Below are 454,576 nucleotides of genomic sequence, written 5' to 3' on the forward strand. Positions count from 1 at the left end.
CGGGACGTCCCCGACGGTGACGCCGGTTCCGGTGACACAGGCGTTGGCGGTGGCGGCCGGGTTCATCAGCACCCCGACCGACAACAGCAGCAACGCCGGACCAAAGAACACTAGGGCGATGGCGGCGGCGAGTTTCTTCAACACGAGCAATCACTCCTCAGCAGCTATCGGAGGGGGTTGTCGAGCTGGGACAGCCGCAGCAGGTGGCAGGTGTCGTAGGTCGGCTCGCAGACGAGGAACACGGTGAACGCCACCGCATGCTTCGAGGTGACGGGTTCGTCGTTCCAGGTGCCGGTGCGGTGGCGGGTGCCCTCGATCGTGTAGGCGATGGTGCCTTCGGCGAGCTGGCCGGGCTGGGCCTGCTCCACTGCCTCACCCCATGCCTGAGGGACGAACACGTCGTCGATGCTCAGGTGCTGGGCGGTGGCGTACTGCCGCAGCTCGATCCACGCCTCCCGGTTCGGGAGGTAGGTGGCGATGTCGGCGGCGAGCCCGGCCTGTTCCGCACCGGACGGATCACCAACCTCTAACACGACGGAGGTGTAGTCCAGGGGCATGAATCCGCTGGCGGTATCCCAGCTGAAAAGCGCCGTGACGACGTTGCCGACGAACGTCGCCGGGTCCGCCGAAGGCCGCACGACGGGCAGGCGGGGTGTCGTGGTGGGTACCGGATCGCTGGGCACGGTGACGACTGGCCCCGGCCCGGGGCCCTCATCGCTGCCGGGCTCGTTGCTGGTGGGTGGTCCGGTGATCAGGCCGTAGACCCCGATCCCGGTGAGCACGAGGACCGCCACGAGTGCGGTGAGCACCGCGATCATTCGGTGGTGGGAGCGAGCATCGGAAAGGTCGGGAGTCTTCATGCCCCGTAGGTGCACCGCCACACCCGAGCCAGCGAGGTGGCTACAAGGCGCGCAGGTGGCCGCGCACCGGCCCGGTGTCGGCGCTGCTCCCGCGCTCGCGCGCGGCACGCAGCTGCTCGCCGAATCGGCTGGTGCCCTCAGCAGTGGCGAGGAAGGAATTGATCTGCTCGTCGGTCAGCTCGGCGGCGAGCTGGTCGAGGTCATAGTGGGTCCACCAGTCGGCCAGCTCGCTCCAGGTGAGCACGAACGCGCGCACCGGATACCGCACCGGCTCACCCTCACCCTGACCCGCTGCGGGGGTGGGCCGTGGGGTGCGTCTCTTTGGTGTCGTGGTCTTGATGCGGACGAGGGCGTCAGCGGCGAGCTGGTGCAGGTCCGCGTCGCGGTCACCGCGTGTCGTGTCGGCCTGTTCCCGGACCTGCCGGTAGAGGGGGTCGACGGGGTTGCCGGCCTCGATGCGTTCCAGCGCGGTCGCTGCCTGCTGGCGAAGCTCCTCGGGTTGGGCGGGGTCCTCGGCGATGTGGTGGAGGAAGCTGATCTTGTCCAGGGTCTTGTAGGACGCGCTGCCGGGGATCATCCGGGCAGCCTGCTCACTGGTCCGGCCGTGGTCGGACGGTGCGGGAAATTTTCCCGCACCGTCGTCTCCGGGTTGCTGCTGCGCGCTGAACTGGGTCGCGGCCTGCCGCCGGGCCGCGTCCTCGGCCATCACCTGTTTCAGCTCCCGATACAGGGCGGCGGCTTCGAGCTGGGTCAGGGGCTTGTGCAGGACGTTGTCGTCTTGCTCGGCCAGCAGGTGTCCGAGGCGGTCGGAGATGCCCGAGCGGACCCAGACGTTCACGGTCTTCCAACCAAGTTGCCGGATCGCCGCCAACCGTCTGGCCCCACAGACGAGCACCCCGTCCGGGGTGATGGTGATCGGTTGGAGGAGGCCGTCGCGGTCGATGGAGGCGGCGAGTGCGTCGATGTCGCCCAGCTCGGTGCGATGCCGCCTGCCCACCTGGATCGAGGCGACCGTGCGCTCCAGCTCGATGAACCCCGCCGGCGCGCTCATCACGCACCACCTTGGGCATCGTCGTGGTTCCGAGGGCGGCGTGGGGCGGCGAGGGAAACCGAAAGGACGAGGTCGTCGTCGCGCAGCAACACGGGCAGGCTTTCGCCGATCAACAGGCGCAGCAGCACACCCCTCCCGAGGCCGGTAGCGGTGTAGGCCGGGTGGGGGGTGCCCAGCAGCGCCTTCAACAGTGCTGTCCAGGAGTGGCTGGGGATGTCGAGCAGGGCGCGGGCATGCTTGTCCCGTCGCAGCCCTTCGTAGGCGGCTTGGCGGGTACCGGCCTGGGTGAGCGCTCCGCAGGCGTGCTCGATCGCGGCTCGGGCCGTGTCGGCGGGCCAGTCCAGGAGCGTGAACAGCGCGATCGCGTCTTCGACTGCCGAGCCTGCTGAGGTGCTGGCTCGCTCCGATGCCGGGGTCTCGTCGTTGCCGTCTGGTGCGTCGGCGGCGGGGATGTGGAAGGCGGGGTGGTAGTCGGTCAGTGGGGTCTCGCGGTCGGAGAACCGTTCAGGGTCGTGGAAGGCAGAGATGTGGGGGCGGCGGGCTTGGTGGACCGAGCAGAGCAGTCCCTGGGCGCGTTCTTCGAAGATGCAGGTGATCCGCACCGCGTGCGTGATGACCGCCCACGGATCGTACGCCTCGCGTGCTGCCCTGGTGCGCATCACATCGAACGCCGCCGAGGCGGCCTCCCACGGGTCCAGCCCGTGCTTGCGCGCCAACGGCGCGTACTTCTTCGCGGTGAACTGCATCAGCTCCGCCGCTTGCGCATCGTACGCCCAGGCGCGCCGCCCGCCGTGGTGGAGCCGGTGCAGCAGTGCGCGCAGACCCTCACCGGTCGTGAAGTCCGCGCGGTCAGATCCTGTGGTCGGGTCGCTGGTGGGGTGTGTGTTCTCGGTCATGGTCAGGGCACCTCCTGACAAGCAGGTGCGCACGCCATCCCCAACATCGCTGTCGGTCCTCGTTGACGCACGCATCGCTTGTCACCGCCCTACTCAGCTCAACCCGACGCCGGGCCGGGACGGAGCGGCCTGCCCCGTGCTGCCACGGCCGAATGCTGCCAGTGGTGGCAACCGGCGGGTCCGCTCACCCAGGTCACGAACACCCGTGGCGAGCGGCGCGCGGGTACGGCGGGCCAGCTCGACCTCGAAATCGACACCCCGGCCAGCGAGGGCCGCGCCCTGGCGAGCGATGAGATCCGTGGGCCGCACCCACTCCACACCCCGCGCACGGCTCACCTCCGCCGCTGGTGTCTGCCGCTCGGTTCCGCGTCGGCGGGAGGCCCGTGCTGCCCGGACCGCGTCCGGTGCCTCGAGTTTTTCAACCGCCTCCGACGCCGGGCGAACGGTCCCTACATCGGGTGCCCGATCGTCAGCGTCGGGTCGTCGCAGGTCGTGGTCGTGTTCGGGACTCATGGGGTTGCCTCCTCGTCATCGGTGCTGTCGGTAAGGTGCGCGCCGGTGAACCACCGGCCCACCGTGGAGGGGTGCACGCCCAAATCACGGGCGATCTTCTTGTTCGACCACCCCTGCCCGCGCAGCTGCGCTGCCCGAGCACGCCGATCGGTGCGCGCCACCCCCGAGTCGGTCGTCGGCTCACTGTCCCGATCTGCCGATGCCTGCGCTGTGCCGGGTGCTATAGCCTGTTCGCTCTCCTCTGCTGGCGCCGGCAACGCCGCGATCTCCTCGACCTCGGCCGACGACACCGTCCCCGGCCCAGGTGCCGAAGCCCACTCTTCGATGGGCGCGGATATGTCAGGGGACACGGCGTCGTCGCTGGACATCAGCGTGTCGGGGGCTGGTTGCGGTCGGGTGAGGATGACGGTCAGGTGAGTGATCGCCAGCAGCACCACGGGAGGTACCGCGGCAACGGCCGCGGCCAGCACTCCGGGGACATCAGCATCCGCGGCGACGACAGCGTGGAGGGCGTTGGCGATCACCGACACGGCGGACCCACCGATCAGCAGCGCCCACGGATACCACGCCGACCGCTGACCGGCTAGGGCAACGGCGGCGACGGTGGCGACAACGATGATGCCGTCCACGATCAGCGGCCACACCCACGCCTGCGAACCGCCGACCCCGGACCGAGCAGCCAGATCGGCCAGCGCGGTGAACGAGAGCCAGAACGCTCCGGCGGCGATGAACACGGTCCCCGCCACCGCGGTGACCACCGCCCAACGCCGGTTCCTCTGCCCGGTGCTGGCATGGATGGTCATGACAGCCCCCGCACCTGAGGGGACGACCGCGCGGCCGCGTCCCGGCTGAACCAACTGCCAGTTGCCGACGAGCCGTCCTGTAGCCGCGAGGAGGTCTGGGGTCGGGGTTGAACGGTGCGATAGGCGGAGCGGACAGTCGCGGTAATCTCTCGCTCACCCAGCCCCGCCTCCGAGGCCGCGGCCGCAAGCACCTCCAGCGCCTCCGGCGCCGGAAGGTCGTTCTCTGCGAGGCGGCAGGCCGCCCAGAACAGGCCACGGTTTCGCTCGCCCTCGCCACGGTTGGCGACCCATTCCGCCAACTGCGACACATCCGCCTGCTGCCCCACGCTCGGGCTCGCCGGCCAGCGCGGCGCGGGCCGGGGGTCGAGGATGTCCCGCAACGCATCCGAATCCACCGTGGTGCTGGGGCCGGTGCTTATCTGCCGAACCCGATACTCGGCGCCCGTGCCATTGCTGACCACCCTGGAGGGCGGGACGATGATGTAGCCGCCGTCGCCACGGAAGTCGATCCCGGCGCGAGCGGCCTGCCACGACCGCTGCACCACGCCCGGCGTCGCCGGGTAGTAGGCGTGCATCCCATCGGACGGCGTGGTCACGAGGAACTGCCATCCACCGACGAGCCCGGCACGGTGGGCGCGGTTGAACGCCGCGAACCCGTTGACGGGGCCGTGGACGTCGACATCGACCACGACGACACCGGAGGCCGTGCCGGTCGGCACGCCAATATTCGCGGTCGGGTGCTTTCTCCACCACGCCTCCGTCTGGTCGGGGTCTCTGGTGGCGTCGTGGAACCCGTGCTCGGTCAGCGGGCGCTTACCGCCCGGTTGACATGGGAACACAGGTACTCCCGCACCGGCGAGTTCCCGCGCGACGGCCGAGGCCGGCCACCGGAAGGTCATGCGCGTTAGTACGCCGGCGAGGCCGTCGGGGGAAGTCATCACAGGCCCCGTTCCTGCGGCACGATGGCGGGGCTGGCCCGGGCGCCAGGTGCGGTCAGCGGCACACTCTGTCGCCGGCGCGCTGGCTGGTCATGTGCCGGCTGGGCACGCTGTGGCGCCTCGCGGTCGAGGCCGGGCGGGGTCCCGTCGCCGAGCTGGGCGGTGTCGAGCTGATCCAGGATCGACAGGGCAGTTTTGCGGACCCGTTCGCCTGTGGCCTTGACGATGTCGGCCGGTTCCTTGCCATCCACGCGGGCGGCCCAAGTGGCGACGTACGGAATCGTGTAATCCGAGGTGTCCATTCCGTGGGCGGCACCTACCATCAGCGCGACCGATTCGGCCTCGACCTCACCGATCCCGCGATGCTGTCGCGCGTCCTCCTGGTCAGGCCCGTGCATGAGCACATGCCCCAGTTCGTGAGCGAGAGTCTTCACCTGGGCGGCGGGGTCCATGTTCTCCCGCACCGTCACCGTCCGGACTTCGAAGTCCGTGACCCCATTGGCGCCGTGGATTATCCCCTCGTGCGGCACCCGCGATACCTCGAACCCGGCCGCGCGGACCTGGAAGGCAAGCCCGTCCCACAGTCCGCCGGGTGCCTCGCCTTTCAGCAGGGTCGGGGTCGGATGCTCCGGGATCGGATCGCCAGCCGTCTGGGAGGCATCCCAGACATATGCCGGCCGCACCCCGACCATGCGGGTCCGGGCCACTTCGCCGGGCGTGGGCTTCTCGCCCCGGTTCAGACGTCTCCACAACTCCGGATCGGCCGGGTTCGCCGAGGCGAACCGGCCCGTGATCGGAGCGAGAATCTGGTAGCCGGCCTGGCCTTTCTCAACCTGGCGGCCCAGCTGCTGCCACTGCTTGTAGCCGGCCACATACGACGGCACCGGGTCAGGCACGCGACCTGCCTCGAACGCTTCCCCGTGCTGCGCCCAGATCAGCAGAACGTTGTTGAAGCTGCGGGACCGGAACCGGGCCGCGAACGACAGGGCCTTCGCCCAGTCCTCACCGGAGACCAGCTGCTCAACCGCGCTCGTCAGTTTCCCATGCAGCTCGTCGAGCTTCGCCTCCCGCGCCCGGCGGGCTTCCTCCCTCGTCGCCATCGTCCGGCCTCCTCCCGGTAGGGCCGGCCACCGGGCTGGTGGTCGGTCCTACACCTGCGAGGTGCGCCAGGAGCATCCGGCGAGTCGAGACGGTCAGCGAACAAGCAAATCGGTAGGTTGGCCGCCAGGAAGCTCGCGTACTCCTGACGTAGACAACGGCATATCAGCCAACACGCCACCGTGGGGCTCAGCACCGCGCAAGGTGTCGTTTAGGTGGGCAGGAATGTCCGATCAATGGGCACATCGCCGCCGATGAACCGCATCGTTCGATAGCGACTCGGTGTGATCCCCACGCACTCTCGGAAGGCCCCCGATGCCCGGTTCCGGGACTGCCAGCCAACCTGGCGACCGGCCTCCGTGACGGACAAGTCGGTTTCCCGCAGGAGCCTGGCCATCTCCTCCACACGGAGCATCGTCAGGTAGGTCATCGGGGTCTTCCCAAAGGCGTCCGCGAACACTCGGGTGAGTTGCTTCGACGACAGATGGACCATGTTGGCCAACTCTGGCAACGTCCATGCCCTGGCCACATCAGCATGTAAAGCGACGTGAACCTCCCGGGCCTCGACACGCAGCGGCGCGAAGCGGCGATCGCGCGGGATTGTCGGCCGAATATGGGCCCGTTGCAGCGGTGAAGTGCGGAGCGGCGAGATGCGGATGAACGGAGCAACCACGTCGATGACCGCGTGCAACAGTGCCTGCATCCGATGGAAGCGCTGCCGGTAGGCCTGACCGATGCTCAAGGCGACCAATTCATCCAACCACGGCATCAACATGCCGGTCCGATCTTCACCGAGGCGGAGCAATTGGGCGGGCTCGGTAAAGGTCGTGTCCGCGAAGCCTTGCGCGTCCAGCCGGTCGTGCAGGAGCTCGACATGCTGCCAGAACAGTTGATCGAGGACGTAGTCAGTGTCGAGGTAGATCGTCGTGACCGTGATGTGCCCCTCCGGCTCCGATCCGCAGAGGACGTTCGCGCCGAGCAGGATCACGTCGCCGACATTGACGGGCTGTTCACCGAACTCGCTGAAGAGGATGGCGCCACCGTCGCGGACCACGATCAGCTTGACGCAGTCGTACGCGACGGGGCCACTGGGATTGTGGATGGTGCGTGTCCGGGCGAGCAGGGGGTCGTACGGTGCCATGTCCGCCCCCCAGCTCTCTCGTTGTTACGCCCGTGTGGAGATGGAGAACGGGCTATCGACAGCTTCTGTCGGTTGACGTGCGTGCGGTGATGACCCATCGAAGTGCATTGCAGCAACGGCTGATCGAGACGCTGACGTCGCCCGAGTCGAGAGCCGATTTCAATGTGTGGGCGAGGGTTCTCATGTGTTCCTCCTCAGGACTTGACGAGTCTGGCGATGGCTTCGGAGGCTTCCCCGATCTTCTCTTCTGCCTCGGCCCCGCCGTTGTGGATGGCTCCGGCGACACAGTGTTTGAGGTGGTCGTCGAGCAGACCAAGGGCGACGTTCTCCAGGGCGGAGGTGATGGCACTGATCTGGGTGAGGATGTCGATGCAGTACGTGTCTTGGTCGACCATCCGGTGGATGCCGCGGGCCTGGCCCTCGATACGCTTGATGCGCGCCAGATAGCGGGTCTTGTCACTGATATAGCCATGGCTGGTTTCGGTCACTGATGTGGTGACGGTGTCCATGACGTCTCCTCCTGATTCGAGTGGTGTCGGCTCCGGCAGCGGCGGCCGTTCATGTGGATGGGCCAGCGTCGAGAAGTCTTGTCGTGCTGGCCGCGGGCTTGAGGTCGAGGCGACGGAGCAGCTGCGCGTTGAGGGCCACGACGACGGTGGAGACGGACATGAGGATCGCGCCGACGCTCATGGGCAGCACGAATCCGATGGGGGCGAGGACGCCTGCGGCCAGAGGCACGGAGATGAGGTTGTAGCCGGCGGCCCACCAGAGGTTCTGCTTCATCTTCCGATAGGTTGCGCGGGAGAGGTCGATGACGGACAGCACCGAACGTGGGTCCGAGGAGGCCAGGATGACGCCTGCCGAACCGATGGCGACATCGGTTCCTGCGCCGATCGCGATGCCGACGTCGGCTCGGGCGAGGGCAGGGGCGTCGTTGACGCCGTCGCCGACCATCGCGACCTTGCGACCCTCTTCTTGGAGGTCGGCAACCTTGGCGGCCTTGTCTTCGGGGCGGACTCCGGCGAAGACCCGGTCGATGCCCAGGTCCTTGGCCACGGTGTCTGCTACGGCCTGGGCGTCGCCGGTGATCATGACCACTTGCGCACCGACAGTGTGCAGGGCGTTGACGGCTTCGCGGGATTCGGGCCTGATCTCGTCGGCAAGGCGTAGTGCGCCGATGATCTGACCGTCGGCGAGTACGTGGAGAATGATCGCGCCTTCCTCCCGCCAGGTGTCGGCGACGGGGACCTCGTCCTGCTGGTGCTGGTCAAGCAGGTAGGGGCCGCCGACGGTGATGACGGTGTTCTGCACGGTGGCTTTCACGCCGACTGCTGGGGAGGAGGAGAAGTCCGCCGCGGCGGGTACGTCCAGTTTGCGGGTGTGGGCGGCGCCCACGATGGCTCGAGCGAGTGGATGTTCGCTGTCGGTCTCAGCAGCCGCGGCTAAGGCAAGCACCTCGTCCTGGCTGCGGTTCCCGACGGGTTCGACCGCGGTGACGGTGGGCTCGCCCTTGGTCAAGGTGCCGGTCTTGTCGAACAGCACCGTGTCGACGGTGCGCATGGATTCCAAGGCGAGGCGGTCCTTGACCAGGACGCCGCCGCGGGCGGCGCGTTCGGTTGCGATGGACACGACCAGCGGGATCGCCAGACCCAGGGCGTGAGGGCAGGCGATCACGAGCACGGTGATGGTGCGGACCACGGCATCGTCGGGCAGCCCGACCAATGACCAGACGGCCGCGGTGATCACCGCAGCGCTGAGTGCGTACCAGAACAGCCACGCCGCTGCCGTGTCCGCGATCCGCTGGGCACGGGAGGTAGAGGCCTGGGCATCGGTGACGAGTTTCTGGATGCCGGCCAAGGCGGTGTCGTCGCCGGTGGCGGTGACCTCGACCCGCAGGCCGGAATCGGTGGCGATGGTGCCGGCGACCACCCGTTCACCGGTCTCTCGCCGGACGGTCTTGGACTCACCGGTGACCATCGACTCGTCCATGCTGGCACTACCGTCGACGATCTTTCCGTCGGCGGGTACCGAGGACCCCGGCCGAACAATAACCAGATCGCCGACGGTCAGGTCGGCGGGTGCCACCTTCACCACGGCGTCGCCGTCGAGCTTCTCGGCCTCGTCCGGTAGCAGCGCAGCCAGCGAATCCAGCGCCGAGGTTGTCTGGGCCAGGGAACGCATCTCGATCCAGTGGCCCAGCAGCATGATGACGACCAGCAGGGCCAACTCCCACCAGAAGTTCAGCTCGTGGCTGATCAGGTACAGGCTCGCGCCCCACGAGGAGGCGAAGGCGACCGTGATCGCCAGGGCAATCAGCAGCATCATTCCGGGTTTGCGGGAGCGGATCTCGCTCAGCCCGCCGGTGAGGAACGGCCAGCCGCCCCAGAAGTACATGACCGTGCCCAGGGCCGGGGAGACCCAGCGAACCCACTCGGCCTCGGGCAGAGAGTAGCCGATGAGGTGGGCAAACATATCGTTGAAACCCACCACGGGGACAGCAACAACGAGCATGATCCAGAACAGCCGGCGGAACTGTCCCACATGGTCACCGTGACCGGCATGGCCGCCGTGCCCGTGATCGTGACCGCCGTGGCTCGTGGGGGCGTCGTGATCCGCGTGCTCGTGATGGTTGGCGAGAGTGACGCCCCCGCCTCGTCCCGAGCGGTCCTCAGAATGGCTGTGGTTCGTATGTTCGTCGTTCATATCCGATCCGTTCTTCTTGTTCCCGTCCGGGAGCACCTAGCTGTACTGCCCATAGACGTTAGTTAAGCGGCTGATTGGTGGCTGGTTCCCGATTGCAGTGTGGGGCCTGTGGTGATTGTACGCATGGATCCAATCCGGCAGTGCTTCGCGGCGGGTGGCCTCGCTGCCATAGAACCTGGCGTAGGCCCAACCGTCGTTCAGGGTCCGATGGAACCGCTCGATTTTCCCATTGGTCTGGGGCCGGTAAGGGCGGGTCCGCTTGGGCGTGATGGCCAGCTCGGCGCAGGCGTCACGCCAGGCATGCGAGCGGTAGGCGGACCCATTATCAGATAGCACGCGCTCCACGACGACGTCACGGGCAGCGAACCACGCCACGGCCCGTTCCAGTACCGCGATGGCCGTTACCGACTTCTCATCATCATGAATCTCGGCATAGGCGATACGCGAGTGATCATCGATGACCGTGTGCACGAAGGCGGTTCCCATTTTCGGGGTGTGGTTCGCATTGCGGGGCTTGTCCGGGGTTGCTGCACGGTTCTTGTCTCCGGCCTGCCGGCCCACGAACCGGTGCCCGCCGCCGTCGGGAATATTGCCGAATTTGGTGACGTCCACGTGGATCATCGATCCCGGATAGGGGTGCTCATAGCGGCGGATTTTCTCACCGGTGACCCGGTCGATATAGCGCAGCCTGTTGATCCGGCAACGTACCAGCACTGCGTGCACCGTCGAGGCAGCCAGGCCCAGCCGGTAGGCGATCTGGACGGGCCCCAAGCGCTTGCGCCAGCGCAGTGCCACGATTTGTTTGACCGCTGCCTGCGGGGTGCGTGCAGGACTTGTCCGGGGTCTGCTGGGCTTGTCGGCCATCCCGGCCGCGCCGTGGGCTCGGTAGCGGTCGGCCCAGCGTTTGGCGGTGGGCCAGGAGACCATGAACATTTTCGCTGCGGTGGAGACGCTCCACTGCTGGTCAACGATGAGCTTGGCGATTCTCAGACGTGCTTTGGGGGTCAGGGCTGCATTAGCGTGGGACATGAAGGCCTCCTGTTTGTGAAGTGGTTTCTTAGACAGCTCCACTCCACATCGGGGGGCCTTCGTCATCCCATCAATTCAGACCGTGTCGTCGCACGAGTTCAACCAACGTTGCTGGGCAGTACACCTAGCCGTTGCCCCTAAGAAGCAGGCTGTATCTCGCTTTCGATGACCTACTTGTGGTTCGTCATCGTCATGCCGTCCGCCTCGTAGTTGACGACGTAAACGGTCTTCTCCGTTGAGTAGGCGATGGTGGCCACGGCGGCTGTCGTCATTTCGTCAGGCCCGGTTTGTAGGGGCCTTGGGTTCTCCAACGGGCAAACTCATCGTCCGAACGATCGCTGTGCTCGGTGGCCACAGGGTGAGCACGACTTGTCGTCACGTTCCACTTGCGCCCGGTAGTTGCAGCTTTGAGGAGAAGGACTCCGCGCTTCCCGATGAGTTTGAGAAGCGCGGAGTCTGCCCTGCCCATCGTTACGTGGCTGTGGCGTAGCGATCGGGGTCGGCGTCGAACAGTGGGCCGCACGAGGCGCAGCACAGCCAGTACCGCTGGCCGTTGTGCTCGCGGTAGAGACCGGCGGCCTCAGCGTCGGTCTTGACGACCGGGGTGCCGGCCATCACCGGGCATTCGGCCATCTCGATGTCGGGGGTCTGAGCAACGGCGTCGGCGCTCGGCGCGTGGCCGCAGCAGCCGCCTCCACTGGACGAGTTGTCGGTTAGGTTCAGGTTTTCGTGTGCAGTCATCGGGTTTCCCTTCTTGTTGTGTGATGACGGTTGGTCAGGCGTTCACCGGCTCACGGGCCGGCGTCGAGCCGGCAGGTGCCGGCGCGCTGTCGTCGTCCGCGCGGGCCTTGAAGGTCCGCAATCGGAGGCTGTTGGAGACCACGAACACCGACGACAGTGCCATGGCCGCTCCCGCGAGCATCGGGTTGAGCAGCCCGAAGGCGGCCAGCGGGATCGCGGCGGTGTTGTAGGCGAAGGCCCAGAACAGGTTCGTCTTGATCGTGCGCAGCGTCCGCCGTGCCAGCCGGATCGCGTCGGCGGCGGCACGCAGGTCGCCGCGGACGAGGGTGATGTCGGCGGCCTCGATCGCAACGTCGGTGCCGGTGCCCATCGCCAGGCCAAGGTCGGCCTGGGCGAGGGCGGGCGCGTCGTTGACGCCGTCGCCGACCATCGCTACGACCTTGCCCTCGTCCTGGAGGCGGGCGACGACGTCGACCTTGTCCTTGGGCAGGACCTCGGCGATGACCTTCTCGATGCCAACCGCGGCGGCGACCTGCTCGGCCACGGCCTGATTGTCCCCGGTGAGCAGCACCGGCGTTAGGCCCAGCTCCTTGAATTGGGCGATGGCCTGGGCGCTGGTGGGCTTGACTTGATCGGAGACCACCAGCACGCCGCGCGCGACACCGTCCCAGCCGACCGCGATCGCGGTCTTGCCCTCAGCTTCGGCCGCCTGCTTCGCCGAACGCAGATCCTCGTCAAGGTGCTGGGACCACTCGGCCAGCAGCGTCTCCCGTCCGGCGAGCACGGCGTGGCCGTCGATGACGCCCTGCACGCCCTTGCCTTCGATGTTCTCGAAGGACTCCGGCGTGGGCAGGTCGCCGACCTCACTGGTCGCGCCGGCGGCGATGGCCTGGGCGATCGGGTGTTCCGAGGCATCTTCCAGCCCGCCGGCCAGGCGCAGCAGCTTGTCCCGATCCACCCCGTTGGCGGTGATGACGTCGGTGAGGGTCATCTTGCCGGTGGTGACGGTGCCGGTCTTGTCCAGCACGATCGTGTCGACCTTGCGGGTCGATTCCAGGGTCTCGGGCCCCTTGATGAGCACGCCCATCTGCGCGCCGCGACCGGTCCCGACCAGCAGGGCGGTCGGGGTTGCCAATCCCAGGGCGCACGGGCAGGCAATGATTAGCACCGCCACTGCCGCGGTGAACCCGGCTGACAGCGGGAACCCGGCTCCGATCCACGCACCGAGGGTGGCCACGGCGACGGCGATGGCGATCGGCACGAATACCCCGGAGACCCGGTCGGCTAGCCGCTGGATTTCGGCCTTGCCTGACTGGGCGTCCTCGACCATTTTCGCCATCTGCGCCAGTTGGGTATCTGAGCCCACCCGGGACGCCTTCACGACCAGGCGGCCACCGGCATTGACGGTCGCACCCGTGACAGTGTCACCCTCGGAGACCTCGACCGGCATGGACTCGCCGGTGAGCATCGAGGCGTCGACCGCGGAGTTTCCAGAGGTGATGGTCCCGTCGGTTGCGATCTTTTCACCGGGCCGGACGACGAACTCGTCGCCGACCACGAGGTCGTCGATGGAGACTCGCTGTTCGGTGCCGTCGCGTAGGAGGGAGACTTCCTTCGCCCCCAGTTCCAGCAGGGCGCGCAGGGCGGCCCCGGCGCTGCGCTTGGAGCGCTTCTCGAAGTAGCGGCCCATCAGGATGAACGTGATCACCCCGGCGGCGACTTCGAGGTAGATGTTCCCGAGCCCGTCGGAGCGCGAGATGGTCAGCTCGAAGGGGTGGACGACGCCGGGCTGGCCAGCGGTGCCGAAGAACAGGGCGACGATCGACCAGATCATCGCCGCGGTCGTGCCCACCGAAATGAGCGTGTCCATTGTGGCTGCACCATGCTTGAGGTTCATCCACGTTGCGCGGTGGAACGGCCACCCGGCCCAAACCACCACGGGGGCGGCGAGGACGAGGGAGGCAAAGCCCCAGTAGTCGAACTGCAAGGCCGGGGTCATCGCCATCGCGATCACTGGCACCGCCAGGACCGCAGAGCCGATGAGACGCTGACGCAGAGATCGCAATTCGGCGTCCTCGGACGACTCGCCCTCCTCGTCTGAACTGTTACCGGAGCCCTTGGCACGCGCCGGAAGGGCAGCGGTGTAGCCGGTCTTTTCGACCTCCGCGATCAGAGCCTGCGGGTCCAGGTCGTCGGGGCCCGTGACATTGGCCTTCTCGGTCGCGTAATTCACGCTCGCGGTGACACCGTCGAGCTTGTTGAGTTTCTTCTCGATCCGGTTCGCACACGAGGCGCAGGTCATGCCACCGATCTGCAACTCGATGCCGGCGACCCCAGTACTGGTGTTGTCAGTGGTCATGGCCTTCTCCTTCCTGATGCTCGCCACCCGTGCCCGGCTCCTGACCGGAACCCCCACCATCGGAGTGCCCGTCGCCGCGCAGGCCCGAGCCGGTGGTCGTATCGATCACCAGAGGGGCGGTGTGGACCTCGCCGTCAACCTGGAAATCCAGGTAGAGCAGGTAGCGCCCCTCGGTGGGCGCGGTGGCCTCGAACACGATCTTCGGACCAGACATCTCGCCGGCCTGCGGCTCGTCCCCGTGGGGGTGGACGTGCAGGTAGGCCAGGTCTCCGCCACGCAGGGCGACGAGGTGGCCGAACGCGCCCAGATAGGGTTCCAGCTCAGTGACTGGTTCTCCGGCACGGGTGATGGTCATGGTCAGCGGCGAGGCCTCGCCTGCGGTGAGATCGCCCTCCACGCTGACGTCGAAGCCGTCGACGGTGGTCTCGGTACTCGGCCCGGTGGCCGGTGTGGGCTCGTAGTCGCCGCCCACGTGGACCGAGGTCGACAAGGTGAGTCCTTCCCCGGCCTCTGCGGGAACGAAGTCCGCGAAGACTCGATAGGTCCCGGCCGCGTCCCACTGCCAGGGGATCGTCCAGGTGCCGCCGTCGTTCATCTCTGGGTGGACGTGGCGGAAGTGCTGACCGTCGGCGCGAACGGTTATCAGGTGCAGTTCTTTTTCGTGCTCCAGCTGGAAGTCGGTAACCGGGTTCCCGTCCGGGCCGGTGATCGTCAGGGACAGCTTTTTCTCGGTACCGGTGTCGGTGGGGGCGGTCACTGCGGTGAGCCGGTAACCCTCCTGCGCGATGCCCAGGCCAAGGGCGGCTGTGTCGTCTGTGTGGCCCTCGTGCCCGGCGGTGTTCATGTTGTCTCCTTCGCTCTGATTGGTGTTCAGTTCGGTGCCTTCTGACCAGCTCTGCACGGTCTCCTCGGGGATGACCGCGTTCGCCGCGAATCCAGCCACGGCGAACACGGCCACGAGGACCAACCCGTACAGGCCCAGCCGTGCAGGTGCTTTCATGTCAGCTCCTGACGGCGGCGTATCCGGCCTCGTCGACCGCGGCGAGCACCGCGGTTTCGTCGACCGGTTTGTCGGTGGTGACGGCCAGCCGGCCGGTGGCTGCGCTGACGTCGATATCGGTAACGCCGGGGATCTCGGAGATTTCGGTGCGGATTGCGGTCTCGCAGTGTCCGCAGCTCATTCCGGTCACCTGGTACTCGGTCGTGGTGGTCATGATCACTAACTCCTTCATTCGTGTACGACTTCTGTCAACATATACCCCTATGGGGTATCCATCAAGGGGTGGGTTCCGGTGCTGCCACCCGAGGGCGTCCGGGGATGGCGATGCTGGCGATGATGGTCGCGGCGACCGCACCGATCGCTACAGCGAGGAACGCCTGTTTGAATCCGGCATCGCCACCAACGGTCAGGCTGACCACGGCGATGCTGGAGACGGTCGCAACACCGACGGAAGCACCGATCTCGTGGAACGTGCTCAGCAGACCCGAGGCAATACCCGCCTCCTCCGGCGCGACGTTTCCAAGCGCGGTGACCGAGGCGACGACGAACAGCATCCCGATGCCTAGCGAGCCGAAGCTGATCCCGATGGTCGTGGTCAGTGTGGTGGACCATAGTGCGGGAACAAGCAGGCCGATCGCTCCGACGGTCATGCCGATCGCCCCGAGCTTGCGGGCGCCGAGCCTGCCAACGAGCTTTCCTGCCGTCTGCGCACCGGCCATCGTCGCCAGTGCGACGGGCAGGAACAGTAGGCCGGTTGCCAGCGGGCCGAAGCCGGCGTACTGCTGGAAGTAGAAGGTGCCGAGGAAGAACACCGCGACCATGAGCGCAGTGGCGATCCCGAGCACGAACACGCCAGAGAACACCGGCCGCCTGCCGAGCAGCGATAGGTTCATCAGCGGCGAGCGCGCGGTCTTCTGCCACCAGCCGAACAGCAAGTAGAGCGCGACCGCGACCCCTGCGAAGATGAGCGTGCGCGGCGCCGTCCAACCAATCTCGCCAGCGACAGTCAGCGCGTAGATCGCCAGGCCGGTGGCACCGGTGACGAGGATGGCCCCCAGGACGTCCAACCGTTCGCGGGCACCGGGCTGCGGCGGCAGCGGCGGCAGCACCCGCAGCAGGCCGATGAGGACGATCGCGCCGACGGGAACGTTGATGAAGAACACCCACGGCCAACCGGGTCCGGCGCTGATAAGTCCACCCAGCAGCACTCCGACGGCGGCTCCACCGCCGCCGAGCGCGGACCAGATGCCCAGGGCGCGGTTGCGCTCGTCACCTTCGAACAGGCGCACGACGACGGACAGCGCTCCCGGGGAGAGCATGGCCGCTCCAGCGCCCTGGGCTACGCGCCCAGCGAGCAGCACGGTTCCGGTGTCGGCGAAGCCGGCGGCCAGAGAACCGGCGACGAAGGTCAGTAGGCCGGTGTAGACGATGGGTTTGGCGCCGAACAGGTCGGCACTGCGCCCGCCGAGCAGCATCAGGCCGCCGAAAGCGACCGTGTAGGCGGTGACAACCCACGTCAACGCCTCGCGGGAGAGCGCCAGGTCCGCCTCCATCTGCGGCAGGGCGATCGCCACGACAGTCACGTCGAGGATCAGCATGAACTGGGCCGTGCCCAGCAAGGCGAGCGCCAGCCAGCGTTTCGGGTAGGCCGACGTCGCGCTGTCGGGTTGTGTGCGGTTGGTCATCTCCGACTCCTAACTCAATCAATGGGGTACGAGTTGCAACAGCTACACTATCTCATACATTCCCATACGACTTACGAGGTGGACGATGCCGACGAAGAAGGCTCAGGCGACACGGGGTACCCGACGCGCCCCGACGACAGCGAACCGCGCGGCCAACCAGCGCGCCGACGCCCAGCGCAACCGGGCCAAAATCTTGGCGGCCACGGTGACGGCGATCCGCAAGAATCCCGATGCCTCGGTCGCCGACATTGCGGCGGAGGCCGGCGTGGGGCGGATGACCCTGTATGGCCACTTCCAGACCCGTGCCGAGCTCATCGAAGAAGCGTTGGTGGACAGCCTCGAACACGGCGAGGTCGTGCTGGAGGAGGTGTCTCTCGACGGCGAGGCCGCCCAGGCATTCCAGCGACTGGTTGCTTCCAGCTGGGTGCTCGTCGATCAATCCGGTGCCTTGTTGACGGCTGCGCAGAAGGAGCTTCCCGCAGCCCGCATCCGCGAGCTGCATGAGAAGGCCGAGGCGCGCATGCGCAGCCTACTGCTCCGGGGCCAGCGCGAGGGCGCGTTCCGCGTAGACCTGCCCGTGACCTGGCTGCTGACCACTACCCACGTGGTGATGAACGGCGCAGCCGAGGAAGTCCGAGCAGGACGCCTCGACCCCGATGACGCGCCATGGTTCATCGACGCGATCCTGCTGCCATCCTTCACCGCGAACGGAGCGCGATGAGCACCCGCACCGTTGGCATCATCGGCGCAGGCGCGGCAGGAACCTCCGCCGTGAAGACCTTGCACACCTCGGAGGCTGATGTCGAGATCGATCTCCTCGCCCGAAGCGGCGAACGCCCCTACAACCGGACACTGGTTAACAAGGGCGTAGCGCTCGGACTGCTCGAACCCGACCAGGCCGCGCTATCTGTCACGGATACCCGGACGAGTACCGACACTGTCCGCAGCGTCAACCCGCAGACACGAGAAGTGCATCTCGCCTCTGGTAAAACTAGGGCCTATGACGCGTTGGTCATCGCGACCGGCAGCCGACCGCGCACCCTCGACGAGACAATCATCGGTCGGGACCAAGCCGTGAGCGCCGGCCAGCTGACGACCTTGCACTCAATCGCCGACGCTGTCCGTGTGCGCAACCTGCTCGCGGGAACGCACCCGACGCGGGTACTGATACTTGGAGGCGGGTTGGTGGCTTCGGAGACCGCGTCCCTTCTCATCGAAGCCGGTCACGATGTCGCCTTGATCGCCCGCTCGCTCGTGCCCGGCGCCACCGCCATCGGCGAGCACGTCGCAAGACGCCTGCTCGATCTGAGCCAGCCCCAGCACGCGACCTACTTGGGGCGCCAGCCACGTGCAATCCGCACCCACGCCGATCGGATCACCATCATCCTCGACGACGGCACCCATGTTGAAGGTGACTTGGCGATCGTCGCCCACGGCACCCTGGCCGCCGCGCCAGCTCCCTGGACCGGGCCCGAGGGGATCCCCGTCGACGGCCACCTGCGTGCACTGCACGCCCCACGCCAGCGCATCTACGCCGCTGGCGGAGTCGCGGTGCACCACTATCCCGGTCATAGCTCCTACCGGATTGACCATTGGGAGGACTCCAGCGCCCAAGGGAACCACGCAGCGAGGACCTTGCTGCATGACCTCGCCCTAGCCGACGAACCCTGCCGCTACCTGCCAGCCTCACGATTCTCCGCACGTATCCACGGACATACCTTTACCGGCGCCGGCCACCCCGCGTTGGGTAGCACCACCCGGGTCGTCTCCACCGACCCATTGCTAATCGTCCATCACCTTGGCGACATCCCGGTCGCGTTGACCGGGATCGACTCCACCCGCCTCGTCCAAGACTGGATACCGCACCTGCACCAGCAGGCGATACTCCGCTACTGATCCATAAGCTTGGATCACGACCACTCCGGACACGCTAAGAAGGAACGATCATCCGAACCACAGCCAGAACCCTCAGCACCCTCACCGCCGCGCTCTGCGCGATCGTGCTCGTAACCGCCTGCGCCCCGGCCAGCACCGGCCCCGTTGCGGGCGAGACCGGCAACGCGTGGCTCAGCGACTATGACCTCGATGGGCTCGATGCCCGCGAGGTCATCGAACACCTCGACACCATGCCGGTCACGGAGCGCCCGGACGGCCTCATCGCCTCGGTCCAGCCCGACGTGCTCTTGCTCTCTGACGAGGCCGGCAACGAGTCTTCGCTTGATCTGCCCGAGGACGAGTTCTACGTATCCATCGCCCCGTACTCCGCCCAGACACATGACTGTTTCTCCCACAGCCTCACCACCTGCCTCGGTGAACTCAACAACGAGGACATCGACGTCACGGTCACCGACGCGACCACCGACGCGGTGATCCTCGATGAGACCATCCGCACCCACGACAACGGATTCGCAGGCATCTGGCTGCCCCGCGATATCGATGCCACAGTCACCGTCGAACACGGCGATCAGACCGCGAGTACCACCATCTCGACCGCCAAGGACGATCCCACCTGTATCACCACGCTCCAGCTCACCTAGAACGCTTCCCGGCTTCTGTTTTCGCCCGAATTCGGCGCATCCGGCCAGTGGCGGACAAGCATGCGGAGGACGGGGGAATGAGCTCGGAGGACCAGACCGTCTCGCCGCCGAAGTAGTGCCCGGCGGCGAGGTTGATTGCTTCATATCCGCTGAACAATAAACCGATCATCAGTCCGCGGGCGTGCGTGGCAGTGTGAGGCATGAGAGTTCCGGCAGGTCGGTGAACCCGATCCCGAACCCTCCGTGGACTCCTTCGCCGGGTAGATCACCTACCAGGGCACCACCCACACACTGCATCCCCCTCGTCGTCGCCAGTCCGCCTCTCACTAGCCCGACGACAGCACCATCCACGATCCAGGGCTGCCCAGCCGACTCTCCACCACGCTCGATTCTTACTACCCGCCAGAGCTGCCCGATTCTTACTACCCGCCAGAGCTGCCACGCGTCTTGCACGTCGAGAGCGTCAACAAAAGTTGACGGCGCTCCGCGCGGTCGTCGTCCGCTCACCTGACTGCCGAAGGGCGGTGGCGTGGTGACGGTTTCGATGCGGGTGATGTCGGCTGGGGATGGCTACAAATACCTTCTGCGCACGGTCGCCGCCGCGGACGGCGACCGGAGCCTCAGCTCGCCTCTGACGAGGTACTACGTGGAGTCGGGGACCCCGTGAGGGAGCAAAAGTAGTCGCGTCTTTGCCTCTGTAATTACGGGGTTCAGTCTACTTCGCAGGGAAGCAACGGTAGCTGCGACTGAACCGCCACGGAGACGAGCTGGACGTGGCGCGCAAGCCCCCTGACCTCTGGGCGTGAAGGAAGTCGGCTTGACGGTGGTTACATACGGGCTAGCCTGTATGTATGAAGCGTACTGCGAAGGACACAGCGAAGACCCGTGTGGCGCTGCTGGGGGCTGCCTTGGAGTCCTTCGAGGAGAAGGGCTGGCGCGGTGCGACCTTTGAGCGCATCGCCGAGCGTGCCGGTGTCTCGCGAGGGGCGCTCCACCATCACTTCCAGAGCAAGACTGTGTTGCTGACCGAGGCCCTGGAGTGGGGTTGGTTGGACTACGGCAGCCGGATCTTCGATGCTGCACCTGCGCGGTCTGATGCCGAGGGCCGGTTGCGCGCCTTGCTGAGCGAGTTCGTGACGCTGCTGCAAGTTGATAAGCGGTTCCGAGCCCTGGCGTACACCACAGTCCTGGTCGCTCCGCAAGCCCTCGATGACAGTCGTCCCAAGCACGAAGCACTGGATGCATGGCGCGATCAGATCGCCGCGTCCCTGGGCGAACACCCCGACTTGCCGGTGTCGGCTGCGACGGCCGCCGGTCTGGTGCTGATCCTGCTTCAGGGGTTCACCGTTACCGCGGTGACCCGTCCCGATGACCTTCCGCACCTCCAACACCTCGACGCCGCTGTGACGGCGCTGGTGAAGGGGTTGCTCTCATAGAAAGACCTCCACATGACGAACCGTGATGGTGCCTTGCCTACGCGAGGCACCACCCCAAGGAATGCGCTGATCGTCGGATCGGCGGCGGTGTTCACCGACATGCTCGTTCACGGCCTGGCGGTCCCGGTTCTGCCGCTGCTGCCCGCAGTTGTCAGCGCGGGACCGGCAGCCACGGGGGTGCTGTTCTCCTCCTACGCGCTGGCGATGATCATCGCTACTCTCTTTGCCGGTCGCATCGTCGACCGGCACGGACCCAAGACGCCGCTGCTCATCGGGCTCGTTGGACTGGCCGCAGCGACGCTGTTGTTCGCCACGGGAGGCCCGTACTGGCTGTTGCTGGTTGCCCGCCTTGCCCAGGGCATCGCCGGCGGCATGTCCTGGGTCGCTGCCCTTTCGTTGATCGCCGCAACCACCAGCTTCGACAAGCGCGGACAGGCGATGGGGATCGCCCTGTCTTCCCTTACTCTGGGCGTGCTGCTCGGCCCCCCACTCGCGGGCTTTCTGGTCGAGCACTTTGGCACCGCATCGCCCTTTTTGCTCGCTACCGCCATCGCCATGATCGATGGGGTGCTGCGTATCGTGCTGGTCAAGGGCTCTCCGCGGGTTACCGACGACCCTTCAGGGCCTCTTGCCGTGCTCCGCGTGCCAGGGTCGTTCTCCATCGTGATCGCCGTTGCGATCGGCGCGGCCGTGCTCTCAGGAGTCGAGCCCGTGCTGCCTGTGCACCTGGGAGCCAGCGCGCTGACGATCGGATTGCTCTTCGGGCTTGCAGCCTTGGCGGCAATGATCGCCAACCCGGTCGTGGGCCGGTACGTCACCACGGCACCACTCAGACTTTTGATCGGGGCCGGCGTCCTCGCGGTCGCTGCTGCGCTCATCGTGATCGGGTTCGCAACCGAGCTGTGGCACACCAGCATCGGCATGGTCCTGCTAGGCGTCTCCTCAGCGCTCCTGCTTGCACCGGCGACCACAATGATCGGCGAACAGGGCTTCCGAGCCACGCCGCCGACCCTTGGCGGTTCCTACGCCTTGTACAACCTCGCCTACGCCGCCGGCCTCGCCGGCGGACCTCTGCTGACTGGATTCGGCGTCCAGCAAGCCGGATTCACCACCGCCATGATCGTCGCTGCCATCGTCCTGGCAGTGCTCGGATTAGCGGCACTGATCCGCCTGCCTGCACGAGTATCCACTGAGAACAGTCCTGATCGAGCGGGGATAGAACACTGAGGACCGTCAGCCATGTGCCGACCCACTGATGGTCAAAGACGGCCCGACCACAACCGTCTCAACGAGCCCGATTCTCGGTTCTGATCGTTCGGGCACAGACGCTTTTCAGCTCGAATGTCCGGTATGGCCGTGACCCAAGGGGATACGTCGCCATAAGGGGGCTCCGCGATGGCCTGGCCGGGCGGGCTACGGCAGGTGCCCCGACCGAATCCCGTTAGCAGGACACAACAGTGGATCCGCGCGATCCTATAGGAGATGGGTGACAGGCAGAGGCGGTAGCTGATCGCGGTTTGTCGCCGGTGGTGGTACGAGTTGTTTGCGGCCGTGCCTGGCTCCACCTGTCACGTCCAGGTGACTTTATGTCTGATAGCGAGGTCAAGTGCCGGTCAGGTCGAAGCTCTGCCCGGTCCATGTGCGGCGCAACCACCGGTCGTGGGAGGCGATGACGACGCTTCCTGGGTAGTTGGAGAGGGCTGCTTCGAGTTGGGCTACGAGCAGAAGCGAAAGGTGGTTGGTCGGTTCGTCCAGCAGCAGCACGTCGGGTGAGTCGGCGAGGAGCACAGCGAGGGCCAGTCGACGTTGCTGTCCGACGCTGAGAACGCGCACGGGCCGGTGCTCATCTCGGCCCGCGATCAGCCCGAATGTTCCCAGAGGCACCTGCTCGGCCCGTTTCCTCCCGACAAGGTCTTCGTAGGCCTCGCGTGTGGTCCGTTCCGATCCGCGGTGGTGCGGATCGGGCAAGTCAACTTCCTGGGCGAGCAGACCGACACGCAGCCCTCGTGGCCGGTTGATGGTCCCCGCCGTTGGGGCGAGGTCACCGGCGAGCAGGTGCAGCAGCGTCGACTTGCCCGACCCGTTGGGCCCGGTGATCAGCCACTTCTCATCCGCGCTCACGGTCAGTGAGGTCGCCTTGAGGCGCCCAGCGACCGCAACGTCGGTGGCCGCCAGCACCGGGCCGGGCCAGGCACCCTGGGCTGTTGCCGTGCTCTGCGCGGCGTTGAGCCCGCGGAACTGTAGCTCCGGGGGCGGTTTGCGGATTTGGCGCTCCTGAAGGTCGGCCAATCGGGTCTGGGCGTCGTTGACCCGTCGGGACACCACTTTGTCGTTGCGGTCGGCGTAGTACTTCTCCGCCATGCGTACCTCCGAGCGAGGCTTCCAATCGCGGTGCCCGACGCTCTGATTCTCACCAACGGCGGCACGGAGACGCTTGAGTTCTCCCTGCTCTTCGCGGTACTGGCGTTCCCACCGCTCCCGAGCGTCCAGTCGGGCATGCAGATAGTCGGTGTAGGTGCCCGTGAAACGAGTGATGCCGATGCCCGCTTCCTCACCGTCCCCGACGAGCGGCCCAGCCACCGCGTGCAGTCTCGGAGCCGGGTCCAGGTCCACGAGGGAGGTCACCGCCTCGTCGAGGAACGCTCGGTCGTGGCTGGCGATCAGCACTGGTCCGGCCCATGAGACGAGCACGCCGCGTAGGTGTTCCGTGGCGGCATCGTCGAGGTGGTTGGTCGGCTCGTCCAGCAGCAGCACCTCCGGGGCGGACAGCAGCAGCCACCCCAGGGCCAGGCGCGAGCGCTGCCCACCCGAGAGGCGCCCGGTCTCGCGTTCGCGCGGCAGATCGCCCAATCCCAGTCCCGTCATCATCGCGTCGATGCGCGCATCGACGTCCCATGCCCCGACCCGTTCGGCGGTCTCCAGAGCGTCGGCGTAGTTGCGTGCCGCGGCCTGGTCATCGGGTGTATTGGCGAGAGCGTGGGCCCTTGCGTCAACCGCGTCGGCGGCCGCGCGAAGTGGAGCGACCGCGGATGCCAGCGCTTCGGCAATCGACATGCTCGCCAGGAATGGTGGTTCCTGGTGCAGTAGCCCGATGCGCGGCGCATGCCCGCCGGGCGCGATGGCACTCACGATGCCACCGTCGGGGCGTGTCAGGCCGGCGATGACGCGCAACAACGTGGTCTTGCCGGACCCGTTCTCACCAATCAAGCCTGTCCGATCCCCGGCGGGGACGGTGAACGACACGTCCGTGAGCACACGCCGGTCTGTGAACGAGATCGAGATACCGTCCACACGCAGATGAGCGGCGGCGCGCGAAAGCGAAGAAGAAGTTGTGATGGCCACAGGTGTCCTCAGAGTCGATCGAACTCCCGCCTGGCACACGCCACGGACGCAGGAGAAGGGCGAGGATCACCAAGTCATGCCACCACTGTAGCCGAACCGGTCCCAACCAAAGCGCGCCCTCAGGTATGCCGGCCTGACCGTCATGGCCAGTGTTGCTAACCCGCACCGCATTGGCCTTGAACGGACAATGAACCTTCATCAGCAACCTCGGCATGCTTTCGAAGAACGACTTCGCCGAGATGGGTACAAGGTCGGGCCGCTGAACGCCCCTCACGGACACCGGAGGTGCGCACCTCGTGAGCATGACGGTGTCGATGCGGGTAATGAGCGCCGGAGACGGCTACAAGTACCTGCTGCGCACAGTCGCCGCCGCTGACGGCGACCGGAGCCTCAGCACGCCGCTGACGAGGTACTACGCGGAGGCGGGAACGCCACCAGGTCAATGGCTGGGCTCCGGTGTCGCCTCGCTCGGGAAGGGTCAGCTCGCGGTGAGTGATCGGGTCTCGGAGGCCCAGCTTCAGCTCTTGATGGGGATGGGTCGTGACCCGATCAGCGGAGATCCGCTCGGTCTGGCGTTCCCGGCCTACAAGTCCCCGGCGGAACGGGTCGAGGCCCGCATCGCGGACCTGGACCCGGCGTTGAGTCCCGGCGCGAAGGGCGAGGCCGTCGGGCAGATCGAGGCTGAGGAAGCCTCGCGGGGGACACGGCGGGCGGTGGCGGGGTTCGACTTCACGTTCTCGGTCCCGAAGTCCGCTTCGGCGTTGTGGGCGGTCGCGGACGCTGGCACCCAAGCTCTCATCGGGGACGCGCATCATCGAGCGGTTGCGGAGGTGGTTGCGTTCATGGAGCGTGAGGTTGCAGCCACCCGCACCGGTGCAACGGCAGGCGGCGGAGCGGTTGCACAGGTCGATGTCTCCGGGGTCGTGGCTACGGCGTTCGATCACTTCGACTCCCGCGCCGGAGACCCCCACCTTCACACCCACGTCGTCATCAGCAACAAGGTCCAGACAGTGCTTGACGGCAAGTGGCGGAGCTTGGACGGTCGGCCGATGCACGCCGCCGTGGTCGCCCTGTCGGAGCTGCACCAGGCGGTGTTCGCCGACCACATGACCCGCACCTTCGGCGTCGAGTGGGAGGCCCGCGACATGGGCCGCGATCGGAACCCGGCCTGGGCGATCAGCAGCGTGCCGGAACAGCTCGTTCAGGAGTTCTCCACCCGTGCCCGGCACATCGACGCCGAGAAGAACCGGCTTATCGCCGAGTACGTCGCCAAGCACGGCCGCCAGCCGTCCACGGCCACGGTCATCAAGCTCCGAGCCCAAGCCACTCTCAGTACCCGACCGGAGAAGGAGGTGCGGTCGTTGGCCGACCTCACCAGCGAGTGGCGCACCCGCGCGACCGATGTGCTGGGTCAGGACGCCACCTCCTGGGCACGCAACGTCACGGACAACGACAAGCCGATGCTGCTGCGAGCCGACGACGTGCCGTTGGACGCGATCGCCGAACTTGGCCAGGCCGTCGTCGGTGTGGTGGGTGAGAAGCGGTCGACGTGGCGGCGGTGGAACCTGGTGGCCGAGGCGTCGCGGCAGACGATGGGCTTGCGGTTCGCCACCATGCAGGATCGTGAGGCGATCGTCGGCATGATCACCGACGCCGCCGAACAGGCATCTCTGCGGCTGACACCGCCCGACCTCGCCACCAGCCCGGTCGCGTTCCGGCGTATCGACGGCACGAGCGTGTTCCGGCCGAAGCACTCGACCGTGTTCTCCTCCGAGCAGTTGCTCGCAGCGGAGGACCGGCTGCTCGTCCGCTCCCGCAGCATGACTGCGCCGACCGCCCGGCTGGGAACGGTGGAGAAGATCACCGCCCGGCCGGATAGGGAGGGGCGGATGCTCGGCGAGGACCAAGCCGACGCTCTGTTGAAGATCGCCGTCTCCGGTCGGATGCTCGATGTGCTTGTCGGCCCGGCCGGTGCCGGGAAGACCACTGCGATGTCGGCGTTGCGCAAAGCGTGGGAGAAGGAGCACGGCACCGGCTCAGTGGTCGGGCTCGCACCGTCAGCGGTGGCCGCGCAGGTCCTCGCTGATGACCTGGGGATCGCGACGGAGAACACGGCGAAATGGTGGCAGAACCACCTCACCCGTGGCACCACCTTCGAGGCCGGTCAGCTCGTTATCATCGACGAGGCATCGTTGGCCGGCACCCTGTCGCTGGACCGCATCACCCACCTGGCTGAGCGGGCCGGGGCGAAGGCGCTCCTGGTGGGCGACTTCGCCCAGCTCCAGTCCGTGGACGCAGGCGGCGCGTTCTCGCTCTTGGTCGGTGATCGTGACGATGCGCCAGAGCTGGTCGACGTCCACCGGTTTGAGAACGAGTGGGAGAAGACTGCCTCACTCGCACTCCGCCACGGTCGAACCGAGGTGATCGACACCTACCTCGACCACGACCGCATTCATGAGGGTGATGCCGAGGCGATGACCGATGCCGCCTACGCCGCATGGCGCGCGCACCACGAGCAAGGGTTGGTGTCGGTGTTGATCGCCGAGACCCGCGACGACGTGACTGCGTTGAACGTCCGTGCCCGCGCGGACCTGATCCTCGACGGCACCCTGAAACCCGGCCGGGAAGTCGAGCTGAACGACGGCACCACCGCCGGAGTGGGGGACACGATCATCACCCGCCGTAACGACCGCCGTCTCCGCAACGGCAAGGATTGGGTGCGCAACGGCGCCACCTGGACCATCATCGGTGTCCGCGACGACGGCTCCCTGACGACCCGCAAGACCGGACGACGGTTCGGCGGCTCGATCGTGCTCCCGGCGTCGTACGTGACCGAGCACGTCGACCTCGGATACGCGGTCACCGCGCACAGGGCGCAGGGTGTCACTGTCGGTACCGCGCACGTCTTGGTCGAACCGACCACGACGCGGGAAAACTTCTACGTCGCGATGACCCGCGGCAAGCAGTCCAACCGGGCGTACGTGATCCTTGACCGCTCCGATGACCACACATACCCGCACCCCGGCGACAACACTGACGCCACCGCCAGAAGCGTGCTGTACGGGGTGCTCCAGCACGTCGGTGCCGAGCTGTCTGCGCACGAGACCATCACCGCCGAACACGAGCAATGGGGATCAATCGCGCAGCTCGCCGCTGAGTACGAGACCATCGCGGCGGCAGCACAACACGACCGCTGGGAGACTTTGATCCGATCGTCGGGTCTCACCGAGGACCAGGTCGACGCCGTAGTCCAGTCGGAGGCTTTCGGGGCGCTCACCACCGAACTACGCCGGGCCGAGGCCAACTATCACGACATCGACCGACTGGTCCCACGCTTGGTCGCCGCACGCGGGTTCGATGACGCCGACGACATCGCCTCCGTCCTGCACCACCGGGTCGCGCGTGCGACCGCACGACCCGCTGGGTCTGGTCGCACGAGGAAGACGCCGCGGTTGATCGCTGGTCTCGTGCCCGCCGCAGACGGGTCGATGAGCACCGATATGCGACAGGCGTTGACCGAGCGGAGGGAGCTGATCGAGCAGCGCGCCGACGTCGTCCTGGACATCGCCTTGGACGCGAAAGCTCCGTGGACGAAGCCACTCGGCATGCCACCCCGCAATCCACGGAAGACAGCGCCGTGGCGGCGGCACGCCCGCACCGTCGCTGCCTATCGGGACCGCTATGGCATCAGCGACGACACAACCCTCGGCCCGGCACCAGAGACCACGGCGCAGAAGATCGACGCCGCCCGCGCACGAACCGCACTCGAACGTGCAAGTGATATTGCTCGTCAGCGCACGAGAGACGCAGAAAGTCGGCCGCTCGAACAGCCCCTCAATCGGAGCTTGTGATCCGAGCCCACGGGAGTGTCGGTGCGGCGACGTAGAATAGTTACATGGATGTAGTTCCCGCAAGTTCGACGGACTCCGGAGCCGAGATGCCAATCGGGCCGGTTGACGTGCCGGGACGGCAGGACGACCCATGGACGACGAACGGGCCAACCGAGCTGCCGACCGATCGCTTCCAGGTTCTCGCTCTCGACGGCGGAGGAGCCAAGGCGCTGTTCACCGCCCACGTGCTTGCGCGACTGGAACAAGACCTCGGTGTCAGCGTCAGGGACTCGTTCGATCTGATCGCCGGTACGTCGGCGGGCGGGATCGTCGCTCTCGGGCTGGGTGCCGGTCTCACCCCGAGCGAGATCGTCGGGCACTACGAGGAACTGGTCATGACGGTCTTCCCGGCCGCGCGGCGGAGCCTTTTGCGGCGGCCGCGCCAACTGGCTGCACCCATCTACGACGGCGATGCATTGCGGACTGCCCTGACGAAGGTGCTCGGAGAGCGGCTGCTCGGCGATAGCACCAAGCGACTGGTCATCCCGGCATGGGATGTGCAACGAGGTGCCGTGCACATCTTCAAGACGCCACATCACACGCGCCTTGCCCGTGACTGGCGCATCCCGATGGTGGACATCGCGATGGCTACTTCGGCCGCGCCCCTCTACTTTCCGGCTGCACGCGTTGACGGACACCGCCTCATCGACGGCGGGGTGTGGGCGAACAACCCTTCCGTCGTCGCGATCGCTGAGGCCGTGAGCATGCTCCACGTACCGCTCAGTTCGATCAGGGTGCTCAACGTGGGCACCATCGATCAGCTCACGAACCACCCCAAGCGCCGCGACCGCGGCGGACTGCTCCAATGGGTGAAGCCGATCACGCCCCTGATCCTTAGCGCCGGTAGCCGCGGCGGGCAGGGCATCGCGGAACATCTGATCGGCAAGTCTGCCTACACCAGGTTCGACGCCTTGGTTCCCGGCGGACTATACGCACTCGACTCAGCGGACCCGAACGACATGGCCGGGCTCGCCGCGTCCGTGAGTCGCGAACTCAGCCCCGTTTATACCGAGCGGTTTGCAGCTCATCGCGCAGCCGAATACACACCGTTGACCGGAGACCGACATCGCGGCCACCGGAACAGCACGTCCCACACGGAGGTCTCCGATGAAGCTCACTGACTACTTCAACGTCCTGCTCAAGGACACCGTCAACCTCAGCCAAGGAAAGCTAGATCTGCTCGACTCTCGCGTCGAGGCGGTCTATAAGGCACTGAAGGCCGATGAGCAGATCGGTTCTCTCATCCTCGGCAAGACGCCCCAGGGCTCCTGGGCACACAGAACCATCATCAACCCGGTCGGCAGCAACGAGTTCGACGCGGACTTCATGCTCGACATGAGCGAGAACCCGGACTGGACGGACAGCCCTAAGACCTACATCGAGGAGGTCTATGCGGCCCTGCACCGCCACAGCAAGTACGGCGACATGCCGCACTCACGCAAGTGCCGCTGCGTCCGACTCGTCTACGCGAACTCCATGCACATCGACATCGTGCCGCACCTGAACCTCGCCGATGGACGCGAAGTCATCGTGAACCGCGACGACAACGACTGGGAGCTGACCGACCCCCAGGGCTTCACCGACTGGATGAAGAAGAAGGACACGCTCGCGAAGGGCAACCTCCGCAAGGTCATCCGACTGATGAAATACCTCCGCGACCACAAGAACTCCTTCATCGGCACGCGGTCAATCCTCCTGACGACACTGCTCGGTGAACAGGTCACCGAACTGCGCACGCTGCTGGACCCCGGCTACTACAGCGACGTCCCCACGACGCTCCTACATATCGTCAAAGACCTCGACACCTGGCTTCAAGCGAACCCAACCACGCCTCCTGTCGCCGACCCGTCCGGGTCAGGTGTCTACTTCGGGCATCGATGGGGTCCTGATCCCGAAAAAGCCCAGGCGACTTACAGCTACTTCCGCGACCGCATCCATGTGCACGCCGCCGAAATTGAGGAAGCGTACGAGGAGGAGGACAAGGAGCGCAGCGTCGAACTGTGGCAGGGCATCTTCGGGAACGGATTCAAGGCGCCAGCCACCACATCGAGCAGCGCGAAGTTCCCGGCAGCAGCCCCAGCCGCCGCCTCCATCGTGGGGCGGTCTGGCCGCGCGGGATGAGCCGCCGCAACAGGGCCAGCCTGTCGGCCTGGCAGAAGCATCTCCTTGGCGAGCTGAGGTCGCTCGTGCGGGAGCGCCCCGACGACGTGCGGGTTATCCAACAGGCCCAGCTCGACGCTAACGGCGACGCCACACTCCGCCTCCGGCTCCACACCGCGGACATCCCGCGGAGCCCAGCGGGGTTGGAACTCGGAGATGACGAGGAGTTCATAGTCCGGATTTGCCCATCGCTGTTCCTGCCCCCGAGCGTTGAGGTTGACCACACCCGCTTTCTCGGCTTCCCGCATGTCCTTCAAGGACAGCGACTCTGCATCTACCTCGACCCCTCGCGCGAGTGGCACCCGTCCGAAGGGGTTGCCGGATTCCTCACCCGGCTCTGGGACTGGCTCACCGATGCCGCCGGCGGAGCGTTCGACCCCTCGACCGCGATGTACCACGCGGTCGGAGGAGTACTGCACCACGCTAACGGTACGACCACGATCGTCGTCCGCGAGGCCGGGCCATCGAAACAGCATCAGGTCGCTCGGCTGATCGCCCGTTCGCCGTACCGCTATGACCTCACCTACTCAACGGACCGCGATGGACACCGCACGCCCGTCTTCGCACTCGCGAGCGACCTTCCGTTTGGCGCCGCGTCCACCCTCGCGCTGTTCCTGACGCTCCTCGATGATCCGTATCTTGACCGCGCGGAAGGACGGTCGCCGCGGGTGTCACCTCAGTCGCCAGCGTTTCTCACGTCGATCCTTGCCAGCGCTCTCCGGAACGCTGACGACACCGAGCAGTACTTCGTCCTGGCCGTACCCCACCCGGCAGGCGGTCCACACCATCTGCTCGGTGGACGCCTGCCAGGGGCAACAGCCAACGTGCTTCGGCGCCTCGCCAAGACGCGCGGCACCGCGGTCAACCTAGACCCCGCGATGGTCAACGCCGATATCCCCATCGAATGGTGCAACATGTCCGACGAACGGCAAGAAGTCACGACCCGACGCGACGACAACCGTCCCGTCAACGGTTTTCAGGGAAAGACAGTTCATGTTTGGGGATGCGGAGGCCTTGGGTCATGGATCGCCGAGTTCATCGCACGGGCCGGGGCCACCACCATTACTCTCTGCGACCCCGGAACCATCACCGGCGGACTTCTCGTGCGACAGAATTACACCGAAGCCGACGTCGGTCAGACGAAGGCGCAGGCTCTTGCCACGCGGCTCGGAGCGATCCGTGACGATCTGACGGTCACCGTCGCCGAAGGAAACGTGCCCGACAACCCAGCATCCTTTCTTTCCGCGGACCTAATCCTCGACGCCACCGTCAGCCACAGCATCACCGCATACCTCGATTCGCTCGTGGGCACAGAACGCAAGGCGCTGATTGCCCAGGTCGCCACCGACGCAAGCTCAGGGACGCTCGGCATCGCCAATATCTGCGCGCCCGCCGCTACGCTCACGCCTTCTGAGATCGACGATCAGGCAGGACGTTCGGTGCTGGCCGATGGCGGGCTTGAGCTGTACCACTCGTTCTGGCAGGAGGCAGCCGATGGTGATGAACTCGTCCCGACGCGAGGATGCTCGGTACCCACATTCCACGGCTCCGCCGCAGACCTCGCAGCGGTCGCTGCGACCCTCGTTAACCTGGTCGGTGCTCACCTCCAGCAGTCACAAGCAGTCGTTTCGGGAACTCACCTCATCGCCCTGCCACACGCCGCAACCGGCCCGCGGCATCACTTCGTTCCGGCCGCGTCCGACAACCTCCAATGACGGGTCATCGCGCGGTTCCCCTCGTCGGGGATCAGGCGTAAAGTTGAGGGCGAAGCGGATTTCTCCTCTGTAACGCGCCGCTCGCGGCAGACCTCCGGGTCACTCTCCAACGCACCGCTTCACCTGACATACCTGTGCGATGGAGAGGAACGAGAGCCATGATCCGTCTGATCTGGGCCGCAAGCGTCCACACCCGCTACTTCATGCGGCGATACATGCCTACGAACATCATGCTGGACGCGATCCGCTCTCGTCGCCGTGGGTTGAAGTGGGGTGTCCCGGCCATGCTGCTCGCGATCCCGTACCTGCTGATCGCGAACGTCTGCATCCAGCTCATCGAGGACGGCATTCCCGGATGGCTGCACTTGGTTGTGTTGTGGGCGATCTGGAACATGCTCAAGATGCTTTGGATCGGGCCGATCAGCGTCGTGCTGCTGAGCCGCGCACGGCTCCGCGAGGCCCGTGAGCGTCGCATCCGGTCAACAGACCACGAAGGCCGGCGCGGCCCGTTGAGCGCTCTCACGTCGTCGTCATGACCGCTTGGAGATTACAGCGCAGAGTCGATCGGCCCGCTCAGCGCATGTTGTGAAACTTGAAGGTCTCTAGCACGACGCGATGATCGATCAGTGCTTGATCGTAGGCGTCTTCTCCTCCGAGAAGACGCACCCACGGCCAGTCTGTGGCGCGCTCTCCGGTGCTGCGGAAAGCGACCTCCGCGAGCGGCTGATTCCGGTCATCCCAGGACCAGGCCCGCTCGCCCACGTACTCACCACTCATCGCGCGGTAGCCCCCTGAGTAGGTGGCATTCGTAATTTCGTGCAGGAGGCTCATCCGGTACTCATAGCCGTGGAAGATGTCCACGTAGTCGGAGTCTTCGGGGATCAGGTCCGCGAAGGTTGCGCGAGCATCGGCTTTGAGTAGGTGGCTCAGCGGATAGGTCCAGTTTCCGGCGTTCCACCTGGGCAGAGCATTCACCGAGTCCTTGTCGAGGACGCGGTAGGGATGGATGACCTGGCAGGCAGGGAGCCGAATCTTCATGCCGGCCTCGACGGTGCCCATCACCTCGATGGCGAGCTTGATGAGCAAAGCGTCCCGTCCGCGTCGCGTCGCAGCGACACCGACGGCAGTCTGAACGAGCAGTGCGGAGTACAACCGCGCCTGTTCGAGCGCTTGTTGGACGGGGACACCCATGCGGGAGGTCGTACCGGCATCGAGCAGGCGTTCAAGGACGTCCATCCAAAGCCGGTCATGGTCGCCGTCCGGGTCGTGCCACACACCAGTCACGAGGAGAGCGCACAACTGCCGGGTCCTCTCCCGATGCGTCGTCAGCACTTCTTGGAGGGATGCTCCGTCGAGTCCATCGATGGAGAGCGGCTGATCCCTCACAGCCTCGACGACCTTGTCTGTTGCTTCCATCACCAGGTCGTGCAGGTCGATGCGACGAATAGGATCGGGCAAATAGCGCTTCAACCGAGCCACCGCCATCGCGGTTGTCAGTGGCGGCTCGGCAAGACGGTCCAGCGCTTCCAATGCGGACGACAGTTCGCTGAACATCTCGTCAGCTCCCGCAGCCGGGACGATCTGACCCGAGCGTGCTGCGAGCAGCTTCTCAGCGTTGACGCCCCTGCCGCTTCGCGCGTCCCAGTACAACGGATACCGACGGCTAGGTATGGACTCAATTAGCCTGACCAGCGCGGTGTCCCACTCCGCTGACCAGCCAGAGATAATGAGGCCGTACTCGTCGAAGACCCGAGCGAGCAGCGTCACCCATTCATCCGGGTACTGGTCCAGTTCGCTCGGAGTGTTCCGGGAACCGAGATCGAGATAGTCCCCGTGGACCTTGATCACTGTTGCCGGAGCGTGTGCGAGCGGCTTCATGCCGTTGACCGCCTCCGGCCGCGCGATCACTTGCGGAGCGATCCCGACCGCGTCGAGCGCCTGCTCCATCAGCCGGTCGAAGTTCGTGGTGACGATGACCCTGACTGATCCCCGCTTTACCAGCTCGGCAATCGCGAGGTGTCCTCTGCTCGGCGTCTTGATCCCTTGCTCTCGTTCCTCATCGGACGGCTCGAAGAAGCCTGCCAGGAGACCCTGCCGAGCCGCGGGCGTGGGTGCGAGCGCTTCAAGAAGCGATGAGTAACCGAGGGGCTCGCTGTGGTGATCGTGCCACCACTTCTCGGGGTTACTGGCGGCGCCTTCTATCGAAGTTGGGTCCTCTACGGCTGCGACCCGGCGCACAAGCTCGGTGACGACACCCCATCCGGTGGGCACGCCGGCGCCCGTGGACACACCGGAGCCCACGAGCAGGGCGTACACGCCGGGTTGTGCCTGCATCGACGTCGCGAGCATCGCCAGCGGTGACAGGGGATTGCTCATGTGCCTTCTTTCAGATGGTTGCTGACGAACCGCTGCGCACCCTGGGGCAGGGACCACCAGTGCCCGCCGAAGCCGAACGACTCGCGCTCTGCACTGGTGAACACCTGTGCCATCGCTTCTGCGATCTTGCGCTCATCGGAGGTGGGGAACATCGCTTCGCGCGCGTCTGCGTCGCTGGCGACGACCTCGAACGCTGGATCAGCTCTGTCTTGGTTCATCGCCGATGCGGCCGGATACCCGCTTCCGTGATGCTGCCCCTCGGCGGCCACGATGAGGCAGTAGAAGATGTCGAACTGACATAGGGAGTTGAGGAGCACATCGTCGTGAGCGAGGTCGCTGGGATCGGGTACCGCGCTGTCGGGGACATCGGGGCGCATGGCTGATTGCTCGCTCATGAGGTTGCGTGCGGCCGAGATCATCAATCCGCCCTTACCTGGCGGAAAGAGGTCAGTTCGGCTTGCGTCGACCTGCCCGTGTCTGATCCAGGAGGAGTAGACGTACACGTCACCGCTGGGCGGGTACGGGCGAAGCGCGAGGTCATGAACGACAGCCCATTGCCGGAGGCGGACGGCGAGGCTGCCGAGTACGTAGACGCGCGTGATGATGTCGAGTCGCGCGGCCGCGTCGCCATGGCCGAGCTTGACGTACGCATCGAAGAGACTGTCGATGGCCTTCTGAGCAACGGCGTCGCGTTCGAAATACATTGCGTGAGCCGCGAGGATCGTGACCTTGTCGAGTGCGGCTCCGCGCTCATCAGGATTGCTCACCAGCGCGGCCGCCTGTCCGAGGAACTGTCGCAGGCGAATGTCGCTGTCGGCTTCAAGGTGGGACACCACACCCTCGCGGAAGGCCTCGTCTGCCATCTGAACCGTCAGCGGAACAAGGGCGGGGCCAGCACCGCCGCCCGCCCGCAGGGCGGCGGCCAGGTCAGCAATCAGCGAGTCGACCTGTGCACGGGTCTCCTCGTGCAGTCGTTGATCGCGACGGCTGAGCAGATCGTTCCAGTGCGCGTGGCGAAGCGGAGAGTTCTTGGCACCTTCACGAACCAGAACATCTCCCTCACGGAACACCACCACCGGTTTGCCGTTCTGACCAGCGAACTGGCCCAGCTTGCTCATAGGCACCGGAAGCCCGTCACGGTGGTGCGGAAAGTAGATCAGAACGACCTCATGCCCATCGACTTCGTGAACCTGCGAGATCACATGGACCTCGCCTTCGATGTACTTCCTGATCAAATCACCAAGCCGGGCACCGTCGAAGAGTGCGCGATCGGTGATCGTGCCGGTAGGAAGAGCCAGGGTTCCGTCGTCGTTGACGCCGACAAGGATGTAGCCACCGGGTGGCCTGTTCGTCATAGAGATCGCATCTTTGACGAAGTTCAACTGGTCCCGATTGTTCGTCAGGTCCAGGACGGCCTTGAACTCCAAGTGCGTCTGCTCCGGCAGTTGGAGCAGCTCCGCCAGCTTCTCTCGGTCAGTGCGCCCATCAACGACGATCACTCCGCGTCACCGTGTCCTTTCAAAGGTGGACACCCAGCGCGCGCCGGTTCCAGTGCGTCGATGCCAGTAAAGACGTAGTAGCTGATCGGGCGCTTTCCTCGCCTTTCCAAAGAGTCCACTTGAAGCAAGCTCCCTGATAAGTGGGACTGCTGCATCGGTCTCTCCTTTGTTTCACGCCTTGTTAGTCTCGCTCGTCGAAGCACCTCCGGTTCGAACGCTCAGCGATCATGGCCCAACTCTACGACGGAGCACTGACAGAGTCGGTGCCTTCACGGCGTTCGATACGCCCAGCGACACTCGCACGGCTGGCGACAGTCGACTCGATGCCGCCGCTGTATGCGATTGCAGTTCCAAGGCGCGCTGCTGCCTAAAGACTGGGAACACGGAGGCGACGGCCGCCGGGGCGGATCGCCCCACCGCACGCAACCACCGCGGACCGGACAGCCTCATTACTGACGCCGAGACGCGCGGCTACCTGCGCGAGCGTCAAGCCGTCGGCATAAACCTTGATCCACCGATCGGCTGTTGCATAAGGCCGTGATTCGAAAAGAGGCGTGGATGGTCACGGTTCGTGCATAAGGGCATGACAACGGGCCCGGCGTCGCATCCGGTGTGTCCACAATTCGGTGTTGCCAGAAGCCTCCTACAACTTCTTCTGGCCGACGAGCCCGGGCCTGGGCGAGATGGTCAGGTCGCCACCGGGACCGGTGGGCTGAACACGGTGTTCCAGAGCCGACCGAACTCGGCCGCCTTGGGCCAGTGGGCTGGCAGGTGAAGAACGATCTTTCGCGCGTGGCAGGCGATGCGGGCCGGGATGCTGATGAGCTTGGCCCGCAGTGTTGGGGCCCTTGACTTCGATAGCCTGCCCCCTGCCAAGAGCGCGCCCGTGCGGGCGAGGTTGTGGGCCATGCAGGCCAGAGCGAGCCAGGCAGCATTGGCGTTAAATGCTCCGGCGGGCATATGCGCGATCGGTCCTGCCTTGAGCTCGGCGTTGACTTGCTCGATCACGGCATGGCGTCGGTGGGCTTTATCGGCTTGGACCGTGTCGAGAACATCGGCTGGAATCGTTGTGAACACGGCGTGGTAGCGCCACACGGTGAACAGGCCCTCTTGTCCGGCTTTGGCGAGTTTCTTCTGGTTCTTCTCCGGGATCCGGCGCACTACCAGACGCCCGGTCACCGGGTTCTTCGTGGTCGTGAACGCGGTATACACGGTTTCGGCGACTTCGGCTTCGGAGATCCATTCCTGGTTGTCTTCGTCCCAGATCGCCTGCGGGTACTGGATGCCCGTCCACGTTGTCTCGTCGATGCTGGTGATGGCTTTGCTAATGGAGGGGTTCATGCGAGCCGTGACCGAAACGTTGGCACCGGCCGACTTCGCCGCGGCGGCGACGTCGGAGGTGTAGTACGCCGAGTCGGCAGCCAACACGACACGCTTACCGGCCACCCCGGGCAGGCGGCCTACCGTCGAGAGTGCGTCTTGGGTGAACTTCTTGGCACCGCGGGCCGAGTGCACGGCTCCTTTACGCAACCGGTTGCCGATGATGACTGGTTGTGACGACGTCGTCGAGGCAACGGCGAGGAGACCGTTGAGCCCGCGCACACCGGTATAGCCGTGTCCGGAGCCTTGTTTGCGGGCGGAGTGGACGGCGATGACGGTGTCGTCGATATCGACAAACACCATCCGGTCGGCCGGATTCGACGAGTCGAGGCGGGTCGGGAAGAAATCGGCCCGTGAAGCCAGGCGTTGCAGGGACTGGTCGCAGGCGGTTTGGAGGGCGCGGACGTGACCGAATGTGAACTTACGTAAGAACTGGCCCAACGTTGACGGGGCGTAGACGCTGGTGGCGAGGTGTTTCATCCCACCGGTACGGTTGCGATTCATGTCGTCGATGCTGTCGGCCCCGGCGAGCATCCCGGCGATCAGGGACATGACTTTCCCGCCCGGGTTGGCGCCCTTGTCGGTGGGGATACGAACGCGGTCGGCCACGGCTGTTGGCAGGCCTGTGTCTTGGGCGAGTCTGACCAACGGGATCAGCCCGGTATCGGCGATGAGGCGTTCGTCGTCGAAGGCGTGGGACAGGCCGGTGGGAGTGTGATTGAATAGCACCTGCGAGGTGCTCCTTCCTTGTGGGTTTGATAGGACTTTAGACATCACTATTTTCCCACGTCAGAAGGGGCACTTCCACTTTATTTAGCCATCAACACCGGCTCATTTATCGGTGGATCAGGGATAAAGCTGAGCGGCGTCATGGCGAATCGCGTCGGGCAACTCCGGTTGGCGTGCGGCCAGTCCCGCCAGCCTGGCTATCTCACGCACCGTGCCGCGGTGCAGCTTGAACCGTGTCGCCAACTCCCGGACAGGCACGCCAGCGGTGTACCCGGCCAGCAGTTCAGCCCGATTGGAGACACTCAAACGGGTTTGAGACTGACGCGAATTTTCTCGTACTGGTCCTCGCTGATCGGTGATCCGAGCGGCCCGGTTACGTGGGCGACGAGTCCGCGATCCCCGTAGAACACGGGATATCAGAGATCCGAGCGGCTTCCGGGGGTTTGAGAAGCTGCTACGGAGGTCCACCCGCATCTCGCCCCGTCCCGCATCAGCGGGGCGGGGCGAGATCCGTTTCGGGGTGTCCCCGGGGTGAACCGAATTGGTCCATCGAGCGAAGATTTCAATACGGCAACGATGCCCAGGCCTCCTGTTTCGTCCAGCGTGGGCTACCGACTGGTAGCCAGATCGCCGGTATCTCGCTGAAGATCGGGCGTGGGGCCGATTCGCCGGTACGGGCCCGCGTCGGATCTCCGGGGGCGGATCGTGCCCAGAAAGCCACAAAGCAGTTCCTGCCGGGGGCCGGACGTCCTACGCTGGTGGGGTGCGTGTCATCAAGAGGGCCCTGGGGGCCGGTCTGCTAGCCGTCGGCCTGACGGCTGCCTCCATGGTGCCTGCGCTCGCCGACGGAGCGGATGCCCCGGACTTCCTGACCCCCGACTATCAGCGCTTCCAAGCCCAGTTGAAGCCCGCGGGAGACTTGGCGGCCCCCACACACGACGGCGCACTGCGAGCCGCCGCGTTCAACTCCTCACTCAGCCGCGGGTACGCCGGCGGGTTGGCCCAGGACCTGTCCCAGCCCGGCGACGAGGCAGCCTCGGCCGTCGCGGAAGTCATCCAGCGGACCAACCCCGATGTCGTCCTGCTCAGCGACTTCGACTACGACGAAGACCAAGAGGCCGCCGAGGGTTTCCGCACCAATTACCTGCAGCAGGACCAGAACGAACGGCATGCCACCGACTACCCGTACATGTACGTGGCACCGACGAACCACGGGATCCCCACCGGTGCCGATCTCGACGGCAATGGAACCGTCGGGGATGCGACCGACGGATTCGGCTACGGCGAGTTCCCCGGACAACACGGCATGGTCCTGTATTCCAAACACCCGATCCAGCGCGACGGGATCCGGACCTTCCAGAACCTGCTGTGGTCATCGATGCCTGACAACGGACTACCCACCGGGGAGTATTCACCGCTGGTCCGAAGCATCCTGCGGCTGAACAGCTCCACCACGTGGGATGTTCCCGTGAAGGTCAAGGGACATACCGTGCACGTCGTGGCCGCAGATCCCAGTGCCCCCGTCGACGAGGAGGGCAACCAGCAACATCTGCGCAACACGGACGAGATCCGGTTGGTCGCCGACTACGTCTCCGGCGGCGAAGATGCTCAATACATCACCGATGATCAGGGGCAGAGCGGCGGCCTGCCCAAGAATGCGCGCTTCGTGGTCCTCGGCGATCTCGGCGTGGACCCGGGCCAAGACGATGCCGCCCGCGGGTCCGTGAACCAGTTGTTGAGCAATCCATCGGTGAGCGATCCGCGTCCGACGTCGGAAGGCGCCGCGGAAATCGGCACCGACGAGTCCGCTACCTCTGAAGCAGGGGAAGCCTCGGCCCCGAAGGCGCGGACGTCGATTGACGATGCTGCCGGCGCCTTGCGCACCGACTATGCCTTGGCCTCGACGACGGTGGACATCGCAGGGGCCGGCGTGTTCTGGCCCTCAGCCAGGCAGTCGGGACGGGCCCTGGTCTACGGCGACCCGGGTCCCAGCGGGAATCACCGTCTGGTGTGGGTCGATATTGACCTCCCCGGCGCGGACTAGGGACGAAATCCACCGATCGGTTGATCACTGATCGGCAGCTGGTGGGAATAGTTGACGGTAGGCAATCAGCCTGAACCATCAACGAAAGGTCACCGAAGTGCTCCGCCTTCTCTACACCTCCTTCACCTTCGCGATCGTTGGCGTCTTTTCCGGACTGTTCTATCGGGAGCTGACGAAGGCCAACGACTTCACGGACCGCTCCGCCACGCAACTACCCCTGGTTCACACCCACTTCCTGGTCCTGGGGTTCATTGTCTTGCTGATCGTGATGGTCCTGGAGCGGGTCCTGCACGTTTCCGCGGCAGCACCGAAGCTCTTTAGCTGGTTCTTTTGGATCTGGACCGTCGGCGTCGCGATCACCGGAGGCCTGATGCTCGTCAAGGGCACCCTGGCCGTGAAGGGTTCAGATGTTTCCTCCCCGGCGCTGAGTGGGATCGCCGGACTCGGCCACATGCTCCTCACCGCGGGTGTCGTTCTACTTTTCCTGGCGCTGCGCAAGGCAGTTCTTTCCGCGCAGCAGGCTCCCCGCGCGTCGGTTTCGCTCTGATGTTCCGGCACGGACGGGCTGTGGCGCCTAAAATCGGGGGATGAAGGAAAAAATTACCGCAGCGGTCCTGGGCCCGGACGGAAAACCCGTAGCCGGTATCCAGGGGGCGATCATCCGGGCCATCGGCGTCCAACGTCCCCTGGTGGTGGCCTACCTGCGCCGATTGCAGCGTAAGCACCCCCGGGCGGACGGCCCGGAAATGGCCCGCCTGCTCCGACGCGACTACCTGGTTGCGGTCACTGGCGGTGGCGCGGCCGTCGGGGCATCGGCGGTGGTTCCCGGGATCGGGACGGCGGCATCGCTGGGCCTCTCGGCCGCCGCTACGGTCGGCTTTCTGGAAGCCAGCGCCCTCTACGCCCAGTCATTGGCCGAATTGCACGGCATCACCACAGAAGACCCGGAAAAGGCCCGGGTGATGGTGATGGCAATCCTGATGGGTGACGAAGGCAGCGCGATGATCGCCGCCCTGACCCACCAGGCGGCAGGGCGTGGTGTCGGCCCGGTGAAGGGTTGGGGGTCGGTCTTCAGCAACGGAAAATCGTCGGGGGCCTGGGGCGCCATCGGCGCCCAGGTGCAGAAACGCTTCCTGCGCAAGATCCTGGCCACCCAGGGTGCCTCGATCATCGGCCGGGCCATCCCCTTCGGGCTCGGTGCCGCCGTCGGCGGGGCCGGAAACCGGTTCCTGGGCCGCAAGGTCGTCGAATCAGCGTCCCTGGCCTTCGGGCCAGTCCCCACCACCATTCCCGGGGAACTGGAACCACGAAAAGTCATCAGCCAGGTGGTGGCGCCGAGCCGCGTCGCGGACGGTGAGGACTTGGAAGCTGCCCGGACCGCCGTCGAACGCGCGATCGAACAGGAGCGGCTCCGCCGCACCTCCGGCACCCCCTAGACGGCCTCAGCCCAACAGCGTGTTGGCGGCAATGAAGATCGCCAGGCCCGCCAGGGAGCCGACGACGGTGCCGTTGATCCTGATGAACTGCAGGTCCCGGCCCACCTGCAACTCGATTTTCCGGCTCGTCTCGGGTCCGTCCCACCGGGCCACGGTGTCACCGATCAGCGCCGAGATCTGCTCACGGTAGGTGTGGATCAGGTAGCCGGCAGCGGTGGTGATCCACCGGTCGATCTTTTCCGCCAGCACGGTATCGGTGCGCAACCGTGACCCCAGGTCCATGACCGCCCGCACGAACCCGGTCCGCAGTTCGGATTCCGGGTTCTCCAGGGCATCGAGCAGCGCCGCCTTGATGGATTCCCAACCGGTGGCCACCGCCTCGTGCAGTTGCGGATCATCCAGAATGCTGTGCTTGAGCCCTTCCACCTTGGCGATCGTGTCCGGGCTGTGCTGCATATCGCGGGCGAATTCGGCCAGCCAGTCGTCGATGTTGCGGCGCAGCCGATGGTCGGGGTCGGTCCGGACGGCGTCGGTGAAAGCCGCCAACTCGCGGTGTAGCCGTTCACCCACGAAGGTATCCATCATCGACGGCAGCCAGGTGGGGGAGCGCTCGGCGACGAGTGTGACCACTGTCTGACGGTTCACCGCCACCCAGTCGGCAACCCGTTCTGCCAGCAGGTCCACGAAGGGGCGCTGGTGTCCGTCGCGCAGGACCAGTTCGAGCATGCGGCCCAGGGTCGGGGACCATTCCGGTGCCAACATGTGCTTGCGGGCCAGGGACTCGGCCAAGGCCAAGACGTCCTCGTCGTTCACCACCGAAAGCAGGGCACGGATCGCCGTCGCCCCTTCCACGGCGACGCGTTGGGCATTCTTGGCCTCGGTGAGCCAGGCCCCGGCGGGCGCGGCGAAGGACAGCGAAGCGAGTTTGCTGCCCACGACCTCATCGGAGAGGAAGTTCTCCTCGATGAAGCCGCCCAGGCTCTCACCGATCTGGTCCTTCTTGCGCGGGATGATGGCCGTATGCGGGATCGGCAGACCCAGTGGGTGGCGGAAGAGCGCTGTGACGGCGAACCAGTCGGCCAGGGCACCGACCATCCCGCCCTCGGCCGCCGCCCTGACGTATTGGAGCCACCCATGGGACTCCTGTAGGGCGAAGGACACGGCGAACAGGACCGCCATCCCGATCAAGAGTCCCGTGGCAATGGTCTTCATGCGCCGCAACGCTGCGGACCGTTCGACGTCGGAGATCAGCTGCATGGTGGTCCAATCGGTGAGGTGTCTCGGTGGCGCGCTTCCACGATAGTTCACCGGCTCGCCAGCGGATCGCAGAAACGAGTCCGGGGCATCGCGTAGCGTATGGAACATGCACCATGTCTACGCACATCGCGGGTCCAGCGCCGCCTACGCGGAAAACACCAGGGCCGCCTATCTACAGGCGCTCGCCGACGGGGCCGATGGGATCGAATGCGACGTCCACCTCACCCGTGACGGCCGGATCGTCTGCCATCACGACCAGACGGTGGACCGGACCTCGAACGCGTCGGGGCGGATCTCCTCGTTCACACTGCAGGAACTGCGCGAGCTGGACTTCGCCTCCTGGAAGGGCCGGGAGATTCCCGCCGACTACGGGACACTGCAGGAACAACTCCTGACCTTGGGCGAACTGGTGGAGCTGGCCGCCTCCGCGGGACGTCCGATCGGCTTGGCCATCGAGATCAAGCACCCCAGCGAATTCGGGCGCCGACTCGAAGACGCCGTATTGGCGGAACTGACCCGGCTGGGTTGGGAGGCGGCCACCTCGAAGATCGGAGATGTCACTCTCAGCTTCATGTGCTTCGATCCCGGATCGGTCCGCCACCTCTCCTCCCGGGTTGCCCCGGACTTCCTGTGCCAACTGGTGACCGGAGCGAACCCCCGAAAGGTCGCAGCCCTCGAAGAGCGCGGGGACCACCTCGGCGCCCAGGTCGCGTCCGTCGTCTACGGGGCCGAGCAGGAAGGCGTTCCGGCCATCGAGGCGGGAACAGCCGGCGTTGCGGGCCCGGGCGTTGCCTGGGTGCGCCGGCACGAGGACACCGTCAGGGCGTGGCTCCATCACGGAACCCGGCTGCGCGTGTGGACCGTGGACCGGGAGGAGGACATCGAATTCCTCGCCGGCGTGGGTGTCCAGGAAATGACCAGCAACGATCCGAAGCACACGCGCGACGTTTTGAATTCACTGGCCCGGGCGTGAACACCGGGTCCGAAAGGGTGCGGGCCGTCGGCATCGACCGGCTGACCGATACCGCGGGCATCCATCAGCTTCGGCTGCCGGCCCCGGAATGTGGGGCCGACCAGGTGGTCCTGGCCGTGGAGGCCGTCGCCGTGAACCACGTCGACACCTTCGTCCGCTCCGGGGTCTACGCCACGGAACTGGACTTTCCCGTAGCGGTCGGCCGGGACGCGGTGGGGACCATCGAGGCCGTGGGCGCCTCGGTGACCGGCCTGCAGGTCGGGCAGCGGGCCTGGACCAACAGCCTCGGTTTCGCAGGCCGGCCCGGAGCGACCGCCGAACGGGTCGGCGTCGACGCCGAACGGGCTTATCTACTTCCCCCTGACGTGGACCCGGTCGCCGCCGCCGCTGCGCTGCATCCCTGCACGACGGCGGCCCTGGCTGTTCAGCGGCAGGGGAACCTCCAGCCCGGGGAGAGTATCTACATTGCCGGGGGTGCCGGGCAGGTCGGCTCGGCGGCCATCGTGCTCGCGGTGGCCCGCGGGGCCCGGGTGCTGGCCTCTGCCTCGGCCGACGATGCAGGCCATTGCCGCGGACTCGGCGCCCAGACGGTGCTGGACTACCGCGACCCCGACCTGGTGCCGCGACTGCTCCAGGCCGTCCCCGAAGGCATCGACGTGCACATCGACACCGCAGGACATAACGACCTGGCGGCGGCGGTGAAACTCGCTGCGCCCCGCGGACGGATCGTTCTCCTGGCCGGGCCCACCACGGAAGCTGTCTTGCCCGTGGGACGGCTCTACATGCGCGACGCGAGCCTGCGCGGTTTCGCGATCAGCAACGCCACTGTCGGCGAACTGGCCGACGCCGCAGAAACCGTCAACATGCTGCTGGCCACCGGGGCCTGGACGCCCCGGCAGGTGAGCCTCGGGTCCTTCGACGACGCCGGGTGGGCCCACGCGCGACTGGAATCGGGGGAGAACCGCGGCACCCGGATCGTTTTGCGGCCGGCACCCTGACTCGGGAGGCCCCGCGCGTGGATAGACTGCCGAGGTGAAGTTCAGCCAGTCCCCGGCCGTGAAGACGGGCCTGTCCATCGCCGTGGCGACGGGCCTCTACGGCATCTCCTTCGGCGCGCTCGCCGTGGCTTCCGGGCTGAGCTTCTGGCAGACCGTGGCCTTAAGCGCGCTGATGTTCACCGGCGGCTCACAATTCGCGTTCATCGGGGTCGTGGCCGGCGGAGGTGCCGGTTCGGCGGCCTTCGGTGCCGCCACCCTGTTGGGGATCCGCAACATCATCTACGGGATGCAGATGAACTCCATGGCCCGCCCCACCGGATGGCGCAAGGCGGCCGCAGCCCACGTGACCATCGACGAATCCACGGCCACCGCCGTCGTCCAGGAGGAGCTGATAGAGGTCCGCCGCGGGTTTTGGACCGCCGGGCTGGGGACCTTCATCCTCTGGAACCTGTTCACGATCGCCGGGGCCCTACTCGGCGACGCGCTGGGAGATCCGAAGGCCTGGGGGTTGGACGGGGCCGCGGTCGCCGCCTTCCTGGCCTTGTTATGGCCCCGGCTGTCCTCGCGTGAACCCGTGGCCATTGCCGTGGTCTGCGCGGCGGCCACCGTGCTGGCCATCCCGTTCGTTCCACCGGGCATCCCGATCCTCATTGCTGCACTCGTTGCCGGGGTGTGGGGTTGGGTTGGACACCAGGGACGGGAGGCCCGCGCATGAGTCTGTGGTGGTGGATCCTGGCCGCCTGCGTGGTGGCCTACCTGTCCAAGCTTTCCGGTTATTTGGTGCCAGCCAGGATCCTGGACAAACCGCGCATGGGCCGGGTGGCCGGGACGCTGACCATCGGGCTGTTGGCTTCACTGACCGCTGTGAACACTTTTGCCAGCGGTCAGGAGCTGGTCCTCGACGCCCGGATCGGCGCCCTGCTGGCAGCGGCGATCGCGCTGCTGCTGCGGGCCCCGTTCCTGCTGGTCGTGATGGTTGGGGCGGTGGCCGCGGCATTGCTCCGGCTGGCTGGAATGCCCTAGGACGACGGAGCAGCAACGTTCAGTCGTGCTGCGCCCGGCGTTGTCGGGCGAGGGACACCAGCACGAAGAACACGGCGATGAATCCCAGCTCCAGCAGGCATAACACGATCAACGGGATCCACGCGGACTGGCCGATGAAGATGATGGCTCCCATCAGCAATAAGAGGGTGGCCATCACCAGCACGAACCAGGCGAAACCCAAGACCGTGCGGGCACTCCGCATGCCGGTGCGGAAACCGAAACCGTCAGGGACGGGCCCGGCGCCGTGGAACTCGGTGGACCCATTGGCGTAGTGGTCTTCGGCCGGCCCGGGCGGCTGCCCTGTTCGGGCTCCGTATCTTGGTTCATCCGGTTCATCCGGTTCATCGGGTTCGTCAGGTGAGCGCGGATGCTCCAGCCATGACGGCATGACGATCGCCTCCTTGGGTGGCGTGCTTCATGGTGCCATCCTGCCTGATTCGCGCCCTGATGGCACGCGCTGTTGCGTTGCTAGTGCTGGGCGGTGGCCAAGGCGGCGGTCTGGGCGGCGATTTCGGACTCCTCGTCGGTGGGGACCACCAGTACGGGGATGGCCGACTCGGGGGCCGAGATGACCCGCGGCTGCTTGCTGCGCTCGATGTTGGCCATCTCGTCGAGCTTGACGCCCAGCGCACCGAGGCCGGAAACGACGCGTTGGCGGAAGAGCCAGGAGTTCTCCCCGATGCCCGCGGTGAAGACGATGGCCTGCGCGCCGCCCACGGCCACGTGGTATCCGCCGATGTACTTCTGCAGCCGGTAGGCGGCGACCTCCAGAGCCAGCTCCGCGCCGTCGTCGCCCTGGGCGGCAGCCTCGACGACCGAACGCATGTCGTTTTCGCCCGAGAGCCCCTTCAGGCCCGAGTCCTGGTTGAGGATGTGGTCCATCTGCTCGGCAGTGTACTCGCCGCGGATGACCAACTGGGTGACGATCGAGGCATCGAGGTCACCGGACCGGGTGCCCATGACCAGTCCCTCGAGCGGGGTGTAGCCCATCGAGGTGTCGATGCTCTTGCCCTGGCGAATGGCGGTGATCGAGGCGCCGTTGCCCAGGTGGGCGATGACCGCACGGAAGCGCTGGCGTTCGATGCCCAGCAGTTCGGCGGCTTTGCCGGCCACGTAGTCGTGGCTGGTTCCGTGGAAGCCGTAGCGGCGGACGCCATGACGCTTATAGAGGTCATCGGGCACGGCATAGCGCCAGGCGTATTCGGGCATGGTGCGGTGGAAGGCGGTGTCGAAGACGGCCACCTGGGGGAGTTTGGGCCACTTCTCCAACAGGGCGCGGATGCCCAGTGCGGCCGCGGGGTTGTGCAGGGGAGCCAACGGTGCCAACCGCTCAATGGCGCGGACGATCTCGTGGGTGATCAGCACCGGCTCGGCGAAGCGCTCGCCACCGTGGACCACCCGGTGTCCGACGGCCTCGATCTGGCGCTCACCCAGAACCCCGCGCAGGTGTTCCTGCACGGTTTCCAAGGCGGCGGCGTGGTCGGGAACCTCCGGACCACCGATTCGTTCGACCAGACCGGCGAGCAGGATCTCATCGGTTCCGGTTTCACGGACCTGGTATTTCAGCGAGGATGATCCCGAGTTGATGACCAGTACGAGCATGGGTGGGGCTCCTAGTGTTCCTGGGCCTGGATGGCGGTGATGGCCACCGTATTGACGACGTCGTCCACGGTGCAGCCGCGGGAGAGGTCGTTGACGGGTTGATTCAGTCCCTGCAGGACCGGGCCGACCGCGACGGCGCCAGCCGATTGCTGGACCGCCTTATAGGTGTTGTTCCCGGTGTTCAGGTTCGGGAAGATGAACACCGTTGCCTGCCCGGCCACCGAGGACCCCGGCAACTTGGAGGCACCGATGGAGGTGTCCACTGCGGCGTCGTACTGGATGGGCCCATCTACTGCCAGCCCGGGTTCGCGCCGGCGCACCAGATCGGTGGCGGTACGGACCTCGTCGACGGATCCTCCGGTGCCCGAGGCGCCCGTCGAGTAGGAGAGCATCGCCACGCGGGGGTCGACCCCGAACTGCCGGGCCGTCTGGGCCGAAGCCAGGGCTATATCGGCCAGCTGGTCCGCATCCGGGTCCGGGTTGACCGCACAATCGCCGTAGACCAGAACGCGGTCCTCCATGAGCATCAAGAAGACCGAAGACACGATATCCACTCCGGGACGGGTCTTGATGAACTCCAATGAGGGGCGGATCGTGTTGGCGGTGGTGTGGGCGGCTCCGGAGACCATGCCATCCACGTGGCCCAGATGGACCATCATCGTGGCGAAATAGGAGCGGTCGAGCAGGCGCTCACGGGCCGATTCAACCGTGACACCCCGGTGGGCGCGCAACCGGGCGTATTCGGCGGCGAACCCCTCCAACAGATCGCTGCGGGCCGGATCGGTGATGGGGATGCCGTCCAGGTCGATGCCATGGGACGCAGCCAGTTCGCGGACCTCGTGGGTATTGCCCAGGATGACTAGATCGCAGATCCCGCGACGGCTGATGATCTCCGCCGCCCGCAGGATCCGCAGATCCTCGCCCTCGGGCAAGACGATCCGCTTACGCTCCGATCGTGCCCGTTCCACCAGCTGGTGCAGGAACCGCAGCGGGGTCATGGTCTCCGGGGCCGGCAGCGAGAGCCGGGCCAGCAGTTCGTCCTCGTCGACGTCCCGATACCAGGCACCCAGGGCGGCTGCCGTCTTACGCGGCTGCCCCGCGGTCAACGCCCCCGAGACCTCCCAGACCCGGTGCGCCGTGGAATAGGTGTCCTCCTCGACGGTGAAGACCGGGAAGGGGGCGGCAGCCAACAGCGGCAGGACCGAGTCCTCGATCGGCCGGGGGCCGGTGAGCAACAACCCGGCGGTGGTGGGAAAACCGGGGGTCCTGGAGGTCGCCACGGCGGTGGCCATGACGTCGGAACGGTCAGCCGGGGCGATCACCAACGAATCGTCCCGGTAGCGGTCGAGCAGATAACCCACGTTCATGGCCGCGACCAGGACATGGTCGATGTCGCGGTCCAGTTCCGGGGCACCGGCGACCAGCCGGGCGCCCAACGCCGAACTCACTTCCCCGACCGTGGGCCGGATGATCTCCGCGATCTCGGGCAGCACATACACCTTGCGGTGCCGCAGTCCCGGACGCACGGACTCCCGGATCTGATCCGCCAGCTCCGGGTCGGCCCGGTTCACGATCATCGACAGGAGGGAGACGTTTTCCTCGTAGAAACCCTTGCGGGCCAGGTCGACGGCGTCCACGGCCTCGGTGACGGTATGCTCCGCCGCGTTGATCACGCCCACCACATGGCAGCCCAGATGGTTGGCCAGCTGGGCGTTGAGCCCGAATTCCAAGGCGGCATCGTGATCGGATAGGTCGGTCCCCTCCACGATGACGACGTCGACATCGCGGGCGATCCGGCTGTAGGTATCCAGGGCCCGGGAATGGATTTCGTCGAGATTCCCGGCGACGATGAGTTCGCGGGCCTGTGCTCGGGTCATCGCGACGCCGACATGGGACTCGTCCAGATCGAAGAGATCGCGGATCAACGCGACAACGGGGTCGGTGTCCACATCGGGGCCGTCGGTGATGGGACGGAAAAAGCCGATCCTGTCGGCGTGGCGGTGCAAGAGGTCCGCCAGACCCAGGGTGACCAGTGACTTCCCGCTGGCGGGGGTGGATGCACTGACATAAATGCCGCGGGCCATGGGTCTCCTTCGAAGGCGGTCGCTGTGCCTGACCCATCGTGCCACGCCGGACGCGGCAATGCCCACGACCCCGATCACATCCGGGCGTGGGCATTGCCGCAATTTTTGGCTCAGGCCGCGGTGGTCTCAGGAGCCGTGAGCCGACCATCGCGCATCGTGGCGACGGCATCGGTCAACGGAACGAATTCGGTGTCGTGGGTGACCATGACGGTGGCGACCTGGAATTCGTCGGTGACCTGGCGCAGCAGCCTCACGATCGAGTCACTGCGGTCGTGGTCCAGTGCCGCAGTCGGTTCGTCCACGAGCAGCACCTTCGGATCCCCCATGAGGGCCCGGGCGATGTTCACGCGCTGACGTTGACCCCCGGAGAGCTGGTGCGGACGCTTATGGGCTGCCTCGTCCAAGCCGACGATCCCCAGCAGTTCGGCGGCCCTCACCCGTGCCTCCTTCACCGATTTGCCGCGTAGGTGGTCCACGATGACCAGTTGTTCCAGCGAGGTCAACGAGGCCAAGAGGTTCGGCTGCTGGAAGACGATGCCGATCTTCTCGCGTCGCAGGGTGGTCAGGTCCTGATCGGAGAGTCCGGTCGCTTCGGCCCCGTCGACGAAGACCCGTCCGGCGGTGGGACGGACCAATGTGGCAGCGGTGGCCAGGAGGCTGGACTTCCCCGAGCCGGAGGGGCCGACGAGGGAGAGCATCTGACCGGGGCGGACGGTGAGGTCGACGCCGTCCAGTGCCTTGACGGTACCCTCGCCGTCCGGGTATTCGAGGGTGACGTCGATCAGGCTCAGCGAGCCGGTGTTGGCGGTGGTGGCGGCGGGGGCGTATTCGGTGGTGATGGTCATGGGGCGTTTTCCTTTAGGCAAAGACGGAGGGGTGGTTCGGAGGGGCCGTGCCGGGACGGCCCGGGGCGTTAGTTGCCGCCCAGGGCGATTAGCGCGTCGACCTTGGTGGTGCGCCGGACGGCCAAGGCCGATCCGGCCAGCCCCAGGACGACGATCCCGAGAATGGGGAGCAGCGTCGTCGTGGCGTCCACCAGGAAGGGCGCGGCTTGGGCGGCAAAGAATCCGCCGGCGACCCCCACGGCGCCACCCAGTGCGGCGCCGGCGATCAGGACGATGGCGGCCTGGGTGATGGCATCGCGGAGGATGTATTTGCCGGAGCCGCCCAGCGCCTTGAGCACCGCGATGTCGCGGGTCCGCTGGACGGTCCAGACGGTGAGGAAGGCGACGATGACCAGGGCGGAGATGCCGTACAGGAAGGCCTGCATCATCAGCAGCGAACCGTGCTCGCTCTGATAGGCACCCAGGGCCTGGAAGGCGCCGGTGCGGGTGGTGGTCACGGTATCGGCGGCGGAGTTCGCTGCCGCCTCGTCAACGGCGGCCCCGTCGTCGTAGGTGATCGCCGTGACGGTGCCGACCTGATCGGGGTTGGACAGATGGGCGATCTTGGTCCAGGTCGGCAGGGCGGTCCAGACGACGCTGGTGTGGGAGTACCACTGGTCCTCGACCACGGAGGCGACCCGGAGCTCGGTCCCGCCCAGGGTGACCCGGTCGCCGGTGGTCACCGAGAGGTCCTCGGCGGCGGTCCGGCTCAGGACCACGGTGTCGTCCTCCACGCTGGCCGGGGTCAGCTGGCCGCCGGGGTCGACGCCGAAGACGGCGACGTTGGTGGTTCCTCCCGCGGTGTCGGCGGAGCCGGACTGCAGCCGGGTCTGGCTGATGCCCAGCGGTTCGGCGTTCTTCACGCCGTCCACGCCCTTCCAGGTGTCGACCTGGGTTTCGGTGACTTCGCTTTCGGTGAAGGACGCCTTGGGTTCCGAGGTGCCGGGGGCGCCGAAGGCGATGCTGTCCACGGGGGCGGACGTGCCGCTTTCGTGGACGGATCCGAGTTTGGCGATGGACGACGTCGATTGGTCTCCCAGGCCGGCGGTCAGGCCCGAGAGCATGACCAGCAGCAAGGTGATCAGGGCGACGACGCCGCCCATCAGGGCGAAGCGGCCCTTGGCGAAACTGATGTCACGGATGGCGAGGAACAAGGTGTACTACTTTCGGGGTCGTGGTGGCCGGATGGCCTATGTATCCACTCTCCCGCGGAGCGTTGCCCGTTCCATCAACCGATCGGTTGATCCTGGTCCAGCCCTAGATTTTGGAGGTCTCCAACTCGATCCTGCGGCGGCCCTCCGGCCCGACGAAACGGTAGGCGACGAGCAGCATGAGGGTCCAGACGGCGCCGACCACCAGCGCAGTCCGTCCGGCTTCGCTGAAGCCCAGGATGAACACGATGAAGACCATGAAGGCCAACCCCAGGTAGCTCAGCACGGGCCAGAACGGCAGGACGTAGTTCCCTGCCGGCTGGCCGGTGGCCCGCAGTTCCAGGCGCATCCGGTGGTGGGCCAGCAGGATGGTTCCCCAGGTGAAGACGGTGGCGAACGTGGCGATGGAGGCGACGATGAGGAAAAGCTGGTCGGGGATCCAGAAGTAGAGTCCCAGACCGATCAGTAGGCACACCGAGATCAGGGCCACCGGCCAGAGCGGGATCCCGTTGCGGGAGAGCCGCCCGAAGGAAGCCGGCGCATTGCCCTGTTCGGCCAGCCCGAACATGGTGCGGGTGGCTGCGTAGAAGATGGAGTTCATGGCGGACAACGCGGCGGTGAGGACGACGGCGTTGATGATGTGTTCCGCGGCCGGGATGCCGAGGCCGGCGAAGACCTGCACGAAGGGGCTGCCCTCGGAGCCGATCTCGTTCCAGGGGAACAGGCAGAGCATCACCCCGATGGAGAGCACGTAGAAGAGCAGGATGCGCATCGGGACGGTGTTCACGGCCTTCGGGATGGCCTGGGCCGGGTCCCCGGTCTCCCCGGCGGTCATGCCCAGGGTTTCGATGCCGCCGAAGGAGAAGACCACGATGCCCAGGCTCATGACGATGCCCCAGACACCGAAGGGGGCGAACCCACCGTGGTCGAAGAGGTTGTGCAGGCCCGGCTGGTAGCCGCCGACCTGGACGGCGAAGATGATGAGGTAGAGGCCGCCGACGATCATGGAGATGATGGTGACGATCTTGACCAGCGTGAACCAGAATTCCAGCTCCCCGAACACGCTGACCCGCAACAGGTTCAATCCGCCGATGAGCAGCATGGCGGCCAGCATCCAGATCCAGCCCGGGGCGTCCGGGTACCACATGCCCATGTATTGGCCCACGGCGGTCATGTCGGCGATCGCGACGACGACCATCTCGAAGGCGAAGGTCCACCCCACCAGGAAACCTGACAGCGGGCTGATGTACCGGTTGGCGTATTGCGCGAAGGAACCGGCCACCGGGTGGCGGACCGCCATCTCGCCCAGGGCACGCATCACCGTGAAGACCACGCAGCCGGCGATGATGTAGGCCACCAGCACCGCGGGCCCGGCCGCCTGGATGGTTTCGGCGGACCCGTAGAACAGGCCGGTACCGATCGCCGAACCGAGGGCGATGAAACGGATATGCCGGAGGGAGAGCTTCCGCTCGAGGGAGGGCCCCGACGTCGTCGGCGGGGTGGAAGTCCGTGATTCTTGCATGGTCCTACCTGGGGTAGCGGCTAAGGGAAGGCGGTCCACGGTGTCGGCGAACCGCATTAACTGTGGCACAGGATGTGCGTCTGAACACAATGCATGGGTGACAACCGTCTCCCGTGGTGGGATCCTGAGGGCATGATCGTTGCCTTCTCTGTTTCCACCAACATGCCGAACACCGACGGGTCGGTCCACGAAGCCGTGGCCGCTGCCGTGCAGGTCGTCAGGGAATCCGGCCTGCCGAACAACACGTCCTCGATGTTCACCGAGATCGAAGGGGAATGGGATGAGGTGATGGATGTGGTCAAGCGGGCCACGGAGGCGGTCGCCGCCTACGGCAACCGGGTCTCGCTGGTCCTCAAGGCCGATATCCGCCCCGGCCATACCGGTGAGCTGACCGGGAAGATCGACCGCCTGCAGAAGGCGTTGGAACGCAGCGACAGCTGATCGGGGGCCGTGGCGGTCCTCGGCGGTGACCCCAGTACGCTGGTGGGGTGCGAATCAACGACTACACCATCCGGAAGGCCACGACCGAGGACATTGCCGGCACCTTGGCCATGAAACTCGCCGCCTGGCGGGAAACCTATGCCGACCAGCGCCCCGAGTCGTTCTTCGAGGCCGAGGAGGCCCGCCGCGAGGCCCAGATCGACTGGTGGACCCGCGGACTGGCGGCCGGGGCCGACCTGTGGATCGCCACCGCCCCGGATGGGCGGGTCGTCGGTTGTGCCGGCGGTGCCCCCGTCCATGACGAGGATGCCCCGACCGGTGCCGTGGCGGAACTGCAGATGCTCTATGTGCTCGCCGAGGCCCACGGGACCGGACTCGGGGCCGGATTGATGCGGGCGACGATCGGGAACCTGCCGGCAGTGGTGTGGATCCTCGAACACAATCCGCGCGCCCAGGCCTTCTACCGCAAGCACGGGTTCGACTTCGACGGCGCCCGTGAGCTGCTCGCCGATGAGTGGGCGGGCCTGGATGAAGTGCGGATGGTCAGGCCGGGTCCCCGTGGCTAAATCCCGCTCCCGCGGAAATTCGTCGGGCAAGACCCGTCCCCGGAAGACGACGGCCGGTCCAGCAGAGAGGCGGGACCCCCAACCGGGGGACTATCCGATCGATACGGGGACGGCGACCCTTGAACGAGACCCCTATGACGACGGCGGCTGGATCCTGAAGGTCAACGGGGTGCCGTCCTCGCATGTCGATGTCGGGGATCCGTTGCGTCTGGATTTCGAATACATGCGCTGGATGGCCGCCCTGGTGGGCGCCCGCTACCCGCAGGAGCGCGACGGCGGTGGGCCGCGGTTGCGGGCCCTGCATCTGGGCGGCGGGGCGTGTTCGATGGCCCGGTGGATCGCTGCCGCCTACCCGGAGGCCCGCCAGGTGGTCGTTGAACTCGACGGACGCCTCGCCGAGTTGGTGCGCGGGTGGTTCGACCTGCCGCGGGCGCCGAAACTGCGCCTGCGGGTGGGGGAGGCGGGCGAGGTCCTGCGCTCGCTGACCGATGACACCCGGGATCTGCTCATCCGTGACGTCTTCGCCGGGGATAAGACCCCTGCGGACCTGACCACCGTGGGCTTCACCCGCGAGGCGGCCCGCGTCCTGGCCGGGGAGGGGCTGTACATCGTGAACTGCGGGGACACCCCGAAATTAGAGACGGCACGCCGGGAGGCCGCCACCATCGGTGCCGTCTTCGCCCACACGGCGATCGTGGCCGACCCGGCGATGCTCAAGGGCCGTCGCTACGGAAACATGGTCATTGCCGGCTCCAACGCCCCCATCCCGGCGGGACCAGGGATGTTGCGCGAGCTGCTCGGCGGTGCAGTGCCCGCCCAGTATTGGGAAGACGCCCGCGTCCGTTCCTTCGCCGGGACCTCGGCGGTCATCGACGATGGACCGGGAACCCCCGGCTAGAAGGCCTGGAAGTCGCCCGTGCGCACATATTCGAGGTAGAGCTCCAGCACCCGGGCCGCGGAACGGCTCATCGGGTGCGGAGGATCCGCCAACGGCCGGAAAGCCACTTCGGTGACCTCGGACTCCTCGGCCCGGACCCGCCCGTGGGCCCCGCGCCAGAGGAAGCACAAGCCGAAGGCATGCAGCCGGTCGCCGTTGGGATAGAGCAGCTCGTGGTATTCGGGATCCGATAATGACGCGAACGGGACCAGCTCCGCCGGTGGGGCGACGAGCCCGGTCTCCTCGGCCAGTTCCGCACAGGCGGCGGCCCGGAAGCCCTGGCCGGGTTCGGCGGCCCCTCCGGGGAACTCCCATTGCCCGGTATCGACCCGGCGCTGGAACAGGGCCCTGCCCTCGTCGTCCAGGGCGATCACCTGGGCGCCGGGCACCAGCAGCAGGCGCGAACCCACGTCCTGACGCAGCTGCCATACATACGAGCCTTCATGTGCCATCCGGTCAGCCTAGACCCTGCCGGCGCGGTGGGCCCGGGGACGCTAGATGCCGATGGCCTGATCGATGACGCCGATCCCGAAGAACACCACGAACGCCGCGGCCACGGCCCACATCAGGGGATGGATCTCCTTGGCCCGACCCTGCACGGCCCGGATGAAGACGTAGGCGACGAAACCGGCACCGATGCCGTTGGCGATGGAATAGGTGAAGGGCATCAGGACGAAGGTCAGGAAGGCCGGCAGCGCCACCCCCCAATCGGTCCAGTCGATCCTGGTGATCTGGGTGATCATCATGAACCCGACCACCACCAACGCCGGGGCCACGGCCTCGAAGGGCACCAGGTGGATCAGCGGGGTCAGGAACATCGCGGCGATGAACAACAGCCCGGTGACGATCGAGGCCAGGCCGGTGCGCGCCCCCTCGCCGATGCCGGCCCCGGATTCGACGAAGATCTGGCTCGACGAGGAGGAGGCGCCGCCGCCGGCGATGGCCCCGAGCGAATCGACCAGCAGCACGCGGTCGACGTCATGGATGTTTCCGTCCTCGTCGACGTTCCCGGCCTCGTTGGCCAGCCCGACCATGGTGCCCATGGCGTCGAAGAAGATCGAGAGCAGGATGACGAAGGCCAGCAGCAGCGCCGAGGTGGCGCCCAGATGCTGGAACGGTCCGACCACGTTGGCCTGGCCGATCAGGCTCAGGTCGGGGGCCTGCCAGTCGGGGGTGGACGGGACCACGAGCGACCAGCCCTGCGGGTTGGAGGTGGTGCCGTCGAAGGACGGGCCGATGTGGAAGACGGCTTCGAGGAGGTTGGCCAGTGCCGAGGCGGCGACAATGCCGATGAGGATCGCCCCCTTGACCTTGCGGACCACCAGGGCCATGGTCAGCAACAGGCCCACCACGAAGACCAGGGTGGGCCAGCCGATGAGTTCGCCGTCGAATCCGAGTCCGACCGGCACCGTGGTCCCGGCCTCGTCGGGGATGCGCCGCACGAAGCCGGCATTGACCAGGCCGATGAGGGCGATGAACATGCCGATGCCCACCACGATGGCGGTCTTCAGGCTCGGGGGCACGGCGTTGAACACCGCGGTCCGGAAGCCGGTGAGAACCAGCACCAGCATGGTGGTGCCGGAGATGACGACCAACCCCATGACGTCCGGCCAGGTCAGGCCGGGGTTCGTCGCGACGGTCACGGCGACGAAGGCGTTCACTCCCAGCCCGGTGGCCAGGGCGAAGGGGTGTTTGGCCCAGGCCCCCATGAGGATCGTCAGGATGCCGGCGACCAGGGCGGTGGCTGCGGCGACGCGGGCCGAACCGAGCTCGGCTCCGGTGGAATCGGCACCGCTGAGGATCAGCGGGTTGAGCACCACGATGTAACTCATGGCGAAGAAGGTCGCCAGCCCGCCGCGGATCTCCCGGGAGTAGTTGGAACCACGTTCAGTGATCTTGAAATATCGATCGAGGGTGCCGAGCCCGTTTTTAGCCATGGGCAGAATCCTAATGTGCCTAGTGGGGCTCAAACGACTTGGAAGTAGGTAGTGTGAGGAAGTGAACCACCCCGGTGGTTTCATAGCCGGAAGAAGCATAGGCCGACTGCCAAGGAGTGACCGTCATGAGTGAGGCAAACGTTCCACAGGAGGCCGCGATGTCGGCGGAGGGCATCGTCGTCGGCGTCGACGGTTCGGACCCGGCGCTATGTGCCCTGGACTGGGCGGCCGTCGAGGCTCGACGGCGCGGGGTGCCGTTGAATGTCGTCACCTGTTACACGATCCCGGTCTTCGCCGCGTCCAGCATGGATGCCGGGTACGCGACCCTGGATGACCAGGTCATCCGGGATGGCGCCCAGGAGGTGCTGGACGCCGCCCGGGAGCGTATCGGTGAAACGGAGGTGGACGTCCGCCTGCGCATCGAATCGGGCGACCCCTCGGGCGTGCTGATGGAACTCAGTGAAGAGGCCGACCTCATCGTGGTCGGGACCCGCGGTCGCGGCGGTTTCGTGGGCCGGCTCCTCGGATCGGTCAGTAGTGCCCTGCCCGCCCACTCCAAATGTCCCACCGTCGTCGTGCCGGTCTGCACCGCCGAACGTTCGGAAGCCGACCCGGAGATCCGCGACGTCGTCGTCGTGGGCATCGACGGTTCGGATCGGGCCCGGCGGGCCGTCCTGGTGGCGGCGGAGCAGGCCATGCTGCGGGCGGTACCGCTGCGGGTGGTGTGTGCACTGCCTCCCGTGAGCGGATCGCTGGCCTGGATGCCGGCCACCGTCGACCAGGAGGCACTGACCCTGGATGTACGCCGCCAACTCAAGGTCGGCGTCCGTTGGCTGACCAGCCACTTCCCTGAGCTGGTCATCGAAACCGAGGTGATCCAAGGAGCCCCGATCGAGGTGCTCATCGAGGAGTCCTCGAGGGCCGAGCTGCTGGTGACTGGTTCACGCGGCCGGGGCGGGTTCGCCGGCATGCTGCTGGGCTCCACCTCGCAGGGCGTCCTCCACCACTCCAAGGGCCCGGTGCTGGTGGTCCCCGATTCCCCGGATCCCCGCTTGGAGGACCGCGCCGACTTCGATACCGACGACGTGGACTGAGCCGGCGGCAACCAATTCGCCCTCCACTGGAAAGGCCCCCGTCCCACCATGGTGGGACGGGGGCCTTTTCCGGCCTTGCGGCGCTGGATCAGTAGCGCACGCCGTAGGAGTAGATGTTGTTGACCCAGCTCAGCGGGGTGGTCGAGATCCCGGCTGAGGGGTTCCGGGCATGGACGACCTGTCCTCCACCGAGGTAGATGGCGACGTGGTAGAACGACGCGCCGCCGTTGCTGGTGGAGAACACCAGGTCACCGCGCTTGAGCTGGCTCAGCGGAACCTTCGTGCCCCCGGCGAAATACTGCTGCGATGAAGTCCGTGGCAGTGAGATGCCGCTCTTGGCGAAGGCCCGCTGCGCGAAACTCGAGCAGTCGTAGGAGTTGGGTCCGTTGGCGCCGAAGACGTAGCCCTTGCTGTTATCGGAGGCGGTCCCCAGAGCCCAGGCGATGGCCGATTCCTTGGACGAGCCGGAGGAGGACTGTGCGGCCTCGGCGGCTGCCTTCTCCTTGGCCCGCTTCGCTGCCGCGGCCTTCTCCCTGGCCTTCTTGTCCGCGGCGGCCTTTTGCTGCGCCCGCCGGTCTGCTGCGGCTTGCGCTCGTCGTTCCGCTGCCGCGGTGGCCTTCTTGTTTGCGGCGGCCTGCGCCGCCTCGGACCGGGCCTTCTTGGCTGCCGCCTGCTCCTGGGCCCGCTTGTGCGCGGCGGCCTTCTTCTGTGCTGTCGTGGGCCCGGAATTCGAGGCGGCAGGAGCTGCCGGCTTGGGCTCCGAGGTCTTGGTGTTGGCTGGCTCCCGGGGGGCGGCCTTCACCGGGGAGGGGGTCGAAGCGGCGACCGGTTTCGGATCCGTGGCCGGGGCCTGGGCGGCCACCGGGGCCTGGCTGGGCTTCGTGGTCTTGGTCTGGGGGGCCAGTGACGTGTTGCCGGTGGCCTCGTCCGGTACTGCCTCCGGGGCAGCGGCGAGGGCCTGCGGCTCTTCGGCCGGCTCCTGTGCCGCCGGTTCCGCCGGTGCTGTGGCCAGTTCGGTCTGGAGGGCCTCTTCGCGTTGGGCATCCTCCATCGCGGTGATGCGTTTGGCTTCGTCGGCGCGTTCGGTATCGCGGAGGTAGGCGAGCTGGTCGATGAGTTCGCTGCGGAGCTTCTTCTGCTCGGTGACGCGGTCCGCGTAGGCCGTGCGGGTGCGCTCGGCCGCCTGGAGGGCGGTCTCGTTCGCGTCGGCAGCCTCGGTGGCTGCCGTCTCGGCTGCGTCGGCGTAGTTCTGCCAGTCGGCCCACAAGGACGCGGCCTGCTGGGCTGTGGTGAGCGTATTCGAACGGTTGGTGGCCAGCGTGTTCATCGTCGCGGCCTTATACAACACATCGTTGTGCTCGGAATCGTTCACCAGGGAGGTGATGCCGGGGTTGACCCCGCCGTTGCGGTAGAGGTCGCTGGCCAGTTGCCCGACCTGCTTCTTCACCGAGTCGTAGTACTTGGTGGCCTTGGCTGCTTCCGTGCTGGCCGCAGCAGCTGCCTCGTTGCGCTTGGCCAGGGTCTGGGAGGTGGTCTCGTAGGCGTCCTGGTCGTTGGCGGCCGACGCCTCGGCGTCGGTCAGCTCCCGGGTCGAATCCCCGATGAGGTCCTCGATGTCGGAGACCATGGCCTTCAAGGCCGCGGGGTCCTTCTTGGCGGCGGTGACCTCGGCCTTGGAGGGAAGGGTGCGGTCCGTGGGGACGGACGCGGCGAACGTGTTACCGAAGGCGGAGCTGTTGATGGTCGTGTCGACCGGTGCAGCGGTCGCTGCACCTCCGGTCATCAGGGTTCCCCCGATCAAGGCGACCGTGCACGTGGCTACGCCCAGAAATTGGCCCTTGGCCATATCGAATCCTCACTGCGAGTGGTGAACCGAACCGAGCGTCCAACGCGGCCCGCCAGGGCGTGCGTCAGGTCACGGTTAGGTTACTGCTTCACCCGAGACTAGAGGAGAATAGGTAACAGTGGCAACACGAGTCACGTCTTCATCATAAATAACATCCGTGTCATTTCGTTGCATATTCCTCGGCGTTGCGCAAACTTTCGACCGGCCGAGAGGGGGTCCCGGCTCGTGAGGAGGTCTCGATCAGCCCCAGCCCCAATGGTGGAGCGCTTCGTCGTCGATGCCGAAATGATGCGCGATCTCGTGCACCATCGTGATCTGGACCTCGGCGATGACCTCTTCGCGGGACGAGCACGCCGCCAAGGTGTCCTGCTGGAAGATGATGATCCTGTCGGGCAGGGCGCCGGCGCCCCAGCCGTCGTCGCGCTCGGTGAGGGGGATGCCGTCATAAAGTCCCAGCAGCGAGGTCTCCGGGTCCTCGTCCGGCAGCGGGATGTACTTGTCCTCGATGAAAACGACCACGTTGTCCATCATGGCCAGCAGGCGTTCGGGGATGTTGTCCAGTGCCTCGGAGGCGGCGTTCTCGAAATCTTCATCCGACATGCTGTAGGCCATGAGGCGACTCTATCCACTGCGCCGTTCCGGCGGTGAAGGCACGGTTTTGCGCGGGGCGAAAGGTGCCTTATAGTTGATGACGTCGCTGAAGGACTCTTATGTTCGACAGTCGTCCGGCCCCCATCGTCTAGCGGCCTAGGACACCGCCCTTTCACGGCGGCGGCACGGGTTCGAATCCCGTTGGGGGTACGAGCAGGTCCTGATTTCACCAGTATGAAATCATCTGGTATTATTTAGGACTTGTGAAGCGAGGGTAAAACCTTGTGAAACTAGGCCCTGTAGCGCAGCTGGTTAGCGCGCCGCCCTGTCACGGCGGAGGTCGCGGGTTCAAGTCCCGTCAGGGTCGCTTTGATTTTCCTTGTGAGGGAAGATCACGGTGATCATCGCCTAGATGATGCCAGGCTCTGTAGCTCAGTTGGTAGAGCGTTCGACTGAAAATCGAAAGGTCACCGGATCGACGCCGGTCGGAGCCACCAGCTAGAACCCCTCGGGTATCCCGGGGGGTTTTCTGCATCCGTGGTCCTTTCCCACTGACGGTAGGCTGGAGGCGGGTCCGTGCGCTTCGAACGAAAGGCCGTCACCGATGAACCAGCCCGAGCACACCGCCGCGCACCCGGCGACCGCGGGAACGACGACGATCACCGATGCCGCGGCGGCCAAGGTCGCGGCGGGTGCCGCCCGCACCGTCGCCGGCGTTCATTCACTCGGGGTTGGTTCCAACCGGGCCCTGGGGGCGCTCCGTGGTGCCGTGGGTGCCGGGGATGTAGCACAGGGCGTCACCGCGGAAGTCGGTCAGGCCGAGGTGGCCGTGGACATCACGCTGACGGCCGAACACGGCCGTCCACTGCAACGGATCGCCGAGGACGTGAGGGCGGCGGTCTATGCGGCCGTCGACGAGCTGACCGGGTTGCACGTGATTGAAGTGAACATCGAAATCGCCGATGTCTGCGCCCCCGAAGTCCCCGAGCAGGCGGTCCCCGGGCCCGTCGTGCCGGAAATGCCCTCGAGGGCGCCCACCACCGGCTCCGCCTCGATCGTCGACCCCGACACCCCCGGAAGGATGGAGCAGCCATGAACCCCACAGTGCTCGGACTCGCCGTCGCCGCCGTGCTCGGCTGGGCGGCCCTGACCCACGGCTTCGGGGGATTCCTGCTGATGGCCGTCTTCCTGGCTGTCGGCATGCTGGTCGGACGGTTCCTGGATGGCCGTCTTGATATGCGTCGGGTCCGTGACGCCCTGACCGGACGGCGTTCCTCATCGTGAGCGCCGAGACCACCGGCCCCGGGCGGCGCCCCCGGGCCGGACACACCCGGATCAGTACGCAGGCCCTGACCAGTTCCGCCCGGATCATCGCCTCCGAGGTCTTCGACGTGCAGCCGGGAAGCATCAGGGTCTCGCTCAATGACGAATTCGGTGCCTTGGCCCTGCGACTGAGCCTGCCCTTGCCCATTGCCCCGTTGGCCTATGACCGGCCCGCGGGCCTGGACGCCTCCGAATCGGTGATGGGCCGGGCCCGTGATGCCCGGTCCACGGTGCGCGACCGGTTCGTGGAGCTCACCGGCTCCCATGTCAGCAGCGTCGACGTCCGGGTCACCGGCGTCGTCCTGCGCAGAAGGAGGACGTCATGAACGACGACGAACGCCGCAAGCTCCAGTCCCACGAACTGCATAGCGCCCGATCGACCGCTTCCATCATCGCCGCGGTGCTGGTCACCGCGATCTGCCTCTACTTCATGTTCGAGGCGGCGATGAAGTCGCTGGGCCAGGAGGTGTGGATCCGTTCCCCGGGCGAATGGGGTGACTGGCTGACCCGCCTGCCGGAGTCGGCCAACTCCCTGGTGCTCGCTGCCGGTTCGCTGGTGGTGCTGGCCCTGGGATTGTTCTTCCTGCTCCACGGGGTGCTGCCTGGCCGCAGGGCCCGGCACGCGATCCCCAACGAGCGGGCGATCGTGGTCATCGACGACGGCGTGCTCGCCTCCACCCTGGCCCGTCGGGCCCGCACCGAAGCCGGGGTGGCCCCCGAACAGGTCGTGGTGATCGTCAGCCGCAACCACGTCGACGTCCAACTGCGCCCGACCTCCGGCATCGGCATCGACGCCGAGGCGGTCCACGCTGCCGTCCGCGATGAACTGGAGGCCAACCGGATCGACCCGTTCCCCGACGTCAGGATCCAGGTCGCCGAGACGGGGGTGGTCGGACAATGAACCGGACCCCGCGCGCGACCAACCGCATCGTGCTCACCTTCCTGGGCCTGCTCATGACCGGGGTGGGCCTCCACGGGCTGCTCCTGGCAGGCTTCCCCGGCTACGCCTCGGGCTGGCGTGGCCTCGCCGACGAGCTGCGCACCGGCTTCATGCAATTACTGGACAACACCACGCTGGAGGGCCAGCGTGATTCCTGGTTGTGGATCGTGGTCTCGGTGGTGATGATCGCCCTGATCCTGTTGATGATCTGGTGGGCCGCCGTCCAGGGGCAGGGCAAGACCGGGATCTTCGCCCGCGAATACCGTGAGGAAGGGACCCGTGGGGTGGTTGAACTCGCCGCTGCCGTTCCCGAACAAGCCTTCAAGGCCTCCCTGGCGGGACGCCCGGACCTGGTGTCGATATCGGTGACCTCCTGGTCCTCGCCACGGTCCAGCGCCGGGCTGCGGATCAAGGTCCAGCCCCGGCTCGGGGCTGCGCCCTACCGGATTGCCGAGGACCTCTCGGCGCTCGCCGTTGACCTGGACCAGGTGCTCGGCGCCAGTGGCCCGGTGGTCATCCACCTGGCCACCGGCGCCCGCACCCGCATGTCACGGGCCGAACGGGTGCGCTGACCTACTGTTCGGGCACCAGCCACAGCGCGGCATCGGGTTTGAGCAGGCCGTCGTCGGTGCACACTTCCGGAGCGCTGGCGGCCAGCACCGACATCCCCGCGGGGACCTCCACCGGCTTGGTGCCCAGGTTGGCCAGCACCTGCAAGGTGCCGTTGGTGTAGGAGAGCACTCCCTCGGACGGGGCATTGGCCGGCGCCCAGTCCAGCTGACCGCGGCCCAGTTCCCGCTCGGCACGGTGGGAGAGCAACGACCGATACAACTCGAAGGCCGAGCCTTCGACGCCCACCTGCTGGTCTGCCGCGTAGCGGGTGTAGCTTTCGGGCTGCGGCAGCCACGGTTCGGCGGCGCCGGATTCCTGCGTGCCGGCATCGTGGTTGACGGGGGAGAAACCCAGCCCCTCTTCACCGGCGGCCCACGGCATGGGGATGCGGCACCCGTCACGGCCCCGTTCGGCCCCCTCGGTGCGGAAGAAGCTGGGGTCCTGGCGCAGCTGATCGGGCAGCGTGGTGTGTTCGGGCAACGTCAACTCATCGCCCTGGTAGATGTAGGCGGAACCGGGCAGCGCGAACATGATCAGGGCCGCGGCCCGTCCGCGGGCGGCGCCCAGGGCCTCGTCGGGCTGTTCATCCTGGGCGGCGATGCCCTTGGGGAACGAGGTCGGGTCGGTCAGGCCGAAGCGTGAGCAGTGCCGGACCGTATCGTGGTTGGACAGCACCCAGGTCGGCGGTGCGGCCACGACGGCGGCCTCGGCCAGGGTCTCGGTCACGTTCTCCACGATGTTCCGGGCATTCCAGCCGGCCAGCAGGAAGCCGAAGTTGAAGGCCTGCTGCATTTCACCTGCGCGGACGTAGCGGAAGATCCGCTCCATCGGCTCGACCCAGGCTTCCGCGACCATCATGCGGTCGCCGTCGTACTCCGCGAGCACCGCGTTCCACTCCTCGTAGATCGCATGGACGCCCTCCTGATCGAAATACGGTGGGGTGGCGCTGGCTGCGGCCTCCTCGTTGCCCTGGACCATGCTGACCTTCTCCGACCAATCCGGCAGGCCCTCGGCCTTGACCATGCCGTGGGCGACATCAACCCGGAAGCCGTCCACCCCGCGGTCCAGCCAGAAACGCAGGACGGAGCGCATCTCGGCGTGGACCTCTTCGTTCTCCCAGTTCAAATCGGGCTGCTTGGTATCGAAAAGGTGCAGATACCACTGCCCCGGGCTGCCGTCGGCGTTGGTAGTGCGGGTCCAAGCCGGTCCGCCGAATAATGACTGCCAGTTATTGGGCTCCACGTCGCCTGCGGGGCCCTGGCCATCGCGGAAGATATAGCGGTCGCGTTCGGGGGAGCCGGGGGCCGCGGCGAGTGCCTGGCCGAACCAGACATGCGCGTCCGAGGTGTGGTTGGGCACCAGGTCCACGATGATGCGGATGTCTTCGGCGTGGGCCCGGGCCAGCATGTCGTCGAAGTCCTCCAGCGTGCCGAACAAGGGGTCCACCTGACGGTAGTCGGCGACGTCGTAGCCGGCATCGGCCTGCGGGGACTTGTAGAAGGGGGAGAGCCAGACGGCGTTCACCCCCAGCTTCTTCAGGTACCCGATCTTGGAGGCCACTCCACGCAGATCGCCCATGCCGTTCGCGTCGGCATCGGCGAAGGAACGCGGATACACCTGGTAGATGACCGCATCCTGCCACCAGGGGGTGTGCTGGGCGTGCTTGGACATGGAACTCCTCAGGGGGTCTTTGCCGGGATCCGGACAGTGGGTATCAGAGACGAATGAATCGTCTCCAGCCTAATGCAGGCCCGGGGGCCGGCAGGTGCCCCGGACCGACGCGGGGCCCCGTTCGGGGACGGGTCTAGAGCAGATGCACCGGCCGCGTGAAGAGCATTGCCTGGATCCTGTCCTCGATCTGGTCCAGAACCACGCTGGAACCCATGGGGACCAGGAGCATGCTGTGCTCGTCGGGCTGTGCCAGCCGGTATTGACCGCGCCGTCCCGCGTGGACGTAGGTCAGGGACTCCAGGCTGCCGTCCTGGCCGACGCCGTCGAAACTCCAAATCATCCACGGTTCCGTCCACGCGTCCCGGAACGCTTCGTTGGCAGCGTCCGGGGCGGGAGGTGGGGCGTTGCGCATGACCTTCGCGTCGAGGATGTCCATGCCCATGGAGTCGGGTTCCAGGGCCAGATTCCAGGCCGGGCCGATACCCAGCCAGCGCAGGATGTGCGTACTGAGATCCGGCAGGGGCACCAGCTCTACGTTGAAAAGCTCGTCGTCAGGCCGCTGCTGAGCTGGATCGAATTGACCGTCGTTCTAGGCGGAGCCGGCAATGACCAGCGCCATCTCGTCGTTGGCCCAGATCTGCAGTAGTTCCTGGCGGCCATCATGGAGCGCCGAGACCCGGAACGTGAAGGGCGAATCACGCATCAAGGCGTTGACCGCCTGTCCGCGTCTGGTCAGCTTGTTGCCGTCGACCAGGGCAGCAGCCTCCAGCTCTTTGACCTCGGCGGCGCGGATGAAGCGCTGGAGGAGACCGATGACTGGATCCTGCCCGCGGCCCGACAGGAACTCGATCGATTTTCCGTTGAGCCATGACCCCTCGTAGTGGAAAGGCTGGTGTGAGGCCACGGCGGTCAGGTCCGGCAGAGGGGTTCCGTAGCTGGTTGCCGTGGCCGCATCGGGGACGAAGGTACTCATACGGCGGCCTCCATCGCCGTGGTCGACCGGGCGATCTGCTCGAAGATCTCGGAGAAGGCGGGCCAATCGGAGACGGCACACGTCGTGGTGACCTGGAGTGCGAGCCCGTTTTGGATGGTGAGGAAGTCGCAGGCCCGAACCCGCAGCCGGTCGTCAGGGGATTGGTGCGTGTAGTGGATCACCCGGCCGGGGACGTCCCATAGGCGGACGTCGACGATGAAGGAATTCACCAGGTGGTCCGTGAGGCCATCGATGGCCCGTACTGCGAGCTTATCCAACGTGTCGTCGAACGGGGCCACGGTTACTACGAGGTTCGGTGCGAACCGTCCGGCCGGGCCAGGCAGGTAGGCCAGGAGCTCGGTTCCCTCCCGGACCGATCCGCTGACCCATGCCGCAGGGATCCTGAATGAAGCTCTACCGGTTCGACCGGTGATCGGCTGATCGGATGTCATGATTCCGTCATGTCCTGATCTTGGCGATCCTTCCATGGCGGCACGAAAGCGTTCTGGCGCCCGGAAGCGTACAGCCGGCACGCCCTGACATTGCGGAGGCGACGACGGCGCAGGCTACTGTCGGCAGGCATTGCCTCAAAGGCAGCAATCTCTTCATCCGTGAAGGGGATGGCGCGCGATTCATCCTCCCGTCGACGTTCCCAATCGCGGTTCCAGCGGGGGGTCGCCCGGAGCGGCCACCAGAGGAACGACACGATTCCTGCCAGCCACGGGCCCCAAAAAATCGGGAGGGTCCACCACAGCTGGCGCATGCGCTCGTCATTGGCCGCTTCGAAATAAATGGTCGGCAACATCATCGTCAGGGCAGTAGCGAAGCACAACAACATATAGGGCCACTTATGCCTGGTCTGGAACCACGTCAGCGGAACGTTGATGACGCCGGGAGCCAATACCCACGATCGCCAGTTTCCATGCAGTGCCTTCAGTGCCGGGTATGCCAGGCCGAAGATGATCAACAGGATCATCACGGTGCCGATGATCAGATTGGGGGTATAGATGAAGTTGAGCCAGACTTCTGCCGGGTCGGTGGTTACTTCCATGATTATGCTGTCTCCTCGGACAAATCCCCGTGACACGTTTCAGCGGCTCCTCCGGGCGTCGGGAGCCCACGGAGGATTTCCGCGCAGCGCTCGATGTCAGCCAGTTGCTTTGCCCGCTTCTTCGACGGCTCCTTGGCCTGCACGATGGCCACTTCCTCTTCCATCCAGGGATTGGTTTCTCGGGTGCCACCGGCCTGGCCCCAGGAGCGGTACCACCGCGGGCTCAGCCACAGGGGCCACCAGGCAAAGGAGAGGATGACGAACGCCCAGGGAGCGAAGAATAGATCCCACACGGTTTGGCGGGCCCGTTCCCATCCCAAGACTTCCGCGGGGAGGGAGAGCAGCGCGATCCCCAACGATACGGAGGCGGCAGCAAACATGAAGGGCCAGGCGTTGCGCGAGGATATCTGGAAGGGGATGCTCGGAGCCAACACCCAGCTGCGCCATCTACCGTTTAACGCCTTGCGGGCGACCTGGGTCGGAATCCACCACAGTGCCAGCACGACGAGCACGAAAACCCAAAAAGCCGGCCAAAAGAGCAAATGCCAGTTGGCGTCTTCAATCATTCAAGGATCCTATCGTTTTGGGCCCCGTCAGGGCAGGACGGGGTCTCGTTGGAACACCATGGCCTGGAGGCGGTCCTCGATTTGGTCGAAGACATAGGTCGAACCAGTGGGGATCAGCATGACCGACTCGCTTTCCTGCTGGGCCAAGCGGTGCTGGCCCCGACGACCGGCCGTCAGGTAGGTCAAGGGGTCCAGATCGCCGGCCGGGCAACTGCCCTCGAGACTCCAGAGCATCCACTTCTCCCGCCACGCATCCTGGAGTACATCGTTGGCATCGTCCGGGACAGCCGAGGACCCGTTCATTTGGTCTTCTATCGCGGTCATGGGGATTTCAACGGGGAGGAGGTCGAAGTTCCATGCCGGAGCGAGGCCCACCCACTTGGCCATCAGCGTCGAGAGATCCAGCAGGGGGACCACACGGATGTTGACGTGGGCCGGGGTCGGCTGTTCAACGAATTCCGGGTTGCCGGCGGCATGATACCCAGGCTGGGTGATGATGAGGGCCATCTGCTCCGAGGCCCAGCATTGGAACAGGTACTCGTGATTCTCGATGAGCCCGGAGAGACGGAAGGAAGCCTCGGCTTCATTCATGACCGCGACGAGAAGCTGCCCACCGGAGGTGAGTTCGTTTCCCGAGACCAGCTCTGCCTCCCGCAGCTCTTCCAGCTGGGACCGCTGGAGCCTCTGCTGCAAGCGGCCGGGACGATAACCGCCCACCATCTTCATCAGAAGCTCGACGGCACCGCTGTGGACCCATGCTCCATCGTAGGAAAAGGGCTGCTGGGTACCGATTTCGCCCAGATCGGGCAGGGGCGCCCGTAACGCTGCTTGGGCAACGGGGTCGGTGCCGCTGAAGTAGATGGTGTCTTTCCCGGTCATGATGCGCCTTCTGTTGAGGTGGACACGGAACGGGCCATGGTTCCAAGCGTGGGTTCGAAGATCGGCCACTGGGCGGTGGTGGTCGTTCCAGTCACCTGGATGGCCAGACCCGAGTCGATGAACAGCCACTCCGCGGAGCGCAGGGTTGCTCTCGTTTGGGTTGATTCGTGGGTGTAGGCGATGGTTCGACCCATCGACAGTACGTCCAGATCATCGACGGACGGGACGGAGTCATCGTCAAGGGATTGTTCCTTGTCCCAGATCCTGACGTCGAACAGGTAGGGCTTCTGGAGGGTCGTCGTGAGGCCGTGGACGGCGCGGTCGAGGAACTCGTCGTTGGTGCCGTCGAACGGGTTCACGGTCACGATCAGGTTGGGCGCGAAGGTCCCTTCAGGACCAGCCAGGTAGGCGAAGAGTTCGAATTCGTCGCGGATGGATTCTGCTTGCCAGGGTTCTTCGAGGACCAGCGTCGCACGTCCGGTGCGGCCCGGGATCTTGGTTTCCATGATGGTGGCTCCTGCCTAGCGGGGGACGGGTTGGTCGGAGGCCTGTGCGCTGTAGCTGCGGCAGGCCTCGATGTTCTTTTCCAGCCGGCGTCGACGCTTGCCTTCGGGTAGACGCCGGACAGCGGCGATATCGGATTCGGTGAACGCCATGATGCTTCGCTTGCCTCCGGCCCGGCGCCAGGTGCGGTACCAAGCGGGTCCGAATGATTTGGGCCACCAGAAGATTCCCACGATGGCTCCGATCCAGGGGATCCAGAAGGGGCCGTTCCACATGAATTTCCGGGCTGCCTCCCAACCCAGTGCCTCGAAGACCAGGGATGGCATGACCACGACGATGGCCAGGCCCATGGACAGCAGGATGAAGGGCCACGTATTGGTCAACGAAGCCTGCCATGGCAGGTATGGGGGAGCATTGACCCAGGAGCGCCAGCTGCCTTTCAACGCGCGGTAGGCCGGATAGATCAAGCACTAGGCAAATGCGCCGATCAGGGGAATCCCGAAGACGATCGCGTCGCTGTACATCCAGGCGGTCCCGGAGCCCCCCGTCATACGCGGGCACCCGTGGAAAATCGGTTCGTTTGAATAAACACGGGGTTAGCCTATCGAAAGTTTTCCGGCGGCGCGTCAGTTGGCGCGGGCGAGCTGACGGACCTTCAGCCACCTGTTGGTCAGGCGACGGTAGGCGGCGGCCGCCCCGAGCATGTCCTGCTCGGACAAGGATTCGATGCCATGCCGCAGGTCCTGGGGGGAGTCATCGGGCCATACGCGTTCGGCGATCGATCCGTAATCCAACTCGATGATCGAGTCCTCGTGGAAGAGGTGCAGCCATTCATCCAGGGCGGTGAGCTCGTCCAGGATCTCCAGTTCCGGTGCGTGGAGGGCCAGCGAGGCCGCCGCATGGCGGGTGCGCTCCAGGACCTGGACGGCCGGGGCGCTGAGCCGGACCGTCAACAAGGTGGTGCCGTCCTCTTCGAGTTCACAGTGGTCCTCGTCCGTGATCAGGACGAACCACCCCAACGGGATGCCCCAGGTCGCGCTGCGGGTGTGGAGCGAAGCGACGTCCCCGGCGAAGGCTTCGGAGCCGATGCGGCCGGCGTTCGCCCCCCGGGCGGCGTCGGGGACCAGAAGTTCCAACAGGGCCGGGCGCATGCTGGAATCGAGTTGCTCGGCAGCCAAGGTCGCCCGGGTCGGTAGCTGGTCCGGGCAATAGTACGGTGCCGTCAACCCGTCGGCCCCGGGGTAGTGCAGCTCCCGGTACCGTTCGGCCTGTTCGTGGGGGAACGGGTCGGGAACACCGCGGGTCAACCGTTCCAGGGCTTCGGCGGCCGCCCGTTCCTCGAAGGCGGTGCGTCCCACGCCGCGTTGGGCCGCAATGGCCAGTTGGGCTTCGTCGTCGTAGGCGCGTAATGGCTCGAAGACCCGCAGATACGACGTCGGGGGAAGCCGACGCCGCGCCTGTGTCCCCGTCTGTGTCATCTAATCCAGCTCCACGACCACGGGGGCATGATCGGAAGCGACCTTGCCCTTGCGCTCCTCGCGGTCGATCCAGGCCCCGGTCACCCGTTGGGCCAGGGCCGGGGAGGCCAGGGTGAAGTCGATGCGCATGCCCTCCTTCTTGGGGAAGCGCAGCTTCGTGTAGTCCCAGTAGGTGTAGACGCCCGGGCCGGGGGTGTGCGGGCGGACGACGTCGGAGAAGCCGGCCTGAACGAAGGCCTCGAAGGCTGCTCGTTCGGGGCCTGAGACGTGGGTCAGCTCATTGTCGTGGAAGTAGTCGATGTCCCAGACGTCCTCGTCCAAGGGGGCGATGTTCCAGTCACCCATCAGGGCGACCTGCGCCTGGGGATCATCGGCGATCCAGCCGGCGGCGTTTTCCTTGAGCCGGCGCAGCCACTCGAGCTTATAGGGCATGTGTTCGTCCTGCAGGGCGCGGCCGTTGGGGACGTAGAGGCTCCAGATTCGTACGCCGTTGCAGGTGGCGCCGATGGCCCGGGCCTCCTGGACCGGATCCTTGCCGCCCTTGCCGAAGGTCGGCTGGTCGGGGAACGTCCGCTCGACGTCGTCGAGTCCGACCCGGGAGGCGATGGCCACCCCGTTCCACTGGCTGAACCCGAAGTGGGCGACTTCGTAGCCGTTGTTCTCGAACAGTTCCCACGGGAAGTTCTCGTCCTTGCATTTGGTCTCCTGGATGGCCAGCACGTCGGCGTCGGTGCGGCGCAGCCAGTCTTCCACGCGGTCGGCGCGGGCTCGGAGGGAGTTCACGTTCCAGGTAGCAATCTTCACGACTCCAACCTATCAATCCGGGGCCGTTCCGGGCGCAGGGGTTGACGAGCGGAAAACGAGGTGCTTTGGTTAGTTACATGACCAATGAACCAACCAACGGGCGGTGAGCGCGATGGACGATTCCAAGCCGATCTTCATCCAGCTCGCCGAGGAGATCGAGGGCCGGATCCTCGAAGGAACCTACCCGGAGGGGACCCAGGTCCCCTCGACCAACGAATTCGCGGCATTCATGCGGATCAACCCGGCGACCGCCGGAAAAGGGCTGAACCGGCTCGTCGACGCCGGGATCCTGCACAAAAGAAGAGGTATCGGCATGTTCGTAGCCACCGGGGCCCTCGACCGGCTCAGGTCCGTCCGGCGCGAGGCCTTCGGGGACCAGTACCTCTCACCACTGATCGACGAGGCCGCACGACTGGGCATCGATTCCGACGAACTCATTGCGATGATCGGCCACCGTGCCGCCGTCGCGGGAAAGTGAGGCGCGATCATGAGTCTCGCCATTGAAACCACCGACCTGACGAAGGTCTACCGTCACACCGCCGCGCTGGATCATGTCAGCCTCGGCATCGAAAAGAACACCATCTGTGGCCTGCTGGGCCGCAACGGAGCCGGGAAGACGACCTTGATGTCCATCCTGGCCGGCCAGGAACTCAAGACCTCGGGCCAGGCCCGGGTGCTGGGAGCGGACCCCTTCGAAAATGCCGCGGTGCTGGCCCAACTCAGCTTCGCGCGGGAGAACCAGAAATATCCCGAGGAGTTCAAGGTCTCCCACGTGTTGCGCACGGCCCCCTGGTTCTACGCCGGCTGGGATGCCGGGTTTGCCCGGCGCCTGATCGGGGAATTCCGGCTACCGCTGAAGACGCCGATCAAGAAGCTCTCCCGCGGGCAGCTCTCCGCAGTGGCCATCGTCGTGGGCCTGGCATCCCGGGCACCTGTCACCTTTTTCGACGAGCCCTACCTCGGGCTCGACGCGACGGCCCGCGGCATCTTCTACGACCTCCTGCTTCAGGACTACATGGAGCATCCACGCACCATCCTCATGTCCACGCACCTGATCGATGAGGCCGCGAACCTGCTCGAGCACGTCGTGGTCCTGCAGGATGGCCGCAAGATCCTGGACTCCTCCGTGGAGGAGGCCACCGCCTCGGCCTTCACCCTCTCCGGTACGGCGACTGCCGTCGCCGAGGCGACCGGGCCCCGGAAGGTCCTGCGCACCCAGGCCCTGGGAGGCCTGCGCTCGGTGACGATCGCCGGGATCCCCGACGAACGTCTATACGCCGATGCGCGGGCCGGCGGGCTAGAGGTCGGCCCGGTGAGCCTGCAGGAACTCGTGGCTGCCCACGGGCTCCTTGAAGGCGGGGAGCCGGCCGCCGTGGCCCACCCAGCAGAGAAGGACCAGACCGAGGCCAAGGAGGCCCTCCGATGAGCATCACCCAGCCGCGCCCCGTGGCGGGCGCACCGTCCGCGCAGCCCACCCTGCCCACGCAGCGACCCGTCGGGGCCCTGATGAAGATCGTGCGCCTGCATTTTGCGGACCCGATGCGCATGATCGGGGTCCCGCTGTTCATCTTCGGCAGCATCATCGTGCTGTGCATCGTCGTCATGGGCTTATTGCGTTCCTTTGCGCCGGCTTCCCCTGCGGAACTGACCGAGGGGTTCGGCTACAACCAGGCGACCTTGTGGTGCTTTGCCGGGTACTTCGTGAGCATCGGCGTCATGGCCTACTCCCGTACCATGCCCTTTGCCCTGGGGATGGGTTCCACGCGGCGGCAGTACTTCGTCGGCACCTGCCTGGCACTCCTCCTGGAGTCCGTCTTCATCGGGGTGACGATGACCGTGCTGCTGGCGCTGGAGAAGGCCACCGGCCACTGGTTCAATGGGGCCCGGGTCTTCGATGTGGTGGCCATCGGGAACGGGAGCTATTCGAGCACCTTCCTGATGGGGTTCGGGCTCAGCGCCGCGATGTTGTTCATCGGGGCGATGTTCGCCGTCGTATTCCTGCGCTGGAACCAGAAGGGCGTCATCGCGGTCATCTTCGGCACGGTGGCGGTCCTCCTGGCGTTGATCTGGTTGCTTCTGGCGGCCGGGGTGAATCCCTTCGGCTGGTTCGAGGGGGCGACCTTCGCGAAGATCGCCCTGATCATGATCCTCGTGGCGCTGATCAGCGCCACCGGCAGCTGGCTGATGCTACGCCGGGCCCCGGTGGGACGATAGCCCCCGGCGGATGGGTGCTCCCTAGAAATTCCTAGGATGTCCGAGTACCTTGGAGTCCGAGTGACCTGGACCATGGTCGATTATGCCGGTCCGGGTCAACGAACTGCCACCCGACGCTGGGCCGGAGGAAGACCGCCGCACCAGCGCCGCACCGCCGGAAGGACAACCATGAGCGACGCCCCCACCGAACCCGAGGTCCTGTTCGAGGTCCGAGGAACGCTGGGCATCATCACCCTGAACCGACCGAGGGCCGTCAACGCGCTGACCCACGGGATGGTCGAAGCAACCCTGGCCCAGCTCACCGCCTGGAGCGACGACGACGCGGTGGTGTCCGTGATGATCGCCGGCGCCGGTGACCGCGGCCTCTGCGCAGGGGGCGACATCGTGGCCATCTACCGTGACATCCCCGAAGGCGGGGCCGGCACCGCAGCCTTCTGGCGCACCGAATACCGGCTCAATGCGCTGATCCGCAACTACCCCAAACCCTTCATCGCCTTCATGGACGGACTGGTCCTCGGTGGCGGGGTGGGTATCTCGGCGCACGGCAGCCACCGGATCGTCACCGAACGCACCCGCAGCGGGATGCCCGAAACGACCATCGGCTTCGTCCCCGACGTCGGAGGGCTCCACCTGCTCTCCCGGGCCCCGGGGGAAGCGGGAACCCACGCCGCGCTGACCAGCTCCCACCTCGATGCGGCCGACGCCCTGTTCCTGGGGTTGGCCGATTCCTACGTCCCCTCCGGCCAGCTCGACGAGTTGGCCACCGCACTGGAAACCGCAGGCCAGGGGGACGACGTCGATGGGATCATCGGGCGGTTCGCCCAGGCGGCGCCGGATTCGGCGCTCGCCGGCGAATCCACCTGGATGGCCAAGGACTACGCCGGGGACTCGATCGAACGGATCCTGGGACGCCTGCGCATCCGTGGAGGCCACGGCGCCGAAGCCGCCGAATTGATCGCCGCGAAGTCGCCGACGGCCGTGAAGACCACGTTGGCGGCACTGCGCCGGGCCGTCGGGCTGTCGAGCCTGGAGGAGGCCCTGGACCAGGACTACCGGGTCGGTGTGCGCATGCTCGCCTCCCCTGACTTCCTCGAGGGCATCCGGGCCCAGGTCATCGACAAGGACCGCCAGCCGAAGTGGAGTCCGGCCAACTTCGAACAGATCAGCCCGGAAATGATCCGGGACTACTTCGAGCCGCTCGGCCCGGACGAACAAGGCGGTGAGCTCGGACTCGCCGCCGACGCGAAGGAGCGTGCATGATGACCACGGAAACCGGAACGATTGCCTTTCTCGGGCTCGGGCACATGGGTGCTCCCATGGCGAAGAACCTGGTGCAGGCCGGCTACGACGTCCGGGCCTTCGACGTGGTCCCTGCCGCCGTCGAGGCCATCTCCGCCTCCGGGGTGCCGACCGCCTCCTCGGCGATCGAGGCCGTCCGCGGGGCCTCGGTGGTCCTGACCATGTTCCCCGGTGGACAGCAGCTGCTCGACGCCTATCGTGGGGTCGACGGGCCCGGCCTGCTCGACTCCGTCGACGCGGACACCGTGTTCCTGGACTGCTCGACCATCAATGTCGACGACGCCCGTGAAGCCGCCGGGCTGGCCGTGGAGGCCGGACACCGCAGTGTCGACGCCCCGGTCTCCGGTGGGGTGGTCGGCGCCGAAGCCGGGACCCTGACGTTCATGATCGGTGCCCTGGAAGCGGACCTGGAATCGGTTCGTCCGCTCCTGGAGGTCATGGGCGGGAAGCTGGTCCACTGCGGGGATCATGGGGCCGGGCAGGCGGCGAAGGTCTGCAACAACATGATCCTGGGCGTGAGCATGATCGCCGCCTCGGAGGCCTTCGTCCTGGGCGAGAAGCTGGGGCTGAGCAACCAGGCGCTCTACGACGTCGTCTCCACGGCCTCGGGCCAATGCTGGGCCGTGACGACGAACTGCCCGGTCCCCGGTCCGGTGCCGACCAGCCCGGCGAACCGCGACTACGAACCCGGATTCGCCGGGGCGCTGATGGCCAAGGACCTGGGCCTGGCGATGAGCGCCATCGAAAGCACCGGGGTCGCCGCCGAACTCGGGCCGATGGCCGCACGGATCTACGAGCGATTCCGCGACGAGGGTGGTGCCGGCCGTGATTTCTCCGGCATCATCACCGGGATCCGCGACCGCTCCCACGGGTCCGACTGACCCGCGGGTCCCGAGCGCGACGATCACGGCCCTCTGACAGCAACTGTCAGGGGGCCGTTTCCGCCTCGAAGTCACCGGCGTCGCGACGGAAGCGGCCGAGGATCTCGATCAGTTCGTTGATATCCGCGGCCGACATCCCCGGATTCGAGAACACCACGGAGTTCAGTTGCGCCGTCGACTGCGCTGCCACGTCCCGACCGCGATCGGTCAGCGAGACCAGGGTCGTCCTGCCGTCGGTGGGGTGCGGGCTGCGTTCGACGAAGCCGGCCCGCTCGAGCCGGTCCACTGCGTTGGTGACCGACGTCGGGTGGACCTGCAGCAGGGCACTGACCTTGACCATGGGCAGGGAACCGGTCCGCGAGAACCACAGCAGGGCCAGCAACTCGTAGCGGGCGAAGGTCAGCCCGAAGGGCTTGACCACGGCCTCGCAGCGGTGCAGCAGGATCTGCTGGGCGCGCATGACCGCGGTGAAGGCGGCCATCGGCGCCGCCTCGACGGTCCACCCCTGGCCCTCCCAGTTGTGTTGGGCCGTGGCAATGGGGTCGAACGGGAGTGGAGGCTTCATCCCCGCGCCTTCAGGGACGGGAAATCGGTGTCCGTGTATTCCACTCCCAGCCCCTGCGGAGGGGTGTCCGAGCCGTGGCGCAGCTCTTCGTTGCGGCGCAGCTCGACCCGGCGGATCTTCCCCGAGATGGTCTTGGGCAGTTCAGCGAATTCCAGCCGGCGGATCCGCTTGAACGCCGGGAGATGCTCCCGGCAGTAGCCCAGGATGTCCTCCGCCGTCGTGGCGTCGGCGGCGTAACTGGCCGCCAGGACGACGTAGGCCTTGGGCACGTTGAGCTTCATCGGCTCCGGTGAGGGCACGACGGCGGCCTCGGCGACCGCGGGGTGCTCGATGAGCACCGACTCCAGTTCGAAGGGGCTGAGCCGGTAGTCGCTGGACTTGAAGACGTCATCGCCGCGGCCGACGTAGGTGATGATCCCGCGCTCATCCCGTTCGGCGACATCCCCGGTGTGGTAATACCCGTCGCGGAAGGCGGCTGCCGTCTTCTCCTGATCGCCGTAGTAGGCCTTCATCAACCCCAACGGCCGGGGGTCCAGGCGCAGGCAGATCTCCCCGAAATCGCCTTCTTCGCCGGTGGCCTGGTCGACCAGGACGACGTCGTAACCGGGCAGGGGGGTGCCCATGGCACCGATCTTCATCGGCTGGCCCGGGCAGTTGGCGATCTGCACGGTGGTCTCCGTCTGGCCGAAGCCATCCCGGATCTGTTGGCCCCAGGCGCGGTGGACCTGGTCGATCACTTCGGCGTTGAGCGGTTCCCCGGCGGAGACGACCTTCGTCGGCGGGGTCTTCAGCCGGGTCAGATCCGCCTGGATGAGTAGACGCCAGACCGTGGGCGGGGCGCAGAAGCTGGTGACCTGCTCGGCCTCCATCTGATCCATCAGGGCCGCCGGGTCGAATTTGTCGTAGTTGTAGATGAAGACGGTCGCCTCGGCGATCCACGGGGTGAAGACATTCGACCACGCATGCTTGGCCCAACCGGGGGAGGCGACATTGAGGTGCACGTCGCCGGGTTCCAAGCCGATCCAGTACATCGTCGAAAGGTGCCCGACCGGGTAGGAGGTATGGGTATGCTCGACCAGCTTGGCCTTCGAGGTGGTCCCGGAGGTGAAATACAGCAGCAGCGTCTCGTCACCACGGGTGGGTACGTCAGCGGTGAAGCCGGTCGGCGCCGTGGTCGACGCCGAATACGGCAGCACCTCCGGGGCTCCCGCTGCGGTGGGGGCGGGGGCGTCCCCGATGGCGATCAACCGGTAGTCCCCGGGCACGTCGGCGAATTTGGGCAGATCGGTGGTGCCGGCGATGGCCCAGCTGGCGCCACCGCGTTCGACCCGGTCCGCCAGATCGGCAGGCCCCATCTGGGTGGTGGTCGGGATCATGACGATGCCCAGCTTGATGGCCGCCAGCATGATCTCCCACAACTCCACCTGGTTGCCCAGCATCAGGATCGCCTTGTCGCCGCGGGAGAAGCCCACGCTGCGCATCCAGTTGGCGACCTGGCCGGAGCGTTCGGATAGCTCGGCCCAGGTCCTGCGGGTGGAGGAGCCGTCCTTCTCGACGATGATCAACGCCGGGGTGTCGGCCCGTTCCCTGGTGGCGGCGACGGCGTCGAACCAATCCAGCCCGAAGTTGAATTCGGCGAACTCGGGCCAACGGAATTCCTTCCGGGCCTTGGCCTGGTCCCCCCGCAGGGAGACGAGGCGGTCGCGGGCTTCACGGAACTGGTCGGTGACGGTCATGTTCCACCTTTCGTCGGGGCGCCGGGGCCATCCCCGACGAGGCGTTCCCCAAAATATACGTGGACATCCTACTGCTTGGAAGGGTTGTGGAGGATCCGTCCTTCAGTCGGCGCCTCGGGTCCACCAATCATCGAGAAGTGACACGGGGGTGGTGCGTTTATGACGGCTGCGCAGGAACCGGGTCTCGATGGCTTCGGCGACGGCCTCCGGCACCGGACGTCCTTCGAGGTAGTCGTCGATGTCGTCATAGGCCAGGCCCAATTCGTCCTCGTCGGTGCGCAGCGGGGTCCCGTCCAGCAGATCCGCCGTCGGGGGTTTGGCCCAGAGCCGCTCGCTGGCCCCCAGATGGCGCAGCAGTTGGCGGTTCTGCCGCTTATCCAGTCCGTACAACGGCAGGAGGTCGGCCGCCCCGTCGCCGAATTTCGTGAAGAACCCGGTGACCGATTCGGCCGCATGGTCGGTGCCGATGACCAGATGCCCGTGTTGGCCGGCCAACGCGTACTGGGCGGTCATGCGTAGCCGGGCCTTGATATTGCCCTTGGTGAAGTCGCTGATCGTTTCGCTCGTGGTCTTCACATATTCCGCGGCCAGGGCGTCGACCCCGGGCTTGATGTCATAGGTCCAGGCGGTCTTCGGGGCGATGAACTCCATCGCCGCCGCGGCGTCGTCCTCATCGGTCTGGGTGCCGTAGGGCAGGCGGACTGCCACGAAATCCACGTCGTCCCCGTCCCGGGCCGCGGCCTCTACGGCCAATTGCGCCAAACGTCCGGCGAGGGTGGAATCCAGGCCTCCCGAGATGCCCAGCACGAAGCCCCTGGTGCCGGTGGCCTCCAGGTAGTCCCGCAGGAACGCCACCCGCCGCGTGACCTCTTCCTGCGGGTCGATGGTGGCCTTGACGCCCATTTCACTGATGATCCGTGCCTGCATATCGCGCATGGAATCAGCCTAGCTGTACTGCCCAGCAACGTTGGTTGAACTCGTGCGACGACACGGTCTGAATTGATGGGATGACGAAGGCCCCCCGATGTGGAGTGGAGCTGTCTAAGAAACCGCTTCACAAACAGGAGGCCTTCATGTCCCACGCTAATGCAGCCCTGACCCCCAAAGCACGTCTGAGAATCGCCAAGCTCATCGTTGACCAGCAGTGGAGCGTCTCCACCGCAGCGAAGATGTTCATGGTCTCCTGGCCCACCGCCAAACGCTGGGCCGACCGCTACCGAGCCCACGGCGCGGCCGGGATGGCTGACAAGCCCAGCAGACCCCGGACAAGTCCTGCACGCACCCCGCAGGCAGCGGTCAAACAAATCGTGGCACTGCGCTGGCGCAAGCGCTTGGGGCCCGTCCAGATCGCCTACCGGCTGGGCCTGGCTGCCTCGACGGTGCACGCAGTGCTGGTACGTTGCCGGATCAACAGGCTGCGCTATATCGACCGGGTCACCGGTGAGAAAATCCGCCGCTATGAGCACCCCTATCCGGGATCGATGATCCACGTGGACGTCACCAAATTCGGCAATATTCCCGACGGCGGCGGGCACCGGTTCGTGGGCCGGCAGGCCGGAGACAAGAACCGTGCAGCAACCCCGGACAAGCCCCGCAATGCGAACCACACCCCGAAAATGGGAACCGCCTTCGTGCACACGGTCATCGATGATCACTCGCGTATCGCCTATGCCGAGATTCATGATGATGAGAAGTCGGTAACGGCCATCGCGGTACTGGAACGGGCCGTGGCGTGGTTCGCTGCCCGTGACGTCGTCGTGGAGCGCGTGCTATCTGATAATGGGTCCGCCTACCGCTCGCATGCCTGGCGTGACGCCTGCGCCGAGCTGGCCATCACGCCCAAGCGGACCCGCCCTTACCGGCCCCAGACCAATGGGAAAATCGAGCGGTTCCATCGGACCCTGAACGACGGTTGGGCCTACGCCAGGTTCTATGGCAGCGAGGCCACCCGCCGCGAAGCACTGCCGGATTGGATCCATGCGTACAATCACCACAGGCCCCACACTGCAATCGGGAACCAGCCACCAATCAGCCGCTTAACTAACGTCTATGGGCAGTACACCTAGCCTGCCCCCGTTGTGCTATCACCGTGGCGTTTCGTCGCCGAACCGGCCCCGGATGGGGAATAGTGGGTGCGGTAAGGCGTACCACCTGCGTGAGGAAAGCGGCCATGGAACCCATCCGCCCGGAGCACCCCGCTCCGGACCGAGTGCTCATCCATTTGAGTGACACCCATGTTCGAGGCGGGGGCCATTTGTTGGCCGATACGCTGGACAGCATCGGACGGCTGCGTTCGCTCGTGGACCGGCTGGAGGCCTCCGGGGTGCGTCCCGACGCCCTCGTGGTCACCGGAGACCTGGCGGACAAGGGGGAACCCGACGCCTACGCCACCCTGCGCTCGATCCTGGAACCGGCGGCCGAACGGTTGGGGACCAGGATCCTCTGGGCCGCAGGCAACCATGACGACCGGTCGAACCTGCGTACCGAACTGCTCGGCGAGCCGGCAGACACCACCCCGCTGGACCACGTCTTCTGGCTGGGCGGGCTACGCCTGATCACCCTGGACACCACGGTTCCCGGCTCCCACCATGGCCACCTCGAGGACGCCCAGTTGCGGTGGCTCGAAGCCGAATTGGCCACCCCGGCCCCCGACGGGACCATCCTGTCCATGCATCATCCACCGATCGCCAGTGTCCAACCGCTGGCCATCCTGGTGGAACTGCGGGGCCAGGCGCGGCTGGCCGAGGTGCTGACCGGCAGCGATGTGCGCGCCATTCTGGCCGGGCACCTGCACTACTCGACGTTCGGGACCTTCGCCGGAATCCCTGTATCGGTGGCCTCGGCGAGCTGTTACACCCAGGATCTGGCAGCACGAGCCGATCCGGTGCGGGGGATCCACACCACCCGCGGACGCGACGAGGCCCAAGGCTACAACCTGGTGCACGTGCTCCCCGAGACCGTGGTGCATTCGGTGGTCCCGGTGGCCAGCGGTGTCAGTGTTGGAGATGTCGTGGAACCGGAGGCGGTGGCCGCGATCCTGCGTGAACACGGCATCGACCCCGATACCGTGGGCCGGAGCCCCCACTCCATCGGCACCCCGGCCACCGGGCATGATGGCGGTGCCGCGGCGGCGCAGGATGCTACCGGTCGGTCCGGGCCACCTCCCACGGGGCGGCCAGCGGGAAGTAGGCCTGCAGGAAGTCGGTGACCACTTCCTGGCGTTCCCGGGCGGGGACCTCGGGGAAGGACCCGTCATTGAGGCAGAAGAAGTCCTGGTTGCGTTTCTTCAACAGCTTGCGCAGTGCGTCCAGGCCCGAATACATGGTGGTGTCCACGTACTTCACCTTCGCCTTCTCCTTGGTCACGGCACGGCCGGTCAGCAACGCGTAGTAGTGGTAGAGCGAATTGGTGACCGAGATGTTGTCCTTGGCGCGGAACCTGCTGGCCGCCGTCGCCGCGAACTCCTCGGAGAAGACCTCTTCGAGCTCCTTGAGCACGCTGCGTCGCAAGGGAGCCGCGGTGTGCTCGAGGTGGCGGGTGGTGATGCGCCCGAACCGGTCGTTGAGCAGCCGCCGGTTCACCCGGGCCGAATTCTCGAAGCCCGAACGGTCCAGATGGTTATCGCCCAACCCGATCCGGGTTCCGGCCTCGATGAACTTGGTGATCCCGCCGGGGGAGAAGAACGTATCCGGGCCCAGCGGGCGCCCCACGAACATGTCGTCGTTGGAGTACAGGAAGTGTTCGGAGAGCCCGTCGATGTGCTGCAGCTGCGACTCCACGGCCTGGGAGTTGAAGGTGGGCAGCACCGTGGGGTCGCGGAAGTGGTCGGGGGCCCGCACCACGGAGATGCGTGGATGGTCGGCATCCAACCAGGCAGGGATGGGTGAATCGGTGGCGATGTAGATGTGCCTGACCCAGGGCGCGAACATGTAGACGCTGCGCAGGGCATACTTCAGCTCGTCGATCTGCCGGTAGCGGGCCTCGGAATCATCCCCCTCGCCGACCACGACGCCGTCCATGAAGGAGGCGCGATAGCGCTGGTGCTCGGGGTCGTTGCCGTCGACCCAGGAGAAGACCATATCGATGGGGAAGGAGATGTCCGCTGCGTGATCGGCGAACATGTTCTCGATGGTCGGCCATTCCCTGCCGTAGCGGTGGACGGTCCCGCGGACCGCTTCGTCCGCCGGCAGGGTGGCCCGGGTCAGCGAATTCTCCATGGGCAGATCCAGCAGCCCCGAGTCCTTCCACTGCCATAATTCGATCTGCACCCCGGTGGAGGCCCCGAAGGCCAGACCGCCGGCCGGTTCGATCCGGGGACGGTAGAGCCGATACATCCGTGCCTTCGGTTTCCGGGCCAACGCGCCATCGGCCACCAGCAGGGACTTGCCCTTGCGGGTGTCGACGGCCAAAGAGTAGAACGGTTCGTCCTGACAGGCAGCCACGAGGGCGGCGCGCATGGCCTTGCGCTCATCCCAGGAGACGGCGATGACCGGGCGGGCGTCGTTGCCGCGCACCAGCAGGTAGGCCACCGAGGCGGCGTCGAGGGCATCGCGGATGAACAGCAGGTCGGTCACCATCGCCTCATGCGGAGTGATCGTCGAATTCACCAGGGCGTAACGACCGTCCGAACGCAGGACGTCGGTGCGTTCCATGAACCGGGCGATCGCCGCCGCCGAGGTGACTTCGCGGACCGGGGAGGCCGCGTCGTCGTCCTCCGGGGTCCCGTGGAAGACCTCATCGGGATGCGGGGCCGTCCGGGTGGCCTCGAGCGGATCGGTGGTGGGGTCGACTGGGTTCATGCGCGGTCCGCCTCGGACCAGCCCAGGTTGGTGGCCATGCGTTGCAGGGTCGCGATCGTCGTTTCGTACTGCTCCTGAGTGACTCCGTCGCTGGAACGCTCCCGCATGCCCTCGACCAGTTCGGTGAGCCGTTCCAGGCTGATGTTGCCGCGGTCGGTCAGCGCGTAGGAATCCCCGTCCTGGGAGACCCATCCGGATTCCAGAAGTTCGGCCAGATGCTCTGCCGGGGAGGCCGGCTCGCCTTCGGGGGAGACCTCGTCGAAGAACGGGGCCAGTGCGGACATGAGTTCTGCGGAGGTATGGGGTTTGGACCCCAGGAGGTTCAGGAGCTGCCATTGCCGGCGCGTGACGCCGTGCTCCTCCAGGGAGGTGGCGAACTGCTCGGAAATGAGCGAGTCCACCAGCTTGAGCCAGTATCCGATCGGTCGTTGAGCGTTCATGGTTTCACCCTAGCCCGGGACGGACCGGCTGTCGCGTCATCGATGCGGACGTGACCTGCACGGTCCAACGGGACCTAGAATGAAGTCCATGACCTCGAACACCCCCGCCCGCGCCCGCCTGCTCGAACTCGTCACCGAACTCGCCGTGGTCCGCGGCAAGGTCACTCTCTCCTCCGGCAAGGAGGCCGACTACTACATCGACCTGCGCCGGATCACCCTGCACCACGAGGCGGCACCATTGGTCGGGGAGGTCATGCTCGATCTGCTCGATGATGCGGGGATCGACTTCACCAACGCCGGTGGCCTCACCATGGGGGCCGACCCCGTCGGCACCGCCGTGATGCACGCCGCCGGGCGGGCCGGCCGCGCGGTGGATGCCTTCGTGGTCCGCAAGGCGCAGAAGTCCTACGGGATGGGCCGCCAGGTCGAAGGCCCCGAGGTCTCGGGGCGCAACGTCGTGGTCTTGGAGGACACCTCCACCACCGGCGGCTCGGCGCTCACCGCCGTCGAAGGCGTCCGGGCGGCCGGGGGCCACGTCGTGGCCGTCGCGGTGATCGTGGACCGTGACACCGGCTCGAAGGAACGCATCGAGTCCGAGGCCGGGGTTCCCTACTTCTTCGCCTACGGCAAGGAGGAGCTCGGCCTCTAGTCCGGGTGGGCCTCCGGCTCGCCGGTCGGGTTGGCGGGGTCCGTCTCGGGGGTGGGGCCGGTCCCGGCATGCGCGGTGGTGAAGCCCTCGGGGTTCGCCGCACGGATGATGGTCTGCTGGACCAGCGGGATCCGCACCCCTGCCGCATCGAGGTCGGCCTTGAGCTGGGCCCGCATCGCCCGGGCCACCGCCCACTGCTGCAACGGACGGGTACGGAAGACCAGCCGGATGGTGATGGACTCCCCGCTCAGGTCCTGGACCCCCCAGATCTCGGGGTCGTCCAGGATCTCACGGGACCACTTCGGGTCGGACTGGAGCCGTTGGGCCGAGGCGAGGATCAGGTCGTTGACCTCGGGCATCTTCGAGTCGTAGGGGACCGGGACGTCCAGGACCGCGCGGGCCCAGCCCTGGGAGAAGTTGCCCACCCGCAGGATCTCGCCGTTGCGGACGTGCCAGAGGCTGCCATCGACGTCACGGACCTGGGTGATGCGCAAACCCACGGCCTCGACCTCGCCGGAGGCCTCGCCGAGATCCACGTAGTCGCCGATGCCGAACTGGTCCTCGGCGACCAGGAAGATTCCCGAGAGGTAGTCCTTGACCAGGGCCTGGGCGCCGAAGCCCAACGCGACACCGACTACGCCGGCACTGGCCAGGATCGGGGCCATGTTGATGCCCAGCTGGGAGAGCACGGTCAGCAGGACGACCGCGGTGATGATGATCGTGGTGACAGAGCGCAGGACCGACCCGACGGTCTGGGCCCGCTGGGTCCGCCGGGCCACCGCGATCGGGGACTCCTGCACCAGCCAGCGCCGCCCGCTCTTCTCGGACTTCCGGTGCTCCTTGGACAGGGCGGCGGCCTCACCGGCGGCGATGTGTTCGGTGGTTCGGCGGATGAGACGGCGGATGATGAAGTTCAGCGCCACGCCGATGACGATGACGATCGCGATCTTCAGCGGGCGGTCCAGCCAGAAGGACCAGTCCAGCAGCGGTGAGGTGTCGGCGGGGGAATCAAGGGAAAACGACAGGGGCATATGTCGAAACTAGGGGCTTGCGGCGGGGCGGGGCAAGCCGGGGAGGGTCGGAGGTGAGCAGATCAACAGGGCCGGCCGGCCGCCCGGTGCCCTAGAGCCGGGGGAGGAGTTCGGCGACCGAGGGGAAAACAGTGTCTGGCCGGAAGGGGAAGCGTTCGATGTCCTCGGGCTGGGTGATGCCCGAGTGGACCAGCACCGTATACAGTCCGGCCTCCATCCCGGCGACGATATCGGTGTCCATCCGGTCCCCGATCATCGCGGTGGTCTCCGAGTGGGCCTGGATCCGGTTCAGTGCCGAACGGAACATCATCGGGTTCGGCTTGCCGACCACGTAGGGCTGCCGGTCCGTCGCCTGGCTGATCAGTGCCGCGACGGCCCCGGTGGCGGGCATGACGCCTTCGGGGGAGGGGCCGGTGGCATCGGGGTTGGTCGTGATGAACCGCGCGCCCTGGGCGATCAGCCGGATCGCCCGGGTGATGGCCTCGAAGGAATAGGTGCGGGTTTCCCCCAACACCACGAAATCGGGATTTCGGTCCGTGAGGATGAAACCGGCGTCGTGCAATGCGGTGGTCAGTCCGGCCTCGCCGATGACGAAGGCCTTTCCCCCCGGTGACTGGCGGCGCAGGAACTCCGCGGTGGCCATGGCCGAGGTCCAGATGTTCTCCTCGGGGATCACCAGTCCGGCGGCATCCAACCGGGCGCAGAGATCGCGCGGGGTGTAGATGGAGTTGTTGGTCAGTACGAGGAAGCGTTTGGAGGTCGATACCCAGCGTTCGATCAGCTCCGCCGCGCCGGGAATGGCCTTGTTCTCATGGACCAGGACGCCGTCCATGTCGGTCAGCCAGCATTCGATATCGGCGGGTGTGCGGTCGTCGGTGCTCATTCTCAGCCTCTTCTGCCTCGTGGTGGTTCCGGGGTCAACGCTATCCCGTCGGACGAACGGGGGCCGTACCCGGAATTACAGCCACCTGTTGTGTTTGAACACCACGTACAGGCCGACGCTCAGCCCCACCATCAGCCCCAGGGCCGCCGGATAGGCCCAGGTGAAGGCAAGTTCGGGCATGTGGGTGAAGTTCATCCCGTAGATGCTGCCGATCAGGCTGGGGGCGAACAGGATGGCCGCCCAGGAGGAGATCTTCTTCATCTGTTCGTTCTGCGCGACCCCTGCCTGGGCGGCCTGCTGCGAGACGAGGGTCGCCGACAAGGACAGGGCATTGGTCAGCAGGGCCCTGAACGAGGCGATGCGCTCGGAGACGCGGATGGCGTGATCCTGGACGTCGGCGAACCGGTGGTCCAGTTCGAGCAGCTGCTCGTCCCGGGCGACGGACGGTGCCGGTCGGCCGCCGGGCCCCACCGGCTGCCCGCCGGCCAGGTCCCGGCGCAGGATGGACAGGATCCGTTCCAAGGGGACGGTCGCCCGCTGCAGTTCGATGACTTCGCCGGAGAGTTCGTAGATCCGGCGGGACACGTCGGGGGTGCCCGAGAAGAGTTGGTCGTCGATTTCGTCGATGTCGTTGGAGAGGCCGTCGACGACCGGCTCGTATTCGTCCACGACCTGGTCGAGCACCGCGTAGAGCACCGCCCGTGGACCCATGGCCAGCAGTTCGGGCTCCTCTTCCATCCGGTGGCGGACCCGGGCCAGGTCGGGGGATTCGGCGTGGCGGACCGTCACCACGAAGTCCTCCCCGATGTAGACGTGCAGCTCCCCGAATTCGACCTTCTCGCTGGCATCGAGATAGCGGGCCGGTCGCAGCACCAGCAGCGAGTGGTCCCCGTAATGATCCAGTTTTGCCCGCTGGTGGCCCTTCAAGGTGTCCTCGAGGGCCAACGGGTGCAGTTCGAGCTCATCGGCCACGGATCGCAGCTCGTCCTCGGTGGGACGGTAGAGGCCCAGCCAGGCCATGCCGGAATGCTCGCGCAGCCGCGCCATGGTGTGCCCCAATTGCGACGGATCGTGCACCCGACGCCCGTTGACGTAGATCCCGTTATCGATAATGGCCATGACCACCTCCTGCGGATATTCTGCCATCTGCCCCGACGACCGTCGTGCCCTGCGGTGCGCGGCTGACGCATTAGGCTGGGACGGTGGACCACTCATCGCACGAACCTGCCTCCCCACCACCCCCGGACGCGGTTCCGGCCGCCGACCCCGGAGCCGCGGAACGACCGGAAGTCGGGGTGGGCCCCTGGGAAGGGGAATGGCCCGTCGGAGCGCATTGGGATCCTGAACTGCTGCGGGAGGGGGACCGCCGCAATGTCGGGGACCGGTACCGGTATTGGCTGCACGAGGCCATCGTCGCGGATCTGGACACCCGCCGCCACGACTTCCATATCGCCATCGAGAACTGGCAGCATGACATGAACATCGGCACCGTGGTGCGCACCGCCAACGCCTTCCTGGCCAAGGAAGTGCACATCATTGGACGACGCCGGTGGAACCGGCGCGGGGCCATGGTCACCGACCGCTACCAGCATGTGCGCCACCACCCCAGCGTCGAGGACTTCGTCCAGTGGGCCCAGGGCGAGGGCCTGGCCATCATCGGGGTCGACATCTTCCCGGACTCGGAGCAGCTGGAGACCTATGACCTGCCCCGTGATTGCGTGCTGGTGTTCGGGCAGGAAGGCCCCGGCCTCAGCGACGAGGTCCATGCGGTGGCCGATGCCACGCTGAGCATCGAGCAGTTCGGTTCCACCCGCTCCATCAATGCCGCCTCGGCGGCCGGGATCGCCATGCACGCCTGGATCCGGCGCCACGTCTTCGGACAATTGCCGGCCTAGAGGTATCGCTGCGCCGCTTCCGGTGGGATTCTTGACCTGAGAGAGGTCGTGCCCCACCAGGGAGGTGGACGATGTCCGTACCGGCCGGGACCGCTCCAGAGACGGGGAATGTCTCGACCCTGGAACTTTTCTTCGATCTGGTCTTCGTCTTCACCGTCACCCAGGTGACGCAGGTGATCGACCTGCACCCTGACCCGGCAGGAATCGCCCAGGCGATCCTGATCCTGGCGATCCTGTTTTGGATGTATGGCGGATTCGCCTGGTTGACCAACGCGATGGGGACCGAGGGCACCCTGCAACGGCTGATCGTCCTGGCCGGAATGGCCGCGTTGTTCGTCTGTTCACAGGCGATACCCCAGGCCTTTGGCGAGGCGGGCATCGTGTTGGGGATTGGTTTCCTGTTGCTGACCCTGGTGCATCTGGCGGGGTTCTTGTGGTTGCAGGGCCCGCGGGAGGACGTCTCCATCAGACTCGTGGCGCCGGTCAATCTCACCGGCGCATTGATGGTCCTCGCCGCAGGATGGGTGACCGGGGCGGGGGACTGGATCCTGTTCGGCGGTGCGGCGCTCCTGTTCGCCTCCTCCCATCTGCGACCCTCCGGCCACCGTCTGGCGGTCCGACCCGGGAATTTCGCCGAACGGCATGGGCTGATGATCATCATCGTGCTGGGGGAGTCGATTATCTCCGTCGCACTCGCGGCCCAGACACAGGCCCTCGATATCCCGCTCATCACCGGGGGGCTGCTCGGGGTGGCCGCCATCGCGGCCATGTGGTGGGCCTACTTCGTCGGTGATGACGACCTCGCGGCAAAGCACTTCGCCGCGGCGTCCGGGCCGCGGCAGTCGTGGATGGCCCGGATCGGCTATGACATCTCGCATCTGCTGATGATCATCGGGATCATCGGTGTCGCGGCCGGCATCAGACTTGATCTGGGTCAGCTGTCGTCCCCGGCCCCCGTGGTGTCGGCGTGGCTCGTCGGTGGCGGGGTGGCGGTGTACCTGGGCGCGACGGGGCTTTTCCGTTGGGCGTTGCAGGTCGGGCCCGCCCGGGTGCGGTTGATTGCGGCGGCCGGATGCCTGGGCACCGTCCCCGTGGGGGTGGGCCTGGGGACGGCGCAGCAGCTCGGCGCGGTCGCGGCGATCACCGTGGTGGCCATCGCCGCGGGGCGCCGCCGTCGCAGCACTACGGCCGGTACACCTGGACGACCGAGGGGCGTGGTGCCCTGACCTCACCGGGGCCCGGGCGGGCCTCCGAAGGGACGTAGTCCGGGAAACGCGAGCGCAGGTCCGTGAAGGAACCGTCCTCGCCCGGGTGCTGGACCGCCACGAAGACCATCGACTCCTCGTCGTGGATGACCGGCCCGCAGGTTTCTCCATCGCGGGGGACCGAGAGGAACTGTTCGACCTTCCCGCGGTCCCTGCCCTCCACGGTGACCTTGAACAGGCCGTCGTTGTAGCCGATGCCGCTGGGGGCGCCGTCGGTGGAGATCCAGAGGTTTCCGTGGGAATCGAAGGCCACGTTGTCCGGGCAGGAGATCGGACTGACCTTCTCGGCGGGGAAGCCGCTGAAGTAGGTCGCATCCCCCTGCGCCGGATCGCCACACAGCATCAGCAGGTCCCAGGTGAACCGGTCCCCGGTGTGCCCGCCCCGGTGTTCGGTGATCTCCACGATATGCCCGTCCCGGTTTTCGGTGCGCGGGTTGACCTCATCGGCCTTCTGCTGGCCTGAGGTGCCACGCTGGGAGTTGTTGGTGCACGCGACGTAGATCTTGCCGCTCTTCAGGCTCGGTTCCACATCTTCACACCGGTCCATCTTGGTGGGCCCGACCTTGTCGGCGGCCAGCCGGGTGTGGACCAGGACCTGCTCCATACTCATGCCCGAAACGTGGCTCGTACCGTCCTTGACCAGCGGCAGCCAACGACCTGTCCCGTCGAATCCGCCATCGGAGGGGACGTCCCCGGAGCCGTCGATCTCGTCGTCGGACGTGCCGGTGAAGCGGGCCACGTAGAGGTCGCCCTCGGTCAGCAAGGTCATGTTGTGCCGGCGGTTGTTCTTACGGTATTTGCGTTTGGACACGAACTTATAGAGGTAGTCGAAGCGTTCGTCGTCCCCCATATAGGCCACGACGTGCCCGTTGTCGGCAACGATGACGTTGGCGCCCTCGTGTTTGAACCGGCCCATGCTGGTATGTTTGCGCGGCGTCGAATCGGGGTCCTCGGGGTCGATCTCCACGATGTATCCAAAACGGTTCGGCTCGTTGGCGAAGCGTTCGGCGCGGGCGTCGAAACGTGGGTCTTCCTGCTCCCAACCCATGGAGGTGGCCTTGTTCTCGAGCCCGTACCGCTTGTCCTCGGCCGAGGTCCCGTTCGTGCGGAAGAAGCCATTGAAGTTCTCCTCCCCGGACAGGATGGTGCCCCACGGGGTGGTCCCGCCCGAGCAGTTGCCTAGCGTGCCTTCGACGAAGCGGCCGCGCTGATCGCGCCGGGTCTTCACCAGTTCCGAACCGGCGACCGGTCCGGTCAGCTCGAATTCGGTGTCCAGGGTGATCCTGCGGTTGCGTCGCCCGCCCCGGATGTATTCCCAGGGCGTCCCCTTCGTCCTGCGTTCCAGTTCCACCACGCTCAGGCCCACCGCCTGACGGAAGATGTTGCGGCGGCGGCGCTCCTCGGCCGTGGTGCCCGGGGCCGCCGGGAACATGATTCCCGGATTGACGTATTCGTGGTTGCACACCAGGACGGCCTTCTTGCCGTTCTTCGAGCGGAGGATGTCGGTGTAGTCGTTGTTGTAGCCGAACTGCTGGGCCTGTGCCTTGGGGCTCTGATCATCGAAGTCGAAGTCCGGTGTGTGGCGGAACAGGGGATCTCCCCAGCGGATGATCGGCGTCCATTCGAAGCCTTCGGGGACATCGAACACGTCGATGGCGGCGTCGACCGGTTTGATGGGGGTGAAGTCCAGTCGTCCGTGCCGGGCCGGGCGGCCGGTGGGCACCGGCCCGGCAACGGCCGTATCGGCCCCGCCGAAGGCCACGACGGCTGCGCTGAGGGCTCCGGCGGCCCCGAGTCCCAACGCCGAGCGACGCGTCATTTGGGCCGAGACGATATCGCGGAAATAGTCGTTCGAGGAGGTGTTGCAGACGGCCTTGGAGCAGGCGTTGTCGCATTTCAGGGCGCAGGTGACCGGGCTGCGCTTGCCGCGCGTGTGGCCGAGCATGGGCAGGAGGGTCCGGTTGCCGGGAGTCATCGTGAACCTTTCGGAGCGGGAGCTGGAATCGCCTTCACCGTGTCAGCGCCGGATGAACCGGCGGCGACGGGAAGTTGAAATCCGGGAGGACACGGGTCTTCCATTCCGACAACCGGCGCTCTAGGGTGTGAACTGAGTCACTAGTTACTCATCAGTAATGTACGGATCAGGTCATTGCTTTGTCATTTTGCGTACCGATCCATGGCCATCCGTCACAAGGAGCGAATATGTCCCCTGTCCGAACGCCCCCCGTGTCCCAGTCAAGTCGACTCCGCGTGCTCTTCTCCTGTGTTGCCGCCTCGTCCCTGTTGTTCGCAGGGCTCGGCCCGGCAGCCGCGGCGACGTCCGCTCCCTCGGACCCGGCCTCCATCGAGAAGACCGACGCCGCCGATCCCGGAGACGTGCAGCGTCAGGAGAAGCTGGAGCAGCTTTCGAACAGCGTGGACCCGGATTTCTACACCCCACCGGCGACCCTGCCGGAAGCCGACGGAGCGGTGGTGCGCAGCGAACCTGCCGACTTCTTCCTGGACCCGGTCAAGCTCATCCGCCCGAACGCGACCGTGACGCGGATGATGTACAAATCCACCGACAGCCACGGGGATGCCATGGCGGTGACCGGGACCGTGCTGGTGCCGAAGAAGAAGTGGGCCGGCTCCGGTGAGCGTCCGGTGATCGGTTACGCCGTGGGCACCCAGGGCTTGGCCGATAAGTGTGCGCCGTCCCGCCAGATGGGGGTGGGGCAGGAATACGAGGGGCCGATGATGGCTGCGTTGCTGGAATCCGGCTACGCCCTGGCCATCACCGACTACGAGGGGCTGGGAACCCCCGGATCTCACACCTTCATGGCACGGGCCTCGCAAGGCCATGCACTACTCGACGGGGTGCGTGCGGCCCAGGGGTTGGGCGTGGATGGTCTTGATGCAGGGAACCCTGTGGCCTTGGTGGGCTACTCCCAAGGTGGAGGTGCCAGTGCGGCGGCAGCAGAGCTGGCCCCCGAATACGCGCCGGACATGAAGCTCCGGGGTGCCTTCGCCGGCGCCGTCCCCGCCGATCTGAGCGAGGTGGCCGACAGCTTGGATTCCGGCCTCTACACGGCCTTCCTGCTGTTCGCGATCGATGGAGTGGGCACCACCAACGGCTTGGCGCCCGCGTCGTACCTGAACGCCGAGGGCATGAAGGAAATGAACGCTGCCCGGAGCGAATGCACGATCGAAGCCATTGGAAGCCATGCCTTCGTCGATACGGCGAAATTGACCAAGAGTGGCAAGAAGCTCAGTGATGTGGCGGACGAACCCCGCTTCAAGGCCGCGCTGAAGGAACAAGAAATCGGGGTGGGCCGCAAGCCGGAGGTCCCGGTCTTGCTGTCCCACAGTTTGCTCGATGACGTCATTCCCTATGCCACGGGACGGGACCTAGCGAAGCGTTGGTGCGCCCAGGGGGTCAACGTCTCCTGGGATGCGACGGCCGGCCCGGCACATATCGGTGGCTATATTGCCGCCGTGCCGCGTGCCCTGCACTTCCTGAAGAGCCGATTCGACGGAAAGCGCCAGCTGTCCAGCTGCTGGCGTCTCTGAGCCCGTCACACGCTGGTGTGGCTTTGATCGCATGTCGGTAGGATGGACCTAGCCAACGATGTCTACTCCCAGCCCAACTCATAAGGAGTCAGCATGCCCCTTGCAACCCCGGACAAATACAACGCCATGATCGACGCGGCGAAAGCCGGTTCCTACGCTTTCCCCGCCGTCAACGTGACGTCCTCGCAGACGCTGAATGCCGCCATCCGCGGATTCGCTGAAGCCGAGTCCGACGGGATCATCCAGGTCTCGACCGGTGGCGCCGCCTACTGGTCGGGATCCTCGATCAAGGACATGGTGGTGGGCTCCCTGGGCTTCGCCGCCTTCGCCAAGGAAGTGGCCAAAAGCTACGGCGTGAACATCGCCCTGCACACGGACCACTGCCCGGCAGACAAGCTCGACGGATTCGTGCTGCCGCTGCTGGCCGCTTCCGAGGCGGAGGTCAAGGCCGGCCGTGACCCGATCTTCAACTCGCATATGTGGGACGGCTCGGCCGAAACACTGGAGGAGAACCTCCGCATCGCCAAGGAACTACTGCCGCGCTCCGCCGCTGCCAAGCAGATCCTCGAGGTCGAGATCGGCACCGTCGGTGGTGAAGAGGACGGCGTGGAGAACGCGATCAACGAAAAGCTCTACACCACGGTCGAGGACGCGCTGGCCACCGTCGAGGCGCTGGGTACCGGCGAACACGGCCGTTACATCACCGCGCTGACCTTCGGCAACGTCCACGGGGTCTACAAGCCCGGTGGAGTGAAGCTGCGTCCGGAGATCCTCAAGGACATCCAGGCCGAGATCGGCACCAAGCTCGGCCAGGACAAGCCCTTCGACCTGGTCTTCCACGGTGGTTCGGGATCCTCCGAGCAGGAGATCTCCGACGCGGTCTCCTATGGCGTCATCAAGATGAACATCGACACCGATACCCAGTACGCCTTCACCCGCCCGGTCGCCGGGCACATGCTCTCCAACTACGACGGCGTCCTGAAGATCGACGGCGAAGTCGGAAACAAGAAGGTCTACGACCCCCGCGTGTGGGGTGCGGCCGCGGAGACCTCCATGGCCGAACGCATCGTTGAGGCGGCCCGCCAGCTCGGTTCCGCCGGAAAGAGCCTGAAATAATATGAGCGAAGCACTCGGACGCAACCTCCTGGCCATCCCGGAGACCCTCCTGGCCCCGGACGAGGACGTCAACGCGCGTCTCGAAGCCGGCGACGAAGCCGTGGACCTGGCGGCCAGGTTCCCCGCGTCATCACTGCCATGGGCGATGCTCGCCGACGAGGCCTACGACGACGGCCGCACCGTCGAGTCCTATGCCTACGCGCGGGTGGGCTACCACCGAGGACTCGACGCGCTGCGCCAGGCCGGTTGGCGTGGTCAGGGTCCCGTGCCGTACTCGCACGAACCCAACCGCGGCTTCCTGCGCTCGCTGTATGCCCTCCAGCGGGCCGCGGCAGCGATCGGCGAAGCCGAGGAAGTCGACCGGATCGGAACGTTCCTCAACGACTCCGACCCGACCGCGGCAGAGCGTATCTCCGCCGGTAAGTAACACCTGGTGGCGCTCGGCGCGCCCGCAGAGTAAAGCCGCGATGGGGAGTTCTCCCCATCGCGGCTTCATTCTGCCTGTCATAGGCTGATGGGCAGTGGAAATGACTACATGAACGGGGAGGCCGAGTCAGTGGCAGGAGATGGGTGGAAAGTCAGCGTCGTGACGGCGAACTCCATTGTGGACAAGGCCCAGGGAGAGGTGGACGACTTCGAAGGCCAGGAAACGAAGCTGAACACGGCATTCAACGAAGCGGCGACGGCCTGTGACCACTTGGAAATCGGGGAGGCACTCGATGGGCTCCTCGGAGAATTTCTAGGCAAGCTGCTGGAATCCGGCAAGAACGCGGGATATTCCATCTGCGGAAACACCAAGGCATCGATCGGGGCCTACGCCGATGCCCACTGGGAGATGGCTGCGGACGCGGAGGCCGAGATCTACTCGATCCCGGCTCCCCCGAAGACCAAGGCCAGTGCCTGATGAGCGTTGTCATTTCCCCGCTTCCTGACAGGCTTCCCGATACCGCTGCGATCGATTCCAAGGCCAAGGCCGTGCGCAAGGTCGGAACGGACTGCGGGGATATCCGTGACGATGTCCAAAGCCACTGGTCTGGTTTGGGAGCGGTCTTCGAATCCCCGCATCAAGACAAGGTCTACGCGGCGGTGACAACGGTGTTGTCCCCACCAATCGATGCCGTGGGCACCGTCACCGACGACACCGCCAAGGCGCTGGAGGACTTCTCGTCCAGGATCGCTGGTCTCAAAGCACGATATGACGCAGTCGTATCGCGTGCGGCGAGTCACAACGAGATGAGGGAAGAGGCCCGCCCTGACGATTATTTCGACACCACTGGTGATATTCAGCTGGAAGTCAATGCCGTTGCCGAGCTATATGACGATGCGGTCTCGACCTGCGCTTCCAAGATCGCCGAGCTCAACCCGCTATTCGGGGATGGCCTCAAGAATGCGAACAAGGCAGCCGGGTACGGAGGGGATGCTGTAACCGCGCTCACAGTGCTCGGCCTCACTGCTTCGTCCTTCGAGTACAGGGACGGAAAGCTGTTCTTCGTCTACAACTCAGACAGGAATGAGCATAAGAAGGGGTTCCAGCCGAAGCGGTACGGCATTACGGAGAAGAGGCTGCAGAAACTCGGAGTTCCGAAGTCTTACGCGGAGCGCATCGCCGACGGAGGCGGTAGGAAAAACCCGAGCTACGTCCCCAAGCATGCCCGTCTCGCCGGGAATCACTACATCCCGAAACATGCAGCCAACCCGATGGCCCTCGCCGTCGGCGGAGGGCCACTGGCTGCGAAGTACCCATGGAACGTGAAGCCCATCAGGGACGGGGCGCATGTGCGGGTGACCAAGCAATTGACTCGAGGCCCCGGACGCCATGAACGTAACCCCAACACGCGCACCGGGCCCGTCAAGCTGCCCAAGGCGCTGGAAAAGGTCAATAAGTTCACCCAGGGCCCCGGAGGGAAGCTACTTACCGTAGCCGGCGCCGGAATGACCTTTGTCGGGGCCTACGGCGAAGGCTATAACGATAGTGTGCTTCGCAACCCGGAGATGACCCACGCTGAGCATCAAAAGGAAGCTCGAAAAGATGCTGCGGTCGTCACTGCCGCAGAAGAAACCGGGGCAATCGTTGGTACTGCGGTCGGACGTGGCGTCGGGGCGGCAGTGGGCCAGGCGCTCATCCCCATTCCAGGGGTGGGTGCAGCCGTCGGAGGTTTCGTCGGTGGACTGGCCGGTGGCTGGGTCGGCGGCCAAGTAGGCAATGCCATAGGATCGACGATCAACGACCTCCGCCACGGTGACATTGGATCCATCGGCGAAGCAGCGAAGGAAACCGGGAAAAAGATCCTCAAATCACTCAACCCATTCGGCTAGCTTAGGGAGCGATACGGTTCACAGCATGGAAGATTTTCTACTTTCCGTTTTGATTTTCGGCCTTCCCGGGCTGGCATTGCTCACGGCCTGGGGGTTGGCTTGGAGCGGACGGTGGCGGACCTGGGCGGTTAAGCAGCCCGGTCCCTTCATCTTTACGCAGAGAAACTACGATCCGATGTATCTGGGCGTGGGCGGGGTGGCGGTGCTGTGCATCTGGCCGGCGGTCTTCGCCAGTTTGGCTCGTGCGGAGTACGCCGAAACCTTGTGGACGGTGCTCCTGGTGATTTTCGTCCCCATCGTGTTCGGGATGCGCTGGTGGTGGCCGGCCGCCGTGACGCCGCGTTGGCATAAGGAGTGGGTCGCTCGCGGCGGCACGGAAGAAACGCCTCTCTGGGGGCCGGGAGAGCAGGTGCCCGCGAGGGCAGCAAGAAAAGGATGGGCATGACGCAGGCACACACCACGGATCGGTATGAGGGATACCAAGGCATCCTGGCCTTCGAGCTCCCGGCCCCATGGACCGGCCAGCAGCTACGTCCCGAAGTAGAGCTCTTCGGCAGCATGCCGGCGGTGCAGGGCGAATTCACGCCCAACGTCGTCGTGACAGTGAACCCGTACTCGGGCACGGTGCAGGACTTCGGACGGCTGGCCGTCTCCGGGATCGTCGCCGATCTGACGGAGGGTCGGATCGTGGATGTCTCCGAATGGGACTTCCGCCCGGGGGCTTCCACCGAAGAGGCGCTGGGTCATTCCGGCCGGATCATCGAATACACGCATCGTGCACCGGTGGGGCGCACGGTCAGCGGTGTCGACTACCTCGTCATCCACCAGGGATGGGCCATCCAGATCAGCACCACCACAGCCCTGCAGACCCGGCACCTTTTCGCGGAGGAATTCGAGGCGATCGCCCGGTCGGTATCGGTGCTGCAGCCAGCAGCCGACACCGAAGAAAAACCGGCCGGGGAGGAATCATCGAGTGGATCCCCGGAAGCATCCGTGGATGAAGTCGCCAGTCGTGCCCGGGGTGAGGTGCTGGAAGACTATTCGTTCTACCAGGCAGCCGGGTCGTGGATCGGCGAAGGCACCTGGCTGACCGGTGCCGCCATCGCGCGCATGGGGGAGTTGGAGGACTCGGTGCTGGGACGCTTGGGCCTAGGAGCCAAGGATCCGGTACTGGCCGAATTGCAGGAACTCGGAGTCCTGGAAGGCGGCCGACTCAGCGAGATCGGCGACGTGATGGCCGCGATGCTGAACGGGGCGACGACCCGGATGCGGCTGACCGGCAGGTTCCTGGACGGGGAAACGATGCTGCAGGCCTTCGTCGTGGGGGATCTGGCCCTGGTGGCCGCCGAGCAGGGGTACGGCCCCCGGGTACTGAACCAGTCCTGGCACCCCGACGACGAGACGATGTTCAACGTCCAGCTCATCCCGTTGAGCGAACTGTCCTCCTGCGCGTCGCGCTGGGTCGGGGCAGGACCTGCATGGAATGTCCACGTCGAGCCCTTGTTGTTGCAGAACGGGCAGCTGGACGAACGTTTCGCCGGCGAAACGCCGCTGCCCAGCGGGGCGAACGAGGCCATGGAACAGGTCTGGAACCACCCGTGGTTCATCTGGGAAATCCAAGCGGAAGGCGATACGACATCCATCGATCCGATCACCTACGTCAATGTGGGTCCCCGAGGGAACTACCGCATCGGCCTGATCGAGCACCCGGAGACCGGAAGGGATCATCCGGGGTTGTGGGCGACGGACAGCTCCTACATCCTCTGGCAGTTGGAGGATGTGTTGCAGGCCGTGGTCTTCGGTCGCGACGTCCAACTGGGCTGATGCCTCCCCGGTGGCCACCCAACGCATAGACTCGGTGCGCACGCCGCAACGAAAAGGAACCCATTGGCCAAGCTTTATTTCCGCTACGGAGCCATGAACTCCGGCAAGTCCACGGGGTTGCTGCAGGTGGCCTTCAACTACGAGGAGCGTGGACAACGCGTTCTGTTGGCCAAGCCGGATGTCGACACCAAAGGCGATGACCAGATCGTCTCCCGGCTCGGCGTCAGCCGTACCGTCGACTTCCTCATCCCGCCCGGGGAATCCGCCGTCGACCTGTTCAACGCCCACGCCTCGGGAGACGATCCGGATGCCCTGCTGGAACACGTGGACCAGCAGCCGGTGGCCTGCCTGCTCATCGATGAGGCCCAGTTCCTCTCCGCCGATCAGGTCGACGACCTCTTCCGCATCGCCGTGCGGCAGAACGTCCCGGTCCTGGCCTTCGGCATCCGCACCGACTTCAAGACCCGGATGTTCCCCGGATCGCTGCGGCTCATGGAACTGGCGCACACCCTCGAAGAGCTCAAAACGATCTGCCGGTGCGGGCGCAAGGCCATCTTCAACACCCGAAGGATCGGTGACACGGTGGTCTTCGACGGCGACCAGGTCGCCATTGACGGGCAGGACGTCTGGTACGAATCGCTGTGCGGGTCCTGCTACCTCGAAGCCTCGGAAGGCCGGCTGGGGAACTGATCCGGCCCGCGCTCCGGACATCAGGGCGATGACCGCTTGCAGCGAAGTCTTCACTTCCGCCGCCACGCAGGGCATGCTGCAGTCATGGGCACCGCAGCGAAGGATGACGAGACCACCGCCTACCAGGCCAGCGAACACATCAGCCTGCCCGTCCAACGCGTCTGGGCCCTGCTGACCGACTTCACCGCGGCACCACTGTGGCTCACCGGGGTGACGGAGATGCATGCGGATGCCCCGCTGGGCCCCGGCGTGGAGCTGGAGGTCCGGATGGGGGACAACGTGCGGACCTACAGCCTGGCCGTTTTCACCCCGGAGCGGGAGCTGGTGATCTCCACCGGTGACGGTGATGTGCACACCATCTACGGTTATCAGCTGTCCCCGGACGCCGGTGGCACGCTGCTGACACTCACGGTGCAGGTGGTGATCAGCCCCCGCGTGCCGGGAGACGGTTGGGATATCCGCCGGGCCGTGGCGGATGCCGAATCAAGCCAGCTTCCTGCCTTCAAGGGGTATGCCGAACTCGCCCCCTGAGGTTCGTGGTCCCCGGGGCGGGATCGGCGGGGCTACTGGCCCGTGTTGTCCTTGAAGTTCTTCTCGTAGATCTCGTCCATCTGTGGAACCCAGTCGGATTCGGTCTCCGATAGGTGGGTGGCCATCTCGACGGCGAGATCCGGTTCGGTGAGGACCGTGGGATCCGTGAAGCGGTCCTCTTCGCCCTCCGCGGCATGGATGAGGACGGCGGAGGTCGTCGCCCCGTCCGCGGAGCAGTGCCAGGCGGCCTGCAGGTCAACGGCCGCGATGCTAGGACCTGGAATCTTGCTTTCCTTCACGCCGTGCTTATTGACCGTGGAGACGCCGTTCTCGTCCGTCTCGACGGTGTCGGCGCACTGGCCGTGCTTCAGATACCCGGACTCGTTCAGGGTCTTGAACTCCTCGTCGTTGGCGAGGTAATACCTGCGGATCTGGACCTCCGCGGCGGCCTGGAGCAGGTCCTCATCGTCGGGGTCGGTGGCGGTGAAGCCGCAACCGACATGCGTGTACAGACCACTCATGGATAGCCCGCCGATTTCCGGAATTGCAGTGGCCACGGCGTCGAGGGTCTTCTGGTCCAACAGACCATCCACGCAGGGAGCGGGGTCCACCGAGTTGCGCTTCGCCGCTTGCTTCGAAGCTGCCTTCCGGGCCTGGTCCTTCCAAGCCTCGTCGGCGGCTCCCTCGGTGATCATCCCGGTGTCCTGGCTCGCAGATTCCTGGGCTTGGGCACTTTCGGAGGTGCCACCGGGGCTCGAGGACGCGCTGGGATCCCCGGCGCCGTCGGCATTGCTGCAGGCCGTCAGGGACAGGAATCCCACGGCCGTGACGGCCATCAGCCGCGGAAGGACGGTGGTGCGTTTCCGTCCCGGTACTACTGCGGTGGGGCGGCTGGACTCCGATGTGCTGAACATGCTGTTCCTTTCGACTGCTGGGACCGAACCCGAAAAAACAAGTTGCTTCATCGAAACTACGGAATTCGGAACGACGGGCCAATGGGTCCTGCGCCTTCGTTATGCCTTCGACGCTTCGGGGCCACGCCGTCGAAGGGGAGGGCTACTGGCCCATGGCGTCCTTGAAGTTCTTCTCGTAGATCTCGTCCATTTGTGGAGCCCAGTCGGATTCGGTCTCGGATAGGTGGGTGGCCATCTCGAGGGCCAGCTCCGGTTCGGTGAGGACCGTGGGATCCGAGAAGCCGTCCTGTTCGTCGTCCGCGGCATGGATGAGGACGGCGGAGCTCGTCGCCCCGTCCTCGGAACACTGCCAGGCGGCCTGCAGCTCCACGGCGGCGGAGGCCCCGGGGATGTTGCTTTCCTTCACGCCGTGCTTATTGACGGTGGCGACACCGTTTTCGTCCGTTTCGACGTCGTCCGCGCACTGGCCGTGCTTGAGGAAACCGGACTCGTCCAGCGTCTTGTACTCCTCGTCGTTGCCGGGGTAGTACCTGCGGACCTGGACCATGGCCGACGCCTGGTGGGCGTCCGCGTCCAGATTGGTGGCGGTGAAAGTGCAGCCGGCGTGGGTGTAGAGGCCGCTGAGGTACATCCCCCCGACTTCCGGCAGGGCGGTGGCCACGGCATCCAGGGCCTTCTGGTCCAGCAGCTCGTCGACACAGCGGGTGGCGTCGATCTCGCTGCCTTCCGCGCCCGCCGAGCGGGCCTGTTCCTTCCAGGCTTCGTCGGCGGCTCCTTCGGTGATCACCCCCGGGTCCTGGATTGCTGAGGCCGGTGCCTCGGAACTGTCCGAAGCACCGCCGGGGCTCGACGAGGCGCTGGCCTCCCCGGCGCCGTTGGCATTGCTGCAGGCCGTCAGGGACAGGAGTCCGACGGCGGCAACGGCCAGCAAACGGGGGCCGGCCGAGGTGCGCGACGGGCCGGAAGCCACTGCGGCGCCGGAGCGGTGACGGCTGGTCTGCGAAATATTGAACTTGCTGTTCCCCTTCGGAAGTACTGAGACCGAACCCGGAAGACCGGGTTCCTCCATCGAAGGTACGGAACCGGCAGTGGGCCCACAATGCACCCGGCGGCTTCGTTATGCGTTCGACGCTTCGCGGACCGGGAGGGCTCCGTCGAGGATGACGCCCAAACCCCAGGCGAAGGCGTCGGCCCCCAATTGCGGGCCGCCGGGGATCGAGGGGTCGGTGGCCGCGAGGGCCGCGAGTTTGGCGTGTTCCTGACCGGCCGCGACGGAACCCAGGATGTGGTTGAGGATCAGATGCTGCGCCCAGGCCGAATGGGCCGGATCGATGCCGGAGGTCTCGAGCAGATCACGCAGCCCGGTCAGCGGGAGCAGGGCCGCCGGCTGCATGGATTGCGCCAGTTGCACCACTTCGGCGCTGTCGGGCACCGGCAGCAGGGCGGAGCGGATGGCCGTGGCCACCTCGATGATCGCCGCGCGGGACTCGGCCGGTCCGCCGGGGGAGGAGGTGGCGGCCAGGGGCGGGAGCGTGATTCCGCCCAGCAGGCGGGCTGCGACGTCGACGAGCAGGTCCTGTTTATTCTTCACGTGCCAGTACAAGGCGCCGACCTGGACCTCGAGCTCGCGGGCGAGGCGACGCATCGACAGATCGGCCAGACCGAACTCGGTGAGGATGCCGACGGCGGAGCCCACCACCTGATCCCGAGTCAACGCCATGCCCGTAGTCTACGGTGCCCGGGGAGTGGCTGAACGCCGTTCAATTTATTGTACGCTGGATCGACGACACCGCTGAACGGTGTTCAATCATGATTTATGAGGGAGACACAACGTGGCAATGCCAGCAGGAACACCAGAGGCCAGGGTCGCGGAGTCGACCGATGAGCAGACCGTAGCCAATACAACTCCGAGCAGTTGGCGTGGGGTCGTCGAGAAGGTGGCCGCCGGTCACGGACTCGACGCCGAGGGTGCAGCGGCCATCCTGGCCACCCCCGATGAGGAGACCCTCGCCCTCGTCGGCGCCGCAGGGGAGCTGCGACGTCGTCATTTTTCGAACACGGTGAAGGTCAACTACCTGGTGAACCTGAAATCGGGTCTCTGCCCCGAAGACTGCACCTACTGTTCCCAACGGCTGGGTTCGGCCGCCCAGATCCTGAAGTACACCTGGATCGACGCCGATGAAGCGGTCAGGCAGGCCGAGCTGGGCATCCAAGGCGGCGCCAGCCGCGTCTGCATGGTGGCCAGTGGCAAGGGGCCGGCCAACCGCGACGTCGACCGGGTCGCAGGGATGGTCGGCCAGCTCCGGGAACGCAACCCCGAGGTGGAGGTTTGCGCCTGCCTGGGGATCCTGAAATCCGGTCAGGCCGAAAAACTGCGCGAGGCCGGGGTCGACGCCTACAACCACAACCTGAACACCGCCGAATCCAAATACGAGGACATCTGCACCACCCACGAGTTCTCCGACCGGGTCGCCACGGTCCAGGCCGCCAAGACGGCGGGTTTGTCCCCCTGCTCGGGACTCATCGTCGGGATGGGCGAAACCGACGAGCAGCTCGTCGAGGCCGTCTTCGCCTTGCGGGATCTGGACGCCGACTCCATCCCGGTGAACTTCCTCATGCCCTTCGACGGCACGCCATTGGAAGGGACGTGGGAACTGACCCCGCTCAAATGCCTGCGCATCCTGGCCCTGGTCCGACTCGCGGCCCCGGCCTCCGAAGTCCGGATGGCCGCGGGACGCGAAATGCATCTGCGCTCCCTGCAGCCGTTCGCGCTGCAGGTCGCCAACTCGCTCTTCCTGGGCGACTACCTCACCAGTGAAGGCCAGGAGGCCGAGGCGGATCTGGCCATGATCTCCGATGCGGGCTTCGAGGTCCTGGGCGCCAGTAGGGAAAACGTCGGGGCGAACCCAACCATCCGCCGTCGTGGTGCCGGGACGGAAGTGGCCCCCAACGCATGAGTGCGCCCCACACCAGCACTGCCACACCCAGGTTGCTCGACCGGGACGCGGGCCTGCTCTGGCACCCCTATGCGAGCCTGGACGCCGGGGCGCTGTACTCCGTCACCTCCGCCGCCGGCAGCCAGCTGGAACTCGCCGGCCCCGGCGGCAGCCACCGGGTCATCGACGGGATGTCCTCCTGGTGGTCGGCGGTCCACGGCTATAACCATCCGACCCTGAACGCCGCGGCCCACGCCCAGATCGAGGTCTACAGCCATGTCATGTTCGGTGGGCTCACCCATGCCCCGGCGGTGGAGTTGGCCGAACGCCTGCGGGCTGCCGCCCCACCCGGGCTCGAGCACGTCTTCCTGGCCGATTCCGGATCGGTCAGCATCGAGGTGGCGTTGAAGACCGCCGTGCAATACCAGGGGGCCCGGCACCACACCGGCCGCCACCGGTTCCTGGCCCTGCGGGGCGGCTACCACGGTGACACCCTCGGGGCGATGGGTGTCTGCGATCCGGTGGACGGGATGCATTCGGCCTTCCCCGGTCTGGTGGCGGATCACCTCTTCGCCTCCCGTCCACCTCCGGCCCGTTTCGAGCCCGACGCGGGGACCCCGGAGGGCGGGACCTGGACCTATGACACCGAAGCACTCGATGCCTGGGAGGGCCAGGTCCGGCGGCTGGTGGCCGAGTCCTCCGACACCCTGGCGGGGATCGTGGTGGAACCGGTGCTCCAGGGGGCCGGGGGCATGTATGTCTACCCGCCGCAGGTCCTGCGGATCCTGCGGGAGATCGCCGACGCGGAGGATCTGGTGTTCATCCTCGACGAGATCGCCACCGGCTTCGGGCGCACCGGAAGGTACTTCGCCTGCGAATGGGCCGGCGTCGTCCCGGATCTGATGTGCGTGGGCAAGGCCTTGACCGGCGGCTACGTGACCCTGGCGGCACTGCTGGTCGGGCAGAAGGTGGCCCGCGCCATCGCCGCCTCCGATACCGACGCGATCCTGCATGGACCGACCTTCATGGGCAACCCGCTGGCCTGCCGCATCGCCGCCGCCTCGATGGACCTGCTCGCCACCCCGGACGCCGCCGGGGTGCCCGCCTGGAAGACCGCGGTCACTGCCCTGCAAGCCGGCCTGCTCACCGGACTGCAACCGGCGATGGAACTTGCTTGCGTCAGCGACGTCAGGGTGCTGGGAGGCATCGGCGTCATCGCACTGGATCGGCCCGTCGACATCACCGCGCTCACCCATGCCGCCGTCCGGGCCGGCGCCTGGGTCCGCCCCTTCAGGAACCTCGTCTACCTCATGCCGCCCTACGTAGCCGAGGCGGAGGAGATCTCCCGGCTCTGCTCAGCGGTGACCGGGGCGATCGCCGAGGTCCACGCATGAGCGCCTGGCAGCACTGGCTCCTAGAACGTGCCCGGGTCCGAGAGGTGCGTGGACTGGCCCGCGCCACCGACGAAGCCACCGGACTCTACGATCTGGCCTCCAACGACTACCTGGGCCTGGCCCGCGACCCCCGGTTGGCCGAGGCGGCGCACCGGGCGACCCTGCGCCACGGGACCGGTTCCTCCGCCAGCCGGGTGGTCACCGGGACACATCCGGTGCATCGGGAACTCGAAGACGGGCTCTGCCGGCTGACCGGCAGGGACGAGGCACTGGTCTTCTCCAGCGGCTACCTGGCCAATCTGGGGATCCTCGGCGCGCTCGGCGGGCCTGGAACACTGCTGGTGCTCGATGAGCAGGCCCATGCCAGTCTCATCGACGGGGCCCGGCTGGCCCGCAGCCCGCTGGCCTGGACCTCCCATCATTCCGTGAAGGAAACCATCGACCTACTGGCCAGCCGCAGCCAACCGCGGGCCGTGGTCGTCGTGGAATCCGTATATTCGGTCTCCGGGGACGCCGCCCCGCTGGCCGAACTCGCTGCCGCCTGCCGCCGGTACGACGCCCTGCTGCTGGTCGACGAGGCCCATTCACTCGGGGTGGGCACCGCCGGTGGGGCGGTGCGGGCCGCTTCGCTGGCCGCGGACCCCTCGGTGGTGGTCACCGCGACGCTGTCCAAGGCGCTCGGCGCCCAAGGTGGGGCCGTGCTGTTCGGCGGGGAACCGGCAGGAATGCTGCGCACCCACCTGGCCAGTACCGCCAGGAGCTTCATCTTCGATACCGCCCTGGCGCCCGGCAGCGCGGCGGCGGCCGGCGAAGCCGTGCGGATCCTGGAGGAAGACCCCGCTCTGGCCGGGCTGGTGCCGGAGCGCGTGGCGCTGATGACCGGCACGCTGGGCCGGTTGTTCCCTGCCGGTTCGAGTCCGGGGCAGAGGAACCAGGTCGAGGTCGAGGTCATCGAATCCGGGGCCGGGGCCGTGGTCTCCCTCCGGGTGGGATCGGCCGAAACGGCCACCATGATCGCCGCTGAACTGCGTGGGGCCGGGATCGCCGTCGGATGCTTCAGACCGCCCAGCGTCCCGGACGGCATCTCCCGCATCCGGTTGACGGCCCGGGCCACCCAGCACCCCGAGGAGCTGGTGGAGGTTTTGGCCACGGTGGCCAGAACGGTGTCACGCCATGCCCGGGTGACGGCATGAAAGCCGCCGACTACTTCACCGTCAGCGACCCGCAGCAGGTACGCGAGGTCCTTCAGCGCACCACGGAATTCCTCCCTACCAACGCCCTGACCGCCGTCGAACCCTTGGGCCCGGAGGCGCTGCGTGTCCTGGCCCGGGTCGGCTTCGCCCTGCCGCCGGTACTGGCCTCGGCCGTGGGGGAGGAACACCTGCGCGTCAGGAGACTGGTCGCCCGCTTCTTCAGCCCGGCCAAGGTCGCAGCCGTCGCCGACCGGGTCAGCTCGCTGGCCCGCGAACAGGCAGCAGGAGCCCGGCCCGCACTGGAACAGGGATCCACGCTGGACCTGGGCGAACGCGTGGGCGGGATCCCCGCGCAGATCATGTGGGAACTGATCGGGGTGCCCGGACCGGAGCAGGAGACCTTGCAACGGTGGAGCCGTGACTCGCTGGAACTGTTCTGGGGGTGGCCCGGGCCGGACCGCCAGGTCGAACTCGCCCACGGGGCCGCCGACTTCCATGCCTGGCTCAGGGAATCGGTCACCGCCAGCAGGGGCAGTACGAACCTGTTCGGGGTCCTGCACGAGGCAGGGCTGGGAGTACGGCAGATCTGTTCGCTGGGCTACTTCCTGGTCATCGCCGGACAGGAGACGACGGCGTTGCTGATCAACACCGTCCTCCACCGCACCCTGGCCGATCCCGTGGCCTGGGCCGAATGCGGCGGACCCGACGGGCTGACGGCCAGCAAGCGGCGGGTCCGTCAGGTGCTGGCCACCGAGTCCTCGGTCCCCACCTGGCGACGTACAACGGTGCCGGGGGCCACGCTGTCCGGCCGCCAACTGCCCGCAGGGGCCGAAATCCTGTTGGAACTGACCGGTCACCACGCCCCGGACGCGGTGGCCGAGGACGGGGCCGGCTATGGGCTGGCCTTCGGCCACGGATTGCACCGCTGCCTGGGCGCCCGCCTGACGGAACTCGAAGCAGGACTGGTGCTCCACGAGGTGGCCCGCACCCTACCGGACGCGGTGCCTTCCGGCCCGGAACCCGAGTGGCTGCGGCTGCTCTCCTTTCAGGCGCCTCGGGCGGTCCGGGCGCAGATCGATGGAGGAACATGAAGATCGTGATGGTCACCGGAACCGATACCGGTGTGGGCAAGACGGTGGCCACTGCGGCGCTGGCCGCCCGCTGGCAGCACGAAGGGCTGCGCGTCGGTGTGTATAAGGCGGTGCAGACCGGCATCCCCGCCACGGGAAGCGGACCGGAACCGGCGGATGTCTCCGAGGTGAACCGGCTGGCCGGGGAGGACGTCGTCGTGAAGGAAGGGATCCGGCTGCCGCTGCCCCTGGCTCCGGTGCCCGCGGCCCGGGACGCCGGGGTCGCGCTGCCACCGCTGAGCGAACATGTGGCCACCATCCGGGCCCTGGCCTCGAACGTGGACCTCGTCCTGGTCGAGGGCTCCGGGGGTCTGTTGGTCGAACTCACCGCCGCCGGACAGACCCTGGCCGAACTGTGCACCGCCGTGGACGGAGGCCTGGTGCTGGTGGCCCGCCCCGACCTGGGCACCCTGAACCACACCCTGCTCACCCTCGAAGCCGCCCGGGCCCGCGGCCTGCAACTGACTGGGCTGTTGTTGGGAAGCTGGCCCGAAGACCCCGAAATCCTCCATGCCACCAACGAGGAGTATCTGCGCCACCGGTGCGCCACCACCTCGACCCCCTGGCTCGGGCGCATCCCCGAGCAGGCCGGGTCGTGGTCGGGGGCACGGTTCCGTGCGGGAGCGCTGCGCTGGCTCTCCCCGGTGGCCGCCGACGCTTCATGACTGGTCCAATGCGTGGAAAAAGTCGCATGTTGGCGGGCACTTGGGTAACCTTGATGCGTAAGAGCCCCTTTCACTCTTACGCTCCAGCCCGGTTTCGGGGCGGGGTACGGAGGTCAGGGGCGTTCTTGTGTCCGGCACCGCCGGAACCCGGCGCAAGCCGGCCGCTGACCCACGCAAGGGGGAGGATCCCATGCCAGCAATCGTGATCGTCGGAGCCCAATGGGGTGACGAGGGAAAAGGCAAGGCCACTGACCTGCTCGGAGGCCGTGTCGACTACGTGGTCAAGCCCAACGGCGGCAACAACGCCGGGCACACCGTCGTCGTCGGTGGCGAGAAGTACGAGCTGAAGCTCCTTCCCGCGGGCATCCTGTCCCAGAACGCGACCCCCATCATCGGCAACGGCTGCGTGGTGAACCTCGAAGCGCTGTTCGAGGAGATCGACGGCCTCGAAGCCCGCGGCGCCGACACCTCGAAGCTGCGCATCTCGGCCAACGCCCACCTGGTGGCCCCCTACCACCAGACCATGGACAAGGTCACCGAACGCTTCCTGGGCAAGCGGGCCATCGGCACCACCGGCCGGGGCATCGGCCCGGCCTACATGGACAAGGTCGGCCGGCTGGGCATCCGCGTCCAGGACGTCTTCGACGAATCCATCCTGCGCCAAAAGGTCGAGGGGGCGCTGCGGCAGAAGAACGAACTGCTCGTGAAGGTCTACAACCGCCGCTCCGCGGAGGTCGACGAGATCGTCGAGTACTTCCTGGGCTTCGTGGAGCGGCTGCGCCCGCTGGTCGTGGATTCCACCTTCGTGCTCAACGAGGCGCTCGACGCCGGCAAGGTGGTGCTCATGGAAGGCGGGCAGGCCACGTTCCTGGACGTGGACCACGGCACCTACCCGTTCGTGACCTCCTCGAACCCGACGGCCGGCGGCGCCTCCGTCGGCTCGGGCATCGGGCCGACCCGGATCACCCGCTCGGTCGGGATCATCAAGGCCTACACCACCCGTGTCGGGGCCGGCCCGTTCCCCACCGAGCTCTTCGACGAGATGGGCGAGTACCTGCAAAAGACTGGCGGTGAGTTCGGTGTGAACACCGGACGGGCCCGCCGTTGCGGCTGGTACGACGCCGTTCTGGCCCGCCACGCCTCGCGGGTCAATGGCTTCACCGACTACTTCGTGACCAAACTCGACGTGCTCTCGAACATCGAGAGGATCCCGGTGTGCGTGGCCTACGACGTCGACGGCGTCCGCCACGATGAGATGCCGATGACGCAGACCGACTTCCACCACGCGAAGCCGATCTTCGAATACTTCGACGGCTGGACCGAGGACATCACCAAGGCCAGGACCATGGAGGATCTGCCGGAGAACGCGCGGAACTACATCCTGTCGCTGGAGAAGATCTCGGGAACCCGGATCTCGGCCATCGGGGTCGGCCCGGACCGCGAGCAGACGATCGTGCGTCACGACCTGATCGACGACTCGCTCTAGGCCTCGCGGCGGTGCGCCCTGACCCGATGCCGCACGGCCACGAACCCGTCGGGGCGCACCACCACCACGGTCCCGTCGGGTAGCCCACGCCGCGGCGATGCCCCGAAGAGGTGCAACTCGACGCCATGCTGTTGGGCCGTGATGGCTCCCCGGCCTGCGGCCCGCGCCCCGTAGGCGTGGACCTGCCACCGGGCCGAGGCCAGCGGGGCGTGGTTGTCCTCGCCCGGGTTCGTCGCCCCGATCCAGGGCAGCCGGCGGCCCACCACCGGATCCCGGCGCCGGATCCTCGCCACACCGTGGCGCGCCTCGGCCCGGGTCCGCTCCTGCTCGGTCATCCAATAGTGGATGCGCAGCTGGGAGACGTAGCCGAAGATCCGGGTGCCGAGCGGGCCCCGGGGGGCCACACGCACCAGGACCGGCCACAGCAACGGCATCACCCGGCTGCGGATGAACCGTGCCCGGGCCGTGGAGGAAGTGACCCGTGAGAAGAGTCGGTCGGTGGTGGCGACCAGCCTGCGGGCGACCGGACGGCGTTCGGCCTCGTAGCGTTCAAGATAGGACTCGGGCATGCGACCGGAGAGGACATCGGCGAGCTTGCACGCAAGATTATGGGCATCCTGCAGTCCGGTGTTCATGCCCTGGGCCCCGACGGGGGAGTGCACATGACCGGCATCCCCGGCCAGGAAGACCCGCCCGGCACGGAAGGCATCGGCCACCCGGTGGTGGACCCGGTAGGTGGCGAACCAGCCCGCCTGGGAATAGCTCACCCCGAAGTCCTGCTCCAGCGCGCCCCGGGCGCGCTGCTCATCGACGCCGACCTGATCGCCACTGGCAGCGTGGGCTGTGCTGCTCCGGGCCCCGGCGGCCTCACGCAGGATGCCCAGCAGCCTGACCCTGCGGGCGTCCGGGGAGGGGTCGGACATCGGGAAGGTCAGCAGGAAGTCATCGCCGGCGAGCCGGACGTTGATGCCCGATCCGGTGCCGTGGACGTCGTGGGCGTCGATGACGTAGAAGACCTTTTCGTTGGTTTCGCCCTCGAAGCCGATCCCCAACTGCCCGCGGGTCGGGGAGGAGGCGCCGTCGGCGGCCACCACGTACCTGGCACGGATCGTCTGCCGGGGCCCATCGGCGGACTCGACGTCCAGGTCGACCCCGTCGCCGTCCTGTCGGAGACCGAGCAGCTTCGTGTTCCAGGCCACCGCCCGCCCGCGGGATGCGAGCCGGGAGGCCAGGATCTCTTCGTTGGCGTGCTGTTCCAGGATGGTGATCCCCGGGTAGGGGGTCAGCCCTTGGCCGATCCGATCCAGCGGCACCGGATGCCACGAGCTGCGACCGACTCCCGGGCGCATCTCGTTGGCCGGGACCGCTTGGGCCAGGACCTGGTCCACCACGCCGAGCTGTGCGTAGATCTCCATGGTCCGGGCCTGGACGCCCAAGGCCCGTGATTCACGGGTGGGCCCCGCCTTGCCGTCGATGATGACCGCCTCGACCCCGAGTCGTTCCAGCCAGTTCGCCGCCATCAGTCCGGTGGGCCCGGCGCCGACGACGCAGACGTCCACGGTGCGCTGGTCGGTTTCCATGCGCTCAGGTTACTCCTGGCTGAGCCCCGCGTCGGCGCCCGTGGCGCCCTTGCCGGTCAACCGGGCCGCGGAGGCGACCCGGAACGAGGCGATCAGCCCGAGAATGAGGAATGCTGCAGCGCCGAAGAGCGACCACTGCACGCCCGTGGCGAACCCTGCGGTCAGGGCATCATGCAACGGGTTGGCGGGATTCACGCTGGAGATCAGGCCGCCTGCGGAGTCACTGAGCCCCGAGGCCATTTTGGTGGCGGTGGCCTCGTCGGCGCCGGCATCGCGTAGCAGGCCCATGGCGCTGGCCGCCGTGGCGACGGCCAGGATGGTTCCGGCGATGGCCGAGCCGAGCCCGGAGCCGATCTGGCGCACGGTGGACTGGGTGGCCGAGGCCTCGCCCGAGGCTTCGGTGGGGATGTCCCGCAGGACGGTCCCGGTCAGCTGTGCCGAGGCCAGGCCCAGCCCCAGACCGTAGACGACCAGCACAGGAACCAACAGGGCGATGGGCAGGCTGTTGCTGGTGAAGATCGCCAGCACCAGTACCCCGACGACCTCCAGCGCCAGACCGAGGATCACCACCCGGGCCGCGCCCATCAGATCGGCCAGATGCCGTGCCGCTGCCCCCGAGCCGAAGGCACCCAACGCCATGGCTGCCAGGATCAGCCCGGCTCCGAGGGTGCCGGTCTCCAGCACGTTCACCAGGAAGAGGGGCAAGACCAGCAGCAGGCCGAATTCGCCGACGGCGACCGCAGCTGCGGCGGTGTTTCCCCAGGAGAAGGTGCTGATCCTGAAGAGCGTCAAATCCAGCAGGGCGGCCTTGCCCACGGTGGCGCGGTGCCCCTGCCAGCCCAGGAACGCCGCGAGGAGCACGACGCCGGTGACCGCCAGCGGGATGACCGGAGAACTGCCTGCGGGCCAGGATACGGGGCCGATGGTCAAGGGCTGCTGGGGGGTCCACCAACCCAGTGTGGGGCCCTCGATCAGCGCGAAGACCAACAGGCCGAACGCGGAGGCGCTGAGCAGTAGCCCGACGACGTCGAATCCCGGAGACGCATGCGTGTCACTGGTTTCGGGAACGAAAAGCACGGTGCCCACGAGGATCAGGAGACCGAAGGGCAGATTGACCAGGAAGATCCACCGCCAGTCGACGCTGGAGGAGAGCCAGCCGCCCAGCAGCGGGCCGACGGCTGCCATCCCGGACATCACGGCGCCCCAGACACCGAAGGCGGCAGCACGGTCGCGCCCCTGGAAGTTGGCGTTGACGCTGGCCAGGGTGGACGGCAGGACGGCGGCACCGCCGACGCCCTGGATGGCCCGGCCCAGGATGAGGGAGGAAGAGGAGTCGGCCATCGCGGAGAACAGGCTGCCGGCCATGAACAGCACGACGCCGGCGACGAAGAGTTTGCGTCGTCCGACCCGGTCGCCCAATCGGCCGGCACTGAGCAGCAGGGCGGCCAGCACCACCGAGTAGAGGCTGTTGACCCACTGGGCGTCGCCGAGGTCGAGTCCCAGGTCGGTGATGATCGTCGGCAGGGAGACGCCGACGATGGTGCCGTCGAGCACGATCATGGATAGGCCGGCGGCCAGAACGGCCAGGGCGGCCCACTTATTGGGTTGAGGCTTCTTCACGTCCTCAACGTTACGGTCTGCACCGTCTGGATCCATCCACCTTTTGATCGATCATGGGTAGGCTGGAGGCACGCACAGCGGAAGGCGGAAACCATGAAGATCAGTGTTGGACAGCTCTCACCCAGCGGCGAAATGGCAGAGAACCTGCAGGTGGTTCGCCGCCTGGTCGCCCGCGCCAAGGATTCCGGTGCGGAACTGGTGCTTTTCCCCGAGGAAACGATGTTCACGGTCCGCAAGGTCGAGGGGGATCTGAGCACCGCCGTGGAGCGGGATTGGAGCACCTTCGTCCAGCAGCTCTCGCTCCTGGCCGCCGAATTCGGGGTCGCGATCGTCGCCGGGGGATACGAGCCCAGTGCAGACCCCCAGCCTTACAACACGCTGGTGACCATCGATTCCAGCGGTGCCATCCTGGGGACGTACCGCAAGATCCACCTCTACGACGCCTTCTCCTACCAGGAGTCCAGCCGGATCAAATCCGGCGACGTCGAGGCGGTCCCCGTCTTCGAGATCGGCGGACTGAACGTGGGGATCATGACCTGCTACGACATCCGTTTCCCCGAGGTGGCCCGCCGTCTGGCGGTCGCCGGCGCGGACGTGGTCCTCGTGGCCGCCGCCTGGTTCAAGGGCGACCACAAGATCGACCACTGGGAGACCCTGCTCAAGGCCCGCGCCGTGGAGAACACGGTCTGGGTGGCTGCCGCCGGGACGAGCTCGACGAACACCGTGGGCCACTCGGCGATCCTGGATCCGCTGGGCATCCCGGTGGCCTTCCTGGGCGAGGAAACCGAGGCGCTGGCGACCGTCGACGTCACCCGTCGCCGGGTGGAGGAAGTCCGCCAGTTCCTGCCGGTGCTGGCCAACCGGCGGATCGGCACCGACATCAATGCTTGAGGGGGGGGCCGACCTCGGCGGCCATCCCGGGCTTCGGGAGGGCCGCCGTCGTAGTTTCTAGGCCAGGACCTGCCGTTTGGAGGAGATGACGCCGGTGTTGAAACCGGCCAGATGCAGGCCGCCGTGGAACCGGGCGTGTTCGATCTTCACGCAGCGGTCCATCACCACGTTCATTCCCGCGGCTTCGGCCTTCGTCGCGACGTCTTCGTGCCAGGCGCCGAGCTGTAGCCACAGTGTTTTCGCCCCGACCGCGAGGGCCTCGTCCAGGACGCCGGGCAGGTCGTCGTTCTTGCGGAACACCTCGACCAGATCGGGGACCTCGGGCAGCTCGGCCAACGAGGCGTAGACCGGCCGGCCCAGGATCTCGTCCAGCACCGGGTTCACGAAGTAGACCGTGTAGCTGGTGGAGGAGAGCAGGTAGGTCGCCACGAAATAGGAGGCCCGGGAGGGTTTATTCGAAGCCCCCACGATCGCGATCGAACGGGTGTTGCGCAGGATGTTCAACCGTTCGGGGGCCGAGGGGCCGATCCATCCGCGCTCGGTGGTTTCGGTGCTCACGAGAAGACTCCGATCTCTTCGGCGCTATCTGCTGGGGTCGCATCGGCTCCGGCGGCGTCGGCGGAGGTGGCCTGGGCGGCGGTGAGTGCCTGATCCAGATCCCAGATGATGTCTTCGACGTCTTCGAGCCCCACCGAAAGCCGGATCAGGTCCTCCGGCACGCCCGCGGCGGCCAGCTGTTCGGGGTTCAACTGCTGATGCGTCGTCGATCCCGGATGCAGGACCAGGGTGCGGGCGTCACCGATATTGGCCAGATGGCTGGCCAGCTGCAGCGCCTCGATGAACCGGCCTCCGGCCTCGCGCCCGCCGGAGATCCCGAAACTGAAGACCGAGCCGACCCCATCGGGCAGCAGGTCCTGCGCCCGTTCGTGCTGGGGGTGGGAAGGTAGTCCGGCGAAGTTCACGTAGCTGACGCGGGGGTCGGCCTCGAGCCAGGCGGCGATCGTCGAGGTGTTGGCCAGATGGGCGTCCATGCGTTGCGGGAGCGTCTCGACCCCCTGCAGCAGTTGGAAGGCCGACTGGGCGGACAGGGCAGGACCGATATCGCGGAGCTGTTCGGAGCGCAGCTTCGTCAGGAACCCGTATTCGCCGAAGTTCCCCCACCAGGACACGTTGCCGTAGGAGGGCACCGGTTCGGTCAGGGTCGGGAAGTTCCCGTTGCCCCAGTTGAAGCGGCCGGATTCGACGACGACCCCGCCCATCGTCGTGCCGTGGCCGCCCAGGAACTTGGTGGCCGAATGGATGACGATATCCGCACCGTGTTCGATGGGGCGCAGGATGTACGGCGGGGTGAGGGTGGAGTCGACGACGAGCGGGATGCCCGCCTGGCGGGCGACGGCCGCCAGGCCCTTGAGGTCGGCGATGTCCCCCGACGGATTGGCGACGACCTCCGTGTAGAGGGCCTTGGTTTCCGGGCGGAGGGCGGCGGCGAAGTCGGCCGCCTCGTTGCTGTCCACGAAGGTGGTGTCCACGCCGAAGCGGCGCAGCGTCACGTCCAGCTGGGTGATGGTGCCCCCGTAGAGCTTCGAGGAGGCGACGATATGGTCTCCGGCGCCGGTCAGTGCGGCGAAGGTGATGAACTCCGCGGCCATGCCCGAGGCGGTGGCCACCGCCCCGATGCCCCCTTCCAGGGAGGCAACGCGTTCCTCGAAGGCCGCGACGGTGGGGTTGCCGATCCGGGAGTAGATGTTCCCGTACTTCTGCAGGGCGAACAGGTTGGCCGCGTCGTCGGTGTCCTTGAACACGAACGAGGTGGACTGGTAGATCGGGACCGCACGGGCCCCGTGCTCGGCATCGGGGGTGCCTCCGGCGTGCAGGGCGCGGGTACGGAATCCAAACCGGTGATCGGACATCTACGTGGTGGCTCCTTCGGGGTGGGGTCGGGAGGTTCCCGATCCCCCATCGTGACAAATCTCCGGGTTCCATCAAAGAATGTTTCGCCACGTGGCGCTTTTTCGTGGCCGGTCCGAACAAACTGCACGCTGCGGGCCCCGGATAGGATGGGTGCATGGGAACACGCATTGCGCTGGTGCGCCACGGGGAAACCGCATGGAACGCCGAGGGCCGTCTTCAGGGGCAGACCGACATCCCCCTGAACGAGGCCGGCCGGGCCCAGGCCCGCGCCGCCGGGGAGCGATTGGCCGAGCATGACGGCGACTGGGGCACCCTGGTCTCCTCGCCGTTGGGCCGGGCCGTGGAGACCGCCACGCTGATCGGTACCGCGCTGGGTCTCGAGGCGGTGGAACCCGTCGTGGGGCTCCAGGAACGCCACTACGGCGAGGGCGAAGGCCGGGCGGTGCTCGGGATGCCTCGCCCCCGGATCGACGAACTACTGCTCAGTGCCGAACCCGAAGCCGAGGTCGTCGACCGGGGGCTGGCCGCGTTGGTCGGCCTGGTCCGGGAGCATCCGGACGCTGATCTGGTGGTCGTCGCCCACGGGACCCTCATCCGGCTGGTCATGAGCGCCCTGCAGGACGCCGTCCACCCGCGGTTGGAGAACGGGGAGATCGTGCTCACCGACGCCTGCCAGCTCGAGAACACGATGGTGCGACGGAATTCGACACCCGTCCACTAGGCCGGTGATGTATGCCACAGGTTCTGATACGGTTTTTCAATGACTCTCGCGAACCTGAATGACTGGCTCGGTACCTCTGAAGGCTGGTTGTGGACCTTCATCGGCATGCCCGTCGTCGTCGTCCTGGCGCTCTATTTCACCCTTCGAACCAAAGCCGTCCAGTTCCGCATGCTGCCAGCCATGTTCAAATCCATCACGGAAAAAGCGCAACGCGACGAGGACAGCAACACGAAGTCCCTGTCGGCGTTCCAGGCGTTCATCGTCTCCGCGGCAGCCCGCGTCGGAACCGGCAACGTCTCAGGCGTTGCGGGTGCCTTGTTCATCGGTGGGCCCGGTGCGGTGATGTGGATGTGGATCATGGCCCTGTTCACCAGCGCCGCGAGCTTCATCGAATCCACGCTGGCCCAGCTCTACAAGACCCGGGGCGAAGACACCTATAAGGGCGGTCCGGCCTTCTACATCCACCGCGGCCTGGGCAGCCGGGGCTTCGGCGTCTTCTTCGCCACCCTGTTCATCTTCTGCTTCGCGCTGGCCTTCACCTCGCTGCAGTCCAACACCATCGTCGACGCCGTCACCGGCGCGGTCGGCACCTTCACCGATCCGGAATCCGTGACCTGGCTACCCTGGGCCCTGGGGCTGCTGCTGGCCGGCATGACCGCCGCCATCGTCCTGGGCGGGATGCGCCGCGTCGCCTTCGTGGCGCAGAACCTGGTGCCGTTGATGGCACTGATCTACGTCAGCTTCGGCCTCGTGATCGTGCTCATGAACTTCGAAGAGCTCCCGCGCGTCGTCGGCCAGATCGTCGACGGGGCCTTCAACGTCAAGGCAGCCGTCGGCGGCGGCATCGGCGTCGCCATCGTCCAGGGCGTCCAGCGCGGCATGCTCTCCAACGAAGCCGGCATGGGCTCGGTCCCCAACGTCGCCGCCACCGCCTCGGTCAGCCACCCGGTCAAGCAGGGGCTGACCCAGACGCTGGGCGTCTACTTCGATACTCTGCTGATCTGCTCGATCACCGCGTTCATCGTCCTCATCGCCTTCCCGGACCTCGGACAAGGCGGCGAGGGCCTGGTGATGGTGCAGGAATCCCTGGTCGGCAACCTGGGGGCGTGGGCGGCGATCGCCCTGGCGGTGATCATGTTCCTGCTGGCCTTCACCTCGGTGCTGGGCAACTTCTCCTACGGGGAAGCCAACGTCAACTTCATCACCCGGAACAAGCGGGTGCGGACCCTCTTCGCGCTCGCCGTCACCGCCGTCGTCTTCCTCGGGTCCGTGATCTCCGTTGACCTGGCCTGGTCGCTGGCCGGGGTCACGATGGTCTTCATTGCCATGATCAACCTGGTGGTGATCACGATCCTGGCACCCACCGCACTCAAGCTCCTGCGCCACTACAACGCCCAACGGGCCCAAGGCCTGGACCCGGTCTTCCTGGCCACCGACATGCCGGAAATCAAGAACATCGATTGCTGGACCGAAGAGGACGTCAGTGACCACCTGACCCAGCGCGGCTACCAGCGGAAGGTGTCGGTGTCGGACACCGAATGATCAGCCAGCGGCACAGATCCGTTCCAGGGCGGGCAGGCACTCTTCGTTCTGCAGGCTCGTCGTATCGCCCAACGCGGATCCTTCGAACAGTTGGGTCAGTAGCCGGCGCATGATCTTCCCGGAACGGGTCTTGGGGACATCGGGGACGAAGACGATGTCGCGCGGCTTGGCGATCGGACCGATCTGCGCGGCCACATGGGCGCGCAGATCGGCGGCGGCCGCCACCTGCTCCGGAGTGGGGGAGGCGCTGCCGTCGGTATCGACCAATGTTGGGTCATGGGGGACGACGAACGCCGTTGCCGCATGACCGGTCGTGGCATCGACGGTGGGGCAGACCCCCGCCTCGACGACCCCCGGATGGGAGACCAGAGCTGATTCGATCTCGATGGTCGAGAGCAGATGACCCGAGATGTTCACCGCATCATCGGTGCGCCCCAGGATCCAGATGTCGCCGTCGTCGTCGTACTTCGCGCCGTCTCCGGCGAGGAACCAGCCCTGCGCGGCGTACTTTTGCCAATAGCTGCTGAAGTAGCGTTCCGGATCGCCCCACACGGTACGCGCCATGGCCGGACCGGTGGCGGTGAGCACGATGTTCCCTTGCACGTTCGCCGGGACCCGGGCGCCGTCCTCGTCCACGATGTCCGTGGCCACCCCGGGAAGTGCCCGGGTGCCACAACCGGGTTTGAGCACGGTATCGCCGGGGCGCGGTGAAAGAATCGTGGCGCCGGTTTCGGATTGCCACCAGGTGTCGACCATCGGGATGCCGGCATTGGGCTCACCGGGAACCAGTGAATCGCGGCCGACTTGGGTGCGCAGCCAACGCCAGGCCTCGGGGTTCACGGCCTCCCCGACGGTGCCGGCCATCCGGATGGAGGAGAGGTCGTGATCGGCGGGGATACCGTCCGGGAACCAGCCCATGAGCGAGCGCACCAGGGTCGGGGCCGTGTAGTAGCTGGTCACCGAATAACGTTCGATGATCTCGAAGTGCCGTCCCGGATGCGGGGCGTTGGGGACGCCTTCGTAGAGGACCTGGGTGACACCGTTGGACAGTGGTCCGTAGATCTCGTAGGTGTGGGCGGTGACCCAGGCCAGGTCGGCGGTGCACCAGTGCACGTCCAGGTCCCGCTGGCCGGGGTCCGGATGGCTGAAGAGGAACTCGTGGCTCCAGGAGGCTTGGGTGAGGTAGCCGCCGGTGGTGTGCACCAGACCCTTGGGCTTCCCGGTGGTCCCCGAGGTGTACATGATGAACAGCGGGGTTTCGGCGTCGAAGGCCTCGGCGGCGTGGGTGCGCGGCTGCTTCTCGACCACCTCGTGCCACCACAGGTCCCGGCCTTCGGTCCACGCGATCCCGCTGCCGGTGCGACGGATGACCAATACGTGTTCGATGGCGTTGTCCCCGGCCACCGCGGCGTCGGCGTGGGCCTTGACCGGCACCGCGGTTCCGCGGCGGAACTGGCCGTCGGTGGTGACCAGGAGCTTCGCCCCGGTGTCCTCGACCCGGAATCGCAGGGCCTCGGCCGAGAAGCCGCCGAAGACCAGCGAATGCACCGCACCAATCCGGGCGCAGGCCAGGGTGATGACAATGGTCTCCACCAGCACCGGCAGGTAGATGACCACGCGGTCCCCGACGCCGATGCCCAGGGAGGTCAAGGCGTGGGCCGCCTGGCTGACCATGCCGGTCAGCTCGGCGTAGGTGACACTGCGCCGGTCCCCGGGTTCGCCCTCGAAATGCAGGGCGACCTTCTCCCCCTGGCCGGAGGCGACATGCCGGTCGGCACAGTTCACCGCCGCATTGAGTTTCCCGCCCTCGAACCAGCGTAGTTCGGGGCCCCGGCGGGCCACCGGGTCCACGGCGGTAGTGCTGTGGATCGTATGCCAGGGTTCGGTCCAGTCCAGGCGTGCCGCGGCCTCGGCCCAGAAGTCCAGGCGTGCGGCTTCGGCGTTCAGGACATCGAGCTGGGCGTCGGCAGTGGGGGAGTCCATTGTCGGTACGTTGGTCATGGGTGCTCCAATCGGGTGGGCAGTATGACGCGGGGCCATGTAAGGCTTCCCCGCGGTGGGTAGCGGCCCCCGGGAGATGACCGGTGGGGTCCTAGGCGGAAACCGGGATTGTTTCTTCCGTGGTGGGCAGGTGCTGCCGGCGGGTGGTTCCTACGGTGAGATTGAAGATCGCCAGTGAGTAGAGGGTCACGGCGGTGAAGAGTCCCAGCCCCAGAAGCCCGAAATGTCCCAGCCATTCTCCGAACGTCAGCAGTGCTGCAGCGACCAACGTTCCACCCGCGGTGTAGCGGATGCCGGCCGTTCGTCGTTTTCGATCCGGGGTGGATTCCCAGGGCACGGTCACCAGCGTGACCACGACCATGACTGCAAGGTTGATGCCCATTCCAACCCACACGGGATGGATTCCTGCGAAGAACGTTGTGGCGGACCAGCCCGAGAGCTGGTTCCAGGCAATGCCGGCAAGGAACCCGGAAAGCATGGCTGCATGTACTGCCCGACGGCTGGCCAACGGCCAAAGGAAGACCGCGAGAACCGGCGCCAACGTGGCCCCGTTGCGCAAGGTCCAGGCAAGGACGTTCCACCAGGCAGCCTGCTCGGTGCGAAGGATCCCGTAAAGGATCATCAAGGCCGTCAGGGCAACCAAGGAGTACCGGGTGTAGCGAACCAGATCTTGTTCGGTGGCCTTGGGGCGTAATGCGCTGCCGACATCACGGCCCAGGGACGTGGCTCCGGAAAACTGGCATGGCCCCGCCCAGCCCATGGCGCAGGCCCAGACGCCAAGGAAGAAGAGGCCGACCAGCGGCGCCGGCAGGGTCTCGCTGATGTAATAGGGGACAGCCACGAGGCCAAGTTCCTGGTCGGGAACCGCAATGGCTGCGGAGGTCCCCACCAGGGCACCGAGGACGATGAAGGGGATCCCGAAGAGGGCTGCCGCATACAGGCCCTTCTGGCCGTCACGCGGAGAGCGGCAGGACATGGTCATTTGGAAGGCAGCCTGCGCCAGCGGCACATTGACGATGAATGTCCCAAACCAGGCGACGATGAGGGACAGCCCGGCATTTCCGGGGTCGACCATCGCCGGACGGGTGGCTGCCAATTCCTGCCAACCGCCGGGGCCGGGATTCGACAACACTACGAAGCCCGCGATGACGAGCATGACGACGAAGACCAGGCAGTTCAACGTCTGATTGAATGCCACGGACCTCATGCCGCCCGACCAGAGAAAAACCAACAGAAGCAGCGCGGTCGCAGTGACCGTCCATTGCAGCGGCAAATCGGTGAACGCCGTCAAAGCCGAGGCGAAGGCGATCGTTGTGGCCACCGACCACATGGGGAAAGTGACCGCCGTAATGACGCCCGCGATGGCTTTAGCCGCCCGACCGAACCGATCACCGATGATGCCGGTGACCGTCACGACGAGCTTCTCCCGCAGCGGTTTCACCAGCAACAAGGCGATCAGCAGAATTTGCACCGTTTCGGCCACTCCGTACCAGGCAGCGGAAATCCCGGTCCGATAGCTGAGTTCCATGATGGAAATATATGAAGAGCCCGAGAAGAGCCCCGTGATGCAGAAGGCGACGGTCCAAGGGCTGAAGGAACGGCCGCCATCGAAGAAGCCCTGTCCGCCGGGACGCCCTGCGCGCACGCGGGACCAGCGGCCGCCAAAGAGCAAAAGAACCGTATAGCCCACGGCTAAGCCGATGGTCCATGCGCCCGCCGATGTCACTGCTCCACCTTTCGGGACCGCGAGTCGAGACCGCGAGAGAGGGCATCCGCGTTGTTGCATTCCCTTTCAGGAGCGTCGACATCGATCAACTCCGCGAAATGCCAGCGAAGATCCACGACAACGCCGGCGGCGCGGATCAGGGTCAGCGCCGGACAACGTGATTCCACGGACGTCGTCAGCTGGTCCAACCGGCTGGCATCTTGTTCTCCGGTCTGGACGTGGACGGCGATCCGGCAGGAATGAAAAAAGGGCTGGACATCGGCGGTACCGGCGAATCCGCGCGTGTCCTGGGTAGCCAGGCAATAGGTCTCGATGGCTTCGAGACCGATCTGCAGTTCCTCGGCGATCTGTTCGACCACCACGCCCAGGCATGCGTTGACTGCGCCGACCATGTATTCCATGGGAGTGGGGGCGGTATCGGTCCCGCCAACGGGTTCGGGCTCGTCCACTTCGAAGCCGAAGGCCCGGATCCGGATCTTCGTCCGCATGGATCCCTGCCACGTCCCTTGGGAACGAATGCGTTTGTCGTGGGCTTTCGGGGAGACGGAGCCCCCGAGGCGGGTCTGCTGTGCGTCGGTCGTACGGGTCGGGGCAATGCTCATGAACTCAGCTCCATCGTTCCTGGCGGAAGCACCTTCGCCGGTGACGGGTTCCGCGGGGTGGCGGGGCCTTGTTCGGCGTGGTTGCTGCGGCGTCACGGAGCCAGATCTCTCGGCCGCTCGGGATGGGTACCTTTCCACTAAAGGCCACCGGCACCAGAAGAAGCAACTTCACACGACGCGTTGCGAAATATTTCATTGATGTTTCCTGCGAGGTGCCCGGATTGAACTTCCGTGTCCAGAACCCGTGCAAATAACGGAAATATTCGATGTTGCTTGGATTGCCTGGGGCTCGGAACCTGGGCTGAAACACCCCGGAAAAGTGGTTTCCGTTGACTCCAACGGTGGCGCTGAGGGCCCATGATGTGGCCCAATGGAGACAACAACCATCCAGAGCGGCCGAGAGATCTGGCTCCGTGACGCCGCAGCAACCCCTTCCCGATCCGTCGGGAGGAAGGTGCTCACGCCGGAACCGATGGAGTGATGTTCTGTGGCTGCCCTGCCGATCGACGAAGTGACCCCGCGACACCTGATCAAACTGACCCCCGGCGTGCCCGCCGACGGACACTACGACGAACTCGCGGCGGTCTTCAGACCCGTGTTCGCCAGCATCGCCGATGGCGCCGCCGACCGAGATGCCCGGCGGATCCTGCCCTTCGAACAGGTCGGCTGGCTCAACCAGGCCCGCTTCGGTGCCCTGCGGGTCCCCCGGGAGGTCGGCGGCTTCGGCGCCTCGCTGGTTGATTCCTTCCGCTTGCTCATCGAGCTGGGGGAGGCCGACTCGCAGATCGCCCAATTGCTGCGGGCCCATATCGGCTTCGTCGAATCGGTGCTGCTGCTCCACGACGAGGCGGTCAAGGCGCGCTGGTTCGCCCGCTTCGTCGCCGGGCAGATCGTCGGCAACGCCTACACCGAGCGCGGCGGCAACGACCTGGGCCACCTGAACACCGCCGTCGAACAGTCCGAGGCCGGCTGGCTGCTCACGGGGCAGAAGTACTACTGCACCGGGACGCTCTTCGCCGACTGGGTGGCGGTCACCGCCATGGCGCCGGCGGTTGAAGGGCGCCACGTCGCGGTGGTGTCCACCCAGCATTCGGGGGTGGTCATCCACGACGATTGGGACGGGTTCGGCCAACAACTCACCGGCACCGGGACCACCGGATTCACCCGGGTTCCCGTGGATACGCTCCTGGACCCCGAGGTGCTGGACGTCCACCCGGAATCGGCCATCTTCCAGTTGGTGCTGCTCGCCGTCCAGGCCGGTATCGCCCGGGCGGTCCTCGCCGACGCCCGCGCCCACACCCAACTGCGTGAACGAGCCTTCACCACCGGAACCGGCGTCCCCTCCCGGCATGAACCCCAGGTCCTGCAGGTCATCGGAGAGATCTCGGCGACCGCCTGTGCCGTGGACGCGATCCTGTTGGCCGCCATCGCCGAACTCGAATCGGTGATCGGCCAACCGGGGCTGAGCCCCGCGGAGCAGTACGCGGTCAGCGAGCTGGCCGCCAACCGGGCCCAGACGAGCATCCAACCACTCGTGCTCGAGGCGACCAGCAAGCTCTTCGACGGCCTCGGCGCCTCGGCGACCTCCACCGCCTGCAACCTGGACCGCCACTGGCGCAACGCGCGCACCATAGCCACCCACAACCCCGCCATGTACAAGTCCCGCATCGTCGGCGACTACGAGGTCAACGCCGCGACGCCGCGCAAACTCGGCGCCGTCGGCGACCTCAAGACCCCTGAAGGAGAAAAATGAGCACCACACCAGCACGCCGCCGGATCCGCCTGAACGCCTTCGACATGAACTGCGTGGTCCACCAATCGCCGGGGCTGTGGCGTCATCCGCAGGACCAGGCGTGGCGCTATAAGGAACTGGGCTACTGGACCGAGCTGGCCAAGACGCTGGAGAAGGGGCTGTTCGACGGGATCTTCATCGCGGACGTCTTGGGCACCTACGACGTCTACGGATCCACCAACTCCACCCCGCTCTCCGCCGGCGCCCAGGTCCCGGTCAACGACCCGTTCCTGCTGGTCTCCGCGATGGCTTCCGTCACCGAGAACCTGGGCTTCGGGGTCACCGCCGGAACCGCCTACGAACACCCCTACCCGTTCGCCCGCCGACTGGCGACCCTGGACCACCTGACCAACGGCCGCCTCGGCTGGAACGTGGTGACCGGATACCTGCCCTCGGCAGCCAGGAACATGGGCCAGGAAGACCAGATGGAACACGACGAACGCTACGACCACGCCGATGAGTACCTCGAAGTGGTCTATAAGCTGCTCGAGGGTTCCTGGGAGGACGACGCCGTTCTCCGCGACCGGGAATCGGGGGTCTACACCGACCCGTCGAAGGTCCACGAGATCGGCCACGAGGGCAAGTACTTCAAGGTCCCGGGCATTGCCATCACCGAACCCTCGGTGCAGCGCACCCCGGTCATCTACCAGGCCGGTGCCTCCCCGCGCGGCCTGGAATTCGCGGGGGCGAACGCCGAATCCGTCTTCGTGAATAGTCCGACCAAAGAAATCCTCACCGACACCGTGCGGAGGATCCGGGACAATGTCGAGGCCGCCGGCCGCGACCGCTACGACGTGAAGATCTACACGATGCAGACGATCATCACCGCTGCCACAGACGAGGAGGCGCAGAACAAATACGCCGACTATGCCTCCTACGCCGACATCAACGGGTCGCTGGCCCTGCTCTCGGGCTGGACCGGAATCGACATGTCACAGTACGACCTTGACGACGTGATCGGTGAGGACGTGAAGTCCAATGCCATCCAGTCCTCGGTGGAGACGTTCAAGAAGGCCTCCGGGGATGACGGCAAACCGTGGACCATCCGCCAGTTGGCCGAATGGATCGGCGTCGGCGGTTTCGGCCCGGTCACCGTCGGTGACGGGGCCCAGGTCGCCGCGAAGCTCGTTGAGTGGGTCCAGGACACCGACGTGGACGGCTTCAATATTGCCTACGCCATCACCCCGGGCACCTTCGAGGATGTCGTCGAATTCGTCATCCCCGAACTGCAGGCCCTGGGTGCCTACCCCACCGAATACGCGCCGGGGACCCTGCGCCAGAAGCTCTTCGGCGCCGGGGACCGGGTCAAGGACAGCCACCGGGCCGCCGACTACCGGCTCGCGGTAGCACAACTGGCCACCAGCTAGCAGCACCTACGAGAACCACCATCCAGAGCGGACGAGAGACCTGGCTCGTTGACTCCGCAGCAACCACCCGTTTCGGGCAGGTGCTTCCGCCGGGACCGATGGAAAGGAACCACCATGACCACCACCACGCCCACCCCGCCAACCCGCAGGATGCGTTCACGCGTCGCCGTCGCCAGCTTCATCGGCACCACGATCGAGGGCTACGACTTCGTGCTCTACGGGCTCGCCGCGGCGACTGTCTTCGGCCCGCTGTTCTTCGCACCGGCCGACCCGTTGGTCGGGACCATGGCGGCCTTCGCCACCTATGCCGTCGGGTTCATCGCCCGCCCCATTGGTGGGCTTCTTGGAGGGCACTACGGGGATCGGATCGGACGCAAGACCGTGCTGGTTGCCTCCCTGCTGCTGACCGGTATCGCCACCACGGCGATCGGTTTGCTGCCCACCCACGACACTGCCGGATGGATTGCCCCGGCGCTACTGCTGATCCTGCGCGTGGCCCAGGGCATCGGCTACGGTGCCGAATGGGCGGGAGCCGCCCTGATGACCGTCGAACACGCCGCCCCCGGACGCCGCGGACTGACCAGCAGCGCCACCCAAATCGGCCCGAGCGCGGGCATGCTGTTGGCCACGGCGGTGCTGTTGGGACTGGAATCAGCCCTGCCGGATGCCGCCTATCTGGCCTGGGGATGGCGGCTGCCGTTCCTGGCGAGCATCCTGCTGGTCGTCGTCGGTCTGGTGGTGCGGCTGAGGATCGAGGACAGCGCCTCCTTCAAACAGGTGGTTCAAACGCAGCAGGTCTCCCGCCGCCCGGTGCTGGAATCGCTGCGCACCCATCCCCGCCAAGTCGCCCTGACCACCGGGCTGCGCATCGCCCAGAACGCGTTCTACTACGTCTACACGGTCTTCATCCTGACCTACCTGGCCCAGGGCGGAATCAGCCGCGAAACCGGGTTGCAGGCCATTCTCATCGCCTCCGCCCTCGGACTGGTCACCGTCCCGTTCTGGGGCTGGGTATCGGACAGGATCGGGCGCCGGCGCACCTACCTCTTCGGCGGGATATTCAGCATCCTGGTTGCCCTGATCGCCTTCCCGCTGCTCGATACCGGCAGCTTCGTGCTGATCGTGCTGACCGTCGTGCTGGGCATGAACATCGGCCACGACGCGATGTATGGGCCGCAGGCGGCGTTCTTCTCCGAGCTCTTCGACACCCGGGTCCGCTTTTCCGGGGTGTCCATCGGCTATCAGATCGGTTCAGTCCTGGGCGGTGGCCTGGCCCCGCTGGTGGCCACCGCGCTGCTGGCCGCCGGCGGCGGCAGCCCGATCTGGGTCATCGCCTACTTCGTTGCGGTCGGCGCGCTCACCGTCGTCACCACCCTGCTTTCCCCCGAAACCAGTGCGCGGGATCTGGACGCACGCCAAGACGCCTGCCCCGTCTCCGAGCCCGAACATACCCTCGTCAGTTAGGAACGACCATGAGTGAAACCACCACCACCCCACCGGCCTTCGACACCCCCGTACCGGAGGGCTCCGAAGCCCGCTATCTTGCCCTGGCCGCACGCTTCCGCCCCGTCTTCGACGCCATCGCCGTCGACGCCGTCGCCCGCGAACAGGACCATGTGCTTCCCTTCGAACAAGTCGGGTGCCTCCAGGAGGCCGGTTTCACCACCTTGCGGGTGCCGGCCGAATACGGCGGGGACCCGGTGAACCATGAACACCTGTTCCGGCTGCTGGTGGAATTGGCTGCCGCCGATTCCAACGTGGCCCATCTGCTGCGATCACATTTTTCCTTCGTCGAAACCATTGCCTTGCAGCCGCGGGACTTCCGCGACACCTGGTTCCCGCGGGTGCTGGCCGGGCAGATCTTCGGCAACGCGGCCACCGAACGCGGCGGCAACGCCCTGGGCACCACGGCGACGAAACTGACACGGCACGACGGCGGCTGGGTCCTCAATGGTGCGAAGTACTACACCACCGGCAGCATCTTCGCCGATTGGGTGGTGGTGCTGGCCAGTACCGAGGGCGTCGAAGGCCGGCAGTACGCCGTCGTCCCCACCGATGCCGACGGGGTGGCCATCCACGATGACTGGGACGGCTTCGGCCAACCGTTGACCGGCACCGGAACCGCGATCTTCGACAACGTGGCCGTCGAGTCCTCCAACATCATTTCCCGCAAGGTCACCAGCACGCTGGAACCGGCGTTCTTCCAACTGGTCCTGCTGGCCGTGCTGGCCGGGATCGGCCGGGCCGCCCTGTGCGACGCCTCCGAACTCGTCGCCGCCCGCACCCGGACGTTCAATACCGGATCCGGTGGACTCTTCCGCGATGACGCACAGATCCAGGAACATGTCGGCACCCTCGCCGCACGGGTCTATGCCGCCGAAGCAGTGGTCGCGGCCGCGGCCCGCGACCTGGACGCCGCCGTCGATCCGGCTGTGGCCCTGGACACGGAAGCGGCGTTCCTGCGCGCGGAAATCGCCGTGCAGAAAGCCCAGGTGACTGTCCCGCCGCTGGTCCTCGATGCCGCAGGGGCCCTTTTCGACGTGACCGGGGCCTCCGCCACCAGCCGCGGAAAATCCTTGGACCGGCACTGGCGCAACGCCCGCACGGTCGCCACCCACAACCCGGCGGCCTTCAAGGCCCGCTCCGTCGGTGACTTCCACATCAACGGAACCATCCCCATCGGCCTGAACAGCATCGGCGAAGCCACCACGACTCCGAAGGACACCACCCGAGCATGAGCACCAACCAACGCCCGCGCCTGCTGCTGAGCGCCTTTTTGATGAACACCCCGAGCCACATCCTGGGAGGCCAGTGGCGTCACCCCGAGGCCCAACAGCATCGCTATAACGAGCTCGGTCTGTGGGTAGATCTAGCCCGGCAACTCGAGGACGCAAAATTCGATGCCCTGTTCTTCGCCGACGTGGTGGGCCTCTACGGCGACCATGAGGGAGGGTGGGCCTCGCTGGTGGAGAAGGGGCTGCAGGTACCCTCCAACGACCCGCTGGTGCTGGCCTCCGCGCTGGCCGCGACGACCTCACAGATCGGCTTGGCGCTGACCAGCTCGGTGGTGCAGTCCGAACCGTTCCAGATGGCCCGCCAGTTCTCCACCCTGGACCACCTTTCGGGTGGCCGGGTGGCCTGGAACATCGTGACCAGCGTGCTGGAGAACTCCCACCGCAACTTCGGGGCGACGGGCCTGGCCGCCCACGCGGACCGCTATGACTGGGCCGAGGAGTACGTGGCGGCGGTCTATAAGTTGTGGGAAGGGTCCTGGGAGGACGGGGCGGTGCTGGCCGATAAGCAGGACGGCCGCTATGCCGATCCGGCCCGGGTGAATAAGATCCACCACCAGGGCCCGCGCTATTCGATCGAAGGCCCGCATCTGTGCTCGCCCAGCCCGCAGCGCACCCCGTTCCTCTTCCAGGCCGGCAGCTCACCGCGAGGCAAGGCCTTCGCTGCCACCCATGCCGAGGCCACGTTCCTGTTCGCCCCGACCACCGACTACGTGCGCAAACAAGCCACGGCCATCCGGGCGGCCGAAGCCGCAGCGGGCAGGTCACCGGGGGACGCGAAGATCTTCGCAGGACTGTCCTTCGTGGTGGGCAGCACCGAGGCCGAGGTCCGGCGCAAGGAGGCGGAGTACGACGACTACCTGGACCCCCACGCCCTGATCGCCCATATCGGCGGGGGCATCGGCGTGGACCTGGGGGGCCTGGACCTGGACACCCCGCTGGGCGATATCGAAACCGAAGGGGCCCGCGGAATCCTCGAAGCGGTCATCGCCTCGGTGCCCGGCGGAAAGCCGACCGTGGGGGATCTGGCCCGCTCGCGGGCGAAAGCACAACAGATCTCGGGGACCCCCGAACAAATCGTCGACGAACTCGAGCGCTGGCAGGACGCCGGGATCGACGGGATCAACATCGTCAACCAGATACTTCCCGGCTCCTATACCGACTTCATCGAGGGGGTCCTGCCGGAGTTGCGGGCCCGCGGTCTGGCCCAAAGCGAGTACGCGCCCGGCACCCTGCGGGAAAAGGTCTTCGGCCGGGGCGCCACTCTGGAAGACAACCACCCGGCCGCCGTCTACCGGGGAGCTTTCTCCGGTTGCTCGGCAGCGGCCACGCAGCAGGCAACCCCGGTGGGCTGACGGGCGTCGACGGGCCTTGTAGGGTGGTGGCCATGACGGAACCAGCACCGCAGAACCAACCGTCCGCCGCCGATCTGGCCGGGATCCCCGATCTGGAGATCCCCGCCGCCGAGATCCCGGAGGTCGACATGGCAGATGTCGACATCCCCGCGGCACCGGTCCGCCCACCCTCCACCGCCGGGGAACCGGGGTCGGAGGGCACGGAATCCGGGCGGACGGGCCGCCGCGGCGCGGTCGCCGAACCCGAGCTCCCCGAGGTCGAGGGCCCGCCGTTGGGCACCACCGATCCGCAGCTGCGCACCGGCGAACCGGTGCTGAACGTCTCCGATCCGGTGCTCTCGGAGCCGGTGCTGCGCGAACCGGTGCTCGGTGACGGTGGGACCGACGGTCCGCAATTGCGCCAGCACCACATCAACGATCCGGACACCATCCGGCGTTTGCTGACCACCCAGGCCCGGTGGGCCATCGTCGGACTATCCAATAATCCGCTGCGTGCCGCCGTCGGGGTGGCACGGATCATCCGTGACGACCTGGGCATGGACATCGTCCCGGTCTCGCTGAAGGGGGACACCGTCCACGGGGAGCGGGGCTACACCCGGCTCGACGAGATCCCCGGGACCATCGACGTCGTGGACTGCTTCGTGAACTCGCAGCGGGTCGGAGCGGTCGTGGACCAGGCCATCGAGATCGGCGCGAAGGCCGTATGGCTGCAGGTCGGGGTCGTCGATGAGGCCGCTGCGGCCCGCGCCACGGCTGCCGGGCTGGATGTGGTCATGGATGCCTGCCCGGCGATCGAGCGGCGCAACCTGATGCGCTCCTAGAGCCCGGCACCCTGTTTCATCTCGTCATAGCGCGAGCGCATGAACAAGAAGAGGGCGTAGGCCAGCAGGCCGACGGCGATCGCGATGAGGGCGAAGGACCCGAACGGCTGATCGCGCACTGCCTTCAGGGCCCCGTCCAGTCCGGTGGAGTCCTCGGGGTCGTGTTGTGCCGTGGAGACGACGATCAGCAGTCCCAGCGCGGCCAGAGTCAGCCCCTTGGCCACGTAACCCGCGGTGCCCAGGATCATCAGGGTGCGCTGCACCGTGGGGCTGGAGGGCCGGCGCAGGCTCTTGGTGAACTTTCTGGCCACGCCGGAGTAGATGAAGTAGATCCCGACGCCGATGACGACCAGACCGGCGATGATCAGGGCGACGCTTCCGGCGGGTGAGGACATCAGGGTGGCCGAAATGGACGTGCTCTGTTGGGAGGAGTCCTTTCCGGCGCCGAGGGCGTAGCTGCCGAACGTGGTGCCGATGGCCGCGAAGACGACGCCGGTGCCCGCCTGTTTAACGATGAAGCCGGCACCCTTGTGGCTGGGAACGACGGCCTGGGTCAGGCTCCAGATTGCCAGCAGGAGGCAGCCCAGGAAGCAGAGCCAGATCAGGATCCCGCCCCCGGGTTGCGCGGAGAGTGCCCTCATGGCGCCCGACTGGTCGGCGTCCCCGCCACGCGCCAAGGCCACGTTCAACGCCAGGAGGCCCAGCATGCCGTGCAGCACCCCGTTGGCCACGTAGCCGAGTCGGGCCGCGCGTTCGAACCACTCGCTGCGAGCTGCCTTGCGGGCTTCTGCGGCCGCCTTCTCGGTGTTCTTCATCCCCTGAGCCTAGGCCGAAGGAGCCGCCCGTTGGCGCATGAGCGCCAGAGGCAGAGTGGCCAGCGAGATTCCGGCGGCCACCAACAGGGCGATGGGGAAGGACAGCCCTGCGGCCAGGGCTCCCACGAGCACCGATCCCAGACCGGTTCCGGCATCAAAGCCCATGTTCCAGACGGCGCTCGCCGTCCCGTACTGGGAGGGCCTCACCGCCGAGAGGGAGAGCAGCAACGTGAGGTTCTGCAGGCCTCCGTAGGTGATGCCGATGATCGTCATGGCCACCAGCAGCAGGGGGACGCGGGTCGCGTCGGGATCCTTCACGGCCCAGGCTGCAAGCACGAGCCCGATGGCGGTGAGCAGGACCAGCGGCCACAGGAAGGCCTTCGTCCCGTGCCGGTCGGCCCAGGCGCCCAGACGCCACCGGCTGAGGGCCGCGGTCGCGGTGAGCAGGGCCAGTCCCCCGGTCGTCGCGGCGGGCGAGGAGCTCATCTGCGGGACGAAGGTGATCAGTGCCCCACCGGCGAGGGTGACGGCCAGCAGCAGGAGCATGGGACGGAGCAGTCCGCCCGGAAGCCGGGGGGCCCGTCGCTTCCCGGTCGTCGTGTTCTCCTCGGCCGGGGTCGCCGGGGCCGGGCGGCGACGGGATTGCTCGGCTTCGCGTTCACGTAGGGCCAGCGCCAGTCGCGGGGCCGCCACGATGCCCAGCAGCGGCAGGGTCCCCAGGGCGAAGACCGTCCAGAAGCCGATCGTGTCGGCCAACCAGGGTCCTGCAGGCAGCAGGAGCAGTTGGGGTACTGCGATCGCCGCGCCGTAGGCGCCGATGGCGGCACCATGCCTCGCCGGTGCCACCAGGTGGGCCACCGCCGCGGAACCGGTGACCGTCAGGATCCCGAACCCCACCCCACGGATCAGTGACAGGGCCAGGATCCAGCCGAGCTGGTCGGAGAGGAGCATGAGCAGGGACGGTCCGCCGAGCAGCAGCAGGCCGGCAGCCAGAACGCGACCAGTGCCCAGACGCTGGAGCAGCCGGGGGACGAACCCCTGGGTCAGGACGGTGGTCAGCAGCAGTGCGCCATTGACCAGGCCGGATCCGGCCTCGTCGGCGCCGCCGCGGACGGCCCACAGCGGGGCCATGGGTAGCAGGGCGGCGAATCCGGCGAATCCGGCGGCCGTCAGGGACAGCAATGCCGGCATTCCGGGGGCGCGCCACACCGAATTACCGCGGGAAGGATCTGAGCTGTTCACGAAGCCCCACCCTAGCAAGTGGGCCACCCTTCACTCGTATGCTCATTTGAGTATGGTGAGATGCTCATATGTTATGCTCTTGATTGTTAGCTACATCACGATCGGAGCACATCATGACTCGTCTGAATGCCGGGGCCCTGCCCGTACTGAAGGACCCGGTCTCCGTGCCCGGGTATCCGTTGGGGCAACGACGGATCGGCATCGTGCATTTCGGCGTCGGAGGATTCCACCGGGCCCACCAGGCGATGTATCTCGACGCGCTGATGAACGCGGGTCAGGACCTGGACTGGGCCATCTGCGGGGTTGGGCTCATGCCCCACGACCAGCGCATGCGCGATGTCATGTCCGACCAGGACGGGCTGTATACCTTGGTGGCCAAGGCCCCCGACGGAACCCGTGATGCCCGGGTCATCGGTTCCATCGCCCGTTACCTTTATGCCCCGGACGAACCCGAGCTGGTCCTGGAGCAGCTCACCGACCCGGAGGTGCGGATCGTGTCGCTCACCGTGACCGAGGGCGGCTACAACTACAACCCCTCCACCGGGGAATTTGATGCCACCACCCCAGCCGTCGCCGCGGATCTGGCCGAGGGGGCCGTGCCAACCACCACGTTCGGGTTCGTCACCGAGGCCCTGCGTCGCCGCCGAGCCGCCGGGATCGAACCGTTCACGGTGATGAGTTGTGACAACATCCAAGGCAACGGGCATCTGGCCGCGAAGGTCTTCACCACCTTTGCCCGGTTGAAGGATCCGGAGCTCGGGGCGTGGGTGGCCGAGCAGGTGCCCTTCCCGAACTCCATGGTCGATCGGATCACCCCGGTCACCACCGAGGCCGACCGGGCTGCCATTGCCGCCGAATACGGGGTTCAAGACGCCTGGCCGGTGGTCTGCGAGGACTTCATTCAATGGGTCCTGGAGGACAGATTCCCCACCGGGCGCCCCGACTGGGGGTCGGTAGGAGTCCAGCTGGTCGACGACGTCGAACCCTATGAGCTGATGAAACTGCGCCTGCTCAACTGCAGCCACCAGGGCATCGCCTACCTCGGTTATCTAGCGGGCTACCGCTTCGCCCACGAGGCCTGCTCCGACCCGCTGCTCGTCGAGTTCCTCCTCGCCTATATGGAACGCGAAGCCACCCCCACCCTCCAGCCCGTGCCGGGGATCGATCTGGACGCGTACCGGCACGAACTCATCGAACGGTTTGCCAACGAACAGGTCCAGGACACCCTGGCCCGTCTGGCCGCCGAATCCTCCGACCGGATCCCCACCTGGCTGGTCCCCGTGATCCGTGCGAACCTGTCCGACGGCGGTGCGGTGCGCCTCAGCGCCGCGATCGTCGCCTCCTGGGCCCGCTACGCCCGCGGCGTGGACGAGGCCGGGCAACCCATCGAGGTCGTGGACCGGCTCCGCGACCGGGTCCTGGCGGCGGCGGCCGCCCAGGATCAGGACCCGTTGGCGTTCCTGCGCGACCGGGAACTCTTTGGCGATCTGGCCGACCAGGAGGAGTTCACCCGGCCCTACCTGGAGGCGCTGGCCATCCTGGACGACGGCGGGGCGCTGGCTTTGTTGCGCACCTTGCGCGCGGATGGCTGGACGTAGGACTCCAACTCCCTGCTACTGCCTCGACGAGGGGCCTACACCCCGTAGAGGCGGGTGCGTTCGGTGGCGTAGAGGTTGCGGGATTGCGCGCCCCAGCCGGCTCCGGAGGGGCTGAGTCGGGTCTCGATCCGGCGTTCGAAGGCAGGAAGTTCGCCCGTCGCTGACCACACCGCCTGGCGGGCGGCCCCGAGTGCCACGTATTCGCCGGCTTCCAGGACGTCCACGTCGATACCCAGCAGTTCGGGGGCCACCGCGCGCAAGGATGCCGATCGCGCGCCACCGCCGATCAGTAGGGCCCGTTGGGCCGGTCGGGACACCTCGGAGAGGGCTTCGGCGGCATCGGCCAACGAGTTCATCACGGCCAGGACGGAGGACCGGGCCAGATTCTCCCGGGTCAACGAGGCCCGGCTCATTCCGGTCAGGCTCCCGGTGGCCCCGGGGAGGTTCGGCGTGCGTTCGCCATCGAAATAGGGCATGAGGTTCAGTCCTCCGGCCAACGGGTCCCCACAGGAGGCGAGCTGGTCGAATTCAGCCAGCCCAACGCCGAGCAGTTCGGCGGTGGTGGCCATCACCCGGGCCGAATTGATCACCGCGAGCAAGGGGAGGTAGCCGCCGGTGGCGTCGGCGAATCCGGCCACCGCCCCCGTGGGGTCCGCGGTGGGGCGATCCGGCACGGAGGCGAAAACGGTGCCCGAGGTGCCGATCGACACCGCAATTTCCCTGGATTGCAGCCCCAGGCCCAGGGCGGCTGCGGCATTATCGCCGGCGCCCGCCGAGACGACCGCCCCGTCGGCCCCGAACTCGGGCAGGAGTTGGCCGCCGACGGCGTCCGGGGCGATCACCTCGGGTAGCTCGGGGGTGCGACCGAAATATTCGGTCAGCAGTTCGGGGAGGTATCCGGTAGCAGGGTGGTAATAGGCGGTGCCGCTGGTATCCGAGCGATCGGTGAACCAGCGGCCCGTGAGCACGTGGTTCAGATAATCGTGGGGCAGCACCACGCGGTGTACCCGTGCCGCGGCTTCGGGCTCGTTCCTGGCCAACCAGGCCAGCTTCGTCAGGGTGAAGGAGGCCACCGGCACCGATCCCACTTCCCGGGCCCAGAAATCGGCCCCGTGGTCGCAGACCATGGCCGCGGCCTGGGGAGCGCTGCGGGTGTCGTTCCACAACAGCGCATCGAAGACCGGTTCCCCGGCCACGTCCAGGGCGACCATGCCGTGTTGTTGGGCGGCCAGCCCGACGCCGATGACCGTACCCGCCCCCGCCGGGTCTGCTTCTTTCCAGGCGCGGTGAAGGGCGGAGGCCCAGATCCGCGGATCGATGCTGGTCCCATCGGGGTGGGCCACCTTGGCCGAGCGCAATTCGGCCCCGGTGGCAGCATCCAGGACCAGCACCTTGCAGGACTGGGTCGAGGAATCAATGCCGACGACGACGTCGCTCATGCTGGATCCTCCGTCGCGGTTGCTTCAATCAGGTCAAGTTCCGTGGCCAGGGCGTGGGCCAGTGATGGGCCGAGGACCAAATGGTTCACGATTCCGGCGGCCACCGCAGCGCGGACCCCCGCGACACCGTCCGGGCTGGGGGCGACCATCACGACTTGCGGGGTGGCTTTCAGCTGGGCCAGCGAGACGGCGATGACACAATCATCGACCCCTGCCGCGGCCGCTGAACCGTCGGCGGCCAGCAGTCGGCCCGAGCATTCGGCGACGGTGCCCGCCGCGGTGGCGGCCTGACGCTGGGTGGGGGAGAGGCGTTCATAGACGGTTGACTTCCCGGGGACCCAATCGCCCAGGGCGACGACGGCGACATCGAGGTCCTCTGCCGCCTTCAGGGCGTCGGAGATCTCCGGCTGGCGGCGCAGACTCGCTGCCGTCTCGGCCGTTTCAAGGATGAGCGGGGCCGGCAGGGGCCAGGTCCGGCCACCGGCTGCTGCCCCGAGCCGATGGATCAGCGCCCCCGAACCGCTGCCGCCGGTGACCGTGATGGAGCCGGCGAGCTGGACGACGTCACAACCGGGCAGTGTTGGCAGGTGGCCGGCCATGGCCTGCAAGGTGCGCGACCAGGAGACCCCCAGTCGGCACCCCTCGGTGACGACCCCGGCGACGACTGCTGCTGCCGCACGGGCCAGTCGGTCGCGTTCGTCGAGGGCTCCCGTCGGGGTCGGAGCGATGGTCACCGACGTGATGCCCAGGGCGCGGGCCAGTTCCGCTTCTTCGACGGGTACGGCTGCAGGGCGACGGATGGTGATCTGCACGATGCCTTCGTGGCGTGCCTCATCAAGATAGCGGGCGACCTGGAAGCGGGAGATCCCGTGGGTTTTGGCGATCTCGACCTTCGAGGTGTTTTCGAGGTAGTACTCGCTGGCGATCTGCGCCAACATTTCCTCGTGCCGTTCGGGCATGGGGTGGATTCCTTCGTTTAGGTCGGCACTCCCTCGGGTCCGACTCATGTGAGTTGAATGTCTTGCTCAAATGATCTTATATGACTAGAGTCACATAACAAATGAGCACTTGATGGTTATCACATGAGCGAAGCGGTCGCTCGAGCGAGGAGCAGATAATGGCGATACGGGATTTTCCCCTCAGCCGCCGGGGATTCATGGGCGCCGGGATCGGTGCCGTGGCCGCTGCGGGGCTCAGCGCCTGCTCGGGACAGGCGACGGCGGGTGGGAAGACCAGCCTGATCGTGGCCATCGTCTCCAACCCGCAGATGAACGACGCGATCTCCTTGATGGATGACTTCCGGTCCAAGCATCCGGGCATCGACGTCCGCTTCGTTTCGCTTCCGGAAAACGAGGCCCGCGCGAAGATCACCGCCTCCGTCGCCACCGAAGGCGGGGAGTTCGACGTCGTGATGATCTCCAACTACGAGACTCCGATGTGGGCCGAGAACGGGTGGATCACCGATCTGGGTCCCTATATGGAACAGACCCAGGGCTACGACGCCCAGGATTTCATTCCGACCATCCGTGAGTCGCTCACCCATCAGGGAAGCCAGTACTCGGTCCCGTTCTACGGGGAGTCCTCGTTCGTGGTCTACCGCGAAGACCTCTTCGAGAAAGCGGGGCTGAGCATGCCCGAACAACCGACCTGGGAACAGATCCGCGGATTCGCGAAGGAACTGCACGCGCCGCAGAAGGGCTTCTCGGGGATCTGCCTGCGCGGGCTGGCCGGATGGGGCGAAGTGATGGCGCCGCTGGACACCGTCATCAACACCTACGGCGGGCGCTGGTTCGACGAGGACTGGAACGCCACCCTGGACAGCCCCGAGGTCCATGAGGCGGTGGCCGGATATGTCGACCTGGTCCGCAGCTACGGCCAACCCGGGGCGGCGACCTCGGGGTACGGCGACTGCATCACCCGGTTCTCCCAGGGCAACGCGGCCATGTGGTACGACGCCACGGCGATGGTCTCCTCCATCGAGGACCCGTCCTCGTCGAAGGTCACCGGAAAGACCAACTATGCCCTGGCGCCGGTGAAGGAGACCGAGTCGGCCGGCTGGCTCTACACCTGGGCGCTGGCCATCCCGCAAACCAGCCGGAAGAAGCAGGCCGCATGGGACTTCATCGCCTGGATGACCAATAAGGACTACCTGAAGCTGGTCGGCAACTCCATCGGCTGGGAACGGTTGCCCCCGGGCAGCCGCAAATCCACCTACGAGATTCCCGAATACGCCTCGATCGCCGAGGACTACGCGACACCGACGCTGAAGGCCATGGGCAATGCCACCCAGGACAAATCCATGATCCATCCGGTGCCCTACACCGGACTGCAGTTCGTGGGGATCCCAGAATTCCAGGACCTCGGCACCCGGGTGGCGCAGCAGATCTCCGCCTCCATCGCCGGCAGCCAAAGCGTCGAGGACGCGCTGCGCCAATCGCAGGACTTCGCGGCCACCGTGGCCCGGACCTACCAGAAGAAGGGCTAGGCCATGAGTACGTTGACCCGGACGGACCGCCAGCAGGCGGCCGCCGACTCCGCACCGCACGCAGCGCGACAGCGCCGTGCCCGGCGTAGGGAGGGCTGGAGCCGCCGGCTGCCGCTGCTTCCCGCGCTGATCTTCACCATCATCGTCACCCAGCTGCCCTTCCTGCTGACCATCTGGTATTCGCTGCGGTCCTGGAACCTGTTGCGTCCCGACGGCAACATCTTCGTGGGACTGCAGAACTTCGTGGACATCTTCTCCGATTCCACGTTCCGGGTCGCGGCCGTGAACTCGGTGGTGATCACGCTGGGCTGCGTGGCCGTCGCCCTGGTCCTGGGGACGTTCTTCGCGATTCTGTTGGACCGCGAATTCCTGGGCCGGGGGATCGTGCGGACCCTGCTGATCACCCCGTTCCTGATCATGCCGGTGGCCTCCTCGCTGCTATGGAGCGTTTCGATGCTCAACCCCAGTTACGGGATGGTCAACTGGGTGCTGGGGTTGGTGGGGATCGGACCGATCGACTTCACCTCCTCGCTCCCGCTGCTCTCGGTGGTCATCGCCCTGGTGTGGCAGTGGACCCCGTTCATGATGCTGCTGGTCCTGGCCGGACTGCAGGCCCAATCCAAGGACGTCCTCGAAGCAGCTTCGCTGGACGGTGCCGGCTGGTGGAAGACCTTCACCTGGGTGACCATGCCGCAGCTGCGCCGGTACATGGAACTGGCCGTGTTGCTCGGGTCGATCTACGTGGTCAACACCTTCGACCAGATCTACCTGATGACCGCCGGCGGACCGGGCACGGCCAGCGCGAACCTGCCCTTCTACATCTACCAACGCGCCTTCCTGGGCTTCGACATCGGCCAGGCGGCCGCCATGGGCGTCGTGGTGGTCATCGCCACGATCCTCATCGCCATCTTTGCGCTGCGTTTGATCTTCCGCAGCTTCGACGACAAGGAGCTGTCATGAGCGCCACAACCCAACAAACCGCGGGGTCCGGCACCCGGGCCGAACGCCCGGAAGTCTATAAACCGCGACGGAAGGGGGTGGTCAGCGGAAGTCTGCTGACCACGTTCACCTGGGTCGCGGCACTGGTCTTCTTCGCCCCGATCGCATGGATGGTGATGACTTCCTTCAAGCAGGAGAACGTGGCCTCGTCGAGCCCGCCGAGCTTCTTCTTCGAACCCACCTTGGATCAGTACAAGGCAGTGCTGGGCTCCGATGCCGCCCCCTACTTCCTGAACTCGCTCATTGCCACCGGTGTTTCGACGCTCTTGGTGATTCTGTTGGCCATTCCTGCCTCCTATGCGTTGAGCATCCGGCCGGTGAAGAAGACCAATGACGTGTTGTTCTTCTTCATCTCCACCAAGATGCTCCCGATCGTCGCGGTCATCATGCCCATCTACGTGATCTCCGGTCAGCTGCGGGCGCTGGACAGCATCTGGACGCTGGTCATCCTCTATACGGCCATGAATCTGCCGATCGCCGTGTGGATGATGCGTTCCTTCTTCCAGGAGGTCCCCGGGGAGGTGCTCGAAGCGGCCTCGGTGGACGGGGCCGGACTGATCAAGACGCTGCGCTCCGTATTGATCCCGATGGTCACCCCGGGGATCGCGGCGACCGCGTTGATCTGTGTGATCTTCTCCTGGAACGAGTTCTTCTTCGCTCTGAACCTCACCGCCGCGAAGGCGGCGACGGTCCCGGTGTTCCTGATATCGCAGATGACCAGCGAGGGCTTGTTCCTGGCCCAACTCTCGGCGGCCTCGGTGCTGGCCTCGCTGCCGGTGGTCCTGGCCGGTTGGCTGGCCCAGAAGCAGCTGGTCCGTGGCCTGTCGATGGGTGCCGTGAAATAAACAGCAACCACGTCCTCCTGCGGTACGACGCCGGCACCCCTCGGGTGCCGGCGTCGTACCGCGTAGGATGCCGGGTATGGACGACTCCGCCTTCCGTGCCTATTGCCTCGGGTTGCCGGGGGTGTTCGAGGACCATCCGTTCGGCCCGGATGCCAGTGTGTTCAAGGTTTCTGGATCCCCCGAAGGGCGGGTGAAGATGTTCGCCCTGCTCTGGGACGGATCGGACCCGGCGCGCGCGAACCTGAAATGCGAGCCGGTCCTGGCCGACCAGCTGCGGGCCGCGCACCCTGAAATCACTCCCGGCTACCACATGAGCAAAAAACACTGGAACACGGTGGCCTGCGCCGGATCACTCGATGATGCCACGGTGCGTGACCTGATCGAGGACTCCTACGATCTGGTCGTCGAATCGCTTCCGAAGGCCGAGCGCGAACGCCTGGGGTGGAATGGGCTGGCTCGGGGATAGGCTGGGCGCATGATTTTCATCGTCGTCAAGTACAAGGTCAAGCCCGAATTCGTCGACTCGTTCCTCGAGATCACCCGGCCCTTCACCGAGGCCACCCGCGCCGAGGAAGGCAACCTCTGGTTCGAGTGGTCGCGCAGCGTCGAAGCGGAGAACGAGTTCGTGCTCGTTGAGGCGTTCCAGGACGGGGCCGGTGAGGCCCATGTGCGCAGCCAGCACTTCGCCGATGGCCTGGAGGCCATGCGCCCGACCCTGGCCGAAACACCGCTCATCGTCAGCCGCCAGGTCGAGGGCGAAGGCTGGGAGCAGATGGGCGAACTCCAGGTCGACGCCTGAAGCACGCCCCCTGCGATGGTCCCGGTTCTAGGCCGGTTCACCCGTGGAGACCTCGACGTCGAAGGCCACGGGGGTTCCGTGCTCGACGGTGCGTGAGACCGTGCAGTGCTTATCGTGGGAGAGCTTGACGAGGCGTTCGACCATGCTGGCCGCCTTCTGGCCCCCGGCGTCATCGCCGAAGGCCAGCTTGAACGCGAGATTCAGATTCTCCATCCGGCTGGCACCGCCCTCGTCGGCGATCTTGTCGCCCGAGGCGGTGACCTCGAATTGGGTGGGTTCGGCGCTACGTGAGGTGGCGACGTCCACATCGATCGCCGAGCAACCGGCGATGGCCGCCAAGAGCAGTTCCACGGGGGAGAGCAGCCCCTCGCCCTGGCCGAATTCGACCTCGGCTCCCGCGGCATTGCGGGCGGTGTAGTGGCCCGTCCGGTTACGTGACAATTCGATGGAACGGGTGCTGGAATCCTGGGTTTCACTCATGCGACCATCATGCCATCGGCGGATCGGTCCGCGGGGCGGGGGGATACGCTGGCGCTATCGACGTCACCGAGGAGGAACCCCCATGAATCGCCCGCACTCAGTGTCCGGCATGTTCGTCGCCACCCTCGTGCTGTGGCTGGTGTCCATCGGCTGCGGCATCGCCGCCGGACTCACGCTGAACTGGAACGCGGATCCGGGGCAGCAGATCCAGCCGCTGGTCGTCATCGGGGCCGTGGCCGCGGTGGGGTCGGCCATCTTTGCCCTCTGGACCGGGTGGCGGGCCTGCCGGGCGCTGGACTACCTGGTGGCCACCGCCCGGTAGTGCGGGCGTCACCGGCCCGCCCCGGCGCCCGGGATCATCCCTGGGCCGGGGAAGTCTCCGCCACCGAGGAGCGTCGCATCCGCTTGCCGTTGACCAGGCCGATGGACACCGAAGCGAGCAGCAGGACGCCCATGCCGATCAGCAAGGGGTAGGGCCCGAACTGGTAGATCAGGGGCATTGCTGCTGCCGTGATCAGCCCGCCGCCGAAGAACGGCTCGAAGACCAGTTGCTTATATCCGAAGGCCTCGTAGGCGGGGCTCTTGCCCTCGGGGTCGGCGATCCGCATGAGGATCAGGCCCGTCGCAGTGACCCCCATCGACTGCCCGAAGTCCCCGATCCCGCGTTCGAACCAGTACTTCGGGATGTAGCGGCGGGCGAGGAAGAACAACACGACCACGTTCCAGATGATGCCCACACCGGCCAGGAGCAGGAAGGGGCCGATGTTGGCGGCGATCGCCTTCAGCGACAGGGACGCCAGGGCACTGACGATCAGCAGGTCCAGGGCCAGGCCCTGGATGCGCATCATGGATCCACGGTCGATGAGGTGGGTCTTGCCGGTCTGGTCCAGGACGAGCTGGATGATGACCCCGCCGAGCATCGCCAACGGGAAGAGCGGAACGTATTCGAAGACCTGGACGCTGTCGGCCCAGGTGACGCTCTCGATCCACTGCAGCGCCGAGAGGAGCACCTGTCCGACGAGGATGGCCAGCGCGATGAAGGCCACGTGCAGCGTCATGCTTTCCACCGACGAGGAGCGCACGGTCAATTGCCCGGCCGAGGGCTGGTCGTCCTTGGAGTAGAGGCCCTTGAGCTCATTGTCCGGAAGCTTGGTCGAGGCGGAGATGACCTCGGTCCGCCCCGTGCGCACGGCCCAGTTGATGGCTGCGATCCCGATGACGATGCCGCTGACGATGCCGATCGTGGCCATGCCCAGCGCCAGGTCCGGTCCTTCGGTGAAGCCCAGTTCGTTCATGACCGGGGCCATGCCGGCTGCCGTGCCGTGGCCGCCTTCGAAGCCGATCTCGATCAGTGCCCCGGCCATGGGGGTCATCCCGAAGAGCGGGACCAGGACCAGGACGGCCAGGGCCAGGCCGAAGACGTACTGCCCGGAGGCGAAGGTGACGCCCAGGCTCAGTTGCGGGCCCAGCAGCCGGGCGGCACGTTTGGGGGAGGGGATCGATTCACCCATGAACAGTGCCGCGAACACCACGCTGATGAGCAGGCCGGGCAGCGTGCCCCAGACCTCGAGGATCTGCGTTCCGAAGAGGCCACCCTCGGCGAATCTGTCGGTACCGGCCAGCGAGGCCAAATTGCCGAACACGTAGGGTCCCAGCAGCAGGGCCAGGAATCCCCCGAGGATCGAGGCCGGCAGGAACAACTTCTGCGCGATCTTGCTACGTACCCGGATCAGCTTGCCGAGCAGGACGATGAGTCCCAACAGGGCAAGAGCCAGGCCCACGACGTCTGCCGACATGGTTCTCCGATTCTTGGTGGGCGGACGCTGTCACAGCAGCGGCGCGGTGGTCGATCGGCAATTATTGCGTGATGCAGGCCTCTCGGTCCACTCGGATCTTCGGCCCGGAGGCCGGTTCCCGTACCGCCGCGTGACAATTCGGTGCAATAGGTGAACAAGGTCACACGGTATTGGTTGAAACCGAGCAAATTCCGTGCGTTGTTTGCCGCGTCCTCAGGGCACCCCGGCGGTGGGGGCCGGGATCATTTCTGGTGGATCTGTACGCGGTGCCCGTCGGGGCCGTCGATGAAGGCAAACGAGCCCCACGGCTGGATATCGGGGTCGGTGACCGTGGCGCCGCGCTCGCGGAGCCAGCCGACGGTCGCGGCGATGTCCTCGCAGGCATAGGTCAGGTAGGCGCCCTCTCCCGCCTGCTTGCCGGCCTGGCCGGCATCGAGCAGCGCCATCGTGGTCGCTCCTTCCGCCGGGGCCAGCTCGAGCCATCGGGCGCCGTGGCCCATGTCCTGATCGGTGACGATCACGAATCCCAGCAGATCACGATAGAACCGAAGGGACGCGTCCTGATCCGAGACGTACAACATGGCGGTACCGATGCGGGTGATCATGCGCTCACGGTACGCGGAAGGGCCCCGCGGACCAAGGGGTGAAGCGCTGTCGCGCTAGGCTCACTGGATGCGCTTTTCCGCTTTCGACTGGTACGTCGAGCACACCCTGGGCCTGCGGACGGAATTCGTTCCCGTTGCCCCGGAGGAACAGAACAGCGATTACGAAGCAGGCAATGCACCGGTCTCAGGGCAGCGCTGGCGGTTGCGCACCGCCCGCGTCACCCCGACGAAAGCGGGAGCCTTCGTGGCCGTGTGGCGCCGATCCGAGCAGGGCGCCACCGAGCCCTTTCCGGCCGATGAAGAAATAGCGGGTCTCGCCGTATTCGTGGTGGAGGAGGACCAACGCCGGGGGCTCTTCTGGTTCACCGCGGCACACCTGCGCGAGCTGGGCATCACCAGTTCGCAGGGGCATCCCGGAAAACGGGGGTTCCGCGTCTATCCGGAATGGTGCACCGGCCTGAACCGGCAGGCTTCGAGAACCCAGGCGGCGCAGGCTCCGGCGTTTGTCCGGCTCGGAGCAACTTCAGGATCGTGAGCCCGGTCCGGGGGAAACTGCGACAGAATGGCAGGATGGACGCCAACGCCCCGGAATCCGCTCCGGCCCAGGGATCGCTCAAGCGCAGTCTGACATTGGGGCAGTTGGTCTTCTACGGTCTGGTCTTCATCGGTCCCGCCGCTGCCGTGGGCATCTATGGCACCCTCGACGCCAAGTCCGGGGGAGCGGTGGCGACGGTCTATGTCGTGGCCACCCTGGTCATGGCCTTCACCGCCTCCAGCTACATGCGCATGTCGCGGGAAATCCCCCGGGCCGGCTCCGTCTTCGCCTACGCCGGGGCCGGGATCGGGCCCCGCGCCGGGTATGTCTCGGGGTGGATGATCCTGCTGGACTACCTGCTCATCCCCTCGGTCGCCTACATGTTCACCGGCATCGCCCTGAACTCGTTGTTCCCGTCCGTGCCCATCTGGGTGTTCGTCGCCGTCGCCGTGGTGGGGACCACGGCGCTGAACCTGGCCGGGGTGCGTGTGGCCTCCAAGGTCATCACCGCCGTCGTACTCCTGGAGGTCCTGGTCCTGCTGATCGTGTTGGTCTGCGGTGCCTATGTGCTGGCGACGGCCGGACCGGAACGGCCCTGGCTCAGCCCGTTCACCGGGATCGGCGGCTTCTCGCTGACCGCGGTCCTGGCGGCCGTCTCCGTCGCGGTGCTTTCCTTCCTGGGCTTCGACGCCCTGGCCACGTTCGCCGAGGAGACCAAGGGGACCGTCCGGCTCGTCGGCCGGGCGACACTGATCTGCCTGGTGGCGGCCGGACTGCTCTTCGTCGCCCAGACCTACGTCGGGGCACTACTTTCCACCACGACGCCTGCGCAGCTGGCTGCCGATCCGAGTCTGGAAGGTGCCGCCTACTATGTGGCCGTGGAGGACAGCATCGGCGAATGGCTGCACTGGTTGCTCGCCCTCTCCAAGGCGGCGGGCGCGGCCTTCGCGGCGATGGTCGGGCAAGGCGCGGGCAGCAGGATCATCATGGACATGGCGCGGGAGCGGCGCCTGCCGCACGCACTGGCCGCGGTTTCGGAGCGGACCGGGGTGCCGGTACGCAGCATCCTGATCACCGCCAGCGGGAACATCGTCGTCGCCGTCTGGGCGGCCACCCGGGCCGACGGGCTCGATATCCTCAGCTCGATCGTGAACGTCGGGGCGCTGACGGCGTTCATCCTGCTGCACGTCTCGGTGATCGGCTACTACCTGGTGAAGCAGAAGGCCGCCGCGCGCGGGACCTGGTTCGCCCACGGCGCCATCCCGGTCGTCGGGGCCCTGATGCTCGGGGTGGTCCTTGCCTCGGCCACGCAGCTGGCACTGCTCGTCGGGCTCGTCTGGTTCGGTGTCGGGCTCATCGTTGCCCTGGTCTCGCATCGGAGTAGCCGAACCTGACCCGGGAGTAGGCTCGGGGAATGGACCTGTTGGCACCTTTGAGAACCCGTTTGCGGATGACCTTCGCCGGCCAAACCGAAACTGTTCCTGCCTGGGAAGACGCGTTGGAGAACGGCGAGGATGCCGGATACTTCAACGCCGGATCCGTCGTCTGGCAGGTGAACGGGGGCACGACGCCGATTGCCGCCGGGATCCGTGCCCTCCTGATCCAGGCCCTGCATCCGGGCGCGCTCGCCGGCGTCGCCGAGCATTCGAATTACCGCGAGGATCCGCTGGGTCGACTCGCGGGAACCATCCGCTGGATCTTCACACTCACTTACGGCGATACGGTCGCCGCCCACGAAGCCTGCCGGTATGTCCGCAAACTCCATGTTCCGGTCCGGGGGGAGTATATGGACGCGCAGGGTACCGGCCGTCGCTACTCGGCGAACGACCCCGGGCTGTCCGAATGGGTCCACCTGGCCTTCACCGACGCATTCCTGCGTTCCTACGAACTCTTCCGCGGCCCCGTGCCAACACGGCTCGGTGGTGCCGACGCCTATGTCGGCCAATGGGCGAAGGCCGGTGAACTCATGGGGGTCATCGATCCACCGCGCACCGACGCCGAATTGCGTCAACGCCTTCAGGGGTACGACGACGAGGGCCTCCTGGCCGGTGGTCCTCGCGTGGATGAGGTGGTGTCCTTCCTGAAGAACCCTCCGCTGGATCCGATGCTGATGCCCGGCTACCGCCTGCTCTTTGCCGCCGTCGTTGATTCCCTTCCGGGGCGGTACCGCGACCTGCTCGGGCTCTCAGCCCCTGCACTGGGACTGCCCGGCGGCCGTCAGGTCCACGTTCCCGTACGCTCCGGCGCGAAGGCGTCGTTGGCCGTCATCGGTGCCGCCTTGGGCAAACAGGGGCCCAGCGAGCTGGCGGCACTGCGCCGGCTCGCCCGGATCGGCCAGCCCGGGGATCTGACCTACACCGATTATGGGTTGACCGAACTCGGGCACGCGCCGGCGGGTTACCGAACCGTCAGGCGGCGCTCACGCGTCGGGGCCGGCGAGGACGCGTTCCGCCGCCTGGCCGACGGGATCCTGGATTGGCAGATGCACCGCGGTGCCGGACTGAGGGTGCCGGAGGATACCCCGCGGGCGAGCCCGGGCGTCCGCGTCGTCTCCGGCATGGGGATCGGACCGATCCGGGTGCCCGCGCCCTGCCGGGTGTTGTGGAGCCTGGAGCCGGAGGCTGCGGATCCGGATACCGGGCCGCGCCGGGCCGGCTTCGGCTACGGAACCCTGAAGCGCCATCCCGTGGCGGGGGAGGAGGCCTTCACCGCCGTGCTAGATGACGAGGGCACCGTCTGGTTCGAGGTCCTGGCCTACTCGAAGCCGGCCAACTGGTTGATGCGGGCTGCGGCACCGGTGACCCACCGAACCCAGGAGTGGGTGACTCGGGCCTACTTCGAATCCGCCGAACGGTTGGCCGACGGCCGCCTGTCCTGAGGATGGACCGCGGAAGAATCCCGAGGAATCAGGGGCGGGGCGCCCGGCGGCGCAGAGGACTGTTGACCACGCGGCGGGAGGATCTGGACACCGGGGGGTTCGAGATGACGATCTGGGATCCCTGTTCGCTGCGCTCGGTGCGGGCGATCAGATCCGGGAGAGTCGGGACGTCACCGCCGTCGATTTCGTCGCGGAGCTGCGGCAACGGTGGAGATTGCGGCCGACCCACACCTTGGCGTCCCAACATCAGCGAGACAAGCAGGGCGAGTGCTCCCGCCACCGCGAGGATGCCCGCCCAGAGCCAGGTGCTCTGGAAGGCGCCGGAGAGCAGCAGCAGGGCGGGGATCGTGGCCGAGAGATGGGCGATGAGCACGGTGAACCAGCCGGTGGCGGCGGTCAGCGACTCCATGCCCAGGGCAAGGACGAGGTAGAACATCAGCCACAGGATGGTCCATAAAAGCCAGATCACCCCGAAGACCGGATCCCCGACGAGGGTGAACTGCAGATAGGACATCACGACCGCGACGCCGGAGACGAACAGCGAAAACCAGCCGACCCCTTCGCCATCGAGCCCGAAGGTGATGTTGAAGGCGATGTAGAGGTAGGTGAACCCGAACAGGTACAGGCCCGAGGCGGAAAGCGTCATGGCCGGGTCGCCGCCGGACTGGGCGATGATGATGGTGGGGAAGATGACCTGCATGGCCCCGACGAAGTAGTTCATCGGGGCGGCAGCGCGTCCGGGGACGAAACCCAGCAGCATCAGGCCGTTGATGAAGAGCACGGCGCCGACATACAGCAGTCCGACGTTTCCCATGGGGAACTCCTTGTGAAGTCGTGTTGACCGGTGGAGGTCCCCGAAAGGTGGGCCAGCATTTGGCGGCGCACGCGAGGGTGGTCGATGAGGCCCATCATAGTCGTGAAACAGGGCCCGACCAACGCGAAGCCGGTGTCGCTGAAGGATGAAAATGTCTTTCCTGTATGGCAAGACAAATGTAGTCTGGCCGCATGGATTCCGATGACACCCCCAATGCGGCCCAGGCCGGGGAGTCGCTTGTAGCACTCGGCGCCGTCGGTGAACTGAATGCCGAACGCCTGCAATGCCCACCACGCTATTGGTTCCTGGTGGGCTTCATCCTTGCCGTCCTGGCCCTGGTGCCACTGGTCACCGATCTGCTGTCGATGCCGGCGGCCCTGCTGGTGCTGCCGGGAGCGATCCTGGTGGTCTTCCTCTTCGCCTCGTGGAAGCAGCCCAGCGCGGTGCGCCATATCCGCCTGCACGGTTCCATGTGGTTGCCCTTTCTGGGCGGCGTGCTGGTGGTGGGGTTCATCGGAGGAATCAACTCCGCCCTCTACGACACCCATGGTTGGTGGTGGATTCCGGTCATTGCCGCCGTGGTGTTGTTCTGCCTGGGCACGATCGGCGGACCGGCGCTGGACCGGTATTGGGCCCGTCGCGTCCGGAACCCGCGGGACTGAGCCGTCATGAGCCAGGACGGGTTCGACCCGGTGATCCACCCCCTTCCACGGCTGCGGATCTGTGCCCTGCTGGAGCCGGTCCGCGGCGAAACCTTCGGGAGGGTCCGTGACCTGCTGGGGTTCACCGACGCGACGTTGAGCAAGCACGTCCGGGTGCTGATCGATGCCGGCTATCTCGAGCCGACGAACGCGGTACGCGCGGGACGCCGTCCCGTCACCCTGGCCATGACCCGTGCCGGCAGGGTGTCCTTCCGACTCCATATCGACGCACTGAACCAGCTAGCCGAAACTCCGAAGGAGACCAACTGATGACAGGAAGCACCACACCAGCTTCGGCCGGACGGACTCCGGCCACAGTGCTCGGTCGTGCCGGGGCCAGCGGGGCTGCCGTCGGGCTCTGGTACGCACTGCCCGATTATGTGGATCGGCGCCGGTCGCGGGTCCTGGCCAAGCTGGCGATCCTTGCAGGGGCGGGCGTCGTGTTCGCCCGTCGACAGGATCCGGATTCATCGCCGACTGCGCCGTCGGCAGTGGGAACGACGCCGGGGCGCGGCCCCGGGCCTCTGGATACCGCCGGCCAGGGGCAGCTCGCAGACGAAACGGCGGGAACCAGGGCCCGCCTCAAGAACCTGAACCCCGGGCTAGTGATCGGACTGGGTGCCACGATCCTGATAGTGGGCATCGGTGCGAACATCGCCACCGAACGCTGGATCCATCGGTTCGGCGAACGCCTCAAGGCCAACGGATCCAGCCGCCCCCATACGGCCATCGGTTTGATAGCCGGGAGTCTGACCGCCCTGGCGAGCCTGGATGATCTCCCGTCTCCACGGGAATGAGGAAAGTGACGATCTCACTCGTCTAAGATCATCACTTTCCATAACGGGGCCTAGTGCCAGCTTGCGGTGTCGGGGTCGATGCCGTGGCTGCGGGCGTTGGCATCGATGCTTTGACGGAACCATGCCGCAAGGCCGGTACGGACGCCGTCGTAGTGAGCAGCGAACGCCGGATCAGACTCATACATACGACCGAGACAGACCTGCATCTGTCGGGTGAGGGAAAAGTATGAGGCCGAGAACACTGCGCGGTGACGTTCCACGAGTAGCTGCGCTTCCGGGCTGCCAGGTGTGAAACCGGCCTGCATGGACTCCCCGAGGGAACGGTCGAGGTCGGCCATGGTATCGGCGATGGATTGCCATTCCGCCGGACTACGGGTGGCTGATTGCTCGGCATACTGCTGCCATTGGGGCGTGCCTTCGTAGCGTTGGCGGGCTTGGGCCGACCAGTCAGGGTTCCACCGCGGGCCGAAGATGGCCGTCTGTTCCTGGACGGTCAGCAGCAGGCCGTGCTCATGGGCGTCGATCATTCGATCCAGTCCGGCACCGAGCTGCTGGAGATGCTCGATCCTGTCGGCGACGTGCTGGCGTTGGGTGCGCAGGGCGGCCGGTACGTCCGTCGCTGAGTCGTCGAGGATGGCACGGATTCTTTCCAATCCGAGGCCGAGCTCGCGGTAGACGACGATTCTGTGGAGGCGTTCCAAATCAGCGGCGGTGTAGAGCCGGTATCCGGTAGGCGTGCTCAGCGAGGAGCGCGCCAGGCCAATCTCATCCCAGTGGTGTAGCGCGCGGATGGTTACGCCCAGTCGCGTCGCGGCCTGACCGACGGTCAGGCCATCGGCAGAAGTTGCCTCAGGCATGCTCCTGATTCTCCCCTGGACGGCCCTCCGAAGGGGTGATCCCGATATCTTCAAGATTCCGCGCCTCCTGGCTGGCCGGGTCAAAGGGCTTGGCCGCGGTGAAGACGACCCGGGCGTTCTCTGGGGTGATCACCTCGACATCACGAGTGTTCCACGGGGTATCTCGGGGTCCCGCGACCGAGCCAGGGCGCAAGGCGCGGCAGGCTTCAACCAAGGCATTGATCTGGCCCAGGACGCCCGCGAAACTGAAGCCGATGGCCGGGGGCTGGTCTGGAATGCTCCGCGCCTGGACGAGAAGCACGTCCTGGAAGGCCCACCGGCGCAGATGTACCAGCGTGCCGGGGATGCTGAAGAGTTCGAAGAACCCGAGTCCACGAATCCAGAAGTCCACGGATTCCTCCAAATCGCACGACGGAATCGTGACGAATGCGGGCATCCCATAGATGCCGCGGAAGGGTTCCGGCGGCACCGCTTCCGGTGTGGGTACGGGTACGGGGCTGATGTCGAATGCGTTGTAGTAGTCGCTCATGTACCCCAGCCTCCGGCCTCACGCTACGTGAGGGTCAAGCCGTCGCGCGAAAACACCCGTGGCCCGGCGGAAGACCGCCGGGCCACGGGTGTCAATGAGCTAACCGATCAGAAGTACTTCGGCAGCGTGCCCTCGTGGGCGGTGCGCAGTTCCTCCAGGGTGGCGCTGAACTGGCCCTGGATGTCCAGGGAATCCGAGGCAGCATCGACGATGCCCAGCCGGACCACCGGGAAATCCCGGGCGGTGGTCATGTCCTTGAAACGGACCTCCTCGGAGCGAGGCACGGCCACGACGGCGCGGGCCTGGGACTCGGAGAACAGGGCGGTGAACACATCGACGCCGTCCCGGTCGCAGAGATCCTGCAGGGCCACCCGGGCGCCGACGCCGTAGCGCAGCGACATCTCCACCAGGGCTGCCGCGAGGCCACCCTCGGAGAGGTCGTGGGCCGCGTCGATCATGCCGTCGCGTGAGGCGTTGACCAGCAGGTCGCCGAGCAGCTTCTCAGCAGCCAGGTCCACCGTCGGCGGCAGACCGCCCAGGTGTCCGCGCAGGTTCGCGAACTCCGAACCATCCAGCTCATCCGCCGTCGTCCCCATCAGGTAGATGGCCTGCCCGTCGGCGCTGGAGTGCCATCCCGAGGGGGTGCGGCGGGCGACGTCGTCGAACCTGCCCAGCACCGCGACCACCGGGGAGGGATGGATCGGGGTGGTGCCGGTCTGGTTGTAGAGCGAGACGTTGCCGCCGGTGACCGGGATGCCCAGTTCCATGCAGGCATCGGAGAGCCCGCGGATGGCCTCGGCCAATTGCCACATCACGTCAGGGTCCTCGGGGGAGCCGAAGTTCAGGCAGTCGGAGACGGCCAGCGGGACGGCCCCGGTGGTGGCCACGTTGCGGAACGCCTCGGCCAGGGCCAGCTGGGAGCCGTGGTACGGGTCCAGGTAGGCGTACCGGCCGTTGGCATCGGTGGCCAGGGCAACGCCCATCCCGGTTTCCTCATCCACGCGGACCACGCCGGCGTCATCGGGGGACGCCAGGGCCGTGTTGCCGCCGACGTAGCGGTCGAACTGGTTGGTGATCCAGGACTTGTCGCACATGTTCGGTGAGGCGACCAGCTCCAGGACGGCATCCTTGAGCTCCTCGCCCAGGCTCGGCAGGGTGAGCCCCGCCGGGGAGGCCCTGAACGTATCGGCCTGCAGGGCGTCCTGCCAGTCGGGGCGGGCATAGGGGCGGTCGTAGACCGGTCCGTCGTGGGCGACGGTGCGCGGATCCACGTCGACGATGACCTCGTCGTCCCAGGTGATGACCAGCCGTTCGGTGTCGGTGACCTCGCCGAGCCAGGAGTACTCCACGGCCCATTTGTCCATGACCGCTTCGAAGGCCTCGAGGTTTTCCGGGGAGACCACGGCCATCATGCGTTCCTGCGACTCGGACATCAGGATCTCGCCCGGGGTCAGCGTCGGATCGCGCAGCAGCACGTTGGTCAGTTCGACCCGCATGCCGCCGTCGCCGTTGGAGGCCAGTTCACTGGTGGCGCAGGAGATGCCCGCGGCGCCCAGGTCCTGGATGCCCTCGACGAGGGAGGCCTTGAACAGTTCCAGGCAGCACTCGATGAGCACCTTCTCGGCGAAGGGGTCACCGACCTGGACCGCGGGGCGCTTGGAGGGTTTGGTCGCATCGAAGGACTCGGAGGCCAGCACCGAGGCGCCACCGATCCCATCGCCGCCGGTACGGGCACCGAACAGGACGACCTTATTGCCCTTCCCGGAGGCGTTGGCCAGGCGGATGTCCTCATGGCGCATGACGCCCACGGCCAGCGCGTTCACCAGCGGGTTGCCCTGGTATACCGGGTCGAAGACCATTTCCCCGCCGATGTTCGGCAGGCCCAGCGAGTTGCCGTAGCCGCCGATCCCGGCGACGGCCCCGTGCATGACCCGGGCGGTGTCGGGGTGGTCGATGGCCCCGAAACGCAGCGGATCCATCACGGCCACCGGGCGGGCGCCCATGGAGATGATGTCGCGCACGATCCCGCCGATGCCCGTGGCCGCGCCCTGGTAGGGCTCCACGAAGGAGGGGGAGTTATGCGATTCGATCTTGAAGGTGACGGCCCAGCCATCGCCCAGGTTCGTGACCCCGGCGTTCTCGCCGATGCCCACGAGCAGGTCCTTCTTCATCTCATCGGTCACCTTGTCGCCGAATTGGCGCAGGTGGTTCTTGGAGGACTTATACGAGCAATGCTCGGACCACATGACCGAGTACATGGCCAGTTCCGCGCCGGTGGGGCGGCGGCCCAAAACATTCACGACGTCGTCGTACTCGTTCTGCTTCAGCCCCAATTCGGCCCACGGCAGCTCGGTGTCGGGGGTTGCCGCGGCGTTCTCCACGGTGTCGATGTTGAATTGCTGGCTCATTTGGTGCCTCCCACCAGGGTGCTCAGGACGGAGGAGAAGAAGCCCAGGCCGTCGGTTCCGGTGTGTGCGCCGGCGGCCGTCGTGGGGCCGAATCCTGCCTCGACCGCGTGTTCGGGGTGCGGCATGAGTCCGACGACGTTGCCGGCGGCATTGGTGATGCCGGCGATGTCGCGGCGCGAGCCGTTGGGGTTCCAGCCCACGTAGCGCAGGGCGACGCGGCCTTCGGCCTCCAGGGCGTCCAGGGTCTTCTCGTCGGCGACGTACTGCCCGTCCTGGTTCTTCAGCACCACGGTGATCTCCTCACCGGCGTCGTACTGGTTGGTCCACGCCGTGGTGTTGTTCTCCACCCGCAGGACCTGGTCCCGGCAGAGGAACTTCAGGTGGTCGTTCTTGATCATCGATCCGGGCAGCAGATGCGATTCGGTGAGGATCTGGAATCCGTTGCAGATGCCCAGCACGGGGAGCTTGGCCTCCGAATTCGCGGCGTCGATGATGCGGGACATCATCGGGGCGAATCGGGCGATGGCCCCGGCGCGCAGGTAGTCGCCATAGGAGAAGCCACCGGGGATGATGACGGCGTCGACGTCCGCGAGGGAGTCGTCTCCGTGCCAGAGGGCCACGGCTTCGGCGCCGGCCAGCCGCACGGCACGGGCGGCGTCGCGGTCATCGAGGGTGCCGGGGAAGGAGACGACGCCGATGCGGGCGCCGTTCAGGGTCGTGTCCGGCGCGCTGTAGTCGCCGATCAGGGGCAGTGAATCGTTGCTCATGCTTCGGTGACGACCTCGACGTTGACCACGTCTTCAATCACCGGGTTGGAGAGCAGGGTCTCGGCCGCGGTGCGGGCCTGGGCCAGGATCTGATCGGTCACCTCGCCGTCGACGGTCAGTTCGAAGCGTTTGCCCTGACGGACTGACGAAAAGGCGTCGAAGCCCAAACGGGGCAGTGCGCCCACGATGGCCTTGCCCTGGGGGTCGAGGATCTCTGGTTTGGGCATGACGTCAACAACGATGCGGGGCATCCGGGGTCTCCTGTGCGCGAGGTGGTTTGAGTACGCCTGCGGAGGTGCCGTCTCACGCCGGGCTGGAGGCGCTCCGCGAGCTTGCCCGATCAGTCTACCGGGTTCGGCGGGGCCCGCGGCCCGGGGTGACCCACCCCACGTATCCGCGTGAGGGTCCACGGTTTGCCCCTAGGCTGGGGCCATGGATGAGCAGCAGGATGCCGGTGCCGATTTCCCCGTGCTGGACGCCGATGCGCGCTGCCCCTGCCTGTCGGGCGAGGTCTTCGGCGCCTGCTGTGGGCCGGTGCACGCCGACCGTGCGGCAGGAGGTCCGGGGGCGGCGACGGCCGAGGCCCTGATGCGTTCGCGTTATAGCGCCTTCGTCACCGGGGACGCCGCCTACCTGCTGGCCAGTTGGCATCCCTCGACCCGGCCGGCGGAGCTGGACTTGGACCCGTCGATGAGCTGGCGGCGGCTGGACATCGTGGACACGGTCGCCGGAGGCCCCTTCGAGGGCACCGGGATCGTCGAGTTCGCCGCGCATTACCGCCAGGACGGCCGGCGCGGCGTCCAACGCGAACGCAGTACCTTCCTGCGCGAGGACGGACGCTGGTTCTACCTCGAGGCAGTGGCCGGCTAGGAGTCCTGTCCGGTCTTCCCGGCCGCCTTGGCCGTGGCCTTCGCGCGCCAATCGTCTTCGATCTCCTCCAGGGAGCGTCCCGCGGTTTCGGGGATGCGGGTGAGCACATACCAGAGCCCGAGCGCCGAGAGCAGGGCGAAGAGCAGGAAGACCACCCCGCCGAACTTCTCCAGGGCGACGGGGAAGGCGGCAGCGAAGATCGCGTTGAACAGGTATTGGGTGAACGTGATGACCCCGACGCCGATGGCGCGCATGCGCAGTGGCAGGATCTCCGGCACATAGAGCCAGAACACCGGGCCCAGGCCGAACCCGAAGGAGAAGGTGTAGACGAAGACCGCGGCGATGGAGAGGTATCCGGCGTCGGGGAGCAGCCACAGCCCGACCATGGCCACGGCCTGTCCGGCCATGCTCAGGGCCAGCATCTTGATCCGGCCCAGCTTGTCGATCAGCGGCAGGGACACCCCGGTGGAGATGACCAGGGCGATGCCGACACCGTAGTTGGCGACGGCCCCGGCATTGGAACCCATTGAGGTGATGTCGGCGAAGATGATCGGCGCGTAGTAGACGACGGCGTTGATCCCGGTGAAGACCTGGAAGAACGTCAGGACGAACAGGACCACCATGGCCGGGCGGGCGGAACGGAACAGCGTCCCGATCCCCGCGTCCTGCTGTTGGAGGCTGGCTTGGATGTCGTCCACTTCGGCCTGGGCGATCTCGTCGGTACCGCGCAGCTTCTTCAGGACCTTCAGCGCTTCCTGGCCCCGGCCCCGGGTGAGCAGCCAGCGCGGGCTGGCCGGGCTGAGCAGCATGCCGAAGAAGAAGATGATGGCGGGGAAGACCCCTGCCGCGAGGATCCACTGCCAGGACCCCGAATCGTGGAGCAGGTCCCCGACGATGTAGGCGCCGAGGATGCCGACGTTGACCGCCAGCTGGTACAGGCCGGTCAGCAGACCGCGAATCCGTGTGGGGGCCAGCTCGGAAAGGTAGATCAGGCCGAACATGTTGGCGATGCCCACGGCCAGGCCGAGGAAGAAACGGGCGAACATCAAAAACCCGATGTTCGGGGCCAGCCCGCAGGCGATGGACCCGACGATGAAGATCCCCGCCCCCACCAGCAGGATGTGCCGGCGGTCGAAGCGCCGTGAGGCGATGGTGCTGACCACGATGGCCGGCAAGGCGCCCCAGAGGAGCAGGGAGGTGACCAGCCCCTGGGTTTGGGCGTCGATGCCGAAGTCCTGGGTCAGCAGGGGCAGGGCCCCGGAGATCGCGCCCGAGTCGTAGCCGTAGAGCAGGCCGGAGAACCCGGCCAGGATGGCAATGAGGATGACCACCTTGGGGATCGCCTCGGTGGAATGATCTCTGGACGATGGCGCCTTGTTCTCAGCCATGGAGGTGCTCCTTTGCGGGCTACGTGTCGGCGGATTCGTTGGCCGGGGGGAGACTGCCTCCACATCGGCCGGAAGGCTCGGCCCGAAAGTAACGAACGACACAACACTAGAGGTCCTATGTCTGGATCGTCAAAACTGGCAATTCAGCACGGATTTACGAATTCATGCACAAATCACCGGAGTTACATAGGATGTTTTGCCGTCGGGTTAGCGGTCCAGGGTGACCGTACGCAGGTCCAACCGGCGTAGCACCCGATCCACCGCCTCGGGATCCGCCTCGGGTTCCCGGCGCATCGACAGCACCTCGCGCCGGGCTGCGTCGAGGGCCTCGCGTTGGACCTGGTCCATGGCCGCGAGGGTCTTTTTGACGATGCGCGCCTTCTCCGGGTCGTCGCCGAAATCGTGTTCGAGGATCCGGTGCAGCGAGGACATGCGACGGGCGAGCTTCTCGCGCCGTTCGGGGGAGAGCTTCTGCGCCGCCTCGGATTGCCTGACGGTGTCCATGGCCACCTCCTCGGCGCGGACGGCGATGGCCCGTTCGGCCCGTTCGGCCTTGGCCCGGTCGTCGGGCAGCTTCAGATGCCGCATCAGGGTCGGCAGGGTCAGCCCCGGGCCCACCAGGGTGACCAGCAGGACGGCGCAGGCGCAGGTGATGATGAAGTTGCGCCCCGGGAACGGGTCCCCGTTGTCCATCTCCAACGGGAGCGCCAAGGCCAGCGCCAGGGTGGCCAGACCCCGCATGCCGCACCAGCTGACCACGAGCACTTCCTTGAGCGAGCCCGGCACGCTGTTGCGCTTTTCGGTGCCCCCGACCTTGTACATCAACATCATCCAGCCGAAACGCACCAGCAGCACCGCGGCGCAGACGACCAGGATCCCGGGGATGAAGGCCATGATGCCCGCTCCTTCGTCCTCGAAGACGTAGCGCATCTCGATGCCCAGCAGGCCGAAGGCGACCCCGGTGGTCAGCATCTCCACCACGTCCCAGAAGGAGTTGCGGGTCAGGCGTTCGGCGGAATCCTGGGGGCGGGCCCGCCGGCCCAGTTCCAGGGCGGTGACCACGACGGCGACGACGCCCGAGCAATGGATCTCCTCGGCCAGGATGTAGACGGCGAAGGGGGCCACCAGGGTCGCGGCGGAGCGGGCCACCAGATCGGGGACGAAGCGGTTCAGTGTTCCCACGAGCCAGGCCATGGCCAGGCCCAGGACGACGGCTCCGGCGGCGCCGAGGAGGAAACGCGGGATCACATCCCAGCCGACGTCCCGGCCGCTGGCGGCCGCGGCCACGGCGGTCTGGAAGATGACGATGGCGGTGGCGTCGTTGAACAGCCCCTCGGTTTGTAGCACGGTGGTCAGCCTGCGGGGCATGCTGACCTTGGCGGCGACCGCCTCGACGGCCACGGGGTCCGGCGGGGCGACGATGGCGCCGAGCGCGATGGCCGCCGGCAGTCCCATGGAGGGGATCAGCAACCAGGTGGCCCCGGCGACGATGGCCACGGTCACGGCGATGAGCAGGACCGCCAGCAGCACCAAGGAACGCCAACGCAGCCGGAAGACCGCCCAGGAACTACGCTGGGCCACCGCATACAACAGCGGAGGCAGGAACAACGGAAGGATCATTTCCGCGTCGATGTGGATCTCGGGGATGAACGGCAGATAGGCCACCAGCGCCGAGAAGACGAGCATCAGCACCGGATAGGGCAATCTGATCCGCTCCCCGAGCCCGGCGACGAGCACCGTTCCGAACAGCAGGCCAACGAGCAGGATCAAGAATTCCATGGGTGTGTTCCTCCGGGCGCCAGTCTTTCACGCCGCGGGCCCGCCCGGGCCCTGAAATCGACCTGGGCGGTAATGAATCGGTGACTACCCGGGGGAGGGGGCAGTGCCTACTGGTCGCCGCTGGCCGTTCCGCGTCCCAGCAATGCCTCGGCGGACTTCCAGGCCGAGATCTTGCACCCGTTGCCCAGGGCGAAGGCACGTTGGACCGTCGTCTCGTTCAAGGTGCCCTCCACGATGGCCGTCTGTGGACCGGCCGACTCCTGGGTGCAGTCGGCATCCTTCTTCGCCTTCCCGGTCAGCACGGTCTTGCCGGGGCCGTCGAGGAAGGTGCAGGCCTCCTCGGCCTGAGGATGGTCGGTCCCCTTACCGGGGACCCCTCCGGAACAGACGAGCCGGTACCGGTGGACTACATCCTCGCCATTGGAGGTGATGGTGATGGACAGATCGGCGTCCGTCCCCTCCTCCGGGCCCGCCGGTTGTTCGGTGGGCTCCGGGGCCGAGGACTCCGTGGCGGCAGTGGTCTGCGTTGGTTCGGAGTCGGGACTTTCGCCTGCGCAGCCGCTGAGCAGCAGCAATCCCAGTGCGGCGGCGGCCATCGTCGATAAGGTTCGTGCGGTCCAGCGGTTGGCTTGGTTCGTTTCCATCGTGCACCCCCGGTAGCGGTTGGTCGGACAAAGACCCTTAGGGGTGAATCTGCCACTCCCGGCGTCCGGTGTCCACTGTTCGGCGTCGGGGATTCATCGGCCGGGGGTCGGGACCGGCTCCGTTTCCGCGGCCGCGATCAGGTCGTCGGCGACGGCCAGCAGGCGAAGGCGCAGCCCGGTGGCCTGCTCGGCAAAACCCTGTTGCAGCCTCACGTATTCGGCCTTCCCGGCGGCGGTTTCGATACGGATCGGCGTATAGCCCCAGTCGCCCAGTTCGTAGGGGGAGGCCCGCATGTCCATGGTCCTGATGTCCCAGGCCAGTTCGAAGGTCGCCAGCAGCAGTTCCCCCGGAACCGCGGCCGAGAGCTTATAGGCCCATTTATAGAGGTCCATGTTCGCGTGCAGACAACCGGGCTGGTCCAGCGACGCCTGGTTCTCCCGGGTGGGCCGTTCCTCGTTCAGGCCCACGGCCTGCGGGGTGTAGAAGCGGAAGGCGTCAATATGGGTGCAGCGGATCCGGTGGCCTTCGACGACCTCGTCGGTGCCGGCGGCGCCCAGCCGCAGCGGTAGGTAGTCATGGCGTACCCCGTTCTCCTCCGATTTATACGCCATCGCCCATTCATGCAGACCGAAGCAGGAGAAGCGGGCGGGGTTCGAAGCCGCCCCGGCCAGGATCGACCGGGCGTGGGTGACGGTGCGGTGCCGTTCGGCCATGAAGGCCGCCGCGTCGAAGGTGACCCCCTCGCCGTGGGGCCGGTGGTGCCTCCACGTCAGCCGCTCGGCGGCCTGGTCGCCCAGCAGGACGACGCCGGTGCCCGGGTTCCAGCGCTGCAGCCGGCCGGGCTTCTCGGTGTAGTAGGTGAACAGGAAGTCCTCCACCGGATGTTTGCGCTGGGTGGAGCGACGCTGGAGGAATGGTGCGGCGAAGTGTTGGACCCGGTCACGGTGGGCCCGGGCGCGGGGGAGCCAGAGGTCCTCGGTCAGATGGGGCAGATCGGCTGGCATGGTCCCATTATCGCGTTCTCCCGCCCCCGGGACCGCATCGGCGGCGGGAGAGGGGAAAAACAACCGTGGAGTAGGATGGTGGGTCGGGGGGTTCCCGTGCCCCGGGTGCTTCCGTACCCGGCTCGAGGCCGGAATCCCGAGCCTGAAAGGGACACATGGACCATAAGCGGTTGCCCATAGTGAAGGACACCACCGGTTTGGGGATCGGATACAAGATCGGGTGGTGGTTGCAGTTCATGGGGTATTTCTTCTTCGGGCCCGCGGATCAGCTGCCCCACCTCGATCCACGCGAACGCCTGAAGCGTGAAAGGGCACGGCGGGTCCTGCGGGCCCACCGCAAGCGCGGGACCGACGCTCCGGATGAGGTACTGCTGGTCGCCGGCTCCGACTGAACCATCGAGGAGGCGGAGGGCTGGAAAGGACCGCCGGGCAAGGTTGTAGGATTGTTTGCATCCGACAAAACCGACCCCAGTGAGGAACCCCCATGCCCGCCTCGAGCCTCGAGCCGTTGCACCAGGAGTCCACTCCCTCGATCATCGCGCGCAAGATCCGCACCGCCATCGGCAACGGGGAGTTCGAGCCCGGAACACAACTGGGGGAAGCCGACCTGGCCGGGCGGCTGGGGGTCAGCCGGGGCCCGCTCCGCGAGGCGATGCAACGGTTGACCCAGGAGGGCCTGCTGATCAGCATCCGCAACCGGGGGCTCTTCGTCGTGGAACCGACCCCGGCGGATATCTCCGATATCTATCTCACCCGTACCGCCGTCGAACGCGGGGCCGCGCTGAAGATCATCGAACTGGACCGGACCGGAAGCGAGGCGGGGGCGGAGCTGTTGGCCATCGTGGAGAAGATGGCGGCCCTGGGGCCGGGAAGCGATCCTGCCGAACTGAGCCTGATCGACCTCTCCTTCCACGAGGCGATGGTCCGCTGGGCGTCCAGCAAACGGCTGACGCGGATCCACCGGACCCTGGTCACCGAAACCCGGATGTGCCTGGTCGCGCTCGAACAGGCCGAATACTCACTCCAGCACCGGGTGGATGAACACCGGCATATCGCCGAGGCCATCCTCGCCGGGGATGTCCCGGCGTTGCACCGGGCGCTGGCCGAACACATGGACAGCGCCATCGCCCAGCTGCTCGAGCCCCTGGCCGATGGGGCCGGCACCGACTGAGCCCCCTGCCCCGAAGACACCACGAACCGAAAAAAGGGAGGGTGTGCGCCGCGGCGCACACCCTCCATTTCCGAGCTGTCTTCCTACTGCGCCATGGCCTTGCCCGCGTCGGCCTTGGTCCGGTTGACCTGGACCCACTTCCTGGACGGCCAGCCGACCGATCCGGGATCGCCGGGCAGATCCTCGCCACGCAGTGACGCCTGGGACGTCTCCCGCATGCACAGGATAGCGATGAAGCCGACTATGCCGGCCAGCGACATGTAGATCCCCGGCACCAACACGTTTCCGGTGATATCGATCAACTCGTTGGTCAGTGTCTGCGAGGGGCCCGCAATGAACGCCACGGAGAAGTTGTAGCCGATCGCGAAGCCCGTATAGCGCACATTCGTGGGGAATAGTGCCGGCAAGGTGGAGGACACCGAGGCGACCAGGATGACCAGCAGGGCGCCCAGCACGGCCAGACCGATGAACTGCAGGAACAGGTTGTCGATCCCCAGCAACACCATCGCCGGAACGGCCAAGAGAATATACCCGCCAGCAGCGGTCAGGAGCAGGGGTTTGCGTCCGATCCGGTCCGAGAGGGCGCCCATGAACGGGATCACCACCAGCATGACGACCATGATCGCCACCAGCATCCAGTTGCCCTGGGCGGTACTGTGACCTAACTGTTCGGACATGTAGGTGGGCATGTAGCCGAGGATCAGGTAGAAGGCGACGTTGAGCAGGACGACGAACCCGCCCAGGATGAGCACTTCGCGCCACTGGGTGCGCAGGGTGTGGCGGATTGGGGTTTTGGAGGTTTCCTGGCTATCGGAGGCTTCGGAGAAGACTGCTGCTTCGCCCAGCTTCGTCCGGATGTACAGGGCGGTCAGCCCCAGGGGGATGGTCATCAGGAAGGGCAGACGCCACCAGCCGGCGAGCATTCCGTCGTCACCGACGATCGTGATCAGTGCGGTGCAGACCGTGGCCGAGAGGATGAAGCCCACCATCGTGCCGAATTCCAGGAACGAGCCCAGGAAACCGCGACGCTGATCGGGGGCGCATTCGGCCATGTAGACCGCAGCGCCACCATATTCGCCGCCAGCCGAGAAGCCCTGGACCATGCGGCAGAGCAACAGCAGCAGCGGAGCCGCCAAACCGATCGTCTGGATGGTGGGCAGCAGGCCGATGACGCCGGTGGCGGTGGTCATCATCAACACGGTCAGGACCATGACCTTCTGCCGGCCGAATTTATCGCCCAGCGGGCCCAAGATCAGACCGCCCAAGGGGCGGACGAGGAAGGACATCGCCAAGGTGGCCAGGGCGAGGGTGACTCCCAGCCCGCCGTCACCCTCTTCGGAGCCGAAGAAGTTCACTGCCATGTAGATGGTCAGGTAGCCGTAGACGCCGTAGTCGAACCACTCGACCGCGTTGCCCAGTGCCGAACCCAGGATGGAGCGGTGCAGGCTATCCTTGGCTTCCTGCGTCTGGGGCTCGGCGCCCGGGGCATTGGGGTCCTCCATCGTCATTGCGCCGGATGATCCCTGGGGTTGTTCGCTCATGATCGTTTGCCTTTCGGCCGTCGGTGGGCTAGGCGCCTGATGCGCCGTTATCGGGGTTCAGCAAGGTGGATATCAGCATGCCATATGCGCGCGTTGCCGCCACAACTTCGGAGACACGAACTGATTCGTTCGGTTGGTGTGCCTCGTCGTTGAGCTCGCCCGGACCCAGCACGATGCTCGGAATCCCGAAATCGCGGGAAATGAACCCGCCATCACAGGAGGCGCTCCATCCCGAGATGCTGGTCTCCACCCCGGCGTCGGCCAAAGCGCCGACGGCCGCGGTGACCAGCGGATGGTCCGGATCGGTGCGGAATCCCGGCATCTCCATGGTGGTGTTGACCTGGACGGAAATCCCGTCCCCGGTGATGCCCGCCGCCTCGATGCCCGCGACCAGCTCCTCACGGATGGCCGTGGTGTCTTCACCGGGCATGAGCCGGCGGTCGAACCATAGATGGGCTTCGGGGGCGACCATCGAGGTGCCCCGCCCCCCGGAGATCATGCCGGTGTTCCAGGTGGCGTACCCCAGCAGCGGGTCGTTTTCGGCCCGCAGGCGCTCCTGGTCGGCGGTGACGAGGTTGCAGATCCGCACGGCCGCGTCGATCGCATTGCGCCCATCGCTGGGCCGTCCGGAGTGGGCGGCCTGTCCGGTCACCTCGACCTCCAGATAGGAATCCCCCCGGCAGGCGATGACCGTTTCCAGATCGGTCGGTTCGGCGACGATGCAGCCGAGGTAACGGTGTTCCAGTCCGTCGGCGACCAAGGCCCGGATCCCGGCCCCGGTCTCCTCCTCGTCGACCAGGCAGGCCAGAGTCACCGGACCGGCGAGCCGGGTTCCGGCCTCGTGCAGCATGGTCATGGAGGTCAGCACGGCCGCCAGGCCGCCCTTCATGTCGGTGGCGCCGCGGCCGAAGAGCCGGCCGTCGGCCTCATAGGCGTCGAAGGGCTCGCGGTCCCAGCCGTCCCCGACGGGGACGACGTCGGAGTGGCCCAGGAAGAGCAGTCCGTCCCCGTCCCCGCCGGGCAGGGTGATGAACACATTCGGCCGGCCCGGCTCGACCTCCCGGGTCCTGACCTGCAGGCCCCGCCGCTTCGCTTCGGCGACCAGGGCCTCCACGGTGGCCTGTTCGGTGCCTCCGGGGTTCACCCCGCCGGCGTTGATCAGCTCGATCGTCAGGGCAGTCAGGGCCGGGGCATCGACCTGCCACGCAGTGCTCCCGGTGGCCGTGTCCGTCATTCAGCCACGCCCCGACGCCGGCGCGGAGCCGGTGGCGGCGGCATCGGGCTGCCGGGTTTCCTCCAGGGCGAGATCCAGTGCGGCGGCCAGGCGTTGGACGCCGACGTCGGTGCGCTCGGGCCCGGTGGAGGCGAAGCACACCCGGAAGGCCGAGGCGAAGCGGCCCCCTGCCGACAGGGCCGGGCCCGGGATGAAGGCCACGCCTTCGGCCAGGGCGATCTCGAACAGCCGGCGGGTGTCCACTGCCGCGTCCTCCCCGGTGAGGGTGACCCAGAGGAAGAAGCCCCCGTCCGGATGCGTCGTGCGGATCCGTCCGCCCAGGTTCTTTTCCAGGCTCGCCTGCATCGCGTCGCGCCGGGCGTGGTACTCCCCGCGCAGGAAGGCCAGGTGCTCGTCGAGGATCCCGCGGCGCAGGTATTCGGCCACCACATGCTGGGCCGGGACGTTGGTACAGGTGTCCATCGCCTGCTTGGCGTTGATGATGAGCTGCTGCAGCGAAGGATCGGCGTCGATCCAGCCCACCCGCAGCCCCGGAGCCAAGATCTTGGAGAACGTCCTGACCGAGAACACCAGCGGGTCGTTGTCGCTGAGTTGGCGGAACCCGGGCAGGTCCTCGCCGGCGAAGCGCAGCAGTCCGTAGGGGTCGTCGTCGATGATGACCGCCGCCCAGCGGCGGGCCAGCCCGATGAGGCGTTCCCGCCGTTCCACCGAGAGCGTGGTGCCCGAGGGGTTCTGGAAGTTCGGGATCGTGTAGATCGCCTTGGGGGTGCGGCCGGCGGCGTCGACGAGGCGTTCGAGCTCGTCGATGTCCATCCCGTCCGCATCCATCGGCACCTCGAGCAGTTCGGCCCCGTAGCTCAGTGCGGTGGCCGACCCGTTGGTGTAGGTCGGGGATTCGACGATGACCAGATCGCCCGGATCGACGAAGAGCTTGCAGGCGATGTCCAGGCCCTGCATGCCGCCGGAAGTGATGCTGATCCGTTCGGGGCTGGTGGGCTCCGCCGTGGTGCCCAGGTAGTCGACCAGTGCCTTGACCAGGCGGGGTTCCCCCTCGGAGGCGCCGTAGGTGAAGGAGGAGGCGTCGTGGACGCTGGCGGCGATCTCGGTGAACGTGTCCACCGGAACGAACTCGTCCGCCGGGGCGCCCATGGCGAAACGGATGATGTCGTGCTTCTGGGCGGCGAGCAGCGAGGTGCTTGAGTCGATGACGGAGCCCACGAGGTTCTCGGCGCGGCCGGCGAGTGGCAGGTTCACGGTGGTCATGGTGTCTCCTTCGGGGGGTTTTCGGTGTCGCTGTCGTCTTCGAGGGCGTCCAGCGGAGGGCTGGTGGGACGGGCCGGGTCGCTATCGGCGGCCTCGGCGTTTCGTGCCACGATGTTCATCGAACCGGTCAGGGTCGATTCGTCGGGAGTGGTGAACCCGAAGCGGGGGGTGGCCGGACGGCGTGGTTCGTTCGTCGGAGGGGTCATCCCGGGCAGGCCGGGGGCATTGGAGATCGCGCGCTCGCCGGGGTTGCCGAGCACGTTGATCGACTCCGCCGCCTCGTGGCCGGCCTTGCCGGCGGGAACGAGCCCGCGGGGGAAGGACGTGAAAGTCTCGACCCCGGTATCGGTGACCCGGATGGCCTCGGAGACCTCGTAGCCGTAGCCGTCCATCCACATGCCACACATCAGGTGGAACGTCATGTTCTCGGCCAGCAGGGTCTGGTCCTCGCTGCGCAACGAGATCGTCCGCTCGCCCCAGTCCGGGGGGTAGCCGACCCCGATGGAGTAACCGATGCGCGAGGCCTTCTCGTAGCCGTATTCGAAGAGCGTGCGGTTGAAGACCTGCGAAAGCTCCTGCACCGGAGCCCCGGGATGTACCGTTTCCAACACCGCGGCCAACGCATGGTCGGTGGCCTGGGCCAGATGCGCCAGCTGGGCGGTGGGCGTGCCGGTCATGAACGTCCTGGCCATGGGTACGTGGTAGCGCTGGTAGGCCCCCGCCAGCTCCACGATCATCGCCTGGTCCTTCTCGAGCGGCTCGTTGTTCCAGGTCAGATGCGGGGTATCGGCCGACTCGCCGGTGGGGAGCATGGGCACGATGGCGGTGTAGTCACCACCGAACTCCTCCGTGCCACGGATCTGGGCGTTGGTGATGGCCGCGGCGACATCGCACTGCCGGGCGCCGACTTCGATGGCGTCCTGGGCCGCGTGCATGGCCATGTTGGTGACCACCGCCGCATGGCGCATCAGCTGGATCTCCGCCGGCGATTTGATCGCCCGGACCCAGTTGACCAGTTCGAAGCAGTCCACCAGCGTCCACTCCGGCAGAGCGTTGACCAGCGACCGGTATCCCTTGGGGGAGAAGAAGTGGGCGTCCATCTCCAACCCCACGCAGCCCCTCGTGGCCGGGGCGATGAGGTACCTGGCGCGCAGGGCGTAGGCGACCCAGTCGAAGGGGTGCAGGTGTGGGCGGTGGACGTAGCGTTCGGGGTATCCGACGATGTTGTCCGAATCCAGCCAGGTGGTGCGGAACGCGCCGTTGGCGTCCATCTCACGGGTAAACAGGATCATGTCCCCTTCCATGGGGACGAAGACCATCTGCGGGGTGTAGAACGACCAGGCGTTGTACCCCGTCAGATAGTAGATGTTCGCCGGGTCGGTGACGATCAGCGCACTGAGTCCCTGGTCCTGCATGCGCACCCGTGCCGCGGCCAATCGTGCGGCATACTCCTCGGTGGTGAAGAGCATTGGTGCGAAGCCCGTCTGTACCATTCAAGCTCCTTAAAAACCCATCGTAGATTGTCTACAATTCTAGGGTGTGGTTCAGGTCACTGGCAAGCATGACGCCTAGCTGTTCTGCTCATGGAGGTTGGTGACGCCCGGTGTGGCGGATAGCTAAAGAGGGCCTTTCTTGGATTCGGTGTTAAGCGACCAAGCAAAACGCCGAAAAGAAAGGCCCTCGATGTCCCACCGTAACGCCCCGCTGACCCCTGAAGGACGTCGCCGCCTCTGTGAGCGTGTTGATGCCGGCCGCCCGATCTGCCACGTCGCTTCCGAGGCGGGGATTGCCCGTCAGACACTCGGGCGTTGGTACGCCCGCTGGACCGCGGAAGGCGAACCAGGGCTCGAAGACCGGTCCTCACGCCCCGAGACCAGCCCGAACCAGACCGACCCGGACATCGAAGCACGGGTCTGCCAGCTACGCCGGAAGGAAAAGCTCGGCCCGATGCAGCTGGTCGGGCTGCTCGTCACCAAAGGCATCGAGCTACCGGCCTCGACCATCTACCGGATCCTGCTTCGCCATGGCATCTCCCGGCTCCGGGACCTGGACGTGTCCGGGGAGGACCTGCGCGAGCCCGTGGTCCGCTACGAGTGGGACCGGCCCGGGGACATGGTCCACGCCGATGTGAAGAAGATCGGCTTCATCCCCGACGGTGGCGGTTGGCGCATCCATGGCCGGGGCTCGGCCCAGCACAAGGCCTCCAGCCGCGCCAAGAATGCAGGTGCCCGCGCCGGCTACGTGTACCTGCATTCAGCCGTCGATGACCACTCCCGGCTGGCCTACACCGAGGAACACATCGACGAAAAGGGAGCCACCGCCGCCGGATTCTGGGAACGGGCCGTGAAGTTCTTCCGCCGTCACGGGATCACTCGCATCCGCCGGGTCCTGACGGACAACGGCTCCTGCTACAGGTCCTGGCTGTTCACCGCCGCGCTGGCCAAGTCCCGTACCCGGCACAAGTTCACCCGGCCCTACCGTCCGCAGACCAACGGCAAGGTCGAGCGCTACCAGCGCACACTGGCCCGCGAATGGGCCCACCGGCAAGCCTGGGCCAGCAACGCCGAAAGAACGGCGGCCCTGCAAGGATTCCTGGACCACTACAACTACACTCGATCACACACCGCGCTCAAGGGCAGGCCCCCAGCCAGCCGCGCGCCAATCGGTGTCACCAACCTCGCGGCATAGAACACCTAGCGGCGTGGCATGGCCATGTACTTGGTTTCAAGGAACTCCTCGATCCCGACCCGGCCGCCCTCGCGTCCGAGTCCCGAGGCCTTGATGCCGCCGAAGGGTGCCGCCGGATTGGAGACGATGCCCGTGTTCAGTCCGACCATTCCCACTTCGAGGGCATCCCCGACGCGGAAGGCCCGATCCAGGTCCTGGGTGAAGAGGTATCCGGCCAGCCCCCAGGGGGTGTCGTTGGCCATCGCCACGACCTCCTCCTCGGTCTGGAAGGGGATCAGCGGGGCCACGGGTCCGAAGATCTCCTCGGTCATCAGGTGGGCCGAGGGGTCCACGCCGGTGAGCACGGTGGGGGAGTAGAAGTAGCCGGCCCCCTCGGGGCGGGAACCGCCGCAGACCACGCGGGCGCCCTTGGCCACCGCGTCGTCCACCAGTTCCTGGACCTTGGTCAGTGCCTTGGGCTCGACCAGCGGGCCGACGTCGGTGCCGTCAAGGGCACCGTTGCCGACGGTGAGGGCCCCCAAACGCCGTGCGAGCTTGTCGGCGAATTCCTCGGCGACGGAGGACTGCACGAAGATCCGGTTCGCTGCGGTGCAGGCTTCGCCCATGTTGCGCATCTTCGCGGCGAACGCCCCTTCCACCGCACGGTCCAGATCGGCGTCCTCGAAGACGATGAGTGGTGCGTTTCCGCCCAGTTCCATCGACGAGCGCATGACGTTCCGGGCTGCCTGTTCCAGCAGCCGGATGCCGACCCCGGTGGAACCGGTGAAACTGACCTTGCGGGCGATCCCCGATTCCATCCACGGGGTCACGACCTCGGAGGCGGATTTGGTGCACACCACGTTCAGCACCCCGGCGGGCAGACCCGCTTCGATCAGGATGTCCACCAGGGCCAGCGAGGACAACGGGGTCAGATTGGCTGGTTTGAAGACCATGGTGCAGCCGGCGGCGATGGCTGGACCGATCTTGCGGGTGCCCATCGCCAACGGGAAGTTCCAGGGGGTGACCAGCACGCAGGGCCCGACCGGTTCCTTGGAGACCATGATCCGGTTGGCCCCGTCCCCGGTGACCATCTGGTCCCCGCCGATGCGCACGGCCTCCTCGGAGAACCAGCGGAAGAACTCGGCGGCGTAGGCGACCTCGCCGCGGGCTTCGGCCAACGGCTTGCCCATCTCGGTGGTCATCACCAGGGCCAGCTCGTCCTGCCGGGCCATGATCAGGTCGTAGGCCCGGCGCAGGATCTCGCTGCGCACCCGCGGGGGTGTGGCGGCCCAGTCCTTCTGGGCGGCGCCGGCGGCCTCGATGGCCCGCCGGGCGTCATCGGCGTTGCCGTTGGCCACGGTGGTGATGACTTCCTCGGTGGCCGGGTTCACCACGTCGAAGCGCCGCCCGGAGGAGGATTCGACCCATTCACCGTTGATGAACAGGTCGGTGCTGATGCCCGAGACGGCACGACGGGCTGACTCGGCGACGGATGAGCTGGAGGTCTCGGTGGTCATGGGTGCTCCTTCGGGTGGGTGGTGGTACGTGCATGGTCGGTGGGTGGGGCGGGGTCGAGCAGTTCGGCCAGATGCAGGCCGCGGCGGCCGGCGTCGAGCTGGGCGACCTGCATGGTGCAGGAGAAGCCGTCGGCCAGGACCGGGACCTCCGCCGTGCTGTCGGCCATGGCAGGGGCCAAGGCCAGATCGGCGACCTTCATGCTGACCTCGTAGTGGTCGGCCTCGAAGCCGAAGTTCCCGGCGACCCCGCAACAGCCGGTGGCATCGGTGACCTCGGCGACGCCCAGGGCGGCCAGGGCCCGGCGTTGGACGGCGGCGCCGAAGACCGAGTATTCGTGGCAGTGGGTTTGCAGGACCACCGAGGCCGGGACGGGGGCCGCCGGCTCGGGGGTCCACCCGTCGGCGGCCAGGGCGGCGACATGTCCGGCGAAGCTCCGGATCCGGGCCGCGACCCGGCGGGCCGCCTCGGTGTGGACGAGTTCGGGCAGGTCCTTGGACAAGGCGGCGGCGCAGCTGGGCTCGATGACGACGATCGGGCGTTCGGTGCCGTCATCCAGGACGCGGGCCGCTTTGCTCAACAGGCGGCGGGCGGTGCCCAGCTGGCCGGTGGAGATATAGGTCAACCCACAGCAGGCCTCCGCCGAGCAGGTCACCGGCTCCCCGGTGCCGACCATCACGCGGGCCGCGGCCCCGGCGACCTCGGGGCGGAAGCCACGGGTGAAGGTGTCCACGAACAAGACGGCACCCGCGGTGCCCTGCCCGGCCCCGGCGTCGTTCCCCGCCGCGACCCGGGATCCCGGGGATCCGGAACCGGAGAGCGTGCGGGGCGGGCCGATGCGCCGGCGCGGTCCGGCGGCCAGGGCGGCGTCGACCTCGCGGCGCCAGGCCGCCCCGGAGGCGAAACGCGGCAGCGCCCGCTTGGTCGTCAGCCCGCCGGCGGCGGAGACGAGCTTGCCCAGCGGGGAGCCCATGACGGCGTTGACCAGCGGGGCGACCCGTCCGGTGATCTTGAGCCACCGCGGCAGCCAGCCCAGCGAGAAGTGCGAGAGCGGGCGCATCCGCCCGGGGTAGTAGTGGGAGAAGAACTCGGATTTATAGGTGGCCATGTCCACCCCGGTCGGGCAGTCGGTGGAGCAGGCCTTGCAGGACAGACACAGGTCCAGGACCTCGCGGACCTCCTTGGACTTCCAGCCCTCCTCGACGGTCTTCGCGCCGCGGACCATGTCCTGCAGCACGCGGGAACGGCCGCGGGTGGAGTCCTTTTCATCCCCGGTGGCCCGGTAGCTGGGGCACATCACCCCGCCGGTGGCCGAACGGCAGCGCCCGATCCCGATGCACCCCTGGACCGCGTGGACGAACGGATCGAGTCCGTCCCCGGTGGCGCCCGAGGCGGGGGTCAGATCGAAGCTGGTCCGCCACTGGCGTGCGGGCACCCCGGCCAGCAGCAGATTCTCGTCGAAGGCGTCGGGACTGGTCATCACCCCGGGGTTCAGCAGCCCCGTCGGATCCCAGATGGCCCGGAAGTCCTCGAAGGCGGTGAGCATTGCCGGGGAGTACATCAACGGCAGGAACTCCGAGCGGGCCCGCCCGTCACCGTGCTCGCCGGAGAGCGAACCACCATGGGAGACCACCAGCGCCGCGGCGGCCGCGGTGAATTCGCGGAAGACCTTCCGGCCGGCGTCGCTGCGCAGATCGTAGGTGATGCGCACGTGCATGCATCCGGCGCCGAAGTGCCCATACATGACCCCCTGGAGCCCGTGCTCGGCCAACAGATCACGGAAGTCGGAGAGGTAGTCTGCCAGGCGTTCGGGGGCGACGGCGGAGTCCTCCCAGCCGGGCCAGGATTCCCCGCCGGTGGACAGCCGGGCCGAGAGCCCGGCCCCGTCCTCACGGACCCGCCAGAGCGAGGCGCGTTCGGTGGTGTCGGGGACGACCCGGCCGTCGACCATCCGCCCGATGCCGCGCAGCCTTTCGAGCAGTTCGTCGGCCTGGGCCTGGACCGAGGCGGGGTCGGTGCCGTCCAGATCGATGTAGAGCCAGGCTTTGCCCTCGGGCAGCCCCGTGACGGAGTCCTCCCCGCGCCGTGACTTCATGGTGGCCACGATGGCGTCGTCGATGCCCTCGACGGCCGCCGGGGAGAACTCCAGGATCGTTTCGATGTCCCGGGCCGCCTCGACGACGTCCGGATAGCCGACACAGAGCAGCAGCGCGCTCGCCGGTTTCGGCACCAGGGCCATCCGGGCGCGGACGACCAGGGCGCAGGTGCCTTCCGACCCGACGAAGGCCCGGGCGATGTTGAAGCCCTTCTCCGGCAACAGGTGCTCCAGGTGGTAGCCGGAGACCTGGCGCTGGATCCGTCCCAGATCGGTGCGGAACCCGGCAAGGTTCTCCTGCGCCAGACCCTCCAGTGCTTCGGTCATCCCCGCAGCGCGACGCACCGCGGCGACGTCGTCCGCGTTCGTGGCGCGGATCCCGGTGGCGGTGGCCGTGAGCCGGATTCCCTCGACGGTGACCAGATCGATCTCCACGACGTGGTCGCTGGTGCGCCCGTAACGCACCGAGTGGTTCCCGCAGGCGTCGTTGCCGATGGCACCGCCGACGGTGGCCCGATTCTTCGAGGACGGGTCGGGGGCGAAGGTCAGCCGGCCGGAGGTGTGGGCCTCAATGCGGGTCGAGAGCGTGGCCAGCACCATCCCCGGTTCCACGTCGACCCACAGGTTCTCCTCGTCGATGGCCAGTAGGTCGTTGAAGTAGGGCGTGGTGTCCAGCACCAGACCCGGGCCCACCGCGTTGCCGGCCATCGAGGTGCCGCCGCCCCGCCCTGTGAGCGGAGTGCCGGTCCCGTGGCAGGCCTGGACGATCGCGGCCACCTGATCGGCGTCGTGCGGGAACACGACGCCGATCGGCTCCACCCGGTAGTTGGAGGCGTCATAGGAGTATTCGGACAAACGCCTCGGCGAGGTGTCGACCTCGATTCCCGCCTCGTGCAGGATGGCCGTCACGGCCGGGGGGCTCGGTGGTGCGATCTGGGTCACGGGGGGTGGATTCCTGTCTACGTCCGGCTTAGGGAGCGTTCGGTTACGGCGGAAAGTGCTGCCTCGAAGCGTTCCAGTCCGAGGGTGATCTCCTCGGCGGTGGCGACGAGGGCCGGGATCAGCCGCACGACGTTTCCGTGCGGGCCACAAGTCAGCGTGAGCAGACCGTGTGCGGTGGTCTCCTGCTGCAGGGCCGCCGCCGTCGCCGCGTCGGGGGCACGGTCGGCGGTGCTGAATTCGATGCCCTGCATCAGACCCAGTCCGCGCACGTCGCCGATCGCCGGGAACCGGGCCTGCAGATCCTTCAATCCGGCCTGCAGCTGGTCCCCGCGGATCCGGGAGTTCTCCACGAGCGACTCGTCCTCGACCACGGCCAGGGTCGCGACCCCGGCAGCGGCGGAGACCGCGTTGCCGCCGTAGGTTCCGCCCTGGGAACCGGGCCAGCCCTTGGACATCAGCTCGGTGGAGGCGGCGATGGCGGAGATCGGGAAGCCCGAGGCGATGCCCTTGGCGGTGATCAGGATGTCAGGGGTCGCGGTGGAGTGCTGGTGGCCCCAGAACTTTCCGGTGCGTCCGACGCCGGCCTGCACCTCGTCGATGATCAGCAGGATGCCGTGCTGGTCGGCCCGGGCGCGCAGACCCTCAAGGAAGCGCGGCGGGGTGGGCAGATAGCCGCCGTCGCCCAGCGCCGGTTCGATGATGAAGGCCGCGGTGTCGTTGGGCGCGGTACGGGTGGCCAGCAGGTAATCCAGTTCCTGCAGGGCGAAGTCGACGGCGGTGTCCACATCCCAACCGTAGCGGTAGGCATACGGGAAGGGGGCCATGTGGACCCCCGCCATCAGCGGGGCGAAGCCCGCGGAGAACCGGGTGCCGGCGCTCGTCAGCGAGGCCGCGGCCACGGTGCGTCCGTGGAAGCCGCCCTGGAAGGAGACGATGTTCGGCCGAGCGGTGGCCATGCGGGCCAGGCGGAGCGAGGCCTCGACCGCTTCGGCACCGGAGTTCGCGTAGAACACCGAGTCCAGTCCGGTCGGCAGCTTTTCGCCGAGTTTTTCGGTCAGTTCCAATAATGGCTGATGCATGACCGTGGTGTTCTGGGCGTGGATGATCTTGCCGCACTGTTCCTGGGCGGCGGCCACCACGCGCGGGTGGCAGTGGCCGGTGCTGGCCACCCCGATGCCGGTGGTGAAATCCAGGTACTCGTTCCCGTCCGTGCCGTAGATCCAGGAACCGAGGGCGTGGTCGACCACTACGGGGGTCGCTTGCTTCAACAGGGGGCTCAGTGAGGTCATATGCTCATCGTGGAGGCCCCCTCGGTAGATTGTCAACAATCTTTCGGGCCGGTAGCGTAGGTGACGTGAAACACGATGATTCCCCCCGTCCCCGCCTGGCACTGCTCACTGCCGCCGGCGTTCCCGAACCCCATAATCTGGCAGAGATCCGGGAGCGCGCCGACGTCGTCGTCACCGACGCCGATGGCCTGGCAGCGGCGCTCGAAGGCGCCGATGCCGTCCTGCTCTGGGACTTCTTCTCCTCCGCCCTCAGCGACGCCTGGCATGCCGCCGGCACGGTGGACTGGGTGCATGTCGCCGCAGCGGGCGTGGACGCCATGCTCTTCGACGGGCTGCGGAAGGCCCCGGTGACGCTGACCAACGCCCACGGGACGTTCTCCCAGCCAATCGCCGAGTTCGTGCTGGCGTCAGTGCTCGCCCACGATAAGCAGTTGCACCGCAGCAAGGCCCTGCAGCGCGAACGGACCTGGAAACACCGTGAACTCACCCGCACCGCAGGGTCCCGGGCCATTGTGGTGGGCACCGGGGGCATCGGGCGGGCCACCGCGCGGTTGCTGCGGGCCGTGGGACTACAGGTCGAAGGGGCCGGACGCAGACCACGGGACAACGACCCCGACTTCGGCACCGTGTACACCAGCGACCAGCTGGCGGACCGGGTGGGGGAGGCCGATCATCTGGTCATGGCCGCACCGCTGACCGAGGCCACCCGGGGTATCGTCAACGCCGAGGTGTTGGCCGCGATGAAACCCGGCGCCCATCTGGTGAACATCGGACGCGGGGCTTTGGTGGACGAACCGGCACTGATCGAGGCACTCCGGGCCGGGGAAATCGCCGCCGCGTCCCTGGACGTCGTCGCCGTGGAGCCGATGCCGGTGGACCACCCGTTCTGGGACATGGACCACGTGCACATCTCGGCTCATATGAGCGGGGACGTGCACGGCTGGCGCGACGAACTGGCCGACCAGTTCCTGGCCAACCTCGATGCCTACATCGCCGGAAGGGAGCTGGCCAACGTGGTGGATAAGGACCGGGGCTACGTATCCACCGCGCCGGCGTCGTCCTAACGGCAGCCAGGAGCGATCCTGTGACCCATAGCAGCGCCCACTGGGCCAAGAAGAGTTCCGGCTAGTCCGCGAGCGGGGCCGGGGAAGGAGCTCGGCTCGCGGCGCACTGCGAAGCCGTGGGGGATGAGGTCGCGGGGCAGCTCGTCGGCCAGGCCTGTCAGGACGGTCCTGGACTTCTCTTGTCCAGTGTCCCGGTCGTAGCCGATGATGCGGAATTCGGAGCCATCGTTGTTATCCACCAGTTGGACGACTTCCGTGGGGGTGAACACCACCGTGGACGAGGCCGAGTCAGTGCTTTTCCCCTCTACGTCGAAACGGCGCGTCGTTTCTCCGGTTTCCAGGTCGGTGGAGAGTAGGGCGTTCTCCAGGAGTGTCTGCTGATACTCTCCGGTCTTCGCATCCCCACTGGATAGCACCGGTTTCGGTTCCCCCCAGGGCAGCTGAACCGACGTTGGAGATGAAGTAGACGTCGCCGTCCACGCAGGGTGCATCAGCGGCCACTGCGTTCTCGTTGGCGATGTTGCTGGTACCTGCTCCGTGCTCGGTGTGGTCCTTCGTTCCCGGTAACTGCGCGAGGATCATGGGCTCGGTTTCAGGGTCCCCGGTGGGTGAACAGGGGGCGGCGGCGCGGCTGGCCCCATAGACGATTTCGTCGCACTGGGCCGTTCCAGAAGAGGTGCCCCAGGTCCACGCCGTGGGTTCCTCCAAGATCCGTGCTCTATCGGCTGAGAGAGACCACGAACGTGGATTACCCGAGGTTGTCGACCTCAGTGGATGCCAAATCCTGTTTCGCCGAGCCGCCGACGCACCCGGTCATGGTCAGGGCCAGTGCGGTTCCCAGGGCGATGTTCCTGGCTCGAACTCGAGTCTTCCGGTGATGGTGCCGATCTCTTGGTGTGTGGGCGGCCGTAGCGGAGGACCGGGGGAATCGTTACTCGGCGATACCAACCAGCCGCGCCTGCAGGGAGCGGATCTCCGCGGTGAACTCGGGGACCGGGCCGATCACCTCAACGCCGGGGGCGACGGCATTGATCGGCAGTGGGGCGACCGGGCCGGCGGGCACGCCCCATGCGCGATGCCAGGCGGTGAGTTGTTCGGAACTGGAAGCCAGCACGATGGTCCCCAACCCCACCCAGGCGTGGGCGGCACTACACATCGCGCAGTGTTCGCCCGAGGTGTAGACCACTGCCTCACGGCGTTCGGCCGGGCTGAGGTGATTTGCCGCCCACCGGGCGATGGCGATCTCGGGGTGGCGGGTGTCGTCGCCGTCCTTCACCCGGTTGCGGTCCTCGAAACGGACGGTGCCTGCCGCGTCGACCAGGACCGAGCCGAAGGGGTGGTCGCCGTCGTCCAGCGCCTCACGGGCCAGCTCCACGCAGCGGCGCAGATGGCCACGGGCGGTCTCATCCAGCCCGAGGTCATTGGTTCCGGTGCCGCGGTGGTTGCCAGCAGAAGTATTCGCGTCCATGCCGCCAATCTAACAGGAAAGGCCCGGCCTCCCTCGTGAGGGGGAGGCCGGGCCCGTGACCTGCGGGAGGCTTTAGCGGCCGGAACCGCCGTGGACCGTTGCCTCGGTCTCACCATCGAGTTCGAAGGCCCCGTGGACGGCGCGCACCGCGGTATCGAGCAGCTCGGCGTCGGTGACCACGGAAATACGGATCTCCGAGGTGGAGATCATGTCCACGTTCACTCCCGCCTGGTGCAGGGCCTCGAAGAAGCGGTAGGAGACGCCGGGGTTCGACCGCATGCCGGCACCGATCAGCGAGAGCTTGCCGACCTGGTCGTTATAGGAGATCTCCTCGAAGCCGATATCGGCTCGGGCCGCTTCCAGAGCGGCCATGGCTTCGGCGCCCTCGGCGCTGGGCAGGGTGAAGGAGATATCCGTCTTGCCGGTTTCGGCCTTGGAGATGTTCTGCACGATCATGTCGATGTTGACGTTGGCGCCGGCGATCACGCCGAAGATCTCAGCAGCGGAGCCGGGGACGTCGGGGACGCCGACCACGGTGATCTTGGCTTCTGAACGGTCGTGGGCCACGCCGGAGATGATGGGCTGTTCCATGGTGTCTCCCTCTTGGAGCTTGATGTTGTCTTCGGGGCTGGGCAGCACCCAGGTTCCCTCATGGTCATTGAAGGATGAGCGCACGTGCAGTGGCACCCCGAAACGGCGGGCGTACTCGACGCAGCGCAGATGCAGGATCTTGGCTCCGTTGGCCGCCATCTCCAACATCTCCTCGCTGGAGATCACATCGATCTTCTGGGCGGCATGCACGATCCGCGGATCCGAGGTGTAGATCCCGTCGACATCCGTGTAGATCTCACAGGAATCGGCACCGAGGGCGGCGGCCAGGGCCACCGCGGTGGTGTCGGAGCCGCCGCGGCCCATCGTGGTGATGTTGTTGGATTCGCGGCTCATGCCCTGGAACCCGGCCACGATGGAGATGTAGCCGCGGTCGATGGCCTGGCGCACGCGATGCGGGGAGACATCGATGATGCGGGCCTTGCCGTGCACCGCATCGGTGATCATGCCGGCCTGGCTGCCGGTGAAGGACACCGCCTGGCTGCCGGAGGAGTTGATCGCCATGGCCAGCAGGGCCATGGAGATGCGCTCACCGGCGGACAAGAGCATGTCCATTTCGCGGGCGGGGGGTGAATCGGTGAGCTGATTGGACAGATCAAGCAGCTCATCGGTGGTGTCACCCATGGCCGAAACCACGGCGACTACGTCGTTCCCGGCCTCCTTGGTGGCGAGGATCCGGGCCGCGACGCGTTTGATGCCTTCGGCATCAGCGACCGACGAACCGCCGAACTTTTGGACAATCAGGCTCATGCGTTTGCACACTCCACGGTGTTGGGGACAAGACGGCCGGCCGCCGAGCCGGCCGGGCACATTCTTAACCAGTGTAACGAGGCTGCGGCGTGGTGCCGTGTTCGAGTGACCGTGAACCGTCATGATTCGCCCCGGGATCATCCCGTGGGGTGACTCCCCCTGCCACGAACCAACGTAGGATGATCGGCACGATCACGGGGCAGAAGCCACCGTGGCGCAGTCTGTCAGGAGGGGTGATGGGCATCCAGGAAACCCAGTACGACGGCGGTGCTCCGGCACGGACACCGGAGGCCGGAACGGGGGTGGTTGCCATCGGCTTGGCCCGCTCCTTCGGAACCGTCCGCGCGGTCGAGGCCATGGATTTCACGGCGCGGCCCGGGGAAGTCACCGCATTGATCGGCCCCAACGGTTCGGGCAAGACCACTTTGCTGCTCATGCTTTCCTCGCTGCTGGCCCCCGATTCCGGGAGCATCAGCATCTGCGGCATCAATCCGGTCGATGATCCGCGGGCGGCCAGGGCCCGGCTCGGCTGGATGCCGGACACCCTGGGTGTCTGGGAGGAGCTGACCGTCCACGAGATCCTGGCGATGATGGGCCGGCTCTACGGAGCGTCCAAGGCCGATGCCGCCGCCCGGGCCCATGAGTTGTTGAAGCTGGTGAAGCTTGACGAATTCGCCTCCCGACCGGCCCGCGTCCTCTCCCGGGGACAACAGCAGAAACTTTCCCTGGCCAGGGCGTTGGTCAATGATCCACAGGTCCTGCTGCTGGACGAACCCGCCTCCGGGCTGGACCCGGGAGCCAGGATCGAACTGCGCACCCTGCTGCGTGAGCTGGCCGGGCGGGGACGCACCGTGGTGGTGAGCTCCCATGTGCTGGCCGAACTCGACGAGATGGCCGACCGGGCGGTCTTCGTTGCGGCCGGCCGGACCGTCAGCGAACAACGCGTCGACGATGCGGGGACCAGAGGGCGCCGCTATGCCATCGAAGCCCTGGACCGCGAAGCGCTGACCGACGCCCTGGAGCACGCCGGGATCGAATTCGTCCTTCCGGCAGGAACCCGGCGGGCAGCGGCCGTGGTCCTCCTCGGGTCGGTGGCGGAAGCCGCGGCCCTGTTGCGCCAACTCGTCGCCGCCGGGGTGGCCGTAGTGGCCTTCGCGCCCGCCGCGGGGATCCTGGAGGAGTCCTATCTGCGCGCCGTGACCACCTCCTCGGATCCTTCCACCCGTCCAACACCAGCAGAGGAGCCCCGGCCATGAGTACCTCGACGACCACGCGCCGCCCCGACGACGAGGGCCGGGGCGGAGAACGGCGCAGTGGATCCGCACTGGGCTTCTGGGCGGGAGCCGGCACCGTCTTCCAACTGGAAAGCCGGCAGCGGATGCGCTCACGCGGCTGGTACGTGATGCTGGCCGTCTGGTTCGTCGTCACGGCACTGGTCGCCGGGCTGGCCGCGTGGACCGCCGGATCCGAAGAGGGTTTCGGGCAGGTCATGTTCGAGCTGGTCATCGGGTTCGTGCTGTTCTTCGGTCTGCTGGTGGCCCCGGCACTGTCGGCCAATACGATCACCGGCGACCGCGCCGGCGGGACCCTGGCCATCCTGCAGAACACCCTGCTCACCCCGGGGCAGATCCTCTGTGGAAAATGGCTGGCGGCCTGGGTTTCCTCGCTGGCCTTCTTGCTGGTCTCGGTCCCGATGATCATCTGGGCGATGACCTATGGGGACGTCTACCTTCCCGCCGTTCCGGTGCTGGTGCTGCTGACCGCGGTGGAACTGGGCATCGCCTGCGCGATCGGGGTGGGTATTTCCGCCCGCTCGGCACGGCCGCTGTTCGCGATCGTCGCCAGCTATCTGGTGGTGGCCCTGCTGGGGCTGGGAACGGTGATCATCTACGGGTTGAGCTTCCAACTGGTCAAGGGAACGGCCATGGCCTCCGAACAGATCTGGCCCGACGACCCCTGGGATGACGTCCAGTACAACGACCAAGGCGAAGCGGTGGACGCCCACGGGGAGGTCATCGAGGACCAGGAAGCCTACTTCGCCGAGATCGAGGAGAAGGCGGTGATGAACTACGACGGACAGGACTTCACCTGTGGCAAGTCACTGTCCCGGATCACCGTCTACCACACCGAACGGAACACGTGGCTGCTGGCGGCCAACCCCTTCGTGGTGGTCGCCGACGCGGCCCCGGTGAAGCCCCGGGCAGCAGCCGACGATTATTACGGGGAAGGGCCGATGGAGGCCGTCAGTTCCATCGTCCGTCAATCACAGCGCGGCGCCGCGGCGATGGACCCTTGCCTCGACGGGGTGAAACAGCCGGTGGTTGATGAGACCGACCTGGCCGGTACCGCCCCGCTTTGGCCGCTGGGTCTGGGAGTCCAGGTCGTGCTGGCCGCGGGGTTGCTGGAGTCGGGCCGTCGCCGGCTGCGTACTCCGGTGAAGAAGCTCGCGCGGGGGAGCCGGCTGGCATGAGAACGGCCGGGCCCCGTGAGGGGCCCGGCCGCAATGCTGCCGCGTGGGCGGTGGTATGGACGCGGGTGTTCCCATCCCCCTGGGAACACCCGCGCGACTAGCGGGTGCCGATGGTGTCTTCGCCGTCGCCGAGCACGGCGTGCAGGAAGTCCTTCGTGCGCTGGTGCTTCGGATCGCTGAACATGACCGAAGGCGAGGCCTCTTCAACGATCTTTCCACCATCGAACATCAGCACCCGGTTGGAGACATCACGGGCGAACTGCATCTCGTGGGTGACGATGAGCATGGTGATATCGGTGGTTTCGGCGATATTGCGCAGGATGCCCAGCACATCGCCGACGATCTCCGGGTCCAGGGCACTGGTGACTTCGTCCAACAGCAGGATCTCCGGGTCCATGGCCAGGGCCCGGGCAATGGCCACGCGCTGCTGCTGTCCACCGGAGAGCGACGTCGGGTGGGCGCCGGCCTTATCGGAGAGACCGACCCGTTCCAACAACTCCTTGGCCTTCAGCGTGGCCTCGCGCTTGGACTGTCCGAGCACATGCACCGGGGCTTCGATGATGTTCTCCACCACGGTCATGTTGGGGAAGAGGTTGAACTGCTGGAAGACCATGCCGATCCGTTGGCGGATGCGCTTCTGGTTCCTCTTGCTGACGGGGACCCGCTTGCCACCGCGTTCCTCGTGCGTCAGCGGCTCACCACCGACGAAGATGTATCCGCCGGTGAGCTCCTCCAACGTCATGACCAGACGCAGGATCGTGGTCTTGCCGGAACCCGAGGGACCGATGAGGGTGACCCTGTCGCCTTTCTGGACACTGAAGTTCAGGTCGTGCAGCACCACGTTGTCGCCGAAGGCCTTCTCGACATCGCGGAAGTCGATCACGGGGGAGCCAGCGCCGCCGGCACCTGCCGTCTGGGTGGCTGTTGACTCAGGTTTTGTAGGCAAGGCGCTTTTCCACTCTGCCAATGAGAAGTGAGGTCGGGTAGCTGGCCAGCAGGAAGATGATGCCCACCAGGGTGAACGCTTCGGTGTACCGGTAGGTGTCACCACCGTAGATCCTGGCGGCGTTGACCATGTCGACGACGCCGATGACCAGCAGATACGGGGTGTCCTTGAACATCGAGATCGCGTAGTTGCCCAAGGCGGGGATGGTCGCGCGCAGGGCCTGCGGGATGATGATCGCGGTCCAGGTCCGTAGCGTCGACATCGACAGGGCGGTGGTGGCTTCCCACTGCCCCTTGGGTACCGAATCAATGCCGGCCCGGTAGACCTCGGACATGTAGGTCGCGTAGTGGATCCCGTAGACGATCACACCGATCGTGATCAGATCCAAGGACAGGAAGGCGTAGGAGGCGAAGAGCAACTGGATGATGATCGGGGTCATCCGGATGACGTTCGCGATCCACTTCACCGCCTCGGACAGCGGACGGGGCAGAACCCGGATCGCCATGGCGATCACCAGCCCCAGGATCGAGGCGATCACGGTGCCCAGGACGGTGACCAACAGGGTCACCTTCACGAACTGCGTCAGCAGCGTGGGCAGGACTTCCGCGGCAGCGCTCCAGTGCCATTCGAAGGCGGCGGAAATGCCAATCATGAGGCACCTCCTGCCGGGGTGCTTGCCGGGGGCGCCGGGGAGAGTATCCGCCAGAGCGACTTGCCCTGGCCGAGCTTGTGCTTGGCCTGATGCTCCAGCGCGTTCATGAAGTACATGAGGACCAGGGCGAAGACGAAGTAACTCAGGATGCCGACCACTCCGTAGGTGAAGAGGGTTCCTGCCGTGCGTTTGACCTGTTCGAGCTGGTAGGTGAGATCGGCCAACGTGATGAATCCCACGATGGCGGTGCCTTTCATCAGGTGGACCAGCAGGCTGGATAACGAGGGGATCATCAGGGCCCAGGCCTGGGGGAAGATGATCCGGCGCATGCGTTGGATGGGACCGAGGCTCAGCGCGGTGGTGGCCTCCCACTGCCCCGTGGGTACTGCCTGGATCGAGCCGCGGACGACTTCGGCGGAGTACGCGCCGTAGTTCAGGCCCAGGGCCATCACCCCGACCAGCATCGGGTGGAGGTCAATGCCCAGCAGAGGCAGGACGAAGAAGAGCCAGAAGACCTGGACCACGAGGGAGGTCCCGCGGAAGAACTCGATGACGACGCGGGCGGGGATGCGGAATCCCTTGGCGGGGCTGGCTGCTGCCAGACCCAGGATCACGGCGAGGATGAAGGCGGCGATGGCGCCGAAGATCGTCAGCTCAATGGTGACTACGAGACCGTCGAGCAGGCGGGGCATGGCCTCGCCGATCGCGGCAAATTTCTCGTCCACGAGGGATGGGCTCCTTCTGGTGCGGGGGACGGGCTAGCAGCGCTGCGGCCGGCCGAAAGGCCGGCCGCAGCGAGATGTTGCTATTACTCGTCGTCGGGAGCACCCTCACAGAGCTGTTCGGTGGTCATGTCCTTCGGCGGCAGGTTCTCTGCCGTGAAGCCGAATTCACCGACGACATCCAGGTAGGAGTCCTCGGATTCGGTGACCTTGGCCAGGCCCTCGTTGTAGGCCTCGCGCAGTTCGTCGTCGCCCTTGGCGAAGACGGTCGAGCCGGCACCGAGCTGCTTGACGCCGTCGATCTCCTGGACGAACGGGTCGCCGACGGAGATGTTGGCATCCGGGTTGTCCTTGGCCATGGTGGTCAGCGAGATCGCGGTCATGGCGAAGGCATCGGCGCGACCGTTGTCCACGGTGTCCATGCCCGTCTGTGCGTCGGGAACGGACTGGACCTTCAGACCCAGCGACTTCGCGTAGCCGGCTTCGATGCCGCCAGCGAGCACGGCGAGCTTGACCTTCTCACCGTTGTCCATCTTGGACTTGATCGTGTCGAGGTCGTCGAGACCCTTCGGGTTGTCCTTCTGGGTCATCACGGCCGTGGTGTACATGATTTCCGGATCGGCGAAGTCGGCCTCGGCGCAACGCTCGGGCAGGATCGACATGCCGGCACTGACGGCGTCGAAGCGTCCGGCCTTCAGACCGGGAATCAGTGAATTCCAGTCCACGAGCTTGGAATCGACCTTGTCGATGCCCATGTCGCCGAAGATCTTCTCGGCCAGCGCGATGGTTGCGCCGGTGGGCTTGCCGTTCTCTTCATAGGAATAGGGGACCTCGCCGGCGATGGCAACGGTGATGGAGCCCTGGTCCTTCAGCTCCTGCAGGTGGCCGGACCCGGCCTCCACGGCGCCGCTTTCGCCGCCTGCTTCGCTGTCGGTGGTCGTGGAACCGCCACAACCGCTCAGGGCGAGGGAAGCGGAAGCAAGGACGGCGCCGGTGGCCAGCAGGGACCTGCGACGGATACTGCGGATCATGGTGTACCTCTTTCAGGGATGCATTGACCGGAAGGCGACGGTCCAGCCTCCCCCTAGGAGAACGGACCGACGTCGGGCGGACCCGACCGGTTGGTACTGAGTGGTGTGAATCACGCTAGTCATGAAATAGTCAATTGACAATCCGATTTTCCAGACGTTGGATTGTCAACAATCAAGGTTCGATGATGCCTAAACCGCGGAATCCCGCGGAATTTGGGTCCTTCAGCTCAAGAAAAAGTCCGTGAAGTACTCCACAATCACGATTAAGTTACGATCGAACACCCGCGAATGCGGTGGCATGCCCCTCACAGGGACCAGTCGTCGCACTCCGAGGGCGGCAGAGAGGGAACTTCCAATGCCCATGGGGCACCACTCAACGGCACCGAACATGGCACGGGTGCAACGGTCTTCCACGGTCGACCTGATCACCACCGAGCTGCGCAATGCGATCTATGAAGGACTACTTCTGCCGGGAAGCCAACTCCATGAGTCGATCGTTGCCCAACAACTGGGCGTGAGCAGGGGATCCCTGCGTGAATCCGCCCAACGACTGGTCCAGGACGGGCTGCTGATCGCCCGCCCGGGACAGGGGCTGAAGGTGGCCACGGTCGGCGTCGACGATCTGGAGTCCCTCTACGCGGCCCGTCTGGTCATCGAAGGGGCCGCTCTACGCACCCTGGCCGGGCTTGCGGGCCGCGATGCCAGAAGGGGGCGCCTGGCTACCGTCATGGCGCTGCTGGAACGGCTGGAACATTGGGAAGCCGGGAAGGAGGTTCCCGGGTCCCCGCGCGCCATCGGGGACACGGACCTGGATTTGCATTTTGAAACAGTACGGGCCGCCGGGAATCTACGGATGGCCCACTACATGACGTCATTGGTCATGGAGACCCGGATCGCCAGCCTGGGACACCCGAGGGGCTATATCGTGCGCACCGACGTGGGGGAGGTGCATCGACAGCGTCTGGAGCTGGTGCTTTCGGGGCGGGGGGACGCCGCGGTGGAGCAGCTCAGCGAACACTTCCGGGACACCCTGGACCGGCTGACCGGGCGGGCAGCTGCGACGGTGGCCACGGCCGCCGTCGAACAGCCCGGAAAGGGCCAGCAGTTGGGACCCATCGCGACCTGAGCGCTTCCACGGGTGGAGCCGGTACCACCGGGCACCTATGCAGGAAACCCATGCCGAGCCGCGCCGGAACCGCTGCCGGGGATCCGGCCCCCGTGGCAGGAACCGACCAATCGGTCCAGGGGGTAGCCGGGACCGGGCAGGTCAGGACATGACGCGGCGGCCTTCGAAGGCCCGACCCAGGGTGACCTCGTCGGCGTATTCCAGATCCCCGCCCACGGGAAGCCCGGAGGCCAGACGGGAAATCTTGATGCCGATGGTGGAGAGCATGCGGGCCAGGTAGGTGGCCGTTGCTTCGCCTTCGAGGTTCGGGTCGGTGGCGATGATGACCTCGGTGATCTTGTCGTCGTGCAACCGTCCGAGCAGTTCGCGGATGTGCAGCTGGTCCGGCCCGATCCCCGCGATCGGGTTGATGGAGCCGCCGAGCACGTGGTAGCGACCGCGGAAGGAGCGCGTGCGTTCGACCGCCATGACGTCCTTGGACTCCTCGACCACGCACAACACGGTGTCCTCACGGCGCGGATCACGACAGATGCTGCAGGTCTCGGATTCGGTGACGTTGAAGCAGACCGTGCAGAACTTCACCTTGTCCTTGACCGCACGGATGGCATCAGCGAGCCGGTTCATGTCCTCCCGATCGGCTTCCAGGACGTGGAAGGCGATGCGTTGGGCGGATTTGGGCCCGATGCCGGGCAGCCGACCGAACTCGTCGATCAGCTCTTGGACTGCACCTTCGTACACGAAACCTCACACTGCAAAGTCGGATGACGGCTCCGGGGGAACCTAGATGATCGGGGTGCCGTCGTGGTTGCGCTCCTCGATCAGGCGGCCGTTGAGCAGGCGTTCGATCGCCGGACGGCCGACCATCCCGGATTCCTCGATGGAGATGTCATCGTCGCTGGGAATGTCCTCAACGTACGTCGATTCTACGTCCGTCCGGGGCTCCGGGGGTGTTGCCCCGCCGCCGGAGGCCATTCCTGGGGCGGACGGGGCGGACTGGTCCTTCATCCGGGCCTGGTTCAACAGCTGCTGGTACCGGCTCATCGGCTTATCGGAAACGGGCTGCGGAGCCTCCCGTTCGGGCACGGCAGGGGCCGAAGGCGGGGGGACGGCCCCGGGAGCCGGGGCCACTGGTGCCCCGAAGCCAGCCGGTGCCGGGGCTGCTGGTGTCACCGGATCGGTGGGGGCGGGGGCCGCGGGCGTGGCAGCACCTGCAGGTGCCGGGGCCGCCGGAGCAGGGGACTCTGCCGGTGTCGGGGCTGCCGGTGCGGGGGCGGCCGGAGCGCCGGCTTCCCGGGGTGCCGGTGCCGTCGCCGAGGGGGCGGCGTCGACGGGCGCAGGTGCAGGTGCGGCCGGCTCCGGACGCTGCCAGGTCTCGCCCTCCGGGGCGGTGGCCCGAGGAGTCGGGGGGTCGGCCGGTGGCGCGGCGGGTCCGGCGGGCTCGTCCCAGGGGGCCACCGGTACGGTGTCGCTGCCCCAGTCGTAGCCGCCGTCGTCCTCGGGCTCCGGGCCGAAGTCCGCGGGCCCCTCATCGGGGGTCTGCGAGGGGGCGCCGGGTGAAGGTCGGGGGCTCGGCGCTGCGGCTCGATGCTGGCGCAAGGCCGCGGCCGGGCCCGAGGCGGCCGGGGCCTGGGCCTGGGGACTGCTGTCCCCGGGAGAAGGTGCTGCCGGAGGTCGGGCCGCGGGGGCCGGCTCCGCGGATGCCGGGCCGGGGGTGTCCCGGCCCTGGGGTGCCTGCTGCGCGGGCGCGGGCCGGCTGGGCGTGGAGCGGGCGGGCGTGGGTGCTGCCGGAGCGCTGTTCGTCGCTACCGGGCCGCGGGACGCCGGCGCGGGCCGGCGCTCAGCTTTTGGGCCCGAACCACCCGCCGGAACGGAACCCCCGCCGGTGATGACGATCTCGGGTGCGACACCCAGGATGTGATTGATGGCGCCCCGGAGCAGGTCGGTGTTCTCCTGCTTGGCGGCAAAGGCCTTCATCGGTCCCGGGTTGGCGAAGGCGACCGTCAAGGTCCGTCCGTCGAATCCGGCCAGCGAGGCGTGCGGTTGGATCGTCATCCACACGAACTTCTTCTCCTGGCGCAAGGCGTCCATGATTTCCGGCCAGGCCCGGCGGAACATCTCCACCGTGCCGGCCGCGCCTCCGGCGGCGGGTTCCTCGGCGGCTGGTTCTTCAGTGGCAGGTTCCTGCGCGGCTGCCGGTTCGTTGACCGGCGCCGGGGGTTCTTCCGGAGCCCCGGAGGAGGCGGGTACGTGCTGTTCCGGGGCCGCGGAGGGCGGGGCAGCAGTTGTGGGCCCGGCGGGTGGCGCCTCGGCAGGCGGTGATGGTTGCTCGTCGACGGGACCCCAGGCACCCCAGTCGGCCGCAGACTCCTGCGGCGTGGTGGTGGATTCGGTGGCTGCCGCCGGGGCGTCCGGTGCCGGGGCAGCGGTTTGGGGCTCGGCCGGCGGCGGGGTGGCTGCCGGTTCGGTGGGGCGCGGTGCCGCGCCGTGCGGTTCGGTGGCCGCCGGCGTGGAGGCGACGGTGGGGGTCGGCTCCACGGCCTGGGGAGCGGCCTGGGCAGCGGCGGGTTGCTGGGGCTCGGGGGTGGCCGGCTGGTCCTTGCCGCGGGCGGCCCGCAATGCTTCGCGGGCCGCGGCCGCCCCCTGGGGGCCGGGTGTGAACTCGAAACCCGTGGCGGCCCGGGGCGTGCCGGCATCGGGGGCCGGGGCGTCGGCCGCTGGCTGGCCGGCCGGGACCTCGGGAACGTCCCCGGCGTAGCTGAGGCGGCGTTCGATCCGGTCCACCCGGGCATTGACGCCGCGCTCGGTGGCATCCGAGGCCGGCAGCAGCAGCCGGGCGCACAGCAGTTCGAGGTGCAACCGCGGGCTGGTGGCCCCGGTCATCTCGGTCAGGGCCTGGTTGGTGACGTCGGCGCTGCGGCTGAGTTCGGCATGGCCCAGCAGTGTGGCCTGCTGGGTCATGCGGTGCAACTGGTCCTCGGGCAACCCGCGGATGACGTGGGAGGCGTCTTCGGGCATCGCCTTGACGATGATCAGGTCACGGAAGCGCTCGAGCAGGTCCTCGACGAAACGGCGTGGATCATGCCCGGTCTGGATGACCCGGTCCACCGCCGAGAAGACGGTCGCCGCGTCCTGGGCGGCCATGGCGTCCACGACGTCGTCCAGCAAGGTGGCATGGGTGTACCCGAGCAGGGACACGGCCAGTTCGTAGTCCAGCCCCTCGACCCCGGCGCCGGCCATCAGCTGGTCCAGCACCGAGAGGGAATCGCGCACCGAACCGCCGCCGGCCCGAATGACCAGCGAGAGCACCCCGGGGGCCACGGGCATCTCCTCCTGGGCGCAGAGCCGCTCGAGGTAGGCCATCAGGGGTTCGGGCGGGACGAGCCGGAACGGGTAATGGTGCGTGCGGGATTTGATGGTCCCGATGACCTTGTCCGGTTCGGTGGTCGCGAAGATGAATTTGATGTGCTCCGGCGGCTCCTCGACGATCTTGAGCAGCGCGTTGAAGCCGGCCGAGGTCACCATATGGGCCTCGTCGATGATGAAGATCTTGTACCGGTCGCGGACCGGGGCGAAGGTGGCCCGTTCGCGCAGGTCGCGGGCGTCGTCGACGCCGCCGTGGGAGGCGGCATCGATTTCGATGACATCGAGTGAACCGGATCCGCCGGTGGCCAACTCCAGGCAGCTGTCGCAGGTGCCGCAGGGATCCGCCGTCGGACCCTGGGCGCAGTTCAGGCAACGGGCCAGGATCCTGGCCGAGGTGGTCTTGCCGCAACCACGCGGACCCGAGAAGAGGTAGGCATGGTTCACCCGGTTCTTCGACAGGGCAGCCATCAACGGGGTGGTGACATGCTCCTGCCCGATCACGTCCGCGAAGGCGTCCGGACGGTAACGACGGTAAAGGGCTGTACTCACGAGTCGAAGCCTATCCGTTCCGCCGGGCTCATTGCATCCCCGAGGTGTCCGCGGTGAACCCGCCGAACACCCACGGTTCGAGGGGAAGGCCGGCGGGGTCGAAGGAGTCCAGCGCGGCGGCCAGCGGACCACCGGGAAGCCCCAACGATTCCAACAGCAGGGACCGCACCCGGGGCGGGGGGACGCCGTCGTGGTCCAGCTGCGCCAACGTGACCGAACCGTCCCGTTTGGCCAGGCGTCGGCCCTGGTCGTTCAGGACCAGCGGCACGTGCCCGTACTCCGGCAGTTCCGTGCCGTGGAAGTCTCCGGCCAGCCCGGATAGCAGGGTGGCCAGGTACCCCTGCCGTGGGGTGGAGGGCAACAGATCGTCACCGCGGACCACCTGATCGATCCCCTGCAGGGCGTCGTCGACCACGACGGCGAGGTTGTAGGCGGGGACCCCGTCGTTGCGGACGACGACGAAGTCATCCACGACCCCGGTGTATTCCCCGTGCAGGACATCGGTGATGGTGAACTGCACGACGTCGGTGCGCAACCGCAGCGCCGCCGGACGCGTGGCCCGGCGGCTGGCCCGTTCGGCCCGGCCCAACCCGCGGCAGGTGCCCGGATAGGCCCCGGGGGCGGCATGGGGGGCCGAGGGGGCCTCGGCGATATCGCGGCGGGTGCAGAAGCATTCATAGAGCAGACCGGCCGCCTCCAGGGCGTCGATGGCCGCACGGTAGCCCTCGGGGCGTTCGCTTTGGCGGACCGCGGGGCCGTCCCAGTCGATGCCGATGGCGCGCAGATCGGCCAACTGGAGTTCCTCGGCGCCGGCCCGGGCACGGTCCAGGTCCTCCACCCGCAGCAGGAAGTCCCGGCCGGTGGAGCGGGCGAAGAGCCACGCGAGCACGGCGGTGCGCAGGTTCCCCACATGCAGTTCACCCGAGGGGCTGGGGGCGTAACGGCCGGCACCCATGGTGGCCTCCTCAACGCGCGGCGGTGGGAAAAGTAAAGACCCCTCATGCACCTGCCAGAGCCCACCTACCCTTGCTACCTTCCGGTCCTGGGGGAGTTCGACGGGATGACACCACATGAGGGGCCGACAAATAGTGTACCTGAAAACGGCTGCGACCCGAGCCGGGATCAGCCCTCCCCGTCGCGCTCGGACTTCACTGCGTCGGCCACGACCCGGGTTTCGGGGGAGTAGGCGTAGAGGTGCCCGCCGTCGAAGGAGACCCACCACTTCCCGCAGAGGTGCGTCGTCTCCTGCTCTTGTCCTGCCGGCCACCAGTCGACCTCCAACAGGGGGCTGCGGTGCAGCGCGTCGGCGTCGTCGGCGGCCTCGGCCTTCGAACGCCCCTCCCGGACCAGACCGCCTTCGATCTCGCTGGCCGTCGGCGATCCGGGGGTCTTCAGCCCGAGGCAGGATTCCGGCAGGGTGGTGTCGGGGACGTCCATGACGATGAGGCGTTCATGACCGGTGGTGCGCTGTTCCTCCTGGATGGCCGAAGCCTGCTCCGGGACCCACGAGGGCAGGACCTGCTCGGCGGAGGGCTCCTGGAGGTTGGTGAATTCGTAGCTCTCGGCTTTGTCGTATCGGTCGCCGCCCATCGAGGAGAGGTCGCTGCAGCCGGTAGCTGCACAGAGGACGACGCCGAGGCCTGCGGTGGCTCCGAGGAGCCGGGTGGTGGAGATCGGTGTGGATTTCATGCTCCCCACGCTATGGAGCGTCCCCGGGCCCGCGGATCGGGCCGTGGGCCCCATTGCCGCCTGCCGTGGTCATCCCGCCGGATGACCGTGGAGGGGCCGGCGCGGCAGGGGCCGGTACCCCGATTCGGCCTGTGGCGATTCTTCCGGTAGTCTGGAGCCTGCTCTTTTGGGCAATCTGGAGGATTCGCCTAGCGGCCTATGGCGCACGCCTGGAACGCGTGTTGGGTTCACGCCCTCGGGGGTTCAAATCCCCCATCCTCCGCGGATGCAGAAGCGGCCTCGACATCGAGAATGTCGGGGCCGCTTTTGTCTGCCCGGAAACCGGTTCCTGTCGCGGCCGTGCATTCGTGCTTACCATGGGCAGTAGGTCCGCTGCCGGGCCGGTGGCGGATAGTCAACCGGAGGGAGCCCACCATGGCCAAGCAGAGCACCAGCAGCCCAGCGCGCAATGTCGCCCAGAAGCTGATCTCATCGCATCTGGTAGACGGGGAGATGACCCCGGGGGCCGAAGTCGGCATCTCCATCGACCAGACGTTGACCCAGGACGCCACCGGGACGATGGTCATGCTGGAACTGGAAGCCATGGGGCTGGATCGGGTCAAAACCGAACTTTCAGCCCAATACGTCGACCACAACCTGTTGCAGACCGATGAAAAGAACCCCGAGGACCACCTCTTCCTGCAATCGGCGGCCGAGCGGTTCGGATTGTGGTTCTCCAAGGCCGGCAACGGCGTCTCCCACCCGGTCCACCAATCACGCTTCGGCAAACCCGGGGCCACCATGGTCGGTTCCGACTCCCACACCTGTTCCGCCGGAGCCATCGGGATGCTGGCCATCGGCGTCGGGGGCCTGGAAGTGGCCATGGCCATGGCCGGGGAACCGCTCTATGTGGCGATGCCGGAGATCTGGGGCATCGAACTGACCGGGGAACTGCCCGACTGGGTCTCGGCGAAGGACGTGATCCTGGAGATGCTGCGCCGCCACGGAGTGAAGGGCGGCGTCGGGCGGATCATCGAATACCACGGCCCGGGCCTGGCGGGCCTGACCGCCATGGACCGCCACGTCATCGCGAACATGGGCGCCGAACTCGGGGCCACGACCACCGTCTTCCCCGCCGATGAGGCGGTCCGCGAATATCTGGCGGCCGTGGGGCGGGAGGACGAGTTCCAGGAGCTGCTGGCCGACCCGGGAGCGGGCTACGACCGGACGGACTCCATCAACCTCTCCGAGCTGGAACCGCTCATCGCCAAACCCTCCTCGCCCGGCAACGTGGTCACCGTGGCGGAGGCCGCCGGCGAGGACGTGTTCCAGGTGGTCGTGGGCTCCTCGGCGAACCCCGGTCTGCGCGATTTCGCCGTGTTCGCCGAAATCCTTGCGGGCCGGCAGGCCTGCGAGCAGGTCTCGGTGGACGTGAACCCCACGTCCCGCGAGGTCCTGGCCGATCTGATCGGCGGCGGCTGGCTGACCCAGCTGGTCGGGGCAGGAGCCCGGATCCACCAGTCGGGCTGCATGGGCTGCATCGGCATGGGCCAGGCCCCGGCCACCGGCCGGAACAGTCTGCGCACCATGCCCCGGAACTTCCCCGGACGCTCCGGAACCGAGGAAGATGCGGTGTGGTTGTGTTCCCCGGAGACCGCCGCGGCGGCGGCACTGACCGGCAGGATCACCGACCCGCGTGAACTCGGCCGCACCCTGGAGCTGGCCTACCCCCGCCCGGAAATGCCGAAGACGTTCAGCCAGAACACCGATATGCTCCAGGAACCGCTCCCGCCGAAGGAGGCAGCCGAGGTCGAATTGGTGAAGGGATCGAATATCTCCAGCCTCCCCGATTTCGATGCCATCGCCGATGATCTGGATCTGCCGATCCTGTTGCAGATGGCCGACAACGTCTCCACCGACGAGATCATGCCCGCCGGATCCAGGGTGCTGCCCTTCCGCAGCAACATCCCGAAGATCGCCGAGTTCTCCTTCTCCCGCATCGACACCAGCTATCCGGACCAGGCCCGGGAGCATGAAGGCGGCCATGCGGTCATCGCCGGGGAGAACTACGGGCAGGGATCCTCGCGCGAACACGCGGTCATCGCCCCGCGCTACCTCGGATTGCGGGTGGCCGTCGCCAAGTCCTTCGCCCGCATCCACTGGCAGAACCTGGCCAACTTCGGGATCCTTGCCCTGGAATTCACCGACGCCGCCGATTACGACGCCGGGACCACGGGGCAGCGGCTGGTCATCAACGGGCTACGGGACCAGCTGAAGGCAGGCAACGAGGTGGCGGCGACGTTGGGCGGCCGGGAGGTCACCCTGCGCCATAAGCTCTCCGACCGGCAGGTCGATATGGTGCTGGTCGGCGGACGCATCCCGTCGGTGGCGCAGGGATAGCGCCGGAACCACCGGCGGCCCGGCCGCTGGTCCGGCGACGACGGCGGGGCCGCCACCGCCACCGGACCAGCCGGGCCGGACCCTAGTCGGTGAGCAGTTCGCGGTTGGCGGCACGACGCCGGGCCTGCTCGGCCGGATCCGGGACCGGCAGCGAGGCGATCAGACGCCGCGTGTAGTCGTGGCGTGGGCTTCCCATGATCTGGCTGCCGATGCCCTCCTCGACCAGTTTGCCGCGGTAGAGGACCCCGACCCAATCGGCGAGCATGTCCACGACCGCGAGGTCGTGGCTGATGAACAACGCCGCGAATCCGTACTCCGTCTGGATCTCCTTGAACAGGTCCAGCACCGCTGCCTGGACGGATACGTCCAGGGCGCTGGTGGGTTCGTCGGCGATCAGCAGCTTCGGGTTCAGCGCCAGGCCCCGGGCAAGGCTGGCCCGCTGCCGCTGCCCGCCCGAGAGCTCGTGGGGGTAGCGGTCCACGAACCGGCCGGGCAGCTGGACCGCGTCCATCAGGTCCCGGACCCGGTCCCGGGCGCCGGAGGCCGTGGGATCCTGGTGGACCCATAAGGGTTCGGCCACGCATTCGCCGATGGTCAGATGCGGGTTGAACGAAGCCCCCGGATCCTGGAAGACGAAACCGATGTCCTTGCGCAGCGGTTTGAAGGTCCGTTCGCGGAAGTCGAGCATCTCGTAGCCGAGGACGTTGAGGCTGCCCCCGGTGATCTTGTTCAGCCCCGCGATGGACCGTCCGATCGTCGTCTTGCCCGATCCGGATTCGCCCACCAGCCCATAGACCTCCCCGGCGGAGATCTGGAAGGAGACCCCACCCACGGCGCGGAACGCGGATTTGCCGATCCCTCCGGGGAATTCGACCTCCAGATCCGTGGCGCGCACCAGGACCTCGGCCTCGGAGTGGGCCCGCTCCTCCAGTCCGGCCGAGGCGGAGTTCCGCCCCAGGTGGGGGACGGCGGCCAGGAGTTCCTTGGTGTAGTCCTGCTGCGGGTGGGCGAACAAGTCGGCCACGGGGGCCTCCTCGACGACATCGCCGCGATACATCACCACGACCCGGTCCGCCAGATCCGCGACGACACCCATGTTGTGGGTGATCAGCACGATCGAGGTCCCGTCCTTGCGCTGCAGCTCGCGGAGCAGTTCGAGGATCTCGGCCTGGACGGTGACGTCCAGGGCGGTGGTCGGCTCGTCCGCCACGATGAGCCCGGGATTCAGGGCCAGCGCCGCGGCAATGACGACCCGCTGCTTCTGCCCGCCGGAGAACTGGTGCGGATAGAAATCCACCCGGTGCCCCGGATCCGGGATGCCCACCTTGGCCAAGGCCTCGATGGCCCGGGCCTTGGCCTCCTTGCGGCTGATCCGGTGTCCGGAGCCCGCATGGGCGCGGATCCCCTCGATGATCTGCCAGCCGACGGTGTGGACCGGATTCAGTGCGGTGGAGGGTTCCTGGAACACCATGGCGACATCGCGGCCCCGCAGGTCCCGCAATTGGCTGGCGCTGACGGAGAGGACATCGGAACCATTGACCAGGACCACCCCGGCACTGGTCGCCGTTTCCGGCAACAGTCCCAGGATGGTCTTGGCCGTGACCGTCTTGCCCGAGCCGGATTCGCCGACGATCGCCACGACCTCCCCGGGACGTACGTCCAGGTTCACGTCGTTGACCGCGTGCACATCGCCACCATCGGTCGCGAAGGTCACCTCCAGTCCCGAGATGGACAGGACGGGTTTGCCGTCGTCCGGGGAGGCGGTGTTCGGGTCCTGCCCGGGTTCACGTTCGTGACTCATTTGGTGACCTCCAGTCCGGTTCCATTGACATAGGCGTCGGCGGGCATGTCGGGTCCGCCGCGCTTCTTCCTGCCGGCGCGACGCCGGCCGCGCAGCCGCGGATCGTTCAGGTCGTTCATGGACTCGCCCACCAGGGTCAGGCCCAGCACGGTCAGGACGATCGCGAGGCCCGGGAAGAGCCCGGTCCACCAGATGCCACTGGTGGCATCGGCGAGGGCCTTGTTCAGGTCGTAGCCCCATTCCGCGGCCGATGAGGGTTCGATGCCGAAGCCCAGGAAGCCCAGCCCGGCCAGGGTCAGGATCGATTCCGCCGCGTTGAGGGTGAAGATCAACGGCATCGTCCGGGTGGCGTTGGGGAAGACGTGCCGGGAGATGATGCGCAGGTTCGAGGTGCCGATCACCTTCGCGGACTCCACGAACGGTTCGGCCTTGAGCCGGATGGTTTCGGCGCGGGCGACCCGGAAGTACTGCGGGATGAAGACCACGGTGATCGAGATCGCCGCGGCCATGATCCCCCCGAAGAGGTTGGACTGGCCGCCGCTGATGACGATCGACATCACGATGGCCAGCAGCAATGCGGGGAAGGCGTAGATGGCATCGGCGATGACCACCAGCAGCCGGTCGACCCAGCCACCGAGGTAGCCGGAGACCAGCCCCAGGATCACCCCGGCGAAGATCGACATGAGCACTCCGAGGACGATGACCAGTGCCGCGGTCTGGGCGCCCCAGATCACGCGGGAGAAGACGTCGTATCCCCCGACGGTGGTCCCCCAGATATGGGCGGCGCTGGGGGCCATCTGCGCGCCGAAGTTGGCGCCGTCGGCGGAGGCCTGGGCGTAGCCGTAGGGGGCGATCAGGGGGGCGAAGATCGCGGTCAGGAACAAGATGCCCGACAGGATCAGCCCGATGATCAGCATCGTGCGTTGCAGCCCGACGCTCTTGCGCAGATGCGAGATGATCGGCAGTCGGGTCCAGCGCGGCTGCCGGGCGGGTTTCGATGTGGTGGTGTCCACGATCAGTACCTCACTCTCGGGTCGATCAAGGCGGCGATGACGTCCACCAGGAAGTTGGTCAACGCCACGATCACTGCGATGAGCATGACGATGCCCTGGACCGCGACGAAGTCCCGGGCGGTGAGGTATTCGGCGAGCATGAAGCCCAGTCCCTTCCACCCGAAGGTGGTTTCGGTCAGGATCGCGCCGCCCAGGGTCAGGGCGATCTGCAGGCCCATGACCGTGACGATCGGGATCAGTGCCGGCTTATAGGCATGTTTGGTGACCAGCCGGTATTCGCTGACACCGCGTGATCTGCCGGCCTCGACGAAGTCGGAGCCCAGGGTGCCGATGAGGTTGGTGCGCACCAGGCGCAGGAACACCCCGCCGATGAGCAGCCCCAGGGCAATGGCCGGAAGAACCGCGTGTTTGAGCACATCCAGGGCGATCGTCATGTTCCCGGCGCGGAGGGCGTCCAACAGGTAGAGGCCGCTGGGGTTGCGTAGCCCGGAGAGTTCGGACAGATAGTCGGTTCTGCCGGAGACCGGGAACCACCCGAGCCAGACGGAGAAGATCAGTTTCAGCAGCAGCCCGGCGAAGAAGACGGGGGTGGCGTAGCAGAGGATGGCGAACAGCCGCAGGAATGCGTCGGGGAGCCGGTCCCGCTTATAGGCGGCAATCATGCCGAAGGGGACCCCGATGATGAAAGCGACGATCAGTGCGTAGATCACCAGTTCCAGGGTGGCGGTGCCGTATTGGGCCAGGATGTCGGTCACCTCGCGGTTATCCGAGAGCGTGGTCCCGAAGTTGCCGCGCAGGATGTCGCCGAGGTAGTCGAAATACTGAATGAGGACGGGACGGTCGTAGCCGGCCGCGTGGATCCGGTCGGCCAGCTGATCCGGGGGGAGTCGGCCGCCCAGTGCCGCCGTGATCGGGTCACCGGTGATCCGCATCAGGAAGAAGACCATGCTGATCAGGATGAACATGGTGGGGATGATCAGCAGGAACCTGATCACCAGATAACGGGCCAGACCGAGACTCTGGCTCCGGGGTTTCTTCCCCTTCGCCAGACCGAATCCGGCCGGGACCTTGTCACTCTCTACTGTCATATCTACCTATACTCGTGCGGCCCGGATCCAGTGATCCCGGCGTTGGACGGCAAGCGGGGCGGGGCGGCCATATGTCCGAATGACCGCCCCGCCCCCATGGACCCGGTGTACTACTTCTTGGAGATGACACCGATCCGGAACTTATAGGAGGCGTCCAGGGTGCTCTCGACCCCGTCCACGTCCTCACCGGCGATGGCCACCGTCGCGCCCTGCAGGAGGGGCAACGTCGACAGGTCCTTGCCGACCTCGGTCTGGATCTCGCCGATCAACTCGGAACGCTTATCCTCGTCGGTGGTCACCTGCTGCTTCTGGACGAGCTTGGCGACCTCCTTGTTGTCGTAGTGGTTCGCCAGGAAGTTACCCGGTGCGAAGAACGGCGTCAGGTAGTTGTCCGCATCCGAGTAGTCCGGGAACCAGCCGAGCTGGTAGATCGGGTAGACATCCTGGGTCCGGTCCTTGTTGTACTGGACCCATTCGGTGGACTGCAGGTTGACCTTGAACAGATCGGTCTTTTCCAGCTGCGACTTCACCATGGCGTATTCCTCGCCGGAGGAGGGGCCGTAGTGGTCGGCGTTGTACTGGATGTTCAGTTCCACCGGGGTCTTGACCCCTGCATCCTTCAGGCGCTTCTTGGCCCGATCGACATCCGGGCCGCCGTCGCCGTCACCGTACATCTCCTTCAGCGGCTCGATCGCGCCGGGCAGGCCGGAGGGGACGAAGGAGTAGACGGGGGTGTAGGTGTCCTTGTAGACCTGCGTGGCGATGTCCTGCCGGTTGACGGAGTCCGCCATGGCCTGCCGGACGGCCAGGGCCTTATCCGGATCGGCATCCGAGGTCTTCGCCCCGAACGGCATGGTGTTGAAGTTGAAGACGACATAGCGCAGCTCGCCGCCGGGGCCCTTGAGGACCTGGACCTTGTCATCCTTCTCGAGGTCCTCGATATCGGTCGCCGCCAGGCTGCGGAAGGCGACGTCGATGTTGCCCTGCTGGATATCGAGCTTCAGGTTGTTGGCGCTGGTGTAGTACTTGTAGTCCACGGTCTTGGACTCGGGCTCACCGAGCAGGCCCTGGTAGCCGTCGAAGGCCTGATAGGACACCAGTTCGTTCTTGGTGTAGTTCGTGATTTCGTATTGGCCGGCGAAGGCCTTGCCCTTCACGATCTCGTCGTCGGGGGTGATCTTGTCCTTGGAGAAGACCTCCTCGTCCACGATCGGACCGGTGGCGCTGGTGAGGACCCCGAGGAAGGTCTGGTCGTTGCCGGCCTTCAGGTGGAACACGACGGTGGAGTCATCGGGGGCCTCGACGTGGTCCAGGTTGGTCAGCAGTGCCGCGGGACCCTGCGGGTCGTCGATGGAGACGACCCGGTCGAAGCTGAACTTCACGTCGGAGGAGGTGAGGTCGTTGCCGTTGGCGAACTTCAGCCCGTCCTTGAGCTTGACGGTGAATTCCTTGGGGGAGGTGAACTCCGCCGAGGTGGCGATGCCCGGTTCCGGATCGGCACTGCCGGGTTTGGAGTTGAGCAGGAACGGGTAGACCTGGGTCATCACGGTCAGCGAACCGTTGTCGTAGGCACCCGCCGGGTCGAGGGAGACGATCTTGTCGGTGGTCCCGACGGTGACCTTCTTGCCGCTGTCGCTGCTGTCGCCCCCGGAATCGTCGACGGGGCCGGTGCAGGCACTGAGCGACAGGGCGCCGATGCCCGCCGTGGCCAGTGCCAGCCTGAGGGCACGTTTGGATTTGGTCATGGTAGGTACTCCCTTTATTTGCCTCGTGGTGCAGGTGGGCTGCACGATGCAGTGCGTGTGACGTAACACACCATACTACTTATGATTCCTACCGGAAAACACTGGTCAGCGGCCCTCGGGGCCCCGTCCGTGACCGGATCGTCGCCCCGCGGGGCGGTATGGCGGCGCCCGGAGTCCCGGACTAGCCTGTGGGGTGAGTCACATCGTGGTCCGTGACCGGGCCGACCTGCGGGAGGAATGCCACCATGAACACCCCAACCACGCCCGGCAGGGCCAACACCATCGGTGCGGTCCTGCGCCGTTCCGTGGGACGCAATCCCGGGGCGACGGCCCTGCTCTTCGAGGACCGGCGGTGGACCTACGCCGAACTCGAACTGGCCGTCCACCGCGTGGCCCACCGGTTGGTCTCCAGCGGTCTTCCCCGGGGTGCGCGGGTCGCCGCCTACGGGATGAATTCCGACGCCTATGCCGTCCTGTATCTGGCCTGTGCCGCGACCGGACTGGTGCATGTGCCGGTGAACTTCGCGCTGAAGGGCGATGAACTCGGATACCTCCTGGACGACTCCGGGGCGGGCCTGGTCGTCGCCGATCCCGCCCTGCTGCCGCTGGTGGACCAGGTGCGCAGCGCCGGCAGGGCGGCGGAGGCCACCGAGGTGTGGCCGATGCTTCCCACGCAGGACGACGGCGGGGGGTCCGTCCTGGCGACCGCGATGGACCCCGGGGCCGATTCCACGCCCGTCGAGGTGGAGGTGGCGGGAGGCGACGTCGTGCAACTGCTGTACACCTCGGGAACCACCTCCGCCCCCAAGGGCGCGATGATGACCCACGAGGCCCTGGTCGCCGAATACGTCTCCTCGGTCATCGCCCTGGACTTCACCGCCGAGGACCGCCCCCTGGTGGCGATGCCGCTCTACCACTCGGCGGCGATGCACGTCTTCCTGCTGCCCTATCTTTCCCTCGGAGCCACCATCCGGTTGATCGCGCGTCCGGAGGTCGGGCAGATCCTGCGCCTGGTGGAGGAGGAACACATCGGCTCGTTGTTCCTGGCGCCCACCGTATGGGTGCCCTTGAGCAACCATCCGGAGATGGAGACCCGGGACCTGTCGTCGCTGGCCAAGGCCCAGTACGGGGCCTCCATCATGCCGGTGACCGTGCTGGCGCGACTGCGCTCGCGGTATCCACGGATCGGTTTCTACAACTGCTTCGGCCAATCCGAGCTGGGCCCGCTATGCACCGTCCTGCGCCCCGAGGACCACGAGGCCCGGCCCGCCTCCTGCGGTGTGCCGGTCTACAACGTCGAGGCCCGTGTCGTGACCGCCGACGGGGAGATCGCCGCCCCCGGCGAGCCCGGGGAGATCCAGTACAGGTCACCCCAACTGATGACCGGCTACTGGAATAAGCAGGAGGCCACCGAAGAGGCCTTCGTTGACGGCTGGTTCCGTTCGGGGGACCAGGTCACCCGGGATGCGCAGGGCTACATCCAGGTCGTGGACCGGATCAAGGACGTCATCAACACCGGGGGAGTGCTCGTGCCTCCACGGGAAGTCGAGGACTGCATCTACGAACTGCCCGAAGTAGCCGAAGTCGCCGTCGTCGGGGTTGCCGATGAGCGCTGGATCGAGGCCATCACCGCCGTCGTCGTCCTCAAGGAAGGTGCTTCCCTGACGGCCGAGGGGGTCCGCGCGCATGTGAAGGGCCGGATCGCCGATTACAAGGTGCCCAAACGGGTGGACTTCGTCGCCGAGCTGCCCCGGAACCAGTCGGGCAAACTCCTCAAACGCGAGCTGCGCGCGGAACGGAGCACCGGGCAGTGAGCGCCGGGACTGCCGGGCCGGAGCAGCCGGTGATCGGCATCGAACGCCGTCCCGGGGTCGTGCGGCTGGTCCTGCAACGGCCGGAGGGCGGAAACGTCCTGGACCTGGCCCTGGCCCGCCAACTGCTGGCCGCCGTTCGTGCCGCCGAGGCCGACCCCGAGGTGTACGTGCTCACCCTGACCGGGACCGGACGGTTCTTCTGCGGGGGAGGGGACGTGGGGAACATGGCGGGATCCCCGCCCGCCGAACGCTCCGCCTTCATCGCCGCGTTGGCCGAGGCGGCCCACGAGTTGGCGCTGGCCCTGGTTCATTCCCGGCTCCTGGTGCTCGCCGGGGTCAACGGGGTGGCCGCGGGGGCCGGCCTGGGGCTGGTGCTCAACGCCGATTGGGTCCTGGTGGCGGAGGAAGCGACGCTGATGGCCGCCTACGCGGGCATTGGATTCAGCCCCGACACGGGGGTCTCCTATCTGCTGCCCGCGACCGTGGGCCACCAGCGCGCCGTGGATCTGACCCTGGGCGGACGCCGGCTTGCGGGTAACGAGGCCGTCGACTGGGGGCTGGCGAACGCCTCGGCCCCCTCGGCCGTCTTCGAAGGCGAGCTCACCGTGGCCGAGGACGGGTTCCTGCAAGGCGCCGTCCAGACCCTGGGGCCGACGAAGGCGTTGCTCCGGGCGGGGATGTCCACCGGCTACGCGGCACATCTGGCCGCGGAAACGAGAAGCATCTCGGCCCTGGCCGCGCACCCGGATTCGGTGCAGCGGGTCAACCGCTTCGCCGGTCGCTGAAGGACAGGGGAAAGCCGGGCCGGATGGCTAGGCTGAAGGCAGGAACCCCTGAGCGAGAGGACATCATGAGCACGCCCGATTCGACCCTGCAGGATGTGGCCATCACCTTCAACGACGGAACGACGTCGACCTTCGGGGAGGCGTTCGCCGGCCGGCCGGTCCTGGTGGTCAACGTCGCTTCCAAATGCGGATTCACCCCGCAGTATGAGGGTCTCGAGAAGCTGTATGCGACGCATCGGGACCAGGGCCTGGTGGTGCTGGGGGTGCCCAGCAACCAGTTCATGGGCCAGGAGCCGGGAACGGATGCGCAGATCGAGGAGTTCTGCCAGATCAACTACGGGGTGACCTTCCCGTTGGCCACGAAGACCAACGTCAACGGCCCCGACGCCCACCCGCTCTACCGCGAGCTCACCGCCTACCCCACCGGAGAGGTCCAGGATATCGGCTGGAACTTCGAGAAGTTCCTCGTCGGGGCCGATGGCCGGATCCTGGGCCGGTTCGCGTCCAGTGTCGAGCCGCTCTCCGACGAGCTCGTCGGGGCGGTGCGGGCGGCCCTGTAGCGCTCGCCGTAGAGGCTGACGAGGCGGGGTGAAACTGCTTCATAAGCCTCGTCCCACGGGGTGTTCCCGGGCAAAAGACACGGAAACCATGCTGCTGACCGCTGTGAGGAGCCGGGGGGCGGCGCAATATCGCATCATGGGTTAAAGGTCTTGCCAAGGGGCCAAGCATCCATATCATCGTTCCATAGCAGTGTGATGCGCGATGAGAGGCGATGGTCATGGCAGCAACCGTGGATCCGGGCAGATATACAGCGGCCCCCGATCAGGAGCACGTGACCGTGTTCCTGATCGGGATGCGGGCCAACAGATGGTGGAAGCTGGCCTCGGTGCTCCCGACCGTGGCCGCCATGCCACGGATGTTGGCTCATCTGGCGAAAGATCCTGAAACCGGTCTGCTGGGCTACCACCAATGGCTGGGTCGGACCACGATTCTGCTGAGTTATTGGCGCAGCCCGGAGGACTTGCAGCGCTTTGCCTCCGCCCAGGATGCTCCGCATCTGGGGGCCTGGCGCCAGTTCACGAAGAAGTCGGCAGGCAGCGGCGACGTGGGCATCTGGCACGAGACCTACCAGATGAGGGTCACCGACCAAGAGACGGTCTACACCGATATGCCGGCGTTCGGACTCGGGGCCGCCACGCGACGTGTGCCCATCGGGCGGGGTACGCACACCGCGCGCCAGCGACTGGGACGCGAGGGCTAGAACTGGATTGATCGACTGGGCTTGGGCGGTCAGGTCTCAGGGGTTGGAGCGCGAGAGGGCATCGCGCGCTCGGTGGCCTGCCCAGGGGGTAATTCCTCGTCGGCGCATTCGGTGCAGGCACCGCAACGGGGCAGGAAGACCATGAACATGCGCCGCCCGATGGCCGGATCACAGCCCCGGATAGTGCCGGGCGGCGGTTTCCGGATGAGCGCGCAACCACCCCTTGAGGACGTTGGCGCCGTAGGAGGAGAGCATCGGATTGGTCGGATCGTCGGAGACGCCACGGGCCTGGGCCGCCAGCTCCGGTGGCAGCGGGACCGTATCGATGACCGAATCCAGCCGCGGGGACCAGAAGAAGGGTACCGAATAGCGGTCGACGCCGGCCGGTGGTGCCGTCACGCGGTGGATGGTGGCCATCAGGTAACCGTTGGTGGCGACCTCGAGCATCTCCCCGAGGTTGACCACCAGAGCCCCGGGGATCGGCTCGACGGGAATCCAGTCCTGATGCCCGTAGGGCTGGACCTCCAGCCCGCCGACCTGGTCCTGGAGCAGCAGGGTCACGAAACCGTAATCGGCGTGCAGGCCCACCCCCTGGTTGCCGGCCTCCGGGACCTGGCCGCCGACGTAGTGGACCAGTTTGCCCATCCAGGCCGGGTCGTGCCGGAACGGGGCCTCGAAATGGTCCTCGGGCAGACCCAGTGATACGGCGATCGCCGCGAGGAGTTCGGTCCCGACCCGTGACATCAGCTCGGCCCAGGCCATGGCCACGCGCTCGAGTTCGGGGAAGGACGCGGGCCATTGGTTGGGGCCCTGCAGGTTCAGGTAGGGGCGGTCCTGCGGGTAGCCCTCCAGCGCCTCCCGGTCCGGGCCGTAGTCGATCTGTTCCCGGGAGTCGGCCCGGCCCCGGGTCATTTCCTTGCCCAGCCGGGTGTAGCCACGGAACTGGGCCGAGGTGCGGTTGTCCAGCTCCAACCGTTCGGCCAGGGGCAGGGCGAAGAAGGCCTCCATGGTCTGCAGGAGTTCCTGCGCCTGGCCTTCGGCGGCGCCGAAACCGGTGAGTTGGAAGAAGCCGACCTGATGGCTCGCCGCACGCAGGGCGTCGATGAATTCGGGGTTGAAGCAGCCGTCGGCCCGACGGGCCGTGGAGAAATCAAGAACGGGCACTGAGGTTCGCACAAGGTTCATGGCCGTAACGTTAGGGCGCGGCGGCCCCGCGACGACAGCAACGGTTACGCCGGGTTCCGTCATATTGCCCCGGATGTCGGAACCCTTGACAGGTCTCCCCGGCAGGTCGTCGCTCCACATCGGGCTGGCGTTCCCTAAGCCTTGATCCACCGACCTGCCATGAGGGACCGGGACGCTCTTTGAAGTCTTGAGTGTAAGGAAACTGGGCACTACTCAGGGCCCGGCCTCGCTGCCGATGATGTTCCACGATGGTTCCTGATGATGCCGTTGTCCGGCTGGTGAACGATCAGTCAGACTCGCTGAGGTGGTGCATGAACGGCAGCGAAGAGCTTCTCCCACGCCTGTTGCCAGGGCCATGCCTCGGGCAGGTGCAATCGGATTCGACGGGCACTCGAGGCGATCCGGGCCGGGACGTTGACAAGTTTGTCCCGGATCGTCGCGGTGCGGGCCTTGCGGAACCTTCCCGCCGCCAGTACCCCGGCGGTCCGGGTGAGGTTGTAGGCCATGACCGCGGCGGCCAACCAGGCACTGTTGGCTCCGAAGTGCCCCGAAGGCAAGTGCGCCAGGGCACTGTTTTTCAGGTCCGCGTTCACCTGCTCGATAACCGCATGGCGGCGGTGGGTCTTGTCCATGACGACGGTGCCCATGGCTTCCATGGACACGGTGGTGAAGAACGCGTGGAACCGATGGGCATCGAACAAGGTTGGTTGCCCGTCGGTTGCCTTCGGATTCAGCTCCGGAATGCGGCGTACCACCAGTCGGCCGGGAACCCGGTCGGCCTTCTTCCGGGAGGAGAAAGCGGTGAAGTCAATTTCGGCGACCTCGGCTTTCGAGATCCAGGCACCGGCGGTCTCGTCGAAGATCGCATCGGTGTATTCGATGCTTTCCCACGCGGCCTCCTCGATTCCGGAGATGGCGCGTTTGACCGCGGAGTCCATGCGCGCCGTCACCGAGACATCGGCACCGCCAGCCAGAGCCGTGGAGATGACGGCATGGCCGTAATACGCGGAGTCGAAGCGGCAGAGCACTGGCGATTCGGCATGGATCCGTCCCAGGGTCGCCAGGGAATCGGCAACGAGACGTTTGGCGCCACGCGCCGAGTTCGCGGCCCCTTTGCGCAGGCGCTGGGCCAGGATCACCGGGGCAGTATCGGCGGTGGAGGCGATGGCCAGCACCGCGTTGAGCCCACGGACCCCTGAATATCCGTACCCGGAGCCCTGCTTGGCATAGCCGTGGACCTCGATGATCGTGTCATCGACATCAACGAACACGAACTCCTCGGCACCAGGATCGCCCAACAGCGGTGCCCTGTTTGCGAGGTTTCCCAAAAAACGAGAGGCAACGGCGTCGAGCTGGCGGACGTGCCCGAAGGAGAAGGACCGCAAGAAGGATCCCAGGGTCGAGGGGGCGTAGCAGGAGCCGAAGAGCCGTTTCATCCCGCCGTGGCGCAGCACGGTCATGTCATCGATGGAATCGGCTCCGGCGGCCATCCCGGCAACCAGCGCTGCGGTCTTCGCGCCGGCGTTGGCACCTTTGTCGGTCGGCACGCTCAGCTGCCTGTCCGCCAGCTCATGCAGGCCAGAGTCGCGGGCCAGTTCCATGACCGGGACCAGACCTGCCGCCGCGATGAGGTTCGGTTCGTCGAACGCGGCTGACAGGGCCGTGGGAGTGTGGGAAACTTGCATCTGCGAGATGCCCTTCTTCTTCAGGAAATTTGTACTGTCGCAAGTCCAATTATCCTTGAAAAGTCGGGCATCTCCGCGTTAATGACGTCCTGCTTCACCGGCTCCCATCGGTGGATCGAGGCTAAGCTGGAACAGTGATCTTCAAAGCAGTCGGCGAATCCCGCCCGTACCCCGACCACGACCTTGTCACTCCCAAGGACTGGGCCGTCGTCGCCCCCCGTCAGGTACGCCTCGATGAATTGGTGACCACCAAGGCGACCCTGGACCTGGCAGCGCTGTTGGCGGAGGACTCCACGTTCTTCGGTGACCTCTTCCCCCACGTGGTGCAGTGGCAGGGCACCATGTATCTGGAGGACGGGCTGCACCGGGCCGTGCGGACCGCCCTGCACCAGCGTTCGGTCATGCACGCCCGCGTCCTGATCCTGGATTCGTGATCCCATGAGCGATGAACGAGACCCGACCGACTGGCATGGCCAACGGATCGTCACCGAGGAGGACCTGGACGAGGGGTTCTCCGATCACGACCCCGAACGCGTGGAGAACCCGCGCTACTACCGGCGCCGGCTGCTGCACGGGATGGTGCTGGGCCTGCTGGTCGCGCTGGTGATCGCCGCGCTCGTGCTCGCCTACCTGGTCAAGACCGGGCAGGTGGTCATCCCCGCCCTGGAACCGGCGCCGACGCCCACGGCGACGGCGCAGGCGGAGGATCCGGCCGCCGCCGTCTGCCCGCAGGAGGAACTGGAGTACGCGAAGCCGAAGGACGTCACCGTCAACGTCTACAACGCCACCACCAGCGCCGGGCTGGCCGCGGCCACGGCCGAATCGCTGAAGAAGCACGGTTTCACGATCGGGAAGGTGGCCAATGCGAAGTTGAAGAACGCCGACATCGTGGGCACCGTGGTCTCCGGGACGAAGGGCCGGGCCAACGCCCTGACCGTCCAACGCCATATCAAGGGCACCGAATACGTGAAGAAGCCCAAGCGCAGCGCCGACACCATCGATTTCGTCATCGGCAAGAAGTACAAGGCCGGGTCGATCGTCCCGAAGAAGAAGGTGGATACCTCCGACGGCCAGCTCAGCTGCCCGATCGCGGTGAAGGAAGCCCGCAAGAAGGCCAAGGAATCCGCGGCGGCCTCCGGGAAGGCGGACCCCTCACCGGCGAAGGATCAGGACGGGAAGTAACCCGGGACGGCGGCGGGTGGGCCGCTGCTAGTCGCAGCCCTCGGGGCCGCAGGCGGGGGCCTGGGTGCCGGAGGCCGGGTCCTGTCCGGCGTTGACCATGGATAGCGGGGAGACCTCACCCCAGGCGGTGGTCAGGGCCTCGGCGAACACCTCGGGTGGCTGGGCCCCGGAGATTCCGTACTTCATGTCCAGGACGAAGAACGGCACCCCGGTCACCCCCAGGGCGCGGGCCTGGGCGATGTCGGCCTCGACCTCGGCGGTGTACCGATCCGATTCCAGGACCGCCACGACGTCGTCCTCGGCCAGTCCGGCGTCGGTGCCGATCCGGCGCAGCACCGTGGTGTCCCCGGTGTCCAGGCCCTTTTCGAACTGGGCGGAGAGCAGCGCCTCCTTGACCTCGCCGGCCAGGCCATGCGCCTCGGCCAGATGCAGCAGGCGGTGGGCGGTGAAGGAATTGGCGACCTTGAGGTTGCCGAAATCGTAGTGCAGCCCCTCGTCGGCGGCCTGGCCGGTGACGTGTTCGAGCATCTGCTTCACCTGCGCCGGGTCCATGCCCTTCTTCTGCGAAAGATACTCGAATTCGGTGCCGTCGTAGTGGGCCGGCAGCGAGGGATCGAGCTGGTAGCTGTGCCAGGTCACGTCCACCTGGTCACGGAAGGAAAGGGTGGCCAGGGCCGCTTCGAAACGACGTTTGCCGATGAAGCACCAGGGGCAGGAGATGTCGGACCAGATATCGACGGAAAGGCGCGGAGAAGTCATGGATGCTTCAACCTCCCCGCGCCGAGGACTATTCCCGTCCGGTGTCCGGGGGCTAGTTCTGCCAGAACGGGTAGTCGATGTACCCGGTGGGCCCCTCGGTGTAGAAGGTCGCCTGGTTCGGTTCGTTCAGCGGCAGGTCCTCACGCCAGCGCCGCACCAGATCCGGGTTGGCGATGGCGGGCCGCCCGACGACGACCGCCTCACCCCAGCCGCTGGAGGTCAGCTCCCGGGCGTCCTCGACGGTGGTGATCTCGGCGAACCCCGAATTCAACAGCACGGGGCCGCCGAAACGCGAGCGCAGATCCTGGGCCAGTTCCCCGGTCGGCTGCCGGTGCAGGATGCTCAGCGCCGATAATCCCAGCGGGGCGATCCCGTCGATGAGCGCACCGTAGGTGGCCGCGACGTCGTCGCGGTCCTCCTCCAGGGTGCTTTGGACATTGTGTTCGGGGGAGATCCGCAGGCTGGTGCGGCCGGAACCGATGGCCGCGGCCACCGCGGTGGCCACCTCGATGACCAGGCGGGCCCGGTTTCCCGGGGACCCGCCGTAGGCATCGGTGCGTGTATTCGTCGAGGAGGCCAGGAACTCATGGAGCAGGTAGCCGTTGGCGCCATGGAGTTCCACCCCGTCGAAGCCGGCGGCGATCGCATTGGTCGAGGCCCGGACGAACTCCTCCACGATGCCAGCCAGCTCGGAGGTCTCCAGGGCGCGGGGGACCGGGTAGGGGTGCTTGCCGGTGTAGGTGCGGGTGCTTCCCTCGACGGCGATCGCACTGGGGGCGACGACCTCCTGGACCCCGGTGATCTCCGGGTGGGTGACCCGGCCGGCATGCATGACCTGGGCGATGATCAGCCCGCCCTCGGCATGGACGGCGTCGGTGACGCGTTTCCACCCGGCGACCTGCTCCTCGGTGGCCAGTCCGGGCTGGCGCACGAATCCCTGGCCCGTCTGGCTGGGATAGGTTCCCTCGCTGACGATCAGCCCCATCGAAGCCCGTTGGCGGTAGTACTCCACGACGTCGTCGTTGGGCACCCCGTCAACGCGGGACCGTGATCGGGTCAGCGGGGCCATGACCAGCCGGTTGGGCAGGTCGAGGTCGCCGAGGGTGAGCGGGGCAAACAGATCCATGGAAAGGCTCCTGTGGTCGGGGATGCCTGGTGCAACACCGACCGGCGCCCGGGGTATTCCCCGGCGCCGGCCCGCAGCTCAATCCCGGCTGTGGACCCCACCGCGGATCCAGGGGCCGACCAGGTCCAGCCCGGCCTGGTGGCGGAGGGGGCCATAGACGCTGAACTGCCCGTAGGTGGGGTGGTTGACGTCCAGCCGTTCGAGGTCGTCCTGCGGTGCCGATTCATCACCGCCGGCCAGGCCCAGGGCGCGCACGATCTTATCGGGGGTCCCGGTGGAGCCGGCGACGGCGACGCCGCCGACCATCCAGGCCTCGCCGAGGGCCGAATGGCGGGCGGGACCGCGGACGACGAAGACCCCGGCCTCCGGGGTCTTGACCAGGGCCTGGACGGGGAGTTCCTCGCGCAACGCAGCGCAGGCGAGCTTCACGGCGGGAAGATCACGTTTGGCATTCGGGGGCAGGTCGTCCAGCGAGGCCGGGGCCGAGAGCTCGGGGGCCTCCGCCGTGGCCGGGAGGACCCCGCCGAGGAAGCGTTGAACGAAGTCGTGCTCGCCGATGACGGGGATGCCGTAGTCGCGGGCCTTGCGCGACTTGGTTGAATCCACGTCGGGGTCCCCGGCCACCAGCAGGGCGGTCTTCTTCGAGACCCCGGGACCCACGAGGTAGCCGGCGTCCGTGACTGCCTGGGCGAGATCGTTCTTATCGAGTGCTTCCAGGGAGGTGAAGACGACCTGGTCGCCGGGCTTGAGCGTGATGTTCTCCATGGTTCCCCAGAGTACCGGGCGGGGACCGTCGAGGGGCTACCCGGCCCCCGGTCCGGCCACGAGGTGGATCGGGGCCCGGCCCTGCGCCAGACGCTGGACCTGCTCCACGGCGCCCTCGGTGGACAGGCGGATGAATTCGTTGGTGTTCCCGGCCATATGCGGGGTCAGCAGGCAGCCGGGGGCCTCCCAGAGCCGGTGGCCGGCCGGGAGCGGTTCCGGGTCGACGACATCCAGGGCGGCCCGTAGCCGTCCGGACTGCAACTCGGCGACCAGTGCCTCGGTGTCCACGACCGCGCCGCGACCGATGTTCACCAGCAGGGCCCCGTCGGCCATGGCGGCCAGGAAGGCGCCATCCACGAGCCGTTCGGTGCCCGCCGCGTGGGGCAGGGTGACGATGACGACGTCGGCCCGGGGCAGGAGCCCGGGCAGCTCCTGGACCCCGTGGACGTGGACCCCGCTCTCGGTGGTGCGTTCCCGGCGGGCCACGGGGAGCACGGCTGCCGGACGGAAGGGCGCCAACCGGGCGGCCACTTCCCGGCCCACCCCGCCATGGCCCAGGAGGACGACCACCGAACCATGCAGGGACGTGGTCCACAGCGGTGTCCAGTCGTGGCGGTGCTGTTGGGTGGCGGCGACCGGCAGATCGCGCAGTGCCGCCAGGGTCAGGGCGAGCCCGTGTTCGGCGGTGGCATCCTCGACGGCGCCCCGCGAATTGCTCAGCGTGGCCCCGGGCGGCAGATGGTCCAGGACCCATTCGTAGCCGATGGACAGCAGATGGACGTGGCGCAGGCCGGGGATGCTGTTCACCCGGGAACGGTGGGCCTGGACGCGGGGACGCTCGGTGATCAGGACATCGGCTGCCGGGGCCGGGGAGGCCTCGGAATCGATATGCCAGATGATGGCTTCGATCCCCGGACCGCTGATGGCGTGGGCCAACGCGGGGGAAGGGACCAGAACACGAAGTGCCATGGGTGCTCCGTTCGCAGGTGTCGGGGGCGGGCCTGGGCCCTCGCCGGTGGTCCCCGCCATCCTATAAGCGGTCGACGGGCAGGAACCGCGGGAGCCCCTGGCCGGACGAGCGGTTCAGGGCAGGGCCAGCCCGCCGGCGAACACGATGCAGCCCACCAGCGCACCGGCGAGCACCTGGCCCGGGGTATGCCGTCGCAGCTCCAGACGCGACCAGCCGACCAGCAAGGTCAGGAAGAGGGCGGCGGCCGCACCCCAGTCCGGGTCGGAGAAGACCTCGAGCCAGATGAAGGCGGCGACCGCCGTATGCACGGAGATCTTCCACCGCAGGTTCACCACCAGGCAGATCAGCAGTCCGGCCAGGATCAACCCCAGCGCGCTGAAGACCGCCGCCGGGGCCCGCAGCAGCACCAACGCGCCGCCACCGATCAGCAGGGATGCCCCGGCGAGGACGAACACGGGCCGGCGCTGCGACCGCTCACGGACATGCAGATCGGTGACCCGGCCCCGATGCTTCATCCACACCACGCCCAGCCAGGGCAGTCCCGTGGTGAAGACCAGGGCCACGATGGCCTGCAGCCAGGTGGTGTCCGGACTCCGCAGCGGCAGCACCAGCAGGTAGGCGCTGACCAGGACCACGGGGGAGAGGAGGGTGGTGACGGTCCGGGCCGCCGGCGATCCCCGGCGAGGGGCCGTGTCGACGTCGTTCCCCGGATCGATGTCCATCGGTTTGCTCCCCGCCGTCTCCACTCATCCGGGCCCTCCGGAACCGGTATCCAGCCTACTGGTGCACCCGTCCCGGTCGGGTCGCCTGACTTCGCGCGCGAAGACTGGGATGATCAAGGCATGAAGAACCCATCAACATTCATACCCGCCGATCTGGCCCGGGCCGCCCGCGCCATCACCCAGGTCTCGAGCAAGGTCATTGGTCGGGCCGCCGGACTGGAGAAACAGCAGATCCGGGCCTTCGAAAAAGGCAACCACGATCTGACCGTCGAGCAGAACGCCATGCTGCGCCACGCCCTGGAACAGTACGGCGCCGTCTTCGTCGAGGAGGACGAGGATGCCGGCCGCGGGGTCCGCCGCAAATACAACGCCTCCAAGGTCCGCCGGCTGGAGACCTGGGAGGGCGAGGGCGGCCCCGCCTACGAGGACGACATCTAGACCCCGACCTCAAAAAGACGACGGACCCCGGCAGCTCTGCCAGATGGGGTCCGTCGTGGTGTGGGGGCCGACCGCCCCGGCCCGGGATCCAATGGAGGAAGAACCCCCGGCGGGGCGGTCGGTGGCTGGTCAGGCGTCGATCATCTGCCGCGCCTTGGACTGGCAGAGGAACCGCGTGTAGGACGGCACGGTCAGGAAGGCCGGGTAGTCATCCTGCAGGGCACACTCATCGAAGATCTCCCGGGCATCGGCGAACCGGTCCCCCTCGAAGCGTTCCATCTTCGCGTACTCCTCCTCCACGATCTCCTCGACGAACTCGGCGGTGATCAGCTCACCGTCGTCGGTCACCGCACCCTGGTGGATCCACTGCCAGATCTGCGAGCGGGAGATCTCGGCGGTGGAGGCGTCCTCCATCATGTTCTTCAGGACCACGGCCCCGTTGCCCCGCAACCAGGACTCGATGTAGCGCAGCCCGATGACCACGTTCATCCGGACCCCGCCCTCGGTGATCAGCCCCGGGGTTCCGGCGATGTCCAGCAAGGCCCGGTCATCGACGGCGACGTCTTCGCGCAGACGGTCGATCTGGTTCGGTTTTCCGCCCATCTCCCGATCGAAGATCCGCTGCACCACCGGGACCAGATCCGGGTGGGCCACCCAGGCGCCGTCGAAACCGTCGGCGGCTTCGCGGGATTTCTCGACCCCGACGGTCTCGAAGGCCACCGCGTTGGCGGCCTCGTCGCGCCGGTTCGGGATGAAGGCGCTCATGGAACCGATGGCCGTGGCCCCGCGGCGGTGGCAGGCCCGCACCAGCTGTTCGGTGAAGGACCGCATGAAGGGGGCGGTCATGGTCACCATCGCCCGGTCCGGCAGCACGAACCGCGGTCCGCGGGTGCGGAAGTTCTTGATCACTGAGAAGATGTAGTCCCACCGGCCGGCGTTCAGGCCCGCGGAGTGCTCCCGCAGTTCGTAGAGGATCTCCTCGAGTTCGAAGGCCGCGGTGATGGTCTCGATGAAGACCGTGGCGCGGATGGTCCCCCGGGGGATGTCCAGCAACTCCTGGGCCCTGATGAACACGTCGTTCCAGAGGCGGGCCTCCAGATGGTTCTCGATCTTGGGCAGGTAGAAGTAGGGGCCACGTCCGCCGGAGATCAACCGCTGCGCGTTGTGGAAGAAGTAGAGGCCGAAGTCGACCAGCGCCCCCGAGGTGGACTTGCCGCCGATGGTCAGGTGCCGCTCGGGCAGGTGCCAGCCGCGCGGCCGGACCATGATGGTCGGCAGCTCGGTCAGCGTCCGTCCGGTGACCGTGTACTCCTGGCCCTCCTCGGAGGTGAAGTCGAGGTCGTTCTCGAGCGCGGCCCGCAGGGTCAGCTGCCCGTTGATGACGTTCTGCCAGGTGGGGGTGGTGCAGTCCTCCAGATCCGCCAGCCAGACGTTGGCACCGGAGTTCAGTGCGTTGACGGCCATCTTGCGTTCCGGCGGTCCGGTGATCTCCACCCGGCGGTCCTCCAGGCCGGGGGCGATGGGGGCGACCGTCCAGGAGTCGTCTTCACGGATGGGCCGGGTCTCTTCCAGGAAGTGCGGATCCTGGCCGCCGGCGATCTCGCGGCGGCGCGTTTCGCGCAGGGCCAGCAGTTCCTTCCGGCGCGGCTCGAACTCGTGATGCAGCTGCGCCAGGAAGTCCATGGCCCGGGGGGTGAGGATCTGCTCCTGGCCGCGGACCGGCGAAGCATTCGGCGTGGTGCCGTTCAGGGTGATGGGGTCGTTCATGGCGGATCTCCTTAAAAATGGTGGGGGACGACGCCGGTGCCCGGGTGGGTGGGCCCCGGCACCGGCGTCGTGTGGTGCCTAGTGGAACTGGCCGGCTTCGGTGGATCCCACCAGAGCCAGGGTGGATGCTTCGGGGTTCAGGGTCGTGGCGATCTGGTCGAAGTAGCCGGTGCCGACCTCGCGCTGGTGCTTGGTGGCGGTGTAGCCGGCGGCCTCGGAGGCGAATTCGCGTTCCTGGAGTTCGACGTAGGCGCTCATGCCGTTCCGGGCGTAGCCGGAGGCCAGATCGAACATCGAGTGGTTCAGGGCGTGGAACCCGGCCAGGGTGATGAACTGGAAGGTGAATCCCATGGCGCCGAGTTCGCGCTGGAACTTGGCGATCGTGGCGTCGTCGAGGTGCTTCTTCCAGTTGAAGGACGGCGAGCAGTTGTATGCGAGCATCTGGTCGGGGTGTTCGGCCTTGACTGCTTCGGCGAACTTCTTGGCCATCTCCAGGTCAGGGGTCCCGGTCTCCATCCAGATGAGGTCGGAATAGGGGGCGTAGGCCTTGGCCCGGGCGATGCAGGGTTCGATCCCGTTGCGGACCTTGTAGAAGCCTTCGGCGGTGCGCTCGCCGGTGACGAACTGCGCGTCACGCTCATCGACGTCGGAGGTGATCAGGGTGGCGGCTTCGGCATCGGTGCGGGCGATGATCACGCTGGGGGTATCGGAAACGTCGGCGGCCAGGCGGGCGGCATTGAGGGTGCGGATGTGCTGGCCGGTGGGGATGAGGACCTTGCCGCCGAGGTGGCCGCACTTCTTCTCCGAGGCGAGCTGGTCTTCCCAGTGCACCCCCGAGGCGCCGGCGGTGATCATCGACTTCATCAGTTCGTAGGCGTTCAACGGGCCACCGAAGCCGGCCTCGGCGTCGGCGACGATCGGGACCAGCCAGTCCTCGACGGAATGGATGTCCTCGGCGAATTCGATCTGGTCGGCGCGCTGGAGGGCGTTGTTGATGCGGCGCACCACCTGGGGGACCGAGTTGGCCGGGTAGAGCGACTGGTCGGGGTAGGTCTGGCCGGCGAGGTTGGCGTCGGCGGCAACCTGCCAACCGGAGAGGTAGATGGCCCGCAGGCCTGCCTTGACCTGCTGGACCGCCTGGTTGCCGGTCAGGGCGCCCAGGGAGTTGGTGTAGGCGCCGGTCGTGGCTTCGGTGGTGAGCTGGTCCCAGAGCTTTTCGGAACCGCGACGGGCCAACGTGTTCTCTTCGACGACGCGTCCCTGCAGCCGAACGACCTCCGCCGCCGTGTATTCGCGGGTGATGCCTGCCCAGCGGGGGTTGGCGCTCCACTCCATCTCCAGGGCCTGTTCGCGCTCTGCGGCGGAATTCTGCTTCTGCGTCATGGCATTCTCCTTGGTGTCGCTCCGGGTGTCCCGGGGATCCGACGACGTTCCCGGCGCCTCTGCCGGTCGGTCGATGTTTCCGTGTTTTTGTTCGTAGTCATGACTCTTCGCGATCCGCAAGGGGTTTTCTAGGGGGTTGGGGTGGAAAGATTTGCACTTCTTGAGCTATTCTCAAGAAGTGACGACTCCCACATGGAACCGGCCCTCCGGCGGACAGTCCCCGCAGGGCGCCTCGACCCACGACGACCCCGAACTGGATGCCATTGCCCTGGGCCGCCGGGTGCGCCACCTACGCAAGGGCAAGGCGCTGACCCTGGATGGGTTGGGTGCCCTGGTCTCGGTGGCCCCCTCGCAGCTGAGCCTGATCGAGAACGGAAAACGCGAGCCCAAGGTGGGGCTGTTGCGGCAACTGGCCGCCGCCCTGGATACCGGCGTGGACGACCTGCTCGGATCCGAGCCTCCGAGCCGGCGGGCCGGGCTGGAAATCGAGTTGGAAAGGGCCCAGCGCGGACCGCTCTACGGATCCTTGGGGCTGCCCAAGGTCCGGGTGTCCTCACGGTTGCCGATGGATGTGCTTGAATCCATGGTCGGCCTGCAGCATGAGCTCGAACGGCGGCTCGAGGAGCAGGCGGCGACCCCCGAGGAAGCGCGTCGGGCCAATACCGAGATCCGCACCGAAATGCGTGAATGCAACAACCACTACCCCGAGCTGGAGAAGCAGGCCCAGGGTCTGCTCGACGCCGTCGGGCACACCTCGGGACCGTTGTCCCACCATGTCGCCGCCGATCTGGCCGAGCATCTGGGATTCGGGCTGCGCTTCGTCGGGGACCTGCCGCATTCGACCCGGTCGGTGACCGATCTGAAGAACCGCAGAATTTATCTGGTGCAGGGGACCCGAAGCGATCATGACGCCCGGTCGGTGCTGCTGCAGGCGCTGGGCCACTACGTCCTGGGTCATGAGGCCCCCCGGAACTACAGCGAGTTCCTCCGTCAGCGGGTCTACACCAACTACTTCGCCGCGGCCCTGCTGATGCCGCAGAAGACCACCGTGGGTTTCCTCGAGGAGGCCAAGAAGTCCAAGTCGTTGGCGATCGAGGACCTGCGTGATGCCTATGCGGTCTCCTACGAATCGGCGGCCCACCGCTTCACGAACCTGGCCACCGAACACCTGGGCATCACCTGCCACTTCCAGAAGGTCCACGAGTCGGGCATCCTGCACAAGGCCTACGAGAACGACGACGTGAACTTCCCCGCCGACCACACCGGCGCCATCGAGGGGCAGTCGATCTGCCGGTACTGGACCAGCCGCGAGGTCTTCGAGGTCCCGGATAAGTTCCGGGCCTTCGAGCAATACACCGACACCGTGGTGGGGACCTTCTGGTGCACCGCCCGCACCGAACGCCACTCCTCGGGGATGTACTCGCTGAGCATCGGGGTCCCCTACGAACACGTGAAGTGGTTCCGCGGCCGTGACACCACCGAACGGTCCAAATCACGCTGCCCGGATGAGTCGTGTTGCAAGCGTCCGCCGGAGGCGCTGGCCCGCTCCTGGGCCGGTCAGGCCTGGCCGGCGGCCCGGGCGAACTCCCACCTGTTGGCCGCCATGCCTTCGGGGGCGTTCCCCGGGGTCGACGAAACCGAGGTGTACGAGTTCCTGCAGGCACACGGGGGCTGAGACCCGGTCACGAAATGCGAGGGAGCAGCCCCGGTGTCCCGGAGCTGCTCCCTCGCTTTTCTACTGGTGTCGGTCTGGTGTCCGGGGCCTAGACCTCGGAGACTTCGTGGGTCTCGAAGTCCTTTTCGGTGGCCGGCCGGACCGGGGCCTTGGCGAAGACCGAGGGGTCCGTCGGGGTTCCGACCTTGATGTGGTTGAACAGGATGTTCAGCAGGATCGCGGCGACCGCGGCCGAGCTGATGCCCGAGTGGAAGATCGTGCCGACCCAGGTCGGGAACTCGTTCCAGAAGGCCGGGGCGGCGATCGGGATGATGCCGAAGCCGACGCCGGTGGCCACGATGATCAGGTTCATATTGTCCTTGTAGTTGACCTTGGCCAACGTGCGGATGCCACTGGCGGCCACGGTGCCGAAGAGCACGATGCCGGCTCCGCCGAGGACCGCGGTAGGCACCGCCGCGACGATGCGTCCCATGACCGGCAGCAGGCCCAGCAGCACGAGGATCAGGCCGCCGGCGCTGACCACGAAACGGCTCTTGATGCCGGTGATGGCCACCAGCCCGACGTTCTGGGCGAAGGCGCTCTGGGTGAAGGAGTTGAACACCGGCGAGATCAGGCTGGAGATCATGTCGGCGCGCAGACCGTTGCCGATGCGCTTGGAATCGACCTCGGTTTCGACGATTTCACCGACGGCCAGGATATCCGCCGTGGTTTCGGTCAGGATGACCAGCGTGACGATCAGCATCGAGATGATGGCCGGCAGTTCGAAGGTCGGCCAGCCGAAGGCGAAGGGGGCCGGGAAGGCGAAGACCGGGCCGTTGCCGACCCCGGAGAAGTCGGCCATGCCGGTGAAGACGGCGACCAGCGTACCGATGACGATGGCCAGCAGGATGGACAGGCGGGAGATCGTCGCATTGCCGAGCTTGCTCAGCAGCAGGACGATCAGCAGGGTCGCGCCGGCCAGGCCGATGTTGGCCATGGAGCCGTAGTCGTCGGCCTTGTCATTGCCGCCCATGGCCCAGTTGGCGGCCACCGGCATCAGCGACAAGCCGATGACGGTGATCACCACGCCGTTGACGACCGGTGGGAAGAATCTGATCACCTTGGAGAACACCGGGGTGATCAGCAGCCCGACGGCTGCGGAGACCATCACCGCTCCGAAGACCGCTTGGATGCCACCGCCGCCACCGATGATGGCCGTCATGGTGGCCACGCCGGCGAAGGAGACGCCCTGGACCAGCGGCAGCTGGGACCCGAAGAACGGAATGCCGATGGTCTGGAGCAGGGTGGCCAGGCCGCCGACGAACAGGCAGGCGGCAATGAGCAGGCCGACGTCGGAGGAGCTCATGCCCGCTGCGGTGCCGACGATCAGTGGCGGGGCGATGATTCCGCCGTACATGGTCAAAACGTGCTGGAAGCCGTAAGCGAAGGTGCTACCGATGGGCAGACGCTCGTCTTCGGGACGTGCAGGCGCGGTGCGGCGGCCTGCCGCGGCGCTTGATGCGTTCTTGTTCATGGAGTTTCCCTTGTGTGCGGATGATCGGAAGCAGGTCCGGGCGACAGCTGTTCCTTGTACTGGGGTCCGGATCCCTGGCTGATCACCTGGGATTCCGTATAGCGGAAACTGAATTCCGTTATGCAATATAGTGAACTGGGTCACACGGGCAATGTCAAGGGTTGTGTCGAGGCCCTGTCATGGCGGCGATGGGTCGGCGGTCGAAGATCCCCGGGTCCGGACCGCGTCGGACCTGGGCCTGGGGGAGCCCGGCGGTCGCGGCTGTGACATAGTCCCGGTGGACCAAGGAATAAAGTAGGGCAAAGACCGAAGTAAATGCTGAATTACCGTCTGTGCCCGTGATTAATTCATGATTTGGCCTCCGGGTGCCAGCGCTACCGTGGAAACCTCCCGAGGGGTTGAGGTTGGCGGCGGGCTCGGGCATCCTTACGGTGCGAGTCTGATCGAGCCAACGGGAGAAACCATGGGCATGCAACATCCTGAACACGTCGTCGTCGTCGGCGCGGGCATCGTCGGTCTGTCGACCGCCTGGCACCTGCAGGAGCGGGGGGTCCGGGTCACCATCGTCGACCGGACCGGAGTCTCCGCCGGCTCCTCCTGGGGCAATGCCGGCTGGCTGACCCCGGCCCTGACCCTGCCATTGAGCGAACCCTCCGTGTTCGCCACCGGAGCCAAGGCCATGCTGGACCCTGCCTCGCCCCTCTACATCCCGTTGACCACCGATCCTTCGTTGATCAGGTTCCTGGCCGGATTCGCCCGGCACTGCACCCCGGGCAAATGGCGCGAAGCCATGAAGGTGTTCAGTGAGATCGGCAGCACCGGTCTGGATGCCTTCGCCGAGCTGGCCGAGGGCAGCAACGCGGTCACCGAACCCACCAAACCGGCCGAGCCCTTCCTGGCCGCCTTCGCCACCGAGAAGGACCGCGAGGGACTGGTGCACGAGTTCGAGGGCATCCGCGAAGCCGGAGGATCCGTGGACTTCGATCTGATGACCGGCGCGGAGATCCGCGCACTGGAGCCCACCTTGGGTTCGGGGGTCACCGCCGGCGTGAAGATCCACGACCAGCGTTTCCTCAACCCGCCGAACTTCATGGAATCGCTCGCCGAGTCGGTACGCCAGCGCGGCGGGGAGATCATTGACGGCTTCGCCGTCTCCGACGTCCGTGACTCCGGGAACTCCGTGACGGTGATCGGTTCCAGCGGCAGGAGCATGACCGCCGATTCGGTGGTCCTGGCCACCGGAGCCTGGTTGAACTCGCTGACCCGCAAATTCGGCGTCCGCCAGATCGTCCAGGCAGGGCGTGGCTACAGCTTCACCGTCAAGCCCGAGTCCATGCCGACCCACCCCATCTACTTCCCCGCCCAGCGGGTCGCCTGCACGCCGCTGGGGGATCGCTTCCGGGTCGCCGGCATGATGGAATTCCGCGACGCCGATGCGCCGTTGGACGAACGCCGGATCCAGGCGATCATCAAGGCCGCCTCCCCGATGTACACCGGCATCGATTGGGAGGACCGCCAGGAGGAATGGGTGGGAGCCCGTCCCTGCACCGCCGATGGCCTGCCGTTGATCGGCGCCACCAAGTCCCCGCGCGTGCACGTCGCCGGCGGCCATGGCATGTGGGGCGTCGCCCTCGGCCCGCTGACCGGCAAGATGCTGGCCGCCGAGATGACCGGCCAGGGCACGGCCCCGCTGATGCGCCACTTCAGCCCGCTGCGCTAGTAGGAAGCAGGCAGGGCACTGCCACCGGCAGTGCACGACGGCGGTACCCCCTGCGGGTGCCGCCGTTTCCTTGTTCTGGCGGTGTGTCGGGCGGGCTACTCGTCTAGGTGTACTGCCCAGCAACGTTGGTTGAACTCGTGCGACGACACGGTCTGAATTGATGGGATGACGAAGGCCCCCGATGTGGAGTGGAGCTGTCTAAGAAACCACTTCACAAACAGGAGGCCTTCATGTCCCACGCTAATGCAGCCCTGACCCCCAAAGCACGTCTGAGAATCGCCAAGCTCATCGTTGACCAGCAGTGGAGCGTCTCCACCGCAGCGAAAATGTTCATGGTCTCCTGGCCCACCGCCAAACGCTGGGCCGACCGCTACCGAGCCCACGGCGCGGCCGGGATGGCCGACAAGCCCAGCAGACCCCGGACAAGTCCTGCACGCACCCCGCAGGCAGCGGTCAAACAAATCGTGGCACTGCGCTGGCGCAAGCGCTTGGGGCCCGTCCAGATCGCCTACCGGCTGGGCCTGGCTGCCTCGACGGTGCACGCAGTGCTGGTACGTTGCCGGATCAACAGGCTGCGCTATATCGACCGGGTCACCGGTGAGAAAATCCGCCGCTATGAGCACCCCTATCCGGGATCGATGATCCACGTGGACGTCACCAAATTCGGCAATATTCCCGACGGCGGCGGGCACCGGTTCGTGGGCCGGCAGGCCGGAGACAAGAACCGTGCAGCAACCCCGGACAAGCCCCGCAATGCGAACCACAACCCGAAAATGGGAACCGCCTTCGTGCACACGGTCATCGATGATCACTCGCGTATCGCCTATGCCGAGATTCATGATGATGAGAAGTCGGTAACGGCCATCGCGGTACTGGAACGGGCCGTGGCGTGGTTCGCTGCCCGTGACGTCGTCGTGGAGCGCGTGCTATCTGATAATGGGTCCGCCTACCGCTCGCATGCCTGGCGTGACGCCTGCGCCGAGCTGGCCATCACGCCCAAGCGGACCCGCCCTTACCGGCCCCAGACCAATGGGAAAATCGAGCGGTTCCATCGGACCCTGAACGACGGTTGGGCCTACGCCAGGTTCTATGGCAGCGAGGCCACCCGCCGCGAAGCACTGCCGGATTGGATCCATGCGTACAATCACCACAGGCCCCACACTGCAATCGGGAACCAGCCACCAATCAGCCGCTTAACTAACGTCTATGGGCAGTACATCTAGGCTGGTCCCATCAACGAACGTCGGGAGTGATGATGATGGCCAGGAAGCATTTCAAGGACCTCAGCACGGGACGCAAGTTCTGGGTCATGCTGCTGGGAGCGGCCCAGGTCGCATTGCAGGGGGCGGCCCTGAAGGACCTCGCGACGCGGCCCTCGGCCGAGGTCAACGGGCCCAAGACCGCATGGTTCTTCGCGAGCTTCTTCAATTTCATCGGCCCGCTCAGTTACTTCGCGGTCGGACGCAAGAAGTAGTCCAGTCCGGGCCTCGTCAGGCCCCGACCCGCTCCACCGGAATGACGGATACCTCGCCCAGGACGCCGTCGTCCACCACTGCGCTCATGTAGGTGCACACCGGCTGGCGCCGCCGATCCGTCGGTGATCCGGGATTGAGCAATCGCAGGCCATTGGCCGCCGTGGTGTCCCACGGGATGTGGCTGTGCCCGAAGACCAGCACGTCGGTGTCCGGGAACTGCTGCGCGCACCGCTTTTCCCGGCCCGCGGAGGCCCCGGTTTCGTGGATCATCGAAAAGCGCAGTCCCTCGATCTCCACGTGGGCGATCTCGGGAAGCCGGGAACGCAATTCCTCGCCGTCGTTGTTCCCGTGGACGGCGACCAATGTCCGGCAGCGCCGCTCCAGCTCGTCCAACAGCTCCGGTTCCACCCAGTCCCCGGCGTGGAAGACGATATCGGCCGCCTCGATCTGCTCCCACAGGCTCGGGTGCAGTCCGCGGGCCCGTTTGGGCAGATGGGTATCGGCGATCAGGATCAGGCGCGTGCTCATGGGGGCATCCTTTCATGAACCGCCTGGTCATCTGGGCGGGGTGCCGCCAGGCCGCGTAGCACCCTGGCTCCAGGGCTGGAGGGTTGCCGGTCGCCTAAGCTGGTGGCAGGACCCTCGGATCGGGAGGGATGGCAGAAAGGTGCCGGTACATGCCCAAGATCGTCGATCACGAACGACGACGGATCGAGCTGGTGGAAGCAACCTGGCGGATCATCGCCAGACTCGGCCTGCAGCGCGCCACCATGCGTGAGGTGGCCGAGGAGGCCGGCTTTTCCAACGGTGCGCTCAAACCGTATTTCCCCACCAAGGATGCCCTGCTCCAGGCGACCTTCGAGCACGTCTTCCACCGGACCAGCGAGCGGATTGCCGAGGCGGCGGCCTCGCTGGAGGGACTCGACGCGCTGCGGGCCTTCGGCCGGGAGGTGCTGCCGTTGGATGCGACCCGCCTGGATGAGGCGCGGACGGTGGTGCCGTTCTGGCATGTGGCGATCCACGACCGCGAGAAGGCGGCGCTCAATGACGATTCGATGGTCATCTGGCGTGGGTGGATCCTGCAATGGCTCGCCCAGGCCCGGGAGTCCGGCGAATTGCGTGCGGGGGTCGAGGTCGGCCCGGCCGCCGAAGGGCTGTTGACCTTCCTGCTGGGCGCCCAGGTGGCGGCCACCCTGGATCCGGGGCATGCCGGCCCGGAGCAGTTGACCCGTCAACTCGACGTTCATTTGGGCTTGCTGTCCGCCTGAGGTTTTTCGACACTCGGAGAAAATAGTGACTTCCGCGGGGAACTGGCGTATTTTGACTGGTGTGTGACAGCTGTCACCAGAGGAGGAGGGGATCGATGACCATCGCGATGAGCCACCCGGCAGCCCAGCGGGCGGAGACCTTCACCAGATGGCGTGAACTCGTCTCCGCTTCCTTCGTTCCGCTCGAGGCCGATCCGGTGGCCCCGGGGCCTTTTGCCGGGCAGGTCTCCGGACATGGGCTCCAGGACCTGGCGGTCTTCGAAGTCGATGCCATGGCCCACCGTGTGCGCCGTACCCCGGCGCTGATCAACCCCGCGGACCCCGGCTACTACAAGGTGAGCCTGCAGATGAGCGGTCACGGGATCCTCATCCAGGATGGGCGCGAAGCCGTTCTGTCCCCCGGTGACCTGGCCATCTACGACACCCAACGCCCCTATACGCTGAGTTTCCATGAGGACTTCTCCACGCTGGTGCTCATGTTCCCCAAGCAGCTGATCGGGCTCGATGATGCCGACATGTCGATGTTGACCGCCCGTCGGCTGGGGTCCTCCGACGCCGTGGGCCGGGCCGTGGTCCCCTGCATCGCGCGCATCGGGGACCTGGTGCCCGAGGTCGGGGACGGGCTCGGCTACCTGCTGGCCCGCAATGCCGTGGATCTGCTGGGCACCGTGCTGGCGGCGGAGGTGCAGGTGGGGCCGCGGGCCGCCGATGCCGAGCAGGTGTTGCAGCTGAACAGGATCAAGCAGCACGTCGAGGCCCATCTGGCCGATCCCGCGTTGACGCCCGGCTCGATCGCCGCCGCCCACTACATCTCGCCCCGCACCCTGCATAAGCTCTTCGAGCCCACGGGAACCACCGTGTCGGCCTGGATCAGGGCGCGCAGACTGGATCGGTCCCATCGGGAGCTGTTGGACCCGCTGTTGGCGCATCTGCCCGTCGGGGTCATCGGGGCCCGCAACGGGTTGCCCGACGCCGCCCACTTCAGCCGGTGCTTCCGCGCCGCCTATGGTTCCGCCCCCAGCGCCCTGCGCGCGCGGAGCTGACGGCAGGGCCCCCGGGAGCCCTGGCGCCGGGTTTCCCACGGGCCGGCCGGTCGCCGGAGCGCGGCGTCGACACCTCGACGCCGCGCTCCGTATCTCAGGCGTGCCCGGTGGGCCCGGCCTCCAGCTCCTGCAGGATGGTCCGGGCCGTGGTGATCCCGGACTCGATGGCGCCATCGACCACGACACCGTTCCAGCCCTTGGCCCAATCCGCGCCGGCGAAGTGCAGCCGGGTGCCCGTGGAGCGGAAGTGGTGCCAGCCGTCGGTGAACTGCTCGGAGGCAATGGTGGACCAGGTCTGCCCGCTCCACTTATCGGCCACCCAGTCGTGCCCGGTGGTTTCGAGCACCTCCAGATCCGGCCGCCACCGGCGGATGATCTCCTGCACCTGCTCCGCATCCTGCAGGTCGATCCGCGTGTGGTCCGGCCCGAATCCCACCAGGACGGTCGTGCCGTCCTCCAGGAAGTACTCGCTCTTCATCATCGCCAACGGATTCCCCGACGGGGCGGTGGCCAGGAAGTTGTGGTGGCCCTTGACCTTGATCCAGATCTTGAACCCGGTGGAATTCGATCCTTGGCCCACCAGCCGCTGCTGGTCGGCCGAAAGCCCGGGGGAGAAGTCGAGGTTCTTCAGTGCGCCCCACGGCACGGTGACGATGCCCGCGTCCGCCGCGTGCACCGCACCGTCGGCGGTCGTCAGGCGGACGCCGGCGCCGTCATGGACGATCTGCTCCACAGCCGTCTCCAGGTGGATGGGGCAGCGCAAATCCGCGGCCAGAGGCTCGTAGATCCCACGCATGCCGTTCTTGAGCTTGAACTTCAGCGTCTGCTCATCGAGCAGGGACAGACGGTGATCGCTGAGTGCGGCCCAGTGCTTGGCCATGAGCGGAGAGGCGGTGGCCGTATGGCCGTTGTAGCCGGCGGACCAGTAGGCGTCGGCCAGATCGATTTCCTCCTGGCTGAAGTCCCCGTCGCGCAGGGTATCGAGGACACTGCCCCGATCGGCCTGGCGGAAGCGTTCAGCCACCTCGGGGGAGCCGTCGTAGTCCGGGCTGAGCACGTGCAGGGGCTCATGCGGGTACGGGAAGAACTCCTGCGAGCCCTCGAAGATCCGTGCCTGGGGGCGCTGCAGTTTGGCATCCAACTCCGCCTCGGTCCCCTCGTGGACCGTTCCGCAGGTCAACCAGTAGGCACGATCGTAGTCCGGGCTGGGATAGATCTCCTGGCCGTAGCGGATGATCTCGGTCCAGACGAACGGTTGCATCCAATGGACCCAGGTCGCGCCGATCTCCAGGGGGAGGCCCATGCGCTCCTCGGTCCAGGCCCGGCCGCCGATCCGGTCCCGGGCCTCGAAGATCTCCACCTCCACACCCGCGGTTTGCAGTTCGCGTGCAGCGACCAGGCCGGCGAAACCGGCTCCGACAATCAAGACCTTGGCAGACATGGGGACCGCTTTCTGGAGGCAGGGTGGGGCAGCGGCAACGCGGAGGCCCTGGGTGGGCCCGTCAGGGCCGGAGCCCCGGGCGCTGCCGAGCGATGATGCCGTGCTGTGGAGCACGTCACACCTTTTTTCTATGTCTGTAGAATATACGGTCGGCATCGCGTTGTGGCAAGCCCCTGCTGCCCGGGCTCGGCTGCGGGAAGGGTCGCGGACCCGGGAGCACGGACCGGTCAGAGGGCGGCGGGACCGGCTATTCGGACCATTTGGGGGTCGGGGGTCGCCAGGTGCCGAGCTGGTCCAGCAGGTCGTCGGGATCGTCGCTGACGATCAACGTGTCCCGGTACAGCGGAGCCAGGAACCCGCGCTCGACCATGGTCTCGATCATGGCCAGGAGTGGATCCCAGAACCCCGCGACGTTGTACAGGGCCACGGGCTTGGCATGGATGCCCAGATGCTGCCAGGTCCTGGCTTCGAAGAACTCCTCGAGCGTTCCCGCCCCGCCGGGCAATGCGACGAAGGCGTCGCAGAGGTCGGCCATGCGTTGCTTGCGCTCATGCATGGTGGCCACGACCTCCAACCGCGTCAACGACGCATGGGCCGTCTCGCCCTCGAAAAGCGCTTCCGTCGTGATGCCGGTGACCGTTCCGCCGCGGGCCAGGGCGGCGTCGGCGAGGACCCCCATGAGCCCCACCTGCCCGCCGCCGTAGACGATGCCGACACCGGTTTCGGCCAGCCGGGAGCCCAGCGTGGAGGTGGCCTCGAGGTAGGTGCCTCCGTGGCCGGTCCGGGAACCGGTGAATAAGGCGATCCGGCCGATGGGCCTCCGGCCCCGGTCCTGCAGGGCGGGGATGACCTGCTCGGCCAGCAGCGGGGCCAGGTCCCCGGGCAGGGGGACCGCCGTGGGGTCCAGCCAGCGCAATTCGGCGATCTCGGCGGCGGGGTATGCCGCGACCAGTTCCGGATGTTCGAAGACGGTCGCCTGGACCTCGTGGCCCGGCTCGTTGGCGGCGCGGCAGCGGAAGACCCCGAGTTCACGAAGGTCCGCGGGGTCCAGCTCCACGCCCAGCTCCTCGGAACATTCACGCAATGCCGTGATGGCGGGACTCTCGCCCGCCTCGGGCTTGCCTCCGGGGAGCATGAACCGGCTGGTGCCTGCCTTGCGCACGGTCAGCAGCGCCCCGGAGGAATCCCTGAGGACGACGGCGCTGACATGGATGACGGGGGTATTCGATGGCTTCACGCTGATCACGCTACTCCGTTGCGTCCTGCCTGCGCCCGGGGACAAGGGGGCGTCGCGCAAAGCCAAGCCCACCGGCTGTGATCCGGGGCACAGTGGTCTGTAATGCCGGTCCCATCACGCCGTGCTGTCATCACCAGGAGGAACCATGACCACCACCAAGACCCAGCAACAGGCCGGACGGGACCCGTCCGCCGGAACCGGGTTGGGGCAACGCCGACTCGGGATCCCGGCCCTGGTCTTCATGATCATCGCCGCCTCCGCCCCGTTGACCGTCGTCGCCGGCGGGGTGACCAGCAACTTCGCGGTCACCGGTCTGCTGGGGGTCCCGCTGTCCTTCATCCTGCTCGGTGCGGTCCTGGTCATCTTTGCCGTCGGCTATCTGGCGATGAGCCGACACGTCCGCAACGCCGGGGCGTTCTACGCCTATATCTCCCGCGGGCTTGGCAAGCCGGCGGGAGTCGGATCCGCCTGGGTGGCCCTGCTGTCCTACAACGCCATGCAGATCGGCATCAACGGCCTGTTCGGCTTCGCCTTGTCCTCGTTCCTGGCAGGGTCGATGGGGCTGGAAATCCCCTGGTGGGTCTGCTCGCTGGCCGGATGGCTCATCGTGGGCATCCTGGGGGTGAACAAGGTCGACCTCTCGGCCAAGGTGCTGGGCGTGCTGGTCGCGCTCGAATTCGTCGTGGTCATCATCTACGACGTGTTCGCCTTCGGCACCGCCCCGGAAGGAATCAGCACCGCCTCGCTGGAACCGGGATCGCTGTTCACCACCGGTGTCGGGGCGGCCCTGGCCTTCAGCGTCGCGGCCTTCATGGGCTTCGAATCAGGGGCCATCTACAACGAAGAGGTCAAGGATCCGCGCAACACCGCCCGCCGGGCGACCTATATCGCCGTCGTCGTCATTGCCGCCTTCTACGCCTTCTCCGCCTGGGCGATGACCATTGCCGAAGGCGAGAGCCAGGTGATCGGCCGGTCGGAGGAATTCGGGCCGGACCTGATGTTCGTGTACTTCGCCGACCACGCAGCCGTCTGGTTCGTCGATCTGGCCAACCTGCTGTTCATCACCAGCCTGCTGGCCGCCCTGGTGGCCTTCCACAACGTCGTGGCCCGCTACATCTTCTCGCTGGGACGCGAAAACGTCCTGCCGGCGAAACTGGCCGCGGTGTCCGCCCGGACCCGGGCCCCCTTGGCCGGTTCGATCGCACAGTCGGTGCTCGCACTGGTCGTCCTGGTGGTCTTCGCCGTGGCAGGAACCGGCCACGAATACGGGGAGCTGTTCCCGGTCCTGACCCTGTTCACCTGGCTGACCAACACCGGCGCGTTCGGTCTGGTGCTGCTGATGGCCCTGACGTCCTTCGCCGTCATCGGCTTCTTCCGCCGCCAGCCCACCAGACCCGGGGCCTGGACGACGATGGTCGCACCGCTGCTGGCCGGGGTATCGCTGACCGCGGTGTTCGGAATGATCGTCGCGAACTTCGATGTGCTCATCGGGTTGGAGGAACCCGGGATGCTCAGCTGGCTGCTTCCGGCCATCATCGTGGTCCCGGGGCTCCTCGGTGTCCTCGGTGCCTACTGGTTGCGATCGGCCCGGCCGGGCGTCTATGCCGGCATCGGCCGCGGGGGTCTGGACCCGGAGGAACTGGACTAATACCGTCACGGTCGTAGGCTGGAAGAAGAGCCCGAAACGTCGTCACGGGGGCAGGTGGCACCGCGGGCCCGGACCGATATGTCGAGGAGGACACGATGGGTACCCACGAACACCACCACCAGGACGCCGTCTCGCAAGCCGGGATGGGCATGGACGGGACGCAGCTGCCCCAGCCGGAGGCCACCGAGCACGAGAGGCGCCGCGACGTCGACGGCCCCACCGAGATCGACTCCGAGTCCATTCCCGTCCACGGTGACGAAGACACCGCCGACGAGCTGGCGATGGAGGCCTACGGCGATGAGGACGAGGACGGGAATCCCGACATCCCCAACGCGCCGTTCCCCGGCTGAGCCCCCGGACAGGACCTGTCACGACAACGCCCCCGGACCATGGAAGCCATGGTCCGGGGGCGTTCGTCGTCCCGGCGGGAGCCCGGGGATACCTACCTAGGCGGCCAGCGCCGGGCGGGTGGAGGAGGCCGCGACGCGCAGTGCGCCCTCCTCGACCCGGAGGGTGATCCTGCCACCGTCCCGGACCGCTTCGGCGACCAGCAGGTCGGCGATCGGGTCATCGACCTCGCGCTGGATCACCCGACGCAGCGGACGGGCCCCGTATTCGGGCTCGTAACCGTGCTCGGCAATCCACCCGATGGCCGCATCCTCCACGTCCAAGCCGATTCCCTGGGCTTCGAGCCGGGCTTCGGTGTCACGCAGTTGGATGGACACGATCTGGCGCAGCTGCTCCTGCTCGAGCTTGCGGAACAACACGATCTCGTCGATGCGGTTCAGGAATTCCGGACGCATGGTCTCGCGCAGCCGGCCCATGACCCGATCGCGGAGCGCCTTCTCGGAGCCGAAACCGCCGGCCCCCTCGCCGGACTGGGCGTTGAAGCCCAGGGCGCCGGTCTTGCTGGCCAGGAACTCGGAGCCCAGGTTGGAGGTCATGATGACCACCGTGTTGCGGAAGTCCACGGTCCGGCCCTGCCCGTCGGTGAGCCGGCCGTCGTCGAGCACCTGCAGCAACAGGTTGAACACGTCGGGGTGCGCCTTTTCGATCTCGTCGAGCAGCAGCACCGAATACGGGTTGCGGCGCACCCGTTCGGTCAGCTGTCCAGCCTCGCCGTAGCCGACGTAGCCCGGAGGGGCCCCGACCAACCGCGAGACGGTATGCCGTTCACCGAATTCGCTCATATCGAAGCGCAGCAGCGCCTCCTCGCGGCCGAACAGCGACTGGGCCAGCGACTTCGCCAACTCGGTCTTGCCGACCCCGGTGGGCCCCAGGAACATGAAGCTGCCCACGGGACGGGAGGCATCGCCCATGCCCGTGCGGTTGCGCCGTACGGATTTGGCGATGACGCCCACCGCATCGTCCTGCCCGATGACGCGCTCATGCAGTTCCTCCTCCAGCTTCGCCAGCCGGGCCCGATCGCCCTCGGTCAACCGGGCTGCGGGGATGCCGGTGGCCCGGGCGATGATCTGGGCGATCTGCTCCTCGTCCACCACGCTGGTGCCGTCGGTGTCGTCGTCGGTGCCGTCGGATTGCGTCCCGGCAGTCAGCTCGTCGAGGTGCTCGGCCAGCGCGGCGATCTCATCGCGCAGCCATCCGGCGTCCTCGAAGCGTTCGGCCGCGATGGCGTCGTTCTTGCGTTCGCGCAGGGTCTCCAGCTCGCGGCGCAGCGCCTGGACGTCGACGGTCGGGCCGCGCCGCAGGCTCAGACGCGCCCCGGCCTGGTCGATCAGGTCGATCGCCTTATCGGGCAGGAAACGGTCGGTGAGATAGCGGGAGGAGAGGTCGACGGCGGCCCGCAGGGCACCTTCGGTATAGGTCACCTGGTGGTGTTCGGCGTAGCGGCCGGCCAGACCGGTGAGGATCTTCACGGAATCCTCCTGGGAGGGTTCGCCGACCGTGACGGGCTGGAAGCGGCGCTCCAATGCCGGGTCCTTCTCCACGCTGCGGTACTCGGCCAACGTGGTGGCGCCGATGAGCCGCAGTTCCCCGCGGGCCAGCCGCGGCTTGAGGATGTTCCCGGCGTCCATGCCGCCTTCCCCGGAGCCGCCGGCGCCGACCACGTTGTGCAGCTCGTCGATGAAGACGATGTACTCGCCGTCCCCGGCCGCGATTTCGTCCATGGTCTTGGTCAGGCGTTCCTCGAAGTCCCCGCGGTAGCGGGTGCCGGCGAGCATGCCCGGCAGGTCCAGGGAGATGACGCGTTTGCCCTGCAGCTGGGCGGGGATCGAATCGGCGGTGATGGCCTGGGCCAGGCCCTCGACGACGGCGGTCTTGCCGACGCCGGCTTCGCCGATGAGCACCGGGTTGTTCTTCATGCGACGGGCCAGGATCTCGATGGTCTGCTCGATCTCCTCCTGCCGGCCGATCACGGGGTCCAGTTTCTCCTCGAGGGCCAGTGCGGTCAGATCCGTGCCGTAGGTGTCCAGCATCGGGGTCGGTGAATCGGTCGGGGCCCCGGTCTGCGCGGGGCCGTCCTGGGGGCCGGAGGCTTCCTGCTGGGCGGCGGCCCCGATGTTCTGCAACGTTTCGGGGGTCACCCCGGAGGCGGCGAGGACCTGCCCGGCGGGGGAGTCCTGGTTGACGACGAAGGCGACGAAGAGGTGCTCGGGGTCGATGTAGGTCGAGCCGAAGGCGCGGGCGACCTGGCGGGCGTCGAGCAGGGCCCGTTGGGTCGAAGCCGTCAGTGCCGGGGCCCCGCCGGTGGGGCGGTCGGAGGATTGCGGCAGACGCTGTTCCGCGTTGCGGGCGATGGCCTCCACGTCGATGCCGCCGGCCCGCAACTGGGCGGCCGGCCCGTCCTGGGCCACGAGGACCCGCAGCAGGTGCAGGGCGTCGACCTCGGCATGGCCGTGTTCGGCGGCGAAGGCCGCCGCCTGCCCGAGCAGTTCGTGCGTGCGCCGGCTGAGTAGCCGGGTGATGTCGATGGGGCGGCCTGCGGCTGCGGCTCGCTGGCCCTGCAGGTAGCGGGCCAGGAAGTCATCAAACGAGCCGCTTCCCGATCCGGTGGGTCCGAAGAACGCTGGCATTTTCCCTCCAAGGAACTTGAGTGTCTTACGCTCAAGTATAGACCTGAGTGTATGTCACTCAAGTTAACGTGATGCGGTCGTCATTATTCCCCGCACGGTTTCCACCCGGCGGGCGAGGCCTGTGACCGGTAGGATTTCCAGCGAGAGCAGCCGGTGGCGGCTGGGGCAACAGCGGGAGGACGACGGTGGCCGACGAAGGCGAACGCGGATGGCTGGCACGCAAGGCGCTACCCAGCGGCAACGAACCCGACCCGCGGTTCACCCTGGCCAACGAACGCACGTTCCTGGCTTGGATCCGCACTTCGCTGGCCTTCCTGGCCGGTGGAATCGCCTTGGAGGCCTTCGCCTTCGACGCCTTTCCCACCGACCTGCGCAAGGCCATCTCGATCCTGGTCATCTGCCTGGGTCTGCTGATCAGTGCCGGGGCGGTGTTCCGCTGGCTGCGGATCGAGTCGAGCATGCGCAACCACCGTCCGTTGCCGTTCCCGGCGATCGTGCCGCTGCTGGGCATCGGCGGGGCACTGGCCGCGGCGGTCATCGTCGTCGTCCTCGTCGTCTCCGGATAGGTCCCTCGATGACCATCCCCATCACGCGCGGCCACCAGGACCCGGGACTGCAACCCGAACGCACCGTCATGTCCTGGGGCCGGACCACGTTGTCGCTGTTCGTGGTCAGCGCCGTGTTCATGCGCTGGATGCACCATTACGGCCCCTCGATCCTGATCCTGGTGGCCGTGGGGGGCCTGGGGGCGCTGTCCATCTACGTGACGCAGCGCCGCCGTTACTCCGCCCGCACCCGTGGCATCGCCGAGGGGCGCCTGGAGGCCGATGTGGCCGCCATCTTCTGGACCGCCGGCGCCGTCATGATCCTGGGCGTGCTGGCCCTGATCGTGGTCATCACGACCTGACGGTCACCCAGATCGTCTTGAGCTGGGTGTACTGTTCCAAGGCTTCCAACCCGTTGTCGCGCCCCCCGAAGCCCGAGGCCCGGTAGCCACCGAACGGGGTGGTGATGTTGCCTTCGCTGTAGCCGTTGACGGCCACGGTGCCGGCCCGCACCCCACGGGCCAGCCGGATGGCCCGATCGATGTCGTGGGACCAGATGGTCGCGGCCAACCCGTAGGTGGTGTCGTTGGCCAGGGCCAACGCCTCGGCCTCGTCCTGGAACCCGATCACCGCGACGACGGGGCCGAAGACCTCCTCACGGGCGATCGCCATCCCGGCGGTGACCTCGTCGATGACGGTCGGGCCGAGATACCAGCCGCCGCTGTCTTCGAACAGGGCCCGTCCTCCGGCGGCGATCCGGGCCCCGGCCGTGCGGGCATCTTCGATGAAACGCAGGGCCCTGGCCAGCGCGTCGGCCTCGATCAGCGGACCGAGGATCGTCTCGGGTTCGGCGGGGTCCCCGACGATCCGCTGGCCGGCCTGGCGCACCAGCTCGGCCACGAAGTCGGCCCTGAGCGATTCATGCACCAGGATCCGTGAACCCGCCGAACAGTTCTGCCCAGAAGCCCAGAACGCGGCCTCGGCCAGATCGGCGGCCACCTGGGGCAGGCGGTCGGCGTTATCCGCCAGCACGATCTGCGGCGACTTGCCCCCGCATTCCAAGGTGATGTTCTTCAGGTTGCTCTCGGCGGCGTAACGCAGGAATTCCCGGCCGGTCCAGGTGGAACCGGTGAAGGAGATCATATCGACGTCCATATGCAGGCCCAGGGCCTTCCCGGCAACGGGCCCGAGCCCGGGAACCACGTTGAACACCCCGTCGGGTACGCCTGCCTCGGTGGCCAGTTCTGCGATCCGCAAGGTGGACAGGGAAGCCAACTCGGGGGGTTTGACCACCAACGAATTCCCGGCGGCCAGGGCCGGGGCCATCTTCCAGGCGAGCATGGCGGCCGGGAAGTTCCAGGGCAGGACCGCCCCGACCACACCGATCGGCTCGCGGACGATGAGTCCCAGCGCCCCGGGCCCGGTGGGGGCGACCTTGCCGAAGACCTTGTCGATGGCTTCGGCATACCAGCGGATGGTGCCGATCGTGTCGGGGAGGTCGAACTCGTGGCAGTCGGCCAGCGGACGGCCCGCATCCACCGATTCCAGCCCGGCCAGCTCGGCGGTGGCCGCCTCGATGAGATCGGCCAGGCGCAGCAGCACCTGCTGGCGTTCGATGGGGTCGGCATCGGACCAGACGCCGGAATCGAAGGCGGTGCGGGCGCTGGCCACGGCGGCATCGACGTCCGCGGGCCCGCAGGCGGCCACCCGGGCAATCGGCTGACCGGTGGCGGGGGAGAGCGCCGTGAACGTGGCCCCGCCGGCGGCGGGACGGAACCGGCCGTCGATATAGGCCTCCGTGCGCAGGGAACCGGTGGAGGGATCGGTCATTGCTGCCTCCATCCGGGGGGTCGACGTGGTTTGATCGTAGTCCTGCCCACCCGGTCCCGGCCATGGTTATTCCCGAACGACGGCAGTGCCCCGGGTGAGCGTTCCATCGGTCCGCACGTGGGCGTAGACGCCCATGATGGTGTGCCCGAAGGCGTCGTGGAGCAATTGCAGGACCGGCAGATCACGTTTCGAGCTCACCGGATCCACTTCGGTGGCCGGGCACCTGCCGATCTCCTGGAAGACCTCCAGCCGGGCACCTCCGGCCAGCATCGAACGGCCCGGCAGGTGCCGTTCGGCCCAGGGCGGCAATCCGTCGAGGTAGATGTTGGCGCGGAAACGCAGCGGGTCCACCGGGACGCCGGTGATCCGGGCCAGTTCACGGACGGAGGCCAGGTTGATGATGGACACGGCTTGGGCTTCCTCATCGCCCTTGGAGAGCAGATCAGGGAAACGCCGGCCGGATTCGTGGGCGATGACCGGCGCGGCGTCCCCGGCCAGACCCAGCAGTTCGGCCACCATCGACGCCAACCGGTCGCGGCCGGTGGAGGTGGACAGATCGGCGTGTACCGCCTCTGCGTCATCACCCTGCGGGCGGGTGAGAGAGATCGTCCGTGAGGAGGAGTCGTAGTGGCTGCGCAATCCGGCCAGCGCGAAGTCACGGGCCAGGACGTGGAAGTTTTGTTTGCCCAGGTTCTGCGCCGTGTCCGGGACGTACTTCCCCCCGGCCCGGGCGAGTGCGTAGATCCGGTCGTCGGGGAAGCCGTGCCCGGCGTGGAGCCCGACCTCGGAGAGCGGCTGCGGGGACAGGCCCTTGACTGGATAGTGGTAGAGAGCGGCGATGGAGGCATCGGTACTGCCCGGCGGGGATTTTGGACTCTGCTGCACGGCTCCAGTCTAGTCAGGCTGCCTTGCTAGTCTGGCCGGGTGAGTTTCCTGATCATTGCCGCCCTGTTGGGCCTGCTCTACGTCTGGCTGCGCCGCAAGGACCGGCGCATGCTGCGCAACGGCGTCGTCCTGGTCGCAGCCATCTGGTTCGCACTCACCGGGGCCACGGCCCTGTTGAGCAGCTGGTCCCCGGTCTTCGACTACATCACCCTGGGCATCCTCGCCCTGGTGCCGTTGGCGGTGATCGTCCTGGCCGGATTCCTCATCGCCAACGGGCTGACCATGATGCGCAGCGAGGGCCGCCGGCTGGGGAACCTGCTGACCCTGGTGCTGGGCATCGCGATGCTCGTGCTGCCGGTCCTCGCCCTGCTGCTGGTGCTCACGCTCCAGCCCCTGCTGGTGGGACTGGCGTTCCTGCTCTTCTTCCTCTGCGGCTATCTCGGGGTCGTCTTCGTCATCTTCCTCGCCTACGCCGTGGCCTACGGCCGCATGGAGCACGACATCCACCCCGAAGCCATCACGATCCTGGGCTCGCGGTTGATCGGCGGAAAGGTCCCCCCGCTGTTGGCCAGCCGGCTGGACAAGGCGGTTGAACTCCATCGGCAGGCACCGGATCCGAAACCGGTGCTGATCCCCTCGGGAGGCCAGGGCCACGACGAGTCGCGGACCGAAGGGGAGGGGATGGCCGAATACCTGTACGAGGCAGGAATTCCCGCGGCCGACGTCGTCCCGGAGAACCAGGCGAAGACGACCCGGGAGAATCTGCGCTTCTCCCGCGAGGTCCAGAACGCCGCGGGGCGTCCCGGACCGTTGCTGGTGGTGACCAATAATTATCATGTGCTGCGGGCAGCCTTGTTGGCCCGCAAATACGACGTCGATGCCCAGGTGGTCGGGTCCCCGACCGCCCGCTACTACGTCCCCAGCGCCTTCCTGCGGGAGTTCGTGGCGATCATCAACGAGCATCGGGTCCTCAATGCCGTGTTGTGCCTGCCGTTCTTCGCGATTTCCGGGTTCATCGTCCTGGGCGTGCTGGCGGGGCAGTAGCCACGAGGCCAGAGCGGACCCCAACTACACTGGAGCCTCAGGTCTGCCTGCGAACCCGCCGAAAGGGCATGATGAAAAGACATTTGAGGAACGTGGCCACGGCCGCGTTGATCTGCGCCGCCCTGCCGTTGGCCGCCTGCACGACGCCGGGGGCCGGGACCGCTTCCAGCGGATCCGCCGGTGCTGCTTCGTCCGGTGCCAGTTCGTCCGGGACCGGGTCCCCGGCCGCGACGCAAACCCCGGGCCATGCGGGTTCCACCCCGGCCTCGGCGGATGCGGCCTCGCCCGGGACTCCCGCGGCGGAAACCGCCGCGCAGGAGCGCCTCGACACCCTGAGTCTGGAACAACGCGTGGGGCAGGTCCTCATGATGGGGGTCCCCGCCACGGGAGCCACCGCCTCGGACCTGGGGATCCTGCAGAAGAACCATGTGGGCAACGTCTTCCTCAAGGGCCGCAGCACCGTGGGGCTGAAGGGCACCGCCGCGGCGGTGAAGAAGATCAAGGCGACCGTCTCGAAGAAGACCACCGGTGGGGTCGGGCAGTTCATCTCCACCGACCAGGAGGGCGGCAAGGTCCAGGTCCTGAAGGGCCCCGGCTATTCCACCATCCCCGCCGGACTGACCCAGGGTTCCTGGGATCCGAAGACACTGGAACGCCGGGCCACCGGCTGGGGGAAGGAACTGGCGCAATCGGGCATCAACATCAACCTGGCCCCGGTCGCCGATACCGTTCCTGCCTCCATCGGTGCCGCCAACGCCCCGATCGGCGCGTTCGGGCGGGAATACGGAAAGACCCCGGGCAGCGCCCAGGCCGGGTCCTCGGCCTTTGCCGCGGGAATGGAATCCGCGGGAGTCGCCCCGGTCATGAAGCACTATCCCGGGCTGGGGCGGGTCAGCCGGAACACCGACGTCTCCCACGGGGTCACCGACACCGTCACGACCCGCGAGGACGCGACGCTCGAGCCGTTCCAGGCAGGGATCGACGACGGGGCGGACTTCATCATGCTCTCCAGCGCCTACTACTCCCGGATCGACGCGAAGAACCCGGCGGCCTTCTCCGATACCGTCATCAACAAGATGCTGCGCGACGACCAGGGCTTCGACGGGATCGTCATCTCCGACGACATGTGCGATGCCACCCAGTTCCGTGATTGGAAATACGCGACCCGGGCGAAGAAGTTCTTCGACGCCGGAGGCACCATGATGCTCTGCGTTAATCAGGCCGCCATCGGACCCATCACCGCTGGGCTCGTCGCCGAGGCGAAGGCGGACCCCGACTTCAAGGCCAGGATCGACGAGGCCGCCTTGCGCGTGCTGAAGGTCAAGGACGGGCTGTAGGCCGGGCCTGCGGGCCCCGCCAGTGCATCCGTAGATGCTGCGGGCCGAGTTCGGCGACGGAGGAGACACCCAGCAAGGTGGTGGCCACCCGCAGCTCCTCGGCGAGGATGTCCAACGCCCGCTGCACTCCTTCACGCCCCCCGGCCATCAGCCCATACATGTAGGCCCTGCCGATCAGCGTGAAATCGGCGCCGGCGCAGAGTGCGGCGGCGATGTCCCCTCCAGACATGAGGCCCGAATCGAGGATGAGTTCCACGTCGGGGCCCACGGCCTCGCGGACCTCGCGCAGTGCCTGCAGGCTCGCGGGGGCGCGGTCGAGTTGGCGGCCACCATGGTTGGAGACGATCAGGCCATCGGCACCGGCATCCAGGGCCTTGGACGCGTCCTGCGCGGTGAGGATCCCCTTGACGAAGAGTTGGCCCGGCCACACCGAACGCAGCCAGGACAGGTCCTGCAGCGACAGCGTCGGGTCGAACATCGAGTTGATCAGTTCGGGCAGTGAATGCGAGGTGCCGCTGAGCGAGGCGAACTTCAGCGAATCGGTGGTCAGGAAGTTGAACCACCACTCGGGACGGTAGGAGGCGTCGAGCACCGTCTTGAGGTTCAATTTCGGCGGGATGGTCATGCCGTTGCGCACATCGCGCAGGCGTTGACCGGCAATGGCGGTGTCCACGGTGACCATCAGGGTGTCGTAGCCGGCGGCCGCGGCCCGGTTGACCAGGTCGAGCGAGGCTGCGTGGTCGTTCCAGAGGTAGAGCTGGAACCAACGACGGGCTGCGGGCTGGAAGGCGGCGACCTCCTCGATGGACCGGGTGCCCATCGTCGAGAGCGTATAGGGGATGCCGGTATCCGCAGCGGCCCCGACCCCGGCCTCCTCGCCTTCGGCGTGCATGAAACGGGTGAAGCCCGTCGGGGCGATGCCCACCGGCAGGGAGGACCGTGCCCCGGCGATCGTCGTGGACAGATCGACTGCGGGGTGCCCGCCGAGGATCCCGGGAACCAGCTCCACATCGGAGAAGGCCTGCCGGTTGCGGCGCAGCGTCTCCTCGTTCCCGGCGCCACCATCCACGTAGTCGAAAGCGGGTTTGGGGGTCCGTCGCCGGGCGATCCGGCGCAGGTCCCAGAGGTCGGCCGCCTTCGCCAGTCGGTGGGCCCGGAAGTCCAGGCTCGGGCGTTCGAACTGCATGAGCGGACGCAGCTCGGAGAGCTGGGGGAAATTGCGTTGCATGGGTCCCTTCGGGGCTCGCTAGGGCTTGGCGATGTCGATGACGACCTTCACGTCACCGTCACGATGCTCTAAGGCCCCAGCGTAGTCCGCCATCGGGTGGCGGCGGCTGATCAACCGGGCCAACCACTCGGAGTCCGCCTTCGCCAGGGCATCGGCGCCCTGCTCGTAATGGCGTCGGTTGGCGTTGACGGAACCGAAGACGACGTCGTTCTCCAGCACCGCGGTACGGTTCATCTGCCCGACATCGAGCGGGGTCTTCCCGCCGACACTCGAAACCCCCGTCAGGCAGACGACCGCGTTCTTGCCGTTGTTGGCGATGGCGTCCACGATCACCGGGGCCACCCCGGTGCATTCGATGACGATATCGGGTTCCAGCCCCGATTCCGGCAGTGAGTCGGTATGGAAGTGCGCCCCCAGATCGGCCACCAGACGGGGTTTCGGCCCGTCGGTGACGATGTCGTAGACGTGGACCTCGTATCCGCGCTGCACCCCCAGCAACGCCGCCAGCAAGCCGACCGGTCCCGCGCCGGTGACGGCGACGACCCTCGGGTCGAAGAAGGCACGGGATCCGATGCGTTCGATCTGTTCCCAAGCCTTGGCCACGATCGTCGTGGGTTCCAGCAGGACCCCGACCTCGGCCAGGGCGGCATCGAGCGTGACCAGATGTCCCGGCTCCTCGCGCCACTGTTCGCGGCCGAAGCCGTCCAAGGAGGCGATGCCGTGTTCGGTGTACTTCCCGTTCAAGCACATATCCCATTCACCCGCGGCGCAGGCAGCGCACGGGACGGGATCGGGGCGACGGACGATGCCGACGACCAGGTCACCGGCGGAGAAGCCGGAACCCGCGGGGGCCTCACGGACCCGGCCGAGGTTCTCATGGCCGATGACCAGCACGTCCTTGCCCTCGGGGGCGGTGCCGTACTCGGCGTTGATGATCTCCCGGTCGGTCCCGCATAGCCCGATGGCCAGCGCATCGACCAGGATGCTGCCTTCGGATGGGTCGGGAGGCCCCACCTCCTGCAGGGTCAGCGAATCCTTGCTTCCCGGCGTGACGGTGAGGGCCTTCATGAACACTCCTTGGTAGGTGGCGCGGGTCGATGGGGTCGAGGTCGGCTATCCGCTGAGCGGCATCCGCGGGATGTTCGGTTTGCCGTCGCCCCCCGCGCCATACGCCTTCAGGGCGATCCGGGTGGCCAGTTCCTCGTCGACCCGATATTTGTAGATCGGGGAAACCGGTGTCTGTTCCGCCGTCGCCTTTGCGGCATGTGCAGCGGGCGCAATGACCTTCTCGTGGATCCGGTGCCTTCTGAACAGGCTCATGATGACCTCCTCGTCAACCCGGCAGAAGCTGCTGGTTCCTTCAGGATACGCCGAATATCCCCCGAATCCAGAGGATGAACGGAACCGTTTGGCCGTTGCCGTGGGGGCCTTCATGACGAGTTCACCGGCCGTTGATCCGGCCGTTGTCCGGGGTGGCCAACATGGACGTGGAGCACCCGCACCCCGAACGCCGAAGGAACCGAAACCCATGGCATTTTGCCTCACGCCCTCTCCGAGACCCCGCCGACCGCTGACAGTCCTCATCCTCCTCGTCGCGGTTCTGGTGATCCCGGCCGCGATGGTCCCTGCCGCCGCCGCCCCGGCGCATGCCGTGGCACCGGAGGCCACGAAACTGCGACCTTCGTCGGCGGGTCCGCTATTGATCGGGCACCGTGGAGCCGCCGGGGTGGCACCGGAAAACACGGTGGCCGCCTTCAGGGCGGGCCGGGCTGCCGGCGTCGACTTCATCGAAACCGATGTGCAGCTCAGCGCCGACGGGGTGCCCTTCCTCTTCCATGACAACACTCCGGCACGCACGACCAATGTCGAGGAGGTCTATCCCGGTCGGGAGAAGGATCCGATCACCTCATTCACCTGGAAGGAACTGCGGGCTCTGGAGGTCGGCTCCTCCTTCGGCCGACGGTTCACCGGGGCGCGGATCCCGCATCTGGATGACCTGGCCCGTATCGCGAACCGCCGGACCGGGGTGTACCTGGAGATCAAGTCGCCGAAGAACTCCCCGGGCATCGAAGCGCTCGTGGCACGAAAGCTGTCCGGGCATCCGGCATGGAAACGGCTGGTGGACGCCGGGAAGGTCCACGTGCTGGGTTTCGACGCCTCCTCCAACCGCCGGTTTGCTGCCTTGGCACCACGAATTGACTTGCAACAACTGGTCGGCACCGTGCCGAATGAACAAACCCTGGCCGATTGGTCCGGCTTCGCCGACTCGGTGGGCACCAACTACCGCACCCTGACCCCCGGCGCGGTCGACCGGGTCCACGCGGCAGGCCTGGGTCTGGGGGTCTATACGGCGAACTCACCCGAAGCCATCACCATCGCCGTCGACCTGGGAGTGGACATGGTGACCGGGGACTTCCCGCAACAAAGCGTGCGACTCCAGGCCGGGAGGCCCCCGTTCCCGCGGGCTCGTGGCCTGCAGATCTCCGAGGCGGTGAATGATCCGCCCGGGGACGACGTGGCATTCGACGCGGGGGAGCATGTCGTGATCCGCAACGCCTCCGACCATGCGATCGACGCCTCCGGGGTGCTGCTCCGCGACGCCGCGAACAACACCCTGCGGGTCGGCGCCGGCTACCGGATCCCTCCGGGCGGGGAACTGCGGGTCCATACCGGCCCCGGAACCAACACCGCCACGGCCTACTTCAACGGCGGCTCGGCATCGATCCTGAATAAGGGCGGGGACTCGGTGGCCCTATGGGACAAGTGGGGGCGACTGCAGGACGTCTTCGCCAACTGAACGGTCCGAGGAGGCTCGGGCATCCGGGCCTCTCCCTTGACGCCCGCCGATGGGCGGCAGATGATCGAGCCAGGGACGGCGGAGGACCGAAAGAGATGACGGAGGCAGCATGCGCGAGGTCAAGGTAGGACTGTTCCAATCGGTTGACGGCGTCGTCGAATCGCCCCATCTGTGGCAGTTCGACCGTTTCGACGAGGAACTCGGTGCGGGGATGAACTCCATGATGGAGCAGACGGACACCGTCCTGCTCGGGCGGCACAGCTACCAGGAATGGGCGGGACATTGGCCGAAGGCCGGGCAGGACGACCCGTTTGCGGCCTTCATCAACCCCGTGGAGAAGTTCGTGGCCTCCCGGACGCTGGGCGGTGAGCTCGAATGGCAGAACTCGACGCTGATCCAGGACCCGTTGGAGGACTTCGTCCGCGACCTGCGCCAATCCGACGGCGGGGACGTTTCCGTATGCGGCAGCATCTCGGTCGTCCGCCAGCTCCTCTTCGCCGGCTTGCTGGACTCCTTGCAGTTGATGGTCCACCCGGTCATCGCCGGGGCGGGGAAGCATCTGTTCGAAGCCAGCGACCCGGTCACCCGACTGGTGCTGCAGGATTCCCGCCGGACCAGCAAGGGCAACATGGTCCTCAGCTACGGCCGCCACAGCGAGTGAGGACCCCGCAGAGACCGGCTTCACGGCGACGGCTGGGCGATCTTGAACAGTGCACCGGTCGGATCCGATAAGGCGGCGACCCGGCCGAACGTCGTGTCGACGGGCGGTTCGATCACGCTGGCTCCCAGGCCCAGCGCGCGGGTGATCGTTGCCTCGGTGTCCACGACCTGGAAGTAGACCTGCCAGGCGGAGGGGTGGCCCGTGCGCAGATAGGGGGCCGCATCGATGATTCCGGCGCTGGCCTCCGGCCCCTGGCCCAGCGTCGTGTAGCGGAAGTCGTCGGTGTAGGAGACGACGGTGGTCTGCCAGCTGAAGACCTGCTGGTAGAACTGCACGGTCTTCACGTAGTTGCGGGCGTGGAGTTCATGCCAGTAGGGGGCGCCCGGTTCGCCATGGAGGCGGAATCCGCGGTGCTCGGCGATTTCCCAGAGGCCCACCGAAGCCCCGGAGGGATCCAGCGCCCGGGCCACCCGGCCACGGGGAACGATCTCGGTGGTCTGGGCCATGATCTTTCCGCCCTGGCTGACGGCAACGGCGAGCGTGGCCTCGATGTCCTCCACGCGCAGGTACGTGCTCCAGGTGTCGGGGAGACCGGCTTCGCCGTCGTTGCCCACGATCCCGGCGACGGGGAGGCCGTCCTTGAAAGCGGTGAAGTACCGGCCAGACTGCGCCGGGTCGGCGGTGTCGAAGGTCCAGCCGAACACGGCTGCATAGAAGCCGCGGGCCCGTTCGGGTTGGGAGGACATCAAATCGATCCAGCAGGGGGCACCGGGGCTGGGGACGGGCATGGGCATGACGACCTCCTGGGTGGCGCGGATGGAACCGTGCGGAGAGTCTATGCCCGCGGCATCGGCTGCGCCCATGGGGCAGGACGTGCGGGATTCCCGAACCATCCCGGCTGCGGGGGCCGATCGGTCGCCCCGGTCCCTGATCTGGCCTACGGTGAAGCCATGGCCATCGTCTATCGTGCTGAGCTCACCCCCGGAAAACAAGAAATCGTCACCGCCTGGCTGGCCCGCCAACCCTGGTCGGGAGTCGACGACGGCGACTCCGTCGAAATGATCGGCGCCTACCGGTTCGATGACCCGGACGAAAGGATCGGCATCGAAACCCATCTGGTCCGCCGCTCCGACGGCACCGTCCTGCAGGTGCCGTTGACCTACCGGGGGGCCGAACTGTCCGGGGCCGAAGAACATCTGGCCGGGGAAATGGAACATTCGGTGCTCGGGCATCGCTGGATCTACGACGCCACCGGTGATCCCGTCTACGCCGCGGCACTGGCCCGGACCATCGTCCGGGGCCAGGCGGGGGCCGACCAGTTCCGTGACATCGACGGAACCTTGGTGCTCCAGCCCAGCACCGTCGTCGTCCACGGGTTCGGCGATCACGCGGCGCCGGCGCCGGACATCACGAGGGCTGCCCCGTCCACGAGCGAGGAACCGGGGGCCGGGCACGTCACGACGATCACCACCGACGGTCCGGCGCTCGCCGTCTACCGCACCCCGCACGCGGCGTCCGGGCATGACGGACACGACGGACGTGACGGACAGCTCACCGGCCGCTGGGACGGCCTGGGGGATTCACTGCTGCTGGCCGCCCTGACCTGAACGGGTAGGCCGGGAGGGCCCGGGGCCGCTGCCCGTAGGATATGGCCCATGACGACTCAAAGTGCGATCTTCGTGGATGCCGGGTTCCTGTTGGCCGTCGGCGGGCAGCATACGGCGGGCACTTCGCTGCGTTCGGCCTTCCGGGTGGACTACGAACGACTCGTGGAGGGCATTGCCGGCATTGCCCGGGAAGACAGTGCCCTGCCGATGCTGCGCACGTATTGGTATGACGCCTCCCGGGACGGGCTGTTCACCGATCAGCATAAGCGCATCGGCATGGTCGACGGCGTGAAGGTGCGGCTGGGCCGGATCTCCTACAGCGGTGAGCAGAAGGGCGTGGACCTGCGGCTGGCCCTGGACCTGGTGGGGCTGGCCCGCAGCGGAGCCGTTTCGGTGGTCTACCTCGTCTCCGGGGACGACGACCTGGCCGAGGCCGTGGAGGAGGCCCAGGACATGGGCGTGCAGGTCAAGCTCATTGGACTGCGCAAACCCGAGACCCGGATCGGGCTGGCCTCGGTGGCCGAGCACCTGGCCCTGTGCGTGGATGGCATCACGGAGCTGCCCGCCGAGTTGCTCGAGGCGATGTTCACCCGGTCGGTGACCAAGGGGTCCATGCCCGGTCCCGGGGTCCATGCCACCGCCGATCCGATGCCGGAAGACACCCCGGGTGAAGCATCCGGGCCCGTGCTGGAAACCGACCCGGTCCAGGCGGTGAAGCCCGGGGCCCCTGCGGTGCGCCCGCAGCGACCTGTGCCCGGTCCGTCCCCGGTGCGCATCCCGCCGAACACCGGGCCGCTGCCCCACGTGCCATCGGCAGGACCGCAGCTGGTCCACTCCTCCACGCGAGAGAACGCCGCGGCCACGGCCGGGGCCCCCGAGGCCAGCGATAGCGCCCTTTTGCGGGCCGTCGGTGAAGTCGGGGCCAGCGTCGCGGACAACTGGTACGTCAACACCACCCAGCGCGAACTCACCGAGCTGCAGGCCGACCGTCCGCTGTTGCCACCGGAGATCGATCGGGTGCTGCTGAAGGATTGCGCCCAGCAGATCGGTGAATGGAAGACCGATATCCAGGTGGTCCGCCGGACCTTGCGCGCTTCCTTCTGGGACCGTCTCGATGAGCTGACCTGACCCGCTCGAAGGTTAACCTTCTACTTCCTCGGCAGTAGGGTCGACGGCATGAGTGAACACCCAGCCACCTCGACGTCGGACGTGACGGAACAGGGACCACGGACCGGGGCCTCCTGGATCAGCAGCAACCGGCCGGCAAGCATGTATGCGGCGGTGATGATGGCCATCTCCGGGGGAATCGTCTGGTCCATGGCCGGCGCCCCCGAGGAAGCGGCCAAGAACTGGCTGATCCTGGCGTGGATCCTGCTGACCTCCACCTACACGGCGTTCGCCCTGGCCCCGAGGCCCCTGCCCCGTGTCGTGCACTTCGCGCTGGCCGGCGTCGTGGTGGCCGTCGTCGTGTGGGCGTGGTCGCCCGGTGTGCAGGAAAGTAGCCTGGCCACACCCTTCATCCCCCTGGCCATCGGAGCCGTGGGAATGGCCTTTTCCACGGGCCGGTTCCGGCCCGAAGTCGCGGTGCCCGAAGGGAACCCGCAGCAGCACGATTGAGACGTCTCAGCGCCGCCCGGTGCCGGCATCGCGGACCAGCTCGCGAAGGCCGGCGACAAAATCCTTCCACGCGGAACGATGAGGGACCCGGGGCTCCTCGGCCCCTTGGATGCGGGCGGCCCACAATTCATTGGTGCTGTCCAGTGCCTCCTGCGCCCAACCGCCCATGAGCCCATAGGCCGGCGCACGGACGGGCGCGGGGGAGAGGAAGATGTCGTGGAAGGCGTCCTGGATGCGTCGGATGGTGACATCGCTGCCCAGGGACGACGCGCGTTCGGCCACGACGTCGACGTTCAGGGCGACGTCGGCGGTGGTGGCCTCGACGGACCAGCGCGGCTGCAGGTAGCTCCTGGATGAAAGCAGGACCAGGACCGGGATCTCCAGGTCCAGGCCGTCGGCCACGGTGGCCTGGCCCTCAAAGACGGCATTGAGGAAGGCCCGGGTCAGCGGGAACCCGCGTTCGGGCCGCCATTGAAGGTTGTAGTCCCATTCGCCGTCGAACTGGCTGGAGACGGCCCGGGTGTAGATCCCCGGATCGATGGTCGGCAAAGAGGCCGCCGGGCGCAGCCACGACCCGGCGTGCATCAACGGGGCCATCATGGCCCGGCCGATATCCCGTCCCTGGAACTCCAGCCACGGGGAATTCAGGACCAGGGCGTCGACCTGCTGCGGATGGCGGGCGGCCCACAGCGTGGCCGTCAGGCCACCGGTGGAATGACCCATCAACAACAACGGGGTCGTGGACGCCGAATCGCGACCCATGGCCTCCAGCGCCGCGGTGATCTCCTCGTCGTACTCGTCGAGGCTGGTGATGTACCCCGGGGTGGACCCCTGGCGGAGGCTGCGCCCGTAGTGGCGCAGATCGATGGCGAAGAAGCGGGCCCCGGCCCGATGCCAGAACTCCGCGAGCTCACGTTGGAAGAAGTAGTCGGACCACCCGTGGATGTACAGGACGTCGACCCCGGACAGTTCCGGGACGTTCCAGTCCTGGATGCCCCCGCCATACCTCACCAGGGTGGCCACCTCGCCCGAGGGCAGCTCCAAGGTGAGCTGCTCGAACCCCGGCCCCAACACATCGGGAACCCACGTCGTCATGTCCGCAGCCTACAACGACTGACCGGGGGCCTCCCTCCAGCTGCGGGAACCTACAGTAGGGGTGTGACCTACACCGCACCGGAATCCTTCACCACCCGCCCGACCCTGTACGGCAGCTTCGGCATGAGCGCCTCCACCCACTGGCTGGCCACCGCCTGCGCCCAATCGGTCCTCGAACGCGGGGGCAACGCCTTCGATGCCGCCGTGGCCGCCGGCTTCGTGCTCCACGTCGTCGAACCGCATTTGAACGGCCCCGGCGGCGATATGACCGCGCTCTTCGCCACTGCTGAACGCCCGGGCGAGCCCGTCGTGCTGATGGGCCAGGGGCCGGCACCGGCGGCGGCCACCGTGGAGCATTACCGTGCCGAAGGCCTGGATCTGGTGCCCGGGGCCGGGGCCCTGGCGGCGGCGGTCCCCGGGGCGGTGGACGCCTGGTTGCTGCTGCTGCGTGACCACGGCAGCTGGAACCTGGCCGACGTGCTGGCCTATGCCATCGACCAGGCCCGGGACGGGCACCGGATCCTGCCGCGCGTGTGCGACACCATCGCCACGGTCGCCGACCTGTTCACCGACCATTGGCCCAGCTCGGCCCGGCAGTGGCTCCCGGAGGGGGAGCCGCCGGCCGAAGGGTCGATGCTCTACAACCCGACGTATGCGCAGCTGCTCGGATCCCTGGCACGGACGGCGACAACTACCGCAGCGGACGGCGGCCGGGCCGCTGGAATCGATGCCGCCCGTGGGCTCTGGGCGCATACCGTCGGCACCGAGGCGGAGGCCTTCCTCGCGACACCCCACCGGCATTCCTCCGGGACCGACCATGCCGCGGTGATGACGGCCGCCGACGTCGACGGGTTCCGGGCCGGCTACGAACCGGCGGCCACCGTCGTCTTTCGCGGACACACCATCGCCAAGACCGGACCCTGGGGGCAGGGCCCGGCACTGCTGTTGGCCCTGGCCATCCTCGAGGGGTACGACGACGACTACCTGGACCCGTCCACCGAACTCGGCGCCCACACCATCCTGGAGGCCCTGAAGCTGGCGATGGCCGACCGGGAAGCCTATTTCGGGGACACCGATGTCCCGCTGGAGTACCTGCTGGGTGCCGACTATGCTGCCGAACGCCGCGGCTTGATCACCGAACGGGCCAGCCATGACTTCCGACCGGGAACCGTCCCCGGGCACACGCCGTTTCGGCCCGACCTACGCACCGAGGAACCGTCCCCGGCCCGGGCCGACGGCGCCAAGACCGGTTTCGCCGGCGTCGGGGAACCGACGGTCCGCCCCAGCGGGGAAACCCGAGGGGACACCTGTCATCTGGATGTGGTGGACCGGTGGGGGAACATGGTGTCGGCTACCCCCTCGGGTGGCTGGCTGCAATCCTCGCCGAACGTCCCCGCGCTGGGATTCTGCCTGGGCACCCGGCTGCAAATGACCTGGCTACAGGCAGGCTCTCCGTCCACCCTGTCTCCCGGGAAACGCCCGCGCACCACGTTGACCCCCACCCTGGTCTTCAAGGGCGGTCAGCCGGTGGCGGCAGTGGGCTCGCCGGGAGGGGACCAGCAGGATCAGTGGCAGCTGCTCTACCTATTGCGCACCATCGTCGGTGGGTACACCCCGCAGCAGGCGATCGACGCCCCGGCGCTGCACACCACCTCAATTCCCGGTTCTTTTTGGCCGCGGACCTGGGCTCCGGGTGGGGCCGTGGTGGAGGACCGGCTGGGCGAAGCGGTGATCGCCGGGCTTGAAGCCCGTGGCCATGTGGTGACCCGGGCCGGTGACTGGGCGCTGGGACGGCTGTCCGTCGTCGTCCGGGATCCAGCGACAGGTCAACTCGCGGCGGCAGCGAATCCCCGTGGGGCCCAGGGCTACGCCGCAGGACGCTGATGGGCAGGTGTGGGTGCCGGACCGCGTCCAGCGCGGTTCCCGCCGTGGAGCCGGGTCCCGCGCTGGTTTCGGCGTTATGCCTTCCTCGGATGGGCCACGGCCTCGCTACTGGCCAGGCGGTTTAGCGCCAAGGCGGCCACCAGAAGGCCGAAGTCCCGCAGCCCCACATCGAAGAACCCGGGGAGCAGCAGGAGGTTCACGATGATGCCGGCCAGCCAGGCGACGATGACCAGCGAACCGATGCGTGGCCGCAGTGCGACCAGAATGCCTGCGGCGATCTCCACGATGCCGACCCCGTACATGAAGACCTCCGGGCTGACCGGGACGATGTCGGTGGCGATGGGGGCCAGGTAATGCGTCCAATCGGTGAGCACGTTGGTGAACTTGTCGATACCGAAGATGATCGGCGCGATGGTGAAGATGGTCCGCAGCAGGAGGAAGGCCTGATGCGTGGCACGGCTGTGTTGCCGGGTGCCCTCCGGGGCGAGATGGGTGGTCATGACGGGAACCTTTCTAAAGTAGAGATAACTCACATTAGAACCGTCGGTACTCTAAATCAATACATATTCGTTTTAGAAGTAGACTGACGTCATGAGACCCGTATCGCGCCATCGTTCCCTGCAGGACATCGCCACCGTCGCGGACCCCCTACGCGCTTCGATTTACGAGTTGGTGTCGCGCAGCCGGGAATCAGTGGGGCGCGACGAGGTCGCCCGGGAACTGGGCTTGGCCCGCCATGCTGCGGCCTTCCAATTGGATCGGCTCGCCGAACAGGGGCTGCTCACGGTGGAATTCCGTCGGTTGAATGGGGCCACGGGCCCCGGTTCCGGCAGGCCCTCCAAGGTCTACCGGGCGACCCGGACTGAGGTGTCCGCCAGTGTCCCGCAGCGCGAATATACCGTCGCCGCCGACATCATGGCCGAGGCGATCGACGCCTCCCGTGCCGACGGCCGGTCGTTGGACGAGCACCTGCCCGAAGCCGCGCGCGCGGCGGGGCGCCGCCTGGCGGCCGGCCAAGCGGATGTGCAGGCTTTTCTCGCCGCGAACGGCTACCGGCCAGAGGATCGTCAAGACGGGACCACGGATCTGACCAACTGTCCGTTTCACTCCCTGGCCAACCGGCATACCGACACGGTGTGCGGAATCAACCAGGAGCTGATCTGCGGGGCCTTGGAGACGCTGGAATCGGATCGGCGCACCGAACGGGTGGAACCCAGCGCGCCCTGCGGATGCTGCGTCAGATTGGCTGCGGAGTAGCGCCCGGCAGGTCTACGGGGCGCACGTCAGTTCATCGGGGACATCGATGGCCTTCACGACGTCGCCGCTGGCGGGATCGATGAAGACCACGGAATCCTTCGGCCAGTCGGGGTCCGGCTCCACCCGGTCCGGGTATTCGGCGGCGGACGGGGAGGCATCGGGATCCTGGGCGGCCTCCGAGGTGAGCGGGCCGTCCTGGAGGATCGTCCCGCTGGTGGTCTCCACGACCCGCACGCCCTGATCCACGCCGTCGTAGAATTCCTGCGGGAGATCGCCGGCGGCGAATCGGTCCTGCAACGCCGAACAGTCCTCCGAAACCACGGATGGGGAGGATGCGGCGGCGGATTCCGGGGGCGCCGAACTTCCAGGTGCCGTGGCCCCCGCGCCGCAGCCGGTCAGCAGGGCGCCGACCGCAATGAGCGGCATGATGGTTCTGATCCTGACTGGCACGCGTCCCCCCGATGGTTTTTGTTTTGCCCACCGTATCCCAGGGGAGGTCATCATTGGCCGTTGCCCGGCACACCGTGTAGAGCTGGGATGTGCTTCCTCCTGATCCCCGCGCCGACCCGTCCACCACGCCCACGCACGAGCCCACCGAACACGTCCTGGCGGCCCGGGGCCACGGCGGCTACCGGCAGTACCGGATCCCCGCGCTCGCCGTGAGTACCTCGGGAACGGTACTGGCCGCCTATGACGGCCGACCCAATCTCGATGACCTACCCAACACCATCGACCTGCTCGTGCGCCGCAGCTTCGACCACGGTACGACGTGGGGACCACAACAGCTGATCCGCACCGGGGAAGGCCTGACCGGATACGGTGATCCCAGCCTGCTCGTGGACCGGCAGACCGGACGCATCTTCTGCTTCCATGCCGCCGGCACCCATGCCGGGTTCTTCGAAGCCGTCGAAGGACTCGAACCGGACGACGACGTCCAGCACGTGGATCTGTCCATCTCGGACGACGACGGGGCCACCTGGTCCCACCGGCGGCTGACCGGGGAACTCAAGCGCGAGGGCGTGACCGGGATCTTCGCCGCCGCCGGGAACGGGATCCAACTCGACGCCGGCCCCTATGCCGGCCGACTCATCCAACAGATGGTCCTGCTGTTCAACGGCTTCATCCGCGCCGCCAGCGCCTACTCCGACGACCACGGAGACACCTGGACCCTGGGTGAGCCCGCCCCGGGGGAAGCGAATGAAAACAAGACCCTCTGCCTGCCCGACGGCACCGTGCTGCTGAACTCACGGGCGCCCGGGGCCCGCCGGGGAGCCCTCTCGCACGACGGCGGCCACAGCTACACGGCCCTGGAACCGATCCCCACCCTCCCCGATCCGGGGGACAACGGATCCATCCTGCGCCTGCGCACCACCGCAGACGGAGGGTCCGTCCTGCTGGCGACCAATAACCGGGACACCGCACTGCGGCGTCAGACCGTGCTCAGTGCCTCCTACGACGCCGGGGCCAGCTGGGTGCCGGTGCGCACCCTCTGCTTAGGAAGCTCGGCCTATTCCACGGCCGCCGTGCTGGCCGACGGCTCACTCGGGGTCTTCTACGAACGCTGCGGGTACACCGAGCTGGTGTTCACCCGCATCGACGCCGACCAGTTGGGTGATGAGGCACTCGCCGCCGCGGCGGCGACCTTCACCGAGGACGACGGCGGAGCGCTGACCTGGGTGCTGCGCTCCATCACCCCCGGGCGGCCCACCGAATGGGTCACGGTCGGGGCCACGCATTCGATCCCGGCGGAAGCGGGGCAGTGGGGTGTGCACACCTGGAAGGAAATCGGGCACGGCTACGCGGAGGAGGGGCAGATCCTGGGCACCCGCGAGGCCCAGATCGCCAACTACGGGCCCCCGGCCTCCGGGGTGAAGGTCGGGGACCTCCTCGCCTTCACCGGGCGGTTCAGGAACCTTCGGGATGAAACGGTGACGGCCGAACTCTCCGGGACCTTCGATGGGGAGGTGGCCGGCGACTTCCCGCCGGTTGAACTCGAGCCGGGCGCCGAGACACTGTATTTCACCCCGACCCAGACGGTGAGCGCAGCAGATCTGGCAGCCGGAGCCGTCGTCGTGCACTGTGCGGTCGCCGCCGGAGGGGAGTACTTCGAGCAGACCTTCACCCTGGACACGAAGACCGGAACCGGGGAACCGGTGGGCAGTAACGGTCGGACGACAATATAGACCAGCCGAGTGGACGTCTCTTCGAGTGCTGTAGCGTGGCCGGAAACGCCCGTCGCGAGGTCGCCGGGCCGGACCACTGGCACCGTGGGGAGAGGCACCATGATCGGTCAAAACGCAGTGGGGCCAAGGATCGCGGTCTGCGCCGCGGTGACGCTCCTCGCCGCTGCCGGGCTGAGCGGCTGCACCTCATCGACCGGATCGTCGGCTGCCACCTCCACGGCAGCGGCGGCCCAGCAGGGGCTGGAATACGACGCCGACCTCGGGGCCATGTATGCCGGCGTCCCGGTCCTGTTCAACCCGGCGGAACTCGCCGGCGGGGCGGCCGTGGAGGATCATGAACGACTGGAGTTCGACGCCGGGCAGGAGGTGCCGAAGGGACTGGAGATCGCCACCCCCGGCGTGGCCGAGCTGCCGCGGCTTTGCGAGGAAGCAGAGCCTTGCCGGGACGGCGAAGAACCGAAGTTCGCCCCGGAAGAGGCGGTCGTGGTCAAGGCCTCCGAAGGGTATGACGGGGCACCCTTCACGCTGACCGGGCAGGCGATCGATGCCGACGGAAAATCCACCGACGTCAGCATGGTCGTGACCCCCGAATCGGTCGGCAGGGCCCCCGGGGATACCACGGTGTCCGCAGCCAACCGCATGACCGCGGGATCGGGGGACAGCAAGCTGACCATCGACTTCTCCGAGGCGATGATGGTCAACCATGCGGGCGGCAAAAGCTACGTCACCGGCACCTATGAGGCCGAGTTCCCGGCGATGGCCGTTCCCCCCGGTGGCGTCCTGGACAGCACCCACGCCGGCGACTTCACGGCTGATGAGATCTTCAGCACGGTCGTCGACCAGAAGAAACCGCAGCTCTCCGGCGAACAAGGCGTCCTGGCGGTCCTCATCGACGATACCGCCGGCGGGGTGACCTACTCCCTCGCCGCCGGCGCCGTCCTGTCGTTCCCATACGCCGAGGTCGTGGCTTCGCTGCCCCACACCACAGACGAATAGGCGCCGGCACCTTCTCCTGCGGTTAGTGGTCCGGGGCCTGCGGGTTGAGCATGCTGGCTGCGGCGGCCCGATGCTCCTCCAGCCCGGTGGCCAGTGCGTAGAGCGCATGACTTAGTGGGCTGGCCGCCAACAACGAGGCGCAGCGTTCGGCCAGCCGGGGCTCCTCCCGCCCGGTGAGCTCGGTATAGCGGGCCACGGTCCGCTCGAAGATATCGGCACTGGAGATCATGCAGTGGAACGCGAAATCGACCACCGGATCGCTGACCTTCGCCGTGGTCCAGTCCAGCACCGAAACGATCTGCTCATGCTCATCGAGCAGCAGATGGGCCGGGTAGAGCTCCCCGTGGGTGAACACGGTGGACCGTGGCCATAATCCGTCATCGGCCAGCCAGGCCTCCCAACCGCCGACCAGGTCGTCGGAGACCTCGAACTCGGCCCGCACCCGCTCCAGGTCCGCCCGCCAGCGGGCTCTGACCTGCTCGGGGTCCTCATGCGGAACGCCTGCTGTTTGGGCCCGGTCCGTGTCCAGGGTGTGCAGTTCGGCGATGACCCGGGCCAGGGAATCGGCGTAGGCCTCTGATTCGGTGTCGAAGTTCCACAGCGGCTCACCGGCGCCGTCCAGGGTCAGCCCGGGGAAACCGGGCAACAACGGATAGGCGATGAGTTCGGCGGTGCTGATCCGCCAGTCGGGGACGGCCACCGACAGCCGGGGGCGCACGAAATCAAGGATCGCCCGTTCCTCGCCGAGCGTGGCGGAGACCTCGTCGCGGCGCGGGATCCGTAGCACCCACTGCTGGGCCACCTCGGAGTCCTCGTGGCCGAACGCGACCCGGTAGTCCAGCCCCGATTCGTTGAACGTGATGCCCTCTTCGGCCAGGTCCAGATCGTGGCGGGCGGCCAGGGCGCGGACGGCTTCGGGGGTTTCCGGCAGGTCGGTGCTCATGGATGGCATTGTCTCAGAGGTCGGTGACGATGACGACGTCCAGACGCCGGGGCCCGTGAACCCCTTCCACCCGTTCGAGCTCGATATCGCTGGTGGCGCTGGGGCCGGAGATCCAGGTCAACGGCCGGGTGATCTCCAGCCGCGACATGGCCTCGGGCAGGATCTGGACGATGGACGACGCCGGGACGATGCACACATGCTGATCCGGTACCAGGCTGATCGCCCGCCGCCCCTGGTCGGGAGAGCCGTCCAATACGATCGTGGCCGATTCGGCGATGGAGACCGTCGAGGAGGTGACCACGGAGGAGAGCGCGTCGAGTTCGGGCACGCTCAACCGGTGGCCCGGGGCATCGGTGATCCGCCGGTCATCGACGCGCAGATCGTCAACGTCGAACCAGGCCTCGGGCAGCCCGTGGGGGACCACGTACCCGGAGGCCTCCTTCAGCAGGGTGGCGATGGTCCCCGGGAGTCCTGCCGCAGTCACGACGTCGACGTGGGCCTTATAGTCCTCGAGACGTTCGACCAGCATCTCCTCGATGTCCTGTTCCGATAGATCGGCGGACCGGCGGTAGGTGCGCGGGACCTCGGGGATCGCGGGTTCGTCGGCCAGGGCCGAGGTGATGCGTTCGAGGATCTCTTCGCGGGCGCCCATCATTTTCCGTCCTTCGTGGTGCCGGTGTCCCCGGCGTCGTGCTCGGAGGCCCACCAGTCGCGGAAGGACTTCTTCGGTGGCGCCGGGATGTCACGGGAGGCGGTCCACCCGCCGGCCAGGCGGCCGGGAAGACGTTTGATCTTCTTATCCCGTCCGGCAGCCAACCGGCCCAAGGGCAGGGCCTTCTCCAACAGGTTCAGGTGCGTCCCGGAGGAGAACGCCCATTGGGCGCCCTTCATCATCAGGTCCATTTCCGAGGGCATCCGGGGTTTTCCGCGCCGGGAGTCGACGTCCTCGCCGCGCAGGTGCACCAGGATCTCGGGGATGTTGATCTTCACCGGGCAGGCGTCGAAGCAGGCCCCGCACAGGCTGGAGGCATAGGGCAGGGAATTATTCTCCTCCGCCTTGATGCCGGTCATCAGCGGGGAGAGGATCGCCCCGATCGGTCCCGGGTAGGTCGAGCCGTAGGCGTGGCCGCCGGTGCGTTCGTAGACCGGGCAGACGTTCATGCAGGCCGAGCACCGGATGCAGTGCAACGCCGAACGTCCGTACCGATCCGACAGGGCGGCGGTGCGCCCGTTGTCCACCATCACCAGGTGCACGTTCTGTGGTCCGTCGTCCTCGGTGACCCCGGTCCAGAAGGAGGTGTACGGGTTCATCCGTTCCCCGGTGGAGGAGCGGGGGAGCAGCTGCATGAAGACCTCGAGGTCGTCGGCCTGGGGCAGCAGCTTCTCGATGCCCATCACGGTGATCAGCGTTTGTGGCAGCGTCAGGCACATCCGGCCATTGCCTTCGGATTCGACGACGCCCAGGGTGCCGGTATCGGCCAGCGCGAAGTTGGCCCCGGAGATGGCGACCTTGGCCGAGAGGAACTTGCGCCGCAGGTGGGCCCGGGCGGCCATGGCCAGCTGGCGCGGGTCATCGGTCAGCTCCGGGTCGACATCGGGCATTTCGCGCAGGAAGATCTCGCGGACCTCGGAGCGGTTCTTGTGGATGGCCGGGACCAGGATGTGGCTGGGCTTGTCGTGGCCGAGCTGGACGATCAGTTCGGCCAGATCGGTTTCGAAGGCCTCGATCCCCTCGGCCGCGAGGTGGTCGTTCAGACCGATCTCCTCGGTGGCCATCGACTTGACCTTCACGACCTCCTCGGTGTCCTGCTCACGGACGAGGGAGGCGACGATCCGGTTGGCCTCCTCGGCGTCCCGGGCCCAGTGGATGATCCCGCCGCGGGCGGTGAAGTTCGCCTCGAACTGTTCCAGCAGGGCCGGAAGGTCGGCCATGGCCGCTTCCTTCGTCGCCGATCCGGCGGAGCGCAGGTCCTCCCAGTCGGGCAGCTCCCCGACGACCTTCAGCCGCTTATCGCGGATGGAGTGGGTGGCATGGCGCAGGTTGGTGCGCATTTGGTCGTTGGCCAGCTCGTGGTGGGCTGCGTCGGGGAAGGACTCGGTGGCATGCAGGTTCCCGATCCCGTAGGCGGGCAGGGACGGCATGCCGACGAAGACGGCGCTCATCGGGCCACCTTCGCCTTCGCGCCGTGCCCGGTCCCGGCGTCATACGGGTTCTCCCGGGTGCTGGCGAGGATCTCGGCGAAGTGCAGGGTGCCCGCCGCGGCGCCGGAGCGGGAGAGCCCACCGCCGATATGCAGCAGGCAGGAGGCGTCGCCCCCGGTGCACAGCGAGGCGCCGGTGGAGGTGATGTTCTCCGCCTTGTCCTCGAGCATGGCCGAGGAGACCTCGGCGTTCTTCATCGAGAACGTCCCGCCGAAGCCGCAGCACTGGTCGGCCTCGGGCAGATCGGCCACCGTGATGCCCTCGACGGTGCGCAGCAGATCCAGTTGGCGGTCCTGCAGGCGCAACAGCCGCATCCCGTGGCAGGAGGGATGGTAGGTCACCGAGGTCGGGAACCAGCTGCCCAGTTCTGCGGCGGCGTCGGTGATGCCCAGGACGTCGGTGAGCAGTTGGGAGAGCTCGTAGGTGCGCGTCCCCACCGACTCGGCCCGGCTCTTGAGCCCGGCATCGCCGGCCCGTTCGGCGATCATCGGGTGCTGGTGCTTCACCGAGGCGACGCAGGAGGCCGAAGGGGCCACGGCGACGTCGTAGTCGGGGGTGTCGAAGGCCTCGACGTGATTGGCGATGACCGGCACGGCCTCGGCGAAGTAGCCGGAGTTGATGTGCATCTGACCGCAGCAGGCCTGGCCGGTCGGGAACACGACTTCGTGCCCGAGCCGTTCCAGGATCGAGACGGTGGCCCGGGCGGTGCTCGGGTACATGCCATCGACGATGCAGGTGGCAAATAGGGCGATTTTCATTCAGGGCCTTCCGGTGGCGTCGTCGAGCGAGCCATGGGCTATGTGGTCAGACCACTATAGGGTTACTGCTCCCCTCCGTCCAGCACCCGCGCCGAGGGTGGTCGGACCATGGAAGGATGGACGGGTGACCACCGAGAACCAGGCCGGAGCTCCGGCACCGAAGGCCTACCAGACCGTCCTTGACGCCATCGAGGACCAGCTGCGTCATGGGCAGCTGAAGGTCGGGGACCAACTGCCCGGCGAACGGCTGCTGGCCGAAACACATGGCATCTCCCGGGCCTCGGTCCGTGACGCCATCCGGATCCTGGACGTCATGGGCGTGGTGCGCACCGCCACCGGATCCGGGCCCGGCGCCGGGGCCGTGGTGATTTCCGAACCGGCCACCGGGATCGCCACCGCCTTGCGGATGCACGTCGCCTCGGCCCGGCTCAGTGTCGAGGAGATCGTCCAGACCCGCATCCTGTTGGAGACCTGGGCCGCGAACACCGCGGACCTCCAAGCCGACCCCGAACGCTCCGATCGCCTCCTGGCCGCGGCACGGGAGCTGCTGGACGCCATGGACGATCCGCAGCTGGACCGTGCCGGCTTCCATGCCATGGATGCCCGCTTCCACGTGCTGCTCTCCGGGCTGGCCGGTAACGCCGTGATCGAGGCCATGATGGAGTCCCTGCGGCTGTCCATCGGCGACTACGTGCGCGAATCGGTGCGCAGCGACGCCGCCTGGGAACCCATCGCCGAGGTCCTGCGGGCCCAGCACCATGGCATTCTGGCGGCCGTATCCGCCGGCCACGGGGCCGAGGCCGCCCGGTTGCTGCGCGAACACATCGAATGGTTCCACCAGGAATCAACGGAGACCCAGGGGGACTGACCCTGCGGTGCGGAACGCGTTCGACAGGGCCTCGACGGTTCACTCCATGCGCCCGGTCTCGTAGGCCCAGATGGCCAACTCGACCCGATTCCGTGCCTGGAGTTTGGCCATGAGACTGCCGAGGTGGAACTTCACGGTGCTTATGGCGATGTGGAGGTCCTGGCCGATTTCCGCGTTGGTCCGCCCTGCGGCCACGCTGAGCAGCACCGCTTCCTCACGGGTGGTGAGCGGATCGAGGGGCTGGGCAGGGCGGGTCGGGATGCGACGGGTGAAGTCGGCCAGGAGTCGGGCCGTCACCCCGGGATCGATGAGCGCCCCGCCCCGGACGGCGGCCTGGACGGCCCGGACCAGTTCTTCGGGGGAGGCGCCCTTGAGGAGGAACCCCCGCGCGCCCGCCTTCAGCGCCCCGTAGACATGTTCGTCGGTGTCGAAGGTGGTGATCACGACGACGGCCAAGGGGTTCTCCACGCCGGGCCCGGCCAACAGGCGGGTTGCTTCGATGCCATCGAGGTTCGGCATCCGGATATCCAGCAAACAGACATCGGGGCGCAGGCGCAGGGCCATGTCCACGGCCTCCCTCCCGTCGGCAGCCTGGCCGATGACGTTCAGGCCGGGCTGGTGGTCCAGGATCGTGGTCAGCCCGGCCCGGATGATGCTTTGATCATCGGCGATGAGTACCCGCAAGGTCATGATGAGGCCCCCGGGCGGGGGAGGACCGCGGTGACCAGCCAGCCGTGTCCGGTTCCCGGTCCGGCATGGAACGTCCCCCCGAGCAACCGGACCCGCTCGGCCATGCCGATCAGCCCATAGCCGGGGACCCCACCGGTGGTGGCTGCCCCGTCGTCCATGACGCTGAGCCTCACCTCGGTGCCACCGCCCACGACGGTGACATCGATCAAGGTGGCGTGGCGTGCATGCCGCCGGGCGTTCGTGACGGCCTCTTGTGCCACGCGGTACAAGGAAGTCTGCACGCCCGCAGGCAGGCCTGCCAGCTCGCCCCGCAGCCGGACCTCGACCCGCGGAAGGCCGGTTCCCGGGGAGGCCAGGTTCTTCAGATCGGCCAGCTGGCTCGTTGGACCGGCCGCTTCCCGATCGCCGGTGCCGCGCAGCGTGCCCACCATGGCCCGCATTTCCTCCAGCGTGGTGGCGGCCTCCCGCTCGATGACTTCCAGCGCGTCAACGGCGCCGCCCGGCGAGGTGGAACGAGCCAGGACCAGACCTGCTTGGGCTTGAATGGCCATGGCGGAGACATGATGGGCGACCGTGTCGTGGAGATCCCTGGCCAGTTGCTCCCGCTCCTGGAGCCTCGTGTGCTCGATCAACTGACCCCGGACGAGAACCCGATAGCGGCCGGCCGTTCCCACGGCGGCGGCTGACACCAGGACCGCCGTCCCCCCGATCGCATCCGCCGGCCCGCTGAAGTCCGTCAGGATGCTGAGCAGGAGTCCGATCACGATCACCCCGGCGCCCAGGGCCACGTCCCGTCTGGCGGCCCGCCGGAAGAGGGAATGGACCAGCAGGAGCACGGCGGCCCCGCCATGGAGCACCACCGGGCCGGTGCCGGAGACGAGGGCGCCCAGATCCACGAGGATGAACATCCCGAACGCAAGAACGACGGCGGCCAGAGCATGCGCTCGCCGGATCAACACCGCCACCGTCACGAGCAGTCCCATCGGTACGATGAGCCACGCGGAGTCGGGCCGGACGGCCGCCTCGAGGCCCACCGCCACGGCCACGACCGCAGCCAGGACGCCGTCGTGCCAGCGGATACCGGCCGACGCACCCCTGACGGGTGGCTCGACCCACAGCGACCGGGCGACACTCCACATGGTCATCAGCATAGAAGAGCGGTGCCGGCAACGGAACGGCCGAAGGACCAGCCCCCGCCCGGCCGATGGGCCAGGTCGATCCAGGCCTGCGGACCGGTGTGGTGCCGGGGGTGCCGGACCCACACTGGAAGCCAGGAACCAGTGCCCACCCTCGATGAAAGTGAAACCGTGATGCGTAGGAATCCAACGACGGACCGTTCGGACCCCCGACTCGACGAAAGGATCGTGCTTGGCGGCCTGTGGACCAGCGTCCTGTTCGTCTTCGCCTATGTCGATCTCTTCGGATTCTGGAGGGCCGACATCGTCCAGGGCGCGCTCGCCGGCCAGGTCTCCGGCACGGGCGTGGCGATCAACCAGACCTTCCTGGCGTTGGCGACCGCCTACATCCTGGTTCCCAGCCTCATGATCGTGGTGTCGCTTCTGGCCCGGGCCAGGGTGAATCTGACCGCCAACATCGTCATCGGTGTGCTCTACTTCGTCACCATCGTGGTGACGGCCCTGAGCGAGAGGTGGATCTACTACCTTCTCGGTAGCGCCGTCGAGCTGGTTCTTCTGCTGATGATCATGCGGACCGCGTGGACCTGGCGGCACCGTTCCCGTCAGACGCTGCCGTTGGCCGGTTCCAGCGCAAAACCAGCCACCTGAGCCAGGGCCACGGCGCCACGAGGGGGGAGGGCCTCATGGCTGCCGGATCCCGCACGGACCCCACCGTCGACCTGCTGGTCGACGTCCGCGCATTCCACCCCGGGACCACCGATCTGCGTCACCGGCTTTACCATGACCCCCACGTCGGGCTCGATCTTCCCGGCACACAGCAAAAGGTCCTGGACTTGGCTCGACGGAGCGCGCTTCGAGATCTCCACGGGGGCCCGCACCACCTCGGTGTCCGCAGTGCTGTTGCTCGGGGACATGGACGCCTTGCCGATCCAGGAGAAGATCGGGCTTGGCTATGCGTCATGGGTCGAGGGCTCGAAAATAGAACCGCATCTAACGCAGTAGGCCTCGACGTGGATGCGGCCCACCCCCAGCAGGTCCAGCGCGGAGCGGTTCAGACACTCCAGAAGGGGAGGCCGTGCCCATAGGTGAGACGGGTGTGCTCCGCCGGCAGGGATAGCGCCCATTTGGCGATCAAGACGGCATAACGGCCTGCCTTGCTTGAAGTTGGGCCGACGGTACCGAGGGCTGACGTCACTTCCACTCGATAACCGAAATTATCGTGTGGATAAATTAGGCTTCCTGAATATCAGAATCACTGGTAATCAGCATTAAGCATCATCAGAAATCTGTTCAATCAGATCTTCCGATAACACGATTTATGGATATCCAGATTTCCTACAGACGCTTCTCAGGGGAAGCAGAGTCCAGACCCCCGGACGATTAGAGCACGCCATAGTGGATGCGGCAAAAATCTCGCAAAACGCAAAAGAACCGCAACACATAGCGGACATTATCGTGTGTTGATTCGTGTTAAAAATCGCTGTTAAAAGGTTCTGCTAGTTCCCAGGCTTTAACTGGTTGTGGCGTTGTGAGCATTCGGCGCAGGTTTCCAAACTTTCGTGGTTAGCTGTCGGGACGAACACGTACCCACAAAGGCTCAAAACCGGTGACCCATCCACTCGGGCATCTACGATTCCGTGTTTCCGCGCATAATGTGCACGAAGCCCTATGCGCAGTCCCTCGGGTCGAGACTCCTCGGGAAGCTCTCCCTCTCGCACAAGTGCCGCTGCGTGCACCAATGCAGCCGGATCTATGAGGGCAGAGAACGCAAATGCGTTCTCTGTGTAAGGAGTTGCCTTCCATTCTTCGGCATCACTTTGCAGAGCCGCACGAGCATACTGGCAAGCTACATCGACCTGTAGAAGTTGCGAACTATCAAGAACCTTGGCCACTAGGAAGACTTCGCATAGCTCTGTCCCCTCCATATTCACCGCGTCTACGGCAAGACAGATTTCACCGATTGGTTTTTCGCTGGATCCCGCAGAAATAGATTTTCTCGACGCTGCGTGAAATTGGAAACTACGCGTCTCTCCGGGGTCTTCCCGAACTTCTGCAAGAAGGGCCAAAGCACTGGAGTGAATCTGCGTTCTCCAGGCATCTTGGGCAGTGATCTTTTCGTCAATTTCACCCAACAGAGAGTCCTCTTCTGCCGGCAAATATGGTTTTGGGCCAGTTCGTTCAACATCCCGCATGAACTTGGTGTAGAAATCACTTTTATCGCCAGCTCGACGTATACCCGCAGCGCATAACCAGACTAAATCCTCGCCCACCATCGAATGGTCGGTAGCGGCGCCCCTCCACTGTTGAGTTTTTTGCTTCCACCAATGCGGCTTAGTCAGGCCAGAAATACTTTCGCTGCTTGTAGCGTCGTATCCCGCGCCAAAGGAGCCCTCAAAGTGGCGAAGAAGCGGATGCGCGAGAGTATTCAGCCGAGGGATATTTCGGAGACTCCGGGCAACTAGTGATTTCTTAGCTTCATGTGCCAAGCATTGATTTGCCAGCCGGCGAAGATCCTTGACCGCTCGATAGTGGTCTGCATTTTCCCAGCCGGAATCAAGGTCATCTGTTAAGCATCTAAGAGTCACACGCCGATTCAGCACCATCTCCACAGCTTAGCGCCGGGTCAGACACCATTTCAGCTACTCCATGGAGTCGAGAATATCGTCCTCGTACTGTTCCCGCTTGGCGATGGAAACCGCATCGCCCGCACGCAGCTTCATCGTCTGAGCCAGGTACTCCTGAACATCGACCATGTACATCCGGCGGTCCCGCGCACCAACAACATGAGACGGAATCAAACCAGCATCCAGGATCTTGTACAGGTGGGTCCGGCTAATACCCAACATAGAAGCCGCCCTGGAAGGAGTGACTTCGTCGTTGTCGCGCGCAACGGTAATTCCAGCTCCGCTGCGTAAACCCTCGCTCATCTTTTCCAGAGCCATACCCAGTTCCGATTTCTCCGGAAGAGACTGACGCAGCTGACTCAGGGCATCAATTTCAGATTCAGGCACGGCAGAGAAGGACAATACGCTGGTCATGAGGGGGTCACCTTGCTGCGATTAAGCACTGTTTAGATTCTGGCTTCGTCTTTGGTTCTTTTTCTTTTAAAGATTTAGCTCGTAGGGCATCAGCTCCTATGTGTCATAAGTGTCACCCGCGCGGACCACGCGCGTCAAGCCAGATCATCTAATAGCTAAATGCGAACCATCTAGACATTCAACAATTACGCCTCATTCATCTTTCGATGCCTTCATCCCGCCCATACTGGCGATGTGTTGTGTTCCGAGGGTTGGCAACCGGCGTACGCTCCGGAGCCCTGGGATTGGGAGCGAAGGGAAAACTTTCCTTTTGTAGTCGGCGGCTCTCCGCCATGGCCTTCGCCAGCTGGAGGCGTTCACGTTCCTTTACCGCCCGGCCTGCCTCCACCTTCTGGGCTTTGTCCTTGAACTGTTCTCGTTCTGCCCCCACTGAAACCTTTTTCTGGACACGACGCCTCGGGGCCTGCTCCAGGCCGTGTTCTTGTTCCAGGCGGGTGCAGGCACTCTGCGCGGCACGGCGGTCGTTTCGCCCATGCCAGACCTCCCCCAAGTCACTGACCCGGGAAACCACCACATGCACATGGTCAGAACCGTGGCGGACCATCACCCAGGGATGATCGGCAAAGCCCATGTCCTCGGCGAAGGACTGGCCCATATCCGCCCACGCATCATCTGTCAGGATCGGATCCGTCGCGGTGTTGCGTAGCGAGGCATGCCAGACCGGGTTCCTGATCTCCGGCCGGCTATGCATGGCCTTGCGCAGCTCGCCGGCCCACTGGGACGGGTCCAGGTGTCCTTCCACGCCGATGTTCGAGGCGATCACCACCCCGCCAGGAACCAGCTTCCCGTTGGCCGGATGGACGTGCTCGTTCGCCTTCCCCGGACCATGCAGGTAGGCCCCGATGTCCCCGGGGTTCTTGCCCCGGGTGATCTTCGCGATCACGCCAGCTCACCCCGCAGACGGGCCAACTCCTGGCGCGTGGCCTCCACCGTCTCCAGCAGCTCACCATGGGCAAGAACCTGGCCGGAATTCACCGCGCGCGTCGGCTGGTTCAAGTTCGACCCCATCCGGCCCAGGTCAGCACGCAACCGCGCAACCTCCTTGCCGTCATCCCCGCGACGGCACCGGGAGCAACGTCATCTTGGAGTGGGCCCGCTTCGAAGCCATCGTCGGTTCATATTCGGTCCGGGCCAACGACAGACTCCGCGCCGCAGTGCCCCGGTTACTCCACGGTGTTGCCGAGGCCTATGGCGTGGATGTGGCGGTGGAGTACAGCCCGCAGCACCCGGTCAACGTCAACGACCTGACCGAGACCGCTGCCGTGCATGGCGTCATCGAGGAGCTGTTCGGTCCCGAGAGCCATCTTCGGATCCCCGCCAGTCGGTTGGTTCGGAGGACTTCCCCCGCATGCTGGATTGGGTGCCCGGCTTCTTCGTGCTCCTGCCCGTGGGGCCCGAGGGCGTGGAGTCGGCCACCGCCCCCGCCAACCGTTCGGCGCACGCAGTTTTCGCCGATGTGATCCGGTCCGACGGGGCGGTGCCCCAAGTGGGGCTGGTCAGCAGGCGGCCGGCCCGCGGCAGGAGCTGAGTCGCCGGACTACTCAGGGCCGGGCCTCGTGATGGCGTTTGCCGTGGGTCCGGCGCTCCTCCTTCATCCTGGCCTCGTGCAGATGCCTTTTGCCCTCGGCGAGTTCGTGGCGGGCCGCAGCTTCCTGGCGGCGGAATTCGGTGTAGTAGCCGTCGTCGTAGTCCTCGATGATCTGGAACGTCCAGCGTCCCTCGACGACGTTGCGCCCCACCAGTTCCTCCTCCAGGCGGGCGGCCACGGCCCCGTGGCCGGCGGAACGGAGCATCTCCACCGCCTCCCCGAGGGCCAGATCGGCAACTCCGGTCTTGCGGTGGAAGTTGTAGAGGCTTCCGCGGGCGTCCTCGACCATTTCCAGCGCCTCGGAGAGCTTGCCCAGCGCCTCCACGGTCGCGTCGTCGACTCCCTCGGGGACCCGGTGTTCCGGTGCGGGGCGGTCTCGATCCTCGGTGCTGTGGTTCTCGGTCATGACGGATCCTTTCCCCGGCGGCCGGGACGCCGGTGGATCCGAGCCTACGGGGCCGCGACCACTCTGTCAGCCGTCGGGCCCGGGGCCGCCGCGGCTGGGCGGGCCCGGGGCCGTCGGGTGTGCTGAAACACCCGGGACGATGATTGGGGTCACAGTGAGTGGTCCATATGCCTTAGGCTACTTGTTAACAAGTGCTTCACAACACGATGAGGGCTTGAAAATACCGACCAGTAGCCGAAGCGGTGTCATGGGTAATCCTCCCCGCCGTCCGGCATCACAAGGAGCAAGAATGCGTTATTCGCGCACTTCAAAAATCCTCGGCGTCGCAGCAGCAGTTGCGTTGAGCCTGAGCGCCTGCGGTGGCGGAGGAGACAACGCCGCCGACGGTGGAGGAGACACGAGCCGGGTCATCGTCGTTGATGGCGCCGAGCCGCAGAACCCGTTGATCCCCACGAACACCAATGAGGTCGGCGGCGGGGCCGTCCTGGACCTCATCTTCGCCGGCTTGATCAGCTACGACGCCGATGGCAAGCCGCAGAACGAGATGGCCGAGTCGATCGACACCGACGATTCGCAGAACTACACCATCAAGCTCAAGGCCGACCAGAAGTTCACCAACGGTGACCCGGTCACGGCCGCGTCCTTCGTCGACGCCTGGAACTACGGTGCCGCCGCGAAGAACGCCCAGCTCAGCGGATACTTCTTCGAGAGCATCGAAGGCTACGACGAAGCCAGCGCCGAGGGCTCGAAGGTCGATGAGCTCTCCGGTCTGAAGGTCGTGGACGACACCACCTTCACGGTCAAGCTCAAGCAGCCCGAATCCGACTTCCCGCTGCGTCTGGGATACAGCGCGTTCTACCCGATGCCGGAAGAGGCGCTGAAGGACCCGAAGAAGTACGGCGAGAACCCGGTCGGCAACGGCCCGTATAAGTTCGACGGCGACGGCGCCTGGGAGCACGAGACCCAGATCAAGCTGGTCCCCAACGAGGACTACGAAGGCCCGCAGAAGCCGAAGAACGGCGGCGTGACGTTCAAGATCTACCAGAACGACACCACCGCCTACCAGGACCTGATCTCCGACAACCTGGATGTCCTCAAGACCATCCCGACCTCGGATATCAAGAACTTCAAGAACGACCTGGGCGACCGCTCCATCGAGTCCCCGTACGCCGGCAACCAGACGATTGCCATCCCGTACTACCTGGACAACTGGGACGGCGAAGCCGGTAAGCTGCGCCGCCAGGCCATCTCCATGGCCATCAACCGCGAGGAGATCACCGACGTGATCTTCAACGGTGGCCGCACCCCGGCGAAGGAATTCACCGCACCGGTGCTCGATGGCTACTCGGATTCGATCCCGGGCAGCGAGAACCTGGCCTACGATCCCGAAAAGGCCAAGGAACTGTGGGCCAAGGCCGAGAAGATCGAGCCGTACGACAAGTCGGAGAAGCTGACCATTGCGTACAACGCCGATAAGGGCGACCACAAGACCTGGGTCGAGGCCGTGGTGAACAACATCAAGAACAACCTCGACATCAAGGTCGCCGGCAAGCCGTACGCCACCTTCAAGGAGGTCCGCACGGATGCGACCGCGCAGAAGCTGACCGGTGCCATCCGCTCCGGTTGGCAGGCCGACTACCCGTCGCTGGCCAACTTCCTGGGCCCGATCTACACCACGGGTGCCGGCTCCAACGACGCCGTCTACGAGAACAAGAAGTTCGACGACGCCATCACCAAGGGCCTGTCCGCCGACAACGTCGAGGACGGTTCCAAGGCGATGAACGAGGCCCAGGAGATGCTCCTGGATGACCTGCCGGCCATCCCGCTGTGGTACCAGGTGGCCCAGGGCGGCTGGAGCGACAACGTGGAGAACGTCGAGTTCGGCTGGAACGGCGTGCCGCTGTACTACGCCATCACCGGCAAGTAGGGGACACCACACCCCTCAGTCACACGCGGGGCCCGCTTTCGTATCACGGGGGCGGGCCCCGCATTCCTGCCTCACCCAAAAGGTAAAAAGCATGTCAAACTCCCTACGCCCCGATCGGGCGTCTTCAGCACGAAAGGCCCACCGCTGATGGGCAGATTCCTCCTCCGCCGACTGTTGCAGCTGATCCCGGTCTTCCTGGGCGCGACGCTGCTGATCTACTTCCTTGTCTTCAGCCTCCCCGGGGACGCCACCGCCGCCATCTGCGGCGAAAAGGGCTGCACCCCTGCGGTCGAAGCTTCACTGCGCGAGCAGTACAACCTGGACCAGCCCTTCTGGATCCAGTACCTCCTGTACCTCAAGGGCATCTTCACCTTTGATCTGGGCACCAACTTCGCTGGCCAGCCGATCACCGACATCCTGGCCCGCGTCTTCCCCACCACCGCTCGTCTGGCCCTCATGGCATTGGCGTTCGAAGCCGTCTTCGGCATCGCCATCGGCCTGTTCGCGGGGCTGAAGAAGGGCAAGTTCTTCGACTCGACCGTACTGGTCTTCTCGCTGCTGGTCATCGCCGTGCCGATCTTCGTGCTGGGCTTCCTGATGCAGTTCGTGGTGGGCGTCAAACTCGAATGGGCCAATCCGACGGTCAGCGGTGACGCGAGTTTCACCGAACTGATCCTCCCGGCCCTCGTGTTGGGGCTGGTGTCCTTCGCCTACGTGTTGCGGCTGACCCGCACCGCGGTCATCGAGAACGCCAGCGCCGACTATGTGCGCACGGCCACCGCCAAGGGGCTGAGCCGTCGCCGCGTGGTGACGGTCCACGTGCTGCGCAACTCCATGATTCCGGTGGTGACGTTCCTGGGTGCCGACCTGGGCGCCCTGATGGGTGGAGCCATCGTCACCGAGGGAATCTTCAACGTCAACGGCGTGGGCAACACCTTGTACCGCGCCGTGCTGAACGGGGAGGCCCCCGTTGTCGTTTCGATCGTCACCGTACTGATTGTGGTCTTCGTCCTGGCCAACCTGCTGGTGGACCTGCTGTACGCGTGGCTGGACCCGAGGATCCGATATGCCTGAGAACACCCAAAACCGTCCCACCGTCCGCGGTGCCAAGATTTCCAAGTACCCGATCGAACACTTCGTGGCCGACCCCGACGAAACCCCGTTGCAGGCCACCGACAGTTCCGTCTCCGACGCGGCACCGGTCTCCCTGTGGCTCGAGGCGTGGCGGAACCTGCGCACCCAGCCACTGTTCATCATCAGTGCGATCCTGATCGTCTCGGTGGTCTTCGTGGCCCTGTTCCCGGGGCTGTTCACCAACGAACAACCCAATGCGAACTGCCAACTGGCCAACTCCGACGGCGGTGCCGTCCCCGGGCACCCGCTGGGCTTCACCCAGCAGGGCTGCGACATCCTGGCCCGGGTGATGTACGGGACCCAGTCCTCGCTGACCATCGGGTTGTTCGCCACGATCGCCATCGTGATCTTCGGCGGCACCATCGGGGCGATCTCCGGCTTCTTCGGTGGCTGGGTCGACGCCGTGCTGGCCCGCCTGGGCGACATCTTCTTCGCCCTGCCGCTGATCCTGGGCGCCATCGTCGTGGTGCAGATCCCGTTCTTCCAGGAGAACCGCAACGTCTGGACCATCGTGCTGATCCTCTCGGCCTTCGGCTGGCCGCAGATCGCCCGCATCACCCGGGCCGCAGTGATCGAGGTGCGCGACGCGGACTTCGTCATCGCGGCCCGCTCATTGGGTGTGAGCCGGGCCGGTGCGCTGATCCGCCACGTCATCCCGAACTCGTTGGCCCCGGTCATCGTGATCGCGACCATCACCCTGGGCATCTTCATCGTGGCCGAGTCCACGCTGTCCTACCTGGGTATCGGGTTGCCGCCGGACGTCATGTCCTGGGGCAATGACATCTTCTCGGCCAAGAGCTCGCTGCGCTCGAATCCGATGGCCTTGTTCTGGCCGGCCCTGGCGCTGTCGTTGACGGTGTTGAGCTTCATCATGCTCGGCGACGCGCTGCAGGACGCCCTGGACCCGAAGGCGCGCAAACGATGAACGGTGAAACCATGAACAACGAAACCTTTGACGAAGCCTCGAGGCCGCGTCCGCTGCTGGAACTGCGCGATCTGGCCATCAGCTTCAAAACGGGAAACGGCGAGGTCGAGGCGGTCCGTCAAGCCAACCTGACCATCCTGCCCGGGGAAACCGTGGCGATCGTCGGGGAATCCGGCTCGGGCAAGTCGACCACCGCCCTGGCGGCGATCGGTTTGCTGCCCGCCAATGGCCGTATCGCCGGCGGGACCCTGCTCTTCGACGGTGAGGACATCACCAACGCCTCGGAGAAGCGTCGGGTCGAGCTGCGCGGTTCCTCCATCGGCATGGTCCCCCAGGACCCGATGTCGAACCTGAACCCGGTCTGGCAGATCGGCTTCCAGGTCAAGGAGACGCTGGCGGCCAATGGACTACCGCATCAGAAGAAGGATGTGGCCAAGGTCCTCTCCGAAGCCGGTCTGCCGCGGGCGGAGGAGCGGGCCAACCAGTACCCGCACGAGTTCTCCGGTGGCATGCGCCAACGCGCGCTGATCGCGATCGGGCTGTCCTGCCGACCGCGGTTGCTCATCGCCGATGAACCGACCTCGGCCCTGGACGTCACGGTGCAACGCCAGATCCTGGACCACCTGGACACCATGACCGACGACCTGGGCACCGCGGTGCTGCTCATCACCCACGACCTCGGGCTGGCGGCCGAACGCGCCCATAAGGTCGTGGTCATGTACAAGGGACAGGTCGTCGAGGCCGGGCCCGCCGTGGAACTGATGACCAACCCGCGCCACCCCTACACCCAGCGCCTGGTGGCCTCGGCCCCCTCGCTGGCCTCGCGCCGGATCGAATCGGCCAAGGAACGCGGGAAGGAATCCGCGGAGGAACTGACCGCCGACCGGCCGGTGGCCACGGACAACGTCATCGAGGTCCGGGACCTGGTCAAGAACTACAAGATCCGCGGCGGCGTCGGCAAGGCCACGGAATTCCGGGCCGTGGACGAGGTGTCCCTGAGCATCAAACGGGGCACGACGACCGCCGTCGTCGGCGAATCCGGTTCGGGTAAATCTACGGTGGCCCGGCTGGTGCTGGGGCTGGAGGACGCGTCGGAGGGCAGCATCCTGTTCGACGGCGTGGACATCACCACGCTCTCGCGCAAGGAGATGTTCAAATTCAGGCGCCGGGTCCAACCGATCTTCCAGGACCCCTTCGGCTCGCTGGATCCGATGTACAACATCTTCCGCACCATCGAGGAACCGTTGCGGGTCCATAAGATCGGTGACGGCAAGGTCCGCGAACAGAAGGTGCGGGCGCTGCTGGAGCAGGTGGCCCTGCCGGCGTCGATGATGCAGCGCTTCCCGAACGAGCTCTCCGGCGGCCAGCGTCAGCGCGTGGCCATCGCCCGGGCGCTGGCTTTGGACCCGGAAGTGGTGATCTGCGACGAGGCCGTCTCGGCGCTGGACGTGCTCGTGCAGGCGCAGGTGCTGAACCTGTTGGCGGATCTGCAGTCCGAACTGGGGTTGAGCTATTTGTTCATCACCCACGACCTGGCCGTCGTCCGCCAGATCGCCGACCATGTCTGCGTGATGGAGAAGGGGAAACTGGTGGAGACCGGGAGCACCGACGAGGTCTTCGAGAACCCGCAGACCCAGTACACACGGTCGCTGCTCGACGCCATCCCCGGTGCCGGTCTGATGTTGCCTCCCGAGGTGGCCTGACCCGCCAGCAGAACGACAGTTCCCGGCCCGCCATCCCTAACGGGGGTGGCGGGCCGACCTGTCGGTGGGCCCACCCGGGGACTGAATCCGGACCGCAGGAGGCCCCCGATTCCGGCAACGGTGCAAGAATCGACCTACGGCAGGTGGGCCAGGACGGGCCAGCACGGTGCCGGCGACGAAAGGGACCAGCATGGCTGAACGGGTCGGGATCATCGGCGGGGGCATCGTGGGGGTGGCCATCGCCCGGGCGCTGACCGCCACCGAGGACGTCGAGGTGACGGTGCTCGAGAAGGAAGCACGTCTGGCGGCCCACCAGACGGGCCATAATTCCGGCGTCGTGCATGCCGGGCTCTACTACCCACCCGGTTCACTCAAGGCCACCCTTTGCGGCCGGGGCCGGGAGATGACCCGCGACTTCTGCCGCGAGCGTTCCCTGCCCTACCGCGAGCTCGGCAAACTGGTTGTCGCCCTCACGAAGGACGAGCTGCCCCGGCTGGAGGAGATCGAACGCCGCTCCCGCGAGAACCGGGTCCCCGGCGTGCGGCGGCTCGATGCCGGGGCGATGCGTGAGATCGAACCCCATGTCGCCGGGGTCGCCGCGGTGCATTCACCGCATACGGCGGTGGTGGACTATTCGGCGATCACCGAGGCGTTGGCCGATGACGTCCGTCGCGGAGGTGGGGCCGTCCTGCTGGGTCAGGAAGTCACCGCGGTATCCACCGCCGGCGGATCAGTGAGCGTTTCAACCACGGCAGGGACCCATGTCTTCGACCGACTCATCGTCTGTGCGGGTCTGCAGTCCGACGTGATCGCCCGGATGGTCGGGGCCTCCCCGTCGCCGAGGATCCTGCCCTTCCGCGGGGAATACCGGGCCCTGGCCCCGGGCCGCCAAGACCTGGTCAAGGGCATGATCTATCCGGTTCCTGACCCGCGTTTCCCCTTCCTGGGCGTCCACTTCACCCGCGGGGTGTACGACGACGTCCAGGTCGGCCCGAATGCCGTGCCCGCCCTGGCGCGGGAAGGATACCGGTGGCGGCAGGTCTCGATGCGGGACACCCTCGAATCGCTGCGCTGGCCCGGGGCTCCGGCCCTGGCCAAGCAACACTGGCTGATGGGGGTCCGGGAGATCTCCGCCTCCCTGGTCAAACCGCTCTATTTCCAGCAGGCCCGCCGCTTCGTCCCCGAATTGCTGCCGGCGGATCTGGCCTCGAAATCGGCGGCCGGGGTGCGGGCCCAGGCCTGGGACAAGGACGGGTCGTTGGTCGATGACTTCGCCGTCGACCAGGTCGGAGCCGTCACGCTGTTGCGCAACGCCCCCTCCCCGGCGGCGACCTCGGCGATGGCGATCGCCGAATACGTGCTCGAACATCATCTGGGGATCACCCCCGGAGGCTGAACGACGCCGGGTGGGGCACGGGAGGAGTGCCCCACCCGAGGACCACGCAGTGGGCTTGAGCTACTTGACCTTGACCATCAGCGGTTTACTGGCCGTGGTTCCGGCGGCATTGGAGAATTCGACGACATACTCATAGGTCCCCGACTTCCGCCCGGAGATCTTTTCTTCGACCTGCTGGGCTGCGGGGCTGCTGGCGTCCAATTTCCCGGTGGCGATCTGCCGACCGTCTTCCAGAAGTCGGTAGGTCTCGCCATTGGTGCCCCACCAGAGGTTGGCGGTCAAGGTGTAGTCCCCGCCGGTTCCCTGGTGGTCGCGGCTGAGAACCGGCAGCGCCGGGGCCGCGTCGGTGACCCTGACCTTCAGCGGCGCGGTCTTCGTCGAGCCAGCGGCATTCACCAGCTCTCCGGTGTAGGTGTAGGTGCCGTTCTTTTTCCCCTCAACAGAGAAGGAGGCCTTCTGTGCTTCCGGCGTTTTGGCCTTGAGCTTCGAGACGGAAACCAGTTCGCCATCTTCGTAGAGACGGAACAAGCTGGCATTGGACCCGTGCCAGAGGTTCATGCTGACCGTAAAATCGCCATCCTGGAGGCCGGTGTCCCACCCGTTGTCGTGGGACAGGGATGCTGCTGTCGGCGCCGTGGATTCGTTGTCGCTGGGTGCTCCAGGGTCGATATCTTCAGACACGTCCAAGGAAATGGCAGCAAGCTTGGCCGTCAGGGAGGTCGACTTCGACCCATTGGCTGCAGTGAATTTCACAGTCTGGGCCGCGATGGCACCCGACTCGACGTCTTCGGAGGACACCGTGTGCTGCAGTTCATGGGTCGTCGTTCCGCCGGTGGAAAGTTCCTTCGCCGCGGTATGGTCGCCCGTGGTCACGTCCGTCAACCGCACGTTGCCCGTATTCTCCAGAGTCAGCGTCGTGGTGACGGTATCTCCGGTGCTGGCGTACCCGTCACCGTCCACGTCGATGAAAGCCCCGTCGTCGTGGGTTTCAGAAAGCTCCGGTGCCCGGCGGAGAACGTCGACTTCCTCACCGGTGACTTCGAGGGTTTGGTCGATATTCGTGTATTCCGGGACTTGTCCGACGGTCCAGGTGGTTCGGGGGACGAAGAAACCGTCCGCGACGTCGTCGTCGGTCACCGTGTGACGTGGAGACGTGCAGTTGTAGGAAGTGCCCACGGCGAGGGAACCATAACGGCAGTTGCCTGCCGGGCTGGGGTCCCCGACGGGCTGGGCCGCGAACGGGGCGAAGTTTCCGTCCGTGGGCACCACCCATTGCGTGACATTTCCGGTATGGGACACCACGAAGCTGTAGGGGACCTGGTCCCGGGCCGCATACGGATCGGCGTCGACATCCCGGTTCGAGTCGGTCTGTTCGCCCTCGACGGAGATACCCACGATGGTCTTGCCCTCGACTTCTGCCGTGACCGGACCTTGGGATTCCCTCCCGTCGGCGGCGGTGAAGACGCTCTGGAGCTGGACGGGGCCGTTGGCCGTGGCGGGGGAGGTCACGGGAACCTCGACCATGGTGCTCTTGCCGGAAGCGACGGCGGGGACCTCGACGGTCTTGGCCGTCCAGCCGGCGGGGCCGGAGATGGTCAGTTGGCCTGCTGGCAGTCGGGTTGCTTCCTGGTTCGTCACAGTCACCGGAACGTTGGCGGTTTCATCCGGGTCGATCTCCAGGGGTTCGGCCTCAAGCGGTGCGCACACGACATTCAGCCAGTCCTGGTCGTAGGCGGAGAAACGCAGGTCATTGGTGTAACCGGCTTCGTAGAAGGTACCGAAGATCCCGCTGTCCAGGGCTGTGGTGGACGAGTAAGCGGAGGTGCCGGACCGAATGGTCCGCAGACCAGGCCAGGTGGCCCCGTCGTCACAGGAAACCCTGGCCGAAACGTTTTCGCGTTCAGTCTGTGAGTTGGCCCCCGTGTAGAGCAGTTTCCGGGCGTCGTCGCTACCCTCGGCGGCATTCGGGAACATGCTGGTCAGCTCCGCGTTGTTAGTGGGATCCGGTAGCTGTCGGTCGGCGGTGACTTGTCCGTAGGTTTCGCCGCCGTCCTCGGAGATGGTGACCTTCCGGAATCCGCCTCCGTTCGAATCGCGGGAGTTGAGCATGACACGGCCGTCGGAGAGCTCGACGACCTTGTTCTCGTCCATCCCGGTGCCGACGAGTTCACCGCGGTGCCAAGTCGCTCCGTGGTCGTCGGAGTAGACCGAATAGGCCTGCATGGCGCGGGTGCCGTCTGATTGCTGGACGTCGCCGGCGAACTGCTGGATGAGCCGTCCACGGTGTTCACCATGGCGTAGCTGGATTCCTTCTCCGGAACTGGCGAACATGCTGCGGACATCGCCGGGGGATGGGGTCTTCGAAGCTCCGGGCTTCGCCACGTCGGTGATCAGCCGCGGTTCGGACCACGTCCTGCCCTCGTCCGTGGACTCTGCAACGGCAGCACTGATGACCTGGCGGTCGTCATCATCGTTGCCGAATGCACTGCCGTGGAAACCTTGATCCTTGGAATACACGAAGAAGGCGAAGACCTTGCCGGCTTCGTGGTCGGTGACGAAGCTGGGGTCGCTGTATCCGTATTTCTTCCCGGTCGCATCACCGGGATGGCCTGCGGCAATCGTCGACATGGAATCCCACGTCTTGCCGTTGTCGGTACTGCGCCGCATGACGATTGAATTCGGGTTGGGTGCATCGGCTGCGCTGTCCGGTCGGGCATCCCACGCAGCCAGCAATACTCCGTCACGAACATGCGTCAGAGCGGTGATCCGGTAGAAGAAATCCTCTGCTGTCCGGTCGGCTGCGAGGTTCTGCTCATTGAATACCCCGGGGGCAGCTGACGGATCGCCCCCCGGGGTGGTGGTGTCGCCCGTGGCAGGGACGGCGATGGCGACCGGAAGCACCAGCCCCAATGCTGCACCGGTGATGAAGAGGTGGCGAACTCGTCCCATCCATGGTGCCGACCGTCGACGACGGGTAGGGGGAACCGCTGGGGCGTGGTGCATGCAGAGACCTTTCGAACGAAGCAAATGGAATAGATGGGAGGTGGGATGTCCGATGTACTGTATGAACTGGATCACAGATTTCTGGATTGGGCCAGAAGGGGAAGGCTGTGTGACTTTTGGGCAAGCGAGGTTTGACTCTCCGGGAGTGGTCGGCGCGCCCCCTTGTCGACACGATCCCGGTACGGCGTCGAATCCTGTCTGGCTTTCCGTGCGGTGAACTCGTGGCGAAGTATTTATTTCTGATACAGATAACATTTCGTATTCTGATCTCAAATTCGGGTCATCAGGGACCTGTGCGTGGATTGGCCATGATGGCCCCAGGGGCCTTCCCGCGCCCTATGTGTTCGTGGAAGCGCATGAAATCAAAGAAGTTTTCGTCCCTTTTGTGGTTTGCCCTCATTTCGAGGCGCACAGTTTTGGTCTTTTCGGGAATGTGCTTGCGCTCACACTCTTCATGGGTAAACATAGGTAAGTGATCCATAACATCCGTGGATCACCACATTGGAGAAGTCGGGAGAGACGATGCGTTCCATGCACACTTCGAGGGCCGGCGCCCTCACCGCCATTGCCGTGACGGGCGCCTTGGCGCTGACCGGATGCGGAGGAGATGCCGAGTCGTCGGGTGCCGCCAACGCCGCCGACGGCGATTTTTCCGGAAAGACGATGACCTATTGGTCGTACTGGCAGGAGAAGGAACCCCAGGCCAAGGCGATTTCGGCAGCGATCGAGGACTTCGAGGAGGAAACCGGAGCGACGGTGGAGGTGGAATGGCAGGGACGCCAGGTCACCCAGAAGCTGGCGCCGGCGATGCGCTCGAACGCCCCCGATGTCGTCGAATCGGCGCTGGACAACTTGGCGCCATTGGTCGGTGACGGCCAGGGCGAGGACCTCAGCTCGGTCATGACCGAAAAGAGCATCAACGAGGACTCCTCGCTGGCCGACGCCGGCGTGGACCGGTTCGAGGACCTGGTCACCAACGACGACGGCGAAGTCTGGATGATTCCTTACTCCGTGCTCGGAATCGGCATCTGGTACGACGCCAAGGAACACTCCGAGCTGGAAGGCAACGCCCCGAAGACCCTGGACGATCTCGGTGCCCTCATCACGAAGGAAGGCAAGGGGTCGGTGGCACTGGATAGCGACGTGCCGTACTACACCACCCTCTGGGCCAGCAGCATCCTGATGCGTGAACTCGGTCCCGAGAAGTTCCGGGCCACGGTCGAGGACAAGTCCGGTGAGGCCTGGATGGACGACGACGTGATGGCTGCCGTGGAGAAGATCCGTGACGTCGTCCCCCCGGAGTCATTCGCCGACGGCAGTTTCGGTTCGAAGTTCCCGGCCATCCAGGAACGGTGGGCCACCGGGAAGGCGACGTTCCTGCTCAACGGGTCCTGGATCCCGCAGGAAACCGCCAAGAGTGCGGGCAAGGATTTCGACTTCGCGTCACTGGAGATCCCCGCGGGGACCTCGGGCGAAGCAAACGCGCAGATCGGCCTGACCGGGTATTCGGTCCCGGGTAGGGCAAAGCATAAGGAGTTGGCCAAGGCCTTCATCCGTTTCGTCCTGGAGAAGCAATACCAGGAGGATTACGTGACCAGCTCCAGCGCGATGTCGGTCCGCGACGATGTGGAGGTCCCGGAGGACCTGAAGAACATCGGTGACTCCATCGCCGCCGAGGACCCCGTGCTGGCATTGGACGGGGTGAACGTCGACTACGCGGGCATCGTCCCGGAGGTCTTCGCCGCCCCGGTCCGCGACTACCTTTCGGGGGGAACCGACGCCAAGGGCTTCGCCCAGAAGATCTCCAAGGCCCAGGCGAACTACTGGAAGGGCCAGAACTAGATGGCCCTCGCCACCCGGGCGGCCGAACATCCCGTTCGGCCCGCCCGGCACGGAGCGGCCCGCCGTCGGGCGGGCCGCTCCGAGTCACCCATGGAGAAGCGGCGTCGCCGGATCTTCTGGCCGTTCCTGATCCCGGCCCTGCTCGCCTACGGGATCCTGTTCCTCGGGCCGGCGCTGGCCTCCTTCGTCATTTCGTTCATGCGCTGGGACGGCATGGGCGAGCCGGACATGGTCGGCTTCGAGAACTACAGCCGGTTGTTGGGCGATAGCGTCTTCCACCAGGCGTTTGCCAATACCCTGATCATCCTCCTGGTCGGCGGCATCGCCGTCTTCGCCGTGGCCTTCGGCCTGACCATGGTGCTGCGGGAGATGCGCGGACGGAAATTCATCCGCAACGTCGTCTTCTTCCCGGTGATCATTTCCCCGGTCGTGCTCTCCATCCTCTGGGGCTTCATCTTCCAGTCCAACGGACTACTCGAATCCGCATTCCGCGGTGTGGGGATCCCCGAGGGACCGAACTGGCTGGGTGACCATCTGTTCCTGATCATCGTGGTGGGGCTGATCTGGATCAACCTCGGCCTCTACGTCACCATCCTCATGGCAGCAGTGGACCAGATCCCCATCTATCTTTATGAGGAATGCGCCCTCGCCGGTGCCACGGCCTGGCAACGGTTCCGCTATGTCACCCTGCCGCTGACCTGGGATGTCGTTACCGCCGCAGCGGTGTTGTGGACGATCGGTTCACTGAAGATCTTCGAGTTCATCTATGCCTTCGGAGGCACCTCGGCGGATATGCCACCGACCAACGTGTGGAACAGCGCCCTGTTCATCTACGGGAAGACCTTCGGGGGGCCGGACACCGGCCTTTGAATTCGGCTACGCCTCCGCAGCCGCAGTGGTCACGGTGCTGGCCGTGATGGTCTTCGTCTTCGCGCTCCAGCGGGCCACCCGCCGCGAACCGATCGAGTACTGAGGAATCCATGGCTACCCTGCTTTCCGACCGGGCCACCCCGGCCCATCAGGAACATCCCGAGAACACCCCGCCGCCACCGCCGCGCAAGACAGGCTCCACCGCCAGGATCGGCGCGACCGGAAAGGTCCGCAGCGTCGGCATCGTGCTGGTCTGGATCCTGGCCGCCTTCAACGTCGGCACCCTGCTGTGGGTGTTGCTGACCTCGCTGCGGACCCACCGGGCGATCTTCGAAACACCGTGGGGGCTACCGATCCCGCCGGCCTTCGAGAACTTCGCCACCGCATTATTCGAGGGCGAATTCGGCATTGCCGCGTTCAACACCGCCCTGATGACCGTCGGCGGGTCGATCACCCTGATGCTGCTGGCCGCTCCGGCCGCCTACGTCCTGGCCCGCAGCACCCGCAAGGTCTCCGGGACGATCTTCGCCCTCTTCGCCATCGGCATCGGCGTGCCGGTGCAGGTGATCATCATCCCGCTGTACGTCATGCTGGAACAACTGCATCTGATCAACTCGTTGTGGGGGCTCTTCCTGGCCTTGCTGGGGGCCAACATCCCCTTCACGGTGATCCTGCTGACCGGGTTCATGCGCAGCCTGCCCAACGATCTCGAAGAGGCGGCGGCCCTGGATGGCAGCTCCTCGCTGCGGACGTTCTGGCAGATCATGATGCCCCTGGCCCGGTCCGGCATCATCACCTTGCTGACGCTGAACGCCATCAACATCTGGAACGAGACGTTCCTGGCCCTGGTGCTGATCCAGGACACGGATAAGCAGGTCCTTCCGGTGGCGTTGCTGAACTTCATCGCCCGGCAACAGACCAACGGAGCCGACTACGGCGGACTCTTTGCCGGGGTGCTGGTGCTGGTGCTGCCGATGATCCTGCTCTACATCTGGCTGGGCCGCCGGATCATCGAGGGCATGACGCTCGGCGCCAGTAAATAACGAGGCCACCCACCCTTCCGGACGGCCACCGGAATGCAACCCCCATGGAAAGTGAGTAGGAATGCTGCAGGAAGCGCGCCCCCACGCCGCGCCGCTGGACACGGAGGCCTCGTCGCCGACCCCGGCGGCGCTGTCGATCCACGACGGGGGGTTCCTCCGTTTCGGCGAACCCCACCGGATCCTCTCCGGGTCCCTCCACTACTTCCGGGTCCACCCCGACCAGTGGAGGGACCGGCTGGCCCGCTTGGCGGCCATGGGGCTGAATACCGTAGACACCTACATCCCCTGGAACTTCCACGAGGCGGTCCAGGGCCGGGTCGATTTCACCGGCTGGCGGGATGTGGGACGGTTCATCGATCTGGCCGGGGAGCTGGGCCTGGACGTCATGGTCCGGCCGGGCCCCTACATCTGCGCCGAATGGGACAACGGCGGCTTCCCCGTCTGGGTGACCCACGGCAGGAGGGGACGCCTGCGCTGCCTCAGCGATGACTTCACCCGCGATGTCGCCGGCTGGCTGGACCTGGTCATGCCCCAACTGGTGTCCCGGCAGTCGGGGACCGGGGGGCCGATCGTCGCCGTGCAGGTCGAAAACGAATACGGCAGCTACGGCGACGACGCCGAATACATGGCCTGGCTGCGCGAGGCACTGCTGGCCCGCGGGGTCACCGAACTGCTCTACACCGCCGACGGGCCCACCGAGTTGATGCTCGACGGCGGCACCCTCGAGGGGACGTTCGCGACGGCGACCTTCGGTAGCAGGGTGGCCGAAAGCGCCGCGTTGATGCGCGGACGCCGCCCCGGGGATCCCTTCATGTGCGCCGAATTCTGGAACGGCTGGTTCGACCACTGGGGCGAAAAGCACCATGTGCGCGAGCCCGGCGACGCGGCCGGGATCATCCGCGAGATCGTGGAAGCCGACGGATCGGTGAGCCTGTACATGGCCCATGGCGGAACCAACTTCGGTCTCACCTCGGGGGCGAACTTCGACGAGGGCCAATACCAACCGACCATCACCAGCTACGACTCGGACGCCCCCGTGGCCGAAAACGGGGCGCTGACCGCGAAGTTCCATGCCATGCGCGAGGTCCTGCTCGGCCCCGGAGCCGAACCGGTCCCCGCCGGACTGTTGGCCGCTCCGGCCACCCTGCCGGCGACGAGCCTGCCCCTGGAGGGCAGGGCAGGTCTGCTTCCGGTGCTGCGCGGGGCGGGAACCCCGGTCGCCTCGGCCCACCCGTTGACGTTCGAAGAGCTCGACGCCGATGCCGGACTGGTGCTCTACAGTGCCCGGCCGATCCTGCCGAAGGGCCCGACGACCATCAGCATCCTGGGGCTGCGCGACCGGGCCCAGGTCCATGTCAACGGAACCCTGGTCGGGGTGCTTCAACGCAACGACCCGCAGGCGGTCATCGAACTCACCGGTGCGGGGGAGCGGGTGGAGCTGGAGATCGTCGTGGAGAACCAGGGGCGCATCAACTACGGCCCCCGGCTGGGGGAGTCCAAGGGCATCACCGGCGGGGTCCTCATCGGGCGACGACTGGTCAGCGGCTGGAACCACCGCCACGTGGCCCTGACTGAACCGGGGCCTGCCGAACTGTTGGCGACGGCCCGGACCACCCCCGGGGAAACTGTGCAGAACCGAAAAACCGGCCTGGCGGAGGCGACCCTGATGGTCGACGACACAGCGGATGCCTTCGTGTCCCTGCCCGGTTCGGTGAAGGGATTCCTCTGGGTCAACGGTTTCCTGCTCGGGCGCTACTGGAACCGTGGACCGCAGACCACGCTGTACCTGCCGGCGCCCTTGTTGGTTCCAGGGGCCAACACCCTGACCGTCCTCGAGCTGGAAGGCCTGGGCGACCAGGTCCGGATCGTGCAGGAACCAGAACTCGGTCCCCCGGAGGTCTTCATTGAAACCTTCTAATGCGGGCACCGCGGAACGGCCGAACGTCATCCTCATCTGCGCCGACCAGTGGCGGGGGGACTGCCTGTCGATCGCGGGCCACCCGCAGGTCCAGACCCCGCACCTGGATGAACTGGCCCGACGCGGCACCCGCTTCACGAAGGCCTACTCGGCGACGCCCACGTGCGTTCCAGCGCGCGCCGCCTTGTTCACCGGCCAGTCACAGGAACGCCACGGCCGGGTCGGCTACGAGGAAGGTGTTCCGTTTGCCGCGGCCCACCCGGTCACCCTCGCGGGGGAATTCTCCCGCGCCGGCTACCACACCCAGGCCATCGGAAAGATGCATGTCTACCCCGAACGCGCCCGGGTGGGCTTCGACGACGTCGTACTGCACGACGGGTACCTCCACCATGCCCGCGGGGAGCATCGGCAGGACTTCCGCTTCTTCGACGACTACGTCCCGTGGCTGCGCCGCCAGCCCGGCATCGCCGCCGACGAGGAATACTTCGATTCCGGGGTGAACTGCAATTCGGTGGCCGCCCGCCCTTGGGACAAACCCGAACGGGTGCATCCGACCAACTGGCTGGCCACCGAGGCGATCGACTGGATGTACCGCCGGGACCCCACCCGCCCGTTCTTCCTCTACCTCTCCTTCCATCGGCCCCATCCGCCCTACGATCCACCGGCCTGGGCGATGGACCAGTATTCCTGCGTGCCCGAGGACGAACTGCCCGTGGGGGACTGGATCTCCGATTGGCAGGAGCACCGCCGGGACGGGGACTACCAGGCGGCCGTCGCGAAGCTACCTCCCGCCGTCGTCCGCCGGGCCCGCATGGGGTATTACGGGTTGATGACCCAGCTCGATCTACAGCTCAACCGCATCGTCGAATCCCTGGCCGACTTCGGACTGGACGAGAACACGGTCATTGCCTTCACCTCCGACCACGGCGAGATGATGGGGGACCACCAGATGTTCCGCAAGGCCGTGCCCTACGAGGGCTCCGCCCGGGTGCCGCTGATCATCCACGACCCCCGCAGCCCGGCCGCCTCGAACGGTTCCACCGTGGACGACGTCGTGGAACTGCGTGACCTCATGCCCACCCTGCTGGACCTGGCCGGGGTCGAGATCCCCGCCACGGTGGATGGTCTCTCGCTGGCCGGGCACCTGGCCGGAGGCCCGGTCCCGGCCAGGACGCACCTGCACGGCGAGCACACCTATTTCGGCCAGTCGATCCAATGGATCACCGACGGGCGGTTCAAATACATCTGGGCCTCGGGCAGCGGCGCCGAACAGCTCTTCGACCTCGACGCCGACCCGGGTGAATTCCACAACCTCATCGGCGAACCGGCGGTCCTGGACGACGAACGGCGCTGCCGGGGGCGGCTGATCTCGGCGTTGGAGGACCGGGAAGAGGGATTCGTCAAGGCCGGGGAGCTGGTGGTGGGCGCCGAACCGGTGACCGTCCTGCGTCAGACCCGCCAGCGGGTGGCCGCGGCGGCCGCGAACGTTGCGCTCCCCGCCGATGAAGCTGCCCGGGCCTAGGCTGGAACCCAAGGAGACCGGATGATGACGAGGGGACGTGGAGGCATGACCATGCCGGTGGGGCGTGCCCCGTCCATGCGCGATGTGGCCCAGGCGGCCGGGGTCTCGGCGCAGACCGTGTCGCGGGTGCTCAGTGGGCACCCGCATGTGCAGCCGGCGACCCGGAACCGGGTCATGACGGTGGTCGAGGAGATGGGGTATCGGCGCAACTACACCGCCAGGGCCCTGGTCACCGGTCAAAGCAAGACGTTGGGGGTGCTCACCCTGGCCACGGACTTCTATTCCCGGGCTTCGCTGTCCCTGGGCATCGAGAAGGAGGCCCGCGCCCACGGCTACCTCGTCAACAACACCACCACCGACTCGTTGGCTTCCTCCGCCATCGGCCAGGCCGTCACCCGGCTCGTGGACCAGGGGGTCGATGGGCTGATCATCGCGGTGCCGTTGATCGACGTCGACGAACCCCTCGAACGGATCACCCGCCGGGTTCCCACGGTCACCGTGGACGGTTCGCGGACCTCTGCCGCCGATGTCGTGGCCGTGGACCAGGCCGAAGCGGCCCGGCTGGCCACCCGCCACCTGCTCGAACTGGGGCACCGGACGGTCTGGCATATCGCCGGACCCGATCAATGGTCGGATTCGGCGACAAGGGTCGCCGGCTGGAGGGAGACGTTGCAGGAAGCCGGCTGCGAGGTGCCGCCCGAACTCCACGGTGACTGGACGCCGGAGTCGGGGTACCGCAATGGCCAGTTCCTGGGGCGGATGCCCGAGGTGACCGCAGTGCTGGTCGCCAGCGACGAAATGGCCTTCGGGACACTGCGTGCCTTGCATGAGCTCGGCCGGCGGGTGCCCGAGGATGTGTCGGTGGTGGGAATCGACGACATCGCCCTGGCCGCCTACAGCCAGCCGCCGTTGACCACGATCAGGCAGTCGTTCGAGCAGACCGGGAGGCAGGCGGTGGCCCATCTGATCCGGCAGATGACCCACCCGGAACCGGACCATTCCTCCGAACGGGTGGCCCCGGAACTGATCATCCGCTCCAGTACGGCCCCGCCGCCGGGCGGCTAGTGCCCCCGGTGTTCGGGGACCAGGGTGGAGACGACCTGCAACAGCAGCTCGGGGCTGAATTCCTCCGGCTGGCGGGCCACGTTCACGGCCGCTCCGTAGATGAGTGAGGCCAGGGTGGAACGCAACGCGGGGCCTGACATGCCGGTGCCTTCGACCAGCCGCTCGGTGACCGGCTCCAGGGTGGCCGCGTAGCGGTCCAGTGCGGCGTTGATGGGCGCGCGGTATTCGTCGTGGTGACGCAGGAAATAGAACTGGAAGATCAGGTCGACTTCACCGCGCCGGGCGGGCAGGGCATGGATCTGCTGGGCCACCATCGAAATCAGGGCGGCCCGGGGGGAGAGATCCTCGCCGAAACCGGGCGGGGGACCACCCAGGATGGTCTCCAGCAGGTGGGTCAACAGCGCGTGCAGGAGACCTTCCTTGGACTCGTAATAGAAGTAGACCAGGCCGATCGACAGCCCCGCTTCGGCAGCCACGCTGCGGGAGGTCACCGACTCGATCCCGCCGTCCAGTGCCACCTTTGCGGCGGCGTCCATGATGTCCCTGCGTCGTTCGCCCTCGGGCTTCTTGATTCCCCCCATGAACCAACCCTAGCCTTGTCATCCATCGAACGCTGGTTCAATGTAAGTTGAAGATCGTTAACTCCACCGAACGAGGAGCACCATGCGCCACCCCTTGAAGAACGAGACCGTCCTGATCACCGGTGGAGGCAGCGGCATCGGCCGGCTGTTGGCACTGGGCGCCGCACGCCGCGGGGCCCGCATCATCATCTGGGACCTGTCGGAAGCCTCCGGACGGACAGTCCGTGACGAGGTGCGGGCGCTGGGGGCCGACGCCGAGGCCTTCGCGGTGGACGTGACCGACCGGGCCGCCGTCCGGGCCACGGCGGAGCAGACCGGCGAGGTCGACGTCGTGGTCAATAATGCCGGCGTCGTCAGCGGCAAACGGCTGCTCGACGCCTCCGAGGAGGCCTTGGAGGCCACGATCCAGGTCAACGTGATGGCCTTGTACTGGGTCACCCGGGCCTTCCTGGGCGGAATGATCGAACGCCGGCACGGCAGTATCGTCACGGTCTCCAGCGCCGCGGGAATGGTGGGGGTGGCGAAGCAGACCGACTATTCGGCCAGCAAGTTCGCGGCCTTCGGATTCGCCGAATCGTTGCGTGTCGAACTGGCCAAGGACGGCACCGGGGTCAACTCCCTGGTGGTCTGCCCCTACTACATTTCCACCGGCATGTTCGAGGGCGTGAAGACCAGGTTCCCGCTGATCCTGCCGATCCTGAAACCCGACTACGTGGTGACCCGGATGCTCGACGCCATCGAGGCGGGCAAGCAGAAGCTCGTCATGCCCCGCGCCGTCCATGCCCTGTCTCCGCTGCGTATCCTGCCGGTGCCGCTCTTCGACAAGGTGGCCAACCTGCTGGGGGTGAACAACACCATGGACGCCTTCGTCGGACGCTCGGGCGGGAAACGGGAGGCAGCTTCGACGGACTCAGCGCAGAGCTGAGATCCCGGCGCGGCTGCAGGGCGGCCTATTCGTCGGCGGTGCGGGGAGCCCGGGAATTGATGGTCCACCATTCGGTGGGTTCGGAAATGGTGAACCGGCGGCCGGTGGTCGAGGTGGGGGTGATGCGGACGAACGCGTCCTTATGCCCCGATTCCCACGGGAAGAGCATCAGCGAGAAACTCTCCACGAGCTCCTCCGTGGACTTGAGCAGTTCGGCGGCACCCTTGAGATTGACGCTCCAGGCGACACCCGTGGACTGGTCAACGCCGTCCACTTCGAAGGCCACCGGGTGATCCCCCAACGCTGCGGAAAGTTTTGTTCCCGCACCGGTGCGAAAAACGACGGTTCCGTGGTCGACGGCGTAGTTGACTGGAAAAATATCCGGGTGGTCCTCCACCCAGACCGCCAAACGGCCCACCGACACGCTGCGAAGCAACGTCCAGCATTCGTTGACCTCGAGGCGTTGTGTGGAGGAACCCTGATCCTTCGTCATGGTCCCGAGCATAGGCTCGGCGGCCGGACTTTGGTAGGGCGGGAGCCGACCCCGGGATCAGGGACCCCGGAGGGCCGTGCGCAGTGCCCTCCAAGCCCCCGTGGACCAGAGGGCCCAGAGCATCAGGACGGGCTGGAAGAACAGGCGGACCAGCCGCGAACCATCACTATCGAGTCCGAACGCGGAGGTACCAGTGACGTATTGGGCGATGTTGCCGGGGAACACCGCAAGGAAGAAGGCCGCAACGGCCCAACCCACCAGAACGCGGCGTCGACGCCAGAACACCAGGGCCGCACCCAAACCGATTTCCACTACTCCGGAGGCCAGGATCACGACATCGGCATCGAGGGGGACCCACTGCGGCACCTGAGCCGTGAATTCCGTGCGGGCGAAACTCAGATGGCTGGTCCCGGCGAAGACCAGGAACGCACCGAGGATGACGGCGCCGACGAATCGGGGCCGTGAGACCTTCCCCGTGGGGCGGGCCACCATGCTTCGGGCCCTCTGCACGAACGGACGCTTCATGACGGAAGGCTAGCAGTGCCGATGTCCGGACCGGGGCCGGGCATGGATACGATCTACTGATGAACGACGTGATGAAGCTGCGTTTCCTAGCGGCCCCCACCGATGTGTCCGAGGACGGCGTGACGGTCCAGGCCGGCCGGATCCTGGAATGGATCGACCAGGCGGGGTACGCCTGTGCGGTCGGATACGCCGGGGGCTATTGCGTCACCGCCTACGTCGGGAACGTGCACTTCACCCGTCCCATCCGCAACGGCGATCTGATCGAGGTCACCGCCCGGATCGTGCATACCGGACGCACCAGCATGCAGGTGGTGGTCACCGTCGACGCCGCGGATGTCAGTGAACGCGAATTCCGGCCCGCGATGGACTGCATTCTGGCTTTCGTCGCCATGGATGAGGACAGCCGACCCAAACCCGTCCAACCGTGGGAGGCCTCCGATCCCGAGGCGGAGCAGCTGGCCCGCTGGGTCGAGGACCGGGTGGAGGCCCGGGCAGCCATCCGCGACCTGATGCGGGCCCAAAAATACACGGAGGCCGGAACGGCCCCGCAGGAGATGTTCAGGTTCCTCGCCTCACCCACCGATGTGAACTGGGGTGGCAACGCCCACGGCGGGATCGTCATGCGCTGGATCGACGAGGTCGCCCGGGCCTGTGCCACGCGCTGGAGCGGACGCGATTCGGTGGCCGTCTACTCGGGTGGCATCCATTTTTTGAACCCCATCCACATCGGAGACGTCGTCGAACTCGAGGCCCGGCTGATCCACACCGGCCCGCACAGCATGCATATCGCGGTACACGTCAGGGCCCGGGACCCGCGCTCGGAGGCCTGGCGGGAAACCACCCGTTGCATGAGCATCTTCGTGTCCCGCGACGAAAGCGGCCATGCCTCCCCGATCCCGCAGTGGGTTCCGGTCACCGAGGAGGACCGGCGGCTTGATGACCATGCGCTGGAACTGATCCTCCGGCGGGCCGAGGTTCCCCCGCTGCAATTCGCCACCGAACGAAAATACTAGCCCGCGCGGAACCGGTGGCATCCCGGGGTCAGGAGTCGGTGCCGGCCGCCGGCCAGTAATAACTGTCGGGGAGCGTCCGTGGCCCGAAGATCGCCTGGCCCACCCGCACGACCGTTGCGCCTTCGTCGATGGCCCACTCGAAATCCCCGGACATGCCCATGGACAGTTCTTCAAAGGCCGCCGGATCCGGGGCGTCCTGGCGGATCCGATCGCGCAGGGTGCGCAAGGTGGAGAAACAGCGGCGTACCCGCTCCTGGTCGGTGCTGAATGCGGCGAGCGTCATGAGTCCGCGGACCCGCAGGGTACTGAATGCCGGCAATTCGGCGATGAAGCCGGCTGTCTCCTCGGGCTCCATCCCGTATTTGCTGGCTTCGCCGGAGGTGTTCACCTGGACAAAGACGTCCAGACCGCGGCCCTCGCGTTGCAGCCGGCGATCCAGCGCCTCGGCCAGACGCAGGCTGTCCAGGGCCTGGAACTCGCTGGCGAACCGGGCGACGAATTTGGCCTTATTGGTCTGCAGGTGCCCGATCACCGACCATTTGACCTCCTCCAGATCGGACATCGCCTCCCATTTGCGGTGGGCCTCCTGCACCTTGTTCTCACCCAACCACCGGCAGCCGGCGTCGACGGCCAACCGGATATGGGCTTCGTCGATGGTCTTGCTGACCGGCAGGAGGCGAACCTCCCCGGGGGAGCGGCCGGCCCGCCGGGCGGCGGTGGAGATCCGGTCCTGGACGGCGTGGAGATTCCTGGCAAGATCCTCCCGGGTGTCGGCGGGAGGGTAGATGGGGGTGCTCATGGTTGAACCATACGCCCTGGTCCGGGGCTCCACTCAGGCGTCGTCGCGGTAGCGCAGCACCCCGCCGACGGCCGTCGCCCGGACCGGTACATCGCGCAGTTCCGCGGGATCGATCGTGTAGGGGTCGGCTCCGAGGGCGGTGAAATCGGCCAGCATGCCCGGACGCAACCGTCCCTTCAGGTCCTCCTCGCCGGAGGCATGGGCGGCTCCGATGGTGAAACCGGCAATGGCCTCGGCGACGGTGATCCGCTCGCCGGGCTGCCAACCACCGGTGGGTTCGCCATCGGGGCGCTGGCGGGTGACGGCCGCGTGGATGCCGTGCAGGGGGTTGGGGAGTTCGACCGGGGCATCGGAGCCGAAGGCCGGGAACGCGCCGGCATCGATGAGCGAGCGCCAGGCATAGGAGGCCAGATCGCGGCCGGCCAGCAGGGTGGAGGCCAGGGTGATGTCGGTGGGGCAATGCGTGGGTTGCATGGACGGGACGACGCCCAGGCGGACCACCCGGGCGATATCCTCCCGGCGCAGATGTTGGGTGTGTTCGATCCGGTGGCGCAAGGCCCGCGGGGCCGCGGAACCATGCAGCGGATGGAGGGCCAGATCCTGGTAGGCGTCGAGGACGAGCTGGTTGGCCCGGTCCCCGATGGCGTGGGTCGCCACCGCGATGCCGGCACCGGCGGCCCGCCGGACCAGGGCGAGCAGCTCGGGGTAGGGGGTGACCTCGAGCCCGGTGTTCCCGTCGTCACCGGGGAAGGGCGAACCCATGTGGCTGGAGTGGGATCCCAGGGCACCGTCGGAAAAGAGTTTGACCGGCCCGGTCCGCAACCAGGCATCGCCGTAGCCGGTGGCCAGGCCCTCGTCGATGGCCCGGTCCAGAGAGGTCGCCGGAATCGATTTATGCACCCGCAGCCGCAAATCGCCACGCGCGCGCAGTCCCTCGTAGGCGGTGCGGCATTCCTCGCCGTCGAAGTCGTGGACGGCGGTCAGCCCGGCCGCCAGCAACCGCTCCTGGGCGGAGGCGAGCTGGGACTGTAGATCCCCGGCCGCGTCACCGTGCATGATCTCGCTCAGGGGCGCATGCGCTGCCTCCCGGAGGATCCCCGTGGGTTCTCCGTCCGGGGTGCGGATGATCCGACCACCGACCGGATCGGGGGTGGACGCGTCGATGCCGACCAGGGCCAGTGCCGCCGAATTCGCCCAGACCGTATGCCCATCGATGCTGGGCAGGGCTGCCGGATGTGAACCGGTCGCCGAGTCCAGTGCCGCCCGATCGGGCTGGACGGGCACATCCCAGGTATTGAAGTCCCACCGGCCCCCGAAGATCCAGGCCCCCGCCGGCAGCCTCGAGGCGTGGACCCTGATCCTGCCCAGGGCCTCGTCCAGTGAGGAGGTGCCCCGCAGGTCGAGCGCGGCGCTCTCACGGGCGTAGTTGGCCGTGTGGATATGGGCATCGGTGAGCCCGGGGATCACCGTTGCCCCGCCGAGATCAATCGTTTCCAGGGCTCCGGTGGCCTGGCCCCGGAGATCCTCCGGGGTGCCCACCGCGATGATGTGCTCGCCGCGTGCCAGCAACGCCGTCGCCCGGGGATATCCATCCCACTGCGTGTGGAAGGTGGCGTTCACGTACAGGCGTTGCTCAAGCATTCACGGGTCCTTTGCAGAAGATCACAGGTCAACGCAGGTGATCACGTCGGCTGATGCCCGGATGGACCCCTGCGTCCTGCGGCCACTCTAGGGCAGGGCCGGGTGTTTGCCGGGGCCGGGCCCACCGCGACGACGGGTAGCCCTGTGCCGCGCTCGCCGACGGTCGTAGACTCCAGCATGGAGGAGGGGCATGATGGCGATCCCCCGGGAAACACCGGTGAACGACGACGGCTTGCTGGAGGTTGGCGGCGTGGTCTTCTATTGGCGCGGGCCGGCACCCTTCTATTATCTGCGGGTCCCCGATGAGGCGGCAGCCTACATCCATGACGTCGCCTCCCAGGTCACCTATGGGTGGGGGATGATCCCGGTGGCCGCGAAAATCGGTTCCACCCGCTTCACCACGGCTCTATTTCCGAAGGACGGTGGCTATCTGGTTCCGCTGAAGACGGCGGTCCGGCAGGCGGAGGGGATCGACCTCGACGAGGAGGTCACCGTGGAGCTCGAGCTCGGGGGGACCTGAAGGCCCGGGCACGGAAACGGGCCGTGGGCGATGAACCCACGACCCGCCGCCGTTCCTTAGGCAACCGGTGAAAACCGGCACCGACGCTACTTCTTCGAGGATCCCTTGGCCTTGGCGGCAGCACCCTTCTCGGTGCGGGCCCCGGCGTCGGCCAGATCGCCGTCGCTGTTCTCCACGTGGGAGCGCAGGAACCACTGGAAGAGTTCGAGTTCGCCGACCTGACCGATCAACAGGTCTTCGGTGATGGGGTCCAACGCCCCGACGATCCCGATGGCCTTGCGGTGGCTCTCGATGATCCCGGTGTAGACGACGTCCAGGGCAGCCAGGTGCGCGGTGGTTCCGGCGCGGCCGATCTCGTAGTCATTCCAGGGACGGGCCGCGACGAGGGCCCCGGGGAGCCCGTTGGGGGAGACCCCGAGGGTGGCCATGCGCTCGGCGAGGGTGTCGATCATGCCGCGAACGGTGTCGATCTGCGGGTCGAGCATCTCGTGGACGCCGATGAAATCGCGGCCGACGACGTTCCAGTGGGCATGTTTGAGGGTCAGCTGCAGGTCGTTCAGCGCGTGGAGGCGCATCTGCAGGGTCTCGCCGACCTGGTGGCCGTCCTTGAGGCTCAGGCCCGGGACGGTGTAGGTGGCGTTCTTCTTGTTCTTCGTAGCCATGGTTCTGCTTCCTTCCATTGACGGGTACTGCGGGCTCCTCGGCGGACTCAGGCCGCCAGCTCGTTCTCGATCGCTGCGGTGAACGCATCCAGATCCCCGGGGTTCCGGGAGGTGATCAGGGTCCAGCCTTCCGCCGGGCAGCGGAAGACCTCCTGGTCCTTCCAGGTGCCGCCGGAGTTTTCGACATCCGTTCTGATCGAGAGATACGAGGTGAGCGTCTTGCCGCGGGTCAGACCGGTCTCCACCAACAGCCACGGACCGTGGCAGATCGAGGCGACGGGGCGGGACGCTGCGGCGAAGGACTTCGCGAGGCGTTGGGCCTCGTCATCCAGACGCAGGGCGTCGGCATTGAGTGTGCCACCGGGCAACAGCAGCAGGTCGTAGTCGGCAGCCTCCACGTCCGCGAGGGTGGCATCGACCGGAACCCGGTCTCCGGGTTCCCAATCACTGACGAGGGTTTCGATCTCGCCGGGTTTCGGCGCGGCGACGGTGACCTCTGCTCCGGCGGCGCGCAGCCGCTGCAGCGGAACCGTGAGCTCGTCCTGCTCGACGCCGCGGTTCGAGACCGCGACGAGGATCTTCCTGCCGTTCAGGTTGGCCATGATTGATGCTCCTTTCGAAGGGGAGTCACTGGGTCCAACCCTTCCACTGCTCCGGTGCGCTGGCAAGGTGGAATATCCTGCCTTGGCGTCAGGCTGGATCCGCGGGCTTTGCGCGGGGATTCCGTGGCGCGAAGGGAGCTTGGGACTGCCGCTTTTCGGTGACGAGCCGGTAACAGAAGACGGTTTTATGCCGAAATGGCCCCCCGATCGGAAATACGTGGCTACGGTGGGACTGGACGACGCAGCCCTTCGGGCCGCGTCGAAAGTCCTACCGGAGCCAGTGTGAAGAGGGTCTGAACATGTGGGAATTCGTCGGCGATAGATACCGCCAAATACTCTTTGACTCCTGGCAGCACTTCAGCCTGGTCGTCCAATGCCTGATCCTCGCGACGGTCATCGCCATCGTCCTGGCGGCCCTGGTCTACCGGAGCAAGGCAGCCAGCGGGGCAGCCAACAGCATTTCCGCCATCGGCCTGACCATCCCGTCGTTCGCGCTGATCGGCCTGCTCATCGCCCCCATGGGCTTCGGTGTCGCCCCCGCCGTCGTGGTCGTGACGTTCTTCGCCGCCTTGCCGATCCTGCGCAACTCGGTGGTTGGCCTGGCCGGCATCCCGCCGTCCGTCGTCGAATCGGCCCGCGGCATCGGCATGAGCCGCTTCCGCACCCTGGCCACGGTGGAGATCCCCATGGCGTGGCCCGTCATCCTGGCCGGCGTGCGCGTCTCGGCGCAGATGGTCATGGGGATCGCCGCCATCGCCGCCTACTCCCTGGGTCCCGGCCTGGGCGGGTTCATTTTTTCCGGTCTGTCCCGGCTCGGGGGCGCCAACGCGCTCGAGTCGGTCGTCGTCGGCGTCGTCGGCGTCATCCTGTTGGCCCTCATCCTCGACCTGCAGCTTGTCGGCATTGGTCGGCTCACCACACCGCGAGGTATCCGTGTCTGATTTGAAACCAACCACCCAAGGCTCCGAGAACGGCGTCACGGGCGCCGCCATCCTGCTCGAGGAAGTCACCAAGCGCTATCCCGGCCAGGCCACACCGGCCGTGGGCGGGCTGACCCTGGAGATCCCCGCCGGGTCGATCGTCATGTTCGTCGGCCCATCGGGCTGTGGCAAGACCACGACCCTGAAGATGATCAACCGGCTCATCGAACCCACCGGCGGCGGCATCGTCATCAACGACCAGGACGTCACCGCGATGGACGGGGACAAGCTCCGTCGGCAGATCGGCTACGTCATCCAGGCCGGCGGCCTCTTCCCGCATATGACGGTGGCGACCAACATCGGCCTGGTGCCCAAGATGCTCGGCTGGACCAAGCAGCGCATCGCCGACCGCGTGGATGAACTGCTCGAACTCGTCTCCCTGGACCCCGATACCTACCGCGACCGCTACCCGAAGGAACTTTCCGGCGGGCAGCAGCAGCGCATCGGGGTGGCTCGCGCCCTGGCCGCCGACCCGCCCATCCTGCTGATGGACGAGCCCTTCGGCGCCGTGGACCCGATCACCCGTCAGCGGCTGCAGGACGAACTGATCAACATCCAGTCCGAACTCCAGAAGACCATCGTCTGCGTCACCCACGACTTCGACGAGGCCGTGAAGCTCGGTGACTGGATCGCCGTGTTCGACGAGGGGGCGCATCTGGTGCAGTACGACTCCCCGGAGCGCATCCTGGCCAACCCGGCCAACGAATTCGTGGAGAACTTCATCGGTTCCGGCGCCGGGCTCAAGCAGCTCACGCTCAACCGCGTGGAGGACGTGAAATTGGAGGAAGCGGTCACCGCGGTCGCCGGTGACACGGTCTCCGATGTCCTCTCGCGCCTGCAGGGGGAGGGGAAGAAGAACGTGGTGGTGCTCGATTCACGCGAACGCCCCGCGCAATGGCTGTCCCGACGCGAGCTGAGCCGCATGGACGTCATCACCGACCAGATCGATCCCGACCTCGCGGTGGTTTCGGACCGTTCGACCCTCAATGACGCCCTGGACGTCATGCTGGTCAACAGCGTCAGTGCCGCGTTGGTGGTCGGCAGACGCGATGTCTTCCGTGGCCTGGTCACCGTGGACACGGTCATGGAGTCCATCCATGCGGCCCAGGAAGCGGCCAGGGACGATGCCGCTTCCCCGGTGGGCCTGAACAGCGGCGCCATCCCGACAGCATCTGTGGATGCAGCGGTCGCGGCGTCCGGGCGGAGCAACGCGTCGCGGACTGATGACGATGAAGCACCCGGCGAGCCGCAGGATGGTGGCCAACCATGAGCTCCCTGGAGACCACCACGGGCGCGGACGCCGGTGCCGTCGGCGAGGCGTCCCGGGCGGTGGATGGAGGCATGGCCAAGGCGCTCTGGTGGCAGCTGGCCGGCATTGCCATCGCCTTCCTGCTGCTCATCGGTTGGCTGGGACTGAGCGATTTGAGCGCGACGGAAAAAGCGACCCTCGATCCCGGCGAACTGTGGGGGTACACCCTCGAGCACCTCAAGCTCACCATCGTGGCGGCCGTCATCGTGCTGGTCATCGCCCTCCCGCTGGGCGTGCTGCTCACCCGGGGGCCGCTGCGCAAATTTAGCGGCCCGGTGATGGCCGTGGCCAACATCGGCCAGGCGGCACCGGCCATCGGTCTGGTCGTGTTGCTGGCCTTTTGGTTGGGTTTCGGCTTCAACGCTGCAGTGGTCTCGCTGGTCGCCTATGCGATCCTTCCCGTCCTGCGCAACACGATGGTTGGACTCAGCCAGGTCGACGAGCGGCTCATCGAGGCAGGACGCGGCATGGGCATGAGCTCCAGTGCCGTGCTGTTCAAGGTGGAACTGCCGTTGGCCGTACCGGTGATGCTTGCGGGCATCCGCACCGCACTGGTCCTGCTGGTGGGGACCGCGACGCTGGCTGCCTTCATCAACGGTGGCGGACTGGGAATCCTGATCGTCACCGGTGTCAACCTCAACCTCAGCACCGTGCTGGTGGCCGGCTCGCTGCTGGTGGCCCTGCTGGCGCTGGTCATTGACTGGCTGGGACGGCTCGTCGAGCATGTTGCCCGCCCGAAGGGACTCTAGAAATGGCTGTTCATTTCCCCGCCCGGGGCCCGCGGCGCCCCGCGGCCAGACGGCGCGTCCATGCGGCCGCCGCCGCCCTTGCCGTGGGTTCCCTGCTGGCCGGTTGCGGGCTGCAGCCGGCTGCGTCCTATGTCCCCAAGGCCGATCCGGGGATCATCGAACCTGCCGAGGGGTTGCCCGACGATGCCTCGCTGGTGGTGACCGCGAAGAACTACACCGAGGCGCTGACGCTGGGCAAGATGGCCGTGCTGGCCGCCACCGCGGCGGGGTTCAAGGTCACCGACCTGTCCAATGTCCCGGGCAGCCAGCCCTTCCGTGATCTGTTGGTCTCCGGCAAGGCCGACATGGGCTGGGACTACACCGGCACCGGATGGATCATCTACATGGGCCACGAGGAGGGCATCCCCGATAAGGAGAAGCAGTGGCAGGCCGTCCATGACGAGGACCTGGGCAACGGCCTGACCTGGGGCCGGCCCTCGCCCGAGAACAACACCTATTCCTTTGCGGTGCGCAAGGACGCGGTGAAAGACCTAGGCGGGATCAGCAAGATGTCCCAGATTGCCAAGCTGCCGGTGAAGGACCGCACGTTCTGCGTGGAGTCCGAGTTCAATTCACGGTCCGATGGCTTCAATCCCTGGCTGAAGGACTACGGGATGAAGCGTGGGGACGCGAAAGGGGTGCCCGATGACAACATCGGCATCTACGACACCGGTGCCGTCTACTCGGCCACCGCCAACGGCGACTGCAACTTTGGCGAGGTCTTCACGACCGATGGGCGGATCGATGCGTTGGACCTGGTGGTCCTGGAGGACGACCGCAAGTTCTTCCCGGCCTACAACCTCGCCCCGGTCATCAGTACAGAGACCCTCGAGGAATACCCGCAGCTGGCAGATGTCTTCGCGGAGGTCTCCTCCCGGCTCGATGACGAGGTCATGCGTGGCCTGAACCTCAAGGTCGACGTCAACGGCGAGGAACCTGCCGATGTCGCCTACGACTGGATGGTCTCGGAAGGACTGATCACCGAACCTCAGTAGCCCTGTTCTGGCCGCCGGGCAAGCTCGGCAGCGACCGGGGGATGAGGACTAGGGTGGGTGGACCAAACTCTCGAGGGCAAGGAGCGAACCATGGGTCGGATCCAGGACAAGGTAGCAGTCATCACCGGAGGAGCCAGCGGCATCGGGCTGGCGGCAGCGAAGTTGTTCGCCGCCGAAGGAGCCAAGGTCGTCATCGGGGACCTGAAGCCAGAACAGGCCGAGGCCGCGGCTGCGGAGATCACCGCCGACGGCGGTACTGCCATCGGGGTGGCGGTCGACGCGATGGACGAGGCCTCGCTGACCGGGCTGGTCGACACCGCAGTCTCGACGTTCGGGGCCCTGCACATCATGTGCAACCACGTCGGGGGCAGCAACCCAAAGAAGGACCTGGACCTGCTGCGCCTGGACATGGATGAATTCGACCGGACGATGAAGCTGAACGTGCGCAGCACCGTGGTCGGTTCGCGGGCCGCCCTTCCGCATATCATTGCCGCAGGAGGCGGGTCGATCATCAACACCGCGTCCGTCGGAGGGCTCTCCGGGGACTTCCTGCAGGTCTCCTACGGCACGGCGAAGGCCGCGGTGATCCGGCTGACCGAATACATGGCCACGCAGTACGGGGCACAGAACGTACGCTGCAACTCCATTGCCCCGGGCGCCATCATGACCCCCGCGCTGCGAGACAACCTGCCCCAGGAGGCCATTGAGTCCATCCGCGGACATAATGCCCTGCCCTACATCGGTGCCGCGGAGGACATCGCCCAGGCGATGCTGTACCTGGCCTCCGAGGAGTCCCGCTACGTCACCGGGCAGTGCCTAGTGGTCGACGGCGGCATGTCCAGCCACTCATCGATCGCCGAGGACCGCCGCTCGCTGCTGCCCGACACCCCGGGGCAGTAGCTCTGTTCGTGACTTCCTCGGCCGGTGACGTCGACTTTGTGTCCTGGCCCGAAGGCCGGACATGCGGCTCCCAGCGAATCGAAAGTTCACTAAGTCGAGGTCGTGGAGACTGAGCATGAATAAGGAAAGGTCGTTCCGTCTCGTTGGCGCCTCCGGACTCTTCGCTTGCGGAAAGCTCGGCGCACACCGGCAGTTCATCTGACGAGCTCAGGCTGATCGCGATGTGGTAGATAGTCCCGAGCCAACCGCGCCGTCGGATGAAGGTCGACCTCAGCGGCTCTCCAGTGGTCCCTGAAGGCCATGCAATCCTGCTGTCAGAGCTTCGGCGAATGAAGCCCTCTGGGTATCACTTTTGACCGGCCACCCGGGGATTTCTGCTTGGCCAAAGTTTCGGGCGAAGAGCTCGAGTGGTGAGCAAGACCACGTGTCGTCGAGTTCTGCCGCACGCTCGGTGCCTAGATGTTCGCGTACGTCTAGACCCAGAAGGTGAATGGCAGCTCGGTCGGCTTCCAGATCATAGGCGAGGAGCACGTCCCGTCCTTGCTTGCTTTCGTAGAGGCGGTCTTGGATTGCTGCGGATTTTTGATACCAAAAGGCCGGAACTGATAAATCGGAGGCATCTTTGGTCTCGTGTGACGGTGCACGATCAGTCCATGCCTTCATTTTGAGCGCCGTGTAGCCCGCGGGGTGTGGAACACTAACGGTTGCTCCACAGGGCAAAGTCAGAGGAGTTGCTTGTTCAAAGACTTCTCTAAACCCGAAGACGGCCACGCTTTCTTTGCGGGGTGAAGGGGTTGAACTGCCTGTTGGATTCTCGATGTCTCCGAAAGGCATGAGATCCACCGGAAGTGAACGGATGTAGTACCGAATTCCGGTATCGCCTGTAGGTTCGAGGTGAGATACCAGATCGTCGAATGCATCCCAGGACGCCAGTGTCAGTGCCACATCGATATCGCTGGTACTGCGTAGAGCGAAGGTGTGCTTGTGTGCGCTGTGCAGAATGTCGCGGCTAACAGCACCAATCAGCATTATATCTGCGGGAGTGATGTTGCTGATATTGAGAATTTCTTCAACGACCGTGTTAGGCAGGTCGAAGAGGCGTCGATCAGTGCACGATAGATCGAACATCTTGCTCCAATAGCCTTGCCACTTCTCGTTGCCGCGGCTCTCGTGATGCGAGGAGGTCGGCATATGTCAGGAGGAGGGGTGTTTGCCGTGGAGCCAAGTCCGTGGGGTTCTCCCAAAATGCTCGTCGGATGTATATGTTGGGAGAGCGACCGGCCTTCCACCGATGCCTGATAGCTACAGTAGGGTCAAACTTCGGCGTGTAAAGAACCAACGTTGTTGGTTTTATCCAACGTGTCACAGCCGATTCGCCGCCGAGAAGTAGTTCGTCATCTCCGGGTGATGTGCCAAAATTCGAAATCTCACCTTCCAATTGGGCGAGGCTCAGTTTTGTTCCTAATCCAGTGGAGTAAGCCGCCAGCCACATATCTAATAGTTCGTCGCCGTGGGTGAGCGCGGAGCCTACAACGTAGCCGCTATTTTCGAGTTCTTTGATCGTTGCTTGTGCGGTTCCGGTGGAAACGCCTGCTGCGCGGGCGATTCTGCGCACGGGTTGTTGAATTAGCGTGGGCCAGCATAGGAGAGCAAAGACGACTTGTGCGCGACGTGGCGACAACAGGTTGATTGGTGCAACCGCGTCCGTGCGTGGCGAAAAGCTTGATTCGCTGGGTTGTCGTCCTCGGATATCGAGGTGAACACCGGGGAAATCAAAATAGGCATTTCCGGAGGCGTCGAGGTACTGAATACCAAGGTTGCGAAAGGCTGAGGCGCTTCGTTCATTCATGTACTCGGCAAGCACGGTGACGTCGCGGCTATCCTTGGAAATTGGGGTGCGTAGTTGGTAGTACTCCGTTAGCGTGCCGGTCGCTAGATAGACGAGTTGGGTTTCTGAGGACCCCCTGGCGTGAGAGATGTCAGCGTTCAATACCTCGCCGGGCAGCAGTTCTTTCGTTGGCTTATTGGGAGAAATCTGGACGCCGTACTCGTGAAGCTGCTCGAGAACATGTTCGATCAGACTCTGATCGGGCCTCATTCTTTACCTCCTGCGTTCAAGATTGTTTGATGTTCAGTATACTTGAACAGAGCTTGAACTTGAACAACCTGAGGGATCTCACCAGGGATTGGTGTCGCAATTGGGGGGCAAGTGTGGCGCTCTATCCCGGCCTGCGGGCGACCTGCCAAGACGAAGGGGCTGGACATAGGGGAGGCAATCTGTTCCGGGATGCCGCCTCATAGGCCGATGGTGGACAGAGCAGAAAAGTGGGTGCGAGAGAATCCCGGACGTTGACTGGGCTGAGCGAGCTAGTATCCGCAACTTCTCGCCGCTCTTCCGGGCTTATCCGGTGAGTAGTGGCGGCTTATCGAAAATTCGTACTGTGACTGACGGATGGTCGGGCGACCGAATGTGCGAAATCGCAGCGAAACGAAGGGACTACGCCTTCCCGAAGACCCGGCGCGCAGCCACCAGCCCGGCCAAGGAGATCAGGCCGATCGTGATGTAGTAGAAACTCGGCGCTAATAATGAACCGGTGGTGCTGACCAACCAGGCCAGGATCAGCGGGGCGAAGCCGCCGAACAAGGTGACCCCGACGTTATAGGAGATGGACATGCCGGTGGTTCTGATATTCGTGGGGAACATCTGGGCCAGCAGGGCCGGTAGCGGCCCGAAGTAAGCGGCCATCAGCAGGCCTAAGACCACTTGGACAGCGGTGAGCATCACGACGCTGGGGGCTGCGACGAGGATCAGGAACAGCGGGAACGCGACCAGCACGGCCAGCACCGCCGCGAAGAGCATGACCTTCACGCAACCGATCCGGTCGGCCAGCTTGCCCGCCAGCGGGGCCCCGATGAGGGTGACGATCCCCGAGATGATCCCGCCCAGATAGCCGGCGTAGGAGGGCAGGTCCAGGTTCTGGACCGCATAGGTGGGCATGAACAGGATCAGGTAGACCGACACGCTGGCCAGACCCACGATGGACGCCGAGGTGACCCAGCGTGGTGCCGCGCCGAGCAGGGTGGCGGCCAGCGGTGATTTGGTCAGGTTCCCGCGGGCCCCCTCGAAGTCGGGGGTCTCATCCATCTTCAACCGGATGTAGAGGCCGACCGGGCCGATCAGCAGCCCGAAGAAGAACGGGATCCGCCACCCCCAGGAATACAGGGCGTCGTGGTCCATGAATGTGAACAGGGCGAAACCGAATGCGGAGGCCAGGAACATCGACACACCCTGGGTCGCCACCTGCCAGCTGCCGTAGAACGCTTTTTTATCCGGGGCGTTCTCGATCAGGAATGCGGTGGCGGTCCCGAATTCGCCGCCCGCGGAGAATCCCTGGATGAGTCGGGACAGCAGGATCACCAACGCCGCCGCCGGGCCGATCATCTCGGTGGTGGGGGCGCAGGCCATGATCAGGGTGCCGAGCATCATCAGCATGATCGTCAGGGTCAGCGCACCCTTGCGCCCGTGCCGGTCGGCGTAGGAGCCCAGCACCATGGCGCCCAAGGGGCGGATCAGGTAGGACACGGCGAAGGCGCCGAAGGTCAACAGGATCCCGGTGGTCTGGCCTCCTGCCTCGCCCGCCGGTTCGAAGAACAGGGCGGAGATGACGACGGCGAAGGAGGAGTAGACGATGATGTCGAACCACTCCAGGGCGTTGCCGATGGAGGAGGCGATGACGGCGCGGCGGGCCCGGGAACGGTCCGCCTCGGTGATGGTGTGTGGCGCGGCCGAGGTGCCTGGCGCGGCGCTCGGCCCGCTCATGCCCGGTCCTGCCCGAGCTCGGTGATGAGCGTATCGACGAATGCCTCGCAGGCGGCGAGTTGTTCCAGCTCGACGTATTCGTTGGCGGCGTGGGCCACGGCGATCTCCCCGGGCCCGCACACTACCGTTTCGATCCCGGCACCATGGAACAGCCCGGCTTCGGTGCCGTACGTGACCTTTTCATCGGTGGGATGCCCGCCGCAGTCGTGGGCGAGGGACACGATGTCGGCGTCGGGGCCGATCTCCAGGCCGGGACCCTGCGCCTTGATCACCAGCTCGATGCCGGCGGCCTCCTGTTCGGCCTTCATCGCAGGTTCCAGGGTGTCGAAGAGGAACTCGCGGATCCGTGCCACCACCGGGGCGGTGTCCACGGTGCCCAGGGCGCGGAACTCGAACTCGATCTCGCAGGAGTCGGGGACCGTGTTGCCGGCGATGCCCCCGGAAATCAGGTTGACCCCGCCGGTGGTGAAGGCGACCGGGTAGGCCGTATCGAAGGGGCCCTCGCGGCGCCATTCCTCGGTGAGCTGCCGGTAGAACTCGATGAAGCGGCCCGCATGGTGGATGGCGTTGGAGCCCTGCGGGGTCAGCGAGGAGTGGGCGGCGACGCCACGGAAGGTGACGGTGAACAGGTTGATCGATTTATGCCCGCGGACCACCCGCATTCCCGAGGGTTCACCGACGATGCAGGAGGCGGGTTTGATGCCGTGCTCGGCGAATTGGCCGATCATCCGTTGGGCACCGAGCAGTCCGACTTCCTCGTCGTAGGAGAAGGCCAGGTGCACCGGTCGGGCCAGCGGGGCGGCGGCGATCGCCTCCACCCGGGACATGATGACCGCCAGATAGCCCTTCATGTCGGCGGTCCCGCGGCCGTAGAGGCGGCCGTCGCGTTCGGTGACGGTGAAGGGGTCGCTGTCCCAGTCCTGTCCTTCCACCGGGACGACGTCGGTATGACCAGAGAGGACCACCCCGCCCTCGGTGGAGCCGTCCTTCGCCGGGAAGGTGGCAAAGAGGTTCACCTTGCGCACCCCGTCCTGTTGGTCGTGGGGCAACAGCAGGGGCTCCACACCGTGCCGGCGCAGTTCCGCGGCCACGCAGTCGATCAGTTCGAGGTTCGAGCGATGGGAGGTCGTGTCGAAAGCTACCAGGCGTGTGAGCCAGTCCACAGGTGAAGTCATGACCCGCACTGTACACCCGGGTATGGAGGGGCTTCAGGGAATGTTGAGCCGGGTTAACCCGCAGGTTCGGCCCGTCGAATGAGAGGCCTCTCACGGCCGCCGCAGACACTGTGGGGGTAGCGTGGGAGGGTAGCGGTCCGGACGCGCCGGACCTGGAAGGAGCACCCGTGTCCATCGTCGTCATCAACGCCCTGAAGGTCCCGGTCGAGGCCGGTTCGGAACTCGAGAAGCGTTTTGCCGCCCGCAAGCATTCGGTGGACGGTTCACCGGGGTTCGAGGGCTTCCAGCTGTTGCGCCCCGTGGCCGGCGAAGACCGGTACTTCGTCTACACGCAGTGGGCCACCCGCGAGGACTTCGAGAACTGGCGCGCCAACCGGGCCCCGCACGATCATTCCAAGGGAGCCCCGGTCGCCACGGGCATGGAACTGCTCGAATTCGAGGTCGTCGACCTCAGTGACGACTGAGACCTCCGGCGGTCCACCCCGCCCCGGGAACAGCACAGGACGACGGCGGCGCCTTCCACGGCGCCGCCGTCGTCCTGTGTCTCCGGCCACCGGCTGACGCGTGGGCGGCCTGCCGGTTCAACCGGCCGCGCGGTGGCAGACCCACCCTTCGGGCATGGTTCCCGAGGCGATGAATTCCTGCAGCTGGGCGTGGGCCTGCTCCTCCAAGGCGGTATCGGCCTGGGGGTAGATGATCGGCTCCTCCTTGGAGTTGTGCCGGTCCAGCAGCGAGAGCAGTTCCTGGCAGGTGGAGACCAGTTCGGCGGGTGCGGCCCCGCCGTCGTGGGCTGCCTGCACGGTGTCCATCAGCTGCCAGAGTTCGCCGTGCTCTCGTTCCATGACCATGATCGGCATCATCAACCCGGCATCACGCAGGGGCGGGAAGAGGAAGACCTCCTCCAGATAGATATGTCGACGCAGGGCCGCCAGCGCGCGCAACAAGGCCGCGTCGTCGTAGGTCCCTGTCGTGGCCCCGGCGGTGAAGGCCTCGATGCCGCCGTCGATCTCGCGGTGCTCGCGTTCGAGTGCGTCGGACAGGATGCCGGCGGTGCTCATGATGCCGGGCCCGGGGTGGGTGCGGCGACCTCCGGCAGCGCCTGGCGGGTGCTGATGGCCATCCGGTTCCAGGTGTTGATCGCGCAGATGGCCATGATCAACGTGACGGTGTCCTGGTCCGTGAATTCGTTGCCGACCCGTTCCCAGGTCTGATCGGAGACACCGGCCTGACTGATCAGGGTCATCTCCTCGGTCAGTGCGAGTGCCGCCTCCTCGCGGTCCGAATACAGGCCGGAGGCTTCATGCCATCCGGCGAGGACGTCGAGGTGTCGGTCATCCACGCCGGCGGCGCGGGCTTCGCGGTCGTGCATTTCCAGACAGTAGGCGCAGCCGTTGATCTGGGAGGCCCGGATCTTCACCAGGGCCAGCAGATCTTCTCCGAGGTTGCCACCATGGATGTACTTCTCCAACGCGAACATCGGCTGGTAGGCGGCCGCATCGATGCCGTGGATGTCTAGACGTTGAGCTGCGGGCATTTCACGTGGTCCTTTTGACTGGAACGGTGCCGGCGGGAATCCGTCGTCGATTCCACTGTCCCGCCGCTCCCGGGGGTTGTCAATCGGTCGCTGACGGGCCGTGGGGACAGTCCATCCGGGGCGGTTGACCGGCAAAGGTCCGATGATTGACCGTAGGATGGTGGCCATGGCTGTGACTGATGAGGCGATCGACAAGATCAAGGGCATGTTGCTGCGCGAGGAGCTCAAGGCGGGGGACCGGCTTCCCCCGGAGAAGGAGCTGGCCGAACGGCTCGGACTTTCGCGTAATTCACTGCGCGAAGCGGTCAAGGCCCTGGAACTGATTCGGGTGCTGGACGTCCGCCGCGGTGACGGAACCTACGTGACGTCGCTGGATGCGAACCTGCTCAACGGGGCGGTGGCCTTCATCGTGGAGCTGCACCAGGACCGGTCGGTGCTCGAACTCTTCGAAGTCCGGCGCATCCTCGAACCGGCCAGCGGCTTCATGGCCGCCTCGAGGATGTCGGCCGAGGATCTGAAAGCCCTGCGCGCCACGATGGAGGGGATCGACGAGACCACCGGCATCGAGGAACTCGTGGCCCACGACCTGGATTTCCACCGCATCATCGGCCAGGCGGCCGGCAACGAATACCTGGGCAGTCTGGTCGAGGCGCTCTCGGGAAGCACCGTACGGGCGAGGATCTGGCGGGGGCTGACCCAGGACCACGCGGTGGCGCGCACCCTGGCCGAACACCAGGCCATTGCCGATGCCCTGGAGCGCGGCGATGCCGAACTCACCCGGGCGTTGCTGACCGTGCACGTCAGCGGTGTGGAAGCCTGGTTGCGCGAGGCGATGTAGCCGGTTTCCGGTCGGTCCGCAGTTAGTGGTCGTCGCCCAGTTGGTAGACCCGGGCCGCGGTCCCGTGCAGCACGGCCTCCTGCTCGGAGTCGGAGAGCGTGGAGATCAGCTCGAACAGCGGGCCAGCGGTCTCACCGTAGGAACCGCCCAGCCGGCTGATGGGCCAATCGCCCCCGAACATGAGCCGCTCCGGTCCGAAGGCCTCCAATGCCTCATCCCACACCTGGCGGAGGGCATCCGCCGTATAGGGCAGTCCCGGGATGAACAGCCCGGAGATCTTCGCGACCGTCCGGGGAAGTTCCGCCAGGGCCCTGAAGTCCCGCTGCCAGCTCGGCATCGCCTGCTCGTCCGAACGCGGCGGCTTGCCCAGATGGTCCAGGACCACCGTCAGGGAGTCGAGATCGCGGGCCAGCTGCACGGTCTGGTCCAGGTGGCCCGGAAAGGCGTCGGGAACGTCGAAGGCCAGCCCGGAAGCAGCGACGGCTTCCAGGGATTCGCGCACTGCAGGAAGTTCGAGGAAATCGGGGCGCGGGTCGTCGTGGACCAGATGGCGGATGCCCTTGAACTTCGTCTCGGCCCCCGGGAGGTCCAGGGCGGCGCGGGCGCCGGTGGGGTCATCGAGCCGGATCCACCCGACGACGCCGAGCACCCAGGGGCTCTCCTGCGCCACGGCGAGCATGGCGGCCGTATCGGCGGCGGTGTCGTCGGCCTGGACGAGCACGGCGTTCTCGACGCCTCCGCCCGCGAGGGCGTCGTGGGCCTCCCGGGCCCCGTGGCTGCGGTGGAGGATGCCGTGCTGGGGGCCCAACCAGGCGTAGGCCTTCGGCGCATCGCCACCGCCGGCCGCGGTGTCGGCGTCGTCGAGCTCCCACAGGTGCAGGTGCGCGTCGATAATGGGCCGGCTCATGAGAGGAGTCCGCGCTCCGTCAGGGCCTCCCAGAGTGCCTCGGGGATGTCCTGCCCCATCCGCTCAGCGTTGGAGACCATTTGGGACGAGGAGCTGGCCCCGACCGTCACGTTCACCACGGCGGGGTGGCGCAGGCTGAATTGCAGGGCAGCCTTCGGTAGTTCGACCCCGAAGTCCTGGCAGATCGAAGCCAACTCCCGGGCCCGTTGCACCATTTCGCGTGGGGCTTGTTCATAGTTGTAGTGGGCATCATCGCGGACCTCGGCCCGCGCTAGTAGCCCGGAGTTGTAGACCCCCACATTCACCAGACCGGTGCCGCGTTCGAGGCAGCGCTCCAGCAGCGGCCCGTCGGGCTGCTCCAGCAGGGTGTAGCGTCCGGCCAGCATGACCAGATCCAGATCGGAGGCTTCAACGCATTCCAGCGCCGCCTGCGCGGAATTCGTGCCGACCCCGATGGCCCGGATGAGTCCCTCGGCGCGCAGCTTCTCCAAGGCAGGAAGACCCTGGTCGATGCCTGCCTTGAGGTCATGGACATCGGGATCGTGCAGATAGGCGATGTCCACGCGGTCCAGACCGAGTCGTTCCAGGGACTCCTCGAGGCTGCGGCGGATCCCCGCTTCGGAGAAGTCCCAGACACGGCGGCTGGTGGCGGGCACGTCGAAGCCCTCGTCGTCACGGGCTCCGGCGTTGGAACCACCGGGCAACGCGTCCGGGTTGGGGGCCAGCAGCCGTCCCACCTTCGTGGAGATGACGAACTGATCCCGTGGCTTGGTGGCCAGCACGGCCCCCAGACGGCGCTCGGACAGACCGAGGCCGTAGTGCGGGGCCGTATCGAAGTACCTGACGCCCGAGTCCCAGGCGGCTTCGACGATGGCGGTTGCCTGGTCGTCGGGCATCGCCTTGTACAGGTTGCCGATGCCCGCGGCGCCGAAACCCAGTCGACCCAGTTCGGGCGCACCGCCGGCTCCGGGTGCGACGGTGCTCATGGCAGCGCCCACACCAGCGGAATGCCGGAGTCGTCGCCCGAGTAGTCGTCTTCGACGGCCAGCATTTCGGCCATCCGGGCCTGCCAGGGGACATTGGCTGGATGGTCGGCGATCGCATGGCGCATGGCCTGGTAATCGTCCACGTCCAGGACGTGGAAGAGGTCCAGACCGCTGCGCCAGATGCGCCAGTTGCGGACTCCGGCCTCCTTCAGGGCGGCGACCAGTTCGGCGGGGATCCCCGCGTGGGCGTCGGCGTAGTCCTGCTCGGCGCCGGGCTTGAGCTGGGTGTGCAGGGCAATGGTTTCAGGCATCGGTGGCTCCTGGTTCGGGGAAAGATCCACTTCCGGATGATGCGGAAACCGGCTGTCCGGTCCAGACGGGTCCATCGGGGAAACTGTAGTCGGCCAGGGACTTCTGCAACATCTCCGTTCCCGCGCCGGGGGTCGACGGTGGCCAGTAGTTCCCGCCGTGGACGTCCACGGGGGTGATGAAGTGCTCGTGCAGGTGGTCGACGAATTCGATCATCCGGCCTTCCAGCTCACCGGAAACGGCCACGAAGTCGAACATGGACAGATGTTGGACCGCTTCGCAGAGCCCCACGCCGCCGGCGTGCGGGCAGACGCGGACCCCGAATTTGGCGGCCAGCAGCAGGATCGCGACGTTTTCGTTCACCCCGGCCACCCGGGCGGCGTCGATCTGCAGGACCTGCAGGGACCCTGCCTGCAGCATCTGCTTGAAGACCACGCGGTTCTGGACATGTTCGCCGGTGGCCACCGGGATCGGTGCAACGCCGCGGGCGATGGCGGCATGACCCAGGATGTCGTCGGGGCTGGTGGGCTCCTCGATCCAGGCGATGCCGTAGGGGGCCAAATGTGACATCCAGTCGATGGCGTCGGCGACGTCCCACCGCTGGTTGGCGTCCACGGCGACCCCGATGTCCGGCCCCACGGCCTCGCGGGCAATGCGCACGCGGCGGATGTCGTCGTCCAACGAGGCCCCGACTTTGAGCTTGATCTGTTTGAACCCCTCGGCGACGGCTTCCTTGGACAACCGGGCCAGTTTCTCGTCGCTGTAGCCCAGCCATCCCGGGGTCGTCGTGTAGCCCGGGTAGCCCCCGGCCAGCAGCTCGGCACGGCGCGTGGCCTTGCCGGGTTCTGCACGCCGGAGGATCTCGAATGCTTCCTCGGGGGTCAGCGCATCGCTGAGGTAGCGGAAGTCCACCAGGGCCACGAGTTCCTCGGGGCTCATGGAGGCCAACAGATCCCAGAGCGGCATCCCGGCCCGTTTGGCCTTCAGGTCCCAGAGGGCGTTCACGACGGCACCGATGGCCATATGCATCACGCCCTTTTCGGGGCCGAGCCACCGGAGCTGTGAATCGTTGTTGAGCATCTTCCAGGTGGTGCCCATGTCACCGAGCAGTTCCTCGACATTGGAACCCATGACGTGGTCGGCCAGTGCCTTGATGGCGGCGGTTTCGATTTCGTTGCCGCGGCCGATGGTGAACACGAAACCATGGCCCTCGAAACCGTCGCCCGCATCGGTGCCGATCGTCAAATACGCGGCCGAGTAGTCCGGGTCCGGGTTCATGGCATCCGAACCGTCGAGTTCCAGCGAAGTGGGGAAGCGGATGTCATAGACATCCACCGAGGTGATGACGCTCATGGTGCTCCTAGTTTCGCGGTGTCCCTGGAAATTTCCCTGATGGAGAACCGGGCAACACCGCACTCTGGCGATTCTGACTCTGCGCTCAACCCAAACATCCGATCTTTCTCTTGTCAATAAGTCTCTTTTGTGAGGTTTAGCAGATAATATAGATGAAGAGTTCGGATGTTAGAGCTGTGACGGAGGAAAAATGAACGTGAAATTTGCGCGTCTAGGCGCCCCCGGCGAAGAACAGCCGGTGGTCATTGCCCAGGAAGCCGACGGCGAGGAGAAATACTTCGATGTGTCGTCACTGACCAACGATATCGACGGAAGGTTCTTGGCCGGCGGCGGTGTGGCCCGCACCCGTGAAGCCCTGGAGTCGGGAAGCCTGCCGGAGATCGGGTCGGAAGGGGTCCGCGTCGGCTCACCGATTGCCCGGCCGGGATCCGTGGTCTGCATCGGCATGAACTATGTCGCCCATGCGGCGGAGTCCGGTGCGGAGCCGCCCACGATCCCCGTGGTCTTCCTCAAGCCCTCCAACACCGTCTGCGGGCCCTATGACGCCGCGCCCATTCCTCCGTCGGCCCAGAAGTACGACTGGGAGGTGGAGCTGGGCATCGTCATCGGCCAGGAAGCAACCTATCTTTCCGGCGTCGAAGAAGCAGCTGCGTGCATTGCCGGTTTCGTTCAGGCCAACGACCTGTCCGAACGCGAATACCAGATCCCCGGTGCCGCCGGGCAGTGGACCAAGGGCAAGTCCCTGCCAGCATCCACGCCGCTGGGCCCGTGGATGGTTCCCGCCGATCAGCTCGACGGCGAAAAGCTCCGTTTGCGCTCCTGGGTCAATGGCGAACCGCGGCAGGACTCCAGCACGGAGGATCTCATCTTTGATCTGGCCACCGTGGTGCACCACGTCAGCCAATACATGCTCCTAGAACCGGGCGATGTCCTGTTGACCGGCACCCCGCAGGGAGTCGCCTTGTCCGGACGCTTCCCCTACATCCAGCCCGGTGACGTCATCGAGCTCGAAATCGAAGGACTCGGCCGGCAGCGCCAGGAGTTCTACCGCGCAACAGCTAAGGAAGCAGTATGAACAACGAATTCGAGAACCTCGTCGCCATCGTCACCGGCGGTGCCTCAGGTATTGGGGCCGCCGTCGCCGATCGTCTGGTCGCCGGTGGAGCGCAGGTGGCCGTGCTGGATCTGAACCCCGCAGGCAGCGAGTACTTCGGCGTCGAATGCAATGTCGCCGATGATGAGTCAGTGCGCTCCGCCGTCGACGCCGTCGTAGCCAAGTTCGGTCGCTTGGATATCGTGGTCAACAATGCCGGGATCGGTGCCCAGGGTGATATCGCTGCCAATGACGACGCCGAATGGGCTCGCGTGTTGAACATCAACGTGATCGGTATCGCTCGGGTCAGTCGCGCCGCGCTTCCGCATCTGCGCCAGTCGGACTCGGCGGCCATCGTGAACACCTGTTCCATCGCCGCCACGGCCGGGCTGCCGCAGCGTGCGCTGTATTCTGCGTCGAAGGGCGCCGTGCTCTCCTTGACGCTGGCCATGGCTGCCGACCACATCCGCGAAGGCATCCGCGTGAACTGCGTCAACCCCGGAACGGTGGATACCCCCTGGATCGGACGCCTGCTGGACTCCGCCGAAGACCCCGCAGCCGAGCGGGCCTCCCTCAACGCCCGTCAGCCGCACGGACGTCTGGTTGCCGCATCGGAAGTTGCCGGTGCCGTGGCCTACCTCGCGAGCCCACTCTCCGGCTCCGTGGCCGGAACCTCCATGGCCGTCGATGGCGGGATGCAGGGGCTGCGCCTCCGCCAGGAGTAGTACGGTCGACCCCGAACGATCTGGACGCCAGCGGACCATCGGTCCGCTGGCGTCACTTCTTTCTAGGCGTCGTCGTAGTACTGGCTGCTCTTGCCGTAGCCGGGGTCGAGTTCAGAACGTTGCATCCGGTGTTCGACCGGTTGGTCGATGCAGGGAGTAGAGACAAAGACCTCCATGGACGGCTTGGCGTACTTGGAGCCATTCCTGAGTTCGGCGGTGACTCCTAGATCGCCTTTGCCAAAGAAGAGCATGCGGGCTTCCCCTTCATGGCGCTTGACCTCGTTCTTCTTTTCCCAGCCGTCAGCTTGTAGGTGCTGGTCGATTCGGTCGAGGGCGTGGTGGGCCTTGCTCCGGGCATCGCCCTTGACCGCAGCGGTGGCCAGGCCAACCCAGCGGGTTTTCGTCTGCGGGGCGTCGTTTTCAGGGCGCAGACATGTTTCCTCACGGGCATCGTCGACCTTCAGGTCAGCGTCGTCTCCGACGACCTCCGATAGCTCTAGGAGCAGTGGCCCGACTTGCTGGCCCCGAGCTGTCGAGGCACTCGAGGCTTCAGAGGGATCGGGCGTGCTACTCGTTGAACATCCGGACATCAGGAACATGATCACGGCAAGGCCCGCAGCAACCGTCAGCAGTCGCGGTACGGTCTTGGGTTTCCGGCCGGAGTGTCCGGGGTGGTGGTTCACGGGTTCTTTGGCTTTCCGTCGGTGTCGGTTGTCCGCATCGGGCTGGAAGGCCTATTTCCAGTCGTCGTAGTACTGGCTGCTCTTGCCGTAGCCGGGGTCGAGTTCAGAACGTTGCATCCGGTGTTCGACGGGCTGATCGACGCAACGCGAGGTGAGTTTGATGTCGAGCGTCTCCTGGCCGGACGAGCGATGAAGCTCCGTGGTGATGCCAAGGTCGCTTTTCCGGAAGAACAGCTTCCGAACGCCGCCGACGTCGGTATCGGATTTCTCGATTTCGTTCTCCTTCTCCCAGCCGTCGTCGACGAGTTGCTTTTCCAGATCGTCGAGTGACTGGTTTGCTGCGGCAGTATTGCTGGCTTCACCAATAGCCCAGCCGAGCCAGGACGTATTGACCTGTGGATTGTCCACCTCATGGGCCAGGCAACTTTCCTCGCGGACTCGTTTATAGCCCATCTCGGCACCCTCGGACAATGTGGTGAGGAACGGAGGCATCAACCGGGTGAATTCCTCCTTGAGCGACGCCGAGGACTTCGAGGCGTCTGCGGGACTCGGGGTGGTGGACATGGAGCAGCCTCCCAAAATAGGCATAAGGGCCAGGGCAGCAAGGGCGCCGGCGGCGAATCGTTGGTGACGGGTCATTGTTCCAAGCTCTCTGTCGGCACAGTCTCCAGCTTGCCGTAAGCGTAGTCCTCGGGGTTTCTCTCGAACGGTGAGAAAGTACCTGCACGAGGACCAGGATGCTGGCGGTCTTCTACGAATAGGCTGACGTTCCCGCCTTCGATGACCTCTTGGATGTTCTGAGCCGAGGTCGAGCCCGGTTTGAAGTACTCGACATGGCCCTTCACGATGGACTTGGGGTCGCTGCTGTCGAGGAAGCCCGACTCCAAACGGTGGGCGCCCATTTGTTGATCCGGGTAGCTCCCTGACCACCACGCCCTCCCGTGGTATCCGCCGCCGAAGTCCTGCGCCCAATGGATCGGGTCATCGCGGGTCTGGACCCAATAACGGTTGGCTTCTGAATTATTGTCATCTTCGGAGGGGCCGGTATCTTCGATGCTGCCAACATTATTGCCTGTACCAGCAGGAGCGACGTACACGATGTTGTCCGAGTTCAGGCCTTCGCGCTCGGCCGTGCCGAGGAGTGAGCCGCCGGCGCTGTATCCCACGTAGGTGCTGCGGGCATCGTCGGGAATCTCTGCGTCGACCGCGAAGTCGAAGGCGGCAAGCTTCGACGAACCCTCCTCGTTGTATTTGCTGGTCAGGTTGTCCGATACCTCATTCGGCAGGTCGGCCCCCTGCCAGTAGAAGGAAACCTTCCGGGGGGACGGGGCGCCATCGACCGCATCCAACCGCTCGGTGTAACTCTGGAGCTCGCCGAGGTCGGCGCCCGTACCTGGAACCAGGGTGGAAACCGTGTCGGTGTCCTCGGAGGGGGTTCCTTTCATGGAAACCACGCGCCCGTCACCGTCCAGCGAGACCATGACGACCTGGGTTTCATGTTCCCAGGCATATTCGAGTCCCTCGGCCTGGCTCTGCAGATTATGCTTCCTCTCTTCCCACTCCTGATGTGCCGCTTCAAACAAACCCTGAGCCTCGTAGGCACGAACCCGATCATGGCCGGGTTTGGAGAAGGCGTCTGCGGTGAAGTCGTTGATGTTCGGTTCGGGATCCGCGGTGGCTTGCTTTCGACGGACCTGTTCGCGGAACCCGGCGACCGTGATGATGTTTGCCGTGGCGCGGGCGGCCATCGGCACGCCGTTGAGATTACCGAACTTCCCCGGGTACAACAGCAGCAACTTCTCCCGGCTCTTATCGCTCAAGCCCGACCAGGCGTCGCGGATACCGGCGATACCCTCGCGGGTGAGCTCGTCATTGTCCTCCATGGCGGTCAGCATGGTGGCTTCCGCGGAACCGGGGGTGGTTCCGGCCCTGAGCTCATTATTGGCCAGGGCCTCGGCAGCCTCGGGGTTGACGTTGGCCCAGACCCTCAGCTCGTCGGAAGACAAGCCGCGCAGGGAAGCCAGCAAGTCTTCGGGTCTGACCTTGCCGAAATCCTCATCGAGTCCGGAGGTGAAGTCGGCCCAGGACACCTTCGGCAGGGAGGACCCGCCGAGCGGCTCGGACATCGGCAGGGTGCTGCCGGTCCCCGCAGTAATGCCACCCAAGGCCTCCGCTGCCGTGGATTGGGCCGTTTCCCAGTCGCTTCGCAGCTGCCGCGCACGTTCGTTGAAGTCGGTCACCTCCGAAGTGGTTCCGGAGTCCTCCCCGTCCGGATCGGCCTCGACCTTGGACTTCAGACCCGGCAAGGCAGCATCCAGTGATTCGGACTCCTTTTGCAGTTTCCGTCCGGTATCGACGAAATCGCAGATCGCTGTTTTTGTCTGACACAGCGCATTGCTCCAGTCGTCCACCGGCGTCGTCAGGTCATCGAGGGCTGCATAGACCGTGGCTTGGGTTTCATCATGCTCGTAGGCACCGGGAAGACGTTTCCAGGCTGTCTGTGCATCCTTCAGATAGCTCGACGTGGTACCGGCCCGGGTGTCCATATCCATGGCGGAGTCTTCGAGATCGTCCCAGGGGACGTCGATGCGGGGAAAGGTTCCAAGGGATGTCATCGGCCCTACCTCGAGAAGGTGAACGGGGACTCGGGCTTGCCGACGTCGAAGATCGGCGGTGTCTGATAGGCGACGGGTACGCGGTCCAAGGCCGTTGATGCTTCGGTGGACATGTCCCCATCGGCGTCGATCACGGCGAGGGCGGCGTCGGAAACGGAGGTGGTCTTGCGGAACACCAGGCTGGCCACCCGCTGGCCGATGTCATCACGGGGGCTCCAGAAACGGCCGAACGCCGCGGAGACGGTGGTGGCATTCCCGAAGTTGCCGCTTGCGTCGTCGCCCGCCGATTTGGTGTCTTTTGCTGCGGAACGCAGTGATTCCCCATCGGCGGCAACGTCGAGGAGGATCGCGTGCAATTGCGCAGGATCGATCTTGTAGGCCATGGCTTTCCCCCGGAAAAGTGGTAGCTGTGTGGTCAGGATTGGCCCCCTTGGCCGCCACGAGCCTCTCAGATTCGCAGGCCCGCCGTCCATGGGGAGAACTCCCCATCCGGTTTTGGTGCACGTGCCGGCCAGCGGGAGGCCGATGGGTTCCTGCAACCTCTAGCATCCGGGGGCCTGATCACGGCAGACTCGGGACATGGATATCCTTTCGAGCCGCGTGCTCCTGCGCCCGGTGAATCTGCAGCAAACCCAGGCGTTCTACCGTGACGTCCTCGATCTGGGGGTCTCCCGGGAGTTCGGCACCGGAGAGCAGACGGGCATCGTATTCTTTCTGGGCAACGGATTGCTGGAGGTCTCCGGTACGAGGGAACCTGGCACCCCGTCGTCGTTGGTCCTGTGGCTACAGGTGCGCGACGTCGTTGCCGAGCTGGAAATGATCGCTGCCCGCGGAGTCACGGCGGTGCGGGAAGCCCGTCAGGAGCCGTGGGGACTCATCGAGGCCTGGGTCGAGGACCCTGATGGAACGCGGATCGTACTGGTCCAGATTCCACAGGACCACCCGATCCGGCGTGATCAGCGAGGTCTGTAAGAAAAGCCCCATCCTCCCGGGCAGCACCTGGAGGCGAGGAAGGTCTGTTGGCAGGCTAAGAACTGGGGCGAGGGGAGTGCCGGGAGCGCTGGACGACATGCCAGCCACCTAGGGGCAGGCCCGCAACAACCAAGAGGCCGGCCACCCACGGAGCCGGGTCCCAGGACCAACTCACGTTCCCGTCGACCACGGTGAATCCGCAGGCGAGAAGTATCGCGAGGATGGAGAGTGGGAGGAGAAGCGATCGTGCTGGTTTATTCGCCATGCGGCCGTCTCTCCTCGGGCCACGGCCGCCCACGGTGGTCGGGCTGCCACGGGTGGCCTGCCACCCACGCTACGCGCGGTGACCGGGGTGGTCCATGACTTTGCCGGGCACAAGAGCAGCACGACGCCGTCGACGACACCGGGTCAGGGTAAGCGGTCAAGCACCCACTGCCATCGGATCAGCTCCTGTTCCAGGCGGACGGCAGGGCCGTGTTCATCGTCGCGCAACGCCTGGTAAACGGAAGCTTCGGGATCCGTTAGCCGGGTCAGCGTGGCGCGCGACGGGGTCGGCTCGATACCCCAGATCTCACGGTGGCCCAGCAACGTTGCCTCGTCCATGAGGACGCTGGCCACCCCGGGATGCAACGAACGCAACTGGTCCAGGATCACGAAACCGTGCGTATCCAGGTCACCCCAATAGTGCACCTGGCATCCGTGGAGCCAGCGGGCATCGCGCAGCATGGAGAATCCGTAGCCGCCTCCGAAAAGTGCCAGAGTGCGCGGGCGCTCCGGCAGCGCCAGGAAGTTCACGAGGTTCTCCGTCACCACCACGCGTTCCACTGGCAGCTCGAGACTCGCGAAGGCCTCCGCCGTGATGGTCAGGTCCCGCGCGCCGCCCAGGACCGGGATGGCAGGATCCAGCATGCGGAACCGTACGCGTTCGGGCGGATGCAGGAATCCGTGTCGTTGGGCGAAGCGCGCGGCGGGGGAGCTGGGCGTGACCAGCAAGGACGCAGGCTCCGCAGCAGCGGGGGAGTCGGTCTCCCGGGATGCGTCGGCGGCAGGAGCCTCACCGCTGGCTGCAGCCCCGGTCGCCAGGATCGTTGCCATCGCCTCGATGATGCGCCGATGGCCCTCCACGAACTTGGTGTCCACGCCGGGCAGGCTCAATTGCCGGAGGTAGATGCCCGGACTGGGGTTCTCCTGCAGCCAAAGGGCCACCCGTGCCGCGGTGATGGCCCGTTGCCCGCAATCGAGCAGTTCCAGCGGTCGTTTGAGCGCCCAGGTCTTCAACAGCGGCTCCACGCCCACGAGCCGCTCGGTCAGTGAAACAAAGCGCTGCGCCTCCCGGCCTTTCCCGACGAAGGCGATTTCCTCGCGGGCCGAGGCGAACACCACGGCGGACGGTACCGCGTTGCTGCCGATCGTGGTGCGCCCGAGGTCCACGGTTTCCATCGTGAAGTCCCCGGAGGCTGCGAATAGTTCCCCGGCCCACGCCTTCGCCGCCCCGAAATCGGTGCGTAGCTGGGCGGCCGTGGGTTTCTTCAGCGGACGACGGCGGGGATAGGTCTGCGTCGGATCGATCAGCTCGCGGAGCAAGGAGCCACGATTCCAGGTGGTCCGGGAAAGCGCCCGCAGTTCCGCCACGCCCGTCCAGCGATTGGCGGGAGACTCAGAGGGCACGTCGTTCACGTTCGTCTCGATATTCCTGGATGGTCATATTGCGTAGTTGTGAGTCATCGCCGTGGGGATTGGCCACGAATCCGACGTGGGATACGAAGGGTTCGATGACATGGATCTTCTGCAGCGGCGTGACGATGAGCAACTGCAGCTTCATCCGTTGGAAGAGTTCCAGCCCGTAGCGGGCGGACTCGTCGGAGCCGCGGCCGAAGGCCTCGTCGATGACCACGAAACGGAAGCTGCGACCGGCACCGCCGCGCCCGGTCGGCGATCCCGCACCGAGGCCGAACTGGAACGCCAGCGCCGCGGCAAGGATGGTGTAAGCCAGTTTCTCCTTCTGTCCGCCGGATTTGCCGCCGGAATCGGTGAAGTGCTCGTACTCCTCGCCGGTTTCGGTCCATTTTTCCGAGGCGGAGAAGGTGAACCAGTTCCGCACATCCGTGACCTTTGTGGTCCACCGCTCGTCCAGTGCCGTGTAGCCCTCGCGGCCGCGGAACCGCTCGATGAGACGCTCGACCTGCAGATATTTCTGCTCGGAATACTGATCGGTGTCGCCGAGGCTGCCCTCCGAGCATGCCCGCAGATCGAGTCCGAACTGGCGCACCTCCAGGTCGGTGCTGCTCTGCGGTTCCAACTGGATATGTCGGCCGGGATTGTACTCGATGCCCGCCAGGGAACGGTTGATTTCCCGGATACGACTGCGGATGTCCTGAACGCGGCTGTCCAGAAAGGCGTTGAACGCAACGACCTCGTGGATGGTGTTCTGGTTCAGCGACTCCTTGAAGTGCGCTTCGAAACGGGGCAGACCGTTGTCCACCAGCTCGTCCAGCAGCCGGGTGTAGTCATCGGCTGCCTCCAGGGTGGCGTCCATTTCCGTGGTTTCGTTCGGGTATCTGTTGCGGAAGTCGGACATCTGCCGCACGGTGTTCTCCGACGCGCGGGTCAGCCGCTTGAACAGGGCGTCGATGGCGTCGGTGAGGCGGTTCCTGACCGTGCTCTCGACGCTACTGGTGTTCTTATAGGTCAGCTCCTTACCGTCCAGGGCCTGGGTGGTCAGTTGCCTGACAGCGGCGAGCACCCTCTCATCGTCGGTCAGCGGGGTCTCGGCGAGGGTTTCTTGGCAGTCGGCGATCGTCTCGGCGATCGACCTCGTGGCGTGCTCGTTGGCGCCGAGGCGCTCACTGAGCTTGCGGTCCTTCCCCTCCAACCGCGTCACCTCGTCCGCGAGTTCGCTCTCGCGGGCGGTCAACTGGGCCAACACGTCGTTGCTCGCCTCGAGACCCGCCCGTTCCCGGCGCAACCCCTCCACCCGGCGAACGGTGAGTTGCCAGCCGATTTCGGTGAAGTCGGCGATCGACCGGACGGTTCCCAGCTGCTGATGCTGCCGGGCCAGGGTGCCCAACGGTTCGTCCACCGCAGCCAGTTCCCGCTGGGTGGCCGCCAGTCGGCTCTGCAGGTCCTCCCGCTCGGCCAGGAAGCGGGCGATCTTGGCCTGGTTGTCCCACCCGAGCACGAAGTTGCGGCGGTCGGTGATGTCCCGGCGATCGTCCTTCTCATGCCGCCCGCGCCCACCCTTGAGCTGGCCGTTCATCGTCAGGGCCCGGGGGTAGCGGCGGAATTCCTCGAGGCTGTCACAACAGTAGTAGTCGAACCGGCTGGCCAGCTCGTCGAGCAGGAAATCCCGGAACGGGGTTCCTTGTTTCACAGCGATCTTCGCGGCCAGGGTTCCCGGTTCCGCGGCCTTGGCCTGCCGGGTGTCGGCAATCCGGCGGTAGACCAGCCGGCCGCGCAGGTTGTTCCCGTCGACCCAGGCGCTCACTGCCGCATAGTGGGCGGCGGGCACCAGCATCGACAGGGCGAAACCGTGCAGGGTGCGTTCCGCAGCCCCCTCCCAAGAGCCTTCGCCGTCACGGACCTGCAGCAGTTCCCCGGCATAGGGGAGCGCGGATTCAGGGACGCCCGTTCCCTCGCAGAGGCGGCTGCGCAGTTCGAGCTGTGGTCGCGGCAACAGGTTGGGTCGGGACCCCAGACTAGTAAGTTCCGCCCCGAGATCGGCCAGCCGCTGGTCGAGCTCCGCGCGTTCGATCCGCGCGGTGGTTCGTCGCTCCTGCAGTTCCTCGGAGCGGGACTGGAGCCCGGCCTCCACCTCTTCCAAACGGGAGCGGTTGCGGTCGAAGAGCACGCGGTCCTGAGGAACCTGCAGCCCCAGCGCGGTGGCGGCGTCCGCGTAGGAATCGAATCGGGCGCGTTGGCGTCCCCGTTCCTCCTCCAGGGTCGACACCTCGGCATCGATGGCTGCCAGCCGGCCTCCTCCGTTGGTGCGGATGTCCTCGCGAACGGTGGAGAGTTCGTGGCGCCGACGCGTGATGTCCACGCCCAGCGTCCGGGCGTCTTCGTGCAGTCGGGTTCCGGTGGCCTCCAGCTCCGCGTGGTGCTCACGACCTAAAGCCAGCTGCCGGTCGGTGAACCATGGATGCAGCGCGTCGCGCTGGGCCCGGGATTGTTCGTCCTCGTGGTTCAGCCGGGCATGCTGGGCGGCGCCGTCGCGGATCGGCGTCAGCAGGGTGATCTGGTCTTTGGCGCGCAACACTGCTTCGTGCGCCTTCTTCAGGTTGTCGAAGTGGTGGATGAGGTTGGCCACCCGGGTGCCGGCATCGTCGTCCTCGAGCATATTGTTCCGCACGAAGGAGGTGATGTTCTCGACCTGCTTCATGGATACGGTGCGGTGGAACAGGTCCATGGCCTGGTTGCCGCCGATTCCGAACTGGCGTTTGAAGGCGCTGCAATACGGGTCGAAGGTATCGTGGACGACCGTACCGGCCGCGCGCAGCTTCTTCTTCAGTTTCGCCGGATCCTGCCCGAAGTGGGAGAAATCCTCGGCGATGGACTGACCGGTCTCGGCGAGTGAGTAGAAACGATTGGGCTGGCCGGCCTCCTGGGTGGCCCACAGGGTGATGGCCAACGTGACCGTCTTGTCGAGCTGGTCGTTGTGGAAGACGCCGAGCACCACCGACAAGGTCCCGGGCCGGCGCAGCGCCACCGGCCGGGAATGTTCCCCACCGGCACCACGCGCGCTCTTGTGGAAGCCCCGGACGTAGGACATCAGGGTGCGTTCCTTTTTCTGCGCTCCGGCGGCCTTGTTGTAGTCGATCCGGTGCGCTGGCAGCAGCAGGGTGGTGATGGCATCGACCACCGTGGACTTCCCGGAGCCGATGTCGCCGGTGAGCAGGCTGTTGGAGCCGTCGAGTCGAAAGGTCCGGACCCCTTCGTGGAAGGTGCCCCAATTGAGCAGTTCCAGACGGCGTAGCCGGAAACCCGGTGCCGTGTCGCCCTCGTCGGGTTCCTCATCCAGGCTGAAGAGACTGTCCTGCAGGTCGGTGCTCATGCGCCCCCCTCCGTGGTCGAGGGCGTGGCCGCGGAGCCGTCCCGTGCCAGGGAGGAACGGTAGTCGGCCAGTCGCGCATCGAACTCCTCCAGCCATTGGGCGTCGACGAAGGCCTTGAGTATGCGCATCACCTCGTAGGTGCCCGGCTGGCCACGCAGTTTGCGCAGGAATCCGAGATCGACCACCTTCTTGATGTCTGCGCCGAGACGGTCCAGGACGCGGGCTTCGTTGCTGGATGGGGGCAGGAACACCGAGACCATGTCCGCGAGGTCCTGTTCGGTCATGATCAGCCGCAGTTCGCTGCTGTTGGTGTCGAACTCGAGCATGCGTCCGCGCAGCAGCGCCAGTAGCAGGCTGACGTTGAAGGTCAGCTGGCGGCGGGGGATCAGCCGCGGGAGCTGGTTCTCCGGATCATCTCGTGAGCGCAGGAACGCATACCCTTCCGGCTCGTCCAGGATCAGATCCAGTCCGAGCACGGCCACGTAGTCGCGGACCTGGGATTCCAGACCCAGGAGGGACTGCCAGTTCTTCGGGTCCACCTCGGCATAGAGCACCCCCTTGAACAGCCGGGTGACGACGCCGGGTAGTTCCTCCGGCGTCCTGGCCGCTCCGGTGCCCGTTTCGGTTGTTTCGGTGCTCATGTCGGCCTCACGAAGATGATCTGGTCGATGTCCGCCTCGCGGATGCTGCCATCGGGCAACGTCCAGGAGAGCTTTTGGGTGGATTGCGCGTCAATGGAGGCCCAGGGAGAGTCGGTGGCCAACTGGTAGTACGCCACGATCTCGGCCAATCCCTGTGTCAGTGGATAGGCGCCGGTGACCTCGGCCAGCGTTGCCTGCGGGAGTCCGGCCAGCACGGCGTCGATATTCGCGTTGAGCCGCCCCGGATCGACGTGGAACTGAGTGAAGAGGGCTTCGGCGTCGAGATCGGTGTCGTCGGCGGTGACCACGTCGTCGTCCACCAGCACCTTGCGACTAGATTCGTAGAGGGGGCGTTCGAAGGGCAGCGCCACGTGGACGGCGGGTGCGGCGATGTCCACGAACGGACCCGACGGAGGCCGGTCCCGGGTGGCCAGGGCACCGGATTCGACGCCGCGGATCAGTTGCATGACGCGCTTATTCTCCAGGAACACCTTGTCATCGAGTAGCCGACGCATCTGCTGGGACAGTTGGCGGACGGTGTTCTGCGTCTGCTCGACTGCTGGAAGCCAGTCCTGGTGGAGGTGGGCCAGAGCCTGCAGATTCGGTTCCTGCGCCAGCGCTTCGATGCGGGTGGCCCGGTGCAGCAGGTCCTGCAGTTCGCTACGCCGTTGCGGGGACATCAGATAGTCCCAGAACCCCTGGAAGGTTCGACCCTGGAGGGAACTGCTGATGTCCTGCTGGTTGGCGAAGATGCTGGCCAGCAGATCGCCCTGGCTACCCTCCCAGGTGGTGATCTGTTCCCGGACCGCCCGGTCCAGGGCGCGGAAGTTCTGCTCGACCTCGCGGAAGTCCGAGAGCAGGTCCTGGGCGAGTGTGGTCAGCTGCTGGAAGTGGTCTCGAGCCTCTGGGGCGCTCATGACGCGCAGATGCCCGTCGCGGATGCGCTGCATCTGCGCGTCGATCCCGTCGCGCTGGCGTTGCAATTCGTCCAGGCGGACCTCCGGGTCGGTTTCCGATTCCTGGACCAGTTGCTGCAGGACCGCGAAGATGCTGGTCAGCCGTGACTGAGTGGCCACGAAATCCCGGCCGCGCAGGCCCTCCACCCAGCGGATCACATCCTCGGCTGCGGCGGTCAGGTCATAGCGGGGTTCGTCCTGGTCGGGGACGTAGTACTTGCGGAGCCAGGACCGTTCTGGGGCAGCCCAATCGTCGAGGTATTCGGCGGCTGGCTTGGGGAAGGCGTCCTCCTCCGCCGCCTCGCGCAGCACGAACAGGAGGTCCTCGAGCAGGTCGATGAGTTGCTGGCGACCGATATTGCGCTGGTTCGGTCCGGTGAATGCCTGCATGAAGAAGGACAGAGCCAGCGGTGCGTTCTGGGCGCGCAGCAGGGACCACCCGGCGTGGTGGTCACGCAGGGAGCTGATTGCGTAGAAATCCATCTTTTCCTTGCCGGCCGGTACTGTTCTTGGTGGCTAGGGTCCATGGTACGGGCCGGAGCCGTTGGCGGGGCCCGTATACCCCGTGCGGGACGGTTCAGGACGCTTGGTCCGAACCGGCTTCGATCGAGGCCATGAGACTGCGGAACGTCTCCTCCAAGGCGATGGCCCGGAAGGCGTTCTCCTGAATGACCAGGTCGTGGCACAACAGGTCGTGCAGGGCATCGAGCGTTGCGGTGCAATGGGCCAGCTGTTCGTCCTTCATATCGGCGTCCTCGCAGGCATGAATGGCATCGTTCTTCTTGAGGTCTCCCAGCTCCTCGATCTCATCGGCGAGCGAGGTGTCCAGCAGGCGCAGCTGGTAGAACCGCCCGTCAGGCCCACGTTCGTCGTACTCATTGGCCTCGTCGATGATGAGGCCGATCGAGATTTCGGCGGGCAGGAGGGCGACGTATTGGCCCGTGAGGCGTTGCGGCGTTCCCACCGGGTCCCAGACGAGGCTGCCGTCGAGGGTTCGGTCGTAGAGGGCATCGACCACGGCATGCCATTGCTCGGAGTCGAAGTCGAAATGCCCGTGGTAGTCAAGATCCTCGAACTCCCGGACCGAAAGGTAGACCTCGCCGGGCTCGATTCCCTGGATGGCATCCACCAGCTGCCGGAAGGTGATGGACGCGTTTTCCACGGCACTGAGACGTCGCGCGAAGGCAACCTCATCCGCCACCGCCTCGTGCAGCTCCTTGAGCGGGGTCCTCCCCTTGGCACCCTCGGCGTTGACGCGCAGCGTATTGGAGAATTCATGCCCGCCCGGCTCCAGCCGGCGCACGCACGACTCGAAGGCGGACTCGGCAGCATTATTGCGCAGGGAGAAGCGTGTCCGGCCGGCTGTGAAACGGCAACTGAAGCCCCATGTCCACTCTGCCTCGTCGTCGTCCGCGGAGATGGGGGACCAGATCACCGCCCGGGTGCGCGTGCGGTCGAGCAGTTGTCCGACGATGTCCTGCCAATGCGCCGTATCGAGACCGAGCATGAGATTCCCCCCTTGGTTGCCGGTCCTTTTCGAAGGTAGTGGGCACGCCCGACACTTTGGGTCGCAGGGTCTTCCGAACGCGACACCACGCCGGAACCCAAGGCTCCGGCGTCGTGCGGTGTTCTGCTGCAGTGGTGGGCTGTGTCTACTTCATGGCCTCGACCGCCAGCAGGGGGGCGAAGAACGCGGCGAGCTCGTCCGTGGCGGTCAGCGGCAGCACGTGGGACACGTACTGGTCCGGGCGGACGACGACGATGGCGCCCTTCCGGGAGATACCCCGTTCGTCGAAGATATCCTCGCCGGGCACGACGCCGAAGACCTTCTCCAGGTAGTCGAGCTTGAACGGCCCGACCTCGGGCTTGAAGACCTTGGGGACGGCGTTGATGTCGATGTCCTCGTGGCGCTGCTGGTAGATGACCCGCACGTCGAACCAAGCGTCGAGGTCCATCCCCTCGGGGGTGGCGGCCAGCGGGGAGCCGGGGGCGACGGTCAGCCATTCGGCCAGTTCCGTGGTGGGGGAGTCGGCGCCGGCGGTGGCTTCATCGGCGAAGACGTAGATCCGCCAGCGGCCGTCGGCGGTGGCCTGGTGGCCCAGGTGGAGCGGGTTGGTGTCGCAGACCCGTGAGGCCATGGCCGACTTGAACCGCTTGCCCACGGGGTAGCCGGTGGCCAGCTCCTGGTGCGTGGTCTCGCCGGTGACCACCGAGGGGGCGTATTCGGTCATGAAGCCGGCCGGGAACTCGGCGGTGGCGACGTAGAAGTCCTCGAGCTCCGAGGGGGTGTCGAACTCCTCGGGCTTCTTGGCCATCATGGTGGACCATTCCTTATCGAAGTCGATGAGGTTCTTGGCCACGACCTGGCGTTCGGCCGAGTAGGTGGACAGCAGCGATTCGGGGCTGCGGCCCTCGAGCACGTGGGCGAGCTTCCAGGCGATGTTGAAACCGTCCTGCATCGAGACGTTCATGCCCTGACCGGCCTTGGCCGAGTGGGTATGGCAGGCGTCACCGGTGATGAACACGCGCGGGGCATCGATCCCGATCCGGTCGGGAGCCACGTCGTCGAACCGGTCGGTCAGCCGGTGGCCGACCTCGTACACACTGTTCCAGGCGACGTGGCGGACGTCGACCGTGTAGGGGTGCAGGATGTCGTTCGCGCGGGAGATGACCTCCTCGATGGAGGTGGTGCGGACCTTGCCGTGGTCGTCCTCGGGGACCACGCCCAGGTCGACGTACATGCGGAAGAGGTGCCCGCCCTCGCGCGGGATCAGCAGGATCGATCCGCCGTCGTGCGACTGGATGGCGCATTTGGTGCGGATGTCGGGGAAGTCGGTCTTGGCCAGCACGTCCATGACGCCCCAGGCGTGGTTGGCCTTGTCCCCGGCCATGGTGCAGCCGATGGCCGAGCGGACCTTGGAGCGGGCGCCGTCGCAGCCGATGACGTATTTGGCGTGGACCGTCTTCTTCGTCCCTTCGTCCTCGCCGGCGCTGCGCACCAGCGAGACCTTCACCGGGTGATCGCCTTCGCCGGTGACTTCGAGGCCCTCGAACTCCCAGCCGAAGTCGGGGGTCAGCCGGGAGGGGGAGTGGGCGGCGACGTCGGCGAAGTAGTCCAGCACCCGGGCCTGGTTGACGATCAGGTGCGGGAACTCGCTGACGCCGGTGGCGTCGTCCACGGCGCGGCCGCCACGGCTGATGTGGGTGGGGTTCTCGGTGTCCGGGCGCCAGAAGGCCATCTCGGTGATCTGGTAGGCCTCGGAGGTGATCCGGTCGGCGAATCCGAAGGCCTGGAAGGTTTCGACGCTGCGGGCCTGGATGCCATCCGCCTGCCCGATCTCCAGGCGGCCTCCGCGGCGTTCGATGATCCGGGTGTTGATGTTCGGGAATTCGGCCAACTGGGCTGCGGCAAGCATGCCGGCGGGGCCGGAGCCGACGATGAGCACATCGACCTGCTCGGGCAGCTCCTCGGGGCGGTCGACGCCAACGCCTGCGGCGGCCTCGATACGCGGGTCGCCGGAAACGTAGCCGTGGTGGTGGAACTGCACGGGATGTCCTCACTTCGTTGTGCTGATCGTCTGGACGTGTTCTATATTTGAACTTCATATTCGATAGTTGAACACGCAATCTGCTGGACACTATACGGGGAGTATGACGTGGCTAACAAGCGTTGTTCCACTATTCTTCGCCGAGAGGTTGTGTCATGCTTCGCGCATGAGCAGCGTAACGAAGGCCGCACTCATCGTCCTGGCCGTGGGTGTGGCTTTGACGGTTCTGATCTACAGTGCGGTTGCGGTCTCCGGGCCCTCAGAGGGCGGCGCCAATATCGGGGCCGGGATCGGCGTGTTGTTCGCGATCTCGTTTGCCCTCATCGGTGCGGTGATCACCGTCATCGGGTTTATCCTCGATCGGGTGGCCGTGGCGCGAAAATTGCGGGGCTGAGGGCGACTCGTCCGATCCTCGGGAGGGTTTTCACGGGCGCCGCGCACCGCCGTCCACGGTGTGGTAAATGACGGGTGGACGGCAGGTGAAGTATCCTTGAACGGATGGCCTAGCATCACTAGGCTACTTTTTGCCCGAAAATGGGTTGGATGTCTAGGGTGATCGGCCAACGCGCGGGCATCTGGAATGCGAGGTGTGCAGCTATGTCTTCTCCGATTGTTCACGTGACCCGCCGGGCCGGTGTGGTCGCCGGACGGATCCTGATCTATGCCCTGATCTTCGCCGGACTCTCATTGCTCTTCGCCGCCATCGGCATTCGGGTGTTCTTCGGGAAGATCTCCGTGGGGCAGATGCTGCTGAACCTCGTTTCCGTGGAGACCGACGGAGGCGGCGGATCCCTGGTGTGGATCGGCATCCTGTTGGTCGTTGTCCTGCCCCTGCTCATCACGGTCGGGATCGCCTTCTGGCACTTCACCCGGTTGCGCAAACGCTTCCGCAACCCCTCCGAGCCGCGTCAGCAGCGCTCGCCGTGGATCGTCCGGACCGTCTCCACCGTCACGGTGGCCGGATTGGTCGTGGGCGGAACCACTGCCTTCTCCACCACCGTCGGCATGGCCGACTACATCAAGTCCGGCAACTCCCAGTACGACATCGACGACTACTACGTCGAACCGACCATCACCAGTGATAAGGACCAGCGCAACCTGGTGGTGATCTACCTCGAATCCGGGGAAGCCACCCTGGCCGACGACCAGCTCTTCGAGAAGAATGCCTTCGAGCCCCTTCAGGACGTCACCCAGGCCAAGGATGGCTGGCAGAGCGTGGAGGACTTCCAGCAGTACGAGGGCGGAGGCTGGACCATGTCCGGCATCACCTCGACGCAGTGCGGCATCCCGCTGAAGGGCATGGACTCCGCGGTCGGCAGCGGTGCCCTCAACAAGCTCGGCAGCGACGTGGAGTCCTATCTGGGGGGAATCACCTGCCTGGGTGACATCCTGGACGACCACGGATATAAGAACGTCTTCCTCGGTGGCGCCAACGGCAAGTTCTCCGCCAAGGACACCTTCCTGGAAGGCCACGGCTACTCCGACGTCAAGGGCCTGACCGACTGGCGGGCCGCCGGTGAACCGGCCAGCCACTTCCGCAGCGACTGGGGCCTGAGCGACAAGAGCCTCATGAGCCACGCCGAGGACGAGATCGACGAACTCCATGCCGAGTCGAAGAAGTCCGGCCAGCCGTTCAACCTCTCCATGCTGACTCTCGACACCCACGAGCCGGCTCATATCTACGACTACTGCGATCAGGACACGGAAAGCGAAGTCACCTCGATGTTCTTCTGCTCCATGACCCAAGTGGCAGGATTCGTGGACTACATGGAGGACAAGGGGTACCTCGATGACACCGCCGTGGTGATCATGGGCGACCACCTCAAGCACATGGGCGGTGGAGATGCCTTCCACGAGGAACTCGACGACCACCCCAACCGCACCATCTTCAACCGGTTCTGGATTCCGGGCGAGGACAAGAAGAGTGAGATGCGCCCCCGCGTGGACCAGCTGAATATGTACCCCACGCTGCTGGAGGCCGCCGGCCTGAAGGTGAAGAAGCACGAAGCCGGACTGGGTGTCTCGGCCTTCACCAGCGCTATCCCGGAGGACTCGGCGCAGGCCATGGACCCCGATGCGTATATCGACCTGTTGCGCTCGCGTTCGGCACGGTTCTTCGCTAAGGCTTGGGCCGGAGCGGATATCCCGAAGGAGTAAGACGCGGACCCGGGGCCGGCCACTGGCCGGACCCGGGGGCTGCTCCGTCTTAGCGCCAGCCCAACTGTGGGGCGACATGCTTCAAAATAGACTCGATGACGTGCGCGTTGTCATCGACGCCCAACTGGTTCGGGACCGTCAGGAGCAAGGTGTCCGCGGCGGTCACCGCCTCGTCCTGCGCCAGCTTCTCGATGAGTTCCTCGGGGGAGCCGGCGTAGGAACGGCCGAAGATGGCACGCGTTTTCTCATCGATATTGCCGACCTGGTCTGAGCCGTGGCGGTCGTGGCCAAAGTACTGCCAATCTCGCTCCTCCGTCAGCGCGAAGATGCTGCGGCTGACCGAGACGCGGGGCTCCCGTTGGTGCCCCGACTCCTTGAACGCCTGTCGGTAGAGCTCGATCTGCTCGGCCTGCTGGACGTGGAAGGGTTTGCCCGACTCGTCGTCCTTGAGGGTCGAGCTTTGCAGGTTCATGCCCAACTTTCCCGCCCAGACGGCGGTGGCGTTCGAACCCGACCCCCACCAGATGCGCTCGCGCAAGCCCGGGGAATGCGGTTCCACCCGGAGCAACCCGGGAGGATTGGGGAACATCGGATGCGGGCTGGGCTCCGCGAAACCCTCACCGGTGAGTACCTCGAGCAGGCGCTCGGTATGGCGGCGGCCCATCTCGGCGTTCGTTTCGTTCTCCAGCGGTGAGAAGCCGAAGTGCCTCCACCCGTCGATGACCTGCTCGGGGGAGCCCCGGCTGATACCCAGTTGCAGTCGTCCCTGGGAGATCAGATCGGCCGCTCCGGCATCCTCTGCCATGTAGAGGGGGTTCTCATACCTCATGTCGATCACCCCGGTCCCGATCTCGATCCGGCTGGTTTTCGCCCCGATGGCGGCGAGCAGCGGGAACGGGGAAGCGTATTGCTGGGCAAAGTGGTGGACGCGGAAGTAGGCGCCGTCGGCACCGAGCTCCTCCGCCGCGACCGCGAGGTCGATGCCCTGCAGGAGAGCATCGGAGGCGTTGCGGGTGGCGGACTGGGGGTGGTCGGTCCAATGACCGAAGGACAGGAATCCAATGTTCTTCACGGTGGTATCAACCCGATGGCGGAGTGTCCTATTCCTGCTGGATCGGAGAGCGGAAACCCTTCGGCGACATTGCGGAGTGAGCGCTCACTCACTAACCTGAAAGGGTGGATGCAACCGATGTTCCCAAACCTGCCCGTGCCCGGCCCATGTCTGCTGAAGAACGGCGGACGATGATCGCCACCTCGGCGATCCCCCTCTACCTGGAGCAGGGGGCCTCGGTGACCTCCCGCCAGCTGGCCGACCACCTGGGCATCGCCGAGGGGACCATCTTCCGGGTCTTCGGAGATAAGGCGGCGCTGGTCCGCAGCGTCGTCGATGCCTTCTTCGACCAGACCCACCAGGGGCTGGGCCCGGAACTGGAGGATCCGGACCTGGACGTGGAGCAAAAACTGCGAGTACTCATCCGTAATGCGCGGGCCCGCGCCCGCGGCGTGTTCACGATGATCTCGCTCCTGGAACCCGGCGAAGCCCACGAATACATGAAGCACCGCCGCGAAGGCCATTTCGAACAAACCGCCGCCGCGGCCTTCGCCGCCGACGCAGCGCAGCTGAACATTCCCCCACAGAAGCTTGGCGCACTGATCCGCCTGCTCGTGATCGCCGCCTCCGCGCCGCGCATGGGCGGAGGAGACCCGCTGAGCGACGATGAACTGGTGGACTTCGCACTGCACGGAATCATCGGTCAGGCCGGGAAGGATTGAACATGCTCTGGAAACTCATGGTCCGCTACATCAAACCCGCCTGGCCGCTGCTGGTCGGGGTACTGGTCTTCCAACTGGCGCAGTCCTTCGCCTCGCTGCTGCTCCCCACCATGAACGCCGACATCATCGACCAGGGGGTGGTCACCGGCGATATCGGCTATATCTGGTCCACCGGCGCGATGATGCTCGCCGTCACCCTGGTCCAGGTCGTCTGCGCCATCGTCGCCGTGTACTTCGGCTCCAAACTCGCGATGGGGATGGGCCGGGACCTCCGCGATGGGCTCTTCCACCGCGTGGTCGGCTTCTCCCAACGCGAGGTCGGACACTTCGGGGCGCCGTCGCTGATCACCCGCAACACCAATGACGTCCAACAGGTCCAGCGGATGGTGCAGATGACCTCCACGCTGATGGTCTCCGCCCCCATGCTCGCCATCGGCGGGGTCATCATGGCCGTGCGGCAGGACGTCGGGCTGTCCTGGTTGATGATCGTGAGCATCCCGGTCCTGCTGCTCATCGTGGGCCTGGTCATCGTGCGGATGGTTCCGGCCTTCCAACTGATGCAGCAGCGGATCGACCGGCTGAACCAGATCATGCGCGAACAACTCACCGGCATCCGGGTGATCCGCGCCTTCGTCCGCGAAAAGGAGGAGCGTGCCCGCTTCGGGACGGCCAGCGAAGGCGTGGCCGAGGTCGGCATCCGCGCCGGCAACCTGATGGCCCTGATGATGCCGGCGATCATGCTGGTCATGAACGTCTCCAGCGTCGCGGTCATCTGGTTCGGTGCCTCCGAGGTGCAAGACGGCAACGCCCAGATCGGCACCCTCTTCGCCTTCCTCCAATACATGATGCAGATCCTCATGGGCGTGATGATGGCCGCCCTCATGTTCGTGATGATCCCTCGCGCCGCCGTCAGCGCCACCCGCATCGCCGACGTGTTGGACACCGACAGCTCAGTGCTCGCCCCCGCCGAACCGGTCAGCCCGGGCCGGCGCACCGGCACGGTCGCCATCGAGCATGTGGAATTCACCTACCCCGGAGCCGACCAACCGGTGCTGAAGAACATCTCCTTCACCGTGGCCCCGGGAACGACGACGGCGATCATCGGCTCCACCGGTGCCGGCAAATCCACCCTCATCGGCCTGGTGCCCCGGCTCTTCGACGTCACCGGCGGCACCGTGTCCGTGGACGACACCGACGTGCGCAACCTCGACCCGGATGAGCTGTGGGAACGGATCGGGCTGATCCCGCAACGGGCCTTCCTGTTTTCCGGGACCATCGCCTCGAACCTGCGCTACGGCAACCGGCAGGCCACCGACGAAGAGCTCTGGCAGGCCCTGGAGATCGCCCAGGCCCGCGACTTCGTCGAAGCCAAACCGCTGGGCTTGGACACGGAGATCGCGCAGGGAGGCACGAACGTCTCCGGCGGGCAACGCCAGCGTCTGGCGATCGCCCGGGCCCTGGTTAAACGCCCAGAGATCTACATCTTCGACGACTCCTTCTCAGCCTTGGATGTGGCCACCGACGCCGCACTGCGCCGGGCGCTGGACGCCGAACTGCCTGAGGCGACCCGCATCGTGGTCGCCCAACGGGTCAGTACCATCCGCGACGCCGACCAGATCATCGTGCTCGACCACGGCGAGGTCGTCGGGACAGGGCCGCACGAGCAGCTGCTGGACAGCTGCGAAACCTACCGCGAGATCGTCGAATCCCAGCAGAGCGTGGAGGCGGCATCATGAGCGGGCACCAGGCGGCGGCCCAGCCGGCACCGGCACCCCGGAGCGGACCCATGGGGCGGGGACCGGCCGGCGGCGGGGCCCCCACAGCGAAGGCGCTGAACTTCTTTCCCTCGGCGAAACGACTGCTGGGCACCCTGCGGCAGGACATGTCCAGGATCGTGTGGGTCATCATCCTCGGGGTCATCAGCGTCGGGCTGACCGTCAGCGGCCCCAAACTGTTGGGCGAGGGCACCAATGTCGTCTTCGCCGGGTTCATTTCCCTGCGCTTCCCCGCAGGCACCAGCAAGGCCGACGTCGTGAACCAACTCGTGGCCAACGGACAGACCACGCAGGCCGACATGCTCCGGTCGATGGACTTCGTCCCCGGAGCAGGGATCGACTTCACCCAGCTGGGCATGATCCTGGCGGTGGTCCTGGCGGTTTACCTTTTCGGCAGCGCCTTCCGGCTGGTGCAAGCCCGCATCCTCAACGTCGTCGTCCAGCGGGCGGCCCACCGGCTGCGGGTCCAAGTCGAAGACAAGCTCCACCGGCTGCCGCTGCGCTACTTCGATCGCGTCCAGCGCGGTGAACTACTCTCTCGGGTCACGAACGACGTCGATAATATCGGCCAATCGCTGCAGCAGACCCTTTCGCAGGTCATCACCTCCCTGCTGACGGTGATCGGCGTGCTGCTGATGATGTTCCTGATTTCGCCGACCCTGGCCTTCCTCGCCCTGGTGACGATCCCGCTGACCATCCTGATTACCGTGCTGGTGGCCAGAAGGTCGCAGCGGATGTTCGCCGAACAGTGGAAGCAGACAGGCATCCTGAACGCCCGGGTCGAGGAAACCTACTCCGGGCACGCCATCGTCAAGGTCTTCGGCCACCAGCAGGAGGTCGAGCAGGCCTTCCGTGAAGAGAATGCGAAGGTCTACCGGGCCAGCTTCGGCGCTCAGTTCGTCTCCGGAATCATCATGCCCAGTATGACCTTCATCGGAAACCTCGTCTATGTGGCCATCGCCGTCGTCGGCGGCCTGCGGGTGGCCTCCGGCCAGCTGTCCATCGGTGACGTGCAGGCCTTCACCCAGTACGCCCGGCAGTTCACCCAGCCGCTGAGCCAACTCGGCTCGATGGCGAACCTGCTCCAATCGGGGGTGGCCAGCGCCGAGCGGGTGTTCGAGCTGCTCGACGAAGAAGAACAAAGCCCCGAAGCCGATCCCGCGGATACCGTGCCCGAACAGGCCAGCCACCTGGAGTTCACGGACGTGTCCTTCCGCTATGACGCCGACACCCCGCTGATCGAGGGGCTGAACCTCACGGCCAGCCCCGGCAGCACCGTGGCCATCGTCGGACCCACCGGTGCTGGCAAGACCACCTTGGTCAATCTGATCATGCGGTTCTACGACATTGATTCCGGGTCGATCAGCCTGGGCTGCGCCGAGGACGGATCCGACGCCGTCGAGACCCGGGCGATGACCCGGCACGATCTGCGGGCCCGGACCGGGATGGTGCTGCAAGATACGTGGCTATTCGCCGGAACCATCCGCGAGAACATCATGTATGGTCGGCCCGACGCGACCGAGGAGGACATGGTTCAGGCGGCCTCGGCAGCCTATGTGGACCGCTTCGTGCACGCGCTCCCCGACGGTTATGAGACGGTGCTCGACGACGAGGCCACCAACCTCAGCGTGGGCGAACGCCAACTGGTGACCATCGCCCGGGCGTTCCTGGCCGATCCGCGGCTGCTGATCCTGGATGAGGCGACCTCTTCGGTGGATACCCGCACCGAGCTACTCATCCAGCGGGCCATGCTCAAGCTGCGTGAAGACCGCACGGCGTTCGTGATCGCCCACCGGCTCTCCACCATCCGCGACGCTGACCTGATCCTGGTCATGAAGGACGGGGCCATCGTCGAACAAGGCAACCACCACGAACTGCTGGCCGCCCGGGGCGCCTATTGGCGGCTGACCAACGCCGAAGTCGACGCCCCCATGGACGATGAGACGCTGGAGGACCCCGCAGACACCACCCCGCCGGCCGCCCCCTAGGCCGGGGAAGAACCCAGGCACCATGTTTGACGAAGATCCGGGGACGGCAGGTTCCCGGCTGGAAGGACCACCCATGAAACTCTCCATCCTTGAAGGCGTTGGCCTGTACAACGGCGAATCGGCCGAACAGGCCCTACAGCATGCGACCGAGGCCGCCCAGCAGGCCGACCGGCTCGGATTCACCCGGCTGTGGTTCACCGAGCACCACAGCAGCAAACACCAGATGAGCACCTCCCCCGATCTGCTCATCGCCCATGCCGCCGCGCTGACGAAGAACATCCGGGTCGGCTCCGGAGGGGTGATGCTGCCCAACCACAGTCCGCTGCGCGTGGTGGAGAACTTCTCGATCCTCGAGGCGTTGCATCCCGGCCGCATCGACCTGGGGATGGGGCGGGCCTCGGGGACCAGCGCGATCACCAATGCCGCCCTGCGGAACAACCAGGAGCCGTTGACCGGCCAGGGGCTGATGAACCTGCTGCTCGAGGTGCTCGCGTTCTTCGACCGGGACTTCCCCGAGGACCACCCGTACCGGGACATCACCCCGTCCCCGGAGGCCTCCCTGCGCCCCGAGCTGTTCATGCTCGGTTCCAGCGACGGGGGCATGCGGATCGCCTCGCAACTGGGCATGGGCTTCGCCTTCGCCGGACAGATCAACCCGGCAATGGCGATCCCCGTACTGCGCGCCTACCGGGAGGCCTTCCAGCCCTCGGCGTATCGTGAGGCGCCGTATTCGATGCTGTCGACCATCGTCGTCTGTGCCGAGACCGAGGAGGAGGCCCGGTATCTGGCCGGACCGGCCGAACTGCAGTGGGCCCGGTGGGGGACCGGACAGATCCACCACGCCCCGCCGACGGTGGAAGAGGCCGCGAACCACCGCTACACCGCCGGCGAGGAACAGGCTCGGGCCGGATCGGAAGGACGCTTCATCGTCGGGAACCCGCAACAGGTGAGGGACCAGCTGATGCAGTTGGCCGAGGCCGGGCAGATCGACGAACTCATGGCGATGAACATGATGACCGATCACCAGGCGCAAATGAAGTCCCACGCCCTGCTCGCCGAGGTCTTCGAACTGACACCCCGGCCGTAGGCACGGTGGGCCGGGAGCCGGTGGATCCGCGGCCGGTTCAGGCCCGGGCCAACGCCCCCCGGTCCAGCACGTGGATCCGCCCGCCGGAGGACTGGTCGATCCAGCCGGCCTCGGTGAAGGCCGCCAAGCGCCGGCTGAGCGTCTCCGGGGTGGTGCCCAACAGCGAGGCCAGATCGCGTTTGGACATCGGCAGAGTCAGCGCCCCGGTGGCCGGGTCGGCGCTCTCCAACAGATATCCGGCGATCCGCGATCCGGCGTCCTCGCCGGTATAGGAACTGAGCGTCCGTTCGGTCTGCTCGAGCCGTTCGGTGACGGTCTCGAGCATCTTCAACGCGATCGTCGGATAGCTGACCAGGAACCCGCGGATGTCCTCGTGGTGCAGGGAGCAGATTTCCGCGTCCTCCAGCGCCAAGGCATAGTGGTCCGACTGACCGGCGTGGAGGAAGGCCGTCTCACCGATGAAGCTTCCCGGATCCAGGACCCGCAGGATCTGTTCATGGCCCGACTCGTTGCCGCGGTAGGTCTTGACCTTCCCGCGGTGGACGATCATCAAGGAGCGATCCTCATCCCCGGGGGAGTAGAGCAGTTCACCCCTTCGGAAACTGCGTTGGCGCGCGCGGGAAGCGATCTCATGCTGTTCGTCGGGATCCAGGTGCGCGAAGATCGGGACCAGCGCCACACACTGGTCACGGTGGTCGTGACCTGCCGGGGTGGTGCTCATCAGCGGGTCACCGATTCCTGGGGGCTCATCGTGGGCCGGCTCCTTCGACGTCGTCTGCGACGGCGGGAACAGCTGCCGTCGCGGTGCATCCCAGTCTAGGTCTCCGACGCCGGACACGGCGGACAGCTACCAGAGCTTGGTGGAGAGCACCGGATAGCCCAACCCGGTGATCAGATCGGCGATCTTCTCGACGTTGGTCTTCATGCTGTCGAACTCGACGTTGACCTTCCGCTCCTCGAACTCCACGGTGGCCGAGGTGATCCCGGCCTGCCGGGGCAGGGCGGTTTCCAGGTCCTGGACGCACGTGGGGGAGGTGAAGGGTGGGGTACGGAATGATGCGGTGTGCATGGTGGCTGCCTCCTGAACGATGGTTCCCTACGTGGGTGATTCCATTCCACCGCAACCTGGCCCGGACCGCCTTGATGTGGGTCAAGGCGGCCCGGGCGGACCGGTCGGCGCCATCGCCACCCGGCCGTCACCGGTCGGATCGGGTGCCGGCGACTCTCTCCGGGGCCAGTTCCACGCGACGGAGCAACTGGGCGTTCAGCGCCACGATGTTCGTTGACAACGACATCAGGACCGCCCCGACCGCGGGGGAGAGGACGAACCCGATGGGTGCCAGGACACCGGCGGCCAGCGGGACCGCGATGATGTTGTAGCCTCCGGCCCACCACAGGTTCTGCAGCATCTTGGCGTAGCTGGCCCGGGAGAGTACCAGCAGGGACACCACGGAGCGCGGGTCGTTGCCCGCCAGGACCACGCCGGCGGATTCCACGGCGATGTCGGTCCCGGCGCCGATCGCGATGCCCACCTCGGCGCGGGCCAGGGCCGGGGCGTCGTTGACGCCGTCACCGACCATGGCCACGCTGAGGCCCCGCTGCTGAAGTTCGGTGACCTTCGCGTCCTTATCGCGTGGCAGGACCTCGGCGAACACCTCGTCGATACCCAGATCCCGGGCCACGGCATCGGCCACCTGCTGGGCGTCGCCGGTGATCAGCGCGACCTTCACCCCATGTGAGCGCAAGGCGTCGACCGCTTCGCGTGACTCCTGCCGAACCCGGTCCTCCAGCGCGATGGCGCCCAAGACCGCCCCGTCCCGGACCACATGCAGGATGGAGGCTCCACGGTCGATCCATCCGGCCACGTCCCCCCGCAGCTCTGCGGTGGGTTCCAGCCCCAACTCGCGCAGCATGTTGGGCCCGCCGACCATCACCTCGACGCCGTCGACCTCGGCCTTCACCCCGCGACCGGCAGCGGCCTGGAAGTTCGTCGCCGTCAGCGAAGAGCCGGATCCGGGGCCAGCTGCCCCGGCGGCCGCGGTGATGGCCCGGGCCACGGGGTGCTCGGATTCGGATTCGGCCGCGGCAGCCCACCGCAGCAGTTCGTCCTCGGAAATGCCGCCGGTGGTGGCGGTGCCGGTGACGGCGTGGGCGCCCTCGGTGAGGGTGCCGGTCTTATCGAAGAGCACGACGTCGACGGTGCGCATCTTCTCCAACGCCAGCCGGTTCTTGATCAGGACCCCGGCCGTCGCTGCCCGCTCGGTGGAAATGGCGATGACCAAGGGGATCGCCAAACCCAGGGCGTGCGGGCAGGCAATGACCAGGACGGTGACGGTGCGGGTGACCGCATCGGAGGGCTGGCCGATCGCCACCCAGACGATCGCGGTGATGATCGCGGCCCCCAGTGCGAACCAGAACAGCAAGGCAGCGGCACGGTCGGCCAGGGCCTGGGCACGGGAGCTGGACTCCTGGGCCTCCGAGACCATTCGTTGGATTCCCGAGAGGGTCGTGTCCTCGCCGAGGGCCTCAACACGCAGGCGCACGGAATTATCGGTGGCGACCGTTCCGGCCACGACTGTTTCGCCCGCTCCGCGGCTCACGGTACGGGATTCGCCGGTGATCATCGACTCGTCGAAACCGGCACTGCCGTCGGTGATGACGCCGTCGGCCGGCACCCGGCCCCCGGAGCGCACCAGGACGATGTCGCCCACCGCCGGTTCCGAGATGGACACCGTGACGGAGTCTCCACCGTCCTCGGAAATCCGCTCCGCCTCGTCGGGGAGCAGCTCGGCGAGGGCATCCAGGGCGGAGGAGGCCGAGCCGAGGGCTCGCATCTCCATCCAGTGGCCCAGGAGCATCACGACCACCAGCAGGGACAGTTCCCACCAGAAGTCGAGGCTGAAACCGCCGAGGCCCAGGAAGGTGATCCAGGAGGCAAGGAAGGCCACTGTGATGGCCATGGCGATCAGCAGCATCATGCCCGGCTGGCGGGAACGGATTTCTTGGAGGCCGCCCTTCAGGAACGGGGCGCCACCGTAGAAGTAGATGAACGTCCCCAGGACCGGGGCGATCCACCCTGAGAGCGGGAACTCCGGGGCCTGGTAGCCCAGCAGGGACGCGACCAGCGGGCTGAGCCAGACCACCGGGATGGACAGGACCAGAGTGACCCAGAAGGGAGTCCGGAACATGCCCACCCCATGCCCGGCATGGCCCTGGTGCCCACCATGCCCGCCGTGACCGTCATGGTGGTCGTGGTGGGCGTCATCCGCTGGCGGGTGCGTATGCTCCTGCGCCATCGTCTGCCCGGACCGGGATGGGTCTCCGTGCCCTGGATGGTCCAGGTGTTCGTCGCGCGGTTCGGTCATGGTTCCACAACCACCTTTCCTGCCATGTGGCCGGTCTCGACGGCGGCCATGGCCTCTGGTGCGTCGGTCAGCGGGAAGCGGGCGCGAACGTGTGGGTCGACGAGCCCGTATTTGATGACGTCGGTGATCTTCTCCAGCGCCTCGGTGGTCCGCACGACGGCGGCTCCGCCCAGTTCCTGGACCGTGGTCTCATCGACGGTGGAGATGACGTTCTGCGGGTTCTTCGCCAACGGCGCCATGTCCCGCAGCGGCCGGCCGCCCACCAGATCCACGATCAGGTCCACGCCTTCCGGGGCCACCCGGCGCACCCGATCGGCGGCTCCGTCGCCGGATTCGATGAACGTGGCACCGGTGGGCTCCACCAGCTTCCGGTCCGCGAGGCCGGCCACACCGATGACGGTGAATTCGTGGACCTTGCCGATCTGAGCGGCCATCAGTCCGATGCCCCCGGCGGCTCCCAAGAGCAGCAGGCTTTGCCCGGGTTCCAGTTCGACCTGGTGGGTGACATCGTAGGCCGTGGCGCCGGCCACCGGGATGGTGGCCGCGTCGGCGAAGGAGATCTCCTCGGGTTTCACCACGGTCTTCGAAGCCGTCAGCACCGTATGCTGGGCGAAACCACCATGGCCCTCAGCCACCAGGCCGAGCACTTCGTCTCCGACGGCGAAATCCTCCACCCCGTCCCCGACGGCGGTGACCACACCGGAGGCCTCAAGCCCCAGCGGTGTTGGGAGCTGTCCGTTCTCGCCCAGCAGACCTTCGCGAAGCTTCCAGTCGGCAGGGTTCACCCCGGCTGCCTTCATCTCGATCGCCACCTCGCCGGGACCCGGAGCCGGGCTCTCGCGGTCGATGAGTTCCTGGGTTTCGGGTCCGCCGTAGTCGTTGAAAACCAGTGCCGTGGCCATCTGAATTCCTCCTGCCGTGCTCATGAAAATTAGTTGATTCTGTTCAGGCGGCGGCCGCGGGTACCCCCGCGGTCGGCGCTTCCTTGAGGTGTTGCTGCGGCGCCTAGGCGTCGACTGCCTCGGACGCCTCGCGCTTGGCCGGGGTGCGCAGGGCCTTCGACATCGATGTGGCCCCTGGGGCGTTGCGCATCAAGCGCATCGCGTTGAGGATGACCACCAGCACGGAGCCCTCGTGGACGAGCATGCCCAGAGACATGGTCACCCCGCCGGCGAAGACGCCGGCCACCAGCAGCACCACGGTGATCAGCGAGATCGCGATGTTTTGCTTCATCACGTTTACCGTCCGCTTGGCCAGACTGATGGATTCGGGCAGCTTGAGCAGGTTGTCGCCCATCAGGGCGATATCCGCCGTCTCCACGGCCACCGCCGAACCGGCGGCGCCCATGGCCACGCCGATGTCGGCGATCGCCAGGGCCGGGGCGTCGTTCACCCCGTCACCGACCATGGCCACCGTGTGACCTTCGCGTTGCAGCTTCGCCACCGCGTCGAGCTTGTCCTCGGGCAGCATGGACGCATGGATCTCGTCGATGCCGGTGGCCTGGCCGATGGACTCGGCCACCAACCGGGTGTCACCGGTGAGCATGACGACCTTCTTCACGCCGGCAGCGTGCAACCGGGCGACCATCTCGGCGGAGTCCTCGCGGAGCTGGTCGGCGACGGCGACGATGCCGATCACCCGGCCATCGACCGCGACGATCATCGGGGTCTTGCCCGCCGCGGCGAGTTGCTCGGCCGCATCGGAGGATCCGGCGTCGTGGGTGATGCCGTATTGCTCCAGCAAGGCGGGGTTGCCGATCAGGACCTGTTGGCCGGCGACATCGGACACGATGCCCTTGCCGGGGACCGGGGTCACCGCCCCGGGGATGCCCTCGGGGCCCACGCCTTCGTCGCGGGCGGAGTCCATGATGGTGCGGGCGAGCGGGTGCTCGGAGCCGGCCTCGGCGGCTGCGGCCCACCGCAGCACCTCGGTGCGATCCAGTGCCGAATCCAGGACGACGACGTCGGTCAGTTGTGGCCGGCCCTCGGTGAGGGTACCGGTCTTGTCCACGGCAACCGCCGAGATCTTCGCGGAGGTCTCCAGATATTCGCCACCCTTGATGAGGATGCCGTTGCGGGCGGCGCGGCCGATGCCGGCGACGATCGCGACGGGGATGGAGATGACCAGGGCGCCGGGGCAGCCGATGACCAGCAGGGTCAGGGCCAGGACCACGTCGCCGCTGATGAGGCCTGCCACCAGGGCCAGGACCATGACGCCGGGGGTGTACCAGGAGGAGAAGCGGTCCATGAAGGCCTGGGTCTTGGCCTTGGCGTCCTGGGCCTCCTCGACGCGGTGGATGATGCGGGCCAGGGTGGTGTCCGCGCCGATGCCCGTGGCCAGAACCTGCAGGAATCCGCCGCGGGAGACGGTTCCGGCGAAGACCTGGTCCGATGTGGTCTTCTCCACCGGGAGCGATTCCCCGGTGATGGAGGCTTCGTCGATGGCACCGGTACCCGAGACGACCTGGCCGTCCACGGGGATCTTCGCGCCGTTCTTCACCAGCACGATCTCGCCCATCCGGACCTGGTGGGCGGGAACCTCCTGCTGTTCACCATCGCGCGACACGATGGCGACGTCGGGGGCGACGGCGACCAGTTCGGCCAGTGCCGAACGGGTCTTGTTCATGGTGGCCGCCTCGAGGGCGTGGCCGATCGCGAACAGGAAGGTGACGGCTGCGGCTTCCCAGAAGTTGCCGATGATGACGGCGCCGATCGCGGCGATCGAGACGAGCAGGTCGATGCCGATGAGCTTGGCGGTCAGCGCACGGACCCCCTTGATGACGATGTTGTAGCCGGCCACGACGGCGGCGGCGAGCATGAAGGTGTCCGCCAAGGTGAATACCTCGGCGGTGCTGGTGGCGTGTTCACCGGCGTCGATCCACCATTGCGGACTGACCGCACGATTCCACATTTCGGCGCCGAAGTACTGCAGGGCGAAGGACATGAGGATGAGGATGCCGGAGGCGACCGGGATGGACCAGCTACCGTGAAGCCATTTCTGGAACCTGTTCACCATGGCACAACCTTTCTGCTCGAGGGGGAGTCTGGCTAGAAGGCCGAGGGGGCGGCCTGGTAGCCGGCCTTGGCGATCACGGCGACGATGTCGTCGACGCTGGTCTTGCTCTCATCGTGGTCAACCTCGATGCGGGCTGAGGCGAAGTGGACCTTCACGTTCTCCACGCCGGTGAGCTTGCCGACCTGCTTTTCGATCTTGCTGACGCAGGAGGGGCAGGAGAAGCCCTCTGCGCGGAGGAGGGTGTGGGTGGTGGTTCCGGCGGTGGTCATTTGGGTGACTCCCTTCGTCTGTGATGCGCTGGCGATCTGCCAGTGCCCGGCGCCGGTGGGGGCGCCGAAGTCTTTGTTGATGCTTTGAGACTATCCAGAGAAGGACTTCGGTTCCTTGACTTGGGTCAATTCCGCTGGACGGGCTTGAGTGCAGGACTTCACCGTTACCGATAGACCGGAATCTTGGCCGGATCTTGAGTGCCTGAGCCTGCTTCCATTTCGTGGAATGGACATCGCCGCCGTCTTCCGGGGGCACATTGAATTCCTCAACGTTGCGCCCCCTCCGCGTGCCGGTCGTCACCGCCGATTTCATGGTCCTCGGCGGAATCCACTTCACCTAAATCCTGCAGGGCGCCTTCGCGGTCGCCCTTCCCGGAACCCCGGAACGGGACGTCGGCGTGAACCACGACTTCCAAGAGAAGCCGGGCGTGGCCTAAGAAGCATACGAGGCCGCCGCTTGGTGTTCATCAGACTGTCGTTACGTTGGTCAAGAGGGCCTGACGGGCTGGTGAGGGCCCGAAATCCAGGCAGACGAGCAGCCTCTGGCCAGCAGACTTGGGAGTCTTGCGCGGGGGAGGGGCTCATTACGGTGTTGCTCGGCAGCAGGACTGCGGACGCTCTATTGGACGTGAGTTGCAATGAGCTGGGGCAGCGGAAGGATGTCGATGTCGCCCTTGAACTCCAATCGGACCTTCCCCCAAGCCGCTGAACCACAGATCGAGCTTGGCATCCGAATGAAGGTGCCTGCCATCTCGACAGGGAAAACCTGCATCTTGGAGTAGGGCAGAGTCGTGTAGTCACGTTTCCTGCTTGTGATGCCTTGGACATTGACGGCGATGAATCGCTTGTCGGAGAAAAACACGAGATCGCGGGCCCCTTTGAACGCGACCATCATCGTTTCCTGCGAAATTGAGGAGTGGCTGCACCTCCGGAGCAACGTCCTGAAGTTTGCAGGGGCCGAGCTTGAAGGGGGAACCGTTGGTGGAATCGATCATGGAACCGACCGTTGGCGCCGCGTCAGGGAATTGGCCAAGCGGCTGCGTCGGGGTCCGGCCAAGCGACCGGGCCCCGACGTACTGGTTGCTACTGCTTGTGCGAGAAGCTACCTGGGGGCACTGGCGGCTGCTGACGATGTGGCAGTAAGTTCACGGCCAGCGGGATCGCCGCCCTGCTGCTGCGCCTCGACGTAAGTGGCACGCTGGTTGGCTGCGAGGGCATCATCCATCGCCAGCAGGTCGATGCCGCGGGTTTCCTTCATGGTCATGAGTGTCGCGAGGCCCAGCAGGCCGACAGCCATGAGGTAGAAGGCCGGCGCCATGACGTTGCCGGTGGTGGAGATGATCCAGGTCAGCAGGTACGGGACGGTACCGACGAAGATCGCCGCTGTCAGGCTGTAGGCGATCGAGAGGCCGGACTGCCGGGTGCGGGTCGGGAACAGCTCGGCGACGGTGGCGGCATGCACGCCCAGTACCAGCGCGAGCACGATGCCCAGCCCCACCGTGGCCAGTGCCGGCGCCCAGACGGCGTCGCTGTGCATGAGCAGGAAAAGTGGGTAGGAGAGCACGATCATCAGCACCGCCGAGCCGATGAGGAGGGGCTTGCGGCCGAACCGGTCGGACAGCGAGCCGAAGATCGGCACCAGGATCAGTGCGGTGATGGAGGCGGTCGTGGAGAGCAGTGCGGCGCTGCTGGCGTTCATGCCGATGACTTCCTCCTGGTAGGTCAGCAGATAGACCAGCACGATGTAGAAGCAGACGTTCATCATGATCTCGATGCCGCTGGTCTGCAGCAGCTGCTTCCAGTTCTTGGTAAAGACCTCCTTGATCGGGCTCTGCGCCACGGTTTCGAGCTCCTGCAGCGACTGGAACTCCGGGGTGTCCTCGACCTTGGTTCGGATATAGAAGCCGATGATGCCCAGCGGGGCGGTGATCAGGAACGGAATGCGCCACCCCCAGGCATGGATCGCCTCCAGGTCCATGGCGGTGTTCAGGGTGAGCACCGTCAGCGAGGCCAGCAGGAATCCCAACAGACTGCCGACTTCGAGCCAGCTGACACCGAAACCGCGGTGCTTGACCGGGGAGTACTCTGCCAAAAAGGCCGCCGCGCTGCCGAACTCGCCGCCGGCAGCCAGCCCTTGGACCATCCGGGCGATGACCAACAGCACCGGAGCCCACAGCCCGATGGAGTCGTAGCCCGGCAGCAGCCCGACGGCCAAGGTGGAGGCGGACATCGAGATGATGACGATCGAGAGGGTCCGCTTCCGCCCGAACTTGTCGCCCACGGTACCGAAGAGCAGGGCGCCCAGCGGACGGACGCCGAAGGAAACGGCGAAGACGGCGAAGACCGCCAGTAGGCCGGCCGTCGGATCCTGCGAGGGGAAGAACACGACGGCGATGGCGGTGGCCAGGTACGCATAGATGGCCCAGTCGAACCAGTGCACCAAGACGCCGATGGATCCGGCGGCGACCGACTTTCGCAGGCCCTTCTGGCTGATGTCCGGGGACGATATGGTGCTCATGGTTTCTCCTGATGTCTGATTTTCCGGTGGGTGGCGAGGAGTCTTTATGCGGGGGAACGGCTGGACTGGGCCAGTCCGGCAAGCAGAGCCGGGGAGAGTAGCTGGGAGAGGTGTTCGGGATCGAGGAGGCCCCGTTCCAACACCAACTCGGGGATAGTCGATCCGTTGGTCAGGGCCTCCTTGGCCAGACCCGCGGCAGCCGCGTAGCCGAGCAGCGGTGCCAGACCAGTCACGACGCTGACCGATTCGGCGCTGCGTCGGGCCAAGACCGTGGAGTTGGCCTCGATGCCGTCCACGCAGCGGGTACGCAGGATCTGGCAGGCGTGGGTCAGCCACTCGAAGGATTCCAGCAAGGCGTCGACCATGACCGGTTCGAAGGCGTTCAATTGCAGCTGGCCGGATTCGACGGCCATGGTGACGGTGGCATCGGCTCCGACTACGCGGAAGGCCACCTGGTTGACCATTTCGGGGATGACCGGGTTGACCTTGCCGGGCATGATCGACGATCCTGCCTGGACGGCGGGCAGGAAGATTTCCGCCAGACCTGCTTGCGGACCGGAGGAAAGTAGGCGCAGGTCGTTGCAGATCTTCGAGAGCTTGACGGCGGCCCTCTTGAGGATCCCGGAGACCAGGATGAACACCCCGGTGTCCGATGTCGCTTCCACCAGATCGGTGGCGCTGACTAGTTCGAGCCCGGTCAGCTGGGCCAGTTCGGCCACAGCGGCTTCACGGTAGCCGACGGGCGCAGTGATCCCGGTGCCGATGGCCGTGGCTCCCAAATTGATTTCGGCCAAGTGGGCCGACAGTTCCCGCAACCGGGCTGCATCCTCCTCCAGCGTCTGGGCGAAGGCCCCGAATTCCTGACCGAGGGTCATCGGCACCGCATCCTGGAGCTGGGTGCGTCCGACCTTGACCACATCGGCGAATTGGGTGGCCTTGGCCCGAAAAGCGTCAGACAGAGCGGCGTGCTCGCCCACCAAGTCCGCCAGACCCCGCTGTAGCGCGATCTTGGCCGCGGTGGGGTAGACGTCGTTGGTGCTCTGGCTGCGGTTCACATGGTCAAGGGGATTGATGGTTTGGTAGTCACCGGGCTGACGGCCCAGATGTTCCAGCGCGAGGTTGGCGATGACCTCGTTGGCATTCATATTGGTGCTGGTGCCTGCCCCGCCTTGGATCCGGTCGACGATGAATTCTTCGTCGTACCGGCCCGACATGACTGCCTGCGCGGCGGCCTCGATGGCGTCGGCGCGCCAGTCTTCGAGCATGCCTAGTCGGGAATTGGCACGGGCCGCGGCACATTTGACGGCCCCGAGCGCCCAGACCAGTGAGCGGAAACCGCCGATGGTGCGGCCGCTGACCGGGAAGTTCTCCACCGCGCGCACGGTGCTGATGCCCCAGCGGGCCCCGACGGGAAGTTCGCGCTCACCCAGGCTGTCGCATTCGGTGCGAGTCACGGTGTTTTGAGCGGCGGGGGAGATGCCGGGCATACGGAATCACGGGTCCTTCAGGTGTTGGTGGGTGCTTGATTTCAGTCTGAGACCCACGCCACAAGCTGTCTAGTAGTCATTTCCGCTCAGGCGTATCGTTTTTTTAGATGCACAGGACTAGGGTTGGCCCATGGATGTAACCCTGACCCAGCTGCGCTATTTCGTCGAGGCTGCGGCACAACTGACCATGACCGGCGCGGCCCAACGTCTCAACGTCGCCCAGTCCGCGGTCTCCGCGGCCATTGCCTCACTGGAACGCCAGGTGGGCACGCAGTTCTTCATTCGGCAGCGTTCAAAGGGCCTAGTGCTCACCCCGGCCGGGGAGCTTTTCGTGCGTGATGCACAGTCGATCCTGGCCCATGTGGACGAAAGTCTGGAGCAGGCTCGGGGGGAACAACTGAGCCTTTCGGGCCGGGTGCGCATGGTATGTTTTTCGACGTTGGCCCCGTTCCTGCTGCCCGGCCTGCTGACCCGCCTGAGGGAAAAGCATCCGGAGCTCGAACTCGAGGTGGTCGAAGGCGATACCGCGGATTGCGTCAACGCCTTGCTAACCGGGCAGGCGGATCTGGCACTCTGCTACGACATGGATCTGCCGGCACCGATTGCTACCACGGTCGTTGACGGGGCGCCCCCCTATCTGGCCTTGCCTCCGGACCATCCGCTGGCGGGCGAGACGTCGATCCCGCTGTCGAAGCTGCGCGGGGAACCCTTCATCCTGTTGGATATGCCCCACACCCGGGACCTGATGCTGTCGCTGGCCCGGCATGCCGGTGCGGAACCGGACACCAGGTTCAGGTCCTCCAGCTACGAGACGGTGCGCACGTTCGTCGCCCATGGCCACGGGTATTCGATCCTGCACCAGCGGCCCCACCATGATTTGACGTACGACGGCGGCCGCGTGGCCACCGTGGAGATCTCCGATGAGGTGCCCGAACTGCTCACGGTGCTGGCGCACCTGCGCACTCAACGACCCACCGCCCGGGTCCGGGCGGTGGCCCAGGCCGTGCGGCGGCAGGTCGTGGCGGCGCAGCAGGACAGCTGAGGGCCGGTCCTACAGCAGGTCGGCCACGTCGATACCGGTCCAAGCCAGCGCCACGGCGCCGTCGATGAGTGCCTGGTTGGCTGTGGGGCCCACGCAGTGGTCGGCGAATTCCTTCTGGTGGTTCAGCACCGGATAGGAGCCAACGCCGATGTAGGGGTGGATGGCGCGCACCATCTGGGAGACGTTGCCCATGTCGGTGGAGGCCCGGCGCATCTCGGTTTCCGGACCCTCGGTGCGCAGGTCCCGGCCCAACGCACGGGCGTTGCGCTCATAGGCCTCCAGCCCCGGCTCAAAGGCCCTGAAGTCCGCGTAGGGCTGCGATTCCGGTTCGAAGGACAACTCGCAGCCTGTGGCCAGGGCCCCGGCCTCGAAACAGTTCTCGACCTTGCGCTGGACCTCGGTGAGCTCGGTCAGGGTGGAGGCCCTCACATACCACCGGCCCGTGGTCCGCTCGGGAATGGCGTTGGGTGCCTCCCCGCCGCTGGTCATGACCCCGTGGACCCGCGTGGTTGGAGGTAATTGCTGGCGCAGCTGGCCGATGGCGACCTGGGCGACGATGAATGCGTCGGCCGCATTGATGCCTTGCGAGGGGTAGGCAGCGGCGTGGGCGGCCTTGCCGGTGTAGGAGACCGCTGAATGCGAGACGGCGAAGGGCTCGGCGCGCACGACGTCCACCGGTGCCGGATGGGCCAACATCGCGAAGTCAACACCCTCGAACGCTCCGCGGTCCAGCATCTCGATCTTGCCACCGCCACCTTCCTCGGCGGGGGTTCCATACAGCTCGACCGTCAGGTCCAGCTCGTCGGCGACGCGGGCCAGCCCCAGCGCCGCGCCGACCGAGGTTGCGGCGATGAGGTTGTGTCCGCAGGCGTGGCCTATATGTGGCAGGGCATCGTATTCAGCCATCACGGCGATCCGCCGACGGCCGGCACCGCTGACGGCCTTCAATGCGTTGGGCACCCCGAGGAAATCGCGGGTGACCGCGAAACCGTGCTCTTCCAGCAACGTGGCGACCAACTCCGCGGAGCGGACTTCCTGCCAGGCGATTTCGGGGTGCTCATACAGGTCCTCGGAGAGGGCAACCAGCTGAGGCAGTGCCGCATCCACTGTCTGCCGGGCAGCTACCTTGGGGTCACTCATCGCCGGGCACCCCGTAGGCGGGGGCCAGACTCGGGTCGATGCCCCGGATGACGTAGTTGTCACGCTCCGGTAGCCAGATGCCCAGTAGCTCGTCCAGCTCGGTGATCGGTGATTCGTGCCAGTCGACCCGCAGATCGGTGCTGTTCCAATCGACGTCGCGGACGACCGCGAGTCCCGCGGACCGCAGGTCCCCGGCCTCCCCGCCGGCGGCCAGGCCCGCCTCGAGGCCGGCCAGGAGCCGGGTTTCCAGCTCCCCGGTCGCGGCCTCGAAGGCCGCCAGGACCTCGTCGACTACGTTCTGCGACGACAGGAGGTTTCCGGCGGCGACGGCGCTTTGGCCCACTGCGGTGTGGTTCACTCCCAAGGTGTGTTCCCCGGAATGGACCGCGGGGGCCCCGGAGTCGCCGATGACACAGATCTGCCGGTAGGAACTGGTGGCATCCGCGGCGACGAGCCGCTCCAGCGCCCGTTCGGCGGTGTTGCCCGCTGCTAGGGCGTCGAGCAGTTGCTTGCCGTAGCGCGGGTCGGTGATGTTCTGCGAGGCAACCCCGCCGATGCCGTGGCGCAGGTGCAGGCAGCGGGCTGCGACGCAGGGTGAGGACGAGGTGACGGCCAAGCCGAAGCCTCCGTCGGCGTCACGGGCGAGGATCGAGAACGTCATTTCATGCTCCTTCGCCGAGGACGGCCGTCGCGTCGATCTCAACCAACCATTCCGGACGGGCCAGTGAATCGACGACCAGTCCGGTGGAGACCGGGTAGACGCCCTTGAGCCAACGGCCCATGACTGTGTAGACCTGCTCGCGGTAGCGGATATCGGTGAGGTAGACAATGACCTTCACGACGTCCTCCAGGGTGCCGCCGGCCTCCTTCAGGAGCATGTCGATGTTCGCCATGGCTTTTTCGGCCTGCGCTTCGACATCGCCGATGCCCACGGATTCGCGGGTGTCCAGGTCCTGCCCGATCTGGCCGCGCAGGTAGACGACGCCACCGGCGACGACAGCCTGGCAGAGGTCGTTGTCCAGTTTTTGCTCTGGGTAGGTTTCCTTGGTGTTGAACGGACGGATCCGGGTGTGTTTCATCAGTGGTGATTGCCTTTGTTCTCGAAAGTGGTCGATCTGAGCCCGTAGGTCCTAGTGAGCAGCGGCGGCCAGTTCCTGCTCGCCTGTGGCGGTCGCCTCGATCTCGCCGGGGGAACGGTACTGGTGGTAGCTGCGCTTGATCATGATTTGCTCGGCCAGATATTTGGCATCATGCCAGACACCCCAGATGAAGCTCGAGCCGCGGCGGGACTGCCAAGGCAGGCCGAGGAAGAAGACGCCCGGCTCGGTCGACACGCCGCGCTGGTGGTCGGGTTTGCCGTCGGCGTCGAAGGCGTCGACCTGCAACCAGGAATAGTCGACGGTGAAGCCGGTGGCCCACACGATGGAGGTGACTCCGGCGGCCTCCAGGTCCAGCTCGAGCATCGGGTTGGTCAGGCAGTCGGGATCTTCGCCCAGATCGCGGGCCGCGGGCTCCTCGGGCAGGTCGAGCCCATTGGCCTCAATGTAGGCGTCGGCCTCGTCGAGCAGAGACAGATAGTTCGCATCCCCCAGATCCACGTTCTGCTTCACGTTGGCGGCGAAGCCCAAGATCCCGTCGGTGCAGGTCATCGTCCGGCCCACCAGGGTGATGCCGTCGGCGGCCAGGGCTCGGAAGTCCACGGTATGGCCACCGTCGGCGCCGCTGACGGCAATGGTGACATGTTCGGCACCCTGTGGCGGGGCGGACATGTCCCATTTGTTCAGGACCCCGAGCCACCAAACGAAGTCGCGGCCGCGGTAGGAGCGTGGCGGACGATCGTGGGGGCCGACGGAAAGGTAGGTGCGGCGTCCGGAACGGGCGAGTTCTCGGGCGATCTGGACCCCAGAGGAGCCGGCGCCGATGACCATGGTGGCGCCGTCGGGTAGCTGGGAGGGGTTGCGATAGGAACTGGAGTGGATCTGCGCGATGCCGGCGCTTTCGGGGACCAGAGGCGGGAAGACCGGTTTCTGGAACGGGCCGGTGGCGGCGACGACGAACCGGGCATCGATGGTGCCCTCGGAGGTCTCCACGCGGAAGCCTGGTGCCCCGGCTTTCTTGGTCACGGAGGACACCTCGACGCCGCAGCGGATCGGGGCCTTCACCATATCCGCATAATCCGAGAGGTAGTCGGCGACCTGTTCCTTGGTGGGGAACCCATCGGCGGCGACCTCGGCGAACTCCATGCCGGGGAAGCGGTCATGCCAGGCGGGACCGTTGGCGACCAGGGAATCCCAGCGTTCGGAGCGCCAACGTTCGGCGATCCGGGACCGTTCCAGAACCACGTGGGAGACCCCTTGGGCACCGAGGTGTTCGCTCATCGCCACGCCGGCCTGCCCGGCACCCACGACGAGTACTTCTGTTTCTTCAATAGACATCGTCTTCTCCATTCCTTGATGCCACCGTTTCCGGAGAGGCCGGTTCCGGTGGATTCGTGCTGTTCCTGCTTCCAGTCTCAGTCGGGATGTGAGCTAGATCAAACAGTTAAAACACCGGATTGGCATCACTAGAACAGATGTAACGGTATTTCCACAGCGTAATCCGTGCCGAAGCTAGCCGGGCCGGTCGGGCGCCGATGGACCACTCGGCCTCCGGCGAAGGTCAGATCGACTTGGAGGTCGCCGAGAGCAGAGGCCTCCACTTGGTACGGATCCGCGTCGAGTACGACCAGGTCGGCGTCCAGGCCGATCCGGATGCTGCCGCAGTGGGCATCCAAGCGGGCGGCGTGGGCGGCGCCGGCGGTGGCTGCGTGCAGTGCGGCCTCCAAGGTGAGGGCCTCGTGGGGGAGCAGGGGATCGGTACGCGAGCGGTCGTCGTTGGCATGCGGGTCATGCGCCGGGGCGGTGCGGTTGACTGCGGTGTGGATGCCCCAGAGTGGATCGGGGCTGGAGACCGGCCAGTCACTGCCCATGGCCACCGGCGCCCCGGAGTCCTGCAGGCGCCGGAAGGCGAAGTGGACCTCGAGATGGCCGGAGTCGAGCAGCGGGAGCTTGGTTTCCACCAGGACCGGGTCGTGGCGGGCCCATAGCGGCTGGATATTGGCAATGACCCCCAGCTCGGCGAAGCGGGCGAAGTCCTCCGGGTCGACGAGGTCCAGATGGGCGATCTGGTGGCGCGGGTCCCATCCTGGACGGCCGGGGAGCTCGAGGGCGTCGAGGCAGTCGCGCACCGCCTGGTCTCCCACGGCGTGCAGGTGCAGGTCGAAGCCCTTCTCGTCGAGGGCCCGGGTGATATCTCGCAGTTCATCGGCCGGCACCAGGGACAGGCCGCGTTCGTCTGGGTGTCCCTGATAGGGGCGGGTCATGGCGGCAGTCATGTTTTCGCAGACACCGTCCTGCATGATCTTCACGGCAGTGGTCCGGAACCTGTCGGTGCATTCGGCCCGGCGGGCCACGAAACCTGCCACCTGTTCCAGACCCCGCTCACGTTCCCACCACAACGCCCCGGTTACCCGTCCTGTGAGCAGGCCCTCGGCGTCCAGTGCGCGGTAGTACGGGTAGGGGTCGGGGGAGCCCAAGGCCCGGCCCACGGCGGCATCCTGCCATCCGGTGATGCCGTGACGGTGCAGGAATTCCTGGGAAGCCAGCAGCGCGCGCCGAATACGTGCGTCATCCGGTGCCGGGATGAGTCGGTCGACCAGATCCATGGCCCGTTCCAGAAGCATCCCGGTGGGTTGGCCGTCCCCGTCACGGACGATCCGGCCGCCATCGGGGTCTGCGGTGGCGGTGTCGATGCCGGCCAGTTCCAAGGCCCGGCTGTTGACCCAGGCACCATGGGCGTCGTGGCTGAATAGCAGGGCCGGGCGGTCGGGCACCAGCTCGTCGAGCAGGCTCCGGTGTGGGAAGCCGCCCGGGAAGACGTCCCCGTACCAACCGGCCCCTTCGATCCACTCGTTCCCGGGATTGGCTCGGGCGAAGTCGGAGATGATGCGGCGGTAGTCCGTGAGTGAATGGACCCCTGAGAGATCGGCGGTGAGCATCTGTAGCCCGGCGGGCAGCGGATGCACGTGGGCGTCGATGAATCCCGGTAGCACGGCCCGGCCGGCTAGGTCGATGACCTCGGTCTCGGGTCCCCGCAGGGCGGCCACGGACCGGGAGTCAAGGGCGCTGATCCGGCCATCGGTGACGGCCACGGCATTGGAGAGCGGATGGTGCGGATCCATGGTGTGGACGGTTCCACCGCCCAGGATCACATCTGCATACTGCATGGGAAATACTCCTCGAACGGGGTCCCCATCAGCCTAGAAGTGTGCTCCATCCCACGTAAACGGATAGAACCAGATTCACCGCATCGGTTGAAGTGGTGAAGCGGTGGCCTGCCCCAAGGCGCCGGCGAGCAGTCGCCGTTGGCGCGTGCCGGTCACCGCGTCGGAATCGAGCATCGCGGTAATATGCAGGCCCATCATGAAGTTCAGGATGATCTCGACGTAGTCGGCGGCTCCGAGATCGGCGCGCAGGGCACCGTCGTGCTCGGCCTCGGCCACGCAGCCGAGCATCAGATCACGCCAGACGCCCAGTGCCTGCTGGCCGACGTCGCGCAATTCGGTATTGGTCTGGGCGCGTTGCCAGAAGGCGACGGCCACGCGGGCCTCGGTGGCCGTGAGGTCCTCGGCGGGGATGATCTCCAGACAGAGCCCCTGCAGGGCCTCCATGCCGCGGCGGCCGGTGATCGCCGCGGTGATGCGCTCATTCGTGCGCTCGCAGATCAACCGGTAGGAGGCCAGCAGTAGTGCGTCCTTATTCGGGAAGTAGTGGGCCAGCACACCCGGGCCGGCGTAGCCGCATTCACGCGCCAGATCACGCATGTTCAGTCGGTCGATTCCTTCGTCGGCAATGAGTCGCCAGGTGGTGGCGATGATCGTGCGGCGTCGTTCGGCGTGGTCCACCAGGCGGGGCATGGGCTGCTTTCTGGGTCATTCGTTGCTAGGGCGCCAATATGGGGTGTCGGCACTCGGGCCGACACCCCATCCTATCGGCCGGTTAGTGGCAGGAACCCGTGGACTCCTCGGCGCTGTCGCAGTGCGAGGCGGTCGACGCCGGGATGTTCATGGCCGGGTTCTTATCGAAGAAGCCATGGGGCTTCATGGTGAAACCCACCAGGTCCACCGGCATGACCGGCCAATCCTCGGGGCGCGGGAAGTGCGTCAGCCCGAAGGAGTGCCACACCACGATGTCCTGGCCGTCGATGTCGCGATCCTGCGCCACGAAGGCCGGCAAGCCGGCACCCCCGGGGTGTTGGTTCACGAAATCGCCGGCGGCATAGCGCTCGTCATCCGCGTGCCGGGTGACCCAGAGGTGGTGGCGGGCAAAGGCGGCGCGGGCGGCGATCGAGGAATCCTCGGCCATGGCCAATGTCGGCTGGCCCTGCGGGTACAGGGTGTAGCCCACCGGGCGGTCGACCGCGTTCAACACGTTCGGGTTGCTGATGTGCCACTGACGGGCCAACGAGTTGTCAGCATCGCGTGCGGCTTCCGATTCGCGGGCCAGCACGGTGCGCTTCTGCGAGAAGGCATTGCCATGCGGGTTCCCCGGCCCCTTGGGGACGCGCACCAGGTCCAGTTCCTCCACCCGGTTGGTGGTGCCGTCGAGCATCATGTCCAGTCGAGCGCTGAAGAGGTGCTGGTGGTAGGGGGCACCCAGTCCAGGGGCGATTTCGGAGGCGTATGCGTATCCCTTTTCGGGGAGGGCAGCGGTGAAAACGATGCCGGTGGCCTTGGCCTCGAACTCGATGGTGCCGTCCAGGTAGAGGTACCAGTAGAAGCCGTAGTCATAGTTGCCCACCGTGGTGAAGAAGGAAACCACGAGGCGGCGGTTGCGGCGCACCTCCTCGGAGTTGGCCCAGTCGTCGGTGTGCTTCCACAGGATCCCGGCGTCCTCCTCGTGGATGCAGATTCCGTTGTCGATGGTTCGGGGGTTGCCGAAGTCGTCGGCGATGATCGGCGACATGTAGGTGATGTCACCCAGGCAGTCGCAGCCCAGTTTCAGGGAGTTGGCGTCGCGTCCGACCAGGTATTCGCCCGAGTCGAAGTAGTTTTGCCAGCTGCGGTAGGGGGCCGGGTCGCCATAGGGCACGACCATCTCGGAGATCGAGGCGCGATGGATCAGCGGACGGCGTCGACCCTCGAAGGTGTGGTGGAGCTGGTGGAGCACCGCACCCTCGCGGGCATCGAAACCCACGCGGAGATCCCAACCGCCCCAGGTAAGCAGGTTCCCCTCGAGTGTGAAGCTCGGGCCCTCGGGCTGGGTGATCTCGATGGGTCTCAGATCCGTGCGCAGCTCGCCGTGGATCTCCGGCTCGGTGTAGTTGCCGTTGATCTCCGGGACCGGTACCGGACCGTCGTCGAGCAGGTGGTTGACGCGGCGGTTCTCGACGTCGACGAAGGCCACGAGGCCATCGATCGGGTGGGCCCAGGCGTGGTCACCGGGGTGGTCCTGACGGAAACCCAGGCCGCGCAGCAGTCGCTTGCCCTCTTCGTTTTCGTAGTCGAACACCCCGGCCGAGAGCGGAGCGACGCGCACCTGTTCCGGGGTGAGCCCACGTGAGGCCAAGGAGGCGAGCCATCCTTCGTCGGCGGCGAGGATCTCCTCGATGATCTCGAACTCCTCCAGCAGCACCGGAAGTTGACCGTCGACGGCGGGATCCAGTTCGCGAGTGGAAACCACTGCCGAGGTGCCCAGCGAGACGATGACGTCCAGGGACCGTGATTGCACGGGATCCCAGAGCATGACGCGGACCCGGCGGTCGGCTTCGGCTGCCCCGGCCGTGTACAGCGTTGCCTTCGCCGGTTCCTCGAGGCCGAGGTAGGCGAACCGGGTGGAGTCCTCAACGAGTCCCGCCTCGGCCAGGATGCGACGGGCGGTGGTGATCTCCGTGGCGTCGAGCTGGTCCAACGGGTGGCTGGCGATGGTGGTCTGCACTTCTGACTGCAGGGTCATGACTCTTCCTTCGAACGGGGTTTTGATGGTACAACTGTTCAATCAAAACAATGTTAGCCAGATCACGGCGCTACGTAAAGGGGCAACCCGAAGCGAGGGCACCGGGTAGGAACATAGGAGGCAAGGACATGGCCACGTTGACTACTTCGGCCCCAGCGCCGGTTGCCGGCACCCTTCCACGGGCTCGGCGCGGCGTGGGCGACGGTCTGTTGCGCCAGGCCATCCTCGTCGCACTGGTTGGCTCCAGCGTCGGAGCCCATCTGGCCTCGGCAGCGTCGGCGAGCGGTGTCATGGCTTGGATGATGGCCGGAATGGGGATGGCCTGCGCCAGCTGTCTGATCCACCTGTGGCGTGGAACCTGTGCCGTGCGCACCGCCGCGCGTCACCTGTTGGTGATGTGTGCGGTCATGGCCCTGTTCCACATGGCCTGGCTGACGTTTCCGGGGGGTGGGGGCCACCATGACCATGGTGGGGGCGCTCCGGCCACCGGATCCCCGGCCGAAAATGTCGAGCACGGCTCCTCGATGCTCGGCGTCATCGCCGTCGAGCTGCTGTGCCTGGCGGGCGCCACGGCCCTCTTGCGCACCGGAAACGGTGCCCGCCGCCGGGGACCCACAGAGACCAGCCGCCACCTTGAGGCGGCACCGAACCAAGTAAACACTGAAGGAGCATGATGATGACTGAACAAAACCTGGTCGACTGGACTTCCCGGGCCCATGGACTGACTCCCGATGCCCGCGCCTTCATCGACGGCGTGCGCTGCGATGCCGCCAGCGGCGTGCGACGCACCGTGACGAACCCGGCCACGGGGACCCCTCTGGCCGAATTGGCCGCCTGCGGGGCCGCAGACGTCGATCGCGCCGTCGCTGCCGCCCGCCGGGCACAGCCGGAATGGAAGCACCTGGGCGCCGAAGGGCGCAAGGAGATCCTGCTCGCAGTGGCCGACCGGCTTGAGGAGCATGCCCAGGAGATCGCCCTGCTTGAAACCCTCGATACCGGCCGCCCCATCCTGCAAACCCAGGCCGTCGACGCCGCCGGTGCGATCTCCTGCCTACGCTGGTATGCCGAGGCCATCGACAAGCTGGTCGGCGAGCTGCCCGCCGTCACCCCTGGCGCCACGGCCCAAGTGACCCGTGAGCCCCTGGGGGTCGTGGCGGCCATCGTCCCGTGGAACTTCCCACTGGAGATCGCCATGTGGAAGTTGGGGCCGGCGCTGGCCTCGGGCAACGCAGTGGCCATCAAGCCCGCCGAGCAGACCTCGCTATCCCTGCTGCGCGTGGCCGAACTCGCCGTCGAAGCAGGGCTTCCCGCCGGTGTCCTCAATGTCGTGACCGGTTCCGGGCGCGAGGTCGGGGCGGCACTAGCCGCGCATATGGACGTCGACGTCCTGGCCTTCACGGGCTCCACTGCAGTGGCTCGCACCCTGCTACACGCCTCGGGAGACAGCAACATCAAGCGGCTGAGCCTGGAAGCCGGAGGCAAGAGCTCGAATATCATCTTCGCCGATGCGGACCTGCCGGCCGCCGCCGAGAAGGCGGCCTTCGGTGCCTACTACAACAATGGCCAGGTCTGCTCAGCGAATTCACGGATCCTCGTCGAATCCAGTGTCCATGACGAATTCGTCGAGCTGCTGGCTGCAGCCGCGGCCGCCTACGCGCCCGCGGACCCGCTGGCCGGGGGAGAAGGCAACGGCTCGCTGATCTCCGAATCCCATGCGGACGACGTCGGGGCCTGGGTCGAGCGCGGCCGCGCCGACGGGGCGATCCTCTTCGGTGGCAACCGCACCTCCATCAACGGCTCCGGGGCCTACCTGGAACCCACGCTGGTCGGCGGGCTGGACGCCGGTCATCCTCTGCACCGCGAGGAGGTCTTCGGGCCGCTGGCCGTGGTCCAGTCCTTCTCCGCCGAGTCCGAGGCCATTGCCCTGGCCAATGACACCGACTACGGCCTGGCAGCCTCTCTGTGGACCAAAGACCTCCCCCGGGTCCACCGAGTCGCGGACGCGCTGGTCGCCGGCACCGTGTCGGTGAACACCGTCGATGCCATGGGCAACAGCACGCCCTTCGGCGGATTCCGCCAGTCCGGCTTTGGCCGCGACCTGTCGTTGCACGCCTTCGACAACTACACGGCGCCGAAAACCACCTGGATCCAATTCGAGTAGTCATTTCCGTGACGGTGCGGGCCCGGCCGTGGCGGCCGGGCCCGCACTGTTGTCCACGTCGCCAGTGAATCTTGCCGCCTGATGAAGTGCATCTGAATTTGCACGTTTACGTGATGCCGGTCACGTCCCTAGGCTGATTCCAGTCCGGGCCCGCCCGAATTCCATGACCCCGACCCCGCCGGGGTCAGCCACCAGGAGGAAAAGCGATGTCGTTTCCACGAACCCGTAGGCCGGCAACGGAACCATCAGGGTCCTCCGAAGTCCCCGCCGGCCTGGGCCATCCCAAGGGGCTGCCTACGCTGGCCGGCGTGGAGATGTGGGAGCGACTGAGTTTCTACGGGCTGCAGGTCATCCTCGCCTACTACATCTACTTCTCGGTGGCTGACGGTGGCCTTGGCCTGTCCCAATCCCAGGCGCTGGCCATCGCGGGCGCCTACGGGGGAGGGGTCTATCTGACCCAGCCCCTCGGCGCCTGGGTCGCCGACCGACTGCTCCCGGCCCGATTCGTCGTTTTGATCAGTGGCTGCGTGATCGTCGCCGGCCATGTGACCCTCGCAGTCGTTCCCGAGTTGCCCGGCCTGGTCCTGGGCCTAGGTCTCATTACCGCAGGAACCGGCGGGTTGTATCCGAACATCCTCGCCATGATGGGCAGCCTCTACGAGGACAAGCCACTCAAGCGCGATAGCGGATTCTCGCTCTTCTACACGGGGATCCTGGTCGGCGCCTTCCTTGGCCCGGTGGTGACCGGCTACTTGCAGGTGCGCTTTGGCTTCCACGTGGCGTTCACCGCGGCTGCCGTCGGGATGACCATCGGACTCGTCATCTACCTGCTGCGGCAGAAGACCCTCCCCTCCGCTGCCAACACCGTGCCGAACCCTATCGGCCGGACCGGTCGGCGCAATGCCCTGCTGGGTCTGCTCGGACTCTTGGCCGTCATCGGTGCACTGGTCGCGACCTCGGTGATCACGCTGGAGAACATCAACACCGCTGTCCTGCTGGTCATCGGCCTCGTCGCAGCCGGCTACTTCGTGGTCATGCTGCGAGCCGAAACCATTAGCAGGGGCGAGCGACGCCAGGTCGTCGCCTTCGTCCCCATCTTCATCGCCGCCGTCGTCTTCTGGACCATGGTGCTGCAGTTGTTCACCACCTTCGCCGTCTACGCCCAGACCCGGGTCGATCTTTCCATCGGCTCCGTGGAGGTCCCGCCGGCCTACATCAGCATCTTCCAGGTGATTGCCGGCATCGCCGTTGGCCCCCTGATTGCGGGCCTGTGGCAGGCTCTGGGCGCCCGGCAGCCGCGCACCTGCAGCAAGCTCGTCCTCGGCTTGGTCGTCATGGCCACCGGCTATGGTGTCTTCGCCGTGATCCCGTTGTGGAGTGGCGCCCTGGTCAACTTGGTGCCGGTGGTCCTGGGCATGGTGTTGTTCGGCATCGCCGAGGTGACTTTCGCCCCTATCAGCTTCTCCGCCGCCACTCAGTTGGCTCCGCGGGCCTTCCACTCCCAGATGATGGCTCTGGTGGGGCTGTCCACTGCTGCCGGTGCGAGCCTGTCTGGCTTCGTGGGCCAGCTCTACACCCCGGACAGCGAGCCGCTGTTCTTCGGGGCGGTGGCGGTCTGTACCCTGCTGACCGCACTGTTGCTGTTGTTGATGCGTCCGGTGTTGCAGCGGCAGGGACTGGAATAGGCGCGCCGAGGCCTTCAGGCTTCGTCGCGCTTCGATATCGCCGATGCGGGCACGGTTGATCTGACCGGGCCCCCATCGGCATGCCCAGCAGCTTCTCTGCATCTGCAGGCGCGCTGAAGTAGATCGATAAATCATTGTTTACGTGATGTCGATCACGTCCATAGGCTGAGTGCACCTCGGTTCGCCCGCCCCGTTCGCCGGTTCCTCCGGCAGCCGGTTTCCGAAAGGAAAATCCCATGCAGAATGACGCAGAATCCACTGCGCTGGCGCAGGAACAAAGCCAGCACCTCCAGAAGTCCCTCAGCCGCATCGACATCATGCTGCTCGTCGTCGCCGCCTTTGTCTCCATCGAAGTCCTGGGACAAGTTTCCGGCTTCGGCGGCGAGACCTTCACCTGGACCCTCGTCCTGGCCATCACGTTCCTGATCCCCTACGGCCTGATCTTCGCCGAAACCGGCGGCGCCTTTACCGAAGAAGGCGGCGTCTATGTCTGGGCGCGCATGGCCTTCGGTCGGGTCGTGGCCGCTGTTGCCGCCCTCTTCACTTGGGTCACCCAGCCTGTCTGGGTCGGTGGTGCCATGGCCTTCGTGGCCGTCGAGACCTGGAATGAATACGTCATCCCCGTCACTGCCGGTGGCGTCGGGGACTACCTCTTCAAGATCGTCTTCATCTGGATCACCGTCAGCAGTGCGATCATCAGTCTCAAGCACGGAAAATGGCTGCCCTCGCTGGGGGCCATCATGAAGATCGCCTTCCTGGCCTTCTTCCTCGGGGTCACCTTCGTCTACGGGATCCAGCATGGCTTCAACGAGCTGACCCTGGGTTTCTTCTCCCCGACCCTGACCGGTTTCCTTGCGGTCACCCCGCTGTTGCTCTTCTCCTTCCTTGGTTTCGAATCAGGCAACAGTGCCGCCGGTGAAATGAAGAACCCCGCCAAGGACGTCCCCGTCTCGGTGGCGCGCTCATCGCTCATTGCCGCCGCCAGCTATCTGCTGCCCATCCTGGCCATCCTGTTGGTGGTCCCGCTGGATGAGATTACCGGCATCGGCGGCCTCTTCGGGGCCATCGCCACCGTCTACACGATCTTCGGTGCCGGCGCCCCGGTCATGCTGACCATCTCCGCCGTCGTCTTCTGCTTCATCCTGGTCTCGCAGGGTGCGGCCTGGATGATCATCAGCGACCGCATGCAGGCCATGGCCGCGGCGGACGGCTCCTTCTTCGGCGGCTACTTCGGCCGCTTCCACCCGAAGCTGGGCACCCCGATCCGGGTCAACACCCTCTCCGGTGTCGTTGCCACGCTGTTCATGCTGGCGGCCATGCAGCTCAGTGGTACCAGCGGCGCGCTCTTCGGCGTCGTGCTGACGATCTCGATCTCCACCTTCCTGCTCAGCTACCTGGTGGCCATCCCGGCCGTCATCCGGCTGCGCACCAAATACCCGAAGGTCGCACGCCCGTTCCGCGTCCCGGTATCGAACACCGGCTTCAGAATCCTCGGCGGGATCTGCTTCGTCTGGGTCCTGCTCGGCTCCTTCGTGGCGGTCTTCCCCGGAACCTTGGAAAAGGTCTTCGGCGTGGGGTACGACTTCCAAGAGGAGTGGGGTGTGGCGCAGGGAACCTACGAGGCCTTCGCGCTGGGCACCCTGGGCTGCATCCTGGCCCTGGGACTCATCGGCTACGTGCGCGGACGCAAGGTCCGCAACCACATCCCCGAGGACGCCCCCGTCGAGGTGCCGCTGGTGGCACTCGGGCTGCAGGATGAGCACTCCCACTAGAACGTAACCAGAACGACGCCGGCCCCGGCTTCCCGCGGCCGGCGTCGTTCTTTTGCGTAGGTAGCGAACCAGATGTTCAGGCTCCCAGCACCCGCCGCAGATACGGATTCAGCAAAGTCCCGGTCGGGTCCGTCTCGTCCCGCACTGCGGTGAACCGGTCGAACTCAGGGTAGACACCCGCCAGATACTCGGCGTCGCGGGAGTGCAGCTTCCCCCAGTGCGGCCTGCCTCCGTGGGCGATGAACACCTGCTCGACGTGCTGCAGGAACTCCTGGTGTGGTTGCCGAGCGTAGCGGTGGACCGCGAAGTACACCGACTGGCGACCGGTCGAGGTCCCCATCCACGTGTCGTCGGCCGCGGAAGTGCGCACTTCGATCGGGAAGCTGATCGGTTCCCGATAGCCCTCGATCGCCGACTTGAGTTCGGCGAAGACCCCGCCGAACGCCTCCAGCGGTAGCGAGTACTCTATCTCGCGGAACCTCACCCGCCGGGGAGTGACGAACACCTTATGGGGCACATCCGTATAGTCACGGGCCGCCAGGGTCTTCGCGGCAAGGCGGTTCAACGACGGGATCAATGCCGGGACGCGGGAGCCAGCCGCGCACATCATCCCGTAGGCCCCGTTGCCCAGCAGCTCATCGTCAAGCAGGCGGGACAGCGGGCTGACCGGGTGTCGCGGGGCGTCGACCGGCAGCCGGGTGTTGGTCTTGGCCAACGCGGTCTCGGTATGGGGGAACCAATAGAACTCGAGGTGGTCTTCGCTCGCCGATCGCTCCAGGAAGGATTCGACCATGCCAGCCAGCGGTTCGGGCTTCTCGACGGCCCGCAGCTGGAACGCCGGCAGGCAGCGCAGCGTGGCTGCCAGCACGACGCCGATGGCCCCGAGCCCGACCCGTGCCGCCTGGAACAGCTCGGGTCGTTCGGTCGCCGAACATTCGACGATCGACCCATCGGGCAGAGCGAGCCGCAGCCACGTCACCAGACCGGAGAACCCGGTGAACGCCAACCCGGTGCCATGGGTCGAGGTGGCCAGCGAGCCGGCCAGCGACTGGTGGTCGATATCGCCCATATTGGGTAACGCCAAGCCATGCGGGGCGAGTAGCTCCGCGACATTGAACAGCCGGGTCCCTCCGAGCAGGGTCGCCTCGCCGGTGGCCGGGTCCACATGCTCAAGCCCTTGCATCCGGTCCAGGCTGACCAAGACTCCGTCGGTCGCTGCGATGTCGGTGAACGAGTGCGCCCCTCCCACGACTTTCACGCTTCGCCCCTGAGCTGTGGCCCGGGCCAACAGGGTAGCGACGTCGAATTCGGTACGGGGGAGTACGACGGCGGAAGGTCGGCTCACCGCGCTAGCTGACCAGTTACGCCAAGACCAGCGGCTCCGGGTGAGCCTGGCTCCTGCGGGGATTCCGGCGTCCTGCCGGGTGGTTCGTGATGCCATCTAGATGTACTGATCAGGGACGTTAGTTAAACGATTGATGGGTGGCTGGTTCCCGATAGCGGTATGGGGCCTGTGGTGATTATATTCATGAATCCAGGCCGGCAACGCGTCTCGACGGGTGGCCTCGTCGCCGTAGAACTTGGCGTAGGCCCACCCGTCATTCAGTGTCCGGTGGAACCGTTCGATCTTGCCATTGGTCTGGGGCCGGTAGGGCCTGGTCCTCTTGGGCTTGATCCCCAGCTCCCCGCAGGCATCGCGCCAGGCATGTGAGCGATAGGCGGAACCGTTATCGGATAGCACCCGCTCCACGGTGACGTCCCTGTCCGCGAACCAGGCCACGGCCCTCCCCAGCACGGCGATGGCCGTGACGGCCTTCTCGTCATCGTGGATCTCGGCGTAAGCGATGCGGGAGTGGTCATCGATCACGGTATGTACGAACGCGGTACCCATTTTCGGGTTGTAGGTCGCATTGCGGGGCTTGTCCGGGGTCGCCGCACGGTTTTTGTCCCCTGCCTGTCGGCCTACGTATCGGTGCCCTCCACCGTCGGGGATGTTCCCAAACTTGGTGACGTCCACGTGGATCATGGATCCGGGATAAGGATGTTCATAGCGGCGGATCGGCTCGCCGGTGACCCGATCGATATAACGCAACCGGTTGATCCGACAACGAACAAGCACCGCGTGCACGGTCGAGGCAGGTAGTCCCAGCCGGTAGGCGATCTGGACCGGGCCCAACCGTTTTCGCCAGCGCAGGGCAACGATCTTCTTCACCATGGCCTGCCTGGTGCGTGCCGGGCACGTCCTGGGCCGACTGGTTTTATCGGCCATTGCTGCCGGGCCGTGGACCCGATAGCGCTCTGCCCAGCGTTTGGCCGTAGGCCAGGAGACCATGAACATCTTCGCCGCGGTGGACACGCTCCAGCGATCTTCGACGATGAGCCTGGCAAGTCTCAGACGTGCTTTCGGAGTCAAGGCTGCATTAGCGTGGGACATGAAGGCCTCCTGTTTGTGAAGCGGTTTCTTAGACAGCTCCACTCCACATCAGGGGGCCTTCTTCATCCCATTAATTCAGATCGTGTCGTGGCACGAGTTCAACGAACCTCCCTGGGCAGTACATCTAGAGGAAGGCCTTTCCCTCGCCGCGGTATGTGGGCCATTCGTCGATGATCTCGCCGTTGCTGTAGACGAGGACGGAGTTCAGCCGCTCCAGTGGTTCCCCGGCCTTGGCGTGGCGGAAGAAGACTGGATCGCCGACCTTCAGTCCGGCCGCTGCGGGACCGGTGAGCGGTGTCTGGACTTCACCTGGCCCTTCGGCCGGGGCATAGCGCAGGCCTTCCGGCCAGACGGGGACCGGGAGGCGGTCATTGCCGGGCGGTCCGGAAGCGATCCAGCCACCACCAAGCACGGTGACCGTGTCCGGCGCAGGACGACGAACGACGTCGAAGAGCAGGTGCAACGCCGGGGCAGGACGGAAACCGCGGTAGTGCTGGAAGAGTTCGGGCCCGTAGAACCCGCTACCGGCGGCGACCTCGGTGACGGCAGCCTCGGCGCTGGTGGATTCGATCGATCCCGTACCGCCGCCGTTGACGAATTCCAAGTCCACCAGTTCGCGCACTGCGGCGACGACCTCGGCCCTCCATTGGGCGATGTCTCGTTTAGAAAGAGCCTGCAGGGCGCGGACTGCGAGCCCGCGGGGTGTGCGGGCACCGTCGGAGACCCCGGCGACCTGCCCCTCATACATCATGATCCCGACGAGGTTCACGCTGGCGCGTTCGCAAGCGTGGACCATGGAGACTGCTTGTTCGACCGTGGTGATGGGGGAGCGTGCCGGGCCGACCTTGAGCTTGGAGGCCAGAGTGCCCGTGCGATGGCGAGCCGGCGCGTAGGAGGCGTCAATATCGAGGCAGACACGGAAGCGCGCTCCAGCTGGGACGTCGGCGGACCCGGCAACGTCGCGGAGGAGCTCCAGGTGTTCAGAGGAATCGACCATGACCGTGACGTGTTCCCTGGCCTCGGACTGCAGAAGTTGCCTCAGCGCTTCGCGATCAGCTGTCGGGTAGGCGACGACGATGTCGCGGATTCCATTTTCGGCCAACCAAAGTGCTTCCGGGAGGGTAAAGGCCAGAACTCCGGAATAACCGGGTTTTGCCAGAGCCGCTTTGAGAGCACCGCGCGCACGAATCGACTTTGAAGCGACGCGGATCGCCGTTCCTGAGGCGCGGGCGGACATTACCGCAGCATTGGAATGGAAACCGTCCAGATCCAGCACAGCCAACGGGCAGGTGTCCACGTCGGCCTCGATTAGAACACGGACGTACCGCTGAAAGTCGGGCGCGGCCGCGAGGCCGTTGTGGATCGACATGCTCCCTGACGCTCCTGCCTTCATGAGTGCTTGTTCGGCTTGCTTGCACCGAGTCTAAGCGTATGGGCTTTTGCGGGGTGTCGAACCTGCTCGCGTGCCTAATATTTGCAGTTGCAACTCGGCGTTGAATTAGGACAGAACGCAACAATCTGGCCGAGGATCGGTTCTGGCCCTAGCTCTGCCGAATGTTTCCGGCTGCAAAGAGCGGTATGCGATCCAGAGTGAATCGGATAGCTACTTGCCCGTTTATGCTCTGATTCGTTTGGTTGCAAACATCCGGCAACGAAAGCTGAATGTTGATGGCTGATTTGTCGGACTACAACGATACTTTTGAACTAACGAATGATAAGCGGCGAAGAAGGCGCCATAAATGGGGGAGCGGTCATATGACCATTGAAGAGTATGAGGGTGAGCTACTCGCCGAACAAGAGCATTTCGATATGGCGAGGATTTGCTACGACAGATCCCTGACTTTCGACAGTGCCAAGCAGTTGCAGGTCGGTACAGGGCCAGAACGCCGAGCCATGAAGAAGCATTTAGACTCCAGACAGTATCTGACAGATACGGACTCGGTGGCGTTCGGCCGGATGGACCTGGACGACGGAGACCAGTACTACGTTGGAAAAGTTGCAATCAGCGACGACCAACGCGAGAAACTCGTTATCAGCTGGAAATCGTCTATGGCGGAGAAGTTCTATCAGGCCACAACCGGAGAACGGCGTGGCCTCGTTCGCAAACGTGACTACCGGACGACGCGTAATCACATTGACGCATTCGCCGACAAAGTCTTCTTGGTTGGGTCCCTTGGTAGAAGCCCGGTGACTATGTGAGTTTCGCATCCGATAATGGATGCAGGAGGAAATTCATAGATATGGCACGTAGACATACCCCTGATCAGGTCATCGCGAAAGTACGGCAGGGCCAGAAGCTACTCAACGACGGACGGCCGATGATCGAGGTCATCAAGGAACTACAGATCACTGAAGCGACGTGGTACCGGTGGCTTCAGCAGTACGGATCCGAGAAGAACGCCGGCCAGACCAAGGCGGTGAAAAACCTCGAAAAGGAGAACGCCAGGCTCAAGAAGCTGGTGGCGGAGAAGGAACTAGCCATCGACATTCTGAGCGAGGTGGCGCGGGGAAAATTCTAAGCCCTGAACCACGCCGCCGTGCTGTACGCATGGCGCAGGAGAAGTTCGGGGCTTCCGAAAGATTCGCGTGTCGCGTCCTGGGCCAGAATCGCTCAGCGCTGCGCAAAGGCCGCCCAGCGGTCAGCTTCGAAGAGGCCCAGCTGCGCGCTGATCTACGAGCGGTCGCGGTGAAGTATCCGGCCTGGGGTTGGCGTAAAGCACGCTGGCATCTGCTCCAGCAGCCGCAGTGGGACGGGATAGCGCTGAATAAGAAGCGCGTCCGCCGGCTCTGGCGCCTGGAGGGACTCACCTGCGAGCCCAAGGTCCGCAAGAAACGCCGTAGCGGTCCCTGTGCCGGGGAGCAGAAGAGGCTCAGTGCCGAGTATCCGATGCATGTGGTCAGCTTCGACTTCCAATCCGATACGACCTCCTGCGGCCGGCATATTAGGTTCTTTAACGTTATCGATGAGTACAGCCGCACGGCCCTGGCGATCATTCCGCGTCGGTCGTTTACCGCCACGGATGTGGTCGCCGCTCTGGAGGACATCATCGCTGAAACCGGCATCACTCCGGCTTACGTCCGGTCCGATAACGGGCCGGAGTTCACAGCTGCTGCTCTGATCAACTGGTGCGCCACGGCCGGAGTCAATACGGCGTTTATCGATCCAGGATCGCCGTGGCAGAACGGGTTCGCTGAATCATTCAATGCCCAATTCAGGAGGGAACAACTAGCCGGAGAAATCATGGACACAATGGCCGAGGCAAAGTACTTGGCCGACGAGTGGAAAGACATCTACAATCATGAACGTCCTCATGGATCCCTCGGCGGAATGACGCCGTTCAGACACTGGGATCGCTGGATTGCAGAGAACCAATTAGCTATCGCATAGCCGCTGGACTGCTAACGGGGACCCAACCATTCTCACAATTGGCAGCTGCGGTCGAAAGTCTAGACGACGAGATCGGGGCTGATGATTCCTTACTGCACAGTCTTGCCGTCGGCCGCACGGGCACCATGCATGACATCGTTCGCACCATTCAAGCGTCTCAAGACAAGCTTATGCGTAGTGACAAAGACCAACTGTTGGTCATCCAGGGTGGGCCAGGAACTGGTAAAACAGCAGTCGCATTGCATAGGGCTTCATGGCTTTTGTACACCTACAGAGACGAACTTCCTGCAGATGACATGTTGGTCGTGGGCCCAAATCCGGCATTCACGAAATACATTCAACAGGTCCTTCCATCCTTGGGAGATCAACGCGTCCGCCAAACGTCCATACAGGAACTCTTGGCCGGAGATACTGGAATCCGAGCTCATGAGCCAATCAACATCGCACGGGTAAAGGGCCTAGCCGAAATGGCAGATGTCATTGCCCGTGGCCTAGACGACAGAATCAAAGTCCCGTTGACCCCGTTACGCATTAGTCGACGAAACTCGGTGGCAACCATCAAGATATTGCCAGAGACTGTCGAAGCAGATATCAGTCAACTGCGGTCCGAACCATACGGACGAGGACGGGACGAACTAAAAGCGCGTCTGTTGAGTCACTGCGCTAAGACCGGCGCGTTTCGTGCAGGACTGTCCGCGGTCCATGTCATGGATCCAACCTCGGTCGATGCTGCGGTGGACAGGATGTGGCCACGGCTCTCACCTGCACAATTTATCCGGGAATTGCTTGGTTCGAAACAGCGGCTCCGTTCGGCTGCCGGCGACTATCTGAGTACTGAGCAGATCGAACTGCTCTATCGGAGTACTGCCGATAGAGTTTCCGAGGAGCCGTGGACCATGGCTGATCTTGGGCTCATAGACGAGGCTGAGGGCTACATGTCCGAAGACGAGCCCCTCTGGGGGCACATCGTCATCGATGAGGCGCAGGACCTGACGCCGATGCAGTTATTTGCCCTTCGTCGGCGGTCCCGCAACGGGTCCATGACCCTCGTTGGTGACGTCGCACAATCAACCGGACCGTTCGCCCGCGACGACTGGACGGATGCAGTGAGTGCCTTGCGTTCTCGTTTGCCTGCAAAAGTTGAGGAACTAAGGCACGGGTACCGAGTTCCTAGGGAAGTTTTCGAAGTTGCCGCACGGTTGCTGCCCTTGGCGGCGCCGGGGACAACAGCTCCGACGATTGTACGAAGTGCGAACGCCCTTCCGGAGCTTTTCGACGTAGTCAGGGGACAGCTTGCCCGCGAAGTAGCGAAAGTTGCCAGTCACCACAGCTCAAAAGGACGATTCGTCGGTGTGATTGCACCGAAGGAATCTTGGGAACCACTACAGAATGCATTCACAGAGGCCGAGTTGAAGTGGAGCGATTCGAGCGCTGGGCAACTTGGATCGTCCATCAACCTGGTTACCCCGGAGGATTCGAAGGGCCTAGAATTTGATGCAGTCGTCGTGGTGGAACCCCAGAATATTTTGGACCAAGATAACGGGGCTCGTCTGCTCTACATTGCGCTGACCAGAACTACTTCAAGACTGGACGTTCTGGCACCCGCGGGTGAGGTTCCACAGATTATTCGTGACGGATTCGAGAAGGTCACTCTCGTAGATGATCCTGTTGCTAGCCGTAAGCCACCCGTTCAGCCTGCTGCGGTGCGAGCCACAAGTTCAATTTCTGCCGCTACGGGGGGAGACGTCTCAGGGGACTCTCCGACAAACGCTGTTGGTGATAGGGGTAGAAGCACCACCTCAAATGCGGGATCACGATCGTCCAGCGCGCCGATCGAGGCGACAACGTCGAGGGACAGGCATGCTACAGATGGATCAGGTGGTCCCCTGCTGGGACCGCTGGAACAAGAACTAGTGTCCCGAAATGCGGGATACTTGCTCGAGACCGTGCTTAAATTCTACGGTCCCGGAGTTCGCCGTGCAGTTCTTGAAGAAGTACTTCGGCGCCTACCCACGTGCGGAGCAGCGGAGCCCCCAGTGGCTTCGGAGGAGGACGCCCCTGGGAGAGTCCATGAATCTGACGGGCCACTGAAGCGACTTCATGAAACATCAAGCAGCTGTGAAACTGAGGTTGACACAGTGGCTTCAGGAGAGCGACGTCGCGTATCTGCGGAGGGGACGGGGCTACGATCTGTAGCTGAGGAAGATTCGAGTCGTGGAATTAGTCGGGGGCCACAGTGATCGAAATATTGCAGCCTATAGTCGGGAGTTTGTGCTCGCGAGAATCGCTGGCATGTATCTGGGATGCCTTGGTGAGCATGCCCGATCGTCTGTGTATCCGAGAGCGGGAGTTTTCATCTGGTGAGACTGTTGGCTTTGGGTACGGCGGTTCCTTCGTTGGGGTAGGTGGCTGAGTATGCGCATGATCGATAACGTCAACGATCTGCTCGGTGATGATCTCAAAGCGGTGATCAAACCGGGGTCCAAGGTGCGCATTGCGGCGTCGGCTTTCTCTATTTTTGCTTTTCAGGCTTTGCGTGAGGAGCTCGAGCAGGTTTCCGGGTTGGAGTTCATTTTCACTTCTCCGTCGTTCGTGACTGAGGAGGTCACGGATCAGCTCCGTAAGGAACGTCGGGAGTTTTTCATTCCGGCGGGTCAGGCGGAGTCGAGTCTGCACGGGTCTGAGTTCGAGGTCCGGTTGCGTAATCAGTTGATGCAGCGTGCGATCGCGAGGGAATGCGCGGATTGGGTGCGCCGCAAAGCGGTTTTTCGTTCTAGCGCTACGGGGCAGCCGATGCAACAGCTTGCCGTAGTTGATGACAGCGTGGCTTATTTTCCGATTCAGGGTTTCTCGACCACTGATTTGGGGTATGAGAGTGGTCCTGCGGTTTCGAATGTGGTCACCAAATTCGAGGGGTCTGCTGAGACCCGACATTTTTTGGGCCTTTTTGATCAGATCTGGCATGACCCGGCGCAATTGGATGATGTCACTGAGGCAGTGCAAGAGCATATTGCCAGTGTGTATGCGGAGAATTCCCCGGCACGGATCTATTTTTTGGTCCTTTATAACTTGTTCGCGGAGTTCTTGGAGGACATCGACGAAGATGTGTTGCCTAACGATCGCACCGGGTATCAGGAGACGAAGGTCTGGCAGAGTCTGTATGACTTTCAGCGGGATGCGGCGACGGGGATCATCAATAAGCTCGAGACCTATAACGGGTGCATCCTTGCCGACAGTGTGGGTTTGGGTAAGACGTTCACTGCGCTGGCGGTGGTGAAGTACTACGAGCTGCGTAATAAGTCTGTCTTGGTGTTGAGTCCGAAGAAGCTGGCGGAGAACTGGACGAACTACAACGCGAATCTGACGACGAATATTTTCGCTTCGGATCGGTTCAACTACGACGTCCTGGCCCACACCGATTTATCCCGGGTGAGGGGCGAGTCGTTGGGGTTGCGGTTGGATCGGGTGAACTGGGGTAATTACGACTTGGTGGTGATCGATGAGTCGCATAATTTCCGCAATGCTGATTATGCAGAAGAGAAGGAATCGCGTTATCAACGGTTGATGCGTCAGGTGATCCGTGAGGGTGTGAAGACCAAGGTTCTGATGCTCTCGGCAACTCCGGTGAATAACCGGTTCAATGATCTGAAGAACCAGCTCCAGCTTGCCTATGAGGGGGAGTCGGCGAACCTGGCGAAGAATTTGAATCTTTCCACGACGGTGGAGAAGGTCTTCAGTGATGCCCAGAAGGTCTTCAACGAGTGGCAGAAGTTGGGTGTGGAGGATCGGACCACTGACCGGATCCTGCAGATGTTGGACTTTGATTTCTTCGAGCTGCTCGATTCGGTGACGATTGCCCGGTCTCGCCGGCATATCCAGGCGTTCTACGACACGACGGAGGTCGGTGCGTTTCCGACCCGTCTGGCACCGAAATCGATTCGTGAGCCGTTGACCGACTTGCCCGGGGTACCGGGGTTCAACGAGATTTTCGAACAGCTCCAGAACCTGACGTTGGCGATGTATACCCCGTTTACGTACGTGTTCGCCAGCCGGCTGGCGAAATATGAGGATCTTTACAGCGTCACTGCCGGCACGGGTCGGGCCAATCTCGGTCAGGCGGGCCGTGAGCAGGGTTTGAAGAAACTGATGACCGTGAACCTACTCAAACGCTTGGAAAGCTCCGTGGAAGCGTTTCGGCTGACCCTGTCACGGATTGAGGGGTCGGCTGAGAAGGCATTGTCTCGTTTGGATTCCCACGCTGCTGCGTCTTCGGGTCTGTCGGCGGAGTTGTCGGGGTTGGATTTTGATCTCGATGACGAGGAAGACGCGAACGTCGAGGCGATTTCCTTCGGGGAGAAGATCAAGATCGAACTGGATGACATCGATGTGGAGTCCTGGCGGCGAGACCTATCCAACGACCGTGAAACGCTCCGTGGCCTGCTAGCGGAGATGGCCAAAGTCACCGCCGAACATGATCTGAAACTACAGCGGATCAAGAACCTCATTACCGATAAGGTCGCCCACCCGATTAATGAGGGCAACCGCAAAGTACTGGTGTTTTCCGCGTTCGCCGATACCGCGAACTACCTTTACCGCGAGTTGGCGCCGGTCCTACAGGAGGCAGGGTCACAGATGGGGGTGATCACTGGGGGTAGTCATGGGGCGAAGACAACGTTGGGGACCGGGTTCGACTTCCAGCAGGTCATGGCGATGTTCTCGCCGACGTCGAAGCAGCGTCATCTGATGATGCCGCAGGAGACTCGTGAACTGGATGTACTCATCGGTACCGATGTGATCAGTGAGGGCCAGAACCTCCAGGACTGTGACTACCTGATCAACTATGACATCCATTGGAACCCGGTGCGGATCATTCAGCGTTTCGGGCGTATCGATCGCATCGGTTCCACGAACGAACGAATTCAACTGGTTAACTTTTGGCCCGATATTTCCTTGGATGAGTACATCAATCTCAAGGAACGGGTCGAGAACAGGATGGTGATCGCCGACGTCACCGGGACGGCAGATGACAATGTGTTGTCCCAAGAGGATCCCGATGCTGCTTTCCGGAAGGAACAGTTGCGCAAACTCCAGGACGAAGTCATTGAGCTGGAAGACGTACGGACCGGGGTGTCGATCACGGATCTGGGTTTGAACGATTTCCGGATGGACTTGCTGGGATACATCAAAGAACACGGTGACCTGGCCAAGGCGCCCAAGGGGTTGCATGCGGTGATTCCTGCCGATCCGGCCAAAGGGTTGAAGCCCGGTGTGATCTTCGCTTTAAGGAACGTGAACACGGACCAGGATAATAATCGGGGCAACCGGTTGCACCCGTATTATCTGGTTTACCTCGATGATGCGGGCGCTGTCGTGGCCGATCACACCGAGGCGAAGCATTTGCTGGATCTGATCCGTGGTGGGTGCCGGCCTTATGATGAACCGGTCACCGACGTGGTCCGGGCCTTCAACAAGGCAACAAAGGATGGCGCCGAGATGGGCCGGTATTCGGATCTGCTGACTGAGGCGATTCATTCGATGATCGACGTCACTGAGGAACGCGATATCGATAGCCTGTTCACCGGTGGGCATACTTCTGCGTTGACGCAGGCCATTGCCGGGCTCGATGATTTTGAGTTGATCGCGTTCATTGCCGTCATCGACCCTGCCCTGACCGTTGATGATGGGCCGGCTACGTCCTGATGGTTGATCTGCTTTACCGATGGCCGGCTGCCGCGAAGTTTGGTAGCCGGGTGCCGAAAGAAAAGTTCTACTCACACGGGACCGTCACCGCGGTGGTGAAAGACAAGTTCGTTTCCGAAGTCCAACGCATCACCTGGGCCTATAAGCTCGCCGAGGCCACGATCAACCTTCCGGCGAGTCTGGCGGTGCCCGAGGTTCAGGTTTTCCACATCGATGCGAAGGGGAAGGATGTCTCCGATGCGGTGTTGGCCGCTATCGATAGGGCGATACCTTTTCCGATCATTTTCGAGATCACCGGTAGTAGTGGTGAGTCGGCCCGCGTGCGGATGGTGGCGGCGCATAAACAGCTTGGGGCAGGTGCCCCGAAGATGAGCCCCTACTACACGACCGCGTGGCAGCACCCCGATACTGCACGGGAGCCCGTGCCGGCGGCGACGAGCCTGTCGGGGCTTTATACGGGGCTGTTGGGGCCGTTGATGCCGGTGGTGGTGCGTCCGGGTGAGGAAATGACGGGGGTGGCTGACAGACTACAAACTGTAGCCAAACTCGAACGAGAGGTGGCTGCGTTGGAGCGTAAGCTCCGCAACGAACCCCAGCTCAACCGCAAGGTCGAGTTACGTCGTACTTTGAAGATCAAGCAAACCGAATTGGAACAACAAAGGTAGCCCGTGGAGAAATTGCGTATGACCTCGCCCGATTTGACCGATAAGAATATCGCCAAGATCGCCGACCTGTTCCCTGGCGTCGTAACCGAGACTCTTGATGATGAGGGTAATCCGAGGCAGTGCATCGACTTCGACATGCTGCGTCAGGAACTCTCGGATCATGTTGTTGATGGGCCTCAGGAGCGCTACCAGTTGGATTGGCCGGGTAAGCGTGCAGCTTCGTTCGCGGCGAACGCGCCGATTGCTAAGACGTTGCGTCCGGTGCGTGAGGAGTCGGTGGACTTTGACACCACGAAGAACCTCTTCATCGAAGGCGATAACCTGGATGCGTTGAAGTTGCTTCAGGAGTCCTATCTGGGCAAGGTCAAGCTGATTTATATTGATCCGCCGTACAACACGGGTAATGACTTCGTTTATAACGACGACTTCGCAGAAACCGCAGAGGAATATCTGTCGAGGTCGGGACAGACAGACGACAGCGGGGCCAAATTATCGGCGAATCCGGAGTCGAATGGACGCTTTCATTCCGACTGGTTGAGCATGCTCTACCCGCGCCTGCAGCTGGCGCGAAACCTGCTCTCCGACGATGGATTGATTTTCATCAGTATCGATTCCGGGGAATTCGCCACTCTAAAGCTGATGTGCGATGAAATTTTTGGCGTTAGTAACTTTGTGGATGTTCTCGTTTGGCAGAAGAAGGTAAGCCCTTCGAACGATTCACAGTATTTCAGCAACGATCACGAACAGATATTGGTCTACGCCCGAAGAAAGCGGCCAGGAGTGGTGGGTAGGCTTGAACGAACAGAGCAACACAACAGGTACTATACGAACCCGGACAGTGACTCTCGGGGTCCGTGGAACTCGGTAGCGGCGACATCTAACAAGTCGGCAGATGAACGCCCGAATCTGTACTACCCGATCAAGAACCCCAAAACTGGGGAAGAAGTGTGGCCTTCGCGCCGATCGTCATGGAAGTACTCCCGAGAGAGTATGCAAGAGCTAATTGAGGACGAGCGCCTCTATTGGGGTAGCGATGGTCAATCTTCAGTGCCGCGAATTAAAAAATTTCTTACCACTGCGGGCAGGGTTGTCCCCAGAAACATTCTCGGGTATAAGGACTACGGGAGCACGCAGTCTGGAAAGGCAGACTTTAGGGAAATTATGGACGACATTCCCTTCGACTACCCGAAACCGTCGAGGTTACTCGAAGGACTTCTGGCGCTTTCGCCGGACTCGGGTGAGCCGACAATTGTGCTCGATTTCTTCGCGGGTTCGGGAACTACCGCTCAAGCTGTCCTGCAGAAGTCCGCCCAGGACGGCGTGGACCGCCGGTTCATTCTTGTTCAACTTGATGAACCCATCGTTTATCGCGGGGAGGCAGAGGAAGGCTACGATACGATTTCTTGCATCGCACGTGAGCGGATCAAGCGCGCTGGGCAAAAGCTGACATCTCAAGCTGCAAAAGCGGGAGCTCACCTAGACGTTGGTTTCCGTTCCCTCAAGATTGACACTACGAACATGATGGATGTTCTTCGTACGTCGGATAATACTGATCAGTTGGCTCTTGACGAGCTTGAGGGCAGTGTGAAGCCTGATCGCTCGGGTGAAGACTTGTTGTTCCAGGTGTTGTTGGACTGGGGCTTGGAACTGTCGATGCCTATTGCTGTTGAGCAGATCGACGGTCATGAGGTCTTCGTCGTTGAAGATGATGCGCTGATTGCGTGCTTTGACGACCACGTCAGCCCGGAGCTTGTGCGAGAGATTGCTAGGCGGGGGCCGTTGAGGGTTGTGTTCCGTGATTCCGGGTTTGATTCTGATGCTGCGCGGATCAATGCGGAGCAGGTTTTCCGTGAGGTCTCGCCGGTGACTGACGTGAAGGCGGTCTGAATCTAGATGAAGCTTCAGTTTAAGGTCCAGGGCTACCAGACCGATGCTGTGGATGCGGTGGTGGAGAACTTCGCCGGTCAGCCCAAACACGACGGTATTTCCTACCGGGTTGATCCGGGGAAGGCGAAGCCGGTTTCCAATCCTGGGTTGTTCGAGATGAATGCTGTGTGGGACTCGGGGTTGCGTAACGCCGATATTGCGCTGTCCAGTACGCAGTTATTGGAGAACGTTCGTAAGGTGCAGGGTTCTCGGAATCTGCCCTTGTCGACGGAACTGGTCCAGAGCAAGGCTGCCCCGGGGGCGCCGAGTCTGACGGTTGAGATGGAGACTGGTACGGGCAAGACGTACGTCTATATCAAGACGATCATGGAGCTATATAAACGATACGGCTGGTCGAAATACATCATCGTTGTTCCCTCGGTTGCGATCCGTGAGGGCGTGAAGAAATCGTTCGATGTCACGGCTGAGCATTTCCAACAGTTTTATGGGACGAAACCACGTTCGTTTGTCTATAACTCTTCCCAGTTGCATGAGTTGGAGCGGTTCAGTTCCGATGCCGGGGTGCAGGTGATGATCATCAACATCCAGGCGTTCAACGCTACGGGTAAGGATCAGCGGCGGATTTATGATGTGCTCGATGATTTCCAGTCCCGCCGTCCTATTGATGTGATCAAGGCGAACCGGCCGATCGTGATCATTGATGAGCCGCAGCGTTTCGGGGTGGAATTCGATACTAAATCCGGGAAACCGAAGAATGCCTCGACCTCGATCAAGTCTTTGGCTGAGTTCAATGCGTTGATGGTCCTGCGTTACTCGGCGACCCATAAACCGCATCATGAATACACGAAAGTGCACCGGTTGGATGCGTTGGATGCGTATAACCAGAAGCTGGTGAAGAAGATCGCCGTGCGGGGTATCACGGTCAAGGGCCTTGCCGGGTCGAGTGCGTACCTTTATTTGGATGCGATCGAGATCGCGAAAGGTGCGAAGCCTCGAGCCCGGGTCGAGATTGAGGTCCAGACCAAGGGCGGGCCGATCAAACGCCAGGTTAAGCGCTTGGATATGGGGACGAATCTGCATGATATCTCCAATGGCATCGAAGCCTATAAAGGCTTGATTGTCACCGACATCGACGCGACCCGGGATCTGATCGAGCTCAGTAGTGGGGATGTGGTCACTGCAGGTCAGTTGGCTGATGGTGATGTCACGGAGGAGACGAAGCGTCGGATCCAGATCCGTGAGGTGGTCCGGGCGCATCTGGAGAAGGAACGTGAACTGTTCAGCCAGGGCGTTAAAGTACTCTCCCTGTTCTTCATTGACGAGGTGGCCAAGTACCGCGACTATGAGCGTGACGACCACCTTGGCGAGTATGCCCGTGTGTTCGAGGAGGAATACACGGCCATCCGGGATGAGGTTCTTGCTGAGTTGCCGCTGGATGAAGCGGCCGTGGCCTATCAGCAGTATCTGCGTCGCGACGTGGTGGGTGCGGTGCATGAGGGGTATTTCTCGATCGATAAGAAGAGCAAGCGACAAGTCGACGGCAAGATCAGCGGCCGTGGCGACGATAAGGGCCAATCTACTGATACGGATGCCTACGATCTGATCCTCAAGGATAAGGAACGTCTGCTTTCCTTCGCCGAACCGGTGCGGTTCATCTTCTCCCACTCGGCCTTGCGGGAGGGGTGGGATAACCCGAACGTGTTCGTGATGGGGATGCTGAAGAAGAGCGACAACACTGTTTCTCGGCGACAGGAGATCGGGCGTGGCCTGCGGTTGGCGGTTGATCAGCAGGGGGACCGGATGGATAACCCGGTTACGGTGCATCAGGTCAATGAGCTGACTGTTGTCACCGATGAGGCGTATACGGATTTTGTGACCGGGTTGCAGAAGGAGCTCTCCGAGTCCTTGGCTGCCCGTCCGCGTAAGGCGAGCGCCAAGTTCTTCACCGGTAAGACCATCGTCACGAAGGAAGGCGAATCCTCCCTTGGGGAAGCGGAGGCGTTGGCGCTTTATAAGTACCTGATCAAAAATGACTACCTCAACGACGACGACACCGTCTCGGAGGCCTATAAGGAGGCCAGGGAGTCAGGGACGTTTGCTGTGACGACGTCCGAGGTGCTGCTGCCGGTCATTGATTTCGTGTGGCGTTTGGTCGACGAGCTATACATTGATCTGCCCAAGCCAGTGGATGCCCGTAAGCTCAAGAAGCTTGAACCCAATGCCAACCTGGGGCGGAAGGAGTTCCAGGAGTTGTGGGGGAGGATCAACCACAAGGCGGTGTACCAGGTTGAGTTCGATTCGGATGAGCTGATCGGTAAGTGCGTCAAGGCGCTGGATAAGCATCTGAATGTCGCAGCGATGCAGTATGTCGTCCAGGCAGGGCAGCAACGTGACTCGTTAGATGCCGAGGACTTGAGCTCCGGCGAGGGGTTTACTGCTACGAGCACGGAGACGGAAACCGAGAAGATTAGCGCCGGCTCTCAGGTGCAGTACGACTTGCTGGGTGAGATTACGGAGAAGACCCAGTTGACTCGGCGTACGGTCGCGGCGATTCTGCGCGGTATCGGGCCGAGCACGTTCGGGAAGTTCCGTATCAATCCGGAGCAGTTCATTACCGAGGTTTCGCGGCTGGTCAATGAACAGAAGGCGACGGTCATCGTCGAGCACCTCAGTTACGACTCCTTGGAGGACCGGTACGAGACGGCGATCTTCGCGGAGAACCAGACGAGACAGGAACTCATCGCAGGCCAGGAAAAGTTGGCTAAACATGTTTATGACTATGTGGTTACTGATTCGAAGGTCGAGAAGGCGTTTGTTGCCGAGTTGGAGACGAGTAAGGAAGTCGCGGTTTATGCGAAGCTCCCTCGGGGGTTCTTCATCCCGACACCGGTGGGAGACTACAACCCGGACTGGGCGATTGCCTTCACCGAGGGCAGCGTGAAGCATGTCTATTTCGTCGCCGAGACCAAGGGCTCCCTATCGACCCTGCAACTCAAAGGAGTTGAGGAGGCGAAGATTGAATGTGCCCGTAAATTCTTCGAATCCGTGAGTGAGGCCAACGGCCAGAACGTGACTTACGGGGTTGTCACTGATTACACCGAGTTAATGCAACTCGTGGCCGGTTAGGGGAGAGTGATGGCGAAGTACAAAGTCACGCAGTCGGCGGTCACGCAGTTGTTGGAGGATGTTCGGCGCGAGCAGATCGCCATTCCTGAGCTGCAGCGGCCGTTTGTCTGGGACAGTGTCAAGGTTCGGGATCTCATGGATTCCCTCTATAAGGGTTATCCGGTCGGTTATCTGATCACTTGGCAGTCCGTGGGCGCTTATCTCAAGGACGCGCAGATCGCGGCCCACCAGCAGATCCTCATTGATGGGCAGCAACGTATTGCGGCCCTTCGTGCGGCGGTCGCCGGGTTGAAGGTAGTCAATAAGCGGTATCAATCTGTTCGGATCAAGATCGCGTTCAACCCGGTATCGGAGCTGTTTGCGACATGGACTCCAGTGATCGGGAAGAATCCCGAGTGGATTCCCGACATTAGCGAGCTATTCAACGCCACTTCCACCTATGGCTTCGTGAAGGCCTACTTCGAGGCCAATCCGGAGGTTGATCCCCAGGTGGTTGAAACCAATATTGGTCGACTCGAGGCAGTGAAGAACGCTCAGATCGGTATTATCTCGCTCAATGACGACCTGGATGTCGAAACGGTTGCGGAAATCTTCATCCGGATCAATTCGAAGGGTGTCCCGCTGAGTAGCGCAGATTTTGCGATGAGCAAGATCGCCACCTTTGGGGAGCGCGGCCGCAATATCCGCAAACTCATTGATTATTTCTGCCAGCTCGCTGTTGCACCTCATGCGTATTCGGATATTCAGGACAACGACACCGATTTCGCCGCAACTAAGTACCTCTCGGCGATTTCATGGCTGAAAGACGATACCGGCGACCTCTATGATCCGACCTATGGAGACATCATTCGCGTCGCTGGGTTGGTGGGTTTCAGCCGCGGCAAGGCCTCTTCGATCGTGGGTGAAATCTCCGGCCGGGACCCGGAAACACGAAAGATCGACGAGAGCCGCATCCCGGTTGCTTACGACAAACTTGAATCCGCGCTGCTCCAGATCGTAAAAAAGTACCATTTTGAAAACTTCATCATGATCATCAAATCAGCGGGCTTCATCGCGCCGGGCATGATTGGTTCAAAGAATGCCCTGAACTTCGCCTACGCCCTGTATTTGCGTCTGCGGGCCGATGCAACCCTCTCCGAGGGAGAGCGCAAGCGCATCGTCAGGCGCTGGTTCGTGATGTCGATGCTCACCGCGCGACACTCGGGCAGTTTCGAATCAACCTGGGAACAAGATATCCGGCGGATTAACACGCAGGGAGCTGCCGCCTATCTCAAACAGATCGAAGAGTCAGAACTAACGGATGGTTTCTGGGAGGTCTCCCTGCCGAACTCCTTGGAAACCACGAGCACGGCGAGCCCCTTTTTCCAGTCCTTCCTGGCAGCCCAAGTGGCAGGTGGTGCGCGTGGGTTCCTCTCCAAGAGCATTACGGTCGCTGCTATGCACCAGCAGTCCGGCGACATACACCACGTGGTTCCCAAGGATTTCTTGCAGAAGAATGGTTTCGCAGACCGGTCTGACTATAACCAGGTAGCGAACTTCGCGTTGACGGAGACCTCGATCAATATCAGTATCAGCAATAAGCCTCCCAGCGTGTATATGGCTGATATTGCTGCCCAGATTGAAACGGGGGTAATAGTCCTTGGTGAGATCACTGATTCGGGGGAGCTTGAACGTAATCTTGCTGAGAACGCGATCCCGCCGAACCTAGCCAACGTGACAGCGGGCATGTATCCGGAGTTTCTTGTGGAACGCAGGAAACTCATGGCCGGGGTGGTCCGGACATACTTCGAAGGACTCTAAGGAGTATTTGAAGAGGAGCCGCCATAGCAGTTTGGGTGCCACCTCTTGGTGAGTTCGAATGTCCAGTAAATCTCGCAGATCCAGCCAAGCGTGCTCGCAGAATGGTGAAACAATCAGAGGAAGGCACGCTACGACTCTTTGGCTGACGTCGTCGGGTACCGGCTCGTAGGCAGTCCAACTGCTGAGGCCAGTTCCCCTCGGTCCGGGAAGAGTCACTAGAGTCGAGTCTGGCTCAAAAACATGAGCCAACCGGATTGCGTCGAATTGCAGGGAGGCCGCGGGTGCCCATCACACGGACCGTGCTGGACATGGCCGAAAACCATTCCGGCCAGCCGGCGATCGTCGGGGACGACGGCCGCCTGTCTTATGCGCAGCTCGTCGAAGACTCCCGACGGATGTTCGCCGTCGTTGATGCCCTGCACGGCGCCCAGGTCACTCCACCACCAGCGGCTGCCGAAACTGCCGGCATCCCGATCACGGCAGTCAGCATCTCCTCGGCGTTCCACACCTCGCGCATCATCGCGGGACTCGCCGGGTTCCGTGCCGTGTCGGCGACCGTGGACCCGCAGTGGCCGCTGGATCACCAGATCGGCGTCATTCTCTCCACGGGAATCGGCGTGGTCATCAGTGACTCGACCGACCTGGCAGAGGGGCTCATTGCGCACGGATGGACGGGCACCATCATCACCCTCGCCGAATTCAGGCAACAAGAGGCGGCCGCCGGCCCAACACTCGAACCGACGGTTCGGGATGGCGAGGAACCGTTTCTCCTGTTGTTCTCCTCCGGCACGACGAGCAATCCCAAGGCGTTCCTGAAGACCCGACGCCAGTACCGCGAGAACTTCGCCGTCTCCAGCGCCTACCTGGAGCCGTACGCCGGCATCGCCACCCTTGCCCCCGGCCCGGTGTCCTACAGCCTCACCCTGTACGCGCTCATCGAGTGCTTGGCATCCGGTGGCAGCGCCCACGTGGCTGATGCCTTCGATCCGGCGGCATTGAGCCGGCGTATCCTCGACGAGAAGATCACCCGCGTAGTGGCCGTCCCCGCGATCGTCCAAACACTGATCGATGCCGCCCGCCGTAACCCGGAATCCCTCGCGACACTCGAACTGGTGGTCACCGGCGGCGCGAACCTCCCCGCGATCCTTCGCACCGAGCTGGCCGACGTCCTGCCCGATGTGCGGCTCATCAGCTACTACGGGGCCGCGGAGATTGGGTTCATCGGTGACAGCCGGGGTAGTGACGGCACCCGCATCAGCGTCTACGACGGCATTCGAGTGAGTATCAGGGACGAACAGGGCAACGAAGTACCCGACGGCGAACCGGGCACCCTGTGGGTCCACGCCGCCTCATGCTCCGACGGGTACCTCCCGGGAACAACGGACGCGGTGCTGCAAGGAGCCGACGGCTGGGCGACGGTGAACGATCAGGGACGGCTGGGCGACGGCGCCCTGGTGTTGGAGGGCCGCGCCGGAGACATCGCCATCACCGGCGGGCACAAGGTCTCGCTGCCCGGTGTGGAACGCGCCTTCGACGGGATGCCACAGCTGGGAGCGGTCTGCGCGGTGGCACTGGCCCACGATCGGCTCGGCACCGTCGTCGCACTCGTCATCGAGGGGGAGGCGCCGGAGAAGAGCGAGCTGCTGGCCCAGGCCCGCCGGGAACTGGCCCCGCAGTTCGTCCCGCGCCGTTGGTTCCGGATGGAGCAGCTGCCGCGCACCGTCGGCGGGAAGATCCGCCGCCCTGCCGTCGCCGATTTGGTCGCCCGCGGAGAGGCGGTGCGTTTATGAACGATCGTCGTCGCGTCATGATCACGGGGCTGGGGGTGATCACCCCGAGCGGCTTGGACGTCCCGACCCTATGGGACAACGTCGTCCATGGCCGCAGTGCCATCACCACCCTCGATGGTCCCGAGTTCGAGAACCTTGCCGTCCGCATCGGCGGCGAAGTGACCGGTTTCGACGCCACCACCGTCCTGAAGCCCAGCCTGGCTCGCCGGCTCAGCCCCAGCCAACACTGGGCAGTAGCCGCCGCCGACCAGGCCATGGAACAGGCCGGCTGGACCCCGGACGCGGGGGAGATGCCGTGGGATCCGCAACGCTTTTCGATCATGGCAGCCACCGGCTCCGGACCGGTCGATGCCATGCAACAAGCCACCCGCATCCTGGACCAGAAGGGCCCACGGTCCGTGCCGCTGACGTTGGCGATCCATGGCGCACCGGATGCCGCGGCGGCCATACTCAGCCAGCGGTACCAGGCGTTCGGTCCCGCCCAGGGGGTATCGGCCACCTGCGCCAGTGGGGCGATCGCCCTCGGGGAGGGCCTGCGCCGGATCCGCCACGGCTACGCCGACGCCGTCCTGGTGGTCGGGATGGAGGACTGCCTGAACGCGGTGAACCTGGCATCAAACGCGAATATGCGGGCACTGGCCGCAGGCTATGAAGATGACCCGACTGCCGCCTCCAGACCGTTTGACCGGGCGCGGTCCGGCTTCGTGATGTCGGCCGGCTCGGCGGCCATTCTGCTCGAATCCGAAGAGAATGCCCGCGCCCGGGGAGCCACCGTGCTGGCTGAACTGGCAGGATTCGGAGCCGCCAGCGACGCCTATCACGCCACCGCACCACATCCGGAAGGACGCGGAGCAGCGCAGGCCGTCCGCGACTGCCTTGCCGATGCGGGTGCCACCGCAGACGCCGTCGACCATATCAACGCGCACGGTACCGGAACCCCCGCCGGTGACGCCGCCGAACTGAACGCTCTGGAGGCCGCCCTGGGAAACCGGGCCCGGACCATCCCGATCAGTGCCACCAAGTCGAGCACGGGCCATCTGCTCGGGGCCTCGGGAGTCGTCGAAGCGGTCATTGCCGTCCAGTCGCTCCGCAACGGGATGTTGCCGCCGACGATCAACCTCGAGGATCCCGAATTCAACGGCTGGGATATCGTGGCCGGCGAGGCCCGACGTCAGCAGGTCACCGCCGTGCTGTCGAACTCCTTCGGATTCGGCGGGCACAACGGCGCGGTCCTGATCACCCGTGGGAATGAATAACGAGGGAGCACCTATGCCAGACCGAGAGATCCGCCATGCAGAGTTGGCAGAGCAGTACCTGCCCGAGGATCTGTTGGAGCGCTTCCGCGACCGCGCCGACCGTTACGACCGGGAGAACAGTTTCTTCCACGAGGACCTGGCCGAGCTGACCGAGCAGAACTACCTCATCGTCTTCGTTCCCGAGGAGTTCGGCGGCCCGGGTCTGAGCCTGAATCAGGTGTCCCGGCTGCAGCAACGCCTGGCCACCGCGGCACCCGCAACGGCGCTGGCGATCAACATGCACCTCATGTGCACCGGCGTCGCCCGTGCCCTGTTCGAGCGCGGGGACCGGTCGCTGGACCATGTGTTCGGCGAAGCCATGAACGGGGAGATCTTCGCCTTCGGGATCAGCGAGCCGGCCAACGATTGGGTGCTCCAGGGCTCGAAGACCACCGCGGAACCACAGGACGACGGCGGCTATCTGCTGACCGGGGTCAAGATCTTCACCTCACTGTCCCCGGTATGGACACGACTGATCACCCACGGGCTGGACAGCGCCGATCCCGAGAATCCGACACTGGTGTACGGGTTCATCGAGCGGGATACCGAAGGCATCACGGTCTCGGAACAGTGGGACGTACTGGGTATGCGCGCCTCACAGAGCCGGGCCACCTCCTTGGAAAAGGTCAAGATGGCGCCCGAGCGGGTTGTCCGGAAGATGCCGACCGGGCGTCACCCCGACCTGCTGGTCTTCGCGATCACCAGCAACTTCCAATTGCTCATCGGCTCGGTCTATGCCGGGGTCGCCCGCCGTGCCCTCGACCTGGGTGCCCAGGGACTGAAACGCAGGAAGTCGGCCAAGACCGGCACGACCTACGCCGAGGTCCCCGAGTTCAGGACCCGACTGGCCGACGCCCATATGGAGTACATGGCGGTGCCGGCCCAGTTGGATTCCTATAGTCGTGACTTCGACGAACTCGTCGACCACGGCGCGGGCTGGCCGTTGCGGCTGGTCAGCGCCCGCATCAACGCCTCGAACGTCGCCCGCCACGCGGCCGAGGCCGCGCTGATGTGTGCCAGCGGCAGTGGCTTCAATAACGGCAACGAACTCAACCGGCTGTTCCGCGATGCCACCGCCGGGCTGTTCCACCCGCCGACCATCGATGCCGCCCGGCCGATGTACGCGGCCGCGTTGCTCGACGACTGATTAAGCACCGTTCACGATCCTGAGGGGGAGGACGGGAAAGCGCGATCAATCGGTGACTAATCCAGACAAGCCTTTGACGCGGGCTGGCGATGAGCGTGCGCGCAATCACGTTCTGACCTATTTTCAAGAACGGTTCCAATGGATACCCACAGCTTATCGGCGTGGGGTTTGAGGTGCTTGACGGTGGTGGAGACCAGCGCGAGTCGTACGCTTATTTCATTCAACGCGCCTGCAGCCGATGGTTCTTAGCCTGGCGAGGCGCGGGCGCAGGTAACGTCCGCAGGCGTGGTGTAGTTTTCCGGGACCGAAGTGTCGTTCCCGATCATGCAGAGCCGTGGTTCCAGCAAGTGCCGTGAATCAGAGTTGATCCATATAGATGGTCTGAGTCGCTCTAGACACTTAGAGAGTCGACAGGGTCTCGACTCATTGGAGGAGAGTGTTCGAATCTCTATGCCTAGTGAATGCAAGACTAAACAACGTTTGATCAAGAGTAAACAAATGCGTACTAAGATCTTGCGTATCCTTGTGTGTCCTTGTAAGCTCGCACTAATGGTCTAGACGAGTAGCGTCAGGCCTTTCATGAAGAAAAATTAACTAGGGGCAGTTCGCATGAAGATCAGCATTGACACTGACGTAGACACTTTCGAAGCAGCCTTGACCGCTGTATCGGCCGCGTTCGGTCGGGTGCCTCCAGGAATTAAGGCCGACGGGGATGCCGGCGATGACGATGGGTACCTGCCAGGATCTTGGACCCGTACGCGATTGCGCAAGATGGTCGAATGGCTCGGGGACAGCGACGCCGCAGCGGCAGTTCGCTACATGGCAGAACATGCGCCCAAGGTCAGCATGGACGAGGTGTACCGCTATATGTCCGAGCACACCGGCATTAAAGACTTTGGTGGCCCGGAGATGGGGGGGCGAATGTCGGCCGTAGGGTTCGGACGCAACCACATTGGCGGCGGGATCGGGCCGCTCTACGAGACGGAACCTTCCGCCCGGAACTACCGTATGGATAAAAGGATCGCTACTGCTCTCCTCGAGGAGTGGGAGGACGCAGAGTGATTCCAGGGCGAGGCAATTGTGCGAAAACTGCTAACGCTAATACCCCTAAGAGCTTTTCGGGACATCCAGACTTTCGCCGAAACGAGCGCTTGAACAGAAGTCAAGAACAATGCTGGGGAGAGAAATGAAGAATTTAGAGAAACGGATCTATGGCTACGATCCGGTGTATGACCGCTTAGATCGAAAAGAGCTACTAGAGCACTTCAAGAAAAACGTCGCCACACCTTGGCCGGGGGAAGAAGGGCTTTACTCGCGTCGAGAACTGATCAACGGATTAATGGGTGCCGAAGAAGAAGCCTGGCATGAAATGTCCGACGATCCCGAAAAATACCCCATTCGGCGCCTTGACGAGAAGTGGGGACCAGCGTCTACGCTCACTCGCCCTAAGGGCCAGAGACTTTACTGGTGTTGGGCAGGGGACCCCTTAGCGGCAGCTATAGCTTTGGTAGCGGATCCAGACAGCTATGACTGGATTTTGCCCACGGGTGTCCGAGCAGGTGATCTGATTCTTACAATCCTTGGCACCGAAGTACCGCTCGTCGTTGCCGTCGAGGTCGTAGAATCGGCACTCGCCGAGGCTGTCACAGTTGAACGACTTGCGACTTTTTCGAATCCTGTCTCAGTGGAACATATAGAGGAAAAGTTGGACTTTTCACTACCTCGCAGTTCTGAATTATTGCTTGCTACCGTCGCTGATAAGATTCTTGTCGCGATCGCCGAACTTGTTGATAGTCCCCTTCCGATCTTCGTTGAGGCCGGCGTATGCCTTCCTGTTAGTTGCGGCAGTACGCATGAGATGATTGCGGTTGTTTCCCTCCTTCAGGAGGGCGCAGTTGAAAAAATCTCCTGTGACGGGTGTGGACAGGCAGAACCGATCAGACTAGAGCCCCACTTGTTTCGGATGAAGCTTGAGGACACTTGGTTGGAGTTGCAGGACCACGTCGACGACACGGCGCTCCTCTGCGTGGATTGTCACACGATGGTTCATCGCCCTCAACTGGAGGAGTTACGCAGATTTTCCAGCGCTCCGGCATGCCCAGAATGTGGTGAAAGGAACCCGAAGTCGATCATCTGGGGTATGCCAGTGGGCCCTCCGAGCGACGATGAGGTTGTGGCAGGCTGTGCTATCCCGCCAGGAATTATCCCGGAGTGGATGTGCCGTGAGTGTGAAACTCAGTACAAGGTCGTCGGATATCGAGAGGGCCTAGGACTCGCGTTCGTCGATTCTCAGGGCGTCCCGCTGGTCGAATGAATGTCACACTTGTCCATGCAAAAGAGGGGCTGATGCACAGCTTCTTCAGCCAAGTGCAGCTGTTCAGAGGGCCGTCATTCACCCCCGGTTTGCTGTCAATGGCAGGCACCTCGTTTTCGCTCAGCGGAATGTTGGTCATGGACGCGAAAAGAAAAGGGTTCATGGAACAGGGCCTCCGAGACTCAAGTTGAATTACTCGCATCGGCTGGGATACGTGCGCAATAAGGCGAATGCAAGAGCCGAATCGATGGCTCCTAAAAGTTGAACATCGCCGCCCAATCGACGACGCCCGACGCTGCGCTTCGGCTTGAAAAGACTCTTCTGAGCAGTGACCTCTATTGTGAGGCGTGGAACCGTCGTCGAAGCTGACCGGAGCACATGTAAAAGTGAGGGGATGGAGACTCACCTGTCTGGCGTTAGTTGGCATCCTCCCAAGGCGGGGAATATTTTGGTGGGGGAAGCCCGCACGGTGTGCTGTTTCCCATTGCCGCCGGTAGCCGAGACTCGTATCCTGACCCCGGCTACAGTGGGAAGAGATTTTTGCCCGTTCGCACCGGAGTCCCCATGACCGCACTGCACCGCCGTCGTCCACTGTCTGTGGTGTGCGCGGCGCTCGCCGGATTCTTCCTGATCGGCGCGCTGGCGGACCCGGCGGCAGCCACTGAGGCTCCTGAGCCTGCAGAACCATCGGTGCTGACTCCCGACCGGCCGGACCAGGATGAGGGGAAGATCCGCATCCCCGGGCGCGCAGCGGAATCCGAGCACCTGTTCCTGGCCGTCGTCGACGCCGCAGCGAACCGGGTCAAGGCGCCAGACATCGTCGAGGCGGTGGAATCCGCCGGCATCGGAAAAGGCACCCGGATCCTGTTGGCGGTGGACCAGCAACCCACCAAGATGAAGAACGCCGCCCAGCTGGTCCGTGGCTCGTTGATGTTCGGGCAGTCCGATGCCCTCACCGATGACTGGTTGGAGAACGGGAAATCCGAGGGCTACGTGGGGAAGGACTGGATCGTGCTCGGGGTGATCCTGCCCGAAAACGACGGCGGCTCGGTTGACGTGTCCATTGAACCCGGACGCAATATCGAACTCACGGACGACGCCAGCTTCGAAGCCATCGCCGGCAGTGGGATGGCTGCCTTCGATGTCGGCGACTACACCCAAGGCCTATCCGATTTAGCCGTGGCCGCCGGGACCGGCCTGCACGCCCGCTCCAACCCGCTGCCCTGGGTGCTCGGGGGAGTGGGGATTGTGGTCCTGGCCGGGATCGGCGCCGCGGTGGCCAGTAGCCGGCGGAACCGGCGCGCCCTGGCACAGCAGTCGCGGGAGGAAGAGGTCGCGTCCCTGCGGGCACGGATCCATGAGAAGGCCGGGGAACTGCGCCAACGCGGGGACACTCCACCCCGGGGCGGGAAACCCGGGCCGGTCGCCGCATCCGTCGCCCGGTTGACCACGCAGTTGGTGGACCGGACGGCGGGGGAGGAACAGGCCGCTGAGGCCGCGGCCGCCGATGACACCGCGAGCATGACGGCGATCCTGCAACGGCTGGACACCCAGCAACGCGCCCTGAGCGGGATCGACCTGCTGATGGGCTCCGGCAAGAAGGCGAGGCAGGCCCGGCAACGCCAGATCCACGCCCACCGGGAACGGTTGCAGGACCTCGCCGAGGGCCTCGACGCCCCGGGCGCCCGGCAGCTCGAAGCAGCTCGTGACGTGGTGGCCCTGCTGATTGAACAGACCCGCGCGCTCGACGATATTGACCAGGCCGTCCGTCGGGCTGCCAAACGCGTGCGACGGAACCCCGGCTACGACCTGCTCGACCGGCTGGAGGCGTTGCGCGGCGAACTCGACGCCGTCACCGGGCGCCTCCTCGCCCAGGCCGCTGCGGCCGAAGTGGAACTCGGACCGAAGCTGGTTGGCCCGGGAACCGCCGACGGGGGGCAACCCGGCACCCACGACGTCCTGGCCCAGTTGGCCCGGGCCGTTGACCTGCTCGATGCTGCCGAAGCCGCCCGTGCGCCGGACGCCGGGAGGCCGGCATGAGCGCCGCCGCCACGGGCCGCCTGGTGCGCGCCGGGGACTCCCGCCCCCACTTCGGCTTCCCCTGGCTGGCCCTGGTGCTCGGGGTTATCACCCTGCTCTTCGCCGGATTCGGGTGGAACGCCGTCACGTCCGAGCCGGAAGCTCAGGTGAGGATCGTCGTGGAGGGCTCCCCGGGACACGGCATCAGCCAGTCCACCGTCGACGCAGCCCACACCGGGCCCATCCGTTCGTGGAAGCCGCTGACCCTCAAGGTCACCGCCGACCACCTCAGCTACGACCAACAGCACGGCCGAGCTGACCTGAACGCCGACGTCGTCCTCTCCACACAGTGGAAGAACGCCGAGAACCCGGCCAGCGACCGGCGCTTCACCGGGGCTGCCCTGCGCTCCTCCGACGACCCGGACGCCCGCTTTGCCATCGGCAACGCCTACCAGAAAAACCTGGGGCTCGGCCATGGTCCGCTGGCGGTGGTGGTCGCCGCCGAAACCGCTGCCGACGTGCTCGGCGGCGGGCCCATCCGCGCCCCCGTGTTCTGGGTGGCCGGGACCGGCCTGGGGATCCTACTCACCGGCACCGCCCTGGCCTATTCGCTGCGCCGCCGACGGCGCTGGGAGCACCGGTACCGGCGGCTGGCTACCGCCCAACGCCGTCTCGCCCGGGTGGTCCTGGACCTGGAAGCACTCGAGGTCACCTATCGGACGACGCCGGAACGACGCCGTCCCGCCGGCTACACCGTGGCCTGGCGGACCTTGCGGGATTCAACCCTCGAACTGGCCCGCACCGAGGCAGGGGTGATGACCGCCGTCAGGGCCCCGGAGACCGCGCTGAGCCTCCATACCGGGGGCCTGGTCGATCTTTTTGAGGCCTCGGCCCGCGAACTGACCATCCTGGCCGATGCCCTCCTCGCCGCCGGGGCGGTGCATGCGAACCTCTCCCGGAGCGGCGACGTCTTTGACCGGATCACCGCACCCCTGAACGACGCCGCCCGCGAACTGATCATCCGCCTCGAAGCGGCCCCGGTCGACGTGTTCTCGGCCAAGACCATGGACGATCTGCGCGGCAGGTTACGTGCCCTGCTGGAGGCCTCGGCCCGCTCCGGCCGCGGGACGACGGGGGCCGGGGTCCACGCCTGGGCGGAGGCGGAGCGCAGCCTGGAGGGGATCGCCCGGCATATCGCCGACGTCCTGCGCCGCTACCCCCACGGCAAGGTCAGGGCCCGCCGACGGGATACCGAAGACCTGAGCGAACTGCGCGAGAGTCTGGGCCTGCCGGGGGAGTCCTCGCTGGCACTGACGGTCCTGGACGAAGCCAATGCCATGGCCCGGGCACTGCTCGGCGAGGTCGAAGCCTACGACGCCCTGTCACCGGCCCGCAAAACCCGTCGACACCGCGGCCACCGTGGCCGTCGGGGCCTGCGGCGGCTCCACCCCGACGACCACGGCCCGGCAGCAACCGGTCGGCGCGGACGGGCCTGGTGGCTCGGGGGCACCGCCGTCGCGCTCGTGGTCTCGGCCGTCGCCGCGGGGCTGATCACCGGAACCGTGCTGGGCCGGCCCGGCTGGGAGTTGACCGGTACCGACCATCTGCGCAGCTTGAGCATCGACGGGCAGGCCGAGGGCATCAGCGAAGAAGGGATCCGCGACTCCCTCGAGGACAAGTTCCCTCAACCCATCGACGTCACCGTGGCCGTCCGGGACGCCGAACAGTATCTGCGGCCGACCTCCAGTGACAGCTCGACGCTGGGAGTCGAGGTCGACCCGACGCGCCACCTCGACGCCCTCTTGCGGGTGAAGGGCGAGTTCCCCCAGTTGCTGAACCCGGTGACCGGCGAACTGCGGGCGGACCAGGTCATCATGCCGGTCATGGTGTTCGACGACGGTCGGGTCGCGTTGCCGGGGCAGCTCACCGGGGCTATCGCCCTCGGCGAGGGGCACCGGTTGGGAGCCCCGAACTGGGACGTCCCACACCTCTACGTCTCCTCGCCGGGCTCGGCCGAGGTCCACGTGTCCCAGGGGCTCGAGGAGCTGGCCCGCGGCCTGCAGAACAATGGTTTCCGGGACCAGAACGTCAGCGGGGCGCTGTTGTTCTGGTTGCTGACCGCGACGCTGACCCTGGGACTGCTCACGATCGCAGAGGTGGTGCGGTTCGGTGGTCTCATCTCGGCCCGGCTGGGCCGTTTCGGTCGGGGAGGTGCCGCCCTGCGCACGGTGCGGGCAGACCTGGACCAACTGGCCCTGGGGTTGGACGATTCCCGACTCAACACCGTGGCCGTGCTGGGTGCGGGGGCCGCATCCTCCGGCGCAGAGGCCGATCAGCGCCTGTTTGAACGGGCCCTGGTCATGGCCTGGCGCGAAGCGGCCGATCTGGCGGCACTGCCCCTGTCCGCCCGGCTCTCGCAGCGCTACCTTGACCGGGTCACCCGGCTGCAACGACTCGTGGCCACCCTGGGCGAACGCGACGCCGACGTCCACCGCCGCACGGCAACACTGCTCGAAGCCACCCGGGATACCGGCGGATAGCCAGCGGCCCGGGGCCGCCCCCGTCGAAGACAACGCCGCGCATGACAGCCGGGGATGCACCTATGACGGGAGCGAAGAAATATTGCCGAAAAAGTGGTTTATCGTCTTGTGACCTGAATTCTGATGTGCCAGACTCCCCGGAGGCGACCCCTTCGCCCGTCCAGCACTGATGAGAGGACCGATGATGACCTCGTCACCGGCACATGTTTTTCGCCGCGCCGCGCTCCCGCTGGCCGCGACCTTCGCCCTGGCCTCCGCGCTGGTGCCGGCAGCCTCGGCGGCCCCGAGCACCCCGCAACCCACAGACTCCTCGAAGCGTGGCGCCGTCGCAGAACAGATCACCGAGTCCCTCTCCGACGGGCAGATCCCTGCAGCCCAGCGGAAGGCCCTGGCCGAACAGGCCTCCGAAGCTTTGGGGGAGAAGGTGCTGCCCGCTCAGATGGGCCAAGGCCAGAAACGCATCGCCGAAACCGGCGACCCCCAGGTACCCACGCTGGAGGAACTGGCCGAGCTGGGCCGAGCAGCGGGCGGCGAGACCGTGTCGATTCCCGACCTCCCCTCAAGCCCAGCGAAAGCACAGAACTCGACCGTGTCGCCGTCGTACACCTCGGGCAATGGCTGGTGGCGTCCGCCGGGGGTTCCCGGGGTGGACGTCTCCGCCCATCAGGGCAACGTGAACTGGTCCTACGCCTATGGCAAGGGCGCCCGTTTCGCCTACGTGAAGGCCACGCAGTCCTGGCCAACCTCGGTGTATAAGAACCCCAACTTCACCCAGCAATACAACGGCTCCTACAACGCCGGGATGATCCGCGGGGCCTACCACTTCGCCATGCCCGCAGCCTCCAGCGCCAAAACCCAGGCCCGGGCCTTCGTCGCCAACGGCGGAGGCTGGTCGGCCGACGGCAAAACCATGCCCCCGCTGCTGGACATCGAATGGAACCCCTATGACGCCAAAACCTTCCCGCAGGGCAAGGGGGACACCTGTTACGGGATGAGCCCGAAGCAGCTCTCGGACTGGATCCATGCCTTCGGCGTCGAGGTCAGGAATCTGACCGGCAGGCTGCCGATGATCTACACCGCCAGCTCCTGGTGGAACCAGTGCACCAATTCCTCCTCCCGGTTCAAGAACTGGGACCTGCATGTGGCGCGCTACCCGGGATCGGCCCAGGACACCCCCGGCGCCCTGCCCGGGGGATGGACCGACTACCGGCTCTGGCAGTACGCGACGGACACCGGGTTCATCAGCAAAACTGCTGGAGTGGACGGCAACGTCTTCAACGGTTCCCTGACCCAACTGCGCTCCTTTGCCAAGAGCAAGGGCTGACCACCGCCGGCGGGAATCCCGGCACGGAGAGGCACGGAATTCGCCGTCGTCGTGCATTCGCGGGAAGATGGGCCTCATGGATAACGCCACCGGTGCCCCCGATCAGTCATCTGCAGGCCAGCCAGCGTCGCAGCAGCCCTGGGTGAAGAACTACCAGCCGGGCGTCCCGGCCGAGATCGAGTTGCCGACCGAATCCCTGGTCGACATGCTCGAGCACTCGGTGGCCGAGGCCGGCAACCTTCCGGCGCTGGAGTTCTTCGGCCGACGCACCAGCTACCGCGAACTCGGCGAACAGGTCGACCGGGCTGCCGAAGGCCTGCGCACCCTCGGGGTGCGCGCCGGGGACCGGGTGGCCCTGGTGCTGCCGAACTGCCCGCAACACGTCGTCGCCTTCTACGCGGTGCTGCGCCTGGGCGCCGTCGTCGTCGAACATAATCCGCTGTACACCGCCCGCGAACTGCGCCACCAGTTCGAGGACCACCAGGCGCGCATCGCCATCGTCTGGGACAAGGCCGCAGCCGCGCTCGCCGACTTCCCCTCGGATATCGAGATCGACCACATCGTTTCGGTGAACCTGCTCGAAGCCTTCCCGAGGATCAAACGTGCAGCGCTGGCCCTGCCGGTGGGCAAGCTGAAGGCCACCCGGGACTCACTCACCGCCAAGGCCCCGGGCACCACCGGCTGGAAGAAGCTGCTCTCCCACGGCACGCTCGATCCGCTGCACCCGCGCCCCGACGTGGACGACCTGGCGGCCATCCAATACACCTCCGGCACCACGGGACGCCCCAAGGGGGCGATGCTGACCCACTTCAACCTGTATTCGAACGCGCTGCAGGGCGAGGCCTGGATGGAAGGGGCGCAGTACGGCAAGGAGATCTTCTACGCCATTCTGCCGATGTTCCACGCCTTCGGTATGACGCTGTACCTGACCTACGGGATCCGCAAGCAAGGCCTGTTGGTCCTGTTCCCGAAGTTCGACCCCGATATGGTCCTGGATGCGATGAAGAAGTCCCCGGCGACCGTCTACTGCGCGGTCCCGCCGATCTACGAACGCACCGCCATCGCCGCGAAGGAACGCGGGATTTCATTGCGCTCGGCCAAATACTGCATCTCCGGGGCGATGAACCTGCCCGACCACGTCGTCGAGCTCTGGGAATCGGTCTCCGGGGGCCTGCTGGTCGAAGGCTACGGGATGACCGAATCCTCGCCGGTGGCCCTGGGCAACCCGTTCCATCCCACCCGGCGCAACGGCACCATCGGGGTGCCCTTCCCCTCGACCCTGATGAAGGTCGTGGACCCCAAGGACCCGGCCGTGGAGGTCACCGCCGGGGACCCGGGGGAGCTGCTCATCAAGGGCCCGCAGGTCTTTTCCGGATACTGGAACAACCCCGAGGAAACCGCCAAGACCCTGCTGCCCGGCGGCTGGCTGCGGACCGGGGACATCGTCACCGTGGACGACGACGGTTTCGCCACCGTGGTGGACCGGGCCAAGGAACTGATCGTCACCGGCGGCTTCAACGTTTCACCCACCGAGGTCGAGACCGTGCTGCGCCTGCACGCCGACGTGAAGGATGCCGCGGCCTTCGGCAAGCCGCTGGAACGCGGCGGGGAAATGGTGTTGGCTGCCGTCGAGCTTGAACCCGGAGCCACCTTGGACGAAACAGCATTGCGCGATCATTGCCGCGAACATCTGGCCGGCTATAAGGTCCCCAAGCGGGTCGTGGCCATCGACGACCTGCCGCGTTCGATGCTGGGCAAGATTCTCCGCAAGCAGGTCCGCGAACAGGTGCTGCCCGGACTCTGATCCGTCATCCACCCTGGACCAGTACGGGAGAACACGATGACTGAACCTGACGAGGCACTCGACGGACGCGAACGCCTGCAGTGGACCCATAGTTTGAGTCGTGCCGGTGAGCGGGCCCGCAGCATTTTGTACCTTCTGGTGTTGGTGGCCGTCGTCGTCTTCGGGCTCCTGCAGATCACCGTCGTGATCGTGCCGCTCTTCCTGGCGCTGATCCTCGCGGCGGCCATCAACCCGCTCGTGATCTGGCTGCGCCACCACGGCTGGTCGGCGGGGCCAGCCACGGGCACCGCCTTCGCTGCCTTGCTCATCGCCTTCGGGGCCATCCTGCTCGGCGTCATCACGACGATCCGTGCCGAATGGGGGTCCCTGGCGGACCAGGCGGGGGACCGGACCAAGGACCTGTGGACCGCGCTGAAAAATAGTCCGTTGCCGGTCAACGACGCGACGCTGAAGCATGCCCAGCAATCCTTCCAGCAGCTGTTGGGCAGCGATGCAACACAGGACCAGGCCATGGCCGGCGCGGCGCTCGTCTCGGAAATGGCGACGGGCTTCGTGCTGATGGCCGTCATCCTGTTCTTCTTCCTCAAGGACGGCGGGAAGATGTGGGCCTTTGCCACCGGAAAGCTGCGCGGCCGGCAGCTTGCCAAGGTGCGGATCGCCGGCCGACGGATCACCGCCGTTTTGGGCGGCTACGTCCGTGGGACGGCCATCGTCGCCGCAGTGGACGCCGTCCTGATCGGGGCCTGCCTGCTGATCCTGCAGGTGCCGCTGGCCCTGCCATTGATCGTGCTGATTTTCATCGGGGCCTTCATCCCCATCCTGGGTGCCACGGTCACCGGGATCCTGGCCTCCGTCGTCGCACTTTTAGGCGTCGGCCCGGTGGCGGCAGTGATCGTCCTGGTGGTGGTGGTCGTGGTGAACCAGCTCGAAGGCAACCTGCTGCAGCCGGTGGTGATGGGCCGCACGCTCCAGATCCACCCGCTGGTGGTCCTGCTCGCGCTGGCCACCGGCGCCGTGGTCGCCGGGGTTCTCGGGGCCATCCTCGCGGTCCCGTTCACGGCAGCAGCCTGGGCCGCCCTGCAGGTGTGGGCCGGGGTTCCGGCAGACCGCGCCGACGGGAGCCGATCGGTAGCTTCCTAGGCTGCGGCCCCGGTTTCGACCAGGAGCACACCCCCGATGATCAGGATGATGCCGCAGGTCATGACCCAGTTCAGCGGTTCACCGAAGAGGACCTTGCTGGCCAGAACAGAACGGGCCCGGCCTTTCAAGGACCGGGCCCGTGTGCACGACGGTTGCCATGGACTAGGCGTTGGCGAGTTCTCCACCCAGGGTCAGTTCTGGTTCGGTCGCGGCCCTGACTTCCTCGACACTCACACCGGGAGCGGTCTCCAGGAGCACCAGACCGTCCTCGGTCACCTCGATCACCGCCAGGTCGGTAATGATCCGGTTCACCACGGCCTTACCGGTCAGCGGAAGCGAACATTCATTCACGATCTTTGCCGAACCGTCCTTGGCCGTATGGTCCATCAGGATAATGACCTCTCGGGCACCCTGCACCAGGTCCATGCCACCACCGGGGCCCTTGACCATCTTGCCCGGAATCATCCAGTTCGCCAGATCCCCGTTGGTGGAAACCTGCATCGCTCCGAGGATCGCCACGTCGATCTTCCCGCCACGGATCATCCCGAAGCTCATGGCCGAATCGAAGAAACTTGCTCCCGGATTGACCGTCACGGTTTCCTTCCCGGCATTGATCAGGTCCGGATCCACATCCTCTTCGGGGGGGTACGGGCCCACACCGAGGATGCCGTTTTCCGACTGCAGAACCAGTGTCCTGCCGGCGGGGATGTAGTTCGGAACCAGGGTCGGCATCCCGATGCCCAGGTTCACATAGGCTCCGTCGACCAGTTCCTGCGCGGCCCGCTCGGCCATCTGCTCACGTGTCAGTGCCATCGTCTCAACCTTCCTTCGTCGCCGAACCGGCGGCTTCACCAGCTGGGCGTACCGTGCGCTTCTCCACTGGCTTTTCGATGTCCCGACCGACTTCCAGGACGCGGTGCACATAGATCCCCGGCAGATGGACCTGGTCAGGGTCGATCTCGCCGGGCTCCACGAGCTCCTCAACCTGAGCGATACACACCTTCCCGGCCATCGCTGCCGGCGGGCCGAACTGCCGGGTCGCCTTGTTGAACACCAAGTTGCCGTGCTTATCGCCCTTCAGCGCGTGGACCAACGCGAAATCGGAGACGATGGCCTCTTCCAAAACGAAATCGTTTTTCTCCCCGCCTGGGGCGAAGCTCCGCACTTCCTTGGGCTCCGAACCCTGGAGAATGTTCCCATCGGCGTCGTACTTCTGCGGCAACCCCCCTTCGGCCACCTGAGTACCGACTCCGGCAGCGGTGTAGAACGCAGCGATGCCTGATCCACCGGCTCGTAGCTTCTCAGCCAGCGTCCCCTGCGGGGTCAACTCCAATTCGAGTTCCCCGGTGAGGTACTGGCGAGCAAATTCCTTGTTCTCGCCCACATAGGAAGAAGTCATCTTCCGGATCCGGCCGGCAGCAAGCAGGACACCAAGTCCCCACCCATCGACACCGCAATTATTGGAGACCACCGACAGGCCCGTAGCGCCTTGTTCCAAGAGGGCCTCGATCAATGCCATCGGGTTCCCTGATAGTCCGAAACCGCCGACAGATATCAAGGATCCATCCCCGATATCCGCTACGGCTTCCGCCGCAGAACCGACACTTTTATCCATTGTCATGCTTAGAACCCCACCTTGTCTGCGCCTTTGAGATCGAGTATTTCGCGGGCCTCATCTGGTGTCGCGACCTCAAAATTCAGGGCTTCCAGAATGGTTCGGATACGTGAAACCTGTTCGGCGTTGGACGCTGCCAGCTGGCCTGGTCCGATCCACAGGGAATCTTCCAACCCGACACGGACGTGTGAGCCCATGGCGGCCCCGATAGTGGCCAATGGCATCTGATTTTTACCAGCTCCAAGGATCGACCACTGGTAGTCCTCGCCGAGCAACCTGTCGGCGGTGCGGCGCATGTGCATGAGATCCTCGGGGTGGGCCCCGATACCTCCCAGCAAGCCGAAGACCGACTGGACAAATAGGGGGCCACGCGCCAGCCCTCGCCCATGGAAGTGAGCCAGGTTATTAAGGTGAGAGATGTCGTAGCACTCGAACTCGAAGCGCGTGTCATTTGAGCTGCCGATGCCGAGGATTGTCTCGATGTCCGCAAACGTATTCTTGAAGACAAGATCTCTGGACTTCTCCAGAGACTCACGCTCCCACTCGTGGTCGAAATCAGCGTATCGGTCCAGCATCGGGTAGAGCCCGAAGTTCATGGATCCCATGTTCAGTGATGCCAATTCTGGCTTGAAAGTAGCAACCGGGAGCATTCGCTCCTCGACAGTCATATGGGGGGAGCCACCAGTCGTGATGTTGATGATCGCGCCCGTGTTGGCCTTGAGTTTTTCAAGAATTGGCTCAAAGTGCTTCGGATCTTGGGAAGGGCGCCCATCCTTGGGATCCCGGGCGTGCATGTGGACGACCGCGGCGCCGGCTTGCGCGGCTCCGATCGCCGCGTCTGCGATCTCGTCTGGTGTAACGGGCAGATGTGGGGACATGGTCGGCGTGTGGATGGCGCCAGTGACGGCGGAGGTGATGATGACTTTTTTCTTGGAGGCCATGTTAATTCCTTTGGTGGTACTCGAGAGTGTTGCCGTAAGAAGAGGGTCTGGGGCTAGTAGAGCTTCTCTGTATTGCCGTCGACAGCCATCGCCTGACCATTGACACTTCGGGCGAGATCACTGCCCAAAAACACTGCCATGTTTGCAATATCAGTTGCCTCAACAAGTCGGTTCAAAGATGACTGGCCGAGATAGAGGTCAGTGACTTCAGCCAATGGTCGCTTCAACATCTTTGCCTTGGCTTCAATGACTGCATCGATGCGGGGGCCGTCGACGGCCCCTGGGCATATGGCGTTGACACGTATGCCATCGCCACCGAGTTCGATGGCCAACGTTTTAGTTAGCCCGACGACTGCCCATTTGGAGGCGGAGTAGGGGCTGCGGCCCGCCATGCCCAGTCGTCCGGCGGCGGAGGAGAGGTTGACGATTGCCGCGTCTGTGGAGAGTCGGAGGAACGGCAGCGCATATTTGATGCAGTAGAACTGCCCGTGGACGTTAACGTCGAACGTTGCTTTCCAATCCGCTGCTTCTAAGGTTTCAATCGAGCCAGTAGGGCCAGCGATCCCCGCGTTATTGACCAAAATATCCAGTCCGCCGAGGTCAGTGGCAACGGTGTCCATAAGGGATCGAACTTGGTCCTCATTGGAGACATCGCTGACCGCTGCGGAAAAGCCGGAGGCACGTGCTGAATCCACAGCTGCGGGGTTGATGTCTGTTACGAATACTTTGGCGCCCAGATCTTGAAAGCGAGTGGCGATCGTTAGACCGATGCCTGCGGCCCCGGCTGTGACGAGAACCTTGCGGCCGGCGTAGTTTAGTCCGGTGTAATCCACGGGTACTGCTCCTTTTGGTGGTGAAGAATATTTGCAAACGCTGATGCTCAGGTGTGAATCCGAGGCTTTCGTCCGATGTTGGGCGGTCTAATTTGCTGAAAGTCAGTGCCTAGTGGCCAGAGACTGTGGCGAGGGCAGGATCTTCGGTGCCTCGCTTTAGCCTCGATCCACCGATGGGAGCCGGTGAAGCAGGACGTCATTAACGCGGAGATGCCCGACTTTTCAAGGATAATTGGACTTGCGACAGTACAAATTTCCTGAAGAAGAAGGGCATCTCGCAGATGCAAGTTTCCCACACTCCCACGGCCCTGTCAGCCGCGTTCGACGAACCGAACCTCATCGCGGCGGCAGGTCTGGTCCCGGTCATGGAACTGGCCCGCGACTCTGGCCTGCATGAGCTGGCGGACAGGCAGCTGAGCGTGCCGACCGACAAAGGTGCCAACGCCGGCGCGAAGACCGCAGCGCTGGTTGCCGGGATGGCCGCCGGAGCCGATTCCATCGATGACATGACCGTGCTGCGCCACGGCGGGATGAAACGGCTCTTCGGCTCCTGCTACGCCCCCTCGACCCTGGGATCCTTCTTGCGGTCCTTCTCCTTCGGGCACGTCCGCCAGCTCGACGCCGTTGCCTCTCGTTTTTTGGGAAACCTCGCAAACAGGGCACCGCTGTTGGGCGATCCTGGTGCCGAGGAGTTCGTGTTCGTTGATGTCGATGACACGATCATCGAGGTCCACGGCTATGCCAAGCAGGGCTCCGGGTACGGATATTCAGGGGTCCGTGGGCTCAACGCGGTGCTGGCCATCGCCTCCACCGCCGATACTGCCCCGGTGATCCTGGCCCAGCGCCTGCGCAAAGGGGCCGCGAACTCGGCGCGTGGCGCCAAACGTCTCGTTGCCGATTCCCTGGCGACCCTGGGACGGATCCATGCCGAATCGCCAGTGCTCTGCCGCTTCGACTCCGCGTATTACGGCCATGCCGTCATCTCCACGGCTCTGGCTGGCGGTGCCGATGTCTCGGTGACGGCGCGCATGGACTCCGCGGTCAAACGCGCCATCTCCGGAATCGAGGAGGCCGCGTGGGAAAGCATCGAATACACCGATGCGATCTTCGACGAGACCGCCGGTGCCTGGATCTCGAAAGCCGAGGTCGCCGAAATTGACTTCACCGCTTTCTCCTCCCGGAAGAAGGCCGACCGGGTTCCCGGCCGACTGGTGGTACGCCGCATTCCGGAGCTGAATCCGAAGGCAACCGACGGGCAACCAACCTTGTTCGATGCCCATCGGTTCCACGCGTTCTTCACCACCGTGTCCATGGAAGCCATGGGCACCGTCGTCATGGACAAGACCCACCGCCGCCATGCGGTTATCGAGCAGGTGAACGCGGACCTGAAAAACAGTGCCCTGGCGCACTTGCCTTCGGGGCACTTCGGAGCCAACAGTGCCTGGTTGGCCGCCGCGGTCATGGCCTACAACCTCACCCGGACCGCCGGGGTACTGGCGGCGGGAAGGTTCCGCAAGGCCCGCACCGCGACGATCCGGGACAAACTTGTCAACGTCCCGGCCCGGATCGCCTCGAGTGCCCGTCGAATCCGATTGCACCTGCCCGAGGCATGGCCCTGGCAACAGGCGTGGGAGAAGCTCTTCGCTGCCGTTCATGCACCACCTCAGCGAGTCTGACTGATCGTTCACCAGCCGGACAACGGCATCATCAGGAACCATCGTGGAACATCATCGGCAGCGAGGCCGGGCCCTGAGTAGTGCCCAGTTTCCTTACACTCAAGACTTCAAAGAGCGTCCCGGTCCCTCATGGCAGGTCGGTGGATCAAGGTTTAGCCAGCGCGTGAGGACAGCACCGATGACGCACATTGCGACGATGAACCAAAGGCCCGCGAACTTGGAACCGGTGGCGTCTTCCAGGAATCCCATGACGTATGGTCCGAGGAATCCCCCGAACAGTCCCACTGTGTTCACGAAGGCAATGCCACCTGCTAGCGCAGCCCCGGACAGACGTGTGGCCGGGTAGGTGAAGAGGATGGGCTGCAACGCGAAGAAGTTGAACGCCGCGAGGCAGAATCCGATGAGACCCAGCACAGGACCGCCAATTGCGCCGAGAGTGAATCCGGCCACGATACCAACCATTGTGCATGTGGCGATCAGTCGTGAGCGGCTGGCGTTGGTCGCCAAGCGGGGAAGCAGTAACGCGCCGGCTGCAGAGAAAATCCACGGGATAGAAGTAAGTAGACCGATTTGGATCGTGCTTAGTTCGCCATAAGTCCCGATGATTGAGGGAAGGAAGAAACTCAATGCGTACACAGCGATTTGATGGGCGAAGTAGATAGCCACAACTAGAAGAATCTGCTTGTCTTTCAGCACGTGGATCAGTTTTGAGTTCCCTGCTGCCTCGGCCCCCGATTTCTCCTCAGCGGCGATGCGAGCCTCTAGGTCCTCTGCCTCGGCCCTAGAGAGGAACTTTGCGTCGGTCGGTTTGTTGGGCAAGAACTTCCAAATTACGAATGCTAGAGCGCAGGCAGGCAACCCTTCGACGATGAACATCCATTGCCAGCCGTGAAGACCACCTAGATGTACTCGGCCATCAGGTTGGTGACAGGCGGCTGGTCGGGGGTTTGCCTCCGAGTGCGGTGTGGCGTCGGACAGTGTTGTAGACCTCGAGCCATGGGGCAAGGGCAGCGCTACGGTCGGCGTTGGTGGTGAACACCTGGCGGTAGGCCCATTCGGTGGCCAGGGTTCGGTTGAACCGCTCGACCTTGCCGTTCTGCCATGGGCAGTGCGGTTTGATGAACTTGTGCTTCGCGCCCAGATCGCTGATGGCGGTAGCGAAGTCTTCTGAGCGGCGGTACGACCAGTGGTTGTCGGTGATCACCCGCTCGATCTGGGCGATGCCATGGACATCAAAGAACACCGCTGCACGTCGCAAGAACCCCGCACAGGTGGTGCCCTTTTCGTCACCGAGGATCTCGGAGTACGCCAACCGGGAGTGGTCGTCGACCATCGAGTGCACGTAGTCATAGCCGATCCGGGCCTTCTTCTTCGCCGCGGTTGACCCCATCTGGCGGCCATGGGCTTTCCACCCACCGCCGTCAGGGATCTTGCCGATCTTCTTCACATCGACATGGACCAGCTCACCGGGCCGGTCGCGTTCGTAGCGCACCGCTGTGGTCTTCGAGGCCCGGATCACCTCACCGGTCAACGGGTCACACTCGCGTAGATAGGGGACCGCGTGGCGGCGCAGCACCCGCGAGACTGTGCGAGCTGGGATGTTGAGGTCAGCGCCGATCCAGTCCTGGCCGTGTCGTTGCTCGTGGCGCAGCGCCACGATTCTTTCCTCAACCTCGACCGAGGTCTGGCGTGGACTGTGGTGCGGGCGCGAGGACCGATCGAGAAGGCCCGCAGAACCCTCACTACGGAACCGATTGATCCATCGGTGCGCGCACTGACGAGACACACCCTGGGCTCGCGCAGCATGCGCGACTGCCCACCCCTGGACACAGACCCGCTCTACGAGCAATTGCCGGCCACGCAAGTTCAGCCGGGCATTACGGTGGGACATGAAGACCTCCGGACGGTTGGCGACTTAGACATCACCCACCGCACCCGGAGGTCTTCGCTACGTCAAGAGCCCGGGACCGTCACCAACCTCCCGGCCGAGTACACCTAGACCGTCCAGCGTAAGTAGCACGCCACCGAGTGGAGCACCGATGATGTTAGCCAACGAGACTCCGAGCAGGAACATGCCGTTAGCTTTGGCGCGATCATTCGCGATGAACCATTGGGTCAAGAAGTAGATGACTCCAGGAAAGAGGCCAGCCTCAGCGACTCCGAGGAGCATTCGTAATATGTAGAAAGACCATTCCCCTTGGACGAGAGCCATGCAAGCAGACAGAATGCCCCACGTGATCATGATGCGCATGATCCAAAAGCGAGCTCCGACCTTGTGCATAATCAGGTTAGAAGGGATTTCTGATAGGGCGTAGGTCAGAAAGAACAAGCCGGCGCCGACGCCGTAAGCCGTGGCGGAGATGCCGAGATCGATCTCCATGCGGTCCTTGGCCATGCCAATGTTGGTGCGGTCTAGGAATGCCATTACATAGGCGGCAATCAGTAGAGGCATGACACGCCGGAAAATGAGTTTGTTGACGACATGCTGTGGTCTCATTGCCATCGCGTTCGTATGAGTGGACATGGCTACCTTTGCGTGGTGTTGGGTATGGAAAAGGTGGTGTTGCCGTGAGGAGTGTGAAACAAACCGTTAATGCAGAGAAGCGATACTCTTTGGGCAACCGCAAGTCGCACCTATGTGAATGGAGTGATCGCAGACTGTATGCGCATATGTGGTGCGCGGACTGGTGATTTGGTTGAGGAGTAGCTCGAAGGAACGCTCGGCCATCTGTTGGACCGGCTGAACGATCGTGGTCAGATCAATGAGGCGAGACCGGCTGTGAGGTAATCCATCACTCCCGGCGACGGCAACATCGCCTGGAATGGTCAGACCCAATGAAAGAGCGTGCTCCATAATGCCGATGGCAATCTCGTCGGAGCCGCAGACGATTGCCTCCGGAGGTTGTGGGGAGCCGAATAGTTTTTCGGCGGCTACTACACCGCCGTCGGAATTAAGTCGTGTGCTGATTTTTCGTTGACCAGTGATGGGAATTCCGGCTGCGGCGGCGGTTCGGACAAATGCTTGCTCTCGTGCCAATGAGGCAGTGGAAAACCTTGGGCCGATGACCGTTGCGATCTCTGTGTATCCGTGGGAAAGGACATGAGTCATGAGGGCCGAGGCGGCAGCGTCGTCGTCGATGCCGACAAAGTCCCCAGGAATATGGTCGGAACGACGAGATAGATAGACGTAGGGGATGCGTTTCTGTCGCAACGTCCTCAGAGCCCTAGAGTCCTCCCTCAGAGCTGCTGCGATGATGACACCATCCACGTTTCTGGCCGCTAATGTAGAGGCGACCTGAGCTAGGGACTCGGCGTCGTCCTGGGTGGTGGCTACGAAGACCTCGAAACCTTTGGAGGCCGTTGCATCAATGATGTGTTGTGCCCACCCGGTGTACATCTGGTTGACGATGTTGGGCAGAATCAATCCCACGACGCGGGTCAATAGCGGGTCGGGAAGACGCCCATGACGTATTGGTCGGTAACCTAATTCGTTGGCTACCTTGACGATGTGGCGACGTGTTTCGGTCGAGACGCCCGGCTGCCCATTCATCACGTAGCTCACTGTTGCTGCTGAGACCCCACAAGCGCGAGCAACGGCGGCGGCAGAAGTCTTAGCCGGGCGTGGCGCGCTTTCGTCATATGAGAGCTTCATCGCGGATGGGCTATCTGTCATGCCGGCTTCCTTCGGTGTGGACCTTGATGGTGTGTTTAGCGCTACTTGACGTTGTGATTTCTATTACAGAACGAGGCTGGGGCGTTAAGCAACGTTAAGTTGAAAAACTCAAAAGTACTGAAGAACTAGTGTTTCGACAAAGACAACGGCGCTTCGCTGTGGGAAGTGATCTTCGAGGTCATCGGGGCCTTCATCCCCATCCTGGGTGCCACGGTCACCGGGATCCTGGCCTCCGTCGTCGCACTTTTGGGTGTCGGCCCGGTGGCGGCAGTGATCGTCCTGGTGGTGGTGGTCGTGGTGAACCAGCTCGAAGGCAATCTGCTGCAGCCGGTGGTGATGGGCCGCACGCTCCAGATCCACCCGTTGGTGGTCCTGCTCGCGCTGGCCACCGGCGCCGTGGTCGCCGGGGTTCTCGGGGCCATCCTCGCGGTCCCGTTCACGGCAGCAGCCTGGGCCGCCCTGCAGGTGTGGGCCGGGGTTCCGGCGGACCGCGCCGACGGGAGCCGATCGGTAGCTTCCTAGGCTGCGGCCCCGGTTTCGACCAGGAGCACACCCCCGATGATCAGGATGATGCCGCAGGTCATGACCCAGTTCAGCGGTTCACCGAAGAGGACCTTGCTGGCCAGAGCGGTCAACGCCACCCCCACGGCGGCCCAGATCCCGTAGGCGACGCCGAGGGCCAGCCCGGTCTGCAGTGCCAGGGCCAGGCAGGAGAAGGCGACGAGGTAGCCGACGGCGACGGCACCGTACCAACGGCGACTCCCGGACGTGGCCATGCGCAAGGACAAGGTGCCGGCGACTTCACTGACGATGGCCGCACCCAACAGGACCCAGCCGATCATGCTGGAGTCCCTTGCTGTTCATGTGCACGCTCCGCGGCGCGTTGGGAACCGAGTTCGATGGTCAGCACCCCGGCAATGATCAGCCCCATCCCGGCGAGCATGGTGGCCGTCAATGGTTCGCCGAAGATGATTGCCGACAGTGCAGCAGTCAGGGCGACACCGCTGGCACCCCAGATGCCGTAGGCCACGCCCAAGGGCATCCCTTCGCGCAGGACGGCGGCGAGGAAGACGAAGGCCACCACGAATCCGACGGCGGTGAGGAAATACCAGCCGGGGTGTTCGACGGCGGCCTTCAGTGACACCGAGCCGGTGACCTCGGTGAGGATGGCCCCGGTCAACAGAAGCCACTTCTTCATGGCTGGTCCTCCAACAGTGAGACGGCGGCGGTGCGGATGGTCTCCAGCTCGTCCTGCGCTGGGGGCAGGATGTCGGTGGCGCTGGCGAACCAGATGCCGTCGGCCAACAGCCTGACCGCTGCCAACCGTCCGCGCAGGGCCGCCGATGCGCCGTCGGGCACGGCGAACCACGGGCCGAAGCGTTCACTCCACCGTTCGGTCAGCGGGTCGCGTAGTCGCGGATCGGTGAGCATCACCAGATCGGAGGCGTCGAAGTTCCGCTCCAGTGTCCATTCCAGATAGGCCGTGACCCGGTCGGTGGCCGTGGCCTGTTCCGGGGTATCTCCCAGACGGGCCGAAAGTTCGACGACCCATTGATCGATCACCGCGTCGACCAGCCCGAGCATGAGCGCTTCCTTGGTCCGGAAGTGGTACATCAGCCCGGGTTTGGTCAGCCCAGCCTCGCGGGCCGCCGATTCCAGGGAGACCGTGTCCCCCTGGCGTAGCAGGCGCAGGGAGGAATCGATGATCTGGTCGCGGGTATCGGCACTCATGCCCTTACTTTACCAACCGGAAGGTTGGTTCGTCATGCCGGGGTGGGTGACGCCGGATCCTCGTCGGCCGCGTCCGAGGGCGTCTCGGGGGCTTCCGGTGGGGGAGCGGGTTGGGTTTGTTCGCGCAGGTAGCGCAGGACGACGACTGCAACGGCGGTCACCGGCACGGCGAGGAAGGCCCCGATGATGCCGAAGAGAGTGAAGCCGAGTGTGACGGCCCCGATGACGACGGCCGGATGCAGATGCAGGGCCTTGCCCACGATGTAGGGCTGCAGCAGGTTCGCCTCGAGCTGCTGGACCGCCAGCACCACCACCAGGGTCGCCAGTGCGGTGGCCCAGCCGTGCGCCAGCAGAGCCACCAGGGTGGCCAGCAGGCCGGTGGAGACGGCGCCGATCACGGGGATGAATCCGGCGAAGAAGATCAGCAGCGCCAGCGGGAAGGCCAGCGGGACGTCCAGCAGCCACAGGCCCAACCCGATGAAGACGGCGTCGACCAGGGCCACGATGATCTGCGTCTTCAGGTAGGCGGACAGGGCCTGCCAGGCCTGTTCGCCCAGACGTCCGGCATGGACGTGGGTCTCCGGCGAGGTCCAGTGGAACACCCAGGGCAGGAAGCGCTCGCCGTCCTTGAGGCAGAAGAAGGTCAGCACCAGGGTCAGCAGCAGCACGACGATGAGGCTGGTCACCGATCCCAGACCCGAGGCGATGCCGAACAGGATGTCCTGCCAGCGGCCGCCCACCCAGCCCAGGATGTCCTCCAGGTTCTGCTGCAGGTCCACCCCGCTCAGATCCAGCGGCAAATCGCGCAGTTGCGTGGTGAAGCTGGTGAGGTTCTCCTGGGCGAGTGCGCCCAGGCGGCGGGTCCCTGAACCGAGGGCGGGGATGGCCGCCCAGATGACGCCCGCCACGACGGCCAACAACACCAGCAACGACAGCAGGGCGGCCAGCGCGCGGGGCATTGCCCGGTGGAGTCCCCGGCATAGCGGCCACAACAACGAGGACAGCAGCAGGGCCAGCAACAAAGGGAAGACCACCGCCCATAAGGTGCGCAGCAGCAGCCACAACACCACCAACCCGACGACCAGCACCAGGGACTTGGCGGTCCAGCGACTGGCCGTGGTGAGGCCGCGGGCCAATGAGCGGGGCGGGGCCTCGCTCATGAGCCGGCCCCCGGCAGGTCCAGGGATGCGGCGAAACGTTCCTTCTCGAGGCCGGTTTTCGGCATCACACCCCTCCTTGGAGTCGACGGGTCAGGGCCCAGTCTCACACCCCCTGCGGGGGATCACAACGACCGTGGGCCTCCAGACAGATGTGTCGGCTAGCGATCGAGGAAGTCCAGCAGCGCGGAGTTGAATTCCCCGGCGTGGGACACGATGAGTCCGTGGGGTGCTCCCTCGATGACGACGAGCTCGCTGTGGCCGATGGCTTCGTGGGTGCGCTGGCCAGAGCCTTCGAAGGGTACGACGCCGTCGCTATCGCCGTGGATCACGAGTGTAGGCACCGTGATGCTGGGCAGGTCCTCGCGGAAGTCGGTGGTGCCGAAGGCATCCATGCAGGCCACTGCGGCCGCCTCGTTGGACCGGCAGGACACGGCGATGGTTTCCTTCAGCTGGTCCTCGCTGACGCACAACTGGTCCCCGGCCGAGTAGAAGCCGGGGGTGAACCCCTCGAAGAAGGCGTTGCGGTCCGCTGTCAGTTGGGACTTCATCTCGTTGGCTTGCGCCTCCTCCAGCGGACCGTCCGGGTTCCCGTCGGTCTTGAGCAGGAAGGGCGGCACCCCCGCGGCGAAGATGATCGAGTGGAGGCGTTGCTCGCCGTGGGCCGAGACGTAGCGGGCGACCTCGCCGCCACCCATGGAGAACCCGACGAGGGTGACGTCCTTGAGGTCAAGCCCCTCCAGTAGTGCCGCGACGTCGGCGGCCAGCGCGTCGTAGTCGTAGCGTGCGGCCGGCTCGGAGGCGCCGAAGCCCCGGCGGTCATAGGTGATGACGCGATGGCCCTTCTCGGCCAGGGGGCCCGCCTGGTTGGCCCAGGAGGTGCCATCGAGCGGCCAGCCGTGGATCAGGACGACTGGACGGCCTTCGCCCGCCGTGTCCTCGTAGTTCAGCGTGTTTCCGTCGGCTCCGGTGATCTGTGGCATGGAAATCATCCTCTTCCTGGTCGGATGGGCGGGGTGGCATCCCCTTCCAGCCAACGTACGCATAAGCTCCCGGTGAAGTACAGGAGCCCTGTTCGTCCCCTCCACAGGCGCCGTGCCGGTGATGGCTGTGCACAGGCGGGATCCCGTCGGGATGGGGTCGGAGGAAGAAAACTAAACTCGAATACATGTTCGAGTATGAGGTAGGAGAAAATGCCGGCGGAGCCCCGGGCTCCCCCGGGGTGTCCGACGCCGCGGCGGTTGCGGAGCCCGCGCTCGCCCGGATCGAGGCGGTGAGGGTGGCCCTGGCGCTCGGGGGAACCCGGCTGGGCGAAGCGGGTCTGGTGGATCTGCTTTCCGGGTTGGAAGCGGTGAAGTCGGCTGCCGGTGCCTATCAGGCACGGGTGGCCGTGGCCCTGCGTGAGCGGGTGGTCAGACGCGAAGCGGCCGCCGGTGTCGACCCCGAAAAGCGTGGGCAGGGGGTCGGTGCGCAGGTGGCATTGGCCCGGCGCGAGTCCCCGCATGAGGGCTCCCGGCTCCTGGGCTTCGCCCGGGCCATGGTGGATGAAATGCCCCATACCCATGAGGCGTTCCGCGCCGGGGAGATCAGCGAGTGGCGCGCCACGTTGCTGGTGGGTGAGACCGCCTGCCTGGAGTTGGACGACCGGAAGAAGGTCGATGCGGCCTTGATGGCCGATCCGCGCACCATCGAGGGGGTCGGAAATCGGAAGCTGAAGGCCATGGCCCGGCATCTGGCCGAGCAGGCCAGCCCGGAGGCGGCGGTCGAACGCGCCCGCCGGGCCGTGGGGGACCGGCATGTGAGCCTACGTCCGGCCCCGGATACCATGGCCATCCTGACCGGGTCCCTGCCCGTGGGCCAGGGGGTTGCGGTGCTGAAGGCACTGACCCGGGCCGCGGATCTCGCGACGGCAACCGGGGATGCGCGCAGTCGCGGCCAGGTCATGGCCGACACGTTGGTGGAACGGGTCACCGGGCAGCAGCGGGCCGAGGGTATGCGCGTGGAGCTCCAGCTGGTGATGACGGACCGGACGCTGTTCCAGGGCGATGCGGAACCGGCACACCTGCAGGGCTATGGGGTCGTTCCGGCGCAGGTCGCCCGGGACATGATCCGCGAAGCGACTCGGGCTGCCCGTCTGTCGACAGCGACACCCCAGGAACCCACCGACGGGCAAGAGTCCAACGCGCCGCCCGGGCCCGACTCCCTGGCCTGGATCCGACGGCTCTATACGGCGCCTGCCACGGGGGAACTCGTGGGCCTGGATTCGCGGGCCAGACTGTTCCCGCGCGGCTTGCGGCGCTTCATTGAAGTACGGGACCAGACCTGCACCCGCCCGTGGTGCGATGCTCCCATCCGGCATATGGATCACATCCTGGCCTGGGCCGGAGGCGGGGCGACCGTCGCGGAAAACGGGCAGGGAACCTGTGTCCGCTGCAACCACACGAAGGAAGCGCTGAACTGGCACTCCCGCAAGGTCGCCGGAGCCCGGCACACGGTGGAAACCACAACGCCGACAGGACACGTCTACCGCTCGCAAGCACCAGCACTCCCCGGAACCGCCGACTGAGGCGACAGCAACCGCGGCACGCGAAAAGCGGCGGGCCGCCCGCGGCACCGTAGTCTGGTCCGCGTGAATCGATCCTTTACCCTCCTGGTCAACCGGGCTGCCGGCAGCGGCGACCCTCTGGCCGCGGCCGCCCGCGTGGAGCGGATCCTACGCGAGTCCGGGGCCCGGGTCGAAACCGTGGCCCCCTCGGGGCCGGCGGAGGGCAAAAGAGCCCTTGCCCAGGCCGTCATCCGCGGCGATGTGGTGGTCGCTGTCGGAGGTGACGGGACCGTCTCGGCGCTCGCCGGAGAAGTGGCCCGGCTCGGCGGGATCCTGGGGGTCATCCCCGCCGGACGGGGCAACGACTTCGCCAGGATGCTGGGATTGCCCACGGATCCTCACGCCGTGGCAACCATCCTGCTCGACGAGGAACCCGCGGAAACCGACCTCATCACCACCACCGCCCCCGACGGCACCTCACGAGTGGTGGCGGGTTCGATCTACGCAGGCATCGACGCAGTGGTCGCCGACCGGGTCGCCCGCGGGCACTGGCTGCCACGGTCGTGGCAGTATCCGCTGAACGGCCTGTACGCCTTGGCCACGTTCCGTCCCACCCGGTTGACCGTGGGCATCGACGGGACCGAGCGGATCTTCAAAGCGGCCTGCGTGGCCGTTGCCAATTCGGCCTACTACGGCTCGGGTATGCGCATTGCCCCGGAAGCCAGCATCGACGATGGACTCTTGGACATCGTGGTGATTGAGGCCTTCGGCCGGCTGGACATGATCCGGGCCTTGCCGAAGGTCTACGGAGGTACCCACGTCGACTTGCCCACGGTGCACACCTTCCGCGGCAGATCCATCACACTCTCGGCCGAGCCGGCGATTCTTTACGGGGGCGATGGCGAAACCGAGGGAATGGTCGGCAGCGGGGCGGTACTGATCGACGTTGTGCCTGCTGCCGTCCAGATTCTGCGCTAAGGCGGTACCTGCAGGGTTGCCTTGGTCACGGTTCGACATCTGGCGGCCTTGCCTCCCCTGCCGGGCGGGTCGAGACTGTACCTTGGGGCTTAAGACAGGTTCTTGGATGAATTCTGTCGCCTGCGAGAACGTATCAACAACTGGGGAGGGCGTCGGCCATGGTCTTTACGATCGTCATGAACATTCTTGGTCTAGCAATGGTCGCGGGGGTGGTGTCCGCGGTGATCAAAAAAGATCGGAACGCCAACGCCAACGCCATCGACGCCGAGTTCGATGATCTCTCCGAAGACCACAGCACGACGCCGGGGCGCGGTTTCTAGGTAGTCTGCTTCCAGATGGCCCGCCCGGCGACGTGCCGGATGCGGTCCTGGCTGCGGTGGCCCTAGCATGGCAGTCGTGAGCATCGAATCGGCCCTGCTGTCCTTCGCCGTCGTGGCCGCCCTGTTGACCATCATCCCGGGGCTGGACACCGTGCTGGTGCTGCGCGCTTCGATCAGCCAAGGACGCCGCCATGGCTACGCGACCGCGTTGGGCGTCAACTCGGGTGCCATGCTCTGGGGCATTGCCGCTGCCGTCGGGGCATCGGCCTTGCTGGCCGCCTCCGAAACGGCGTTCACGATCCTCAAACTGGTCGGTGCCCTGTATATGGCCTGGCTGGGCGCGACCATGCTCTGGCGTTCGCTGGGTCGCACCCCACCCACGGTCGTTGCCGATCAACCCGTCGCGCGGGCCAGCCGAGGGCTGCTGTTCTCCTGGGCCAAGGGTGCGGGCACGAACCTGCTCAACCCCAAGGTCGGGGTCTTCTACATCGCGATGATCCCGCAGTTCATCCCCGCAGGAACCTCGACACTGCTCATGGGCATTGCGCTGGCCGGGGTGCACAACCTGTTGGCGCTGATCTGGTTCTCGCTGCTCATCAACGGAACCCATCTGGCCCGGGGAACCTTCCAGAAGCCGGGCTTCATCCGCTGGACCGACCGCGGCGCGGGAGTCGCACTGCTGGGGTTCGGGGCCTCGCTGGCGGTGAATAGCAGATAGTCCTGCGTTTGGCCTGCGGCCGGGGTCAGTCCCGGTCGGAGAGCCGGGCCGCGGTCACGGCACCGGTCGTGTAGGTCAGTGTGGCCACCAGAACCAACACCAGCGGGGCCGTCCAGCCCCCGGTGAGGGTGTTTAGCCAGCCGGCCAACGGCGGGGCTGCGGTCGCCGCGAGATAACCGCCACCCTGGATGCGGGCCGAGACCGAGGCCGCTTCGGCGTCGGAATGCGAGATGCGGGGGATGACGGAGAAGATCACGGTGAACCCGCCGCCCTGGGCGATGCCGCCGATGATCGACCAGAGCACGAAGGCCTGCGGGGCGATCAACAGCCCCACCGGCAGGGTGATCCAGAAGACCGCCACGACGATCGCCGCCACCGACAGTCGGGTGCGGTTCGCCAGCAACGGGACCCCGAAGGCGCCGAGGATCGCGGCGACCTGGAACAGCGAGGCCGACGCTCCCGAGGCCGCCGGGGCCAGGTCGCGGGTTTCGGTGAGCAGCAACGGCAGCCACGCCGTGGTGGCGTAGTAGGCCGCCGACTGCCCGCAGAACGCGAAGACTAGCAGCGCCACGATGCGCTGGGTGTGGGCCCGCTGTTCCGGGGTGCGGGCCGGGGCCGCCGCCGGGCCAGTCGTCTTGCTCGCCATGCCGGAGGAAACCGGGGCCCCCGGGGCGTTGCGCCGTCGCAGGACCCAATAGATGAGTCCGACGGCGGTGACGATCGACCAGGCGGCGATCGCCCACCTCCAGCCGGCCACCCCGGCCAACGGTGCGGTGCCCAGCAGGGTCGCCATCGAGCCGACATTCATCGTGGCCGAATAGGCGGCCGTCGCCGAGGAGACCTTATTCCAGGGGACGTCCCGGCGGATCAGCACCGGGACAGCGATATTGCCCAGCGTCATGGCGGCGCCGATGACCGCGGTGCCGCCGAGCACCACCAGGGCCGGCCCCGAGGAGCGGATGAGCGTGCCGGCCATGATCCCGGCCAGGCAGAGCACGATCGTGGTTTCGGGGCCGAAACGGCGGATCACCCGCGACGCCAGCGGGGTGGCCAACGCGAAGAGGAGCACCGGCAGGCCGGTCAGCAGGCCCGCCCCGGCGGCACTGAGCCCGGTGCCTTCGCGGATGTCGGCGATCACCGCGGTGGGGGCGATGATCGGGGCGCGCAGACTCAACGCGACCATGACGATCCCGGCGATCACCCACGGCAGGGCGGGGCGGACCGCGGCCGGCCGGCTCATCCGGTGGCCTCGGAGTGGAAACGGTCCGAGGTGGCGAAAAGGGCGCCGGCGGCCAGCAGGGAACATCCGAGCAGGACGAATCCGAGGGGCACGGCGCTGGTTGAACCGCCGAGACCACCCAAGGGGGAGACGATCGCCCCGAGCGTGAACTGGGCCCCGCCAAGCCAGGCGGAACCGCTGCCGGAGACGTGCCTGACCTCGGCCAAGGCCAGCGAGGTGGTGTTGCCCATGACGAACCCGATGCTGCAGGTGGTGGCGAAGATCAATACCGCCAGGGTCCAGCCCGGGGCCCCGAACAGGGCGCAGAGGGTGAAGGCCACGGCCACGGCCACCAGGGTGGTCACCGCCACGGTGACGGTGTTGCGCAATGGGATCCGGGTGGCCAGCCGGGCGGAAACCAGGCCGGTGCTCATCATGCCCAGGGCGTTGGCCCCGAAGAGCAGCGCGAAGGTTCCGGGACTCAGGCCCAGGACCCCCTGGTAGAGGAAGGGAGAGGCGGAGATGTAGCCCATGAGGATCCCGAAGGCCGCCCCGAACAGCACGATGTAGCCCACGAACCGGCGATGTCGGATCGCCACCGCCAGCCCGCCGAACAGCGGTCCGGTGCGGCGATGGGAGACCGGCAGTGTCTCGCGGACCTGCCAGAGGGCGCCGAGCAGCATCACCACCGACATCGCGGTGATCGCCCACAACACGGCCCGCCAGCCCGAGGTGATGAAGATCAGGCTGCCCACGGACGGGGCCACCGCCGGGGCGACGCCGCTGATGGTCATCATGATGGAGAACAGCCGGGCGGCCTGGCCTCCCACGGCCCGGTCGGAGATGACGGCGCGGGAGAGGACGACGCCGGCTGCCGCACTGAGGCCTTGGAGGAATCTGAACGCGGTGAGGGTCTCGATCGTGGGCGCCAGTGCGACCGCGACCGAGGACAGGACGAAGACCGAGGAGCCGATGAGTAGCGGCCGGACCCGCCCGAACCGGTCCGAGAGCGGTCCGAAGAGTAGTTGGCCGCCTCCCATGCCCAGCAGGAAACCGGTCAGGGTCAGCTGGACGGACGAGGCGTTGACCCCGAACTCGCGGGCCATTGCGGGGAAGGCCGGCAGATAGAGGTCGGTGGCGACCGGACCGGCCATCGACAGCAGCGCCAATGCGGTGAGCAGCAGGGCCGGGAACCTGAACGCGTGGCCGTGATCTGCGGCGGAACGGCTCTCGGGCATGGGCTGATGCTATCGCCGCTGCGGGCGGGCGGGGGAACGTGGACTGCTTATGACGGGGTGTTCCTGGCCACGCAGGGCAGCAGCCCCGTCAGGGAACCGAAGAGCCCGATCATTATTTACTGTCTTCTCGACAGTAAAGATGATATTGTGTCCTCAAGACATCAAAGAAGGCCACTGCTGCAGGCAGCGACCGGGAAGTAGGAAACGGACATGCTTTTCGAAGACAAAGTGGCACTGGTGACGGCAGCCGGCGCGGGAATCGGCCAGGCCATCGCCACCCGGTTGGCCGCCGAAGGCGCCGCGGTCGTCGTTTCGGATATCAATGACGAGGCCGGTGAAGCGGTGGTCGCCGAAATCGTCGAAGCCGGAGGACGGGCCGTCTACCAGCGGGCCAACGTCGCCGATCCGGAGGAAGTCGCAGGCCTGATCGACGTCGCCGTGAAGACCTTTGGCGGGCTTCACCTCGCGGTAAACAACGCAGGCATCGGCGTCATGCCACGCCGGATCGAAGAGACCGAGAACTCCGACTTCGACCGCGTCATGTCAGTCACTCTGCGCGGTACCTTCCTGGCGATGAAATCCCAGATCGGACACTTCCGCTCTCAGGGGAGTGGCTCCATCGTCAACGTCGCCTCGATCGCCGGAGTGCAGTCCACGCCCATGCTGACCCCCTACGGCGCCTCCAAGCACGGAGTGGTCAGCCTGACCCGCAGCGTCGCCATGGAAAATGCGCCAGCTGGCATCCGGGTCAATGCCGTCGCCCCCGGCGCCATCGAAACGGCCTCGCTGGCCTCCTTGCCGGCGGAGGCCAAGGCGGAGCACAGCTCCAAGATCCCGATGAAACGCCTGGGCCAGCCCGAGGAGATCGCCAACGCCGTGGCCTGGCTCCTCAGCGACGAAGCCAGTTTCGTGACCGGCGTCGTGCTGCCCGTCGATGGTGGAACCGTCCATGACGACTAACGAGACGGACTACCGGCCGGCACTGATTGCCGCCCTGACCCGCATCCTGGGCGAATGGACGGCGCCAGGATTCCTCACAGGGGTCGCCGCCCGTGAAGGAGTCCATCTGGACCCGCCGGCGATCGTCATGGTCACCGTGATCGCCCAGAAGGGCCCCCAACGCCCCTCGGCGCTCGCCGCCCACCTGGTGACCGGACCCTCCAACATCAGCAAGATCATCCGGCGCCTCTCCGAGGCCGGGCTGGTCGTCAGGGCCGCCGACCCCGACGATGCCCGGGCTCAGCGAGTGCAGCTGACGCCCGCAGGAGAGCACGTCGCCGCGGCTTTCGTGAAAGCCGGAGACGGGATGGTCGACGAATTACTTGAAGGATGGAGCGAAGCCGACCGGCGGACGTTCGTGACCTTGCTCGAACGTTTTGCCGTCGCCTCAACATCCTTCGCAGGAACGCTCGGAACCACCGAACCACCCACCACAGGAGGAACACCATGAGCCGTACCTATGCCATCACCGGAGCCGGATCGGGCATCGGAGCCGCCACCGCGCAATTGCTGCGCGAACGCGGGGAAATCGTCATCGGCGTGGACCTGAAGGGGGCAGAGATCGATGCCGATCTGAGCACCCCCGAGGGCCGCAGCTCGGGCGTCGAACGCGCCATAGACCTGGCCGAAGGCCGCATCGACGCCGTCATCGCCTGCGCCGGGATCTCCATGCCCAAACCGCTCACCGTGAAGGTCAACTACTTCGGGGTTACCGAGTTCCTCGATCAGCTGGCACCGACCCTGGCCAACAGCGATTCCCCCCGAGCCGTCGTCGTCAGCTCCATGGCCTCGCTGCAGCCCAATTCCCCCGAGCTGGTCGACGCGTTGCTCGCCGGGGACGAGGACCGCGCGGTGGAGATCGGCACCGCACTGGCCGAGGCCGGCCCCGAGCAGGGCTACCTGAACTACCCCTCCAGCAAGCGGGCCCTCTCCCGCTGGGTGCGTCGGGCCTGCATCACCGAGCGGTACGCCGGCGCCGGCATCCCGTTGAATGCGATCGCACCGGGCACCGTGATCTCCCCGATGACCACTGAGCTGCTCTCCACCCCCGAAGGCCGGGCCATGGTGGATCAGCACGTGCCGATGCCGTTGAATTACCACTCGGAATCGATCGTGCTGGCCCGGCTGCTGGCCTGGTTGACGAGCGTGGAAAATACGCACGTCACCGGTCAGACGATCTACGCCGATGGCGGCGCAGACGCCTCGCTGCGCGGAGACGATATCTGGAGCTAGCCTCTTCCGGTCCACCACGACGCCTCCGACGCCCCCGCTCCCACGGGCCGCCGGAGGCGTCGTGCGTGGTCGGGTGAGGGGTGTGGCCAGGAGGCCGATTGGGTCCAACCGACGAAAAAATGCTAACGTATAGGTTTGCCATTTTCCGGGAGCAATCCCGGGGAACCCCTTCCTGACCCGGGTGGCCGGACTGTGCCGCAGTCCGCGTGCCGAACGCGCACCATGGCGCGGGTCTCCAAGAACTTTATTCGGTAGTCGCTTCGCACCCGGCTGCGTTCAATCAGCTAAGTGAGACACACATGACTGAGCCCACCCCCCTGACCACCCCCGAGGCTGATGCGCCTCCCTCCGCTTTGGCTGCGGGGCTTGACCGCAAGGTCGCCGGCATCAGCATCGGCATCGTCGTCCTCTTCGTCGCGGCAAGCCTCGGATTCCCCGACTGGACCGCCAACGTCATCAACTCCGGTTTCAGCGGTGCCGCCAAATGGTTCGGCGCCTACTGGCAGTACCTGCTGCTGATCACCTTCTTCGTGGCGATCATCCTGGCCTTCACCCCCTACGCGAAGGCACGGCTGAGCACCGGGAAACCGGAATTCACCCGGTTCAAATGGGTCTCCATGATCATGTGCACCCTGCTGGCCGGCGGTGGCGTGTTCTGGGCCGCGGCCGAGCCGATCGCCCACTACATCGCTTCCCCGCCCTACTACGGGGACAGCCTCGAATCCGAGAGCGACCAGGCCAGCGCGGCCCTGGCGCAGAGCTTCGTGGACTGGGGCTTCCTGGCCTGGGCCATCCTGGGCACCCTGGGCGCCATCGTGATCACCCACGCCCACTCCAAGGGCATGCCGCTGCGCCCGCGTACGCTGCTCTACCCGATCATGGGCAAGAAGGTCCTCCACAGCTGGATCGGCACCGTCGCCGACGTCGTGGCGATCATCGCCGTCGTCGCCGGCACCGTGGGACCGGTCGGGTTCCTGGGCCTGCAGGTCTCCTACGGGCTAGCCGAAATGACCGGGATCCCCAACAACTACGCCACCCAGCTGATCGTCATCGCCGTGTTGACCGGCATCGCGGCGCTTTCGGTGTCCTCCGGGCTGAACAAGGGCATCCAGATCCTCAGCAGGGCCAACGTCTGGCTGGCGATCGCCCTGATGGCCGCCGTGGTCGTCCTCGGCTCGGCCGGCTACGTCTTCAAGGCCTTCCTGGGCGGCTTCGGCACCTACATCGGCAACTTCGTGGGCATGTCCGTCTACCAGGGAGACCCGACCTGGCTCTCGGGGTGGACGGTCTTCTTCTTCGGCTGGTTCCTGGGCTACGGGCCGCTGATGGCCATCTTCGTGGCCCGGATCTCCCGCGGCCGGACCATCCGCGATCTGATCATCTGCACGGCAGTGATCCCGCCGGTGTTGACCACCGTCTGGTTCAGCGTCCTGGGCGGAACCGGCATCATGTTCGAGCAGCAGAACCCCGGAAGCGTGGGCGCCGCCTACGAATCGGACGGACTACCGGCGGTGGTGATGTCCATCGCGGCCCAGCTTCCGCTCTCCGGTCTGGTCGGTGGTGCGTTCCTGCTGCTGACGGTGACGTTCGTGGCCACGACGACGGACTCCATGTCCTTCGCCATTGCCCAGTCCTGCACCATTTCCGGTGAACCGTCGACCAAGCTGCGCGCCACGTGGGCCGTGATGATGGGGGTGGCGGCAGCCGTGTTGATCGCCATCGGTGATGGCGGCATCTCCGGACTGCAGTCCTTCATCGTGATCACCGCGGTCCCGGTCGGCTTCCTGATGCTGCCCTCGGTGTTCGCCGCCCCGATCTATGCCCGGCGGATGGCCATCGAACAGGGAGTCATCCACCCGCGAGGTTCGGGCCCGACGCAGGAAGCCGTGGGGGAGCAGGCCGGGGAGAAGGAATCGGCGACCACCACGAAGCTGCCGACCTCCAAGGAATAGTCCGGCCGGCATGCACCCAGGCAGGGGCCACGGTTCAGCCAACCGTGGCCTCGGTGCTGGCGAAACCGGTGGCGGCGTCGGTGAACCGGGCGATCAGGGGGGTCTCGGCCCGGTCGGTCTTGACGATCAGCGAAACGGTCGAGGTGGCCGTGGTGTCGGTCAAGGGCACATAGCGCAGCCCGGCCAGCTGGAGGGCGCGCATTCCTTCGGGCACGACGGCGATACCTGTCTTGGCGGCCACCAAACCCAGGATCGTCGGGAACTGGATGGCCTCCTGGGCGACGCGCAGGCGGAATCCAGCGTGCAGGCATAAAGCAGAAATGACGTCATAGAGCCGCGAAACCTGGTCGCGGGGGAAGACCACGAAGCCGGCCTCCGACAGGTCGGCCAGGGCCAGGGAGGGCCGGCGGGCCAACGGATGGTCGTCCGGAAGCGCGACGATGAGGGGCTCGCGGGTCAGTTCGCGGGCGGTGATGCCCGGCAGCGACTCGACATCGCGCACGATGCCCACATCGAGGGTCCCCGACTCCAGCGCCCCGAGCTGTTGTTCGGTGGTCAACTCGTGGAGTTCCAACTCCAGACCCGGATATTGGATGCGCAGCGGCGGGACGATCCGGGGGATGAGATTCAGGGCCGCCGACCCCACGAAACCCACGCGAAGCAGGCCGGTCCGGCCTTCCACCGCCTGTTCGATGCTGCGCAGTGCCTGCTCGGACTCCAGGATCACCTTGCGGGCAGCCACCAGCAGGACCTTGCCGGTCTCGGTCAGTTCCACCGATCGGGTGGTGCGGGTGAACAGCCGGGTCTTCAGCTCCCGTTCCAGTCGTTGGATCTGCTGGCTCAGCGCCGGCTGGGCGATAAGCAGGCGTGCTGCCGCCCGGTTGAAATGCATTTCCTCGGCCACCGCCACGAAGTAGCGCAATTGACGGATCTCCATATGAACTAAGTGTTATTGATGATCAATACATAAGCAATAGATACTTCACGCCGATCAAATAGCGCCGTAGCCTCAAAGACATGACGAGCACCACCGCAGAACGAAGGAGCATCAGCGTGACCAACCCCGGACAGCAGACCCTTGGCCTGAAGCAACTCATCAACGGCCAGTGGGTGGAAGGAAGCGGCCCGGCTGCCACCAGTTCCAACCCGGCGTTGCCCCAGGAAGTGGTGGCGCAGTACGCCACGGCCACGTCCACCGAGCTCGACCACGCCCTGGACGCAGCCACGCAGGCCGCCGCCGGCTGGGACCGGATGGGCATCATCGCCCGCGGGAACATCCTGCGCCGCGCCGCCGAGATCCTCGGCCGCCGTGCCGAAGAGGTCGCCCAACTGATGACCCGCGAGCAGGGCAAGATCCTGGCCGACTCCCGCGGCGAAGTCGGGGCCAGCATTGAAACCCTGTACTACAACGCAGGGTCGGCCCGTCGGGCCAACGCAGCGGTCTACCCCTCGGCCAACCCGGACGAAGTGGTCCGCACGATCCGCAGGCCGTTGGGCACCGTTGCGGTGATCACCCCCTGGAACTTCCCGCTGCAGATCCCTGCCTGGAAGATCGCCCCGGCACTGCTCTGGGGCAACACGGTCGTGTGGAAGACAGCCAGCGACACCCCGGCCACCGCCGTGATGTTCGCCGAGATCCTTGAAGAAGCCGGAGTCCCGGCAGGTGTGTTGAACCTGCTGCTCGGCCCCGGGGCCCTGGGCTCGGAACTCGTGGCCGATCCACGGGCCGACGCCGTCACCTTCACCGGATCCGTGGAGGTCGGACACCGGATCCGCGAAAAGACGGTCCTACGCGGAGCGAAGCTGCAGATGGAACTCGGTGGACATAATGCCGCCATCGTGCTGCCCGATGCCGATCTTGCCACCGCCGCCGACTTCATCACCGCCGCGGCCACCGGCAGCACCGGCCAGAAGTGCACGGCCACCCGCCGCGTCATCGCCGTGGGAGCCATCCACGACCAGCTCCGGGATGAACTGGTCAAACGGTTCAACGCACTGAATGTGGGCGCCGGCACCGACGCAGGAGCCGGCATCGGACCCGTCGTCAACGAGCGCGCCCGCCGTGATATCGACGAGGCCGTCCAGCAGGCCGAAGCCGAAGGCGCCCAGGTCCTGGCGCGTGCACCGATCCCCGACGCGGAGGGACATTTCGTGGCCCCCACCCTGCTCGGTGGCACCAGCGAGCTGACCATTTGCCGCGAAGAGGTCTTCGGGCCCGTGACCACCCTGTTGCGCGCCGAATCCCTGGAGGAGGCCATCGAACTGGCCAATGCCACCGAATTCGGTCTGACCGCCTCCGTGTTCACCAGCGACGAGCGTTCCATCCGGCGCTGCCTCAACGACCTGGTGGCCGGGCTGATCAAGGTCAACGGCCCCTCCACCGGCTCCGAGGTCCATGCACCGTTCGGTGGCCTGCGCGACTCCTCCCAGCCGGGTCCGCGCGAGCAGAACAGCGACGCCGCCTCCGACTTCTTCACCCTCACCAAGACGGCCTACCTGCGCCTGGCACCGGAAGGAGCATGAAAAATGTCCGCATCGATCAGCGAACCGGCGCTGCGACTGCCGTCGCCCTCGGAGCTGCGCCCCGCACGTGAAGTGATGGACCCCGCCGACATGGGAGGAGCCCGCGCCACCCGGCACAGCTTCATCCGCACCATGATCCGCCGCGCCACGGCCCGGGGGTGGAAGATCAAACGCACCCACTTCGACATCGACGCCGATGGCTGCGGAGACGCCGTCTACCGGATTCGTGCCGAATCCATGACGTTCAGCTTCGTCATCTTCTCGCAGAAGACCGGCGAACACACCGACCGGGTGATCGCCAAGGCGTGGGACATCACCGCTGCCCTGGTGGAGGGAACCGTCGATGAGGAGCGGTTGGCCCGGCTCCGGACCCAGGTCCCGCTGCAGGAGCGTGGCCGGGCCGAACCCGGCTCGATCATCTGGACCCGCGCCAACCGCAGCGAACGGTTCTTTGAATACGTCGCCGATCGCCTGGCCCACGGTGAACAGCCCGACAGCGCGAAATTCGGGGGGTCGCCGTATGTCATCCGCAGCACCGCGTTCTACAGCAACGGCAAATGCGGTCTGGCCGACTACGAACACCTCACCGACGCCCACCCCTTCTCGGCCCCCTACCGGGCGCATATGCTCTCGGCCTGGTTGCTGCGCGAATTCAGCTACAACCTCGTCGAGGCCTGTGCCCGGCACCGCAACCCTGACGCCGCCACCCTGACCGGGGGCTGGCGCCACTACCTCGGCATGGGCAACGCGACGGGTCTGGGCATGGTGCCCTACGCCATCAACCACCCCGAGGTGCTCAACGCGTGGGCCGAACTGCGCGAGCTGCCGCTGGCCGAGGTCACCGGTCGCAGCACCGAAACCACGGACCCGGAGGTGGTCCGGGTGCTTGAACTGTTCGACCGCGCCATGGACTACCTCGAGGAGCAGGACCTGGATGTCTCCCAGCCGTTCCTGCCGGGACCGGAACTGGCAGACCGGGTGCGTCCGCTGCTGGAGGATCTGCGTCGCTGGTCCTCCACCGGGAGCTTCCGGGGTACCGAGACGAACCGGATCTGGAAGGCCCTGCACGCGGCGGCCGCCGCCTCCGGGCCCGAGGAGCGTGGTCTCGTCGCCACGATCCTCACCGAACTGACCGGCGACCTCGACGCGGAAGTAGAAGCCCGGCTGCGCTGTGATGAGTCCAGGCCCTTGGCTCCGGGCATGAGCTGCGCGGAACTGGCCCACCTCATCGACACCGACTACGAGTGGGTGGCCGACCACGACTTCGCCGATCCGGCCCAGAACCGCTACTTCTGGTTCTCCTCGGCGGACAACGAGGAACCACGCAGGGGAGTGCACGGACGGGACCCCGGGGAGAACGTCCAACACGGCGTCGATATTGCCCGTGCCGTCGCCGAACTGCGCCGCGACCTCCTGGCCGCCGACGCCGGGACCAGCGTGGCCGAGTTCCTGCTGTCCCACCCCTGGCACCGCCAGTTCACCGCCCGGGTCCAGAACATCGGGCCGCTGGCCTACGGCGAGGTCCACGATAATCTGCGCGGTGCCGAATTCCTGCCGTTGAACGTCCAGCGCTACCAGCTCTCGGTCTACGGCATGGAAAACTACACGCCGCAGTCCACCGACTGGCTGCGCGTGACACTGCTCTCCGGCGGTCCGCGGATCGCCGATCTGAAGGACGGCAGCATCACCGATGACTGGCTCTTCACTCAGCGCCCCACCCCGGAGGCAACGGCATGAGCGCCCTTCATGAACAGGCCACCGTCGTGGACGGCCTGCAGATCAATAATTGGGACCGTGCCGTCCTGCAGGAACTGATCGACGGCGGTGTCAGCGGCGTCAACGCCACCTGCGCCGTCTACCACGGACCCCTGGAAACGCTGCAGGAGATCGGGGACTGGTACCAACTCGCCGCCCGCAACGCCGATCTGGCCTTCCTCGCCCACAACGCCGCGGATATCCGCAGGGCCAAGGCCGAGGGCCGGGTGGCCGTGCTGATGGGGCTGCAGAACACCAGCTCCTTCGGCGATGACTTCCGGATGGTGGAGGTCTTCCACAAGCTGGGGGTGCGCATTGCCCAGCTGACCTACAACATCCAGAACCTGGTCGGCGGCTCCTGCTACGAACCCTCGGATTCGGGTCTGACCCGATTCGGGGCGAACATCATCGCCGAGATGAACCGGGTGGGCATGCTGGTGGATCTCTCACACGTCGGCAACCGCACCTCGTTGGATGCCGTCGAGGCCTCCTCGGCACCCATTGCCATCACGCATTCGAATCCCACCTGGTTCGTGGACAACCCGCGGAACAAACCCGACGAAGTCATCCGTGCCGTCACCGACCGGGGCGGAATGATCGGGGCCTGCCTGTATCCGATCGTGCTCGGCGGGGAGACGACGAGTCTGGAACAGTTCTGCACCATGGTCGCCCGGATGGTCGACGACTACGGACCCGACCGGGTGGGCCTGGGCAGCGACTGCACCCGGAACTGGGGCCAGGACTATGTGGGGTACCTGCGCAACGGACGCTGGCAGCCACCGACCCAACCGGCTCCCGAATGGCCGGCCTGGCCGCATTGGTTCGCCGGACCGGAAGATTTCCCGCAATTGACCGAGGGCCTGCAGAAGGTCGGACTCCAGGAGTCCACCATCCGCGGGGTGCTCGGGGAAAACTGGCTCGACCTTTTCGACAAGGTCTTCGTCGGAAAGGATGCATGATGGTGGCAGTGATCTCCGAACACATCGAAACGAGGGAACACATGGACGGCACCGAGGACCGGATCGTGCGCATCGCGGTCCGCGAAATCAGGGAGTACGCCTTCCGGGCCATGGTGGCCCACGGGGCCTGCACTTCGGTGGCCCATGCGGCCGCCCACCAGGTGCTTTTCTCCCAGGTCCACTACGGCACCGGTTTCGCTGAGCTGCTGGACTGCCTGAAACAGCTGAACTGGAGCGCCCCCGCGCTGGCGTTTGAACGGAGCGAATACGACGGCGGTCACCGTTACGTGATCGACTCGAAAATTGACGTCGCGCCGCTGATGCACGGCACGATGCTCATCGAACTGGCAACGGCCCGGGAGGGCAACGTGGTCGTCGCCCCGGAAATCGACCTCGAGGCCGGTTTGCTAGACGCCCCGCTACTGGCCGCGGCAGTCCGTTGTGGGAAGACGGTCATGGTCGCTCGGCTCACTCGTGGCACCGCAAGCCACCATGGCACTCGTATCGCCACCCCCGCCGGCTACGTGGGACAGGTCAGGGTCACTTCCGAGGCCTTTGTCCCCGCCGGCGGGGCGGAACCCGGGACCCTCATCCGCACCCTGGACGAGGTCCCCGACGACAACTTCGCCCTCCATACCCCGGAGGAGCTGGTGCAACGACGCGAAAACGCCTGGGCCATCGGCCTGCCGGTGGACGCACGGCTGTGGAAGACCATCAAGGCCGCCGCCGAGGGATATCTGGTAGGAGAAGACAATGCCTGAGATCGAACGCCACTGGCACCAGGACTCGAAGGTCCGCCCCTATTCGGCAGCGGCGGTGTTCGGCGGTGTCGTCTACGCCTGCGGACAGGTCCCCACGTTGGCCGATGGCAGCACCCCGGTCACGATGACCGATCAGGTGGCCGCCGCCTTCGACCACCTCGAAGGGGTCCTGGCCCAGGCCGGGGCCTCGCTGACGAGCCTGCTGAAGCTGACCGTTTTCGTGGCGGATTTCGATGAATTCGATGAGTTCAATGAGGCCTATCTGTTCCGGCTGGAAGGACATTCCCTTCCGCCCAGGACCACCGTGCAGGTCTCCCGGTTCCGGGGGGAGAAGCGTATCGAAATCGACGCCATCGCCGCCGTCATCGGTGAGAACACTGCCGTCTAGCACTACACCGCGTCAGGGATGCCGGGCCCGGTGTCCCGTTCCACAAGGGAGACATGACCATGGGCGAACCCAGCACCTGGTATTCCCGTCCAGCCGCCAAGAGGTGGCGGACCACAGCACCGGGCTCGGGACTGGACTTCCACCGCAGCCTGCCCGGTCATGTGCCTACGCCGCTGGTCGAACTGCCGTCCCTGGCCACCGAACTGCGGGTCGGGCGCGTGCTGCTCAAGGACGAATCCAGCAGGTTGGGGCTGCCGGCCTTCAAGATCCTCGGCGCCTCCTGGGCCGTGTGCCGGGCCCTCTGCCTGCGCTCGGGCGAGGATCCTGCGGGGATGACCCTGTCCCGGCTGGCTGCCCTGGTCCGCGCCGGAAGCGGGTCAACACCGCAGTCGGTGCTGGTGACCGCGACGGATGGGAACCACGGCCGGGCCATCGCCCGGATGGCCCGGCTGCTCGGGGTGGAGGCCCGAATCCATGTTCCTGCTGGACTCGGAATCGCCGCGCTGGAGGGGATCAGGGGCGAAGGCGCCCGCCTCGTGGAAGAGGAGGCAGTGTACGACGACGTCGTGGCCAGGGCCGCCGCTTCGGTCGAGGGCAGCGAGAGCGATGTGCTGATCCAGGACACCGCCTGGGAGGGGTACACCCAGGTCCCGCAGTGGATCGTCGACGGATACACCACCCTGTTCCGCGAAATCGATGACGCCCTGGAGGCCCGGGGCACCGGCCCGGATCTGCTGGCCTGCCCGGTGGGGGTGGGGTCCCTGGCCCAGTCGCTCGTGGAGCATTATCGAAGCCGTCCCGGCCCGGGGCAGGGGCCGGTACTGCTCGGGGTGGAACCGGACTCCGCCGCCTGCCTCACCCGGTCCTTGCAGGCCGGGGCGCCGGTCACCGTGGACACCTCGGCGCCCACCCTGATGGCCGGGCTGAACTGCGGAACCGTCTCCTCGCTGGGCTGGCCGCTGTTCCGTGCCGGGATGGACGCCGCCGTCGGGGTCACCGAAGCGGACTGCCGCCGCGCGGTCCGGGACCTCGAGGCGTTGGGACAGGACGCGGGGCCCTGTGGGGCCTCGGCGCTGGCAGGAACCCGGAACGCCCTGGCCGAGACCTCACGACGCCGGGAACTGGGCATCACGGAAGACTCCGTCGTCGTACTGGTCAATACCGAGGGACGGGCCGCCAACCCCCTGGTTTAGCGCGGCGGCGCCGAAAAGTCGGCGACGGTCCGGAAACCCAGGTTGCTGCTGGCCGAATCCGGGGTGTTGGCCGAGCGGGCGGAGACCCGGTACCGGTTGCAATAGGAATCGTGGCAGAGGAAGGAGCCACCCCGCATGACCCGCCCGGGCCCCGCGGGCGGACCCGCAGGATCCTGCCGTGGGGAATTGCGGTAGTAGCCGGGGTCGAACCAGTCGGCACACCATTCCCAGACGTTGCCTGCCATTTCATACAGGCCGAACCCGTTGGGGGCGAAGGTGCCCGTGGGGGCCGGGCCCAGATATCCGTCCTCGAGGGTGTTCTGCACCGGGAACCTGCCCTGCCAGATATTGCACCGGTGTCCTCCATCGGCGGCGAGCAGCTCGTCGCCCCACGCATAGCGCCGCGATTCCAGGCCCCCGCGTGCCGCATGTTCCCACTGTGCTTCGGTGGGCAGCGACCGTCCGGCCCACCGGCAGTAGGCGACGGCGTCGTTCCAGGACACCTGGACCACCGGCGAGTGGGGCTCCTGACGCCAGGAGGAGCGCGGACCGTGCGGGTGCGCCCAATCAGAGCCGCGGACGGTGATCCACCAGGGCACGTCGCTGGAGCGGCCGAGGATGTCCCGCTCATCGGCGTCGACCAGCAGATGGAAGACCGCCGAGTAGCCGTACTCCTCGGACTCCGTGCGGAATCCCGTGGCCTGAACGAAACGGTTGAATTCGGTGTTGGTGACCGTGGTGGCATCGATGGAGTACGGCGAGAGTGACACGTCATGGACCGGAAGTTCCCCGTCGTGGGGGTATCCCTCGTCAAAGGCGTCGCCCATGCTGAAGGTTCCGCCGGTCAACTCGACCGTGTCGAGCAGGCGATGCTCTTTCGTTGCTGGCCCGGCGGCAGGTGCGGCAGAGGCGGCAGCAGCAGCCTCGGTGGTGTGGGCTGGCTCGGAGCGGGCCGGACCATGGCAGCAGGACAAGGGATTCTCCTTCGGATCGGGTGCGGTCACTGTATCGCGACCATGAAATCGGTGCCCCACCGCTGCAGCGCCTGCAGGGCGGCCCCATGGCTGGCCTCGTATTGAGTGCCTTCGTGGAGGACGAGTTCGGGGACCGGGAGCGAGACGGCGGTGCGTCGACGGGTTAGTTCCCGGAGGGCAGCTTCGTGGAGCGAAACCCCCAAATGCGCCAACTGGCCACTGAGGATGATCCGGCGGGGGTCGATGAGCATCGTCGCGCTGGACAATGCCACACCCAGCAGCGTCCCGGCCCAAGAGACCAGCTCGACGGCGCGCTGCTCTCCGTCGCCGGCCAGGGCGGACAGCTCCGACAGATCGGTGACCTCCAGCCCGTGATCGGTAGCGCGGCGCAGGATCGCCCCCATACCGATCAGAGCCTCCAAGCACCCTCGGGAGCCACACCAACACAGGGGCCCTGCCGGATCCATGCACAGGTGCCCCAGCTCCCCGGCGGCCCCGTGCCCTCCGCGGAAGATCTCGGTCCCGTCGATCAGTCCGGCGCTGATCCCGTCCGAGAGGACGACGTAGAGCAGGCCGGTCGTGGCCGCGGCAGGGGCCTCCCGCAGATGGCGGAGTGCTGCCAACCGGGTGTTGTTATCCCAGAGGACCGGGGCGGGGATGAGTCGACGCAGCCGCTCTAGGGGGAAACCTGCGGGGTCTGCGCCGGTGGCGTCCGGATCATCGGCGGCGGGCAGATGCCTTCCGGAGATCGCCACACCCGTTCCGATGATCGAATCCGCGGTGATGGTCCCGGAGCTGATCAGGGCACGGACCGAACGCAGGGCGATACCTAGCCGGTGAGACAAACTGGGTCCGGCTTCGAAGGTGGTGAGTTTCTGGGCGAGGACTGTTCCGTCCAAAGCGGCGACGGTGACGGCCACGCGCGCCCGCCCCACTTCGATTCCCAGCGCGGCTCCAATGGTGCTGCGCGGGCGCAACAGGACCTGCGGCCTGCCGTTGCGTCCGGCCCCATAGGCAGCCAGACCGGCCTCCTCCAACAGGCCCCGCTCGATGAGACGAGTGACCGCGGAGGAGATGGTGGGACGCGAAAAACCCAGCTGCTGCTGCAAACCAGAACGACTCGTGGGGCCATCCTGAAGCAGTGTTTGGACAACCCGTTTATCGGTAGTCGAGAGTTCACCCTGGGCATTCATACCTTGGAGCCTAGCGGAACTTGATAAGAATCGACCAGAATTTTTGTTGCACAGAAATGACTTAGGTAAATGTGCTTGTCGTAAGTAGCGTCAGTGGATAGTGTGACCTGTATGACATCGCAAACAGCTCCCGCCGACAGCGGGCGGGGCACTATTCCTTCACAGGAAACCCCGGGCCCGCGGCCACCGCGAAAAGAAGCCCGCCAGCCTATGTCCACGCAGACCTTGCGGATCATCAGCGTTCTAGCAGTTATCGGTGGCATCGCTGTCTGGTGGCTCGTCTCGGCCAGCGGTCTGGTCGTGATCCCCGGGCCCGTCGCCGTGGCGGCGAAGGGCGTGGAAATGGGTCAGTCAGGGGTTTTGATCTCGGATATCGCAGCCAGCCTGGCCCGTGTGCTGAGCGGTTTCCTGCTGGGCGTTCTCTTGGCCATCCCCGTGGGCTTCCTGATGGGCTGGTACCCGTTATTCCGGTCCATCCTGGAGCCATACGTCCAGTTCTTCCGCACCGTCCCGCCGCTGGCCATCATCCCGTTGGCGATCGTCCTGATGGGCATCGGCGAGACACCGAAGATTTTCGTGATCTTCCTGGCCTCGTTCCTTACCTGCGTGGTCTCGACGTTCCAGGAGGTCGTGACCGTTGAAAAGACGCTGATCAACGCGGCCCGGGTTCTGGGAGCTTCCAGCTTCGTCGTGTTCCGACGAGTCGTGGTGCCGGCGTCGAGCCCGTTCATCCTCGTCGGCATGCGCGTGGGTTTGGGTGCTTCATGGGCCACCGTGGTGGCCGCCGAGCTCATCGCCGCACCCAGTGGATTGGGCTTCCGCATGCAACAGGCGCAGCTGTACTACGACCTCCCCACCATCTTTGTGGACCTGATTGCGATCGGTCTGCTGGGGCTGATCATGGACCGCATCCTCCTGCTGCTTGAGGCCCGCCTCACGCGCTGGCAAGAACGACGATAGAGAGAAGACGATCATGCCTCGTGCGACCACCAAGCCGATGATCCAGTTCGAAAACATCCACCAGGAATTCATGCTCGGCGGAGAGATCTTCACCGCCGTAGAAGATGTGTCACTGGACGTCGCCGACGGGGAGTTCGTCACCGTCGTCGGCCCCTCGGGATGCGGGAAGTCCACCATCCTCAACGCAGCAGCCGGACTGTTGGAACCGACCAGCGGACGGGTCCTCGTCGACGAAGAGGAGGTCACCGGTCCGAGCCCGCGCACCGGGGTGATCTTCCAGCAATACGCACTGTTTCCGTGGCTGACCGTACGCAAGAACGTCGAGTTCGGTTTGGAACTACAGAAAGTCCCCGCGAAGCAGCGACGCCACACCGTCGACCACTATCTGGAACTGGTGGGGCTCACGGCGTTCGCCGAGGCACTTCCCAAGGAGCTGTCCGGCGGGATGAAGCAACGGTGCGCCATTGCCCGCGCCTATGCGGTCAACCCGGAGATCCTGCTCATGGACGAACCCTTCGGAGCTCTGGACGCCCTCACCCGCGTGCATATGCAGGAACAACTCCTCGAGACGTGGGGGCGGGAACGGCGCACCGTCCTGTTCGTGACCCACGACGTCGACGAAGCCGTATATCTGGCCTCGAAGGTCATCGTCATGGCGGCCCGGCCCGGCAGGATCTACAAGGTGGTTGACGTCGGCCTTCCCTACCCGCGGGACAACGACCTGCGCATGACCCCCGAATTTTCCGAGCTCCGCTCACAGGTCTGGGACGCGGTCTACAACCAGCCGGACTCCGATACCGAAAACAGCGGATAAGGCACCAGCCTCGTTTTCGTTCCGCACCACCGACATCCACTCAGCACACCTCTGGAGGGCATCATGAACCTGAACAACACCAAACGCCGGGATTTTCTCGCCGGTGGCCTCGGCCTCGCCACCATCGCCGCGCTGACGGCCTGTGCCGGCTCCGAATCCAGCGGCTCGTCCGGCGGGGCGGAAAAGATGCCCATCAAGGTGGGCTACATCGCCGACTATAACGGCGCCGCCCTGCTCGCCCTGGCCAACGAAGAAGGGTATTGGGATCAGGCCGGGCTGAAGCCCGACTTCGTGCCCTTCACCAATGGACCGTTGGCGATCCAGGCGCTGGGAACCAATAATGTGGATGTCGCGTACATCGGGTCGGGAGCCCTGTGGCTTCCGGCATCGGGCAAGGCAGAGATCTGGGCGCTGAACACCGTGTCCAACGCCGACCGGGTCATCGCCCAGCCGGGGATCTCCTCGATGGAGGACCTGAAGGGCAAGAAGGTCGGTGTCCCCGAGGGGACGTCGGGGGATCAGCTGCTGAACCTGGTCCTCAAGAAGGAGGGCCTGAAGCGCGAGGACTTCGACATCGTCACCATGGATCCCTCGACGGCTGTTTCGGCCTTCGCCTCGGGACAAATCGACGGAGCGGCCCTGTGGTACCCGTTGATCGACAACATCAAGGAGCGCGTCCCGGACGTCGTCGAACTGGCGGCCAATAAGGACTACCTGGACGACTTGACCTTCCCCAGCTCCTTCGTTGCGGCAGCGGGCCGGGCGGAGAAGGACAAGGAGCTCGCGCAAAAGTTCATTTCCGTGGTCAAGGCCTCCAACGACTTCCGGCAGGAGAACACGGAAAAGAGCCTCTCGGCTTCGGCGAAGTTCCTGAAGGTCGGGGAGGAAACGCTCAAGCCGCAGGTCGACGTCGCGATCACCTTCACCAGTGCCGAGCTGGAGGAGAAAACCAAGGACGGAACCATCGGCAAATGGCTCAAGGGCTTGGAGGAGCAGTTCCTCGCCGACGACAAGATCGACAAGATCGCCGATCCGAAGACGTTCTACACCGGCGACTTGTACGTCGAAACGAAGAAGGCATAGGTCAATAGAGTTGGAACCGACACAGAAGAAGCGCAACATCCTGTTCCTGATGACGGATCAGCAGCGCATCGACACGCTGGGCTGCTACGGGAACAGTTCGGAACACACCCCGCATCTGGATGCGATGGCCGAACGCGGCACCGTGTTCGAGCGGGCCTACACTCCGACGGCCATCTGCACTCCGGCACGGTCCTCGTTGCTGACGGGGAAGCATCCGTTCGAGCACGGACTGTTGGCGAACTACGAGTGGAATTCCGGTGCCCGCGAGGAATTGCCCGACGGAACTCCCACGTTCGCCGATGAACTACACCGCCAGGGCTACCGGCTCGGACACGTCGGCAAATGGCATGTGGGCCGCCATCGCGGACCGGAATACTACGGTTTCGAGGGCAAGCACCTGGCCGGGGCACTGAACACCTTCGACGACCCGGACTACGTTCAGTGGCTCGAGGACCACGGGCATCCGGCCTTCAAGATCGTGGAACCTGTCTACACCACGGCCTCCGACGGTTCGCAGGGACACCTGATTGCCGGGATCACCGAGCAGCCGACTGAAGCGACCTTCGAGGCCTGGCTGGCCGACCAGACCATCGCCAAGCTGCGGGAATTCGCTGCGGGGACCGGCGCCGAAGGGAACGACGACGGGACGCCGTTCTTCCTGTCCTGCCATATTTTCGGTCCTCACCTTCCGTACCTGATCCCACGCCAGTGGTACGACTTGGTGGACCCGAGCGATATCGAATTGCCCGGTTCCTTCGCCGAAACCTTCCACGGCAAACCTCAGGTCCAGCAGACCTACGCCGAATACTGGTCCACGGAGTCCTTCAGCACCGAGGAGTGGAAGAAGCTCACCGCCGTGTACTGGGGCTATGTCGCCATGATCGACCACGAGATCGGCCGCATCCTGGCCGTGGTGGACGAGCTGGGGCTGGCCGATGACACCGTCACCATGTTCACCGCCGACCACGGAGAGTTCACCGGGGCCCATCGCCTGAATGACAAGGGCCCGGCCATGTATGAGGACATCTACCGGATCCCCGCGATCGTGGCGGAGCCCGGGCAAGAAGGACGGCGCGAGGAGAAGTTCGTCTCGTTGCAGGATTTCACGGCGTCGTTCATCGACATTGCCGGCGGCAACGCAGAAGGCATCCGCGGCGAATCGCTGATGCCGGCCTGCACCGCACCCCTGGGACAGGAGTGGAGGACCGAAATCGTCTGCGAGTTCCACGGCCACCACTTCCCCTACGCCCAGCGGATGATCCGGGACTACCGGTATAAATACATCGCGAATCCGGAGGGGATCGATGAGCTCTACGATCTGGAGGCCGACCCCGACGAGCTGAACAACGTCGTGGACGTCCCGGTCTACCGCCCGGTGCTCAAGGACCTGCGCCTGCGCCTGTACCAGGAGCTGATCAGGCGGGGGGACCGTTTCTACCAGTGGCTGGCCTTTGCCGGGGACATCGATCCCGCCGATCGGCTTCGTCCGGAGACCGCCGTCGAACGCTTCATCGACGCCTAGGGTGTGCAGAAGGCCCGGGTTCCTCCCAGCAGGGAAGGAACCCGGGCCTTCGCCGTTCCCGGATCAGTAGGGGATCGCGTAGATCCCCGCACGCACTGCAGGGTCCACCCCGGTGGGCAGCACGAGCTTCTTCAGGAAGGCCGCGTCGCCGGTCTCCAGGCACCAGGCGAGCAGCCGGGCGCGGAAGTCCTCCAATACCTCGTCGAAGGCCGATTCGGCGGCCAGATTGCGCATTTCGCCCGGATCCGCGATCAGATCCACGAGCTGTTCGCGGTATTTTCCCCAACTATAGACCGAATACTTATACCGTTCCCCGATGAAGGCCCGGCCCAAGGTGGAGCCTTTGTCGCCGGTCCCGAAAGCCGTTTCGATCGCGACTCCGTCGTCGCTGGTGCGCGGCTGCGCCAGGACATCGTGCCCGGTGGCCCCCGGCGGTGCATTAATGCCGGCCACCCCGCACAGGGTGGGGATCAGATCCACTCCGAGGGAAATGAGCTGCTCGGAGACCTGTGAAGCGCCGATACCGGGGCCACGCATGAGCAGCGGGATCCTGACGGTCTCTTCCTGCAGGGAGGTCTTTTGGTTCCAGCCGTGGGAGGCGTCACCGTCTCCGTGGTCGCTGGTGAAGAGCACTACGGTGTCATCGGCCAGTCCGTGCGCCTCCAGCGAGTCCAAGATCGAACCGATCTGTCCGTCCGCCCACTCGATGAGTCGGGCATAGGTGTGTCGATACAGGCGCCAATCATCGGCGGTGAACTCGGAGGTCCCGTAGGACGGCTCGGCCTGAGTGCGTTCGTACGTCAACGCCTGGGGACTAGCTGGCGGTGTCGCGAAGTTCGCCGGCAGGGGAGGAGCATCGCGGACGGAAGCCGGCGGGGGGACATCACCATAGGGCAGATGCTGTCCGCGGGCGTATTCGCAAATGGTGTGGGGGTTATCGAAGGAAGCGAAGAGCAAGAACGGCTTCTCCTGCTGCTGCCGGGTCCCCAACCAGGCGTCGGCGGCCTCGGGAAGCCCCAGATCACCGAAGGGGTGGATCACCTCGAACCCATCGGCCTCGACGGCACTGGCCCCCGGGGCATGCCATTTGCCGGCGTACGCGCAGTCATAGCCTGCGGAAGTGAACCAGTGCCCCAGGCTTTCGGGGGAGCGGCCCGGGGTCTTCTCGGAGACGCCGGCATTGCCGGAAATACCCAACTCGTGGGGGTACCGCCCGGCGACCAGCGAACTGCGGGCCGGAACGCAGAGCGGAAAGGTGGTGTATGCGCGGTTAAAGCGAAGGCCGGCCCCGGAAAGTGCGTCCAAACAAGGAGTCTGGACGATTTCGGAGCCGGCACAACCCAGCGCGTGGGCGGCCCACTGGTCGGCCATGATGATCACGATATTCGGCCGGCCGCCAGTGGGGACGTTCACTACTTGCCCATGCCCAGGGTCAACCCCTCGGTCAGGCGGCGCCCCAGCCAGAGGTAGACCACCAGCATGGGAATGACGACGATCACCAGCCCGGCGAACAACCCGCCCCAGTCGGCACCCGAGTAGGTCTGCTGCTGGATGAAGGAAATGAGAGCCACCGGGAGGGTGTAGTTCTCGGTGGACTGCATCAGCGTCAACGGTCAAGCCCCGGGAAGTGGTGTAGCGGTGGTTTCCTTCGGTGATTGCTTTTAGGCGGTCAACGCTTGGAAGGGATCTGCAGGCGCCTCCTCCGCATTCAGGGTGTTGTCAGCGTCGTTGACGAGGCTGAGCCGGCATCTGGCCAGCACGTCCAATCCGAGGTAGCGGCGGCCTTCTGCCCACTCATCGGTTTGCTCGGCCAGCACCGCGCCGACCAGCCGAATGATCGCGTCGCGGTTGGGGAAGATACCAACGCTGTCGGTGCGCCGGCGAATCTCGCGGTTGAGCCGTTCGTTGGGGTTGTTGGACCAGATCTGTTGCCACACATCCTTCGGGAACGCCGTGAACGCCAGAATGTCGGCCCGGGCTTCGTCGAGGTGCTCGAAGACCTTGGGCAGCTTCTCCTGGACGTAGTCCAGCAGCCGGTCGAACTGGGCGTGGACGCTCTCGGCATCGGGCTGGTCATAGACCGAGTGCAGCATCGCCTTCACCGCAGGCCACAGATTCTTCGGGCAAATCCCCATCAAATTAGCGGCGTAGTGGGTACGGCACCGCTGCCAGCTGGCCCCTGGCAGGTTCGCCCGGATCGCCTCAACCAACCCAGCGTGGGCGTCCGAGGTCACCAGCTGCACGCCGTCCAGTCCGCGTGCGACGAGATCGGCGAAGAACGTGTTCCAAGCCGCCCCGGTCTCGCTGGTCGCGACCTTCACCCCGAGCACTTCACGACGCCCGTCGGCGTTGACCCCGGTGGCAACCATGGCGACCGCGTTCACGACCCGTCCACCTTCACGGACCTTCATGGTCAACGCGTCGGCTGCCACGAGGGTGAAGGGTCCCGCCTCACCCAGAGGCCGGTGACGAAACTGCTCGACCTGCTCGTCGAGGTCCGCGGCCATGCGCGAGACCTGGGACTTGGAGAGGGAATGAATGCCCAGGGTCTTCACGAGTTTGTCCATCCTGCGGGTCGAGACTCCGGCCAGGTAGCAGTCCGCCACGACGGTGATCATCGCGGTCTCTGCGCGTTTGCGGCGCTCGAGCAACCACTCTGGAAAGTAGCTCCCCTGCCGCAACTTCGGCACCGCGACGTCAACGGTGCCGACCCGGGTGTCCAGGGGTCGATGCCGGTATCCGTTTCGCTGGCTGGCCCGTTCCGGGGATGCGGTGCCGTATTCGGCGCCGCAGACGGCGCTGGCATCAGCGGACAGCAGAGCGTTGATCATGGTCTGCAGCATCGAGCGCATCAGGTCCGGTGAGGCATCGGAGAGTGCTTCGACAAGCAGGCGTTGAGGGTCGATAATTTGGGTAGCGGTCATCGCGGCGATGTCCTTTCGAGTGGGTTGTAGGAGATTCCTCGAAGGATACGTCCGGTGGCCGCACTCCATATCGGCGGGTGACCGGACGCTACACCACCTTATGGGGCACTACTGCGTCAACGACAGCAGGGTTTCATTCCAGTGCGCGATGACCTGCAGGACGAAGGCGGTCAAAATGCCGCCCTTGGCCAGCGGGAGGGTGATGCGGAAGAACGTTCCAAACGCATTGGAACCGTCCAGGGCCGCAGCCTCCTCCATCTCGATCGGCAGCGACCTGAAGAAGGCCGTGAGCAGGAAGACGGTGAACGGCATCGAGATGCCGATATACACCAGGTTCAGCCCGAGCAGGCTATCGGTCAGGTACACCTTGTTGAGCATGACGAACAGCGGAATGAGGATCACCTGGGCGGGGATGCCCAGACCCAGGATGAAGTACAGGCTCAACGCATTGGTCAGCTTGTTCTCGACGCGGCCCAGATAGTAGGCAGCGGGTGCCGCCACCGCCACGGCCACCACGGAGGAGACCACGGTGGTCATGAAGCTGTTCCACGTGGCCTGGGCGAAATTGCCCACGGTCCAGGCATTCACGTAGTTGGTGAAGTCCATCGAGGCCGGGATGCCCCACGGGTCGCTCAGGATTTCCCTGGTGCCACGGAAGGACTGGGCGACCATCCACACCAGCATGAGGATCATGACGGCGACGGCGATCCAGAGGACCGTGATCCCCAGACCGCGCAGGAAGGTGCGTTCCCCCGCCATGGCGGGGCTTGCGGCACGATTGCGTTTCCTGCGGATGGGAGTGACGACGGCGACGTCCAGGTTTTCAGACATGCTTCCTCCTAGAATTCGACGGCGTCACGGCGCATGGCACGACGCAGGATGATGACGAGGACGGAGATCAGGGCCAGCGAGATGATCGCCGAGGCGGTCGCCGCACCGTAGGCCGGCGTGGACTGGCCCGAGAACGCGGTGACGTAGGTGTAGACCGCAGTCGTCCAGGTTTCGGTCGGAGGGAGTCCGGCGCCGCTGCTGCCGCCGAACACCCAGATGATCTCGAAGATCTTGATCGACGAAATCGTCCACAACACCGCACACGTCCCGAAGACATCCCAGGTCAGCGGCAGGATCACGTAGCGCAGCCGCTGGAACGGGGTCGCCCCGGCGAGAGCGCAGTCCTCATAGAAATACGGGGGGATGCGGTCCACTCCGGCCATCAAGATGGTGGTGAAGTAGCCGGTGGTGGTGGCCACCATGGTCACCATGATCAGTGGGAAGAGGTTGTCCGCGGCGAGCCATTTGGGCGGGTCGGTGACCCCCAATGGCTCGAGCAGCTTGTTGACCAGCCCGCCCGGATTGAAGATGAACCCGGCCAGAACGCCAAAGACCAACGCGTTGATCAGGTGGGGGAAGAAGATCACCGAGCGGGCGATCTTCTTGCCCATCATGTCCCGCAGCACCAGGCTCAGCCCGAAGGCGATCACGAAGATCGCGATGCCGACGACGAAGAGCAGGAGCAGGGTGTTGCCGAACGACGTGAGGAACAGGTCGTCGCGGAAGACCTGGGAGTAGTTCTTCAGACCCACGAACTTCATGGGCCCCGAACCGGACCACTTATGCAGGCTGATCCAGAAGGCGCCGATGGACGGGACGATGAACAGGATGGTGTAGAACAGGAACGCTGGCCCGACGAACGGGATCAGGAGCTTGCGCCGCTGCCGGTCGATGGAACTGCCGGATTCCTGCTTCTTCTTGCGCCCCCGTGGTGCGCCCCGGGGCTGCTCGGCCGGTTCAGCGCCGACCTCTTGGACTGGGGTCAAGGTCATTAGCCATTGTCCTTCCAGTACTGCTTCTGATCCTGCTGCATCTTCTTGACGTACTCTTCAGCGGTGATCTTGCCCAGGAAGAGCTGGTCGGTATTGGGCCAGAGGATCTTCTCCTGGTAGCCGGGGAAGACCACGCCGTCGAAGGCGAGGTTGATGCTCTCGGTCTCATCGACAGCATCCTTGATGTCCTGCATTTCCGGGGCGATGGTGGCATCGGTGCGGATCGGCAAGACCTTGGCCTTGGCGCCGAACTGGTCCTGGTATTTCTTGTCCAGCAGGGTCACTGCGAGCTGTTCGGCAGCGGCTGCGTGCTCGGCCTTGCGCGGGATCGAGAATCCAACGAAGTCGGCGCGGACGCTGGTCGGGTTGCCGTCAACGGAGGGGAACTGGAAAGAGGCGTAGTCGAAGCCCTTCGAGGCATAAGGCGCGGTTTCGGCCGGGATCCACGAACCGTTCAACAGCAGGTCTGCCTTGCCGGTGGCCCATTTCTGCTGCTGGGCGGGGAACTTGCTGGCGTCGTAACCGCTGATCAGGTAACCGCTCTTGGCGATTTCCTCGACCTTCTTCGCCGAATCCAGGACCTCGGGGGAGGACCAGGCCTCACCGGACGTGTCCGCGGCCAGCTTCTTGAAGGAGCCGGGCCCGCCGTGTCGCAGGACCAGGTTGATGATCCACGCCGAGTTGTAACCGCCGATGTCGCCGTCCGCTGCCAGCGGCGCGGCCTTGCCTTTCTCGAGCTTCTTCAAGGTGGCCATGAAATCGTCCCACGTCTTGGGTGGGTTGGCGGCGATCTCCGGGTGGTCCTTCTTGTTGAACCAGAACGCTTCGGAGCTGAAGTTATAGGGCAGCATCCAGGGCTGGTCGTTCTCGTCGGAGATGTCTGCGTTCTTGAGGTACTTCTCCGGAATCAGTTCGGAAACTGTCTTGCCGTCGACATCGGCGTCGTACGTGCTGCCGAGGCCGAGGGCCTGGCCGGTGTCGCCGACCGAGGTCGCCAACTTGCCGTAGGCCCCGTCCACCAGGTCAGGGACGTTGTTGGTGTTCAGTGCCGGCACCAGCTTCTGCGTGTTGCTGCGACCTTGCCACTGCACGTCCACCTTGGCGCCGGTGTCCTTCTCGAAGTCCTTGATGGCCGAGGCGATGACCTTCTGCTGGGCTTCGCCTTCCTTCCACATGGACCAGTACGTCAGCGTCTGGCCGTCGATGGAAGTCGTCATGTCATCTGCCTGTGCTTCGGCGCTCGAGGAGGAGGCGGGGCCGCCGCAACCGGTGACCGAGAAGACCAAAGCCGATCCGAGGAGGAGGGCCGTGGGGCGAAAATAGCGGGCTGTTTTGCCCATGGCATTCACCTTTCGTGAGGGTGAACCGCGGATACTGCGGTTCGGTTGAGACGACTATCACAGCGTCAAAAAGAAGGATTCAAGTGGTACTTGAAGAAGTCCTGTGACAAAACATGGTCTTTCATGGTTTTATCCGCATTCCGTCGACCCGTGAAAGCAGCGCAGATCATAATCGTCGACGATTACGTCTGGAATCATTCTTTATTGGCTTGAATAATCATCTCTTAAGGACCGGCCGTGCCGACCCAAGGTCACGACCCACGATCAGGACCACGCATCAACCACGGTCCACGACGCATATTAAGAGGTAAGCAATTGATCCGTCTAGGAATCATCGGGGCAGGTGCCGTCGCCCCGTTGCATGCACAGGCAGCCACCACGCTGCCCGACGTCGAACTGGTCGCCGTCTGTGACCTTCGGCCCGATACGGCCTCCGACGTCGCCGTGTTGACCGGGGCAGCCGTCTATACCGACTACCTGAAGATGTACGCTGAGGCGGAACTGGATGCGGTCATCGTGAACACCCCGCATGCCCTGCATCTGCAAATGGTGCTCGACGCCGCCGACGCAGGCCTGCATGTGCTGGTGGAAAAGCCCATGGCCATCAGCCTGGCGGACTGCGATGTCATGATGCGCGCCTGCGAACAAGCAGGGGTGACACTCGTTGTCGGGCATATCCAGCATTTCCTGCCTGAAAAGGTTGCCGCCCACGAGGCCTTGGCCTCCGGGAAGCTGGGAAAGCTGCTGATGATCCGTGATTTCCGCAGTACGAACTACCGCCCCGGCACCCGGCCGGCATGGTTCTTCGACCCGGTGATGGCCGGCGGCGGTGCGTTCATGAACATCGGCGGGCATTGCATCGACCGCTCACTCTGGCTCGCTGATTCGGCGGCCGAAACCGTCGACTCCCGGACCCTGGCACGTTTCGGTGTCGAGGTCGAGACCGACGGCTACCTGAATTTGCACCTGCGCAACGGGGTGGAGATCAACATCGTCATCGTCTCGGATCCACCGCAGCGGCTGGACGAGATCCTGTTGATCTGCGAGGAAGGCACGATCTCCTGCACCCCCGACCGCGGGACCATCATTCGGCACCACGGACAAAGCAGCACGCTCCACGTCCCCTCGGCGGATAACATCCAGACGGGGTTCACCGCCCAGCTGGCCGACTTCCTGGCTACCGTCAACGGGGCCTCACCACAGGTGAGCAACAACCATGCCCGCAGCATCGTGGAAACCATCCTCGCCGCCTACCGTTCCGCCACCTCACGGAAGACCGAACCCGTCCGTGCCGAAACCGTAGCGGATCTGCAACAGGCACTGTAGCGACACCAGGTGGAACCGACGCGAAAAGAGCAGGCCATGGAGAAAGCCCGGAGCTTCACCGGATGGGGCCGCGTCGAGTGGGAACGGTTGGCCGACCGGTTGATCGCCGGGGCCCACCGCCATTCCTCTCCCGCGGGAGCCCGCGTGGTCTTTCCGCCGGCAGCGGGACAAAACGCCACCGACCAGTTGGAGGGTTTCGCGCGGTCGTTCTTGCTGGCTGCGCTGCGCATCGCCGGTTCGGCAGGTTCAGATCCTGCCCTGGTGCAGTGGTACGCCGACGCGCTGGCGGCAGGAACCCGGTGCGGCGATGCCGAACAGTGGCCGCGATTGACCGACCACGGCCAACCCACGGTGGAAGCCACCGCGATCGTCCTCGGTCTGCATTTCTCCCGCCCCTGGCTCTGGGACGGGCTCGACGACGGGGTGCAAGCCCGGATCATCCACTGGCTCTCCGGAGCCACCGGCCAGGCCTCTGCCGATAACAACCATGTCCTTTTCGGGGCCACCATCCAGGCCTTCCTGGCCTCGGTCGGCGCCCCCTGCGACCGGTTCGGCATCGAGGCCGCGTTGGACCGCATCGAGGATTGGTACGCCGGGGATGGCTGGTACTCCGACGGCGAGGGACGCCGATTCGACCACTACAACGCCTGGACCTTCCAGCTGTACCCGTTCTTCATCCTGGAGATGCTCTCCGGAACCGTGGCGGCGGCCACGGCGTCGGCCGAACGCCTGCGGCTCTACCGGGAGCGCCTGGAGATGTTCCTGCGGGGCTACCAGCACCTCTTCGCTGCCGGAGGGAGCCCGTTGATCCAGGGGCGGTCGCTGATCTATCGCTGGGGCGTCGTCGCCCCCTTGTGGATGGGCGAACTCCAAGGGGTGGAGGCATTGCCTCCGGGGCGGACCCGGCGGCTCGCTTCCGGGGTGGCCCGGCACTTCACGGACCGGGGCGTCGGGGACGACGGGGTGCTCCCGCTGGGATGGTGGGGGCCGCGATCCTCCATCCTGCAGTCCTATAACGCCCCGGGCTCCCCGTTGTGGGCGGCCAAGGGGTTTTTGGGGTTGCTGCTCCCGGCCGACCATCCGGCCTGGACCGCGCCGGAGGCGGCCCTGGAGATTGAGGGGGCCGATGTGAATCGGGTCCTGTCCGGACCGCAGTGGCTGGTCCAGGGGAACCACCGTGACGACATCGTGAAAGTCGCCAACTTCGGCACCGGGGGCCACCCGCGCCACGATTCGGCCCTGTATCGCCGACTAGCCTTCAGCACGGCCAGTGCCCCGGTCCAGCAGGGCAGCCTGCGCGATAACGACCTCTATGTGCCGTTGGACGACTCAACGAGTTTGAACCGCGGACCGGTGGCCGGGGTGGCCCGTCCGGGAGGTGGCAGCAGCAGATTCCGGCTGGACGCCGCGGGACGTGATATCGAGGTCGATTATGCGACGGCGCTGCTGCCCGACGGCGTGGAGCTGCGTGCCGCGCGTATCCGTGGTGCCGTGGCCATGCCCCTCGAAGCCAGCGGCTATGCCTTGGCTGGTGATACCGAACCGGAATCCGTACTCACCGCCGCGGGAGCCCTGGCCGCCGGTTCGGACGGGTTGCGCTCCGGTATCCAGTTCGTCGGTGCCCCGGAAGGTGACACGGTAGCTGCCACTCCCCGCATCCGCGAAGCCTCCGGATCGATCCTTGGTGAACGGGTTGCCGTACCGGTGATCACGCTGGATCCTGCCGCCGGCGCGGAGACGCGATGGTCCTGGCTGGTCTGCTTCACCCGGCGGAACGTCGATCTGGAGGCGGTGGCCAGGCGCCTCGTTCTGAACTGGACGCCCGACGGGCTGCAGGCGTCGGACGGGGCCATCACCGCGAACCTGTCGTGGATTCGCCATGAACGATGGCCGGCCGACGCGATCAATCAGGGAGTCTTCGGGGCCTGAAACCGACGGGTCAGCGCGAAGCGGCGCGGGCTTCCTTGACCAGTTCTCGGTCGGTTGCGGTTTCCGGCGACGGGGTCAGCACCATCGGCATGGTCCCGGTGCTCGTGCGAACCCGGGGGCTTGCCGCTGCTGCGCCGGCCGGCACCGGAGCGGGCTTCCTTCTGGCGGAGAGGTGTACGGCGTCCAGACCCGCGGCCTTCAATGCCGGGATATCCTCGACGACGAGCCCGCCACCAGCCATGACCTGAAGCCGTCCGGCGGCACGCTGGACCAGACGGGCGAGCAGGTCCAGGCCAGCCCCCACCGAGTCCTCGGCCCCCGAGGTCAACACGCGGGTAAAGCCGAGTCCGGCCAACAGATCGATGGCTTCCATCGGGTCGCGGCATTCGTCGATGGCCCGATGGAACGTGATTTCCATGTCGGGGTTGGCCCAGCGGGCCGCATCGAGAAGAGTGCGGGTTCCCGCCCGGTCGATCCAGCCATCGGGGGTGAGCGCGCCGAAGACGACGCCGTCGGCGCCTCGGGCGGCACAGGAGGCGATTTGTTCCGCCATGGTCCTCAGCTCTTCACCGGAGTAGACGAAGTTCCCGGGACGGCAACGGATGATCGGATGGATCTCGGTGGTGCCGGCCAAGGGGCCGCGGCACGACTCGAGCAGGGCAGTGGAAGGGGTGAGCCCGCCGACCTCCAGATTCGCGCACAGCTCGACCCGGTTGGCGCCCTCCTCGGAGGCAATCAGTGCTCCGGGAAGGTCGACGACGGCGATCTCGAGTTTCATGGCGTCCTCTTCAGGGGATGGGGCAGGCTGGCCGGGGCGGCTTGGGCCGATGCGGAATCAGAGTGACCAACGGTCCAGGTCCGCGACCATCGCCCGGAGGTCCTCCAAAGCCGGCCAGGTGTCGCCGGCGACTTCGAGCTCATGAAGCAACTGTACGCAGTATTCTTTGCCGCGCGCGTCCTCCATTGCTGCCAGATGACGCATTTCGTAGGGGTCTGCCTGCAGATCGAAGAGCCGCGGTGTGAGCAGGTACCGGCCCGGCCGACGGGGGTCGGGACGGCAATCGACCAGGAGCTTGTAATCGGTGGTGCGCAAACCGCGCATTCCCGGGCCGCCGTCGGGCGCTGGTGGACCGTAGTAGAGGGCCGATCCGCCTCCGGCGGAGCCGGAAGGCGTCCGGTCCACCAGATCGGCGGAAACGTCGGTGCCCTGCATGGCGTCGGGGATCTTGCCGGACAGTCCGGTCAAACCCAGCAGGGTCGGGGCAACGTCCACCGAACCGATCAGCGTCCGTTCGTTACGACCGGCGGCAATATGGCCGGGCCAGCGGATGAGGAACGGCAGCGACATCGACTCCTCCCACGGAACGTTCTTGTACATCAGGCCGTGGCTGCCCAGTTGCATCCCGTGGTCGGAGGTAAAGATGACGATCGTGTTCTCCCGCTGTCCGGTCTCCTCCAAGGCCGCCAGGAGGCGGCCAATCTGTTCATCGACGGCCGAGACGGTGGAAAAATAGTCGGGGGCCTTCTCCACGGCCTCCCGTCCGGCCGGCGTCTCGAGGTCGACGTTGGGCCGGGTCAACAGTTCCTCGGGTGTCAGGGCGGTATAGCGGTCCCGGAACGTGGTCGGGGCCTGGTCGAAGGGTTGGTGTGGGGGATTATGCGAGACCACCAAGGCGAAAGGACCTCCGGACGTGTCCACGGTACGCAGGAAATCGACCGCGACGTCCGTTTCGTGTTCGACCGACCACTGTTCGACGATCGTCTTTTCCTCGCGCGGCGCGTCACCGATCCAGTAGTGCGGACGCAGATGATTGTCGGCGGCGCCGTAGGAATACCAGAAGGAGAAGCCGTGCCGGCGATCCGGTGGGGAATAGGCGTCCCAGACGGCGCCTTCGCGGAAGCCCTCGCCCCAGATGGCGTCCTCGGCGGTTACGGCCTCCAGATGCCATTTGCCGATGTACCCGGTCTGGTAGCCGGATTCCTGGAGAACCCTGGACCAGGTGTCGATGTCTGGTGGAAGCCCGGCATCGGTGTTGGAGTTGATGTTCACCGGCACCCCGTTGCGGTGCGGGTGTTGGCCGGTCATCATCATCGCCCGATGCGGGCTGCACACCGGGTAGCTGCTCACGGCATGGGCGACATCGGCTGATTCCCTGGCCAGGCCGTCGAGATTGGGCGTGTAGGTGGGGTCGGCATCTCGGAACCCCAGTGCCGCATCGCGGAACTGGTCCGCCATGATGAACAGCAGGTTCGGTTGCTCAGGCGCCATGGTGTTCCTTCCGTGCTGCGTCCCCGATCGGGGTTCCGTCCCAATTCGGGGCAGTGAATGCGCCCAACGGGTTCCCGGTGAGCGGATGCAGTTGTCCGGCGCCGGCGACGGGCAGGGAACTGCCATCGAAGTCCGCCGAACCGTAGGTGTCGAACCACTCCTGCAGCTCGGCGCGCATCTCGGCGACCCGGTCGGCATGGGCCGGGTTATCAACCAGGTTCTCCCGTTCCTCCGGGTCGTTCTCCAGATCGTAGAGCTCGTGTGGGCCGTGGGGGTAACGGTGGTTGTACTTCCAGAAGCGATTGCGGATCATGCGGGAGGGGCCGTATTCGTCGAAGACCACTACGGGCCGGGGAACGGACGCCGCCTCCGTTTCCTGGCCAGTCAACACTGAGGCGAAGGAGCGACCGGGCCCCGTCTCGAATTCACTTGCCTCGAGACCGGCGAGTTCCAGCAGGGTGGCGGCGACGTCATAGGCGGAGAGTAGCTCCTGCGCCACCCGGCCGGTCTGGATGCTGCCGCGGTGGGAGAAGATGGCGGGAACCTTCACCGAGGAGTCGTAGAGGTTCTGCGGGAAGGTGCCGTTGCCCTTGCCCCAGATACCGTGATGACCACAGTTGAAGCCGTTGTCGCTGGAGAAGACCACGATCGTGTCCTCACGCAGTCCGAGTTCCTCGAGCCGGTGCAATACGCGCCCGATGCCGGCGTCCATGGCGCTGACCGCCGCGAAGTAGCCCACCAAGGCCGCACGGGTATCGGCCTCGCCGCCCAGCGGGACCCCACCCACGGTGGTGGTCCACGGGTGCATGGGTTCCTGTGGGCAGGAGGCGAAGGCCGTGTCCTCGTAAAGTCGCGTGAATTCTTCGGGGTGCTGGTCCTTCCACGGCATATGTGGGGCCGTGTAGTTCAGCGCCAGGAAGAACGGGGCATCCTGGCGGGCAGCCTGCTCGATGAACCCCACAGAGTCGTTGGTGATCGCGTCGGTCAGGTAGTCGGTGACCAATTCCTTCTCACCGTTGCGGTACATGGTGGCGTGGTCGTAGGGGCATCCGCCACCCTCCAAGGCGTACCAATGGTCGAAGCCGTGGCGGGCCTCGTCATTGGCGCCAAGATGCCATTTTCCCGACAGGCCCATGTAGTAGCCAGCGGCCGCCAACTCATCAGTGAAGAGTGGTTGGCCGGAGAGGAAGTCCGTGGCGTTGGGGCCGGCCTCGACGCCGTGCAGATAGTCGTGGACTCCATGCCGGGAGGGTGGTTGGCCGGTCATGAGGCTCGCTCGGGCCGGGGAACACACGGGTGAGACACAAAAGAAGTTCTCCAACCTGGTGCCTTCGGCAGCCAACGCGTCCAGGGTGGGTGTCTGGATGTCCTCGTTGCCCGCGCATCCCATGGCCCAGGCGCCCTGATCGTCGCTGAGGATCATCAAGATGTTGGGTGGGTTCCGATGCACGGGCACTCCTAGTCCTACACGGGATATGGCGGGTGTTCCTTACTTCATACCCGGCATTGTCGAGAGGAATAAAGAATGACTAGGTGCCATCAGCGTCCTCTCGACGGAGAAAAACGGCTAAAACCCGGTGAATTCAGAAGTCATTGACGAATCATCCCTTAAAACTCCTTCAATGATCGTGCATTATGGAAGGAATGACCAAAGGAGTATCCGTGCCAGACTACCGACGGCTCGTCGCCGACCAGGGGGAACTGCGTAACGTCCGCAAGCAGCCCCTGAAATTTCAGGAACTCAGTGAAGACCTTCGCCGGGAGATCCTCGCGGGCACTTGGGCCGTGGGCAGCAAGCTACCCACGGAGGCCCAACTCGCCCGGGAGACCGGCCTGTCTCTGACCACGGTCCGGCGTGCCTACGAGGATCTGGTCGAGAAAGGGCTCGTCATCAGGCGGCAGGGCGCCGGCAGCTTCGTCGCCCCCCCCACCCTCGCGGGCCTTGAAGAAACCGCGCTACACCATCGGTGTTCTGCTGCCGGATACCCAGCTGTACTATCCGAAAGTCCTGCAGGGGATCGAGGAGCACCTCACGGCGCAGGGGGCCAGCCTGCAGTTGTCCACCTACCATTACGATCTGAGCCGGGAGAACTCCAGCATCCAGTTCCTGCTCGACGCCGGCGTCGACGGGCTGCTGCTCGTACCGACCCTGACCGGCATTCCCGATCCGGAGCGGAGGGTCGCCGAACTGGCGGCCCTGCCGGTCCCGGTGGTGCTGCTCGAGCGTAGCCTCGAGGACCTCGGGGCTGCGGATCGGACCGAACACATCTGCTCCGACCACCAGGGCGGGGCCTATGACGCGGTGAAACACCTGGCCGGGCTGGGCCACGAACGCATCGCCGTGTTGACGAGGTCGAATGTAGCGGGCAAGAGCGCCAACCCCACCCAATCGGCCGTCGTCGCCGGGTACCGCAGTGCCGTAGTCGACCTCGGACTTTTTGCCGACGGGGAGGAACTGCCGATTTTCAGTTCGACAAAACCCGAATGGGAGCAGGATCAGGCCGAGGCCATGTATACCCGGCTACGGGACAGCCGTGCGACGGCGGCCTTGGTGTTCGGGGACCGCGAAGCGACACTGCTGCAGACCGCAGCCCTGAGGCGTGGGGTGAACGTGCCCGAGGAACTATCCCTGGTCTCCTATGACGATGAGATGGCCGATATCGCCCCGATCCCGTTGACGGCGATCTCGCCCGCGAAGCACCGTTTGGGCATGATGGCCGCAGAGATCTTGCTGCGCCGGTTGAAAGAAGGCGATGCCTGCCCGATCTACCAGATCCGTCTGCGACCGCGCATTGTGGTGCGCGAATCCTGTGCCACCGTGCCGGGCACCGCCACCGCGGGCCCGACGGACCGCCGGGCCCCGGCTCCTAGTGCTGCCGGCCCGACGGCGTGAAGGTCCGCGGGCCCTTGGCCTGAACGGCGAGGTGCACCGTGGCCCCAGCCAGACCGCGGGTATCGACCTCTAGCGTCGTCGACCCGTCGGCGTTGCGGGTCAGCCTGGCTCTATCACCCTCGAGGAGCCGGTAGCGCCGCCTGGTCCTGAAGGTCAACGAGAGCGAGGAAGCGCCCTGGGTGGGTTCGCTGATCGACAACTGAAGCCGGTTTCCGTCCTCGCGCTGGACGACGCAGGCCGGGCCCGACAGTTCGAGGTCGGCGACCGTGCCCTGCCCCCAGAACGTGGCGGCCAGCGTCTTCTCGTGGGCGAAGGAGACGGCCTGGGCGACCGCGTCATTACGCAGCACCGTGTGCTGCTTCCGTCGGGCGAGTTTCGCAGCCCCCTGGATCGAGGCGCCCGGGGCGATCAGGTACGCGTAGCCGGCCTGCTCCGGTGAGGTGCCGTGATCGAAATAGAGCGTGGCGTAGTTGCGTTTCTGCACCTCGGTGCTGCCCTTGGCGTTGACATCTGACCAGGACCCCGACCGGCGTTCGCGCAGCACGTGAAGTGGCGCTTCGTCCAGCGCGACGTAAGCGCCGAAGCCCTCTAGATGGACCCAGCGGTCCGATGAGAGGACTGACTCAGCATCGGTCGCCGCCGCGACGCGCCCCGAAGCGGTGACCAAGGCGTTGGAGCCCTGGTGCAGGTTGCGGTGGTCCACGATGGTTTCCACCGGTGCCGAGGAACCGGTGTGGATGTCGGAGCCCAGGCACACGATGACGTCCTCGCTGACGAACCAGGATTTGCGGGCGCTGAGCCCGGTGCCTCCGGGACCGATGAGATGCTGTCCGACGGCGGCGATCTCCTCGTTGGCGCTCGAGCCGGTCCATTCGTTGTCCGGTGTCCCGGCCCCCCACTGGCCCTCGACCCTATCCGGCAGGGACGTGGTGTCTACGGTGGTCCCGGGTAGCCTGACATGGTTTGCGGTGGCCCAGAAGGCGTCGTCGTACTGGCCCAGATCGGCGTCATGGACATAGGTCATGCCCGAGCCGGAATGGTAGCCCCGGTCATTTTCGCCGTTGCCGCATTCGTACCAGGAGATCCGGTTGCTGCACATCGCCGTGGACAGCGACCATTGGGGGCCGCGGTGCATGGTGCGGTCCATGGCCGGGAACAGGAAATGGCCGGCCAGTGGGGCCGCCGGCGACAGGCCCAGCGACAGGAGTTCCTTCACCAGTGCCGTACGCGCGACGCTGGCTCCGTCCAGAATGGGGGCGTGGTCGTTATCGGTGATCCATTGCAACGCGCGCCGGCGCCAGCGCTTGGCGGTGGGTGCGTCGACGGCACGTGACAGCAGCAGCACGGCCTCGATGGTGCTGGCCCCCAAATCGAAACCGGTGTTTTCCTCGCGGGAGACGCTGCGCCCGCGCACCGAATCGGCCATGGCCCCGGCCATCAGGCAGGGGGCAAAGGAGTCCTCAACGGTTTTGAAGAGGATGTCCCGGCTCGGATCGGAGACCGCGGCATCGGTTCCACCGAGCAGCGCGAAGAGCTTGGCGAGACCACTGAGCAGAACCACCCCGTAGGAGCCGGTATAGGGGGTGGTGCTGTGCTGGATGAAGGAGCCGTCGGCAAAGAAGCCGTTGCCGCTGGTGACGTACTGCCACACCTCGGCCAGTCCGGCGACGGCATGGTGGAGCTTCTCTTCGTTCCCGTCGACCAGTGAGCGGACGATGATGCCCTGGCACAGGTCCACGCGGTTCGCCCCGACCGAGGTGATCTTCCCGCGCGAGGGCGGGAACTGCTGCCACGGGTCCGGCACGAAGTGGTCGATCGCTGCGCAGTATGCGGCCCGCTCGTCCTCGTCCAGCTCGTCGAAGAGCAGTACCAGCGTGTCCGCCAGGGCCCGGGGAACCCCGATTTCCCAGGCCCACCAGTTGCCCTCCTCCTCAGTGGTGTCGTTGTAGCGCAGCCGGTGGGCGTCGGACAGCCCGGCACGGATCTGCTTCAACAAGGTGCCCTGGCCGAAGGAAGCCGCCCCGGGGGTGGCCCAAGCAGTGGCCATCTGGGATAAGCGCACATACGTATAGCGCAGGTCCCCGGCTGCGGCCAGGTCCAAGTCCGTGAAGATCCGGGCTCTGGCCGTGGAGGAGTCCAGGGTGGCCACGGCCGATGCGGCGGCGTGGTCCAGGGTGGCCAAGGCGTTGGCGAAATCCCGATCGCCGGCAATGAATTCCCTCCGGCCGGTGAGCTGGTCCACCCAGGTGGAGCGCAGTGTGGCGAAATCGGCGCTTGATAAGGCGGGCAATTCGGCAGCCTGGGCAGGCTGGGCGGTTTGGCTGATGAAGCTCAGGAGCAGGCCGGTCACGGCCACCCCTCCGGCGCCCTTAAGCGCGGTCCTGCGGGATAGTTCCTGGTCCATGAATTCGCTCCTGATGTCCGTGACGGGGCCGGCCCCGAGTGCCGGTGCCCTGTTGGAGGGGAACTCAACGGCACGTCAAGGTAAGGAATAAAGCAGTAGCGCCTGAACGGAACATGGCCAACAATGGAGCACACCACCGTCAGCGATACCAAGGAGCACCACGCCCCATGCAACTGTCCTTCTCCACGTTGGGATGCCCAGACGCCGATGTCGACGAAGTGCTGGCGCTCGCCGGCGAGCACGGTGCCACCGGCGTCGAACTGCGGATGCACGAGGGTGGAATTATCTCCGCCAGCATGGACGACGCCGAGCGTGGGAAGGTCAAGACCGCCTTCGCCGATGCCGGGATCACCATCTTGGCGGTGGGGAGCTATGTCAAGATCTGCGCGCCCGGAAAGGACATCGACGTCTTTCGGGAACTCGAGGCCGCGCTGCGGCTCGCGGCAGACATCGGGGCGAAGGCCGTGAGGGTCTTTCCCGGTGCCGGACTGGATTCAACCTCCGAGGACGACCGCGAGGAGGCCTTTGAGTTGGAGGAAAATGCAGTCCGCAGGCTGACGGCGGCCGAAGGGCCGGCGGCCATGCATGGGGTCCAGCTCTTATTGGAGACTCATGATTCGCATCCACGCGGGGTCGATGCCGCACGCATCCTGTTCCCGCTGGGGCCGCAGGGCGCGGTGCGCACCATTTGGGATGTCCTGCACCCGTGGAAACGCGGGGAGGAACCCGAAGCGACCGTGAAGGCGCTCGCCGGGCGCATCGAGTACCTCCAGCTCAAGGATGCCCGCCGTGGCTCCACCGCCGATGCCCCGATCCTGACCCTGCCAGGGGAGGGGGACATCCCGTTGGAGAAGATGCTCCGGCTGTACGGGGAACAGGCGCCGACCGGAGTCGACCCCTGGGTGTCCTTGGAATGGGAGAAGGCCTGGAACCCCGATTTGCCGGAGCTGGGCGAGGCGCTGGCCGCCACCCGGAAGATCCTCGACTCGCTGTCCTCGAGCTAATCCGCCGTCCGGCTTGAGGCCCGCGCGGCCGGACAGAACTTCGGGGTGCTCATTTATTCCTATGGTGTGCGTCACCTTGACTGACCGTGTCCCAGCTGGAGGCACCCGGTGAAATGCCGGAGGTGTCTACCAGATTGAGCTCATGGAAAGCCCTTCCGGTTGCCCGTTCGCGTACCGGAGAAGATTGGAAAACAATGAACTGGACCAACCTCGAATTCAACCGACGCACCCTCATCAAGGTCGGCAGCGTCGCCAGCGCGGGGGCTGCGTTCGCGCTCAGCGCCGCACCTGCCCAAGCCGCCGGTGCCCGGGTCCCGATGGCCCCCGCGGCTCCCGGTGACGTCGAAGCGAAGGCCCTGGCCCTGCAGCCGCCGACCTTCCTCTTCGAAACGAAGGTGCCCGAGCAGGTCACTGCGGTCTCGGGGGCGGAGCCCGCGATCAGTGACGAGCAGGCCATCATCGGCAAGCACTCCCTCCGCTGGGACTACTCCGCCGGCTCCGTCCTGCAGATCGATGCGGCACTGGACGCCGAGGACTCCAGAATCCCGGAGGACGACGAGACGAAGCTCGGATCGCGCAGCACCTTCGGCCTGTGGATCTACAATTCCACGGCCCGCCAGGGCACCCTGCGCCTGGAATTCGGCCGGCAGGGAAGCAAGGACGCCTGGTGCGACCTCCATCTGGACTTCACCGGCTGGCGAACCGTCTGGATCCGCCTGGCCCAGGACCTGGAAGGCACACCGCGCCGCGACATGGATACCCTCCGGTTCGTCGCCCCGTCGTCGGGTTCCGGGACGCTCTTCCTGGACCAGCTGGTCCTGAACATGTCCATGCGCACCGACCACCCGATGCGGAGCGAGCAGGCCCCTTTCGTCAACCCGGAAGCCGATACGGCGCAAAATGCGCATTGGCTCGCCCTGCTGAAGTTCCAGGAACTACAGGATGCCCAGGCGCCGGCACCGGTCACAGATGCGACGTTGCTGGCCGATGTGTCGACGGTGAAGTCCAGGTACCTTGAGGCCTACCTCACCGGTGGCGGCGCGACCACGGGCTCGCAGGTGGCCGATCTGACGGCGCAACTGGCCAAGCTCGGCATCCCCGAGCGGTCCACCAGTGGGCCGGCGACACCGGTCCTCTTGAACCAGCAGGCCATCTTCCCGCCTCAGATCGCCCCCGAACTGGCTGCGCTGGCTGGAAGCGCCAAACTGCGCACGCTCACGGATCTGATGCAGAAGATCGCCCGGGCCTGGGAACGTGCCGATGCCACGCGCAGGCCGCTGGTGGCCGAGCTGTACGTCCGCGCCGTCTTGCATCTTCGCCGCGTGGGTTGGGCCAAGGGCAGTAGCCAGGGCAGTGTCCACCATCTCGGATACAACATCCGTGGGTACTACGACTCCGTCTTTATCATGAAGGACGTCCTCCAGGATGAAGGATTGCTGGAGGAAGCCCGGGCCGATGTCGACTGGTTCGTCGGCCTGGGGCGCGTTCTCGAACGCCCGCTGCGACGCGATGGCATCATGGACATCTACAACACGAACGTCCGGGGCCTTGTGGCAGCGGCCATGCTGCGGGAGACTCCTGGCGAACAGGCGGCTTGGCTTTCAGCCGTCCGCGACTTCCTCGATGTCACCCTGCAGCCAAGTGACGGTTTGCAGGGCGGAATTAAAGCCGATGGCTCGGGATTCCACCATGTCGGGTTCTACCCCGCCTACAGCGCTGATGGCCTCTCCGGACTGGCGCCAATGGTCATGGTCCTGGGTGGCACGTCGTTCCGTCTGTCCGAGGCGGCGCACTCCCTGTTGAAAAAGGCGGTGCTGGGGATGCGCACCTTTGCCAATAAATTCGAATGGTCGCTGACCGTGTGTAACCGCCATCCAAAGGCGGGCCAAACACTCAAGCTCGATCCCTTCCAGTGGCTGTTCCAGGCTGGCACGCCCGACGGGAAGAAGGCCCTGGACCCCGAACTGGGGGCTGCCTTCCTGCGCCTGCTGCCGGAAAAGCAGTCTTCGATCCACCAACGGCTGGCCGCCAAATTGGCTGCTACCGGGGTCACCGTGGAAGATTCCCCGACGGGCCACTGGACCTACAACTACGGCGCCCTCGGAGTGCACCGCCGCGAGGACTGGTCGGTGACCGTTCGCGGACACAACCGCTACCTGTGGAGCTCGGAGACCTACGAAAACGCCAATATCTATGGCCGCTACGGCACCTACGGGCAGATCAACGTTCAGTCCACGGGCGATCCGATCACCCTGCTGGATAGCGGGTTCTCCCAGGAAGGCTGGGATTGGGGGCGTTTCCCGGGCACGACGGCGATCCATAAGCCCGTTGATGACCTGTTCATCGATCTCGGGCTCGGAGTGGAAATCATGCCACTCTCGGATTCGCGCTTCGGCGGGGCCACCAACATCGATGGCCGGCACGGTCTCTTTGCCATGGACCTGCACGAGATCCCTTCCTGGGATCCCAGCCACCGGGCCCGCAAATCAGTGTTCCTTTTCGACGAGCGGGTCATCGCAGTGGGTACGGGGATCGAAAACAATGACCGCCGAAACGAAACGGGGACGACCCTGTTCCAGAGCCACCTGGCGGCGACGTCGGAGCCCACCTACATCGACTCCACCCGGCCCGTCGCCGACTTCCCGCTCGAGCGCAAATCGCGCAAGAAATCCAAGCATGCACAATGGCTGGCCGACGGGAAGGGCAATGGCTACTACATCCCGGCCAAGCAGCACCTGGGGATCGAGCGTTCCACGCAGAAGTCGAAGGACCAGAGCTCCGGAGAACCCACCAGTGGGGACTTCGCCACGGCGTGGCTGAGCCATGGGACCAAACCGAGGAGCGGATCCTATGAATACGCGATGCTGATCGGGCGGACTCCACAACAAACGGCGGCCTTCGCGAAAGCCATGGGCGGCCGGCGAGCCCCCTATGAGGTGTTGGAGGCGCGCTCCGACCGGCATGCAGTCCGCGATCGGGAGACCGGTATCACCGGCTACGCGGTCTTCGAGGCGGGGCACGGGTTCGAGGGCGATATCGAAGGGGTGGATACTCCTTCGTTGTTGATGACCCGGCGTGAAAAGAACCGTCTGGTCATGTCGGTGACGGATCCGGATCTCCGCCTGTATTCGGGCAAAGACCCGGACCAATACGATGCCAAGGGCCGTTTCGTCGGCGGTGTCCTTCCCTACGTGGTGTCCTGGAGGGAAAACGCGAGCCAGGCCCACACCCTGACCGTGAAGGTCAAGGGCTCCTGGAAGCTAGCCGAAAAGGTCGACGGCGTGAAGGTCACTTCCCGCAAGGGCCACGGCGGCCACGACCATCATGGAGGACGCCACGGCCATGATCATGGCCGGCAGGGGCGCACCGAGATCGCGGTCCGCACCCGGGACGGGCTGCCGGTGCAGTTCAGCCTGGCGCGGCACTAATACCGCGTTAGCCCTGCCCCGCCGCGGTGGTGCTGCGTCGGAGCATGAGTTCGCCGGTGACGGTGGGTTCGGCTCCGGCAGCACCTCCAGGGAGGGCCACGGTGCTTTCGACGGCGATCCGTCCGATGTGCAGCAACGGCAGCCGCACGGTGGTCAATCCGGGATGGAAATCCCGCAGCGTCTCGATATCGTCGAATCCCGCGACGGCGGCGTCGCGCGGAACCTGGACCCCGCCCTCACGCAGCCCGGCGACCAGCCCGATGGCCATCACGTCACTGACCGCAAAAAGGCAGACAGGGGCCCCTTCCCGGTGAGCCGCGGCGACCCGTGGTGCCAGCTCGGCGCCGGTGGCATGGCCGCCAGCCCGGTCCAATCCGGTATGCAAGACCTCGGCCGCCGGAACACCCGCGGCGTGTAGACCATGGTGGAATCCACGGACCCTATCGTCCGAGGTGGCCAAGCCCTCGGGGCCCGCCACGATCAGGAAGGGGCCGCGATGGGTGGCGGCCAATGCGCCCGCCAGCTGACAGGCCAGGTCTTCGTTGGGAACGGCGATGACATGGTGGTGTTCGGGGGAACCGGTCCCCTCCACGGGGCGACCGATGACGGCGACCTGGCCATCATTACGGCAGTAGAGGTCCAGCTCGTTGGCCAAGGTGCTGTTGGCTTCACGGTCCGCAGCAGCGGTGGTCCGCGAGCCCGCCAGGATGATGGCATCAGCCCGGTGGGCGGCGAAGGCGGAGACTGCGGTGGCCTCCTCTGCAGGGGTGCCGCCGGTGGTGGCGAGCATGACGAGTTTATTGCGTTCCCGCGCAGCTTCCTGGACGCCGTGGGCGATGGCCGCGAAGTACGGGTCGGCGATGTCGTGGACGATGAGGCCGATGACCCCCGAGCTGGATTTCGCCAGCCCCTGAGCTTGCGCATTGGGCACGTACCCCAGTTCGAGGGCCGCCCGCCGGACGTTTGCGGCAATCTCCGGTCCGGGGATCCGCGCCGAACCATTGAGTACCCGGGACGCGGTGGCGGGGGAGACTCCTGCCTTGCGGGCCACCTCGGCCAGTGTCGTTGCGGACATCGCTACCCCTTCGCCGGCCGTCACGGCTCACATGGTGGACAAGAGTTCCAGTATCGCATGACAGAAAAGTTTGGGAAAGCGCTTGCCAAGCATTGTTTGGATGGGCATGATGGACACAACGGGAATGCGCTTTCCCAATCAGTCTTCATACCATCCACCCCCAGCAAAGAGGTCCCATGGGCTCGACACCACGCACCATCCGTATCGCCATGAACGGCATTACCGGCCGGATGGGCTACCGCCAGCACCTGCTGCGATCCATCCTGCCGATCCGCGACGCCGGAGGCTTCACCCTGGCCGATGGCAGCCGCGTCCAGGTCGAGCCGATCCTCATCGGGCGCAACGAAGCCAAGGTCCGCGAACTTGCAGAACTGCATGGGGTCGCCGAATGGAGCACCGATCTGGATGCGGTCATCAACGACCCGACCGTCGACGTCGTCTTCGACGCCTCGATGACCAGCCTGCGCGCCGCGACGCTGAAGAAGGCCATGCAGGCCGGCAAACACATCTTCACCGAGAAGCCCACCGCCGAAACCCTCGACGAAGCCATCGAGCTCGCCCGCATCGGCACCGAGTCCGGGGTGACCGCCGGCGTCGTGCATGACAAGCTCTACCTGCCCGGGCTGGTGAAGCTGCGCCGCCTCGTCGATGAGGGATTCTTCGGCCGCATCCTGTCCATCCGCGGCGAATTCGGCTACTGGGTCTTCGAAGGCGATGTGCAGTCAGCGCAGCGTCCGTCCTGGAACTACCGCGCCGAAGACGGCGGCGGCATGACCACCGATATGTTCTGCCACTGGAACTACGTCCTCGAGGGGATCATCGGGAAGGTCAAAAGCGTCAACGCCAAGACCGCCACCCACATCCCGGCCCGTTGGGACGAGCAGGACCAGGAATACGTCGCGACCGCCGATGACGCCTCCTACGGCATCTTCGAACTCGAGACCCCCGCCGGCGACGAGGTCGTGGGGCAGATCAATTCCTCCTGGGCCGTGCGGGTCTACCGCGACGAACTCGTCGAATTCCAGATCGATGGAACGCTCGGCTCGGCAGTGGCCGGCCTGAATAAGTGCGTCGCCCAGCAGCGCGCCCACACCCCCAAGCCGGTCTGGAACCCCGACCTGCCGGTGACCGAATCCTTCCGCGACCAATGGCAGGAAGTCCCGGCCAACGCCGAGCTGGACAACGGCTTCAAGCTGCAGTGGGAAGAGTTCCTGGCCGACGTCGTCGCCGGACGCGAACACCGCTTCGGTTTGCTCTCCGCGGCCCGCGGCGTCCAGCTGGCCGAATTGGGCCTGCGCTCCAACGACGAACGCCGTACCATCGACATCCCGGAAATCACGCTCTGATGGCCTCGCTGATTCTTCCCCGGAACGACGGCGGAACCCGCACGCACCAGCTATCCGAGGCACGGACCTGGTCCAGGCCCACCGCCCCGATCACCTCCCGGCACGCCTACGCAGCGGCCCACGTCATCCCCGACGTGCACGCGGAGAACGTGCCCGGAGCCCCGGCGGCACTGGACTGGGATACCACCCTCGCCTACCGCCACGAACTCTGGTCCTACGGCCTGGGTGTCGCCGATGCGATGGACACCGCCCAGCGCGGCATGGGTCTGGACTGGGCGGCCACCGGAGAACTGATCCGCCGCAGTGCCGCCGAAGCGGCCGCTGTGGTCTCCTCGAAGGCCCCCGCCACCGCCGGCAAATCGGTGCGCGATCTGCTCGCCTGCGGCGCGGGAACCGACCAGCTGGATCTGGCCACCGTCCCCTCGGGCCCTGCCGGGCTGAACGTCGTGCTCGATGCCTACCGCGAGCAGATGGCTCTGGTGGAGGAGGCCGGCGCGAAGACCATCCTGATGGCCTCCCGCGCGCTGGCCGCCGTGGCCACCGACGCCGAGGACTATCTGCACGTCTATTCGACGTTGCTGCGTGAGGCCAAGCAACCGGTGATCCTGCACTGGCTGGGCACCATGTTCGATCCGGCCTTGGCCGGCTACTGGGGCTCCGATGACGTCGCCACGGCGACCGATACGTTCTCCTCGCTGGTCAGCGGTCATGCCGAGAAGATCGACGGGGTCAAGGTCTCCCTGCTCGACGCCGGGCACGAGGTCGCACTACGGGCCTCACTGCCTGCAGGGGTCAGGCTCTATACCGGGGATGACTTCAACTATCCCGAACTCATCGACGGGGACGGCAGTCACCACTCCGATGCGCTGCTGGGCATCTTCGCCGCCATCTACCCGGCGGCCTCCGCAGCGCTGCAAAGCTACGACGCCGGTGATTCGGTGGCGGCACGAGCCACCCTTGATTCGACCCGGGAACTGGGAAAGCACATCTTTAGCGCCCCCACCTTCTACTACAAGACGGGCATTGCGTTCCTCTCGTGGATCAACGCGCAGCAGCCCGGTTTCCAGATGGTGGGCGGACTACATTCGGGCCGGTCGCTCATGCACCTGGCGACCACCTTCGAACTGGCCGATGCTGCCGGGCTGCTCCTAGATCCTGAGCGCTCCGCAGCCCGGATGTCCACCTTCCTTCAGACCAATGGGGTGGGAGCATGAGCGATTTCTCGCGGTTGGCCCTGAACAGCGCCACCACCAAGAAATGGACCCTGCCCGAGGTCGTGGACGGCTGCGTCCGCGCCGGGATCCCGGCCATCGGCCCCTGGCGGGACATCGTCGCAGACCACGGCCTGGCGGAATCGGCGCAGCTGATCCGTGATGCCGGACTGCGGGTCTCATCGCTGTGCCGGGGAGGCTTCCTGACGGCAGCCGATGCCGAGGGCCAGGCAGTGGCGCTGGCCGACAACCGTGCGGCGATCGAAGAGGCCGTGGCGCTGGGCACCACCGAGTTGTTCCTGGTGGTCGGCGGCTTGGCCCCGGGGGAGAAGGATGTCGTCGCGGCCCGCCAACGCGTGGCCGACCGCCTGAAGGACCTGGTGCCCTACGCCGTCGAACACGGGGTGCGGCTGGTCCTTGAACCGCTGCATCCGATGTATGCGGCAGACCGGGCCCTGATCTCCACGCTAGGGCAATCCCTGGACCTGGCGGCACCGTACGATCCGGGCGCCGTCGGCGTGGCCGTAGACACCTTCCACGTCTGGTGGGACCCTGATCTGAAGGCGCAGATCGGGCGGGCCGGCCGCGAACAGCGGATCGCTTCCTACCAAATCTGCGATTTCAACCTGCCTATCGCAGCCGACGCTTTGCTTTCCCGCGGCATGATGGGAGACGGTGTCATCGACTTCGCGACCATCGGCTCCTGGGTCCGTGATGCCGGGTACACCGGGGATATCGAGGTGGAAATTTTCAACCAGGAAATCTGGGATACCGACGGCGATACGGTCCTCTCCACCGTGAAGGAACGCTACGCAGAACTGGTGCTGCCTTTCGCCTAGCCCACGGTGGTTGACCGGCGACCCGCGAGCGTGATGGTTCCGGTTCCCCTTGAGCCGAGTCCGCGCGGATCAGCTCTTCGAAGGCCGCTCCCGCGGGGGCGGCCTTCGTCGTTCCCTCCGCGGGCCGGAACCTTAGAGCGTGAAGAATTTCCCATGTCACCTGCAGTTTTGTTGATTGCAACTATGTGATGGTGGTCTCATTTTTTCCCTGCTACTGTGAGTTTCATCGACGCGGGGTCTTTGATTCCACAGGATTCGGAAACCCCCTGTCCGAGGAGGCATACGGCCTCATGGCGGGCCGTATAACGGCGAATGCGGGAGGGCCGACATGAGCACGACCATGAATAGCGGACTACAAGATGCGCTGATCAGGACTCGGAGGTTTTTCAAACCGAAGGAAGTCGTCTCGCCCGATGGACGCACGCTACTCAAGGTCGGGGGCCGTTCCGGGGATTCCTTCTACCGGGATCGTTGGAGCCACGACAAGGTGGTCAGATCGACCCACGGGGTGAACTGCACGGGGTCGTGCTCCTGGAATGTCTACGTCAAAGACGGCATCATCACCTGGGAAACCCAGGCCACCGATTACCCCACCACCGGCCCCGATAAGCCGGAATACGAGCCGCGCGGTTGCCCGCGCGGCGCTTCTTTTTCCTGGTACACCTATTCGCCAACCCGAACCCGCTACCCATACATCCGCGGCGTCCTGCTGGAGATGTACCGGGAAGCCAAGGCCCGGCTGAAGGATCCGGTGCTGGCCTGGGCCGATCTGACCGAGGACCCCGAGCGGGCCGTGCGGTACAAGAGTGCCCGCGGCAAGGGCGGGCTGGTGCGTGCGACCTGGGACGAAGCGATCGAGATCGTCGCGGCCGCCCATGTGCACACCATCCGCAAATACGGTCCCGACCGAGTGGCAGGGTTCTCGCCCATCCCGGCCATGTCGATGGTCTCGCACTCTTCAGGTGCCCGGTTCGTGAACCTTATCGGCGGGTCCATGCTCAGCTTCTACGACTGGTACGCCGATATGCCGGTCGCTTCCCCCCAGGTTTTCGGCGACCAGACCGACGTACCCGAATCCGGGGACTGGTGGGATGCCGGCTACTTGGTCATCTGGGGCACCAACGTCCCGGTGACGCGGACCCCCGATGCCCACTGGATGATCGAAGCCCGCTACCGGGGACAAAAAGTGGTCGTCGTTTCCCCCGACTTCGCCGACAGCACCAAATTCGCCGATGAATGGATGCCCGCCGAACCGGGAACCGACGGCGCCCTAGCTGTACTGCCCAGCAACGTTGGTTGAACTCGTGCGACGACACGGTCTGAATTGATGGGATGACGAAGGCCCCCCGATGTGGAGTGGAGCTGTCTAAGAAACCACTTCACAAACAGGAGGCCTTCATGTCCCACGCTAATGCAGCCCTGACCCCCAAAGCACGTCTGAGAATCGCCAAGCTCATCGTTGACCAGCAGTGGAGCGTCTCCACCGCAGCGAAAATGTTCATGGTCTCCTGGCCCACCGCCAAACGCTGGGCCGACCGCTACCGAGCCCACGGCGCGGCCGGGATGGCCGACAAGCCCAGCAGACCCCGGACAAGTCCTGCACGCACCCCGCAGGCAGCGGTCAAACAAATCGTGGCACTGCGCTGGCGCAAGCGCTTGGGGCCCGTCCAGATCGCCTACCGGCTGGGCCTGGCTGCCTCGACGGTGCACGCAGTGCTGGTACGTTGCCGGATCAACAGGCTGCGCTATATCGACCGGGTCACCGGTGAGAAAATCCGCCGCTATGAGCACCCCTATCCGGGATCGATGATCCACGTGGACGTCACCAAATTCGGCAATATTCCCGACGGCGGCGGGCACCGGTTCGTGGGCCGGCAGGCCGGAGACAAGAACCGTGCAGCAACCCCGGACAAGCCCCGCAATGCGAACCACACCCCGAAAATGGGAACCGCCTTCGTGCACACGGTCATCGATGATCACTCGCGTATCGCCTATGCCGAGATTCATGATGATGAGAAGTCGGTAACGGCCATCGCGGTACTGGAACGGGCCGTGGCGTGGTTCGCTGCCCGTGACGTCGTCGTGGAGCGCGTGCTATCTGATAATGGGTCCGCCTACCGCTCGCATGCCTGGCGTGACGCCTGCGCCGAGCTGGCCATCACGCCCAAGCGGACCCGCCCTTACCGGCCCCAGACCAATGGGAAAATCGAGCGGTTCCATCGGACCCTGAACGACGGTTGGGCCTACGCCAGGTTCTATGGCAGCGAGGCCACCCGCCGCGAAGCACTGCCGGATTGGATCCATGCGTACAATCACCACAGGCCCCACACTGCAATCGGGAACCAGCCACCAATCAGCCGCTTAACTAACGTCTATGGGCAGTACACCTAGCGATGGCCATGGGACATGTCATCCTCAAGGAATTCCACGTGGACCGGCAGACCCCCTATTTCACCCAGTACGTGAAGAAGTACACCGACCTGCCGTTCCTGGTCACCCTCGACGAAGCGCAGGACGCCGACGGAGAACGGATGTTCACTGCCGGCAAGTTCCTGACCGCCGCCGACCTGGACGGAGAGATTGAGGCGGAAGCTGAAAACCCCGAATTCAAGACGGTCCTGGTTGATGCGGCCACCGACCGCCTCGTGGTGCCCCCGGGCACCCTCGGCCACCGCTACGGCGAAACCGGTGAGGGCAAATGGAACCTCAACCTCGGGGATATCGACCCCAAGCTGACCCTGATCGATGGTGCCGACGAAAACGTATCCATCGACATGCCACGTTTCGACGCCGGCCAGGGCAATATCGGTGTCATCCGCCGCGGCGTCCCGGCACGCCGGGTGGCCGGACGGCTGGTCACCACGGTCTTCGACCTGATGCTCGCCCAATACGGCGTGGGGCGCCCCGGGCTACCGGGGGAGTGGCCCACGGGCTACGACGACGCCGAATCGCCGAACACCCCCGCCTGGCAGGCCAATATCACCGGCGTCACGGCCGAGGCCTGCGAACGGATCGGTCGGGAATTCGCGCAGAACGCCGAGGATTCCAAGGGCCGCTCGATGATCCTGATGGGAGCCGGCACCAACCACTGGTTCCACTCCGACACCATCTACCGCACCTTCCTGACCTTGACGACCGTCACCGGTTGCCAGGGCGTGAACGGCGGCGGCTGGGCGCACTATGTCGGACAGGAAAAGGTCCGTCCACTCACCGGATACAACCAACTCGCAAACGGACTGGACTGGCTGCGTCCTCCCCGCAACATGGTGCAGACGGCCTACTGGTACCTCCACACCGACCAGTTTCGCTATGACCAGTTCGGTGCCGATGCCCTGACCGCCCAAACCGGCAAGGGGCAGCTCGCCGGAAAGACGACGGCGGACATCATCGCCCAATCGGCCCGGCTGGGGTGGATGCCTTCCTACCCCACCTTCGACCGGAACCCCTTGATCATCGGGGCCCAGGCCAGGCAGAAGGGCCAGTCGGCCAAGGACTACGTGGTTGACGAGATCAAGGCGGGACGGTTGAACTTCGCCGCCGAGGACCCCGATGCTCCGGATAACTACCCCCGGGTGCTCTCGTTGTGGCGCTCGAACCTGATCGGCTCCTCGGCCAAGGGCAACGAATACTTCCTGAACCACCTGCTGGGGGCCTCGCACACCATCAGTGCCGAGGAAACCGCAGAACGCTTCCGCCCCAAGGACGTGAAATGGCGGGAGAAGGCTCCGACGGGGAAACTCGACCTGCTCACCACGCTGGACTTCCGAATGACCAGCTCCACGCTGCACTCGGATATCGTGCTCCCGGCGGCCACCTGGTATGAGAAGTACGACCTGTCCACCACTGACATGCACCCGTTCGTGAACTCCTTCAACCCGGCCATCGCCCCGCCGTGGCAATCCCGTAC

At 65.7% G+C, this 454,576-nt stretch carries 411 protein-coding genes, 4 tRNA genes, 1 other RNA gene, 4 pseudogenes and 2 riboswitches (2 of these 422 only partly in view); of the genes and pseudogenes, 202 read left to right on the plus strand and 218 right to left on the minus strand.

The features are described 5' to 3' along the window. The 18 genes and pseudogenes from AC3ZI9_RS00280 to AC3ZI9_RS00365 form a co-directional block, all read right to left on the minus strand. Positions 1-144, minus strand: partial view of a M23 family metallopeptidase gene (locus AC3ZI9_RS00280; RefSeq protein WP_444555337.1) — the start only. It extends 1,500 nt beyond the left edge of the window; 144 of the gene's 1,644 nt are visible here — the first part of the coding sequence; its start codon is at positions 142-144; the stop codon falls past the left edge of the window. 20 nt (positions 145-164) lie between these two features. Beyond that, complete coding sequence (locus AC3ZI9_RS00285) at positions 165-860, minus strand: hypothetical protein (protein ID WP_444555338.1); 696 nt, start codon at positions 858-860, stop codon at positions 165-167. A gap of 40 nt (positions 861-900) precedes the next feature. After that, entirely contained in the window at positions 901-1,911 is a 1,011-nt protein-coding gene (locus AC3ZI9_RS00290) for a ParB N-terminal domain-containing protein (RefSeq protein WP_444555339.1), read from the minus strand. Further along, positions 1,911-2,807: a hypothetical protein gene (locus tag AC3ZI9_RS00295; RefSeq protein WP_444555340.1), complete on the minus strand. Its 897-nt coding sequence runs from the start codon at positions 2,805-2,807 to the stop codon at positions 1,911-1,913. The genes AC3ZI9_RS00290 and AC3ZI9_RS00295 overlap by 1 nt, the downstream gene beginning before the upstream one ends. Before the next feature lie 93 nt (positions 2,808-2,900). After that, the gene (locus tag AC3ZI9_RS00300) at positions 2,901-3,320 is read right to left on the minus strand and encodes a hypothetical protein (protein WP_101569940.1); all 420 of its coding nucleotides are present in this window, start codon (positions 3,318-3,320) and stop codon (positions 2,901-2,903) included. Then, positions 3,317-4,123, minus strand: a complete 807-nt coding sequence (locus AC3ZI9_RS00305; protein WP_444555341.1) for a DUF2637 domain-containing protein — start codon at positions 4,121-4,123, stop codon at positions 3,317-3,319. Before AC3ZI9_RS00305 ends, AC3ZI9_RS00300 begins: the two co-directional genes overlap by 4 nt. After that, positions 4,120-5,061 carry a bifunctional DNA primase/polymerase gene (locus tag AC3ZI9_RS00310; protein WP_180958889.1) on the minus strand — a complete coding sequence of 314 codons (942 nt, stop codon included), beginning with the start codon at positions 5,059-5,061 and terminating at the stop codon, positions 4,120-4,122. The genes AC3ZI9_RS00305 and AC3ZI9_RS00310 overlap by 4 nt, the downstream gene beginning before the upstream one ends. Beyond that, on the minus strand, positions 5,061-6,161 hold the full coding sequence (locus AC3ZI9_RS00315) for an ArdC-like ssDNA-binding domain-containing protein (protein ID WP_444555342.1): 1,101 nt from the start codon (positions 6,159-6,161) through the stop codon (positions 5,061-5,063). The genes AC3ZI9_RS00310 and AC3ZI9_RS00315 overlap by 1 nt, the downstream gene beginning before the upstream one ends. A gap of 209 nt (positions 6,162-6,370) precedes the next feature. Next, positions 6,371-7,300: a helix-turn-helix transcriptional regulator gene (locus tag AC3ZI9_RS00320; protein ID WP_101569943.1), complete on the minus strand. Its 930-nt coding sequence runs from the start codon at positions 7,298-7,300 to the stop codon at positions 6,371-6,373. Between the two features lie 194 nt (positions 7,301-7,494). Further along, positions 7,495-7,809, minus strand: coding sequence for a metal-sensitive transcriptional regulator (locus tag AC3ZI9_RS00325; protein ID WP_489923727.1), 315 nt, complete (start codon positions 7,807-7,809; stop codon positions 7,495-7,497). A gap of 49 nt (positions 7,810-7,858) precedes the next feature. Next, positions 7,859-10,003, minus strand: a complete 2,145-nt coding sequence (locus AC3ZI9_RS00330; protein ID WP_444554708.1) for a heavy metal translocating P-type ATPase — start codon at positions 10,001-10,003, stop codon at positions 7,859-7,861. Between the two features lie 36 nt (positions 10,004-10,039). After that, positions 10,040-11,032, minus strand: coding sequence for an IS481 family transposase (locus tag AC3ZI9_RS00335; RefSeq protein ID WP_489923586.1), 993 nt, complete (start codon positions 11,030-11,032; stop codon positions 10,040-10,042). A gap of 170 nt (positions 11,033-11,202) precedes the next feature. After that, positions 11,203-11,292: pseudogene (locus tag AC3ZI9_RS00340) on the minus strand (DUF1541 domain-containing protein); the annotation flags it as partial. A gap of 211 nt (positions 11,293-11,503) precedes the next feature. Beyond that, entirely contained in the window at positions 11,504-11,773 is a 270-nt protein-coding gene (locus AC3ZI9_RS00345; RefSeq protein ID WP_101569946.1) for a YHS domain-containing protein, read from the minus strand. Positions 11,774-11,807: 34 nt separating this feature from the next. After that, positions 11,808-14,132, minus strand: coding sequence for a heavy metal translocating P-type ATPase (locus tag AC3ZI9_RS00350; RefSeq protein ID WP_101569947.1), 2,325 nt, complete (start codon positions 14,130-14,132; stop codon positions 11,808-11,810). After that, entirely contained in the window at positions 14,122-15,132 is a 1,011-nt protein-coding gene (locus AC3ZI9_RS00355) for a DUF8832 domain-containing protein (protein WP_101569948.1), read from the minus strand. The genes AC3ZI9_RS00350 and AC3ZI9_RS00355 overlap by 11 nt, the downstream gene beginning before the upstream one ends. A gap of 1 nt (position 15,133) precedes the next feature. Continuing rightward, positions 15,134-15,346, minus strand: coding sequence for a heavy-metal-associated domain-containing protein (locus AC3ZI9_RS00360; protein ID WP_101570198.1), 213 nt, complete (start codon positions 15,344-15,346; stop codon positions 15,134-15,136). A gap of 61 nt (positions 15,347-15,407) precedes the next feature. Then, positions 15,408-16,817: an MFS transporter gene (locus AC3ZI9_RS00365; protein WP_101569949.1), complete on the minus strand. Its 1,410-nt coding sequence runs from the start codon at positions 16,815-16,817 to the stop codon at positions 15,408-15,410. A gap of 85 nt (positions 16,818-16,902) precedes the next feature. Here AC3ZI9_RS00365 and AC3ZI9_RS00370 point away from each other — a divergent pair, with 85 nt between their 5' ends. The 5 genes from AC3ZI9_RS00370 (at position 16,903) to AC3ZI9_RS00390 (ending at position 22,017) form a co-directional block, all read left to right on the plus strand. Next, complete coding sequence (locus AC3ZI9_RS00370) at positions 16,903-17,538, plus strand: TetR/AcrR family transcriptional regulator (RefSeq protein WP_101569950.1); 636 nt, start codon at positions 16,903-16,905, stop codon at positions 17,536-17,538. Beyond that, on the plus strand, positions 17,535-18,713 hold the full coding sequence (locus tag AC3ZI9_RS00375; RefSeq protein WP_101569951.1) for an FAD-dependent oxidoreductase: 1,179 nt from the start codon (positions 17,535-17,537) through the stop codon (positions 18,711-18,713). Before AC3ZI9_RS00370 ends, AC3ZI9_RS00375 begins: the two co-directional genes overlap by 4 nt. Before the next feature lie 104 nt (positions 18,714-18,817). After that, positions 18,818-19,354, plus strand: coding sequence for a CueP family metal-binding protein (locus AC3ZI9_RS00380; protein WP_444554709.1), 537 nt, complete (start codon positions 18,818-18,820; stop codon positions 19,352-19,354). An 851-nt stretch (positions 19,355-20,205) separates the two neighbouring features. Next, positions 20,206-20,790, plus strand: coding sequence for a TetR/AcrR family transcriptional regulator (locus tag AC3ZI9_RS00385; protein WP_444554710.1), 585 nt, complete (start codon positions 20,206-20,208; stop codon positions 20,788-20,790). Positions 20,791-20,802: 12 nt separating this feature from the next. Continuing rightward, on the plus strand, positions 20,803-22,017 hold the full coding sequence (locus AC3ZI9_RS00390) for an MFS transporter (RefSeq protein WP_444554711.1): 1,215 nt from the start codon (positions 20,803-20,805) through the stop codon (positions 22,015-22,017). A 375-nt stretch (positions 22,018-22,392) separates the two neighbouring features. Here the strand turns inward: AC3ZI9_RS00390 and AC3ZI9_RS00395 are convergent, their stop codons facing one another. Continuing rightward, positions 22,393-23,997 carry an ABC-F family ATP-binding cassette domain-containing protein gene (locus AC3ZI9_RS00395; RefSeq protein WP_489923728.1) on the minus strand — a complete coding sequence of 535 codons (1,605 nt, stop codon included), beginning with the start codon at positions 23,995-23,997 and terminating at the stop codon, positions 22,393-22,395. Between the two features lie 437 nt (positions 23,998-24,434). Between AC3ZI9_RS00395 and mobF the strand changes: the two genes are divergently transcribed. From mobF to AC3ZI9_RS00420, 5 genes are all read left to right on the plus strand, one after another. After that, a complete protein-coding gene (gene mobF / locus AC3ZI9_RS00400) occupies positions 24,435-27,983 on the plus strand; it encodes a MobF family relaxase (RefSeq protein ID WP_444554759.1) in 3,549 nt (1,182 codons plus the stop codon). Positions 27,984-28,027: 44 nt separating this feature from the next. Then, positions 28,028-29,143, plus strand: a complete 1,116-nt coding sequence (locus tag AC3ZI9_RS00405; protein ID WP_444554713.1) for a CBASS cGAMP-activated phospholipase — start codon at positions 28,028-28,030, stop codon at positions 29,141-29,143. Then, positions 29,130-30,143, plus strand: coding sequence for an SMODS domain-containing nucleotidyltransferase (locus AC3ZI9_RS00410; RefSeq protein WP_444554714.1), 1,014 nt, complete (start codon positions 29,130-29,132; stop codon positions 30,141-30,143). The genes AC3ZI9_RS00405 and AC3ZI9_RS00410 overlap by 14 nt, the downstream gene beginning before the upstream one ends. Further along, positions 30,140-31,897: a ThiF family adenylyltransferase gene (locus AC3ZI9_RS00415; RefSeq protein WP_444554715.1), complete on the plus strand. Its 1,758-nt coding sequence runs from the start codon at positions 30,140-30,142 to the stop codon at positions 31,895-31,897. The genes AC3ZI9_RS00410 and AC3ZI9_RS00415 overlap by 4 nt, the downstream gene beginning before the upstream one ends. Positions 31,898-32,055: 158 nt before the next feature. Next, positions 32,056-32,433, plus strand: a complete 378-nt coding sequence (locus AC3ZI9_RS00420; RefSeq protein ID WP_444554716.1) for a hypothetical protein — start codon at positions 32,056-32,058, stop codon at positions 32,431-32,433. Positions 32,434-32,470: 37 nt separating this feature from the next. On the opposite strand, the gene AC3ZI9_RS00425 is transcribed toward AC3ZI9_RS00420, so the two are convergent. The 4 genes from AC3ZI9_RS00425 to AC3ZI9_RS00440 form a co-directional block, all read right to left on the minus strand. Then, complete coding sequence (locus AC3ZI9_RS00425; RefSeq protein WP_444554717.1) at positions 32,471-34,273, minus strand: SIR2 family protein; 1,803 nt, start codon at positions 34,271-34,273, stop codon at positions 32,471-32,473. Next, the gene (locus AC3ZI9_RS00430) at positions 34,270-35,772 is read right to left on the minus strand and encodes an AlbA family DNA-binding domain-containing protein (protein ID WP_444554718.1); all 1,503 of its coding nucleotides are present in this window, start codon (positions 35,770-35,772) and stop codon (positions 34,270-34,272) included. Before AC3ZI9_RS00430 ends, AC3ZI9_RS00425 begins: the two co-directional genes overlap by 4 nt. A 367-nt stretch (positions 35,773-36,139) precedes the next feature. Then, on the minus strand, positions 36,140-36,262 hold the full coding sequence (locus tag AC3ZI9_RS00435; RefSeq protein ID WP_489923729.1) for a hypothetical protein: 123 nt from the start codon (positions 36,260-36,262) through the stop codon (positions 36,140-36,142). A 197-nt stretch (positions 36,263-36,459) separates the two neighbouring features. Further along, entirely contained in the window at positions 36,460-37,881 is a 1,422-nt protein-coding gene (locus tag AC3ZI9_RS00440; protein WP_444554719.1) for an IS1380 family transposase, read from the minus strand. A gap of 763 nt (positions 37,882-38,644) precedes the next feature. Between AC3ZI9_RS00440 and AC3ZI9_RS00445 the strand changes: the two genes are divergently transcribed. The 3 genes from AC3ZI9_RS00445 to AC3ZI9_RS00455 all read left to right on the plus strand — a co-directional run bounded on the left by AC3ZI9_RS00445 (position 38,645) and on the right by AC3ZI9_RS00455 (position 41,361). Then, positions 38,645-39,925, plus strand: a complete 1,281-nt coding sequence (locus tag AC3ZI9_RS00445; RefSeq protein WP_441380719.1) for an endonuclease/exonuclease/phosphatase family protein — start codon at positions 38,645-38,647, stop codon at positions 39,923-39,925. A gap of 97 nt (positions 39,926-40,022) precedes the next feature. Beyond that, a complete protein-coding gene (locus tag AC3ZI9_RS00450; protein ID WP_441380718.1) occupies positions 40,023-40,472 on the plus strand; it encodes a DUF2871 domain-containing protein in 450 nt (149 codons plus the stop codon). A 40-nt stretch (positions 40,473-40,512) separates the two neighbouring features. Then, positions 40,513-41,361 carry a hypothetical protein gene (locus AC3ZI9_RS00455; RefSeq protein WP_443411959.1) on the plus strand — a complete coding sequence of 283 codons (849 nt, stop codon included), beginning with the start codon at positions 40,513-40,515 and terminating at the stop codon, positions 41,359-41,361. 6 nt (positions 41,362-41,367) lie between these two features. Here the strand turns inward: AC3ZI9_RS00455 and AC3ZI9_RS00460 are convergent, their stop codons facing one another. Beyond that, entirely contained in the window at positions 41,368-42,726 is a 1,359-nt protein-coding gene (locus AC3ZI9_RS00460) for a DUF445 domain-containing protein (protein ID WP_443411960.1), read from the minus strand. Between AC3ZI9_RS00460 and AC3ZI9_RS00465 the strand changes: the two genes are divergently transcribed. From AC3ZI9_RS00465 to AC3ZI9_RS00480, 4 genes are read left to right on the plus strand one after another with little or no spacing between them, the layout of a single operon-like run. Beyond that, entirely contained in the window at positions 42,725-43,591 is an 867-nt protein-coding gene (locus AC3ZI9_RS00465) for a glycerophosphodiester phosphodiesterase (RefSeq protein WP_086997578.1), read from the plus strand. The genes AC3ZI9_RS00460 and AC3ZI9_RS00465 overlap by 2 nt on opposite strands. After that, a complete protein-coding gene (locus tag AC3ZI9_RS00470; protein ID WP_443346310.1) occupies positions 43,588-44,589 on the plus strand; it encodes an NADPH:quinone reductase in 1,002 nt (333 codons plus the stop codon). The genes AC3ZI9_RS00465 and AC3ZI9_RS00470 overlap by 4 nt, the downstream gene beginning before the upstream one ends. Before the next feature lie 34 nt (positions 44,590-44,623). Beyond that, entirely contained in the window at positions 44,624-45,304 is a 681-nt protein-coding gene (locus tag AC3ZI9_RS00475; RefSeq protein WP_086997576.1) for an AzlC family ABC transporter permease, read from the plus strand. Further along, positions 45,301-45,612, plus strand: coding sequence for an AzlD domain-containing protein (locus tag AC3ZI9_RS00480; protein ID WP_086997573.1), 312 nt, complete (start codon positions 45,301-45,303; stop codon positions 45,610-45,612). Before AC3ZI9_RS00475 ends, AC3ZI9_RS00480 begins: the two co-directional genes overlap by 4 nt. A 19-nt stretch (positions 45,613-45,631) precedes the next feature. On the opposite strand, the gene AC3ZI9_RS00485 is transcribed toward AC3ZI9_RS00480, so the two are convergent. The 6 genes from AC3ZI9_RS00485 to AC3ZI9_RS00510 form a co-directional block, all read right to left on the minus strand. Continuing rightward, positions 45,632-46,021, minus strand: coding sequence for a hypothetical protein (locus tag AC3ZI9_RS00485; protein ID WP_443346312.1), 390 nt, complete (start codon positions 46,019-46,021; stop codon positions 45,632-45,634). A gap of 80 nt (positions 46,022-46,101) precedes the next feature. Further along, positions 46,102-47,235 (minus strand): acetate/propionate family kinase, encoded by a 1,134-nt coding sequence (locus AC3ZI9_RS00490; RefSeq protein ID WP_443346314.1) that lies wholly within the window; start codon positions 47,233-47,235, stop codon positions 46,102-46,104. An 11-nt stretch (positions 47,236-47,246) separates the two neighbouring features. After that, positions 47,247-49,319, minus strand: a complete 2,073-nt coding sequence (gene pta, locus AC3ZI9_RS00495; protein ID WP_441380466.1) for a phosphate acetyltransferase — start codon at positions 49,317-49,319, stop codon at positions 47,247-47,249. Between the two features lie 110 nt (positions 49,320-49,429). Then, the gene (locus AC3ZI9_RS00500; protein WP_443346316.1) at positions 49,430-50,164 is read right to left on the minus strand and encodes an ABC transporter ATP-binding protein; all 735 of its coding nucleotides are present in this window, start codon (positions 50,162-50,164) and stop codon (positions 49,430-49,432) included. Between the two features lie 68 nt (positions 50,165-50,232). Then, positions 50,233-51,357 (minus strand): ABC transporter permease, encoded by a 1,125-nt coding sequence (locus AC3ZI9_RS00505; RefSeq protein ID WP_444561707.1) that lies wholly within the window; start codon positions 51,355-51,357, stop codon positions 50,233-50,235. Between the two features lie 103 nt (positions 51,358-51,460). Then, positions 51,461-52,876, minus strand: coding sequence for an amino acid permease (locus AC3ZI9_RS00510; RefSeq protein WP_444561706.1), 1,416 nt, complete (start codon positions 52,874-52,876; stop codon positions 51,461-51,463). A 132-nt stretch (positions 52,877-53,008) separates the two neighbouring features. Here AC3ZI9_RS00510 and AC3ZI9_RS00515 point away from each other — a divergent pair, with 132 nt between their 5' ends. From AC3ZI9_RS00515 to AC3ZI9_RS00525, 3 genes are read left to right on the plus strand one after another with little or no spacing between them, the layout of a single operon-like run. Continuing rightward, positions 53,009-53,317, plus strand: coding sequence for a thiamine-binding protein (locus AC3ZI9_RS00515; RefSeq protein WP_444554723.1), 309 nt, complete (start codon positions 53,009-53,011; stop codon positions 53,315-53,317). A 47-nt stretch (positions 53,318-53,364) separates the two neighbouring features. Beyond that, positions 53,365-53,883 carry a GNAT family N-acetyltransferase gene (locus AC3ZI9_RS00520; RefSeq protein ID WP_444554724.1) on the plus strand — a complete coding sequence of 173 codons (519 nt, stop codon included), beginning with the start codon at positions 53,365-53,367 and terminating at the stop codon, positions 53,881-53,883. After that, on the plus strand, positions 53,876-54,781 hold the full coding sequence (locus AC3ZI9_RS00525) for a spermidine synthase (protein WP_444554725.1): 906 nt from the start codon (positions 53,876-53,878) through the stop codon (positions 54,779-54,781). Before AC3ZI9_RS00520 ends, AC3ZI9_RS00525 begins: the two co-directional genes overlap by 8 nt. On the opposite strand, the gene AC3ZI9_RS00530 is transcribed toward AC3ZI9_RS00525, so the two are convergent. Beyond that, on the minus strand, positions 54,778-55,272 hold the full coding sequence (locus tag AC3ZI9_RS00530) for an NUDIX domain-containing protein (protein ID WP_444554726.1): 495 nt from the start codon (positions 55,270-55,272) through the stop codon (positions 54,778-54,780). The genes AC3ZI9_RS00525 and AC3ZI9_RS00530 overlap by 4 nt on opposite strands. A 42-nt stretch (positions 55,273-55,314) precedes the next feature. After that, positions 55,315-56,757, minus strand: a complete 1,443-nt coding sequence (locus AC3ZI9_RS00535) for an NCS2 family permease (protein WP_444554727.1) — start codon at positions 56,755-56,757, stop codon at positions 55,315-55,317. A 125-nt stretch (positions 56,758-56,882) separates the two neighbouring features. On the opposite strand from AC3ZI9_RS00535, the gene AC3ZI9_RS00540 reads away from it, so the two are divergent. Further along, entirely contained in the window at positions 56,883-57,851 is a 969-nt protein-coding gene (locus tag AC3ZI9_RS00540; protein ID WP_444554728.1) for a universal stress protein, read from the plus strand. An 88-nt stretch (positions 57,852-57,939) separates the two neighbouring features. Here the strand turns inward: AC3ZI9_RS00540 and AC3ZI9_RS00545 are convergent, their stop codons facing one another. Both AC3ZI9_RS00545 and AC3ZI9_RS00550 read right to left on the minus strand, forming a co-directional pair. After that, a complete protein-coding gene (locus AC3ZI9_RS00545) occupies positions 57,940-59,697 on the minus strand; it encodes a C40 family peptidase (RefSeq protein ID WP_444561705.1) in 1,758 nt (585 codons plus the stop codon). Positions 59,698-59,937: 240 nt separating this feature from the next. After that, positions 59,938-60,309, minus strand: a complete 372-nt coding sequence (locus AC3ZI9_RS00550) for a metallopeptidase family protein (RefSeq protein WP_444554730.1) — start codon at positions 60,307-60,309, stop codon at positions 59,938-59,940. 116 nt (positions 60,310-60,425) lie between these two features. On the opposite strand from AC3ZI9_RS00550, the gene AC3ZI9_RS00555 reads away from it, so the two are divergent. The 8 genes from AC3ZI9_RS00555 (at position 60,426) to AC3ZI9_RS00590 (ending at position 63,123) form a co-directional block, all read left to right on the plus strand. After that, a tRNA-Glu gene (locus AC3ZI9_RS00555) sits at positions 60,426-60,498 on the plus strand. Positions 60,499-60,581: 83 nt separating this feature from the next. Further along, positions 60,582-60,655: transfer RNA gene (locus AC3ZI9_RS00560), tRNA-Asp, on the plus strand. Positions 60,656-60,709: 54 nt separating this feature from the next. Further along, positions 60,710-60,785 (plus strand) — tRNA-Phe (locus AC3ZI9_RS00565). Between the two features lie 107 nt (positions 60,786-60,892). Next, entirely contained in the window at positions 60,893-61,384 is a 492-nt protein-coding gene (locus tag AC3ZI9_RS00570) for an Asp23/Gls24 family envelope stress response protein (RefSeq protein WP_444554731.1), read from the plus strand. Next, positions 61,381-61,572: a hypothetical protein gene (locus tag AC3ZI9_RS00575; protein WP_444561704.1), complete on the plus strand. Its 192-nt coding sequence runs from the start codon at positions 61,381-61,383 to the stop codon at positions 61,570-61,572. The genes AC3ZI9_RS00570 and AC3ZI9_RS00575 overlap by 4 nt, the downstream gene beginning before the upstream one ends. Next, a complete protein-coding gene (locus AC3ZI9_RS00580) occupies positions 61,569-61,937 on the plus strand; it encodes a hypothetical protein (protein WP_444561703.1) in 369 nt (122 codons plus the stop codon). Before AC3ZI9_RS00575 ends, AC3ZI9_RS00580 begins: the two co-directional genes overlap by 4 nt. Further along, entirely contained in the window at positions 61,934-62,512 is a 579-nt protein-coding gene (locus AC3ZI9_RS00585) for a DUF6286 domain-containing protein (RefSeq protein ID WP_444554734.1), read from the plus strand. Before AC3ZI9_RS00580 ends, AC3ZI9_RS00585 begins: the two co-directional genes overlap by 4 nt. Next, positions 62,509-63,123 (plus strand): hypothetical protein, encoded by a 615-nt coding sequence (locus AC3ZI9_RS00590; protein WP_444554735.1) that lies wholly within the window; start codon positions 62,509-62,511, stop codon positions 63,121-63,123. Before AC3ZI9_RS00585 ends, AC3ZI9_RS00590 begins: the two co-directional genes overlap by 4 nt. 1 nt (position 63,124) lies before the next feature. On the opposite strand, the gene AC3ZI9_RS00595 is transcribed toward AC3ZI9_RS00590, so the two are convergent. The 11 genes from AC3ZI9_RS00595 to AC3ZI9_RS00645 form a co-directional block, all read right to left on the minus strand. After that, entirely contained in the window at positions 63,125-64,834 is a 1,710-nt protein-coding gene (locus AC3ZI9_RS00595) for a glycoside hydrolase family 13 protein (RefSeq protein ID WP_444561702.1), read from the minus strand. A 133-nt stretch (positions 64,835-64,967) separates the two neighbouring features. After that, positions 64,968-65,360: a hypothetical protein gene (locus tag AC3ZI9_RS00600; RefSeq protein WP_444561701.1), complete on the minus strand. Its 393-nt coding sequence runs from the start codon at positions 65,358-65,360 to the stop codon at positions 64,968-64,970. Between the two features lie 63 nt (positions 65,361-65,423). Continuing rightward, positions 65,424-65,807, minus strand: coding sequence for a hypothetical protein (locus tag AC3ZI9_RS00605; RefSeq protein ID WP_444561700.1), 384 nt, complete (start codon positions 65,805-65,807; stop codon positions 65,424-65,426). Continuing rightward, complete coding sequence (locus AC3ZI9_RS00610; RefSeq protein ID WP_444554738.1) at positions 65,804-66,259, minus strand: hypothetical protein; 456 nt, start codon at positions 66,257-66,259, stop codon at positions 65,804-65,806. The genes AC3ZI9_RS00605 and AC3ZI9_RS00610 overlap by 4 nt, the downstream gene beginning before the upstream one ends. Beyond that, positions 66,256-66,858 (minus strand): hypothetical protein, encoded by a 603-nt coding sequence (locus tag AC3ZI9_RS00615; RefSeq protein WP_444554739.1) that lies wholly within the window; start codon positions 66,856-66,858, stop codon positions 66,256-66,258. The genes AC3ZI9_RS00610 and AC3ZI9_RS00615 overlap by 4 nt, the downstream gene beginning before the upstream one ends. 2 nt (positions 66,859-66,860) lie before the next feature. Continuing rightward, complete coding sequence (locus tag AC3ZI9_RS00620; RefSeq protein WP_444561699.1) at positions 66,861-67,424, minus strand: hypothetical protein; 564 nt, start codon at positions 67,422-67,424, stop codon at positions 66,861-66,863. A 27-nt stretch (positions 67,425-67,451) separates the two neighbouring features. Continuing rightward, the gene (locus tag AC3ZI9_RS00625; protein ID WP_444554741.1) at positions 67,452-68,303 is read right to left on the minus strand and encodes a hypothetical protein; all 852 of its coding nucleotides are present in this window, start codon (positions 68,301-68,303) and stop codon (positions 67,452-67,454) included. Continuing rightward, positions 68,300-68,809, minus strand: a complete 510-nt coding sequence (locus AC3ZI9_RS00630) for a hypothetical protein (protein ID WP_444561698.1) — start codon at positions 68,807-68,809, stop codon at positions 68,300-68,302. The genes AC3ZI9_RS00625 and AC3ZI9_RS00630 overlap by 4 nt, the downstream gene beginning before the upstream one ends. A 15-nt stretch (positions 68,810-68,824) precedes the next feature. After that, positions 68,825-69,190, minus strand: coding sequence for a hypothetical protein (locus AC3ZI9_RS00635; RefSeq protein WP_489923730.1), 366 nt, complete (start codon positions 69,188-69,190; stop codon positions 68,825-68,827). A 243-nt stretch (positions 69,191-69,433) separates the two neighbouring features. Then, on the minus strand, positions 69,434-70,285 hold the full coding sequence (locus AC3ZI9_RS00640; protein WP_444554744.1) for a DUF8083 family protein: 852 nt from the start codon (positions 70,283-70,285) through the stop codon (positions 69,434-69,436). Continuing rightward, on the minus strand, positions 70,286-71,089 hold the full coding sequence (locus tag AC3ZI9_RS00645; protein WP_489923731.1) for an exodeoxyribonuclease III: 804 nt from the start codon (positions 71,087-71,089) through the stop codon (positions 70,286-70,288). 112 nt (positions 71,090-71,201) lie between these two features. Here AC3ZI9_RS00645 and AC3ZI9_RS00650 point away from each other — a divergent pair, with 112 nt between their 5' ends. From AC3ZI9_RS00650 to mmsB, 5 genes are all read left to right on the plus strand, one after another. Continuing rightward, entirely contained in the window at positions 71,202-71,567 is a 366-nt protein-coding gene (locus AC3ZI9_RS00650; protein ID WP_444554746.1) for a GntR family transcriptional regulator, read from the plus strand. 9 nt (positions 71,568-71,576) lie between these two features. After that, the gene (locus AC3ZI9_RS00655; protein ID WP_444554747.1) at positions 71,577-72,515 is read left to right on the plus strand and encodes an ATP-binding cassette domain-containing protein; all 939 of its coding nucleotides are present in this window, start codon (positions 71,577-71,579) and stop codon (positions 72,513-72,515) included. Further along, positions 72,512-73,303, plus strand: a complete 792-nt coding sequence (locus AC3ZI9_RS00660) for a hypothetical protein (RefSeq protein ID WP_444554748.1) — start codon at positions 72,512-72,514, stop codon at positions 73,301-73,303. The genes AC3ZI9_RS00655 and AC3ZI9_RS00660 overlap by 4 nt, the downstream gene beginning before the upstream one ends. 168 nt (positions 73,304-73,471) lie before the next feature. Next, positions 73,472-74,563, plus strand: a complete 1,092-nt coding sequence (locus AC3ZI9_RS00665) for an enoyl-CoA hydratase/isomerase family protein (RefSeq protein WP_444554749.1) — start codon at positions 73,472-73,474, stop codon at positions 74,561-74,563. Further along, entirely contained in the window at positions 74,560-75,483 is a 924-nt protein-coding gene (gene mmsB, locus AC3ZI9_RS00670; protein ID WP_444561695.1) for a 3-hydroxyisobutyrate dehydrogenase, read from the plus strand. The genes AC3ZI9_RS00665 and mmsB overlap by 4 nt, the downstream gene beginning before the upstream one ends. 46 nt (positions 75,484-75,529) lie before the next feature. Here mmsB and AC3ZI9_RS00675 read toward each other — a convergent pair whose 3' ends face one another. The 3 genes from AC3ZI9_RS00675 to nadE all read right to left on the minus strand — a co-directional run bounded on the left by AC3ZI9_RS00675 (position 75,530) and on the right by nadE (position 78,720). Continuing rightward, positions 75,530-76,048: a MarR family winged helix-turn-helix transcriptional regulator gene (locus tag AC3ZI9_RS00675; RefSeq protein ID WP_444554751.1), complete on the minus strand. Its 519-nt coding sequence runs from the start codon at positions 76,046-76,048 to the stop codon at positions 75,530-75,532. Beyond that, complete coding sequence (locus AC3ZI9_RS00680) at positions 76,045-77,784, minus strand: AMP-binding protein (protein WP_444554752.1); 1,740 nt, start codon at positions 77,782-77,784, stop codon at positions 76,045-76,047. The genes AC3ZI9_RS00675 and AC3ZI9_RS00680 overlap by 4 nt, the downstream gene beginning before the upstream one ends. 102 nt (positions 77,785-77,886) lie before the next feature. Then, positions 77,887-78,720, minus strand: a complete 834-nt coding sequence (nadE, locus tag AC3ZI9_RS00685; RefSeq protein ID WP_444561694.1) for an NAD(+) synthase — start codon at positions 78,718-78,720, stop codon at positions 77,887-77,889. Positions 78,721-78,857: 137 nt separating this feature from the next. On the opposite strand from nadE, the gene AC3ZI9_RS00690 reads away from it, so the two are divergent. Together AC3ZI9_RS00690 and AC3ZI9_RS00695 are read left to right on the plus strand one after the other, a co-directional pair. Then, positions 78,858-79,850: an IS481 family transposase gene (locus tag AC3ZI9_RS00690; RefSeq protein ID WP_489923507.1), complete on the plus strand. Its 993-nt coding sequence runs from the start codon at positions 78,858-78,860 to the stop codon at positions 79,848-79,850. Positions 79,851-79,954: 104 nt separating this feature from the next. After that, positions 79,955-80,992: a phosphodiesterase gene (locus AC3ZI9_RS00695; protein WP_444561710.1), complete on the plus strand. Its 1,038-nt coding sequence runs from the start codon at positions 79,955-79,957 to the stop codon at positions 80,990-80,992. Here the strand turns inward: AC3ZI9_RS00695 and AC3ZI9_RS00700 are convergent. Together AC3ZI9_RS00700 and AC3ZI9_RS00705 are read right to left on the minus strand one after the other, a co-directional pair. Next, positions 80,925-82,583: a stealth family protein gene (locus AC3ZI9_RS00700; RefSeq protein WP_444561711.1), complete on the minus strand. Its 1,659-nt coding sequence runs from the start codon at positions 82,581-82,583 to the stop codon at positions 80,925-80,927. The two genes, AC3ZI9_RS00695 and AC3ZI9_RS00700, sit on opposite strands and share 68 nt — an antisense overlap. Next, a complete protein-coding gene (locus AC3ZI9_RS00705) occupies positions 82,580-83,023 on the minus strand; it encodes a MarR family winged helix-turn-helix transcriptional regulator (protein WP_443384297.1) in 444 nt (147 codons plus the stop codon). The genes AC3ZI9_RS00700 and AC3ZI9_RS00705 overlap by 4 nt, the downstream gene beginning before the upstream one ends. Positions 83,024-83,111: 88 nt before the next feature. Between AC3ZI9_RS00705 and pyrE the strand changes: the two genes are divergently transcribed. After that, positions 83,112-83,672 carry an orotate phosphoribosyltransferase gene (pyrE, locus tag AC3ZI9_RS00710; RefSeq protein WP_443384296.1) on the plus strand — a complete coding sequence of 187 codons (561 nt, stop codon included), beginning with the start codon at positions 83,112-83,114 and terminating at the stop codon, positions 83,670-83,672. Here pyrE and AC3ZI9_RS00715 read toward each other — a convergent pair. From AC3ZI9_RS00715 to AC3ZI9_RS00725, 3 genes are all read right to left on the minus strand, one after another. After that, the gene (locus AC3ZI9_RS00715) at positions 83,669-84,703 is read right to left on the minus strand and encodes a mechanosensitive ion channel family protein (RefSeq protein WP_444561712.1); all 1,035 of its coding nucleotides are present in this window, start codon (positions 84,701-84,703) and stop codon (positions 83,669-83,671) included. The genes pyrE and AC3ZI9_RS00715 overlap by 4 nt on opposite strands. Before the next feature lie 91 nt (positions 84,704-84,794). Beyond that, positions 84,795-85,586, minus strand: coding sequence for an HAD-IIA family hydrolase (locus tag AC3ZI9_RS00720; RefSeq protein WP_443384293.1), 792 nt, complete (start codon positions 85,584-85,586; stop codon positions 84,795-84,797). A gap of 75 nt (positions 85,587-85,661) precedes the next feature. Next, positions 85,662-86,705: a magnesium and cobalt transport protein CorA gene (locus tag AC3ZI9_RS00725; RefSeq protein WP_443384294.1), complete on the minus strand. Its 1,044-nt coding sequence runs from the start codon at positions 86,703-86,705 to the stop codon at positions 85,662-85,664. A 176-nt stretch (positions 86,706-86,881) separates the two neighbouring features. Between AC3ZI9_RS00725 and AC3ZI9_RS00730 the strand changes: the two genes are divergently transcribed. Both AC3ZI9_RS00730 and AC3ZI9_RS00735 read left to right on the plus strand, forming a co-directional pair. After that, entirely contained in the window at positions 86,882-87,481 is a 600-nt protein-coding gene (locus tag AC3ZI9_RS00730) for a TrmH family RNA methyltransferase (protein WP_443384295.1), read from the plus strand. Positions 87,482-87,552: 71 nt separating this feature from the next. Next, positions 87,553-88,707, plus strand: a complete 1,155-nt coding sequence (locus tag AC3ZI9_RS00735; RefSeq protein WP_489923732.1) for a low temperature requirement protein A — start codon at positions 87,553-87,555, stop codon at positions 88,705-88,707. On the opposite strand, the gene AC3ZI9_RS00740 is transcribed toward AC3ZI9_RS00735, so the two are convergent. After that, entirely contained in the window at positions 88,664-90,721 is a 2,058-nt protein-coding gene (locus tag AC3ZI9_RS00740; protein ID WP_444561714.1) for a PhoX family protein, read from the minus strand. The genes AC3ZI9_RS00735 and AC3ZI9_RS00740 overlap by 44 nt on opposite strands. Positions 90,722-90,948: 227 nt before the next feature. Here AC3ZI9_RS00740 and AC3ZI9_RS00745 point away from each other — a divergent pair, with 227 nt between their 5' ends. The 9 genes from AC3ZI9_RS00745 to AC3ZI9_RS00785 all read left to right on the plus strand — a co-directional run bounded on the left by AC3ZI9_RS00745 (position 90,949) and on the right by AC3ZI9_RS00785 (position 98,772). Then, positions 90,949-92,295, plus strand: coding sequence for a lipase family protein (locus tag AC3ZI9_RS00745; RefSeq protein WP_489923733.1), 1,347 nt, complete (start codon positions 90,949-90,951; stop codon positions 92,293-92,295). A 93-nt stretch (positions 92,296-92,388) separates the two neighbouring features. Next, positions 92,389-93,411 carry a class II fructose-bisphosphate aldolase gene (fbaA, locus tag AC3ZI9_RS00750; protein ID WP_443381931.1) on the plus strand — a complete coding sequence of 341 codons (1,023 nt, stop codon included), beginning with the start codon at positions 92,389-92,391 and terminating at the stop codon, positions 93,409-93,411. 1 nt (position 93,412) lies between these two features. After that, complete coding sequence (locus AC3ZI9_RS00755) at positions 93,413-93,838, plus strand: DUF3151 domain-containing protein (RefSeq protein WP_443381933.1); 426 nt, start codon at positions 93,413-93,415, stop codon at positions 93,836-93,838. A 108-nt stretch (positions 93,839-93,946) separates the two neighbouring features. Further along, positions 93,947-94,315: a DUF6507 family protein gene (locus AC3ZI9_RS00760; RefSeq protein ID WP_489923734.1), complete on the plus strand. Its 369-nt coding sequence runs from the start codon at positions 93,947-93,949 to the stop codon at positions 94,313-94,315. Beyond that, positions 94,315-95,727, plus strand: coding sequence for a hypothetical protein (locus AC3ZI9_RS00765; protein ID WP_443381937.1), 1,413 nt, complete (start codon positions 94,315-94,317; stop codon positions 95,725-95,727). The genes AC3ZI9_RS00760 and AC3ZI9_RS00765 overlap by 1 nt, the downstream gene beginning before the upstream one ends. Positions 95,728-95,752: 25 nt before the next feature. Further along, on the plus strand, positions 95,753-96,172 hold the full coding sequence (locus tag AC3ZI9_RS00770; RefSeq protein WP_443381939.1) for a hypothetical protein: 420 nt from the start codon (positions 95,753-95,755) through the stop codon (positions 96,170-96,172). After that, positions 96,169-97,551, plus strand: a complete 1,383-nt coding sequence (locus AC3ZI9_RS00775) for a hypothetical protein (RefSeq protein WP_443381941.1) — start codon at positions 96,169-96,171, stop codon at positions 97,549-97,551. Before AC3ZI9_RS00770 ends, AC3ZI9_RS00775 begins: the two co-directional genes overlap by 4 nt. Before the next feature lie 63 nt (positions 97,552-97,614). After that, positions 97,615-98,241 (plus strand): thymidine kinase, encoded by a 627-nt coding sequence (locus AC3ZI9_RS00780; protein WP_443381943.1) that lies wholly within the window; start codon positions 97,615-97,617, stop codon positions 98,239-98,241. Positions 98,242-98,325: 84 nt separating this feature from the next. Further along, the gene (locus AC3ZI9_RS00785; protein ID WP_443381945.1) at positions 98,326-98,772 is read left to right on the plus strand and encodes an SRPBCC family protein; all 447 of its coding nucleotides are present in this window, start codon (positions 98,326-98,328) and stop codon (positions 98,770-98,772) included. Positions 98,773-98,804: 32 nt separating this feature from the next. On the opposite strand, the gene AC3ZI9_RS00790 is transcribed toward AC3ZI9_RS00785, so the two are convergent. From AC3ZI9_RS00790 to AC3ZI9_RS00800, 3 genes are all read right to left on the minus strand, one after another. Next, the gene (locus AC3ZI9_RS00790) at positions 98,805-99,686 is read right to left on the minus strand and encodes a hypothetical protein (protein WP_444561717.1); all 882 of its coding nucleotides are present in this window, start codon (positions 99,684-99,686) and stop codon (positions 98,805-98,807) included. 142 nt (positions 99,687-99,828) lie between these two features. Further along, the gene (locus AC3ZI9_RS00795) at positions 99,829-100,656 is read right to left on the minus strand and encodes a hypothetical protein (protein ID WP_444561718.1); all 828 of its coding nucleotides are present in this window, start codon (positions 100,654-100,656) and stop codon (positions 99,829-99,831) included. A gap of 147 nt (positions 100,657-100,803) precedes the next feature. After that, entirely contained in the window at positions 100,804-101,406 is a 603-nt protein-coding gene (locus AC3ZI9_RS00800) for a TetR family transcriptional regulator (RefSeq protein WP_443381951.1), read from the minus strand. 118 nt (positions 101,407-101,524) lie between these two features. Between AC3ZI9_RS00800 and bioB the strand changes: the two genes are divergently transcribed. The 6 genes from bioB (at position 101,525) to AC3ZI9_RS00830 (ending at position 108,490) form a co-directional block, all read left to right on the plus strand. Continuing rightward, on the plus strand, positions 101,525-102,643 hold the full coding sequence (gene bioB, locus AC3ZI9_RS00805) for a biotin synthase BioB (RefSeq protein WP_443382116.1): 1,119 nt from the start codon (positions 101,525-101,527) through the stop codon (positions 102,641-102,643). Continuing rightward, positions 102,640-104,016 carry an adenosylmethionine--8-amino-7-oxononanoate transaminase gene (gene bioA, locus AC3ZI9_RS00810; RefSeq protein ID WP_443381953.1) on the plus strand — a complete coding sequence of 459 codons (1,377 nt, stop codon included), beginning with the start codon at positions 102,640-102,642 and terminating at the stop codon, positions 104,014-104,016. The genes bioB and bioA overlap by 4 nt, the downstream gene beginning before the upstream one ends. Next, positions 104,013-105,209, plus strand: coding sequence for an aminotransferase class I/II-fold pyridoxal phosphate-dependent enzyme (locus tag AC3ZI9_RS00815; RefSeq protein WP_443381955.1), 1,197 nt, complete (start codon positions 104,013-104,015; stop codon positions 105,207-105,209). Before bioA ends, AC3ZI9_RS00815 begins: the two co-directional genes overlap by 4 nt. Next, the gene (locus AC3ZI9_RS00820; protein ID WP_443381957.1) at positions 105,206-106,300 is read left to right on the plus strand and encodes a cytochrome P450 family protein; all 1,095 of its coding nucleotides are present in this window, start codon (positions 105,206-105,208) and stop codon (positions 106,298-106,300) included. Before AC3ZI9_RS00815 ends, AC3ZI9_RS00820 begins: the two co-directional genes overlap by 4 nt. Continuing rightward, positions 106,297-107,004: a dethiobiotin synthase gene (gene bioD / locus AC3ZI9_RS00825; protein WP_489923735.1), complete on the plus strand. Its 708-nt coding sequence runs from the start codon at positions 106,297-106,299 to the stop codon at positions 107,002-107,004. The genes AC3ZI9_RS00820 and bioD overlap by 4 nt, the downstream gene beginning before the upstream one ends. 190 nt (positions 107,005-107,194) lie before the next feature. Further along, the gene (locus AC3ZI9_RS00830) at positions 107,195-108,490 is read left to right on the plus strand and encodes an adenylosuccinate synthase (protein ID WP_443381961.1); all 1,296 of its coding nucleotides are present in this window, start codon (positions 107,195-107,197) and stop codon (positions 108,488-108,490) included. On the opposite strand, the gene AC3ZI9_RS00835 is transcribed toward AC3ZI9_RS00830, so the two are convergent. Together AC3ZI9_RS00835 and AC3ZI9_RS00840 are read right to left on the minus strand one after the other, a co-directional pair. Next, positions 108,487-110,070 carry an FAD-dependent monooxygenase gene (locus AC3ZI9_RS00835; protein WP_443381963.1) on the minus strand — a complete coding sequence of 528 codons (1,584 nt, stop codon included), beginning with the start codon at positions 110,068-110,070 and terminating at the stop codon, positions 108,487-108,489. The genes AC3ZI9_RS00830 and AC3ZI9_RS00835 overlap by 4 nt on opposite strands. A gap of 9 nt (positions 110,071-110,079) precedes the next feature. Further along, positions 110,080-111,690 carry a DHA2 family efflux MFS transporter permease subunit gene (locus AC3ZI9_RS00840; RefSeq protein WP_443381965.1) on the minus strand — a complete coding sequence of 537 codons (1,611 nt, stop codon included), beginning with the start codon at positions 111,688-111,690 and terminating at the stop codon, positions 110,080-110,082. 93 nt (positions 111,691-111,783) lie between these two features. Between AC3ZI9_RS00840 and AC3ZI9_RS00845 the strand changes: the two genes are divergently transcribed. After that, complete coding sequence (locus tag AC3ZI9_RS00845) at positions 111,784-112,581, plus strand: carbon-nitrogen hydrolase family protein (protein ID WP_443381967.1); 798 nt, start codon at positions 111,784-111,786, stop codon at positions 112,579-112,581. 57 nt (positions 112,582-112,638) lie between these two features. On the opposite strand, the gene AC3ZI9_RS00850 is transcribed toward AC3ZI9_RS00845, so the two are convergent. Together AC3ZI9_RS00850 and AC3ZI9_RS00855 are read right to left on the minus strand one after the other, a co-directional pair. After that, the gene (locus AC3ZI9_RS00850) at positions 112,639-113,139 is read right to left on the minus strand and encodes a CoA-binding protein (RefSeq protein WP_443381969.1); all 501 of its coding nucleotides are present in this window, start codon (positions 113,137-113,139) and stop codon (positions 112,639-112,641) included. Further along, complete coding sequence (locus AC3ZI9_RS00855) at positions 113,136-114,491, minus strand: O-acetylhomoserine aminocarboxypropyltransferase/cysteine synthase family protein (protein WP_443381971.1); 1,356 nt, start codon at positions 114,489-114,491, stop codon at positions 113,136-113,138. The genes AC3ZI9_RS00850 and AC3ZI9_RS00855 overlap by 4 nt, the downstream gene beginning before the upstream one ends. A gap of 155 nt (positions 114,492-114,646) precedes the next feature. Between AC3ZI9_RS00855 and AC3ZI9_RS00860 the strand changes: the two genes are divergently transcribed. Beyond that, positions 114,647-115,213: a histidine phosphatase family protein gene (locus tag AC3ZI9_RS00860; RefSeq protein WP_489923736.1), complete on the plus strand. Its 567-nt coding sequence runs from the start codon at positions 114,647-114,649 to the stop codon at positions 115,211-115,213. Between the two features lie 39 nt (positions 115,214-115,252). Further along, positions 115,253-116,755: an alanine/glycine:cation symporter family protein gene (locus AC3ZI9_RS00865; RefSeq protein WP_443381976.1), complete on the plus strand. Its 1,503-nt coding sequence runs from the start codon at positions 115,253-115,255 to the stop codon at positions 116,753-116,755. Here the strand turns inward: AC3ZI9_RS00865 and acs are convergent, their stop codons facing one another. From acs to AC3ZI9_RS00880, 3 genes are all read right to left on the minus strand, one after another. Continuing rightward, positions 116,756-118,756, minus strand: coding sequence for an acetate--CoA ligase (acs, locus tag AC3ZI9_RS00870; RefSeq protein WP_489923737.1), 2,001 nt, complete (start codon positions 118,754-118,756; stop codon positions 116,756-116,758). It lies immediately after the preceding gene. A 91-nt stretch (positions 118,757-118,847) separates the two neighbouring features. Further along, on the minus strand, positions 118,848-120,542 hold the full coding sequence (locus AC3ZI9_RS00875; RefSeq protein WP_489923738.1) for a sodium:solute symporter family protein: 1,695 nt from the start codon (positions 120,540-120,542) through the stop codon (positions 118,848-118,850). Next, positions 120,479-121,084, minus strand: a complete 606-nt coding sequence (locus AC3ZI9_RS00880; RefSeq protein ID WP_444555355.1) for an OsmC family protein — start codon at positions 121,082-121,084, stop codon at positions 120,479-120,481. Before AC3ZI9_RS00880 ends, AC3ZI9_RS00875 begins: the two co-directional genes overlap by 64 nt. Positions 121,085-121,464: 380 nt before the next feature. Continuing rightward, positions 121,465-121,563, plus strand: a riboswitch (SAM riboswitch). Positions 121,564-121,571: 8 nt separating this feature from the next. Between AC3ZI9_RS00880 and AC3ZI9_RS00885 the strand changes: the two genes are divergently transcribed. From AC3ZI9_RS00885 to AC3ZI9_RS00910, 6 genes are all read left to right on the plus strand, one after another. Next, complete coding sequence (locus AC3ZI9_RS00885; RefSeq protein ID WP_444566517.1) at positions 121,572-122,837, plus strand: acyl-CoA dehydrogenase family protein; 1,266 nt, start codon at positions 121,572-121,574, stop codon at positions 122,835-122,837. Next, a complete protein-coding gene (locus tag AC3ZI9_RS00890; RefSeq protein WP_444566516.1) occupies positions 122,834-124,243 on the plus strand; it encodes an LLM class flavin-dependent oxidoreductase in 1,410 nt (469 codons plus the stop codon). The genes AC3ZI9_RS00885 and AC3ZI9_RS00890 overlap by 4 nt, the downstream gene beginning before the upstream one ends. 15 nt (positions 124,244-124,258) lie before the next feature. Beyond that, a riboswitch (SAM riboswitch) is annotated at positions 124,259-124,348 on the plus strand. A gap of 9 nt (positions 124,349-124,357) precedes the next feature. After that, a complete protein-coding gene (locus AC3ZI9_RS00895) occupies positions 124,358-125,707 on the plus strand; it encodes an MFS transporter (RefSeq protein ID WP_444555352.1) in 1,350 nt (449 codons plus the stop codon). An 8-nt stretch (positions 125,708-125,715) separates the two neighbouring features. Beyond that, positions 125,716-126,981 carry an acyl-CoA dehydrogenase family protein gene (locus tag AC3ZI9_RS00900; RefSeq protein ID WP_489923739.1) on the plus strand — a complete coding sequence of 422 codons (1,266 nt, stop codon included), beginning with the start codon at positions 125,716-125,718 and terminating at the stop codon, positions 126,979-126,981. After that, positions 126,978-128,390: an LLM class flavin-dependent oxidoreductase gene (locus tag AC3ZI9_RS00905; RefSeq protein WP_489923740.1), complete on the plus strand. Its 1,413-nt coding sequence runs from the start codon at positions 126,978-126,980 to the stop codon at positions 128,388-128,390. The genes AC3ZI9_RS00900 and AC3ZI9_RS00905 overlap by 4 nt, the downstream gene beginning before the upstream one ends. Before the next feature lie 395 nt (positions 128,391-128,785). Next, entirely contained in the window at positions 128,786-129,211 is a 426-nt protein-coding gene (locus tag AC3ZI9_RS00910) for a CoA-binding protein (RefSeq protein WP_444566519.1), read from the plus strand. Here AC3ZI9_RS00910 and AC3ZI9_RS00915 read toward each other — a convergent pair. Beyond that, a complete protein-coding gene (locus AC3ZI9_RS00915; RefSeq protein ID WP_444555349.1) occupies positions 129,208-130,026 on the minus strand; it encodes a DUF1206 domain-containing protein in 819 nt (272 codons plus the stop codon). The genes AC3ZI9_RS00910 and AC3ZI9_RS00915 overlap by 4 nt on opposite strands. Before the next feature lie 9 nt (positions 130,027-130,035). Continuing rightward, the gene (locus AC3ZI9_RS00920) at positions 130,036-131,268 is read right to left on the minus strand and encodes an MFS transporter (protein WP_444555348.1); all 1,233 of its coding nucleotides are present in this window, start codon (positions 131,266-131,268) and stop codon (positions 130,036-130,038) included. 113 nt (positions 131,269-131,381) lie between these two features. On the opposite strand from AC3ZI9_RS00920, the gene AC3ZI9_RS00925 reads away from it, so the two are divergent. Next, complete coding sequence (locus tag AC3ZI9_RS00925) at positions 131,382-132,866, plus strand: mannitol dehydrogenase family protein (protein WP_444566513.1); 1,485 nt, start codon at positions 131,382-131,384, stop codon at positions 132,864-132,866. Between the two features lie 35 nt (positions 132,867-132,901). Here AC3ZI9_RS00925 and AC3ZI9_RS00930 read toward each other — a convergent pair whose 3' ends face one another. Both AC3ZI9_RS00930 and AC3ZI9_RS00935 read right to left on the minus strand, forming a co-directional pair. Beyond that, the gene (locus tag AC3ZI9_RS00930; RefSeq protein ID WP_489923741.1) at positions 132,902-134,305 is read right to left on the minus strand and encodes an FGGY family carbohydrate kinase; all 1,404 of its coding nucleotides are present in this window, start codon (positions 134,303-134,305) and stop codon (positions 132,902-132,904) included. Continuing rightward, positions 134,302-135,264: a sugar-binding transcriptional regulator gene (locus tag AC3ZI9_RS00935; RefSeq protein ID WP_444555345.1), complete on the minus strand. Its 963-nt coding sequence runs from the start codon at positions 135,262-135,264 to the stop codon at positions 134,302-134,304. Before AC3ZI9_RS00935 ends, AC3ZI9_RS00930 begins: the two co-directional genes overlap by 4 nt. A gap of 158 nt (positions 135,265-135,422) precedes the next feature. On the opposite strand from AC3ZI9_RS00935, the gene AC3ZI9_RS00940 reads away from it, so the two are divergent. The 5 genes from AC3ZI9_RS00940 to AC3ZI9_RS00960 all read left to right on the plus strand — a co-directional run bounded on the left by AC3ZI9_RS00940 (position 135,423) and on the right by AC3ZI9_RS00960 (position 139,433). Next, a complete protein-coding gene (locus AC3ZI9_RS00940) occupies positions 135,423-136,790 on the plus strand; it encodes an ABC transporter substrate-binding protein (protein WP_444555344.1) in 1,368 nt (455 codons plus the stop codon). Between the two features lie 3 nt (positions 136,791-136,793). Further along, the gene (locus AC3ZI9_RS00945; protein WP_444555739.1) at positions 136,794-137,750 is read left to right on the plus strand and encodes a carbohydrate ABC transporter permease; all 957 of its coding nucleotides are present in this window, start codon (positions 136,794-136,796) and stop codon (positions 137,748-137,750) included. Continuing rightward, positions 137,747-138,634, plus strand: coding sequence for a carbohydrate ABC transporter permease (locus AC3ZI9_RS00950; RefSeq protein ID WP_444555738.1), 888 nt, complete (start codon positions 137,747-137,749; stop codon positions 138,632-138,634). The genes AC3ZI9_RS00945 and AC3ZI9_RS00950 overlap by 4 nt, the downstream gene beginning before the upstream one ends. 76 nt (positions 138,635-138,710) lie before the next feature. Continuing rightward, on the plus strand, positions 138,711-139,100 hold the full coding sequence (locus AC3ZI9_RS00955) for an MmcQ/YjbR family DNA-binding protein (RefSeq protein ID WP_444555737.1): 390 nt from the start codon (positions 138,711-138,713) through the stop codon (positions 139,098-139,100). Positions 139,101-139,109: 9 nt separating this feature from the next. After that, positions 139,110-139,433, plus strand: coding sequence for a putative quinol monooxygenase (locus AC3ZI9_RS00960; protein ID WP_444555736.1), 324 nt, complete (start codon positions 139,110-139,112; stop codon positions 139,431-139,433). A gap of 27 nt (positions 139,434-139,460) precedes the next feature. Here the strand turns inward: AC3ZI9_RS00960 and AC3ZI9_RS00965 are convergent, their stop codons facing one another. Beyond that, positions 139,461-139,913, minus strand: coding sequence for an OsmC family protein (locus AC3ZI9_RS00965; protein ID WP_444555735.1), 453 nt, complete (start codon positions 139,911-139,913; stop codon positions 139,461-139,463). A gap of 82 nt (positions 139,914-139,995) precedes the next feature. Between AC3ZI9_RS00965 and AC3ZI9_RS00970 the strand changes: the two genes are divergently transcribed. Next, complete coding sequence (locus AC3ZI9_RS00970; protein ID WP_444555734.1) at positions 139,996-140,235, plus strand: hypothetical protein; 240 nt, start codon at positions 139,996-139,998, stop codon at positions 140,233-140,235. A 34-nt stretch (positions 140,236-140,269) separates the two neighbouring features. Here AC3ZI9_RS00970 and AC3ZI9_RS00975 read toward each other — a convergent pair whose 3' ends face one another. Both AC3ZI9_RS00975 and AC3ZI9_RS00980 read right to left on the minus strand, forming a co-directional pair. Continuing rightward, on the minus strand, positions 140,270-141,709 hold the full coding sequence (locus AC3ZI9_RS00975) for a sodium/glutamate symporter (protein WP_444555733.1): 1,440 nt from the start codon (positions 141,707-141,709) through the stop codon (positions 140,270-140,272). A gap of 242 nt (positions 141,710-141,951) precedes the next feature. After that, a complete protein-coding gene (locus AC3ZI9_RS00980) occupies positions 141,952-142,314 on the minus strand; it encodes a VOC family protein (RefSeq protein ID WP_444555732.1) in 363 nt (120 codons plus the stop codon). Positions 142,315-142,381: 67 nt separating this feature from the next. On the opposite strand from AC3ZI9_RS00980, the gene AC3ZI9_RS00985 reads away from it, so the two are divergent. The 3 genes from AC3ZI9_RS00985 to AC3ZI9_RS00995 are packed head-to-tail and all read left to right on the plus strand — an operon-like array spanning position 142,382 to position 145,727. Beyond that, positions 142,382-142,849, plus strand: a complete 468-nt coding sequence (locus AC3ZI9_RS00985; RefSeq protein WP_444555731.1) for a MepB family protein — start codon at positions 142,382-142,384, stop codon at positions 142,847-142,849. A gap of 35 nt (positions 142,850-142,884) precedes the next feature. After that, a complete protein-coding gene (locus AC3ZI9_RS00990; protein ID WP_444555730.1) occupies positions 142,885-144,243 on the plus strand; it encodes an APC family permease in 1,359 nt (452 codons plus the stop codon). Between the two features lie 20 nt (positions 144,244-144,263). After that, positions 144,264-145,727, plus strand: coding sequence for a DUF1990 family protein (locus AC3ZI9_RS00995; protein WP_489923742.1), 1,464 nt, complete (start codon positions 144,264-144,266; stop codon positions 145,725-145,727). Positions 145,728-145,755: 28 nt separating this feature from the next. On the opposite strand, the gene AC3ZI9_RS01000 is transcribed toward AC3ZI9_RS00995, so the two are convergent. Then, on the minus strand, positions 145,756-146,541 hold the full coding sequence (locus AC3ZI9_RS01000; protein ID WP_444554496.1) for an AmiS/UreI family transporter: 786 nt from the start codon (positions 146,539-146,541) through the stop codon (positions 145,756-145,758). Positions 146,542-146,732: 191 nt separating this feature from the next. Between AC3ZI9_RS01000 and AC3ZI9_RS01005 the strand changes: the two genes are divergently transcribed. Genes AC3ZI9_RS01005 through AC3ZI9_RS01015 form a run of 3 tightly spaced genes read left to right on the plus strand, consistent with a single transcriptional unit; the run spans position 146,733 to position 148,039 of the window. Beyond that, a complete protein-coding gene (locus AC3ZI9_RS01005; RefSeq protein WP_444554497.1) occupies positions 146,733-147,203 on the plus strand; it encodes a hypothetical protein in 471 nt (156 codons plus the stop codon). Between the two features lie 6 nt (positions 147,204-147,209). Continuing rightward, entirely contained in the window at positions 147,210-147,512 is a 303-nt protein-coding gene (locus AC3ZI9_RS01010; protein ID WP_444554498.1) for a transcriptional regulator, read from the plus strand. Next, on the plus strand, positions 147,512-148,039 hold the full coding sequence (locus AC3ZI9_RS01015; protein WP_444554499.1) for a hypothetical protein: 528 nt from the start codon (positions 147,512-147,514) through the stop codon (positions 148,037-148,039). The genes AC3ZI9_RS01010 and AC3ZI9_RS01015 overlap by 1 nt, the downstream gene beginning before the upstream one ends. A 50-nt stretch (positions 148,040-148,089) precedes the next feature. On the opposite strand, the gene AC3ZI9_RS01020 is transcribed toward AC3ZI9_RS01015, so the two are convergent. The 5 genes from AC3ZI9_RS01020 to purS all read right to left on the minus strand — a co-directional run bounded on the left by AC3ZI9_RS01020 (position 148,090) and on the right by purS (position 152,851). Then, positions 148,090-148,896, minus strand: coding sequence for a MerR family transcriptional regulator (locus tag AC3ZI9_RS01020; RefSeq protein ID WP_489923743.1), 807 nt, complete (start codon positions 148,894-148,896; stop codon positions 148,090-148,092). Then, positions 148,889-149,425, minus strand: a complete 537-nt coding sequence (locus AC3ZI9_RS01025) for a VOC family protein (RefSeq protein WP_444554501.1) — start codon at positions 149,423-149,425, stop codon at positions 148,889-148,891. The genes AC3ZI9_RS01020 and AC3ZI9_RS01025 overlap by 8 nt, the downstream gene beginning before the upstream one ends. Before the next feature lie 107 nt (positions 149,426-149,532). Continuing rightward, the gene (gene purL, locus AC3ZI9_RS01030) at positions 149,533-151,833 is read right to left on the minus strand and encodes a phosphoribosylformylglycinamidine synthase subunit PurL (RefSeq protein ID WP_444554502.1); all 2,301 of its coding nucleotides are present in this window, start codon (positions 151,831-151,833) and stop codon (positions 149,533-149,535) included. Beyond that, positions 151,830-152,600 (minus strand): phosphoribosylformylglycinamidine synthase subunit PurQ, encoded by a 771-nt coding sequence (gene purQ, locus AC3ZI9_RS01035; protein ID WP_444554503.1) that lies wholly within the window; start codon positions 152,598-152,600, stop codon positions 151,830-151,832. The genes purL and purQ overlap by 4 nt, the downstream gene beginning before the upstream one ends. Further along, complete coding sequence (gene purS, locus AC3ZI9_RS01040; RefSeq protein WP_444554504.1) at positions 152,597-152,851, minus strand: phosphoribosylformylglycinamidine synthase subunit PurS; 255 nt, start codon at positions 152,849-152,851, stop codon at positions 152,597-152,599. Before purS ends, purQ begins: the two co-directional genes overlap by 4 nt. Before the next feature lie 181 nt (positions 152,852-153,032). Between purS and AC3ZI9_RS01045 the strand changes: the two genes are divergently transcribed. Then, positions 153,033-153,470, plus strand: coding sequence for a YchJ family protein (locus AC3ZI9_RS01045; RefSeq protein ID WP_444554505.1), 438 nt, complete (start codon positions 153,033-153,035; stop codon positions 153,468-153,470). On the opposite strand, the gene AC3ZI9_RS01050 is transcribed toward AC3ZI9_RS01045, so the two are convergent. The 4 genes from AC3ZI9_RS01050 to AC3ZI9_RS01065 form a co-directional block, all read right to left on the minus strand. After that, positions 153,467-154,858: a sugar porter family MFS transporter gene (locus AC3ZI9_RS01050; RefSeq protein ID WP_444561448.1), complete on the minus strand. Its 1,392-nt coding sequence runs from the start codon at positions 154,856-154,858 to the stop codon at positions 153,467-153,469. The genes AC3ZI9_RS01045 and AC3ZI9_RS01050 overlap by 4 nt on opposite strands. A gap of 207 nt (positions 154,859-155,065) precedes the next feature. Next, positions 155,066-156,637, minus strand: coding sequence for a Na+/H+ antiporter (locus AC3ZI9_RS01055; RefSeq protein WP_444554513.1), 1,572 nt, complete (start codon positions 156,635-156,637; stop codon positions 155,066-155,068). A 107-nt stretch (positions 156,638-156,744) separates the two neighbouring features. Continuing rightward, positions 156,745-157,281, minus strand: a complete 537-nt coding sequence (locus AC3ZI9_RS01060; protein WP_444554514.1) for a serine protease inhibitor — start codon at positions 157,279-157,281, stop codon at positions 156,745-156,747. A gap of 93 nt (positions 157,282-157,374) precedes the next feature. After that, entirely contained in the window at positions 157,375-158,286 is a 912-nt protein-coding gene (locus AC3ZI9_RS01065) for a 3-methyladenine DNA glycosylase (protein WP_444554515.1), read from the minus strand. A gap of 179 nt (positions 158,287-158,465) precedes the next feature. Here AC3ZI9_RS01065 and AC3ZI9_RS01070 point away from each other — a divergent pair, with 179 nt between their 5' ends. Both AC3ZI9_RS01070 and AC3ZI9_RS01075 read left to right on the plus strand, forming a co-directional pair. Next, positions 158,466-158,678, plus strand: a complete 213-nt coding sequence (locus AC3ZI9_RS01070) for a hypothetical protein (protein WP_444561459.1) — start codon at positions 158,466-158,468, stop codon at positions 158,676-158,678. Positions 158,679-158,770: 92 nt separating this feature from the next. Continuing rightward, on the plus strand, positions 158,771-159,457 hold the full coding sequence (locus tag AC3ZI9_RS01075) for a GntR family transcriptional regulator (RefSeq protein ID WP_444554517.1): 687 nt from the start codon (positions 158,771-158,773) through the stop codon (positions 159,455-159,457). A gap of 83 nt (positions 159,458-159,540) precedes the next feature. On the opposite strand, the gene AC3ZI9_RS01080 is transcribed toward AC3ZI9_RS01075, so the two are convergent. From AC3ZI9_RS01080 to AC3ZI9_RS01095, 4 genes are read right to left on the minus strand one after another with little or no spacing between them, the layout of a single operon-like run. Beyond that, positions 159,541-160,998 (minus strand): MFS transporter, encoded by a 1,458-nt coding sequence (locus AC3ZI9_RS01080; RefSeq protein WP_444554518.1) that lies wholly within the window; start codon positions 160,996-160,998, stop codon positions 159,541-159,543. A 28-nt stretch (positions 160,999-161,026) separates the two neighbouring features. Next, positions 161,027-162,232: a M20 family metallopeptidase gene (locus AC3ZI9_RS01085; protein ID WP_444554519.1), complete on the minus strand. Its 1,206-nt coding sequence runs from the start codon at positions 162,230-162,232 to the stop codon at positions 161,027-161,029. Continuing rightward, on the minus strand, positions 162,233-163,495 hold the full coding sequence (locus tag AC3ZI9_RS01090) for an aminotransferase-like domain-containing protein (RefSeq protein WP_444554520.1): 1,263 nt from the start codon (positions 163,493-163,495) through the stop codon (positions 162,233-162,235). Next, positions 163,492-164,988 carry a M24 family metallopeptidase gene (locus tag AC3ZI9_RS01095; RefSeq protein ID WP_444554521.1) on the minus strand — a complete coding sequence of 499 codons (1,497 nt, stop codon included), beginning with the start codon at positions 164,986-164,988 and terminating at the stop codon, positions 163,492-163,494. Before AC3ZI9_RS01095 ends, AC3ZI9_RS01090 begins: the two co-directional genes overlap by 4 nt. A gap of 190 nt (positions 164,989-165,178) precedes the next feature. Here AC3ZI9_RS01095 and AC3ZI9_RS01100 point away from each other — a divergent pair, with 190 nt between their 5' ends. Then, entirely contained in the window at positions 165,179-166,183 is a 1,005-nt protein-coding gene (locus AC3ZI9_RS01100) for an IS481 family transposase (RefSeq protein WP_444553909.1), read from the plus strand. 5 nt (positions 166,184-166,188) lie between these two features. Here AC3ZI9_RS01100 and AC3ZI9_RS01105 read toward each other — a convergent pair whose 3' ends face one another. From AC3ZI9_RS01105 to AC3ZI9_RS01115, 3 genes are read right to left on the minus strand one after another with little or no spacing between them, the layout of a single operon-like run. Next, a complete protein-coding gene (locus tag AC3ZI9_RS01105) occupies positions 166,189-167,679 on the minus strand; it encodes an NAD-dependent succinate-semialdehyde dehydrogenase (protein WP_444554522.1) in 1,491 nt (496 codons plus the stop codon). Continuing rightward, the gene (locus tag AC3ZI9_RS01110) at positions 167,676-170,714 is read right to left on the minus strand and encodes an FAD-binding and (Fe-S)-binding domain-containing protein (RefSeq protein ID WP_444566511.1); all 3,039 of its coding nucleotides are present in this window, start codon (positions 170,712-170,714) and stop codon (positions 167,676-167,678) included. The genes AC3ZI9_RS01105 and AC3ZI9_RS01110 overlap by 4 nt, the downstream gene beginning before the upstream one ends. Before the next feature lie 17 nt (positions 170,715-170,731). After that, the gene (locus AC3ZI9_RS01115) at positions 170,732-172,003 is read right to left on the minus strand and encodes an aspartate aminotransferase family protein (protein ID WP_444554524.1); all 1,272 of its coding nucleotides are present in this window, start codon (positions 172,001-172,003) and stop codon (positions 170,732-170,734) included. 65 nt (positions 172,004-172,068) lie between these two features. Here AC3ZI9_RS01115 and AC3ZI9_RS01120 point away from each other — a divergent pair, with 65 nt between their 5' ends. Beyond that, positions 172,069-173,067, plus strand: coding sequence for a D-2-hydroxyacid dehydrogenase (locus tag AC3ZI9_RS01120; RefSeq protein WP_489923744.1), 999 nt, complete (start codon positions 172,069-172,071; stop codon positions 173,065-173,067). Here the strand turns inward: AC3ZI9_RS01120 and AC3ZI9_RS01125 are convergent. The 3 genes from AC3ZI9_RS01125 to AC3ZI9_RS01135 all read right to left on the minus strand — a co-directional run bounded on the left by AC3ZI9_RS01125 (position 173,064) and on the right by AC3ZI9_RS01135 (position 175,894). Next, positions 173,064-173,483, minus strand: a complete 420-nt coding sequence (locus AC3ZI9_RS01125) for a hypothetical protein (RefSeq protein ID WP_444554526.1) — start codon at positions 173,481-173,483, stop codon at positions 173,064-173,066. The genes AC3ZI9_RS01120 and AC3ZI9_RS01125 overlap by 4 nt on opposite strands. A 515-nt stretch (positions 173,484-173,998) precedes the next feature. Beyond that, entirely contained in the window at positions 173,999-174,535 is a 537-nt protein-coding gene (locus AC3ZI9_RS01130) for a nucleoside deaminase (RefSeq protein ID WP_489923745.1), read from the minus strand. A gap of 72 nt (positions 174,536-174,607) precedes the next feature. Further along, complete coding sequence (locus tag AC3ZI9_RS01135; RefSeq protein WP_444554528.1) at positions 174,608-175,894, minus strand: aspartate kinase; 1,287 nt, start codon at positions 175,892-175,894, stop codon at positions 174,608-174,610. Positions 175,895-176,130: 236 nt separating this feature from the next. Here AC3ZI9_RS01135 and AC3ZI9_RS01140 point away from each other — a divergent pair, with 236 nt between their 5' ends. Further along, positions 176,131-177,150 (plus strand): ABC transporter ATP-binding protein, encoded by a 1,020-nt coding sequence (locus AC3ZI9_RS01140; protein WP_489923746.1) that lies wholly within the window; start codon positions 176,131-176,133, stop codon positions 177,148-177,150. Next, positions 177,147-178,364: an ABC transporter permease gene (locus AC3ZI9_RS01145; RefSeq protein WP_444554530.1), complete on the plus strand. Its 1,218-nt coding sequence runs from the start codon at positions 177,147-177,149 to the stop codon at positions 178,362-178,364. The genes AC3ZI9_RS01140 and AC3ZI9_RS01145 overlap by 4 nt, the downstream gene beginning before the upstream one ends. Positions 178,365-178,461: 97 nt before the next feature. Here AC3ZI9_RS01145 and AC3ZI9_RS01150 read toward each other — a convergent pair whose 3' ends face one another. From AC3ZI9_RS01150 to ehuB, 4 genes are all read right to left on the minus strand, one after another. Then, on the minus strand, positions 178,462-179,247 hold the full coding sequence (locus AC3ZI9_RS01150; RefSeq protein ID WP_444554562.1) for an amino acid ABC transporter ATP-binding protein: 786 nt from the start codon (positions 179,245-179,247) through the stop codon (positions 178,462-178,464). A 46-nt stretch (positions 179,248-179,293) separates the two neighbouring features. Beyond that, the gene (locus tag AC3ZI9_RS01155; protein ID WP_489923747.1) at positions 179,294-179,962 is read right to left on the minus strand and encodes an amino acid ABC transporter permease; all 669 of its coding nucleotides are present in this window, start codon (positions 179,960-179,962) and stop codon (positions 179,294-179,296) included. Further along, positions 179,959-180,687: an ectoine/hydroxyectoine ABC transporter permease subunit EhuC gene (ehuC, locus tag AC3ZI9_RS01160; protein ID WP_444554532.1), complete on the minus strand. Its 729-nt coding sequence runs from the start codon at positions 180,685-180,687 to the stop codon at positions 179,959-179,961. The genes AC3ZI9_RS01155 and ehuC overlap by 4 nt, the downstream gene beginning before the upstream one ends. Positions 180,688-180,770: 83 nt before the next feature. After that, on the minus strand, positions 180,771-181,715 hold the full coding sequence (ehuB, locus tag AC3ZI9_RS01165) for an ectoine/hydroxyectoine ABC transporter substrate-binding protein EhuB (RefSeq protein ID WP_444554533.1): 945 nt from the start codon (positions 181,713-181,715) through the stop codon (positions 180,771-180,773). 355 nt (positions 181,716-182,070) lie between these two features. Between ehuB and AC3ZI9_RS01170 the strand changes: the two genes are divergently transcribed. After that, positions 182,071-182,841: a GntR family transcriptional regulator gene (locus AC3ZI9_RS01170; protein WP_444554534.1), complete on the plus strand. Its 771-nt coding sequence runs from the start codon at positions 182,071-182,073 to the stop codon at positions 182,839-182,841. A 141-nt stretch (positions 182,842-182,982) separates the two neighbouring features. Here the strand turns inward: AC3ZI9_RS01170 and recR are convergent, their stop codons facing one another. The 5 genes from recR to AC3ZI9_RS01195 form a co-directional block, all read right to left on the minus strand. Then, positions 182,983-183,579, minus strand: a complete 597-nt coding sequence (gene recR / locus AC3ZI9_RS01175) for a recombination mediator RecR (protein ID WP_444554535.1) — start codon at positions 183,577-183,579, stop codon at positions 182,983-182,985. A gap of 42 nt (positions 183,580-183,621) precedes the next feature. Continuing rightward, entirely contained in the window at positions 183,622-186,753 is a 3,132-nt protein-coding gene (locus AC3ZI9_RS01180; protein WP_444554536.1) for a DNA polymerase III subunit gamma and tau, read from the minus strand. A 28-nt stretch (positions 186,754-186,781) separates the two neighbouring features. Next, positions 186,782-187,708 (minus strand): tRNA glutamyl-Q(34) synthetase GluQRS, encoded by a 927-nt coding sequence (gluQRS, locus tag AC3ZI9_RS01185; protein ID WP_444561450.1) that lies wholly within the window; start codon positions 187,706-187,708, stop codon positions 186,782-186,784. 31 nt (positions 187,709-187,739) lie between these two features. Continuing rightward, an RNA gene (ffs, locus tag AC3ZI9_RS01190) (signal recognition particle sRNA small type) lies at positions 187,740-187,836 on the minus strand. Positions 187,837-187,875: 39 nt separating this feature from the next. Beyond that, positions 187,876-188,442 carry a hypothetical protein gene (locus AC3ZI9_RS01195; RefSeq protein WP_444561451.1) on the minus strand — a complete coding sequence of 189 codons (567 nt, stop codon included), beginning with the start codon at positions 188,440-188,442 and terminating at the stop codon, positions 187,876-187,878. A gap of 177 nt (positions 188,443-188,619) precedes the next feature. Between AC3ZI9_RS01195 and AC3ZI9_RS01200 the strand changes: the two genes are divergently transcribed. Continuing rightward, positions 188,620-188,704 (plus strand) — tRNA-Ser (locus AC3ZI9_RS01200). Positions 188,705-188,856: 152 nt separating this feature from the next. Next, positions 188,857-190,821 carry an aconitate hydratase gene (locus AC3ZI9_RS01205; protein ID WP_444554538.1) on the plus strand — a complete coding sequence of 655 codons (1,965 nt, stop codon included), beginning with the start codon at positions 188,857-188,859 and terminating at the stop codon, positions 190,819-190,821. An 82-nt stretch (positions 190,822-190,903) separates the two neighbouring features. On the opposite strand, the gene AC3ZI9_RS01210 is transcribed toward AC3ZI9_RS01205, so the two are convergent. From AC3ZI9_RS01210 to AC3ZI9_RS01225, 4 genes are all read right to left on the minus strand, one after another. Beyond that, entirely contained in the window at positions 190,904-192,622 is a 1,719-nt protein-coding gene (locus AC3ZI9_RS01210) for a dipeptide ABC transporter ATP-binding protein (RefSeq protein ID WP_444554539.1), read from the minus strand. After that, on the minus strand, positions 192,619-193,635 hold the full coding sequence (locus AC3ZI9_RS01215) for an ABC transporter permease (protein ID WP_444554540.1): 1,017 nt from the start codon (positions 193,633-193,635) through the stop codon (positions 192,619-192,621). The genes AC3ZI9_RS01210 and AC3ZI9_RS01215 overlap by 4 nt, the downstream gene beginning before the upstream one ends. Before the next feature lie 2 nt (positions 193,636-193,637). Then, positions 193,638-194,723, minus strand: coding sequence for an ABC transporter permease (locus AC3ZI9_RS01220; protein ID WP_444554541.1), 1,086 nt, complete (start codon positions 194,721-194,723; stop codon positions 193,638-193,640). A 110-nt stretch (positions 194,724-194,833) separates the two neighbouring features. After that, a complete protein-coding gene (locus tag AC3ZI9_RS01225) occupies positions 194,834-196,468 on the minus strand; it encodes an ABC transporter substrate-binding protein (RefSeq protein ID WP_444554542.1) in 1,635 nt (544 codons plus the stop codon). 245 nt (positions 196,469-196,713) lie between these two features. Here AC3ZI9_RS01225 and AC3ZI9_RS01230 point away from each other — a divergent pair, with 245 nt between their 5' ends. From AC3ZI9_RS01230 to AC3ZI9_RS01245, 4 genes are all read left to right on the plus strand, one after another. Further along, complete coding sequence (locus tag AC3ZI9_RS01230; protein WP_444554543.1) at positions 196,714-198,282, plus strand: fatty acyl-CoA synthetase; 1,569 nt, start codon at positions 196,714-196,716, stop codon at positions 198,280-198,282. Beyond that, a complete protein-coding gene (locus tag AC3ZI9_RS01235) occupies positions 198,279-199,067 on the plus strand; it encodes an enoyl-CoA hydratase/isomerase family protein (RefSeq protein WP_444554544.1) in 789 nt (262 codons plus the stop codon). The genes AC3ZI9_RS01230 and AC3ZI9_RS01235 overlap by 4 nt, the downstream gene beginning before the upstream one ends. A gap of 65 nt (positions 199,068-199,132) precedes the next feature. Next, positions 199,133-199,627 (plus strand): glutathione peroxidase, encoded by a 495-nt coding sequence (locus tag AC3ZI9_RS01240; protein WP_444554545.1) that lies wholly within the window; start codon positions 199,133-199,135, stop codon positions 199,625-199,627. A gap of 218 nt (positions 199,628-199,845) precedes the next feature. Then, positions 199,846-200,328, plus strand: a complete 483-nt coding sequence (locus tag AC3ZI9_RS01245) for a DUF4188 domain-containing protein (protein WP_489923748.1) — start codon at positions 199,846-199,848, stop codon at positions 200,326-200,328. 168 nt (positions 200,329-200,496) lie between these two features. On the opposite strand, the gene AC3ZI9_RS01250 is transcribed toward AC3ZI9_RS01245, so the two are convergent. Both AC3ZI9_RS01250 and AC3ZI9_RS01255 read right to left on the minus strand, forming a co-directional pair. Continuing rightward, positions 200,497-201,513 carry an isopenicillin N synthase family dioxygenase gene (locus AC3ZI9_RS01250; protein ID WP_489923749.1) on the minus strand — a complete coding sequence of 339 codons (1,017 nt, stop codon included), beginning with the start codon at positions 201,511-201,513 and terminating at the stop codon, positions 200,497-200,499. Between the two features lie 290 nt (positions 201,514-201,803). Continuing rightward, a complete protein-coding gene (locus tag AC3ZI9_RS01255; RefSeq protein WP_102598821.1) occupies positions 201,804-203,198 on the minus strand; it encodes an IS1380 family transposase in 1,395 nt (464 codons plus the stop codon). Between the two features lie 134 nt (positions 203,199-203,332). On the opposite strand from AC3ZI9_RS01255, the gene AC3ZI9_RS01260 reads away from it, so the two are divergent. Both AC3ZI9_RS01260 and AC3ZI9_RS01265 read left to right on the plus strand, forming a co-directional pair. Next, positions 203,333-203,632, plus strand: coding sequence for a type II toxin-antitoxin system VapB family antitoxin (locus AC3ZI9_RS01260; protein ID WP_444554548.1), 300 nt, complete (start codon positions 203,333-203,335; stop codon positions 203,630-203,632). A 4-nt stretch (positions 203,633-203,636) separates the two neighbouring features. After that, entirely contained in the window at positions 203,637-204,380 is a 744-nt protein-coding gene (locus AC3ZI9_RS01265) for a LytR C-terminal domain-containing protein (protein WP_444554549.1), read from the plus strand. Positions 204,381-204,407: 27 nt separating this feature from the next. Here AC3ZI9_RS01265 and AC3ZI9_RS01270 read toward each other — a convergent pair whose 3' ends face one another. The 5 genes from AC3ZI9_RS01270 to AC3ZI9_RS01290 all read right to left on the minus strand — a co-directional run bounded on the left by AC3ZI9_RS01270 (position 204,408) and on the right by AC3ZI9_RS01290 (position 208,722). Beyond that, positions 204,408-205,139, minus strand: coding sequence for a DsbA family oxidoreductase (locus tag AC3ZI9_RS01270; protein ID WP_444566505.1), 732 nt, complete (start codon positions 205,137-205,139; stop codon positions 204,408-204,410). Between the two features lie 52 nt (positions 205,140-205,191). Further along, complete coding sequence (locus AC3ZI9_RS01275; RefSeq protein ID WP_444554551.1) at positions 205,192-206,265, minus strand: alkene reductase; 1,074 nt, start codon at positions 206,263-206,265, stop codon at positions 205,192-205,194. A gap of 78 nt (positions 206,266-206,343) precedes the next feature. Continuing rightward, positions 206,344-207,030: a BRCT domain-containing protein gene (locus AC3ZI9_RS01280; RefSeq protein ID WP_444554552.1), complete on the minus strand. Its 687-nt coding sequence runs from the start codon at positions 207,028-207,030 to the stop codon at positions 206,344-206,346. A gap of 36 nt (positions 207,031-207,066) precedes the next feature. After that, on the minus strand, positions 207,067-207,999 hold the full coding sequence (locus AC3ZI9_RS01285; protein WP_444554553.1) for an NAD(P)-dependent oxidoreductase: 933 nt from the start codon (positions 207,997-207,999) through the stop codon (positions 207,067-207,069). 114 nt (positions 208,000-208,113) lie between these two features. Next, complete coding sequence (locus AC3ZI9_RS01290; protein WP_444554554.1) at positions 208,114-208,722, minus strand: phosphatase PAP2 family protein; 609 nt, start codon at positions 208,720-208,722, stop codon at positions 208,114-208,116. Positions 208,723-208,842: 120 nt separating this feature from the next. Here AC3ZI9_RS01290 and AC3ZI9_RS01295 point away from each other — a divergent pair, with 120 nt between their 5' ends. Continuing rightward, positions 208,843-209,160, plus strand: a complete 318-nt coding sequence (locus AC3ZI9_RS01295; RefSeq protein WP_444554555.1) for an XRE family transcriptional regulator — start codon at positions 208,843-208,845, stop codon at positions 209,158-209,160. A gap of 129 nt (positions 209,161-209,289) precedes the next feature. On the opposite strand, the gene aceB is transcribed toward AC3ZI9_RS01295, so the two are convergent. Both aceB and aceA read right to left on the minus strand, forming a co-directional pair. Continuing rightward, positions 209,290-210,927: a malate synthase A gene (aceB, locus tag AC3ZI9_RS01300; protein ID WP_444554556.1), complete on the minus strand. Its 1,638-nt coding sequence runs from the start codon at positions 210,925-210,927 to the stop codon at positions 209,290-209,292. Between the two features lie 78 nt (positions 210,928-211,005). Continuing rightward, positions 211,006-212,310, minus strand: a complete 1,305-nt coding sequence (gene aceA, locus AC3ZI9_RS01305; RefSeq protein WP_444554557.1) for an isocitrate lyase — start codon at positions 212,308-212,310, stop codon at positions 211,006-211,008. Positions 212,311-212,461: 151 nt separating this feature from the next. On the opposite strand from aceA, the gene AC3ZI9_RS01310 reads away from it, so the two are divergent. After that, the gene (locus AC3ZI9_RS01310) at positions 212,462-213,985 is read left to right on the plus strand and encodes a helix-turn-helix domain-containing protein (protein WP_444554563.1); all 1,524 of its coding nucleotides are present in this window, start codon (positions 212,462-212,464) and stop codon (positions 213,983-213,985) included. Positions 213,986-214,073: 88 nt separating this feature from the next. Here AC3ZI9_RS01310 and AC3ZI9_RS01315 read toward each other — a convergent pair whose 3' ends face one another. After that, on the minus strand, positions 214,074-215,498 hold the full coding sequence (locus AC3ZI9_RS01315; RefSeq protein ID WP_444554558.1) for a nucleobase:cation symporter-2 family protein: 1,425 nt from the start codon (positions 215,496-215,498) through the stop codon (positions 214,074-214,076). Between the two features lie 463 nt (positions 215,499-215,961). On the opposite strand from AC3ZI9_RS01315, the gene AC3ZI9_RS01320 reads away from it, so the two are divergent. The 3 genes from AC3ZI9_RS01320 to AC3ZI9_RS01330 all read left to right on the plus strand — a co-directional run bounded on the left by AC3ZI9_RS01320 (position 215,962) and on the right by AC3ZI9_RS01330 (position 218,692). Further along, positions 215,962-217,218 carry an NAD(P)/FAD-dependent oxidoreductase gene (locus AC3ZI9_RS01320; RefSeq protein ID WP_444554559.1) on the plus strand — a complete coding sequence of 419 codons (1,257 nt, stop codon included), beginning with the start codon at positions 215,962-215,964 and terminating at the stop codon, positions 217,216-217,218. A gap of 230 nt (positions 217,219-217,448) precedes the next feature. Further along, entirely contained in the window at positions 217,449-218,441 is a 993-nt protein-coding gene (locus AC3ZI9_RS01325) for an IS481 family transposase (protein ID WP_489923750.1), read from the plus strand. A 35-nt stretch (positions 218,442-218,476) separates the two neighbouring features. After that, positions 218,477-218,692: a PLDc N-terminal domain-containing protein gene (locus tag AC3ZI9_RS01330; protein WP_443382036.1), complete on the plus strand. Its 216-nt coding sequence runs from the start codon at positions 218,477-218,479 to the stop codon at positions 218,690-218,692. 16 nt (positions 218,693-218,708) lie between these two features. Here the strand turns inward: AC3ZI9_RS01330 and AC3ZI9_RS01335 are convergent, their stop codons facing one another. Beyond that, positions 218,709-219,221 carry a metallophosphoesterase family protein gene (locus AC3ZI9_RS01335; protein WP_443382038.1) on the minus strand — a complete coding sequence of 171 codons (513 nt, stop codon included), beginning with the start codon at positions 219,219-219,221 and terminating at the stop codon, positions 218,709-218,711. A 149-nt stretch (positions 219,222-219,370) separates the two neighbouring features. Here AC3ZI9_RS01335 and AC3ZI9_RS01340 point away from each other — a divergent pair, with 149 nt between their 5' ends. Both AC3ZI9_RS01340 and AC3ZI9_RS01345 read left to right on the plus strand, forming a co-directional pair. Then, positions 219,371-219,961 (plus strand): TetR/AcrR family transcriptional regulator, encoded by a 591-nt coding sequence (locus tag AC3ZI9_RS01340; protein ID WP_443382040.1) that lies wholly within the window; start codon positions 219,371-219,373, stop codon positions 219,959-219,961. A gap of 95 nt (positions 219,962-220,056) precedes the next feature. After that, entirely contained in the window at positions 220,057-221,004 is a 948-nt protein-coding gene (locus AC3ZI9_RS01345; protein WP_443382042.1) for an AraC-like ligand-binding domain-containing protein, read from the plus strand. 94 nt (positions 221,005-221,098) lie between these two features. On the opposite strand, the gene AC3ZI9_RS01350 is transcribed toward AC3ZI9_RS01345, so the two are convergent. Together AC3ZI9_RS01350 and AC3ZI9_RS01355 are read right to left on the minus strand one after the other, a co-directional pair. Continuing rightward, positions 221,099-222,445, minus strand: coding sequence for an NAD(P)/FAD-dependent oxidoreductase (locus tag AC3ZI9_RS01350; RefSeq protein WP_443382044.1), 1,347 nt, complete (start codon positions 222,443-222,445; stop codon positions 221,099-221,101). A 247-nt stretch (positions 222,446-222,692) separates the two neighbouring features. Further along, a complete protein-coding gene (locus AC3ZI9_RS01355; RefSeq protein WP_443382046.1) occupies positions 222,693-223,682 on the minus strand; it encodes a TIGR00730 family Rossman fold protein in 990 nt (329 codons plus the stop codon). Positions 223,683-223,827: 145 nt separating this feature from the next. Between AC3ZI9_RS01355 and AC3ZI9_RS01360 the strand changes: the two genes are divergently transcribed. Further along, complete coding sequence (locus AC3ZI9_RS01360) at positions 223,828-225,330, plus strand: APC family permease (RefSeq protein ID WP_443382048.1); 1,503 nt, start codon at positions 223,828-223,830, stop codon at positions 225,328-225,330. A gap of 95 nt (positions 225,331-225,425) precedes the next feature. Next, complete coding sequence (locus AC3ZI9_RS01365; RefSeq protein ID WP_443382050.1) at positions 225,426-225,680, plus strand: hypothetical protein; 255 nt, start codon at positions 225,426-225,428, stop codon at positions 225,678-225,680. 96 nt (positions 225,681-225,776) lie between these two features. On the opposite strand, the gene AC3ZI9_RS01370 is transcribed toward AC3ZI9_RS01365, so the two are convergent. Then, the gene (locus AC3ZI9_RS01370) at positions 225,777-228,365 is read right to left on the minus strand and encodes an ATP-dependent Clp protease ATP-binding subunit (RefSeq protein WP_443382052.1); all 2,589 of its coding nucleotides are present in this window, start codon (positions 228,363-228,365) and stop codon (positions 225,777-225,779) included. A 185-nt stretch (positions 228,366-228,550) separates the two neighbouring features. Here AC3ZI9_RS01370 and AC3ZI9_RS01375 point away from each other — a divergent pair, with 185 nt between their 5' ends. Together AC3ZI9_RS01375 and AC3ZI9_RS01380 are read left to right on the plus strand one after the other, a co-directional pair. Then, complete coding sequence (locus tag AC3ZI9_RS01375; protein WP_443382054.1) at positions 228,551-228,931, plus strand: YidH family protein; 381 nt, start codon at positions 228,551-228,553, stop codon at positions 228,929-228,931. 8 nt (positions 228,932-228,939) lie between these two features. Next, positions 228,940-229,272, plus strand: a complete 333-nt coding sequence (locus AC3ZI9_RS01380) for a DUF202 domain-containing protein (RefSeq protein ID WP_443382056.1) — start codon at positions 228,940-228,942, stop codon at positions 229,270-229,272. Here the strand turns inward: AC3ZI9_RS01380 and AC3ZI9_RS01385 are convergent. After that, the gene (locus AC3ZI9_RS01385; RefSeq protein ID WP_443382058.1) at positions 229,262-230,740 is read right to left on the minus strand and encodes an aldehyde dehydrogenase; all 1,479 of its coding nucleotides are present in this window, start codon (positions 230,738-230,740) and stop codon (positions 229,262-229,264) included. The genes AC3ZI9_RS01380 and AC3ZI9_RS01385 overlap by 11 nt on opposite strands. A 66-nt stretch (positions 230,741-230,806) precedes the next feature. Next, positions 230,807-231,625: an MOSC domain-containing protein gene (locus tag AC3ZI9_RS01390; RefSeq protein ID WP_444566394.1), complete on the minus strand. Its 819-nt coding sequence runs from the start codon at positions 231,623-231,625 to the stop codon at positions 230,807-230,809. 39 nt (positions 231,626-231,664) lie between these two features. On the opposite strand from AC3ZI9_RS01390, the gene AC3ZI9_RS01395 reads away from it, so the two are divergent. Next, positions 231,665-232,669, plus strand: a complete 1,005-nt coding sequence (locus AC3ZI9_RS01395; RefSeq protein WP_443382062.1) for a YdcF family protein — start codon at positions 231,665-231,667, stop codon at positions 232,667-232,669. A gap of 92 nt (positions 232,670-232,761) precedes the next feature. Beyond that, positions 232,762-234,006 (plus strand): glycoside hydrolase family 3 N-terminal domain-containing protein, encoded by a 1,245-nt coding sequence (locus AC3ZI9_RS01400; protein WP_443382064.1) that lies wholly within the window; start codon positions 232,762-232,764, stop codon positions 234,004-234,006. On the opposite strand, the gene AC3ZI9_RS01405 is transcribed toward AC3ZI9_RS01400, so the two are convergent. The 3 genes from AC3ZI9_RS01405 to AC3ZI9_RS01415 are packed head-to-tail and all read right to left on the minus strand — an operon-like array spanning position 233,990 to position 236,554. Further along, a complete protein-coding gene (locus tag AC3ZI9_RS01405; protein WP_443382066.1) occupies positions 233,990-235,234 on the minus strand; it encodes an alpha-hydroxy acid oxidase in 1,245 nt (414 codons plus the stop codon). The two genes, AC3ZI9_RS01400 and AC3ZI9_RS01405, sit on opposite strands and share 17 nt — an antisense overlap. A gap of 18 nt (positions 235,235-235,252) precedes the next feature. Next, positions 235,253-236,302: a glucose 1-dehydrogenase gene (locus AC3ZI9_RS01410; RefSeq protein ID WP_443382068.1), complete on the minus strand. Its 1,050-nt coding sequence runs from the start codon at positions 236,300-236,302 to the stop codon at positions 235,253-235,255. A gap of 45 nt (positions 236,303-236,347) precedes the next feature. After that, positions 236,348-236,554: a hypothetical protein gene (locus AC3ZI9_RS01415; RefSeq protein WP_443382070.1), complete on the minus strand. Its 207-nt coding sequence runs from the start codon at positions 236,552-236,554 to the stop codon at positions 236,348-236,350. Positions 236,555-236,762: 208 nt separating this feature from the next. On the opposite strand from AC3ZI9_RS01415, the gene AC3ZI9_RS01420 reads away from it, so the two are divergent. Both AC3ZI9_RS01420 and AC3ZI9_RS01425 read left to right on the plus strand, forming a co-directional pair. Then, positions 236,763-238,031: a glycerophosphodiester phosphodiesterase family protein gene (locus AC3ZI9_RS01420; protein ID WP_443382072.1), complete on the plus strand. Its 1,269-nt coding sequence runs from the start codon at positions 236,763-236,765 to the stop codon at positions 238,029-238,031. A 109-nt stretch (positions 238,032-238,140) separates the two neighbouring features. Next, positions 238,141-238,692 carry a dihydrofolate reductase family protein gene (locus tag AC3ZI9_RS01425; protein WP_443382074.1) on the plus strand — a complete coding sequence of 184 codons (552 nt, stop codon included), beginning with the start codon at positions 238,141-238,143 and terminating at the stop codon, positions 238,690-238,692. A gap of 20 nt (positions 238,693-238,712) precedes the next feature. Here the strand turns inward: AC3ZI9_RS01425 and AC3ZI9_RS01430 are convergent, their stop codons facing one another. Then, positions 238,713-239,486, minus strand: coding sequence for a VOC family protein (locus tag AC3ZI9_RS01430; RefSeq protein WP_443382076.1), 774 nt, complete (start codon positions 239,484-239,486; stop codon positions 238,713-238,715). Between the two features lie 30 nt (positions 239,487-239,516). On the opposite strand from AC3ZI9_RS01430, the gene AC3ZI9_RS01435 reads away from it, so the two are divergent. From AC3ZI9_RS01435 to AC3ZI9_RS01445, 3 genes are read left to right on the plus strand one after another with little or no spacing between them, the layout of a single operon-like run. Then, entirely contained in the window at positions 239,517-240,299 is a 783-nt protein-coding gene (locus AC3ZI9_RS01435; protein ID WP_443382078.1) for a CG0192-related protein, read from the plus strand. A gap of 48 nt (positions 240,300-240,347) precedes the next feature. Then, on the plus strand, positions 240,348-241,427 hold the full coding sequence (locus tag AC3ZI9_RS01440) for an NYN domain-containing protein (RefSeq protein ID WP_443382080.1): 1,080 nt from the start codon (positions 240,348-240,350) through the stop codon (positions 241,425-241,427). Positions 241,428-241,475: 48 nt separating this feature from the next. Further along, positions 241,476-241,916, plus strand: a complete 441-nt coding sequence (locus tag AC3ZI9_RS01445; RefSeq protein ID WP_443382082.1) for a hypothetical protein — start codon at positions 241,476-241,478, stop codon at positions 241,914-241,916. Positions 241,917-241,922: 6 nt separating this feature from the next. On the opposite strand, the gene AC3ZI9_RS01450 is transcribed toward AC3ZI9_RS01445, so the two are convergent. Continuing rightward, a complete protein-coding gene (locus tag AC3ZI9_RS01450) occupies positions 241,923-243,011 on the minus strand; it encodes an alpha/beta hydrolase (RefSeq protein ID WP_443382084.1) in 1,089 nt (362 codons plus the stop codon). A gap of 63 nt (positions 243,012-243,074) precedes the next feature. Here AC3ZI9_RS01450 and AC3ZI9_RS01455 point away from each other — a divergent pair, with 63 nt between their 5' ends. Further along, entirely contained in the window at positions 243,075-244,895 is a 1,821-nt protein-coding gene (locus AC3ZI9_RS01455) for a gamma-glutamyltransferase family protein (RefSeq protein WP_443382086.1), read from the plus strand. Positions 244,896-244,969: 74 nt separating this feature from the next. On the opposite strand, the gene AC3ZI9_RS01460 is transcribed toward AC3ZI9_RS01455, so the two are convergent. Then, complete coding sequence (locus AC3ZI9_RS01460; RefSeq protein ID WP_443382088.1) at positions 244,970-245,395, minus strand: hypothetical protein; 426 nt, start codon at positions 245,393-245,395, stop codon at positions 244,970-244,972. Between the two features lie 91 nt (positions 245,396-245,486). Here AC3ZI9_RS01460 and AC3ZI9_RS01465 point away from each other — a divergent pair, with 91 nt between their 5' ends. Further along, positions 245,487-246,152, plus strand: a complete 666-nt coding sequence (locus AC3ZI9_RS01465; RefSeq protein ID WP_443382090.1) for a helix-turn-helix transcriptional regulator — start codon at positions 245,487-245,489, stop codon at positions 246,150-246,152. Positions 246,153-246,164: 12 nt separating this feature from the next. On the opposite strand, the gene AC3ZI9_RS01470 is transcribed toward AC3ZI9_RS01465, so the two are convergent. Continuing rightward, on the minus strand, positions 246,165-246,578 hold the full coding sequence (locus AC3ZI9_RS01470; protein WP_443382092.1) for a hypothetical protein: 414 nt from the start codon (positions 246,576-246,578) through the stop codon (positions 246,165-246,167). Between the two features lie 113 nt (positions 246,579-246,691). Here AC3ZI9_RS01470 and AC3ZI9_RS01475 point away from each other — a divergent pair, with 113 nt between their 5' ends. Both AC3ZI9_RS01475 and AC3ZI9_RS01480 read left to right on the plus strand, forming a co-directional pair. Beyond that, on the plus strand, positions 246,692-248,335 hold the full coding sequence (locus AC3ZI9_RS01475) for a sialidase family protein (RefSeq protein ID WP_443382094.1): 1,644 nt from the start codon (positions 246,692-246,694) through the stop codon (positions 248,333-248,335). A gap of 99 nt (positions 248,336-248,434) precedes the next feature. Next, entirely contained in the window at positions 248,435-249,331 is an 897-nt protein-coding gene (locus tag AC3ZI9_RS01480; protein WP_443382096.1) for a hypothetical protein, read from the plus strand. 22 nt (positions 249,332-249,353) lie between these two features. Here the strand turns inward: AC3ZI9_RS01480 and AC3ZI9_RS01485 are convergent, their stop codons facing one another. From AC3ZI9_RS01485 to AC3ZI9_RS01500, 4 genes are read right to left on the minus strand one after another with little or no spacing between them, the layout of a single operon-like run. Continuing rightward, complete coding sequence (locus tag AC3ZI9_RS01485) at positions 249,354-250,274, minus strand: macrolide 2'-phosphotransferase (protein ID WP_443382098.1); 921 nt, start codon at positions 250,272-250,274, stop codon at positions 249,354-249,356. Positions 250,275-250,287: 13 nt separating this feature from the next. Beyond that, on the minus strand, positions 250,288-250,926 hold the full coding sequence (locus tag AC3ZI9_RS01490; protein WP_443382120.1) for a LutC/YkgG family protein: 639 nt from the start codon (positions 250,924-250,926) through the stop codon (positions 250,288-250,290). Further along, positions 250,926-252,437: a LutB/LldF family L-lactate oxidation iron-sulfur protein gene (locus tag AC3ZI9_RS01495; RefSeq protein ID WP_444554119.1), complete on the minus strand. Its 1,512-nt coding sequence runs from the start codon at positions 252,435-252,437 to the stop codon at positions 250,926-250,928. The genes AC3ZI9_RS01490 and AC3ZI9_RS01495 overlap by 1 nt, the downstream gene beginning before the upstream one ends. Further along, positions 252,434-253,234 (minus strand): (Fe-S)-binding protein, encoded by an 801-nt coding sequence (locus AC3ZI9_RS01500; RefSeq protein WP_444554118.1) that lies wholly within the window; start codon positions 253,232-253,234, stop codon positions 252,434-252,436. Before AC3ZI9_RS01500 ends, AC3ZI9_RS01495 begins: the two co-directional genes overlap by 4 nt. A gap of 124 nt (positions 253,235-253,358) precedes the next feature. Between AC3ZI9_RS01500 and AC3ZI9_RS01505 the strand changes: the two genes are divergently transcribed. Next, the gene (locus AC3ZI9_RS01505) at positions 253,359-254,102 is read left to right on the plus strand and encodes a FadR/GntR family transcriptional regulator (protein ID WP_444566392.1); all 744 of its coding nucleotides are present in this window, start codon (positions 253,359-253,361) and stop codon (positions 254,100-254,102) included. A gap of 39 nt (positions 254,103-254,141) precedes the next feature. Here AC3ZI9_RS01505 and AC3ZI9_RS01510 read toward each other — a convergent pair whose 3' ends face one another. Both AC3ZI9_RS01510 and AC3ZI9_RS01515 read right to left on the minus strand, forming a co-directional pair. Beyond that, positions 254,142-254,792, minus strand: a complete 651-nt coding sequence (locus tag AC3ZI9_RS01510) for a response regulator (protein WP_444554116.1) — start codon at positions 254,790-254,792, stop codon at positions 254,142-254,144. Continuing rightward, on the minus strand, positions 254,789-255,937 hold the full coding sequence (locus AC3ZI9_RS01515) for a sensor histidine kinase (RefSeq protein WP_443382108.1): 1,149 nt from the start codon (positions 255,935-255,937) through the stop codon (positions 254,789-254,791). The genes AC3ZI9_RS01510 and AC3ZI9_RS01515 overlap by 4 nt, the downstream gene beginning before the upstream one ends. Before the next feature lie 165 nt (positions 255,938-256,102). Between AC3ZI9_RS01515 and AC3ZI9_RS01520 the strand changes: the two genes are divergently transcribed. Then, the gene (locus tag AC3ZI9_RS01520) at positions 256,103-256,576 is read left to right on the plus strand and encodes a DUF6326 family protein (RefSeq protein WP_444566391.1); all 474 of its coding nucleotides are present in this window, start codon (positions 256,103-256,105) and stop codon (positions 256,574-256,576) included. Here the strand turns inward: AC3ZI9_RS01520 and AC3ZI9_RS01525 are convergent. The 5 genes from AC3ZI9_RS01525 to AC3ZI9_RS01545 all read right to left on the minus strand — a co-directional run bounded on the left by AC3ZI9_RS01525 (position 256,531) and on the right by AC3ZI9_RS01545 (position 260,330). Continuing rightward, complete coding sequence (locus tag AC3ZI9_RS01525; RefSeq protein WP_444566390.1) at positions 256,531-256,842, minus strand: hypothetical protein; 312 nt, start codon at positions 256,840-256,842, stop codon at positions 256,531-256,533. The two genes, AC3ZI9_RS01520 and AC3ZI9_RS01525, sit on opposite strands and share 46 nt — an antisense overlap. Before the next feature lie 582 nt (positions 256,843-257,424). Beyond that, positions 257,425-258,531, minus strand: coding sequence for a DUF3039 domain-containing protein (locus AC3ZI9_RS01530; protein ID WP_444566389.1), 1,107 nt, complete (start codon positions 258,529-258,531; stop codon positions 257,425-257,427). Between the two features lie 36 nt (positions 258,532-258,567). Beyond that, positions 258,568-258,966: a helix-turn-helix domain-containing protein gene (locus AC3ZI9_RS01535; protein WP_444566388.1), complete on the minus strand. Its 399-nt coding sequence runs from the start codon at positions 258,964-258,966 to the stop codon at positions 258,568-258,570. A 196-nt stretch (positions 258,967-259,162) separates the two neighbouring features. Continuing rightward, positions 259,163-259,909, minus strand: coding sequence for a relaxase/mobilization nuclease domain-containing protein (locus AC3ZI9_RS01540; protein ID WP_489923751.1), 747 nt, complete (start codon positions 259,907-259,909; stop codon positions 259,163-259,165). A 280-nt stretch (positions 259,910-260,189) separates the two neighbouring features. Then, entirely contained in the window at positions 260,190-260,330 is a 141-nt protein-coding gene (locus tag AC3ZI9_RS01545; protein ID WP_443383026.1) for a hypothetical protein, read from the minus strand. 44 nt (positions 260,331-260,374) lie between these two features. Between AC3ZI9_RS01545 and AC3ZI9_RS01550 the strand changes: the two genes are divergently transcribed. Then, complete coding sequence (locus AC3ZI9_RS01550) at positions 260,375-260,554, plus strand: hypothetical protein (protein WP_443383029.1); 180 nt, start codon at positions 260,375-260,377, stop codon at positions 260,552-260,554. A 13-nt stretch (positions 260,555-260,567) separates the two neighbouring features. Here the strand turns inward: AC3ZI9_RS01550 and AC3ZI9_RS01555 are convergent, their stop codons facing one another. Next, positions 260,568-261,020, minus strand: a complete 453-nt coding sequence (locus AC3ZI9_RS01555; protein WP_444566386.1) for a hypothetical protein — start codon at positions 261,018-261,020, stop codon at positions 260,568-260,570. 289 nt (positions 261,021-261,309) lie between these two features. Here AC3ZI9_RS01555 and AC3ZI9_RS01560 point away from each other — a divergent pair, with 289 nt between their 5' ends. The 5 genes from AC3ZI9_RS01560 (at position 261,310) to lhgO (ending at position 268,105) form a co-directional block, all read left to right on the plus strand. Beyond that, positions 261,310-262,947, plus strand: a complete 1,638-nt coding sequence (locus AC3ZI9_RS01560) for a peptide ABC transporter substrate-binding protein (protein WP_443383035.1) — start codon at positions 261,310-261,312, stop codon at positions 262,945-262,947. A 147-nt stretch (positions 262,948-263,094) separates the two neighbouring features. Beyond that, the gene (locus AC3ZI9_RS01565) at positions 263,095-264,021 is read left to right on the plus strand and encodes an ABC transporter permease (protein WP_443383038.1); all 927 of its coding nucleotides are present in this window, start codon (positions 263,095-263,097) and stop codon (positions 264,019-264,021) included. Beyond that, positions 264,014-265,006, plus strand: a complete 993-nt coding sequence (locus AC3ZI9_RS01570; protein ID WP_443383041.1) for an ABC transporter permease — start codon at positions 264,014-264,016, stop codon at positions 265,004-265,006. Before AC3ZI9_RS01565 ends, AC3ZI9_RS01570 begins: the two co-directional genes overlap by 8 nt. An 11-nt stretch (positions 265,007-265,017) precedes the next feature. Beyond that, positions 265,018-266,709, plus strand: coding sequence for a dipeptide ABC transporter ATP-binding protein (locus tag AC3ZI9_RS01575; RefSeq protein WP_444554110.1), 1,692 nt, complete (start codon positions 265,018-265,020; stop codon positions 266,707-266,709). A 190-nt stretch (positions 266,710-266,899) separates the two neighbouring features. Continuing rightward, on the plus strand, positions 266,900-268,105 hold the full coding sequence (gene lhgO / locus AC3ZI9_RS01580; RefSeq protein ID WP_444554109.1) for an L-2-hydroxyglutarate oxidase: 1,206 nt from the start codon (positions 266,900-266,902) through the stop codon (positions 268,103-268,105). Between the two features lie 60 nt (positions 268,106-268,165). Here lhgO and AC3ZI9_RS01585 read toward each other — a convergent pair whose 3' ends face one another. Continuing rightward, the gene (locus AC3ZI9_RS01585; RefSeq protein ID WP_444566385.1) at positions 268,166-271,054 is read right to left on the minus strand and encodes an exo-alpha-sialidase; all 2,889 of its coding nucleotides are present in this window, start codon (positions 271,052-271,054) and stop codon (positions 268,166-268,168) included. A gap of 585 nt (positions 271,055-271,639) precedes the next feature. Here AC3ZI9_RS01585 and AC3ZI9_RS01590 point away from each other — a divergent pair. The 6 genes from AC3ZI9_RS01590 to AC3ZI9_RS01615 all read left to right on the plus strand — a co-directional run bounded on the left by AC3ZI9_RS01590 (position 271,640) and on the right by AC3ZI9_RS01615 (position 279,368). After that, positions 271,640-272,950, plus strand: a complete 1,311-nt coding sequence (locus tag AC3ZI9_RS01590) for an ABC transporter substrate-binding protein (RefSeq protein WP_443383052.1) — start codon at positions 271,640-271,642, stop codon at positions 272,948-272,950. Then, complete coding sequence (locus AC3ZI9_RS01595; protein ID WP_444566384.1) at positions 272,951-273,820, plus strand: carbohydrate ABC transporter permease; 870 nt, start codon at positions 272,951-272,953, stop codon at positions 273,818-273,820. It begins immediately after the preceding gene. Between the two features lie 110 nt (positions 273,821-273,930). Beyond that, positions 273,931-274,863, plus strand: coding sequence for a carbohydrate ABC transporter permease (locus AC3ZI9_RS01600; RefSeq protein WP_443383057.1), 933 nt, complete (start codon positions 273,931-273,933; stop codon positions 274,861-274,863). Between the two features lie 61 nt (positions 274,864-274,924). Beyond that, the gene (locus AC3ZI9_RS01605) at positions 274,925-276,781 is read left to right on the plus strand and encodes a glycoside hydrolase family 35 protein (RefSeq protein WP_443383060.1); all 1,857 of its coding nucleotides are present in this window, start codon (positions 274,925-274,927) and stop codon (positions 276,779-276,781) included. Further along, positions 276,768-278,303, plus strand: a complete 1,536-nt coding sequence (locus AC3ZI9_RS01610; RefSeq protein WP_443383063.1) for an arylsulfatase — start codon at positions 276,768-276,770, stop codon at positions 278,301-278,303. Before AC3ZI9_RS01605 ends, AC3ZI9_RS01610 begins: the two co-directional genes overlap by 14 nt. A gap of 21 nt (positions 278,304-278,324) precedes the next feature. Continuing rightward, on the plus strand, positions 278,325-279,368 hold the full coding sequence (locus AC3ZI9_RS01615; protein WP_443383065.1) for a LacI family DNA-binding transcriptional regulator: 1,044 nt from the start codon (positions 278,325-278,327) through the stop codon (positions 279,366-279,368). Here the strand turns inward: AC3ZI9_RS01615 and AC3ZI9_RS01620 are convergent. Further along, complete coding sequence (locus tag AC3ZI9_RS01620; RefSeq protein ID WP_443383068.1) at positions 279,365-279,949, minus strand: TetR/AcrR family transcriptional regulator; 585 nt, start codon at positions 279,947-279,949, stop codon at positions 279,365-279,367. The genes AC3ZI9_RS01615 and AC3ZI9_RS01620 overlap by 4 nt on opposite strands. A gap of 82 nt (positions 279,950-280,031) precedes the next feature. On the opposite strand from AC3ZI9_RS01620, the gene AC3ZI9_RS01625 reads away from it, so the two are divergent. Beyond that, the gene (locus tag AC3ZI9_RS01625) at positions 280,032-280,874 is read left to right on the plus strand and encodes an SDR family oxidoreductase (protein ID WP_443383071.1); all 843 of its coding nucleotides are present in this window, start codon (positions 280,032-280,034) and stop codon (positions 280,872-280,874) included. Between the two features lie 25 nt (positions 280,875-280,899). On the opposite strand, the gene AC3ZI9_RS01630 is transcribed toward AC3ZI9_RS01625, so the two are convergent. Both AC3ZI9_RS01630 and AC3ZI9_RS01635 read right to left on the minus strand, forming a co-directional pair. Beyond that, the gene (locus AC3ZI9_RS01630) at positions 280,900-281,367 is read right to left on the minus strand and encodes a pyridoxamine 5'-phosphate oxidase family protein (protein WP_443383074.1); all 468 of its coding nucleotides are present in this window, start codon (positions 281,365-281,367) and stop codon (positions 280,900-280,902) included. Between the two features lie 57 nt (positions 281,368-281,424). Then, positions 281,425-281,892, minus strand: a complete 468-nt coding sequence (locus AC3ZI9_RS01635; protein ID WP_443383076.1) for a DoxX family protein — start codon at positions 281,890-281,892, stop codon at positions 281,425-281,427. A 59-nt stretch (positions 281,893-281,951) separates the two neighbouring features. Between AC3ZI9_RS01635 and AC3ZI9_RS01640 the strand changes: the two genes are divergently transcribed. Then, positions 281,952-282,905 (plus strand): acyl-CoA thioesterase, encoded by a 954-nt coding sequence (locus AC3ZI9_RS01640; RefSeq protein WP_443383079.1) that lies wholly within the window; start codon positions 281,952-281,954, stop codon positions 282,903-282,905. A 28-nt stretch (positions 282,906-282,933) separates the two neighbouring features. Here the strand turns inward: AC3ZI9_RS01640 and AC3ZI9_RS01645 are convergent, their stop codons facing one another. Then, positions 282,934-283,704, minus strand: coding sequence for a YggS family pyridoxal phosphate-dependent enzyme (locus AC3ZI9_RS01645; protein ID WP_443383082.1), 771 nt, complete (start codon positions 283,702-283,704; stop codon positions 282,934-282,936). A gap of 33 nt (positions 283,705-283,737) precedes the next feature. Beyond that, positions 283,738-285,345, minus strand: coding sequence for an amidohydrolase (locus tag AC3ZI9_RS01650; protein WP_489923752.1), 1,608 nt, complete (start codon positions 285,343-285,345; stop codon positions 283,738-283,740). A 190-nt stretch (positions 285,346-285,535) separates the two neighbouring features. On the opposite strand from AC3ZI9_RS01650, the gene AC3ZI9_RS01655 reads away from it, so the two are divergent. Then, a complete protein-coding gene (locus tag AC3ZI9_RS01655; RefSeq protein WP_443383088.1) occupies positions 285,536-285,865 on the plus strand; it encodes a DUF1905 domain-containing protein in 330 nt (109 codons plus the stop codon). 86 nt (positions 285,866-285,951) lie between these two features. Here the strand turns inward: AC3ZI9_RS01655 and AC3ZI9_RS01660 are convergent, their stop codons facing one another. Both AC3ZI9_RS01660 and AC3ZI9_RS01665 read right to left on the minus strand, forming a co-directional pair. Beyond that, the gene (locus AC3ZI9_RS01660) at positions 285,952-286,527 is read right to left on the minus strand and encodes a Dps family protein (protein ID WP_443383091.1); all 576 of its coding nucleotides are present in this window, start codon (positions 286,525-286,527) and stop codon (positions 285,952-285,954) included. Between the two features lie 47 nt (positions 286,528-286,574). Then, positions 286,575-287,129, minus strand: coding sequence for a type 1 glutamine amidotransferase domain-containing protein (locus tag AC3ZI9_RS01665; RefSeq protein ID WP_443383093.1), 555 nt, complete (start codon positions 287,127-287,129; stop codon positions 286,575-286,577). A gap of 299 nt (positions 287,130-287,428) precedes the next feature. Here AC3ZI9_RS01665 and AC3ZI9_RS01670 point away from each other — a divergent pair, with 299 nt between their 5' ends. From AC3ZI9_RS01670 to AC3ZI9_RS01690, 5 genes are all read left to right on the plus strand, one after another. Further along, a complete protein-coding gene (locus AC3ZI9_RS01670) occupies positions 287,429-288,070 on the plus strand; it encodes an ABC transporter permease (protein ID WP_443383096.1) in 642 nt (213 codons plus the stop codon). A 1-nt stretch (position 288,071) separates the two neighbouring features. Continuing rightward, on the plus strand, positions 288,072-289,379 hold the full coding sequence (locus AC3ZI9_RS01675) for an ABC transporter ATP-binding protein (RefSeq protein WP_443383225.1): 1,308 nt from the start codon (positions 288,072-288,074) through the stop codon (positions 289,377-289,379). Between the two features lie 71 nt (positions 289,380-289,450). Further along, complete coding sequence (locus AC3ZI9_RS01680; protein ID WP_443383228.1) at positions 289,451-290,167, plus strand: ABC transporter permease; 717 nt, start codon at positions 289,451-289,453, stop codon at positions 290,165-290,167. 2 nt (positions 290,168-290,169) lie between these two features. Then, positions 290,170-291,201 (plus strand): glycine betaine ABC transporter substrate-binding protein, encoded by a 1,032-nt coding sequence (locus AC3ZI9_RS01685; protein ID WP_444554098.1) that lies wholly within the window; start codon positions 290,170-290,172, stop codon positions 291,199-291,201. Positions 291,202-291,291: 90 nt separating this feature from the next. Further along, positions 291,292-292,101 carry an SDR family NAD(P)-dependent oxidoreductase gene (locus AC3ZI9_RS01690; RefSeq protein WP_444561456.1) on the plus strand — a complete coding sequence of 270 codons (810 nt, stop codon included), beginning with the start codon at positions 291,292-291,294 and terminating at the stop codon, positions 292,099-292,101. 270 nt (positions 292,102-292,371) lie between these two features. Here AC3ZI9_RS01690 and AC3ZI9_RS01695 read toward each other — a convergent pair whose 3' ends face one another. From AC3ZI9_RS01695 to argE, 4 genes are all read right to left on the minus strand, one after another. Then, a complete protein-coding gene (locus tag AC3ZI9_RS01695; protein WP_444566383.1) occupies positions 292,372-293,229 on the minus strand; it encodes a hypothetical protein in 858 nt (285 codons plus the stop codon). Next, positions 293,207-294,199 (minus strand): type IV toxin-antitoxin system AbiEi family antitoxin, encoded by a 993-nt coding sequence (locus AC3ZI9_RS01700; protein WP_444566382.1) that lies wholly within the window; start codon positions 294,197-294,199, stop codon positions 293,207-293,209. Before AC3ZI9_RS01700 ends, AC3ZI9_RS01695 begins: the two co-directional genes overlap by 23 nt. Positions 294,200-294,598: 399 nt before the next feature. Then, positions 294,599-295,921, minus strand: coding sequence for an MFS transporter (locus AC3ZI9_RS01705; protein ID WP_489923753.1), 1,323 nt, complete (start codon positions 295,919-295,921; stop codon positions 294,599-294,601). Further along, complete coding sequence (gene argE / locus AC3ZI9_RS01710; protein ID WP_444561917.1) at positions 295,918-297,096, minus strand: acetylornithine deacetylase; 1,179 nt, start codon at positions 297,094-297,096, stop codon at positions 295,918-295,920. Before argE ends, AC3ZI9_RS01705 begins: the two co-directional genes overlap by 4 nt. 167 nt (positions 297,097-297,263) lie before the next feature. On the opposite strand from argE, the gene AC3ZI9_RS01715 reads away from it, so the two are divergent. Next, positions 297,264-297,560, plus strand: coding sequence for an antibiotic biosynthesis monooxygenase family protein (locus AC3ZI9_RS01715; RefSeq protein ID WP_444566380.1), 297 nt, complete (start codon positions 297,264-297,266; stop codon positions 297,558-297,560). Positions 297,561-297,677: 117 nt separating this feature from the next. On the opposite strand, the gene AC3ZI9_RS01720 is transcribed toward AC3ZI9_RS01715, so the two are convergent. Both AC3ZI9_RS01720 and AC3ZI9_RS01725 read right to left on the minus strand, forming a co-directional pair. After that, entirely contained in the window at positions 297,678-298,154 is a 477-nt protein-coding gene (locus tag AC3ZI9_RS01720) for a hemerythrin domain-containing protein (RefSeq protein ID WP_444566379.1), read from the minus strand. Next, positions 298,151-298,630 carry a carboxymuconolactone decarboxylase family protein gene (locus tag AC3ZI9_RS01725; protein ID WP_444561924.1) on the minus strand — a complete coding sequence of 160 codons (480 nt, stop codon included), beginning with the start codon at positions 298,628-298,630 and terminating at the stop codon, positions 298,151-298,153. The genes AC3ZI9_RS01720 and AC3ZI9_RS01725 overlap by 4 nt, the downstream gene beginning before the upstream one ends. 166 nt (positions 298,631-298,796) lie before the next feature. On the opposite strand from AC3ZI9_RS01725, the gene AC3ZI9_RS01730 reads away from it, so the two are divergent. Next, on the plus strand, positions 298,797-299,468 hold the full coding sequence (locus AC3ZI9_RS01730) for a FadR/GntR family transcriptional regulator (protein ID WP_444566378.1): 672 nt from the start codon (positions 298,797-298,799) through the stop codon (positions 299,466-299,468). Positions 299,469-299,490: 22 nt separating this feature from the next. On the opposite strand, the gene AC3ZI9_RS01735 is transcribed toward AC3ZI9_RS01730, so the two are convergent. Genes AC3ZI9_RS01735 through AC3ZI9_RS01750 form a run of 4 tightly spaced genes read right to left on the minus strand, consistent with a single transcriptional unit; the run spans position 299,491 to position 303,023 of the window. Next, entirely contained in the window at positions 299,491-300,375 is an 885-nt protein-coding gene (locus tag AC3ZI9_RS01735) for an amidohydrolase family protein (protein ID WP_444566377.1), read from the minus strand. Further along, on the minus strand, positions 300,372-301,361 hold the full coding sequence (locus AC3ZI9_RS01740; RefSeq protein WP_444566376.1) for an aldo/keto reductase: 990 nt from the start codon (positions 301,359-301,361) through the stop codon (positions 300,372-300,374). Before AC3ZI9_RS01740 ends, AC3ZI9_RS01735 begins: the two co-directional genes overlap by 4 nt. Further along, complete coding sequence (locus AC3ZI9_RS01745; protein WP_443383127.1) at positions 301,358-301,672, minus strand: L-rhamnose mutarotase; 315 nt, start codon at positions 301,670-301,672, stop codon at positions 301,358-301,360. Before AC3ZI9_RS01745 ends, AC3ZI9_RS01740 begins: the two co-directional genes overlap by 4 nt. Next, a complete protein-coding gene (locus tag AC3ZI9_RS01750) occupies positions 301,665-303,023 on the minus strand; it encodes an L-fuconate dehydratase (RefSeq protein ID WP_444561501.1) in 1,359 nt (452 codons plus the stop codon). Before AC3ZI9_RS01750 ends, AC3ZI9_RS01745 begins: the two co-directional genes overlap by 8 nt. 190 nt (positions 303,024-303,213) lie before the next feature. Between AC3ZI9_RS01750 and AC3ZI9_RS01755 the strand changes: the two genes are divergently transcribed. Then, the gene (locus AC3ZI9_RS01755; protein ID WP_443383131.1) at positions 303,214-304,098 is read left to right on the plus strand and encodes a fumarylacetoacetate hydrolase family protein; all 885 of its coding nucleotides are present in this window, start codon (positions 303,214-303,216) and stop codon (positions 304,096-304,098) included. Continuing rightward, positions 304,095-304,841 carry an SDR family NAD(P)-dependent oxidoreductase gene (locus AC3ZI9_RS01760; RefSeq protein ID WP_443383134.1) on the plus strand — a complete coding sequence of 249 codons (747 nt, stop codon included), beginning with the start codon at positions 304,095-304,097 and terminating at the stop codon, positions 304,839-304,841. Before AC3ZI9_RS01755 ends, AC3ZI9_RS01760 begins: the two co-directional genes overlap by 4 nt. Before the next feature lie 62 nt (positions 304,842-304,903). Here the strand turns inward: AC3ZI9_RS01760 and AC3ZI9_RS01765 are convergent, their stop codons facing one another. The 4 genes from AC3ZI9_RS01765 to AC3ZI9_RS01780 form a co-directional block, all read right to left on the minus strand. Then, entirely contained in the window at positions 304,904-305,524 is a 621-nt protein-coding gene (locus tag AC3ZI9_RS01765) for a hypothetical protein (RefSeq protein ID WP_443383137.1), read from the minus strand. A gap of 51 nt (positions 305,525-305,575) precedes the next feature. Next, the gene (locus AC3ZI9_RS01770; RefSeq protein ID WP_444566375.1) at positions 305,576-306,088 is read right to left on the minus strand and encodes a hypothetical protein; all 513 of its coding nucleotides are present in this window, start codon (positions 306,086-306,088) and stop codon (positions 305,576-305,578) included. A 71-nt stretch (positions 306,089-306,159) separates the two neighbouring features. Then, positions 306,160-308,139, minus strand: a complete 1,980-nt coding sequence (locus AC3ZI9_RS01775; RefSeq protein WP_444566374.1) for a hypothetical protein — start codon at positions 308,137-308,139, stop codon at positions 306,160-306,162. A gap of 5 nt (positions 308,140-308,144) precedes the next feature. After that, positions 308,145-308,522 carry a hypothetical protein gene (locus tag AC3ZI9_RS01780; RefSeq protein WP_444566373.1) on the minus strand — a complete coding sequence of 126 codons (378 nt, stop codon included), beginning with the start codon at positions 308,520-308,522 and terminating at the stop codon, positions 308,145-308,147. A gap of 196 nt (positions 308,523-308,718) precedes the next feature. Here AC3ZI9_RS01780 and AC3ZI9_RS01785 point away from each other — a divergent pair, with 196 nt between their 5' ends. Then, the gene (locus AC3ZI9_RS01785; RefSeq protein WP_443383149.1) at positions 308,719-309,111 is read left to right on the plus strand and encodes a VOC family protein; all 393 of its coding nucleotides are present in this window, start codon (positions 308,719-308,721) and stop codon (positions 309,109-309,111) included. A 408-nt stretch (positions 309,112-309,519) separates the two neighbouring features. Here the strand turns inward: AC3ZI9_RS01785 and AC3ZI9_RS01790 are convergent, their stop codons facing one another. The 6 genes from AC3ZI9_RS01790 to AC3ZI9_RS01815 form a co-directional block, all read right to left on the minus strand. Beyond that, on the minus strand, positions 309,520-310,779 hold the full coding sequence (locus AC3ZI9_RS01790) for a Wadjet anti-phage system protein JetD domain-containing protein (RefSeq protein WP_443383152.1): 1,260 nt from the start codon (positions 310,777-310,779) through the stop codon (positions 309,520-309,522). Next, positions 310,769-314,161 carry an ATP-binding protein gene (locus tag AC3ZI9_RS01795; protein WP_489923754.1) on the minus strand — a complete coding sequence of 1,131 codons (3,393 nt, stop codon included), beginning with the start codon at positions 314,159-314,161 and terminating at the stop codon, positions 310,769-310,771. The genes AC3ZI9_RS01790 and AC3ZI9_RS01795 overlap by 11 nt, the downstream gene beginning before the upstream one ends. After that, on the minus strand, positions 314,158-314,802 hold the full coding sequence (locus AC3ZI9_RS01800; protein ID WP_444554086.1) for a DUF4194 domain-containing protein: 645 nt from the start codon (positions 314,800-314,802) through the stop codon (positions 314,158-314,160). Before AC3ZI9_RS01800 ends, AC3ZI9_RS01795 begins: the two co-directional genes overlap by 4 nt. Beyond that, positions 314,799-316,241, minus strand: a complete 1,443-nt coding sequence (locus AC3ZI9_RS01805) for a DUF3375 domain-containing protein (protein ID WP_443383160.1) — start codon at positions 316,239-316,241, stop codon at positions 314,799-314,801. The genes AC3ZI9_RS01800 and AC3ZI9_RS01805 overlap by 4 nt, the downstream gene beginning before the upstream one ends. A gap of 94 nt (positions 316,242-316,335) precedes the next feature. Then, on the minus strand, positions 316,336-317,265 hold the full coding sequence (locus tag AC3ZI9_RS01810) for a hypothetical protein (RefSeq protein ID WP_444554085.1): 930 nt from the start codon (positions 317,263-317,265) through the stop codon (positions 316,336-316,338). Between the two features lie 145 nt (positions 317,266-317,410). After that, positions 317,411-319,306: an FAD-binding monooxygenase gene (locus AC3ZI9_RS01815; RefSeq protein ID WP_489923755.1), complete on the minus strand. Its 1,896-nt coding sequence runs from the start codon at positions 319,304-319,306 to the stop codon at positions 317,411-317,413. Between the two features lie 166 nt (positions 319,307-319,472). On the opposite strand from AC3ZI9_RS01815, the gene AC3ZI9_RS01820 reads away from it, so the two are divergent. Together AC3ZI9_RS01820 and AC3ZI9_RS01825 are read left to right on the plus strand one after the other, a co-directional pair. Next, positions 319,473-319,700: a hypothetical protein gene (locus AC3ZI9_RS01820; RefSeq protein WP_489923756.1), complete on the plus strand. Its 228-nt coding sequence runs from the start codon at positions 319,473-319,475 to the stop codon at positions 319,698-319,700. Between the two features lie 203 nt (positions 319,701-319,903). Beyond that, a complete protein-coding gene (locus AC3ZI9_RS01825; protein WP_489923757.1) occupies positions 319,904-321,463 on the plus strand; it encodes an LTA synthase family protein in 1,560 nt (519 codons plus the stop codon). A 49-nt stretch (positions 321,464-321,512) separates the two neighbouring features. Here the strand turns inward: AC3ZI9_RS01825 and AC3ZI9_RS01830 are convergent, their stop codons facing one another. Then, positions 321,513-322,535 (minus strand): LLM class flavin-dependent oxidoreductase, encoded by a 1,023-nt coding sequence (locus tag AC3ZI9_RS01830; protein WP_489923758.1) that lies wholly within the window; start codon positions 322,533-322,535, stop codon positions 321,513-321,515. A 104-nt stretch (positions 322,536-322,639) separates the two neighbouring features. Between AC3ZI9_RS01830 and AC3ZI9_RS01835 the strand changes: the two genes are divergently transcribed. The 4 genes from AC3ZI9_RS01835 to AC3ZI9_RS01850 all read left to right on the plus strand — a co-directional run bounded on the left by AC3ZI9_RS01835 (position 322,640) and on the right by AC3ZI9_RS01850 (position 328,086). After that, positions 322,640-323,236 carry a TetR/AcrR family transcriptional regulator gene (locus AC3ZI9_RS01835; RefSeq protein ID WP_086996114.1) on the plus strand — a complete coding sequence of 199 codons (597 nt, stop codon included), beginning with the start codon at positions 322,640-322,642 and terminating at the stop codon, positions 323,234-323,236. Between the two features lie 2 nt (positions 323,237-323,238). Next, on the plus strand, positions 323,239-324,972 hold the full coding sequence (locus AC3ZI9_RS01840; RefSeq protein ID WP_489923759.1) for an ABC transporter ATP-binding protein: 1,734 nt from the start codon (positions 323,239-323,241) through the stop codon (positions 324,970-324,972). Then, on the plus strand, positions 324,969-326,999 hold the full coding sequence (locus AC3ZI9_RS01845) for an ABC transporter ATP-binding protein (RefSeq protein ID WP_489923760.1): 2,031 nt from the start codon (positions 324,969-324,971) through the stop codon (positions 326,997-326,999). The genes AC3ZI9_RS01840 and AC3ZI9_RS01845 overlap by 4 nt, the downstream gene beginning before the upstream one ends. Positions 327,000-327,072: 73 nt before the next feature. Then, the gene (locus AC3ZI9_RS01850; RefSeq protein WP_489923761.1) at positions 327,073-328,086 is read left to right on the plus strand and encodes an LLM class flavin-dependent oxidoreductase; all 1,014 of its coding nucleotides are present in this window, start codon (positions 327,073-327,075) and stop codon (positions 328,084-328,086) included. Between the two features lie 37 nt (positions 328,087-328,123). Here the strand turns inward: AC3ZI9_RS01850 and AC3ZI9_RS01855 are convergent, their stop codons facing one another. The 10 genes from AC3ZI9_RS01855 to AC3ZI9_RS01900 all read right to left on the minus strand — a co-directional run bounded on the left by AC3ZI9_RS01855 (position 328,124) and on the right by AC3ZI9_RS01900 (position 338,740). Then, the gene (locus tag AC3ZI9_RS01855; protein ID WP_443383188.1) at positions 328,124-328,807 is read right to left on the minus strand and encodes a Crp/Fnr family transcriptional regulator; all 684 of its coding nucleotides are present in this window, start codon (positions 328,805-328,807) and stop codon (positions 328,124-328,126) included. A gap of 126 nt (positions 328,808-328,933) precedes the next feature. Then, positions 328,934-329,155: a heavy-metal-associated domain-containing protein gene (locus AC3ZI9_RS01860; protein WP_443383191.1), complete on the minus strand. Its 222-nt coding sequence runs from the start codon at positions 329,153-329,155 to the stop codon at positions 328,934-328,936. A gap of 127 nt (positions 329,156-329,282) precedes the next feature. Beyond that, positions 329,283-331,451, minus strand: coding sequence for a heavy metal translocating P-type ATPase (locus AC3ZI9_RS01865; RefSeq protein WP_489923762.1), 2,169 nt, complete (start codon positions 331,449-331,451; stop codon positions 329,283-329,285). Next, complete coding sequence (locus tag AC3ZI9_RS01870; RefSeq protein WP_489924013.1) at positions 331,448-332,353, minus strand: NADP-dependent oxidoreductase; 906 nt, start codon at positions 332,351-332,353, stop codon at positions 331,448-331,450. Before AC3ZI9_RS01870 ends, AC3ZI9_RS01865 begins: the two co-directional genes overlap by 4 nt. A 103-nt stretch (positions 332,354-332,456) precedes the next feature. Beyond that, entirely contained in the window at positions 332,457-334,463 is a 2,007-nt protein-coding gene (locus tag AC3ZI9_RS01875; RefSeq protein ID WP_489924014.1) for a heavy metal translocating P-type ATPase, read from the minus strand. Positions 334,464-334,498: 35 nt separating this feature from the next. Then, the gene (locus AC3ZI9_RS01880) at positions 334,499-334,735 is read right to left on the minus strand and encodes a heavy-metal-associated domain-containing protein (RefSeq protein WP_086996142.1); all 237 of its coding nucleotides are present in this window, start codon (positions 334,733-334,735) and stop codon (positions 334,499-334,501) included. A gap of 266 nt (positions 334,736-335,001) precedes the next feature. Then, a complete protein-coding gene (locus AC3ZI9_RS01885) occupies positions 335,002-335,142 on the minus strand; it encodes a hypothetical protein (protein WP_489923763.1) in 141 nt (46 codons plus the stop codon). A gap of 212 nt (positions 335,143-335,354) precedes the next feature. Then, complete coding sequence (locus AC3ZI9_RS01890; RefSeq protein WP_489923764.1) at positions 335,355-335,630, minus strand: PH domain-containing protein; 276 nt, start codon at positions 335,628-335,630, stop codon at positions 335,355-335,357. A gap of 207 nt (positions 335,631-335,837) precedes the next feature. Then, entirely contained in the window at positions 335,838-337,253 is a 1,416-nt protein-coding gene (locus AC3ZI9_RS01895; protein ID WP_489923765.1) for an MFS transporter, read from the minus strand. Between the two features lie 44 nt (positions 337,254-337,297). Next, positions 337,298-338,740, minus strand: coding sequence for an aspartate ammonia-lyase (locus tag AC3ZI9_RS01900; protein ID WP_489923766.1), 1,443 nt, complete (start codon positions 338,738-338,740; stop codon positions 337,298-337,300). 130 nt (positions 338,741-338,870) lie between these two features. On the opposite strand from AC3ZI9_RS01900, the gene AC3ZI9_RS01905 reads away from it, so the two are divergent. Continuing rightward, positions 338,871-339,782, plus strand: coding sequence for a LysR substrate-binding domain-containing protein (locus tag AC3ZI9_RS01905; RefSeq protein WP_489923767.1), 912 nt, complete (start codon positions 338,871-338,873; stop codon positions 339,780-339,782). A 9-nt stretch (positions 339,783-339,791) separates the two neighbouring features. Here AC3ZI9_RS01905 and AC3ZI9_RS01910 read toward each other — a convergent pair whose 3' ends face one another. The 7 genes from AC3ZI9_RS01910 to AC3ZI9_RS01940 form a co-directional block, all read right to left on the minus strand. Then, positions 339,792-340,922: a M20 family metallopeptidase gene (locus AC3ZI9_RS01910; RefSeq protein ID WP_489923768.1), complete on the minus strand. Its 1,131-nt coding sequence runs from the start codon at positions 340,920-340,922 to the stop codon at positions 339,792-339,794. Further along, positions 340,915-341,583 carry a DUF1028 domain-containing protein gene (locus AC3ZI9_RS01915; protein WP_489923769.1) on the minus strand — a complete coding sequence of 223 codons (669 nt, stop codon included), beginning with the start codon at positions 341,581-341,583 and terminating at the stop codon, positions 340,915-340,917. Before AC3ZI9_RS01915 ends, AC3ZI9_RS01910 begins: the two co-directional genes overlap by 8 nt. A gap of 1 nt (position 341,584) precedes the next feature. Then, entirely contained in the window at positions 341,585-342,001 is a 417-nt protein-coding gene (locus AC3ZI9_RS01920; protein ID WP_489923770.1) for a RidA family protein, read from the minus strand. A 51-nt stretch (positions 342,002-342,052) separates the two neighbouring features. Then, entirely contained in the window at positions 342,053-343,357 is a 1,305-nt protein-coding gene (locus AC3ZI9_RS01925; protein ID WP_489923771.1) for a flavin-containing monooxygenase, read from the minus strand. 128 nt (positions 343,358-343,485) lie between these two features. After that, complete coding sequence (locus AC3ZI9_RS01930) at positions 343,486-345,186, minus strand: amidohydrolase (protein WP_489923772.1); 1,701 nt, start codon at positions 345,184-345,186, stop codon at positions 343,486-343,488. A 75-nt stretch (positions 345,187-345,261) separates the two neighbouring features. Continuing rightward, positions 345,262-345,876, minus strand: a complete 615-nt coding sequence (locus AC3ZI9_RS01935; RefSeq protein ID WP_489923773.1) for a TetR/AcrR family transcriptional regulator — start codon at positions 345,874-345,876, stop codon at positions 345,262-345,264. Positions 345,877-345,958: 82 nt separating this feature from the next. After that, complete coding sequence (locus AC3ZI9_RS01940; RefSeq protein ID WP_489923774.1) at positions 345,959-347,914, minus strand: primary-amine oxidase; 1,956 nt, start codon at positions 347,912-347,914, stop codon at positions 345,959-345,961. 128 nt (positions 347,915-348,042) lie between these two features. Here AC3ZI9_RS01940 and AC3ZI9_RS01945 point away from each other — a divergent pair, with 128 nt between their 5' ends. From AC3ZI9_RS01945 to AC3ZI9_RS01960, 4 genes are all read left to right on the plus strand, one after another. Continuing rightward, complete coding sequence (locus AC3ZI9_RS01945; RefSeq protein ID WP_489923775.1) at positions 348,043-348,588, plus strand: hypothetical protein; 546 nt, start codon at positions 348,043-348,045, stop codon at positions 348,586-348,588. Beyond that, entirely contained in the window at positions 348,585-350,075 is a 1,491-nt protein-coding gene (locus AC3ZI9_RS01950) for an aldehyde dehydrogenase family protein (protein WP_489923776.1), read from the plus strand. The genes AC3ZI9_RS01945 and AC3ZI9_RS01950 overlap by 4 nt, the downstream gene beginning before the upstream one ends. Positions 350,076-350,281: 206 nt before the next feature. Then, a complete protein-coding gene (locus AC3ZI9_RS01955) occupies positions 350,282-351,760 on the plus strand; it encodes a peptide MFS transporter (RefSeq protein ID WP_489923777.1) in 1,479 nt (492 codons plus the stop codon). A 236-nt stretch (positions 351,761-351,996) separates the two neighbouring features. After that, positions 351,997-353,532 (plus strand): APC family permease, encoded by a 1,536-nt coding sequence (locus AC3ZI9_RS01960; protein WP_489923778.1) that lies wholly within the window; start codon positions 351,997-351,999, stop codon positions 353,530-353,532. A 76-nt stretch (positions 353,533-353,608) separates the two neighbouring features. On the opposite strand, the gene AC3ZI9_RS01965 is transcribed toward AC3ZI9_RS01960, so the two are convergent. The 3 genes from AC3ZI9_RS01965 to AC3ZI9_RS01975 all read right to left on the minus strand — a co-directional run bounded on the left by AC3ZI9_RS01965 (position 353,609) and on the right by AC3ZI9_RS01975 (position 357,335). Further along, positions 353,609-354,877 carry a D-arabinono-1,4-lactone oxidase gene (locus tag AC3ZI9_RS01965; protein WP_489923779.1) on the minus strand — a complete coding sequence of 423 codons (1,269 nt, stop codon included), beginning with the start codon at positions 354,875-354,877 and terminating at the stop codon, positions 353,609-353,611. A 96-nt stretch (positions 354,878-354,973) separates the two neighbouring features. Further along, positions 354,974-355,966: an IS481 family transposase gene (locus AC3ZI9_RS01970; RefSeq protein ID WP_489923780.1), complete on the minus strand. Its 993-nt coding sequence runs from the start codon at positions 355,964-355,966 to the stop codon at positions 354,974-354,976. Positions 355,967-356,090: 124 nt separating this feature from the next. Continuing rightward, positions 356,091-357,335 (minus strand): alanine racemase, encoded by a 1,245-nt coding sequence (locus AC3ZI9_RS01975; protein ID WP_489923781.1) that lies wholly within the window; start codon positions 357,333-357,335, stop codon positions 356,091-356,093. Between the two features lie 386 nt (positions 357,336-357,721). Between AC3ZI9_RS01975 and AC3ZI9_RS01980 the strand changes: the two genes are divergently transcribed. From AC3ZI9_RS01980 to AC3ZI9_RS02065, 18 genes are all read left to right on the plus strand, one after another. Then, the gene (locus AC3ZI9_RS01980) at positions 357,722-358,165 is read left to right on the plus strand and encodes a hypothetical protein (protein WP_489923782.1); all 444 of its coding nucleotides are present in this window, start codon (positions 357,722-357,724) and stop codon (positions 358,163-358,165) included. Positions 358,166-358,206: 41 nt separating this feature from the next. Beyond that, positions 358,207-359,354 (plus strand): IS3 family transposase gene (locus tag AC3ZI9_RS01985; RefSeq protein ID WP_489923783.1). Its coding sequence is split into 2 segments (ribosomal slippage): positions 358,207-358,471 and positions 358,471-359,354, totalling 1,149 coding nucleotides; the frame shifts between segments, so codons are not numbered across the junction. A 170-nt stretch (positions 359,355-359,524) separates the two neighbouring features. Then, positions 359,525-361,594 (plus strand): HelD family protein, encoded by a 2,070-nt coding sequence (locus tag AC3ZI9_RS01990; protein ID WP_489924015.1) that lies wholly within the window; start codon positions 359,525-359,527, stop codon positions 361,592-361,594. Between the two features lie 175 nt (positions 361,595-361,769). Continuing rightward, complete coding sequence (locus tag AC3ZI9_RS01995; protein WP_489923784.1) at positions 361,770-365,054, plus strand: helicase-related protein; 3,285 nt, start codon at positions 361,770-361,772, stop codon at positions 365,052-365,054. Then, a complete protein-coding gene (locus tag AC3ZI9_RS02000; RefSeq protein WP_489923785.1) occupies positions 365,054-365,719 on the plus strand; it encodes a DUF4391 domain-containing protein in 666 nt (221 codons plus the stop codon). The genes AC3ZI9_RS01995 and AC3ZI9_RS02000 overlap by 1 nt, the downstream gene beginning before the upstream one ends. Before the next feature lie 3 nt (positions 365,720-365,722). Beyond that, positions 365,723-367,606 (plus strand): site-specific DNA-methyltransferase, encoded by a 1,884-nt coding sequence (locus AC3ZI9_RS02005; RefSeq protein WP_489923786.1) that lies wholly within the window; start codon positions 365,723-365,725, stop codon positions 367,604-367,606. A 6-nt stretch (positions 367,607-367,612) separates the two neighbouring features. Next, positions 367,613-370,732, plus strand: coding sequence for a type III restriction-modification system endonuclease (locus AC3ZI9_RS02010; protein WP_489923787.1), 3,120 nt, complete (start codon positions 367,613-367,615; stop codon positions 370,730-370,732). Positions 370,733-370,741: 9 nt separating this feature from the next. Next, complete coding sequence (locus AC3ZI9_RS02015) at positions 370,742-372,532, plus strand: GmrSD restriction endonuclease domain-containing protein (protein ID WP_489923788.1); 1,791 nt, start codon at positions 370,742-370,744, stop codon at positions 372,530-372,532. 281 nt (positions 372,533-372,813) lie between these two features. Next, positions 372,814-374,322: a class I adenylate-forming enzyme family protein gene (locus AC3ZI9_RS02020; RefSeq protein ID WP_489923789.1), complete on the plus strand. Its 1,509-nt coding sequence runs from the start codon at positions 372,814-372,816 to the stop codon at positions 374,320-374,322. Next, a complete protein-coding gene (locus AC3ZI9_RS02025) occupies positions 374,319-375,578 on the plus strand; it encodes a beta-ketoacyl-[acyl-carrier-protein] synthase family protein (protein WP_489923790.1) in 1,260 nt (419 codons plus the stop codon). Before AC3ZI9_RS02020 ends, AC3ZI9_RS02025 begins: the two co-directional genes overlap by 4 nt. Before the next feature lie 13 nt (positions 375,579-375,591). Then, entirely contained in the window at positions 375,592-376,764 is a 1,173-nt protein-coding gene (locus AC3ZI9_RS02030; protein WP_489923791.1) for an acyl-CoA dehydrogenase family protein, read from the plus strand. 609 nt (positions 376,765-377,373) lie between these two features. Then, positions 377,374-377,826 (plus strand): hypothetical protein, encoded by a 453-nt coding sequence (locus AC3ZI9_RS02035; protein ID WP_489923792.1) that lies wholly within the window; start codon positions 377,374-377,376, stop codon positions 377,824-377,826. A 124-nt stretch (positions 377,827-377,950) separates the two neighbouring features. Next, on the plus strand, positions 377,951-379,078 hold the full coding sequence (locus AC3ZI9_RS02040) for an FmdB family zinc ribbon protein (protein ID WP_489923793.1): 1,128 nt from the start codon (positions 377,951-377,953) through the stop codon (positions 379,076-379,078). A 564-nt stretch (positions 379,079-379,642) separates the two neighbouring features. Further along, the gene (locus AC3ZI9_RS02045) at positions 379,643-381,118 is read left to right on the plus strand and encodes a hypothetical protein (RefSeq protein ID WP_489923794.1); all 1,476 of its coding nucleotides are present in this window, start codon (positions 379,643-379,645) and stop codon (positions 381,116-381,118) included. Further along, positions 381,115-383,637 (plus strand): DUF5129 domain-containing protein, encoded by a 2,523-nt coding sequence (locus tag AC3ZI9_RS02050; RefSeq protein WP_489923795.1) that lies wholly within the window; start codon positions 381,115-381,117, stop codon positions 383,635-383,637. The genes AC3ZI9_RS02045 and AC3ZI9_RS02050 overlap by 4 nt, the downstream gene beginning before the upstream one ends. 184 nt (positions 383,638-383,821) lie before the next feature. Further along, a complete protein-coding gene (locus tag AC3ZI9_RS02055) occupies positions 383,822-384,961 on the plus strand; it encodes a GH25 family lysozyme (protein ID WP_489923796.1) in 1,140 nt (379 codons plus the stop codon). A 76-nt stretch (positions 384,962-385,037) separates the two neighbouring features. Further along, positions 385,038-386,765: a long-chain-fatty-acid--CoA ligase gene (locus tag AC3ZI9_RS02060; protein WP_489923797.1), complete on the plus strand. Its 1,728-nt coding sequence runs from the start codon at positions 385,038-385,040 to the stop codon at positions 386,763-386,765. Positions 386,766-386,801: 36 nt separating this feature from the next. Continuing rightward, a complete protein-coding gene (locus AC3ZI9_RS02065) occupies positions 386,802-387,905 on the plus strand; it encodes an AI-2E family transporter (RefSeq protein ID WP_444554058.1) in 1,104 nt (367 codons plus the stop codon). Here the strand turns inward: AC3ZI9_RS02065 and AC3ZI9_RS02070 are convergent. The 5 genes from AC3ZI9_RS02070 to AC3ZI9_RS02090 are packed head-to-tail and all read right to left on the minus strand — an operon-like array spanning position 387,902 to position 391,294. Then, positions 387,902-388,033, minus strand: coding sequence for a DMT family transporter (locus AC3ZI9_RS02070; protein WP_444554057.1), 132 nt, complete (start codon positions 388,031-388,033; stop codon positions 387,902-387,904). The two genes, AC3ZI9_RS02065 and AC3ZI9_RS02070, sit on opposite strands and share 4 nt — an antisense overlap. A gap of 34 nt (positions 388,034-388,067) precedes the next feature. Then, the gene (locus tag AC3ZI9_RS02075; RefSeq protein WP_087000227.1) at positions 388,068-388,718 is read right to left on the minus strand and encodes a CoA transferase subunit B; all 651 of its coding nucleotides are present in this window, start codon (positions 388,716-388,718) and stop codon (positions 388,068-388,070) included. 4 nt (positions 388,719-388,722) lie between these two features. Beyond that, positions 388,723-389,526, minus strand: coding sequence for a CoA transferase subunit A (locus AC3ZI9_RS02080; protein WP_444554135.1), 804 nt, complete (start codon positions 389,524-389,526; stop codon positions 388,723-388,725). Positions 389,527-389,528: 2 nt separating this feature from the next. Next, a complete protein-coding gene (kce, locus tag AC3ZI9_RS02085) occupies positions 389,529-390,461 on the minus strand; it encodes a 3,5-dioxohexanoate:acetyl-CoA acetone transferase (protein ID WP_086994176.1) in 933 nt (310 codons plus the stop codon). Positions 390,462-390,514: 53 nt separating this feature from the next. Continuing rightward, positions 390,515-391,294: an SDR family oxidoreductase gene (locus AC3ZI9_RS02090; protein ID WP_086994179.1), complete on the minus strand. Its 780-nt coding sequence runs from the start codon at positions 391,292-391,294 to the stop codon at positions 390,515-390,517. 281 nt (positions 391,295-391,575) lie between these two features. Here AC3ZI9_RS02090 and AC3ZI9_RS02095 point away from each other — a divergent pair, with 281 nt between their 5' ends. After that, complete coding sequence (locus tag AC3ZI9_RS02095; protein ID WP_102598821.1) at positions 391,576-392,970, plus strand: IS1380 family transposase; 1,395 nt, start codon at positions 391,576-391,578, stop codon at positions 392,968-392,970. Between the two features lie 99 nt (positions 392,971-393,069). Here AC3ZI9_RS02095 and AC3ZI9_RS02100 read toward each other — a convergent pair whose 3' ends face one another. The 4 genes from AC3ZI9_RS02100 to AC3ZI9_RS02115 all read right to left on the minus strand — a co-directional run bounded on the left by AC3ZI9_RS02100 (position 393,070) and on the right by AC3ZI9_RS02115 (position 396,643). Next, a complete protein-coding gene (locus AC3ZI9_RS02100) occupies positions 393,070-393,846 on the minus strand; it encodes an MFS transporter (RefSeq protein WP_489923798.1) in 777 nt (258 codons plus the stop codon). A gap of 40 nt (positions 393,847-393,886) precedes the next feature. Then, on the minus strand, positions 393,887-394,861 hold the full coding sequence (locus tag AC3ZI9_RS02105) for an IS481 family transposase (RefSeq protein ID WP_301497610.1): 975 nt from the start codon (positions 394,859-394,861) through the stop codon (positions 393,887-393,889). Between the two features lie 57 nt (positions 394,862-394,918). Further along, a complete protein-coding gene (locus AC3ZI9_RS02110) occupies positions 394,919-395,494 on the minus strand; it encodes an MFS transporter (protein ID WP_489923799.1) in 576 nt (191 codons plus the stop codon). Between the two features lie 66 nt (positions 395,495-395,560). Then, a complete protein-coding gene (locus tag AC3ZI9_RS02115; protein ID WP_241895399.1) occupies positions 395,561-396,643 on the minus strand; it encodes a LacI family DNA-binding transcriptional regulator in 1,083 nt (360 codons plus the stop codon). Between the two features lie 165 nt (positions 396,644-396,808). Between AC3ZI9_RS02115 and AC3ZI9_RS02120 the strand changes: the two genes are divergently transcribed. Continuing rightward, positions 396,809-397,165, plus strand: coding sequence for an AI-2E family transporter (locus AC3ZI9_RS02120; protein WP_443390150.1), 357 nt, complete (start codon positions 396,809-396,811; stop codon positions 397,163-397,165). On the opposite strand, the gene AC3ZI9_RS02125 is transcribed toward AC3ZI9_RS02120, so the two are convergent. The 5 genes from AC3ZI9_RS02125 to AC3ZI9_RS02145 form a co-directional block, all read right to left on the minus strand. Next, positions 397,162-397,485, minus strand: coding sequence for a DMT family transporter (locus AC3ZI9_RS02125; protein ID WP_443390151.1), 324 nt, complete (start codon positions 397,483-397,485; stop codon positions 397,162-397,164). The genes AC3ZI9_RS02120 and AC3ZI9_RS02125 overlap by 4 nt on opposite strands. Next, positions 397,482-397,841 (minus strand): DMT family transporter, encoded by a 360-nt coding sequence (locus AC3ZI9_RS02130; RefSeq protein ID WP_087000789.1) that lies wholly within the window; start codon positions 397,839-397,841, stop codon positions 397,482-397,484. Before AC3ZI9_RS02130 ends, AC3ZI9_RS02125 begins: the two co-directional genes overlap by 4 nt. Continuing rightward, positions 397,838-398,374 (minus strand): TetR/AcrR family transcriptional regulator, encoded by a 537-nt coding sequence (locus AC3ZI9_RS02135; RefSeq protein ID WP_087000791.1) that lies wholly within the window; start codon positions 398,372-398,374, stop codon positions 397,838-397,840. Before AC3ZI9_RS02135 ends, AC3ZI9_RS02130 begins: the two co-directional genes overlap by 4 nt. Before the next feature lie 32 nt (positions 398,375-398,406). Continuing rightward, on the minus strand, positions 398,407-399,534 hold the full coding sequence (locus AC3ZI9_RS02140) for an AI-2E family transporter (protein WP_087000793.1): 1,128 nt from the start codon (positions 399,532-399,534) through the stop codon (positions 398,407-398,409). 158 nt (positions 399,535-399,692) lie between these two features. Beyond that, the gene (locus AC3ZI9_RS02145) at positions 399,693-400,514 is read right to left on the minus strand and encodes an alpha/beta fold hydrolase (protein ID WP_444555153.1); all 822 of its coding nucleotides are present in this window, start codon (positions 400,512-400,514) and stop codon (positions 399,693-399,695) included. 185 nt (positions 400,515-400,699) lie between these two features. Between AC3ZI9_RS02145 and AC3ZI9_RS02150 the strand changes: the two genes are divergently transcribed. The 4 genes from AC3ZI9_RS02150 to AC3ZI9_RS02165 all read left to right on the plus strand — a co-directional run bounded on the left by AC3ZI9_RS02150 (position 400,700) and on the right by AC3ZI9_RS02165 (position 404,092). After that, entirely contained in the window at positions 400,700-402,097 is a 1,398-nt protein-coding gene (locus AC3ZI9_RS02150) for an HNH endonuclease (RefSeq protein WP_444555154.1), read from the plus strand. A gap of 63 nt (positions 402,098-402,160) precedes the next feature. Next, positions 402,161-403,054 carry a diacylglycerol/lipid kinase family protein gene (locus tag AC3ZI9_RS02155; RefSeq protein WP_444555155.1) on the plus strand — a complete coding sequence of 298 codons (894 nt, stop codon included), beginning with the start codon at positions 402,161-402,163 and terminating at the stop codon, positions 403,052-403,054. 158 nt (positions 403,055-403,212) lie between these two features. Then, a complete protein-coding gene (locus AC3ZI9_RS02160) occupies positions 403,213-403,374 on the plus strand; it encodes a hypothetical protein (RefSeq protein ID WP_441380806.1) in 162 nt (53 codons plus the stop codon). A gap of 67 nt (positions 403,375-403,441) precedes the next feature. Then, on the plus strand, positions 403,442-404,092 hold the full coding sequence (locus tag AC3ZI9_RS02165) for a LysE family translocator (protein ID WP_444555156.1): 651 nt from the start codon (positions 403,442-403,444) through the stop codon (positions 404,090-404,092). 25 nt (positions 404,093-404,117) lie between these two features. Here AC3ZI9_RS02165 and AC3ZI9_RS02170 read toward each other — a convergent pair whose 3' ends face one another. Together AC3ZI9_RS02170 and AC3ZI9_RS02175 are read right to left on the minus strand one after the other, a co-directional pair. Next, positions 404,118-405,332, minus strand: coding sequence for an MFS transporter (locus AC3ZI9_RS02170; RefSeq protein WP_444555157.1), 1,215 nt, complete (start codon positions 405,330-405,332; stop codon positions 404,118-404,120). Continuing rightward, positions 405,329-406,549 carry a multidrug effflux MFS transporter gene (locus tag AC3ZI9_RS02175; protein WP_444555158.1) on the minus strand — a complete coding sequence of 407 codons (1,221 nt, stop codon included), beginning with the start codon at positions 406,547-406,549 and terminating at the stop codon, positions 405,329-405,331. Before AC3ZI9_RS02175 ends, AC3ZI9_RS02170 begins: the two co-directional genes overlap by 4 nt. 210 nt (positions 406,550-406,759) lie before the next feature. Between AC3ZI9_RS02175 and AC3ZI9_RS02180 the strand changes: the two genes are divergently transcribed. From AC3ZI9_RS02180 to AC3ZI9_RS02195, 4 genes are all read left to right on the plus strand, one after another. Beyond that, positions 406,760-407,509, plus strand: coding sequence for an SDR family NAD(P)-dependent oxidoreductase (locus AC3ZI9_RS02180; protein WP_489923800.1), 750 nt, complete (start codon positions 406,760-406,762; stop codon positions 407,507-407,509). Then, positions 407,499-407,999, plus strand: coding sequence for a MarR family winged helix-turn-helix transcriptional regulator (locus AC3ZI9_RS02185; RefSeq protein WP_489923801.1), 501 nt, complete (start codon positions 407,499-407,501; stop codon positions 407,997-407,999). The genes AC3ZI9_RS02180 and AC3ZI9_RS02185 overlap by 11 nt, the downstream gene beginning before the upstream one ends. Next, positions 407,996-408,781: an SDR family oxidoreductase gene (locus tag AC3ZI9_RS02190; protein WP_443384019.1), complete on the plus strand. Its 786-nt coding sequence runs from the start codon at positions 407,996-407,998 to the stop codon at positions 408,779-408,781. The genes AC3ZI9_RS02185 and AC3ZI9_RS02190 overlap by 4 nt, the downstream gene beginning before the upstream one ends. Before the next feature lie 299 nt (positions 408,782-409,080). Beyond that, positions 409,081-410,733, plus strand: coding sequence for a BCCT family transporter (locus tag AC3ZI9_RS02195; protein WP_489923802.1), 1,653 nt, complete (start codon positions 409,081-409,083; stop codon positions 410,731-410,733). 34 nt (positions 410,734-410,767) lie between these two features. Here AC3ZI9_RS02195 and AC3ZI9_RS02200 read toward each other — a convergent pair whose 3' ends face one another. Further along, positions 410,768-411,670: a LysR family transcriptional regulator gene (locus AC3ZI9_RS02200; protein WP_443384021.1), complete on the minus strand. Its 903-nt coding sequence runs from the start codon at positions 411,668-411,670 to the stop codon at positions 410,768-410,770. 80 nt (positions 411,671-411,750) lie between these two features. On the opposite strand from AC3ZI9_RS02200, the gene AC3ZI9_RS02205 reads away from it, so the two are divergent. The 6 genes from AC3ZI9_RS02205 to AC3ZI9_RS02230 are packed head-to-tail and all read left to right on the plus strand — an operon-like array spanning position 411,751 to position 418,312. Beyond that, positions 411,751-413,256, plus strand: a complete 1,506-nt coding sequence (locus tag AC3ZI9_RS02205; protein ID WP_444566994.1) for an aldehyde dehydrogenase family protein — start codon at positions 411,751-411,753, stop codon at positions 413,254-413,256. Between the two features lie 3 nt (positions 413,257-413,259). Beyond that, on the plus strand, positions 413,260-414,993 hold the full coding sequence (locus AC3ZI9_RS02210; protein WP_443384023.1) for a hypothetical protein: 1,734 nt from the start codon (positions 413,260-413,262) through the stop codon (positions 414,991-414,993). Beyond that, positions 414,990-415,970 (plus strand): membrane dipeptidase, encoded by a 981-nt coding sequence (locus tag AC3ZI9_RS02215; RefSeq protein ID WP_444566993.1) that lies wholly within the window; start codon positions 414,990-414,992, stop codon positions 415,968-415,970. The genes AC3ZI9_RS02210 and AC3ZI9_RS02215 overlap by 4 nt, the downstream gene beginning before the upstream one ends. Next, on the plus strand, positions 415,967-416,731 hold the full coding sequence (locus tag AC3ZI9_RS02220; RefSeq protein ID WP_444566992.1) for a hypothetical protein: 765 nt from the start codon (positions 415,967-415,969) through the stop codon (positions 416,729-416,731). Before AC3ZI9_RS02215 ends, AC3ZI9_RS02220 begins: the two co-directional genes overlap by 4 nt. After that, entirely contained in the window at positions 416,724-417,119 is a 396-nt protein-coding gene (locus AC3ZI9_RS02225) for a RidA family protein (RefSeq protein ID WP_444566991.1), read from the plus strand. The genes AC3ZI9_RS02220 and AC3ZI9_RS02225 overlap by 8 nt, the downstream gene beginning before the upstream one ends. Before the next feature lie 59 nt (positions 417,120-417,178). Continuing rightward, the gene (locus tag AC3ZI9_RS02230; RefSeq protein WP_444566990.1) at positions 417,179-418,312 is read left to right on the plus strand and encodes a diaminopropionate ammonia-lyase; all 1,134 of its coding nucleotides are present in this window, start codon (positions 417,179-417,181) and stop codon (positions 418,310-418,312) included. On the opposite strand, the gene AC3ZI9_RS02235 is transcribed toward AC3ZI9_RS02230, so the two are convergent. Together AC3ZI9_RS02235 and AC3ZI9_RS02240 are read right to left on the minus strand one after the other, a co-directional pair. Further along, positions 418,309-419,316: a formylglycine-generating enzyme family protein gene (locus tag AC3ZI9_RS02235; protein ID WP_489923803.1), complete on the minus strand. Its 1,008-nt coding sequence runs from the start codon at positions 419,314-419,316 to the stop codon at positions 418,309-418,311. The genes AC3ZI9_RS02230 and AC3ZI9_RS02235 overlap by 4 nt on opposite strands. Continuing rightward, on the minus strand, positions 419,313-420,479 hold the full coding sequence (locus AC3ZI9_RS02240; RefSeq protein ID WP_443384029.1) for an ROK family protein: 1,167 nt from the start codon (positions 420,477-420,479) through the stop codon (positions 419,313-419,315). The genes AC3ZI9_RS02235 and AC3ZI9_RS02240 overlap by 4 nt, the downstream gene beginning before the upstream one ends. A 210-nt stretch (positions 420,480-420,689) precedes the next feature. Here AC3ZI9_RS02240 and AC3ZI9_RS02245 point away from each other — a divergent pair, with 210 nt between their 5' ends. From AC3ZI9_RS02245 to AC3ZI9_RS02260, 4 genes are all read left to right on the plus strand, one after another. Then, positions 420,690-421,439 carry an ABC transporter permease gene (locus AC3ZI9_RS02245; protein WP_443384030.1) on the plus strand — a complete coding sequence of 250 codons (750 nt, stop codon included), beginning with the start codon at positions 420,690-420,692 and terminating at the stop codon, positions 421,437-421,439. A gap of 13 nt (positions 421,440-421,452) precedes the next feature. Continuing rightward, positions 421,453-422,253: an ABC transporter ATP-binding protein gene (locus tag AC3ZI9_RS02250; protein WP_086994322.1), complete on the plus strand. Its 801-nt coding sequence runs from the start codon at positions 421,453-421,455 to the stop codon at positions 422,251-422,253. Between the two features lie 63 nt (positions 422,254-422,316). Then, complete coding sequence (locus AC3ZI9_RS02255; protein ID WP_086994324.1) at positions 422,317-423,336, plus strand: aliphatic sulfonate ABC transporter substrate-binding protein; 1,020 nt, start codon at positions 422,317-422,319, stop codon at positions 423,334-423,336. 10 nt (positions 423,337-423,346) lie between these two features. Next, complete coding sequence (locus tag AC3ZI9_RS02260; protein WP_241895507.1) at positions 423,347-424,858, plus strand: sulfatase family protein; 1,512 nt, start codon at positions 423,347-423,349, stop codon at positions 424,856-424,858. Between the two features lie 63 nt (positions 424,859-424,921). On the opposite strand, the gene AC3ZI9_RS02265 is transcribed toward AC3ZI9_RS02260, so the two are convergent. From AC3ZI9_RS02265 to AC3ZI9_RS02290, 6 genes are all read right to left on the minus strand, one after another. After that, positions 424,922-426,271: a sulfatase family protein gene (locus tag AC3ZI9_RS02265; RefSeq protein WP_444561513.1), complete on the minus strand. Its 1,350-nt coding sequence runs from the start codon at positions 426,269-426,271 to the stop codon at positions 424,922-424,924. Beyond that, positions 426,271-426,468: a hypothetical protein gene (locus tag AC3ZI9_RS02270; protein WP_489923804.1), complete on the minus strand. Its 198-nt coding sequence runs from the start codon at positions 426,466-426,468 to the stop codon at positions 426,271-426,273. The genes AC3ZI9_RS02265 and AC3ZI9_RS02270 overlap by 1 nt, the downstream gene beginning before the upstream one ends. Before the next feature lie 51 nt (positions 426,469-426,519). Next, positions 426,520-427,782 carry an IS256 family transposase gene (locus AC3ZI9_RS02275; RefSeq protein WP_102598824.1) on the minus strand — a complete coding sequence of 421 codons (1,263 nt, stop codon included), beginning with the start codon at positions 427,780-427,782 and terminating at the stop codon, positions 426,520-426,522. 108 nt (positions 427,783-427,890) lie between these two features. Continuing rightward, on the minus strand, positions 427,891-428,613 hold the full coding sequence (locus AC3ZI9_RS02280; protein WP_489923805.1) for a carbohydrate ABC transporter permease: 723 nt from the start codon (positions 428,611-428,613) through the stop codon (positions 427,891-427,893). Positions 428,614-428,621: 8 nt separating this feature from the next. Further along, positions 428,622-429,605 carry a carbohydrate ABC transporter permease gene (locus AC3ZI9_RS02285; protein WP_443384308.1) on the minus strand — a complete coding sequence of 328 codons (984 nt, stop codon included), beginning with the start codon at positions 429,603-429,605 and terminating at the stop codon, positions 428,622-428,624. After that, positions 429,605-430,945: an ABC transporter substrate-binding protein gene (locus tag AC3ZI9_RS02290; RefSeq protein ID WP_444561321.1), complete on the minus strand. Its 1,341-nt coding sequence runs from the start codon at positions 430,943-430,945 to the stop codon at positions 429,605-429,607. The genes AC3ZI9_RS02285 and AC3ZI9_RS02290 overlap by 1 nt, the downstream gene beginning before the upstream one ends. Positions 430,946-431,260: 315 nt before the next feature. Here AC3ZI9_RS02290 and AC3ZI9_RS02295 point away from each other — a divergent pair, with 315 nt between their 5' ends. Both AC3ZI9_RS02295 and AC3ZI9_RS02300 read left to right on the plus strand, forming a co-directional pair. Next, positions 431,261-432,271, plus strand: a complete 1,011-nt coding sequence (locus tag AC3ZI9_RS02295) for a Gfo/Idh/MocA family protein (RefSeq protein ID WP_443384171.1) — start codon at positions 431,261-431,263, stop codon at positions 432,269-432,271. Positions 432,272-432,307: 36 nt separating this feature from the next. Further along, on the plus strand, positions 432,308-434,200 hold the full coding sequence (locus AC3ZI9_RS02300) for a DUF2264 domain-containing protein (protein ID WP_443384172.1): 1,893 nt from the start codon (positions 432,308-432,310) through the stop codon (positions 434,198-434,200). A gap of 10 nt (positions 434,201-434,210) precedes the next feature. On the opposite strand, the gene AC3ZI9_RS02305 is transcribed toward AC3ZI9_RS02300, so the two are convergent. The 3 genes from AC3ZI9_RS02305 to AC3ZI9_RS02315 are packed head-to-tail and all read right to left on the minus strand — an operon-like array spanning position 434,211 to position 437,919. Further along, positions 434,211-434,978 carry a copper homeostasis protein CutC gene (locus AC3ZI9_RS02305; protein ID WP_443384173.1) on the minus strand — a complete coding sequence of 256 codons (768 nt, stop codon included), beginning with the start codon at positions 434,976-434,978 and terminating at the stop codon, positions 434,211-434,213. 57 nt (positions 434,979-435,035) lie between these two features. Then, the gene (locus AC3ZI9_RS02310) at positions 435,036-436,469 is read right to left on the minus strand and encodes a sulfatase family protein (protein ID WP_443384174.1); all 1,434 of its coding nucleotides are present in this window, start codon (positions 436,467-436,469) and stop codon (positions 435,036-435,038) included. Then, positions 436,459-437,919 (minus strand): sulfatase-like hydrolase/transferase, encoded by a 1,461-nt coding sequence (locus AC3ZI9_RS02315; protein WP_443359113.1) that lies wholly within the window; start codon positions 437,917-437,919, stop codon positions 436,459-436,461. The genes AC3ZI9_RS02310 and AC3ZI9_RS02315 overlap by 11 nt, the downstream gene beginning before the upstream one ends. A 194-nt stretch (positions 437,920-438,113) precedes the next feature. On the opposite strand from AC3ZI9_RS02315, the pseudogene AC3ZI9_RS02320 reads away from it, so the two are divergent. Together AC3ZI9_RS02320 and AC3ZI9_RS02325 are read left to right on the plus strand one after the other, a co-directional pair. Further along, a pseudogene (locus AC3ZI9_RS02320) lies at positions 438,114-438,329 on the plus strand (GntR family transcriptional regulator); the annotation flags it as partial. Between the two features lie 82 nt (positions 438,330-438,411). Then, complete coding sequence (locus AC3ZI9_RS02325) at positions 438,412-439,362, plus strand: substrate-binding domain-containing protein (protein WP_489923806.1); 951 nt, start codon at positions 438,412-438,414, stop codon at positions 439,360-439,362. Here the strand turns inward: AC3ZI9_RS02325 and AC3ZI9_RS02330 are convergent. Continuing rightward, positions 439,337-441,766, minus strand: coding sequence for a polysaccharide lyase 8 family protein (locus AC3ZI9_RS02330; RefSeq protein ID WP_444566607.1), 2,430 nt, complete (start codon positions 441,764-441,766; stop codon positions 439,337-439,339). The genes AC3ZI9_RS02325 and AC3ZI9_RS02330 overlap by 26 nt on opposite strands. A 167-nt stretch (positions 441,767-441,933) precedes the next feature. Here AC3ZI9_RS02330 and AC3ZI9_RS02335 point away from each other — a divergent pair, with 167 nt between their 5' ends. Both AC3ZI9_RS02335 and AC3ZI9_RS02340 read left to right on the plus strand, forming a co-directional pair. After that, positions 441,934-442,770: a sugar phosphate isomerase/epimerase family protein gene (locus tag AC3ZI9_RS02335; RefSeq protein WP_444566608.1), complete on the plus strand. Its 837-nt coding sequence runs from the start codon at positions 441,934-441,936 to the stop codon at positions 442,768-442,770. 194 nt (positions 442,771-442,964) lie between these two features. Continuing rightward, positions 442,965-446,198, plus strand: a complete 3,234-nt coding sequence (locus AC3ZI9_RS02340; RefSeq protein WP_444555172.1) for a chondroitinase family polysaccharide lyase — start codon at positions 442,965-442,967, stop codon at positions 446,196-446,198. 7 nt (positions 446,199-446,205) lie between these two features. Here AC3ZI9_RS02340 and AC3ZI9_RS02345 read toward each other — a convergent pair whose 3' ends face one another. Next, positions 446,206-447,273 carry a LacI family DNA-binding transcriptional regulator gene (locus AC3ZI9_RS02345; protein ID WP_444555173.1) on the minus strand — a complete coding sequence of 356 codons (1,068 nt, stop codon included), beginning with the start codon at positions 447,271-447,273 and terminating at the stop codon, positions 446,206-446,208. A 176-nt stretch (positions 447,274-447,449) separates the two neighbouring features. On the opposite strand from AC3ZI9_RS02345, the gene AC3ZI9_RS02350 reads away from it, so the two are divergent. The 6 genes and pseudogenes from AC3ZI9_RS02350 to AC3ZI9_RS02375 form a co-directional block, all read left to right on the plus strand. Further along, positions 447,450-448,619, plus strand: coding sequence for a Gfo/Idh/MocA family protein (locus AC3ZI9_RS02350; RefSeq protein WP_444555174.1), 1,170 nt, complete (start codon positions 447,450-447,452; stop codon positions 448,617-448,619). Next, entirely contained in the window at positions 448,619-449,833 is a 1,215-nt protein-coding gene (locus AC3ZI9_RS02355) for a dihydrodipicolinate synthase family protein (RefSeq protein ID WP_444555175.1), read from the plus strand. The genes AC3ZI9_RS02350 and AC3ZI9_RS02355 overlap by 1 nt, the downstream gene beginning before the upstream one ends. Then, entirely contained in the window at positions 449,830-450,669 is an 840-nt protein-coding gene (locus AC3ZI9_RS02360; RefSeq protein ID WP_444555176.1) for a sugar phosphate isomerase/epimerase family protein, read from the plus strand. Before AC3ZI9_RS02355 ends, AC3ZI9_RS02360 begins: the two co-directional genes overlap by 4 nt. 328 nt (positions 450,670-450,997) lie before the next feature. Next, positions 450,998-451,963 (plus strand): annotated as a pseudogene (locus AC3ZI9_RS02365) (molybdopterin-dependent oxidoreductase); the annotation flags it as partial. A 104-nt stretch (positions 451,964-452,067) separates the two neighbouring features. Next, positions 452,068-453,060 carry an IS481 family transposase gene (locus tag AC3ZI9_RS02370; protein WP_489923507.1) on the plus strand — a complete coding sequence of 331 codons (993 nt, stop codon included), beginning with the start codon at positions 452,068-452,070 and terminating at the stop codon, positions 453,058-453,060. Continuing rightward, positions 453,057-454,576: pseudogene (locus tag AC3ZI9_RS02375) on the plus strand (molybdopterin-dependent oxidoreductase) (its annotated part continues 1,243 nt past the right edge of the window); the annotation flags it as partial. The gene AC3ZI9_RS02370 and the pseudogene AC3ZI9_RS02375, both read left to right, overlap by 4 nt.

It is taken from the genome of Arthrobacter sp. AOP36-F1-5 (genome assembly GCF_058137995.1).

Excerpts from the sequence above, each read along its gene's own strand:
- AC3ZI9_RS01115 (WP_444554524.1), bottom strand. The coding sequence starts at position 172,003 with ATGACCTCACTGAGCCCCCTGTTGAAGCAAGCGACCCCCGTAGTGGTC.
- AC3ZI9_RS00345 (WP_101569946.1), bottom strand. The coding sequence starts at position 11,773 with ATGACTGCACACGAAAACCTGAACCTAACCGACAACTCGTCCAGTGGA.
- AC3ZI9_RS02195 (WP_489923802.1), top strand. The coding sequence starts at position 409,081 with ATGACTGAGCCCACCCCCCTGACCACCCCCGAGGCTGATGCGCCTCCC.
- AC3ZI9_RS00675 (WP_444554751.1), bottom strand. The coding sequence starts at position 76,048 with ATGAAGCCTCCACTCCCGTTCGACCCCATTGCCACGGCCCAACACAAC.
- AC3ZI9_RS01135 (WP_444554528.1), bottom strand. The coding sequence starts at position 175,894 with ATGAGCCTGATTGTCCAAAAGTTCGGCGGTTCGTCGGTCGCTGATGCC.
- AC3ZI9_RS01480 (WP_443382096.1), top strand. The coding sequence starts at position 248,435 with ATGATCGGTCAAAACGCAGTGGGGCCAAGGATCGCGGTCTGCGCCGCG.
- AC3ZI9_RS00990 (WP_444555730.1), top strand. The coding sequence starts at position 142,885 with ATGGACGCCAACGCCCCGGAATCCGCTCCGGCCCAGGGATCGCTCAAG.
- AC3ZI9_RS01280 (WP_444554552.1), bottom strand. The coding sequence starts at position 207,030 with ATGGAGAACATCACGCTCAAGCCCGGCGACCAGGTCGTCTTCACCTCC.
- AC3ZI9_RS01090 (WP_444554520.1), bottom strand. The coding sequence starts at position 163,495 with ATGACCACCGTGAACCTGCCACTCGCCGGCCGCGCCGAGAACCTCGTG.
- AC3ZI9_RS00630 (WP_444561698.1), bottom strand. The coding sequence starts at position 68,809 with ATGGAAACCAAGATCCCGGGCCGCACCGGACGTGCGACGCTGGTCCTC.
- AC3ZI9_RS01250 (WP_489923749.1), bottom strand. The coding sequence starts at position 201,513 with ATGAACCTTGTGCGAACCTCAGTGCCCGTTCTTGATTTCTCCACGGCC.
- AC3ZI9_RS00485 (WP_443346312.1), bottom strand. The coding sequence starts at position 46,021 with ATGCCGTCATGGCTGGAGCATCCGCGCTCACCTGACGAACCCGATGAA.
- AC3ZI9_RS00745 (WP_489923733.1), top strand. The coding sequence starts at position 90,949 with ATGTCCCCTGTCCGAACGCCCCCCGTGTCCCAGTCAAGTCGACTCCGC.
- AC3ZI9_RS01210 (WP_444554539.1), bottom strand. The coding sequence starts at position 192,622 with ATGAGTCACGAACGTGAACCCGGGCAGGACCCGAACACCGCCTCCCCG.
- AC3ZI9_RS01685 (WP_444554098.1), top strand. The coding sequence starts at position 290,170 with ATGGCTGTTCATTTCCCCGCCCGGGGCCCGCGGCGCCCCGCGGCCAGA.
- AC3ZI9_RS01740 (WP_444566376.1), bottom strand. The coding sequence starts at position 301,361 with ATGAGCACCGTCGCACCCGGAGCCGGCGGTGCGCCCGAACTGGGTCGA.
- pta (WP_441380466.1), bottom strand. The coding sequence starts at position 49,319 with ATGGCCCGCGGCATTTATGTCAGTGCATCCACCCCCGCCAGCGGGAAG.
- AC3ZI9_RS00735 (WP_489923732.1), top strand. The coding sequence starts at position 87,553 with ATGTCCGTACCGGCCGGGACCGCTCCAGAGACGGGGAATGTCTCGACC.
- AC3ZI9_RS02150 (WP_444555154.1), top strand. The coding sequence starts at position 400,700 with ATGTTCGAGTATGAGGTAGGAGAAAATGCCGGCGGAGCCCCGGGCTCC.
- AC3ZI9_RS01865 (WP_489923762.1), bottom strand. The coding sequence starts at position 331,451 with ATGACCGAACCGCGCGACGAACACCTGGACCATCCAGGGCACGGAGAC.
- AC3ZI9_RS02000 (WP_489923785.1), top strand. The coding sequence starts at position 365,054 with ATGGTTGATCTGCTTTACCGATGGCCGGCTGCCGCGAAGTTTGGTAGC.
- AC3ZI9_RS00510 (WP_444561706.1), bottom strand. The coding sequence starts at position 52,876 with ATGCAAGAATCACGGACTTCCACCCCGCCGACGACGTCGGGGCCCTCC.
- AC3ZI9_RS02035 (WP_489923792.1), top strand. The coding sequence starts at position 377,374 with ATGAAGATCAGCATTGACACTGACGTAGACACTTTCGAAGCAGCCTTG.
- AC3ZI9_RS01010 (WP_444554498.1), top strand. The coding sequence starts at position 147,210 with ATGAGCCAGGACGGGTTCGACCCGGTGATCCACCCCCTTCCACGGCTG.
- AC3ZI9_RS01665 (WP_443383093.1), bottom strand. The coding sequence starts at position 287,129 with ATGGCCAACCTGAACGGCAGGAAGATCCTCGTCGCGGTCTCGAACCGC.
- AC3ZI9_RS01420 (WP_443382072.1), top strand. The coding sequence starts at position 236,763 with ATGGCATTTTGCCTCACGCCCTCTCCGAGACCCCGCCGACCGCTGACA.
- AC3ZI9_RS00355 (WP_101569948.1), bottom strand. The coding sequence starts at position 15,132 with ATGAAAGCACCTGCACGGCTGGGCCTGTACGGGTTGGTCCTCGTGGCC.
- AC3ZI9_RS00690 (WP_489923507.1), top strand. The coding sequence starts at position 78,858 with ATGTCCCACGCTAATGCAGCCCTGACCCCCAAAGCACGTCTGAGAATC.
- nadE (WP_444561694.1), bottom strand. The coding sequence starts at position 78,720 with ATGCGCGATATGCAGGCACGGATCATCAGTGAAATGGGCGTCAAGGCC.
- AC3ZI9_RS00375 (WP_101569951.1), top strand. The coding sequence starts at position 17,535 with ATGAGCACCCGCACCGTTGGCATCATCGGCGCAGGCGCGGCAGGAACC.
- AC3ZI9_RS00425 (WP_444554717.1), bottom strand. The coding sequence starts at position 34,273 with ATGAGCAATCCCCTGTCACCGCTGGCGATGCTCGCGACGTCGATGCAG.
- mmsB (WP_444561695.1), top strand. The coding sequence starts at position 74,560 with ATGATGACCACGGAAACCGGAACGATTGCCTTTCTCGGGCTCGGGCAC.
- AC3ZI9_RS00985 (WP_444555731.1), top strand. The coding sequence starts at position 142,382 with ATGCGCTTTTCCGCTTTCGACTGGTACGTCGAGCACACCCTGGGCCTG.
- AC3ZI9_RS00940 (WP_444555344.1), top strand. The coding sequence starts at position 135,423 with ATGGCGATACGGGATTTTCCCCTCAGCCGCCGGGGATTCATGGGCGCC.
- AC3ZI9_RS01050 (WP_444561448.1), bottom strand. The coding sequence starts at position 154,858 with ATGGCTGAGAACAAGGCGCCATCGTCCAGAGATCATTCCACCGAGGCG.
- AC3ZI9_RS00390 (WP_444554711.1), top strand. The coding sequence starts at position 20,803 with ATGACGAACCGTGATGGTGCCTTGCCTACGCGAGGCACCACCCCAAGG.
- AC3ZI9_RS00315 (WP_444555342.1), bottom strand. The coding sequence starts at position 6,161 with ATGGCGACGAGGGAGGAAGCCCGCCGGGCGCGGGAGGCGAAGCTCGAC.
- AC3ZI9_RS01495 (WP_444554119.1), bottom strand. The coding sequence starts at position 252,437 with ATGAGCGCCGTCTTCGTCGGCATGCCGTCCCTGCCCGCCTACGGGATC.
- fbaA (WP_443381931.1), top strand. The coding sequence starts at position 92,389 with ATGCCCCTTGCAACCCCGGACAAATACAACGCCATGATCGACGCGGCG.
- AC3ZI9_RS01585 (WP_444566385.1), bottom strand. The coding sequence starts at position 271,054 with ATGGGACGAGTTCGCCACCTCTTCATCACCGGTGCAGCATTGGGGCTG.
- AC3ZI9_RS01975 (WP_489923781.1), bottom strand. The coding sequence starts at position 357,335 with ATGTCGATCCACAACGGCCTCGCGGCCGCGCCCGACTTTCAGCGGTAC.
- AC3ZI9_RS01130 (WP_489923745.1), bottom strand. The coding sequence starts at position 174,535 with ATGGACGCGAATACTTCTGCTGGCAACCACCGCGGCACCGGAACCAAT.
- AC3ZI9_RS01460 (WP_443382088.1), bottom strand. The coding sequence starts at position 245,395 with ATGACCACCCATCTCGCCCCGGAGGGCACCCGGCAACACAGCCGTGCC.
- AC3ZI9_RS00360 (WP_101570198.1), bottom strand. The coding sequence starts at position 15,346 with ATGACCACCACGACCGAGTACCAGGTGACCGGAATGAGCTGCGGACAC.
- AC3ZI9_RS01650 (WP_489923752.1), bottom strand. The coding sequence starts at position 285,345 with ATGCTTGAGCAACGCCTGTACGTGAACGCCACCTTCCACACGCAGTGG.
- AC3ZI9_RS00585 (WP_444554734.1), top strand. The coding sequence starts at position 61,934 with ATGAACGACGACGAACGCCGCAAGCTCCAGTCCCACGAACTGCATAGC.
- AC3ZI9_RS01285 (WP_444554553.1), bottom strand. The coding sequence starts at position 207,999 with ATGGCACTTCGTGTTCTGGTCCCTTCCCCCGCGTTGGCCCACGCCATC.
- AC3ZI9_RS02300 (WP_443384172.1), top strand. The coding sequence starts at position 432,308 with ATGGAGAAAGCCCGGAGCTTCACCGGATGGGGCCGCGTCGAGTGGGAA.
- AC3ZI9_RS01775 (WP_444566374.1), bottom strand. The coding sequence starts at position 308,139 with ATGACATCCCTTGGAACCTTTCCCCGCATCGACGTCCCCTGGGACGAT.
- AC3ZI9_RS00930 (WP_489923741.1), bottom strand. The coding sequence starts at position 134,305 with ATGAGCGACGTCGTCGTCGGCATTGATTCCTCGACCCAGTCCTGCAAG.
- AC3ZI9_RS00725 (WP_443384294.1), bottom strand. The coding sequence starts at position 86,705 with ATGGCCATTATCGATAACGGGATCTACGTCAACGGGCGTCGGGTGCAC.
- AC3ZI9_RS00610 (WP_444554738.1), bottom strand. The coding sequence starts at position 66,259 with ATGACATCCGATCAGCCGATCACCGGTCGAACCGGTAGAGCTTCATTC.
- AC3ZI9_RS01470 (WP_443382092.1), bottom strand. The coding sequence starts at position 246,578 with ATGCCGCTCATTGCGGTCGGCGCCCTGCTGACCGGCTGCGGCGCGGGG.
- AC3ZI9_RS01560 (WP_443383035.1), top strand. The coding sequence starts at position 261,310 with ATGCGTTATTCGCGCACTTCAAAAATCCTCGGCGTCGCAGCAGCAGTT.
- AC3ZI9_RS01605 (WP_443383060.1), top strand. The coding sequence starts at position 274,925 with ATGCTGCAGGAAGCGCGCCCCCACGCCGCGCCGCTGGACACGGAGGCC.
- AC3ZI9_RS00310 (WP_180958889.1), bottom strand. The coding sequence starts at position 5,061 with ATGACTTCCCCCGACGGCCTCGCCGGCGTACTAACGCGCATGACCTTC.
- AC3ZI9_RS01590 (WP_443383052.1), top strand. The coding sequence starts at position 271,640 with ATGCACACTTCGAGGGCCGGCGCCCTCACCGCCATTGCCGTGACGGGC.
- AC3ZI9_RS02290 (WP_444561321.1), bottom strand. The coding sequence starts at position 430,945 with ATGGGCAAAACAGCCCGCTATTTTCGCCCCACGGCCCTCCTCCTCGGA.
- AC3ZI9_RS00415 (WP_444554715.1), top strand. The coding sequence starts at position 30,140 with ATGAGCCGCCGCAACAGGGCCAGCCTGTCGGCCTGGCAGAAGCATCTC.
- AC3ZI9_RS01290 (WP_444554554.1), bottom strand. The coding sequence starts at position 208,722 with ATGGACATCGATCCGGGGAACGACGTCGACACGGCCCCTCGCCGGGGA.
- AC3ZI9_RS00655 (WP_444554747.1), top strand. The coding sequence starts at position 71,577 with ATGAGTCTCGCCATTGAAACCACCGACCTGACGAAGGTCTACCGTCAC.
- AC3ZI9_RS01930 (WP_489923772.1), bottom strand. The coding sequence starts at position 345,186 with ATGCAGTATGCAGATGTGATCCTGGGCGGTGGAACCGTCCACACCATG.
- AC3ZI9_RS00760 (WP_489923734.1), top strand. The coding sequence starts at position 93,947 with ATGAACGGGGAGGCCGAGTCAGTGGCAGGAGATGGGTGGAAAGTCAGC.
- AC3ZI9_RS00500 (WP_443346316.1), bottom strand. The coding sequence starts at position 50,164 with ATGACCATCACCACCGAATACGCCCCCGCCGCCACCACCGCCAACACC.
- AC3ZI9_RS01770 (WP_444566375.1), bottom strand. The coding sequence starts at position 306,088 with ATGTCCACCACCCCGAGTCCCGCAGACGCCTCGAAGTCCTCGGCGTCG.
- AC3ZI9_RS01750 (WP_444561501.1), bottom strand. The coding sequence starts at position 303,023 with ATGAGCGTCATCACCTCGGTGGATGTCTATGACATCCGCTTCCCCACT.
- AC3ZI9_RS00625 (WP_444554741.1), bottom strand. The coding sequence starts at position 68,303 with ATGACCGGGAAAGACACCATCTACTTCAGCGGCACCGACCCCGTTGCC.
- AC3ZI9_RS01105 (WP_444554522.1), bottom strand. The coding sequence starts at position 167,679 with ATGACCACCGAGACCTCCAGCTCATCCGTCGCCGAGTCAGCCCGTCGT.
- AC3ZI9_RS01840 (WP_489923759.1), top strand. The coding sequence starts at position 323,239 with ATGCTCTGGAAACTCATGGTCCGCTACATCAAACCCGCCTGGCCGCTG.
- AC3ZI9_RS00895 (WP_444555352.1), top strand. The coding sequence starts at position 124,358 with ATGACCACCACCACGCCCACCCCGCCAACCCGCAGGATGCGTTCACGC.
- AC3ZI9_RS00695 (WP_444561710.1), top strand. The coding sequence starts at position 79,955 with ATGGAACCCATCCGCCCGGAGCACCCCGCTCCGGACCGAGTGCTCATC.
- AC3ZI9_RS02060 (WP_489923797.1), top strand. The coding sequence starts at position 385,038 with ATGGATAACGCCACCGGTGCCCCCGATCAGTCATCTGCAGGCCAGCCA.
- AC3ZI9_RS00975 (WP_444555733.1), bottom strand. The coding sequence starts at position 141,709 with ATGTCGGCAGACGTCGTGGGCCTGGCTCTTGCCCTGTTGGGACTCATC.
- gluQRS (WP_444561450.1), bottom strand. The coding sequence starts at position 187,708 with ATGGGTGCCGGCCGTTACGCCCCCAGCCCCTCGGGTGAACTGCATGTG.
- AC3ZI9_RS01705 (WP_489923753.1), bottom strand. The coding sequence starts at position 295,921 with ATGAGCGGGCCGAGCGCCGCGCCAGGCACCTCGGCCGCGCCACACACC.
- AC3ZI9_RS00465 (WP_086997578.1), top strand. The coding sequence starts at position 42,725 with ATGCACCATGTCTACGCACATCGCGGGTCCAGCGCCGCCTACGCGGAA.
- AC3ZI9_RS02040 (WP_489923793.1), top strand. The coding sequence starts at position 377,951 with ATGAAGAATTTAGAGAAACGGATCTATGGCTACGATCCGGTGTATGAC.
- AC3ZI9_RS02175 (WP_444555158.1), bottom strand. The coding sequence starts at position 406,549 with ATGCCCGAGAGCCGTTCCGCCGCAGATCACGGCCACGCGTTCAGGTTC.
- AC3ZI9_RS02305 (WP_443384173.1), bottom strand. The coding sequence starts at position 434,978 with ATGAAACTCGAGATCGCCGTCGTCGACCTTCCCGGAGCACTGATTGCC.
- AC3ZI9_RS00905 (WP_489923740.1), top strand. The coding sequence starts at position 126,978 with ATGAGCACCAACCAACGCCCGCGCCTGCTGCTGAGCGCCTTTTTGATG.
- AC3ZI9_RS01385 (WP_443382058.1), bottom strand. The coding sequence starts at position 230,740 with ATGACCGATCCCTCCACCGGTTCCCTGCGCACGGAGGCCTATATCGAC.
- lhgO (WP_444554109.1), top strand. The coding sequence starts at position 266,900 with ATGGCTGAACGGGTCGGGATCATCGGCGGGGGCATCGTGGGGGTGGCC.
- AC3ZI9_RS01915 (WP_489923769.1), bottom strand. The coding sequence starts at position 341,583 with ATGACGTTCTCGATCCTCGCCCGTGACGCCGACGGAGGCTTCGGCTTG.
- AC3ZI9_RS02285 (WP_443384308.1), bottom strand. The coding sequence starts at position 429,605 with ATGACCTTGACCCCAGTCCAAGAGGTCGGCGCTGAACCGGCCGAGCAG.
- AC3ZI9_RS01900 (WP_489923766.1), bottom strand. The coding sequence starts at position 338,740 with ATGCCCGGCATCTCCCCCGCCGCTCAAAACACCGTGACTCGCACCGAA.
- AC3ZI9_RS01950 (WP_489923776.1), top strand. The coding sequence starts at position 348,585 with ATGATGATGACTGAACAAAACCTGGTCGACTGGACTTCCCGGGCCCAT.
- purQ (WP_444554503.1), bottom strand. The coding sequence starts at position 152,600 with ATGAGCAACGATTCACTGCCCCTGATCGGCGACTACAGCGCGCCGGAC.
- AC3ZI9_RS02115 (WP_241895399.1), bottom strand. The coding sequence starts at position 396,643 with ATGACAGATAGCCCATCCGCGATGAAGCTCTCATATGACGAAAGCGCG.
- AC3ZI9_RS00305 (WP_444555341.1), bottom strand. The coding sequence starts at position 4,123 with ATGACCATCCATGCCAGCACCGGGCAGAGGAACCGGCGTTGGGCGGTG.
- AC3ZI9_RS00590 (WP_444554735.1), top strand. The coding sequence starts at position 62,509 with ATGAACCGGACCCCGCGCGCGACCAACCGCATCGTGCTCACCTTCCTG.
- AC3ZI9_RS00680 (WP_444554752.1), bottom strand. The coding sequence starts at position 77,784 with ATGACCGTCACCGACCAGTTCCGTGAAGCCCGCGACCGCCTCGTCTCC.
- AC3ZI9_RS01350 (WP_443382044.1), bottom strand. The coding sequence starts at position 222,445 with ATGTCTGCCAAGGTCTTGATTGTCGGAGCCGGTTTCGCCGGCCTGGTC.
- AC3ZI9_RS01920 (WP_489923770.1), bottom strand. The coding sequence starts at position 342,001 with ATGAAACACACCCGGATCCGTCCGTTCAACACCAAGGAAACCTACCCA.
- AC3ZI9_RS00800 (WP_443381951.1), bottom strand. The coding sequence starts at position 101,406 with ATGGCGTTGACTCGGGATCAGGTGGTGGGCTCCGCCGTCGGCATCCTC.
- AC3ZI9_RS00335 (WP_489923586.1), bottom strand. The coding sequence starts at position 11,032 with ATGTCCCACGCTAATGCAGCCCTGACCCCCAAAGCACGTCTGAGAATC.
- AC3ZI9_RS01275 (WP_444554551.1), bottom strand. The coding sequence starts at position 206,265 with ATGGATCTGTTTGCCCCGCTCACCCTCGGCGACCTCGACCTGCCCAAC.
- AC3ZI9_RS01240 (WP_444554545.1), top strand. The coding sequence starts at position 199,133 with ATGAGCACGCCCGATTCGACCCTGCAGGATGTGGCCATCACCTTCAAC.
- AC3ZI9_RS02140 (WP_087000793.1), bottom strand. The coding sequence starts at position 399,534 with ATGAGCGAGGCCCCGCCCCGCTCATTGGCCCGCGGCCTCACCACGGCC.
- AC3ZI9_RS01415 (WP_443382070.1), bottom strand. The coding sequence starts at position 236,554 with ATGAGCCTGTTCAGAAGGCACCGGATCCACGAGAAGGTCATTGCGCCC.
- AC3ZI9_RS01220 (WP_444554541.1), bottom strand. The coding sequence starts at position 194,723 with ATGACAGTAGAGAGTGACAAGGTCCCGGCCGGATTCGGTCTGGCGAAG.
- AC3ZI9_RS01880 (WP_086996142.1), bottom strand. The coding sequence starts at position 334,735 with ATGACCACCGCCGGAACCACCACCCACACCCTCCTCCGCGCAGAGGGC.
- AC3ZI9_RS02225 (WP_444566991.1), top strand. The coding sequence starts at position 416,724 with ATGCCTGAGATCGAACGCCACTGGCACCAGGACTCGAAGGTCCGCCCC.
- AC3ZI9_RS00540 (WP_444554728.1), top strand. The coding sequence starts at position 56,883 with ATGAGTGAGGCAAACGTTCCACAGGAGGCCGCGATGTCGGCGGAGGGC.
- AC3ZI9_RS00460 (WP_443411960.1), bottom strand. The coding sequence starts at position 42,726 with ATGTTCCATACGCTACGCGATGCCCCGGACTCGTTTCTGCGATCCGCT.
- AC3ZI9_RS00950 (WP_444555738.1), top strand. The coding sequence starts at position 137,747 with ATGAGCGCCACAACCCAACAAACCGCGGGGTCCGGCACCCGGGCCGAA.
- AC3ZI9_RS00295 (WP_444555340.1), bottom strand. The coding sequence starts at position 2,807 with ATGACCGAGAACACACACCCCACCAGCGACCCGACCACAGGATCTGAC.
- AC3ZI9_RS00790 (WP_444561717.1), bottom strand. The coding sequence starts at position 99,686 with ATGTTCAGCACATCGGAGTCCAGCCGCCCCACCGCAGTAGTACCGGGA.
- AC3ZI9_RS02205 (WP_444566994.1), top strand. The coding sequence starts at position 411,751 with ATGACGAGCACCACCGCAGAACGAAGGAGCATCAGCGTGACCAACCCC.
- AC3ZI9_RS01800 (WP_444554086.1), bottom strand. The coding sequence starts at position 314,802 with ATGAGCACCGAAACAACCGAAACGGGCACCGGAGCGGCCAGGACGCCG.
- bioA (WP_443381953.1), top strand. The coding sequence starts at position 102,640 with ATGAGTGCGCCCCACACCAGCACTGCCACACCCAGGTTGCTCGACCGG.
- AC3ZI9_RS02105 (WP_301497610.1), bottom strand. The coding sequence starts at position 394,861 with ATGTCCCACCGTAATGCCCGGCTGAACTTGCGTGGCCGGCAATTGCTC.
- AC3ZI9_RS01205 (WP_444554538.1), top strand. The coding sequence starts at position 188,857 with ATGGCCAAGCAGAGCACCAGCAGCCCAGCGCGCAATGTCGCCCAGAAG.
- AC3ZI9_RS02230 (WP_444566990.1), top strand. The coding sequence starts at position 417,179 with ATGGGCGAACCCAGCACCTGGTATTCCCGTCCAGCCGCCAAGAGGTGG.
- AC3ZI9_RS01575 (WP_444554110.1), top strand. The coding sequence starts at position 265,018 with ATGAACAACGAAACCTTTGACGAAGCCTCGAGGCCGCGTCCGCTGCTG.
- bioD (WP_489923735.1), top strand. The coding sequence starts at position 106,297 with ATGAAGATCGTGATGGTCACCGGAACCGATACCGGTGTGGGCAAGACG.
- AC3ZI9_RS01535 (WP_444566388.1), bottom strand. The coding sequence starts at position 258,966 with ATGACCAGCGTATTGTCCTTCTCTGCCGTGCCTGAATCTGAAATTGAT.
- AC3ZI9_RS01550 (WP_443383029.1), top strand. The coding sequence starts at position 260,375 with ATGCTGGATTGGGTGCCCGGCTTCTTCGTGCTCCTGCCCGTGGGGCCC.
- AC3ZI9_RS01780 (WP_444566373.1), bottom strand. The coding sequence starts at position 308,522 with ATGGCCTACAAGATCGATCCTGCGCAATTGCACGCGATCCTCCTCGAC.
- AC3ZI9_RS02125 (WP_443390151.1), bottom strand. The coding sequence starts at position 397,485 with ATGATCGGCTGGGTCCTGTTGGGTGCGGCCATCGTCAGTGAAGTCGCC.
- AC3ZI9_RS01870 (WP_489924013.1), bottom strand. The coding sequence starts at position 332,353 with ATGGCCACGGCACTGGTTTTCAACGACTACGGCGGACCCGAAACCCAG.
- AC3ZI9_RS01530 (WP_444566389.1), bottom strand. The coding sequence starts at position 258,531 with ATGGTGCTGAATCGGCGTGTGACTCTTAGATGCTTAACAGATGACCTT.
- AC3ZI9_RS01060 (WP_444554514.1), bottom strand. The coding sequence starts at position 157,281 with ATGGAAACGAACCAAGCCAACCGCTGGACCGCACGAACCTTATCGACG.
- AC3ZI9_RS01810 (WP_444554085.1), bottom strand. The coding sequence starts at position 317,265 with ATGCTCGGTCTCGATACGGCGCATTGGCAGGACATCGTCGGACAACTG.
- AC3ZI9_RS01145 (WP_444554530.1), top strand. The coding sequence starts at position 177,147 with ATGAGTACCTCGACGACCACGCGCCGCCCCGACGACGAGGGCCGGGGC.
- AC3ZI9_RS01660 (WP_443383091.1), bottom strand. The coding sequence starts at position 286,527 with ATGGCTACGAAGAACAAGAAGAACGCCACCTACACCGTCCCGGGCCTG.
- AC3ZI9_RS01155 (WP_489923747.1), bottom strand. The coding sequence starts at position 179,962 with ATGATTGGCATTTCCGCCGCCTTCGAATGGCACTGGAGCGCTGCCGCG.
- AC3ZI9_RS00515 (WP_444554723.1), top strand. The coding sequence starts at position 53,009 with ATGATCGTTGCCTTCTCTGTTTCCACCAACATGCCGAACACCGACGGG.
- AC3ZI9_RS02100 (WP_489923798.1), bottom strand. The coding sequence starts at position 393,846 with ATGTTCATCGTCGAAGGGTTGCCTGCCTGCGCTCTAGCATTCGTAATT.
- AC3ZI9_RS00740 (WP_444561714.1), bottom strand. The coding sequence starts at position 90,721 with ATGACTCCCGGCAACCGGACCCTCCTGCCCATGCTCGGCCACACGCGC.
- AC3ZI9_RS01805 (WP_443383160.1), bottom strand. The coding sequence starts at position 316,241 with ATGGATTTCTACGCAATCAGCTCCCTGCGTGACCACCACGCCGGGTGG.
- AC3ZI9_RS00960 (WP_444555736.1), top strand. The coding sequence starts at position 139,110 with ATGATTTTCATCGTCGTCAAGTACAAGGTCAAGCCCGAATTCGTCGAC.
- AC3ZI9_RS00965 (WP_444555735.1), bottom strand. The coding sequence starts at position 139,913 with ATGAGTGAAACCCAGGATTCCAGCACCCGTTCCATCGAATTGTCACGT.
- AC3ZI9_RS01970 (WP_489923780.1), bottom strand. The coding sequence starts at position 355,966 with ATGTCCCACGCTAATGCAGCCTTGACTCCGAAAGCACGTCTGAGACTT.
- AC3ZI9_RS01450 (WP_443382084.1), bottom strand. The coding sequence starts at position 243,011 with ATGACGACGTGGGTTCCCGATGTGTTGGGGCCGGGGTTCGAGCAGCTC.
- AC3ZI9_RS02160 (WP_441380806.1), top strand. The coding sequence starts at position 403,213 with ATGGTCTTTACGATCGTCATGAACATTCTTGGTCTAGCAATGGTCGCG.
- AC3ZI9_RS02010 (WP_489923787.1), top strand. The coding sequence starts at position 367,613 with ATGAAGCTTCAGTTTAAGGTCCAGGGCTACCAGACCGATGCTGTGGAT.
- AC3ZI9_RS01980 (WP_489923782.1), top strand. The coding sequence starts at position 357,722 with ATGACCATTGAAGAGTATGAGGGTGAGCTACTCGCCGAACAAGAGCAT.
- AC3ZI9_RS02130 (WP_087000789.1), bottom strand. The coding sequence starts at position 397,841 with ATGAAGAAGTGGCTTCTGTTGACCGGGGCCATCCTCACCGAGGTCACC.
- AC3ZI9_RS01720 (WP_444566379.1), bottom strand. The coding sequence starts at position 298,154 with ATGAGCACCGCCGGCATCCTGTCCGACGCACTCGAACGCGAGCACCGC.
- AC3ZI9_RS00455 (WP_443411959.1), top strand. The coding sequence starts at position 40,513 with ATGAAGGAAAAAATTACCGCAGCGGTCCTGGGCCCGGACGGAAAACCC.
- AC3ZI9_RS00605 (WP_444561700.1), bottom strand. The coding sequence starts at position 65,807 with ATGAGTACCTTCGTCCCCGATGCGGCCACGGCAACCAGCTACGGAACC.
- AC3ZI9_RS01430 (WP_443382076.1), bottom strand. The coding sequence starts at position 239,486 with ATGCCCATGCCCGTCCCCAGCCCCGGTGCCCCCTGCTGGATCGATTTG.
- AC3ZI9_RS01760 (WP_443383134.1), top strand. The coding sequence starts at position 304,095 with ATGAACAACGAATTCGAGAACCTCGTCGCCATCGTCACCGGCGGTGCC.
- AC3ZI9_RS02145 (WP_444555153.1), bottom strand. The coding sequence starts at position 400,514 with ATGCCACAGATCACCGGAGCCGACGGAAACACGCTGAACTACGAGGAC.
- AC3ZI9_RS01925 (WP_489923771.1), bottom strand. The coding sequence starts at position 343,357 with ATGTCTATTGAAGAAACAGAAGTACTCGTCGTGGGTGCCGGGCAGGCC.
- AC3ZI9_RS01795 (WP_489923754.1), bottom strand. The coding sequence starts at position 314,161 with ATGAGCACCGACCTGCAGGACAGTCTCTTCAGCCTGGATGAGGAACCC.
- AC3ZI9_RS01545 (WP_443383026.1), bottom strand. The coding sequence starts at position 260,330 with ATGGCTCTCGGGACCGAACAGCTCCTCGATGACGCCATGCACGGCAGC.
- AC3ZI9_RS00350 (WP_101569947.1), bottom strand. The coding sequence starts at position 14,132 with ATGACCACTGACAACACCAGTACTGGGGTCGCCGGCATCGAGTTGCAG.
- AC3ZI9_RS01320 (WP_444554559.1), top strand. The coding sequence starts at position 215,962 with ATGGGCATGCAACATCCTGAACACGTCGTCGTCGTCGGCGCGGGCATC.
- AC3ZI9_RS01905 (WP_489923767.1), top strand. The coding sequence starts at position 338,871 with ATGGATGTAACCCTGACCCAGCTGCGCTATTTCGTCGAGGCTGCGGCA.
- AC3ZI9_RS01845 (WP_489923760.1), top strand. The coding sequence starts at position 324,969 with ATGAGCGGGCACCAGGCGGCGGCCCAGCCGGCACCGGCACCCCGGAGC.
- AC3ZI9_RS02065 (WP_444554058.1), top strand. The coding sequence starts at position 386,802 with ATGACTGAACCTGACGAGGCACTCGACGGACGCGAACGCCTGCAGTGG.
- AC3ZI9_RS01315 (WP_444554558.1), bottom strand. The coding sequence starts at position 215,498 with ATGAACAAGAACGCATCAAGCGCCGCGGCAGGCCGCCGCACCGCGCCT.
- AC3ZI9_RS02360 (WP_444555176.1), top strand. The coding sequence starts at position 449,830 with ATGAGCGATTTCTCGCGGTTGGCCCTGAACAGCGCCACCACCAAGAAA.
- AC3ZI9_RS01755 (WP_443383131.1), top strand. The coding sequence starts at position 303,214 with ATGAACGTGAAATTTGCGCGTCTAGGCGCCCCCGGCGAAGAACAGCCG.
- AC3ZI9_RS02255 (WP_086994324.1), top strand. The coding sequence starts at position 422,317 with ATGAACCTGAACAACACCAAACGCCGGGATTTTCTCGCCGGTGGCCTC.
- AC3ZI9_RS01020 (WP_489923743.1), bottom strand. The coding sequence starts at position 148,896 with ATGCCTGAGGCAACTTCTGCCGATGGCCTGACCGTCGGTCAGGCCGCG.
- AC3ZI9_RS00545 (WP_444561705.1), bottom strand. The coding sequence starts at position 59,697 with ATGGCCAAGGGCCAATTTCTGGGCGTAGCCACGTGCACGGTCGCCTTG.
- pyrE (WP_443384296.1), top strand. The coding sequence starts at position 83,112 with ATGACCTCGAACACCCCCGCCCGCGCCCGCCTGCTCGAACTCGTCACC.
- AC3ZI9_RS01690 (WP_444561456.1), top strand. The coding sequence starts at position 291,292 with ATGGGTCGGATCCAGGACAAGGTAGCAGTCATCACCGGAGGAGCCAGC.
- AC3ZI9_RS01015 (WP_444554499.1), top strand. The coding sequence starts at position 147,512 with ATGACAGGAAGCACCACACCAGCTTCGGCCGGACGGACTCCGGCCACA.
- AC3ZI9_RS01100 (WP_444553909.1), top strand. The coding sequence starts at position 165,179 with ATGTCCCACCGTAACGCCCCGCTGACCCCTGAAGGACGTCGCCGCCTC.
- AC3ZI9_RS02340 (WP_444555172.1), top strand. The coding sequence starts at position 442,965 with ATGAACTGGACCAACCTCGAATTCAACCGACGCACCCTCATCAAGGTC.
- AC3ZI9_RS02330 (WP_444566607.1), bottom strand. The coding sequence starts at position 441,766 with ATGGACCAGGAACTATCCCGCAGGACCGCGCTTAAGGGCGCCGGAGGG.
- AC3ZI9_RS01405 (WP_443382066.1), bottom strand. The coding sequence starts at position 235,234 with ATGCAACGCAATTTCCCCCAGCTCTCCGAGCTGCGTCCGCTCATGCAG.
- AC3ZI9_RS01515 (WP_443382108.1), bottom strand. The coding sequence starts at position 255,937 with ATGACCATGTGGAGTGTCGCCCGGTCGCTGTGGGTCGAGCCACCCGTC.
- AC3ZI9_RS01295 (WP_444554555.1), top strand. The coding sequence starts at position 208,843 with ATGAAGAACCCATCAACATTCATACCCGCCGATCTGGCCCGGGCCGCC.
- AC3ZI9_RS02050 (WP_489923795.1), top strand. The coding sequence starts at position 381,115 with ATGAGCGCCGCCGCCACGGGCCGCCTGGTGCGCGCCGGGGACTCCCGC.
- AC3ZI9_RS01025 (WP_444554501.1), bottom strand. The coding sequence starts at position 149,425 with ATGAGCGACTACTACAACGCATTCGACATCAGCCCCGTACCCGTACCC.
- AC3ZI9_RS01615 (WP_443383065.1), top strand. The coding sequence starts at position 278,325 with ATGATGACGAGGGGACGTGGAGGCATGACCATGCCGGTGGGGCGTGCC.
- AC3ZI9_RS01510 (WP_444554116.1), bottom strand. The coding sequence starts at position 254,792 with ATGACCTTGCGGGTACTCATCGCCGATGATCAAAGCATCATCCGGGCC.
- AC3ZI9_RS01940 (WP_489923774.1), bottom strand. The coding sequence starts at position 347,914 with ATGACCCTGCAGTCAGAAGTGCAGACCACCATCGCCAGCCACCCGTTG.
- AC3ZI9_RS02025 (WP_489923790.1), top strand. The coding sequence starts at position 374,319 with ATGAACGATCGTCGTCGCGTCATGATCACGGGGCTGGGGGTGATCACC.
- AC3ZI9_RS01230 (WP_444554543.1), top strand. The coding sequence starts at position 196,714 with ATGAACACCCCAACCACGCCCGGCAGGGCCAACACCATCGGTGCGGTC.
- AC3ZI9_RS01380 (WP_443382056.1), top strand. The coding sequence starts at position 228,940 with ATGACCATCCCCATCACGCGCGGCCACCAGGACCCGGGACTGCAACCC.
- AC3ZI9_RS01005 (WP_444554497.1), top strand. The coding sequence starts at position 146,733 with ATGGATTCCGATGACACCCCCAATGCGGCCCAGGCCGGGGAGTCGCTT.
- AC3ZI9_RS00325 (WP_489923727.1), bottom strand. The coding sequence starts at position 7,809 with ATGGACACCGTCACCACATCAGTGACCGAAACCAGCCATGGCTATATC.
- AC3ZI9_RS01485 (WP_443382098.1), bottom strand. The coding sequence starts at position 250,274 with ATGAGCACCGACCTGCCGGAAACCCCCGAAGCCGTCCGCGCCCTGGCC.
- AC3ZI9_RS01045 (WP_444554505.1), top strand. The coding sequence starts at position 153,033 with ATGGATGAGCAGCAGGATGCCGGTGCCGATTTCCCCGTGCTGGACGCC.
- AC3ZI9_RS00420 (WP_444554716.1), top strand. The coding sequence starts at position 32,056 with ATGATCCGTCTGATCTGGGCCGCAAGCGTCCACACCCGCTACTTCATG.
- AC3ZI9_RS00665 (WP_444554749.1), top strand. The coding sequence starts at position 73,472 with ATGAGCGACGCCCCCACCGAACCCGAGGTCCTGTTCGAGGTCCGAGGA.
- AC3ZI9_RS01655 (WP_443383088.1), top strand. The coding sequence starts at position 285,536 with ATGATGGCGATCCCCCGGGAAACACCGGTGAACGACGACGGCTTGCTG.
- AC3ZI9_RS01820 (WP_489923756.1), top strand. The coding sequence starts at position 319,473 with ATGAGCAGCGTAACGAAGGCCGCACTCATCGTCCTGGCCGTGGGTGTG.
- AC3ZI9_RS00330 (WP_444554708.1), bottom strand. The coding sequence starts at position 10,003 with ATGAACGACGAACATACGAACCACAGCCATTCTGAGGACCGCTCGGGA.
- AC3ZI9_RS00620 (WP_444561699.1), bottom strand. The coding sequence starts at position 67,424 with ATGATTGAAGACGCCAACTGGCATTTGCTCTTTTGGCCGGCTTTTTGG.
- AC3ZI9_RS00855 (WP_443381971.1), bottom strand. The coding sequence starts at position 114,491 with ATGTCCGATCACCGGTTTGGATTCCGTACCCGCGCCCTGCACGCCGGA.
- AC3ZI9_RS01995 (WP_489923784.1), top strand. The coding sequence starts at position 361,770 with ATGCGCATGATCGATAACGTCAACGATCTGCTCGGTGATGATCTCAAA.
- AC3ZI9_RS00935 (WP_444555345.1), bottom strand. The coding sequence starts at position 135,264 with ATGCCCGAACGGCACGAGGAAATGTTGGCGCAGATCGCCAGCGAGTAC.
- AC3ZI9_RS01425 (WP_443382074.1), top strand. The coding sequence starts at position 238,141 with ATGCGCGAGGTCAAGGTAGGACTGTTCCAATCGGTTGACGGCGTCGTC.
- AC3ZI9_RS02355 (WP_444555175.1), top strand. The coding sequence starts at position 448,619 with ATGGCCTCGCTGATTCTTCCCCGGAACGACGGCGGAACCCGCACGCAC.
- AC3ZI9_RS02280 (WP_489923805.1), bottom strand. The coding sequence starts at position 428,613 with ATGTCTGAAAACCTGGACGTCGCCGTCGTCACTCCCATCCGCAGGAAA.
- AC3ZI9_RS00835 (WP_443381963.1), bottom strand. The coding sequence starts at position 110,070 with ATGGAAACCGACCAGCGCACCGTGGACGTCTGCGTCGTCGGCGCCGGG.
- AC3ZI9_RS01065 (WP_444554515.1), bottom strand. The coding sequence starts at position 158,286 with ATGCCAGCCGATCTGCCCCATCTGACCGAGGACCTCTGGCTCCCCCGC.
- AC3ZI9_RS00925 (WP_444566513.1), top strand. The coding sequence starts at position 131,382 with ATGACTCGTCTGAATGCCGGGGCCCTGCCCGTACTGAAGGACCCGGTC.
- AC3ZI9_RS02210 (WP_443384023.1), top strand. The coding sequence starts at position 413,260 with ATGTCCGCATCGATCAGCGAACCGGCGCTGCGACTGCCGTCGCCCTCG.
- AC3ZI9_RS00945 (WP_444555739.1), top strand. The coding sequence starts at position 136,794 with ATGAGTACGTTGACCCGGACGGACCGCCAGCAGGCGGCCGCCGACTCC.
- AC3ZI9_RS00405 (WP_444554713.1), top strand. The coding sequence starts at position 28,028 with ATGGATGTAGTTCCCGCAAGTTCGACGGACTCCGGAGCCGAGATGCCA.
- AC3ZI9_RS01935 (WP_489923773.1), bottom strand. The coding sequence starts at position 345,876 with ATGCCCCGCCTGGTGGACCACGCCGAACGACGCCGCACGATCATCGCC.
- AC3ZI9_RS00290 (WP_444555339.1), bottom strand. The coding sequence starts at position 1,911 with ATGAGCGCGCCGGCGGGGTTCATCGAGCTGGAGCGCACGGTCGCCTCG.
- AC3ZI9_RS02135 (WP_087000791.1), bottom strand. The coding sequence starts at position 398,374 with ATGAGTGCCGATACCCGCGACCAGATCATCGATTCCTCCCTGCGCCTG.
- AC3ZI9_RS01445 (WP_443382082.1), top strand. The coding sequence starts at position 241,476 with ATGAGTGAACACCCAGCCACCTCGACGTCGGACGTGACGGAACAGGGA.
- AC3ZI9_RS01785 (WP_443383149.1), top strand. The coding sequence starts at position 308,719 with ATGGATATCCTTTCGAGCCGCGTGCTCCTGCGCCCGGTGAATCTGCAG.
- ehuB (WP_444554533.1), bottom strand. The coding sequence starts at position 181,715 with ATGATCCGCAGTATCCGTCGCAGGTCCCTGCTGGCCACCGGCGCCGTC.
- AC3ZI9_RS00615 (WP_444554739.1), bottom strand. The coding sequence starts at position 66,858 with ATGGAAGTAACCACCGACCCGGCAGAAGTCTGGCTCAACTTCATCTAT.
- AC3ZI9_RS00765 (WP_443381937.1), top strand. The coding sequence starts at position 94,315 with ATGAGCGTTGTCATTTCCCCGCTTCCTGACAGGCTTCCCGATACCGCT.
- AC3ZI9_RS02240 (WP_443384029.1), bottom strand. The coding sequence starts at position 420,479 with ATGAATGCCCAGGGTGAACTCTCGACTACCGATAAACGGGTTGTCCAA.
- aceB (WP_444554556.1), bottom strand. The coding sequence starts at position 210,927 with ATGAACGACCCCATCACCCTGAACGGCACCACGCCGAATGCTTCGCCG.
- AC3ZI9_RS00530 (WP_444554726.1), bottom strand. The coding sequence starts at position 55,272 with ATGGCACATGAAGGCTCGTATGTATGGCAGCTGCGTCAGGACGTGGGT.
- AC3ZI9_RS01680 (WP_443383228.1), top strand. The coding sequence starts at position 289,451 with ATGGCCAAGGCGCTCTGGTGGCAGCTGGCCGGCATTGCCATCGCCTTC.
- AC3ZI9_RS01490 (WP_443382120.1), bottom strand. The coding sequence starts at position 250,926 with ATGGGCGCCCGCGAAGAGATCCTCGAACGCATCACCTCGGCCCTGGCC.
- AC3ZI9_RS00900 (WP_489923739.1), top strand. The coding sequence starts at position 125,716 with ATGAGTGAAACCACCACCACCCCACCGGCCTTCGACACCCCCGTACCG.
- mobF (WP_444554759.1), top strand. The coding sequence starts at position 24,435 with ATGACGGTGTCGATGCGGGTAATGAGCGCCGGAGACGGCTACAAGTAC.
- AC3ZI9_RS02345 (WP_444555173.1), bottom strand. The coding sequence starts at position 447,273 with ATGTCCGCAACGACACTGGCCGAGGTGGCCCGCAAGGCAGGAGTCTCC.
- AC3ZI9_RS02055 (WP_489923796.1), top strand. The coding sequence starts at position 383,822 with ATGACCTCGTCACCGGCACATGTTTTTCGCCGCGCCGCGCTCCCGCTG.
- AC3ZI9_RS01895 (WP_489923765.1), bottom strand. The coding sequence starts at position 337,253 with ATGAGCACCATATCGTCCCCGGACATCAGCCAGAAGGGCCTGCGAAAG.
- AC3ZI9_RS01325 (WP_489923750.1), top strand. The coding sequence starts at position 217,449 with ATGTCCCACGCTAATGCAGCCCTGACCCCCAAAGCACGTCTGAGAATC.
- AC3ZI9_RS00300 (WP_101569940.1), bottom strand. The coding sequence starts at position 3,320 with ATGAGTCCCGAACACGACCACGACCTGCGACGACCCGACGCTGACGAT.
- AC3ZI9_RS01255 (WP_102598821.1), bottom strand. The coding sequence starts at position 203,198 with ATGCAAGTTTCCCACACTCCCACGGCCCTGTCAGCCGCGTTCGACGAA.
- AC3ZI9_RS00880 (WP_444555355.1), bottom strand. The coding sequence starts at position 121,084 with ATGAGCATTGCCCCGACCCGTACGACCGACGCACAGCAGACCCGCCTC.
- AC3ZI9_RS00365 (WP_101569949.1), bottom strand. The coding sequence starts at position 16,817 with ATGACCAACCGCACACAACCCGACAGCGCGACGTCGGCCTACCCGAAA.
- AC3ZI9_RS01735 (WP_444566377.1), bottom strand. The coding sequence starts at position 300,375 with ATGAGCCGGCCCATTATCGACGCGCACCTGCACCTGTGGGAGCTCGAC.
- AC3ZI9_RS01520 (WP_444566391.1), top strand. The coding sequence starts at position 256,103 with ATGCGTAGGAATCCAACGACGGACCGTTCGGACCCCCGACTCGACGAA.
- AC3ZI9_RS00890 (WP_444566516.1), top strand. The coding sequence starts at position 122,834 with ATGAGCACCACACCAGCACGCCGCCGGATCCGCCTGAACGCCTTCGAC.
- AC3ZI9_RS00860 (WP_489923736.1), top strand. The coding sequence starts at position 114,647 with ATGGGAACACGCATTGCGCTGGTGCGCCACGGGGAAACCGCATGGAAC.
- AC3ZI9_RS01725 (WP_444561924.1), bottom strand. The coding sequence starts at position 298,630 with ATGCCCGCAGCTCAACGTCTAGACATCCACGGCATCGATGCGGCCGCC.
- AC3ZI9_RS02165 (WP_444555156.1), top strand. The coding sequence starts at position 403,442 with ATGGCAGTCGTGAGCATCGAATCGGCCCTGCTGTCCTTCGCCGTCGTG.
- AC3ZI9_RS01500 (WP_444554118.1), bottom strand. The coding sequence starts at position 253,234 with ATGAAAATCGCCCTATTTGCCACCTGCATCGTCGATGGCATGTACCCG.
- AC3ZI9_RS01625 (WP_443383071.1), top strand. The coding sequence starts at position 280,032 with ATGCGCCACCCCTTGAAGAACGAGACCGTCCTGATCACCGGTGGAGGC.
- AC3ZI9_RS01330 (WP_443382036.1), top strand. The coding sequence starts at position 218,477 with ATGGCCAGGAAGCATTTCAAGGACCTCAGCACGGGACGCAAGTTCTGG.
- AC3ZI9_RS01335 (WP_443382038.1), bottom strand. The coding sequence starts at position 219,221 with ATGAGCACGCGCCTGATCCTGATCGCCGATACCCATCTGCCCAAACGG.
- AC3ZI9_RS00715 (WP_444561712.1), bottom strand. The coding sequence starts at position 84,703 with ATGCCCCTGTCGTTTTCCCTTGATTCCCCCGCCGACACCTCACCGCTG.
- AC3ZI9_RS01565 (WP_443383038.1), top strand. The coding sequence starts at position 263,095 with ATGGGCAGATTCCTCCTCCGCCGACTGTTGCAGCTGATCCCGGTCTTC.
- AC3ZI9_RS01245 (WP_489923748.1), top strand. The coding sequence starts at position 199,846 with ATGGCAGCAACCGTGGATCCGGGCAGATATACAGCGGCCCCCGATCAG.
- AC3ZI9_RS01225 (WP_444554542.1), bottom strand. The coding sequence starts at position 196,468 with ATGACCAAATCCAAACGTGCCCTCAGGCTGGCACTGGCCACGGCGGGC.
- AC3ZI9_RS00480 (WP_086997573.1), top strand. The coding sequence starts at position 45,301 with ATGAGTCTGTGGTGGTGGATCCTGGCCGCCTGCGTGGTGGCCTACCTG.
- AC3ZI9_RS01860 (WP_443383191.1), bottom strand. The coding sequence starts at position 329,155 with ATGCACACCGCATCATTCCGTACCCCACCCTTCACCTCCCCCACGTGC.
- AC3ZI9_RS00720 (WP_443384293.1), bottom strand. The coding sequence starts at position 85,586 with ATGAGCACCGACGACCGCACACCCGCCGATATCGAATGCTGGCTGACC.
- AC3ZI9_RS02275 (WP_102598824.1), bottom strand. The coding sequence starts at position 427,782 with ATGACCGCTACCCAAATTATCGACCCTCAACGCCTGCTTGTCGAAGCA.
- AC3ZI9_RS02245 (WP_443384030.1), top strand. The coding sequence starts at position 420,690 with ATGTCCACGCAGACCTTGCGGATCATCAGCGTTCTAGCAGTTATCGGT.
- AC3ZI9_RS00915 (WP_444555349.1), bottom strand. The coding sequence starts at position 130,026 with ATGAAGAACACCGAGAAGGCGGCCGCAGAAGCCCGCAAGGCAGCTCGC.
- AC3ZI9_RS01270 (WP_444566505.1), bottom strand. The coding sequence starts at position 205,139 with ATGACTTCTCCGCGCCTTTCCGTCGATATCTGGTCCGACATCTCCTGC.
- AC3ZI9_RS01195 (WP_444561451.1), bottom strand. The coding sequence starts at position 188,442 with ATGAAATCCACACCGATCTCCACCACCCGGCTCCTCGGAGCCACCGCA.
- AC3ZI9_RS00640 (WP_444554744.1), bottom strand. The coding sequence starts at position 70,285 with ATGACACAGACGGGGACACAGGCGCGGCGTCGGCTTCCCCCGACGTCG.
- AC3ZI9_RS02045 (WP_489923794.1), top strand. The coding sequence starts at position 379,643 with ATGACCGCACTGCACCGCCGTCGTCCACTGTCTGTGGTGTGCGCGGCG.
- AC3ZI9_RS02170 (WP_444555157.1), bottom strand. The coding sequence starts at position 405,332 with ATGAGCCGGCCGGCCGCGGTCCGCCCCGCCCTGCCGTGGGTGATCGCC.
- AC3ZI9_RS00320 (WP_101569943.1), bottom strand. The coding sequence starts at position 7,300 with ATGGCACCGTACGACCCCCTGCTCGCCCGGACACGCACCATCCACAAT.
- AC3ZI9_RS01630 (WP_443383074.1), bottom strand. The coding sequence starts at position 281,367 with ATGACGAAGGATCAGGGTTCCTCCACACAACGCCTCGAGGTCAACGAA.
- AC3ZI9_RS00285 (WP_444555338.1), bottom strand. The coding sequence starts at position 860 with ATGAAGACTCCCGACCTTTCCGATGCTCGCTCCCACCACCGAATGATC.
- AC3ZI9_RS00845 (WP_443381967.1), top strand. The coding sequence starts at position 111,784 with ATGAAGATCAGTGTTGGACAGCTCTCACCCAGCGGCGAAATGGCAGAG.
- AC3ZI9_RS00410 (WP_444554714.1), top strand. The coding sequence starts at position 29,130 with ATGAAGCTCACTGACTACTTCAACGTCCTGCTCAAGGACACCGTCAAC.
- AC3ZI9_RS01525 (WP_444566390.1), bottom strand. The coding sequence starts at position 256,842 with ATGTCCCCGAGCAACAGCACTGCGGACACCGAGGTGGTGCGGGCCCCC.
- AC3ZI9_RS01640 (WP_443383079.1), top strand. The coding sequence starts at position 281,952 with ATGAACGACGTGATGAAGCTGCGTTTCCTAGCGGCCCCCACCGATGTG.
- AC3ZI9_RS02185 (WP_489923801.1), top strand. The coding sequence starts at position 407,499 with ATGACGACTAACGAGACGGACTACCGGCCGGCACTGATTGCCGCCCTG.
- AC3ZI9_RS00660 (WP_444554748.1), top strand. The coding sequence starts at position 72,512 with ATGAGCATCACCCAGCCGCGCCCCGTGGCGGGCGCACCGTCCGCGCAG.
- AC3ZI9_RS00650 (WP_444554746.1), top strand. The coding sequence starts at position 71,202 with ATGGACGATTCCAAGCCGATCTTCATCCAGCTCGCCGAGGAGATCGAG.
- AC3ZI9_RS02110 (WP_489923799.1), bottom strand. The coding sequence starts at position 395,494 with ATGTCCACTCATACGAACGCGATGGCAATGAGACCACAGCATGTCGTC.
- AC3ZI9_RS00535 (WP_444554727.1), bottom strand. The coding sequence starts at position 56,757 with ATGGCTAAAAACGGGCTCGGCACCCTCGATCGATATTTCAAGATCACT.
- kce (WP_086994176.1), bottom strand. The coding sequence starts at position 390,461 with ATGGCCTCCAAGAAAAAAGTCATCATCACCTCCGCCGTCACTGGCGCC.
- AC3ZI9_RS00550 (WP_444554730.1), bottom strand. The coding sequence starts at position 60,309 with ATGGCCTACAGCATGTCGGATGAAGATTTCGAGAACGCCGCCTCCGAG.
- AC3ZI9_RS00370 (WP_101569950.1), top strand. The coding sequence starts at position 16,903 with ATGCCGACGAAGAAGGCTCAGGCGACACGGGGTACCCGACGCGCCCCG.
- AC3ZI9_RS00755 (WP_443381933.1), top strand. The coding sequence starts at position 93,413 with ATGAGCGAAGCACTCGGACGCAACCTCCTGGCCATCCCGGAGACCCTC.
- AC3ZI9_RS01890 (WP_489923764.1), bottom strand. The coding sequence starts at position 335,630 with ATGATGGTCGCGTTCAAAGGGGCCCGCGATCTCGTGTTTTTCTCCGAC.
- AC3ZI9_RS01440 (WP_443382080.1), top strand. The coding sequence starts at position 240,348 with ATGACGACTCAAAGTGCGATCTTCGTGGATGCCGGGTTCCTGTTGGCC.
- AC3ZI9_RS00705 (WP_443384297.1), bottom strand. The coding sequence starts at position 83,023 with ATGAACGCTCAACGACCGATCGGATACTGGCTCAAGCTGGTGGACTCG.
- AC3ZI9_RS01170 (WP_444554534.1), top strand. The coding sequence starts at position 182,071 with ATGCCCATGGGGCACCACTCAACGGCACCGAACATGGCACGGGTGCAA.
- AC3ZI9_RS00385 (WP_444554710.1), top strand. The coding sequence starts at position 20,206 with ATGAAGCGTACTGCGAAGGACACAGCGAAGACCCGTGTGGCGCTGCTG.
- AC3ZI9_RS00830 (WP_443381961.1), top strand. The coding sequence starts at position 107,195 with ATGCCAGCAATCGTGATCGTCGGAGCCCAATGGGGTGACGAGGGAAAA.
- AC3ZI9_RS01955 (WP_489923777.1), top strand. The coding sequence starts at position 350,282 with ATGTCGTTTCCACGAACCCGTAGGCCGGCAACGGAACCATCAGGGTCC.
- AC3ZI9_RS01600 (WP_443383057.1), top strand. The coding sequence starts at position 273,931 with ATGGCTACCCTGCTTTCCGACCGGGCCACCCCGGCCCATCAGGAACAT.
- AC3ZI9_RS01635 (WP_443383076.1), bottom strand. The coding sequence starts at position 281,892 with ATGAAGCGTCCGTTCGTGCAGAGGGCCCGAAGCATGGTGGCCCGCCCC.
- bioB (WP_443382116.1), top strand. The coding sequence starts at position 101,525 with ATGCCAGCAGGAACACCAGAGGCCAGGGTCGCGGAGTCGACCGATGAG.
- AC3ZI9_RS00575 (WP_444561704.1), top strand. The coding sequence starts at position 61,381 with ATGAACCCCACAGTGCTCGGACTCGCCGTCGCCGCCGTGCTCGGCTGG.
- AC3ZI9_RS01670 (WP_443383096.1), top strand. The coding sequence starts at position 287,429 with ATGTGGGAATTCGTCGGCGATAGATACCGCCAAATACTCTTTGACTCC.
- AC3ZI9_RS01620 (WP_443383068.1), bottom strand. The coding sequence starts at position 279,949 with ATGGGGGGAATCAAGAAGCCCGAGGGCGAACGACGCAGGGACATCATG.
- AC3ZI9_RS01095 (WP_444554521.1), bottom strand. The coding sequence starts at position 164,988 with ATGGTACAGACGGGCTTCGCACCAATGCTCTTCACCACCGAGGAGTAT.
- AC3ZI9_RS01730 (WP_444566378.1), top strand. The coding sequence starts at position 298,797 with ATGGCTGTGACTGATGAGGCGATCGACAAGATCAAGGGCATGTTGCTG.
- AC3ZI9_RS00770 (WP_443381939.1), top strand. The coding sequence starts at position 95,753 with ATGGAAGATTTTCTACTTTCCGTTTTGATTTTCGGCCTTCCCGGGCTG.
- AC3ZI9_RS01345 (WP_443382042.1), top strand. The coding sequence starts at position 220,057 with ATGACCATCGCGATGAGCCACCCGGCAGCCCAGCGGGCGGAGACCTTC.
- AC3ZI9_RS02370 (WP_489923507.1), top strand. The coding sequence starts at position 452,068 with ATGTCCCACGCTAATGCAGCCCTGACCCCCAAAGCACGTCTGAGAATC.
- AC3ZI9_RS01085 (WP_444554519.1), bottom strand. The coding sequence starts at position 162,232 with ATGACGGACACGGCCACCGGGAGCACTGCGTGGCAGGTCGATGCCCCG.
- AC3ZI9_RS02030 (WP_489923791.1), top strand. The coding sequence starts at position 375,592 with ATGCCAGACCGAGAGATCCGCCATGCAGAGTTGGCAGAGCAGTACCTG.
- purS (WP_444554504.1), bottom strand. The coding sequence starts at position 152,851 with ATGCCCCGCATCGTTGTTGACGTCATGCCCAAACCAGAGATCCTCGAC.
- AC3ZI9_RS01360 (WP_443382048.1), top strand. The coding sequence starts at position 223,828 with ATGACCACCACCAAGACCCAGCAACAGGCCGGACGGGACCCGTCCGCC.
- AC3ZI9_RS01945 (WP_489923775.1), top strand. The coding sequence starts at position 348,043 with ATGGCCACGTTGACTACTTCGGCCCCAGCGCCGGTTGCCGGCACCCTT.
- AC3ZI9_RS02190 (WP_443384019.1), top strand. The coding sequence starts at position 407,996 with ATGAGCCGTACCTATGCCATCACCGGAGCCGGATCGGGCATCGGAGCC.
- AC3ZI9_RS01080 (WP_444554518.1), bottom strand. The coding sequence starts at position 160,998 with ATGAGCGAACAACCCCAGGGATCATCCGGCGCAATGACGATGGAGGAC.
- AC3ZI9_RS01855 (WP_443383188.1), bottom strand. The coding sequence starts at position 328,807 with ATGAGCACCACCCCGGCAGGTCACGACCACCGTGACCAGTGTGTGGCG.
- AC3ZI9_RS00570 (WP_444554731.1), top strand. The coding sequence starts at position 60,893 with ATGAACCAGCCCGAGCACACCGCCGCGCACCCGGCGACCGCGGGAACG.
- AC3ZI9_RS00995 (WP_489923742.1), top strand. The coding sequence starts at position 144,264 with ATGGACCTGTTGGCACCTTTGAGAACCCGTTTGCGGATGACCTTCGCC.
- AC3ZI9_RS01595 (WP_444566384.1), top strand. The coding sequence starts at position 272,951 with ATGGCCCTCGCCACCCGGGCGGCCGAACATCCCGTTCGGCCCGCCCGG.
- AC3ZI9_RS02080 (WP_444554135.1), bottom strand. The coding sequence starts at position 389,526 with ATGACAATGGATAAAAGTGTCGGTTCTGCGGCGGAAGCCGTAGCGGAT.
- AC3ZI9_RS01265 (WP_444554549.1), top strand. The coding sequence starts at position 203,637 with ATGAGCGATGAACGAGACCCGACCGACTGGCATGGCCAACGGATCGTC.
- AC3ZI9_RS00980 (WP_444555732.1), bottom strand. The coding sequence starts at position 142,314 with ATGATCACCCGCATCGGTACCGCCATGTTGTACGTCTCGGATCAGGAC.
- AC3ZI9_RS01990 (WP_489924015.1), top strand. The coding sequence starts at position 359,525 with ATGCGTAGTGACAAAGACCAACTGTTGGTCATCCAGGGTGGGCCAGGA.
- AC3ZI9_RS00700 (WP_444561711.1), bottom strand. The coding sequence starts at position 82,583 with ATGAACCCAGTCGACCCCACCACCGATCCGCTCGAGGCCACCCGGACG.
- AC3ZI9_RS02180 (WP_489923800.1), top strand. The coding sequence starts at position 406,760 with ATGCTTTTCGAAGACAAAGTGGCACTGGTGACGGCAGCCGGCGCGGGA.
- AC3ZI9_RS01645 (WP_443383082.1), bottom strand. The coding sequence starts at position 283,704 with ATGAGCACCCCCATCTACCCTCCCGCCGACACCCGGGAGGATCTTGCC.
- AC3ZI9_RS00820 (WP_443381957.1), top strand. The coding sequence starts at position 105,206 with ATGAAAGCCGCCGACTACTTCACCGTCAGCGACCCGCAGCAGGTACGC.
- AC3ZI9_RS01465 (WP_443382090.1), top strand. The coding sequence starts at position 245,487 with ATGAGACCCGTATCGCGCCATCGTTCCCTGCAGGACATCGCCACCGTC.
- AC3ZI9_RS00815 (WP_443381955.1), top strand. The coding sequence starts at position 104,013 with ATGAGCGCCTGGCAGCACTGGCTCCTAGAACGTGCCCGGGTCCGAGAG.
- purL (WP_444554502.1), bottom strand. The coding sequence starts at position 151,833 with ATGAGCCAGCAATTCAACATCGACACCGTGGAGAACGCCGCGGCAACC.
- AC3ZI9_RS01000 (WP_444554496.1), bottom strand. The coding sequence starts at position 146,541 with ATGGGAAACGTCGGACTGCTGTATGTCGGCGCCGTGCTCTTCATCAAC.
- AC3ZI9_RS01055 (WP_444554513.1), bottom strand. The coding sequence starts at position 156,637 with ATGGAATTCTTGATCCTGCTCGTTGGCCTGCTGTTCGGAACGGTGCTC.
- AC3ZI9_RS01340 (WP_443382040.1), top strand. The coding sequence starts at position 219,371 with ATGCCCAAGATCGTCGATCACGAACGACGACGGATCGAGCTGGTGGAA.
- AC3ZI9_RS02250 (WP_086994322.1), top strand. The coding sequence starts at position 421,453 with ATGCCTCGTGCGACCACCAAGCCGATGATCCAGTTCGAAAACATCCAC.
- AC3ZI9_RS01695 (WP_444566383.1), bottom strand. The coding sequence starts at position 293,229 with ATGTTCGATCTATCGTGCACTGATCGACGCCTCTTCGACCTGCCTAAC.
- AC3ZI9_RS01140 (WP_489923746.1), top strand. The coding sequence starts at position 176,131 with ATGGGCATCCAGGAAACCCAGTACGACGGCGGTGCTCCGGCACGGACA.
- AC3ZI9_RS02095 (WP_102598821.1), top strand. The coding sequence starts at position 391,576 with ATGCAAGTTTCCCACACTCCCACGGCCCTGTCAGCCGCGTTCGACGAA.
- AC3ZI9_RS00955 (WP_444555737.1), top strand. The coding sequence starts at position 138,711 with ATGGACGACTCCGCCTTCCGTGCCTATTGCCTCGGGTTGCCGGGGGTG.
- AC3ZI9_RS01910 (WP_489923768.1), bottom strand. The coding sequence starts at position 340,922 with ATGAGTGACCCCAAGGTAGCTGCCCGGCAGACAGTGGATGCGGCACTG.
- AC3ZI9_RS01850 (WP_489923761.1), top strand. The coding sequence starts at position 327,073 with ATGAAACTCTCCATCCTTGAAGGCGTTGGCCTGTACAACGGCGAATCG.
- AC3ZI9_RS00490 (WP_443346314.1), bottom strand. The coding sequence starts at position 47,235 with ATGCTCGTACTGGTCATCAACTCGGGATCATCCTCGCTGAAATACCAG.
- AC3ZI9_RS00865 (WP_443381976.1), top strand. The coding sequence starts at position 115,253 with ATGACTCTCGCGAACCTGAATGACTGGCTCGGTACCTCTGAAGGCTGG.
- AC3ZI9_RS01745 (WP_443383127.1), bottom strand. The coding sequence starts at position 301,672 with ATGCCTGAAACCATTGCCCTGCACACCCAGCTCAAGCCCGGCGCCGAG.
- AC3ZI9_RS02335 (WP_444566608.1), top strand. The coding sequence starts at position 441,934 with ATGCAACTGTCCTTCTCCACGTTGGGATGCCCAGACGCCGATGTCGAC.
- AC3ZI9_RS00775 (WP_443381941.1), top strand. The coding sequence starts at position 96,169 with ATGACGCAGGCACACACCACGGATCGGTATGAGGGATACCAAGGCATC.
- AC3ZI9_RS02310 (WP_443384174.1), bottom strand. The coding sequence starts at position 436,469 with ATGGCGCCTGAGCAACCGAACCTGCTGTTCATCATGGCGGACCAGTTC.
- AC3ZI9_RS00875 (WP_489923738.1), bottom strand. The coding sequence starts at position 120,542 with ATGCAACAACGCGGATGCCCTCTCTCGCGGTCTCGACTCGCGGTCCCG.
- AC3ZI9_RS02015 (WP_489923788.1), top strand. The coding sequence starts at position 370,742 with ATGGCGAAGTACAAAGTCACGCAGTCGGCGGTCACGCAGTTGTTGGAG.
- AC3ZI9_RS00785 (WP_443381945.1), top strand. The coding sequence starts at position 98,326 with ATGGGCACCGCAGCGAAGGATGACGAGACCACCGCCTACCAGGCCAGC.
- AC3ZI9_RS02200 (WP_443384021.1), bottom strand. The coding sequence starts at position 411,670 with ATGGAGATCCGTCAATTGCGCTACTTCGTGGCGGTGGCCGAGGAAATG.
- aceA (WP_444554557.1), bottom strand. The coding sequence starts at position 212,310 with ATGACGCAGAAGCAGAATTCCGCCGCAGAGCGCGAACAGGCCCTGGAG.
- AC3ZI9_RS01075 (WP_444554517.1), top strand. The coding sequence starts at position 158,771 with ATGCCCGCCTCGAGCCTCGAGCCGTTGCACCAGGAGTCCACTCCCTCG.
- AC3ZI9_RS01365 (WP_443382050.1), top strand. The coding sequence starts at position 225,426 with ATGGGTACCCACGAACACCACCACCAGGACGCCGTCTCGCAAGCCGGG.
- AC3ZI9_RS01410 (WP_443382068.1), bottom strand. The coding sequence starts at position 236,302 with ATGAAGGCCCTCACCGTCACGCCGGGAAGCAAGGATTCGCTGACCCTG.
- AC3ZI9_RS02350 (WP_444555174.1), top strand. The coding sequence starts at position 447,450 with ATGGGCTCGACACCACGCACCATCCGTATCGCCATGAACGGCATTACC.
- AC3ZI9_RS00970 (WP_444555734.1), top strand. The coding sequence starts at position 139,996 with ATGAATCGCCCGCACTCAGTGTCCGGCATGTTCGTCGCCACCCTCGTG.
- acs (WP_489923737.1), bottom strand. The coding sequence starts at position 118,756 with ATGACCAACGTACCGACAATGGACTCCCCCACTGCCGACGCCCAGCTC.
- AC3ZI9_RS02220 (WP_444566992.1), top strand. The coding sequence starts at position 415,967 with ATGATGGTGGCAGTGATCTCCGAACACATCGAAACGAGGGAACACATG.
- argE (WP_444561917.1), bottom strand. The coding sequence starts at position 297,096 with ATGACTTCACCTGTGGACTGGCTCACACGCCTGGTAGCTTTCGACACG.
- AC3ZI9_RS00595 (WP_444561702.1), bottom strand. The coding sequence starts at position 64,834 with ATGTCCAAGCACGCCCAGCACACCCCCTGGTGGCAGGATGCGGTCATC.
- AC3ZI9_RS01370 (WP_443382052.1), bottom strand. The coding sequence starts at position 228,365 with ATGCCAGCGTTCTTCGGACCCACCGGATCGGGAAGCGGCTCGTTTGAT.
- AC3ZI9_RS01555 (WP_444566386.1), bottom strand. The coding sequence starts at position 261,020 with ATGACCGAGAACCACAGCACCGAGGATCGAGACCGCCCCGCACCGGAA.
- AC3ZI9_RS02075 (WP_087000227.1), bottom strand. The coding sequence starts at position 388,718 with ATGGCACTGACACGTGAGCAGATGGCCGAGCGGGCCGCGCAGGAACTG.
- AC3ZI9_RS02215 (WP_444566993.1), top strand. The coding sequence starts at position 414,990 with ATGAGCGCCCTTCATGAACAGGCCACCGTCGTGGACGGCCTGCAGATC.
- AC3ZI9_RS01700 (WP_444566382.1), bottom strand. The coding sequence starts at position 294,199 with ATGAGGCCCGATCAGAGTCTGATCGAACATGTTCTCGAGCAGCTTCAC.
- AC3ZI9_RS01960 (WP_489923778.1), top strand. The coding sequence starts at position 351,997 with ATGCAGAATGACGCAGAATCCACTGCGCTGGCGCAGGAACAAAGCCAG.
- AC3ZI9_RS01570 (WP_443383041.1), top strand. The coding sequence starts at position 264,014 with ATGCCTGAGAACACCCAAAACCGTCCCACCGTCCGCGGTGCCAAGATT.
- AC3ZI9_RS01825 (WP_489923757.1), top strand. The coding sequence starts at position 319,904 with ATGTCTTCTCCGATTGTTCACGTGACCCGCCGGGCCGGTGTGGTCGCC.